Source organism: Mycolicibacterium komossense (assembly GCF_025822605.1).
Taxonomy (GTDB): Bacteria; Actinomycetota; Actinomycetes; order Mycobacteriales; family Mycobacteriaceae; genus Mycobacterium; species Mycobacterium komossense.
This window is the reverse complement of the sequence record NZ_JACKTY010000012.1, coordinates 1-338,195: the sequence shown is the minus strand read 5'-3', so window position 1 is coordinate 338,195 and position 338,195 is coordinate 1. Positions and strand designations below refer to the sequence as shown.

The 338,195-nt window shown below is 66.1% G+C and carries 309 protein-coding genes, 3 tRNA genes, 1 other RNA gene and 6 pseudogenes; 154 read left to right on the top strand and 165 right to left on the bottom strand.

Annotated features, from left to right (window positions below; all coding sequences use genetic code 11):
- Window positions 1-356, bottom strand: a 356-nt coding sequence (locus H7J73_RS03560; RefSeq protein WP_264065854.1) for an MspA family porin, incomplete at its 3' end; no start/stop codon positions are given.
- Between the two features lie 630 nt (window positions 357-986).
- Between H7J73_RS03560 and H7J73_RS33805 the strand changes: the two are divergent.
- Window positions 987-1,442: pseudogene (locus H7J73_RS33805) on the top strand (dienelactone hydrolase family protein); the annotation flags it as partial.
- A 300-nt stretch (window positions 1,443-1,742) separates the two neighbouring features.
- Here the strand turns inward: H7J73_RS33805 and H7J73_RS03550 are convergent.
- From H7J73_RS03550 to ftsZ, 7 genes are all read right to left on the bottom strand, one after another.
- Window positions 1,743-2,120 carry a hypothetical protein gene (locus tag H7J73_RS03550; RefSeq protein WP_264065852.1) on the bottom strand — a complete coding sequence of 126 codons (378 nt, stop codon included), beginning with the start codon at window positions 2,118-2,120 and terminating at the stop codon, window positions 1,743-1,745.
- 50 nt (window positions 2,121-2,170) lie between these two features.
- Window positions 2,171-2,995, bottom strand: coding sequence for a DivIVA-like cell division protein Wag31 (gene wag31, locus H7J73_RS03545; protein ID WP_264065851.1), 825 nt, complete (start codon window positions 2,993-2,995; stop codon window positions 2,171-2,173).
- Window positions 2,996-3,235: 240 nt separating this feature from the next.
- A complete protein-coding gene (locus tag H7J73_RS03540; protein WP_264065850.1) occupies window positions 3,236-3,526 on the bottom strand; it encodes a YggT family protein in 291 nt (96 codons plus the stop codon).
- Between the two features lie 171 nt (window positions 3,527-3,697).
- Window positions 3,698-4,363 carry a cell division protein SepF gene (locus tag H7J73_RS03535; protein ID WP_264065849.1) on the bottom strand — a complete coding sequence of 222 codons (666 nt, stop codon included), beginning with the start codon at window positions 4,361-4,363 and terminating at the stop codon, window positions 3,698-3,700.
- Between the two features lie 25 nt (window positions 4,364-4,388).
- Complete coding sequence (locus H7J73_RS03530; RefSeq protein ID WP_264065848.1) at window positions 4,389-5,192, bottom strand: YggS family pyridoxal phosphate-dependent enzyme; 804 nt, start codon at window positions 5,190-5,192, stop codon at window positions 4,389-4,391.
- On the bottom strand, window positions 5,189-5,896 hold the full coding sequence (pgeF, locus tag H7J73_RS03525) for a peptidoglycan editing factor PgeF (RefSeq protein WP_264065847.1): 708 nt from the start codon (window positions 5,894-5,896) through the stop codon (window positions 5,189-5,191). The genes H7J73_RS03530 and pgeF overlap by 4 nt, the downstream gene beginning before the upstream one ends.
- A 42-nt stretch (window positions 5,897-5,938) precedes the next feature.
- A complete protein-coding gene (gene ftsZ / locus H7J73_RS03520) occupies window positions 5,939-7,075 on the bottom strand; it encodes a cell division protein FtsZ (protein ID WP_264065846.1) in 1,137 nt (378 codons plus the stop codon).
- Between the two features lie 295 nt (window positions 7,076-7,370).
- Here ftsZ and H7J73_RS03515 point away from each other — a divergent pair, with 295 nt between their 5' ends.
- From H7J73_RS03515 to H7J73_RS03485, 7 genes are all read left to right on the top strand, one after another.
- Window positions 7,371-8,390: a LacI family DNA-binding transcriptional regulator gene (locus H7J73_RS03515; protein ID WP_264065845.1), complete on the top strand. Its 1,020-nt coding sequence runs from the start codon at window positions 7,371-7,373 to the stop codon at window positions 8,388-8,390.
- 209 nt (window positions 8,391-8,599) lie between these two features.
- Complete coding sequence (locus H7J73_RS03510) at window positions 8,600-9,664, top strand: NAD(P)-dependent alcohol dehydrogenase (RefSeq protein WP_264065844.1); 1,065 nt, start codon at window positions 8,600-8,602, stop codon at window positions 9,662-9,664.
- Complete coding sequence (locus H7J73_RS03505) at window positions 9,661-11,160, top strand: sugar ABC transporter ATP-binding protein (protein ID WP_264065843.1); 1,500 nt, start codon at window positions 9,661-9,663, stop codon at window positions 11,158-11,160. The genes H7J73_RS03510 and H7J73_RS03505 overlap by 4 nt, the downstream gene beginning before the upstream one ends.
- A 2-nt stretch (window positions 11,161-11,162) precedes the next feature.
- Window positions 11,163-12,215, top strand: coding sequence for an ABC transporter permease (locus H7J73_RS03500; RefSeq protein ID WP_264065842.1), 1,053 nt, complete (start codon window positions 11,163-11,165; stop codon window positions 12,213-12,215).
- Window positions 12,216-12,315: 100 nt separating this feature from the next.
- Complete coding sequence (locus H7J73_RS03495; protein WP_264065841.1) at window positions 12,316-13,290, top strand: sugar ABC transporter substrate-binding protein; 975 nt, start codon at window positions 12,316-12,318, stop codon at window positions 13,288-13,290.
- A complete protein-coding gene (locus H7J73_RS03490) occupies window positions 13,287-13,946 on the top strand; it encodes a nucleoside/nucleotide kinase family protein (RefSeq protein ID WP_264065840.1) in 660 nt (219 codons plus the stop codon). The genes H7J73_RS03495 and H7J73_RS03490 overlap by 4 nt, the downstream gene beginning before the upstream one ends.
- Window positions 13,947-13,996: 50 nt before the next feature.
- Window positions 13,997-14,764, top strand: coding sequence for an SDR family NAD(P)-dependent oxidoreductase (locus H7J73_RS03485; protein WP_264065839.1), 768 nt, complete (start codon window positions 13,997-13,999; stop codon window positions 14,762-14,764).
- A gap of 40 nt (window positions 14,765-14,804) precedes the next feature.
- Here H7J73_RS03485 and H7J73_RS03480 read toward each other — a convergent pair whose 3' ends face one another.
- From H7J73_RS03480 to H7J73_RS03420, 13 genes are all read right to left on the bottom strand, one after another.
- Entirely contained in the window at window positions 14,805-15,743 is a 939-nt protein-coding gene (locus H7J73_RS03480; RefSeq protein WP_435405417.1) for a cell division protein FtsQ/DivIB, read from the bottom strand.
- Complete coding sequence (gene murC, locus H7J73_RS03475) at window positions 15,734-17,179, bottom strand: UDP-N-acetylmuramate--L-alanine ligase (protein ID WP_264065838.1); 1,446 nt, start codon at window positions 17,177-17,179, stop codon at window positions 15,734-15,736. Before murC ends, H7J73_RS03480 begins: the two co-directional genes overlap by 10 nt.
- Window positions 17,176-18,321, bottom strand: coding sequence for an undecaprenyldiphospho-muramoylpentapeptide beta-N-acetylglucosaminyltransferase (gene murG, locus H7J73_RS03470; protein ID WP_264065837.1), 1,146 nt, complete (start codon window positions 18,319-18,321; stop codon window positions 17,176-17,178). The genes murC and murG overlap by 4 nt, the downstream gene beginning before the upstream one ends.
- Window positions 18,318-20,021 carry a putative lipid II flippase FtsW gene (gene ftsW, locus H7J73_RS03465; RefSeq protein WP_264065836.1) on the bottom strand — a complete coding sequence of 568 codons (1,704 nt, stop codon included), beginning with the start codon at window positions 20,019-20,021 and terminating at the stop codon, window positions 18,318-18,320. Before ftsW ends, murG begins: the two co-directional genes overlap by 4 nt.
- A gap of 6 nt (window positions 20,022-20,027) precedes the next feature.
- Complete coding sequence (gene murD / locus H7J73_RS03460; RefSeq protein ID WP_264065835.1) at window positions 20,028-21,527, bottom strand: UDP-N-acetylmuramoyl-L-alanine--D-glutamate ligase; 1,500 nt, start codon at window positions 21,525-21,527, stop codon at window positions 20,028-20,030.
- Window positions 21,527-22,606, bottom strand: a complete 1,080-nt coding sequence (mraY, locus tag H7J73_RS03455) for a phospho-N-acetylmuramoyl-pentapeptide-transferase (protein WP_264065834.1) — start codon at window positions 22,604-22,606, stop codon at window positions 21,527-21,529. The genes murD and mraY overlap by 1 nt, the downstream gene beginning before the upstream one ends.
- A complete protein-coding gene (locus H7J73_RS03450) occupies window positions 22,603-24,111 on the bottom strand; it encodes a UDP-N-acetylmuramoyl-tripeptide--D-alanyl-D-alanine ligase (RefSeq protein ID WP_264065833.1) in 1,509 nt (502 codons plus the stop codon). Before H7J73_RS03450 ends, mraY begins: the two co-directional genes overlap by 4 nt.
- Entirely contained in the window at window positions 24,108-25,667 is a 1,560-nt protein-coding gene (locus H7J73_RS03445) for a UDP-N-acetylmuramoyl-L-alanyl-D-glutamate--2,6-diaminopimelate ligase (protein WP_264065832.1), read from the bottom strand. Before H7J73_RS03445 ends, H7J73_RS03450 begins: the two co-directional genes overlap by 4 nt.
- 102 nt (window positions 25,668-25,769) lie before the next feature.
- Complete coding sequence (locus H7J73_RS03440) at window positions 25,770-27,695, bottom strand: peptidoglycan D,D-transpeptidase FtsI family protein (protein WP_264065831.1); 1,926 nt, start codon at window positions 27,693-27,695, stop codon at window positions 25,770-25,772.
- On the bottom strand, window positions 27,692-28,822 hold the full coding sequence (gene ftsL, locus H7J73_RS03435; RefSeq protein ID WP_264065830.1) for a cell division protein FtsL: 1,131 nt from the start codon (window positions 28,820-28,822) through the stop codon (window positions 27,692-27,694). The genes H7J73_RS03440 and ftsL overlap by 4 nt, the downstream gene beginning before the upstream one ends.
- The gene (rsmH, locus tag H7J73_RS03430; protein ID WP_264065829.1) at window positions 28,819-30,015 is read right to left on the bottom strand and encodes a 16S rRNA (cytosine(1402)-N(4))-methyltransferase RsmH; all 1,197 of its coding nucleotides are present in this window, start codon (window positions 30,013-30,015) and stop codon (window positions 28,819-28,821) included. The genes ftsL and rsmH overlap by 4 nt, the downstream gene beginning before the upstream one ends.
- Entirely contained in the window at window positions 29,990-30,421 is a 432-nt protein-coding gene (gene mraZ, locus H7J73_RS03425; RefSeq protein ID WP_264065828.1) for a division/cell wall cluster transcriptional repressor MraZ, read from the bottom strand. Before mraZ ends, rsmH begins: the two co-directional genes overlap by 26 nt.
- Window positions 30,422-30,805: 384 nt before the next feature.
- Window positions 30,806-31,210, bottom strand: a complete 405-nt coding sequence (locus H7J73_RS03420) for an SCO2097 family morphological protein (RefSeq protein WP_264065826.1) — start codon at window positions 31,208-31,210, stop codon at window positions 30,806-30,808.
- 267 nt (window positions 31,211-31,477) lie between these two features.
- Between H7J73_RS03420 and H7J73_RS03415 the strand changes: the two genes are divergently transcribed.
- From H7J73_RS03415 to H7J73_RS03400, 4 genes are all read left to right on the top strand, one after another.
- Entirely contained in the window at window positions 31,478-32,113 is a 636-nt protein-coding gene (locus H7J73_RS03415) for a GNAT family N-acetyltransferase (protein WP_264065825.1), read from the top strand.
- A gap of 123 nt (window positions 32,114-32,236) precedes the next feature.
- Entirely contained in the window at window positions 32,237-32,884 is a 648-nt protein-coding gene (locus H7J73_RS03410) for a DUF3153 domain-containing protein (RefSeq protein WP_264066008.1), read from the top strand.
- Between the two features lie 115 nt (window positions 32,885-32,999).
- Complete coding sequence (idsA2, locus tag H7J73_RS03405) at window positions 33,000-34,085, top strand: bifunctional (2E,6E)-farnesyl/geranyl diphosphate synthase (protein WP_264066007.1); 1,086 nt, start codon at window positions 33,000-33,002, stop codon at window positions 34,083-34,085.
- A 55-nt stretch (window positions 34,086-34,140) separates the two neighbouring features.
- Complete coding sequence (locus tag H7J73_RS03400; RefSeq protein ID WP_264065824.1) at window positions 34,141-35,694, top strand: alpha-(1->6)-mannopyranosyltransferase A; 1,554 nt, start codon at window positions 34,141-34,143, stop codon at window positions 35,692-35,694.
- Here the strand turns inward: H7J73_RS03400 and H7J73_RS03395 are convergent.
- Entirely contained in the window at window positions 35,663-36,067 is a 405-nt protein-coding gene (locus H7J73_RS03395) for an Rv2175c family DNA-binding protein (RefSeq protein WP_264065823.1), read from the bottom strand. The genes H7J73_RS03400 and H7J73_RS03395 overlap by 32 nt on opposite strands.
- A 64-nt stretch (window positions 36,068-36,131) precedes the next feature.
- Between H7J73_RS03395 and H7J73_RS03390 the strand changes: the two genes are divergently transcribed.
- Both H7J73_RS03390 and H7J73_RS03385 read left to right on the top strand, forming a co-directional pair.
- Entirely contained in the window at window positions 36,132-37,370 is a 1,239-nt protein-coding gene (locus H7J73_RS03390; RefSeq protein WP_435405413.1) for a protein kinase domain-containing protein, read from the top strand.
- 129 nt (window positions 37,371-37,499) lie between these two features.
- The gene (locus H7J73_RS03385; protein ID WP_264065821.1) at window positions 37,500-38,630 is read left to right on the top strand and encodes a sensor domain-containing diguanylate cyclase; all 1,131 of its coding nucleotides are present in this window, start codon (window positions 37,500-37,502) and stop codon (window positions 38,628-38,630) included.
- Window positions 38,631-38,646: 16 nt separating this feature from the next.
- Here the strand turns inward: H7J73_RS03385 and H7J73_RS03380 are convergent, their stop codons facing one another.
- The 3 genes from H7J73_RS03380 to H7J73_RS03370 form a co-directional block, all read right to left on the bottom strand.
- Window positions 38,647-40,047 carry a class II 3-deoxy-7-phosphoheptulonate synthase gene (locus H7J73_RS03380; RefSeq protein ID WP_264065820.1) on the bottom strand — a complete coding sequence of 467 codons (1,401 nt, stop codon included), beginning with the start codon at window positions 40,045-40,047 and terminating at the stop codon, window positions 38,647-38,649.
- Between the two features lie 101 nt (window positions 40,048-40,148).
- The gene (locus tag H7J73_RS03375) at window positions 40,149-40,658 is read right to left on the bottom strand and encodes a polyadenylate-specific 3'-exoribonuclease AS (protein ID WP_264065819.1); all 510 of its coding nucleotides are present in this window, start codon (window positions 40,656-40,658) and stop codon (window positions 40,149-40,151) included.
- A gap of 11 nt (window positions 40,659-40,669) precedes the next feature.
- Window positions 40,670-41,503 carry a hypothetical protein gene (locus H7J73_RS03370; RefSeq protein ID WP_264066006.1) on the bottom strand — a complete coding sequence of 278 codons (834 nt, stop codon included), beginning with the start codon at window positions 41,501-41,503 and terminating at the stop codon, window positions 40,670-40,672.
- A gap of 153 nt (window positions 41,504-41,656) precedes the next feature.
- Between H7J73_RS03370 and H7J73_RS03365 the strand changes: the two genes are divergently transcribed.
- A complete protein-coding gene (locus tag H7J73_RS03365) occupies window positions 41,657-43,012 on the top strand; it encodes a glycosyltransferase 87 family protein (RefSeq protein ID WP_264065818.1) in 1,356 nt (451 codons plus the stop codon).
- Here the strand turns inward: H7J73_RS03365 and H7J73_RS03360 are convergent.
- The 5 genes from H7J73_RS03360 to H7J73_RS03340 all read right to left on the bottom strand — a co-directional run bounded on the left by H7J73_RS03360 (window position 42,930) and on the right by H7J73_RS03340 (window position 46,370).
- Window positions 42,930-43,670, bottom strand: coding sequence for a lysophospholipid acyltransferase family protein (locus H7J73_RS03360; RefSeq protein ID WP_264065817.1), 741 nt, complete (start codon window positions 43,668-43,670; stop codon window positions 42,930-42,932). The two genes, H7J73_RS03365 and H7J73_RS03360, sit on opposite strands and share 83 nt — an antisense overlap.
- A 97-nt stretch (window positions 43,671-43,767) precedes the next feature.
- A complete protein-coding gene (locus tag H7J73_RS03355; protein WP_264065816.1) occupies window positions 43,768-44,187 on the bottom strand; it encodes a hypothetical protein in 420 nt (139 codons plus the stop codon).
- Window positions 44,184-45,446, bottom strand: a complete 1,263-nt coding sequence (locus tag H7J73_RS03350; RefSeq protein ID WP_264066005.1) for an ArsA family ATPase — start codon at window positions 45,444-45,446, stop codon at window positions 44,184-44,186. Before H7J73_RS03350 ends, H7J73_RS03355 begins: the two co-directional genes overlap by 4 nt.
- Window positions 45,443-45,877, bottom strand: a complete 435-nt coding sequence (locus H7J73_RS03345; RefSeq protein WP_264065815.1) for an SRPBCC family protein — start codon at window positions 45,875-45,877, stop codon at window positions 45,443-45,445. Before H7J73_RS03345 ends, H7J73_RS03350 begins: the two co-directional genes overlap by 4 nt.
- 103 nt (window positions 45,878-45,980) lie before the next feature.
- On the bottom strand, window positions 45,981-46,370 hold the full coding sequence (locus H7J73_RS03340; RefSeq protein ID WP_264065814.1) for a polyketide cyclase / dehydrase and lipid transport: 390 nt from the start codon (window positions 46,368-46,370) through the stop codon (window positions 45,981-45,983).
- Between the two features lie 162 nt (window positions 46,371-46,532).
- Between H7J73_RS03340 and H7J73_RS03335 the strand changes: the two genes are divergently transcribed.
- Window positions 46,533-48,338 carry an AMP-dependent synthetase/ligase gene (locus H7J73_RS03335; protein WP_264065813.1) on the top strand — a complete coding sequence of 602 codons (1,806 nt, stop codon included), beginning with the start codon at window positions 46,533-46,535 and terminating at the stop codon, window positions 48,336-48,338.
- A gap of 5 nt (window positions 48,339-48,343) precedes the next feature.
- Here the strand turns inward: H7J73_RS03335 and H7J73_RS03330 are convergent, their stop codons facing one another.
- The 4 genes from H7J73_RS03330 to H7J73_RS03315 all read right to left on the bottom strand — a co-directional run bounded on the left by H7J73_RS03330 (window position 48,344) and on the right by H7J73_RS03315 (window position 51,929).
- The gene (locus H7J73_RS03330; protein WP_264065812.1) at window positions 48,344-49,474 is read right to left on the bottom strand and encodes a glycosyltransferase family 4 protein; all 1,131 of its coding nucleotides are present in this window, start codon (window positions 49,472-49,474) and stop codon (window positions 48,344-48,346) included.
- Between the two features lie 11 nt (window positions 49,475-49,485).
- Window positions 49,486-50,307: a hypothetical protein gene (locus H7J73_RS03325; RefSeq protein WP_264066004.1), complete on the bottom strand. Its 822-nt coding sequence runs from the start codon at window positions 50,305-50,307 to the stop codon at window positions 49,486-49,488.
- Window positions 50,308-50,341: 34 nt separating this feature from the next.
- Window positions 50,342-51,538, bottom strand: coding sequence for a peptidoglycan hydrolase RipC (gene ripC / locus H7J73_RS03320; protein WP_435405412.1), 1,197 nt, complete (start codon window positions 51,536-51,538; stop codon window positions 50,342-50,344).
- Window positions 51,539-51,695: 157 nt separating this feature from the next.
- Entirely contained in the window at window positions 51,696-51,929 is a 234-nt protein-coding gene (locus tag H7J73_RS03315) for a hypothetical protein (protein WP_264065810.1), read from the bottom strand.
- Between the two features lie 220 nt (window positions 51,930-52,149).
- Here H7J73_RS03315 and H7J73_RS03310 point away from each other — a divergent pair, with 220 nt between their 5' ends.
- Complete coding sequence (locus tag H7J73_RS03310) at window positions 52,150-53,985, top strand: DEDD exonuclease domain-containing protein (RefSeq protein ID WP_264065809.1); 1,836 nt, start codon at window positions 52,150-52,152, stop codon at window positions 53,983-53,985.
- Here the strand turns inward: H7J73_RS03310 and trpD are convergent.
- Window positions 53,969-55,066, bottom strand: coding sequence for an anthranilate phosphoribosyltransferase (gene trpD, locus H7J73_RS03305; protein WP_264065808.1), 1,098 nt, complete (start codon window positions 55,064-55,066; stop codon window positions 53,969-53,971). The genes H7J73_RS03310 and trpD overlap by 17 nt on opposite strands.
- 75 nt (window positions 55,067-55,141) lie before the next feature.
- Between trpD and ctaE the strand changes: the two genes are divergently transcribed.
- Genes ctaE through H7J73_RS03280 form a run of 5 tightly spaced genes read left to right on the top strand, consistent with a single transcriptional unit; the run spans window position 55,142 to window position 60,169 of the window.
- A complete protein-coding gene (gene ctaE, locus H7J73_RS03300; RefSeq protein ID WP_264065807.1) occupies window positions 55,142-55,753 on the top strand; it encodes an aa3-type cytochrome oxidase subunit III in 612 nt (203 codons plus the stop codon).
- Window positions 55,754-55,766: 13 nt separating this feature from the next.
- Window positions 55,767-56,648: a cytochrome bc1 complex diheme cytochrome c subunit gene (gene qcrC, locus H7J73_RS03295; protein ID WP_264065806.1), complete on the top strand. Its 882-nt coding sequence runs from the start codon at window positions 55,767-55,769 to the stop codon at window positions 56,646-56,648.
- The gene (gene qcrA, locus H7J73_RS03290; protein ID WP_264065805.1) at window positions 56,645-57,826 is read left to right on the top strand and encodes a cytochrome bc1 complex Rieske iron-sulfur subunit; all 1,182 of its coding nucleotides are present in this window, start codon (window positions 56,645-56,647) and stop codon (window positions 57,824-57,826) included. Before qcrC ends, qcrA begins: the two co-directional genes overlap by 4 nt.
- Window positions 57,823-59,505, top strand: a complete 1,683-nt coding sequence (gene qcrB, locus H7J73_RS03285) for a cytochrome bc1 complex cytochrome b subunit (protein WP_264065804.1) — start codon at window positions 57,823-57,825, stop codon at window positions 59,503-59,505. Before qcrA ends, qcrB begins: the two co-directional genes overlap by 4 nt.
- On the top strand, window positions 59,468-60,169 hold the full coding sequence (locus tag H7J73_RS03280; RefSeq protein WP_264065803.1) for a pyridoxine/pyridoxamine 5'-phosphate oxidase: 702 nt from the start codon (window positions 59,468-59,470) through the stop codon (window positions 60,167-60,169). The genes qcrB and H7J73_RS03280 overlap by 38 nt, the downstream gene beginning before the upstream one ends.
- A 4-nt stretch (window positions 60,170-60,173) precedes the next feature.
- Here H7J73_RS03280 and H7J73_RS03275 read toward each other — a convergent pair whose 3' ends face one another.
- The 4 genes from H7J73_RS03275 to ctaC all read right to left on the bottom strand — a co-directional run bounded on the left by H7J73_RS03275 (window position 60,174) and on the right by ctaC (window position 63,258).
- On the bottom strand, window positions 60,174-60,803 hold the full coding sequence (locus H7J73_RS03275) for a DUF2561 family protein (protein WP_264065802.1): 630 nt from the start codon (window positions 60,801-60,803) through the stop codon (window positions 60,174-60,176).
- Window positions 60,803-61,633: an MmpS family transport accessory protein gene (locus H7J73_RS03270; RefSeq protein WP_264065801.1), complete on the bottom strand. Its 831-nt coding sequence runs from the start codon at window positions 61,631-61,633 to the stop codon at window positions 60,803-60,805. Before H7J73_RS03270 ends, H7J73_RS03275 begins: the two co-directional genes overlap by 1 nt.
- 188 nt (window positions 61,634-61,821) lie before the next feature.
- Entirely contained in the window at window positions 61,822-62,241 is a 420-nt protein-coding gene (locus tag H7J73_RS03265) for a cytochrome c oxidase subunit 4 (protein WP_264065800.1), read from the bottom strand.
- A gap of 12 nt (window positions 62,242-62,253) precedes the next feature.
- Window positions 62,254-63,258 carry an aa3-type cytochrome oxidase subunit II gene (gene ctaC, locus H7J73_RS03260; RefSeq protein ID WP_264066002.1) on the bottom strand — a complete coding sequence of 335 codons (1,005 nt, stop codon included), beginning with the start codon at window positions 63,256-63,258 and terminating at the stop codon, window positions 62,254-62,256.
- A gap of 226 nt (window positions 63,259-63,484) precedes the next feature.
- Here ctaC and asnB point away from each other — a divergent pair, with 226 nt between their 5' ends.
- Complete coding sequence (gene asnB, locus H7J73_RS03255; protein WP_264065799.1) at window positions 63,485-65,416, top strand: asparagine synthase (glutamine-hydrolyzing); 1,932 nt, start codon at window positions 63,485-63,487, stop codon at window positions 65,414-65,416.
- Between the two features lie 72 nt (window positions 65,417-65,488).
- On the opposite strand, the gene H7J73_RS03250 is transcribed toward asnB, so the two are convergent.
- On the bottom strand, window positions 65,489-66,463 hold the full coding sequence (locus H7J73_RS03250; protein WP_264065798.1) for a carbohydrate kinase family protein: 975 nt from the start codon (window positions 66,461-66,463) through the stop codon (window positions 65,489-65,491).
- A 156-nt stretch (window positions 66,464-66,619) separates the two neighbouring features.
- Between H7J73_RS03250 and H7J73_RS03245 the strand changes: the two genes are divergently transcribed.
- Window positions 66,620-67,288: an Rv0361 family membrane protein gene (locus H7J73_RS03245; RefSeq protein WP_264065797.1), complete on the top strand. Its 669-nt coding sequence runs from the start codon at window positions 66,620-66,622 to the stop codon at window positions 67,286-67,288.
- Between the two features lie 46 nt (window positions 67,289-67,334).
- Here the strand turns inward: H7J73_RS03245 and H7J73_RS03240 are convergent, their stop codons facing one another.
- Both H7J73_RS03240 and H7J73_RS03235 read right to left on the bottom strand, forming a co-directional pair.
- Window positions 67,335-67,697, bottom strand: coding sequence for a HesB/IscA family protein (locus H7J73_RS03240; protein WP_264065796.1), 363 nt, complete (start codon window positions 67,695-67,697; stop codon window positions 67,335-67,337).
- Window positions 67,698-67,776: 79 nt separating this feature from the next.
- Entirely contained in the window at window positions 67,777-68,877 is a 1,101-nt protein-coding gene (locus H7J73_RS03235) for a glycerate kinase family protein (RefSeq protein WP_435405411.1), read from the bottom strand.
- 71 nt (window positions 68,878-68,948) lie between these two features.
- Here H7J73_RS03235 and H7J73_RS03230 point away from each other — a divergent pair, with 71 nt between their 5' ends.
- From H7J73_RS03230 to H7J73_RS03215, 4 genes are read left to right on the top strand one after another with little or no spacing between them, the layout of a single operon-like run.
- Complete coding sequence (locus H7J73_RS03230; RefSeq protein WP_264065795.1) at window positions 68,949-69,626, top strand: DUF3043 domain-containing protein; 678 nt, start codon at window positions 68,949-68,951, stop codon at window positions 69,624-69,626.
- A 15-nt stretch (window positions 69,627-69,641) separates the two neighbouring features.
- A complete protein-coding gene (locus H7J73_RS03225; RefSeq protein ID WP_264065794.1) occupies window positions 69,642-70,202 on the top strand; it encodes a bifunctional adenosylcobinamide kinase/adenosylcobinamide-phosphate guanylyltransferase in 561 nt (186 codons plus the stop codon).
- Window positions 70,202-71,260, top strand: a complete 1,059-nt coding sequence (cobT, locus tag H7J73_RS03220; RefSeq protein ID WP_264065793.1) for a nicotinate-nucleotide--dimethylbenzimidazole phosphoribosyltransferase — start codon at window positions 70,202-70,204, stop codon at window positions 71,258-71,260. Before H7J73_RS03225 ends, cobT begins: the two co-directional genes overlap by 1 nt.
- 7 nt (window positions 71,261-71,267) lie before the next feature.
- Window positions 71,268-71,993: an adenosylcobinamide-GDP ribazoletransferase gene (locus tag H7J73_RS03215; protein ID WP_264065792.1), complete on the top strand. Its 726-nt coding sequence runs from the start codon at window positions 71,268-71,270 to the stop codon at window positions 71,991-71,993.
- Between the two features lie 51 nt (window positions 71,994-72,044).
- On the opposite strand, the gene H7J73_RS03210 is transcribed toward H7J73_RS03215, so the two are convergent.
- Together H7J73_RS03210 and gcvT are read right to left on the bottom strand one after the other, a co-directional pair.
- Window positions 72,045-73,151, bottom strand: a complete 1,107-nt coding sequence (locus tag H7J73_RS03210; RefSeq protein WP_264065791.1) for a branched-chain amino acid aminotransferase — start codon at window positions 73,149-73,151, stop codon at window positions 72,045-72,047.
- A gap of 23 nt (window positions 73,152-73,174) precedes the next feature.
- On the bottom strand, window positions 73,175-74,272 hold the full coding sequence (gcvT, locus tag H7J73_RS03205) for a glycine cleavage system aminomethyltransferase GcvT (RefSeq protein ID WP_264065790.1): 1,098 nt from the start codon (window positions 74,270-74,272) through the stop codon (window positions 73,175-73,177).
- A 39-nt stretch (window positions 74,273-74,311) separates the two neighbouring features.
- Here gcvT and H7J73_RS03200 point away from each other — a divergent pair, with 39 nt between their 5' ends.
- Window positions 74,312-75,850 carry a leucyl aminopeptidase gene (locus H7J73_RS03200; protein WP_264065789.1) on the top strand — a complete coding sequence of 513 codons (1,539 nt, stop codon included), beginning with the start codon at window positions 74,312-74,314 and terminating at the stop codon, window positions 75,848-75,850.
- 126 nt (window positions 75,851-75,976) lie between these two features.
- Here the strand turns inward: H7J73_RS03200 and H7J73_RS03195 are convergent, their stop codons facing one another.
- Window positions 75,977-77,731, bottom strand: a complete 1,755-nt coding sequence (locus H7J73_RS03195) for an SDR family oxidoreductase (protein ID WP_264065787.1) — start codon at window positions 77,729-77,731, stop codon at window positions 75,977-75,979.
- Between the two features lie 69 nt (window positions 77,732-77,800).
- A complete protein-coding gene (locus H7J73_RS03190; protein WP_264065785.1) occupies window positions 77,801-78,148 on the bottom strand; it encodes an oxidoreductase in 348 nt (115 codons plus the stop codon).
- Between the two features lie 201 nt (window positions 78,149-78,349).
- Here H7J73_RS03190 and sucB point away from each other — a divergent pair, with 201 nt between their 5' ends.
- From sucB to H7J73_RS03160, 6 genes are read left to right on the top strand one after another with little or no spacing between them, the layout of a single operon-like run.
- The gene (sucB, locus tag H7J73_RS03185; RefSeq protein WP_264065784.1) at window positions 78,350-80,077 is read left to right on the top strand and encodes a 2-oxoglutarate dehydrogenase, E2 component, dihydrolipoamide succinyltransferase; all 1,728 of its coding nucleotides are present in this window, start codon (window positions 78,350-78,352) and stop codon (window positions 80,075-80,077) included.
- 28 nt (window positions 80,078-80,105) lie between these two features.
- Window positions 80,106-81,026 carry a TIGR01777 family oxidoreductase gene (locus tag H7J73_RS03180; protein WP_264065783.1) on the top strand — a complete coding sequence of 307 codons (921 nt, stop codon included), beginning with the start codon at window positions 80,106-80,108 and terminating at the stop codon, window positions 81,024-81,026.
- Between the two features lie 20 nt (window positions 81,027-81,046).
- Window positions 81,047-81,745, top strand: a complete 699-nt coding sequence (lipB, locus tag H7J73_RS03175; RefSeq protein ID WP_264065782.1) for a lipoyl(octanoyl) transferase LipB — start codon at window positions 81,047-81,049, stop codon at window positions 81,743-81,745.
- Window positions 81,742-82,674, top strand: a complete 933-nt coding sequence (gene lipA, locus H7J73_RS03170; protein ID WP_264065781.1) for a lipoyl synthase — start codon at window positions 81,742-81,744, stop codon at window positions 82,672-82,674. The genes lipB and lipA overlap by 4 nt, the downstream gene beginning before the upstream one ends.
- Before the next feature lie 21 nt (window positions 82,675-82,695).
- The gene (locus H7J73_RS03165) at window positions 82,696-83,469 is read left to right on the top strand and encodes a DUF4191 domain-containing protein (RefSeq protein WP_264065780.1); all 774 of its coding nucleotides are present in this window, start codon (window positions 82,696-82,698) and stop codon (window positions 83,467-83,469) included.
- A 31-nt stretch (window positions 83,470-83,500) separates the two neighbouring features.
- Window positions 83,501-85,321: an amidohydrolase gene (locus H7J73_RS03160; protein WP_264065779.1), complete on the top strand. Its 1,821-nt coding sequence runs from the start codon at window positions 83,501-83,503 to the stop codon at window positions 85,319-85,321.
- Window positions 85,322-85,333: 12 nt separating this feature from the next.
- On the opposite strand, the gene H7J73_RS03155 is transcribed toward H7J73_RS03160, so the two are convergent.
- A complete protein-coding gene (locus H7J73_RS03155; RefSeq protein ID WP_264065777.1) occupies window positions 85,334-85,807 on the bottom strand; it encodes an RDD family protein in 474 nt (157 codons plus the stop codon).
- 137 nt (window positions 85,808-85,944) lie between these two features.
- Here H7J73_RS03155 and glnA point away from each other — a divergent pair, with 137 nt between their 5' ends.
- Complete coding sequence (gene glnA, locus H7J73_RS03150) at window positions 85,945-87,381, top strand: type I glutamate--ammonia ligase (RefSeq protein ID WP_264065776.1); 1,437 nt, start codon at window positions 85,945-85,947, stop codon at window positions 87,379-87,381.
- 168 nt (window positions 87,382-87,549) lie between these two features.
- Here glnA and H7J73_RS03145 read toward each other — a convergent pair whose 3' ends face one another.
- Window positions 87,550-88,098 carry a TetR/AcrR family transcriptional regulator gene (locus H7J73_RS03145; protein ID WP_264065774.1) on the bottom strand — a complete coding sequence of 183 codons (549 nt, stop codon included), beginning with the start codon at window positions 88,096-88,098 and terminating at the stop codon, window positions 87,550-87,552.
- A gap of 187 nt (window positions 88,099-88,285) precedes the next feature.
- On the opposite strand from H7J73_RS03145, the gene H7J73_RS03140 reads away from it, so the two are divergent.
- Window positions 88,286-89,506 carry a cytochrome P450 gene (locus tag H7J73_RS03140; protein WP_264065773.1) on the top strand — a complete coding sequence of 407 codons (1,221 nt, stop codon included), beginning with the start codon at window positions 88,286-88,288 and terminating at the stop codon, window positions 89,504-89,506.
- Between the two features lie 298 nt (window positions 89,507-89,804).
- Here H7J73_RS03140 and H7J73_RS03135 read toward each other — a convergent pair whose 3' ends face one another.
- Window positions 89,805-90,164, bottom strand: coding sequence for an Rv2640c family ArsR-like transcriptional regulator (locus tag H7J73_RS03135; protein WP_264065771.1), 360 nt, complete (start codon window positions 90,162-90,164; stop codon window positions 89,805-89,807).
- A gap of 96 nt (window positions 90,165-90,260) precedes the next feature.
- On the opposite strand from H7J73_RS03135, the gene H7J73_RS03130 reads away from it, so the two are divergent.
- From H7J73_RS03130 to H7J73_RS03110, 5 genes and pseudogenes are all read left to right on the top strand, one after another.
- The gene (locus H7J73_RS03130; protein ID WP_264065770.1) at window positions 90,261-90,716 is read left to right on the top strand and encodes an ArsI/CadI family heavy metal resistance metalloenzyme; all 456 of its coding nucleotides are present in this window, start codon (window positions 90,261-90,263) and stop codon (window positions 90,714-90,716) included.
- Between the two features lie 4 nt (window positions 90,717-90,720).
- Window positions 90,721-91,830 (top strand): ACR3 family arsenite efflux transporter, encoded by a 1,110-nt coding sequence (arsB, locus tag H7J73_RS03125; RefSeq protein WP_308207386.1) that lies wholly within the window; start codon window positions 90,721-90,723, stop codon window positions 91,828-91,830.
- 17 nt (window positions 91,831-91,847) lie between these two features.
- Window positions 91,848-92,252: pseudogene (locus H7J73_RS03120) on the top strand (arsenate reductase ArsC); the annotation flags it as partial.
- 538 nt (window positions 92,253-92,790) lie between these two features.
- Window positions 92,791-93,270, top strand: a complete 480-nt coding sequence (locus H7J73_RS03115) for an SRPBCC domain-containing protein (RefSeq protein WP_264065999.1) — start codon at window positions 92,791-92,793, stop codon at window positions 93,268-93,270.
- 113 nt (window positions 93,271-93,383) lie between these two features.
- Window positions 93,384-94,088 (top strand): PAS and ANTAR domain-containing protein, encoded by a 705-nt coding sequence (locus H7J73_RS03110; protein WP_264065769.1) that lies wholly within the window; start codon window positions 93,384-93,386, stop codon window positions 94,086-94,088.
- A gap of 42 nt (window positions 94,089-94,130) precedes the next feature.
- Here H7J73_RS03110 and H7J73_RS03105 read toward each other — a convergent pair whose 3' ends face one another.
- The gene (locus H7J73_RS03105) at window positions 94,131-96,443 is read right to left on the bottom strand and encodes a cellulase family glycosylhydrolase (RefSeq protein ID WP_264065768.1); all 2,313 of its coding nucleotides are present in this window, start codon (window positions 96,441-96,443) and stop codon (window positions 94,131-94,133) included.
- 125 nt (window positions 96,444-96,568) lie between these two features.
- Here H7J73_RS03105 and dtd point away from each other — a divergent pair, with 125 nt between their 5' ends.
- Complete coding sequence (gene dtd, locus H7J73_RS03100; RefSeq protein WP_264065767.1) at window positions 96,569-97,000, top strand: D-aminoacyl-tRNA deacylase; 432 nt, start codon at window positions 96,569-96,571, stop codon at window positions 96,998-97,000.
- 38 nt (window positions 97,001-97,038) lie between these two features.
- Window positions 97,039-97,434, top strand: a complete 396-nt coding sequence (locus H7J73_RS03095; RefSeq protein ID WP_264065766.1) for a DoxX family protein — start codon at window positions 97,039-97,041, stop codon at window positions 97,432-97,434.
- Here the strand turns inward: H7J73_RS03095 and H7J73_RS03090 are convergent.
- The 7 genes from H7J73_RS03090 to H7J73_RS03060 form a co-directional block, all read right to left on the bottom strand.
- Window positions 97,431-98,288 carry a TIGR03619 family F420-dependent LLM class oxidoreductase gene (locus H7J73_RS03090; RefSeq protein ID WP_264065998.1) on the bottom strand — a complete coding sequence of 286 codons (858 nt, stop codon included), beginning with the start codon at window positions 98,286-98,288 and terminating at the stop codon, window positions 97,431-97,433. The genes H7J73_RS03095 and H7J73_RS03090 overlap by 4 nt on opposite strands.
- A 5-nt stretch (window positions 98,289-98,293) precedes the next feature.
- Window positions 98,294-98,920, bottom strand: coding sequence for a PaaI family thioesterase (locus H7J73_RS03085; RefSeq protein ID WP_264065765.1), 627 nt, complete (start codon window positions 98,918-98,920; stop codon window positions 98,294-98,296).
- A 180-nt stretch (window positions 98,921-99,100) separates the two neighbouring features.
- Window positions 99,101-102,076, bottom strand: a complete 2,976-nt coding sequence (locus tag H7J73_RS03080) for a bifunctional [glutamine synthetase] adenylyltransferase/[glutamine synthetase]-adenylyl-L-tyrosine phosphorylase (RefSeq protein ID WP_264065764.1) — start codon at window positions 102,074-102,076, stop codon at window positions 99,101-99,103.
- Window positions 102,077-102,171: 95 nt separating this feature from the next.
- Entirely contained in the window at window positions 102,172-103,512 is a 1,341-nt protein-coding gene (locus H7J73_RS03075; protein ID WP_264065763.1) for a glutamine synthetase family protein, read from the bottom strand.
- A 49-nt stretch (window positions 103,513-103,561) separates the two neighbouring features.
- Window positions 103,562-105,076, bottom strand: a complete 1,515-nt coding sequence (locus H7J73_RS03070) for an alpha/beta hydrolase (RefSeq protein ID WP_264065762.1) — start codon at window positions 105,074-105,076, stop codon at window positions 103,562-103,564.
- A gap of 115 nt (window positions 105,077-105,191) precedes the next feature.
- Window positions 105,192-106,724 carry an alpha/beta hydrolase gene (locus H7J73_RS03065; RefSeq protein WP_264065761.1) on the bottom strand — a complete coding sequence of 511 codons (1,533 nt, stop codon included), beginning with the start codon at window positions 106,722-106,724 and terminating at the stop codon, window positions 105,192-105,194.
- A 179-nt stretch (window positions 106,725-106,903) separates the two neighbouring features.
- Complete coding sequence (locus tag H7J73_RS03060; RefSeq protein WP_264065760.1) at window positions 106,904-108,310, bottom strand: WS/DGAT/MGAT family O-acyltransferase; 1,407 nt, start codon at window positions 108,308-108,310, stop codon at window positions 106,904-106,906.
- A gap of 165 nt (window positions 108,311-108,475) precedes the next feature.
- Here H7J73_RS03060 and panB point away from each other — a divergent pair, with 165 nt between their 5' ends.
- Window positions 108,476-109,330 carry a 3-methyl-2-oxobutanoate hydroxymethyltransferase gene (panB, locus tag H7J73_RS03055; protein ID WP_264065759.1) on the top strand — a complete coding sequence of 285 codons (855 nt, stop codon included), beginning with the start codon at window positions 108,476-108,478 and terminating at the stop codon, window positions 109,328-109,330.
- 5 nt (window positions 109,331-109,335) lie between these two features.
- On the opposite strand, the gene H7J73_RS03050 is transcribed toward panB, so the two are convergent.
- Together H7J73_RS03050 and H7J73_RS03045 are read right to left on the bottom strand one after the other, a co-directional pair.
- Complete coding sequence (locus tag H7J73_RS03050; protein WP_264065758.1) at window positions 109,336-110,127, bottom strand: enoyl-CoA hydratase/isomerase family protein; 792 nt, start codon at window positions 110,125-110,127, stop codon at window positions 109,336-109,338.
- Window positions 110,124-110,795: a TetR/AcrR family transcriptional regulator gene (locus H7J73_RS03045; RefSeq protein ID WP_264065757.1), complete on the bottom strand. Its 672-nt coding sequence runs from the start codon at window positions 110,793-110,795 to the stop codon at window positions 110,124-110,126. Before H7J73_RS03045 ends, H7J73_RS03050 begins: the two co-directional genes overlap by 4 nt.
- Window positions 110,796-110,959: 164 nt before the next feature.
- Between H7J73_RS03045 and H7J73_RS03040 the strand changes: the two genes are divergently transcribed.
- From H7J73_RS03040 to H7J73_RS03025, 4 genes are all read left to right on the top strand, one after another.
- Entirely contained in the window at window positions 110,960-111,724 is a 765-nt protein-coding gene (locus H7J73_RS03040; protein WP_264065756.1) for a DUF1989 domain-containing protein, read from the top strand.
- An 8-nt stretch (window positions 111,725-111,732) separates the two neighbouring features.
- On the top strand, window positions 111,733-112,377 hold the full coding sequence (locus tag H7J73_RS03035; protein ID WP_264065755.1) for an urea amidolyase associated protein UAAP2: 645 nt from the start codon (window positions 111,733-111,735) through the stop codon (window positions 112,375-112,377).
- Between the two features lie 10 nt (window positions 112,378-112,387).
- Complete coding sequence (locus H7J73_RS03030; RefSeq protein WP_264065754.1) at window positions 112,388-114,400, top strand: 5-oxoprolinase/urea amidolyase family protein; 2,013 nt, start codon at window positions 112,388-112,390, stop codon at window positions 114,398-114,400.
- Window positions 114,401-114,503: 103 nt separating this feature from the next.
- The gene (locus H7J73_RS03025) at window positions 114,504-116,027 is read left to right on the top strand and encodes a CYTH and CHAD domain-containing protein (RefSeq protein WP_264065753.1); all 1,524 of its coding nucleotides are present in this window, start codon (window positions 114,504-114,506) and stop codon (window positions 116,025-116,027) included.
- A 33-nt stretch (window positions 116,028-116,060) separates the two neighbouring features.
- Here the strand turns inward: H7J73_RS03025 and rnpB are convergent.
- Window positions 116,061-116,481, bottom strand: an RNA gene (rnpB, locus tag H7J73_RS03020) — RNase P RNA component class A.
- Window positions 116,482-116,550: 69 nt separating this feature from the next.
- On the opposite strand from rnpB, the gene H7J73_RS03015 reads away from it, so the two are divergent.
- Window positions 116,551-117,267: a class I SAM-dependent methyltransferase gene (locus H7J73_RS03015; protein WP_264065752.1), complete on the top strand. Its 717-nt coding sequence runs from the start codon at window positions 116,551-116,553 to the stop codon at window positions 117,265-117,267.
- Between the two features lie 65 nt (window positions 117,268-117,332).
- Here the strand turns inward: H7J73_RS03015 and H7J73_RS03010 are convergent, their stop codons facing one another.
- Window positions 117,333-117,965, bottom strand: a complete 633-nt coding sequence (locus H7J73_RS03010) for a class I SAM-dependent methyltransferase (RefSeq protein ID WP_264065750.1) — start codon at window positions 117,963-117,965, stop codon at window positions 117,333-117,335.
- The gene (locus H7J73_RS03005) at window positions 117,943-118,905 is read right to left on the bottom strand and encodes an NAD(P)/FAD-dependent oxidoreductase (protein ID WP_264065748.1); all 963 of its coding nucleotides are present in this window, start codon (window positions 118,903-118,905) and stop codon (window positions 117,943-117,945) included. The genes H7J73_RS03010 and H7J73_RS03005 overlap by 23 nt, the downstream gene beginning before the upstream one ends.
- 46 nt (window positions 118,906-118,951) lie before the next feature.
- Between H7J73_RS03005 and H7J73_RS03000 the strand changes: the two genes are divergently transcribed.
- A complete protein-coding gene (locus H7J73_RS03000; protein ID WP_264065747.1) occupies window positions 118,952-119,542 on the top strand; it encodes a helix-turn-helix domain-containing protein in 591 nt (196 codons plus the stop codon).
- A gap of 1 nt (window position 119,543) precedes the next feature.
- On the opposite strand, the gene H7J73_RS02995 is transcribed toward H7J73_RS03000, so the two are convergent.
- The 3 genes from H7J73_RS02995 to H7J73_RS02985 are packed head-to-tail and all read right to left on the bottom strand — an operon-like array spanning window position 119,544 to window position 122,519.
- The gene (locus H7J73_RS02995) at window positions 119,544-120,650 is read right to left on the bottom strand and encodes a bifunctional RNase H/acid phosphatase (RefSeq protein ID WP_264065746.1); all 1,107 of its coding nucleotides are present in this window, start codon (window positions 120,648-120,650) and stop codon (window positions 119,544-119,546) included.
- Complete coding sequence (locus H7J73_RS02990; RefSeq protein ID WP_264065745.1) at window positions 120,650-121,384, bottom strand: zinc ribbon domain-containing protein; 735 nt, start codon at window positions 121,382-121,384, stop codon at window positions 120,650-120,652. The genes H7J73_RS02995 and H7J73_RS02990 overlap by 1 nt, the downstream gene beginning before the upstream one ends.
- A 13-nt stretch (window positions 121,385-121,397) precedes the next feature.
- A complete protein-coding gene (locus H7J73_RS02985; protein WP_264065744.1) occupies window positions 121,398-122,519 on the bottom strand; it encodes a Nif3-like dinuclear metal center hexameric protein in 1,122 nt (373 codons plus the stop codon).
- 58 nt (window positions 122,520-122,577) lie between these two features.
- Between H7J73_RS02985 and H7J73_RS02980 the strand changes: the two genes are divergently transcribed.
- The 3 genes from H7J73_RS02980 to H7J73_RS02970 are packed head-to-tail and all read left to right on the top strand — an operon-like array spanning window position 122,578 to window position 124,602.
- Window positions 122,578-123,276 (top strand): HAD-IA family hydrolase, encoded by a 699-nt coding sequence (locus tag H7J73_RS02980; RefSeq protein ID WP_435405410.1) that lies wholly within the window; start codon window positions 122,578-122,580, stop codon window positions 123,274-123,276.
- A complete protein-coding gene (locus H7J73_RS02975; RefSeq protein ID WP_264065742.1) occupies window positions 123,269-123,772 on the top strand; it encodes a low molecular weight protein-tyrosine-phosphatase in 504 nt (167 codons plus the stop codon). The genes H7J73_RS02980 and H7J73_RS02975 overlap by 8 nt, the downstream gene beginning before the upstream one ends.
- Window positions 123,769-124,602 carry an SURF1 family cytochrome oxidase biogenesis protein gene (locus tag H7J73_RS02970; RefSeq protein WP_264065741.1) on the top strand — a complete coding sequence of 278 codons (834 nt, stop codon included), beginning with the start codon at window positions 123,769-123,771 and terminating at the stop codon, window positions 124,600-124,602. Before H7J73_RS02975 ends, H7J73_RS02970 begins: the two co-directional genes overlap by 4 nt.
- On the opposite strand, the gene H7J73_RS02965 is transcribed toward H7J73_RS02970, so the two are convergent.
- Window positions 124,556-125,554: a cobalamin biosynthesis protein gene (locus H7J73_RS02965; protein ID WP_264065740.1), complete on the bottom strand. Its 999-nt coding sequence runs from the start codon at window positions 125,552-125,554 to the stop codon at window positions 124,556-124,558. The genes H7J73_RS02970 and H7J73_RS02965 overlap by 47 nt on opposite strands.
- Window positions 125,555-125,959: 405 nt before the next feature.
- Between H7J73_RS02965 and H7J73_RS02960 the strand changes: the two genes are divergently transcribed.
- From H7J73_RS02960 to H7J73_RS02940, 5 genes are all read left to right on the top strand, one after another.
- Window positions 125,960-127,987, top strand: a complete 2,028-nt coding sequence (locus H7J73_RS02960; RefSeq protein WP_264065739.1) for a M4 family metallopeptidase — start codon at window positions 125,960-125,962, stop codon at window positions 127,985-127,987.
- A 56-nt stretch (window positions 127,988-128,043) separates the two neighbouring features.
- A complete protein-coding gene (locus H7J73_RS02955) occupies window positions 128,044-128,451 on the top strand; it encodes a VOC family protein (RefSeq protein WP_264065738.1) in 408 nt (135 codons plus the stop codon).
- Between the two features lie 54 nt (window positions 128,452-128,505).
- The gene (locus H7J73_RS02950) at window positions 128,506-130,218 is read left to right on the top strand and encodes an amidohydrolase (protein WP_264065737.1); all 1,713 of its coding nucleotides are present in this window, start codon (window positions 128,506-128,508) and stop codon (window positions 130,216-130,218) included.
- Window positions 130,219-130,286: 68 nt separating this feature from the next.
- On the top strand, window positions 130,287-130,919 hold the full coding sequence (locus tag H7J73_RS02945) for an SOUL family heme-binding protein (protein ID WP_264065736.1): 633 nt from the start codon (window positions 130,287-130,289) through the stop codon (window positions 130,917-130,919).
- A gap of 261 nt (window positions 130,920-131,180) precedes the next feature.
- Window positions 131,181-131,570: a DUF6319 family protein gene (locus tag H7J73_RS02940; protein ID WP_264065997.1), complete on the top strand. Its 390-nt coding sequence runs from the start codon at window positions 131,181-131,183 to the stop codon at window positions 131,568-131,570.
- Between the two features lie 205 nt (window positions 131,571-131,775).
- Here H7J73_RS02940 and H7J73_RS02935 read toward each other — a convergent pair whose 3' ends face one another.
- Window positions 131,776-132,543 (bottom strand): SDR family NAD(P)-dependent oxidoreductase, encoded by a 768-nt coding sequence (locus H7J73_RS02935; protein ID WP_264065735.1) that lies wholly within the window; start codon window positions 132,541-132,543, stop codon window positions 131,776-131,778.
- A gap of 150 nt (window positions 132,544-132,693) precedes the next feature.
- Between H7J73_RS02935 and H7J73_RS02930 the strand changes: the two genes are divergently transcribed.
- The 5 genes from H7J73_RS02930 to H7J73_RS02910 all read left to right on the top strand — a co-directional run bounded on the left by H7J73_RS02930 (window position 132,694) and on the right by H7J73_RS02910 (window position 139,390).
- Window positions 132,694-134,124 carry an aldehyde dehydrogenase family protein gene (locus tag H7J73_RS02930; protein WP_264065734.1) on the top strand — a complete coding sequence of 477 codons (1,431 nt, stop codon included), beginning with the start codon at window positions 132,694-132,696 and terminating at the stop codon, window positions 134,122-134,124.
- A 224-nt stretch (window positions 134,125-134,348) separates the two neighbouring features.
- Window positions 134,349-134,981, top strand: a complete 633-nt coding sequence (locus H7J73_RS02925; RefSeq protein ID WP_264065733.1) for a TetR/AcrR family transcriptional regulator — start codon at window positions 134,349-134,351, stop codon at window positions 134,979-134,981.
- 165 nt (window positions 134,982-135,146) lie between these two features.
- Complete coding sequence (locus tag H7J73_RS02920; RefSeq protein WP_264065732.1) at window positions 135,147-136,136, top strand: phosphotransferase enzyme family protein; 990 nt, start codon at window positions 135,147-135,149, stop codon at window positions 136,134-136,136.
- A 60-nt stretch (window positions 136,137-136,196) separates the two neighbouring features.
- Entirely contained in the window at window positions 136,197-137,501 is a 1,305-nt protein-coding gene (locus H7J73_RS02915; RefSeq protein WP_264065731.1) for an aspartate aminotransferase family protein, read from the top strand.
- 380 nt (window positions 137,502-137,881) lie between these two features.
- A complete protein-coding gene (locus tag H7J73_RS02910) occupies window positions 137,882-139,390 on the top strand; it encodes an APC family permease (RefSeq protein ID WP_264065730.1) in 1,509 nt (502 codons plus the stop codon).
- Window positions 139,391-139,508: 118 nt separating this feature from the next.
- Here the strand turns inward: H7J73_RS02910 and H7J73_RS02905 are convergent, their stop codons facing one another.
- Together H7J73_RS02905 and H7J73_RS02900 are read right to left on the bottom strand one after the other, a co-directional pair.
- Window positions 139,509-140,147 carry a TetR/AcrR family transcriptional regulator gene (locus H7J73_RS02905; protein ID WP_264065729.1) on the bottom strand — a complete coding sequence of 213 codons (639 nt, stop codon included), beginning with the start codon at window positions 140,145-140,147 and terminating at the stop codon, window positions 139,509-139,511.
- Window positions 140,148-140,181: 34 nt separating this feature from the next.
- A complete protein-coding gene (locus tag H7J73_RS02900) occupies window positions 140,182-141,132 on the bottom strand; it encodes an AraC-like ligand-binding domain-containing protein (RefSeq protein WP_264065728.1) in 951 nt (316 codons plus the stop codon).
- A gap of 139 nt (window positions 141,133-141,271) precedes the next feature.
- Between H7J73_RS02900 and paaK the strand changes: the two genes are divergently transcribed.
- On the top strand, window positions 141,272-142,579 hold the full coding sequence (gene paaK, locus H7J73_RS02895; RefSeq protein ID WP_264065727.1) for a phenylacetate--CoA ligase PaaK: 1,308 nt from the start codon (window positions 141,272-141,274) through the stop codon (window positions 142,577-142,579).
- 3 nt (window positions 142,580-142,582) lie between these two features.
- Here paaK and H7J73_RS02890 read toward each other — a convergent pair whose 3' ends face one another.
- The 3 genes from H7J73_RS02890 to paaZ form a co-directional block, all read right to left on the bottom strand.
- A complete protein-coding gene (locus H7J73_RS02890) occupies window positions 142,583-143,200 on the bottom strand; it encodes a TetR/AcrR family transcriptional regulator (protein ID WP_264065726.1) in 618 nt (205 codons plus the stop codon).
- 67 nt (window positions 143,201-143,267) lie between these two features.
- Window positions 143,268-143,567, bottom strand: coding sequence for an EthD family reductase (locus H7J73_RS02885; protein ID WP_264065725.1), 300 nt, complete (start codon window positions 143,565-143,567; stop codon window positions 143,268-143,270).
- Window positions 143,567-145,615: a phenylacetic acid degradation bifunctional protein PaaZ gene (paaZ, locus tag H7J73_RS02880; protein ID WP_264065724.1), complete on the bottom strand. Its 2,049-nt coding sequence runs from the start codon at window positions 145,613-145,615 to the stop codon at window positions 143,567-143,569. The genes H7J73_RS02885 and paaZ overlap by 1 nt, the downstream gene beginning before the upstream one ends.
- Window positions 145,616-145,740: 125 nt before the next feature.
- Between paaZ and paaA the strand changes: the two genes are divergently transcribed.
- Genes paaA through H7J73_RS02830 form a run of 10 tightly spaced genes read left to right on the top strand, consistent with a single transcriptional unit; the run spans window position 145,741 to window position 153,530 of the window.
- Complete coding sequence (gene paaA, locus H7J73_RS02875) at window positions 145,741-146,688, top strand: 1,2-phenylacetyl-CoA epoxidase subunit PaaA (protein ID WP_264065723.1); 948 nt, start codon at window positions 145,741-145,743, stop codon at window positions 146,686-146,688.
- Window positions 146,685-146,981, top strand: a complete 297-nt coding sequence (paaB, locus tag H7J73_RS02870; RefSeq protein ID WP_264065722.1) for a 1,2-phenylacetyl-CoA epoxidase subunit PaaB — start codon at window positions 146,685-146,687, stop codon at window positions 146,979-146,981. Before paaA ends, paaB begins: the two co-directional genes overlap by 4 nt.
- Before the next feature lie 14 nt (window positions 146,982-146,995).
- On the top strand, window positions 146,996-147,931 hold the full coding sequence (gene paaC, locus H7J73_RS02865) for a 1,2-phenylacetyl-CoA epoxidase subunit PaaC (RefSeq protein WP_264065721.1): 936 nt from the start codon (window positions 146,996-146,998) through the stop codon (window positions 147,929-147,931).
- 5 nt (window positions 147,932-147,936) lie between these two features.
- Window positions 147,937-148,449 carry a 1,2-phenylacetyl-CoA epoxidase subunit PaaD gene (paaD, locus tag H7J73_RS02860; RefSeq protein ID WP_264065996.1) on the top strand — a complete coding sequence of 171 codons (513 nt, stop codon included), beginning with the start codon at window positions 147,937-147,939 and terminating at the stop codon, window positions 148,447-148,449.
- 1 nt (window position 148,450) lies between these two features.
- Complete coding sequence (paaE, locus tag H7J73_RS02855; protein WP_264065720.1) at window positions 148,451-149,539, top strand: 1,2-phenylacetyl-CoA epoxidase subunit PaaE; 1,089 nt, start codon at window positions 148,451-148,453, stop codon at window positions 149,537-149,539.
- A gap of 23 nt (window positions 149,540-149,562) precedes the next feature.
- Window positions 149,563-150,729 (top strand): thiolase family protein, encoded by a 1,167-nt coding sequence (locus H7J73_RS02850; protein ID WP_264065718.1) that lies wholly within the window; start codon window positions 149,563-149,565, stop codon window positions 150,727-150,729.
- Window positions 150,726-151,472: an enoyl-CoA hydratase/isomerase family protein gene (locus H7J73_RS02845; RefSeq protein ID WP_264065717.1), complete on the top strand. Its 747-nt coding sequence runs from the start codon at window positions 150,726-150,728 to the stop codon at window positions 151,470-151,472. Before H7J73_RS02850 ends, H7J73_RS02845 begins: the two co-directional genes overlap by 4 nt.
- A complete protein-coding gene (locus H7J73_RS02840; RefSeq protein ID WP_264065716.1) occupies window positions 151,469-152,296 on the top strand; it encodes a 3-hydroxyacyl-CoA dehydrogenase family protein in 828 nt (275 codons plus the stop codon). The genes H7J73_RS02845 and H7J73_RS02840 overlap by 4 nt, the downstream gene beginning before the upstream one ends.
- Entirely contained in the window at window positions 152,290-152,727 is a 438-nt protein-coding gene (gene paaI, locus H7J73_RS02835) for a hydroxyphenylacetyl-CoA thioesterase PaaI (RefSeq protein ID WP_264065715.1), read from the top strand. The genes H7J73_RS02840 and paaI overlap by 7 nt, the downstream gene beginning before the upstream one ends.
- Entirely contained in the window at window positions 152,724-153,530 is an 807-nt protein-coding gene (locus tag H7J73_RS02830; RefSeq protein WP_264065714.1) for an enoyl-CoA hydratase/isomerase family protein, read from the top strand. Before paaI ends, H7J73_RS02830 begins: the two co-directional genes overlap by 4 nt.
- 195 nt (window positions 153,531-153,725) lie before the next feature.
- Here H7J73_RS02830 and H7J73_RS02825 read toward each other — a convergent pair.
- The 4 genes from H7J73_RS02825 to H7J73_RS02810 form a co-directional block, all read right to left on the bottom strand.
- Window positions 153,726-153,800 (bottom strand) — tRNA-Val (locus H7J73_RS02825).
- A gap of 79 nt (window positions 153,801-153,879) precedes the next feature.
- Window positions 153,880-154,401, bottom strand: a complete 522-nt coding sequence (locus H7J73_RS02820; RefSeq protein ID WP_264065713.1) for a peroxiredoxin — start codon at window positions 154,399-154,401, stop codon at window positions 153,880-153,882.
- The gene (locus tag H7J73_RS02815) at window positions 154,401-154,823 is read right to left on the bottom strand and encodes a DUF3052 domain-containing protein (RefSeq protein ID WP_264065712.1); all 423 of its coding nucleotides are present in this window, start codon (window positions 154,821-154,823) and stop codon (window positions 154,401-154,403) included. Before H7J73_RS02815 ends, H7J73_RS02820 begins: the two co-directional genes overlap by 1 nt.
- Window positions 154,824-154,917: 94 nt before the next feature.
- Window positions 154,918-155,496, bottom strand: a complete 579-nt coding sequence (locus H7J73_RS02810; RefSeq protein ID WP_264065711.1) for an Rv2240c family protein — start codon at window positions 155,494-155,496, stop codon at window positions 154,918-154,920.
- A 150-nt stretch (window positions 155,497-155,646) separates the two neighbouring features.
- Here H7J73_RS02810 and aceE point away from each other — a divergent pair, with 150 nt between their 5' ends.
- The 7 genes from aceE (at window position 155,647) to H7J73_RS02775 (ending at window position 165,186) form a co-directional block, all read left to right on the top strand.
- Complete coding sequence (gene aceE, locus H7J73_RS02805; RefSeq protein ID WP_264065710.1) at window positions 155,647-158,436, top strand: pyruvate dehydrogenase (acetyl-transferring), homodimeric type; 2,790 nt, start codon at window positions 155,647-155,649, stop codon at window positions 158,434-158,436.
- A gap of 73 nt (window positions 158,437-158,509) precedes the next feature.
- Window positions 158,510-159,796 carry a PucR family transcriptional regulator gene (locus H7J73_RS02800; RefSeq protein ID WP_264065709.1) on the top strand — a complete coding sequence of 429 codons (1,287 nt, stop codon included), beginning with the start codon at window positions 158,510-158,512 and terminating at the stop codon, window positions 159,794-159,796.
- A 128-nt stretch (window positions 159,797-159,924) separates the two neighbouring features.
- Window positions 159,925-160,842 (top strand): ACP S-malonyltransferase, encoded by a 918-nt coding sequence (locus H7J73_RS02795; RefSeq protein WP_264065708.1) that lies wholly within the window; start codon window positions 159,925-159,927, stop codon window positions 160,840-160,842.
- A 78-nt stretch (window positions 160,843-160,920) separates the two neighbouring features.
- Window positions 160,921-161,211 carry a meromycolate extension acyl carrier protein AcpM gene (gene acpM / locus H7J73_RS02790; RefSeq protein WP_264065707.1) on the top strand — a complete coding sequence of 97 codons (291 nt, stop codon included), beginning with the start codon at window positions 160,921-160,923 and terminating at the stop codon, window positions 161,209-161,211.
- Complete coding sequence (gene kasA, locus H7J73_RS02785) at window positions 161,208-162,458, top strand: 3-oxoacyl-ACP synthase KasA (protein ID WP_264065706.1); 1,251 nt, start codon at window positions 161,208-161,210, stop codon at window positions 162,456-162,458. Before acpM ends, kasA begins: the two co-directional genes overlap by 4 nt.
- A 29-nt stretch (window positions 162,459-162,487) precedes the next feature.
- A complete protein-coding gene (kasB, locus tag H7J73_RS02780; protein WP_264065705.1) occupies window positions 162,488-163,741 on the top strand; it encodes a 3-oxoacyl-ACP synthase KasB in 1,254 nt (417 codons plus the stop codon).
- A 23-nt stretch (window positions 163,742-163,764) separates the two neighbouring features.
- Window positions 163,765-165,186: an acyl-CoA carboxylase subunit beta gene (locus H7J73_RS02775; RefSeq protein WP_264065704.1), complete on the top strand. Its 1,422-nt coding sequence runs from the start codon at window positions 163,765-163,767 to the stop codon at window positions 165,184-165,186.
- 54 nt (window positions 165,187-165,240) lie between these two features.
- Here the strand turns inward: H7J73_RS02775 and H7J73_RS02770 are convergent, their stop codons facing one another.
- Together H7J73_RS02770 and H7J73_RS02765 are read right to left on the bottom strand one after the other, a co-directional pair.
- Window positions 165,241-166,815, bottom strand: coding sequence for a glycerol-3-phosphate dehydrogenase/oxidase (locus tag H7J73_RS02770; RefSeq protein WP_264065703.1), 1,575 nt, complete (start codon window positions 166,813-166,815; stop codon window positions 165,241-165,243).
- On the bottom strand, window positions 166,815-167,387 hold the full coding sequence (locus tag H7J73_RS02765) for a TetR/AcrR family transcriptional regulator (RefSeq protein ID WP_264065702.1): 573 nt from the start codon (window positions 167,385-167,387) through the stop codon (window positions 166,815-166,817). The genes H7J73_RS02770 and H7J73_RS02765 overlap by 1 nt, the downstream gene beginning before the upstream one ends.
- 32 nt (window positions 167,388-167,419) lie before the next feature.
- Between H7J73_RS02765 and H7J73_RS02760 the strand changes: the two genes are divergently transcribed.
- Both H7J73_RS02760 and H7J73_RS02755 read left to right on the top strand, forming a co-directional pair.
- A complete protein-coding gene (locus tag H7J73_RS02760; RefSeq protein ID WP_264065995.1) occupies window positions 167,420-169,000 on the top strand; it encodes an FAD-binding oxidoreductase in 1,581 nt (526 codons plus the stop codon).
- The gene (locus tag H7J73_RS02755; RefSeq protein WP_264065701.1) at window positions 168,997-169,932 is read left to right on the top strand and encodes a diacylglycerol kinase; all 936 of its coding nucleotides are present in this window, start codon (window positions 168,997-168,999) and stop codon (window positions 169,930-169,932) included. The genes H7J73_RS02760 and H7J73_RS02755 overlap by 4 nt, the downstream gene beginning before the upstream one ends.
- A gap of 65 nt (window positions 169,933-169,997) precedes the next feature.
- Here the strand turns inward: H7J73_RS02755 and H7J73_RS02750 are convergent, their stop codons facing one another.
- Window positions 169,998-170,510, bottom strand: a complete 513-nt coding sequence (locus tag H7J73_RS02750; RefSeq protein WP_264065700.1) for a DUF3145 domain-containing protein — start codon at window positions 170,508-170,510, stop codon at window positions 169,998-170,000.
- Between the two features lie 116 nt (window positions 170,511-170,626).
- Window positions 170,627-171,451 carry a serine hydrolase domain-containing protein gene (locus H7J73_RS02745; protein ID WP_264065699.1) on the bottom strand — a complete coding sequence of 275 codons (825 nt, stop codon included), beginning with the start codon at window positions 171,449-171,451 and terminating at the stop codon, window positions 170,627-170,629.
- Between the two features lie 101 nt (window positions 171,452-171,552).
- On the opposite strand from H7J73_RS02745, the gene H7J73_RS02740 reads away from it, so the two are divergent.
- Window positions 171,553-172,653 (top strand): S-(hydroxymethyl)mycothiol dehydrogenase, encoded by a 1,101-nt coding sequence (locus tag H7J73_RS02740; RefSeq protein WP_264065698.1) that lies wholly within the window; start codon window positions 171,553-171,555, stop codon window positions 172,651-172,653.
- Window positions 172,650-173,276, top strand: coding sequence for an MBL fold metallo-hydrolase (locus tag H7J73_RS02735; protein ID WP_264065697.1), 627 nt, complete (start codon window positions 172,650-172,652; stop codon window positions 173,274-173,276). The genes H7J73_RS02740 and H7J73_RS02735 overlap by 4 nt, the downstream gene beginning before the upstream one ends.
- Window positions 173,277-173,283: 7 nt before the next feature.
- Here H7J73_RS02735 and H7J73_RS02730 read toward each other — a convergent pair whose 3' ends face one another.
- On the bottom strand, window positions 173,284-174,048 hold the full coding sequence (locus H7J73_RS02730) for an SHOCT domain-containing protein (RefSeq protein WP_264065696.1): 765 nt from the start codon (window positions 174,046-174,048) through the stop codon (window positions 173,284-173,286).
- 62 nt (window positions 174,049-174,110) lie between these two features.
- On the opposite strand from H7J73_RS02730, the gene H7J73_RS02725 reads away from it, so the two are divergent.
- Both H7J73_RS02725 and H7J73_RS02720 read left to right on the top strand, forming a co-directional pair.
- The gene (locus H7J73_RS02725) at window positions 174,111-174,365 is read left to right on the top strand and encodes a DUF1049 domain-containing protein (protein ID WP_264065695.1); all 255 of its coding nucleotides are present in this window, start codon (window positions 174,111-174,113) and stop codon (window positions 174,363-174,365) included.
- Window positions 174,366-174,367: 2 nt separating this feature from the next.
- The gene (locus H7J73_RS02720; RefSeq protein ID WP_264065694.1) at window positions 174,368-175,456 is read left to right on the top strand and encodes a class I SAM-dependent methyltransferase; all 1,089 of its coding nucleotides are present in this window, start codon (window positions 174,368-174,370) and stop codon (window positions 175,454-175,456) included.
- Here H7J73_RS02720 and H7J73_RS02715 read toward each other — a convergent pair.
- The gene (locus tag H7J73_RS02715) at window positions 175,448-176,392 is read right to left on the bottom strand and encodes a GlxA family transcriptional regulator (protein ID WP_264065693.1); all 945 of its coding nucleotides are present in this window, start codon (window positions 176,390-176,392) and stop codon (window positions 175,448-175,450) included. The genes H7J73_RS02720 and H7J73_RS02715 overlap by 9 nt on opposite strands.
- Window positions 176,393-176,486: 94 nt before the next feature.
- On the opposite strand from H7J73_RS02715, the gene H7J73_RS02710 reads away from it, so the two are divergent.
- Together H7J73_RS02710 and H7J73_RS02705 are read left to right on the top strand one after the other, a co-directional pair.
- Window positions 176,487-177,143: a DJ-1/PfpI family protein gene (locus H7J73_RS02710; protein ID WP_264065692.1), complete on the top strand. Its 657-nt coding sequence runs from the start codon at window positions 176,487-176,489 to the stop codon at window positions 177,141-177,143.
- On the top strand, window positions 177,140-177,442 hold the full coding sequence (locus tag H7J73_RS02705; protein WP_264065691.1) for a hypothetical protein: 303 nt from the start codon (window positions 177,140-177,142) through the stop codon (window positions 177,440-177,442). Before H7J73_RS02710 ends, H7J73_RS02705 begins: the two co-directional genes overlap by 4 nt.
- 10 nt (window positions 177,443-177,452) lie before the next feature.
- Here H7J73_RS02705 and H7J73_RS02700 read toward each other — a convergent pair whose 3' ends face one another.
- Both H7J73_RS02700 and H7J73_RS02695 read right to left on the bottom strand, forming a co-directional pair.
- A complete protein-coding gene (locus tag H7J73_RS02700) occupies window positions 177,453-179,147 on the bottom strand; it encodes an Hsp70 family protein (protein ID WP_264065690.1) in 1,695 nt (564 codons plus the stop codon).
- A 62-nt stretch (window positions 179,148-179,209) separates the two neighbouring features.
- Window positions 179,210-180,295, bottom strand: coding sequence for an NAD(P)H-dependent amine dehydrogenase family protein (locus H7J73_RS02695; protein WP_264065689.1), 1,086 nt, complete (start codon window positions 180,293-180,295; stop codon window positions 179,210-179,212).
- A gap of 195 nt (window positions 180,296-180,490) precedes the next feature.
- On the opposite strand from H7J73_RS02695, the gene H7J73_RS02690 reads away from it, so the two are divergent.
- The 7 genes and pseudogenes from H7J73_RS02690 (at window position 180,491) to H7J73_RS02655 (ending at window position 184,676) form a co-directional block, all read left to right on the top strand.
- Window positions 180,491-181,537, top strand: a complete 1,047-nt coding sequence (locus H7J73_RS02690) for an ABC transporter substrate-binding protein (RefSeq protein ID WP_264065688.1) — start codon at window positions 180,491-180,493, stop codon at window positions 181,535-181,537.
- Window positions 181,538-181,567: 30 nt separating this feature from the next.
- A complete protein-coding gene (locus H7J73_RS02685; RefSeq protein WP_264065687.1) occupies window positions 181,568-182,308 on the top strand; it encodes an SDR family NAD(P)-dependent oxidoreductase in 741 nt (246 codons plus the stop codon).
- An 18-nt stretch (window positions 182,309-182,326) separates the two neighbouring features.
- The gene (locus tag H7J73_RS02680; RefSeq protein ID WP_264065686.1) at window positions 182,327-182,587 is read left to right on the top strand and encodes a hypothetical protein; all 261 of its coding nucleotides are present in this window, start codon (window positions 182,327-182,329) and stop codon (window positions 182,585-182,587) included.
- Window positions 182,588-182,639: 52 nt separating this feature from the next.
- Window positions 182,640-183,083, top strand: a complete 444-nt coding sequence (locus H7J73_RS02675) for a type II toxin-antitoxin system Rv0910 family toxin (RefSeq protein ID WP_264065685.1) — start codon at window positions 182,640-182,642, stop codon at window positions 183,081-183,083.
- Between the two features lie 211 nt (window positions 183,084-183,294).
- Window positions 183,295-183,519, top strand: a pseudogene (locus tag H7J73_RS02665) (hypothetical protein); the annotation flags it as partial.
- A 117-nt stretch (window positions 183,520-183,636) separates the two neighbouring features.
- Window positions 183,637-184,206: a hypothetical protein gene (locus tag H7J73_RS02660; protein ID WP_264065684.1), complete on the top strand. Its 570-nt coding sequence runs from the start codon at window positions 183,637-183,639 to the stop codon at window positions 184,204-184,206.
- Window positions 184,203-184,676, top strand: coding sequence for a hypothetical protein (locus tag H7J73_RS02655; protein ID WP_264065683.1), 474 nt, complete (start codon window positions 184,203-184,205; stop codon window positions 184,674-184,676). Before H7J73_RS02660 ends, H7J73_RS02655 begins: the two co-directional genes overlap by 4 nt.
- 78 nt (window positions 184,677-184,754) lie before the next feature.
- On the opposite strand, the gene H7J73_RS02650 is transcribed toward H7J73_RS02655, so the two are convergent.
- Complete coding sequence (locus tag H7J73_RS02650; protein WP_264065682.1) at window positions 184,755-184,961, bottom strand: hypothetical protein; 207 nt, start codon at window positions 184,959-184,961, stop codon at window positions 184,755-184,757.
- Between the two features lie 338 nt (window positions 184,962-185,299).
- Between H7J73_RS02650 and H7J73_RS02645 the strand changes: the two genes are divergently transcribed.
- On the top strand, window positions 185,300-186,193 hold the full coding sequence (locus tag H7J73_RS02645) for a mycobacterial-type methylenetetrahydrofolate reductase (RefSeq protein ID WP_264065681.1): 894 nt from the start codon (window positions 185,300-185,302) through the stop codon (window positions 186,191-186,193).
- 31 nt (window positions 186,194-186,224) lie between these two features.
- Here H7J73_RS02645 and H7J73_RS02640 read toward each other — a convergent pair whose 3' ends face one another.
- Complete coding sequence (locus H7J73_RS02640; protein WP_264065680.1) at window positions 186,225-186,713, bottom strand: hypothetical protein; 489 nt, start codon at window positions 186,711-186,713, stop codon at window positions 186,225-186,227.
- Window positions 186,714-187,249: 536 nt separating this feature from the next.
- On the opposite strand from H7J73_RS02640, the gene H7J73_RS02635 reads away from it, so the two are divergent.
- Together H7J73_RS02635 and H7J73_RS02630 are read left to right on the top strand one after the other, a co-directional pair.
- On the top strand, window positions 187,250-189,196 hold the full coding sequence (locus H7J73_RS02635) for a glycoside hydrolase family 183 protein (protein ID WP_264065679.1): 1,947 nt from the start codon (window positions 187,250-187,252) through the stop codon (window positions 189,194-189,196).
- Window positions 189,197-189,341: 145 nt separating this feature from the next.
- Complete coding sequence (locus tag H7J73_RS02630) at window positions 189,342-191,777, top strand: glycogen/starch/alpha-glucan phosphorylase (RefSeq protein ID WP_264065994.1); 2,436 nt, start codon at window positions 189,342-189,344, stop codon at window positions 191,775-191,777.
- Between the two features lie 176 nt (window positions 191,778-191,953).
- Here H7J73_RS02630 and H7J73_RS02625 read toward each other — a convergent pair whose 3' ends face one another.
- A complete protein-coding gene (locus H7J73_RS02625; protein ID WP_264065678.1) occupies window positions 191,954-194,440 on the bottom strand; it encodes a glycogen/starch/alpha-glucan phosphorylase in 2,487 nt (828 codons plus the stop codon).
- A gap of 178 nt (window positions 194,441-194,618) precedes the next feature.
- Here H7J73_RS02625 and H7J73_RS02620 point away from each other — a divergent pair, with 178 nt between their 5' ends.
- From H7J73_RS02620 to H7J73_RS02605, 4 genes are read left to right on the top strand one after another with little or no spacing between them, the layout of a single operon-like run.
- A complete protein-coding gene (locus H7J73_RS02620; RefSeq protein ID WP_264065677.1) occupies window positions 194,619-195,833 on the top strand; it encodes a sensor histidine kinase in 1,215 nt (404 codons plus the stop codon).
- Window positions 195,834-195,889: 56 nt separating this feature from the next.
- Window positions 195,890-198,193, top strand: coding sequence for an isocitrate lyase ICL2 (gene aceA / locus H7J73_RS02615; protein WP_264065676.1), 2,304 nt, complete (start codon window positions 195,890-195,892; stop codon window positions 198,191-198,193).
- 14 nt (window positions 198,194-198,207) lie between these two features.
- Window positions 198,208-198,921, top strand: coding sequence for a TVP38/TMEM64 family protein (locus tag H7J73_RS02610; RefSeq protein ID WP_435405416.1), 714 nt, complete (start codon window positions 198,208-198,210; stop codon window positions 198,919-198,921).
- 2 nt (window positions 198,922-198,923) lie between these two features.
- Window positions 198,924-201,257, top strand: a complete 2,334-nt coding sequence (locus tag H7J73_RS02605) for an AAA family ATPase (protein ID WP_264065992.1) — start codon at window positions 198,924-198,926, stop codon at window positions 201,255-201,257.
- Between the two features lie 34 nt (window positions 201,258-201,291).
- Here H7J73_RS02605 and H7J73_RS02600 read toward each other — a convergent pair whose 3' ends face one another.
- From H7J73_RS02600 to H7J73_RS02585, 4 genes are all read right to left on the bottom strand, one after another.
- Window positions 201,292-202,542 (bottom strand): mechanosensitive ion channel family protein, encoded by a 1,251-nt coding sequence (locus H7J73_RS02600; RefSeq protein ID WP_264065675.1) that lies wholly within the window; start codon window positions 202,540-202,542, stop codon window positions 201,292-201,294.
- A gap of 145 nt (window positions 202,543-202,687) precedes the next feature.
- A complete protein-coding gene (locus H7J73_RS02595; RefSeq protein ID WP_264065674.1) occupies window positions 202,688-203,704 on the bottom strand; it encodes an NAD(P)/FAD-dependent oxidoreductase in 1,017 nt (338 codons plus the stop codon).
- Entirely contained in the window at window positions 203,701-204,210 is a 510-nt protein-coding gene (locus H7J73_RS02590; protein WP_264065673.1) for an isoprenylcysteine carboxyl methyltransferase family protein, read from the bottom strand. The genes H7J73_RS02595 and H7J73_RS02590 overlap by 4 nt, the downstream gene beginning before the upstream one ends.
- 4 nt (window positions 204,211-204,214) lie before the next feature.
- A complete protein-coding gene (locus H7J73_RS02585; protein ID WP_264065672.1) occupies window positions 204,215-205,318 on the bottom strand; it encodes a type III polyketide synthase in 1,104 nt (367 codons plus the stop codon).
- A gap of 200 nt (window positions 205,319-205,518) precedes the next feature.
- Between H7J73_RS02585 and H7J73_RS02580 the strand changes: the two genes are divergently transcribed.
- Entirely contained in the window at window positions 205,519-206,082 is a 564-nt protein-coding gene (locus H7J73_RS02580) for a TetR/AcrR family transcriptional regulator (RefSeq protein WP_264065671.1), read from the top strand.
- 118 nt (window positions 206,083-206,200) lie between these two features.
- A complete protein-coding gene (locus H7J73_RS02575) occupies window positions 206,201-207,313 on the top strand; it encodes a sensor domain-containing diguanylate cyclase (RefSeq protein ID WP_435405409.1) in 1,113 nt (370 codons plus the stop codon).
- 31 nt (window positions 207,314-207,344) lie between these two features.
- On the opposite strand, the gene H7J73_RS02570 is transcribed toward H7J73_RS02575, so the two are convergent.
- The 5 genes and pseudogenes from H7J73_RS02570 to H7J73_RS02550 form a co-directional block, all read right to left on the bottom strand.
- Complete coding sequence (locus H7J73_RS02570) at window positions 207,345-208,550, bottom strand: MFS transporter (RefSeq protein ID WP_264065670.1); 1,206 nt, start codon at window positions 208,548-208,550, stop codon at window positions 207,345-207,347.
- 29 nt (window positions 208,551-208,579) lie between these two features.
- A complete protein-coding gene (locus H7J73_RS02565) occupies window positions 208,580-209,776 on the bottom strand; it encodes a serine hydrolase domain-containing protein (protein ID WP_264065990.1) in 1,197 nt (398 codons plus the stop codon).
- A 200-nt stretch (window positions 209,777-209,976) separates the two neighbouring features.
- Window positions 209,977-210,114, bottom strand: a pseudogene (locus tag H7J73_RS02560) (alcohol dehydrogenase); the annotation flags it as partial.
- Window positions 210,115-210,117: 3 nt separating this feature from the next.
- On the bottom strand, window positions 210,118-210,786 hold the full coding sequence (locus tag H7J73_RS02555; protein WP_264065669.1) for a hypothetical protein: 669 nt from the start codon (window positions 210,784-210,786) through the stop codon (window positions 210,118-210,120).
- Window positions 210,787-210,992: 206 nt separating this feature from the next.
- On the bottom strand, window positions 210,993-212,276 hold the full coding sequence (locus tag H7J73_RS02550; RefSeq protein ID WP_264065668.1) for a hypothetical protein: 1,284 nt from the start codon (window positions 212,274-212,276) through the stop codon (window positions 210,993-210,995).
- A gap of 1,455 nt (window positions 212,277-213,731) precedes the next feature.
- Here H7J73_RS02550 and H7J73_RS02545 point away from each other — a divergent pair.
- On the top strand, window positions 213,732-215,063 hold the full coding sequence (locus H7J73_RS02545) for a hypothetical protein (protein ID WP_264065667.1): 1,332 nt from the start codon (window positions 213,732-213,734) through the stop codon (window positions 215,061-215,063).
- A 290-nt stretch (window positions 215,064-215,353) separates the two neighbouring features.
- Here H7J73_RS02545 and H7J73_RS02540 read toward each other — a convergent pair.
- Window positions 215,354-215,427: transfer RNA gene (locus H7J73_RS02540), tRNA-Ile, on the bottom strand.
- Window positions 215,428-215,686: 259 nt separating this feature from the next.
- Here H7J73_RS02540 and H7J73_RS02535 point away from each other — a divergent pair.
- The gene (locus H7J73_RS02535) at window positions 215,687-215,917 is read left to right on the top strand and encodes a hypothetical protein (RefSeq protein WP_264065666.1); all 231 of its coding nucleotides are present in this window, start codon (window positions 215,687-215,689) and stop codon (window positions 215,915-215,917) included.
- A gap of 213 nt (window positions 215,918-216,130) precedes the next feature.
- Entirely contained in the window at window positions 216,131-217,432 is a 1,302-nt protein-coding gene (locus H7J73_RS02530) for a hypothetical protein (RefSeq protein ID WP_264065665.1), read from the top strand.
- Window positions 217,433-217,441: 9 nt separating this feature from the next.
- On the opposite strand, the gene H7J73_RS02525 is transcribed toward H7J73_RS02530, so the two are convergent.
- From H7J73_RS02525 to H7J73_RS02515, 3 genes are all read right to left on the bottom strand, one after another.
- Window positions 217,442-218,302, bottom strand: a complete 861-nt coding sequence (locus H7J73_RS02525; RefSeq protein ID WP_264065664.1) for a carboxymuconolactone decarboxylase family protein — start codon at window positions 218,300-218,302, stop codon at window positions 217,442-217,444.
- A gap of 7 nt (window positions 218,303-218,309) precedes the next feature.
- A complete protein-coding gene (locus tag H7J73_RS02520) occupies window positions 218,310-219,683 on the bottom strand; it encodes a TldD/PmbA family protein (RefSeq protein WP_264065663.1) in 1,374 nt (457 codons plus the stop codon).
- A gap of 79 nt (window positions 219,684-219,762) precedes the next feature.
- A complete protein-coding gene (locus tag H7J73_RS02515; protein ID WP_264065662.1) occupies window positions 219,763-221,277 on the bottom strand; it encodes a TldD/PmbA family protein in 1,515 nt (504 codons plus the stop codon).
- Window positions 221,278-221,391: 114 nt separating this feature from the next.
- On the opposite strand from H7J73_RS02515, the gene H7J73_RS02510 reads away from it, so the two are divergent.
- The 3 genes from H7J73_RS02510 to H7J73_RS02500 are packed head-to-tail and all read left to right on the top strand — an operon-like array spanning window position 221,392 to window position 224,349.
- Window positions 221,392-222,267 (top strand): carbohydrate ABC transporter permease, encoded by an 876-nt coding sequence (locus H7J73_RS02510; RefSeq protein ID WP_264065661.1) that lies wholly within the window; start codon window positions 221,392-221,394, stop codon window positions 222,265-222,267.
- Window positions 222,254-223,081: a carbohydrate ABC transporter permease gene (locus H7J73_RS02505; RefSeq protein ID WP_264065660.1), complete on the top strand. Its 828-nt coding sequence runs from the start codon at window positions 222,254-222,256 to the stop codon at window positions 223,079-223,081. Before H7J73_RS02510 ends, H7J73_RS02505 begins: the two co-directional genes overlap by 14 nt.
- Window positions 223,078-224,349 (top strand): ABC transporter substrate-binding protein, encoded by a 1,272-nt coding sequence (locus H7J73_RS02500; protein WP_264065659.1) that lies wholly within the window; start codon window positions 223,078-223,080, stop codon window positions 224,347-224,349. The genes H7J73_RS02505 and H7J73_RS02500 overlap by 4 nt, the downstream gene beginning before the upstream one ends.
- Before the next feature lie 16 nt (window positions 224,350-224,365).
- On the opposite strand, the gene H7J73_RS02495 is transcribed toward H7J73_RS02500, so the two are convergent.
- Both H7J73_RS02495 and H7J73_RS02490 read right to left on the bottom strand, forming a co-directional pair.
- Window positions 224,366-225,217, bottom strand: a complete 852-nt coding sequence (locus tag H7J73_RS02495) for a CbiQ family ECF transporter T component (RefSeq protein WP_264065658.1) — start codon at window positions 225,215-225,217, stop codon at window positions 224,366-224,368.
- Window positions 225,214-227,256: an ATP-binding cassette domain-containing protein gene (locus tag H7J73_RS02490; protein ID WP_264065657.1), complete on the bottom strand. Its 2,043-nt coding sequence runs from the start codon at window positions 227,254-227,256 to the stop codon at window positions 225,214-225,216. The genes H7J73_RS02495 and H7J73_RS02490 overlap by 4 nt, the downstream gene beginning before the upstream one ends.
- A gap of 124 nt (window positions 227,257-227,380) precedes the next feature.
- Between H7J73_RS02490 and H7J73_RS02485 the strand changes: the two genes are divergently transcribed.
- Genes H7J73_RS02485 through H7J73_RS02475 form a run of 3 tightly spaced genes read left to right on the top strand, consistent with a single transcriptional unit; the run spans window position 227,381 to window position 229,750 of the window.
- Complete coding sequence (locus H7J73_RS02485) at window positions 227,381-227,833, top strand: MarR family winged helix-turn-helix transcriptional regulator (RefSeq protein ID WP_264065656.1); 453 nt, start codon at window positions 227,381-227,383, stop codon at window positions 227,831-227,833.
- 28 nt (window positions 227,834-227,861) lie between these two features.
- Window positions 227,862-229,073 (top strand): MFS transporter, encoded by a 1,212-nt coding sequence (locus H7J73_RS02480; protein ID WP_264065655.1) that lies wholly within the window; start codon window positions 227,862-227,864, stop codon window positions 229,071-229,073.
- Window positions 229,074-229,120: 47 nt separating this feature from the next.
- Window positions 229,121-229,750, top strand: coding sequence for a hypothetical protein (locus tag H7J73_RS02475; protein ID WP_264065654.1), 630 nt, complete (start codon window positions 229,121-229,123; stop codon window positions 229,748-229,750).
- A gap of 3 nt (window positions 229,751-229,753) precedes the next feature.
- Here the strand turns inward: H7J73_RS02475 and H7J73_RS02470 are convergent, their stop codons facing one another.
- A complete protein-coding gene (locus H7J73_RS02470) occupies window positions 229,754-230,488 on the bottom strand; it encodes a VIT1/CCC1 transporter family protein (protein ID WP_264065653.1) in 735 nt (244 codons plus the stop codon).
- A 100-nt stretch (window positions 230,489-230,588) separates the two neighbouring features.
- Between H7J73_RS02470 and H7J73_RS02465 the strand changes: the two genes are divergently transcribed.
- A complete protein-coding gene (locus H7J73_RS02465) occupies window positions 230,589-232,520 on the top strand; it encodes an acyl-CoA dehydrogenase family protein (RefSeq protein WP_264065652.1) in 1,932 nt (643 codons plus the stop codon).
- 4 nt (window positions 232,521-232,524) lie between these two features.
- Here the strand turns inward: H7J73_RS02465 and H7J73_RS02460 are convergent.
- Window positions 232,525-232,597: transfer RNA gene (locus H7J73_RS02460), tRNA-Asn, on the bottom strand.
- A 171-nt stretch (window positions 232,598-232,768) separates the two neighbouring features.
- Here H7J73_RS02460 and H7J73_RS02455 point away from each other — a divergent pair.
- Entirely contained in the window at window positions 232,769-233,014 is a 246-nt protein-coding gene (locus H7J73_RS02455; RefSeq protein WP_264065651.1) for a hypothetical protein, read from the top strand.
- 3 nt (window positions 233,015-233,017) lie between these two features.
- Here H7J73_RS02455 and H7J73_RS02450 read toward each other — a convergent pair whose 3' ends face one another.
- From H7J73_RS02450 to H7J73_RS02440, 3 genes are read right to left on the bottom strand one after another with little or no spacing between them, the layout of a single operon-like run.
- A complete protein-coding gene (locus H7J73_RS02450) occupies window positions 233,018-233,329 on the bottom strand; it encodes a DUF7155 family protein (protein WP_264065650.1) in 312 nt (103 codons plus the stop codon).
- Window positions 233,330-233,380: 51 nt separating this feature from the next.
- Entirely contained in the window at window positions 233,381-235,318 is a 1,938-nt protein-coding gene (gene dnaG / locus H7J73_RS02445) for a DNA primase (protein ID WP_264065649.1), read from the bottom strand.
- Window positions 235,319-235,322: 4 nt separating this feature from the next.
- Complete coding sequence (locus H7J73_RS02440; RefSeq protein ID WP_264065648.1) at window positions 235,323-236,597, bottom strand: deoxyguanosinetriphosphate triphosphohydrolase; 1,275 nt, start codon at window positions 236,595-236,597, stop codon at window positions 235,323-235,325.
- A 59-nt stretch (window positions 236,598-236,656) separates the two neighbouring features.
- On the opposite strand from H7J73_RS02440, the gene H7J73_RS02435 reads away from it, so the two are divergent.
- Window positions 236,657-238,699, top strand: coding sequence for a TPM domain-containing protein (locus H7J73_RS02435; protein WP_264065647.1), 2,043 nt, complete (start codon window positions 236,657-236,659; stop codon window positions 238,697-238,699).
- A gap of 34 nt (window positions 238,700-238,733) precedes the next feature.
- Here the strand turns inward: H7J73_RS02435 and nagB are convergent, their stop codons facing one another.
- The gene (nagB, locus tag H7J73_RS02430) at window positions 238,734-239,492 is read right to left on the bottom strand and encodes a glucosamine-6-phosphate deaminase (RefSeq protein WP_264065646.1); all 759 of its coding nucleotides are present in this window, start codon (window positions 239,490-239,492) and stop codon (window positions 238,734-238,736) included.
- 122 nt (window positions 239,493-239,614) lie between these two features.
- On the opposite strand from nagB, the gene H7J73_RS02425 reads away from it, so the two are divergent.
- Window positions 239,615-240,469: a GntR family transcriptional regulator gene (locus H7J73_RS02425; protein WP_264065645.1), complete on the top strand. Its 855-nt coding sequence runs from the start codon at window positions 239,615-239,617 to the stop codon at window positions 240,467-240,469.
- A gap of 32 nt (window positions 240,470-240,501) precedes the next feature.
- Here H7J73_RS02425 and H7J73_RS02420 read toward each other — a convergent pair whose 3' ends face one another.
- From H7J73_RS02420 to H7J73_RS02410, 3 genes are read right to left on the bottom strand one after another with little or no spacing between them, the layout of a single operon-like run.
- Window positions 240,502-242,190: an ATP-binding cassette domain-containing protein gene (locus H7J73_RS02420; RefSeq protein WP_264065644.1), complete on the bottom strand. Its 1,689-nt coding sequence runs from the start codon at window positions 242,188-242,190 to the stop codon at window positions 240,502-240,504.
- A complete protein-coding gene (locus tag H7J73_RS02415; RefSeq protein WP_264065642.1) occupies window positions 242,187-243,137 on the bottom strand; it encodes an ABC transporter permease in 951 nt (316 codons plus the stop codon). The genes H7J73_RS02420 and H7J73_RS02415 overlap by 4 nt, the downstream gene beginning before the upstream one ends.
- The gene (locus H7J73_RS02410; RefSeq protein ID WP_264065640.1) at window positions 243,134-244,096 is read right to left on the bottom strand and encodes an ABC transporter permease; all 963 of its coding nucleotides are present in this window, start codon (window positions 244,094-244,096) and stop codon (window positions 243,134-243,136) included. The genes H7J73_RS02415 and H7J73_RS02410 overlap by 4 nt, the downstream gene beginning before the upstream one ends.
- Before the next feature lie 165 nt (window positions 244,097-244,261).
- On the opposite strand from H7J73_RS02410, the gene H7J73_RS02405 reads away from it, so the two are divergent.
- The 6 genes from H7J73_RS02405 (at window position 244,262) to H7J73_RS02380 (ending at window position 253,277) form a co-directional block, all read left to right on the top strand.
- On the top strand, window positions 244,262-245,911 hold the full coding sequence (locus tag H7J73_RS02405) for an ABC transporter substrate-binding protein (protein ID WP_264065639.1): 1,650 nt from the start codon (window positions 244,262-244,264) through the stop codon (window positions 245,909-245,911).
- Entirely contained in the window at window positions 245,908-247,386 is a 1,479-nt protein-coding gene (locus H7J73_RS02400; protein WP_264065638.1) for a M17 family metallopeptidase, read from the top strand. The genes H7J73_RS02405 and H7J73_RS02400 overlap by 4 nt, the downstream gene beginning before the upstream one ends.
- A 68-nt stretch (window positions 247,387-247,454) precedes the next feature.
- The gene (locus H7J73_RS02395) at window positions 247,455-248,804 is read left to right on the top strand and encodes an aspartate aminotransferase family protein (RefSeq protein WP_264065637.1); all 1,350 of its coding nucleotides are present in this window, start codon (window positions 247,455-247,457) and stop codon (window positions 248,802-248,804) included.
- A 33-nt stretch (window positions 248,805-248,837) separates the two neighbouring features.
- Entirely contained in the window at window positions 248,838-250,313 is a 1,476-nt protein-coding gene (locus H7J73_RS02390; protein ID WP_264065636.1) for a xylulokinase, read from the top strand.
- Window positions 250,310-251,602 carry a diaminopimelate decarboxylase gene (lysA, locus tag H7J73_RS02385; RefSeq protein WP_264065635.1) on the top strand — a complete coding sequence of 431 codons (1,293 nt, stop codon included), beginning with the start codon at window positions 250,310-250,312 and terminating at the stop codon, window positions 251,600-251,602. Before H7J73_RS02390 ends, lysA begins: the two co-directional genes overlap by 4 nt.
- Entirely contained in the window at window positions 251,595-253,277 is a 1,683-nt protein-coding gene (locus tag H7J73_RS02380; protein ID WP_264065634.1) for a serine hydrolase domain-containing protein, read from the top strand. Before lysA ends, H7J73_RS02380 begins: the two co-directional genes overlap by 8 nt.
- 23 nt (window positions 253,278-253,300) lie before the next feature.
- Here the strand turns inward: H7J73_RS02380 and H7J73_RS02375 are convergent, their stop codons facing one another.
- Window positions 253,301-254,665: a glycine--tRNA ligase gene (locus tag H7J73_RS02375; protein ID WP_264065633.1), complete on the bottom strand. Its 1,365-nt coding sequence runs from the start codon at window positions 254,663-254,665 to the stop codon at window positions 253,301-253,303.
- Window positions 254,666-254,803: 138 nt separating this feature from the next.
- On the opposite strand from H7J73_RS02375, the gene H7J73_RS02370 reads away from it, so the two are divergent.
- Both H7J73_RS02370 and H7J73_RS02365 read left to right on the top strand, forming a co-directional pair.
- A complete protein-coding gene (locus H7J73_RS02370; RefSeq protein ID WP_435405408.1) occupies window positions 254,804-255,175 on the top strand; it encodes an ArsR/SmtB family transcription factor in 372 nt (123 codons plus the stop codon).
- Window positions 255,172-255,573 carry a Fur family transcriptional regulator gene (locus tag H7J73_RS02365; protein WP_264065632.1) on the top strand — a complete coding sequence of 134 codons (402 nt, stop codon included), beginning with the start codon at window positions 255,172-255,174 and terminating at the stop codon, window positions 255,571-255,573. Before H7J73_RS02370 ends, H7J73_RS02365 begins: the two co-directional genes overlap by 4 nt.
- Before the next feature lie 61 nt (window positions 255,574-255,634).
- Here H7J73_RS02365 and H7J73_RS02360 read toward each other — a convergent pair whose 3' ends face one another.
- Genes H7J73_RS02360 through recO form a run of 3 tightly spaced genes read right to left on the bottom strand, consistent with a single transcriptional unit; the run spans window position 255,635 to window position 257,761 of the window.
- The gene (locus H7J73_RS02360) at window positions 255,635-256,090 is read right to left on the bottom strand and encodes a hypothetical protein (protein ID WP_264065631.1); all 456 of its coding nucleotides are present in this window, start codon (window positions 256,088-256,090) and stop codon (window positions 255,635-255,637) included.
- A complete protein-coding gene (locus H7J73_RS02355) occupies window positions 256,090-256,971 on the bottom strand; it encodes a decaprenyl diphosphate synthase (RefSeq protein ID WP_264065630.1) in 882 nt (293 codons plus the stop codon). Before H7J73_RS02355 ends, H7J73_RS02360 begins: the two co-directional genes overlap by 1 nt.
- Window positions 256,919-257,761, bottom strand: a complete 843-nt coding sequence (gene recO / locus H7J73_RS02350; RefSeq protein WP_264065628.1) for a DNA repair protein RecO — start codon at window positions 257,759-257,761, stop codon at window positions 256,919-256,921. The genes H7J73_RS02355 and recO overlap by 53 nt, the downstream gene beginning before the upstream one ends.
- A 61-nt stretch (window positions 257,762-257,822) precedes the next feature.
- On the opposite strand from recO, the gene H7J73_RS02345 reads away from it, so the two are divergent.
- On the top strand, window positions 257,823-259,265 hold the full coding sequence (locus tag H7J73_RS02345; protein WP_264065626.1) for an amidase: 1,443 nt from the start codon (window positions 257,823-257,825) through the stop codon (window positions 259,263-259,265).
- A 121-nt stretch (window positions 259,266-259,386) separates the two neighbouring features.
- A complete protein-coding gene (locus H7J73_RS02340; RefSeq protein WP_264065989.1) occupies window positions 259,387-259,914 on the top strand; it encodes a CAP domain-containing protein in 528 nt (175 codons plus the stop codon).
- A 69-nt stretch (window positions 259,915-259,983) separates the two neighbouring features.
- On the opposite strand, the pseudogene H7J73_RS02335 reads toward H7J73_RS02340, so the two are convergent.
- The 9 genes and pseudogenes from H7J73_RS02335 to H7J73_RS02295 all read right to left on the bottom strand — a co-directional run.
- Window positions 259,984-261,395 (bottom strand): annotated as a pseudogene (locus H7J73_RS02335) (HNH endonuclease signature motif containing protein); the annotation flags it as partial.
- A gap of 308 nt (window positions 261,396-261,703) precedes the next feature.
- Complete coding sequence (gene era / locus H7J73_RS02330) at window positions 261,704-262,615, bottom strand: GTPase Era (protein ID WP_264065624.1); 912 nt, start codon at window positions 262,613-262,615, stop codon at window positions 261,704-261,706.
- An 80-nt stretch (window positions 262,616-262,695) separates the two neighbouring features.
- On the bottom strand, window positions 262,696-264,024 hold the full coding sequence (locus H7J73_RS02325) for a hemolysin family protein (protein ID WP_264065623.1): 1,329 nt from the start codon (window positions 264,022-264,024) through the stop codon (window positions 262,696-262,698).
- Window positions 264,021-264,557: an rRNA maturation RNase YbeY gene (gene ybeY / locus H7J73_RS02320; RefSeq protein WP_264065622.1), complete on the bottom strand. Its 537-nt coding sequence runs from the start codon at window positions 264,555-264,557 to the stop codon at window positions 264,021-264,023. Before ybeY ends, H7J73_RS02325 begins: the two co-directional genes overlap by 4 nt.
- A gap of 7 nt (window positions 264,558-264,564) precedes the next feature.
- Window positions 264,565-265,617 carry a PhoH family protein gene (locus tag H7J73_RS02315; protein WP_264065621.1) on the bottom strand — a complete coding sequence of 351 codons (1,053 nt, stop codon included), beginning with the start codon at window positions 265,615-265,617 and terminating at the stop codon, window positions 264,565-264,567.
- Window positions 265,618-265,717: 100 nt separating this feature from the next.
- On the bottom strand, window positions 265,718-266,347 hold the full coding sequence (locus H7J73_RS02310) for a TetR/AcrR family transcriptional regulator (protein ID WP_264065620.1): 630 nt from the start codon (window positions 266,345-266,347) through the stop codon (window positions 265,718-265,720).
- A 335-nt stretch (window positions 266,348-266,682) separates the two neighbouring features.
- Window positions 266,683-268,731 (bottom strand): transketolase, encoded by a 2,049-nt coding sequence (gene tkt / locus H7J73_RS02305; protein WP_264065619.1) that lies wholly within the window; start codon window positions 268,729-268,731, stop codon window positions 266,683-266,685.
- Complete coding sequence (locus tag H7J73_RS02300) at window positions 268,724-269,635, bottom strand: 2-hydroxy-3-oxopropionate reductase (RefSeq protein ID WP_264065617.1); 912 nt, start codon at window positions 269,633-269,635, stop codon at window positions 268,724-268,726. The genes tkt and H7J73_RS02300 overlap by 8 nt, the downstream gene beginning before the upstream one ends.
- Window positions 269,632-270,495, bottom strand: coding sequence for a hydroxypyruvate isomerase family protein (locus tag H7J73_RS02295; RefSeq protein WP_264065616.1), 864 nt, complete (start codon window positions 270,493-270,495; stop codon window positions 269,632-269,634). The genes H7J73_RS02300 and H7J73_RS02295 overlap by 4 nt, the downstream gene beginning before the upstream one ends.
- Window positions 270,496-270,676: 181 nt before the next feature.
- On the opposite strand from H7J73_RS02295, the gene H7J73_RS02290 reads away from it, so the two are divergent.
- From H7J73_RS02290 to H7J73_RS02265, 6 genes are all read left to right on the top strand, one after another.
- Window positions 270,677-271,591 carry a LysR family transcriptional regulator gene (locus H7J73_RS02290; protein ID WP_264065615.1) on the top strand — a complete coding sequence of 305 codons (915 nt, stop codon included), beginning with the start codon at window positions 270,677-270,679 and terminating at the stop codon, window positions 271,589-271,591.
- 314 nt (window positions 271,592-271,905) lie between these two features.
- Window positions 271,906-273,489, top strand: coding sequence for an APC family permease (locus H7J73_RS02285; protein ID WP_264065614.1), 1,584 nt, complete (start codon window positions 271,906-271,908; stop codon window positions 273,487-273,489).
- Entirely contained in the window at window positions 273,486-274,481 is a 996-nt protein-coding gene (locus H7J73_RS02280; protein ID WP_264065613.1) for an aldose epimerase family protein, read from the top strand. The genes H7J73_RS02285 and H7J73_RS02280 overlap by 4 nt, the downstream gene beginning before the upstream one ends.
- The gene (locus tag H7J73_RS02275; protein WP_264065612.1) at window positions 274,478-275,491 is read left to right on the top strand and encodes an aldo/keto reductase; all 1,014 of its coding nucleotides are present in this window, start codon (window positions 274,478-274,480) and stop codon (window positions 275,489-275,491) included. The genes H7J73_RS02280 and H7J73_RS02275 overlap by 4 nt, the downstream gene beginning before the upstream one ends.
- A complete protein-coding gene (locus H7J73_RS02270) occupies window positions 275,488-276,354 on the top strand; it encodes an amidohydrolase family protein (protein ID WP_264065611.1) in 867 nt (288 codons plus the stop codon). Before H7J73_RS02275 ends, H7J73_RS02270 begins: the two co-directional genes overlap by 4 nt.
- Entirely contained in the window at window positions 276,351-277,625 is a 1,275-nt protein-coding gene (locus H7J73_RS02265) for an aspartate aminotransferase family protein (protein WP_264065610.1), read from the top strand. Before H7J73_RS02270 ends, H7J73_RS02265 begins: the two co-directional genes overlap by 4 nt.
- A 37-nt stretch (window positions 277,626-277,662) precedes the next feature.
- Here H7J73_RS02265 and H7J73_RS02260 read toward each other — a convergent pair whose 3' ends face one another.
- The 3 genes from H7J73_RS02260 to hrcA are packed head-to-tail and all read right to left on the bottom strand — an operon-like array spanning window position 277,663 to window position 280,645.
- Window positions 277,663-278,409, bottom strand: a complete 747-nt coding sequence (locus tag H7J73_RS02260; protein ID WP_264065609.1) for a 16S rRNA (uracil(1498)-N(3))-methyltransferase — start codon at window positions 278,407-278,409, stop codon at window positions 277,663-277,665.
- Window positions 278,410-278,418: 9 nt separating this feature from the next.
- Window positions 278,419-279,570: a molecular chaperone DnaJ gene (gene dnaJ / locus H7J73_RS02255; RefSeq protein WP_264065608.1), complete on the bottom strand. Its 1,152-nt coding sequence runs from the start codon at window positions 279,568-279,570 to the stop codon at window positions 278,419-278,421.
- 31 nt (window positions 279,571-279,601) lie between these two features.
- Window positions 279,602-280,645 (bottom strand): heat-inducible transcriptional repressor HrcA, encoded by a 1,044-nt coding sequence (gene hrcA, locus H7J73_RS02250; RefSeq protein ID WP_264065607.1) that lies wholly within the window; start codon window positions 280,643-280,645, stop codon window positions 279,602-279,604.
- A gap of 126 nt (window positions 280,646-280,771) precedes the next feature.
- Between hrcA and H7J73_RS02245 the strand changes: the two genes are divergently transcribed.
- On the top strand, window positions 280,772-281,083 hold the full coding sequence (locus tag H7J73_RS02245; protein WP_264065605.1) for a type II toxin-antitoxin system VapB family antitoxin: 312 nt from the start codon (window positions 280,772-280,774) through the stop codon (window positions 281,081-281,083).
- Between the two features lie 156 nt (window positions 281,084-281,239).
- On the opposite strand, the gene hemW is transcribed toward H7J73_RS02245, so the two are convergent.
- On the bottom strand, window positions 281,240-282,412 hold the full coding sequence (hemW, locus tag H7J73_RS02240; protein WP_264065604.1) for a radical SAM family heme chaperone HemW: 1,173 nt from the start codon (window positions 282,410-282,412) through the stop codon (window positions 281,240-281,242).
- On the opposite strand from hemW, the gene H7J73_RS33800 reads away from it, so the two are divergent.
- From H7J73_RS33800 to H7J73_RS02205, 8 genes are all read left to right on the top strand, one after another.
- Window positions 282,345-282,611 (top strand): Ms4527A family Cys-rich leader peptide, encoded by a 267-nt coding sequence (locus tag H7J73_RS33800; RefSeq protein ID WP_353961987.1) that lies wholly within the window; start codon window positions 282,345-282,347, stop codon window positions 282,609-282,611. The genes hemW and H7J73_RS33800 overlap by 68 nt on opposite strands.
- Before the next feature lie 111 nt (window positions 282,612-282,722).
- A complete protein-coding gene (locus H7J73_RS02235) occupies window positions 282,723-284,405 on the top strand; it encodes a nitrite/sulfite reductase (protein WP_264065603.1) in 1,683 nt (560 codons plus the stop codon).
- Between the two features lie 15 nt (window positions 284,406-284,420).
- Entirely contained in the window at window positions 284,421-285,164 is a 744-nt protein-coding gene (locus H7J73_RS02230; RefSeq protein ID WP_264065602.1) for a phosphoadenylyl-sulfate reductase, read from the top strand.
- Complete coding sequence (locus H7J73_RS02225) at window positions 285,161-285,913, top strand: sirohydrochlorin chelatase (RefSeq protein ID WP_435405407.1); 753 nt, start codon at window positions 285,161-285,163, stop codon at window positions 285,911-285,913. Before H7J73_RS02230 ends, H7J73_RS02225 begins: the two co-directional genes overlap by 4 nt.
- 328 nt (window positions 285,914-286,241) lie before the next feature.
- The gene (locus H7J73_RS02220; RefSeq protein ID WP_264065601.1) at window positions 286,242-286,508 is read left to right on the top strand and encodes a hypothetical protein; all 267 of its coding nucleotides are present in this window, start codon (window positions 286,242-286,244) and stop codon (window positions 286,506-286,508) included.
- A 210-nt stretch (window positions 286,509-286,718) separates the two neighbouring features.
- Complete coding sequence (locus H7J73_RS02215; protein ID WP_435405406.1) at window positions 286,719-288,359, top strand: S53 family peptidase; 1,641 nt, start codon at window positions 286,719-286,721, stop codon at window positions 288,357-288,359.
- Window positions 288,360-288,520: 161 nt separating this feature from the next.
- Window positions 288,521-289,576, top strand: coding sequence for a PrsW family glutamic-type intramembrane protease (locus H7J73_RS02210; RefSeq protein ID WP_264065600.1), 1,056 nt, complete (start codon window positions 288,521-288,523; stop codon window positions 289,574-289,576).
- Window positions 289,573-290,313 (top strand): hypothetical protein, encoded by a 741-nt coding sequence (locus H7J73_RS02205; protein ID WP_264065599.1) that lies wholly within the window; start codon window positions 289,573-289,575, stop codon window positions 290,311-290,313. Before H7J73_RS02210 ends, H7J73_RS02205 begins: the two co-directional genes overlap by 4 nt.
- Window positions 290,314-290,316: 3 nt before the next feature.
- Here the strand turns inward: H7J73_RS02205 and H7J73_RS02200 are convergent, their stop codons facing one another.
- From H7J73_RS02200 to H7J73_RS02180, 6 genes are all read right to left on the bottom strand, one after another.
- Complete coding sequence (locus H7J73_RS02200) at window positions 290,317-291,366, bottom strand: sulfate/molybdate ABC transporter ATP-binding protein (protein ID WP_264065598.1); 1,050 nt, start codon at window positions 291,364-291,366, stop codon at window positions 290,317-290,319.
- 32 nt (window positions 291,367-291,398) lie between these two features.
- Window positions 291,399-292,211 carry a sulfate ABC transporter permease subunit CysW gene (cysW, locus tag H7J73_RS02195; protein ID WP_264065596.1) on the bottom strand — a complete coding sequence of 271 codons (813 nt, stop codon included), beginning with the start codon at window positions 292,209-292,211 and terminating at the stop codon, window positions 291,399-291,401.
- A complete protein-coding gene (gene cysT, locus H7J73_RS02190) occupies window positions 292,208-293,086 on the bottom strand; it encodes a sulfate ABC transporter permease subunit CysT (RefSeq protein ID WP_264065595.1) in 879 nt (292 codons plus the stop codon). The genes cysW and cysT overlap by 4 nt, the downstream gene beginning before the upstream one ends.
- The gene (locus tag H7J73_RS02185) at window positions 293,083-294,114 is read right to left on the bottom strand and encodes a sulfate ABC transporter substrate-binding protein (protein WP_264065594.1); all 1,032 of its coding nucleotides are present in this window, start codon (window positions 294,112-294,114) and stop codon (window positions 293,083-293,085) included. The genes cysT and H7J73_RS02185 overlap by 4 nt, the downstream gene beginning before the upstream one ends.
- Before the next feature lie 127 nt (window positions 294,115-294,241).
- Entirely contained in the window at window positions 294,242-294,337 is a 96-nt protein-coding gene (locus H7J73_RS33795; RefSeq protein WP_353961986.1) for an Ms4533A family Cys-rich leader peptide, read from the bottom strand.
- Between the two features lie 148 nt (window positions 294,338-294,485).
- A complete protein-coding gene (locus H7J73_RS02180; RefSeq protein WP_264065986.1) occupies window positions 294,486-294,689 on the bottom strand; it encodes a hypothetical protein in 204 nt (67 codons plus the stop codon).
- A 70-nt stretch (window positions 294,690-294,759) separates the two neighbouring features.
- On the opposite strand from H7J73_RS02180, the gene H7J73_RS02175 reads away from it, so the two are divergent.
- Complete coding sequence (locus H7J73_RS02175) at window positions 294,760-296,763, top strand: glycoside hydrolase family 15 protein (RefSeq protein ID WP_264065593.1); 2,004 nt, start codon at window positions 294,760-294,762, stop codon at window positions 296,761-296,763.
- Window positions 296,764-296,825: 62 nt separating this feature from the next.
- On the opposite strand, the gene H7J73_RS02170 is transcribed toward H7J73_RS02175, so the two are convergent.
- The 15 genes from H7J73_RS02170 to H7J73_RS02100 all read right to left on the bottom strand — a co-directional run bounded on the left by H7J73_RS02170 (window position 296,826) and on the right by H7J73_RS02100 (window position 312,606).
- On the bottom strand, window positions 296,826-297,950 hold the full coding sequence (locus tag H7J73_RS02170) for a YeiH family protein (RefSeq protein ID WP_264065592.1): 1,125 nt from the start codon (window positions 297,948-297,950) through the stop codon (window positions 296,826-296,828).
- Window positions 297,951-297,954: 4 nt separating this feature from the next.
- A complete protein-coding gene (locus H7J73_RS02165) occupies window positions 297,955-298,098 on the bottom strand; it encodes a hypothetical protein (protein WP_264065591.1) in 144 nt (47 codons plus the stop codon).
- Between the two features lie 155 nt (window positions 298,099-298,253).
- Window positions 298,254-299,480 (bottom strand): acyl-CoA dehydrogenase family protein, encoded by a 1,227-nt coding sequence (locus tag H7J73_RS02160; RefSeq protein WP_264065590.1) that lies wholly within the window; start codon window positions 299,478-299,480, stop codon window positions 298,254-298,256.
- The gene (locus H7J73_RS02155) at window positions 299,477-300,847 is read right to left on the bottom strand and encodes an LLM class flavin-dependent oxidoreductase (protein ID WP_264065589.1); all 1,371 of its coding nucleotides are present in this window, start codon (window positions 300,845-300,847) and stop codon (window positions 299,477-299,479) included. The genes H7J73_RS02160 and H7J73_RS02155 overlap by 4 nt, the downstream gene beginning before the upstream one ends.
- A 2-nt stretch (window positions 300,848-300,849) precedes the next feature.
- Window positions 300,850-302,496 carry a dipeptide ABC transporter ATP-binding protein gene (locus H7J73_RS02150; RefSeq protein WP_264065588.1) on the bottom strand — a complete coding sequence of 549 codons (1,647 nt, stop codon included), beginning with the start codon at window positions 302,494-302,496 and terminating at the stop codon, window positions 300,850-300,852.
- Entirely contained in the window at window positions 302,493-303,371 is an 879-nt protein-coding gene (locus H7J73_RS02145) for an ABC transporter permease (protein ID WP_264065587.1), read from the bottom strand. Before H7J73_RS02145 ends, H7J73_RS02150 begins: the two co-directional genes overlap by 4 nt.
- The gene (locus H7J73_RS02140) at window positions 303,368-304,288 is read right to left on the bottom strand and encodes an ABC transporter permease (RefSeq protein WP_264065586.1); all 921 of its coding nucleotides are present in this window, start codon (window positions 304,286-304,288) and stop codon (window positions 303,368-303,370) included. The genes H7J73_RS02145 and H7J73_RS02140 overlap by 4 nt, the downstream gene beginning before the upstream one ends.
- An 11-nt stretch (window positions 304,289-304,299) precedes the next feature.
- Window positions 304,300-305,970 carry an ABC transporter substrate-binding protein gene (locus H7J73_RS02135; RefSeq protein ID WP_264065585.1) on the bottom strand — a complete coding sequence of 557 codons (1,671 nt, stop codon included), beginning with the start codon at window positions 305,968-305,970 and terminating at the stop codon, window positions 304,300-304,302.
- A 203-nt stretch (window positions 305,971-306,173) separates the two neighbouring features.
- A complete protein-coding gene (locus H7J73_RS02130) occupies window positions 306,174-306,476 on the bottom strand; it encodes a YidH family protein (RefSeq protein WP_264065584.1) in 303 nt (100 codons plus the stop codon).
- A 144-nt stretch (window positions 306,477-306,620) separates the two neighbouring features.
- Window positions 306,621-306,953 (bottom strand): 4Fe-4S dicluster domain-containing protein, encoded by a 333-nt coding sequence (locus H7J73_RS02125; protein ID WP_264065583.1) that lies wholly within the window; start codon window positions 306,951-306,953, stop codon window positions 306,621-306,623.
- Complete coding sequence (locus H7J73_RS02120) at window positions 306,950-308,548, bottom strand: FAD-dependent oxidoreductase (protein WP_264065582.1); 1,599 nt, start codon at window positions 308,546-308,548, stop codon at window positions 306,950-306,952. Before H7J73_RS02120 ends, H7J73_RS02125 begins: the two co-directional genes overlap by 4 nt.
- Window positions 308,549-308,560: 12 nt before the next feature.
- Complete coding sequence (locus H7J73_RS02115; protein ID WP_264065581.1) at window positions 308,561-309,901, bottom strand: LLM class flavin-dependent oxidoreductase; 1,341 nt, start codon at window positions 309,899-309,901, stop codon at window positions 308,561-308,563.
- A 3-nt stretch (window positions 309,902-309,904) separates the two neighbouring features.
- Entirely contained in the window at window positions 309,905-310,945 is a 1,041-nt protein-coding gene (locus H7J73_RS02110) for an aliphatic sulfonate ABC transporter substrate-binding protein (protein WP_264065580.1), read from the bottom strand.
- 39 nt (window positions 310,946-310,984) lie between these two features.
- Window positions 310,985-311,716 (bottom strand): ABC transporter ATP-binding protein, encoded by a 732-nt coding sequence (locus H7J73_RS02105; RefSeq protein WP_264065579.1) that lies wholly within the window; start codon window positions 311,714-311,716, stop codon window positions 310,985-310,987.
- Entirely contained in the window at window positions 311,713-312,606 is an 894-nt protein-coding gene (locus H7J73_RS02100) for an ABC transporter permease (protein ID WP_264065578.1), read from the bottom strand. The genes H7J73_RS02105 and H7J73_RS02100 overlap by 4 nt, the downstream gene beginning before the upstream one ends.
- A 287-nt stretch (window positions 312,607-312,893) precedes the next feature.
- Between H7J73_RS02100 and H7J73_RS02095 the strand changes: the two genes are divergently transcribed.
- Complete coding sequence (locus tag H7J73_RS02095) at window positions 312,894-313,391, top strand: hypothetical protein (protein ID WP_264065577.1); 498 nt, start codon at window positions 312,894-312,896, stop codon at window positions 313,389-313,391.
- Between the two features lie 14 nt (window positions 313,392-313,405).
- Here H7J73_RS02095 and H7J73_RS02090 read toward each other — a convergent pair whose 3' ends face one another.
- Together H7J73_RS02090 and H7J73_RS02085 are read right to left on the bottom strand one after the other, a co-directional pair.
- Entirely contained in the window at window positions 313,406-314,812 is a 1,407-nt protein-coding gene (locus H7J73_RS02090; protein WP_264065576.1) for a styrene monooxygenase/indole monooxygenase family protein, read from the bottom strand.
- Between the two features lie 78 nt (window positions 314,813-314,890).
- Window positions 314,891-316,156, bottom strand: coding sequence for a thioester domain-containing protein (locus tag H7J73_RS02085; RefSeq protein WP_264065575.1), 1,266 nt, complete (start codon window positions 316,154-316,156; stop codon window positions 314,891-314,893).
- A 505-nt stretch (window positions 316,157-316,661) separates the two neighbouring features.
- On the opposite strand from H7J73_RS02085, the gene H7J73_RS02080 reads away from it, so the two are divergent.
- Together H7J73_RS02080 and H7J73_RS02075 are read left to right on the top strand one after the other, a co-directional pair.
- A complete protein-coding gene (locus H7J73_RS02080) occupies window positions 316,662-317,588 on the top strand; it encodes a family 2A encapsulin nanocompartment shell protein (protein WP_264065574.1) in 927 nt (308 codons plus the stop codon).
- Window positions 317,575-319,470, top strand: coding sequence for a family 2A encapsulin nanocompartment cargo protein cysteine desulfurase (locus tag H7J73_RS02075; protein WP_264065572.1), 1,896 nt, complete (start codon window positions 317,575-317,577; stop codon window positions 319,468-319,470). The genes H7J73_RS02080 and H7J73_RS02075 overlap by 14 nt, the downstream gene beginning before the upstream one ends.
- A gap of 86 nt (window positions 319,471-319,556) precedes the next feature.
- On the opposite strand, the gene H7J73_RS02070 is transcribed toward H7J73_RS02075, so the two are convergent.
- The gene (locus H7J73_RS02070; RefSeq protein ID WP_264065571.1) at window positions 319,557-321,011 is read right to left on the bottom strand and encodes an APC family permease; all 1,455 of its coding nucleotides are present in this window, start codon (window positions 321,009-321,011) and stop codon (window positions 319,557-319,559) included.
- A gap of 180 nt (window positions 321,012-321,191) precedes the next feature.
- Window positions 321,192-322,424, bottom strand: coding sequence for an MFS transporter (locus H7J73_RS02065; protein ID WP_264065570.1), 1,233 nt, complete (start codon window positions 322,422-322,424; stop codon window positions 321,192-321,194).
- Window positions 322,425-322,530: 106 nt separating this feature from the next.
- Between H7J73_RS02065 and H7J73_RS02060 the strand changes: the two genes are divergently transcribed.
- Window positions 322,531-322,986, top strand: coding sequence for a winged helix-turn-helix transcriptional regulator (locus H7J73_RS02060; protein ID WP_264065569.1), 456 nt, complete (start codon window positions 322,531-322,533; stop codon window positions 322,984-322,986).
- A gap of 167 nt (window positions 322,987-323,153) precedes the next feature.
- On the opposite strand, the gene H7J73_RS02055 is transcribed toward H7J73_RS02060, so the two are convergent.
- The 3 genes from H7J73_RS02055 to H7J73_RS02045 all read right to left on the bottom strand — a co-directional run bounded on the left by H7J73_RS02055 (window position 323,154) and on the right by H7J73_RS02045 (window position 326,169).
- Window positions 323,154-324,392 (bottom strand): acyl-CoA dehydrogenase family protein, encoded by a 1,239-nt coding sequence (locus tag H7J73_RS02055; protein WP_435405415.1) that lies wholly within the window; start codon window positions 324,390-324,392, stop codon window positions 323,154-323,156.
- Between the two features lie 197 nt (window positions 324,393-324,589).
- Window positions 324,590-324,865: a WhiB family transcriptional regulator gene (locus H7J73_RS02050; RefSeq protein WP_264065568.1), complete on the bottom strand. Its 276-nt coding sequence runs from the start codon at window positions 324,863-324,865 to the stop codon at window positions 324,590-324,592.
- Entirely contained in the window at window positions 324,862-326,169 is a 1,308-nt protein-coding gene (locus tag H7J73_RS02045; RefSeq protein WP_264065567.1) for an NtaA/DmoA family FMN-dependent monooxygenase, read from the bottom strand. Before H7J73_RS02045 ends, H7J73_RS02050 begins: the two co-directional genes overlap by 4 nt.
- A gap of 277 nt (window positions 326,170-326,446) precedes the next feature.
- Between H7J73_RS02045 and H7J73_RS02040 the strand changes: the two genes are divergently transcribed.
- Complete coding sequence (locus tag H7J73_RS02040) at window positions 326,447-326,734, top strand: ANTAR domain-containing protein (protein ID WP_264065566.1); 288 nt, start codon at window positions 326,447-326,449, stop codon at window positions 326,732-326,734.
- Between the two features lie 178 nt (window positions 326,735-326,912).
- On the opposite strand, the gene H7J73_RS02035 is transcribed toward H7J73_RS02040, so the two are convergent.
- Window positions 326,913-327,239: a hypothetical protein gene (locus H7J73_RS02035; RefSeq protein WP_264065565.1), complete on the bottom strand. Its 327-nt coding sequence runs from the start codon at window positions 327,237-327,239 to the stop codon at window positions 326,913-326,915.
- Window positions 327,240-327,663: 424 nt separating this feature from the next.
- Between H7J73_RS02035 and H7J73_RS02030 the strand changes: the two genes are divergently transcribed.
- The 3 genes from H7J73_RS02030 to epsC all read left to right on the top strand — a co-directional run bounded on the left by H7J73_RS02030 (window position 327,664) and on the right by epsC (window position 329,697).
- Entirely contained in the window at window positions 327,664-328,050 is a 387-nt protein-coding gene (locus H7J73_RS02030) for a hypothetical protein (RefSeq protein ID WP_435405405.1), read from the top strand.
- Between the two features lie 115 nt (window positions 328,051-328,165).
- Window positions 328,166-329,101, top strand: a complete 936-nt coding sequence (cysK, locus tag H7J73_RS02025) for a cysteine synthase A (protein WP_264065564.1) — start codon at window positions 328,166-328,168, stop codon at window positions 329,099-329,101.
- A gap of 8 nt (window positions 329,102-329,109) precedes the next feature.
- A complete protein-coding gene (gene epsC / locus H7J73_RS02020) occupies window positions 329,110-329,697 on the top strand; it encodes a serine O-acetyltransferase EpsC (protein ID WP_264065563.1) in 588 nt (195 codons plus the stop codon).
- 117 nt (window positions 329,698-329,814) lie between these two features.
- Here the strand turns inward: epsC and H7J73_RS02015 are convergent, their stop codons facing one another.
- From H7J73_RS02015 to H7J73_RS02000, 4 genes are all read right to left on the bottom strand, one after another.
- Entirely contained in the window at window positions 329,815-330,828 is a 1,014-nt protein-coding gene (locus H7J73_RS02015; protein WP_264065562.1) for a GNAT family N-acetyltransferase, read from the bottom strand.
- On the bottom strand, window positions 330,825-332,354 hold the full coding sequence (locus H7J73_RS02010) for an APC family permease (RefSeq protein WP_264065561.1): 1,530 nt from the start codon (window positions 332,352-332,354) through the stop codon (window positions 330,825-330,827). Before H7J73_RS02010 ends, H7J73_RS02015 begins: the two co-directional genes overlap by 4 nt.
- Before the next feature lie 124 nt (window positions 332,355-332,478).
- The gene (locus H7J73_RS02005; protein WP_264065560.1) at window positions 332,479-333,891 is read right to left on the bottom strand and encodes an LLM class flavin-dependent oxidoreductase; all 1,413 of its coding nucleotides are present in this window, start codon (window positions 333,889-333,891) and stop codon (window positions 332,479-332,481) included.
- Between the two features lie 143 nt (window positions 333,892-334,034).
- Window positions 334,035-335,129 (bottom strand): NADH:flavin oxidoreductase, encoded by a 1,095-nt coding sequence (locus H7J73_RS02000; RefSeq protein WP_264065559.1) that lies wholly within the window; start codon window positions 335,127-335,129, stop codon window positions 334,035-334,037.
- A gap of 50 nt (window positions 335,130-335,179) precedes the next feature.
- Between H7J73_RS02000 and H7J73_RS01995 the strand changes: the two genes are divergently transcribed.
- Complete coding sequence (locus tag H7J73_RS01995; protein WP_264065558.1) at window positions 335,180-335,959, top strand: SDR family NAD(P)-dependent oxidoreductase; 780 nt, start codon at window positions 335,180-335,182, stop codon at window positions 335,957-335,959.
- A gap of 198 nt (window positions 335,960-336,157) precedes the next feature.
- On the opposite strand, the gene H7J73_RS01990 is transcribed toward H7J73_RS01995, so the two are convergent.
- The 4 genes and pseudogenes from H7J73_RS01990 to H7J73_RS01975 all read right to left on the bottom strand — a co-directional run.
- Complete coding sequence (locus tag H7J73_RS01990) at window positions 336,158-336,676, bottom strand: GAF domain-containing protein (protein WP_264065557.1); 519 nt, start codon at window positions 336,674-336,676, stop codon at window positions 336,158-336,160.
- Window positions 336,677-336,861: 185 nt separating this feature from the next.
- Complete coding sequence (locus H7J73_RS01985; protein ID WP_264065556.1) at window positions 336,862-337,227, bottom strand: cupin domain-containing protein; 366 nt, start codon at window positions 337,225-337,227, stop codon at window positions 336,862-336,864.
- A gap of 19 nt (window positions 337,228-337,246) precedes the next feature.
- Complete coding sequence (locus H7J73_RS01980; protein WP_264065555.1) at window positions 337,247-337,765, bottom strand: hypothetical protein; 519 nt, start codon at window positions 337,763-337,765, stop codon at window positions 337,247-337,249.
- 192 nt (window positions 337,766-337,957) lie between these two features.
- Window positions 337,958-338,195, bottom strand: a pseudogene (locus H7J73_RS01975) (HNH endonuclease signature motif containing protein); the annotation flags it as partial.

Below are 338,195 nucleotides of genomic sequence, written 5' to 3'. Positions count from 1 at the left end.
GCGTCGTCGAGCAGGATGTTCGGGGTGGAGTAGGAGAAGTTGATGCCCACACCCAGTGACCAGGGGAAGCCGACCTGGTAGCCGAGCTCCAGGGTGCCCGCGAACTCGTCGGATCCGGCGCCGGTCACCGAGTAGACAGCGCGCCCGGAGTGGAACCACTCACGGGTCAGCCGGTTGCGGTCCAGNGGGAACACACCGTTGAGGAACGTGTCCCACTGCTGAATCGTCAGGGTCCGGCCCTGTCCGTCCACCAGGCTCAGCTCATTGTCCAAGCCAGCATGCGAGGTGCCGGTCCCGACGAATAGTGCTGCGACAGCAGCGATAAGGGCTACCAGCACCCGACTGACGGCTTTCATGTTCTCCCTGATTCGCCGGCGCGGAATGAGGGCGTTCACACTTGCCCTTAACCCTGCGCACATTTCGTTGACATGAGGAAGATAACAGTGCGATCTCAACTTTGCGCGCCGAATACCCCGCCTTCGGAGTTTCGTCCGATAAAGCTGCAAACTTGCCCGGCATGAGCTGTGAATCAGCTGCCGATTCCCTCCTCGCCGAGCCTGGCCCTCCCCGAGGCCGGTCGCTAAACATGCTGCCCCACTGCCGATCTCAGGTGTCACGATTGGACGTCGACACCATCGGTAGCCTGTCGAATGCGCAGAGTTTGCCATTGTCACACTCGGCGTGGACGCTCGCCCACCCGCCATTCTTTCGGCAACCACCGGCACCGCCGCAACGACCATTCCCGGATCTCTTTCACCATTTCTACCGACGGCCGTCGGCACCGTCACGCAAAAACCTCCTGTGCCATCGAATAGTAGTGCCACACAGCGTTACTCGATGGCACCGCAGGTACTTCCACCCAGAGCAGTCCGGCGTCCCGACCGCTCCGAATACCAAAGGTGGAGACTCCGAACATTCCGTCTGGCGCGGTGCTGGTGCTGCCCGGCGGCAAGCCGGTCAGTACGGCTCCGTCGAAAGCCCGGCAGATGGCCAATCTGCGGATGACGTTGCTGAGGATGGCGCTCCGGCGGCGACTCGGTGCGGCGACCGAGGTGAGACAGGTGCGTTACCGGCTGCGCGGCTGGAATGCACCCCGCCTGGACCCGGTCCGCGACGCAGAGCGAGCACTCGACGGCCTGCTCGAACAGTTCGCTCCCGAACAGATTGTCGTCGTAGGTCATTCGATGGGCGGCCGGGTCGCCGCGCATCTGGCGCACCGTCGCGATATCGGCGGAATCGTCGCACTGGCACCGTGGTGGCCTACCGCCGACGCGGGACTCATTCCGGTCGGCACTCGCCTACTGACCGTGCACGGCACTGCAGACACCTGGACCGACCCCGAGTCGTCGCGCCGGCAGTGCCTCCGCGCCACCGAACGCGGCGTGGACGCCCAATGGTTCGGAATAGCCGGCGCGGGGCACTACATGCTGCGACGCCGGCGAACGTGGCACGCGCTGACGGCGGCGTTCGCGCGCGAGCAGCTCGCCGGTTGTCCGGACGACAACGACGGCAATCCCGGTCGACTGGGAAAGCTCACTCCCGCCCGCCGGCAGAACGAAGACATCACCAGCGCCGACAGCGTGGATCGCGCCGTCCGCATGGGTCACACCGAAGCGCCCCCTCAGAATGAACGCAACTTCGGTGAGTGACCGGGTAAACCCTCCTGCGCGACAAGGGATTTCCCGCTTGTCAATGACTCGCCCGTGGCATCTGGGCGCGGCGATCAGCGACCGCTAGTCCAGTTAGCTCGACTCAGGCCGACGCGCCGGCGGAGTCTCCTCGGGAGCCGCCTGTTCGGCGGTGACGGTCTCCAAGCTCTCGGTGTGCCCCTCGGCCTCGGGAGCGGCCGCGTCCTCGTCCGGGTACTCGGCGTCGAAGTTCTTGTACGTCTCGTCGATGGCTTCACCGCCACCGACAGCGTCCCCCGGCTCTGCGTCGTCGGCCACCGCCGTGCCGTTGTCGACGTGCTGGCGTTCGCGGATGGCGTCGATGATCAGCAGTATCACGCCGATCACGCTGGCACCGATACAGACCCAGGCGACCAGCTCGTTGCTGGTCACCACCGCGGTCACCAGGGCAGCGAGACCGACAACGGCAAGTATGAGCGCAACGATCAGCATGGGTCGATCATCCCCTCAGCGGGCTGTTGTGGTCCGGAAATCGATCCGGCTCAGTTGTTTCCCCTGCTGAACTGGTTGAAGCCGCCGCCGTCATTGTTGGCGCTGGAGTCGACCGGGGCCGCCGAACCACGCTGGCCCAGCTCTTCGAGCTGCGATTCCAGGTAGGTCTTGAGGCGGGTGCGGTACTCACGTTCGAACGTACGGAGCTGCTCGAGGCGCCCCTCCAGCACGGTGCGCTGCTGGTTGATGGTGCCCATGATCTCGGAATGCTTGCGCTCGGCGTCGGCCTGCAGTGCGTCGGCCTTCTCCTGTGCCTGGCGCAGCTGGGTCTCGGACCGGGTCTGCGCATCGGCCAACATGGCATCGGCACGGTTGCGGGCTTCGGTGACCGTAGTCTCGGCGGTGCGCTTGGCCTCGCTGATCATCGCGTCTGCGTTCGCCCTGGCGTCGGCGAGCATCTTGTCGGATTCCGACTTGGCGGTGCCGGTCAGGCGGTCCGCGGTGTCCTGGGCCAGCGCCAGCACGCGCGCAGCCTTCATGTGCGACTCTTCGCTCACCGGGGCCGGCGGCGGTGCTTCGTACACGGGCTGCACCGGAACGGGAGCCGGCTCGGGCTCGGGCTCGGGCTCGGGTTCGGGCTGATACTGAGGTATTGACTGGGTCGCTTGGATGCCGCCGCCGGAGCGGGCGCCCGCGAGCTCCTGATCGAGTTCATTGACCCGTTGCCGCAGGTCGGCGTTCTCCTCGATGAGGCGAGTCAGCTCGTTCTCCACCAGGTCGAGGAAGGCGTCAACTTCATCCTCGTTATAGCCGCGCTTGCCAATGGGCGGCTTGCTGAAGGCCACATTGTGGACGTCGGCGGGTGTAAGCGGCATTGTCTGCCCCCTCAAGTCTGGATGGTCGAACCGATCTGGAAAGTGTAGAACGATAGACCGAGTTGGTAGCCGTACTGTAACTGGCGTCCATCCTGTCACACCAGAACCGCCGGTTGCGGGCGAGGTCAATAATTAAGAGCGAATTTCAAAGAGTCGCGAATGCCGCACCGAAGTCGGGCATACCGCGGGCGAACTCGTCATGAACTCGTTGTCCGGGACTTGCCTGGGACCCGCGCGGACTCAGGCCGCGGCGCTGAATGCCAATTGCATGCCGATGAACGCCACCAGCAACAGGACCATGATGGACAGATCGAATCGGATGGCACCGATCGTCAGCTGCGGAATCAGCCGACGCAACAGCTTCACGGGCGGATCGGTCACCGTCATGATGACCTCGAGGATCACCACGACGAAGCCCCGAGGATGCCAATCCCGGCTGAACGAGCGAATGAACTCGACCACGACCCGGGCGATGAGCAGCAGCCAGAAGATAAACAGCGCGAAGCCCAGAATTTCGAAGAAGAGCGCCAACGAAGAGCCCGACCTTACTGAAGAGTGTGTGATGTAGCCGACACCGTCGGTGACAACGGCTGGACCGACCAGTCGGTCATCTCAACCGACCGAGCCAGCCTACCGATTCAACACACCTGTTGTGGCAAGGGCTCTGGGACCATCCTGCGCGACACAGTCACGCAGAGGCTGTCACTGATAAGCGTAGAAACCGGCCTCGGCCATCCGCCTGCGCTCTTCCGGGGTGACCTCGACATCGGCCGGCGACAGCAGGAAAACCTTGGTCGCAACCTTGTCGAAGGAGCCCCGCAGAGCGAACGCCAGACCGGCGGCGAAGTCGACGAGACGCTTGGCGTCCGCGTTGTCCATCGTGACGAGGTCCATGATCACCGGGGTGCCGTCACGGAAACGCTCACCGATGGTGCGCGCCTCGCTGTAGTCCTTGGGACGCAGGGTGGTGATCTTCGACATCGCGCTGCCTTCCTCGAAGAGCATCGCCATCCGCCGGGGGTCCATCGCCAGGGCGCCACGGGTCGATCCACGCAGCGAGCCCAACCGCGGTGCGGGCCGGTCGAATTCGCGGGGCCGGAACCGGGGCTCATCCGCATAGCCGCCGCGGTAGGCCGGCTGGTAATCCGCCTCGACCCGCGGGTCGCGGGGGTCGCGCGGATCATGGGCGTCGTCGTACTCGCGTCCGTCGTAGCGGCCGCCGCGCTCGAAACCTTCGTCGGCGAACCGCTCGCGGCGGGGGTACGCCCCACGAGCTGCGCCACGGTCGTCGTCGTCGTAGTACTCGTCGTCGTAGTCCTCCATCGGCGCCATCCCGAAGTAGGCCTTGACCTTATGCAGTGTGCTCATCGCGTGCCCTTCTCTGCCCCGAAGGCTAGCCCTGAAAGTTTGGTACCTGTGATGAAGATGTGACTGGAGTGACTACTCCCGGTGACGTTAGCGGTCGAGTCCCCATGAGCGCGGTACCGACACGCACACATGTAGAGCCATGTTTGACGGCAAGTTCCATGTCGCCCGACATCCCCGCAGACAGGCCCGTGGCCTGCGGATGATCTCCCATTACCCGCCGATGTTCGTCGGCAAACCGGGCGAACGCGCGCTCAGGATCGACTCCCAACGGCGGAACCCCCATCACGCCAATCAATTCCAGAGCCTGCGCGTCCGCCACCTGCGCGCAGATGGTGTCCACCGCGGCGCGGTCGTTGACGTCGACACCGCCGCGAGCTGTGTCGCCGTCGAGGCTGAGCTGAATATAGATGTGCAGCGGCTCGGTGCGACCACCGTCCGCCAGCGCCTGAGCCGCCCCGCGATCCAGCGCGCTCACCACCTTCGCGGTGCTCACCGAGTGAGCCGTGTGAGCCCAGCCGGCGATCGCCTTGGCCTTGTTGCGCTGGATCTGCCCGACCATGTGCCAGCGCACGTCGGCGGCCGGCCCACTCACCAAGGTCGGGATTTCCGCGACCTTTCCGGCTGCCTCCTGTTCGCGCGCCTCACCGAACTCGCGACAGCCCAATTCGAACAGAATGGCGATATCGGTTGCCGGAAAGAACTTGGTAATCGGCAGCAGTTCAATTTCTTCGACTTTGCGGCCGGCGTTTTCCGCGGCCCGGTTCAATCGCAGACGCAGGGCTGCCAATGCGCCAGCCAATTCGGTCTCGCGATCGGTGGGTGCGTTCATTCCAGCCACACCAGACACGCAAGGCGGCCCGTCGGTGCGTCGCGCCGATGACTGAACAGGGCCGGGTCCGCCACGGTGCACCGAGGGTCGACTGAAATTGCCGTCACTCCCAAATCCTTAAGCTGTCTGGCGATTCCGGCCCGCAGGTCCAGACCCGACGTGCCCTTGGCCGTGAGCGTTCTGCTGCCGGGTAACGCGGCTTCCACTTCGTCGGCCATCGCGGGCGGCACCTCGTAATTGCGGCCGCTCACCGCCGGGCCGAGCAGGACCGAGACATCTTCGGCGTGGGCACCCGCTTTGATCATCACATCGAGCGTGCGGGCCACCACTCCCCTCTGTGCGCCGACGCGGCCTGCGTGCACTGCCGCGACGACGCCGGCGCGCGCATCGGCCATCAGCACCGGCACGCAATCGGCCGTCACCACAGCAAGAGCCAGCCGCCGGGTTGTGGTCACCAGCGCATCGGTTTCGTCGAACGCGCGCGAGGGTGCGGTGTCCACCAATTCGACGTGGTCGCTGTGCACCTGGTTCATCCAGACCACCCGATCCGCACCGAGACCGGTCGCCTTCGCCAATCGCGCGCGATTGGCCGCGACAGCCGCCGGATCGTCACCGACGTGGTCACCGAGGTTGAAGGTGTCGAAGGGCGGCGCGGAGACCCCGCCCGCGCGGGTGGTGGTCACGCGCCGGACTACATAACTCATGTACGCCAGTATTCCCGCACCGGCCGCACGCGACCGGAGCCGCTAGTGGCGCATGAAGGGCGGCACGTCGACGTCATCGTCATCGTCACCGCCGCCGACACTGACCGTCGCCCCATTGGTGTGCAACGGGACACTGACGGCTTCCGACGGCTCGAACAGCCCGGACGCCACCTTGCCCGCCCGGGCAGGTGCGATCGCCTGACCGGTGCCGACCACGGGTTTGCGACCGGCCGAGCCGGCCTCGAAACCTGCCGCGATAACGGTCACCCGCACCTCGTCGCCCAGGGAGTCGTCGATCACGGTGCCGAAGATGATGTTGGCCTCGGGGTGCGCGGAGTCCTGGACCAATGAGGCGGCCTCGTTGATCTCGAACAGCCCGAGATCGCTGCCGCCCGCGACGGACAGCAACACGCCCTGGGCGCCTTCCATCGAGGCTTCCAGCAGCGGCGAGTTGATGGCGATCTCCGCAGCTTTGAGCGCCCGGCCGTCACCGCGGGCGGCGCCGATACCCATCAGGGCGGTACCCGCGCCACTCATGACGCCCTTGACATCGGCGAAGTCGACGTTGATCAGGCCGGGAGTCGTGATCAGGTCGGTGATGCCCTGCACACCGTTGAGCAACACCTCGTCGGCGCTACGGAACGCGTCCATCAGCGATACGGCGGCGTCGCCCATCTGCAGGAGCCGGTCGTTCGGGATGACGATCAGGGTGTCGCAGCTCTCGCGCAGCGAGGTGATCCCCGCTTCGGCCTGATTGGACCGCCGTTTGCCCTCGAAGGAGAACGGCCGGGTGACGACACCAACGGTCAGCGCGCCGAGCTTGCGGGCGATGGTCGCGACGACGGGCGCGCCACCGGTGCCGGTGCCGCCGCCCTCACCCGCGGTGACGAAGACCATGTCGGCGCCCCGGAGAAGCTCCTCGATCTCATCCTTGGCGTCCTCGGCGGCCTTGCGACCCACTTCGGGGTCCGCACCTGCTCCGAGCCCGCGAGTCGAGTCGCGGCCGACGTCGAGTTTCACATCCGCGTCGCTCATCAACAGCGCCTGGGCGTCGGTGTTGATCGCGATGAACTCGACGCCTTTGAGGCCCTGTTCGATCATTCGGTTGACGGCATTGACGCCGCCGCCACCGATGCCGACCACCTTGATGACTGCGAGGTAGTTATGCGGGGGGGTCATCTGTCGCCTTCCTCCCTGGGAGCTTTGTCTGGAGGCGGAGTTCCCCGATTTCAAACCCTCAACCTCAACCATAGGCTTAGAGTTATGTCAAGTAGTTCCGCGTAAACAGAACGGTAGGGCGGGCACCGGAGGTAATCCGGCAGGCGCGCCGAAACGCGCCGGGATTTCTTCGCTGCGTCGCGACCACCCGTCAGCCAGGCGCGGCGCGGCCCACACCGGCAGACGTAAGCGCTTACGGTATCGGTCTCGAACCCCTAGGCTCGTGGCCGACATCGTTCGTTGAGGAGGTGTGGCGATGGTGACCATGGTCGATGTTGCCGTGAGCGCAGGCGTGTCGACGGCGACGGTTTCGCACGTCCTTAACGGCACGCGCTTCGTCAAGGAAAGCACCCGGTTGCGCGTCCTGGAGGCCATCGACCGCACGGGCTATACCCATAACACCGTCGCCCGATCGCTCGCCGCCTCCAGCACCAAGACCATCGGCCTGGCCATGGCGGCCATCTCCAATCCCTACTTCATCGATCTCGTCCACGCGATAGAGACCGAGATTCGCCGGGCCGGATACTCACTCCTGCTCGCCGACACCCTCGATGACGCCGAAGAAGAGTTCCGCGCCATCCGGTCGCTGCATCAGCGGCGCGTCGACGGGTACCTGATCGCCCCGTCATGCGATCCGGACAGCGGTGCGCTGGACTACCTCGCCGACCGAGGATTGGCAGTCGTGCTGGTCGACCGCCTCGCCTCCGACCGGTTCGACCAGGTCGGTAGCGAGAACATCGAGGCGGCCAGCCTGTTGGTCGAACACCTGGCCGCGAACAACCATCGGCGCATCGCCCTGGTGTCCGGGCCGGCCGGACTGACCACCACCCTGGCTCGCGCCGAGGGCTTTCGATTGGGCATGCGGCGCAGCGGATTGGCGGTCGACGAGCAACTGCTTATCACCGAGGCCGGCGATCCCGACCGCGCCGCGGCCACCGTCCACCAGCTGATGTCACTGTCGGACCCGCCCACCGCGATTCTGGCAGCGAACAACCGAATGACCATCGGGGCGATGAAGGGCTTTCGCGGGTTGGGGCTGGAGGTCCCCCGCGATATCGCGCTGGTGTCCTTCGACGATTTCGAATGGGCCGACCTGTTTCGGCCGCGCCTGACCGTGGTAGCCCAACGAATCGACGAAATCGGCAGGCATGCGGTCCGGCTGCTGCTCGAACGCATCGCCGACCCCGCGCGCGCGCCGCAGACCATCGAGCTGCCGCCGCGTTTCATCCACCGGGAGTCCTGCGGTTGCCCTGACGACAGCTCCTTGTCGCGATGAGCGCCAGCCACTCCCCTCGGCACGAATGTGTTGTCCAGCCCACACTTGCCTGCTAGCGTAAGCGCTTACGTAAGCGCTTACTAATGTGTCCACCGACACAGGGTTGCAGTCCACCGGGTCGGCGTATCCGGTCGATCGACTTGGGCGCGAACGCCAGAACTCCGTGACACCCGAGAGTTTGCGAACCACTACGAGCAGGAGTGAACAACATGGGGCAGATCCCCGAGAAGATGCGCGCCAGCGTCCTGACCGAGATCAAGACGATCGTCCTCGAAGAACGCCCGGTCCCCCAGCCGGCCGACGACGAAGTGCTCATCCAGGTGGCCAGCGTCGGGGTCTGTGGTTCGGACGTGCACTACTACCAGCACGGCCGCATCGGCGACTACATCGTCAACGCTCCGATGATCCTCGGCCACGAAGTCAGCGGCCAGATCGTTGCCGTCGGCGCCGATGTCGACCCTGCCCGGATCGGAAAGCGGGTCGCCATCGAACCGCAGCGCCCGTGTCGCGTCTGCGAGTTCTGCAAAGCGGGCGACTACAACCTGTGCCCCAAGATGGAGTTCTACGCCACACCGCCCATCGACGGCGCGTTCTGCGAATACGTGACGATCCAGGACGATTTCGCCTATGACCTTCCCGATTCGATCAGCGACGACGCCGGAGCACTGCTGGAGCCGCTCTCGGTGGGTATCGCCGCCGCGCAGAAGGGTGGCACCAAAGTCGGTGACCGGGTCCTGATCGCCGGCGGCGGCCCGATCGGCATCATCGCCGCACAGAGCGCCCGCGCCTTCGGAGCGACGGAAGTCATTGTCTCCGATATCAATCCGGCCCGGCGTGCACTCGCCAAGACCTACGGAGTCACCCGCGTCGTCGATCCCGCTGTGGAATCTCTGGACGACCTTGCCGCACACGTCTTCATCGATGCTTCCGGTGCGGTCCCGGCAATTCAGGCGGGGATCCGCGCCACTCGCCCGGGCGGCACCGTGGTGCTCGTCGGCAGCGCCGACGAGATCCCGCTGTCGGTTCCCGACGTCGCGATGCGCGAACTCAACGTCACCGGCACCTTCCGCTACACCGGCACCTGGCCGCTTGCCCGCGCACTGGTCGAATCCGGGCAGGTCGAGCTCGACTCGCTGGTCACCCACGTCTACGGTCTGGAGCAGGTGGTCGACGCACTCACCGGCGAAGGCGCCGTCGACAGTCTCAAACGTATCGTGCGGCCCGGTGTCACCCGCATCGACGACCCGGTTGCCGAGGCGCGGGCAGCGTCGTGACCACGCCCCTGCTGGCGGTGCGCGACGTAGTCAAGATGTTCCCAGGAGTCGTTGCGCTGCAGGGTGTCTCGTTCGATATTCGACCGGGTACGGTCCACGCGGTGTGCGGCGAGAACGGGGCCGGGAAGTCGACGTTGATGAAAGTCATCAACGGCATCTACCAGCCCGACGCCGGCGAGATCCGCGTCGGCGGGAAGCCCGTGAAGATCCGCAACCCGATCCATGCCCGCGAGCACGGGATAGCGATGATCTCGCAGGAACTCAACTACGTGCCGAACATGACGATCGCCGAGAGCTTCTTCATGGGCAACCTGCCCACCAAGTTCGGCCGCGTCAACTGGCGGTTCATCCGTCGCGAAGCCAAGCGCATTCTGGCCGAGGAAGGCCTGGACTACGCGATCAACCGGCCACTGAGCAGTCTGACGGTGTCCGAGGTGCAGATGCTCGAAATTCTGCGCTCGGTGTATCACAGCGCCGACGTGCTCATCATGGACGAGCCCACGTCGGCGATCGCGCACCGTGAGGTGGAGTCGCTGTTCACCAAGATCAGAATGCTTCGCGAACAAGGTAAGTCGATCATCTACATCTCGCACAAGATGGACGAGGTCTTCGAACTCGCCGACGACATCACGGTGTTACGCGACGGCACCGTGGTCAGCAGCCAGGCCGCCTCGACGGTCGACTCCGGGCGCGTGATCGCGCAGATGGTCGGCCGCGACCTCGACCATCACGCCTATCCGAAAGAGACCGTCCCCCTGGGCGCCCCGGTCTTGCGCGCCACCGAGCTCCGTAGCAAGAATCTCTTCGAGGACATCTCGATCGAGGTACGGGCGGGCGAAATCGTCGGGCTGGCCGGCTTGATCGGCGCGGGCCGCAGTGAGGTGGTCCAGGCGATCTTCGGACTGGACCGACTCGACAGCGGACGGGTCGAGATCAACGGCAGTGTGGTGGACATCCGCAACCCCCGCACCGCCATCGCCCACGGGGTGGCGATGCTCTCCGAGGACCGGCGGCTCATCGGCATCATTCCCGACCTGAGCATCAAGAAGAACGCCACCCTGGCCAGCCTGAAGAAGGTCATCCATGGCGGGTTCACCCGAACTGGATTCGAAAAGAAGCTGGCCCGTGAATATTTCGACCGCATGCGGGTCAAGTCGGTGAGTATCGAAACGCCCATCAGATCGCTGTCCGGGGGCAACCAGCAGAAGGTGCTGCTGGCACGCTGGCTGATCGCCGACCCGGTGGTACTTCTGCTCGACGAGCCCACCCGCGGGGTCGATGTCGGCGCGAAGTTCGAGATCTACAAGATCATGACCGAACTTGCCGGCCAAGGCCGCGGAATCCTGATGATCTCCTCGGAGATGCCCGAACTCATCGGGATGTGCGACCGCATCTACGTGATGTCGGCCGGGCGGCTGACCGCGGAGCTGACTCCCGATCAGTACTCGCAAGAAACGATCCTCAAACACGCGATGGACGAAATCGAGGTGGGATGAACATGCTTTCTCGGATCAAAGGCCTTGATAACGGTAGATATTCGATATTTCTGATCCTGGCGGCGGTGGTGATCGTAGCCAGTCTCCTCAGCCCGAACTTTCTCACTCCGGGCAACGCCACCAACGTGCTGCGACAGGTCGCCGTCATCACCATCCTGGCCTACGGGGCGATGATGCTGATCATCAGCGGCATGATCGATCTGTCCGCCGGAGCGGTCATGGCACTGGCCGGAGTGGCGTCGGTGATGGCCTTCAAGAGCTCACAGAGTCTTGTGGTGGCGGTGATCGTCGGAGTCCTGGTCGGCATGGCGTGCAATCTGGTCAACGCCTTCCTGGTCGCGACGCTGAAAACCCCGGCGTTCATCGTCACGCTCGGCATGATGATGGTGGCCAGGGGTGCGGTCCTGGAACTCACCGACGGCCAGAACATCCTTCAGCTCGGTGACTTTGTGAAACTCGGCCAGGGCTCGCTCGGGTGGCTTCCGTTGCCGACGCTGTTTCTGGCAGTCATCACGCTGATCGTCTGGTACGTGATGACGCAAACCCGTTACGGGCGTTCGCTGTATGCCGTCGGCGGCAACGGCGAGGCCGCCCGCGCCGCAGGCATCGCCGTCGAGCGCGTGAAGTACCAGGCCTTCCTGTTCAACGGTGCGCTCGTCGGCTTCGCCGGTGTCATCTTCATGGCCCGGGTCAACGCCGGATTGCCCAACGCGGGTGTCGGATACGAATTGCAGGCCATCACCGCGCCCATCATCGGCGGCACCAGCTTCTCGGGCGGCGTCGGCACCACGGCAGGAACCCTCGCCGGGGCACTCATCGTGGGCGTGCTCGGCAACATCATGAATCTCACCGGAGTCGGCTCGTACATCCAACAGATCGTCATGGGCGTGATCATCGCCGCGGCAGTCGCCTACGACGTGTGGAGTAAACAACGACGTGGCCGCGGCCGGACCATCATCCTCCACGAGCGCGGCACCGACGGTCGGGCCGACAAGGAGTCCGATGCCGTCGACGATCCGGTCACCGACAACAGCGGTGCGAGACATCAGACCTGACCCTCTTGACATCCGTTGTAGCTGAACATATCTACCGAACACAGGGCCATCAGGCCCGAACTCAGTGCCGGCCTACCGGCGATCTCATAGAGGAGACGAGATGAAACATCTGTCCACCAGGTTCAAGTGCACCGCCCTCGCGGCCCTGGCCGTGATGAGTCTGGCTTCCTGTTCATCCAGTTCCAAGGACAACGGCGACGGCTTCCGGGTGGCTTACATCGCTCGCGCGCAATCCGATTCGTTCGCCGCCTGGCTGGCCAACGAGATGAAGGCCGAAGCAGGCAAGTACCAGGACATCAAACTCGACATCTTCGACGGGCAGGCCAGCGACGACGTCGAGAACACCCAGATCGAGAACGCAGTGGCCAACAACTACGACGCGATCATCGTGCAGGCCAACAACAATGAAGCCCAACTCCCCTACATCCAGCGATCCGTCGACGCGGGCATAGTCACCATCACGACCAACCCACGCGTCGACGGCGTCAACGGTGCGAGTTCGATCGACGCCAATCCCTACGACCAGGGCGCGATCGTCGCCAAGGTGGCGCTCGACCGTATTCCACAGAACGCCAAGGTAGTGGTGCTGAACGGCCCTCCGGGCAACTTCCACAGCACCAACCGCCGCAACGCCTGGAAGACCGAGTTCTTCGACAAGCGCCCCGATGTCACGATCCTGGACGAAAACACCGCTAACTGGAACAAAGACGAGGCGATGAAACTGATGGAGGACTGGTCACTGGCCCATCCGCACATCGACGCCATCGTCTCGATGAACGACAACATGGCCAGCGGAGCTCTCGAAGCGATTAAGGGCCGCAACGGGTTTGACGGCATTCAGGCCTACGGCGTGGATGGCACCCCCGAAGCCACGATGCTCATCGAGCAGGGCACGATGACCGCCACCGCTCTACAGAATGCGCAGGAACTGGCCAAGCTGAACATGAAGGCGGCCCACGATCTGCTGACCGGCGCCGAGACTACCGTCGACCTCAAGGTCGGTAACCCGCTGATCACCAAGGACAACGCCGGCGAGTACATCGACCTGTACAAGGGCGCCGGACTGATCAAGTGACGGTTGTCGATACGGCGAATGACGGATCAGCAGTGATACCGACGATCGTCGGCATCGAGGCTGCGGTGGCCCGGGCCAAAGAGGTAGCGGCCCGCGGACCGGGCCGCCGCGTGATCGGACTTGCCGGTGCACCGGGCGCCGGCAAGTCCACCCTGGCCGCGGAGCTCATCGCCCGCGTTCCCGGAAGCGCGTTGCTCGCCATGGACGGGTTCCACCTGGCCGACGAGCTGTTGGAGGTGCTGGGCCGGCGGGCCCGCAAGGGAGCGCCGGACACCTTCGACGCAGCCGGGTTCGCCTCCGCGCTGAGACGGATCCGGGCCGGCGAGGACGTCGTGGTACCGCGGTTCGACCGAAGTGCCGAGATCGCCGTCGCCGGTGCGATCCGCATCCCGGCGACAGCGCCACTGGTCATCACCGAGGGCAACTACCTGCTTCTGGACAGCGACGGCTGGGAACCGGTGCGCGCCCTGATCGACGAATGCTGGTACGTCGACGTCGATGACGAGCTGCGCCGTAACGGCCTGGTGGCCAGGCACATCGACCACGGTCGCAGCACCGTGCAAGCACAGGCCTGGGTGGATTCCGTCGACGAACCCAACGCCCGGCGCATCGCGTCGACCAAGGCGGCGGCCGACGCCATCGTCCAACTTCGATGAGCGTTCGTCATCGCTGCACAACATCAACGAAATCCTAGGAAAGGTATCCCGTGTCCGTTATCGACAGATTCATGCTCACCGGACGTACTGCGCTCGTCACCGGAGCCACCCGCGGTCTGGGCCGGGCTTTTGCGACAGCCCTCGCGGAGGCCGGCGCCGACATCGTCATCCACGGCCGTGACGCCGATGCCGCTGACGTGGTGAAGAACGAAATCGAGCAGCTCGGCCGCAAGGCCACCGTCATTCTGGGTGACCTGACCGACGCCGCCGGCGTGCGAGCGGTGGTCGACGAGACGACCGCTGCCGTTGGGGTCATCGATATCCTGGTCAACAACGCCGGCGCGTGTATCCACCGGCCGGCCCTGGAGGTCACCCCCGACGAGTGGTCATACGTGTTCGATACCAATGTGACTGCGCTGTGGAATATGTCGCAGGCAGTCGGTCGACAGATGGTCGACCGGGGCTCCGGTTCGATTGTCAACGTCGGGTCGATATCGGCGATGATCGTCAACCGCCCACAGCTGCAACCGGCGTACAACGCCTCCAAGGCGGCTGTGCATCAACTCACGAAATCCCTTGCGGCCGAATGGGCGCCCTTCGGTGTCCGGGTGAATGCGCTGGCTCCCGGCTATATCAAGACCGATATGTCTCCGGTGGACGACCCGCAGTACCGACGGATGTGGCTCGAGGATTCTGCTCAGGGCCGCTACGCCATGCCCGACGAGCTCGGCCCGGCGATGGTCTTCCTGGCCTCCGACGCCGCCAGCTTCATGTCCGGGACCGTGCTCGTCGTCGACGGCGGGTACACGCTGTTCTAGGACCGGCCGTTCCCGCGCCGTGTGCGGTGCCCGGAACTGCCTACTTGACGGTGGGCAGATCCGGGCTCGACACGTCGTAGGTTTGTCCGGGCTGCGTCAGCAGAGCGGCGAGTTTGTCCGCTTTTTCCTGCGTCCGGTCGGTGGTCCCCCACACCACCACGCGGCCGTCGGCCAGCGTTAGCGTGATCGACGCCACCGATGGGGCCGCGATCCGGCCGATCTGCCCGGCCACCTCTGGGCGCAGTGCCGTCATCACCTGCAGAGCCGCCCTGGTCGGCGGATCGCCAGGTCCGGGGTTATCGACATCGAGATACGGCAGTGCCGGCGGCGGCGGTCCGGTGGCGAAGTCGACTCCGTCACGGTCATAGAGATGCGGGCCGTCGGGAAAGTCCTTGACGACGATCGGGATCCGCTCCACGACAGTGATACGCAACGTGGACGGATACTCCCGCTGCACCCGAGCACTGGCGATCCGGCGGATCGCCGCGATGCGGTCGGCGACCTGATCGGTATCGATCTGCAGCAGCGGTGTACCGGGCGCCACCTTGGCCGAATCGAGGATCTCCTCGCGGGTGACGACGCCGGTACCGATGACCACCAGATTCCGTGCCGACATCAACGGCGTGAAATACAGCAGCAGACCCAGGCCGACCGCGGCCAACGCCAGAACCACCGTCCAGATCATCACTTTCAGACCCCGGATCGCGCCTCGCGCAACGGGCTTGGGCGCCGCGGTGGTCGCCCCCAGTACCTTGCGCTTGGCTTCGCGCCTGGCATCCTCGATCGCGACGGCCCTGGCCTGGGCGATGCGACGTTCCTCGCGTTCGCGACGGGCGCGCCGCCGTGGGCCCTCGAAGTCGTCCTCATCGGCCTGCTCGCCCCCGGCCGGCGCTGCCTGCTCGTCGGGTGCGGTCGAATCCTCTTCGGGCTCGGCCGGTATCGGCTCGGTGGTGGGCTCGCCGGACTCGGTCACAGTGATCGCCCCGGGTTGTCGCGATCGGCTCTGACCCGCACCGCGTTCACGATCTCCGGGGCGAGCATGGTGACGTCGCCAGCGCCCATGGTGACGATGACGTCCCCGGGCCTGGCCACTTCGGCAACCCGGTCGGCGACCTTCGAGAAATCCGGCAGATAAGTCACCGGGACGGTGACGTGTTCGGCGACGGTCGCTCCACTGATCCCGATCAGCGGTTGCTCACGCGCGGCGTAGACGTCCAAGACGAATACCCGGTCGGCGATACTCAATGCCGCACCGAACTCTGCGGCGAAAGCCTTGGTCCTGGAATACAAATGGGGTTGGAAGACGACGATGGCGCGGCCACCCGATTCCGTCGCGAGCGCGCGCACGGCCGTCAGCGCCGCCGTCACCTTCGTCGGATGGTGGGCATAGTCGTCGAAGATCCGGATCCCGTCGGCGGTGCCCACCAACTCGAATCGGCGGCGCACACCCTCGAATCCGGCCAACGCCTCGAGTACCTTGTCCGGGGCGGCGCCGACCTGGATCGCGGCCAACAGTGCCGCCAGCGCGTTGAGCGCCATGTGCCGGCCGGGTACCGCAAGTCGCATGGCACGCGGATTGCTCTCCCCAGCCAGCTGCACTTCTGCCACCGCGCTGGTGCCCCGCTGCTGCCACTCAAGTAACGCGCCAGCCAGGTCGGGGCGATCGCCGCTGCCGTATCGAAGCACCCGAATCCCCCGCGCCGCAGTGCGTTCGGCAAAAGCGGCGCCCCCTGGATCGTCGGTGCACACCAACACGACGCCACCGGGTTGCAGGCGGTCCACGAACGCGTCGAAGACGTCGACATAGGCCTGCTCGCTGCCGAAGAAGTCGAGATGGTCAGCTTCGATGTTCGTCACTACCGCGATGTCGGGCCGGTACTGCACCAGCGATCCGTCACTTTCGTCGGCTTCGGCCACGAAATAGGCGCCGCTGCCGTGATGCGCGTTGGTACCGGGACCACCGAGATCGCCACCGACAGCGAATGATGGATCAAAACCACTGTGCTGCAACGCCACAATGAGCATTGAGGTCGTCGTCGTCTTACCGGCGGTCCCGGTGACCATCAGTGTGGTGTCACCGGCCATCAGCTTGGCGAGCACGACTGGACGCATCATCACAGGGATGCCGCGCCGATCGGCCTCGACCAGCTCGGGGTTGGTCTTGGGGATGGCGGCGTGGGTGGTGATCACCGCGGTCGGGCCCCCGGGCAACAGGTCCAACGACGACGCGTCGTGGCCGATCCGGATCTGCGCACCGCGGGCCTGCAGCGCCAGCACACCACGGGATTCCTTGGCGTCGGATCCGGAGACCAGCGCCCCGCGGTCGAGCAGGATCCGTGCGATGCCCGACATCCCGGCACCGCCGATACCGACCATGTGCACCCGCGCAAGATCCTCGGGTAGCGACGCGCTCATCGGCCACTCGCCTGTCTGGCCCGGTGCGCGACATCCATCGCGACGTGCGCCACCCGTCGGGCGGCGTCGCGGTGCCCGACATGACCCGCCGCCACCGTCATCGCAGCGAGCCGGTCCGGGTCGGCGAGCAGGGCGCCGACCACGTCGGCGACATAGGCCGGGGTCAGATCGACGTCGGCGACCAGCAGACCGCCACCGGCGTTGACCACTGGCAGCGCGTTGAGCCGTTGTTCGCCGTTACCGATCGGCAGCGGCACGTACACCGCGGGTAGCCCGACGGCCGACACCTCGGCGACCGTCATCGCCCCGGACCGGCAGATCGCCAGATCGGCCGCCGCATAGGCCAGGTCCATCCGGTCCAGATAGGGCACCGCGACATACGGCGGGTCCCCGGATGCGGCGGTCCGCAGATCGAGGGTGTTCTTCGGGCCGTGCGCGTGCAGTACCGCGATACCGCGTTCGGCCAGCGGTCCCGCCGCCGCCGAGACCGCCCGGTTGATCGCCGCCGCACCCTGGGAACCACCGAAGACCAGCAGCACGACAGCGTCCTCGGCGAAGCCGAAATGGGCCCTGGCTTCGGCCCGCAGTGCCGACCGGTCGAGATCGGTGATGGCGGCCCTGATCGGGACCCCGACCACCTCGGCGTTCCGGAGTCCGGAGTCCGGCACCGCAGACAGGACCCGGGCCGCCGAACGGGCACCGACTTTGTTGGCGATCCCTGCGCTGGCGTTGGCCTCGTGGATCACGACAGGAATCCGGCGCGCACCTCGTGCCCACGGCGGTCCGCCGCGCGCGGCCAGGTAGGCCGGCAGCGCGACGTAGCCGCCGAAACCGATGACCACGTCGGCGTCGACAGCGTCGAGGACCGCCCTGGTCTGGCGGACGGCTTGGCGCACCCGCAGCGGCAGTCTGGCCAGGTCGACATTGGGTTTACGCGGCAGTGGGACCGGGGTGATCAGCTCCAGCCGGTAACCGCGCCCGGGAACAAGGCGGGTCTCCAGGCCGCGGGCGGTGCCCAATGCAGTGATGCGCACCTGTGGATCCAGGGCAGTCAGTGCGTCAGCGACAGCCATCGCGGGTTCGATATGTCCCGCCGTACCGCCGCCTGCGAGCACCACCGACAGTGGAGCGTGGTCCTTCACCCGTAACGCTGACCTTCCAGTGTTCGCTTACCCCGCTTGTCCCCCGGTAGCGGTTCACCGCCCCGGGCTGGGATCCCGCCCCGGGCGATCTTTCCACCGGAGCGGCCCGGTTGGCCAACCGCCTCGCGTGCCGCGCGCTGACCGCCTCCATGATGCCCCGACCGCCGCGACCCGCCGTCACCCGCATAGATCTGCGCGGGTCTGCGCGCGGCCACGGTTTTGCGCGTCTTCGCCGGCTGCTTGGCCGCCTTCGTCTTGCCTGCGGCAACCGGTCTGTTTTTGGGTTTGGCCCTGGTCTTGCCTGCGGTGGCGGCCTGCCTGGGTTTGGCCTTGAGCCGGTCCCGCAGCGCCTCGACCCGGGTCGGTGAATACGGCTCGGGTAGCGGCAGCCGCAGCAGGCGGTTCATCTTGTCCTCGCCGCCCGCCCGCAGCGCGGCCACCGCCTCTGGTTCGTGCCTGGCCGCGTTCGCAATCACGCCGATCATGAAAAGTGTTGTAGCGGTGGATGTCCCGCCCGCAGATATCAGCGGTAGCTGAATTCCGGTGACCGGCAGCAGACCGATGACGTAACCGACATTGATGAACGACTGACCGATGATCCACATGGTGGCCGCGGAGGTGAGCAGTCGCAGGAACGGGTCAGCCGAGCGCCGCGCGATCCGCATACCCGTGTACGCCAACAGGCCGAACAGTGCCAGCAGGCCGACGGCACCGACCAGCCCGAGTTCCTCGCCGATGATGGCGAAGATGAAATCGTTGTGCGCGTTGGGCAGGTAGTTCCACTTGGCGGTGCCCTGTCCGAGGCCGTCGCCGAACACGCCGCCGTTGGCCAGCGCGAACTTGGCCTGCTTGGCCTGATACCCCGAGCCCTGGGAGTCCGCACTGGGGTCGAGCCAGGACCGCACCCGATCGGAGCGGTAACCCTCGGAGACCGCGAGAATCGCGGCGGCGCCGACAGCCGCCACCAGCGAGCTGAGGAAGACCCGCAGTGGGAGACCGGCGTACCACAACAGAGCCAGCAAGATGATGCTCAACGACACCGTCTGCCCGAGGTCGGGCTGCGCGACGATCAGGGCCAGCGCGACCACCGCACCCGGGACGAGCGGAACCAGCATCTCGCGCAGCGACGCCCGCTCCATGCGGCGCGCCGCAAGCAGGTGCGCACCCCAGATCGCGAACGCGATCTTGGTCAGCTCGGAGGGCTGCATGGACAGGCCGGCCACCACGAACCAACCCCGAGATCCGTTGGACTCGTGGCCGATTCCGGGCACGAGCACCAGCGCGATCAACACGATCGTCACCGCGAAGGCGGGAAATGCCGTCCGGCGCATCAGACTGACCGGGACCCGAATCGCGATGTAGAACGCCACCAACCCGACGATGGTCCAGAGCACCTGTCTGCCGAAGATGGCCCACGGCGAACCGTCGGAGTCGTAGGAGTGCACCCCGGAGGCCGACAGCACCATGATCAGACCAAGAGTGACCAGCAGGGCGGCCACGGCGATGACCAGGTGGAACGACGTCATGGGCCGCGACAGCCAGACGCCGAACGGATTGCGCACGTACCGCTTGCGGGTGAGTGGCGCGGCGTCCGCGGTTACCGCGGGTGTGGTCACCGGGCCGGTTGTGGCGTCGGGGTCAGCCGAGGCTGCGACGGAGTCGGCAGCCCGGTTGCGCCGCCGGGAGAAGATCGTGGCCACCGCGGCCTACTGCCCCGAGGTGAAGGAGAAACGGATGGCGGCGGCGAACTGGTCGCCGCGGTCTGCGTAGCCGGTGAATTGGTCGAACGACGCACCTGCGGGCGCCAACAGCACGGTGTCGCCTGGCGTCGCGAGTCGGCGGGCTGCCGCGACGACCGCCGCCATCACCCGTGGTCCGATCTCCCCCGACCCGTTAGTCACATGAGTCACAGAAGACCCACTAGTCTCATGCACCCCAGCATCCTCCCCTGTCACAACCTCTACGACGGGGACATCGGGCGCGTGTCGTGATAACGCCTTGGCGATATCTGCGCGGTCGCGGCCGATCAGCACGACTCCCACCAGGCGATTCGCCATCCGGGCGACCAGGTCCTCGACCGAGGCGCCCTTGAGCATGCCGCCGGCGACCCAAACCACCCGCGAATAGGCCTGCAGCGACGCCTCGGCGGCGTGCGGGTTGGTCGCCTTCGAATCGTCGACCCAGCTGATCCCGTCCTCGGTGACCGCCACCACCTCGGCACGGTGCCGGCCCACCTGGAACTGCGCCAGCGCGGCGGCGATCGCCGCCGGCGCCACCCCGACCGCCCGGGCCAGCGCCGCGGCAGCCAGCGCGTCGAGTACCCCGACGGGTCCCGCGACGGCGATGCTGTCGACGGGTGCCAATGCCACGCCGTCCTGGTCGCCACCGCCGAACGCACGGTCCACCAGCATCCCGTCACGCACACCCAGCTGACCGGGCCCCGGCTCCCCGAGCACGAAGCCGACCCGCACCGCGGCACCTGCGGTATCGAGCAGACCGGCGGCGAGCGGATCGTCCTGTCCGACCACGGCGACGCGGCCGTCGAGGGCGCGGGCCTTGGCGCCGACGTAATGCTCCAACGAGCCATGCCAGTCCAGGTGGTCCTCGGCGATGTTGAGCACCACCCCTGCTTCCGGCCGCAGCGACGATGACCAGAACAGCTGGAAACTGGACAGTTCCACGGCCAGGAACTCCGAGGGTTCGCCGAGGACGTCGAGCACCGGGCTGCCGATATTGCCGCACAACAGGCTGTGCAGACCTGCCGCGGTCAGCATGGCCTGCAGCATCGAGGTCGTGGTGGTCTTGCCATTGGTCCCGGTCACCACCAGCCAGCGCCGCGGCGGCCCCTGCCGGCCGGATCGGTCCAGCCGCCAAGCCAGTTCGACGTCACCCCAAACGGGCACCCCGGCGGCCGCGGCGGCCACCGGGATCGGCGCCGTCGGCGGCAGGCCGGGACTGATCACCACCAGCGCATACTCCGCGACCCGCTGCGCAGCCGAATCCGCGTCGATCACCCGCACCCCGTTGTAGGCGAACGGTTCCAACGCCATCGGGTTGTCGTCGGTCAGGTCGGCGAGCGCACCCAGCGGCGTCAACGCCGCCAGCACTGCACGGCCGGTGACACCGGCACCGACCACGAGGACCCGGGCACCCGGCGCCAGCGGCGCCAGTTCACGATCCGGGTCGGGCGCCGACGGCTCCCCCATCAGGCACCGATGGCGCTGAGCCACTCACCGTAGAACAGCGCCACCCCGAGACCGCAGGCGATGGCGGTCAGCAGCCAGAACCTGATGATCACCGTGGTTTCGGCCCAACCGACCAGCTCAAAATGATGATGGAACGGCGCCATCCGGAACACCCGTCGCCCCGTGGTGCGGAATGCCAGGATCTGCACGACGACCGAGACGATCTCCGCCACGAACAGCGCACCCAGCACCACCGCGAGGACCTCGGTCCGGCTGGTCACCGAAATGCCGGCGATGATGCCGCCGAGGGCAAGCGACCCGGTATCGCCCATGAAGATTTTGGCCGGCGCGGCATTCCACCACAGGAAACCGATACAGGCGCCGGCGGTAGCGGCGGCGATGATCGCCAGGTCCAGCGGGTCGCGCACGTTGTAGCAGCCGAGGCCGGGCGATGTCGCACACGCGTTGCGGTACTGCCAGAACGTGATCAGCACATAGGCCGCCGACACCATGCCCATGCTGCCCGCCGCCAGGCCGTCGAGCCCGTCGGTGAAGTTGACGGCGTTCGACCAGGCGCTGACCACGATCACGACGAACAGCACGAACAGCGCGGGCGCCAGGGTGACCGTGGCGATCTCCCGGACATAGGACAGCTCGGGGCTGCCCGGGGTCAGACCGTCGGAATTGCGAAAACCCAGGACCAGCACGCCGAACAGCACGGCCGCGGTGAGCTGCCCGATGGTCTTGGCGGTCTTGTTCAGGCCGAGGTTGCGCGACCGGCGGATCTTGATCAGATCGTCGATGAAGCCGACGGCGCCCAGCGCGGTGGCCAACCCGAGAACCAGCAGGCCCGTCGCCGAGGGGGCGTCGGCGTCGAGGGCCGCGCCGACCAGATGGGTGCCCAGGTAGGCGGCCCAGATACCGGCGAGGATGGCCACGCCACCCATCGACGGGGTGCCGCGCTTGGTCTTGTGGCTGGGTGGCCCGTCCTCGCGGATCTCGTGGCCGAAACCCTGCCGGGTGAACAGTCTGATCAGCACCGGCGTCAGCAGAATGGACACCGTCAGAGAAATCCCGACGGCGATCAGAATCAGTCTCATGGGTGGGTATCCCCGCTGTCGGCGGTCAACGCCTGGGCCAACGCCACCAGGCCCGCCGATTTGGACGCCTTCACCAGCACCACATCACCGGGCTGCAGCTCCGCCCGTAGCAACGTCAGGGCGGCATCGACATCGTCGACCTGGGAGGCCTCGGCGCCCCAAGACCCCTCCATGACCGCCCCGTGGTGCATGGCGCTCATAGCCCTCCCGGTTCCGACGACGACGAGTCGAGACACATCTAAGCGCACCGCCAGCCGGCCGATGCGGTCATGCTCGGAAATTGCGTCGTCACCGAGCTCCCCCATCTCACCGAGCACGGCGAAACTGCGGCGGCGTTCCCGCCCCCGGCCGTCGCCGCCGCGGGCCATCCAGGCCAGCGCGGCCAGGCCGGCGCGCACCGAATCGGGGTTGGCGTTGTAAGCGTCGTTGATGACGGTCACGCCGTCGGCGCGATTCGTGACGGCCATCCGGTGCTGGGACACCGGACCCGCCGCGGCCAGCGCCGCAGCTACCTGTTCACCGCTCGCTCCGCATTCCAGGGCGACCGCGGCCGCGCACAGCGCGTTGGACACCTGGTGATCGCCGTGCACTGCGAGCGCGATGTCGACTGTGTTGTTGTCCTGGTAGTGCAGGGTGAACCGCGCCCGCGCCAGCTCGTCGAGGGTGACGTCACCGGCCCAGACGTCCGCGGCAGAGTTCTCTCGGCTGACCTGCACCACCCGCGCTGCGGTCACCTTCGCCATGGCCGCCACCGCCGAATCATCGGCATTCAGTACCACCACGCCGGACTCCGAAACCGCCTGCGGCAGCTCGGCTTTGGTGTCGGCGATGGCCTGGCGCGAACCGAACTCACCCAGGTGTGCGGTGCCGACGTTGAGCACGACCGCGATCTGCGGCGGCGCGATGGCCGCCAGCGCAGCGATGTTGCCCGGGTGCCGCGCCGACATCTCCAGGATCAGATAGTCGGTGTCCGGCGTCGCGCGCAGCACTGTCCACGGATGCCCCAACTCGTTGTTGAACGAGCCCGGCGGGGCCACCACCTCACCCAGCGGGGCGAGCACTGCGGCCAGCAGATCCTTGGTCGAGGTCTTGCCCGAGGAGCCGGTCACCCCAACGATGGTCAGCCCACCCGCCACGAGTCGCTCGGCTACCGCGGCGGCCAGTGCGGCCAGCGCGGCGAGCACCGCGGCACCGGAACCGTCGAGGTCGTGTTCGAGCACGCTCGCACTGACGTCACCAGGAACCGGCGTCACCACGATGGCGGGCACCCCGACCGGCCGCGCGGCCAGCACCGCGACGGCACCCGCGGCCACCGCGGCCTGCGCGTGGTCGTGGCCGTCGACCCGGGCACCGGGCAGCGCCAGGAACAGGCCGCCGGCGCCGACCGCCCGAGAGTCGAATTCGACGGTGCCGGTGACATAGGTGTGCTGGGCCTCGGCTGCGGAGATATCAGTGAGCCGGCCACCGACGATCTCGGCGATCTGCGCCAGCGAAAGGTCGATCATGCGCGGTGCTCCAGCGCGGTCAGGGATGCGGCGAGCTCGGCGCGGTCGTCGAACGGGCGCGTCTGCCCGCCCGCGGTCTGACCCGATTCATGACCCTTCCCCGCGATCAGCACCACATCACCGGGCCGGGCCCAGGCGACGGCGTGGTCGATGGCTGCGCGACGGTCACCGATCTCGACCACCTCCGCTCGTCCACCGGAGGCCGCCGCCGTGATGGCAGCTCTGATCACGGCGGGCTCCTCATCGCGTGGATTGTCGTCGGTGACGACGACGAGGTCGGCCAGCTCGGCCGCGACGGCACCCATCGGCGCCCGCTTGCCGGCATCGCGATTGCCGCCCGCACCGAACACCACGGCGAGCCGTGTGGTGGTGACCTGGTTGCGCAGCGTCTCCAGCACTGCCCGCAGCGCGCCGGGCTTGTGCGCGTAGTCGACCAGCGCCACGAAGTCTTGACCCTTTTCCACCGGCTCCAGCCGGCCCGGCACCCGCGCCTCGGACAGACCGGGAACGGCCTGTTCGGGCGCCACCCCGACGGAATCCAGGATGGCAAGTGCGACAAGGCAGTTCGCGATGTTGTAGCTACCAGGCAGCCGGATACCGATGCGGTGGTGCACACCGGCCGGGTCGATGGCGGTGAAGTCCTGTCCGCCGCTGGGCAGGTGCGCGATATCGCTGACTGTCCAGTCGGCCTTCCCCGGCTGCCGCGCGGCACTGACGGTGATCGCCCCTGGCGTCCGAGCCGCCATTGCGCGGCCGGCGTCGTCGTCGACACAGATCACGGATCGCTGCGCGTGTAGCGGGGACTCCGGATCGAAAAGTCTTGCCTTGGCTTCGAAGTAGTCCGCCATGGTCGGATGAAAGTCCAGATGATCGCGCGACAGGTTGGTGAAGCCGCCGACCGCGAAGCGCACCCCGTCGACCCGTCCCAGCGACAGCGCGTGGCTGGACACCTCCATCACCGCGGTATCGACACCGCGCTCGACCATCAGCGCGAGCAGACCCTGCACGGCAGGGGCCTCCGGCGTGGTCAGCGCGCTCGGCACGTCGGCACCGGCGATCCGGATCCCGACGGTCCCGATCAGCCCCGCGGTCCGGCCGGCGGCGCGCAATCCCGCCTCGACCAGATAGGCGGTGGTGGTCTTACCCGAGGTACCCGTGACGCCGACGACCGTGAGGGCCTCCGACGGGCGGCCGAAAACCTGCGCGGCCACCGGCCCGAGGACGGCGCGCGGCGTCGCGTGCACCAGCACGGGCACCCCGATCGGCTGGGCGAGAGCAGCGAGTCCGGCGTCGTCGGTCAACACGGCCACCGCCCCGCGCGCGACCGCGTCGGCCGCGTACCGCGCACCGTGCGAGGAAGAACCGGGCAGCGCGGCGAACAGATCGCCCGGCAGGACGTCCTGCGCCCGCAGCGTGACCCCGTTCACCGGGACATCGAGGACCGCCCCGGCATCAGCCGACACCGCGCCCACGGCCGCCGCCAGCGCCGCCAACGGCACACCGGCAGTGACGCTGGGCCGTAGACGCTGCTGAGGTACCCGCGGTGCCGACGCCACGTGCCACCTCCATCTCAAGCAGTCTGTGCTGGAACCCGTCCCGCCCCATCGCGATGAGCCACGATCGGCCCTGACACCCTACCGAGCCTGAACCCTCGCCTCTTACGACGCCTGCAGCGTCAGCGGCGGCCCAGGATCGGGCGACAGCGGCACGTTCTCCCGCTGCATCAGCCAGGAGGCGATGTTGTGGAACAGCGGCGCGGCCGACGAACCCGGCTTACCGTCGGCGGCTCGCGCCGGCGCGTTCATCATGATGCCCACGACGTAGCGCGGGTTGTCGACCGTGGCCATACCGGCGAAAGTGATCCAGTAGACGTCGCTGTAGTAGCAACCACAGGCCGGGTTGATCTGCTGGGCGGTACCCGTTTTGCCCGCCAACTGGTACCCCTCGACCGCACCGGACGATCCGGTGCCCTGCTGGATGCCCCTGGGGTCCTTCTGCAGGATGGCGCGGAACATGTTGCGCACCGTCTGCGCGGTCTGCGGCGAGACCACCCGGACGCCCTGGGGTTGCGGCTCCTCGGTGCGGGTGCCGTCGGGCGCGATCGTCGCCTTGATGACGCGGGGCGGGATACGGACCCCGTCGTTCGCGATCGTCTGGTAGAGCCCGGTCATCTGCAGCAGAGTCATCGAAAGCCCCTGTCCGATGGGCAGGTTCGAGAACGTAGAACCCGACCACTGGTCGATCGGGGGCACCAGGCCGGCGCTCTCACCGGGCAGTCCCACTCCCGTGCGCTGGCCGAGCCCGAACTTCTGCAGCATGTCGTAGTAGCGCTCGGGGCCGATGCGCTGCGCCAGCATCAGCGTGCCCACGTTGGAGGACTTCCCGAACACGCCGGTGGTGGTGTACGGCATCACGCCATGGCTCCAGGCGTCGGCGACGGTGACGCCACCCATGTTGATCGACCCGGGCACCTGCAGCACCTCGTCGGGATTGGACAAGCCGTATTCGATCACCGACGACGCGGTGATGATCTTGTTGACCGAGCCGGGCTCGAACGGCGACGACACCGACGGATTGCCCAGCTGCTTGTCCTGCTGGCGACCGACGTCCTGGCTTGGGTCGAAGGTGTTGTCGTTCGCCATCGCCAGCACCTCGCCGGTCTTGGCGTCCATGACCACCGCCGAGACGTCCTTGGCGCCGGAGAGATCCTTGGCCTGCTGCACCTGCTGCTGGACGTAGAACTGGATATCGTCGTCGATCGTCAGCTGGACGGTCGAGCCGTCGACAGCGTCGTGGCGGTTGCGATAACTACCCGGGATCACCACCCCGTCGGAGCCGCGGTCATAGGTCAGAGAGCCGTCGGAACCGGAGAGCACCGAATCGTAGGAGTCCTCGAGTCCGAGTAGTCCGTGACCGTCCCAGTCGATGCCGCCGACCATATTGGCTGCCAGCGAACCGCCGGGATACTGCCGGATATCCTGGCGTTCCTGGCCGACCTCGGGGAACTTGTCGATGATGGCGGTGGCGATCGCCGGGTCCACCGCGCGAGCGAGATAGACGAAGTTCTCGTTGCTCTGCAGCTTCTTGAGCACTGTCGCCAGGTCAGGCTTGTTGTTCAGCCGGGTCGACACCTCTTTGGCGATATCACGCAGCCGCTTCTGCGGGTCGGGTGCCGCAGGGGATGCCGCTTGGGCTTCCTCGAGCTGCTTGCGCACCCTGACCGGCTGGAACGTCAGCGCCTTGGCCTCGATGGTGAAGGCCAGCTTGTCGAAATTGCGGTCGACGATACTGCCGCGGACCGCCCTCTCGACGTCGGTGACCTTGAGCTGGCTGGCGGCCTCGGCGCGCAGGCCGGCGGCCTTGGGTACCTGGATATAGAAAAGCTGGGCACCGGCGACGACGAGTACCAAGGCGATCACGATATTGCCCGCCCGGTGCCGGAAGGAGAACGACGCGGTGCGGGAGCCGGTTTCGGCGGCCTCCCTGGTACGCCGGTCGCGGGTTGACTTGCCCTGCTCGTTGGCTGGTTTCTTGGCTGTCTTGCCGGGCCGGCCGGCACCGCGTGAGCGGTCGCCGCGGCTCATGCCGGCGGACCTGGCGCCGGGGCGACCGCGGCGTCAGCGGGTGCCGGGGCCGGCACGTCGACAGGCGCGGGAGCGGCCGGCGGCGCCACCGGGACACCGGCAGCATCGACCGGCCCTGGCAGCGGCCCGGTTGCCGGCGTCCCCGGTGCGACCGGTACCGCTGCGCCGGGAATCGATCCCGGCACGGCATCGGCGGCATGGTCGAGCGGCGAGACCGCACCCGGAGGCGTCATCCGCACCAGCACCTCGGGGTCAGTGCCCGGGGCGCCGAGAGCCCCGGGAATCCGGACCGGGCGCTCGAGCGGGTTCACCATGGCCGGCGGGGCGGGCTTCGGCGGCGCGGGGATGTCATCAGGCAGCTTGCTGTTCAGCGGCGGCGGCGGGACACCCTCCGCCGGTTTCGGGGTGCCGACCACGATCCAGTTTCCGTTGGCGTCCTGCACCAGGTGCGCGGTGTCGCGCGACGGGATCATCCCCAGATTGCGGGCCGCCTCGGCCAGTGCAGGCGGCGCCTGGGCTATGAGCACATCGCGCTCAAGAGCCTCCTTCTGCTGTGCCAGCGCCTGGTTGACGTCGCGTGCGTGGCCGAGTTGATACGAGCGCTCGGCGGCATCGGTGGACAACCAGAGGGTGACCCCCAGCCCGAGCCCCAGCGCGGCGATCACCAACACGACGAACGGGACCCGGGCGGCCAGGGTGCGCGGGTTCAGTTCGACGTTCTCGATGACGTGGCTCAGCCTGCGGAGCATCCGCTCCCGCAAGGGAACGCGAACCACCTTGGGCGCCTTGGCCTTACGTGCCTTGGCGCGAGCCTTGGCCTGACTGGTGTTCTTCGGCGGAGCGGGACGGCGGAACGGCGTCGTGGCCGGACCGTGCTGCAGACCGCGGGGTTCGCGAGTGGGCCCGGAGACCTTGGCCGCCTTGGGGTTACGCGCGCGGCCGCCGCGGTTCGGCGCCTCGGCCGGCCGGCGGCCCTTGGCACGTCCCTTCGTCTGGATCTCGGCGTCGCCACGACGGCCGGAGTCCTCGTCGCCGCGGGGTTTGCGGGCCGTCCGCTGGGCTGCCGTCGTGCGAGTGGCGCCTTTGCGGGCCATCTCTTTCGGCTTGACCTCACGTTTGGTCTTCATGGCCTGCCCCTCCCTGTCACTCTCTGCACTGCCCGCAACCGCACAGGTGCACTGCGCGGATTGCGTTCGATCTCGTCGGCGTCGGCCCTCTCGGCGCCACGGATCAACAACTCGAATTCCGGTTCGTAGCCGGGAAGTTCAACGGGGAGACCGGCCGGCGTCCGGCTGGCGGTCGCCTCGGCGAAGACGCCCTTGACGATGCGGTCCTCCAACGACTGGTAGGCCATCACGACGGCCCGGCCGCCGACGGTGAGCGCATCCAGCGCGGCGGGCAACGCGTCCGTGAGGGAATCCAGTTCGGCATTGACCGCTATTCGCAGCGCCTGGAAGGTCCGCTTGGCGGGATGTCCACCGGTGCGCCGGGTAGCGGCGGGAATGGCCTCGTAGAGCAGCTCGACCAGTTCGCCGGTGGTCGTGAACGGCTTCTGCTCCCGGCGGCGAAGGACGAAACCCGCGATCCGGGGGGCGAACCTCTCGTCGCCGAAATCCCGAAGGATTCGGGTCAGCGCGGCCTTGTCATAGGTGTTGAGGATTACCGCCGCGGTCAGCGGCAGGTCCGGGTCCATCCGCATATCCAGCGGCGCGTCGGCGGAGTAGGAGAAACCGCGCTCGGTGCGGTCCAGCTGCATCGACGAGACGCCGAGGTCGAACAACACCCCGTCCACCGATCCGGTTGCCGGATAACCCGTTTGGGCCAGCGCATCGGCGATACCGTCGTAGCGGGTGCGGACCAGGGTGAGCCGGTCGGAGAACCGCGCGAGCCGGTCCCCCGCGATCTGAAGTGCATTCGGGTCGCGGTCGAGGCCGATCGCCCGTAGTCCGGGCAGCTGGGTCAGGAGACGTTCGGTGTGACCGCCGGCCCCCAAGGTGGCATCGATGACCAGGGCGCCGGAACCGTCCGCGCTGTGGCGGGTCAGCGCCGGAACCAGGAGTTCGACGCAGCGGTCGAGCAGGACAGGTACGTGGCCGAACTGCCCTGGACCGTCTACCCCGGGCTCGTCCATCGGGTCGTCCATGAAGGCACCACTTACTCGAACGGGGCGAATCCGGCGGGCGTCCCCTGCATCGAGGTCCCCGTCCGATACCGCGAACCTGGCGTTGGGGAAGTACGCCAGGGTCGCGATATCGGGCAGAGGCCACGGTGCACGGGCATGCCGGTGAGGCTGGTCAAATGATGTCGCTGAGTGCTTCATCGCTGGCCGCGGAGAAGTTCTCTTCGTGTGTCTGCTGGTAGTCCTGCCAAGCCTGTGCGTCCCAGATTTCGAGGTAATCGACCGAGCCGATCACCACGCATTCCTTCGACAGGCCGGCGTAGCGGCGGTGGTCGGCCGACAGGGTGATTCGGCCCTGGGCATCGGGATGCTGTTCGTCGGTGGCGGCGGCGATGAGGCGCAGGGCGGCCCTGGCCTCCGGGTTGCTACGCGACGCTGCTGCGCGCTGCCGTGCCCGCTCCTCGAACTCCGCCCGCGGGTACACGGCCAGGCTGTGGTCTTGGCTCTTGGTGACCATCAACCCTCCTGCCAGTGCGTCGCGGAATTTGGCGGGCAATGTGAGTCGCCCTTTGTCGTCGAGCTTGGGCGTGTACGTGCCGAGGAACACTCGTCACCTCCCACGCTCTCCGTCCTCGGCCACCATACCCCACAATCCCCCACTTTTCTCCAATTCATGACACCGGTAGGGCATGTGAGCCCCACGCCGGTCCACAAGCTTCGAAACGGGTCCACCGAACGCCGCGGAATGCCTGGCCGTGAGCAGGCAAAACTGCTGTTCAGCGATCCAGAGACGGTATCGACAGCCGTGGTGGGGGAAGGTGGGGCGGCGGTGGGGCCCAACCCCTACCGAGACGACACGCCAGGTCCCAAAGTCATAACAAAAAGCGGGGCAGCCTGTGGGCCGCCCCGCGGTGGGGAAAGGAGGGTTGGTGGTTGAAGGGTGTGAGGAAGGGTGTGAGGAAAGTGGGTGGGGAAAGGTGGGGTGGGACTGCTACTCGTCGAACCGACGACGGAAGCGGTCTTCCATGCGGCTCGTGAACGAACCACCGCCACCACCCTTGGACTTCTTCGCCCGGGGCGTCCCCGCGCCAGGTGCGGACTTGTCCTTGCCCATCACGCGCGGGCCGGTGATCGCGAACACCACTCCGGCGAACATCACGATGAAGCCGACAACCGACAGAACCGGGAAGCTGCCGATCATCGTGGCCCGGAATGCGACGCCGGACACCAGCATCGCCAGGCCGATCACAAAGAGAGCAGCACCCTGCAGTCGGCGCCGAGCCGATGGAGCGCGCAAATTACCGCCGCGGACGCTGGAAGCGAACTTCGGGTCCTCGGCATACAGAGCGCTCTCGATCTGGTCGAGCATGCGCTGCTCATGATCGGAGAGTGGCATTCGCCCTCCTTGCCGGCGCGGCGGTCAGGACCAAATGGTCCGGTGTGATTACTACTGCCCGATTTTCGGCGGGCGTCTAACAAGATGATACGAGGTGAATCTGCGCCGTACCACCTAGTTCGACTGTCGATTGTATGACGCGGGCAGCGGATGGGATGCACGGACCCGCTACCGAACATAATGGCTAGGGACGGACCTCGGCCCAAGTCGGGCGACAGCCAGACCGCAGTCACATCACACGCGAGCTATCACGGAGGGCACCTGCCGTTGACGATGTACCTCATCGATCTGTCGCCGCAGGACATGGCACGTCGCCTCCGCGATGCGTTGAGTGTGTACGTGGATGCGATGCGCTATCCCCGCGGCACCGAAGAGCAGCGCGCATCCATGTGGTTGGAGCACAGCCGTCGCAACGGCTGGAAAGCGGTGGCCGCCGTCTGCGTGGACGATCCGAGCGAACCGCACGGGGCGGGCCCGGCTGATCTCGACTCCGGCACCGATATCGCCGACGCACCCCTGCTCGGGGTCGCCTACGGCTACTGCGGCGCACCCGATCAGTGGTGGCAGCAACAGGTCATCCACGGCCTGCGCCGCGGCGGGATGCTGCCCGCCGAGATCGACCGACTGATGTCGAGCTACTTCGAGCTCACGGAACTGCACATCCATCCACGCGCGCAGGGTCAGGGACTGGGTGAGGCCCTGGCCCGCCGGCTGCTCAGCGACCGCACCGAGGCCAACGTGCTGCTCTCGACACCGGAAATCAACGGCGAGGCCAACCGGGCTTGGCGGCTCTACCGCAGACTCGGATTCGCCGACGTCATCCGGGATTACCACTTCGCCGGCGACCCGCGTTCGTTCGCAATCCTCGGCCGCGGACTGCCGCTGGAGCACTCCGCCGAGTGATCGCCGTCCGAAACCGACTCAGTGTGCGCAATCCCACTCCTGGTCTGGCACGATGACGACGTGTTCGCCCCCGCCCGGAGCAAAGACCGCCGACGCCGCCGCACCCGCCTGCTGGCGCTCACGATGCTGTTGCTCGTCGTCGCTCCGCTCGCCGTCGGCTGTGTCCGTATCCGGACGTCGCTGACCGTCTCCCCCGACGACCAGGTCTCGGGCCAGATCATCGCCGCCGCGAAACCGCGTGACGGGCAGGACAAAGGCCCGCAGCTCTCCAGCGATGTGCCGTTCGCCCAGAAGGTCGCGGTCTCCGATTACAGCCAGGACGGCTACGTCGGGTCCGAGGCCGTCTTCTCCAACCTGACCTTCGCCGAGCTGCCGCAGCTGGCGAACATGAACCGGGAAGCAGCCGGCGTCGACCTCTCCCTGCGCCGGGCCGGTGACCTGGTGATTCTGGAAGGCCGGGTGGATCTGACCTCCCTCACCGACAGTGACGCCGACGTCTCCCTGACCGTGTCCTTCCCCGGGGAAATCACCTCCACCAATGGCGATCGGATCGACTCCGACGTGGTGCAGTGGACCCTCAAGCCGGGCATCGTGAACACGATGAGCGCGCAGGCGCGCGTCACCGACCCGAGCACCCGGTCATTCACCGGCGGTGCGCTGGTGCTGGGCATCGCAGCACTACTGGTCGCCGGGGTGATCTGCTCCCTCGCCTGGGTCGCCAGGGATCGTTCACCGCGCTTCGCCGGTCCCGGAGACGACAGCCGCGCCTGACTGAGCACCTCGGACACGACACCCGCTGGTGGCCTGGGTCACGCAGAACGCCTCCGACGCTCTAGTCTGGATGCACTTGGGGGGCCAAGGGGATGCTAGAGAAAGGGGCGCCGCGCTGAGCGTCGAAGCAGCGGCACCGTCAGCCACCGAACTGGCCGGCGCCGTCACCGACCAACTGCGGGGTTACCTGCGTGGCCGCCGCAGCGCTGCCTCCTACATCGGCCCGGAATACGACGGTCTGATCGCAGTCCTCGAGGATTTTGTGCTCCGCGGCGGCAAACGGCTCCGGCCGGCATTCGCCTACTGGGGCTATCGGGCGGTGTCCGAGGAGCCCGTCGGCGACGAGACGCTGAAGTTGTTCTCGGCGCTGGAGCTTCTACAGGCCTGCGCGCTGGTGCACGACGATGTCATCGACGATTCCGCGACACGCCGCGGGTGGCCGACCGCCCACGTCCATTTCGCGGAACTGCACCGCAGTCACAACTGGCGCGGCTCATCGGCACAGTTCGGCATGTCGGCCGCCATCCTTCTCGGCGACCTGTCGCTGTGCTGGGCCGACGACATCGTCGCGACGGCCGAACTCGGCGCCGATGCGCACCGCCGTGTCCAGCGGGTCTGGGCCGACATCCGCACCGAAGTCCTCGGCGGTCAGTACCTGGATATCGTCGCCGAGGCCAGCGGCGCGGAGTCGATCGCCATGGCGATGACCGTGAACACGTACAAGACGGCGTCCTACACCGTGACCAGACCACTGCAGCTCGGTGCGGCCGCAGCTGCCGACCGGCCCGACGTGCAGTCGATCTTCTTCGAAATGGGCAAGGATCTGGGGATCGCCTTCCAGCTGCGCGACGACGTCCTGGGCGTCTTCGGCGATCCCGCCGTCACGGGCAAACCGTCTGGCGACGATCTGCGCTCCGGGAAGCGCACTGTGCTGCTGGCCGAAGCCGTTGAACGGGCCGAGAAGTCGGATCCAGTAGCGGCCAAGCTGTTACGGACGTCCATCGGCACCGAGCTGACCGATGCTCACGTGCGTGAACTGTGCCTGGTAATCGAATCGGTCGGCGCGCTGGCCGCCGTCGAGGAGCGCATCGAATTGCTGACCCGTCGCGCCCTGGAGATGCTGCACGCCGCCCCGATCAACGTGCAGGCGAAAGTGGGCCTCGGCGAGCTCGCCAGATTGGCCGCAAACCGGTCCGCCTGAGGCACCGCACCCCAGGCCACCGAAGACGAACCTCGAAGACAACAATGTGACGTCAATGTCCAGTACTCCGACCCCCACGCGCAGCGGCGCACTCCCCCGGCACTTGTCGCGCCTGCGGGAATTCAGCACTGCCGAAGAAGCCCGGCCGGCGCTGCTCGGCTGCCTCGGCGCGATCCTGATCACCGCGGGCGGCCTTGGTGCCGGCAGCACCCGTTTGCACGATCCCGTGCTCGAATCGCTGCATCTGTCCTGGCTGCGGTTCGGCCATGGCCTGGTGGTCTCGTCGGTGCTGCTGTGGGGCGGGGTCGCGCTGATGCTGTTCGCCTGGCTGTGGCTGGGCCGGCGAGTGGTCGACGGCCGTGACGTCTCCGAGTACACGATGCTCGCCACCACCGGGTTTTGGCTGCTGCCCCTGCTGTTGAGCGTCCCAGTATTCAGTCGCGACACCTATTCGTACCTGGCCCAGGGCGCCCTGCTGCGCGACGGCCTCGACCCCTACCTGGTCGGACCGATCGAGAATCCGAACGATCTGCTGGACAACGTGAGCCCGATCTGGACGACGACGACCGCGCCCTACGGGCCGGCGTTCATCCTGGTCGCCAAGTTCGTCACCATATTGGTCGGCGACAACGTGATCGCCGGCACGATGGTGCTGCGGCTGTGCATGCTGCCCGGCCTGGCGTTATTGATCTGGGCGGCGCCGCGCATCGCGCGTCATGTCGGTGGCCGCGCCGCTCCGGCGTTGTGGATCTGCGTGCTCAACCCGCTGGTGATCATCCACCTGATGGGTGGAGTCCACAACGAGATGCTGATGGTCGGCTTGATGATGGCCGGTATCGCGCTGACATTCGCCCGCCGCCCCATCCCGGGGGTGGCGCTGGTCGCCATCGCGGTGGCGGTGAAAGCCACTGCGGGCCTGGCGTTGCCGTTCCTGGTCTGGGTGTGGATGCGTGATCTTCGCGAGGGGCGCAGCCCGAAGAAGTCCGGGTACCGCCCGCTCGCCGCGTTCACGATCGCCACCGCGGCGTCGGTGGCGATCTTCGTCGCGGTGTTCGCCGTGCTGTCCTGGCTGGCCGGGGTCGGGCTGGGCTGGCTGACGGCGCTCGCCGGGTCGGTGAAGATCATCAACTGGCTGACGATCCCCACCGCGGTGGCCAACCTGACCAATGCCATCGGTGGGCTGTTTTTCCCGGTGAACTTCTACGCCGTACTCGAAGTGACCCGCATCGTCGGCATCGGCATCATCGCAGTGTCCCTGCCGGTGCTGTGGTGGCGCTATCGGCACGACGACCGTGAAGCGCTGATGGGCATCGGGTGGGCGATGCTCGTCGTCTGTCTGTTCGTGCCCGCGGCGCTGCCCTGGTACTACACCTGGCCGCTCGCCGTGATCTCCGGCCTGGCGCAGTCCCGAGCGTCGATAGCCGCGATAGCCGGCTTCTCCACCTGGATCATGGTCATCTTCAAACCCGATGGGTCACACGGCATGTACTCGTGGATCCACGTCGGCTTGGCGACCGCCCTGGCGACCGCGGCCTGGTACTCGCTGTACCGAACCAACCCCGCGCGAGCGGGCGAAACTAGTACGCCATCGCCTGCGCTCGACGGATGATCTCCCTGGCCTGATGCGCGTGCAGAGCGTCGACCGGCCGCGCGTTCTCGATCACATCCTTGGAGCCGTCGACGGTGACCGTCAACGTCGGGTCGGGGGTGAAGAGCCAGCGCAGGATCTCGTCGTCCCGGTAACCACCGTCGCGCAGCACAGACAGCAGCCCGCCCAGCGACTTGACCACCGTCCCATTCGCGGTGAAGAAATTCTGGGGCACCAGGATCACGCCGCCGCGGCGCACGGCGATCAGATGTCCGTCGCGCAGCTGCTGATGGACTTTGGTGACCACCAGTCCCAACAGCTCGGCGACTTTGGGCAGGTCGTAGACGGGCTCGTCGGGCGGAAGGACGTCTTCGACTACAGGAATGCCACTCACGTGGCCAAGTCTAAAGCCAAGTTCACAGGCCGGCGTTTGTCCTGGCGTTTCTTGTCACCCCAGAATGGCCCCCTACGATGGCCCGGTGACCGGACCGCTGCCCACCGACCCTCTTGAGGGGACCGTGTTGGACGGCCGATACCTGGTCGAGGCGAGGATCGCCACCGGTGGGATGTCGACCGTCTACCGCGGGACCGACAATCGGCTGGACCGCCCGGTGGCGTTGAAGGTGATGGATTCCCGTTATGCGGGCGACCAGCAGTTCCTCAGCCGATTCCAGCTGGAGGCCAGGGCGGTGGCCCGGCTCAAGGACCCGGGTCTGGTGGCCATCTACGACCAGGGCCCGGGAGATCAACGGGGTGGCCTGCCCTATCTGGTCATGGAACTCGTCGACGGGGGCACCCTGCGGGAGCTGCTTCGCGAGCGCGGACCGATGCCGCCGCACGCCGCCGCCGCGGTCCTGCGACCGGTGCTCGGCGGCCTTGCCGTCGCACACCGAGCCGGGCTGGTACACCGCGACGTCAAACCGGAGAACGTGCTGATCTCCGATGAGGGTGAGGTCAAGCTCGCCGACTTCGGCCTGGTGCGCGCTGTCGCCGAGGCGGGGATCACCTCGACCAGCGTCATCCTCGGCACCGCTGCGTACCTGTCGCCGGAACAGGTCAGCAGCGGCAACGCCGGCCCCCGCAGCGACGTCTACTCCGTCGGCATCCTGGCCTACGAGCTGCTCACCGGCGTGACACCGTTCACCGGTGACAACGCGCTGACCGTGGCGTACCAGCGGATGGACAACGACGTCGCGGCACCTAGCAGCGTGATCGACGGTGTTCCAATGCAATTCGACGAGCTGGTGCTGCGGGCGACGGCGCGCGACCCGGCCGACCGGTACGCCGACGCGCGTGAGATGAAAGCCGACTTGGACGCGATCGCCGCCGAGCTGAACCTGCCCGCCTTCCGGGTGCCCGCGCCGCGTAACTCCGCGCAGCACACCTCGGCGAAGCTGTACCACAGCCGTGATGGGGGCAGCCGCGTAGGCGAGGCCGAGCCGGTCCGTAACCCGACGCGGCAGTTCACCCGAGACGACTGGCCCGAACCTGCGACGGCACCGGTGCTTGGTGGCGACGAAAGCTACTCCCCCGCTGGGCAATTCGCAGGGATCGAGATCAGCGAGTTCGCCTACGCCCGGGCCCGTGGCCGCCGGATGATGCTGTTCTGGCTTGCGATCGTGCTGATCGTGACGGGCGCAGTGGCCGCCGCGGCATGGACCGTGGGTAGCAACCTCAGCGCGCTCCTGTCCAGTTAGACGGTTACCGGAGACGGCCTGGACGTCTATTCTTGGGGCTGCCTTCCAGACGCATGCAAAATCTGCTGCGCGTCGAAGGCTCTTTATTGACTCGGAGCGGCAGTTGTCACCGTGCACAGAGACATGGCCATGCCCACGTCGTTGAGAACGTTCGCTGTGTTCGGCAACCAAGTCCGCTCGTGGTGGGGTGAACCCGTCGACTACCCCGCACAGGTCCAGTACTTCTCCAGGCGGACCATGTCCGTTGCGATCAAGATGTTGATCGGCCTTGGCACTGGATTCAATGCGGTGGTGTCGCTGCTGGTCCTGCTGCCTTCGGCGCACAGCACCGCATCACGCGTCGCCGTGGCGTTGTTCGCCGTGCTCCAGTTCTTCTGGTCGTGGATGTGGTGTTGTCGACCGTGGCCGTCTCGGCGGATATCGCTGACGTTCGTCATCTCCGCCGACATCGGGATAGCTGCCGTGGCAGTGCTGGACGCCAGTTGGCTGCTCGGCCTGTTCGGGTTCAACGCGTTCGCGATGATCTCGGTGTATCTGATGTTCTTCGACGGCCCGAAAGTCCTTGCCAGACATGCGCTGTGGATACTGCTGTCGACGACGGCCTTCGCCGTCCAGTTCGGCGCACACGCGCATATCGGTGTCGTCGACTTCGCTGCGCGGACGCTCGCGTCGGTGGCGCTGGTCGTCGCGATGCCGTTGGGCACCCACTTCGGGATCTGGGTGCTGCGCAACGACGCCAACGACTCGATCACCGATCCACTGACCGGCATCCTCAACCGGCGCGGCCTGTATCTGCATGTCGGAAACCTGTTGCGCGACAAACCTTCAGCCGCGACCGACCTGACGGTGATGGTCGTCGACCTGGACCGCTTCAAAGATGTCAACGACACCCACGGCCACACGATCGGCGACCAGGTGCTGATCCGCAGCGCTGCACAGATCACCTCTGCCGTCGGGCGCAGCGCTTTGGTGGCCCGGATCGGCGGCGAGGAGTTCGTCGTGGTCGACCTCGTCGCACCTGGTGAGGCCGAGCGCAACGCCGACCGCGTCAGGCGTGCGATCGCCGGTCCGGCCGAACCGGCGATCACGGCAAGCATCGGGGTCACCAGCATCCCCCTTGCCCACATCGCGACTGCCGACGTCGACCCCGTTTCGTTACTGGACGACATCGTCGAGCGGGCAGACGGCGCGATGTTCGATGCCAAACGTATCGGCGGCGACGCCACCATCCACACCCCCGGCGTCGACGAGAGTCGCTGACCAGGTTTGGGCCCAACTAGTCGCGCAGCATCTCCGCTACCAGGAAGGCCAGCTCCAGACTCTGCTGGGTGTTCAGGCGCGGATCGCAGGCCGTCTCGTAGCGGCCGGCCAGGTCGCTGTCCGAAATATCCTGTGCCCCACCAAGACACTCGGTGACGTTCTCACCGGTGATCTCCACGTGGATGCCGCCGGGATGGGTGCCCAGCGCGTGGTGCACCTCGAAGAAGCCCTGCACCTCGTCGACGATGCGGTCGAAGTGCCGCGTCTTGTAGCCGGTGGACGACTCATGGGTGTTGCCGTGCATCGGGTCGCACTGCCAGATCACCTGATGGCCGGTCGCCTGGACCTTCTCGACGATCGGGGGCAACAGATCGCGAACCTTGTTGTTACCAAGCCGGGTAACGATGGTCAGGCGGCCGGGCACGTTGTGCGGGTCGAGCCGCTCGACGTATTCGACGGCCAGCTCCGGCGTCATCGTCGGGCCGATCTTCACTCCGATCGGATTCGAGATGACCTCGGCGAAGGCGATATGCGCACCGTCGAGTTGGCGAGTGCGCTCGCCGATCCAGACGTAGTGCGCCGACAGGTCGTAGAGCTTCTGGATCTTTCCGCCATCCGGACCTTCAACTTCGTGCATCCGCAGCATCGCCCGCTCGTAGTCGAGCACCAAAGCCTCATGGCTGGCGTAGATTTCGGCGGTCTGCAGATTGGGATCGGTGACCCCGCAGGCATTCATGAAACGCAGGCCGCGGTCGATCTCACCGGCGAGCGCCTCGTAGCGCGCACCCGCTGGCGAACTTCGGACGAACTCGCGGTTCCATTCGTGCACCTTCTCCAGCGAGGCCAGCCCGCCGGAGGTCAGTGCGCGCACCAGGTTCATCGCGGCGCTGGCATTGGCATAGGCGCGCACCAGCCGCGACGGATCATGTTCCCGCACGGTGGCATCCGGCGCGAAACCGTTGATCATGTCGCCACGGTAGGACCGCAGTCCGAGCGCGTCGATATCCGACGACCGGGGCTTGGCGTACTGCCCGGCGATCCGCGCCAGCTTGATCACCGGCATGCTGGAGCCGTAGGTCAGCACGACCGCCATCTGCAGCAGGGTCCGGATGTTGGCCCTGATGTGTGGCTCGGTGTTGTCCGCAAACGTCTCGGCGCAATCGCCGCCCTGTAGCAAAAACGCCTCACCACGCGCGACCTGCGCGAGCAGCCCCTGCAGGCGCTCGATCTCAGACGGCACGGTGACCGGCGGAACACTTTCCAGGACGGTGCGCATCGCCTTCGCCTGATCGGCATCCCAGGTGGGCTGCTGGGCGGCCGGCTTCGCCAGCGCGGTGTCCAGGCGTTGCCGCAGGTCATCGGCCAGCGGCGGCAGTGACGGCAGCTGTTCGATGGGTACGTCGACGGTCCAGTTCACCCGTCCATGGTAACCGGGCCGCTATCGCGCTTTAACCAGCTCAGGGCCCGCACTCTGGGCCCAGCCTCTCTCCCCGGGCTCGTCCCTCGCCCGCCTCGGAGCTAGGCCCGCTCCCAGCTCTGGTAACCGTGCTCCAGCTCCCGCATGATCTGGTAACGCCGCAGGTTGTGCTGCGCGTCGACCAGCGCGTCGTGGGTGTCGCGCGGCCGTGGCGGCATCCGCGGGCAGCCACGGTCCTCCCAAAACTGCCTGAGCTCGCGGGTGAACCGCGGAATCTGCGGCGGCAGGCTGGTCATCGGCCCCCACAGCTGGCACAGGACGACATGGTCGTAGGCCGCCACCCACGCCCACAGCTCGATCGGCTCGTCCCCGTCGATCCCGAAGAACTCTTCGAGATCCTCCCGAATCCGGCGTCGCGAACGCCACAACTGCGATGACGGCGGGGGCAGCTTGGGCAGCACATTGGTGCGGACCCAGTTCCCGGCCTGCTCGGCGGGAAATTCGGTGGACACCGCGTAGTACTCACGGCCGTCTTCGGCGGCGACGCCGATCGAGATCAGCTCGATCGTGCGCCCATTGTCGATGAACTCGGTGTCATAGAAGTAGCGCACGGCTGATCACCTTATCCAGCCGCCTGTACCGCGGGTTCGGGTTCCGGCGGCGTATTGACCGGCGGTGGCGCGGCATGAATCTCGCGGTCCAGCTCGGCCTCGACCGCCTCGTCGTCCGGGAACCGCGGCATGCCGGCGATCGCACCCTGCAGCCACAGATTGGCCTGCACGAACGGTCGGCGCAGATACCGCTCCCGTTCCAGCGCGCGATGCATCTTCTTCGGCCGGGTGGTGTAGCGCCAGCGGGCCCACGGTGCGTGCGGCCGTGACAACCGAATCGCGCCGATGATCAGCAGCGGGCCGATGAACATGCCGACCAGGCCGGTCCACACCTTGCCCTTGAGCAGCACGATCACCGCCATCCCCAGCGTGAACGCGGCGCTGCCGACAACCAGCGCACGCGACAGGAGCGAATCGTCGTCGCGCCAGATGGTGATATCGAAGAATGACAGCGGATTGAACCCCAGGATCAGCAGACCCGCCACCGCGACGGCGGCGAACACTGCGTCGACCGAGGTCCGACCGTCCTCTGACCAGTACACGTCCTGCAGATGCAGGATCAACGCGAATTCGTCAAGCACCAGCGCGGAACCGATTCCGAAAAAGATTGCGGCCGCCGTGAATTCGGGTACCCCTCCGTCAACGGCGAGGGTCACCATGGTCAATCCCGAAACCATGACCAGGATCACACCGATCACCACGTGGTGGATGTGTGTCGTCCCGTGCCCGATATTGCGCGGTTGCCACCACTTTTTGGGGGCATCGCTATCGGCATGCGCCCGGATGTACCGCACGATCGTCCGCGTCACGAAAAACGTCAGGAGAAAAGCGATCAGGCACCACATCAGCGGCACCCGTCCCGGCGGTATCGCCAGGTCGAAGTTGAAATCGGTATCCCACTCGTCCTCCACGGGCAAAAGATACCTCCACCTGGGCGGAGAATTCCCGCCGGTGGGATTCACCGCCGGTGGCGCCGACACCGATAGTCTGTTCGGGTCATGAGTAATCGGCGGTGGCCCGGCGCGGGCAGTTGGCTCGGGCGCAACTGGCGGCGCGTGGCATGGCGTGCCTTCCAGGCGGCGTCAGTGCTGGTGTTCATCTACGCCGCGTGGCAGGTACTCGGCCACCTCCCGTACCGCATCGACATCGAGGTCTACCGGATGGGCGGGCAGGCCTGGCTCGGCGGCCAGTCGCTGTACGCCGGTGACGCCACCTTCCTCACCACCATCGGTTTGGGATTGCCGTTCACCTATCCCCCCTTGTCGGCGATCGTGTTCAGCCCGTTCGCCTGGATGTCCTTCGACGCAGCCAGTGTCGCGATCACCTGCACGACGCTGGTACTTCTAGTGGTCTCGACCGTATTGGTGCTGAACCGACTCGATGTGTGGGGCCCATCCCAGGCATGGATCGGCGTCACCTCCGAACCGGCCTGGCTGCGACGCTCCTGGCTGGCGCTGGCGATCGTGGGCACCGCCATGATCTATCTCGAGCCGATCCAGGCGAACTTCGACTTCGGCCAGATCAACGTCGTCCTGATGACGCTGGTGATCGCCGACTGTGTGCCACGCCGTACCCCGTGGCCCCGCGGAATCCTGGTCGGCCTGGCCATCGCGCTCAAACTGACCCCCGCGGTGTTCCTGCTGTATTTCCTGCTGCGCCGCGACACCCGCGCCGCGGTCACCGCGTTCGTGTCCTTCATCGTCGCGTCCCTGATCGGCGCGGTACTGGCATGGCGCGATTCCGTGGAGTACTGGTCGACCACCATCCGCCATACCGACCGGATCGGCAGTGCCGCGCTGAACACCAATCAGAACATCGCCGGCGCGCTGGCCCGGATCGAACTCGGTGAAACAACACAGTTCGCGTTGTGGACCGTCGCGTGCTTCGCGGCGCTGGGGCTGACGGTGTGGGCGGCCCGACGGGTGCTCAAATCGGCCGACGAGGCATCGATCGACGACGCCGAACCACTCGCGCTGGTCTGCATCGCCCTCTTCGGACTGGTGGTCTCGCCGGTGTCGTGGTCCCACCACTGGGTCTGGGTGCTACCGACACTCGTCATCGTCGCGGTGCTGGCCTACCGCCGGCGCAACGCGGCACTGGCCGTCGTCGGCGTGATGGGGGTGGCGCTGTTGGTGTGGACGCCGCTCGACCTGATGCCCAAACACCACGAGGCCGACGCCTCGTGGTGGCGCCAGTTGGCCGGCGGTTCCTACGTGTGGTGGGCGCTGGCGCTGATCGCGGTGGCCGGGCTGACGGCCACGTCGCGGCGGGTCAACCCGCCGCCGACTCCGGAATCCGAGCGGCAGGCTGCTGCGCCGCAGCAGGATTCGCCTCAGCCGCTGCATCGTTTTTGAGGCTCGCGGCGTACAAGTCGACGTACTCCTGGCCCGAGAGCTGCATCAGCTCGTAGATCACCTCGTCGATGACGGCCCGTTCGATGAAGCGGTTTCCGGCCAGCCCCTCGAAGCGGGAGAAGTCCATCGGCTTACCGAACCGGACCGTCACCTGGCCGAATCGCCACATCTTGCTGCCCGGCGGGTTGACGACGTCCGTGCCGATCATCGCCACCGGGATCACGGGAACACCGCTCTCCAGCGCGAGGCGCGCCAGGCCGGTCTTGCCCTTGTAGAGCCGGCCATCCGGCGAGCGGGTGCCTTCGGGATACATCCCGAGCAACTTGCCCTGGTCCAGGATGCGCGCAGCGGTGGTCAGCGCACTCTGCGCGGAATCGGCGTCGGTGCGGTCGATCGGCACCTGCCCGGCCACGGTGTAGAACCACCGCTGGAACCAGCCCTTGAGGCCGGTGCCGGTGAAGTACTCGGCCTTGGCCAGGAACGTGATCCGCCGGCGCACAGTCAGAGGGAGATAGAAGCTGTCTGCGACGGCGAGATGGTTGCTGGCCAAGATGGCCGCGCCGTTGGACGGAACGTGCTCTAAGCCTTCAACTTTCGGCCGGCCAAGTAGGGTCAACAGCGGTCCCATGAACACATACTTGAACAGCCAATACCACATGGACCCTCCCGCTCCGGGACGCACCAGACAGTGCTCTGCGACAACTTTACCCACCGGGTGTGGATGCGACCACAGCGCGACTCTCGCCGCTCCCGGACTACTCCTCGACGATGATGGTGATCGGCTGGTAGCGCCCTGTCGTCGGCCGCACCTCGGGGGGCTCCTGGTCCGGCGGCCCGTCCGGGTGGGCGCCGTCGGGCGGCTCGGGTGCGGGCGCAGGGGGCGGCGTGGGCATGGCGGAACCATCGACCATCATGCGGATCACAGTCAGCAACGCGACGCTGTGCTCACCGATCATGGTGAGTAGCGGATGCTCCTCCCCCGTCACCAGCGCCGCCAAGGCGCATACCGGACACCAGAGGACTTGGCACCGGCCGGGGTCGCCCGCGGACCGGGCGGCGGCCATCGCTGCCGCGCCGCGCACCGCGGGGTCGATCCGGTCCAGGATGGCCTGCGCCAGCTGCCGCAACTCCGGGCCCAGGTCGTCATGACCCGTGGGTGAGCCAGAGTCATTCACGCCGGCCACACCTCCGGATTCGGTCGAAAACGTACGGTCAGCTCACTGCCCTTGAGCTGCGCGTCGAGCACCACGCACCGACGCAGAACGGACGCCAGCCGAACGCGACGGCGCATCCCTCCCACACCGATGATCAAGTCGTCGTCGACGCGGCCCAGAGTCAGCGAGCCGGAATCGACCTGGGGCAACTGTAGCTGCATCCGGTACACCGATTCCAAACCCGACCCGGACTCCAGATCGACTACCGGCCGCAGCGGTCCAGGGGGCGCCGACCCGTCTCGGCGGATGACGTTGTCGAGCAGCTGGTGCAGGGCTTTGGCCCCGATCGGCTCGCACGCCAGGTGCGGAGCCAGCACCAACTCGACGTCACCGATGATCGCACCCAGTTCGTCGAGCACCGTGCGCTGCTCGGCGATGCGTTCGGAATACCAGTCGAATGCCGGATGATCAGGCAGGTTCCGGTACTCGTAAGAATCGTCTTGGATCAGCACCTGATTGACGATCAGCTGGCCAACGCTGACCCCCATCAGTGCTAGCGCGCCCAAGGTGCGGACCGCTTCGGCGGCCACCACCCGCTCGGCGGTCAGCACCAGATGCGCGCTGACCGCGGTGCCGTCGGCCAGCAGAGTGGACAGCTGCTCCACCCCCGCACTGATGCGCTCCAACAGATCCACCACGGCCGACGACGTCGGATCCGATCCCGAGCTCAGGCGCCGGTGCCGCGGCCAGGCCCGCTCCAGGTAAAGCCCGAAGGTGGCGGGCAGCGTGAGCATCCGCAGGGCGTCGGCGGTCGACGCGCAATCCACCACGATGTGATCCCACTGTCCTGAGGCGGCCAATTCGCCCACCTCGTGCAGGCCCAGTACCTCCTGAATCCCTGGGACAGCCGAGAGTTCTTCTGGCGCAACGTCTCCCAGTTCGGACTGCGGGAACCGTTCGCCCAGCGGGCGGGCGATCTCGCGCCAGCGGCTCTCCAGCAGCACCAGGGTGTCCAGTGCGAGCGCGTCGAGGAATCCGCCGGGGTCCATCTCGGCGAGCACCCGCACCGGGGTCCGTTCGCCGGTCGGCGGTACCGGCACGCCGAACACGTCGCCGAGCGAATGGGCTTGATCGGTGGAAATGGCCAGCACGCGTTGACCCGCGCGGGCTTCGCGGACGGCGGTGGCCGCGGCCAGCGTCGACTTGCCGACCCCGCCTTTGCCGACGAAAAGGCTGATCCGGGCCCGGCCGGCAGTGTCGGCCTCGCTGGATTCCGTCAGCCCTCGACTCGTTTCTTCAGGTCTTTCAGCGCCGAGTCGGTCAGCCGCCGCTCAGCCTTGCGCTTCAGCAGTCCGATCATCGGGATCATCAGATCGACCGACAACTCGTATGTGACGTCGGTGCCAGATCCCTTGGGCGACAAGCGATATGCACCGTCCACCGCCTTCAGCAACGAACTGGACACCAGCGACCACTGCACCGAGGCGCGATCAGCCGGCCACTCGTAAGCGAGCACCATGGTGTCCTTGAGTACGGCGGCGTCGAGCACCAGCCGGGCGGTTTTGGGGAGGCCGGCACCGTCGGTCTCCAGGACCTCGGTCTCCTGGTACTCCTTGACCCACTCCGGATACGAGCCGATGTCGGCGATGACGTCCATCACCGTGTCGGGATCGGCATCGATGTAGATGGTTTGCGCGGTTTTATGTGCCACCTGGTCGTTGTCCTACCTGTCCGAGCCGAATTCGCGGAGCCCATCAGACTCATAAGTATCCAAGTTGAAACGCTACCCTCCCCCGAAGTTCACCACCGGAGTATCAGGGCTGCGGCGCCACCCCGACGGGACGCGAGCGCTCGAGCTCGAGTTTGACCTCGAAAGCCATCCGTTTACCCGCCACCCTGCGGTTGTGATTCATCTTCACCAGATTCATCCTGGCCAACTCCCAGGCCGCCGCGCCGGACGGCTCGGCGTGCAGGAAATAGTGCAGGATGACGCCGTCGAGCATGGGCTCGAGCCACACCTCCATGGTGCCGGTCAACGCACCTGTGACGGTCCAGCGGATACCCGCCTCGCCGCGCTGTTCTACGACCTGCAGGTGCAGGTCCGGCCACCAGCGGCGCCAGCGGGTCGGCTCGGAGATGACCGCACCCACCGTCACGCCATCCATCGCGACGAAGGTCTCGTCGGCCACCTGGATGCTGTTCATCGGCATAGCTTCACACATCGGTGCCCCGGCCCCGGACCCCACTCCAACAGTGAAGCCGCTCACATTGCGCACATTGTGCCGACTAGGCTGGACACACAGCTACCCAGGCGTATGAGTAGCGAGCGTTTGGGTAGCCTTCGCCGCCCTGGAAAGGTCTGACAATTGCGTGAGTTGAATGTTCCCGCATCGTTTCCAGTGGGCAAGAACGACACCATCGTCGCCGCCGTCTTCGAACACGAGCGCGACGATCCCGATTACGTCATCTATCAGCGCCTGAGCGACGGCGCATGGACCGACGTCACAGCCAAGCAGGCGGCGGCGCAGATCCGTTCCGCAGCCCTTGGACTGATCGCCGAGGGCGTGCAAGCCGGTGACCGGGTGGCCATTCTGAGCGCCACCCGCTACGAGTGGGCCATCCTCGATTTCGCGATTCTCTCGGTCGGCGCCCTGACCGTACCGATCTACGAGACCAGCTCGGCCGAGCAGGTCCGCTGGGTGCTGCAGGACTCCGGCGCGGTACTGCTGTTCGCCGAGACCGACGCGCACGCCACCCTGGTCGCCGAACTCGTCGGCGACCTACCTGATCTGCGCCGCGTCTTCCATATCGACGGCTCAGGCCCGAAGGCACTCGACCAGCTCACCGAATCAGGTGCCTCGGTGGATCCGGCGGAGTACCAGCAGCGCGTCGATGCGCTGCGCGCTGACGACCCCGCCACGCTGATCTACACCTCGGGTACCACCGGACGGCCCAAGGGCTGCCAGCTCACCCACTCGAACTTGATCTACGAGACCCGCGGCGCCAAAGCATCCTGCCCGACTTTGCTGCAGAAAGGTGAGCGGCTGCTGGTCTTCCTGCCGCTGGCACATGTGCTGGCGCGAGCCATCACGATCGCTGCCTTCCAGAACAAGGTGACCGTCGGATTCACCAGCGACATCAAGAATCTGGTACCGATGTTCTCGGTCTTCAAACCGACGCTGGTGGTATCCGTTCCGCGTGTCTTCGAGAAGGTCTACAACACCGCCGAGCAGAATGCGGCCAACGACGGCAAGGGCAAGATCTTCGCCGTGGCCGCGAAGACCGCGGTGGAATGGAGTGAGGCGCAGGACAACAGGTTCGGGCCGTCGCCGCTGCTGCGCGTCAAACACGCGGTCTTCGACAAGCTGGTGTACGGCAAGTTGCGGGCTGCCCTCGGAGGCGACTGCCACGCGTCGATCTCGGGCGGCGCACCACTGGGTGCCCGGTTGTGCCACTTCTACCGTGGCGTCGGGCTCAACATCTACGAGGGCTACGGGCTGACCGAGACCAGCGCGGCCATCACCGTCAACCGGGTCGGCGATATGAAGGTCGGCACTGTCGGAAAGCTGTTGCCCGGCAACAGCATGCGGATCGCCGAAGACGGCGAGCTGCTGGTGCAGGGCGGGGTGGTGTTCGACGGGTACTGGCACAACGAGCAGGCGACCAACGACGCCATCTCCGACGGCTGGTTCCACACCGGCGACCTCGGCGACGTCGACAAGGACGGTTTCCTGAAGATCGTCGGGCGCAAAAAAGAACTCATCGTGACCGCGGGCGGCAAGAACGTCGCCCCCGCGGTGCTCGAAGACCAGCTGCGGTCGCATCCGCTGATCAGCCAGGCGATGGTGGTGGGCGACAACCAGCCGTTCATCGGGGCGCTGATCACCATCGACCCGGAAGCGTTCGTGGGCTGGAAGCAGCGCAACGGTAAAGCCGCGGGCGCCACGGTCGGCGAACTGGCCAATGACCCGGACCTCAAGGCCGAGGTCGATGTCGCCGTCAAACAGGCCAACCTCGTTGTCTCGCATGCCGAGTCGATCCGCAAGTTCCGGATCCTGCCCGTCGACTTCACCGAGGAGACCGGCGAGCTGACCCCGACGCTGAAGGTCAAACGCAAGGTCGTCGCCGAGAAGTTCGCCGACGACATCGACGCCATCTATCAGAAGGACTGAGACCACTAACCCAGCAGGTCGGACAGTCGGCCCGCCATCGTGTCCCAGCGCCACTGCGATGTAACCCAGTCGCGTCCATTGGCGCCGAGCCGCGCGGCTCGATCGGGGTCGGCCAGCAGTTCGCCGACGGCGTCGGTTATCTCGTGGAGCGCCTTGCCATCGACAACGCGACCGGTGCGGTGATCCTGCACAGTTTCGGGAGCGCCACCGGAATCGCCCGCCACGACGGGCACGCCGCTGGCCGAAGCCTCCAGGAAGACGATCCCGAGGCCCTCGACGTCCAGGCCGGCGCCGCGCGTGCGGCACGGCATCGCGAAAACGTCGCCCATCGCATGGTGGGCCGGTAGTTCGGCGGCCGGCACTCCCCCGGTGAACACCACATCGCCGGTCACATCGTGCTGGCCGGCCAGCGTGCGCAACGTGTCCAGATATGGGCCGCCGCCGACGATCACCAGCGCGGCGCCGGGCACCCGCCGGCGGATCTCGGGCAGTGCCCGGATCAGCATGTCCTGGCCCTTCCTCGGTACCAGGCGCGAAAGGCAGACCACGGTCGGCCGCTCGCCCAGACCGTAGCGGCGGCGCAGCTCGGCCCGCGCGGCCGGGTCGGGACGGAACCGGTCGGTGTCGACGCCCGGCGGCAGGTGCTCGAGGGCGGCGTCGGGGCCGAAGGCGGAGGCGAATCGGCCGCGAGTGTAGCGGCTGACGAAGGTGACGACGTCGGTGCCGTCTCCGATGCGGCGCAGCGCCGATCGGGCCACCGGCAGCATCGACCAGCCCACTTCGTGACCATGGGTGCTGGCCAGCACGCGGGTGGCACCGGCCTGCCGGGCCCGCGGGCCGAGCAGCGCCAACGGGGCGGCCGCGCCGAACCAGACCGTCTGGATGGCCCGGCTCTCGATGAGCCTGCGCATGCGGGAGTCGACGGACGGTTCGGGCAGCATCAGGCTGGTCGGGTGCCGCACCACGTCGAAGGACACCTGTTCGTCGTAAGCCTGGCAGTCCTTCCACCGCGGCGCGTACACAGTCAGCTCGTGGCTGCCCATCGCCGCGAGCCGGGTGACGAATTCCTCCAGATACGACTGGATTCCGCCCTTACGGGGGGGAAAGTCGTTGGTGACAAGCAGGACCCGGGGCATCGGGTGTCAGGCTACCGGCTGAACCATGCGCGCCAGCGAGCCAGCACATCGTCAGGGCCCGCGCCCAGGGTTTCCCGCAGCGCCATCGGCACATCGATATGGCCTGGCCCGCACACCCGCTGATACAGCTCTCGCAGCGCGGGCACGCCGTATTCGTCGGCGACGAAGCGGGCGAACAACCAGGCCCGGTCATAGGCCAGCGACAGTGCTGGGCCGTCGGCGGCGAAATCGGCATCCGACGGCAGCGCAGTGGGTACCTCCGCATCCTTGGGCACCCCGGTGGCGGGGCGACCGACGTAGTCGGCGACTCCCTCGGTCAGCCAGCGGGGCGCGTCGAGCGCCGTGTCGGCTCGGCTCGCATAGTGGAAAAGCTCGTGCCCCAAGACGATTCGCAGTGCAGCGTCGCTCATCTGGCTGGCGCCTGGGGCCAATACGATGCGCTGACCGGTGGCCACGCCATGCGACGGGTCCACGTAATCCGCGACGGCGACTGCGGCGATGTCGGCGCCGGCGGCGGTACCCCGACCGGCCTGCGCGGCGAACTCGGCATCGCTCCCGGCGGCGACGACGAGGATTTCATGCGACCAATCGGTGCCCCAGAACGCCTCCACCGAGGTGACCGCCGCACCGATATTCGCTCCCACCCGGGCCAGCAGCGCATCGGTGCGGGGACCGCCGAGACTGATCATGGTGATCGTGCGATCGTCACCGACCACCAGCGGTGCCGGCGAGTGCGCGGCCGACGACGCAGTGGGGGCGGAACCGTCAGGCGGTGTGCTCAGCAGACGAACACCAACGAGCAGACCGATGGCAACCAGGATCACTGCCAGCAGTACCGGCCAGCGACTGCGTCCGCGCTGGGGACCGTCAGTAGCGACGGGCGTTGTAGAACGGGCCGGCGCCGTCAATCGGCACCACCTTGACCGGCTGTCCGAAGGTCGACGCGTGCACCACCATGCCGTCGCCGACGTAGATGCCGGTGTGCGAGGCGTCCGAGTAGAAGTTGATCACGTCACCGGGCTGCAGATCATCCCTCGATACCGGCTGTCCACCTGCTGCCAGCGCCTGGCTGGAGTGCGGTAACGAGATACCGGCCTGTTGGAAGGACCACATCACCAGACCCGAGCAGTCGAAAGCGCTCGGACCACCGGCACCCCAGGAGTACGGGGAGCCGACACGGGTCAGGGCTGCCTGGACGGCGATGGCACCTTCGCCACCACCAGGGGCGGGAACCGCACCCTCGGGCGGTGCGAGATCGCCGGGGGGAACCCCGTCAGGAGCGGGCGGCGCACCTTCGGGAGGCAACGGGGCATCAGGCGGAAGTGCATCCGGCGGCAGGCCGGGCATCGGGCCCGCAGCCAGTACGTCGGGACCGGGGGGCAACGCGTCCGGCGGCGGTGGGGGCGCAGGAGCGGCCAGGGCAACGCGCTGGGCCGGCGTCAGCGCCATGTACTGAGATTTGACGACGGCGATCTGTAACTGAAGCTTGCTCTGCTTGGACTGCAGATCGGCCCGGACGGCGGCGGCCTGCTCGGCGGCGGTCTTGGCGGCGTCGGCGGACGCGGCCGACGCGGCTTCGGCCGTTACTGCTTCGGCACTGAGCTTCTTGTAGTTGGCCATCTGCGCGGACATCTCGGTGGCCATCACCCGTTGGACGGCCAACTTGTCGATCAGTCCCTGTGGCGACTCAGCGGTCAGCATCGCGTTGAGTCCGTCGGTCCGGCCACCCATGTACATGGCGGCGGCAAACTTATCCACACCGGTCTGAAAGGTTGCCAACTGCGCCTTGGTGGCATCGACGGCGGCAAGGTCGTCGTTATGTTTGCGCTCTGCAGCCGCCTGGGCCTCCAGCTTGTTGTTCAGGTCAAGCTGCGCACTGTGCATGGCCTCTGTGGTCTGCTCGGCCTGCCGCGACAATTCATTCAGCTTTGCCAACGCGTCATCGGCAGGATCGGCCTGCACACCCGAGGCCAGCATGCTGGCGAGCAGGATGAGCACGGCTATCAATCCGAAAACGGGTCGTTTAACACCGCGTTTGATCCGGTCTTCGCCGTCCAACCTCAAGATTGCTTGTCCTTAAACTGCCTTCGACGTGCCGCTGATGCGTCGCCGTCGAACCGCCTTAGGTCTCAGATAGGTTACGAAACGGCATCGGCGTTGTCCAACAAGAGACGCAAACTTAACAGCTTTCGCCAGCTGTTGCCCAGGCCGAACCCGACTCTCAGGCAACTCCCGGTTTCCGCTCACGGTGGATCGGCACCAACCGGAGCCTCGGCGCCATTCCCGCGTCAGCAAGTACCTCCAGCGCTGCCCGCTCGTCCGCCAGCAACGTATCAGGAATACCTAGTAATACGCTGACCACGCAATCGCGGCATCCTGGACCGCGCACCGCACAGTCGTCACAGTCGATGATCACCGGCTCACCGTTATCGTCCGGACGGCCCCTCTGTCCCATGTCCTACCTCTTTCTGTGTGTTTCGGTCCGTCTGGATTTCCCCTGTTCGCACGCTAAACCCGGCCACCGACAAATCGGCGTGGCGTCCACCCACTGGGATCGCGGCCGGCCAGTGCCGGGCAAGTTGACCCGAATTGTCGAGATTTCGCCAAAACCGCGGTCCGCGGTACCGGCTGCGCCTGGCGAAATTTGTCTCAGGCAGGGCTTAACGTCGGCAGCCGTGGAGGGCACCGGCAGCGCGCAGCTGAGCTTCGCCGATGTGGATGCGTTGAGTTTTCAATCGACAGCCGATGTGTCCCTGCGCGACGTCACTTTCGTCGTCGTCGATCTGGAGACCACCGGCGGCCGCGCCAGCCCAAAGGAAACGGGCGGCGCGTCTGACGCCATCACGGAGATCGGCGCGGTCAAAGTGCGCGGTGGTGTGGTGCTCGGCGAATTCGCGACCCTGGTCGATCCCGGCCGGGCCATCCCGCCGCAGGTCGTGCAGCTCACCGGCATCACCACCGCCATGGTCCGCGACGCCCCGACGATCGCCTCGGTGCTGCCGATGTTCCTGGAATTCGCTCGCGGCTCGGTCCTGGTGGCGCACAACGCCGGCTTCGACATAGGTTTCCTCAAGTCCGCCGCGGCGCAATGCGACCTGGTGTGGCCGCAGCCGCCGGTGTTGTGCACGGTCCGGCTGGCCCGCCGCGTACTCACCCGCGAGGAAGCGCCCAGCGTGCGGCTGGCGGAGCTGGCGCGGATCTTCCACGCATCCTGCACACCCACCCACCGCGCGCTCGACGATGCCAAGGCGACCGTCGATGTCCTGCACGCGCTGATCGAGCGCGTCGGCAACCAGGGCATCAGCACCTACACCGAGCTGCGGTCGTACCTGCCGAACGTCACACCGGTCCAGCGCCGCAAGCGGGTGTTCGCCACCGGACTGCCCCAGCAGCCCGGGGTCTACCTGTTTCGCGGGCCCGGCGGCGAGGTGCTCTACATCGGGACGGCCGTCGACCTGCGCCGCCGCGTCGGCCAGTACTTCAACGGTGCCGATCCGCGCGGCCGGATGCGCGAGATGGTCGCGCTGAGCACCGGCGTCGACCATGTGGTGTGCGCCCACGCGTTGGAGGCCGGCGTCCGGGAACTGCGACTGCTGGCCGCGCACGCTCCGCCGTACAACCGCCGCTCCCGGTTCCCCCACCGATGGTGGTGGGTGGCGCTGTCCGAGGAGGCGTTCCCCCGATTCGTGGTGGTCCGGGCACCCCGGCACGATCGATGTATCGGCCCGTTCAGCGCCCGAGCCGACGCCGCCGAGACGGCCGCGCTGCTGGCCCGGTTCACCGGCCTGCGCACCTGCACCAACCGCCTCGGCGCCGCGGCGCGGCACGGGCCGTCCTGTCCCGAGCGGGAAGTGTCGCCATGCCCGGGCGCCCGTGGCCTCACCGCGTCCGACTACGCCGGCATCGCGCAGCGCGCCGCCGACGTCATCGCCGGGCGCGACCGCGAAGACGAGACGCTGACAGCGGCGATGGCACAGATCTCCGCACTCGCCGAGCGCGGCCATTTCGAGAGCGCCGCTCGATTGCGTGATCACACCGCCGCTGCGGTCGACGCGTTGTGGCGCGGCCAGCGACTGCAGGCCCTGGTCGAGGTCGGCGAGTTGGTGGCCGCCCAGCCGGACGGCGGCGGCGGCTGGCATTTCGCGGTCATCCGGCGCGGACAGCTGGCCGCCGCAGGCACCGCACGGCGCGGCGTGCCCCCGATGCCGGTCGTCGACGCCATCTGTGCAGGCGCGCAGACGATCTTGACCGAACCGGCACCCCTGGGCGGCGCACTGGTCGAGGAGACCGGCCTGATCGCCCGGTGGCTGGCCGTGCCGGGCACCCGGATCGTCCGCACCTCCGTGGGGTGGGCGTCACCGACACACGCCGCCGGACGATGGGCGGCTTGGTCGGCGACGGCCAGATCAGCGCGGGCGGCCGCCGAGCAGCTCACGCCAGAACGCGGCGCCGGCTACGACGAGTTGGTCGGCCCCAGCCGGCGCAGTGCGGCCATCAGAGCTTCTGGCTGAGCTGAGCCCACCGGGACAGCAGCTGGCGGGCCGCCCCGGAGTCGATGGCCTCGGCTGCGCGGGCCAGACCGGACTCCCAGGAGGGCAACCATTCGGCACTACTGGTCAATCCGGCGTGGGCGACCATCGCGCCGGCGGCGTTGAGGATCACCGCGTCACGCACCGGTCCGGCTGCGCCGCCGAATACCGAACGCGCTTCGGCGGCATTGCTTTCCGCGTCCCCACCAAGCAGCTCAGAGAGCTGAGCGCGGGCGAAACCGAACCCGGCCGGGTCGAAGGTCAACCGGTCGATGGTGCCGGCCTGCACCCGCCAGATCGTCGATGTCGTCGTGGTGGTCAGCTCGTCGAGCCCGTCGTCGCCGTGTACCACCAACACACTGGACCGCCGGGCGGCGAACACTCCGGCCATCACCTCGGCGAGGTCAGCGAACGCGCAGCCGATCAGCCCGGCCCGCGGCGACGCCGGATTGGTCAGTGGTCCGAGCAGGTTGAACACCGTCGGGACCCCGATCTCCCGACGCGCCACCCCCGCATGCCGAAGCGACGGGTGGAACTGTGGCGCGAACGCGAACCCGATACCGACCTCTGCCACACACCGCGCCACTGCGTCAGGGCCCAGATCGATGCGCACTCCGAGCGCCTCGAGCGTGTCCGCGCCACCGGAGAGCGACGACGCCGCCCGGTTTCCGTGTTTGACCACCGGCACGCCGCTGGCGGCGACCACGATGGCGGCCATCGTGGAGAGGTTCACCGTGTTGGCCCCGTCGCCGCCGGTACCGACGATGTCGACCGTATCGGTGCCGATCTTGTCCGTCGGCACCCGGCGGGCATGCTTCAGCATGGCGTCGGCCAGCTCGCTGACCTCGGCCGGAGTCGGACGCTTCATCTTCATTGCGACACCGAACGCGGCGATCTGGGCGGGAGTGGCTGTGCCAGTCATGATCTGGTCCATCGACCACCCCGCCTCGCCCGGTGCCAGCGGCTGACGATCGGTCAGCCGGCCGAGGATCCGTGGCCATGTGGGGGTTGGAGAAGACTCGCTCACCGGCCGATATTCCCACGTCGCGTGCGGGGTCCCCAAAACGGGACGGCGACACTTCTTACCAATTGCCTCCCCGGGTGGAGTTCGACAACTACAAAGCGTCATACTTCATGTGTGACGAGCGCTGTAGGAACCTCGGGAACGGCAATCACGTCGCGGGTGCATTCGCTGAACCGGCCGAACATGGTCAGTGTCGGCACCATCGTGTGGCTTTCCAGTGAGTTGATGTTCTTTGCTGGACTGTTCGCGATGTATTTCACCGCGCGCGCGCAAGCCGGTGGCATCTGGCCGCCGCCACCGACTGAGCTGAATCTGGCTCTCGCGGTTCCGGTGACGATGGTGCTGATCGCTTCTTCGTTCACCTGCCAGATGGGGGTGTTCGCGGCCGAGCGCGGCGACGTCTACGGCCTGCGCCGGTGGTATCTGGTCACCCTCGTGATGGGCGCCTTCTTCGTCGCCGGCCAGGGCTACGAGTACTACCACCTGGTCGAGCACGGCACGACCATCCCGGGCAGCGCCTACGGCACCGTCTTCTACCTGGCCACCGGATTCCACGGCCTGCACGTGATCGGCGGACTGGTCGCCTTCGTTTACCTGCTGGCCCGCACGAAGATGGCCAAGTTCACCCCGGCCCAGGCCACCGCTGCGATTGTCGTGTCGTATTACTGGCACTTCGTCGACATCGTGTGGATCGCACTCTTCGCCACCATTTACTTCGTTCGATGACGATCAGCGTCCGATGACGAGCAGCGCCCGTGCCACACAGAAGAACAGGAGTGCTGGGTTGAAAATCTCGCGGTTGACCCGATCGGCCAATGGTGACCGGTCCCGCCGGCGACTGCGCCGGCGCATCACCGGCGGGTTTCTCCTGCTGATAGCGCTGGCTATGGCTGGTGGACTGGCCGCGGTCTTGACCCCCCGACCGCAGGTCGCCGTAGCGGACGAATCCGCTTCGGCGCTGCTGCGTAACGGCAAGCAGCTCTATGAGACCGCATGCATCACCTGCCATGGCGCGAACTTGCAGGGCGTTCCCGACCGCGGGCCCAGCCTGGTCGGCGTCGGCGAGGCAGCCGTCTACTTCCAGGTCTCCACCGGTCGCATGCCGGCGATGAGCCTCAACGCGCAGGCGCCGTCGAAGACGCCGAACTTCGACGAGGCCCAGATCGACGCCCTCGGCGCCTACATCCAGGCCAACGGCGGCGGCCCATCGGTGGTCCGCGACGAAAACGGCCAGATCGCCCAGGAATCGCTGCTCGGCAACAACGTTGCCCGCGGCGCCGACCTGTTCCGGCTGAACTGCGCCTCCTGCCACAACTTCACAGGTAAGGGCGGCGCCCTGTCCTCCGGTAAGTACGCACCGGACCTGGGCGATGCCAACCCGCAGCAGATCTTCACGGCGATGCTGACCGGCCCGCAGAACATGCCGAAGTTCTCCGACCGGCAGCTGACGCCCGACGAGAAGAAGGACATCGTCGCCTATGTTCGCGGCGCGGCGGAATCCCGCTCCCCCGGCGGCTACGGCCTCGGCGGCTTCGGGCCCACCAGCGAGGGCATGGCGGCCTGGATTATCGGAATGGTGGCAGTGATCGGTATCGCCATGTGGATCGGGGCACGAGCATGAGTGAGAGCAAGACCGGTACCGACGAAGGTGACCTGAACCCTACCGACGAGCAGCTCGCGGCCATGTCCCGCGAGGAGTTGCTGACACTCGGCGGCAAGCTCGATGGCGTCGACATCGTCTTCAAGGACCCCCGCTGGCCCGTCGAGGGCACCAAGGCCGAGAAGCGCGCCGAGCGTTCGGTGTCGTTCTGGCTGCTGCTCGGTGGCCTCAGCGGTCTCGCACTGCTGGTGGTCTTCTTGTTCTGGCCCTGGGAGTACAAGCCCGACGGCAGCGCAGGCAACTTCATCTACAGCCTGGCCACTCCCCTGTACGGCCTGACGTTCGGGTTGTCGATCCTCGCGATCGGTATCGGCGCGGTGCTGATCCAGAAGAAGTTCATCCCCGAAGAGATCACCATCCAGGACCGCCACGACGGCGCCTCCTCGGAGCTGCAGCGCAAGACGGTCGCGGCCAACCTGACCGATGCGTTGGAAGGCTCGACGCTGCGGCGCCGCAAGATGATCGGCCTTTCACTCGGGATCGGACTCGGCGCGTTCGGTGCAGGCACCCTGGTGGCCTTCATCGGCGGCCTGATCAAGAACCCGTGGAAGCCGGTGGTCCCGACCGCCGAAGGTATGAAGGCAGTGCTGTGGACGTCAGGCTGGACTCCCCGGTTCGCCGGCGAGACCATCTACCTGGCCCGCGCCACCGGTGACAGCCACAGTCCCTTCGTCAAGATGCGCCCGGAGGACATCGACGCCGGCGGCATGGAGACCGTGCTGCCGTGGCGCGAATCCGACGGCGACGGCACCACCGTCGAGTCGCACGAAAAGCTCAGCGCGATCCTGATGGGCGTCCGCAACCCCGTCATGCTGATCAGGATCCGTCCGCAGGATATGGGCCGCGTGGTCAAGCGCCAAGGCCAGGAGAGCTTCAACTTCGGTGACCTGTTCGCCTTCACCAAGGTTTGCTCGCATCTGGGTTGCCCGTCATCGCTGTACGAGCAGCAGACCTACCGAATCCTGTGCCCGTGCCATCAGTCACAGTTCGACGCACTGCATTTCGCCAAGCCGATATTCGGCCCCGCTGCGCGCGCGTTGGCGCAGCTACCCATCACGATCGACCAGGATGGGTACATGGTCGCCAACGGCGACTTCATCGAGCCCGTAGGACCGGCTTTCTGGGAGCGCACATCATGAGTCCGAATATCGGTGAGATTCTGGCCAAGCAGGGCGATGCGATCGATTCTCGCTATCACCCGTCGGCGGCGGTGCGGCGCGGGATCCTGAACAAGGTCTTCCCCACGCACTGGTCGTTCCTGCTGGGCGAGATTGCGCTCTACAGCTTCGTCGTGCTGCTGATCACCGGTGTGTGGCTGACGCTGTTCTTCGACCCCTCGATGGCCGAAGTCACCTACAACGGTGTCTACGAACCGCTTCGCGGCATCGAGATGTCCAAGGCCTACGAGTCGGCTCTCAACATCAGCTTCGAGGTCCGCGGCGGTCTGTTCGTCCGCCAGATCCACCACTGGGCGGCGCTGCTGTTCGCCGCCTCGATCATGGTGCACCTGGCCCGCATCTTCTTCACCGGTGCGTTCCGCAGGCCGCGTGAGGCCAACTGGCTGATCGGCTCGCTGCTACTGATCCTGGCGATGTTCGAAGGCTTCTTCGGTTACTCGCTGCCCGACGACCTGCTCTCCGGTACCGGCCTGCGCGCCGCCCTGTCGGGCATCACCATGGGCCTTCCGGTGATCGGAACCTGGATGCACTGGGCTCTGTTCGGCGGCGATTTCCCGGGCACGATCATCATCCCCCGGCTCTATGCCCTGCACATCCTGCTGATCCCCGGCATCATCCTGGCGCTGATCGGCGCTCACCTCGCCCTGGTCTGGTTCCAGAAGCACACCCAGTTCCCCGGCCCCGGCCGCACCGAGAAGAACGTCGTCGGCGTGCGCGTCATGCCGGTGTTCGCGCTGAAATCGGGTGCCTTCTTCGCCATGACGGTCGGCGTGCTCGGCCTGATGGGCGGCCTGTTGCAGATCAACCCGATCTGGGACCTGGGCCCCTATAAGCCCTCGCAGATCTCCGCGGGTTCACAGCCCGACTTCTACATGATGTGGACCGACGGCCTGATCCGTATCTGGCCGGCCTGGGAGTTCTATCCCTTCGGCCACACCATCCCGCAGCCGGTCTGGATCGCGGTGCTGATGGGCGTGATCCTCGGTCTGCTGGTGGTCTATCCGTTCCTGGAGAAGAAGTTCACCGGTGACAACAGCCACCACAACCTGCTGCAGCGCCCGCGTGATGCACCGGTCCGCACGGCCGTCGGCTCCATGGCGATCTCGTTCTACATCCTGCTGACCTTCGCCTGCATGAACGACATCATCGCGCTGAAGTTCCACATCTCCCTCAATGCGACGACGTGGATCGCCCGTATCGCGATGGTGGTCCTGCCACCGTTGGTCTACTTCATCGCCTACCGGTGGGCCGTCGGGCTGCAGCGCAGCGACCGTGCAGTCCTTGAGCACGGTATCGAGACGGGCATCCTCAAGCGCCTGCCGCACGGCGCGTACGTCGAGCTGCACCAGCCGATCGGCCCGGTCGACGACCACGGCCACCCGATCCCGCTGGAATACCAGGGTGCCGCGGTGCCGAAGAAGATGAACAAACTCGGTTCCGGCGGTTCCACCGGTTCTGGCAGCTTCCTGTTCGCCGATCCGGTCTCCGAGGACCAGGCGCTGCGCGAGGCTGCGCACGCCTCCGAGCACCGCGCGCTCACCGCTCTGAAGGAATACCAGGACTCCGAAATAGTGGGTGCGCCCAGCAACGGATCCAATGGCAATGGAGCCAACGGAAGCGGGCACAACGGCCACCACTAGGTCAGTCGACGCCGGCCTGCGGGAGACGCTGCGCCGGCTGTCGGTGCTCGCCGGCTCCGCTCCCCCATTCGATCCTGGGCGAGCACCGGCCGAGCCGCTCGCGCTGTTCACCGAATGGTTGTGTCACGCAATTGAATCCGGTGTCGCTGAACCGCATGCCATGACGCTGTCCACCGTCGATGAGACCGGTCGCCCGTGGGCGCGGGTGCTCATCTGCAAAGACGTCACGACCGACGGTGGCTGGCACTTCGCGGTCAGCTCGATCAGCCGCAGGGGCCGACAGCTGTCCACGAACCCCGTTGCGGCCCTGACGTTCTACTGGCCGCAGCTGGGCAGGCAGATCCGCGTCTCGGGGCCCGTCGTACGGGATCCCGACGATATCGCTGCCGCCGATTTCCTGGCCCGCCCGGCGGGATCACGAGAGATGGCGTTGACCCGCCGTCAGAGCGAGCCCTACTCCGACCAGGCGGAACTCGATGCAGCCCTGGCAACGGCGCGAGCCGAACTAGCCACGGCCCCCGATCTGGTGCCCGCCGAATGGACGTCGTATGCCGTCGTCGCGGACACCGTCGAATTCTGGCAGTCCGACACCACGCGCCGCCATGTCCGTGTCCAGTACCAACGCGCCGATGGCGGCTGGACTCGGACGCTGCTGTGGCCCTGAGCGGCTAGGAGTTGGCCAGCGCTGCGTGCAGCTGGCGCAGGTAGAGCACCGGAATGGCAGTCATGCCCACGGTGATCACGCCCGCCACCCCGTAGGCGCTCCAGGACGCGGTATCCGATTGGACCGCCATCAGGTAGGTGGCCGTCGCCACGGCGATCATCGCCGCCCCCGTCGCGGTCAGCACCCCTACCCCGCACCGGAGCCACATGCGATCCAGCATGCCCACCGAGATGACGTTGGAGGGGGCGCGGGCCGGCGTCGGGCCCGGGTAGTCGGGCGGGTCACGATCGACGGCCAGGCGGGCCTGTGGCCGGGCCGGCGGCACCGGCGGCCGCTCGTCGATCACGATTCGCCGGGCGCGAAGCAGCAGCGGAATCGCCGCCAGGATGACCAGCGCCGACACCCCGATCACCACGTACAGCAGCCACGGGGTGTCGGAATGCTCGGCTTTCGGCGCCGTCGCCGGATGACCACTGCCGAGATCGACCAGCGCGACGGTGGCCGCGACACCGACACCGAGAACCGCGAGCCACATCACTGCGCACGCGATCACCAGGATCCTGTCGACCGTTTCCGGCGAGCGGGCGAACCTGCTCTGCGGACCGGCGTCCGCGTGTCCCCTACCTGGACTCATCAGCAGCTGGTCTGGGCGGCGTTGCCGGTATTGGACGACAGGACGGTGCCGTCGCTGGCGGTGATGGAGCAGTTGAGTTTGCTCACCAGGAACAGGCTGGACGCCTGGACCGAGCCCACATCGGACTGCGAGATCGGGGTCACCGTCAGCGACCACGGGATGTAGACGTTGCGCTGCGTGCGCTGACGGCCCGCTGCGTCGATGAAAGTCACCGAGATGATGTCACCCGGGGCCTTCGTTCCCGTCACCGAATAGGTGACCTGACGCGGACCGGCCGGCGTGGTCGACGTCGGCGGTGGGGGCGGGGGTGGTGTCGTCGTGGTCACAGGTGGGGGGGCCTCCTCGGTCGGCGGCGGAGGTGGCGGCGGCGGCGGTTCGGATGTGACGGTCACCGTCTCCGGCGGTGGCGGCGGCGGCGGTTCTTCGGTGGTCGGCGGCGGGGGTGGTGGCGGCGGTGTGGTCGTGGTGATTTCGTCCTGCACCGGGGGGGCTGTGGTGGTGGTCGTCATCGGCGTCGCAAGCTTGTTGGTATCCGTGCTGGTCACCAAGAGTGCGACCGAGACGACGAGAGAGATCGCGGCGATGATTGCGGTGACACCGACCACCCACGGCCAGCGCGGCGGTCGAACGTCCTCGCCCTGCTCGCTCGACTCGTAGCTGTCGTAGTCGTAGAGGTTCGGGTCGGCGGGCACATAAGGGCCGCTGGTGAACTGCTCGGATTCCGGAGCTGAATACGCCTGCGACGGAAAATCCGAACCACCGGCGTCCCGCGTGGGTTCTTCGCCGGACTCCGATCCCGGGGGCTGTCCATTAGGGGGAGGCCCGCTCATCTCTGCCTGTCCTTCTCGATGACGTCATCACGGCACGCCGATGAGTACCCCGTGGAGTGCCCGCCATGCCTGTCGTGCCTCGGCAACACTACCCAACCGCGGGGGCGCAGCCGATATGACGCGACCATCGCAAAATTAAGTGACGCCACGATTGTGACCTTCTCAGGCCGCCCGTGGCGAGTGCAGTGTCAGTGCTTCTCGGGCGCCAGGTAGTACTCGAAGACCAGACCTGCGACTGTGCTCAGCACGAAGACCACGCCACCGACGATCAACCACGGCAGCCACAGCGCGAGGCCGACCGCGGTCACCGAGGCGGATAGCGCGATCAGGATCGGCCACCAGCTGTGCGGGCTGAAGAAGCCCAACTCCCCCGCGCCATCGCTGATCTCGGCGTCTTCGTAGTCCTCGGGCCTGGTGTCGAGACGCCGAGCGACGAACCGGAAGAAAGTTCCGATGATCAGAGAAAGACCGGAGGTCAGCACGAGTGCGGTCACACCGGCCCACTCGACGCCACCGTATTGGAAGATCGCGGTCAGCGCGCCGTAGCCGACGGCAGCCAGCACGAAGAACGCGGTGAGGATCTCGAACAGCCTGGCTTCGATATGCATATCGCCCCTGTCCTAGTTGCTCGCCTGCGGCGCCATCTGGCCGCGACGCGTATCGAACGGATGCGTGGTGACCGCCAGCGGTGGTTGGTTGATTGCCTGTAGTGCCTCGGCGTTGGTCTTACCGGCGATCCGCTGCTCCAGGTAAGCCTTGAAGTCGTTGGGTTCGACGACCCGGACTTCGAAGTTCATCATCGAGTGGTAGGTGCCGCACATCTCGGTGCAGCGGCCGACGAACGCTCCGGTCTTCAGGATTTCGCTGACCTGGAAGACGTTGTCGGAGTGGTTCGCCTTCGGCTCCGGCATCACGTCGCGCTTGAACAGGAACTCCGGCACCCAGAATCCGTGGACGACGTCGGCCGAGGCGATCTCGAACTGGATGCGCTTACCGGCAGGCAACACCAGGACCGGGATCTCGTTGCTGGACCCGAGCGTCTCGACCTTGTCGAAGTTCAGGTAGGTGCGGTCCTCGGGGTTCTGGCCGTGCAGCGCGCCGACGAGTTCCTCACCGTGCTCGTCCGTGCCTTCGGGCTTGGACGACATCGCCTCTTTGCGGGCCGGGTCGGCGCCGTCGTAGTCGAATGTGCCGTCTTTGAAGTCGATCTTCTGGTAACCGAACTTCCAGTTCCACTGGAATGCGGTGACGTCGATGGTCACCTCAGGGTTCGGGTCCTTGTGCAGCATCTTCTCCTGCACCACCACGGTGAAGTAGAAGAGCACCGAGATGATCAGGAAGGGCACGACCGTGAGCACCAGCTCCAGCGGCATGTTGTAGCCGAACTGACGCGGCAGCTCGGTGTCGGTGGCCTTCTTCCGGTGGAACGCGGCTGTCCAGAACATCAGGCCCCAGACAATGACGCCGATCACCAGCGAGGCGGCCAACGAGGCCACCCACAGCTCGCGGTTGGCGTGCGCTTCCGGGGTAATGCCCTCCGGCCAGCCCAGTCCGATCGCCTCGGACCAGGTGCAGCCGCTCAGCGTGAGCGCGGCAGCTGCCAGCGTCACCGCCAGCGCCACCATCCGGAACCGACGAGAACGGCTTCGAGAAAAGCCAAGCCCGCGGGTCTTCACGTCGGCGCCTCCTGTGTCAAGGTCGTGCTCACCAGCATCTCTACGGCATCTCGCGCACAACGAGTCTCACCGCAGGCGCGTGATGGCGAATCGAATACTACGCAGCGTAGACCACGCCCACCCACCAAGCTCGACACACCTGCCCTATGTGTTTTTTGAGGCATACTTGGCTGCGATGTGCGGACTGCTTGCCCTGGTGTGTGCCCCCGCCCGGTCCGTCACAGACGAGATCGTCGGCGCGGTGGCGGATTCGTCGCATCTGATGCGCCACCGCGGCCCCGACGAGCCGGGGACCTGGTCGAACGACGATGTGGTGCTGGGTTTCAACCGGCTGTCCATCATCGACATCGCGCACTCCCATCAACCGCTGCGGTGGGGTCCACCGGAGTCACCGGAGCGGTACGCGCTGGTGTTCAACGGCGAGATCTACAACTACTTGGAGTTGAGGGCTGCACTGCGGTCCGACTTCGGTGCGGAGTTCGCCACGGAAGGCGACGGTGAGGCCATCGTCGCCGCCTATCACTACTGGGGCACCGAGGCACTGACCCGGCTGCGCGGCATGTTCGCGTTCGCGCTGTGGGATACCGAGGCCGGCGAGTTGTTCTGCGCCCGCGACCCGTTCGGGATCAAACCGCTGTTCATGGCGACGGGCCCGGCGGGCACCGTGGTCGGCAGCGAGAAGAAATGCCTACTCGACCTGGCCGATGCGGTCGGCTTCGACACCGGAATCGACGGGCGCGCCGTGCAGCACTACACCGTGCTGCAGTACGTCCCCGAACCCGAGACGCTGCAGCGCGGTGTGCGCCGGCTGGAATCGGGCAGTTACGCCCGGATCCGGCCGGGGGCCGCACCCGAGGTCACTCGCTATTTCGTGCCGCGGTTCTCCCCCGTGCCGTTCGTGTCGGGTCGTGAGAAGACGCGCTACGACGAGATCACCGCCGTCCTGGAGGATTCGGTCGCCAAGCACATGCGCGCCGATGTGACCGTCGGCGCGTTTCTGTCCGGCGGTATCGATTCGACGGCGATCGCCGCCCTGGCCATCCGGCACAACCCTAAGCTGATCACGTTCACCACCGGTTTCGAACGCGAAGGCTTCTCCGAGGTCGACGTCGCCGTGGCCTCCGCCGAGGCGATCGGCGCGCGACATGTCACGAAGGTGGTCAGTCAGGCCGAGTTCGTCGCGGCGCTGCCCGAAATCGTCTGGTATCTCGACGAGCCCGTCGCCGACCCCGCCTTGGTCCCGTTGTTCTTCATCGCGCGCGAAGCCCGTAAGCACGTAAAGGTGGTGCTGTCGGGCGAAGGCGCCGACGAGCTGTTCGGCGGTTACACGATCTACCGGGAACCGTTGTCACTCAAGGCATTCGACTATCTACCCCGGCCGCTGCGGCGCTCGGTGGGTAAGGCGTCCAAACCCCTGCCTGACGGGATGCGCGGTAAAAGTCTGCTGCACCGCGGCTCGCTGACTCTCGAAGAGCGCTACTACGGCAACGCACGCAGCTTCTCCGACGCTCAACTGCGGGCCGTGCTGCCCGGCTTCCGGCCGGACTGGACGCACACCGATGTGACGGCGCCGCTGTACGCGCAGTCGCAGGGCTGGGACCCGGTCGCTCGGATGCAGCACATCGACCTGTTCACCTGGTTGCGCGGCGACATCCTGGTCAAGGCCGACAAGATGACGATGGCCAATTCGCTGGAGCTCAGGGTGCCGTTCTTGGACCCGGAGGTGTTCGCGGTCGCCTCGCGGCTTCCGTTGGAGCAGAAGATCACCAGGACCACCACCAAGTACGCCCTGCGGCGGGCGCTGGAACCGATCGTGCCCGCCCACGTGCTGCATCGCGCCAAACTCGGCTTCCCGGTGCCGATCCGGCACTGGCTGCGCTCGGGTGAACTGTTGGACTGGGCCTATCAGATGGTCGACTCGTCGCAGGCCGGTGAGTTTGTCGACATCGCCGCCGTCCGGCGGATGTTGGACGAGCACCGAATGGGAGTGAGCGATCACAGTCGTCGGCTGTGGACCGTGTTGATCTTCATGCTGTGGTTCGCCATCTTCATCGACGGTTCGGTGACGCCGTCGATCAGTGAGCCGGTTTACCCGGTCCAGCTCTGAGGGGAGCGAGCAGTCGTAAAGGACCCCCGACACGCCGGGGCTGTCGGGGTCTTTACGTCTGTTCGGCCAGCATTACGCCAGCGCTGCGGCAATCTCCTTGGCAGCCTCGGCGCCGTAAGCCCCTTCGAGCCGGGTGACACCGGTGGCGATGTCCCACGACCAGTTCTGGGTGCCCGTCGATTCCAGCACCAGCACCGCGACCAGGGAACCGAGTTGCGCGCAGCGCTCCAGGCTCAGGCCGGCGCTGCGCCCGGTGAGGAAACCGGCCCGGAACGCATCGCCGACACCGGTCGGATCCGTCTGACTGGTCTCGGGCACGACTCCGACGTGCACGATGGTCCCGTCGGGATCGACGATGTCGACGCCCTTGGCGCCAAGTGTGGTCACTCGCAGCCCGATCTGGGTCATCACGTCGGCCTCGGTCCACCCGGACTTCGACAGCAGCAGATCCCATTCGTAATCATTGGTGAACAGGATTGCGGCCCCGTCGATCAGAGTGCGGATCTCGTCACCGGAAAGGCGGGCCAGCTGCTGACTGGGGTCCGCCGCGAAAGCCAGCCCGAGCGAGCGGCATTCTTGCGTGTGCCGCACCATGGCTGCGGGATCGTTGGCGCCGACGATCACCAATTCCGGTGTCCCGCTGGCCGATACGATCTCGGCGAGATCGATGTCGCGGGCCTCGGACATTGCGCCGGGGTAGAACGAGGCGATCTGAGCCATATCCTCGTCGGTGGTACAGACGAACCGGGCCGTGTGAGCCTTCTCGGAGACGAGCACCCCGCTGCAGTCGACCCCGGCGGCCTCCAACCAGGCCCGGTATTCCCCGAAGTCGACTCCGGCGGCAGCGACCAGGGTCGCGTCGCCGCCGAGCGCACCGATGGCGTACGCGATGTTCCCCGCGACGCCGCCGCGATGTACCACCAGGTCGTCGACCAGGAAGCTCAGCGACACCTTCTGCAGGTGTTCCGCGAGCAGCTGCTCAGAAAACCGGCCCGGGAAACGCATCAGATGATCGGACGCGATCGAGCCGGTCACGGCAATGGTCACGGAATGCTCCACCCTTCATTCATAAGCCTAGCTAGATAAGCCTACCCGGACCGACGATCAGGGTGAGCGTGGTGGCTCTGCGCTAACCTGCCTACAAAGCCAGATGGACCGGCCTCGTGCTCGTGTCCGCGATGACAGTCAACCCCGGGGAGAACCATGGCCGGCCCTTATCCGCCGCACCAGGGTTCCGGCGCAGTCGGACCTTATTCGGATTCCCACCCTAATGCCCACCAGAGTCAGCCATTCGCCGGGCAGCCCACCTACCCCGAAGCGTATGTCAATCCGTACCCGTCAGCGCAGTTCCCCGGCCAGCTGCCCCCGCCGGTGCCGTATCCGAAACGGCGCCGGTGGCCGGTGGTGGTGGGAACGGTAGTGGGGCTGGCGGTGATCGCTGCTCTGGTGACGACGATCGCGTTCGCGGTCCGCGGCGGATCCGGAACCAGTAACACCGTGCTGACGGCATCCTCGGCGAAGCAGGCGATTCAGCACTACCTCGACGCCCTGTCGAAAGACGATGTCGAGGTGATTGCCCGCAACGGCCTCTGCGGCCTCTACGACGGCGTGAAAGACCGACGTTCGGACAATGCACTGGCGACGTTGTCCAGCGACGCGTTCCAGAAGCAGTTTTCATCGGCCGAGGTGACCTCGGTGGACACCATCGTCTTCGCCTCGCCGACGGCGGCGCAGGTGCTCTTCACCATGAATGTCGTACCGGCCAGCGGCGGACGTGGCAATGCCGAGCGCCAGGGCGTGGCTCAACTACTCGCCTACAACAACGAGATCCTGGTCTGCTCGTATGTCTTACGCACAGCGGGGATGTTCTAGCGGGTCAAAATCGACCCGCCAGAACTCCGGCTGGATCAGCTGAGGGTCAGTTGAACGAATCGCCGCAGGCGCATGAGCCGGTGGCGTTCGGGTTGTCGATAGTGAAGCCCTGCTTCTCGATGGTGTCGACGAAGTCGATCTGGGCACCCTGGATGTATGGCGCGCTCATCCGGTCGACGGTCAACGTAACACCGTCGAAGTCGACGGTCAGGTCTCCGTCGAGGGTGCGGTCGTCGAAGAAGAGGTTGTAGCGCAGGCCGGCGCAACCGCCCGGCTGCACGGCGATGCGCAGTGCCAGATCGTCGCGGCCCTCCTGCTCCAGCAGCGACTTCGCCTTGGCCGCGGCGGCCGGGGTCAGGACGGCGCCGTGGGTCTCAGTGCTGGTCACAGACTCTTGCTGAACGGACATTGCGTCTCCCTCGTGGCTTGTTGGCGGGTGAACCTCGGCTTTGCAGCACACGGCTTGACACCCACGGGTACTACCGACATCAACGGTACCTTGTTTCCCCGCTATTCCCGAGTTCCACAGCGGTCTTGCACGCCAGCCCAGCCAGCTGATTCGCCGCGTCGTCGATGGCCAGTTGCACCGAACCGGCAAAGTCGGTGATCGAGAACGCCACCAGGATGCCCGCGGCGCGCAGGGTCTCGTCGTCGAGGGTCACCTGTCCGGCCAGCACCAGCACCGGTGTGTGGTGCTCCCTTGCGCCGTTGGCCAGCGCGCTGACCACCTTGCCGTGCAGCGATTGATCGTCGAAACGCCCCTCACCGGTGATGATCAGATCCGCCGCGGCGACATCGTCGGCGAGGTGGGTGTACTCGGCGATGATCGCGGCGCCGGACTCCCGGCGCCCGCCCAGCGCCAGCAACGCCGCCCCGATCCCGCCGGCGGCGCCCGCGCCCGGCTCGGTACTGATCGCGCGGCCGGCCACCGCGTCCAGTTCCGCGGCCCATTGGGTCATCCGCTGCTCCAGCTTCAACACCGTCGCCGGATCGGCGCCCTTCTGCGGACCGAACACGTGCGCGGCACCCCGAACCCCGAGCAGCGGATGCTCGACGTCGGATGCGGCGATCAGATCGACACCGGCCAGCGCGGCTCTGGCCGCCGCCACACCACCCAGCGCCGCGACCATGCCCCGGCCACCGTCGGTGCTGCCGCTACCCCCGAGACCGACCGCGATGCGCGTCGCGCCCGCAGCCAGCGCCGCCGCGATCAGTTGCCCGACACCTTCGCTGTGCGCAGCCTCCGCGGTCTGCACGGTCGGCGGACCGCCGAGCAGTGCCAGCCCGCAGGCCTGTGCGCATTCGATATAGGCGGTGTTGGAGACGGGATCGAAGACCCAATCCGCGTCGACGTCCGAGCTCAGCGGGCCGGCCACCCGGATGTGCCGCAGTTCGCCCAACCGGCTGGCGAGCACTCCGACAAAGCCGGGGCCTCCGTCGGACTGCGGCGCCAGCGAGAGCTCGTCATCGGGTCGGGCCTGCTGCCAGCCGACGGCGATCGCCTGCGCCGCCTCGACCGCCGTCAGGGTGTCGCCGAAACAGTCGGGGGCGATCAGCACCCGCAGGCTGGCGTTCTGGGCACCCGTCATCTGTGCAGATTAAGGCTGGTCATGCGGAGGTGCATGCCGGGCACCGGGCAATGCGAAGTAACCTTGCTGACGTGAAGCTGCTGGGCCGCAAGAAAGACGGCGACGAGAACGCGGCCGGGTCGGCCGAGCCGACCGGGGCCGAGGCGACCGACGGCACCGATGGTGTCTCGACGAAGACCGCGCCGAAGGGCCGACCCACCCCGAAGCGCAGCGAGAGTGCCCGCAAGCGTGGACCGGTTGCGCCGGCACCGATGACATCGGCTGAGGCCAGGGCGCGACGCAAAGCGGTGGCCGGGCCGAAGCTGAGCCGCGAAGAGAAGAAGATCGAGCGAAACGAGCGGCGCGCGTCGATGAACGAGCGGCGCGAAAGGATGATGGCCGGGGAAGAGGCTTACCTGCTGCCTCGCGACCAGGGCCCGCTGCGCCGCTACGTGCGCGATATCGTCGATGCCCGGCGTAACCTGCTCGGGCTGTTCATGCCGTTCGCCCTGCTGCTGATCTTCGTCATGCTCGGCGTCCCGCAGGTTCAGCTGTTCGTCTCCCCCGCCATGCTCATCCTGATGGGGCTGATGGCTGTCGACGGTATCCTGCTGGCCCGCAAGGTCGGCAACGCGGTGGACGTCAAGTTCCCGAACAACACCGAAAGCCGGTTGAAGCTCGGGCTTTACGCAGCCGGCCGGGCATCGCAGATCCGCCGGATGCGGGCGCCGAAGCCTCAGGTCAACCGCGGCGACACCGTCATCGCCTGATCCGCACGGTCACAGATGCGCACGCTCGTGCTCGGCGGTATCAGGTCGGGAAAGTCGCGCTGGGCCGAGGAGGCCATCGCCGAATCAGTCGGCCCGGGCGCACAGGTCCGCTATCTCGCGACCGGCGCTGCCGCCGACGACGCATCGGCCGGTAGCGACTGGTCCGCACGGGTCTCGGCCCACCGGCAGCGGCGCCCACAGAACTGGACGACCACCGAAACCACGGATGTGGCAACCGAATTGCGGCAGTTCGGCGGTACGCCCACGCTGATCGATGATGTCGGGAACTGGCTCACCGCGGCGATGGACCGGCGCGAAGCCTGGGAGCATCGCGGGCCGGAAAGCCCGGTCACCGATGACATCGTCGACCTGGTCAGCGCCGTCGGCACATTCGGTTCGCCGTTGGTGCTGGTGAGCCCGGAGGTGGGCCTGACCGTGGTGCCCGCCACTGCCAGCGGGCGCCGATTCGCCGATGCGCTCGGCACTCTGAACCAGCAGCTCGCCGCGGCCTGTGATCGCGTGGTGCTGGTGGTCGCCGGTCTGGCGATCCCCATCAAACCCGAACGGACGCCCTGATGCAGCTGTCCCACATACCCGCAGTCGACGCCCCCGATGCGGCCAGCGCCGCCGCGGCCGCGGCGCGGCAAGACACCCTGACCAAGCCGCCAGGAGCGTTAGGGCGGCTGGAGAATTTGTCGGTGTGGGTGTCCTCATGCCAGAGTTCCTGTCCTCCAAGGCAATTCAAACGGGCAAGAGTGGTGGTGTTCGCCGGTGATCACGGCGTCGCCCGCTCGGGCGTCTCGGCGTTCCCACCCGAGGTGACTGCGCAGATGGTCGCCAATATCGATTCCGGCGGCGCCGCGATCAACGTGCTCGCCGGGGCCGCGGGCGCGACCGTGCGGGTGGTCGACGTGTCGGTGGATTCCGACCCGCTGTCCCCGCCGATCGGTGCCCACAAAATTCGGCGGTCCAGCGGCGACATTGCCATCGAGGACGCGCTGACCGAAGAGCAGACGATCGCCGCGATCGAGGCGGGCCGCCGGATCGCCGACGAAGAGGTCGACGCGGGTGCTGATCTGCTGATCGCCGGTGATATGGGCATCGGGAACACCACTGCAGCAACGGTTCTCATCGCATCGCTGACCAACACCGAGCCGGTGGCGGCGGTCGGGCGCGGTACCGGTATCGACGACGCCGGCTGGATCCGCAAAACTGCGGCGGTGCGCGACGCGCTCTACCGCGTGCACCCGGTGCGTTTCGACCCCGTCGCCGTGCTGCGGGTCGGCGGCGGCGCCGACCTGGCCGCGATGGCCGGGTTCCTGGCGCAGGCGGCGGTCCGCCACACTCCGGTGCTGCTCGACGGTGTGGTGGTGACATCGGCAGCACTGGTCGCCGAGCGCCTGGCCCCCGGCGCCCGGGCCTGGTGGCAGGCGGGGCACCGGTCGACCGAACCGGCGCACACCCTGGCACTGGCCCAGCTCGAACTGGAACCGATCGTCGATCTCGGGATGCGGCTGGGCGAAGGCACCGGCGCCGCGATCGCACTACCGGTGTTGCGGGCGGCGATCGCCACCCTGGCCGAGATGGCCACCTTCTCTTCGGCGGCCGTCTCGGGCCGCGACGCCCCCGCGTGAGAGCATCGTGATCCGGTCACTGGCACAGGCTTGTGCGTTCGCAACGGTGGTGCCGGTACCTGCCGGTGGCGCGTTCGGCCGGGGCGCGCTGACCGCACTGCCGGTGGTCGGGATGGCTCTCGGGGCCGTTGCGGCCGCCGTCACTGTCGGCGCCGGCGCCCTGTTCGGCGCAGGCAATCCACTGGCCGGCCTGCTGGCAGTCGCAGTGCTGTTGTTGCTGACCCGGGGCATGCACATCGACGGATTGGCCGACACCACCGACGGCCTGGGCTGTTACGGACCGCCCGAGCGCGCGCTGGCGGTGATGCGCGACGGGACGGCCGGACCGTTCGGCGTCGCCGCGGTGGTGCTCTCGATCGTGTTGCAGGGCCTGGCCTTCGCCCAGGCCGGTGTGCTGGCGATCGTCGTCGCGGTGACGGCCGGCCGGGTGGCCGTGGTGCTGACGTGCCGGCGATCGGTGCCGGCCGCCACCGGCAGCACGTTGGGCGCCCTGGTTGCGGGCACCCAGCCACGTTGGGTGGTGGCGGCATGGGTGCTCGCCGTGGCAGTGGCCGCGGGATTCGCGACTGCTCGCCCCTGGCAGGGTCCCGTCGTGGTGCTGGTCGCCATCGGTGTGTGCGCCGCACTGGTGGCGCACTGTGTGCGCCGATTCGATGGCATCACCGGTGACGTTCTGGGCGCCGCCGTCGAGGTGACAACGGTGTTGGTGGCGCTGGGCCTGGCGGCAGGTTGAGTCGGCGATGCCGCCGAGGCACGGAGCCGAGGAGCAGCGAGCCGCTCAGCTCTAGCTGAGCCGGGCCATCCAGCCGTGCGTGTCGGCGAAGGTGCCGCGCTGGATACCGGTGAGCGTGTCGCGCAGTGCCATTGTGACCTCGCCGGGTTCTCCGTCGGCAATCGTGTACTCGCCGTCGCCGTACTTGACCACCGATACCGGGGTGATGACCGCCGCGGTGCCGCAGGCGAACACCTCGGTGATCTCGCCCGCAGCCACTCCCTTGCGCAGTTCCTCGATATCGATCTTGCGTTCCTCGACCGAGTAGCCCGCGTCGGTTGCCAACTGCAGCAGAGAATCCCGGGTGATGCCCGGCAGCAGCGAACCGTTCAGCTCCGGAGTGACCAGCCGGGCGGTGCCGCCGCTGCCGAACACGAAGAACAGGTTCATGCCGCCCATCTCCTCGATGTAGCGCCGTTCGATCGCATCGAGCCACACCACCTGATCGCAGCCGTGTTCGGCGGCCTGGGCCTGGGCCAGCAGCGATGCGGCGTAGTTGCCACCGGTCTTCGCCGCACCCGTACCACCGGGGCTGGCGCGGACGTACTCGGTGGACAGCCAGACGCTGACCGGTTTGATACCGCCCTTGAAATAGGCCCCGGCCGGTGAACCGATCACCAGGTAGCGATACTCGGTGGCCGGCCGAACACCCAGTCCCGGCTCGGTGGCGATGAGGAAAGGCCGCAGATACAGCGACGCCTCACCACCTGCCGGCGGCACCCACTGCGAATCGACGGCGATCAACTGCCGCAGCGATTCGATGAAGACCTCTTCGGGCAGTTCCGGCATCGCCAGCCGATGCGCCGACGTCCGGAGCCGAGCCGCGTTGGCCTCAGGGCGGAACGACACCACAGATCCGTCGGCCCACCGGTAGGCCTTCAGACCTTCGAAGACCTCCTGCGCGTAATGCAACACCACCGCCGACGGGTCCAGTTCGATCGGGCCGTAAGGCAGCACCTTGGCGTCATGCCAGCCGCGGCCCTCGGTGTAGTCGATAGAGACCATGTGGTCGGTGTGGAACCGGCCGAAACCCGGATCGCCGAGGATCTGCGCACGTACCTCGTCACTTGCCGGTGTCGTGGTGCGGGCAAGCGTGAACTCGAGGTGGCCGTTGGTCATGCGTCGATTGTATAACTGGGGCGCTAGCGGGTTTTCGCCTCCACGAACGGCGGCTTGACCACTTCACATTCCACTGAACGACCGCGCACGTCGACCGTCACCGTTTGGCCGTCCGCGATGTCGGCCCCGGCGTCGATGAGCGCCAGGGCGATGCCGACTTTCAGTGTCGGAGAGAACGTTCCCGACGTGGTCACGCCGACGGTTTTGCCGCCGGCCAGCACGGTCAGATCCGGGCGCAGCACACCGCGGCCGATCACCCGCAGTCCGCGCAGCAGTCGGCGCGGCCCGGCCGCCTTCTCGGCGAGCAGCGCATCGCGGCCCCAGAACGCGTCTTTCTTCCAGCCGATCGCCCAACCGGTGCGCGCCTGCAGCGGCGAGATGTCCAGCGACAGCTCGTGGCCGTGTAGCGGATACCCCATCTCGGTGCGCAGCGTATCGCGCGCGCCCAGCCCGGCGAGCTCGCCGCCGGCCTCTTTGACCGCGGTAACCAGTGCGTCGAAGACCACCGGCGCGGAATCCCACGGCGGCAGCAATTCGTAGCCGTGTTCACCGGTGTAACCGGTGCGGCAGACGCGGACCGGCACACCGGCGTACTCGGCGTCGGCGTACTCCATGTAGTCCATCTCGACGGGCAGGCCGAGCGCGGCCAGTACCGCGGATGACTTCGGGCCCTGCACTGCGAGCACCGCGTACGAGCGGTGCTCGTCGGTGACGGTCAGGCCTTCGGGGGCGACAGCGCGCATGGCGGCCACGACCGCCGCGGTGTTGGCCGCGTTGGGGACCAGGAAGATCTCGTCGTCGGAGACGTAGTAGGCGATCAGGTCGTCCACAACGCCGCCAGTTTCGGTGCAGCACAAGGTGTACTGCGCTTTCCCCGCACCGATGCGGTTGAGGTCGTTTGTCAGTGTGGCATTGACGAACTCCGCGGCGCCCGGGCCGCGGACCAACGCTTTACCGAGGTGACTGACGTCGAACAGACCGACAGCGTTGCGGGTGGCGGTGTGCTCGGCCACGGTGCCGGCATAGGACACCGGCATCAGCCAACCGCCGAATTCGGCGAAGCTGGCGCCCAACGCGCGGTGTTGCTCCTCGAGTGGTCCCTGCAACAGGTTGTCAGTCACGACCAACCACCTTAGTGCGCGCTAGATAGGGTGATCAGCGTGAGCACCGAACCTGGTTACCAGTCCCCCGCCGTCACCGTCGCCACGTCGCTGCCAAAACGCGGCGCCGGATCGGCCGTCCTGATCGTCCCGGTGATCAGCGGCTCCGACGATGACAACGCCAAGGCCACCGTCAGCGTCGTGCCGGGTCCGTTCCTGGACGCGGAGACGATCGGGGAAATCGAGATCGCGCTGACCGCGCTGGGCGCCAAGGGGGGCGCCGAACAACTGACCCGCCTGGTGGTCCCGTCGTTGCGGGTGGGCAGCGTGCTGGCGGTCGGGCTCGGCAAGGCGCGCGACGAGTATCCCGCCGACGTTGTGCGACGCGCGGCCGGTGTCGCCGCGCGGTCGTTGTCGGGTACCGAGACGGTCATCACCACGCTCTCTGAGCTCGATCTCGCTGCGACCATCGAAGGCCTCATCCTCGGCGCCTACCGGTTCAACGACTTCAAGAGCAAGAAGACGGCCCCGACCGACAAGGGCCTGAGCAAGATCACGGTGCTGTCCACCGCAAAGGGAGCGAAGGCTCTCGCCGAGCGCGCCACCGCCACCGCTACCGCCGTGGCCACCGCCCGCGATTTCGTGAACACGCCGCCGAGCCATCTCTTTCCGGCCGAATTCGCCAAGCGTGCCAAGGCTTTCGGCGAGGCCGCCGGCCTGGAGGTCGAGGTGCTCGACGAGAAGGCGTTGGAGAAGAACGGCTACGGCGGTGTCGTCGGGGTAGGCAAGGGCTCGTCGCGACCCCCGCGGCTGGTCCGGTTGACCCACCGCGGGTCGGTGCTGGCCAAGAACCCCAAGAAGGCCAAGCGGGTGGCGCTGGTCGGTAAGGGCATCACGTTCGACACCGGCGGCATCTCCATCAAGCCCTCCGCGTCGATGCACCACATGACCTCCGATATGGGCGGTGCGGCCGCGGTCATCGCGACGGTCGCCCTCGCCGCGCGGCTGGGCCTGCCGATCGACGTCATCGCCACGGTTCCGATGGCCGAGAACATGCCGTCCTCGACGGCTCAGCGGCCGGGTGACGTGCTGACCCAGTACGGCGGCACCACAGTCGAGGTGCTCAACACCGACGCCGAGGGCCGGTTGATCCTGGCCGACGCCATCGTGCGGGCGTGCGAGGACAAGCCGGACTATCTGATGGAGACCTCGACCCTGACCGGCGCCCAGACGGTGGCGCTCGGCGCGCGGATCCCCGGGGTGATGGGCAGCGACGAGTTCCGTGATCGCGTCGCGTCCATCTCGCAGGACGTGGGCGAGAACGGCTGGCCGATGCCACTGCCCGACGACCTCAAGGATGATTTGAAGTCGAACGTCGCCGATCTGGCCAATATCAGCGGACAGCGGTTCGCCGGCATGCTGGTCGCCGGCGTCTATCTGCGCGAGTTCGTCGCCGAGGGCGTGCAATGGGCGCATATCGACGTTGCCGGCCCGGCATACAACACCGGCGGCCCGTGGGGATACACCGGCAAGGGCGGTACCGGGGTACCGGCGCGGACGATGTTCGCGGTGCTGGAAGACATCGTGGAAAAAGGCTAGCCGAAAAGGGTTAGCCGCGAAGGGGTTTAGCCGCGAACCGGTTGCGCAGAACGGACAGAAATCCGCCGGGACGGGCCAGGGTGTCCGGGCGCAAGCCGTCATCACGTGATGACGGCTTGCGAGCGATTACAGCCCGCCGCCCCTGGCGGTACTGCGCAGCACCTGCGGCAGCACCCGGGACACCCCGTAGAGGACGTGCGCTTCGGGCGCGACAGGCCTGATCGCGGTGTTTCGCTTGACCGATGACACGATCGCCTCGGCCACCTTGTCGGGGCCGTAGCGCCGCAGGGCGAACAGCTTCTCGGCCTGGGCCCGTCGGGTGGCGAGTTTTTTCGCCTTCTCCGGCGGGGCGTCGAACCGGGTGGTGTGGACGATATTGGTGTCGATGACCCCTGGGCAGATGGTCGTCAAACCCACACCGGCAGCGTCGAGTTCGGCGCGCAGACAGTCGGAGAACATATAGACCGCCGCTTTGGAGGTGCAGTACGCATTCATCGAGTGCAGCGGGGCGTAGGCCGCCATCGACGACACGTTGACGATGTGGCCGCCGGTGCCACGCTCGACGAGTCGGCGCGCAAAAGCCCTGCAGCCGTTGACAACTCCACCCAGATTGATGTCCAGCACCCGATCCCACTGCTCGGGCGGGGTGTCCAGGAACCGGCCGGCCTGGCCGACGCCGGCATTGTTGACCACGACATCGGGCACGCCGTGTTCCGCGCAGATCTCGTCCGCGAACCGCTCTACTGCCTCGGCGTCGGCGACATCAAGGGTGTAAGCATGGGCGATGCCACCGCGGGCGGCGATCTGCGCCGCAGTCTCCTTGACACCGGCCTCGTCGATATCGCTGACGATCAGCTCAGCACCCTCGCGAGCGAAGGCGAGTGCGGTCTCGCGCCCGATGCCGCTGCCGGCCCCTGTCACCGAAACCAAGGTGTCGCCGAAGGATTCGCGCGGCCGGCCGACCTGGGCACGCAGGAGTGCGCGCGCCGCCGGAGCGCCCTCGAGGTGCTCGACGAGCTCGGTCACAGATTGGGCGAGCACCTGCGGGTGCGACATCGGCATCCAGTGCCCGGAATTGATATCGCGGCGCCACAGCCTCGACACCCAGCGGCTTTCGTCGCCGAAGGCATACCCACGGACCACCGGATCCCGGTCCGCGCAGATCACCTGTACCGGCACCGAGACGTAGTGGTCGCGTCGCACCCGGGTGATCGAGCCAATGGCGTTGGCACGGTAGATCTTCAGCGAGTTCGCCGCGTCGGCGTCGAAGTTCTCACCGCGATACGGTCCGCCGTTGGCTGAGTGCGGTGTGTCGATGGCTTGGATCCGCCGGGCGAATCCGGCGCGCATCGCCGCGGGCATGAGCACCGGCACCGAGAACGGAATCCAGTAACTCATGCGGGCCGCCAGCGCGAGTGCCCTGGCGAAGCGGATCGGCCGGTACGGCTGCGCCAGCCGGGTCCTGATGAACGCGGCGTAGTGATCGGTACTCGGGCCCGAAACCGCGGTGAAGGACGCGACGTGATCGGACGCCTCCGGCCGGCTCAGGTATTCCCAGACGGCGACCGACCCCCAGTCGTGGCCGAGCACGTGCACCGGGACGCCGGGGCTCAACTCGGTGATGACGGCCGCGAAGTCGTCGGCGAAACGCTCCATCGTGTAGCTGCGGACCGGCTTGGGCACCGTGGATGCGCCGACGCCGCGGTTGTCGTAACGGATGATGCGGAATCGGTCGGCGAGCAGAGGCACGACGCCGTCCCACAGCGCGTGCGAATCCGGCCAGCCGTGGGTAAGCACCAGAGTGGGGCCGTCGGGAACGCCCTCTTCGTAGGTGGCGATCCGCACACCCTCGCTGCTGTCGACGTATCGCACCGCCACCATCTGGACCTCCCTGTCCCAGTTACCGTTACGAAAAGTAACTCATACCGCCGGTATCGAACTGGTTCGACCCTAGCCTTCTTCGAGCTCCTCGCGCAGCTCCCTGCGGCGCTCGATCCGACGGCGGGCGTCGAAGTCGCGCATCCGCTGCGGATAACCGACTTTCTGAACGTCATAGACGGGGGTCTGTAGGACACCGGACAGTCGGCGCGCCCCGGCTTCTCCGCCGACGCGACGACGCGTCCACTCGCCATCGCTGGCGACGAGGACGACGGTGAGCTCGGTGACAGTGGTCTTGGGCTCGATAAAAGCCTCGACACCGGTGCGTTGCGCAGTCCACTCGCGCAGGTATTTCAGATCGGCGGCCTGGCCGTCAGCGCGCGAACGACGACCGGGCCGGAGCCTGTCGAACAATCCCAACTCGGTTGCGCTCCTCTTTCACGGGGGCGGGTCTCCCTGTTTCGATAGTGCCAGAGCTCACGGGCAACCCTGAGTGAGTGACTTGGGACCATCAGTGAAAGGATGGCTCAGCCGACATTCGACCTGGGTGCGCTACTCGGTACACGACGCTGTGGTAAGCCAGAGAAGACCCGTGGACTGACCTTCGAGGAGTCAAAAGACATGGCCGTCTCAGTACAGATGCCAGCACTCGGTGAGAGCGTCACCGAAGGAACTGTCACTCGGTGGCTGAAACAAGAAGGTGACACAGTCGAAGTCGATGAGCCTTTGCTCGAGGTGTCGACCGACAAGGTGGACACCGAGATTCCGTCGCCTGCAGCTGGTGTGCTGACCAAGATCGTTGCGCAGGAAGACGACACCGTCGAGGTCGGCGGCGAGCTGGCCGTCATCGGTGACGCCGGCGAGGGCTCCTCCGACAGCGGCTCTCCAGCGCCGGAGGCAGCGGAACCCGAAGCCGCGCCGGAACCAGAACCAGATCCCGAACCCGAGCCGGCGGCTGAGTCATCGGATTCCGACGGCGGCCAGGCGACGTCGGTCGTCATGCCCGAACTCGGCGAATCAGTCACCGAAGGCACCGTGACCCGCTGGCTGAAGAAGGTCGGCGATTCGGTGGAGGTCGACGATCCGCTGGTCGAGGTCTCCACCGACAAGGTCGATACCGAGATCCCGTCGCCCGTGGCGGGCACGCTGATCAGCATCACCTCCGAAGAGGACGACACCGTCGCCGTCGGCGGCGAGCTGGCCAAGATCGGCGCCAAGGGCGCTGCGGCCGAGTCCACACCGGCCCCCAAGCCCGAACCGAAACCGGAACCCAAGCCCGAACCCAAGCCGGAGCCGAAACCGGAACCGGAACCGGAGCCGAAACCAGAACCCAAGCCGGAACCGAAACCAGAACCGAAACCAGAACCCAAAGCCGAGGAATCCGGCGACAGCGATTCGGGGCCCTACGTCACCCCGCTGGTGCGAAAGCTGGCCACGGAGAACGGTGTTGACCTGACCTCGGTGAAGGGCACCGGTGTCGGCGGTCGGATCCGCAAGCAGGACGTGCTCGCCGCGGCCAGCCAGCAGGAAGAGGCCAAGAAGGCTCCCCCGGCCGCGCCCACCGCTGCGCCGAGCGCTCCGGTACCGGCCGCAGGTGCGGCGTCGGCACCGAGCCCGTTGAGCCACCTTCGCGGTACCACGCAGAAGGCCAACCGGATCCGTCAGATCACCGCGAAGAAGACCAGGGAGTCGCTGCAGCAGACCGCGCAGCTGACGCAGACCCACGAGGTCGATCTGACCAAGATCGTGGCGTTGCGCGCCCGCGCCAAGGCCACGTTCAAGGAGCGCGAGGGCGTCAATCTGACGTACCTGCCGTTCTTCGCCGTCGCGGTGATCGACGCACTCAAGGCGCATCCGAACGTGAACGCCAGCTACAACGAGGACACCAAGGAGATCACCTACTACGACGCCGAGCACCTCGGTTTCGCGGTCGACACCGAACAGGGTCTGCTCTCCCCCGTCGTGCACAACGCCGGCGATCTGTCGCTCGGTGGTCTCGCCAGGGCCATCGCCGACATCGCGGCCCGCGCCCGCTCCGGCAACCTCAAGCCCGACGAGCTGTCCGGTGGCACGTTCACCATCACCAACATCGGCAGCCAGGGTGCCCTGTTCGATACTCCGATCCTGGTTCCGCCCCAGGCGGCGATGCTGGGTACCGGGGCCATCGTCAAGCGTCCGCGGGTCGTCGTCGACGGGAACGGAAACGAGTCGATCGGCGTCCGGTCGGTCTGCTACCTGCCGCTGACCTACGACCACCGCCTGGTCGACGGCGCCGACGCCGGCCGTTTCCTGACCACTATCAAGCGGAGGCTCGAAGAGGGAGCGTTCGAGGCCGACTTGGGGCTGTAACCCCCGCCCTTAAGGAGGTCAGGCCCCTGTGGCTGCCACTGCTCCAGCCGCGATTGCCATCGCGGGATCCTCGGGGCTGATCGGTTCGGCTTTGGTGTCGGCGCTGCGTGCCAGCGATCACCGAGTGCTGCGCATCGTGCGCCGCGCTCCGTCGAATGCCGATGAGCTGCATTGGAACCCCGATACCGGCGAGTTCGACCCCGCCGGGTTGGCCGGCATCGACGCCGTCGTCAACCTGTGCGGGGTGAGCGTCGGCGGTAGTCGCTGGTCGGGAGCGTTCAAGCAGAGTCTGCGGGACAGCCGGATCACGCCCACCGAGGTGCTGTCGGCGGCGGTGGCCGAGGCCGGGGTGCCGACGCTGGTCAACGCCAGTGCGGTGGGTTTCTACGGGAACACCGGCGATCGGACTGTTGACGAAACCACCCCTGCGGGAGCAGGTTTCCTGGCCAGGCTCTGCATCGACTGGGAAGCCGCGACCGTCCCTGCCGAAGCGGCGGGAGCCCGGGTCGTGCTGGCCAGGACAGGGCTGGTGCTGTCCCCATCGGGCGGGATACTGAGCCGGCTGCGTCCGCTGTTCTCGTTGGGCCTGGGCGCCCGGCTCGGCAATGGGCGTCAGTACATGCCGTGGATCAGCCTCGAAGACGAAGTACGCGCCCTGCTGTTCGTGATCTTCCACGGCGAGCTGTCCGGCCCGGTGAACCTGACCGGGCCCGCCCCGGTGACCAACGCCGAGTTCACCGCCGCGCTCGGTCGAGCGCTGAACCGGCCCACCCCGCTGCCGATCCCCGCTTTCGTGATCCGCGCGGCGCTGGGCGAATTCGCCGAGGAAGGTGTGCTGACCGGCCAGCGGGCCATCCCCGCCGCGTTGGAGCGGGCCGGGTTCAGATGCCACCACGACACGATCGGCGAGGCGCTGGCCTACGCAACCGCACGCCGGGGCCAGAGCTAGGGCTGGAGCGGTACGGTCGCATGGTGAGCTCTATCCGGTCCAGCGCAGCGCCCGTCGATGTCCGGCAGTTGGGTAGCGTCGACTACCTGAGCGCCTGGCAGCTGCAACGTGACGTCGCCGACGCCCGAGTGGCCGGCGGTCCCGACACCCTGCTGCTACTGGAGCACCCGCCGGTGTACACCGCGGGCCGGCGCACCGAAGCCCATGAGCGACCGATCGACGGAACCCCCGTCATCGACACCGATCGCGGCGGCAAGATCACCTGGCACGGTCCCGGCCAGCTGGTCGGCTACCCGATCGTTGGTCTGGCCGAGCCACTCGACGTGGTGAATTTCGTTCGCCGCCTTGAAGAATCGTTGATCAGCGTCTGCGCCGCCTTAGGTCTCGACGCCGGCCGGGTGGACGGCCGCTCCGGAGTCTGGTTGCCGCCGGACGAGATTCGCCCGGCCCGCAAGATCGGCGCCGTCGGCATCAGAGTGGCGCGGGCCATCACGCTGCACGGGTTCGCGCTGAACTGTGACTGCGATCTGGCTGGTTTCGGTGCGATCGTTCCGTGCGGCATCGCCGATGCCGGCGTCACATCGCTGACAGCGGAATTGGGCCGGCCGGTACATGTCGACGATGTCCGGGCAGCGGTGGCCGATGCGGTGTGTGACGCACTCGACGGCGACCTGGCGGTCCGCCAACACAGCAGCGCACGCGTAGCATCGACACCGTGAGCGTGGTCCCCGAGGGAAGAAAACTGCTGCGTCTAGAGGTCCGCAACGCGCAGACCCCCATCGAACGTAAGCCGTCGTGGATCAAGACCCGCGCCAAGATGGGTCCCGAGTACACCGAGCTGAAAGCACTCGTCAAGCGCGAGGGACTGCACACGGTGTGTGAGGAAGCCGGCTGCCCGAATATCTACGAGTGCTGGGAAGACCGTGAGGCCACCTTCCTGATCGGTGGCGAGCAATGCACCCGTCGGTGCGACTTCTGCCAGATCGACACCGGTAAGCCAGCCGATCTCGATCGCGACGAGCCACGCCGGGTTGCCGAGAGCGTGCAGGCGATGGGCCTGCGCTATTCGACCGTCACCGGCGTCGCCCGCGACGATCTGCCCGACGGCGGCGCCTGGCTGTACGCCGAAACCGTGCGCTACATCAAGCAGCTCAACCCGAACACCGGCGTCGAGTTGCTGATCCCCGATTTCAACGGCATCGCCGAGCAACTCATCGAGGTGTTCGAGTCGCGGCCAGAAGTGTTGGCACACAACGTCGAAACCGTGCCGCGGATCTTCAAGCGGATCCGTCCGGCGTTCCGCTACCAGCGCAGCCTCGACGTGCTGACCGACGCCCGCGAGTTCGGTCTGGTCACCAAGTCCAACCTCATCCTGGGCATGGGCGAAACCCCGGACGAGGTGCGCACCGCGCTGACCGACCTGCACAATGCGGGCTGCGACATCGTCACCATCACCCAGTACCTTCGGCCGTCGCTGCGTCACCACCCGGTGGAGCGCTGGGTCAAACCGGAGGAGTTCGTCGAGCACGAGGACTTCGCCAAAGCGCTCGGATTCGCCGGCGTGCTGGCCGGTCCGCTGGTTCGGTCGTCGTATCGCGCCGGCCGCTTGTACGCGCAGGCGGCGCAGCGGTCAACGACCACTGGCTGAGCCGCCGTATCCTGTCTAGTTATGGCTCAATCCAGGAAATCCCCGGCCAGCACCGCGAAGAAGGCGGCTGACAAAGCCGCCAAGGCCGAGGCGAAGGCGACCCGTAAGGCCGCTTCCAAGCAGCGGCGCAGCCAGCTGTGGCAGGCATTCCAGATGCAGCGCAAGGAAGACAAGCGCCTCCTGCCGTACATGATCGGCGCGTTCGTCGTGATCGTCGCCATCGCCGTCGCGGCAGGTATCGCGATCGGCGGGTTCACGATGGTGATGCTCATCCCGCTGGGCGTCGTGCTCGGCGCCCTGGTTGCGTTCATCATCTTCGGCAGGCGCGCGCAGAAGTCGGTCTACCGCAAGGCCGAGGGCCAGACCGGTGCGGCTGCCTGGGCACTGGACAACCTGCGCGGTAAGTGGCGGGTCACCCCCGGCGTCGCCGCGACGGGCCACTTCGACGCCGTGCACCGCGTCATCGGCCGGCCGGGCGTGATCTTCGTCGCAGAGGGGTCGGCCACCCGGGTCAAGCCACTGCTCGCGCAGGAGAAGAAGCGCACCGCCCGCCTGATCGGCGACGTACCGATCTACGACATCGTCGTCGGCAACGGCGAGGGCGAAGTCCCGCTGGCCAAGCTGGAACGGCATCTGACCAAGCTGCCGGCCAACATCACCGTCAAGCAGATGGATTCCCTCGAGTCGCGACTCGCTGCGCTCGGCACCAAGATCGGTCCGGCCGCGATGCCGAAGGGTCCGATGCCCAGCGGGGCGAAGGTCCGCGGCGTGCAGCGTTCGGTTCGGCGCAAATAACCCCGGCACGCACCGGAAAAAAGGGGGGGCCGTGTGTACTGCGTGTGAGTGGGCGCCACATTTCGCGAAATTCGGGGTTCGCACGACGCGCCGCACCCTTCTGCGGGCCTCGGCCGCGATGATGATCGCCGCGACCACCGCCAGTGCGTGCTCCACAGGTCCGGGCACCACACCCCAGAGCGGCGAACGGTCATCGACTCCGGACGGTCCAGCCGACTTCGTCTTCCACAACGGCCGCGTCTACACGGTCGCAGGTCCCACCCCGTGGGCCGAAGCTGTCGCCGTCACGGGCAAGGCCATCACCTACGTCGGCGACGACGCAGGCGCACTAGCGCTCGCCGGACCCAACACCCGGATCGTCGACCTCGGTGGCAAGCTCCTGATGCCGGGCTTCGTGGAGGGCCATATCCACCCGTTCCTCGGCTCGTTCCTGAGCACCGGCGTCGATCTCCAGGTGCCGACCGGGGCCGACGCGCTGGCCGCCATCGCGAAGTACGCCAGTGACAATCCGCGCGGTCCGGTGCGCGGATTCGGCTGGCGGGTGGATATGTTCGGCCCCGAGGGGCCTTCCCGCGCCGACCTGGACACAGTGTTACCCGATCGGCCCGGCTTCTTCTTCGCCATCGACGGGCACAGCATGTGGGCCAACTCCAAGGCCCTGGAAATGGCCGGAGTCACAAAAGACACCCCAGACCCCATCCCGGGTTTCAGCTACTACGTACGCGATCACAACGGTGAACCCACCGGCTACGTGCTGGAAGTCGATGCCGTCCTCAGTTTGGTCAATGCCATCGAGCCGATTTCGGCGGACACGATGGCGAAGCTGCTGGAAGGCTGGTTGCCGAAGGCGTCGGCGGCCGGTATCACCTCGCTCTTCGACGCCGGGGTGCCACCGATCGGGGGTGACCAGAGCGCGTTGATCGGGCTTTACACCGACGTCGAGAAGCGGGGCGCGCTGCCCTTCCGCATCGTCGCGTCCTACAGCGTGAAATCACCGCCCGTGGACGACGCAGTGCAGCAGCTGACCGAGATCCGCAGCAAGATCAACACCGAACTGGTGCAGGTCAACGTCGTGAAGATCATCGGTGACGGCACCCAGGAGGGCTACACGGCCTGGCTCCTCGAACCGTACGCCGACAAACCCGACTCAACCGGCGCATCGCCGTTCACCGAGGCCCAATGGCACCAGCTCGTCACGGAGGTCGACGCCGCCGGATTCGACGTGCACGTGCACGCCTGCGGTGAACGCACCGCGCGCACGGCGCTCGACTCCATCGAGGCGGCAATCGCGGCCAACCCGCCGCGGGACCGCCGGCACGCCGTCGCACATCTGGTGTACGTCCAGGACCCGGACAGTGCGCGCTTCGGGAAGATCGGTGCCATCGCCCAGTTCTCTGCCAACTGGATCTCCGCTGACCCCGACACCGTGCAGAACCTCGCCGCGCGCTACGGCTCGCCGCGCAAGGACCTCTTCTACCGGACTCAAGACGTGCTGAGATCCGGCGGGCGCATCTCGCTGGGTACCGACTGGCCGGCGGCGGGCTATTTCTCCACGTACAAGCCGCTGGACTCAATCCAGATCGGTGTCACCCGGCAGTTGATCGGGCAGCCCGGCGCGCAGGTCCTCGCCCCGGCCGACCAGGCACTGTCAGTGGCCGAAGCCGTTCATGCCAACACCATGGGCGCGGCATACCAGCTCCGGCTCGACGCCGTGGTGGGGTCGGTGGAGGTCGGCAAGTTGGCCGATCTGATCGTCCTGGACAAGAACATCCTGGAGATCGATCCGCACGATATTCATGCCGCCCAGGTCACGATGACGATGATGAACGGTCAGATCCGCCACGATGTGTGACGCGGCCATCGCCTATCGACGCACGACCGCGGTGAAGGTGAAACGGTCCTGCAGGCCACGACCGTCGGCGTCGGTGAACAGGGCCGGAATCACCAGCGCGAGCAGCACTCCACGCGCCACCGCGCGGCCGAACCCGACGCCCGCTGTGTGGGCTTTCCCTTCGACGGAGATCACCACCAGCCCCAGCACGAGCTGCCCCGGGGTGAAGCCGAACAGCCGTACCGACACCGCGCCGATGAGCAGCCAGACGACGAGCACCGCTGTGGAGAGCATGGCCGGTGAGATCAGGCCGAGTTCCATCACGAGGGCCGACAGGCCGTAGGCGATGAACCAGTCGATCAGCAGGGCGCCGAAGCGACGGCCGGAGCGGGCCAGCGATCGCGGTCCGGATTCGGGCAGCCCCAGTGCCTCGCCGGGGAATGCTGACGGTGGTTGGGAATCCGCAGAGTCGGGGCCGGAGAGCCAGGACGAGATCGGACGAGGCATGTTCTCAGCATAGGGATAACCCGATTGCGTAACGTTGGCGCAACATCGGTTTGACTGGCGCGCAACATGAACTTCATAGCGTCAGTCCGCGGGTGACCCAGACCTGGTCGACACACACGTGCGCAAAGGAGCATTCAGTGGCAGAAAAGACCGCCGACGACATCATCAAGCAGATCAAGGATGAGAAGGTCGAGTACGTCGACATTCGCTTCTGCGATCTGCCGGGTGTCGTCCAGCACTTCTCGATCCCGGCCTCGGCCTTCGACGAGAGTGTGTTCGAAGACGGACTGGCATTCGACGGTTCGTCGGTTCGCGGTTTCCAGTCGATCCACGAATCCGACATGATGCTGTTGCCGGATCCCGAGACAGCCCGGATCGATCCGTTCCGCGCCGCCAAGACGTTGAATCTCAACTTCTTCGTACACGACCCTTTCACTCGCGAGGCCTACTCTCGTGACCCCCGCAACGTCGCCCGCAAGGCCGAGAACTACCTGACGAGCACCGGTATCGCCGACACCTGTTTCTTCGGCGCCGAGGCCGAGTTCTACATTTTCGACTCGGTCACCTTCGACTCGAATATCAACGGCACCTCCTACGAGGTGGATTCCGAGTCCGGCTGGTGGAACACCGGCGAACCGTTCGAGGCGGACGGCGGCCCGAACCTCGGCTACAAGGTCCGCCCCAAGGGCGGCTACTTCCCCGTCGCACCGTATGACCACTACGTCGACCTGCGCGACGAGATGTCCACCAACCTGCAGAACGCCGGGTTCATCTTGGAGCGCGGCCACCACGAGGTCGGTACCGGCGGGCAGACCGAGATCAACTACAAGTTCAACACCCTGCTGCACGCGGCCGACGATGTGTTGCTGTTCAAATACATCATCAAGAACACGGCATGGAAGAACGGCAAGACCGTCACCTTCATGCCCAAGCCGCTGTTCGGTGACAACGGTTCGGGTATGCACGCCCACCAGTCGCTGTGGAAAGACGGCAAGCCGTTGTTCCACGACGAGTCCGGCTACGCCGGCCTCTCGGACCTGGCGCGGCACTACATCGGCGGCATCCTGCACCACGCGCCGTCGCTGCTGGCGTTCACCAACCCGACCACGAACTCCTACAAGCGTCTGGTGCCGGGTTACGAGGCCCCGATCAACCTGGTCTACAGCCAGCGCAACCGGTCGGCCTGTGTCCGTATCCCGATCACGGGCAACAACCCGAAGGCCAAGCGTCTTGAGTTCCGCTGCCCGGACAGCTCGGGTAACCCGTATCTGGCGTTCGCGGCGATGCTGATGGCCGGCATCGACGGCATCAAGAAGAAGATCGAGCCGCTGTCGCCGGTGGACAAGGACCTCTATGAGTTGCCGCCGGACGAGGCCGCCAACATCCCGCAGGCGCCGACCTCGCTGTCCGCGGTGATCGATCGTCTCGAAGAGGATCACGAATACCTCACCGAGGGTGGCGTGTTCACGCCGGACCTCATCGAGACCTACATCGCCTACAAGCGGGAGAACGAGATCCTGCCTGTGCAGATCCGGCCTCACCCGTACGAGTTCGCGCTCTACTACGACGTGTAAGTCAGCTGAGCAGTAGCTCACCAAGAGTCCACCCGTTCGGCGATCGCAGCACCGATTGTCGAGCGGGTGGACTCGTCTTCTCGGGACGCTCGGCGGGCACGCGGCCAGTCCATTGGTGTCCCAAGGCGTTGGGTCAGTCGAAGGCGGAATTGGCGCAGCGGATGCCGGTTAACGGTCAAACGCCGGAGAGACGAACCGTTGCAGAATCTCGGCCTCAATCTGGTCATTGCCGAGAGGCAGGTACGCCATCGACAGCACCACATGGACGATCCACAAGGCCGCTACGGGGTCGTCATCGGTGATCCCGGTGAGTTCGGCGGCCAGGGCGCTCAGGACCGGCGAGGAGTGCAGGTCGCTCAATTCAGGTGCCTTGCGCGATGTCATCATCAGTCGCCGTATCGGGTCGGACCTGATCTGTTGCAGCGCCACGGCGACGGCCCTGACAACCCGCTCAGGGCCACTGAGGCCATCAACTTCGCGCCGAACGGTATCGGTGATGCCTGCCGCGATGCGCAGCAGCACGGCGTCCCGAATGTGCGCCTTGCCACCGGCGTAGCGATAGATGGTCGCCCTAGAACAGTGCACCCGCTCGGCCAGCGAGTCGATGTCGAAGGCGTCCAAGCCGTCTCGGAGCACCATATCGACAGCAGCGGCGTAAATGCGTTCGGCCGCAGCGGTTCGCCGATCCCCACCAACGACCCAATCGGCTCGCACCATTTCGCCGCACTCCTTGCTTCGTCTTCGGACCATCTTCTCAGCACTGAGACGAAACTCTGTAAACATCTCATTGTTCGCACAGGTCAGTGACCAAGGCTGAGACAACCTCGTCTCGCAGTGGCTATCGGCTGTTTCAACTTCGGTGCGACTGGTTGACCCCATCGTCGGAAACCAGCAGCGTGAAGCGATGGCATGTCTGGATGGGGCGCTCGGTATCGCGCTGTTTGACGATCAGTACATCCAAGACCCGTATCCGTTGTATGAGCGCATGCACGCAGAAGGGCCTGTTCACCGGATCGGCAACTCGGACTTCTATGCCGTGACCGGGTGGGACACCGTCAACGAAGCGGTGACCCGATGCGATGACTTCTCCTCGAACCTGACGGCGACGATGATGCGTCATGGAGATGGCACGGTGGGCACGTTCTCGATGGGTGAACTCGGTGGCCCGACACAGGCACTCGCCACTGCCGATGACCCCGCGCACGCCGTGCACCGTAAGGTGCTGATTCCGCAACTGGCAGCCAAACGTATACGTGCCATTGCGCCGTTCATCGCCGAAACATCCACGCACATTTGGGAGACCGGCGCCCAAGGCGGACGCATCGATTGGATGGGTGCGATGGCCAACCGTCTGCCCATGATGATCGTCGGACGGATCATCGGAGTTCCCGATGAAGACATCGACAAGATCGTCCGGTGGGGATACGCGGCAACGCAATTCGTGGAGGGACTGGTTACCCAAGACCAACTCACCGCTGCCGGTGTGGCGGTGATGGAACTCGGCGGCTACATCACCGAACAGTTCCACCACGCCACCGCTAGCCCACAGGGCAACCTGCTCGGCGACCTCGCCAAGGCATGCGCCACAGGCGAGCTTGACGAGTTCACCGCGCAGGTCATGATGATCACCCTGTTTAGCGCCGGAGGTGAGTCCACCGCGTCGTTGATCGGTTCCGCTGCATGGATTCTCACTACCCACCCGGCGATTCAGGAACGGTTGCGAGAGCAGCCGGCGATGCTCGGCCCGTTTATCGAAGAAGTGCTGCGCTATGAGCCGCCGTTTCGAGGGCACTACCGCCACGTCGTCCACGACACCGAACTGGGCGGGGTTGCGTTGCGGGCCGGTTCACGTCTGCTCCTGATGTGGGGTGCGGCCAATCGCGACCCCTCGCACTTCGATGAGCCCGGTCAGTTCCGGCTCGACCGGCCTGCGGGAAAAAATCACCTCGCCTTCGGCAAGGGAGCGCACTTCTGTGTGGGTGCCGCTCTCGCCCGTTTGGAGGCCACCGTCGTGATTCGCCAAATGCTTGAGCGCACAACGTTTGTGGGAACCGCCACGACCGGGCGATGGCTGCCCAGCCTTCTGGTGCGTCGGCTCGTCAATCTTGAACTGACAATCACATGACCGGACTGGCGGAGTTGATCGCGTGTTACGAGCTGACCCACGCCAAGGCCAGGTCACCATTCGAACGCAGCGTGATGTCATGCCTCGAATGATGAGGGTGAGTGGTCACCCCCATTCTTCATCCACGACGCGCCTCGCGCGGCCGGCGTCAGCGCTGTCTCCGGGCGATTGACAATTCCGAGGCGGCGCTCCCAGTCGAGCACCTTCTTTCCTGGGAAATGCAGTTACCCGAAAGGACTCGTCTGCGTGGGGTAACAGCCGCTCCCAGGGTGAAGATTTCGTCCGCCGACGAATGAACCTAGCGGCAACAGTTCGGGTCGAGCACCGTGCACAGTGCCACAAGCGATTCCCGGCGCGGACGGTGATAGACGTTCATTCCGCGACGTTCCGATTCGACCAGGCCCGCCTTGCGCAACTGGGTGAGGTGATGACTCACGGTTGATTCACTCAGTTCGACCGCCGTCGCGAGGTCGCAACTGCACACCTCACCGGCGTCCGAGCTGAACAGCAGCGAGACCAACTTGACCCGCACCGGGTCGGCTAGCGCCTTGAGCCGCAAGGCAATTTCCAACGCCGCTTCGTCGTCGAGCGGGCCGGCGGCCATAGGTGAACAGCACACCGGCGCGGACATATCCACTGCTGGCAACGCCTTCGGCATGCCTGCCATCCTGCCACATGTATTGACATATATCGAAGAGGTGGCATCATCGGCACTATCCATAGTTCGACATAAGTCACATAGGTAGGAGTCGTCATGTCCCGCGCTCAGCTCGCCCTCAACGTCGATGATCTGGACGAAGCAATCAGGTTTTACTCCACGCTGTTCAACACGACGCCCGCCAAGGTGAAGACGGGGTACGCGAATTTCGCCATCGTCGAGCCGCCGTTGAAGTTGGTCCTACTGGAGAACCCAGGCAAGGGCGGCACCATCAACCACCTCGGCGTGGAGGTGGCGTCGAGCGATGCCGTGCACGCCGAGATCGCTCGACTGACCGACGAAGGCATGTTCACCGAAGAAGAGATCGGATCGACCTGCTGTTTCGCCACGCAGGACAAGGTGTGGGTCACCGGACCTGCGGGCGAGAAGTGGGAGGTGTACACCGTGCTGGCCGACTCGGACACCTTCGGCACCAGCCCCGAGCACTCCGAAAGTGGCGTCTGCTTTGGCGGCACCGCCGAGAAGTCAACCGCCGCCACCGCGTGCTGCTGAGCTAGTGAACCCGACCGTCGCAACCGACGCCGCTGCCTCGGTGCTCGGCAAGCTGTCGCTATTGGACCGCTTTCTGCCGCTATGGATCGGCATCACCATGGCGGTCGGGCTTCTGCTGGGTCATCTCGTACCAGGGCTGAATATCGCCTTGGACGAAGCGCAGGTCGATGGCGTCTCGCTGCCCATTGCGTTGGGCCTACTTATCATGATGTATCCGGTCCTGGCCAAGGTCCGCTACGACCGACTCGACACCGTCACCGGCGACCGCAAGCTGCTCAGCAGCTCGCTGGCGTTGAACTGGGTTCTCGGTCCCGCGCTGATGTTCGCGCTGGCCTGGCTATTGCTGCCTGACCTGCCCGAATATCGCACCGGCCTGATCATCATCGGCCTCGCCCGCTGTATCGCGATGGTCATCATCTGGAACGACCTCGCTTGCGGCGACCGCGAAGCCGCCGCCGTCCTCGTCGCACTCAACTCGGTGTTCCAGGTCGTCATGTTCGCGTTTCTCGGCTGGTTCTATCTGTCAGTGCTGCCGAGATGGCTGGGCCTGGCACAGACCACGATCAGCACCTCGCCGTGGCAGATCGCCAAGTCGGTCCTCATCTTTCTCGGCATCCCGTTACTCGCCGGATACCTGTCCCGGCGACTCGGGGAGAAAGCCAGAGGCCGCGACTGGTACGAGACGAGGTTCCTGCCGAAGATCGGACCGTGGGCGCTCTACGGCCTGCTGTTCACTATCGTCATTCTCTTTGCACTGCAAGGGGATCAGATCACCCACCACCCACTGAACGTTGTCCGCATCGCCTTACCCCTGCTGGCCTATTTCGCGATCATGTGGGGCGGTGGCTACGCGCTGGGCGCACTGCTGGGGCTGGGCTATCAGCGCACCACGACTTTGGCATTCACCGCAGCGGGCAACAACTTTGAACTCGCCATCGCCGTCGCCATCGCCACTTACGGCGCAACCTCGGGACAGGCGCTCGCCGGAGTCGTCGGCCCGCTGATCGAAGTGCCCGTCCTCGTCGCCCTGGTCTATGTCTCCCTGGCCGTAAGACCCCGGTTCGCCGACCAGGCACCATCGTCGACCGCCGCGCCCGACAGGAGCACACCATGACCGACGACCCCGCTTCCCTGCCCACCGTGCTGTTCCTCTGCACCCACAACGCCGGCCGCTCCCAGATGGCGCTCGGATACTTCAGCCACCTCGCCGGAGACCAAGGCGTGGCCTGGTCGGGCGGATCGGAACCGGGCAACGAGATCAACCCCGCCGCCGTGGCCGCCATGGCCGAGGTCGGCATCGACATTACCGGCGAGTTCCCCAAGCCGTGGACCGACGAGATCGTCCAGGCCGCTGACGTCGTGGTCACGATGGGGTGCGGGGATTCTTGCCCGTTCGTCCCCGGGAAGCGTTACGAGAACTGGGAATTGCCCGACCCCGCCGGCCAAGGCATTGAAGCCGTCCGACCGATCCGCGATGACGTCGAAGCGCGGGTACGCCGACTCCTTGCCGAACTCGGCATCACCGCCATCCTCTGACGGCCACACCCGAGCACACACCCTCGGCGTTGTTCGTCTGCGTCCGAAACGGCGAAGTGGGCGTCGATATCCGCGCAGATACCACCAAACCCGTTGACTCCCTGGGCGCTGCTCGGCTATGCCGCAGAACTATTGATAGGCAAAGAGTTTCGCGACCTCATCCACCCCGGGGACCGTGCAGCCGCCGACGCCGAGCTGGCCCCACGGCGAGTTCAGCCGGTGTCTGAAGTGGCATCCGAAGCGACTGCACAACGATGTGGATGCAGCGCAACGTCGCCCTTGTTCGCGGCTAATACGGTCAGGACGACGTCATCGTCGCGCAGTTCCGGCGCTATCTCTCTTGGGTACAGAACTGTCACGAACATTCGGGAGCGCGGTCTGTGCAGCTGAGCAGCTCTCGCCGCCGACATAGCGGATTGCAACAGGTGTGGCACGATAATCCGGGGCAATCACCTGATGTGATGCTGCGCCACCACCGAGTCGCGCTGCGCATCGTGGGCTGCGATTACTTTCTGCTGTGCCGCAGGTCAGTATCAGCATGACGTCATCACCAATCATTCACGACACCTTGACTTTCGAACGTAAAATTCCGGCGACGCCAGATGTCGTATGGAGGGCTTACATGGATCCGTCCGCCCGGGCGGTTTGGTCGGCGCCGGCCGGCGAAGCACTGGTGTTCGACCGAACGGATTTTCGCCCAGGAGGGCGGGACGAGTACCGATGCGGGCCGGTCGACTCACTGCCGTTCCATGGAATTCTTGACTACCTACACATCGCATCCTCGACGCTAATCGTCTATACAGACACAGTGACCACGAACGAGCACTTGCTGTCCACCGCGCTGCAGACTTGGGTGTTCACTGACGATCACGATGGCCATACGACGATCAAAGTCACGAACCAGGTCACTTCGTTCGTTGGGGACAGCATGATCGAGGGACACCGCAACGGTCACCTCAAGACACTCGACCAACTCGAGGATTTCGTACTACTCAACCGAACAGGGCCCGGAACTTAGCCGGTGACCACCTGACACCTGACCGAAATAGACCCCCGAGAGTCTCTGACCGAATGGTGACCGTGTCGAAGGATTGTTGGGCAGCTCCCAGCCTCTGGGGATAGTGTCCACCGATGGCCAAGCCCCCGCCAGACGATGAGACCCCTTTGCCCGATGCCGTCGAAGGTCCGCCCCTCGAGGCTGGGTGGTTCCGCTTTTTCTTCGATTCCGAACGCTGGGAGTGGTCCCCGGAGGCCGCGCGAATCCACGGATATGAAACGGGCCCGGCGACGATGACGCCGAGCACAGCACTGGTGATGTCGCACAAACATCCCGATGATCGGGCGCGAATGGATGCCCACCTTCACCATGTGCGCCAAGCGCGCACCCCGATCAACACCAGGCACCGGATCATCGACGCCCAGGGACAGACCCGCGATGTCGTCGTGGTGGCAGAGCTGATCGGCGACGAGCATGGCATCGCCATGGGTACCGCCGGGTTCTACATCGACGTCAGCCCCGCACCATCGCAGCAGGCGACTGACGATGCGGCGCGCCATCGCCAGCGGGATATCACCGAGGCGGTAGAAGCCGTGGTCGAAAGGCGCAGTCGGATCGATCAACTCAAGGGGATGCTGATGCTGATCTACGGCGTCGACGCCGACAGGGCCTTCGGCCTGCTCAAGTGGCGATCCCAGGACACCAACGTCAAGGTGCACATCCTCGCTCAGCAGCTGACCAGCGATTTCCTTGCGCTGATCGACGACGAACACCTACCCCCGAGGTCCAAGTTCGACAGCGCTTTTCTCACGGCGCACCTGCGAGTGCAAGCCGCATAGGGGTGTAGTCGTTGTTTCACCGTGCACATCGCACCGGTCGCGTCACGCCGCATTGGCGGTCACCACGACGTTGACGACGGCCGCGCCGGCGTCCGAGGCGATCACCAACTGCGGTGCGTTCGGCACCGAGACAACATGTGCGCCAACGACACTGACCTGATACCCGGTCGGGAACTCGACAGCCGGCACTGAGATGACGGTTTGCGCACCGGCGGCGAAGCTGCTCGTGCCGTCCGCCCGGGCAGTCGAATAGCTGAATTGGAAAGTGCCGTCGGCAAAAGACCAGCCGCTCGGCGTTCCGGAGATCACCTGCGGGTAGGGCGTGGCCAGTGTCGCCAGGTTGGCGGTGTTGACGTTGTCACCGGACGGCGGCAGCGAAGGGTCGTAGACCAACGACTCGGAATCGGGTGACCCGGTGATGTCACCCTGGCCCGTGTAAGCCCATACCGCCCAGCCCATCTGATACTGATCGGCAGCTCCCTTCTCGGTCGCCAGTATCCCGGTGTCGCTGGTGGCGCCGAACTCCCCCATGAATCCCGGGAGATTGTGCGCGGTCGCATAGTCGCGGGCCTGTTTGGCGAGCTGGTCGGCGATCACCACGCAGAGGCCGCCGCCGATGGGACCACAGTAATCGTGAAATGCGAGAACAACATTGGGGTCGTTGACCGTCCCGAGAATCATCGGCGCACCGACCAGGATGGCGGGGATCTCCGTCGCCGCCGGATTCGCCGGTTCGATGTACAGCGCCGTGTTCGGGTCGACGGCCCGGATGGCGGCGCCTACCTGGTTGTACATCGGGGCCAGCTGTTGCTCGCCGAAGTAGGGCGAACCGAGCAGGGTCGCCACCCACGACAACCCGGGGAACGGCTCGTTCATGAGGTCGTAGCCGATCACGTCCGGGTTGCCACTGAAATAGGCCGCCACGTTCTCCCAGGCCTGCGCGTAATGGTCCTCGTACCCGAGCCCGTCCGGCGCTGCGGCGTTGGCCCAGAACGCATCCCACGCGTGCCCCTCGGCGGGGTTGAGGAAGTAGTTTCCCGGAAAGCCCAGATTGGGGTTGGGCAGGCCACCGGTCTGCGTCGCCCACACCGGAGCGCCTTCACCCTGGAACGTACTGCTGTAGTTGTCCTGGTGCATGTCGATGATGGTGTAGATCCCGTGGTCGGCCAGGGTCTGGACGGTCTGCTCGATGGAGTTGAGGTAGTCGGTGTCGTAGACGCCGGGCTCGGGTTCCACGGCCTCCCACAGCACGCCGAGCCGAACGACGTTGAACCCGTTGGCCGCCAGGAACGCGGCGTCGTCAGCGCTGAACCCACTCGCCGACGGGGTGAAGGGCGCCACCTTGTAGACCTCGTTGACCCCGTGCACGATGACGACCTGGCCGTCGCTGTTGGTCAGCCAGGTGCCGGTGTTCGACAGGCCCGATCCGGCACCGGCCGGTATCGCGGTTCCGGTGCCGTACTTGCCGACGACGCCGTGGGTCCCGAACACGCCGGCCGTGCCGCCCGCTCCGCCGAGGGCCGGCAAACCGGTAGCAGTGCCACCCACGCCGCTGTTGCCGGCGTCACCGCCGTCGCCTCCGCTGCCGAAAGGTCCACCCGCGTTGCCGCCGTTGCCACCTCGGCCGCCGTTGGGCCCGTCCCCACCGGCGCCGCCGCGGCCACCGATGCCGATCAGTCCCCCGCCGAGGCCACCGGCGCCGCCTGCCGCGCCTGCGCCGCCGGCACCTCCCGCTCCCCCGTTTCCGATCAAGCCGGCGGCACCACCGGCGCCGCCGACGACCCCGGCCTCACTGCTGTCCCACCCGGCGCCGCCGTCGCCGAGCAGCCATCCGCCTGCCCCGCCGTCGGGATGCACCGCAGTGCCTGCGACGCCGTTACCGATCACGTAGGACCCGGCGACGGCGTTGATGACGCCGTCGACCTGCTGACCGAGGTCGCTGTTGATCCAGTTTTCGACGCCGGCGTGGATCGGCGCATACATCCCCTGAGGGGAGGTGGCCGGCGCCGTGGTAGACGATGCCCCGGCGGTGGTCGAGACGCGAGGCGTCGTCAAGGCTGCCGATGCTTGACGGCGCGACGCCGCCGGCGCAGCCTGCTGCGGTCGCGCTGCTGCGATGCGCGGATGAACACTCGCGGCCGACGCCGCTTGAACAGGCACCGAGTGGGCAGCAGAGGCGGCCGAGGATCCCGTCGCGGGCCCGGCATGGACCCCGGCAGACCCAGCCGAGGAATGGGTCGACGCCGAGTCGCCGGCATCCGCCCAGGCCGACCCCGCGAACCAGGTCACGGCGGCGCCGATCCCCAACGCCACCGCCAAACCCCCGACCCGACCGATATACGCAGATGCGTTCATACATGTCTCTATACGGGACGAAATCTACGGCGGGGGCAATATGCACAAGAGCAGGTCGCGATTTCATCGACAATGAGGCCGCGACCGATTAACCCCCACCGGTGGCGTGGACTGAGGGAGAACAGATGCGGGTCCTGGTACAGCGGGTGTCGTCGGCGAGTGTCACCGTCGGCGGCGAGGTGGTCGGCGAGATCCGACCCACAGCGCAGGGTCTGCTGGCCTTGGTGGGCGTCACCCACGACGACGACACCGATAAAGCTCTGCGGATGGCGGAAAAGCTCTGGCAATTGCGCATTCTCGACGACGAACGCAGTGCCGCTGACATCGGCGCACCCATTCTGGTGGTCAGCCAGTTCACCCTGTATGCCAACACTGCGAAGGGCCGGCGACCGTCGTGGAATGCCGCTGCGCCGGGGCCGATCGCCCAACCGTTGGTGACGGCGTTCGCGCAGGCGTTGCGCGCGCTCGGCGCGTCGGTGCAGACGGGCGTGTTCGGTGCCGACATGCAGGTCGCGCTGGTCAACGACGGCCCGGTGACCATTTTGCTGGAGACGTAAATTATCCGGACTATGGTCCGGATAGTAGGCTCGCGGCTATGACTCAGCAATTGGACGCCCGACTCAACAGGTACGCCCCCGCTGCCCTGAGCCTCTTCCGGGTGATCACCGCCCTGGTGCTGCTCACCCACGCCACGGCGCATCTGTTCGGCTGGCCGACCGGCGAGGCAGCGCCGATCGGGGCATGGCCGCTTTTCTACGCCGGCGTTCTCGAGCTGATCACCGGTGTTCTGATCGCGGTCGGATTATTCACCCGTATCGCGGCTTTCATCGCCTCCGGGGTGATGGCCTTCGCCTATTTCACCGAGCACCTGCCCACCGATTTCTGGCCGATCATCAACAAGGGCGAACCCGCACTGCTGCTGTGCTTTTCGTTCTTCTTGCTGATCTTCACCGGAGGTGGCGTCTACGCCTTGGACGCCCACAGGCGCTAGTCCAGCGCCAGATCCCTGCGGTAGCGCTTCATCCCGTCGACCTTCTCGGCGAGTGACGCATCGGGACCGGTGTAGAACATCCACGGCATCGTGATGATGCCGGTGATGCCTCCGGCCTCGGCGCGCTCGAAGTGTTCCGGGGTGAAGGCGTCGGTCAGCGGCGTGAGGACGGTGAATCCGTCCATGGTCAAACCCTTTTCGGCGCGCAGTTCCCGTAGCCGTTCCACCCGGATCAGCGCCTGGTCGGTGGAGATGAGATCGCCGATCCAACCGTCGTGCCGAGACGCCCGCTTGAGCGCCACTTCGGATAGGCCGCCCGCGTAGATCGGGATGGGTGGCGGCGTGGGTTGCATCTCCAGGCGCGGCGTGTGATAAAACTCGCCGTCGAACTCCGTCCAGCCCGGCTGCCACAGCTTCTTCATCAGCTCGAGCATCTCGTCGGTGCGCTTACCGCGGCGATCGAAGCGCTGACCCATCAAAGTGAACTCTTCCTCGCACCAGCCGACTCCGATCCCGAGCTCAAGCCGGCCCTGCGCCAGATATGCCGCGGTACCAATGGACTTCGCCGCCGAGTAGGGCTCCCGCATGCCGGGGATGTATACCGTGGTGACGAACTTGAGCCGGCTGGTCACCAGTGCGACGGCCCCGATGAGCACCCATGGGTCCGGCCAGTCGGTGAACGGCTCCCAACGGCGCTTGCCGTCCTTGGTGTACGGGTACGGCGTAGCCAGCGTCTCGAGGTTGATCACGTGGTCGGGCACGGCCATCCCGTCGTAGCCGAGGTCGTCGGCCGCCTTCGCGATGTCGATGGCCTCGCGGGTGTCGAGAAACGCGGTGCTGACGTAGAACTTCAGCGCCATCAGTCCCTCGCCCACACTGGCCTGATGAACACGCCCTCGGCCTCGACGGTGTGCCCGTCGGCGTCCGAGATAAACCCTCGTGCAAAAGTTTTCACACCCTCGACCCGATCGATGTAGGCCTCGGCACGCAACGCACCCAGCGGGGTCCCACGCAGGTAACGACAGCTGATGGTGCCGGTGAAGTTCGGTTTGGTCATCCCCGCGCTGGCCGCCTCACCCAGGATGTGGTCGAGTACCAGCGCGGAAACCCCGCCGTGCACGTGCCCTGGCGGGCCCTCGTAGGCCGCGCCGAGTTCGAACTCCGACCAGCAGCGCAGATCCGGGTCGGTGTGGATCATCAGTGGCGGGGCCATCGCGTTGCGCACACCGATCACCGGATTACCCCAGGCTTGACCTCGGCCGTCGACGGTGTAGCGCACCCCGTAGGCCCCTTCGAGTTGCCTGGCCCGCAGCCGTTGGGTCACCGCCTCGATGGCCAGCTGCGCCTCTCGGATCGTGTCGTCGTCGACCTGGGTGCGGATGGCCGCGTCCAGCAGCTCGCGCACGGACTGGGTGAACGGCGAATAGAGCGCCTTCTGCCGATCGAACTCCGCGCTGTCGATCGCCTCGTGAGTGAATTGCCGCACCCGTGTGAACTCCTGACCGTCGCCCCCTGACAGTCCTTAATAACATCAAGGGGTCTGTGAAAATGCTCCGGGGTGGCGTGGCGTCCCAAACGGGCCCGCCAGGGGCACCCGATATGGATACCCGTCGCGGGGCCAGACGCTTACCACCGCCGTTGCCCCCGCGCCGGATTGTCGACTCGACTAGTCGCCGAAGACCTTGCGCACCACAGCTTTTGCCCGCCTGGTGACGCGCAGATAGTTGTCCAGGAACTCGCTGCCATCGTCGGTCGGCCAGCCCGCCGCGACGGCGACGGCATTGAGCTGTCGCCCCGGTCCGGGTAGTTGATCAGTCGGCTTGCCCCTGACGAGCACCAGCGCGTTGCGGGCCCTGGTCGCCGTGAGCCACGCCTGGCGCAGCAGATCGACGTCACCTTCGGCGATCAGCTCGGCTGCGCCGATCGCGTCGAGGGATTCCAGTGTCGAGGTGTTGTGCAGCGCCGGGATCCGGTGCGCGAACCGCAGTTGCAGCAACTGAACGGTCCATTCGACATCGGCCAGTCCGCCGCGCCCGAGTTTGGTGTGGGTGTTGGGATCGGCGCCGCGGGGCAATCGTTCGGCGTCGACGCGGGCCTTGATGCGCCGGATCTCCTGTACCGCCTCCGTCGATACCCCGCCTGATGGGTAGCGCGTCTTGTCGATCAGGTGCAGGAACTGCTCACCCAGATCAGGGTCGCCGGCCACCCGGTGCGCCCGGAGCAGAGCCTGGATCTCCCACGGCTGTGCCCATTGCTCGTAGTACGCGGCGTAGGACGAGAGGGTGCGGACCAGCGGTCCGCTGCGGCCTTCGGGCCGCAGATTGATGTCGACCTCTAGCGGCGGGTCCGCGCTGGGTGTGCCCAGCAGTGCACGCACCTGCTCGGCGACCGAAACCGACCACTTCACCGCAGCACTGTCGTCGAAGCCATCGGTCGGCTCGCAGACGAACATGACGTCGGCGTCGGAACCGTAGCCCAGTTCCCCGCCACCGAGCCGGCCCATCCCGATCACCGCGATCGTCGCGGGGGCGCGGTCCCCGGCGGGAGTGTTGGCGCGGATCACGGCCTCCAGAGCCGCCTGCAGCACGGCCACCCAGACGGCGGTCAGGGCTTTGCACACATCGCGCACTTCGAGCATGCCGAGCAGATCCGCCGAAGCGATGCGGGCAAGTTCGCGACGGCGCAGCGTGCGGGCGGCCGCGATGGCTTTGATCGGATCGGCCTGCCGCCCGGCCGCGGCGACGAGCGCCCTCGAGATCACCTCGGGGTCGGTGTCGAGCAGCTTGGGACCGCTTGGCCCGTCGGCGTAGGACTGGATGACCTCGGGTGCGCGCATCAGCAGCTCCGGCACGAACGCCGAGGTGCCCAGCACGTGCATCAGGCGTTTGGCGACCGCGCTCTCGTCGCGCAATGTGGCTAGGTACCAACGCTGTTCAGCCAACGCCTCGCTCACCCGGCGGTACGCCAGCAGGCCGCCGTCCGGGTCGGGGGTGTCCGAAAGCCAGTCCAGCAGGGTCGGCAACAACACGGCCTGGACACGGCCGCGCCGCCCGCTCTGATTGGCCATCGCCGACAGGTGAGTCAGCGCACTCGCCGGCGACTGATAGCCCAGGGCGGCGAGCTGACGTTCGGCGGCTTCGGCAGTCAGCCCGGAGGTGATATCGACCGAGCCGCCAAGGGATTCCAGCAGCGGTTGGTAGAACAGCTTCGCGTGCAGCCGCGACACCCGCAGGCTCTGGCGGCGCATCTCCTCGCGCAACACCCCCAGCGCGTCGTGCTGACCGTCGGGCCGGACGTGAGCGGCCCGGGCCAGCCAGCGCAGCGCCTCGTCGTCGTCGGGAGCGGGCAGCATGTGGGTCCGTTTGAGCCGCTGCAACTGGAGGCGGTGCTCGAGCAGCCGCAGAAATTCGTAGGAGGCCGTCATATTGGCGGCATCGTCGCGGCCCACGTACCCACCCGCGCTCAGCGCGGCCAATGCCTCCACCGTCGAGCTCACATGCAGCGAGCTGTCGTTGCGGCCGTGCACCAACTGAAGCAGCTGCACCGCGAATTCGACGTCACGCAGACCGCCGGTGCCAAGCTTGATCTCGCGGGCGCGCACGTCGGCGGGCACCAGCTGCTCGACACGGCGGCGCATCGCCTGCACGTCGGGAACGAAATCCTCACGCTCGCAAGCAGTCCACACCATCGGCATCAGTGCGGCCATGTACTGCTTGCCCAACTCGGCATCGCCGACAGCGGGCCGGGCCTTGAGTAGTGCCTGGAACTCCCAGGTTTTTGCCCAGCGCTCGTAGTAGGCGACGTGCGATTCCAGCGTGCGGACCAACTGACCGTGCTTGCCTTCGGGGCGAAGCGCAGCGTCGACTTCGAAGAACGTCTCGGACGCCAGCCGCATCATCTCCCCGGCCACCCGGGTGGTGATCGCCAGATTGTCCTGGGCAGTGCTCCCCGCCACGAAGATGATGTCGACGTCGCTGACGTAGTTCAGTTCGCGTGCACCGCATTTGCCCATCGCGATGACGGCCAGCCGCGGCGCCGGAGTGCCTTCTTTGCACACTGTCGCGACGGCCACCTGCAGCGCCGCCCCCAGTGCGGCGTCGGCCAGATCGGCGAGATGGCTGCCGACGGTCGCGAACGGCAGCACCGGTTCGTTCTCCACCGTCGGCGCAACGTCGAGCGCGGCCAGCACCAGCAGTCGGTCGCGGTAGAGCGTGCGCAGCGCCGGGAGCACCGCGTCCTTGGGCGCCTCGGTGACGCAGTCGGTGAACAGCCGGTGCAGTTCGTCGGCAGACGGCAGGACGAGATTGCCTTGCAGTAGATGCCAGGACTGCGGGTGGGCCACCAGATGGTCGCCAAGCGCCAGCGACGAGCCGAGGACGGCGAACAGCCGCCCGCGCAGGCTGCGGTCCTTCATGACGGCGGTGTTGAGTTCGTCCCACTCCGCACCGGCGGCGTCGGCCAGCCGGACCATGGCGCGCAGCGCCGCGTCGGCGTCGGGCGCCCGCGAGAGCGACCAGAGCAGTTCGACGTGCGCATCGGTGGTCCAGCCGAGCCGTGTCAGATCGGCACGTGCAGGCGGTTCGACCAGTCCGAGTCGGCCTACGCTGGGCAGCTTCGGACGCTGCGTCGCAGGCTTAGGCATTAAATAACGGTAACGCACCGCGACGGCGGTGTGTGACAGCCGCCACGGCTATCCGTATCTGGAGCCAGACCCCGCACTTTCAGAGCGTGAGGTTTTCAGAGCGAAAGGTAAGTCTTCCGCTCGAACGGGGTGACCTGGCTGCGATAGTTCTCCCACTCCGCCCGCTTGTTGCGCAGGAAGAAGTCGAAGACGTGCTCGCCCAGCGCCTCGGCGACCAGCTCGGAGCTTTCCATCTCCGTCAGCGCGATGCCGAGACTCGACGGCAACTCGCGGTAGCCCATGGCGCGGCGCTCCTCAGGCGTCAGGCTCCAGACGTTGTCCTCGGCCTGCGGCCCCAGCGCATAACCCTTCTCCACGCCCCTGAGGCCGGCCGCGAGCATCACCGCGAACGCCAGGTAGGGATTGCAGGCCGAGTCGGGGCTGCGCACTTCGACGCGCCGCGATGACGATTTGCGCGGGGTGTACATCGGCACCCGAACGAGCGCCGAACGGTTGGCCGCACCCCAGGAGGCGGCGGTCGGCGCCTCGCCGCCCTGCACCAGGCGCTTGTAGGAGTTCACCCACTGGTTGGTGACGGCGCTGATCTCGGTGGCGTGTTCGAGGATGCCGGCGATGAACGACTTGCCGATATCGGAGAGTTGCAGCGGATCGTCCGGGCTGTGGAATGCGTTGGATTCGCCCTCGAAAAGACTCATGTGGGTGTGCATGGCCGAGCCCGGATATTCGGTGAAGGGCTTGGGCATGAACGACGCCCGCACACCCTCTTTCAGCGCAACTTCCTTGACCACGTAGCGGAATGTCATCACGTTGTCGGCCATGGACAGTGCGTCGGCGTAGCGCAGGTCGATCTCCTGCTGGCCGGGAGCGCCCTCGTGGTGGCTGAACTCCACCGAGATGCCCATCGACTCCAGGGCGTCGATCGCGTGGCGGCGGAAGTTCGGCGCCGAATCGTGCACGGCCTGGTCGAAGTAGCCGCCGTTGTCGGCCGGGACGGGCACGGACCCGTCGAATGGACCGGGCTCGAGCAGGAAGAACTCGATCTCGGGGTGCACATAGCAGGAAAAGCCCAGGTCACTGGCCTTGGCCAGCTGCCGGCGCAGCACGTGCCGGGAGTCGGCCCACGACGGCGAACCATCGGGCATGGTGATATCGCAGAACATCCGCGCCGAGTGGTGATCGCCACCACTCGTCGTCCACGGAAGCACCTGGAATGTGGACGGGTCGGGCCGAGCGACGGTATCCGATTCCGAGACCCGGGCGAAGCCCTCGATGGAGGAGCCGTCGAACCCGATCCCCTCCTCGAATGCACCTTCGAGTTCGGCAGGAGCGATGGCAACCGACTTCAGGAATCCGAGCACATCGGTGAACCACAAGCGGACGAAACGGATATCCCGTTCCTCCAGCGTACGGAGCACGAATTCCTTCTGACGATCCATGACCGCGAGCGTATGCATCGGCTGTTAATTCTGTGTTACGACGGTGGTTCTAGTTGCAGTGCAGGTTGTCTGGCGGCGGTGTCAGATCCACGAAATACCGGACCACCGCGGTGTCCAGACACTGATACCCGTTGAAGACCGCGGTGTGCTGAGTGCCCTCGAAGGTGATCAGCGGAGCCCCCAGTTGCTGGGCCAGATTCACGCCGGCTTGGTACGGAGTCGCCGGATCGTGCGTGGTGGAGACGACGACGACCTTGCCGGGGGCCACCGGGGCGGCCGGGCCCGGGGTCGATGTGGCGGACACCGGCCAGAACGAACAGATGTCACGGGGGGCGTATCCGGTGAATTCGCCGTAGGCCAGGAACGGGGCGACCTGGCGAATTTGCTGGTCGGCCGCGGCCCAGATCGCCGGATCGGTCGGCGTCGGGGCGTCGACGCACCGCACGGCGTTGAAGGCGTCCTGCAGATTGCTGTAGCGACCGTCGGGACCACGGCCCTGGTATTCGTCGGCCAGGAGCAACAGGTCTCCGGCGTCGGTACCCCGCTGCAATCCGAGCAATCCGCTGGTCAGGTATTTCCAGTACTGCCGCGAGTACAGCGCGTTGACGGTGCCGGTGATGGCGTCGGCGTAGCTCAGTCCGCGCGGATCGGAAGTCCGCCCCGGCGCGAAGACCAACGGGTCGACCAGGGCGTGATAGCGGTCGACGAAGGCGGCAGGGTCCTGGCCTAGCGGGCAGCCCGGCGAGCGGGCACAGTCCGCCGCATAGTCGTTGAATGCGGTCTGAAAGCCGGCCATCTGACGGATGTTCTTCTCGACCGGCCCGATGCTGGGGTCGATGGCGCCGTCGAGCACCATCGCCCTGACGTGGTCGCCGAATTCCTCGACGTAGGCCCGCCCGACGTCGGTGCCGTAACTGAATCCCAGATAGTTGATCTGCTCGTCGCCGATGACCTGCCGGACCGTGTCCATATCGCGGGCGGTCTCGGCGGTGCCGACACCGGACAGGAATGCCGTGCCCATCCGCTGCGCGCACTGGTCGACGAATTGTTGATAGAGCGCCTCGATGTGGGCGACGCCGGCCGGGCTGTAGTCGGCCATCGGCTCGCGGCGCCAGGCGTCGAATTCCTCGTCGGTGCGACAGCGCAGCTGCGGCGTGGAGTGCCCGACCCCACGCGGATCGACACCGACGAGGTCGAAGTGCTCGGTGATCTCGGTCCCGGCCAGCGCGGTTCCCATCCCCGCGGCGCTGTCGACGGCGGACGCGCCGGGACCGCCGGGGTTGATGAACAGCGATCCGATCCGCGAGCCGGTTGCCGGGATCCGGATCACAGCCAGGTTGGCCAGCGGTTGGGTCGCGGTACCCCCGACGGGCACCATCGTGCACTGCGCACTCGGCGGCACATCAGCGCCGGCACCGAAAAATACTGAGCAGTCGCCCCAATTCTGCTGTCGCGCAATCGGATCAGCGGCCCCCTCGGGGGTGGCCGACGCCGCCGGCGCCGGGGTGGCAAGAATCAGTGCGCAGGCAAGCAGCGCCGAGCCCACTGATCCGGTGCGCCGCATTCGGACATGGTCGCATGCACTCGGAGGCGAAGCGCCGCAGGACGATAACGCTCGCGTCTCAGTACGGCAGCGCCGCGTTATCGGGCGTCGATTGCGGTTGGGACCCGATCCAGGGTCAGCACTTGGCGTCCGGCGGCGGCAGCGTGCCGTTGATCAGATACTGGGTGGCGTAGTCGTCGACACAGCTCTCGCCCTGGAAGACGACGGTGTGCTGGGTGCCGTTGTAGGTGAGTAGGCCACCCTTGAGTTCTTGGGCCAGTTGGACACCCGCCTCGTACGGCGTTGCGGGATCACCGGTCGTCGACACCACCAGAGTCGGCGGCAAGTCGGTCACGTTGAGTTGGTGCGGCTGGCTGGTCGGTGGAACGGGCCAGAACGCACAGGTCGGCATCGGTGCATGCCCGGTGAACTGCCCATAGCTCATGAACGGTGCCGCCTCGCGCAGTCGCCGATCCTCGTCGATCACTTTGGCCGGATCGGTCAGTGGCGGCTGGTCGACACAGTTCACCGCCGCTCGGGTGTCGGTGGCGTTCGTGTAGTGGCCCTGCGAATCACGGCGCATGTACATGTCGGCCAGAGCCAGCATGGTGTCGCCGTGACCGTTCTTCAGTTGACTCAGTCCCGTTGTCAGATGCTGCCACAAGCTCGGCGAGTAGAGCGCCATGATGGTTCCCACTACCGCGTCGCTGTAGGACAGGCCGCGGCCGTCTTTGGTGGGCGCTGATTTCGGCCCCAACGGCTCAACCAGGTCCAGGTAGACCTCGGTGGCCTTCGCCGGATCGGTGCCCAGCGGGCAGGACGGATCCTTGGCGCAGTCCGCCGCGTAATCGTTGAATGCGCCCTGGAAGGCCTTCGCCTGCTTGACGTCTTCCTCCACCGGGTCGGCATTGGGGTCGACGGCGCCGTCGAGGATCATCGCCCGCACGTTCTGCGGGAACTCCTCGGCGTAGGCCGAGCCGATCCTGGTTCCGTAGGAGTAGCCGAGGTAGGTCAGCTTGTCATCTCCGATGGCCGCCCGGATGGCGTCGAGATCCTTCGCGACGCTGGCAGTTCCGATATTGGCCAGGAACTCCAGGCCCATCTTGTCGACGCAGCGCTGGACGAATTCCTTGGTTTCCTTCTCGATCTGCGCGACGCCGGCCGGGGTGTAGTCCTGCTGGGGCTCGGCGCGGAGCCGGTCGTTATCGGCATCGGAGTTGCACCACAGCTCCGGGCTCGACGACCCGATCCCGCGCGGATCGAAGCCCACGAGGTCGAATCGTTGCCGGATATCGGGCGGGAGGGTGTCGACCATCCCCACCGCGGCCTCGATCCCCGACTCCCCCGGCCCACCCGGGTTGATAACGAGTGAGCCGATCTTGTCGCCGGTGGCAGGAAAGCGGATCATCGCGATATCGGCGAGGGCGCCGTCGGGCTTGCTGTAGTCGACGGGCACCGCGATTCGTCCGCACTGCGTGCCGGCGGGCAGCCTGCTCTCGGCGCCACTCTGGAAGTGGCAGGGCTCCCAGGCGACGGGATCTCCGACCCGGGGTGCGGCGATCGTCGCACGACCATCGACCACGGTCGTGCAGCCAGACACCGCAAGCATCGCCACGACCACCCCGATCAACGGGGCACGAAGCGTCCGACGGCGGTAAAGCAAGCTCATGGCAACACATGCTGCCATGAGCTTGCTGAAAATTGCCTAAGCGCTGGCAGCCCGCGTCACGCCGACGCAGAGCGAGGCACGAGCGATGCGGAGAAGTGACGCCGACAAGCCCCGTCACGCCGACGCAGAGCGAGGCACGAGCGATGCGGAGAAGAGACGCCAAAAGGCCCACGTTTGCCTCAGCGCGCCGCCTTGAGTAGTTCCTCCATCCCGACAGCGAAGTCGTCGGCCATGTCCCACAGGTCAGGGAGCAGCTCCGGGCACGAGATCAGCCCGACATCGAGCTTGCCGTTCAGCGACATGACGGTGATGTTGAGCCCCGAACCGTGGAAGATCGGGCCCAGCGGGTACATCGCCTTGACCTCGGAGCCCAGGAAGTACAGCGGCACCTGCGGGCCCGGCACATTCGAGACGACCAGGTTGTGGATCGGGCGCGCCTCGGTGAGGTTGGTCCTGGCGTAGAGCCGCATCGCGACTCCGAACACGGCTGGGGCGGCGAACTGCGACCAGTCCTGCAGTAGGGTTGCCGCGATCCCCGAACTGTGTTCCTTGGCAAGAGAACTCGCCTCGGCGATGGCTTTGATCCGCTCCGCCGGATCCGCGATCTGAGTTTCCAGGCTGGAGAACATCCCCGACACCTTGTTGCGGCCGGGCCGGTCGGAAGTCTCGTGCACCGATACCGGCACCATCGCCACCAGCGAGTGCTCCGGGAGTTCGCCACGATCGAGCAGGAACTGCCGCAGCACTCCCGACACCAGCGCCATCACGACGTCGTTGACCTTGACGCCGAAGTAATTCTTGACGGTCTTGATGTCATCGAGATCGAGCTGCGCGTAGGCGATGTTGCGGTGTCCGGTAACGGATGCGTTGAACGCTGTCTGCGGTGCGGTGAACGGGCTGGCCATCGCGACGCCCCCGATGGCCCGCCGCACGGTGTCGACCACGGTGGTGACGGTGCCGGGAATGACCTTGGTGGCCAGGTGCAGCGGGCGGCTGGCAAATTTGACCAGGCCTCTGGCCGCCATCTCCACCTGATTGGCATCGCCGACGGCACCTTCAACCGGGTCCGGCGGCGGCGCGTCGGGTTCGGTACTGCACAGCTGCGACATCAGATTGGCACCGGTCACGCCGTCGACAGCCGCGTGGTGCACCTTCGTCATGACGGCGATCCGACCGCCGTCATGCGCGTCGGTACCGGCGATCCCTTCGATGACCCACATCTCCCACAGCGGCCGGCTGCGGTCGAGATTCAGCGACGCGATGTGGCCACAGATCTCGGACAACTCGATGCGACCGCCGGGAGCGGGCAACCCGATCCGATGCAGGTGCCGGTCGACATCAAAGTCTTTGTCCTGCACCCATACTGGATGATCAAGGTTGAACGGACTGTCCATCAGCTTCTCGCGGAATTCCGGCATCGCCCTGATCCGGACGGCGAGTTCGTCGCGCAACTGGTCGAAGGTGTAGCCACCGGGCACCGTGGAGGTGTCCAATTCGAGGATCGAACACACGTGGAGCGGCTGTGACGGGGTTTCGAGGTAAAGGAAGCTGGCATCCAGGCCGCTAAGCCTTTGGTAGGCGGGCATGCCCGCGATGGTATGTCCGGCAGCTGTGCGGTGTGAGGAAGTCCACTCAACTGCTGCTTCCCTGTTTGTCGGGGCGGGTGGCACACTGGGCCTCGTCAGACGAACCCGGGGACCCGGTCAGGGCCTCGAGGATCTATCACGACGAAACCACCACGAAGGACAATGATGTCTGAGCAAACTGTTTATGGTGCTGCCACCGAGACGCTCGGCGAAGCTCCCAGGAAGCGCATCAAAGTACGCACCCACCACCTGCAGCAGTGGAAAACCGAAGGCCACAAGTGGTCGATGCTGACGGCCTACGACTATTCGACCGCCCGGGCCTTCGATGATGCAGGTATCCCCGTGCTGTTGGTCGGCGATTCGGCTGCCAACGTCGTCTACGGCTACGACACCACGGTGCAGATCTCGATCGACGAATTGATTCCGTTGGTACGCGGCGTCGTCCGCGGTGCGACCCACGCACTCGTCGTGGCCGATCTGCCGTTCGGCAGTTACGAATCGGGCCCCATGCAGGCCCTGGCCACGGCCACCCGTTTCATGAAGGAAACCGGTGCCCATGCCGTGAAGCTCGAAGGCGGCGAACGGGTCGCCGAGCAGATCGCGATGCTGACCCAGGCCGGCATCCCGGTCATCGCCCACATCGGCTTCACCCCGCAGAGCGTCAACGGTCTGGGCGGTTTCCGCGTGCAGGGCCGTGGTGACGCCGCCGAGCAGACCATCCACGACGCGATCGCGGTCGCCGAGGCCGGCGCGGTCGCCGTCGTGCTGGAAATGGTGCCGGCCGAACTGGCCACGCAGATCACCGGCAAGCTCACCATCCCCACCGTCGGAATCGGCGCCGGACCCAACTGCGATGCGCAGGTGCTGGTCTGGCAGGACATGGCGGGGATGACTTCGGGCAAGACCGCCAGATTCGTGAAGCGCTTCGGCGATGTGGGCGGCGAATTACGCCGTGCCGCAGAGCAGTACAGCACCGAGGTGGCCAGCGGAGCGTTCCCGGCTGAGGAACACAGCTTCTGACGTCGTCAGTCGAACTTGGGGGCTCGCTTGGTGAGGAACGCGTCGATTCCCTCACGCCCGTCCGGGGCGTCGGCATTGGCGCCGATCAGTCGGGCCTCGAGTTCGAGCTGAACCTCAAGACCGTTGTCAAAGCTACTCAGCAGCAGCTTCTTGACGGCGGACTGGGAAGTGCTTGAGCCCGAAGCGATCTGCGTGGCCAGTTCGCCGGCACGGGCCGCCAGGTCGGCCCCGTCGACCACCTCGTTGACCAACCCCCAATCCGCAGCCTCCTGAGCAGACAGCGTGCGGTTGGTCAGCATGAGTTCCTGCGTGCGGCGGATCCCGACCAGCCTGGGCAGGTAGTAGGAAGCACCGCCGTCAGGGCTCAGTCCCGCCCGGGTGTAGGCCATCGTGAACGAGGCCGACGATGCCGCGAGCACCAGGTCGCCGCTGACAGCGAGACTGAATCCGGCGCCGGCGGCGACGCCGTTGACGGCCGTGATCAGTACGGCATCCATCCGCGCGAACGTCGCGACGGCCTTGTGCAGATCGTCGGCGATCCCCTTGATGTAGCGACCGGGCCGTTCCGGCGAGCCGGCGACCGCCTTCAAATCGCCGCCGGCGCTGAAGAATCGGCCTTCACCGGTGAGGACCACCGCTTTGATTCCCGGGACGTCGCACCGTTTGGCGGCGTCGGCCAGCTCACGCAGCAGCGTGTCGTTCATCCCGTTGGCCGCCTCGGGCCGATTCAGCGTGATCCGGGCGATCGGCCCGGTCTGCTCGAACGTGATGCTCTGATATCCCGGCGCAGAAGTCATGCCGAGACGTTAACCGGTTCGATCTGGAGCCGGGTGGAGGTCCCCTGTCGCATCAGCGCGAAGTCGCGGTCCCAGCCCAGGATGCGCAGGGCCCCGTCGGCGATCATCCACGGTTGTTCGGGCGGGCAACCGTTGTCGTCGGAACGGCGGTTGATGGCCGACTCGACGAGCCGGAACGGAAGATCGTCGGCATCCGGCGGGCCGTCGCATTCGGCGATCACCTGGCGGGCCAGGTTACCGTAGTGGTCCCGCAGCACCGCGCGCCGCAGCCGGAACTGTTCGAACCGGTCGACGCGCAGTTCGGGCAACAGGTAGAGGGCGCCGAGATTCCATCGGCTGCCGCACAGCTGGGTGACGTCGCTGACGATCAGCACGTGCAGACGCGGGGCGGCCGGCCCGGTTTCCAGCAGCAGTTCACCAGCGAGTTTCAGCGGCGCGTCGACGGTTCCGGCCAGTAGTGCGTCGAGAATGTCGTCCTTGGTGGCGAAGTGGTGGTAAAGCGACGCTTGCCTGACCCCGACGGCGTCCGCAATCGCCCTGGTCGAGGTGCTGGCGTAACCCTGGTTGGTGAACAGTTCGGCCGCGGCGTCGAGGATTTCCTCGCGCGCCGTCTTGCCCGGACGCCGGGATTGCTCCAGGCGGGGCCGTCCGCGGCCTTCGCTACGCATGGGCACATTCTTGCATTCGGGCTTCGCCAGGCCAGGTTATCTGTCATTTGACAGAAATACTGTCAACCCAGTCGTAACAGGCGGGACACTCGCGCGGAATCCGGGTCCAGAAAACTTTCACTTGACAGTTAATCGGCCGTTTTCGGTCGGACAGGGAGGACACGATGACCACCGCGTCGACAGCCGGAGCCCGATCACACGCCCGCGCCCAGGCAGACCAGGCCGCGATGCGGATTCCGGCCACACCGCCAGACATCGACCCGTCGCGGCTCCTGTGGGCCGAGTCCATCCCCGCGGGTTCCTACGTCAGCCGGGTGCTCGGCCGCGGTTCCCGGCTGCGCCTGGCCGATCCCGACGGCGGCGCCTGTGCGCACCTGCTGCTGTTTCGCGCCGACGCACCCTGGGAGCGACTCAACGTGGCCGACACCATGAAAGTGCCGTGGCAGGCTTATCTGAGCGCAGGCCATCCCCTGCTGTCCGATCAGGGCCGGGTGCTCGCCACCGTCGTCGCCGATACCTCCGGTAACCACGACCTGCTGTGCGGGATGCCGCCCTCAGCGCGGAGGGCGATGCTGCTGGCCGCCGTGAAACACGGCATGGATGCCCGCGACGTCGCGCCGTCCGCCTCCTTCTTCAAGGGTGTTCGCGCGGCCACCGACGGATCGCTGACCTTCACCGGCTCCGCAGGAGCGGGGACCACCGTCGACCTGCTGATTCACCTGCCCGTGGTGGTCGCCCTGGTCAACGCCGCGCATCCGCTGGACTTCGAGGCCCAGGTCACCGCACTCGACGTGGTGGCCTGGCGCGCCGACGAGGAGCTCGGCACGCCGGTCGGCACGGATCCAGAATATCTTCGCGCTCTGTTCAACACCGAAAGCAGCTGGGCCGCAAGTCAAAACCACACCGCTGCGACAGCCAGCCAGAATTGAGATCAGCCATGACCACCATCACCGAGCCCCAGATCGTGTCCGACGAGATCGTTGCGGCCTGCACCCCGTGGTCGGCGGTACTCACCGCAGGTCAGCAGCTGCAGATCATCGACCTGCACGGCAACCAGGCCGTCGACACCTTGTTCTACGGACTCACCCACGGCGCATGTGACCCGAACAAGCGATACAGCTTCCAGGCAACCGTTGCGGCACAACGCAATATCTTCCTGACCACCGGCTCGGTACTGCGCGCCGCCGACGGGACCGCGTTGGTCAGCATCGTGGCCGACCAGGTCGGCAACCATGACACCATCGCGGGCGCCTGCTCGAAGGAGTCGAACACGTTGCGTTACGGCCATCACACCGTGCACCAGCACGCCTGCGCGGAGAACTTCCTGGCCGAAGGCGCGAAATGGGGCCTGGGCAAACGCGATATCGTGCCGAACATCAACTTCTTCATGAACGTGCCAATCGAATCCGACGGCACGTTGGGCATCGTCGACGGCCGGTCCGGCCCGGGAAAGTCGCTGACCGTACGCGCCGAGACGGACACCGTGGTGCTGGTCTCCAACTGCCCCCAGATCAACAATCCGTGCAACGGGTTCAACCCGACACCCGTGCGCATGGTCATCCGCATGGTCATTCCGCAGTGACGACACCTTCATGAGTGCACTCATCGAGGTGGTCAGCTCGGGAATGCTGACCACGGTGCAAGACTGGCCGGGCCGCATCGGCTACTGGCACATCGGGGTTCCGCCGTCGGGTCCGATGGACGATCTGTCGTTCAGGCTCGGCAACCGGGTGCTCGGCAACGCCGAAGGTGCGCCCGGGCTGGAATGCACCCGCGGCGGCCCTACCCTGCGGTTTCCGCACGGCGGCCGGGTCTGCGTCACCGGCGCACCGGTCTCGATCGCCCTCGACGGCGTGACAGTGCCACAGTGGCAGTCGATCACGATTCCCGCGGACGCTACCCTCGAGGTCGGCAGGCTGACCGGTCCGGGGATGCGGTGCTACGTCCTGATCGCCGGCGGCCTGAGCGAACTCGAATACCTGGGCAGTACAGCGACATTCACCATGGGGTCCTTCGGCGGTCACGACGGCCGGGCCCTGCGCGCCGGAGACACTCTCTGCGTCGGCGCGGATCCGGGCCGCCACGAGAAGCGGCCGGACCGCGACGCCAGGGCGGCGATCGAGGATCAGCCCAGCATCGGGCACCGATGGGAGGTCGCTGTCACCGAAGGCCCGCACGGTGCCCCCGAGTTCTTCACCCGGGCCGATATGGACACGCTCATCCGGACCGACTACACCGTGCATTTCAACTCCGACCGCACCGGGGTGCGGCTGGAGGGGCCCAAGCCGCAGTGGGCGCGCACCGACGGCGGTGAAGCCGGGCTGCACCCGTCGAACATCCACGACAACGCGTATTGTGTTGGTGCACTGGACTTCACCGGCGACACACCGATTCTGCTCGGACCGGACGGCCCCAGCCTCGGCGGGTTCGTCTGCCCCGTCACCGTGGTGGGCGGCGACCGATGGAAGCTGGGTCAGATGGCCCCGGGCGACGCCGTCCGGTTCGTTGCCGTCCGCGCGGATCGGGCGCCGTCGCTGCGCACCCTCGACGTCGGCCGGCGGGCGTCGTTCCCCCTGGTCATCTCCACCTCCAGCGACTCCGATGACGGTGTGCTGGGCCGGTACTCGGCCAAAGATGGGACCGATGTGACATTGCGGCGGTCCGGCGACGGCGGCGTCCTGGTCGAGTACGGGCCGATGGCACTGGATCTCGCGATGCGGGCCCGTGTCCACGTCCTGGATCAGCGGCTGCGGGCCCGCGCCGTGCCCGGCCTGACCGAGCTGACGCCGGGTGTGCGGTCACTTCAGGTGCAATTCGATCCCACCATCGTGACAATGAGCGAAGTTCGCGATGTGCTGGCCGAGTTGGATGAAGGCCTCCCCGCCAACGACGAGCTTGTGGTGCCCAGTCGTGCGGTCTCGTTGCCACTGTCGTGGGATGACCCCGCCACCCGTGAGGCGATCCAGCGCTATATGCACGGAGTGCGTTCCGATGCGCCCTGGTGCCCGTGGAATATCGAATTCATCAGGCGCATCAACGGTCTCGATGATGTTTCGCAGGTGCATGACATCGTCTACGACGCGGAATACCTGGTGCTCGGGCTCGGTGACGTGTACCTCGGCGCGCCCGTCGCCACTCCGCTGGATCCCCGGCATCGACTGGTGACCACGAAGTACAACCCCGCACGCACCTGGACACCGGAAAACGCCGTCGGGATCGGCGGCGCCTACCTGTGCGTCTACGGCATGGAAGGGCCGGGCGGTTATCAGTTCGTCGGACGCACCACCCAGGTGTGGAATCACCGCCATCCCCTCGACTCGCGGGCCTTCGAGCCGGGCACGCCGTGGCTGCTGCGCTACTTCGACCGGATCAGCTTCTATCCGGTCGGCGCCGACGAGCTGATGGACCTGCGCGCCGACATGGCTGCAGGCCGCGGTGACGTCGCCATTGCCGAGGGCACCTTCTCGATGAAGGACTACCTGACGTTTCTCGCCAAGGAGGCCGATCCGATCGCGACGTTCCGCCGACAACAGGCCGTCGCCTTCGCCGAGGAGCGCCAGGCGTGGGGTCGCGCGGGCGAGTTCACCAGCCAGCTGGCGAGTTAGCAGCAGGCCCGGACCCGGGCAGGTCAGCCGTGCTGGCTGTTAACTTCGATGTGGCACTCTGTTCACCAATTGGCCCTGTAACCGCGCCCCAACGAAGGTGAAAATGCCTGCTCAAAAGCCGAAAACGACTCGGCATACGGAAGTCGAGCGCAAGTTCGACGTTGTCGATTCGGCGGTCTCTCCGTCGTTTGACGGCCTCTGGGCGGTCGCGCGGGTCGAGCGCCCGCAGCCAGAATCCCTCGACGCGGTGTACTTCGACACCGCCACTCACGACCTGGCCCGGAACAAGGTGACCCTGCGTCGCCGTACCGGCGGCGCCGACGAGGGCTGGCATCTCAAACTGCCCGCGGGTGCGGACTCGCGCACCGAGGTGCGCATGCCGCTGGGCGAGTCCGACGGGACGTCGGTGCCCGCTGACCTGCTCGACGTGGTGCTGGCGATCGTGCGGGATCGGCCGATCTCGCCCGTCGCGCGGATCAGCACGACCCGCCACATCTGCATGCTCTACGGCTCCGACGGTTCAGCACTTGCCGAGTTCTGCGATGACCACGTCACCGCCTCAGCTGTCGGCGGGGACGAGCAGCAGTGGCGCGAATGGGAACTCGAGCTCGCCGAGCGCCCCGAAGGGGCTGAACCCGATACTGATCTGCTGGGTCGGTTGGGCAACCGCCTGCTCGATGCCGGTGCGGTACCTGCCGGACATGGTTCCAAACTGGCCCGGGTGCTCGCCAGCGCCAAACCGGAATCCGCTGAAACAGCCGACGAACCGCAGAGCACCGAAACGCAGGACCCGGTACGCCGCGCCGTCGCCGAGCAGGTCGCCGAGATGCTCACATGGGACCGCGCGGTGCGCGCCGACGTCTACGACTCCGTCCATCAGATGCGGGTCACCACGCGCAAGATCCGCAGCCTGCTCAGGGAATCCGAGGAGTCTTTCGGACTCACCGACGACGCCTGGGTCCTCGACGAATTGCGCCAGTTGGCCGGCATTCTCGGCGTCGCCCGCGACGCAGAGGTACTGGCGCAGCGTTACGAGAAGGCGCTCGACCAGTTGCCTGGGGAGTTGGTGCGCGGGCGGGTGCGGGAGCGGCTGATCGACGGGGCCAAACACCGTTACGAGACGGGGTGGCGACGATCGTTGACCGCGATGCGCTCCGAGCGCTACTTCCGGCTGCTCGACGCACTCGAGGCGCTGGTCGCCGCGGATCCGCAACCGACCGAGTCGGGTGAGGAGCCCAAACCGGTGACCATCGATTCGGCATACAAGCGGGTCCGCAAGGCCGCCAAGGCGGCGAAGGCGGCCGCCGACGCCCCAGAGGCCGAAGCAGACGAGGCGTTGCATCGAATCCGCAAGGGCGCCAAGCGGTTGCGGTACACGGCGGCGGCGACCGGGGCCGCGAAAGTGTCCGAGGCTGCCAAGGAGATCCAGACGCTGCTCGGCGATCACCAGGACAGTGCCGTCAGCCGGGCTCATCTGAGTCAACAGGCGGAGGTCGCCCACCATGTCGGTGAGGACACGTTCACCTACGGCCTGCTCTATCAGCAGGAGGACGACGTGGCGCAGTGGTCGCGCCAACAAATCGAGGCCGCACTGGCGAAACTCGACAGGGCGGTCAGTAAGACCTGATCGCTCAGGCTCGAGACAGAGGCCGCTGGTGGGCGAACGAGTTGGCCTCTAAGCCGGATTCTGTGCTGCGTTTCCCTCGGAGACCGAGGGGCCCGCAGTGGCGACCATCCATCTGGACACACCGTTGCCGGGTGCCTCAAGCGGTCTACCCGCAGGCTCGGGCGAGCAGCCCTCGAGCGCCTGCGCAGTCACTCCCCCTTGCGACCTTCTTGACCTTGCTTCGGGTGGGGTTTGCCAAGCCACCCCGGTCACCCGGGATGCTGGTGCGCTCTTACCGCACCGTTTCACCCTTACCATCGCTGGCGGTCTGTTTTCTGTGGCACTTTCCCGCGAGTCACCTCGGATTGCCGTTAGCAATCACCCTGCTCTGCGAAGTCCGGACTTTCCTCGACTGACCTCCGGTTCTCTTCCCCCATCGAGACCGGCGGCCATCCGCGGCCGCCCAGCCAACTCGTTCGCGCAGATAAAGGTACTCGTAGAAGCGGCCCGCAGGCCAACGCATGCCGACATTTACGGTGTGGGAATGCCTGACGCTGTAGGACCGCACCCCCAATACGACGTCTTCGCCGACGAGTTTCTCGACCACGCCCGTAACAACCTCCACAACGCCCACTACGACCGACCCACCTGCCTGGCCCTGCTGGGAGACGTAGCCGGACTGACCGTTCTGGATGCGGCGTGCGGCCCGGGGCTCTACGCGGCGGAACTCGCCGACCGCGGCGCCACGATCATCGGTTTCGACCAGAGCCCCCGCATGGTCGAGTTGTGTCGCGAGCGCGTGCCGGCCGGACGGTTCCGGGTCCACGATCTCGCCGATCCGATCACGTGGCTGCCCGACCAGTCCGTCGATCGAGTACTGCTCGCCCTGGCTTTGGAGTACATCGATGACAGGACGTCCGCATTGCGCGAACTTCGACGGGTGCTGCGCCCCGGCGGTGCACTGGTGCTTTCCCGAATGCACCCCACGGGCGATTGGCTGCGTCACGGCGGGAACTACTTCGACGCGAGGATCATCGAAGAGGTCTGGAGTCGTGGCTGGCACGTTCGATACTGGTTGGCGCCGCTGGAAGACACGTGCACGGAACTCCATGAAGCGGGATTTCTGATCGAACGACTCCTTGAGCCCAGGCCCGACGCCGGCGCTGCGGATATCGACCGTGACGGCTATCGACGCCTGACCCAACAACCGACGGGATTCCTGGCCATCAAGGCGATTCCCGACCCCCGCGGGTCGCGGTGAAGATCGTCGGGAAGGCGCGCCTGGTGCCGCTCTGGCACCGACCCGAATCGGCGAGCTGACGTCAGTCAGGCCTTCCGCCGCGCGATGATGACATTGTCCACCAGCGAGCCGGTCTGCCCGTCGGACCCGATGGCCTCCCGCCCGGCCCGTTCGGCCCGCACGATGTCCCATCGGGGAGGGTCAAGCTGGAGCCCGTCCACCACTTCCTGCGCACTCGGGAAATGGTGAACGTGCTTGTCCAGCTTCGACGCCCACGGCGGCGCTTCCCCGTGGTCCACGATGAACAAGGTCCCGCCCGTCGCCACCGCCTCCGCTGCGCGCCGCAGCAACCGGTCGCGCTCCCACGGCACCGGCGAGTGCAGAAACTGCGCCGAGACCAGATCGTAAGAGCCGTCAGGAAAAGTCTGCATCAGGTCGTGGCGTTGAAAGTCGATGCGGGCAGCCAGCTCTCCAGCGTCGGCGGCTGCGCGCTGCAGCGCGGTGTCGGAGACGTCGACGGCGACGACGTGCCAGCCCTGTTGCGCCAACCACCGGGCGTCGCCACCTTCACCGCAGCCGAGGTCGAGAGCGCGACCGGGAGCCAACTCCGATACCACCTCAGCCAGCCGGGCATTGGGATTGCCACTCCAGATGCGCTCCTTCTCGCCGTAGCGCTCATTCCACATCGCCTGAATGTCAACGGGTTCCGACACGGGCATCCCCTCCGGTGGGTAGTGGCAGACCGTAGTCGTCAGCCATCAACGTCTGCATGATCGCGGCCGCCGCCAGCGCGCCCGCGGCCACCGCCGCAGCCACCTGCGGCATCTGAGCACTCACATCTCCCGCGGCGAACACCCCAGGGGCCGTGGTGCGGGCGAAGGGATCGACCCGGACCGCGTCCGCGGCGACCGGTCCGGGTTCGGCCGGCTCGGCGCCCAACTGCTCGGCCAGCGTTGAGCGCTGATACAGCATCGTGCCGACCAGCATCCCGCGGCGCGGCAGTTCCGTGCCGTCGGCGAATACCACCGACGTCAATTGCCCTGCTGCGCCGCGAACTTCGGTCACCGGCCGCTCGTCCACCCGAACATCGGCCGCGGCAAGCCGTGCCACGTCGTCCTCCCCCAGTCCCGAGGGGCCGTCGGTCAGCAGCACGATATCGTCGCTCCAGCCGCGCAGCAGCAGCGCCGAATGAACCCCACGCTGCCCCGCCGCCAGGACGGCCAGCGGTTGCTCGCGCACCTCCCAGCCGTGGCAGAACGGGCAGTGGAAGACCGATCCGCCCCACAACTCGGCCAGGCCGGGCAGTACCGGTGGGCGGTATTGCATTCCCGTGGCCAGCAGCACCCGTCGCGACCGCACCTGCTCGCCGGTGTCGAGGGTGAGCACGAACTCGTCTCCGGCCCGGGCGCCCGATACCACCTCGCCGTCTCGGACCTCCACGCTCGGATATGCCGAGAGCTCAACACGACCCGCGGCGTATAGTTCAGCCGGCGGACGACCGTCGGAGCCGAGTAGTCCACCGATGCCGTGCGCACTCAGATTGCTCTGTTGTCCCGCATCGACGATCAGCGTCCGGCGCCGCGCCCGGCCGAGTACCAGTCCGGCACTCAATCCGGCGGCACCACCGCCGACGATCACGCAATCCCACACAATGTCCATGCCCCAAGCTTGCCCAGACAAGTCGATTCTGCCAAGCTGATTTGCCATGCAGGCAAAGGACGCCGAGTCCACCCCGGACGAGGACGTCGACCTCCGCGTTCGCCGACGGCTGCGCGAACTGCGGGTCAGCAAGGGGATGACGCTCGACGACGTCGCGACGCGGGCCCGAATCGACGTGTCTACCCTGAGTCGACTCGAATCCGGCAAGCGCCGATTGGCACTGGACCACCTGCCCCGGCTGGCAGAAGCACTGGCGGTCACCACCGACGAACTCCTACGAGAGCCCGAGCAAGCCGATCCACGGGTGCGGGGCAGCGCGCACACCCGCGACGGCGCAACGTATTGGCCACTGACCCGACAGGGGCCGGCCGGGGGGCAACACGCCTTCAAGATCCGGGTCAGCGCCAAGCGCAACACCCCGCCTGCGGAATTGCCGGTGCACGAGGGCCAGGACTGGATTTACGTGCTCTCCGGTCGGCTCCGGTTGGTGCTCGGTGAGCGGGATTTCACCATCAAGCCGGGTGAGGCAGCCGAATTCAGCACGTGGACTCCGCATTGGTTCGGTGCGGTCGACGGTCCCGTGGAGTTGATCGCGATCTTCGGCCCGCGCGGGGAACGGCTGCACCTGCACAACTGAGCTACAGATACGAGGTCTGGTTCACCAATCGCACCGATGCCGCACCGTCAGGATAGAACTCGGCGATCGAGAGGGACGCCAGGTCGAGGTGCAGCCGGTAGAGAATCGACGGGCCCGCGTCGAGGGCCATCCGCAGCATCGTCTTGATCGGTGTCACATGCGACACCACCAGTACGGTGGCGCCACCGTACTCCGAGATGATGCGCGTCCTGGCGCGACGGACCCGGTCGTGCACCTGGTCGAAGCTCTCACCACCGGGTGGCGGCACGCTGGTGTCGCTGAGCCAACGGTCATGCAGCGCAGGGCTTGCCGCGCTCGCCTCGCCGAAAGTCAGGCCCTCCCAGTCGCCGAAGTCGGTTTCGATCAGATCGTCGTCGACGGTGACGTCGAGCCCTAGCGCCTTGGCAGCGGCCGCTGCGGTGTCGTACGCGCGCTGCAGCGGTGAGGTCACCACGGCGTCGATTCCGCCCTGCGCACCCAGGTAGGCCGCGGCGGCATCGGCCTGGCGCCGGCCCAGTTCGGTCAGCGCCGGATTACCGCGCCCCGAATAGCGCCGGTCCACCGACAATTCGGTCTGCCCATGCCGCAACAGGAACAGCCGCGTCGGTGCGCCCCGGGCACCGGTCCAGCCGGCCGGATTCGTCCGAACCTCGGTGCTCGCCTCGCCGACCGCAATGGGCGTCGGCGAAGGCTGCGCATCGAATACGCCTGCGGCGTCCATCGCTTCGTTGGCCAGCCGGTCGGCGTGGGAGTTCTGAGCCCGCGGGATCCAGCGGTAGCTGATCCGGTCGAACCGCGAAGCCAGCGCCTTGGCCTGCCGGTTCAGTTCGATCAGGTCCGGATGCTTGACCTTCCAGCGGCCCGACATCTGCTCGACGACCAGTTTGGAGTCCATCGCCACCGCGACCTCGGTGGCGCCGACGCTCGCCGCCTCTTCCAATCCTGCGATCAGGCCCCGGTATTCGGCGACGTTGTTGGTTGCCCAGCCGATCGCCTGCTTGGCCTCGGCGAGCACCGCGGTCCGATCCGCGGTGAACACCACCGACCCGAAGCCGGCCGGGCCGGGATTGCCCCGCGAGCCGCCGTCTGCCTCGACCTGCACCTTCACTAGGCGAACCCCTTGACCCGCAACAGGATCGATCCACACTCCGGGCACCGCAGTACCTCGTCTTCGTCGGCGGCGGCGATCCGGGACAGCTCACCGGAGTCGATCTCGATGCGGCACGCTCCGCAGCGCCGGCCCTGCAGCGCACCCGCCCCGATCCCGGAGGTGGCGCGCAGCCGCTCATAGAGCGCCAGCAGGTCGGCGTCGAGGGAGGCGGTGACACCTTCACGCCGCTGCACCTTCAGCCGACGGGTCGACTCGATGTCCTCCATCGCGGTGTCGCGTGCCTGCCCCACGCCACCCAGCTCGTTCTGCAGCCGGTCGATGACCGCGAGCTCATCGGATTGCTGCTTCTGCAATTCCTCGCGGCGCTCCATGACTTCAAGTAGCGAGTCCTCCAACGACGCCTGCCGCCGTTCCAGGGTCTCCAGTTCGTGTTGCAGCTCGGAAAGTTGTTTGGCCGCTGCGCTTCCCGAGTTCAGCAGGGACCTGTCCCGGTCTTCGCGTTGCCGAACCCCGTCGATCTCCGCTTCGAACCGGGCGGTCTGGCCGTCGAGATCGTCCAGCGCAATCTGGAGCACCGCCAGCCGGTCGTTGGCGGCCTGATGCTCGCTCTGCAGCTGTTCGTACTGCTGCTGTTCGGCGAGGTGGGTGGACCGATGCGCGAGCCGGCTCAGCTCGGCATCCAACTCCGTCAATTCCAGCAGCGACCGCTGCTGTGTCACTTCAGCTTTCATGCCCGTGTCTCTCTCATGGACGTGCGTCCAGGTTCCAGGGGTCGGTGCGAAGGTCCGAAACTCGCACCGCCAGTGCAGTGGTGAAATGGGCGCGCAGCAAGTCAGCCGCCTGCGCGCACCACGGATACTCGCTGGCCCAGTGCGCCACGTCCACCAGGGCCACCGACGATCTCCGCAGGTGTTCATCGGCCGGGTGATGTCGCAGGTCGGCCGTCACGTAGGCCTGCACGTCAGCGGCCGCCGCCGCGTCCAGTAAGGAATCACCCGCTCCGCCACAAACGGCCACCCGCGAGACCGGCAGATCGGGATCGCCCGCCGCCCGCACTCCCCAGCTGGTCGCCGGTAGCCCGGCCGCAACCCGGGTGACGAAGTCGCGCAACGGTTCCGGCTTCGGTAGCGTCGCGATGCGACCGATCCCGGTGCCGGTCGGCAGTGGGGCCAGCGCGAGCACGTCGAAGGCCGGTTCTTCGTACGGGTGCGCCGTGCGGATCGCCGTGAGCACCGCCGCCCGCAGCCGAGCGGGTGCGACGAACTCGACGCGGTCCTCGGGCAGCAGTTCCAGCGCGCCGACGGTGCCGATCGCGGGTGACGCCCCCCAGGTCGGCAGGAACTGCCCGGTGCCGGTGACGCTCCAGCTGCAGTGCGAGTAGTCGCCGATCTGCCCAGCACCGGCGGCGAACACCGCGGCTCGGACCGCGTCGGCGTGCGCCGGCGGGACGAAGACGGCCCACTTGTCCAGGTCGGTGGCCATCTGCGGTTCGAGGACGTCCTGCACGGTCAAGCCGAGGGCGTGGGCCAACGCGTCGGACACTCCTGGTGCGGCCGAGTCGGCATTGGTGTGCGCGGTGAACAACGACCGGCCCGTGCGGATCAGCCGATGTACCAGCGCACCCTTGGGTGTGTCGGCGGCCACGGAGTCCACCCCGCGGAGCAACAACGGATGGTGCGCCAGGAGCAACCCGCCCTCGGGCACTTCGTCGACAACGGCGGCCGTCGCATCCACCGCGATTGTCACCGATCCGATTGTTTCGTCGGGATCGCCGCAGACCAGGCCGACGGAATCCCACGACTGGGCCAGCCGCGGCGGGTAGGCCGCGTCCAGCACGTCGATCACGTCCGCGAGCCGCACTGTCACACATCGCACAGTAGTGGGCGACAGATCAGCGCTGTGTGGCCATCGGGCCCGCGAAGCGATGAGAGAGAATGGCAACGTGAGCGAACCGCCCCTGGCCGACAAGCCACAGCTGGTGCTCTTCGACCTGGACGGCACCCTGACGGATTCTGCGGAAGGAATCGTCTCCAGCTTCCGGCACGCGTTGGCCCAGATCGGCGCCGTCGCGCCCGACGGCGACCTGGCCAGCCGAGTTGTCGGGCCACCCATGCACCAGACGCTGCGGGGCATGGGTCTGGGTGAGCAAGCCGATATCGCGGTCGCGGCGTACCGCGCGGACTACACCGCCCGCGGGTGGTCGATGAACAGCCTGTTCGACGGTATCCCGCAGCTGCTGGCGGACCTGAAGTCCGCTGGTGTGCGGCTTGCGGTGGCGACCTCGAAAGCGGAACCGACGGCCCGCCGGATACTCGCTCATTTCGGTCTGGACGAGTATTTCGAGGTCATCGCCGGCGCCAGTGTGGACGGCACCCGCGCGGCCAAGGCCGAGGTGGTGGCCCACGCGTTGGCGCAACTCTCGCCGCTACCGGAGCGGGTACTGATGGTCGGTGACCGCAGCCACGACGTCGAGGGGGCGGCGGAGCACGGCATCGAGACAGTGGTCGTCGGTTGGGGCTACGGGCAGTCCGATTTCGGCGATGCAGCGGGCGGACACGCCGTGCATACCCCGTTTGCCCACGTCGCGACCGTGGGCGCGCTGCGCGAGGTGCTCGGTGTCTGATTCTCCTTTACACGTGACATTCGTCTGCTCGGGCAACATCTGCCGCTCCCCGATGGCCGAGAAGATGTTCGCCGAGCAGATCCAGCGCCGCGGACTGGGCGACCAGGTCCGGGTCACCAGCGCCGGCACCGGCGGTTGGCATGCGGGCGACGGCGCCGACGAACGCGCCAACCGGGTGCTGCGGGCGCACGGCTACCCAACCGAGCATTGCGCCGCACAGCTCGCCGACGACCATCTGTCGGCGGACCTGGTGGTAGCGCTGGGGCGCAACCACGTCCGGCTGCTCACCGAGCTCGGCGTCGAACCCGACCGGATCCGGATGCTGCGGTCCTTCGATCCCAAGTCGGGTGCGCATGCCCTCGACGTCGAGGATCCGTACTACGGCGACCACGACGACTTCGAAGAGACCTACTCCGTCATCGAGGCATCGCTGCCCGGGTTGCACGATTGGGTCGACGACCAACTCGGGGCAACCACCGCTGGAACAAGACGATGAAACGACTGGCATTTCTGTTCAAACCCGGCTGGCTGGCGCTGGCCGTCGTGGTCGGGGCGTTCGCCTACCTGTGCTTCACCGTGCTGGCGCCATGGCAGCTGGGCAAGAATACCAGGACCTCGCACGAGAACGACCAGATCGCATCGTCACTCACCGCCGATCCGGTTGCCGTGACATCGATTCTGCCGCAGCAGAATTCGTCGGCACCCGAGGCGCAGTGGCGCCGGGTGACAGCGACCGGGCACTACCTGCCGGACCATCAGGTACTGGCCCGACTCCGCGTCGTGGACAGCGACCCGGCGTTCGAGGTGCTGGTGCCGTTCGTGGTCGATGGTGGCCCGACCGTGCTGGTCGACCGGGGCTATGTCCGGCCCGAAGGCGGGTCGAAAGTGCCTGCTTTCGCCGCGGCTCCGACGGGTACCGTGACGATCACCGCGCGGCTGCGGGACTCCGAAACCGCACCGGCGGGCAAGGATCCGTTCCGGGCCGACGGCGTCGAGCAGGTGTACGCCATCGACACCGCACAGATCTCGACCCTGGTCGGTGTGCCGCTGACCGGGGCATATCTGCAGTTGGTCGACAATCAGCCCGGCGGCCTCGGCGTCATCGCGCTGCCACACCTGGATGCCGGGCCGTTCCTGTCCTACGGCATCCAATGGATCGTCTTCGGCATCGTCGCGCCGATCGGTCTCGGCTACTTCGCGTACTCGGAGATCAAAGTGCGCAGACGCGAACGTGAACAGGCCGAACCACAGCTCGACGGCGAGGGTCAGCCCGCGCCGATCACCGTCGAGCAGAAGCTCGCCGACCGCTACGGCCGGCGGCACTGAGCCCGACGGCCGCCACCACGACAGCCACCGTGGCCGCCGAAAGCTGAACTGCCTGCGACAGCGCCACCGCGCGCCGCAGATCCGCGACGCCGGGGGCCGGTCCGGTGCCGAGCGTCGGCCGGATCTGCAGTTCATGCCGGTACTGGGTCGGTCCGCCCAACTGGACGCCGAGTGCCCCGGCGAACGCGGCCTCGACCACACCGGCATTCGGGCTGGGATGTTTGGCAGCGTCATGCACCCACGCCCGCAGCGCGCCCATCGCGGACCCACCGACCACCGGTGCGCACACCACCACCAGTGCCCCCGCCACCCGCGCGCCGACATAGTTCGCCAGATCGTCGATTCGCGCCGCCGCCCAACCGAACTGGGCGTAGCGCGGGGACCGGTGCCCGATCATCGCGTCGAGGGTGTTGATCCCGCGGTAAACCACCACACCCGGCACCCCGCCGACGGCCGCCCACAACACCGGTGCCACCTGCGCGTCTGAGGTGTTCTCGGCGATCGATTCCAGGGCGGCCCGAGTCAGGCCGTCGCTGTCGAGCATGGCCGGGTCGCGGCCACACAGCGAGGGCAGCAGCGCCCGCGCGGCGGAGATGTCGTCACTGTCGAGCAGATCGGCCATCTGCACGCCGGTCCGGGCCAGTGAGGTGCCACCGAGCGCCGCCCAGGTCGCGGCGGCCACCGCGGTCGCCGACCACACCCGCCCCCGATGCGCGGCGGCCCGTTCTGCCGTCTTCGCGCCGACCGCCAACGCGGCCAGCAGGGTGGCGGTGTGCATTGCGCCTGCCAGTCGGGAGTCGCGATAGGTGATCCGTTCCAGCTGGGCTGCCACGGTGCCGAAGCCGGCGACGGGATGGCCCCGGCGCGGGTCGGCGAACGCCACATCGGCCAGGAAACCGATGAGCACTCCCGCGGCACGACCGCCTCGTTTGGGACGTGTCGGCGCAATCACCCCGGCAGCGTCTCACAGGTGGGCAACCGGTTCACACGGGCCCTTCGCGTCGGGCCGGCCGCGCTGATTTGCGTCCCGAATCGCGTCCGGCGGTTGCCGGCCGGGCCCCGATGTTCGCCATGACAGCGCGACCGCCCACTGGCTTCCGGGCCCTGACGAACGCGTCTCGGAGTCTGACGCACCGGCGGCGGCTCGAACGGCGGTCGGCGACGGTATGGCAGATCCACATAATAATCGCACCTCAGAGCCAAATCTGGCGTTACCAGCGGTACCCGCGGGATGAGCGGGGCACGGTGTGCGACGGCCGTGGGATCGTCCTGCCATCGTCGGCGCGCGACTTGGCCGCGGAAACGCCGTCGCTCGGTAGCTGTATTGGTAGCTTATGTGCACTGTCGAGGGGGAAATATGACTGCACAACATCGTCGACCCGCGGATCCGCACGTCATGTGGTTCCGCGCTGCCGCTGTCGCGGTCGGCCTGGGTGCCGCCGTCGCGGTGGGCCAGGGTGTCGCTTCAGCCAGCACCGGCGACTCATCCGATGCGGGACATACCGCGAGCGCCGGCGCCAAGCCCGCGGGCGCGGCCAAGAGTTCGGCCCGTTCCTCGCATCTGAGCTCCGACTCGGGTGTGGGGTCCACGAAGAAGTCCCCTGCCCCGGCCGCTCCCACTCAAGCCGTCGTCGAATCGCTGTTGTCGGGCGTCCGCTCCTCGCACGCCAGCGGCAGCCGGGTTCCCGCCGCGCAGACCACCGTGTCCGGCCAGGGCTCGAGCCGGGCCGGCGCTGTCGACACCGACCAGGTCGCCGCGCTCAGTGCCCAACCCGACGTCTCGGTGAGCCAGAACAAAGACGGGTCCGTGCGCGTCATCACTGGCACGTTCACCAGCACCAAAGTCACCTCGGCGAGCGAAGCCGCAGCGCTGCTCAACAGCTTGGCCCCCATTCTGGGCGCAGCTTCTGGTTTCGCCACCCCTGACAGCATCACCGTCCAGCACGCCGGCACCACCGACGCCGGCGATGTCGCCGAGACCTTCTACCGATTCCACGACAGCATCAGTGGAGTGCCGGTGCTGGGCAGCGAGGTAATCGTGGTCGCCGACCAAAACGGCACCGTGACAGCAGTTTTCAATAATCTCGACGCCCGTACCGATGACGTCGACCTGACCACCAACGCCACCAGCGCCCAAGCGGCAGCCGCCGCGATCTCAGCGTATGCGGGCACCTCGACCAGCGATCCGATCGGCCGGGCCATTTCGACGGCGCTGGCCGTCCCATCGGTCAAACCCCAGCTGGTGGTCTACGCCCTCGACGCCAACAGCGCCCCGCAGCTGGCGTGGAAGGTGGTCGTCGACCCATCACAGACCGCGAGCGCGCTCGGGGTGACCGCCACCGATACCGGTTCGACCTACTACGTCGCCGCCAACGGCGCCGCTGCCGGCACGGTCGTCGTGGCCAAGTCCAATGCACAGGCGTTTGCGACCGTTCCCGGAAGCACCACTGCCACAGATGAACTCGGCAACAGCCGGACGGTCAACATCTCCAGCCTGAACCTGCTGATCTTCACGTTGAACAGCCTGCAGGATGTGCCGCGGACCATCTCGACGTTCGAGACCGCGTACTGGTTCTTCATCGGCATGCCGGCGCTGCCGGGCAACCAGTCCTTCCAGGGCATCTTCGGCTGGGACCCGTCGGCCATTTCCGCCCAGGCCAATGTGGCGGAAACCTACGACTATTACGACAACGTCCTCGGACTCACGTCGTTCAACGGCAATGGCGCGCCGGTCGAGGTCAGCGTCCGCTACAACCCGTACGGCCCGTTGTTCGGTGCGCTGCAGCCGTACAACAACGCCTACTGGGATCCGGATGCGCAGCAGTTCGTCTTCGGCGACGGCTCCGAGCTGGGGTCGGCACTGGACATCGTCGCGCACGAATACACCCACGGCGTGGTGAGTTACGCTGTGGGCAACGGTGATTCGCCCCTGTCCGGCGGGGAGCCCGGCGCCCTCAACGAGGCGTACGCCGACATCATGGGCAGCTTGATCGAGGGCAAGACCGGGCCGGACCGTTGGCTGATGGGTGAGGATTCCGACTTTCCGGGCGGCCCGCTGCGCAACCTGGCGGATCCGACGTCGATCGCGGGGTACAAAGCCAACTACGCCGACCGCTACACCGGTACCAGTGACAACGGCGGCGAACACTACAACAGCACCATCTTCAGCCACGCCGCCTATCTGATGATGACCGACCCGGCCACCGCCGATATCTCCGAGGCGACCTGGGCCAAGGTGTACTACCACTCGCTGTACCGACTGAGCCCCGGCGCCGACTTCAGCGACGGCCGGGCCGCGGTCCTGGATACCGCAGCCCAATACGGCTTCACCCCGGCCCAACTGCAGGCGGTCACCAACGCGTACAACACCGTGGGGATTGTCTGAACGTATGGTTGGCTGGTTCGTGGAGTGATCGACCACACACGAACGAGGATGTCCGTATGCCTGCTTCACCCACTTTCCCGTCTCTGAACCACGTCGCCGTCACCGTGCGTGACCTCGCGGTGAGCGCACCCTGGTACCGCGACCTCATCGGTGCCGACCCGGTACTCGACGAGGACACCGAAGCGGGCTATCACCACGTGGTGTACGCGTTCGGCGACGGCACCCTGTTCGGTCTGCACCAGCACACCGGCGGCGGGGCCGATCAACCGTTCAGCGAATATCGCGCCGGGCTGGACCACGTCGGTTTCGGCTGTGCGTCACGGGCCGAGCTGGAGGCCTGGGTAGAGCGACTCGACGCATTGGGCATCGATCACGGCGGCATCGTCGATGCGCACTACGGCTCGGGACTGGGTTTCCGTGACCCCGACGGCATCGCGCTGGAGTTCTTCGCACCCCCGGCGTGACACCTCATCGGCCAATGCCCACATAGTCGGTCGGCTGTACCGGATACTGGCCCAATGACCGATCAGATACTCACAGCCACAACGGTAATCACCATGGACCCCGACATCCCGCGGGCACAGGCAGTGGCGGTATCGGATGGCCGGATCGTCGCGGTCGGCTCGGTGGCCGACTGCACGGCAAGGCTGCCCGGCGCCGAAGTGGTCGATACCGGTGCGGCCGCGTTGTTGCCCGGATTCGTTGAGCCGCATGGCCACCCACTGGTCAGCGGAATCGCGACGCAGCCCCCGGCTCGCTCGATCGCCCCGTGGGATGCCCCGACGTGGGCCGACGTGGAAAAGATCTTCGCCGACGCGATCGCCGATACCGACCCCGCGGAACCGTTGTGGTTCGCCGGGTTCGACGCGCTCCTGCACCAGCACCCCTCCCCCAAGGCCGTCGATCTCGATGCGATCTTCGGGGACCGGGTCACGATGGTCAGCGACAACTCCGGGCACGGCGTGTACTTCAACAGCGCACTCATCCAGAGCAACGGCTGGGATGCGGCGCCACCCGCCGACCCGGTCGCCTCGCATTTCGGGCGCAATCCCGACGGCAGCCTGAACGGGCAGGGTTTCGAGCTGCCCGTCGTGCTGGCCGTCGCCGGACCATTGATGGCCCAGCTGGCCAACCCGCTGGTCAGCGGGGCGCACTACTTCGCGGCGATGTCGCGCGGCGGGTACACCTCGACCTCGGACATGGCCTACGACCCGCAGTTCAAAGCCGGTTACGAAGCGCTCGCGGCGGCGCCGTCGTGCCCGTTGCGCGTCAGCATGTGGGAAATGTCGACGACAGACAGCTACACCGAGCCGGTGACCTTCGCCGCCGACGAGGCGATGCTCACTAAGGCCGGGGTGAAGCTGTGGACCGACGGGTCGGTGTGGGTGGGCAATGTAGCGATCTCGTTCCCGTACCTCGACAGTGAAGCGACCAGGCTGGCCGGTATCGACCCGGCGACGGCCGGTGGGCCGAAGTCGATGAACTACACCCGAGCACAGCTCGACGCGATCCTCGACCTGGCCGCGCCGGCCGGCTGGCAGATGGCGTTCCACGCCAACGGCGATCTCGCGCTCGAACTGGCGCTCGACGCGTATGAGGATGCGCTGCAACGCCATAACCTGCTGGGTACCGACCATCGGTGGCGCCTGGAACATGCCGGTGCGGGCACTCGAGCGCACTTCGACCGGGCCGCCCGGCTCGGCGTGTACGTCTCCATGTCGCCGTTTCAGTACTACTTTTGGGGCGACCTACTCGACGGCCAGATCTTCGATCACGAACACGGCGGCCCCTGGCAATCGTTCGCCGCCGCCGTCGACTCGGGTGCCTGCGTCTCCTTCCACAACGACGGCTCGGTATCTCCGCCGACGCCGGTGACCAACATCCAGACCGCGGTCTCCCGGCGCACCAGAGCAGGCAATGTGCACGGCCCAGAACAAGCCATCTCGCTCGACGAGGCGCTGAAAGCCCAGACGATCAATGCCGCCAGGACACTGAACCGCGAGAACCTGGTCGGTTCGATCAGCGTGGGCAAGTACGCCGACTTCGTCGAGCTGACCGCCGATCCCTACGCCGTCGACCCGGCGCGACTGGCCGAGTTGGCTCAGGTGAGCGGGACGTGGGTGAGCGGGCAACGGATCGACCTCGATGCGTTCCTCCGCGCGATCGGCGGCATCGACGGAGCCGAACATGCGCAGTTGGCGCAGCGCCCCCAGGCGCCGCGGTGCTGCTGAAGTACGGTCATTGTTCCGACAGATTTGCCTGCAGCGTGACCGGCGCATGAGCGGGTATAGATGCGGGCATGGGGAATTCTATTGTCGCGTTTGCGCGTCAAGTGGCCGACGGAATCGGGTCGGTGATCGGAGTGCGAGCCGGCACTGAGGAGCCGCCGTATACGCACACCCGGCTGACCCACAATGTCGAGATCCGACGCTACGAGGAGCGGATCGCCGCGCAGACTACCGTGTTCGGCGATGACGAATCTGCTGCCCGCAGCACCGGGTTCCGACGGTTGGCGGGCTATATCTTCGGCGGCAATCACCGCAATACCAAGATCGCGATGACGGCCCCGGTGTCGCAGCAGGCAGGACAGAAAATCGCCATGACGGCGCCGGTGTCGCAGGAGGCCGACCCAGAAGGCGGATCGGTGATCAGGTTCTTCATGCCGGCCGAGCTGACCATGGAGGAACTGCCGACTCCGAACGACAGTTCAATCGTGTTGGTGACAGTGCCCGCCGAAACGCTGGCCGTCTTGCGTTTCACCGGAGACCGCAGCCCGAAAGCTGTCGCCTCACGCACCGTGCACCTGCTGGATACGTTGCAGGACAACGGTTTCAAGCCAAACGGTGAACCTAACGCCTGGTTCTATGATCCGCCGTGGACCTTGCCGTTCCGCCGGCGCAATGAGGTTGCGGTGGCCGTCACGCCGCTATGAGTTGGACCATCTCCGGCGTGGGTGTCATCACCATCAATGGTGGGTTTCGTCGCGGCGATGACATTGGGTGCGACAGCTGACGCGCGGCGACTTGGCTCCGACGTCGAACGTATGTTCTACTGAAGCTTCCGTCCCAGCCCGCGCAATGCGGGCGACATTCCGGAGGAGATCGCCGCACCGATGACTGTAGACACCTTGCCAGCAGAAGCGCCGTCCACCGACTTCGACACTCTCATTCCATCTTTCGAGAACAACTCACCGTTGAGTACGCCGGCGCCCGAGGCGCCAGTCGCCGAGGCGCCAGTCGCCGAGGCGCCCGTCGAGGAGACGCCCGTCGAGGAGACGCCCAAGAAGGCCCCGGCCAGAAGGTCGACCGGCAAGAAGACCAAAACCCTGGAGCTGACCCTGACCGTCACCGGTACCGCCGACGGCGAATGGCGCGCGGAACTCAAGCAGGGCACCACCTTCCTCGCCCGCGATCTCGCGGTAGCCGCCGCCGCCGTCTCCCGCGCGGCCAAGGAACTGCATGAGGACCTGTCCACCCCCATCGACGCGGTCATCGAAGAGGCGCGCGCCCAGCAGGCCGCCAAGGTCGCCGCGCTCGAAGCCGAGCTGGAAGCTGCCCGCAGGACCCTCGCCGACCTGGATTAGGTTCCGGCGCCAGCAGTCGACGGATTCGTCGAGTCCGCGAAGGTGACGCCTATAGCGCGCACCACCGCCGCTGTCGGGGTCGCCGCGGCCTGCTTTGATCGCGTAACTGGTGATCTGGCTTGGGTGGCGGCGGCACGGCCCACGGACCGCTACGGCTTTGCCTGCTAGGAACTTACTACCCGGCGCACTTCGACGGCCGACGAGCTCAGGCCGGGAACGACGAGCGTCCGGAGTATCCAAAATCGGACAGCAAATTGACCCCGTTGATGGCGCGGGAGCGGGCAGAGGCGAGATAGCTTACGGTCCAAGCGATGTCGTCTGCCGAGTTGACGGGGAACTCGTCGATATCATCGAATGAATCGATTCCCATTCCGCGACGAGCCATGGGGGTGTCGGCGATCGACGGGCACACACTGTTCACCCGGATGCCGCAATCGTCGAATAGCTCGACAGCGAGTGCACGTGTGAGCTGGGCCAGCGCACCCTTGGAGGCGTTGTAGGCCAGCATTCCTTTGGCGGCCACGAATCCAGAATCCGAGCCGATCAGGGTGATGGACGGGTCAGCGGCCCTGATGAGGTGCGGCACTGCATGTTTCACGAGATGGAAGACGCCGAGTACGTTCACGTCGAGCACGCGCCGGAAGTTCTCCGAGGTGACTTCCCCGAGCGCAGCGCCCATTTCGCCTTCGATGCCCGCGCTCGCGACCACGGCATCGAGTCCACCCAAACGCGTTGCCAGCGTATCGACAGCAACCGCGACGGCACCCTCGTCGGCCACATCGGCGACATGGAACTCGAGTGAGTCCTGCCGATCGCGCAGCTCAGCCCTGAGTGCTCGGTGGATCGACTCTTCACTGCGAACGATTATTCCGACGTGAGCCCCGCTGTCAGCCCACAGCCGAGCCACCGCCGCCCCGATGCCCGAGGCACCTCCGGTGATGATGAGCCGAGGCGGCACTTCGACACTGTCCATGACTATCTCCCTCCCTGGTGGTCTTGTCGACGAACGCCGTCACGGCACACGCGCCACCTAAACGGATCGTCATATTTCTGTACGCATCGACTAGAAACCGACGCATTCGTATGATTGCATGATCGGCATCACTCTACGAAGGGAAATGCCGTGACGGTTACTGCGACTACCCCAGCACTCAATTACGAGCAGTTGCTCGCTGCAATCGTGGCGCCGACCGGGGGCATCGAGATCCGCGATCCTGCCACCGGAGCCGTGGTGGGGAGTGCCCCGTTTCACTCGGTCGCCGACCTGCAGGCTGCGGTGACCGCCGCGCGTACCGCGCAGCCCGCCTGGGGTGCGCTCTCGCACGCTCAGCGCGGCGAAGCACTGGTTCACGCTGCCGATGCGGTCGATGCGAATGCTGAAGCGCTGGCCGAGTTGCTGTCGCGGGAGCAGGGCAAGCCCCTCAACGGTCCGAACGCCCGCTTCGAGGTCGGCGCCTGCGCGACGTGGTTACGCACGACCGCAGCCTTCCCGATCGAGCCGGAGGTGCTGGTAGAGGACGACGGCGGCCGCGCCGAGTTGCACTACCGACCCCTTGGTGTGGTGGGCGCGATCGGGCCGTGGAACTGGCCCATGATGATCAGCGTCTGGCAGCTGGCGCCTGCACTGCGGATGGGCAACACGGTGGTGCTCAAACCGTCGGAATACACGCCCCTGTCGGTTCTTGCACTGGCGCAGGTGATCAACAGCGCGATGCCGGCGGATGTGCTGCACGTCGTTTCCGGCGGACGCGATGTCGGCGAAGCCTTGTCGAGCCACCCTGATATCGACAAGGTCATGTTCACCGGCTCAACGGCGACCGGTAAAGCCATCATTCGCTCCTCCGCAGACACGGTGAAGCGTCTGACACTCGAACTCGGCGGCAACGACGCTGGGATAGTGCTGCCTGATGTCGATCCCCAGGCGATCGCCGAGGACCTGTTCTGGGGCGCCTTCATCAACACCGGCCAAACCTGCGCTGCCCTCAAGCGGCTTTACGTCCACGACGACGTCTACGGCGAGGTGTGCGCCGCCCTGGTCCAGGTAGCCGAGAACATGCCGATGGGAGTGGGCCTTGACGAGCAGAACGTGCTGGGCCCGCTGCAGAACAAGGCCCAGTACGACATCGTGTCGAACCTGGTACGCGCCGCCAAAGACAGCGGTGCGACTGTGCTGATCGGCGGTGAACCCGACGCGCACCAACAGGGGTTCTTCTACCCCACCACGTTGATCGCCGATATCGACAACTCCAATCCTCTTGTCGCCGAAGAGCAGTTCGGGCCGGCGTTGCCGATCGTGCGGTACACAGAGATCGAGGAGGCCATCGAGATGGCCAATGCCCTCGACGTCGGCCTGGGGGCCTCGGTGTGGTCGTCCGATCCCGATGCTGCCCGGCAGGTGGCGGCCCGCCTGGAAGCCGGCACGGTGTGGATCAACAAACACGGCGCCGTCGATCCCCGGGTGCCGTTCGGCGGCGCCAAACAATCCGGATACGGCCTGGAGTTCGGCGTCGAAGGCCTCAAACAGTTGGGTGCGCCACAGATCATCAGCTTCTAACACAGGCCCGCTGCCGGGCACCTGACCCAGCATGTCCGCTCGCCGGGCGCAGAGTGCACGAGCGCGCCGACGCGACGCGGCAGCCGACCCTGCCACGGATGGATGTATAGGCTCGCAGGAGCGACAGCGACGACGCTGCCTGCCACGCGTGTCAGGTGGTAGATCGACTGGCCGGCGAGATGCCGGGTGAGGCAGGCGTCATCACCGCACGAGGAGGATGACTGGTGACAGTGCAAACGCAACACGGCGAACCCAAACTGTCGTTGCGCGAACGCAATCGCCTACGGACCCGGCGCGAGTTGCTCGATGCCGCCCTGGAGGTCTTCTCCGAGGACGGTTTCGGCTCGGCGACCGTGGAGAAGATCGCCGAGCGCGCCGGCGCCGCCAAGGGAACGCTCTACACCTACTTCCCCCAGGGACGCGAACAGCTGTTCTGCGAACTCTACGAAGAGATCAACAACGAGCTCATCGACAAGGCGACCGAGATCTATTCCGGTGCCGAGGGTGGAGACTTCTCCAGCCGACTGGTGGCCATGAGCGAGGCCGTCGTCGATGTCGCCGAACGCCCGATGCTGGGCCGGTTCTACGCCATCGACGACCCGTCACTCGACCAGGCTCTCCCCCCGGTGCGCGGGCACGCCTCCAGCGTCATCGCCCAACACATCGCCAAGGACTACGCCGCGACCGTATCCCGACAGCCACGATCCCGATCTGCCGTCGCGCCGGAAAGCATCGCCATGCTGCTCACCGGCGCCCTGACCGCAGCTCTCAGCACCGTCGCCCGGGGCACTCAGTCCCGCGACGACGTATGCCGCGCCATCGCCGCCGTTGCGGCCGGACTGATGTCGTCAACGTAACGCCCTTCCGCCAGGACATAAAATCTGACGCATTCGTTCAATAACTGTTCGTACCGTCTTGACTATGTACGGTTCGATCAGTGATGCTGGCCATGCGGCGCCGAACGTGAGCGCCATCACCCGCTCCCCGACACCGGGTCGACTTCTCGTGGAAAGACAGTCACCATGTCCGCTGACGCAGCCAGTTCCGCAACCACCGCCGTATGCGAGGCACTACCCGCCTTCGGACTTCACGAGGGCGATCTCACGCTGGTGAAGTACCGGGAGAACCACGTCTTCCGCCTTGTGCACCGGCGAGGCGAATTCGCTGTTCGCCTCCATCGTGCGCAGTACAACAGCACAGCGGCGATCAACGCCGAACTTGAACTGCTCAACCAACTCGCCGACCACGGCTTCACGGTGCCCGGAGTAGTCAAGGCCGCCGATGGCGGCCTCCACACCTCGACCAGTCACAACGGCACCACGAGGACGGTCAGCGTCTTGACCTGGATTCCCGACGCCGCGCCCCTCGGCGACATCGAAAGCGCCTTCGACGGCACAGCGACAACCACGCCGGATCACTTCCGCCGCGGCGGCGAACTGGCCGGCCGGCTCCACAACCATCTGAGCGCACACGCCAACGACCTGAGCCGGCTCCGGCCCCGTTGGGACTTCGACGGCCTGGTGGGTCCGCATGCGGTCTGGGGCGACCCGTTCGCGCTACCCGAAATCGCTTCCGCGCGGCCGCTTTTGACTGATGCAGTTGCCAAGATGCAGCACCACCTCGCCCGCGTAGGCACCAGCCCAGAGAACTTCTCGCTCATCCACGCTGACTTCACTCCTGAGAACGTCCTCCTCGCCGGCGAGGACTTGGTGCTGATCGACTTCGACGACTGCGGAGCCGGCTGGCACGCGTTTGAACTCGCGACCATGCTGTTCTGGTTCCAGCCCCACCCCCGCTACCGCGAGTTCAAGAGCGCACTCCTCGATGGGTACGCCCATACCCGCGGACACATCGAGGACGAGTCGCTCACTGCGATGTTGCTGGCGCGAGGGTTGACCTACCTCGGATGGGCTGCGGCCCGGCGCGGTGACCCCACCGCCGAGTTCATCGCCGAGCACCTCGTCGCCCAGGTCACCCAGAACGCTGCCCACTACCTCGCCGTCGCCCGCTAGGGACGCCACCGCCGCCACCGCCCAACCTGCGGGCGCCACGACTACCAACAAAGGTTCGTAATGACAGCACTACACCCCACTCTCGAGACACGACCCCCATCGGAAGCCTCGGATCTTCTGCTGCGCCGCCAAGCGGTTCTGGGACGCCATACCCCGATGTTCTACCGTGATCCTCTTCAGATCGTTGCAGCGCGCGGGGTCCAGGTCACCGGTTCCGACGGGCGAACCTACCTCGACGCGTACAACAACGTTCCGCACGTCGGCCACTGCCACCCCGCGATCATCGAGGCGGTAAGCCAGCAGATGTCTACGGTCAACGTGCACAGTCGCTATCTGACCGATACTCCCATCGAATACGCAGAGCGGTTGCTGTCCCTTTTCCCCGCCCCGCTGGACATGATGTTCTTCACCAACAGCGGCTCCGAGGCCAATGACCTCGCGCTTCGGCTGACACGGTTCCACACCCGCAGCACCGGAGTGTTGGTCAGCGATCACAGCTACCACGGCAACACCCAAGCGCTGGTCTCCATCACCACCGGCCTCCCAACCTCGGAGCCGCTCGGCGCCCACGTACGCACCTTCACCGCCCCCGACGTCCTTGACCCGTCCTTCTCCGTCGAGGACGCTCTGCTCCAGATCGACCACGCCATCGCTGACCTGCAGCGGACCGGCCACGGCGTGGCCGCGGCGCTGTTCGATCCACTGTTCTCCACCGAGGGATTACCACGACTGCCCCTCGGATACCTCGACGGCCTGTGCGCGCGTGTCCGCCAAGCCGGCGGCCTGGTGATCTCCGACGAAGTGCAAAGCGGGCTCGGCCGCACAGCCGGCCACATGTGGGGTTTCGAAGCCACCGGTTTTGTCCCCGATCTCGTCGTGCTCGGCAAACCGATGGGCAACGGATTCCCTCTCGGCGCCGTCATTTCTCCCGCCGATCTCATCGAGTCCTTCTCCGAGGCCAACCTGTACTTCAACACTTTCGCCACCTCCCCCGCCGCTGGCGCCGCCGGGCTGGCAGTGCTCCATGTCATGGAAACCGAAGAACTGATGCTCCGCGCACAACAGGCATCAGCGACGTTCGTCGCCGGCATGCAAGATCTGGTCGACGGTGACGACAGACTCGTCGGTGTCCGCGGAACCGGGATGTTCCTCGGCATGAAGTTCGTCGATCCCCACTCCGGTGAATCCGACGGCTCCACCGCGCGCGCCGTCGTCGAGGCGATGCGTGCCAACGGCGTCCTGATCGGCCGGGTCGGGCGCCTAGACGAAGTCCTCAAGATCCGACCACCGCTGGCCTTCGACACCGACCACGCCGACTTCGCGATCAATGCGTTCGCCAAGTCCCTCGACCAAGTCCGCCGGTGACCACCCCATGATCGACGCAGTCACTTTCAAATTCCAATGTTCTTGTGGAACAAGACGATCCGTTGACTCTCGGCGATCACCCGTAGTACGTCGCCGGCGGGACACACTGCTGGACCGAAGCCCACCCTAGACCGCGCAACAACGCCGAGATCCTGTCCGCCACTTCCTCTCGTATGACTCGAACGGCGCACACTCCTCCGTGCGCTCGCCACAAGCCGGCCGACGACCCCGCACCATCAGCCTTCGCCGCTTCCTCTGTCCGGCCGGACAGAGCCTCGCTCACCGGATCGCCTGCGCGTCTGGACGGTCCGCATACATCGCACCGGGAAATTCTTCCCGTGCCAGTCCTTTTCATGCACCTTCACCCAGAAAGAGCTGTGATGAAACGACCCTCCAATGCCGCGCCGGCGGCGACGTCCGACCTAGCGACCAACACCCTCGGAGTGGGTGGTGTGGTCTTCCTGGTCCTTGCCGCTGTCGCGCCCCTGACCGGCATCGTCGTCATCGCCACGCTGGGCATCGCCCTCGGCAACGGCGGCGGAATGCCCGCAGCATTCATCGTCACCACAGGCATCCTGTTGCTGTTCGCTGTCGGCTACGCCCAGATGTCGAAGAAGTTGGTCAGCGCCGGCGGGTTCTATGCCGTCGTCGTGAAAGGACTGGGACGCCCCATGGGAGTGGGGGCTGGCTTCACCGCGATGCTCGGCTACAACTGCTTCGTCGCAGGGGCTTTGGGCGTCGGCGGGTTCTTCGCATCGACCATCATCGAGACGCTCACCGGCCTGTCACTGCCCTGGTTCGTCTGGAGCGTGATCGTGGTCGTTCTCATCTTCGTCTTCACGCGGCGAGGGATCGGGTTCAGTGCACGCCTGCTCGGTGTGTGCCTGGTCCTTGAGGTATCGATCTTGGTCCTGCTCGATATCCGAATCCTTGCCGCCACCGGATACTCCCTGGACGCATTCGCTCCGCAGACCGTCACCACGGGCTCAGTCGGAATCGCTTTGCTGTTCGCCGCCAACGCTTTCGTCGGCTTCGAGGCAACCGGTCTGTTCGCCGAGGAAGCCAAGGACCCGCGTCGGACCATTCCGCGTGCCACCTACATCGCCATCACCTTCATCGGTGTCTTCGCCGCCGTCACCACCTGGGCGATCGTGAGCGCATTGGGTGTCTCGCAGGCGCAGAGCGCGGCGATCGAGCACCTGCCCACCGGAGATCTCGTCTTCATGCTCTCTGCGCAGTACCTCGGCACCTTCCTGACCAACACCATGATGGTGCTGTTGTTGGTCTCGCTGTTCGCAGCAATTCTGGCCCTGCACAATTCGGCCACCCGCTACATCTACGCCCACGCCCGCGTCGGCATCCTGCCCAGTGTGCTGGCGCGCACCCGAAACTCGAACGGATGCCCGCAGAACGCAAGCCTTGCCCAGCTCGGCTTCGGTCTTGCGGTCGCGGCGATCTATTTTGCGCTGGGCCTGGATCCGATGACGGCTTTGACGCCCTCGATGACCGGTTTCGGCACCCTGGCGATTCTCACGCTGCAGGCTCTTGCTGCGGCGGCAATCACGGTGTACTTCACCCGTACCCGGGACCCGCGGGTGGTGCGCGCCATCCTCGCCCCCGCCGCCGGCTCGCTCGGGCTGGCGACCATTGTCACTTTGGCGATCGTGAACTTCTCGGTGTTGGCGGGTTCAGACGACCCCGTGATCGGACGACTGCCATGGCTCTTGGCGCTCGCTCTGGTCAGTGGCGTGGCGACGGCGTTCTGGTTGAAGGCGCGCCGACCCACTGTGTACGCCAACCTGCTTGACGACATGGAGCGTTACGACCTTAGGCACGGCGACGTGGCCGCGGTCCCGACCACAGTCCCCACCACGACTCCGCTGCAGTAGCGATTCGTCGCCCGGTCGCGGCCCGCTGCGACCGGGCGACGTCGACCGACGCGCCCGGACGAACTCGACTAATCGCGTGAAACCGCTTACCGCCAATCGGATGTCGTGCTCACCGCCGTCATCGGCCGTGGTCGCTGGCCAATCCTTCGAACAACACCCCGGTGACCGAGGCTGCTAGCGTGCCCTCGTCCACTGCGCCACCGGGCTGGTACCACTCGGTGAGGGAGTTGACCATGCCGAAGATCAGTCTGCTGATGACGTCGGGAGCGATATCCCCCCGGATCCCTCCCTCCTGCACCGCGTTCTGCACGAGCACCGCGATCCGGTCGTCGAGGTCACGGCGCCTCTTCAACGCCTGCTGCTCCAGCGGGCTGTTCCCTCGGACCCGCAGCAGCAGCGTCACGGCCGGGAGGTGCTGCACCAGGATGGTCACCGCCGCCTGCACAGTGGAGCGCAACCGGTCGTATGCCCCGCTCCCGCCGACCGCCTGCTCACCGTCTGCCACCGCATCGGACAGCGCATCAAGGGCTTCGTCGAGGGCGGCCGCCAACATCGACTCTTTGCTATCGAAATGATAGAAGACGGCCGATTTGGTGACTCCGAGCTCCCTCGCCAAGTCGCTGATCGAAGCGGCGTCGTACCCTCGGCGGTTGAACAACCCGATGGCGTGTCGCAGCACGTCGTCCCTGGTATGGCCCGGCCGGCCACGGGGGCGCCGTGGATGCGGCGCGGGGGCGCGGTCCGATTCACCAGTCATACCGTTCATCGTTGCAGTGACGCGAGCCGAACGCTCACCCCGCCGCGTGGACCTTGCGGAACTCACGCGGGCTCAGGCCGTATGCGTTACGGAACACCCGCGAGAAGTAGGCCGGGTCTGGGAAACCCCACCGGTGGCCGACATAGGCGATCGGCAGGTGCAGGCACCCCGGATCCACCAGGTCGCGCCGGCACCGTTCCAGCCGTCGAGACCGGATCAGACTCGACACCGAGGTTCCATCAGCCTCAAAAGCCTTCTGTACCAGTCGCACCGAGACGAAGTGCGCCTCGGCGATGGTCTTGCTGCTCAAGTCGGGATCGTGCAGGTGATCGTCGATATAGGTGGTTGCTTGTACCAGGAGTTTGCGCTGCGCGGTGGAGGTGGCCGGATCCAGCGGGGCCTGCAACTGCTGGGCGAAGGCCGCCGTCACCAGATCCACCACGGCGTCACCGAGGTGGTGAGCGATGACCGGCCGGCCGTCGCTGACGCCAGCGCTCAGGCCCCGGATCAAAGGTGCGATCAGCGAACCCAGTCCGGTGTCACCGGCGAGGCGCAACGCGGTCAGATCAGCCATTTTGGCTGCAGGCAGACGTACCAGAGATCGCGGAAACATGGCGATCGTCATGCGGAAGTTGTCGCCGAAGGCGATTCGGTACGGCCGCGAGGTGTCATATATCGCGAAGTCTCCGGCCCGAAGATGGGCTTGGCGACCGCGCTGTTCGACGACGCACTCCCCGCTCACCAGCAGCCCGAACTTGTACAGCTCGGGATCGTCCTGCCGGATCAGCCGCGCCGTACGTTCGACCACCGCACCCGACGCGGTCACCTCCGCGAGGATCACCGCACCCAGATTTGTCGACTCGACGTCGCCGGAGAAGCCACGTCCGTTGTCGGCGCAGTGGGCACGCAGGGGCACGAATGTGCGGCAGATGTGTTCCCGCCAGTCGTCGAAATCCCGAGGTGCGACAACCGTATTCGCTTCCATTCGACCGCCCCTCCAGGTGACCATTGTCACCGTACTCACCGAATGTTCGGTCGGTCAAGTTTGGTGCGGCACAGTCCAAGTTCCGTCGCCGCCGATCGGCGACTGTAGACACCTGCACCACTGACGAAGCGAGAATTCCATGCTCGACATGAGCCCGCGCCCGGGTGATCTGGACCAAATTGAAACGGTATCCGCCGATGAATTGCGGGAACTGCAGCTGGATCGGCTGCGGTGGTCGATCCGGCACGCCTACGACAACGTTGCGCATTACCGCACCTCGTTCGATGCCGCGGGTGTGCACCCCGACGACGTCAAGTCGCTCGCGGACCTCGCCAAGCTGCCTTTCACCTCGAAAAGCGATCTGCGGGAGAACTATCCGTTCGGCATGTTCGCCGTGCCCCGCGAGGAGGTGGTGCGGGTGCACGCCTCGTCGGGGACTACCGGGCGTCCGACTGTGGTCGGTTACACCGCCGAAGATCTGGACACCTGGTCGAAGGTCGTGGCCCGCAGCATCCGCGCCGCCGGCGGCCGGCGCGGGCACATTCTCCACAACGCCTACGGTTACGGCCTGTTCACCGGCGGACTCGGCGCGCACGCCGGCGCCGAAAAGCTTGGCTGCACAGTGGTTCCGGTGTCCGGAGGAATGACTGAGCGTCAGGTTCAGCTGATCCGCGATTTCCAGCCCGACATCATCATGGTCACCCCGTCCTACATGCTCTCGCTCATCGACGAGATGGAACGGCAGGGAATCGACCCCCGCTCAACGTCGTTGAAAGTCGGTATCTTCGGGGCCGAACCGTGGACCAACGACATGCGCGCAGAGATGGAACAGCGCCTCGACATACACGCCGTCGACATCTACGGCCTATCGGAGATCATCGGCCCCGGCGTAGCCAGCGAGTGCGTCGAGACCAAAGACGGTCTCACCGTGTGGGAGGACCACTTCTACCCCGAGATCGTCGATCCCGAGACGCTTCAGCCGGTGCCCGACGGCCAGGAAGGCGAGCTGGTCTTCACCTCGCTGACCAAGCAGGCGATGCCGATCATCCGCTACCGCACCCGGGATTTGACCCGGCTGCTTCCCCCGACCGCCCGGTCGATGCGCCGAATCGAGAAGATCACCGGCCGGACCGACGACATGATCATTCTCCGCGGCGTCAACCTGTTCCCCACCCAGATCGAGGAAATCATCCTGCAGGTGCCTGCTCTGTCCCCGCACTTTCAGTGCGTACTGTCCCGCCGCGACAAACTCGATGAGCTCACCGTGCGGGTGGAACATCGATCAGGGTGCACCTCGGCAGACGCCAACGATGCCTCCGCTGCGTTGAAGCGGTTGGTCAAGAACAAGATTGGTGTCTCCGTCAACATCGAGGTCGTAGTGCCGGACGCGGTGGAGCGGTCCGCAGGCAAGATGCGCCGCATAGTGGACCAGCGTCCGATTCGCTGACCCTCAGCGCGCGCGGATGCCGTCCATCAGCATCGAACTGACTTGCGCGGCAAGTTGATCGGGAGTGGTGTCGCGGTCTGGCCGGTACCACTCCCGCACCGAGTTGGTCATGCCGAAGATCAACCGAGCCGTGGTGCGCGCGTCGAGGTCAGAACGTACGTCGCCTTCGTCGATCGCTTCCTGCACAACCGCGGCCACGAATTTGTCATAGGTGCGCCGCTGTTCCAGCGCCCACCTCTCGGTCTCGGTATTTCCGTGCACGTTGAGCAGCAACGTGACGTAGGGCAACCGATCGGCCATGATCTGAAGGTTGCTGCGGATCAGATACGTCAACCGGTCCACCGCCGAACCGGTGGTCGCAGCGGGCTCCCCAATGCTTGCCATGAGGGGTTCCAGCGCCTTCTGCAGGCCTAGACGCAGCAGTTGTTCCTTGCCTTCGATGTGATGGTAGATCGAGGACTTCGACAGCCCCGATGCCAGAGACAGATGCTGAAAACTGGTGCCGTCGTAGCCGCGTTCGGTAAACACCCGCACCGCGACGTCCAGCAGCAGATCGCGGTTGTAGATCGGACGCAGCTCACCCGACGGCAGGCGCGTGCCCTGGTTGGAGCTGTCGGTCATAGCCACCATGCTCCCACGCTGCGCGCTGCGGGCCCTCAGCGACGAGGAACCGCAGCGCGCCGGAGGGTCACCCGCCGACGATTTCGGCGGTGAACATCACCCGCTCGGCGGGGAGCGCCTCGGCGTCCTTGGCCACCACGGCCATCTCCGGTGACCGCAGCGCCGATTTGAGAGCGACGGCATCGTCAAAATCGAACTCGGCCACCAGGTAGGGCGCTGTCCCGTCACCGAGTATCCGCGGTTTCGAGAACGACGCGGCCCGCAACCCGGGCAGCGGCCGGCACAGCGGCACATGCTGCTCGAAATAGCGTGTGTCGAACGCCTCCGGATCAGCAGGCGTCCGATACTGAATCGTCAAGCGGTACATCAGTTCTGCCCTTCCTGCGGCCAGGTCTTTGCAACCAGTGTCAGTACGTCATAGGTGGCCACCGCAGCGCCCTCTTGGTTGATGACCACCGCGTCCCAGCGCACCTCGCCGTAGTCGGCACTCGAACGAGGAATGATCTGCTTGACAGTCAACGTCACCCGAATGGTGTCCTCGGCCTTCACCGGCGTCAGGAAACGTAGGTTATCGACTCCGAAGTTCGCCAACACCGGACCCGGGTTGGGCTCAACGAAAAGTCCGGCAGCCAACGACACCACGAGGTAGCCGTGAGCGACGATGCCGCCAAACAGCGCATTGGCCGCTGCCGCCTCCGGATCGGTATGGGCATAGAACGTGTCACCGGTGAATTCGGCGAAGTGATCGATATCGTCCAGCGTCACCTGCCGGGAGTCCGATTCGATGCTGTCGCCGATCTTGAGCTCAGCGAGACTCTTGCGGAACGGGTGCACTTCGCCGCCGCGGCGCCGCGATCCCGTGAACCACTGGCCCGTGACGGCCGTCAGCATGTCCGGTGATCCTTGAATCGCGGTGCGCTGCATATGGTGCAGGACTGCGCGGATTCCGCCGAGTTCCTCGCCACCGCCCGCGCGCCCGGGCCCGCCGTGCACCAGCACCGGCAGCGGGCTGCCGTGGCCGGTGGATTCGCCTGCGTCGTCGCGATCGAGAACCAGCAGCCGGCCGTGCCACGGCGCCACCCCGAGCGCCACGTCTCGGGCCACCTGGGGGTCGTGGCTCACGAGGGACACGACCAGGCTGCCCCGACCCCGCGCGGCAAGCTCGACCGCCTCGGCGATGCTGCCGTAGCTCAGCACGGTGGCCACCGGACCGAACGGCTCGATATCGTGCGGTTCAACCGCACCCGGACGGGCCCGCAGCAACACCGGGGACAGAAACGCGCCCTTCTCGGCGTCGGCGCCGACGACATCGACCTGATTCGGGTCACCGAACACGATGTCGGCCGCATTCCCCAGTGCCTCAACTGCTTTTCGCACCTCGTCGCGCTGGGCGAGACTGGCCAGCGCTCCCATTCGTACACTGTCGTCGGAGGGGTTGCCGACAGTAACCTTGGCGAGTTTCGCACTGATCGCGTCGACGACCTCGTCGGCGATGTCCACTGGGACGAGAACCCGGCGGATAGCCGTGCACTTCTGGCCGGCCTTCACCGTCATCTCGGTCACCACGCTCTTGACGAACAGGTCGAATTCAGGATCGGTGGTCATGACGTCGGGACCCAGGATCGCGCTGTTGAGAGAGTCGGCCTCCACCCCCAACCGGACACCGCCGTGCAGCACCGACGAGTGGTTGCGCAGGATCGCCGCGGTGTGGGCTGAACCGGTGAACGCAACGCAGTCCTGTTCGGTCAGCTCGTCGAGCAGCGTGCCGGCACTGCCGCACACCAGTTGGATGCTGCCCTCGGGGAGGATGCCGGACTCGAGGATCCTGCGCACGACGGCCTCGGTCAGGTAGGCGGTCTGACTGGCCGGCTTGACGATGCTGGGCAGACCGGCAAGGAAGGCAGGCGCGAGCTTCTCCAGCATGCCCCAGACCGGAAAGTTGAAGGCGTTGATCTGCACCGCGACCCCGGGCCGGGAGATGTAGATGTGCTGGCCCAGGAAGGTGCCCTGTTTGCCCAGCGGCTCGAACCGGCCGTCGAGCACGATGGTGTCATTGGGCAGCTCGCGCGTGCCTTTGCTCGCATAGGAGAACACCGTGCCGATACCGCCGTCGATGTCGACCATCGAATCGCGCCGGGTGGCACCGGTGCGCGCGGACAGGGCGTAGAACTCGTCTTTGACACCGCCGAGATGTTTGGCCAGGGACTTGAGCAGGCCCGCTCGCTCGTGGAAGGTCAGGGCCTGGATCGCCGGCGCACCGACCGAGCGAGCATGGTTCACCAATGCCGCGTAATCCAGGCCGCGGCTCGAGACCCGGGCGACCTCCTCTCCGGTCACCGCGTCTACGACCGGCTCTCCCTCGTCTTGGGCGCGAAACCACTGTCCCGCGATATAGCTCTCCAGCAGTGCGCTCACGATGAGCTTCCTTCCGATCGATGCGCGCGGGCCATTGCGCGGTCCGCTCTGCGTGTGCCAACATAGTACAGACCGTTCGGTCAGTAAATAGCCCGCGAGAAGTCGTCCAAGCACCGGAGGTGCCCATGTCCTCGGCCGTCGCAGATCCCACACTCGCCGCACGGTTTGAGGCGACCGTCGCCGCCAAGGAACGCATCGAACCCCGCGACTGGATGCCCGATGCCTACCGCAAAACGCTCATCAGACAGGTTGCGCAGCACGCGCATTCAGAGATCATCGGAATGCAACCCGAGGGCAACTGGATCGGTCGTGCTCCCTCACTGCGACGCAAAGCGATCCTGTTGGCCAAGGTGCAGGACGAAGCCGGTCACGGGCTGTACCTGTACTCAGCAGCGGAGACGTTGGGTGCGTCCCGGCAGGAACTGACCGACCTGCTGATCAGCGGCGCACAGAAATATTCGTCGATCTTCAACTACCCCACCCTGACCTACGCCGACGTCGGCACCATCGGCTGGTTGGTGGACGGCGCTGCGATCTGCAACCAGGTTCCGTTGTGCCGTACGTCTTTCGGGCCCTACGGCCGCGCGATGATCCGAATCTGCAAGGAGGAGTCATTTCACCAGCGGCAGGGGTACGAGCTGCTGATGACGATGATGCGCGGTACCGACGCCCAGCGCGCCATGGTGCAGGAGTCGGTCAACCGGTTCTGGTGGCCGGCGCTGATGATGTTCGGCCCACCCGATGACGCCTCTCCCAACACTGAGCAATCCATGGCATGGGGTATCAAGACACACACCAATGACGAATTGCGCCAACGGTTTGTCGATATGTCGATCCCCCAGGCCAAAGCACTCGGCGTCACGTTGCCCGACCCGGACCTGAAGTGGAACGAGCATCGGCAGTCACACGACTTCGGCGAGATCGATTGGGACGAGTTCCGGGCCGTGGTCAAAGGTGACGGTCCCTGCAACGCTCAGCGCATCGCCCACCGCAGAAAGGCCCGTGACGAGGGAGCGTGGGTGCGTGAGGCAGCCACCGCGTTCGCGTCCAAACAGAAGGAACTCACCCGATGACCCACCAGATCAGCGGTGAATGGCCGCTGTATGAGATCTTCGTCCGCGGTAAACGAGGTCTCAACCACGTGCATGTCGGCTCCCTGCATGCCCCTGACGACGAGATGGCGCTGTGCCATGCCCGCGATGTCTATACCCGGCGCAACGAAGGTGTCAGCATCTGGGCGGTTCGCTCCGACCGGATCGTGGCCTCCAGCCCGGATGAGAAGGATCCGTTGTTCGCCCCCAGCGGCGACAAGGTGTACCGGCATCCCACTTTCTACGACATCCCCGACCACGTACCCCACATGTGAGCGCGGAGACACCTATGCCTGACGTACATACCCCCGCAACCGACGAGCACGAGAATGCCTACGCCGGCCTGCTGGTCAACGACGCCCACTGGGCTTTCGGCACCGACTTCGAAGACCCGCTCGCTGGAGTGGACACCACCATCCCCGCCGGCGTGAACCCGACCGTCCTGGCGCAATACTGTCTGATGCTCGGCGATGACGCACTGGTTCTGTCACAACGGCTTTCGCAGTGGTGCAGCAACGCTCCGGACCTCGAAGAGGACATCGCGCTGGCCAACATCGCGCTCGACCTGTTGGGGCAGGCACGGCTGCTGCTCGCCCGGGCCGCCGCTGCCGACGCGTCGGTCGTTCCCACCCTGCCCTCAGGATCACCGGTACCCGATGAGGACCGGCTGGCGTTCTTCCGCGACCAGGACCAGTTCCGCAATATCCACTTAGCCGAAGTTCCCAACGGTGACTTCGCCGAGGCCATCACCCGGATCCTGATGTTCGCCACTTGGCGGCTCGCGCTGTTCGAACGCCTCGCGCACAGCACCGACGCGGTGCTGGCCGCCGTCGCGGCCAAGGGCGTCAAAGAGCTTGCCTATCATCGAGATTTCGCGGGCCGCTGGTTCGTGACGCTGGCGCAGGGCACCGATGAGTCTCGCCGACGGCTCGTTGCCGCCATGACCGGCCTCTGGCCGCTGTGGGGAGAGCTGCGGGACACCCATCCGGTGGAGCGCGAAGCCGCCGCCACGGGAGTCGGGGTCGACCCGGCCACCGTCGCCGACGAGATCGACGTGGTGATCGAGCAGGTACTGGTGGCCGCCGGTCTCGAGCGGCCGACGGCCCGGCCCCTGGCCGGGGTGCAACGCCGCACAGGCCGCCATGGTCTGCACACCGAAGCGCTGAGCAGGCTGCTGGCCGAGATGCAGGTCGTCGCCCGCGCACATCCCGAGGGAACCTGGTGAGCACCATGATCGAGCCTCGCCTGGTCGACCTCGATCGTGCTCGCACGGTGGCGGCGACCGTCGTCGATCCTGAACTGCCGATGCTGACTCTGGCCGACCTGGGTGTACTGCGCGAGGTCGAGCTCGACGGGACCACAGTCGTCGTGTCTATCACCCCCACCTACTCCGGGTGCCCGGCCATGGCCACCATGCGGGACGATCTCGTACATAGATTGCAGGACAACGGTTTCGACGATGTTCGAGTCCGAGTTTCGCTGCACCCCGCATGGACGACCGATTGGATCACCCCGGCGGGTCGGGCGGCAATCACCGAGGCAGGGATCTCAGCACCAGGGCCCGCACCACGACACCGCGGCCCGGTCGCCCTGCAACTGTCACCCACGCGCCGCGCCGTGCGGTGTCCGCAATGCGCGTCCACCGAGGTCGAGGTGACCTCGGAGTTCGGTTCGACGGCGTGCAAAGCGCTCTACCGCTGTCAGACGTGTCTGGAGCCGTTCGACCACGTGAAGGAGATTTGAGGTGACCGGCCTACTGACCCCAGAGGACCGCGCCACACTTTCGGCGTTTCACCCGTTGACGGTGACCCGCATCGTGCGCGTGACCGACGATGCCGTGGCCGTGACGTTCGCGGTACCCGACAGCCTTCGCGAAAACTTCGAATTCCATGCCGGCCAAGCACTCACACTGCGACGCACCGTCGACGGAGTAGAGCACCGCCGCAGCTATTCGATCTGCTCACCAGCGGGCAGCGCGCCCCGCATCGGTGTACGGGAGATCCCGGACGGGCTGTTCTCGTCATGGTTGGTGCGCGATGTCAAGGTCGGCGACCGCATCGAGGTGCAGGGACCCACTGGGAGCTTTCGCGCCGATGCCCAGCAAGGGGGGCGCCACCTCTGCATCGCCGCAGGATCCGGCATCACCCCCATGCTGTCGATCGCGGCGACGGTACTGACCAACCCGTCGGCGCATGTGACGCTGCTCTACGGTAACCGCACCACCACCTCGGTGATGTTCGCCGACGAACTCGCCGACCTCAAAGACGCCCATCATCACCGATTCGATCTGATCCACGTGCTCTCCCGCGAGGCTCGTGACGTCGAGCTGTTCTCCGGCCGCTTGGACGCAGAACGACTGCGCGAGTTGCTCACCGCGTTGGTGCCCGTCCACGAGGTCGATCACGTCTGGCTGTGCGGCCCGTTCGGCCTGCTTGCCGACGCGCGGCTGGTGCTCAGCGAGCTGCGGGTCCCCGCCGAGCGGGTGCACTTCGAGCTGTTCTACGTCGACGCCCCTCCCCCGCAGCTGCGCCACCGCGACCGCGTAATCGGCGGCGACACCAGCGAAGTCACCGTCGTGCTCGACGGGCGGGCCGCCACCACCACCATGGCGCGGGACAGGACCATCCTGGACTCCGCACAGGAGACCCGCGGCGACCTGCCCTTCGCCTGCAAAGGCGGAGTGTGCGGCACGTGCCGCGCCAAGGTCTGTGACGGTGAGGTCGACATGGTGCGTAACTACGCGCTCGAACCCGCAGAGGTGGCCGACAACTTCATCCTGGCCTGCCAGACCTTCCCCATCAGTACAGAAGTGACCGTCGACTTCGACGCCTGAGACCCCACAACCAAAGGACTCCGATGCCTGAGGCATTCATCCTCGACGGTCTTCGTACGCCCATCGGCCGCTACGGCGGCGCCCTCGCCGCGATCCGACCGGACGATCTGGCCGCCACCGCAGTGCGCGCGGTCGTCGACCGCTGCGGGGTTGATCCCTCCGACATCGACGAAGTGATCTTTGGAGCGGCGAACCAAGCTGGCGAGGACAACCGCAACGTCGCGCGGATGGCCGCCCTGCTGGCCGGATTACCGGACTCCGTACCGGGTGTCACAGTCAACCGACTGTGCGCCTCCGGGCTCAGCGCCATTGCGATGGCACGGCAGGCGATCGCCGCCGGCGACGCCGATGTGGTGGTCGCCGGTGGTGTCGAATCCATGACCCGAGCGCCATGGGTCACTGAAAAGCCCAGCCGCGCTTGGTCGAAACCCGGCGGGAGTTTCGACACCTCGATCGGTTGGCGATTCACCAATCCAACCTTCGATGCCGACACCACGCTCACGATGCCGCAGACCGCTGAGCGCGTCGCCGAGCGGTGGAACTTCAGCCGCGAACAGTGTGATGTTTTCGCGCTGCGCTCCCACCAGCGTGCTGTAAATGCCTGGAAGAACGGGCACTTCGACAACGAGGTGATCGCCGTAGGTGACACCGCCGTCGACGAAGGTCCACGGCCGGACACCACATTGGAGAGGTTGGCGGGTCTCAAACCGATCCACGGGCCGGGTGGAAAGATCACCGCCGGTAACTCGAGTGCGCTCAACGACGGTGCCGCAGCGGTGATCCTGGTCAGCGAGAGCTATGCGGCACGGCACGGGTTGACGCCACGCGCCCGGGTTGTCGGGGCAGCCAACGCAGGTGTCGCCCCCGACGTCATGGGCATCGGTCCGGTTCCGGCCACGCACAAGGTGCTCGCCCGAACCGGCTGGACCGTCGATGATCTCGATGCCGTGGAGTTGAATGAAGCATTCGCTGCGCAGGCGTTGGCGTGCATCGGCGACCTCGGCCTCGACAGCGAACTCGTCAACAGCGACGGTGGCGCGATCGCCATGGGTCATCCGCTGGGATGCTCAGGCACTCGCATCACAGTGACGTTGCTGAACCGACTCGAGCGCGCTGGTGGTCGTCGCGGACTGGCCACCATGTGTGTCGGCGTCGGGCAAGGATCTGCGCTGCTACTGGAGCGGCCATGAGCGAAATGCCCCTTCTGGTGGAAGAATTCGATGACCGGGTGGTGTTGCGACTCAACCGTCCTGAAGTGCGCAACGCCATCGACCAAGCCCTGGTGTCTGCGCTCCACGACGCATGTGCACAACTCGAACGGTCTCCACGAGTAGCGCTGCTCATCGGTTCCGGCGGTACCTTCGCCGCCGGCGCCGATATCGGCCAACTGCGTGAACGACGCCGCGACGATGCTCTGGCCGGCATCAACTCCGCCATCTTCGACCGGATCCACCGCCTGCCGATGCCGGTCGTCGCACTGCTCGACGGGTACGCCCTCGGCGGCGGCGCAGAACTGGCCTACGCCTGTGATTTCCGTATCGGCACACCAATGGTCAAGATCGGCAACCCCGAGCCCGGGCTCGGCATTCTGGCCGCCGCCGGCGCCGCGTGGCGGCTCAGCGAGCTTGTCGGCGAACCACTGGCCAAAGAGATTCTCCTTGCCGGCAGGACCCTGACCGCAACCGAGGCGCACGCGGCGCGACTGCTGAACGAGGTGGTACCCGCCGCCGACCTCGAAGCCGCCGGACACCGACTTGCTGACCGGATCACAGGTCAGGCGCCACTGGCGGTACGGCTCACGAAGTCAGTTTTCCACGCACCCCGCGCAGCCCATCCCCTCATCGACAACGTCGCCCAGGCCGTCCTCTTCGAAACCTCGGACAAACACGACCGAATGACCTCGTTCCTCGAACGACGCAAGGAGAGAAAGTGACCGAAATACCCTCTAAGGTCGGCGTTTACGGCGGGGGCCGCATGGGCGCCGGTATCGCGCACGCATTCGCTGTCGTCGGAGCACAGGTCACCGTCATCGAGGGCGACGACCGCACCGCGGAGGCGGCCCGCGAACGCGTCGAAAAGAGCCTGGCCAAAGCCGCCGAAAAGGGTGTCAACGCCACTGGCGATATCATCGTCGACACCGATCCGGCGGCACTGGCCGACACAGAACTGGTCATCGAAGCAGTGCCAGAGCTGGTCGATCTCAAACGCCGAATCCTCACCGTGATCGCCGATGTCGCCCCACACGCGGCGATAGGCTCCAACACCAGTTCCCTGTCCATCGACCGGATCGCCGAACACCTTCCGCATCCCGGCCGGGTCATCGGACTGCACTTCTTCAACCCGGTCCCCGTCAGCGATCTGGTCGAAGTCGTGGTCGGCAGCCGGACGACACCCGAACTCGTCGAGCAAGCCCAGCGCTGGGTGGCCGGATTGGGCAAGACGGCCATCACGGTGACCGATTCCCCTGGCTTCGCCAGTAGCCGGCTTGGTGTGGCCATCGCTCTGGAAGCCATGCGGATGCTCGACGAAGGGGTCGCCTCGGCAGAAGACATCGATACCGCAATGACGCTGGGCTACCGCCACCCCGTCGGACCTCTCAAGACGACCGACATCGTCGGCCTCGACGTACGTCTCGCGATCGCCGAACATCTGACCGACGAACTCGGTCCCCGCTTCACACCCCCGAAGGTGTTGCGCGACAAAGTTTCCGCCGGCCATCTCGGGCGCAAGACCGGACAAGGTTTCTACGCATGGTGACTCCTAATGCCCAGGAGCTCGCTTCGCGCAGCGCCGAGATCATGTGGTCCAAAGACCACGCCAGCAAGGCACTGGGCATGGTCATCGACAAAGTGGCCCCCGGCTCCGCCCAGGTGTCGATGAGGATTCGCGACGATATGGTCAACGGTTGGGACCTCTGCCACGGTGGCCTGATCGCCAGTCTGGCAGACAGCGCGTTCGCCTTGGCCTGCAATAGCCACGGAATCGTTACCGTAGCAGCAGGATTCGACATCACCTTCCTCGAGTCGGGCCGGCTCGGCGACACTCTTGTCGCCGAAGCCCGACAGATCGCGCTGCGAGGCCGCTCCGGCGTGTACGACGTGACCGTGCGAAACACCGACACCGTGATCGCCGAGTTCCGGGGGCGCAGCCGATCACTTCACCGCCCCATCATCCAGGAGCAGAGATGACATACCTGAACAACGACGACGCACCAGTGGTGACCACCCAGCAAGACTCGGTGGCCACCGTCACGATCAATCGGCCCCAACGACGGAACGCCCTCAACGACAACGTCAAGACCGCGCTTCGCGACGAACTCGGCCGCCTCGCCGGTGACTGCACAGTGCGAGCAGTCGTCCTCACAGGCGCAGGCGGGCAGTTCTGCGCAGGCCAAGATCTCGCCGAACATGCGACACTGCTGGCCGACCGACCTGGCCACGCCTTCGACACCGTAGAAGAGCACTACTCACCGATCGTGCTCGCACTGGCACAGATGCCAAAGCCGGTCATCGCAGCCATCGAAGGCGTCTGCGTAGGAGCCGGCCTGGGATTCGCCCTGGCCTGCGACCTACGAGTCGTCGCGCGCAACGCCAACCTGTCCACCGCCTTCAGCTCTATCGGCCTCACCTGCGACTCGGGCCTGGCGCACTCGCTCCCCCGCGCACTGGGCGAGGCGCGAGCCAAAGAGCTGATCCTGCTCGCCGAACCCTTCACCGGTGAGCAGGCGGACCGCATGGGTTTGGTCAGCCGTCTCGTCGAACCAGGCAACGCCGTCGAAGAAGCAAGCGCGCTGGCCAGCCGACTCGCTGCCGGGCCGACTCGGGCCTACGCCGAAACCAAGCGACTTCTCGCAACCTCATACCCGCGCACCCTCGAAGAAACACTCACCGAGGAGGCCGCAGCACAGACGCGTGCCGGCGCATCCAAGGATCACACTGCAGCCGTCGCGGCATTTCTCTCGAAGCAGAGGCCGGTTTTCACCGGCGGTTGAACACGGGCTGCCGCTCCGCCCCACCGCGGCGGCATCTCACCCGGGGTCGAGGTAAAAGAGCAATGAATGCCGACTCGTGCAGTGTCGGATCAGTGCTGGCACCCCGTGGATCGCGAGTTCGAATCTCTTGGCACAACGGGGGTCTCGACAACCGCCCGGAAATTTTGACCGCAGGCCTCTGACCTGCGGTTTTGATGGTGGGCGCGGAGGGTTTCGAACCCCCGACCGCTGGTGTGTAAAACCAGAGCTCTACCACTGAGCTACACGCCCGTGCCGGAGCAGGTTACCGGCGAGGTGGGGCCAACCCAAAATCGTCGGGATTGACACCAGAGCTGCTGCACGGCCGAAATCACGACCCTGGGCGCAATCTCGACCCCGACCCAAGCCCAGGCCCCGGTACGGACCCCACAGCCGCCAGCGCGGCCGTCCACAGACTCTGATCGCGGGCCTCGCCCGGCTCTTTGCATTCGGCGAACCGGATCACTCCGGACCGGTCCACCAGGAAAGTCCCACGGTTGGGGAAACCGGTAGCGGAGTTGAACACCCCGTACGCCGACGCGACGGCGCCGTGGGGCCAGAAATCGGAGAGCACCGGAAAAGAGAATCCGCTCTGCGTGGCCCACACCTTGTGCGTCGGCGGCGGCCCGACCGAGATCGCCAAGGTCACGGTCTCGTCGTTCTGAAATGAGGCCAGGTGCTCCTGGACATGGTCAAGCTCGCCCTGGCAAATCCCGGTGAATGCCAGCGGAAAGAACACCAGCAGAACGCTTTTCGCGCCTTCCGAAGGCAGCGAGTAGCCGCTCAACGACACCGGGCGCCCGTTCTGGTCCTTCAGCGTGAAGTCGGGCGCCGGTGCGCCGACTTCCAGCATCAGCGAGTTTTGCCCTGCGATTTGGGCTGCACCAGCCGACTGGCACTCCAGTCGCCCAAGTTGGCCGACGAGGTCTGCATCAAACCCGCTGTCGGCGCCGACTCGGCGATCTCAGCGGGCATCACGTGCCCCGGTTTGCCCGTCTTCGGTGTCAGTACCCAGATGATGCCATCGTCCGCAAGCGGCGCGATTGCATCCATCAGGGCGTCTACCAGGTCCCCGTCCCCTTCACGCCACCACAACAGGACGACGTCAATGACCTCGTCCGCATCTTCATCGAGCAACTCTGCACCGGAGGCATCTTCCACCTCTGCACGAATGTCGTCGTCCGTGTCCTCGTCCCAGCCGAGTTCCTGAACAACCTGCTCTTTTTGGATGCCCAATTTGCGGGCGTAGTGCGGGGCGTCGTCCGCCGCGACCAACGTGGGACCTCCTTCAACATCTGCGCTGTGTGTAATGGACCTAATCGTCGCACAGAGCGCATCGGCAGGTCACCGGCAACACGACACTGACCGTTCAGTAGGCCGCATCGCAGAGATTCAACGCGTTGGCCCTGGTGTCGTTCAACCGGGTCACGGCGGCGTTGAAATCAGCCGGCGGGAGGTGTCCCAGGACCGCCGTCGCCGTGGCGTGGGCGGCATCGCTCCAGGCGTTGAACGCATCCTGCATGGGCTGCGGCAAGGTGCTGTTGACGCTGGTCGCGACCAGATCCGCGCTGTTGTTCAGTGCCGCACCGGCGGGGCCTTCGGTCGGCGTCGGGTCACCGCTGGAGTTCATCGCGGCCACGAACGAGTTGAGCGCATCGACGGCATCGGCGCTGCTGGTACTCAGCGTCTCGCAGGCGGTATGTACGGCAGCGGTGGTCGACGACAGTTGTCGCTCGGTCTCCTTCGCGCTGGAGCTGGCCGCCGATTGCGCTATCGACGTCGTCACCGAGGCCTTGTAGGCGGGCGCGGCGTTGGTGTCGACGTCGGCGGACCCGCCGACGACCGTCGTGCAGCCCAGCAGCCCCATCAACGCCGCCACCGCGCCGCCGGCGATCAGAGCGCCGATCCGGGACCCGCGCCAGACCTCTCGCGGCCATCTGATCAGCACAGTCGCAGACGTTACCGCCACCAACCGTGACCGCGGGTACCGCTTGCGGCACTTCGGGTCAATCCGGATCCGGTCACCGCCGGAGAACGAAGTGCGGCACGATAGACACCGACAGGGGAATCCCCTGGAACCTCAAGCTAGGAGCGGAAGTTGACCACCGAGTTCGTGCGCCAAGACCTGGCCCAAAACTCCGGCACCGCAGCTGAACCCGACCGGGTTCGGGTGATTCGTGAAGGCGTTGCCTCGTACCTGCCCGATATCGATCCCGACGAGACCGGCGAATGGCTGGAATCGTTCGACGATTTGTTGTCCCGCTCAGGGCCGGCCCGGGCCCGGTACCTGATGCTCCGGTTGTTGGAGCGTGCCGGCGAGCAACGCGTCGCCATCCCGGCGTTGACCTCAACCGACTACGTGAACACCATCCCGACCGAGCTGGAACCGTGGTTCCCGGGCGACGAGGACGTCGAGCGACGATTCCGCGCCTGGATCCGCTGGAACGCCGCGATCATGGTGCACCGCGCCCAGCGCCCTGGCGTCGGCGTGGGCGGCCACATCTCGACCTACGCGTCATCGGCGGCGCTCTACGAAGTCGGCTTCAACCACTTCTTCCGCGGCAAGGCCCACCCCGGCGGCGGCGACCAGGTCTTCATTCAGGGGCACGCCTCCCCCGGTATCTACGCCAGGGCCTTCCTCGAAGGACGACTCAGCGCTGATCAGCTTGACGGCTTCCGTCAGGAGCACAGCCATCCCGGCGGCGGGCTCCCCTCGTATCCGCACCCGCGGCTGATGCCCAACTTCTGGGAATTCCCGACGGTGTCGATGGGCCTAGGCCCGATGAACGCCATCTATCAGGCCCGCTTCAACCACTACCTGCATGACCGGGGCATCAAAGACACCTCCGATCAGCACGTGTGGGCGTTCCTGGGCGACGGTGAGATGGACGAGGCCGAGAGCCGCGGACTGACCCACATGGCCGCGCTGGAGGGCCTGGACAATCTGACGTTCGTCATCAACTGCAACCTGCAGCGCCTCGACGGCCCGGTCCGCGGCAACGGCAAGATCATCCAGGAGCTGGAGTCGTTCTTCCGCGGTGCGGGCTGGAATGTCATCAAGGTGGTGTGGGGCCGCGAGTGGGATGCACTGTTGCACGCCGACAAGGACGGCGCCCTGGTGAACCTGATGAACACCACCCCCGACGGCGACTTCCAGACCTACAAGGCCAACGACGGCGCCTACGTGCGTGATCACTTCTTCGGCCGAGACCCACGCACCAAAGCGCTCGTCGAGCCGATGACCGACGCCGAGATCTGGAACCTCAAGCGCGGCGGCCATGACTACCGCAAGGTCTACGCGGCCTACCGCGCGGCCAACGAGCACAAGGGCCAGCCGACGGTGATCCTGGCCCACACCATCAAGGGCTACACACTGGGCAAGCACTTCGAAGGCCGCAATGCCACGCACCAGATGAAAAAGCTTGCGCTGCAAGACCTCAAGGACTTCCGCGATACGCAGCGGATCCCGGTCAGCGACGCGGAGCTGGAAGATAATCCGTACCTGCCGCCGTACTACCACCCCGGCCCGGAGTCCCCGGAGATCCGGTACCTGCTCGACCGGCGCCGGGCCCTGGGCGGATTCGTCCCGGAACGTCGCACCAAGACGAAGGTCCTGCCGTTGCCTCCGCGCGATGTCTACAAGGCGCTGAAGAAGGGCTCGGGCAATCAGGAGGTCGCCACCACCATGGCGACGGTGCGGACCTTCAAAGAACTGTTGCGCGACAAGGAGATTGGCCCGCGTATTGTGCCGATCATCCCCGACGAGGCCCGCACGTTCGGCATGGACTCGTGGTTCCCGAGCCTGAAGATCTACAACCGCAACGGCCAGCTCTACACCGCCGTCGACGCCGAACTGATGCTCGCCTACAAGGAGAGCGAAATCGGCCAGATCCTGCACGAGGGCATCAACGAAGCGGGCTCGACGGCATCGTTCACCGCCGTGGCCACGTCGTACGCCACGCACAACGAGCCGATGATCCCGATCTACATCTTCTATTCGATGTTCGGGTTCCAGCGCACCGGTGACGGCTTCTGGGCGGCGGCCGATCAGATGGCCCGCGGATTCGTATTGGGCGCCACCGCCGGCCGGACCACGCTGACCGGCGAAGGCCTGCAGCACGCCGACGGGCACTCGCTGCTGCTGGCGTCCACCAACCCTGCGGTGGTCTCCTATGACCCGGCCTTCGCCTACGAGATCGCCTACATCATCGAAAGCGGCCTGGAGCGGATGTACGGGGAGGATCCCGAGAACATCTTCTTCTATATGACGATCTACAACGAGCCCTACGCCCAGCCCAAGGAGCCGGAGAATTTCGACCCGGAGGGACTGCTCAAGGGCATCTACCGATACCGGAAAGCGCCCGAATCCCGTTCCAATATCGCGCAGATCCTGGCCTCGGGCGTGGCGATGCCGGAGGCCCTGCGGGCGGCTGACCTGCTGGCCGCCGAATGGGACGTTGCCGCCGATGTCTGGTCGGTGACCAGCTGGGGTGAGCTCAACCGCGACGGTGTCGAGGTCGAGAAGCAGCTGCTGCGCCATCCCGACAAGCCGGCGGGAACGCCGTATGTGACCAAGGCGCTGGAGAAAGCCTCAGGCCCTGTCGTCGCGGTGTCGGACTGGATGCGCGGCGTGCCGGAACTGATCCGGCCCTGGGTGCCCGGCACCTACGTCACCCTCGGCACCGACGGGTTCGGCTTCTCCGACACCCGCCCGGCCGCACGGCGGTACTTCAACACCGACGCCGAATCGGTGGTGGTGGCAGTACTGGAGGCGTTGGCCCGCGACGGTGAGATCGATCCATCGGTCGCCGTGGCGGCAGCCAAGCAGTACAAGATCGACGATGTGCTGGCCGCCAGCGTGTCGTTCCGGGACACCGGGAGCGCATAGCAAATCGGGTCCAGCAGCGCCGACGGGTCAGCGTTTGGAGAGAACGACCAGAAAACGGGCGTAGCTTTTAGGAGTGAGTGACAACAAGCCCACTCCGACGCGGACGCCGTTGGCGCTGCTGGAGAACCTCCCCGAGTCGCTGACCCGTCGGCTCAAGCAATACTCGGGGCGGTTGTCGACCGAAGCGGTACATGTCATGCAGGAACGGCTGCCGTTCTTCGCCGAACTCGAGGCATCGCAGCGAGCCAGCGTGCAACTGGTCGTGCAGACGGCGTTGGTCAACTTCGCCGAATGGATGCGTGACCCGCGCAGCAATGTCGGCTACACCGCGGAGGCGTTCGCGCTCGTCCCGCAGGAGCTGACCCGTCGCATCGCGCTGGCCCAGACCGTTGACATGGTGCGCGTGGCGATGGAGTTCTTCGAGGAAGTCGTGCCCATGCTGGCCCGCTCCGACGAGCAGCAGATCGCGCTGACGGTCGGCATCCTGCGCTACAGCCGAAACCTGGCTTTCGCGGCGGCCTCGGGCTACGCCGACGCCGCCGAAGCGCGTGGGGCCTGGGACAGCCGTATGGAGGCCAGCGTCGTCGATGCCGTCGTGCGCGGCGATGCCGGTGCCGAACTCCTGTCCCGGGCCGCTGCGTTGAACTGGGACACCACTTCACCGGCCACTGTCATCGTCGGCACCCCGCCGGTCAATCGCACCGCGGTGGCGAGCGAGGATATCCGCCAGGTCGCCACGAATCACGGCCGCGCCGCCCTCACCGATGTCCACGGCACCTGGCTGATCGCGATCGTCTCCGGCCCGTTGTCGCACACCGACCGATTCCTGGGCGATCTACTGGGGGCGTACTCCGAGGGGCCGGTGGTGATCGGGCCGACGGTGCCGATGCTCACGGCGGCCTATCACAGCGCCGCCGAGGCCATCGCGGCGATGAACGCCGTCGGGGGCTGGACGGGCGCCCCGCGACCGGTTCTGGCCAGGGAACTACTTCCCGAGCGCGCCTTGATGGGCGATACCGCCGCGATCGCCGCGCTGCACACCGATGTGATGCGGCCGCTGGCCGATGCCGGCCCGGCACTGACCGAAACCCTGGACGCATACCTCGACTCGGGTGGCGCGATCGAGGCCTGCGCGCGCAAGTTGTTCGTTCATCCAAATACCGTCCGATATCGCCTCAAGCGGATCACAGATTTCACTGGTCGCGATCCCACGCTGCCCCGGGACGCCTACGTTCTTAGAGTTGCTTCGACGGTCGGGCGTCTGGCCCATCAGGAGCAGCATTCCAGCACGTCAAATGCCTCCACTGCGTCGGTCGCAGACCACCTCGGGATTCCTAAGAGTGTGACGCATCCCATGTAACAGGTCGCGGCACGGTATCGAGAAAGTCCCATCACGTGCTGTTTTGTGGGATCTCCACAAAAACCTAAGACAAGGTTCATAATCTCTTACACCGTGCAAAACCCACTTCACAGTGTTCTCTTAATTACGTGATCGCATTGCTTGCGCCCGGACAGGGTTCGCAGACTCCTGGCATGCTCGCCCCCTGGCTCGAACTGCCGGGTGCGGCGGACCAGGTTGCCTCCTGGTCGGCCTCAAGCGGACTGGACCTGGCGCGGCTCGGCACCACCGCCACGGCGGAGGAAATCACCGACACCGCCATCACCCAGCCGCTCGTTGTCGCGGCGACCCTGCTGGCCCATCAAGAACTGACCAAGCGCGGGCTGCTCGCCGGCCGGGACACCATCGTGGCCGGCCATTCCGTCGGTGAGATCGCCGCATACGCGATCGCCGGCCTGATCTCGGCCGATGACGCCGTCGCACTGGCTGCCACCCGTGGCGCCGAGATGGCCAAGGCCTGCGCCCACGAAGCCACCGGCATGTCGGCGGTGCTCGGCGGCGACGAAGCCGAGGTGCTCGCCGCGCTGGCGGATCTCGAGCTGGTGCCCGCCAACCGCAACGCCGCCGGACAGATCGTCGCCGCCGGCCGGTTGGACTCGCTGCAGAAGCTCTCCGAGAACCCGCCCGCCAAGGCCCGCGTTCGCGCGCTGGCCACTGCCGGCGCCTTCCATACCGAGTTCATGGCCTCGGCACTCGACGGTTACTCCGCCGCTGCCGCCAGCGTGGCGACCGCCGATTCTGTGGCTCCCACCGTTACCCTGCTGTCCAACGCCGACGGCCAGCCGGTCGCCTCGGCCGAAGACGCCATGACCAAGCTGGTCTCGCAGCTGACCCGCCCCGTGCGGTGGGATCTGTGCAACGAGAGCCTGCGCTCTCACAACGTGAGTGCGATCGTCGAGTTCCCGCCCGCGGGCACCCTCGTCGGCATCGCCAAGCGTGAACTTCGGGGGGTGCCGACGCACGCCGTCAAATCCCCTGCAGACCTGGACGGACTCGCCGCGCTCTAAAGGCCGGCGTCCACTGGGACAACCAAAAAGCAAGACCCGTTTTCAGTTTCATCACAAAAATATGAAGGGAGCCACACTGTGGCTAACGAGCAGGAAATCATCGCCGGACTGGCCGAGATCATCGAAGAGGTCACCGGCATCGAGCCCTCTGAGGTGACCCCCGAGAAGTCCTTCGTCGACGACCTGGACATCGACTCCCTGTCGATGGTGGAGATCGCCGTGCAGACCGAGGACAAGTACGGCGTGAAAATCCCGGATGAGGACCTTGCCGGCCTTCGCACCGTTGGTGACGTCGTCTCCTACATCCAGAAGCTCGAGGAAGAGAACCCCGAAGCTGCTGCAGCGCTCCGCGAGAAGTTCACGCAGTGAACCGTCCTTCCACTGCTAACGGCGATTTTCCCAGCGTCGTAGTCACGGCCGTCACGGCGACGACTTCCATCGCGCCGGATATCGAGAGCACGTGGAAGGGTCTGCTTGCGGGCGAAAGCGGTATCCGTGTGCTCGACGATGATTTCGTCGGGAAGTGGGATCTGGCAGTCAAGATCGGCGGCCACCTCAAGGAGCCGCTCGACCCCCACATGACTCGCCTGGAGATGCGACGGATGTCGTATGTCCAGCGGATGGCCAAGTACGTCGGAAACCAGTTGTGGGAGAACGCTGGTAGTCCCGAGGTCGATCCCGACCGGTTCTCGGTTGTGATCGGCACCGGTCTCGGCGGCGGCGAGAAGATCGTCGAAATGTATGACGCCATGAACGAGGGCGGACCCCGCAAGGTGTCCCCGCTCGCCGTTCAGATGGTCATGCCCAACGGCGCGGCCGCGGTCGTCGGCCTCGAACTGGGCGCGCGCGCCGGGGTCATCACCCCGGTGTCCGCCTGTTCATCCGGGTCGGAGGCCATCGCCCACGCCTGGCGTCAGATCGTCATGGGTGACGCCGATTTTGCCGTCTGCGGCGGTGTCGAAGGCCTTATCGAGGCGCTGCCCATTGCGGGCTTCTCGATGATGCGGGCGATGTCGACGCGCAACGACGACCCGGAAGGGGCGTCGCGGCCGTTCGACAAGAACCGGGACGGTTTCGTGTTCGGTGAGGCCGGTGCGCTGATGATCATCGAGACCGAGGAGCATGCGAAGGCACGCGGCGCCAAGCCGTTGGCCCGACTGCTCGGTGCGGGTATCTCGTCGGACGCCTACCACATGGTGGCCCCGGCGCCCGATGGTCTGCGGGCCGGGCACGCGATGAAGCGTGCGATGGAGACTGCGGGCCTGGACCCCAAGGACATCGACCACGTCAACGCCCACGCCACTGCTACTCCGATCGGTGACACCGCCGAGGCCAATGCGCTTCGGGTCGCCGGTGTGGGGCATGCCGCGGTCTACGCACCCAAGGGTGCGCTCGGCCACTCCATCGGAGCGGTCGGCGCCCTGGAATCAATCCTGACGGTGCTCTCACTGCGGGACGGGGTCATCCCGCCCACGCTGAACTACGAGACACCCGACCCCGAGATCGATCTGGATGTCGTTGCGGGCGAACCCCGTTACGGCGAGTACCAGTACGCGATCAACAACTCGTTCGGATTCGGCGGGCACAACGTCGCGCTCGCTTTCGGACGTTACTGATCAGGACGAGGAAGGCACTCGCGGCACCAATGGCACTGCTGACTACGGGCAATGGACTCCCAGATGTAGTCGTCACCGGAGTCGCGATGACGACTGCGTTGGCGACCGACGCTGAGTCGACATGGAAAGCACTGCTGGATGGCCAAAGTGGCATCCGCAAGCTGGAGGATCCGTTCGTCGAGGAGTTCGACCTGCCGGTTCGCATCGGCGGTCACCTCCTCGAGGATTTCGACAGTGAGATGACGAAGGTCGAACTTCGTCGGCTGTCCTACCTGCAGAAGATGTCAACGGTGTTGAGCCGGCGGGCCTGGAAGGACGCCGGCTCACCCGAGGTCGACCCCCGGCGCCTGATGGTGTCGATCGGCACCGGCATGGGCTCCAGCGAAGAGCTGCTTTTCGCCTACGAGGCGCTGAAAGCCAAAGGTCTACGCGCAGTTTCGCCGCTGGCCGTGCAGATGTACATGCCCAACTCCGCGGCCGCCGCGGTTGGGCTGGAGCGCAAGGCGCGGGCCGGGGTCAGCACCGTGATCTCTGCCTGCGCCTCCGGCTCCGAGGCCATCGCGAATGCCTGGCGCAATATCGCGTTCGGCGAAGCCGACATGGCGATCTGCGGTGGGGTCGAGACCAAGATCGAGGCGGTTCCGATCGCCGGGTTCGCGCAGATGCGCATCGTGTTGTCCACGACCAACGACAACCCCGCGGGTGCCTGCCGCCCATTCGACAAGGACCGCAACGGATTCGTGTTCGGTGAGGGCGGAGCGCTGCTCGTCGTCGAGACCGAGGAACACGCCAAAGCGCGCGGCGCCAACATCCTGGCCCGACTGATGGGTGCCAGCGTCACCTCGGACGGGTTCCACATCGTGGCTCCCGACCCGAACGGGGAACAGGCCGGGTACGCGATCTCCCGCGCCATTCAACTGGCGGGACTGTCCCCCAGCGATATCGACCACGTCAACGCACACGCCACCGGCACCCAGGTCGGCGACGTCGCGGAAGGCAAAGCAATCAACAACGCGCTCGGCACCCATCGGCCCGCGATCTATGCACCGAAATCTGCGCTCGGCCATTCGGTCGGCGCGGTCGGGGCGGTGGAATCGATCCTCACGATCATGGCGCTGCGGGACGGCGTTGTGCCGCCCACACTGAATTTGGAGAATCTCGATCCCGAGATCGATCTCGATGTGGTGGCAGGACAACCGCGAACTGGTAACTACCGGTACGCCGTCAACAATTCATTCGGATTCGGCGGGCACAATGTCGCTCTCGCCTTTGGCCGGTACTGATAAAGCCCACATAGGAGACGTAGATGACGACCATGGCGCCCGAAGCGGTTAACGAATCACTCGATCCCCGTGACCCGCTGCTGCGACTGAGCAGCTTCTTCGACGACGGCACCGTGGAGTTGCTGCACGAGCGCGACCGCTCCGGCGTGCTCGCCGGTGCAGGCACCGTCAACGGTGTCCGCACCATCGCCTTCTGCACCGACGGCACGGTGATGGGTGGTGCGATGGGTGTCGACGGCTGCCGCCATATCGTCAATGCCTACGACCTGGCCATCGAAGAGCAGAGCCCGATCGTGGGCATCTGGCACTCCGGCGGTGCCCGCCTCGCCGAAGGCGTCAAGGCTCTGCACGCCGTCGGACTGGTCTTCGAGGCGATGATCCGGGCGTCGGGCTACATCCCGCAGATTTCGATCGTCGTCGGATTCGCCGCCGGCGGTGCCGCGTACGGACCGGCGCTGACCGACGTGGTGATCATGGCGCCCGAGGGCCGCGTGTTCGTCACCGGACCCGACGTGGTCCGCAGCGTCACCGGCGAAGACGTCGACATGGCTTCGCTGGGCGGGCCCGACACCCACCACAAGAAGTCCGGTGTCTGCCATATCGTCGCCGACGACGAGTCAGATGCCTATGCCCGCGGTCGCCGGCTGGTCGGATATTTCTGCCAGCAGGGCCATTTTGATCGCGCCAAGGCCGAAGCCGGCGATTCTGATCTGCGTGCGCTGCTGCCGGATTCGGCCCGCCGCGCTTATGACGTGCACCCGCTGGTCAACGCGCTGCTCGACGATGACGCCCCCTTCGAGGAATTCCAGGCCAAGTGGGCACCGTCGATGGTGGTCGGCCTCGGCCGGCTGTCGGGCCGGACGGTCGGCGTGCTGGCAAACAACCCGCTGCGCCTAGGCGGCTGCCTGAACTCCGAAAGCGCCGAGAAGGCAGCACGTTTCGTGCGTCTGTGCGATGGCTTCGGCATTCCGCTGGTGGTCATCGTCGACGTGCCCGGCTACTTGCCCGGTGTCGACCAGGAGTGGGGTGGCGTGGTTCGCCGTGGCGCGAAACTGCTGCACGCCTTCGGTGAGTCGTCGGTCCCCCGCGTCACGCTGGTCACCCGCAAGATCTACGGCGGCGCCTACATCGCGATGAACTCCCGGTCGCTCAATGCGACGAAGGTGTTCGCCTGGCCGGATGCCGAGGTCGCTGTGATGGGCGCCAAGGCAGCCGTAGGCATCCTGCACAAGAAGAAGCTGGCCGCCGCGGCGCCGGAAGAGCGCGACGCCCTGCACGAGGAACTGGCCGCCGAGCACGAGCGGATCGCCGGCGGGGTGGACAGCGCCATCGAGATCGGTGTCGTCGACGCCAAGATCGACCCGGCCCAGACCCGCAGCGTGGTGACGCAGGCACTGGCCGAAGCGCCCGCCCGTCGCGGTCGCCATAAGAATATCCCGCTGTAACCCTTGCGATTTCGGCGTGTTCGTGACCGCTGAGCGATTACGAACACGCCGAAATCACACGAATTCCTTGGCTGCGGCCTCGGCCCGCTCGCGGTCTGCGGCCACCAGGCCAATGCGGGTGCGACGGTCGAGGATGTCGTCGACCGTCAACGCGCCTTCGTGACTGACGGCGTATTCGAATTCCGCACGCAGTACGTCGATTCCGTCGGCAACGGACTCCGTCGGCCGCTCGCACGTGGCCGACGCGATGACGTTGGCCGCCTCCGCACCGAACCGGGCCACCAACGACGATGGCAGCGGGCTTGCCGACGCCGCCGACCCCGGGTTGCCCGGCGCGCCGACGAGAGGCAGATCGCGGGTCTGGCACGGTCCGGCAGTCAGCCCGCGCAGCGTGACCGCACGGTCGAGCACATCCTCGGCCATATGCCGGTATTCGGTCAGCTTGCCCCCGACGACGCTGATCACTCCGCTCGACGACTCGATCACCGCATGGTCGCGCGAGATGTCGGCCGTGCGCTGTGCCTTCTTCCCGGGTCGCTGCGCTCCTGCCCTCCGATCCCCCAGTGGCTCCAACAGCGGCCGCAATCCGGCATATGACCCGATGATGTCGGACGCACTGAGCTGAACATCCAAAGCCGTGTTCACCGTAGCGAGCAGAAAATCCACTTCATCCGAAGTCGGTTGTGGCACATCGGGAATCGGCCCGGGCGCATCCTCGTCGGTCAGCCCCAGATACACCCGGCCCAATTGTTCTGGCATTGCAAAGACGAATCGGTTGAGCTCGCCGGGAATCGGGACCGTCAGGGCCGCAGTCGGATTACCGAACGCCGCTGCATCGAACACCAGATGCGTCCCCCGGCTGGGCCGCAGCTTCAGGCCCTGGTCGATCTCCCCCGCCCACACCCCGGTCGCATTGATGACGGCGTGAGCAGTGACGCCGAAGGATTCGCCGGTACGTTGGTCGGTCAACCATGCTGTGGTGCCGGTGACCTGCGATGCCGCCAGGTAGGTCAGAATGCGGGCGCCCCGCTGGGCAGCGGTGCGGCAGACTGCGACGACCAGCCGGGCGTCATCGATGAGCTGGCCGTCGTAGGCAAGCAGTGCGCCGCCCAGCCCGTCGCGCCGCACGGTGGGCGCGAGCTCGGCCGCACGGTCGGGTCCGACCCGTCGCGAGCGGGGTAGCGCCGACGCGGGCGTGCCGGCCAGTCGCCGTAAGCCGTCGCCCGCAACGAAACCGGCACGTACCATCGCCCGCTCCGCGCGGCCCATCGACGGCAGCAGCGGAACCAATTGCGGCATCGCGTGTACAAGGTGAGGTGCGTTGCGCGTCATCAGGATTCCGCGTTCGATGGCGCTGCGACGGGCGATCCCGATATTGCCGGTCGCCAGATACCGCAGACCGCCGTGGACCAGCTTCGAGCTCCACCGGCTGGTGCCGAACGCCAGATCGTGTTTCTCCACCAGCGCCACCGACAGTCCGCGCGAAGCCGCATCCAGGGCGATACCGGCGCCGGTGACACCGCCGCCGATGACCAGGACGTCCAGCGCGGCCCCGTCGGCGAGCGCGGTCAGGTCGGTGACGCGGCGGGTGGCATTCAGGGCAGGCGATCCACTTGTGTTGTGCACCATCAGATCAGGTATCCGTTCACAGCGTGACGTAGTTCGGCGGCGAGCACCTCGACGGGCAGGATCTTCTCGATGATCCGCGCCGACTGGACGGACGATTGGACAATCAGTAGGACCATCGCGGCGAGCTGACCGGGGTCACCGGCCCGCACACTGCCGCCGGCCTGGGCCACGGCGAGATCGGCGGCCAGGGCGTCGATCAGGATCTGCTGGCTGGACCCGAGACGTTCGGCGATATAGGTCATCGCCAGTTCGGGTGCGGAATGCAGTACGGCCATGATGATCTCGTCATCGCGCAGACGTGCCGCGACTCCGATCACGCGGTCCACGATGGCGGCGCGGTCCGCACCGGTCTGCGGTACCTCGTCCAGGACGGCGACGACCCGGCTGGTGAGCAGCGCCGTGAGAATCGACTGCGTATCGGGAAAGCGCCGGTAGATGGTCGGGCGGCTGACCCGCGCCCGGCGGGCGATCTCGGCCAGTGTCACCCGGTCGACGCCGAAGTCGACCACGCAGCTCGCGGCGGCCGCCAAAATGCGGTCACCGATCTCCGGTGCATTACTGATTGACAGCATCTGTAATACTGTAACGCATGCAGCATCCGACGATGAAGTGGAATGCCTGGGGCGATCCGGCAGCGGCGAAACCCCTCTCCGCGGGGATCCGTTCGCTCCTCGAGCAAGCCCTGGGGGTGACGCCGTCTGAGCAGTCCGAACTCGAGGCCGACACCGTTCAGCTGACGCCGTCGGCATTGGCCACGGCCGACCGCGAGGCGTTGTCCACCATCGTCGGAGCCGAGAACTGCGGCGTCGACGACCACGCCAGGCTCTTGCGGGCCGGCGGAAAATCCACCCCCGATCTGCTGCGGCGCGCCGACCCCGGGCCGCAGGACGCCCCCGACGCGGTCCTGACCCCAGGCTCGGACGACGAGATCGCCGAGGTCCTCAAGTACTGCTCCCAGCACCGCATCGCCGTGGTCCCCTTCGGCGGCGGCACCAGCGTCGTCGGCGGCGTCGACCCGATCCGGGGCGAATTCACGGCCGCCATCTCTCTGGATCTGCGGCGGTTCGACCAGTTGCACTACCTCGACGACGTATCCGGCGAGGCCGAGTTGGGCGCCGGTGTGACCGGCCCCGAGGCAGAGCGACTGCTGGGTGAGCACGGCTTCTCCCTCGGGCACTTCCCGCAGAGCTTCCAGTTCGCCACCATCGGCGGGTTCGCCGCGACGCGCTCGTCGGGCCAGGATTCCGCCGGTTACGGCCGCATCAACGACATGATCCGCGGCCTGCGAGCAGTCACCCCGGTCGGCATCCTCGACCTCGGCCGTGCTCCCGCCTCAGCCGCCGGTCCCGATCTGCGCGAACTGATCGTCGGCTCCGAAGGGGTATTCGGCGTCATCACCCGGGTGCGGCTGCGGATACATCCGGTGCCGGAGACCACTCGCTACGAGGCCTGGTCCTTCCCGGACTTCGACGCGGGCGCGAATGCCCTGCGTGCCGTCGTGCAAACGGGGACCGGCGCGACGGTCCTTCGACTTTCCGATGAGGCAGAGACCGGCGTCAACCTAGCCACCACCGAGCACATCGGCGAACAGCAGATCACCGGCGGCTGCCTGGCGGTGACACTCTTCGAAGGCGCGCTCGCCCACGCCGAGAGCCGGCACGCGGAAACCCGGGCACTGCTGATCGAGCATGGCGCCACCTCGCTGGGCGAGGCACCGGCCCGGGCCTGGGAGGCCGGCCGGTTCGGCGCGCCCTATCTGCGGGACTCGCTGCTGGCCGGCGGCGCACTGTGCGAAACGCTGGAGACGGCCACCACCTGGTCGAATCTGTCCGCTCTGAAAGCCGCGGTCACCGAGGCGCTGACCACCGCACTGGCCGAAACCGGCACGCCCGCGCTGGTGATGTGCCACATTTCGCACGTGTACCCCACCGGCGCGTCGCTGTACTTCACCGTCGTCGCGGGTCAGCGGGGCAATCCGCTCGACCAGTGGCACAAAGCCAAGGTGGCCGCGTCGGAGGCGATCGTGCGCTCCGGCGGCACCATCACTCATCACCACGCGGTCGGAGCGGATCACCGGCCGTGGATGAAAGCCGAGGTCGGCGAGCTGGGCGTGCAGGTATTGCGCGCCGTCAAGGCGTCACTCGACCCCGCGGGAATTCTGAACCCCGGCAAGCTCATCCCATGACCGGGCTCGGGGCTCGGCTGCCCATCGGCCGCGTCACGATGCTGACCAACCCGGCCTCCGGGCACGGCAACGCCCCGCATGCCGCCGAGCGCGCGATTGCCCGGCTGCAACAGCGCGGCGTCGACGTCATCGAGATCGTCGGCGCCGACGCCGATCACGCCGGGCGCCTGGTCCGCGACAGCCTCGACCAGGGCACCGACGCGCTGGTGGTGGCCGGCGGCGACGGCGTGATCTCGATCGCCCTGCAAGCGTTGGGCGGCGGGGCCACCCCGATGGGCATCATCCCCGCCGGCACCGGCAACGACCACGCCCGCGAGTACGGCCTGCCCACCGGCGACCCGGAAGCGGCGGCCGATATCGTCGCCGACGGCTGGGCCGAGACCGTCGATCTGGGCCGGATCGAGAGCGGCGAGCGCGGCAACAGGCAGGTGAAATGGTTCGGCACCGTGGTCGCCACCGGCTTCGATTCGCTGGTCAGCGACCGGACCAATCGGATGAGCTGGCCGCACGGCCGGATGCGCTACAACGTGGCGATGGTCGCGGAGCTGTCCAAGCTGCGGCTGCTGCCGTTTCGGCTGGTGCTCGACGGAGACCGGGAGATCATCACCGACCTGACGCTGGTCGCGTTCGGCAATACCCGCAGCTACGGCGGCGGAATGCGGATCACCCCGAACGCCGATCACGCCGACGGGCTGCTGGATATCACGATGGTGCATTCGGCGTCGCGCACGCGGTTGATCCGCCTGTTCCCGACGGTGTTCAAGGGCACCCATGTCGACCTCGACGAGGTCACCACCGCCCGGGCGGCGAACATCACTGTCGAATCGCCCGGGATCAACGCCTACGCCGACGGCGAGTACGCCTGCCCGTTGCCCGCCGAGATCAGCGCGGTGCCCGGGGCGCTGCAGATTTTGCGGCGCGAGCAGACGTAAAAGTCCCCCATTTCACGTGAGATAGGGGACTTCTGCGTCTGCTCGCGGGAAGAACTGCGCGGTGGCTAACCGACCCCGCGGAGCCAGCTGACGTCACCGGCGATATCGCCGTTGGCGCGGTACGGCTCCAGCGCCTCATCCCAGGCGGTGCCCAGGACGGTGTCCAGATCTGAGGCCAGCGCGTCAGCACCGGAATTCATCAGCGTCCGCAGCCGCATCTCGCCGACCATGGTGTCGCCGTTGGCGCTCATCGCACCGTGCCACAGCCCCAGTTGCGGGGTGTGCACGAAGCGTTGACCGTCGACCCCGGGACTGGGATCCTCGGTGACCTCGAATCGCAGCACCGACCAGGACCGCAGGGCATTGGCCAGCTGGGCACCGGTGCCCACCGGCCCGACCCAGTTGGTGACCGCCCGTAGTTGATTGGGCATGGCCGCCTGGGGCGTCCACTTCAAATTCGCCCTGGCGTTCAGGGTCGACGAAAGTGCCCACTCCACGTGCGGGCACACCGCCGCGGGTGAGGCGTGGATGAATACCACGCCTGTCGTCGCGTCGGCGAACTGATTCGACTCACGCATGGCTGCTCCTTCGGCTCCACAAGGGACGTCTTCCCCAACGACCTTGACGAATCCAAACGAGCATCACAATCTGTGTGTCGCGCGTGTCTATTGTGCCTTGTGTGACAGCTGTTGCGCTAGTCTGCGCCGAATTCTCTCAGGACTCCATCAGAGATGGCCGGCCACAGCGGCAGCGCCCACTCCCCGAAATCGCGGTCGGTCAGTACTACCAGGGCCAGCCCGGCGACCGGATCGGCCCAGATGAAGGTGCCCGACTGCCCGAAATGACCGAACGTCGCGGGCGAGTTCGCCAACCCCGTCCAGTGCGGTGATTTAGTGGCCCGGATCTCGAACCCGAGTCCCCAGTCGTTGGGCCGTTGCACGCCATAACCGGGCAGGACTCCGGCCAGTCCGGGGAATTGCACAGAGACCGCCTCGGCGTGCATCTCGGCGGAGACGATCGCGGGCGCCAGCAGATCACCGGCGAACCGCACCAAGTCATCCACGGTCGACGCTCCCCCATGGCCGGCGGTGCGCGCGCCGCCGTCGAGCGTCGAGTCCGTCATACCCAGCGGTTGGAACACCGCCTCGTGCAAGTAGCGGTCGAACCCGAAGCCGGCCGCGCGCTCGATCTCTTCGGCGAGAACCCGGAAACCGTAATTGGAGTAGATGCGGCGGGCGCCCGGGCGTGCCATCACAGCGTCGTCGACCATCGCCAACCCTGACGCATGGGCCAGGAGATGACGGATGGTCGACCCCGGCGGGCCGGCGGCCGTATCGAGTTCGAGTGCACCTTCCTCGACGGCGATCTGCGCCGCCCTGGCCACCAACGGCTTGGTCACCGACGCCAGCCGGAACACGCGGCCAGTATCGCCGTGCGTGGCGAGCACGCCGCCCGACCCGACGACAGCCGCCGCAGCGGTGGGAACGGGCCAGGTGTTGAGAAGGTCGAGTGCGCCCATGGGCCCAGGCTTTCACGCGGGGGAAGTGGTGACGACCCGTGGGATGGATAAGAGTCCGGGCATCATGGGTTTAGTTCTTCCGCACCGCTAAGGTCTGACGCATGAGTCAGACAGTGCGCGGTGTGATTTCCAGGGCGAAGGGCGAGCCGGTCGAGATCGTCGATGTGGTGATACCCGATCCAGGCCCCGGCGAGGTGGTCGTCGACATCATCGCTTGCGGCGTCTGCCATACCGATCTGACCTACCGCGAAGGTGGGATCAACGACGAATATCCGTTCCTACTCGGACACGAAGCGTCAGGCACGGTCGAGGCGATCGGCGAGGGCGTCGTCAACGTCGAGGTCGGCGATTTCGTCATTCTGAACTGGCGCGCGGTGTGCGGTCAGTGCCGCGCCTGCAAGCGCGGCCGCCCGCAGCTGTGCTTCAACACCCACAACGCCAAGCAGAAGATGACGCTGACCGACGGGACCGAGCTGACCCCCGCACTCGGTGTCGGGGCGTTCGCCGACAAGACACTCGTCGCCGAAGGTCAGTGCACCAAGGTCGATCCCGAAGCCGACCCCGCGGTGGCCGGACTGCTGGGCTGCGGCGTGATGGCCGGTATCGGTGCCGCGATCAACACCGGTGCGGTAACGCGTGACGACACTGTTGCCGTGATCGGTTGCGGTGGTGTCGGCGACGCGGCGATCGCCGGAGCCGCGTTGGTGGGCGCGAAGCGGATCATCGCCGTGGATATGGACAACCAGAAGCTGAACTGGGCGCGCGAATTCGGCGCCACCCACACCATCAACGCCAAAGAGTTCGATGTCGCCGGAATAGACGTTGTGACCGCGATCCAGGACCTGACCGACGGTAACGGCGCCGATGTGGTGATCGACGCCGTCGGCCGGCCCGAAACCTGGAAGCAGGCGTTCTACGCCCGCGACCTGGCGGGAACCGTTGTCCTGGTGGGGGTTCCGACACCGGACATGAAGCTCGAGATGCCGCTGGTGGACTTCTTCTCTCGCGGCGGATCCCTGAAGTCATCGTGGTACGGCGACTGTCTGCCCGAGCGCGACTTCCCCACCCTGATCAGTCTGTATCTGCAGGGCCGCCTGCCGTTGGAGAAGTTCGTCTCCGAACGGATCGGTCTGGACGGTATCGAGGACGCCTTCCACAAGATGCACGCCGGCGAGGTCCTGCGGTCCGTGGTGATCCTGTGACCGCCTCGATCGAGCGCCTGGTCACCAGCGGCACCTTCGAACTCGACGGCGGCAGCTGGGATGTCGACAACAACATCTGGCTCGTCGGCGACGACACCGATGTCGTCGTGTTCGACGCGGCCCATTCTGCGGCACCGATCATCGAGGCAGTCAACGGCCGCAACGTCGTCGCCGTGGTGTGCACGCACGGCCACAACGACCACGTCACCGTCGCCCCCGAGCTGGGCAAGGCGCTCGACGCCCCGGTTCTGCTGCACCCGGGCGATGACGTCCTGTGGCGGATGACGCACCCGGACAACGACTTCCGCCCCGTCGAAGACGGGCTGACACTAACAGTGGGCGGCGTCGAGCTGCGCGCCCTGCACACCCCGGGGCATTCGCCGGGCTCGGTGTGCTGGTACTCCCCCGATCTCACCGCGGTGTTTTCCGGCGACACGCTGTTCAACGGCGGACCGGGCGCCACCGGGCGCTCCTATTCCGATTTCGACACCATTCTGGGGTCGCTCTCGGACAAGTTGGGCAAGCTGCCCTACGAGACGGTTGTCTACACCGGCCACGGGGACACCACCACGATCGGCGACGAGATGCCGCATTACTACGAGTGGATGACGCGCGGGCACTAGAAGCTGGCTAACGCCCGTCGAGCAACCGACGTTTCTCCTTCTGGAACTCGTCGTCGGTCAGCGCGCCGGATTCCCGCAGGGCAGCCAGCGTTTTGAGCTGTTCGATACGGACCCCGTCGTCGGTCGGCGAGTACGGGGCGGCGGAGCCAGGTGAGTGCGTCGGCGGGGACGGGTTGACGAAGACCCTCGAGACGTTCGAGGTGTCGAAACTGACGGTGTCCGGCACCGGACGGCGTTTCACCCGCGAGAGCCAGATCAACGCGACGAACAGACCCAGCATCGCCGCCGCGAAGATGCCGGCGAAGATCCACGGCAGGGTGCCCTGTGAGCTGGAATGGCCGAATGCCAGCCGCGGACTGATGTAGCCACCGACGTCACCGGCGGTGCGAATCGTGTAGTCGCCCTCCTGTGGGATCTGCGCTGTCCACACCCGCACCCTGGCGTCGCTGTTGACAGTTGTTGTGGTCCCCCAGTTTTCGACGACCACAGGCTCGGCCACCCCTGCCGGCGGCTCGATGTTCATCCGGAGATTGGGGACGGGTAACCCGCCACCACTGGTGGTGCCGATGACCTGGGTATGGAAGCTGATGGTGGCTTCACCCGCAGGAAGGTGCAGGCTTGCCGTCCCGGGGATCGGCACTTCGCCATAGGCGTTGTATTTATCCAACACGAACGCGTTGAGAGCCATCGTCGCGATGAAGCCGATCAACGACAGCACCATGGTCGCGATCGCCACCGTGAGCAGGATGCGCGGGGCAGTTCTCCGCTTCATCGGCGAAGTGTGTCATGGCCGGGTCCGTGACCGTGCGCCAAACACGGACTACCTTGTTCGCTATGGCGACAGACGAGGTTGAGGCCCCCTCGGCGGGAGCACCGTCGAAGCGGGGGCACAGGCGTGTCGCGTTTCGCTACTGGGTGGCACTGATTCTCGTCGCGCTGGCTGCCCTCTTCATCGCGCAGAATCGAGACCGGCCGCGGGTGCACATCCTGTGGATCACGGTGGAGTCGCCGATGTGGTTCATCCTGACGGTCATGCTCGCGATGGGAATCCTGGTGGGCCTCCTGCTGCGCCGGCGTCGCCGGGGGTAACCGTGCCTGAGTCCAGCATCGTCGTCCGCCCCGAAAGGCCCGGCAGCGCCTCCTACACCGAGTCGTCGCGCCTGCAGGCCGCCGGATTACCAGCGGCGATAGGCCTTTTCGAGCAGGCGTCCAACGACGTCCCCTTGCCCGAAGCGCCGCAACCGATCGTCATCGCCGATTACGGAGCCGGGACGGGACACAACTCACTGCTGCCGATCGCCGCCGCGATCACCCGGTTGCGCACCCGCACCCGCCGCGACCAATCGATCCTCGTCGCCCACACCGACGCCGCCGAAAATGACTTCACGGTGTTGTTCAGGACGCTGGCCGACGACCCGGCCAGTTATCTCAAACACGATTCCGCGACCTACGCCTCGGCGGTCGGACGGTCTTTTTACCAGCAGATCCTGCCGTCCAACAGCGTCACGCTCGGCTGGAGTTCGTGGGCGGTGCAGTGGCTCAGTCGGGCGCCCACTCCGATTACCGACCATGTGCAGGCCGACTGCAGCGCCGACCCGGGTGTGCGCGCCGCATACGCCCGGCAGGCTGCCGAGGACTGGCATGAATTCGTGGCCTTCCGGGGCCGTGAACTGAGTCCGCACGGCCGGCTTGTGGTGTTGACGATGGCCATCGCCGAGTCCGGCGAACCGGGCCTGCGTCCGGTGTTCGATCATGTGCTGGCAGTACTGCGCGAGCTGATCGGCGAGGGCCTGCTGACCGAAGACGAACTGGGTGCGATGGCCCTGCCGATCGTCGGCCGCTCGGCGATGGACTTTGTCGCCCCGTTCTCTCCCAAGGGCACATTCGAGCATCTGACGGTCGAGCACCTCGAGGTATTCAACGCCGAGGACCGATACTGGTCGCAGTACCAGATCGACAAGGACGCAAAGGCATTCGGCGCCCGGTGGGCGGCGTTCGCGCGGGCCGCGGCGTTCCCCACCCTGGCGGGGGCGCTCGTCGGCGGCGTCGGCGATCCTCGGCGCGCCGAGTTCCTCGATCGACTGGAGGAAGGCCTCGTTCAGCGGCTGGCCGCGGCGCCGGAACAGATGCGGATACCGCTGGCTAAAGTGGTGCTCGTCAAGGCGGGTCGGTCACACTGACCGCTCGCGAAACGTGTTGCGGTAGCCCTGCGGTGGCACACCGGCGACCCGCCGGAACTGCTCCCGGAAATTCGCTGCCGAGCTGAATCCGACCTCGCGCCCGATCCGTTCGACGCCGTGTGATGTCGACTCCAGCAACGCCTGGGCGTGCCGCACCCGCACCCCGTTGACCCACTGCATCGGCGTCTGGCCGGTCTCCGCATGGAACCGCCGGTTGAGCGTACGAGTACTCGTCGCCGCCTGTGCCGCAACATCTTCCAGTGTGAGATCGCGATGCGCGTGTTGTTCGATCCAGGCCAGCAGATCGGGCAGTTCGGTTCCGGTGGCGCGCCGGTTGCGCACGATGAACTGCGCCTGCCCGCCGGTGCGATGCAGCGGCGCCACCGCCAACCGCGCCGCGTCGGCCGCCACCGAGGCGCCGTAGTCGCACTGCACCATGTGCAGACACAGGTCGATACCCGCCGTGGCCCCTGCGGACGTCAACAGTTGTCCCTCGTCGATGTACAGGACATCGGGGTCGAGGTGCACCGCGGGAAACGCGCTGCGGAACGCCTGCGCGCCCAGCCAATGGGTGGTAGCACGCTTGCCGTCGAGCAGGCCGGCCGCCGCCAAAGTGAAGGCGCCGGCGCAGATCGACGCGATTCGGGTACCGCGGGCCAGTGCGGCGTGCAGAGCTGCATCGACACCGTCGGGGGTCGGCGCCAGCGGGTCGTATCGCGCGGGTACGACGACGGTGTCCACCCGGGTGAGCATGTCGAGGCCGTGCTCGGTGCTGATGCGCATCGGCCCGGCCGCCACCTCGGGCTCGGATCCGCAGACCATCACGCGGTAGCCAGGGCCGCCGCCGGCGAGAGTGACCCGGCCGAACACCTCGATCGGTGTGCTCAGGTCGAAGGCGATGGTGTCCGGCAACGCGAGGACCGCGACGGTGTGCATTCGTCGACGCTAGCAACGTGGTTGGCAATATCCCATCGCAACCTGGCTATCCGGCCACTCGTGCGATGGCAGCACCGTGCGACAGGGTGAGCCGGTGATCGCGCAGATTGTGTTGTACGACGGGTGTGACCCGTTGGATGTCATCGCTCCGTTCGAAGTGCTGGTCGCCGGCAGCGACGCCGTCGGCGGTGAGCTGGCTGTCGAACTGGTCTCCGCCGAGGGTCCGCGGCCGGTGCGCACCGGCAGTCGCGGCCTGGTGTTGCAGGCCACCGCCGCCCTGGATCCGGACCGGCCGGGGTTCGTCATCGTGCCAGGCGCCTCGGGCCCGATCAAGGGCGACCCCGACGACGGAGTGGAGACCATCCCGGTGCTGTTGGCCCGGGTTGGCGAAACCATGCTGATTCCGTTGATGGCGCAGGCTTTCGCCAATCCGGCGATCACGGTCGCCACGGTCTGCGGCGGCTCGTTGGCTTTGGCGATGGTCGGTTTGCTCCAGGGGCGCAACGCGGTCACCCATGTCCTCGGCAACGACGTCCTCGACGCCGCCGGGGCGACTGTGATCGCAGCCCGAGTGGTGGACGACGGCGATCCGGTGACCGCGGGCGGTGTCACTTCGGGCCTGGATCTGGCGTTGTATCTGATTGAGCGACAATATGGTTCGCGTATCGCGCTGGCCGTCGAGACGCTTTTCGAATACGAACGGCGTGGCACGGTATGGAGGCGTGAGGGACGCCTTTCGGTCGCGCTGTGACGGCGATTCTCGGTATCTGGGACGTGACGATCAAGACACCGATCGGCTCGCTCGTGGTCGAGTACATGTTCACCGCAGGCGACGACGGTCTCCGCGGTGTCGCAACGTTGCGCGGTGACACCACGGCGCTGGACGATATCGCCGTCGAGGGGTCCCGGGTGACGTGGCGGCAGTCGATCACCAAGCCGATGCGACTACACCTCGAGTTCGACGTGACCGTCGATGGTGATCAGCTCACCGGTCATTCCCGTGCGGGACGACTGCCGCGCTCAGCCGTGTCGGGCGCTCGCCGGGGCTAGTCTTCCAGCACTACGGAATCGGCGGCTGGAACATCTGCGGCAACCCCGGAATCGGCGGTATCGCAGGCAGGTGCGGGATCTTCGGAATCCATTGCAGCGGAGCACTTATCGGGGCCGGGGTAGTCGGCTCCACCGGCGGCTGGGTGACCGGAGGTGGCACCTGCGTGATCGGGTCGGGTGTCTCTGCGACGGGGGCGGGAGCTTCCGCAGTCGGGGGCGCGGCGGGGGCCGCCTGCTGGACGACCTGCGTCTGGGGCGCCGGCGCGGGGATGGCAGTGATCGTCCTGACGACCTGAGCGGGAGTGGAAGCCTGTTGTTGTATTGCGGGTGGCGCCGGGGCTTGGCCGATACTCGGGGTCGCCGTGCTGGCCGGGGTGGTCATGGAGTCGCTGGCCAGGACGACGCCGATGGCACTGACAGCGCCGGCGATCACGACAACCGCTGTGGCCATCAGGGCCAACGGACTGCGATACCACTGGGTCTTACGCTCCGCAGCCTGCGCAATCACGGGTTCTTCTTCGAAGGCGATCTGCGGCCGGGCGTTGGTCAGGCTGCCGGGCCCGTGGTGATCGGCCAGTTCGAGACCGGGAAGCTCGAGCTCGGGCAGGTCCTCGGCTTGTGACCAGGCCCGCGCCGCGGACACGGGTGCGATATCTGCGGGCCGGCTCATCGCCGCCGGTGCGGCCGCCGCCATCGCCGTCGCGCTGTCGTCGACCGGACCGCGCAAAGCCCGCAACGCGGCGCCGATCGCGGCTGACAGCGCCGGTCGAGAGGTGGTGATCACCGGCACCCGCAGGTGCTCGGACAACGCTGTGGTCACGGCGGTCATGGCGGCTCCACCGCCGACCGTTGCGACGCCGACCAGATCACCGGGACGAATCCCGTTGCGCCGCATGGTGTCATGAATCAGTTCGACGAAATCGCGCAACGGCGCGCGGACCGCGTCGTCGAGCTCGTTCCTGGTGAGACGGACGTCGCCACGGTAGCCGGGCAGTTCGACGGGCAGTGCCGTCACGGCGCCGACCGCCAGATGTTCCTTGGCGGCGCGGCACTGCACCCGCAGCCGTCCCAGTGATCCGATGGCCGAAGTGGAGGCCAGGTCGACGGAGCCTGCGCCGGCCAGGACACCGATGATGTGGGTCAGGATCGCCTGGTCGACGAGATCGCCGGAGAAGTCGACATGCCGCACCACCGGTGCGATCGGCCGGTGGCCGGCGGCGGCGTCGACCAGACTCAGGCTGGTTCCACTACCTCCGAGGTCGCACACCGCCATGATGCCGCGGGTCGGTAGCCCGGGATCGGCTGCGAGCGCCGTCGTCGCAGCAGTCAGGTCGGACAACAGGGCGACCGGCTCACGAGACCATTCCGGCACCCGCCGCAACGCCCGACGCAGCGCTTCGACGGCGGCGGGCCGCCAGTGCGCCGGATAGCTGAGCGCGGTGACGTCCGGTAACGGGCGTCCTCCCGTGGCGGCGTAGGCCAATGTCCGCAGTGCGTTGGCCAGCAACGCCTCGCTGCGATGGCGGGACCCGTCAGCGGCCAGGATGGCGATCGGGTCGCCGACGCGGTCGACGAAATCACCGATGACCAGGCCCCGGTCCAGCGTCACGACCGGCGGCCAGGACACGGTGTTATCGGCGGTCATCGCAGTCAGTCGGGTGGCCCCGACCGACAGACCCAGCGCTGATCTCGTTCCGTCCGTCATCTCACCAGAGATGTCGGCATTCCGGCCCGCCGCGTTACGTCTGGCGACACCCGCACGCGATTTCAGCGAATGGTGCCGACTCCCGCGATGAGCGGCAGATCCAGCGGTGTCACCCAGCCGGGGGGCAGGTCGTTGACGGCGGGAACCGCGTTGAGGGCCCGCATTCCGGTGGCCAGGCAGCCCGCGGTGGCCGGATCGCGCCCCGAACCGTCGGTGAACCGGAAGGCGGTCTCCTGGAAGATGCTGGGCGTGCCCTCGATATCCACCCGGTAGACATCGTCCTCGTTGCCCGAGGGCCAATCCGGCGCCGCGTCGTGCCCGATACGGTTGACATGTTCGAGCTGGATCCGCGTTTCACCCTGGTAGATGCCGTTGATCGTGAAGCGCACCGCGGCCACCTGACCCGGCTGGATGACACCCTTGACGGTCTTGCGCTCGGTTGTGGTCACCCACTTCTCCCAGGTGGTGGTCATCTCGTCGAGCTCGATTCCGGCGGCGTAGGCCATCATCGGCACCGTCGCACCCCAGGCGAAGATCAACACGTCGGGGTTTTCCAGGAGCGGGTGGAACTCGGGCTCGCGTCCGATCCCCATCTCGAACTCGTAATCGCCCTCGTAATTTGTGTAATCCAGCAGTTCGGACGCCCGGACCGTGCGAACTTCCGAGCAAAGCCCCATCAATGTCATCGGGAACAGGTCATTGGCGAAGCCGGGATCGATGCCGGTGGTGAAACAGGAGGCGCCGCCCTCTTCGCAGGCTGCCGTGATGGGCTCGATCCAGGTCGGCGGGTTGACCTTCATCTGCGGCCACACCCACGGCGTCATCGATGTCGAGCACACATCGATGCCGGCGCGCAGGAAACGGCTGATGAGCCGGATGTTGTCGTCGGCGTGCGCCGCTGTCGGTCCGTAATGCACCAGTGCGTCCGGCCTCAGCGCGATCAAAGCCTCGACATCGTCGGTGGCGGTGATACCGAGCGGCTCTGCCAGCCCACAGATTTCGCCGACGTCACGACCGACCTTGTCGGGATTGCTGACACCGACGCCGATCAGTTCGAAGTCCGGGTGCTTGGCGACCTCGGTGATCACCATCCGGCCGACGAAGCCGGTACCCCAGATCACCACTTTCTTCGGTGTGCGCACTGCCATGGACGCCCTTTCTGTCGATCCCCCGATTTCGCGTCTCCACAGTGGCACGGCACCGGCATCTGCCGGTGCCGAATGTAGGCATTCGTGCGCGGCGACGACGGCCGCTCCCGAGGATCCTGGCACCGACAAGGATTGACGCCCACGCCCAGCGGGTACAGCCCCCGGAACGCCAAGTGACGAACCCGGGAGATGGTGATGCGAACAGCAGCGGTCAACGCTGCTGTCTCGGCCGTTGCGGCGATGGTCGCCCTATTCGTCGTCGCGGGGTGTTCCACCGGTCAGCGCGTCGACCTGGGTGAGCGCGGTTCCGGCAATCTGGTCGCCGCTATCGCCGGCGAGCCCGACCAACTCGATCCGCACAAGACCAGCGCGTACTTCTCGTTCGAGGTCCTCGAGAACGTTTTCGACACCCTGGTCGCACCGGACGCCGACCTCGAGATGCGACCCGCGCTGGCCCAATCCTGGGACGTCTCCCCCGATCAACTGTTCTGGACCTTTCACCTGCGCCGGGGCGTGACCTTCCACGACGGCACCCCGTTCACCGCCGACGACGTCGTGTATTCCTATCGCCGGATCATCGACGAGAAGCTCGCCAACGCCGATAAATTCAGCGCCGTAACGGACGTGAGCGCTTCGGACAACAGCACCGTCGTCATCCGCGGCAAGGCTGCCAAGGCGCTGCGGCGCCGCATCAGCCTGGTGTTGCAGGACCCGTTCTCGTCGCTGAACCCGCGCACCCGCGTCGGTACGGCGATCGGCGAGCCCCTGGCCGTGCACCGCATCGTCGACGACAAGGGGGCTCGGGCCGCCCGAGTGGGTGACCTTCTCGACCTGGTCGGTCTCTGCGCGTCCTTCGCCGAGCGCTATCCGCACGCGCCCTCTGGCGGCCAGCGCCAACGGGTCAGCATCGCGCGGGCACTGGCCGCCGAGCCCGACCTGCTCATCCTCGGCGAATCGACTGCAGCCCTTGATGTTTCGGTTCAGGCCCGCGTCCTCGAGCTGCTCGCCGACCTGCAACGCGAGCTCGGGCTGACCTACCTCTTCATCGCCCATGACCTCGCGGTTGTCGAGCGGGTCAGCCATGACGTGCTGGTTATGCGCCGCGGCCGGCCCGTGGAGTACCGGCCCGCCGCCGAACTGTTCGAAGCACCGGCGCAGGAGTACACCCGCGCGCTGCTGGCGGCAGTGCCTCCCGAACGGCCGAGAGCCTCGGCAGTCGCCTCAAGGCAGGTGCCCGACTAGCCCCAGACCTGCCCGTGAGAAGGTCAGACGATGACCTCACTGAGCGGGAAAGTCGCATTGATCACCGGCGCCTCGTCGGGGATGGGCGCCTCGGTGGCGCAGCTGTTCGCCGAGCGCGGCGCCACGGTGTTCGGGATCGCCAGGGACGCCGAGCGGATGGCAGGCGTTTTCGAGAAGGTGCCCGGTGGTGCGTACTCGTCGGTGGATATCAGTGACCCGGCCGCCTGCCGTCAAGCGGTGGCCGATTGTGTCGCACAGTTCGGCCGGCTCGACGTGCTGGCCAACGTCGCCGGTTACCACCAGATGCGCCACACGCTGACGATGACAGACGAGGAGTGGGAGCGCGATCTGTCGGTCAATCTGCACGGCCCGTTCCAGCTATGCCGGGCCGCGCTGCCGCATCTGCTGGAGGCCGGCGGCAACATCGTCAACGTGTCATCGATCGCCGGGATAGAGGGTGAGGTGTACTCCGCGGGCTACTGCGCCGCCAAACACGGGCTGGTCGGGTTGACCCGCGCGCTGGCCGTCGAGTTCACCAAGGATCGGCTGCGGGTGAACGCGGTCTGCCCGGGCGGAATGGTGACGCCCCAGGCAACGGAATTCGCCGCGCCCGAGGACGCCGACTGGAATCTCATCATGCGGATCGCGTCGCCCCGGGGGCTGATGGACCCGATGGACGTCGCGAAGATGGTCGCCTTCCTGGCCAGTGACGACGCAGTGGCTATCCACGGTGCGGTCTACACCGTCGATAACGGGAGAAGCGCCGGCTGAGCTGGCAGGATCACCGGCGTGGACGACGTGGGCGATACCGAGAACCACGGCCTCGACTCCGATGGCACTGCGGCCGGCTCCGCCGTCGCCGGGTCCACCGCCACCGCACTATCTTTGGTGATCCGCGGCAGCGTCGCCTGTGTGGCGTGCGCGTTCTGCAAACAGTGTCTCGCCTGTCTTGGCTGCGTCGGGTGCACCAACTGCATCGGCTGCGTGGGCTGCTTCAACTGCTCGGGTCTACACAACGCTGTCGGCCTGCGTAACGTGCACGCCGCCTGAGGCCCCGGGCGCAACGGGTTACCGATGCCGCCGGACGGGTAGAGAAAGAGGCATGGCTACCGTCAACGTGTCCGTGTCTTCCACACTGTCGCCCGCTCAGGCGTGGGAACTGGCCTCGAACCTCAACCGCTTCGAAGAGTGGCTGACCATCTTCGGTGGCTGGAAGAGCGCAGTTCCCGACGATGTCGCCCTGGGCACCACGGTGTCGTCGATGATCAAGGTCAAGGGTTTCCGCAACGTCATCCACTGGAAAGTCACCGGTTTCGATCTGCTCCGGCGCATCGAGATGCACGGTAGCGGGCGCGGAGGTGTGCACATCGCCCTCACCATGACCATCACCGACAACCAACCCGGTTCGATGTTCCACCTGCAGGCCGAACTCAGCGGCGGACTGCTCAACGGCCGCGTCGGGGGCCTGGTCGCGAGGATACTGGAATCCGACGTCCGACGGTCGGTACAGAATCTGGCGGCGCTTCCGGTCCCGGCTCGCGCATAACTCGTTGCGGCCGAACATGTTCCGCACCCTTGCTTGACGCCGCCGTGGGCGGGTATCAGTTCGTCACGACCCAGCCCCGGTCGAGACGGCGTCATCTCGCCCGCTCCCGGCGGCGAGAGAAGGGTAGAAAACCATGAAAGCAGTTACCTGGCAAGGCAAACGCGATGTCCGCATAGAGACGGTGCCCGACCCGCAGATCCACGAGCCCACCGACGCCGTTGGCATGGAGGCCCACGGGTCACCGGTCGCGAAGGCCGCTCAGCAGATCACCGGGCTCCTGCCCGACGCGATCGGCAAGCCGTTGCTGACCGATGATGATCCGCTGGGCGTCGATTCCTTCGCCACCCACACTTTGCCGCTGGATCAGGCACCGCACGCCTACGAGATCTTTCAGACGAAGCAGGACGGTGCGGTCAAGATTGTCCTGCAGCCCTGACCAGTCGGGTGACGGTGGACATGGCTCCTGAACCAGCGAAAACCACGGGCTCACCGGAATTGACGTTTCCGCAAGCAGCACCTGGGTATGCCCCTATCGAACGAGGAGGTTCAGACAATGCCTAACTGGGGTTGGATTCTCATCGCGGTGCTGGCGGCCATCGCGGTCATTTCAATTGTCTTCGCGGCCAAAGCAAGCAGTGGTCGGAAGCAGACAACGGGACTCAAACAACGATTCGGTCCCGAGTACGAACGGGTAGTCGACGACGCCGATGACCAACGGGCCGCAGAGAGTGAACTTGTTGCCCGCGAACGAAATCGGAAGAAACTTGCCATCGTAGCGTTGCCACCCGACAGGGCTGCGAAATTCGCCGACGAGTGGCGCGCGGTCCAGACGTCGTTCATCGACAGCCCGGCGAACGCAGTCGGAGACGCCGACCGTCTGGTCAATGCCGTCATGCGCGAACGTGGTTATCCCGTCGATGATTTCGATCGGCGAGCGGACGACATCTCGGTCGACCATCCGCAGGTCGTCGACAGCTACCGTTCCGCGCACACCATCTACCTGTCGCAGGAGCAGGGCGATATCGGGACGGAAGACCAGCGCGAGGCGTTCGTCCATTACCGCGCACTGTTCGAGAAATTGCTGGAAACCACGCACGACGAGCCAAAGGAGGCACGCGCATGACCACTCATGACCAGGACCAGGAAGTCACCGAATTTACCACCGCACCAGCTGATTTCACAGACGGACAAAGCAGAACGCGGCCGCAGGCGACAGATCCGGGGATCGATGGCGAACCGGCGCCGCCGGCCGGCAATGTGCAGCCCACCGACAACCCGCACTCGGTCGACAACGGGCAACCGCCGGCCCACGCGCTGCCGACCGACGACGCGCTCTTCGCCGAGCGCGATCTATCGGATCTGCGCTCACGATGGAATGACGTCCAGGCGACATTCGTCGACGATCCGCGCGAGTGCGTGCAGAAAGCCGACAGCCTGGTCTCCGACGCCGTCGAACAACTCACCAGCAGCTTCGCCAGCGCACGCTCACGACTGGAGGAGCAGTGGTCGCGCGGCGAGGAGGCATCCACCGAAGAGTTGCGGCTGGCGCTGAAGCGGTACCGCGACTTCTTCGACCGCTTGCTGGCAGTTTGACAGCCCCGACCGTAGGCAGCCCAGAGCCCGGATGCCGAAGCATCCGGGCTCTGACCCCACTTCCGCGACAGTGGTGGCTTATTTGTGGTTCTGGTGGTGGTGGTGGATCGCGGTACCGGGCTGCGGCATATTGCTCTGGTGCGGGAAGGCCGGGTGGCTGATCGAGGGGCCGGCAGCGCCGACGGAGGCATCCGCGTGGCTCATGGTGGCGGTGCCAAGGGCGATCAGGACGGGGGCGGCGAGCAGGGCGGTGGCGGCAGCGAGTCGGCGAGTGCTGGCGTTCATATGAATCTCCTTGAGCGAGTGGTCTTTTAAGTTTCCGATCCGGTGTGTTCCGGCGTTGAGATAACTATCGCGCACCCCGCCGGCCCGACCTGTCAGCCAAGCGGCCCCTGCCGAGGATGAACCGGGTATCCACCGATCGGTGGACGCTGCGATGGGATAGGGATGCACACGCGCCGTACCAAACCGGACTAGTTGGCCGAGCTCAAGGATCCGGCCTGAATCGTCTCTGACGGTCTCCGCCCGGCGCTGAGTGCGCGGCGGCGCGTCAGCGAACCAATTCACACCCCGGTACGGTGGGCGCTGATTCGTCCGCGAGATCCCATCAGGAGACCAGGTTCGTGCCCCTCAACACCATCGCGCTGGAGCTCGTACCACCGAATGCCGAACTCGGCCACGAGCATGCGCTCGACGAGGCGCGCAAAGTGCTGGAATTCTCCAAGAGCTCTGGCCTCGAGGGCCGGATCGGGCACGTCATGATTCCCGGGATGATCGAGGAGGATGGCGACCGGCCGATCGAGATGAAGCCGAAGATGGACGTGCTGGACTTCTGGACCCTGATCAAACCGCAGTTGCCTGGTGTGAGGGGGCTGTGCACGCAGGTCACGGCGTTCATGGACGAGCCGACGCTGCAACAGCGGCTCGCCGCCCTGGTCTCCGCGGACGTCGAGGGCATCGCATTCGTCGGCGTTCCCCGCACCATGTCCGACGGCGAGGGCGGCGGGGTGGCGCCGACCGATGCCCTGACGATCTACAACCAGCTGGTCGCCAATCGCGGGGCGATCCTGATCCCCACCCGCGACGGTGAGCAGGGCCGCTTCACGTTCAAATGCAACCAGGGTGCGACCTACGGCATGACCCAGCTGCTGTATTCGGACGCCATCGTGGGTTTCCTGCAGGAACTGGCGAAGAACACCGACCATCGGCCCGAGATCCTGTTGTCTTTCGGTTTCGTGCCGAAGGTGGAGACCCGGGTCGGGTTGATCAGGTGGCTGATCCAGGACCAGGGCAACGCGGCCGTCGCCGCCGAGCAGGAGTTCGTCGCGAAGATGGCGAGCGTGGAACCCAGCGAGAAGCGCCGGCTGATGGTCGATCTGTACAAGCGCGTCATCGACGGCGTCGCCGACCTCGGGTTTCCGCTCAGCGTCCACTTCGAAGCGGCCTACGGCTTATCCGCACCGGCCTTCGACACCTTCGCGGAGTTGCTCGCCTACTGGTCGCCCACGCCGGCCTGACCGCCGGGTGCGCTCGGTATCTGGCTTCCGTTCAGTGAACCGCTTCCCACAAGCAATTGCCGGTCAGCGTGATGGAGAAGACGGCGGGCAGCACCTCGAAGTCGAGGGGTTGTCCCGGTTGGCCGGTCGTGGTCTGCGGCGGACCGACCTGCCCCGCGCTGACGACAGTTGACTGTTCGGCAGTGCAGGTGGTGCCGGCGTCCTGCGGATATGCCACCCAGCGACCGGAGCGGATTTCGGGATTGCGCATCCCTTGTCCGTGCAGGGTGACCGCAGGTCCGTAACTCAGCCACCGGTCGCTGGTGGGGTACGGGCCGGTGAAGGGCGTCCACCGATAGTTGCCGGGAGCACTGCTGCATTCGAGATACGACGGCCCCTCGGCCAACTGGGTCAGCGCACCGGCCAGGTTTTCCGAACAGGGTCCGTCCGGTTGCGGCGCGGGGTCGGCCAGCGCCGGTGCGGCCCCCGCCACTGCAGCCGCAGTCAGCACGGTCACGGCCACTGCCGTTATCTGCTTCATGGCTGGACTATCGCAGGCGCACGCCAAGGCGCTACACCCTCCTTGGCCGCACCGCTGGACGCCGCCTTCGGCGCACCGGGCGCAGCCTTCATTGCCGGGGCTTTGCGGGATACCCCTGCGGCAGGGGGAGGCTGCCATTCAGTGCCGGCACGTTCTGAATCTGCGATCGAGTGGACGTCGATGCTAGCCGGGAGTTCCGTGCGGACGGGTCACGCCCGGATGACCGAGCTCCAGGCGATCCCGGCGGGGAACCCAGCGACGTCGATGAACCGCCTAAGACCAGCAAAGACGTTGATCCGCGGCACCGTCATGGTGATCCAGGGGCGGACCCCGCCGGCTCGAGCAGAAGATGGGCCACCCGCTCAGGCCGCGCCTCGTTCCCAGCTGCGACTGAAGTGGTTAGAGTGAACGCAGTGATTAGCGGCTTGACTGCGATACATGTTTGCAGCGGGTTTGCGCTGCAAACCGGTGGAAACGCTTGCGCCCGTATTTGCGATGGCAATAATTGACGCGATCAACGACAGAGGATGACACATATGAGACCAGCTCTGAATGCCGCCGCACAGGTAGGCCGGATCGGCGCACTGGCAGTGGCGCTCGGGGTCGGCGCGGCCGTCGCCACCGGACAGGGGGTGGCCTCGGCAGACAGCGCCGGGTCGGGTTCGGCCTCCGGGGCGAAGAGCTCGTCGTCCTCCTCGTCTTCGGACAGCGACTCGAAGGGCACCGCGGCGGCAGGGAAACGCAAATCCGGTAAGCCGGCCGCAGCGTCCCCCTCCGCTGCCGCCGGTTCGGCCACCGGCGCCACCGCCAACAGTGCCACCACCAAGGCCACCACAACCACCGAGGTCACTCCCAAACGCGTGACGACCAAGGCCACCGACGCCGCCGCATCGACTTCCGCCTCGGTCCCGTCGACGGCCACCTCCACGACAACGTCGACAGCATCCGCGACAGCGCCGGCCGCTGTCGAAAAGGCCACCGCCACACCTACTCTCAGCGCGGCGCCCGCAGTCGTGCCGCAACTGGTGTCGGGCGTTCTCGCTGCGGTCGGGTTGGCTAGCCCGACCGCCAACGCCCCGGTGGCGCCGGCCGAACCGCCCGCGCTGTGGACTCTGCTGGCGGCCGTGCGCCGGGAATTCGATCGCAGCTTCTCTCCGCTGGGTAAATCCACCACCAGCGCATCGTCGACCGCCGCAGCGCAGGCGGCGGCGATCTCGACGGCGGCTGCCGTCTCGACCACCGCCGCCAATCCGTCCTATCCGAGTAGCTTGCCGTCGACGCCCGTCGGCTGGGTGACCGGCGTCAACAACCCTTCACCCGGGATCTTGACGCCCTACATCCCGCAGACCAACAACACGTCGGGCTTCAACATCTACGGCACCGACCTCGGCATCATGTGGGACAACATGCAGTCGGGCGACACGCATTACATCCTGACGGCCTTCGGCGACACCTTCAGCGGGGCCAACATGAGCGGCAACTGGCGGTCGAACGTGTTGCTGCTCAGCACCGACAACAAGCTCTACAACGGCATGGCGCTGCTGCAGACCGGCCCTGCCTACCAGTTCATCCCGGGTGTGCCCAGCGCACTGGGCTTCGGCGGCTCCGAGGTCACGATCATCCCCACCTCGGGCGTCGCCGTGCTGGGCAACCAGTACGTCAACTACATGTCGGTGAAGTCATGGGACACCCCGGGCTCGTGGACCACCAACTACTCCGCTGTGTCGGTGTACGACCCGACCACCGACAAGTGGGTCCTGGCGCCGTCCACCATCCGTTCCGCCGGCTGGTTCCGATCGTCGACGCCGTACGTCCCCGGTAGCCAGAACTTCCAGCAGGCCGCCTACGTACTGGAGCCCGAGGATCAGGTCGGCGCGGACGGCGTGCGCTACCTGTACGCGTTCGGCACCCCGTCGGGCCGCCAGGGCTCGGCCTACCTCTCGCGGGTTGCCGAAGGCTCGGTGACTGACCTGTCGCAGTATGAGTACTGGAACGGCAACACCGGCACCTGGGTCAAGGGCAACCCGGCGGTAGCCACCGCCGTCGTCGGCAGCGCCAACGACACCCGGCCGATCATCGGCGGTTTCGTCGACATCGCCAACGACCCGAACTTCTTCGGCGGAATCTTCGGCGGCCTGCTCGGCGCCAAGCAGGGCGGCAACGTCAGCGAGATGTCGGTGCAGTACAACGACTACCTCGGCAAGTACGTGATGATGTACGGCGACGGCAACAACAACGTGCAGATGCGGGTGGCCGACACCCCGGAAGGCACGTGGTCGGATCCGATCATGGTCGCGTCCTCGCTGCAGTACCCAGGCCTGTACGCCCCGATGATCCACCCATGGTCGGGAACGGGTGAGCTCACCGACAGCGCCGGCAACCCTGACGTCAGCCACCTGTACTGGAACATGTCGATCTGGGGCGACTACAACGTCGTGATGATGCAGACCGATCTGAGCCCGCTCAAGACCACGTCAGTCTGAAACCGCCCGGCTCCCGCCGAGATGCCAAAGTAGCTCGCCTCTACCAGGATGGCAGCATGCAGCGGCAGGGAGAAGACCAGTGACCGATACGGCGATCAACGGCGCGGAGACGGTGCCCGGCCCCACCGGGCAGACGCGCAGCGGGATGACCGCCGAGGCACTGCGACAGGCGGTGGCCGATCATCTGCTGTACTCGATCGCGCGGCCGGCGGCGGTGCTCACCCCCGAGCACTACTACCGGGCCCTCGCCCTGGCGGTGCGCGACCGGATGCAGCGCCGCTGGATGGCCACCACCCAGGACTGGCTCGACCTCAGCAACAAAGTGACCTGTTACCTGTCGGCCGAATTCCTGATGGGACCCCAGCTCGGTAACAACCTGCTGAACCTACAGATCGAGGATCAGGCGCGGGAGGCGCTGGCGATGCTCGGCCAGGACCTCGACGAAATCATCGCCGTCGAGCCGGAACCAGGTCTGGGCAACGGCGGCCTCGGCCGACTGGCCGCGTGCTACCTGGACTCGATGGCCACTTTGGAGCGGCCGTCCATCGGCTACGGCATCCGGTATGAGTTCGGAATCTTCAAACAGGAGATCCAGGAAGGCTGGCAGGTCGAGAAGACCGACAACTGGCTGGTCCGCGGAAACCCCTGGGAGATCGACAAACCCGACGCCAGCTACCTGGTCAACTGGGGTGGCCACACCGAGACCTACGAAGACGTGACCGGTAAGTTCCGGGTGCGCTGGATTCCCCAGCGGGTGCTGCAAGGCGTCTCCTATGACACCCCGGTCCAGGGCTACGGCGTCAACACCTGCAACACGTTGACGCTGTGGAGTGCGCGCGCCGTCGAATCTTTCGCATTGGAGGCCTTCAACACCGGCGACTTCTACAAAGCCGTCGACGAGGAGGTCATCTCGGAGACGGTGTCCAAGGTGCTCTACCCCAACGATGAGCCCGAGGCGGGCAAGCGGCTGCGCCTGTTGCAGCAGTACTTCTTCGTGACCTGCTCACTGCAGGACATCCTGCGCATCCACACCGACCGGGCCAACCTGCCGTTGAGCGCGCTACCGCAGAAGTGGGCCATCCAGCTCAACGACACCCACCCCTCGATCGCCGTCGCGGAACTGATGCGGCTGCTGATCGACGACCACCAGATGAGCTGGGACGAGGCGTGGTCGATCACGGTCGCCACCTTCGGCTACACCAACCACACACTGTTACCGGAGGCGCTGGAGACCTGGCCACTGTCCATCTTCGGCGAGGCGCTGCCGCGGCATCTGGAGCTGATCTACGAGATCAACAACCGCTTCCTCGATGAGGTCCGCGCGAGGTTCCCCGGCGACGAGGAGCGGATTTCCCGGATGTCGCTGATCGGTGAGGACGGCGGCAAGAGCGTGCGGATGGCACACCTGGCCACCGTCGGCAGCCACGCCGTCAACGGGGTGGCCGCCCTGCATTCGGAATTGCTCAAAGCCAGTGTGCTCAAGGACTTCTATGAGCTGTGGCCGGAGAAGTTCGGCAACGTGACCAACGGCGTCACCCCGCGGCGTTTCCTGGCTTTGTCCAATCCGGGCCTGCGTCAGCTCCTCGATGAGACGGTCGGCGACGGGTGGTTGACGGACCTGACCCGGCTGCGCGGCCTCGAGTCGTACGCCGATGACGCGTCGTTTCGCGAACGCTGGCGGGAAGTCAAGCGCGCCAACAAGTCTCGACTGGCCGAGTTCGTGCACTCCTCGACCGGTATCGAACTGGACCCGACCTGGATGTTCGACGTCCAGGTCAAGCGCATTCACGAGTACAAGCGCCAGCACCTGATGGTGTTGCACATCATCAGCCTGTACAACAAGCTCAAGAACAGCCCAGGACTGTCGATCCCGCCCCGGGCCTTCATCTTCGGCGGTAAAGCCGCGCCGGGGTACTTCATGGCCAAGCGGATCATCAAGATGATCAACGCCGTCGGCGAGACGGTCAACTCCGATCCGGATGTCAATCGATGCATGAAAGTTGTGTTCCTGCCGAACTTCAACGTCAAGAGCGCCCACCTGGTCTACCCGGCGGCCAACCTGTCCGAGCAGATCTCCACCGCAGGCAAGGAGGCCTCCGGTACGGGCAACATGAAGTTCATGATCAACGGCGCGTTGACCATCGGCACTCTCGACGGCGCCAACGTCGAGATCCGGGAGGAAGCCGGACCGGAGAACTTCTTCCTGTTCGGGCTGACCGAAGATCAGGTCGAACGGGTGAAGTCCGACGGTTACCGGCCCGCGGCTTTCGTCGAGAACGATCCCGAACTGGCCGAGGTTCTGCAGCTGATCGCGGAGGGGCGATTCACCCACGGCGACACCGAGATCCTGCGACCGGTGCTGGACTCCCTGCTCCATCACGACCCGTTCCTGGCCCTGGCCGACTACCGCGCCTACGTGGACTGCCAGGCCAAGGTCAGTGCCGCCTGGGAGGACGGCGACCGCTGGTCGCACATGTCGATCCTCAACACGGCCCGCAGCGGGAAGTTCTCGTCGGACCGCGCCATCGCCGAATACTGCGATGACATCTGGAAGGTATGGCCGATGGAGGTGGACCTCTAACCGAGGTCGGAAGCACTCGCCGAAGTGCCCGCCTACCGAGCGAATTCAGCAATTCGCTCAGTAGGCGGGCAACTCAAGGGTCGTACTTTGCGCGCTTCGCCCAGCTGGTTGAGTTCGTCCGCCGGCTTGTTGGCCTGGGAGTTGACCCCGTCGCGCCGACGGCACCCGCAGGGTTTTCAGCCGCGAACAGAGACCGGTCCGACCCCCCAGATGCCTTCGCAGTACTCGGCGATCGCGCGGTCCGAGGAGAACTTCCCACTGCGGGCCGTGTTCAGGATCGACATCCGCGTCCAGGCCTCCTGGTCGAGCCACCTGTCGCTCACCTGGCCCTGGCACTCGACATAGGACCGGTAGTCGGCCAGCACCAGGAAGGGGTCGTCGTAGCGCAGGTTGTCCACCAAAGGCCGGAACACCTCGGGGTCACCGTGGGAGAACGTGCCGCCGGCGATCAGCTCGAGCACAGCACCCAATTCGGCGTCGCGCTCGATGTACTCGGCGGGCCGGTACCCGTCGCGCTTGACCTGCTCGACTTCCGATTCGGTCAACCCGAACAGGAAGAAGTTCTCCGCACCGGCTTCCTCGCGCATCTCGACATTGGCGCCGTCGAGGGTGCCGATGGTCAGCGCGCCGTTGAGCATGAACTTCATGTTCCCGGTACCGGAGGCCTCCTTGCCCGCCGTCGATATCTGCTCGGACAGATTGGCCGCCGGATAGATCAGCGCCGCGTTCTGGACACTGAAGTTCGGGACGAACGCGACCTTGAGGAACTGGTTGACCTCAGAGTCGGCGTTAACGGTCTCACCAACGGCGTTGATCAGCTTGATGATTCGCTTGGCCATGAAGTAGCCCGGAGCGGCCTTACCGCCGAAGATGAACGACCGCGGCGGAATTACCAACCCGGGGTTGCTCTTGAGTCGGTGGTAGAGCGCGATGATGTGCAGCACGGACAGGTGCTGACGCTTGTACTCATGAATGCGCTTGACCTGGATATCGAACAGCGAGTTCGGATTCAGCTCGATACCGGTGGATGACAGCACGAACTCGGCCAGCCGCGCCTTGTTGGCCACCTTGACATCACGCCATTGCCGCCGGAACTCCGCGTCGTCGACGAAGGCTTCCAGCCCGCGCAGCCGATCGAGGTCGGTCAGCCACCCTTCACCGATCGTGCGGTCCAGCAGGCCACGCAGACCCGGATTGGACAGCGCCAGAAAACGGCGCGGCGTGACGCCATTGGTCTTGTTCGAGAAGCGTTCCGGCCACATCTCGTAGAAATCCTTGAGCGTGCTGGACTTCAGCAGGTCCGAATGCAGTGCGGCCACCCCGTTGATCGCGTGGCTGCCGACGGTGGCCAGGTGCGCCATCCGCACGGTTTTGCCGCCGTCCTCACCGATCAGCGACATCCGTCGCAGACGGTCCGTATCGCCGGGGAACGTGTCCATGACCTCGTCCAGGAACCGGCGGTTGATCTCGTAGATGATCTCCAGGTGCCGTGGCAGCGACTCTCCGAACATCTCCAGCGGCCACTTCTCGAGCGCTTCCGGCAGCAGGGTGTGGTTGGTGTATCCGAAGGTGGCGACGGTGATCGTCCACGCTTCGTCCCAGTCGAGGTGACGCTCGTCGACCAGCAGGCGCATCAGCTCCGCCACCCCGATCGACGGGTGAGTGTCGTTGAGCTGCAACGCAAACTGCTCCGGAAGGTGGTGTACGGACTTGTCCGCCAAGTCGTCCATGATATGCAGCACATGCTGCAGCGAGCACGACACGAAGAAGTACTGCTGCAACAGGCGCAGCCGCTTGCCGGCTTCGGGCTCGTCGTTCGGATACAGCACCTTGGTGACGGTTTCGGAGGTGACTTCATCCTCGACGGCCTTGTAGTAGTCACCGGTGTTGAACGCGTCCAACGCAAATGACTCGACGGCGCGCGCGCTCCACAACGTCAGCACGTTGCAGGTGTGCACGCCGTAGCCCTGGATCGGGGTGTCGTAGGCGACGCCTTTGAGCACCCGGCCCGGCACCCACCGGACGCGATCGACGCCGCCCTCGTCGAGGTAGTGCTGGGCGAAGCCACCCCAGTAGACGAGGTAGTTCACGTCGGGTTTCGGTATCTCCCAGGGATTTCCGTTGACCAGCCAGTTGTCGGTCTTCTCGACCTGCCAGCCGTCGTGCAACTCCTGCTTGAAGATGCCGAACTCGTACCGGATGCCGTACCCGATCGCCGGGCGCTCCAGCGTGGCCAGTGAGTCGAGGTAGCAGGCGGCCAGCCGACCGAGCCCGCCGTTGCCGAGCCCCGGCTCGACCTCGCAGGCCAGCACGACGTCGAGGTCCTGGCCCAGTTCGGCCAAGGCGGTGCGGGCCTCGGTCTCGATCTCGAGGTTCAGCAGGTTGTTACCCAGCTGCGGGCCCATCAGGAACTCGGCAGACAGGTAGCAGGTCACCTTGGCACCGGCATCGAGCGACGTCTGCGTCGATGCCGAGCGGTTGTCCTGCATGCGATCCCGGACCGCCAACGACAGCGCCTGATAGTAGTGCTCGGGCCGCAGTGCCGCGGCCGGGCGACCGATCGAGTAGCGCAGGTGATCGGACACCGCCTGGCGCAGGTCGTCGACGGTGCGGGTGTGCGACGCCGTGGGATTGTGTACCAGGTTCTCTGCGATGTCGGTCATCGAGACCTCTTCCGTGAATGAAGGATGCCTATCGGCCCGGAAGTTACGGCGCCGAGGTGAACGCAAACCCACGACGAAGCGACGCCAAGCGGGCAGCTCACCCGACGGTTTGGGGGTGGCACGCCGCTATACTTCCCCCACGTCTGATCGTCAACCAACGCGCATCACGGGGGCCGCCATGCTCGGATTGCACGTGCGCAACCACGACAGCCGTATCGCCCGACTCCGGCAGGATCTTCTGCAGGCCGGCCTGCGGGTATTGCTGATCGCATTCATCACGACCACGCTGGTCCTCACCCCACCCGCCGTCGAGGTCGGGATCTGCTTTGTGATTCTGGCCGCCTACGTGGCGATTGTCGGATTGTGGACGATCTGGTCATTCCGGCGGACCCACACCAGGGCGTCCACGCGGGAGTCCATCACCCTGCTGGCCATCGGTTGCGATGTCGCGGTCATCTCGGTGCTGACCGTCTTGACCGGGTGGTCGTCACCGGAAAGCTGGACCTCCAATGTGCTGCGGACCGGGCTCTTCCTGATCCCGTTGATCGCCGCGGCCCAGTTGGATCCCTTCATCAGCGCGATGGTGGCCATCCCCACCCTCGGGGCCTACCTGGCGGTAGCCCTGATCACGCAATCCGAAAACCTCGAGCCGTGGGAATCGATACTGCTCAACGCCGTGGTCCTGGCCGCGCTGGCCGGGGGCGCCGTCGCGCTATCGATCATCCAGCGGGCCAAGGAAGAGGTGATCGGAAACCTGGCGCTGCAGCGGACCCAACTGCTCGAAGAGCTGGTCAGCCTGGAAAAACGCGAGCGCCAGGCCTTGTCCGAGCGCCTGCACGACGGCGCACTGCAGTACGTTCTCGTCGCTCGCGGCGACCTCGAGGAGGTCGAGACTTCTTCCGTCGTCGAAGTGGGCAGGGTGAACTCCGCACTGACCGAATGTTCGAAACTGCTGCGCGACGTGGTGCGGGAGCTGCATCCGGAGGTGCTGTCTCGATCCGGGCTCAAGGCGGCTGTCGTCGCACTGGCCGACAGCATCGCCGACCGAGGCGAACTGGCCGTCGACCTCGACGCGCACACCTGGCCGGACAATGAGCGCAGCGCTGCCGATTACGTGCTTTACGGTGCGGCGCGCGAGATTTCGACCAACGTCATCAAGCACGCGCACGCCAGTACGCTGAGCTTCGATCTGCAGCGCGCAGACGGAACGGCGCTGCTGCGGATCGCCGATGACGGTGTCGGGATCCCCGACGACGCGCTGGAACGCAGTGTGCAGAGCGGTCATATCGGGATGGCGTCCACCCGGGCCAGGATCCTGGCCTGTGGCGGCAGCTTCGAGATCCGCAGGAAATCTCCCGGTACCGAAATCGAGATTTCGTTGCCACTGTCCTGAGCCGCCATACACTCGAAAGGCACCAGCCGAACCGGGCTCAAAGAGGAGCGTTACACATGTCGATCACCGAGGCGGACGCCCAGGCCACCACGAACCCGTTCGAGGAGGAGGTCACCGCCACCCAGCGCTACATCGACAGTCCGCGTTTCGAGGGCATCGTCCGCCTCTATACGGCGCGTCAGGTCGTCGAGCAGCGCGGCACCATCCCGACCGAGTACACGGTGGCCCGCGATGCGGCGGCCGCGTTCTACGAACGCCTGCGCCAGCTGTTCGCCGAGCACAAGAGCATCACCACCTTCGGCCCCTACTCCCCCGGGCAGGCCGTCACGATCAAGCGGATGGGGATCGAAGGCATCTATCTCGGCGGCTGGGCCACCTCGGCCAAGGGCTCGATCAACGAGGATCCGGGGCCGGACCTGGCCAGCTATCCCCTGTCCCAGGTGCCCGACGAGGCTGCCGGCCTGGTTCGCGCGCTGTTGACCGCCGACCGCAACCAGCAGTATCTGCGCCTGAAGATGACCCCGGCGCAACGGGCGGCCAGCCCCGCGACGGACTACCGGCCGTTCATCATCGCCGATGCCGACACCGGCCATGGCGGAGATCCACACGTGCGCAACCTGATTCGCCGGTTCGTCGAAGCCGGTGTGCCCGGCTACCACATCGAAGACCAGCGCCCCGGCACCAAGAAGTGCGGCCATCAGGGCGGCAAGGTGCTGGTGCCGTCGGATGAGCAGATCAAGCGCCTGAACACCGCCCGCTTCCAACTCGACATCATGGGCGTACCCGGCATCATCGTCGCCAGGACGGACGCCGAGGCGGCGAACCTGATCGACAGCCGCGCCGACGAGCGCGATCAGCCGTTCGTGCTGGGCGTCACCAACCTGAAGGTGCCGCCGTACAAGGCCTGCTTCCTGGCACTGATGCGCAGCTTCTACAACCTGGGCGTCACCGAACTCAAGGGACACCTGCTCTACGCACTGCCCGACGGCGAATACGACGCCGCGGACGCCTGGCTGGAGCGCCAGGGTATCGCCGCCCTGGTCGCCGAGGCGGCGGCCGCGTGGGTCGACGGTAAGGCGACCTCGGTCGACGACCTGTTCGACGGAGTGGAGTCGAAGTTCGTCGACGCCTGGCAGGCCGATGCCGGCCTGGAGACCTACGGCGATGCTGTCGCGGAACTGCTCGCGTTCCGTGAGCGCGAGGGCGAACCGCTCGACCTGACGTCGGAGGAGTGGCGCCAGTTCGCCGAGCGCGCCTCGCTGTACGTGGCGAGGGAGAAGGCCAGGGAACTGGGGGCCGACGTCCCCTGGGACTGCGAGCGGGCCAAGACGCCGGAGGGTTACTACCAGGTCCGCGGCGGTATCCCCTACGCGATAGCGAAATCGCTTGCCGCAGCACCGTTCGCCGACATCCTGTGGATGGAGACCAAGACCGCGGACCTCGCCGACGCCAAGCAGTTCGCCGATGCCATCCATGCGGTGTATCCGGAGAAGATGCTGGCCTACAACCTCTCGCCGTCGTTCAACTGGGACACCACCGGCATGAGCGATGACGAGATGCGGGCCTTCCCCGAGGAGATCGGGAAGATGGGTTTCGTCTTCAACTTCATGACCTACGGCGGACACCAGATCGACGGTGTGGCGGCCGAGGAGTTCGCCACGGCACTGCGCCAGGACGGGATGCTGGCACTGGCCCGGTTGCAGCGCAAAATGCGCCTCGTCGAGTCCCCTTACCGCACACCGCAAACGCTTGTCGGCGGGCCGCGAAGCGATGCCGCACTGGCGGCGTCGTCCGGCCGCACCGCCACGACCAAATCCATGGGCAAGGGCTCCACCCAGCATCAGCACCTGGTACAGACCGAGGTGCCCAAGAAGCTGCTCGAAGAGTGGCTGGCGATGTGGAGCGAGCACTACCAACTCGACGAGAAGCTGCGAGTACAGCTGCGGCCTCGGCGCGCCGGCGGCGAAGTACTGGAATTGGGCATCTACGGCACCCAGGGCGACGGCGAGGAGGAGTTGGTCGCCAACGTTCTGGTCGATCCGATCAGGGATCGGCACGGCCGCAGCATTCTCACGGTGCGTGACCAGAACACATTCGCCGAGAAGCTCCGCAAGAAACGCCTGATGACGCTGGTGCATCTGTGGCTGGTGCACCGCTTCAAGGCCGAGGCGGTCTACTACGTCACGCCCACCGAGGACAACATCTATCAGACCGAGAAGATGAAGTCACACGGCATCTTCAGCAACGTCCACGAGGACGTGGGCGAGATCGTCGTCGCCGATGTCAACCAGCCGCGCATCGAGGAGCTGCTGGCCCCGGATCATGCTGCGCTACAGCGGTTGATCCGTAAGGAAGACTAGAAAGGGCAGACCCGATCGCCGCTGACATCAGCGACGGCTCCCCCGCCATCAGCCGACGGCGCCACATTGTGCGGCTGGCGTTGTTCGTCGCGTTCCTGCTCGGGTTGTTCTATCTCGTTGCGGTGACGCGCGTCATCGATGTCGATGACGTGCGGAACACCGTCGCGGCGACGGGCCCGCTGGCACCAGTGACCTATGTGGCGTTCTCGGCGGTACTGGGTGCGCTGTTCGTCCCCGGCCCGATCCTGGCCGCGGGCAGCGGCGTGCTGTTCGGTCCCGTGCTCGGCACCTTCGTGACGCTGGGCTCGGCGATCGGCACGGCGACCATCGCCAGCCTGGTGGGCAGGCGCGCCGGCCGGGACAGTGCACGGGCCTTGTTGGGTGCGGACCGGGCCGACCGGATCGACGCGCAGATCGAGCGGCGTGGCCTGTGGGCCGTGGTCGGCCAGCGCTTCATTCCCGGCATCTCCGACGCGCTGGCGTCCTACACATTCGGTGCTTTCGGGGTTCCGTTGTGGCAGATGGCAATCGGTTCATTCATCGGTTCGGCGCCACGGGCGTTCGTCTACACGGCGCTCGGTGCGTCGATCGGGGACCTGTCGGCGCCGTTGGCCTATACGGCGATCGGGGTGTGGTCTGTGACAGCCATCATCGGGGCCTTCGCCGCCCATCGTGGTTACCGGCACTGGCGTGGCCGCCGGGATGCGGAACCGGAGGACCCGGCGTGACGGTGCACGATCTAGTCCGCACCGAGGAATTCAGCCACGCCCTGACTCTGCTCGAGGGCGGCCGGCACATGTTCCTCACCGGCAAAGCCGGCACCGGCAAGTCGACCCTGATCCGGCATTTCATGAGCGGTACTTCGCGGTCAGTGGTGGTGGTCGCGCCGACGGGCATCGCCGCGCTGAACGTCGACGGCTACACCATCCACCGACTCTTCGGGTTCCGCGCAACGACGACGCTGCAGGACATCACCGACGGAAACTACCGGCCCGGCCGGTTCACCAAGACGCTGGCGTCGCTGCAGACGCTGATTGTCGATGAAGCGTCGATGGTGCGCGCCGACATCTTCGACATGATGGCGGGGGCGCTGCGCCGGTTCGGGCCGTCACCGGGTGAGCCGTTCGGCGGTGTGCAGATCGTCTTGGTCGGCGACCTGTATCAGCTGCCGCCGGTGACGACTGGGCATGAGGAGCACTACTTTTCGTCGGTCTATGAGACGCCGTACTTCTTCTCCGCCCGCACCTTCGACCGGGACGACTTCCCCATCGTCTCGCTGACGACGGTGTTCCGCCAGCTCGGCGATGACCGGATGACAGCCGTTCTCAACGAGATTCGCGAAGGCGTGCTGCTCGGCCATGCTCTGGAACAGCTGAACACCCGGGCCGACGCGTCCTTTGTTCCCCCGGACGACGAGTTCTGGTTGACGCTGGCGCCGACCAACCGCCTGGTGACGGCGCGTAACCGGCAACAGCTGGAACGGCTGCCCGGCGACGAGATGGAGCATCACGCCAAGGAACACGGTGACCTGTCGCTGTTCGACAAGCCCGCCGACGACGTGCTGCGCTTCAAGGTGGGCGCGCAGATCATGATGCTCAACAACGACCAGAACGGTCGTTGGGTCAACGGTTCGATCGGCCGGGTGGTCGGCGTCGGCTACGACCGCTACGGCGCGGTGGTCGAGGTCGAATTCCCCGACGGGTCCTCCGCGGAGGTGACACCGTTCGAGTGGGAGGCGACGCAACCGGTCCTCGACAGCGGATCGCTGCGCCGTGAGGTGGTCGGGTCATATCTCCAGTTACCGTTCAAACTGGCGTGGGCCATCACGATTCACAAGAGCCAGGGCCAGACGCTGGATCGCGCGATCGTCGACCTGACCGGCGGCATGTTCTCCACCGGGCAGTTATATGTGGCGCTGAGTCGCTGTCGTTCGCTGGCCGGTCTGGTGCTCAAACGGCCGGTGCTGCCGAAGGATATGAAGACCGACCGGCGGATAGCTCGATTCCTGCGGGGGTCCACCGGCGGCGAGCAGGTGCGGCGGTTCTGCGCGATCGGCATGCTGACGGTCGGCGACGAGGGCCGGATGTCGCGACCCCGACCGGTAGAACTCGCGGTGGCGTTCGACGATGGCACCGCGGTGTCGACGTTGATCAATCCGCAGCGCGACCTTGCCGATGCTCGAACTGCCTACGGTATCAACGTTTCTGATGTGCTGCTGGCCCCGACCTTAAGGGAGGCGTGGTCGGTTCTGGCTCCGATGCTGGCCGGGTGCGCGCCGGTCGGGACGGGCGTGGACGAGACGTTGGGGCTGATCGACTTCGAGCTCAAACGGCTGGGGCAGGTGGCGAAGATGCCGCTGGGCGTCGAACTGCACGAAGCGCGGGTGTCTGGGCGGACAGCTTTGGAGCGAGCGCGGTCGGCGTTGGCCGCCTTCACCTCAGCCGACCAGGGCGCCTCGGCGTTCGAGGAACCCGAAGAGGTTGAACTCGTTTCGGGTCTGCTGGTGAGTCGCGACCCGTCTGTCCAGACGCCGTCGGCGGATCACCTTCCGGGTCTGTCGGCGCTGCTGCGGGTGAGCCGCGATATCGGTGGGGTGCTGCTCGGGGTTGCGCCGGCCTCGGGGTCGGCTGACGCGTCCGCGTGGGAGCTGGCGGCACGGCAGTCGGTGGCCGACCAGCTGCGCACGGCAGCGTCACGGGCTCGGTTGCCCGCCGAGGTGGTTTCCCGGCTGACCGAAGCGTCGGTGCTTCTCGGCGTGAATATGGCGCCCGAGCCACCGGAGTCCGGTGGTGAGGATATCGGCGCTGTGCTGGAACCAGGCGCCCGAATCTGTTTCACCGGAACAGCTGTGGATGCCAACGGCGCCGTTCTCGAGCGTGCCGAGATGGAGGCGCTGGCCTCCTCGGCAGGGTTGACCCCGGTTCGGACGGTGACCAAGACCCGGTGCGAGGTACTGGTGATCGCCGAAGCCGGGACGCAATCCGGCAAGGCCCGCAAGGCAGCCGAATACGGCAAGCCGGTGTTCACCGCCGAGGAGTTCTTCGCCTGGCTGGACCGACAGTAGTCGTCCGTGAGGCGTCATCATGTGGTGCCGGCGGCTAGCGCGTGTGTCCGTTCGTCGCCGCATAGCCATCGTGGCCGTTGACCGACAGTTCGTCAGGGTCGTCGTCGGGTGTCGATTCGAAGGCCTTGCCGCGCTCCTCGGCCTTCGCGCTACCGGTGAAGAGCCCGGACTCGACCTTGGGACGCCGTGTCGGGTGGCTCGGGCGCACGATATGGCTGCGCGACGTCGACTGCTCGGTCCGGAAATGCGGCATCGCACCTGGTGCCTCACGCTGCAGCCAGTCGATGATGCCTTCGCGGACCTCACACCGCAGATCGAACAGTGCAGCGGCATTCGGTGCACTGACCAGCATGCGTACCCGCACGAAGCCACCGACCGCGTCGGTCACCTGGAGGATGCCCACCCGCCGGTCCCACAAGTCGCTGCGATCGAGAATGCGGGCAAGCTGAGCGCGCATGTCGTCGAACGGCACCGTGAAGTCGACGTCGAGCTCGGTGGTGCCCAGCAGCTCGGTCGCGTTGCGGGTCCAGTTCTGGAACGGCTTGGCGGTGAAGTAGGTGGTCGGGAGCACCAGCCGGCGCTGGTCCCAGAGCTTCACCACGACGTAGGTCAGGGTGATCTCCTCGATGCGGCCCCATTCCTCCTCCAGGACGACGACGTCGCCCACCCGGATGGCGTCGGAGAAGGCGATCTGCATACCGGCGAACACCGACCCCAGCGACGTCTGTGCGGCCAGGCCCGCCACCACCGACAACACACCGGCCGACGCGAACAACGTCGTCCCGATGCTGGCGAAAGACGGGAATGTCATCAGCGCCGCGGCGGCCCCGAGGACGACGACGACGGCGATCACCAGCCTGCGCAGCGTGGTGATCTGCGTCCGGGCCCGGCGCTGGTGGCGGTCAGCGTCGGTCATCTCGGCGTCACCGCCGCCGAAGCGCGAGATCATCCGGCGCTCGACGACCTTCACGAAGCTGGCAACCAGCCAGGTGATCGCGCCGATCAGTGCGATGACCAGCATGTGGTCGAACCAGCCACGCCAGCTCGCCGTTCCATGCGAGGTGCGACGCACCGCTGCGGTCGCGACGAGCACTACCAGCGTGGCTCGCAGCGGCATCCGCGTAAATACCGCGACGTCGGTGATGATGTGGCTGCGCCGTCCGACGCGTAACAGCAACCAGGAGAATGCCATTCCGACCAGGTAGGCGCACACGACGGCGCCGACCACCCAGGCGGCCGTGACCGCGAAGTTTGTTGCGCTTTCCAATTGAAGGTCTTCGGGCATCAGAGGATCAGCTCCGGAGATCGGGGTCTATGGACTCCTATCGACGGTAGCCCCGATACCGTGTCCTGTCATCGCGGGAGCAGTGGCGAGGTGAGTCACATGAGCCGGCAATATGACTTATTTCACAAGGCTTTTGGGTTTGATTCTACTGAGCCAGCAGGTTGGCGAGTCTGGTGAACACCGCGGGTAGCGCATGTGCGGCCGGGACGATACCGGCCCGCACCGGTGCGCAGGCACTGGCGTGCAGCAGACCCGCGGTCAACCCGCGATAGCGTCGGGTCATCTTTCGCCACTGCCGGTCGTAGTCCTCGGGCCGGTCCGCGACCACGCAGTTGACGAGGAGATCTGCGGCGCCGAACGCCAGCCCGAGTCCCTCGCCGGTCAGCGCATCGACATATCCCGCCGCGTCACCGACCAGCAGGACCCGGCCCGCAGATCGGTGCGAAACCTTTTGCCGCAGCGGTCCTGCAGCCCGATCGGGTCCGTGCGCATGACCCGCGATGCGCTCCCGCAACGCGGGGAACTCCGCCAGATGGCTGTCGAAGCCGCCCCGCGTCGACGACAGTAATGCGATCCCGACACAGTCGTCGCCGACCGGGGTCACATATGCCTCGGCTCCGCGCGCCCAGTGCACTTCGACGTAGTCCGACCACGGCTTCATCTGCACGTGCCGCCGTATTCCCCACCGGCGTGGCCCCCGGCTGGGCTGCTCCAGGCCCAACGACCGGCGGATCGGCGAATGCAGCCCGTCGGCAGCAGCCAGGTATCTCGCCCGAAGATGGCGCACCCGAACCGATGTCGGGTCTTGGCTGATCTCGCCTGCCTGCTCGTGGAACATCTGCACACCGGCATTCTTGGCCGCATCGAGAAGGGCACCGTGCAACTCGGTCCTCGGTACCCCGCGCCCGACGCCGGCGGTGAAGGGCGCGTCGACCTGCCTGACACCGTCGGTGTAGCTGATTCCGCGGAACTCCTTGCCTTTGGGATGCACATCGAGGTGTTCGAGCTGGCGAAGCGTGTGCGGCATCAGCCCCTCCCCGCAGGCCTTGTCGATCAGCCCGGTGCGCCGCTCGATGACCGCCACCTCCAGACCCGCCCTGGCGCCGCGCAGTGCGGTGGCCAGACCCGCCGGTCCTCCGCCGACGACCAACAGGTCCATCACCGCAGGCTCGCCAGCGCCGCGTTCTCGACGTTGATCCGCCTGGTCAGCAGCGCCGCGTTGAGCACCGTGAACACCAGCGCGGTCAGCCATCCGGTGTGCACCAACGGAAGTGCGAACCCTTCGGCGATCACGGCGACGTAGTTCGGGTGCGGCAGGAAGCGATACGGTCCGCCGCCGACGCGAGATGCCCCGGGAATGATGATCACCCGGGTGTTCCACTGCCGATCCAGCGTAGTGATACACCACCACCGCAGTGCCTGCGCCGCCACCACAATCGCGAGCATCGGCCAGCCCAGAGCAGGAATGAAGTTCCGGTGCAACATAATTGGCTCGATCAGACAGCCGGCCAACAGACCGATGTGCAGCACCACCATCACCGGGTAGTGTCCAGCCCCGAACTCGACACCGCCCTGGGCTCGGCTCCACGCGCTATTACGTTCGGCCACAACCATTTCCACGACTCGCTCAACGGCTATCAGCGCGATCAACAGCACATACCAGGTCATGCGATCAACGCCAGCGCAGCAGTACGAGCTCCGAGCAGAAGCCGGGGCCCATCGCCATCATCAGGCCGGGGCTCGCCGCCGGCGGACGTTTGGCGATGGTGTCGCGCAGGACGTGCAGGACCGACGCCGACGAGAGGTTGCCGACCTCGGCCAGTGACCGCCAGGTGAGCTCCAGCGCGTCGCCGGCCAGCCCCAGGGTGGCGGTGATCGCCTCGATGACCTTCGGCCCGCCGGGATGGCTGACCCAGGCGCCCATATCGTCGACGGTGAGGCCGTAGCCGCCGAGGAAACTCGTCACGTCATCGCCCAGGTACCGTTCGACGACCTTGGGAACATCGGGTGAGAGCACCAACCGGAAACCGGTGGAGTCGACGTCCCAGCCCATGGTGCGTTGCGAGTCCGGGTAGAGGTGGCTGCGCGAGTCGAGGACCTCGGGTCCGGACACTCCCAGTGCGTCGGCGCGGCGGGCGCCGACGGCGACGACCGCCGCAGCCCCGTCACCGAACAGGCTGCTGCCGACAACCGTGGCCATCGACGGATCACGTTTGGGTACCAGTGAACACAGCTCCACCGCGACGAGCACCGCGACATCGTTTGGGGCACCGCGCAGATAGTCGTTGAGCCGGGCGACTCCGGCGGCCCCTGCGACGCAGCCCAGCCCGAACAACGGGACCCTGCGCACATCCGGGCGCAGCCCGATCTGCGCGGCGATCCGCGCGTCCAGCGTCGGCACCGCCAGACCGGTGACGGTGGTGGACATGATCAGGTCGACATCGGCGGGTTCGAGGCCGGCTTCGTCAAGGGCAGCGAGGACGGCCTCGCACCCCAGCGCGACGGCGTGTTCGAGGAAAATGTCGTTGGCCGTGCCGAAGTCGTTGAGTTCGGCGTAGTCCGCCAGCGGCAGGACCATATGGCGGCTGTCCACCTTGGCACTGCGGTGCAGCTTGCGGATCGGGTCCGCGTACTCGGCGTAGCCGGGAATAGCCAGCAGAGCGTCGGTCACTTCGTCCTGGATGTAGCGGTTCGGCGGCAACGCGCCTTGCACACCGGCTATCACGCTGCCGGCCGTGCGGTCACGAAAAGCGTTGGTATTCATGGCTCCGGTCATCTTCCTCAGTCCCTCAACTTTCCTGGAGTGCGTGCAATACCGGCGTCGTTGCCGTCCCCGAGATTTCGTGCTTCCCCTAGCCGATCCGCCCTTCAGAAGAATTCATTTCAACGCGTGACGACTTTTGTCATCAGTTGATGACTTAGAAAAATACCCGCAGGTTGAGGCCAAGTCAACAGTCGCCGACATAGAGTTTGGGAATGCGTACACCGAGGCCACGCCATGCCGCACAGACGCGCGCCGACATCCTGACCGCGGCACGCCGGCGCTTCGCCGCCGACGGGTACGAACGCACCACGCTGCGCGCCATCGCCGCCGACGTCGGCATCGACGCAGCACTGGTGAGCCGCTATTTCGGCAACAAGCAAGACCTGTTCGCGACCGCCACCGAATTCAGGATCAACCTGCCCGATATGGCCCACGTCGAGCGTGAGGACATCGCCGGCATGCTGTTGCCGCAGTACTTCGCAGTCTGGGAAGACGACCAGTCCTTCCTGGCACTGCTTCGGGCGTCGGGAACCAGCCAGGTCGCGGCCGACACCTTGAATCGCACACTGGCCAACCATGTGGCGCCGTCGTTGCGTGCGGCGACTCCGGACAATCATCTCAAGCGGGTCGCGCTGACCGATGCCTTCGTCATCGGACTGGCGATGACCAGAACGGTGCTCGCGAACACCCCGGTGGCCGATCTGAGCCGCGAGGAGCTCAGTCGCTGGGCCGGCCCCGTCTTGACACAACTGCTGACCGGGCCGGCCCCGTCGTAGTACGACACCCCAAGCCGGCGGGATGCGTCGGCGTCATTACGTGCACCTACCGATGACGTCGGGGTTAATATCCTGGCGCGGCCTCTACGGCGACATGGACTGTGAGCGGGGGGTGCGGATGACCGATCCACTTTCGGCCATGCTGTCTGTCTCGGCATCCCCCGAGGGGCCCGGCGGCGAGCGGTTCGCCGACCACGACTACGTCGACAGGATGCAACGGCTGTTACGCGCCGTCCAGGAGCTGTCCCTGGCGCGCAGCCTGACCGATGTCCAGCGCGTCGTCCGCACCGCGGCACGCGAGCTGACCGGTTGCGACGGTGCCACTTTCGTGTTGCGGGACAACGGTATGTGTTACTACGCCGACGAGGATGCGATCGCCCCGCTGTGGAAGGGCAGCCGGTTCCCGATGGAGATCTGCATCAGCGGCTGGGTGATGCTCAACCGGGAGGCGGCCGTGGTCTCCGATATCTATGCCGACGACCGCATTCCCCATGCCGCCTACCGCCCGACCTTCGTCAAGAGCCTGGTGATGGTTCCGATCCGCAAGCTGGATCCGGTCGGAGCCATCGGCAACTACTGGGCCGATCACCGGCAGCCGACCGAACAAGAGATTTCACTGCTGCAGGCGCTGGCCGACTCCACGTCGATCGCGATGGAGAACATCCAGCTCTACGCCGAACTGGAACAGCGAGTGCGCGACCGAACCGCGGACCTGCAGAAGGCCAACGAGGAGATCCGCCAACTGTCGGTGACCGACGAGCTGACCGGTTTGAACAATCGGCGCGGCTTTTACCATCTGGCCGAACCGGCGCTCTACGCCGCGCAGCGCGACGGCCGTAGTTGCCTGCTCGCCTTTATCGACGTCGACGGGCTCAAGGGAGTCAACGACGAAAAGGGGCACGTGGTCGGCGACGCGCTGATCGCCGATGTGGCCGAGGTGTTGCGCGCGACGCTACGCCAGTCCGACATTCTCGCCCGGCTCGGCGGTGACGAGTTCTGTGTCCTGATCACCGAGCACGCGGCCGATCCGGATCAGCTCCGAGCGCGACTTGTCCAAGCGTTCAACACTTTCAACGACAGCAGCGGCCGGTCCTACCGGCTGTCGGCGAGTATCGGCCTGATGCAAGCGCCCGCAACGGAATCCGCGACGGTGGACGAGCTGCTGGCACACGCCGATGGGTTGATGTATGCCGAGAAGAAGGCCAGGGCGGCGGCGCGGATCGTCGCATGAACAGCAGCCCCACCCGCGATCACACGATCCCCTAACTCGCCGTCGAGAGGAATGCGTCCCCGCGCGCGAGGACACCGAGCAGTGTGACGGCGAACAGCACGGCCGTCGTGCTGACCACGGCGACGACGCCGATGTGTTCGTAGAGAAGTCCGCCGGCCACGGATCCGGCCAGGATGCCGATCTGGAATGCCGTGACGTACAAGGCCGATGCCTGCTCGGGTTCGGCCGGAGCGGTCCGGATGGCGGCCGACTGCAGCATCGGCGGGAGAACCGCCGCGGACGCCCCCCAGAGCACGATCGCGCCTACGCCGAGCGGCACTCCAGCGGGTCGGGTATGGATGACGGACAGCACGCTCAGCAGCCACAAGGCCAAGCACAGCACCACGAGGCTGCCCAGGGCGGCGGCGCGCAGGCGCTGATCGAGGGCGCGCCCCAGAATGCCCAAGGTGGCGAGACCAGCGATACCGTATCCGGCCAGGAGCCAGGCCTGCTCGGCGCCGCGGGCGCCGACGATATCCCTGATGATCGGCACAATGAACGTGTACGACACGAAGTGGGCCGTCACCCCGATCAGTGTCAGGCCGCACAGAATCAGCAGGCGGGCGTTGCGGTAGGGCGGCGGTTTGCGCACGATGGGCGCCATCTCGGCCGCAGTGGCGGGCAGCGCCGGCAATACGTTCCACGCGAGCAGAGTGATGACACCTGCCGCCACCGCCATCAGTGCAACGGTCGGCCGCCATCCCCAGGCCTGGCTCATCGCATTGGTCAGCGGGTTACCGATCACCAGCGCGGCCGCCGAACCGAGGTAGACCGCCGTCGTCGCCCGGCCGGTGTGCGTTGCCGGTACCAGGCGAGCCCCGATCGGCACGATGATCGACCACATCAGCCCATGGGTGACAGCACACAGCACCCGACTGGCCGCCAGCCAGCCCAGTCCGGGTGCGAGCGCCGAGAGTGCTTGAGCCAGCGTCAAACACATCAGAGTGAGGAGGAAGACCCGGCGCTTGGGCCAGCCTGCGGTCCATCGGACCAGCGGCACGGTAACCAAGATACTTACGAAAGCGTATGCGGCGGTCAGCAATCCGACATGGGCCTCGTCGACGTGCAGGTCGGCGGCGATCGCGGGCATGGCTCCGATGGGTGCCATCTCGGCGACGACGTAGACGTATGCGGCAACCGCCAGCACGGAGAGCTGCCCGACGACGCGAGGCGTCCACCGGTACCGCTGTGCGGGCACGGCGTGCGGATCATCGACAAGTGTCAGGCTCAGGCCGCCTTGACCTTGACGTCGAGCGCCGCATAGATCTGATCGGAGAGTGCGACGCTACGCGGATCGGCGCTGGCCTTGCTGGCGTCGAAGTTGTTCATCACGTAGGCGTAACCGATGCGGTGCTCCAGATCGACGAAGGCGTAGGAGCCACCTGACCCGCCATGCCCGAAGATCCGCGGGTTCGGTCCCGCGACGCAACGCTGGTTGAGCATGTAGCCCAGTCCCCAGCCGTGATCGGCTACCCGTGGCCCCAGCACGACGTCGGTCGCCAGGCCGCCTTGCGACTGCCGGCATAGATCCATCAGCTCCCGGCTGAGAAGTTTTTCCTGCGCCAGCGCGTTATAAAAGGTCGCCATCCCGAGCGCGGAGACATGGGCGTTGGTCGAAGGGAACTCCGCCGCCCGCCACCGGGCAATCTCCGTCGAGCCCAGTTCGTCGTCGGGGATGAACCCCATCGCGACGGCCAGGCCGGCCATTCCGTGTTCGGCCAGCGAGGTCGGATGTTCGGGAGCGCCGCCGGCGGCAAGCACATCGCGGATGTGCGGTTTGTTGATCATGTCTGCGCAGCGGCTGTGTTGGTCTGCGGGCAAGCCGATGAACACGTCAGCAGACAGCGGCGCGGCGATGTTGTCACGCAGGAACTGTCCGACCGTGCTGCCGGTGACGCGACGCAGCAGCTCACCGAGGATGAAGCCGAAGGTGACCATGTGGTAGCCCTGTGCCGTTCCCGGCGGCCACCACGGTTCGGCGGCGGCGATATCGGCGCAGACCCTGTCCCAGTCCAGCACCTCCTCGGCCGCCAGTCGCCGCCGTGGGCCGATGACGCCGGAACGGTGGGCCAGCACCATCGCGACGGTAACGGCCTCCTTGCCGGCCTGGCCGAATTCGGGCCAGTAGGTGGCGACCGGCTTGTGCAGGTCGATCAGTCCACGCTCGGCCAGCAGATGGATGCACGTAGTGGTCAGACCCTTGGATCCCGAGAAGACGCTGGCCAGGGTGTCCTGCTGCCACGGCCACTCGCCGGCGGTGTCCCGTCCGCCGCCCCAGAGGTCGACCACGAGTTCGCCGCCGACCCAGGCGGCCACCGCCGCGCCACGCTCGTCGCGGTCGGCAAAATTGCGCTCGAATTGATCGCGGACGGCCTCGAATCCTGGAGCACAGAACCCGGCGATCGGCACGTCAGAGCAGCGCAGCCCCGAATCGCGTGTTTGCCGGTACACCCGTCCATTGGACCGGGCTTTGCGGTGAATCGGTTCCGAGATCCCATATTGATCCCGGCACGGAATCGAGCCGTTATCTCCGCGATATTTGCACGCCGAACACGCAGCTGGCCGTGTCGAAGTGAGGTGAGGTGAGGTGAGGCCACGTTCCGTGAGTCCATCACGGTCACGCTCTACATCCAGTCCTGTTCGGTACAGCCAATGATCCCTCGAATGAGGTTGCCCTCCACCATGTCCCGGAAGCCATCATTGATTTGATCCAACCGGCATTCACGGGTCACCGGGTCGTCGAGATTGAGCTTGCCTGCCCGGTCCTACAGCTGCCCGAAGGTCACCTGTCCGAGTTCAGGACCGACGTCGAGCACCATAATCTCCGACACAATTCGCTCCACCGTCTCTTCCCCAGTTTCCGGGTCGCGGACAACGCCCGTGCCCTGAATCGCGAAGGCAATAGCGCCAGGCGTCGGAGTCGAGAACAAGACGCTGAACGGAGCGGTCTGGCCGTCAGAAAGAGAGAGTGTGCGCTCGGAAAGAGTAACCGACCAACCAGCCAGTGGTTCGTCCGGCAAAGCCCATCGAACGTCGTCATACAGTGAAGTCACAACGTCATCCTCATAGCCAAGATCCGGGTTCCACGCAATCAGATCGTCCGCGATCTCGCTGATCACATCCTGGACCGTCTCGGGGTTATCTGCCGTAGCCCAAGGAAGCAGGACAGTTAAATCGAGTTCGGGGTCCACAACCGTTGTGATATCGGCGCTGACCACGGATCCCTCAACGCCGTAGACACCGATTTTTGGCTTGATGGTAATTCCGCCAAGTCGCGAAGCGAAGATCGGATCCGGATGTGTTCCATTTCCAAGTGAGTCGCGTGCCCACAGCGGCGCCCTGAATCGAACCCCGGGCGTCGGAACGAGAAATGACTCAGAAACAGCGCCGGTATCGGCAGATAAAGCCGGATCCGCTAGGAGGTCCGGCACCACCACCCTCACTGTGGGCAGCCCCCTGCGTTCTAGATAGCGCCGCGACAGAGCTCCGAACCCGCGAATAACCTCGAATGACTGCGGGAGTTGTCCGGCCTCATAGTGCCGACCTCGAACCCGGATGCTACTGCCCGAGTGGATGCTCGTATAGAACGGAACAACGACAGACCCGGCGCCCTTTATCCATGAAAGATTTGCCATGTCGACTAGTTTGGTATCGGGGTTAAATTGGCGAAAATTCGACTTTCGCTTGAGTAGACCTCAAAACCGTCCTGCGACCCGTAGTTGTCCTGAGATTGGTCCAACGTGCCACTATCGGACAACGATGCGTTGACGCCTTCTTCAAGGGAGAACGTGGCAGGATCGAAATCGGGCGTGGCCGCCAGTAGTACCTGTCTATCGTTCTGGACAATGGTGGCGCTGACCGGGCCGCCGATATCACTCGGGTCGTCCGGATCATCTTGCGCCAACGTCGCATAGACGCTGCTCGACCCAGCCAGGGTTTCGGTATAGACGTCGCCCACCTTGGTAATCGTGAGTACGGGAACACCGTTTTGTCCCCAGGTTCCGACGAATGTGTTCGGCGCAGGGGGCCCGGGAGCGATGGTGACGTAGACCTGTTCGGAGGCTGACACACCGAGGTACTGGTCAGTCGCTGTGACGGTGAAGGTGTCGGAGTTGTTACCGGGATAGAGGGATGTATAAGCGCGCTGGCTAGCCGTGGGAGTGTAGGTGAAGTCGAAGGTATCGGGCTCGGTTGCGTCGGGTGTAAAAGTCACGGTGCCGCCACCGCTGCTGCTGGCAGGAAAGGTGTAGGTCAACGACCTACCGGAATCGTCAGTGAATACCACGGTGCCGGTGACCACCCCGGTGACCGAATTGGGCTGGCCTACGCTTGGGGCGCCGGCTACGGGCGGGTCGAATTGCGTGTTAGTCACGCCTTTGTACAACGTATATCCGATGTAGCCCACGGTGCCGACCGTCAATGCAGTAGCACCAATGCCAACGGCCGAGATCCCTGCCACACCAGCCAGGGCTGCGTCCTCGACTGCAGCACCGGCCCAGGTCAGTGCTTCACCAACTGCCGCGTTCGGGCCGGCCAGATAGGCGATCACCTGCGGAATCGCGTTCTCTGCGTTGACAGCGGCAGTCACGGCATCACCGATGAGCAACTTGCTGTAATTGTCAAGCTCATCGGAGATGAACGCCGACTGTGCCAGGTTGGCAACAATTGCGACTGGATCGAACGTAATGAGGGACGCTGCCAGCTCCAGCGAACTCTTAAGCTCTTCGGCGATTTTATCGGAATTTGTCGGGGGTTCAGTCGCATCCGCAAGGGGAGGCCCAGCTGCGGCGCTGCTCGCGGCTAGGGCGCTGACGGGCCTAGCAAACAACGCGGGCTCGATTTCGCGCGCTGCGTAGGCTATCGCGTCGCCGAGACCGCGCAATGGGGCCGGCGTGGTCGGCTGCGTGCCCGCAAGGCCGGTCACGTCTACACCACCGGACGCAGCAGCTTCTGTGCCCGGCAGTGTCGTCAGCTTGGCCGTAACCAGGTTCGTCGCGGACGACGAGGTCCCCGTCCGGGTAGATCCATCACGCAGAGTCGTGGACGAGCGACATGGGGTGCATTTGTTCGCCACTGCCGCAGTGTTTTTGGTGGATCCTGACGAATCGGAATGCACTGATCCGGTGGTGTCGGCGTGGGCAACTCCGGATCCGGTGGCGAAGGCCGCACCGACACCTAGGGTGATCGCGCCGCCGCCTAGCCATGCGTATGGCACCAGGTGCCGGTGGGTGCGGTGACGACCACTGCGGACCCCGGACTTGCCCGTACCTGCCATCGCCTGCGTGCCAGCCGTCATGTCAGTCCCCCTGTAGACCACGCTTGCTTTTGATATGACCACTCGGCGTTCTCGGAAAGATAGGCGCAGTCGTCAATTAGCAGGAGATTGACAGGGGGTCGCCTCTCGCAGCATGCACAAGTAATTGACGACTCAAACATATTTGCCATAGGTGAACTACTTCGGTGCGGATCCGTACGATTACCCGCCGACGTCAGGCGCCGCGACAGCAATGTCTAAATTGTTGGAGGAGTGCATGATTCGACAAGTGGGCCGCGGATCTTGAATCCCGCCGAGATGCCGCGCGGGAGTACGAAGGCGGCACCGGACCCTCGCGCACATGTCGATACGCGATCGACACCGGCGAGTCACCGATGAAAGGGGTTTCGCCGGTGAGTATTTCACCGAGGACGCAACCGAACGAGTGAACATCAGTGCGGGCGTCGACGCGCGCCGATCGGTGACGAAGCGGACGAACCGCCACCGGGACAATGCCAGCACCGTGCAGAGCGGGAACAGCCCCGGTGCGGCCTGGCGGGTTCTCGAGGGGGGTCTGTCGCTGTCCCGATCTGCCGCCCATTGCCTGGATCAGCCAATCGAGCGGACGGCAATGAGGCATGCCGATAAGAAGACGCGGCGGCCCACGCCGGTCTTTACGTTTGCTAACTCAGCCCCGCACTGCGGCATAAGCGATGTGCCGCAGCCCACTGTGCACTAGTCGAGCCGGGCCGCCTTTTCCTAGTTCCGAAAACCGAGTACAGGTGCTCCACGGTCACACTGGGCAGCCCGGAGGCCTCCGAGACACACCGCAAGCCAGATTTACGAGGTGTCATCATATGACCTGCCAGCTATTTTTACTTCAAAAGCCGGTCGACCGAAAGCAGTCGTTGCAGTTCAGTGCGATATCGAAGATGCCTAAATTTGATTTCGCAAATATCAGTCATAATAACTATCCCCCAAACTGGAACACGTTATCGCCGGGGCGGTACGGTGCTTCACGTTGACTGTGAGAAGCCTGAGAAGTTCCGGAGTCTTGTGCCCCGACCTAGTCGGAGCAGTTCGGTCAACAGCCAGAATCCGCCGAGGACAAGGACACGGACTGTCATGCAGTTAGCTGTACGCTCATCTCTCACCGCCGGGATCGCCGCGGTCGCTGCCAGCGCCCTCTTGGTTACACCGGTCTCACCGTCAGCACGACCCGATATTCAGGTCCCGGCCATCAGCGCAGCCAAGATGGAGCTCGCCGCGGCGGTGAACCCCATTCAACAGTGGGCGGATGCAGTCAGCGGCGCGGTCACCAACGTGGTGGGGATCGGCTCGGCGGTCGCGGCCGATCCCGCCCCAATCCTGCGGGCACTGCTCACCAACCAGCTCGGCTACGCCCAGACCGTGGCCAGCAGCCTCGGGGCCCTGGGCCAGAGCTTGTCCCTCTGGGCCACTGACAACGTGGTGCCGGAAATGCAAAATTTGATCGCCTCCCTGTCCCAGGGCGATACGGTCGAGGCGGCCAACGCGGTCAACAACATCATCGCGGGACTCCTGGTCTCTGCATTCCCGATCTTCGACGTCGTGAAGCTCCCCATCAAGATGGCGGAATCCCTGGTCAGGGTGCTCACGGCGGCCACAGATCTGTTCACAGTGATGCTTCCCCTGGCCATTGGCGCGCTGGGCCCGGTCATGGGCACCGTCGAGGTGCTCGGCGACCAGAGCCAGGCCCTGGTGAACGCGATCAGCACAGGTGATCCGCTGGCAGCGCTGGGCGCCATCATCAACACCCCCGGCGTGCTCGCGGGTGCAATCCTGAATGGGTACACAGCCGCTTACGAGACTGACGGCTACAAAACCTTCTTCCCGGGCCTACTCACCTGGGACCCGGCTGCGCCGCAGAACAACGGCATCCTCGCGTCCCTTTTGGTGACCATTCCGAAGGTGATCGCGAACGCGCTCGCCGGACCCGCGTCGATGACCCTCAAGACCACCGCGCCGGCGGAGACCGCCGCTGATGGCGTCGCGTCGATTCCGGACCTGACCGCAGCGACGGTCTCCCTGGAGACACCTACCGACACGCTGGTAGAGCCGCCGAAGACCGACGTCGATCCGGTGTCCACCACGGTTGCGGCGGAGGCCGTCACCCCTGCGCCCGTCACAGTGGAGCCCGCTGTCGAGAAGGTCGTCGAGGTCGAGAAGGTCGTCGAGGTCGGGAAGGTCGTCGCCACCGAGGAGGCCACCTCGACTGGAGCCGCCGAGGAAACGCCCAAGGGCACCAGCACCGCCCTCAGCGACGGTAACAATATTGAGCGGGTGAAGACCCCGCTGGGCGCCGCCGGCAGGGGCAACAAGGTCAAGCCGGATGCGAGCGATACCAGCTCCGTCAAGAAGGCCGCACCGTCAGGCAAGAAAGGCTCGAGCGCCAGATCAGCGAAAGACGCTGCCTGAGTTAGCCAAAGCAATCGACGCCCTCACCGGGCGGGTTCACACGGTCGTCGCAACACTCTCGATCTTGAGAGGTTGCGGCGACCGTGTCCTTTTCGGAGGGCTGCGTTGGGGCAGCAGCTCGCTGATCACCGTTAACACAGCCCGATACCGCTGCTCAGCCACCGCTAACTCCCTCATTCAGGGAGTGCCGGGGATCAACCGAAGTAGGTATAAAGCATCAGCCGAAACACTGTCGCCTATCACCCGAAGCCGAAATATGAGCCATCAACCGACTCAATACGCCTTTTCGGTGGGGCGGGTGGGGCTCGAACCCACGACCAACGGATTATGAGTCCGCGGCTCTAACCGACTGAGCTACCGCCCCAGCGCGCACCGGCAGGGCACTGTGCGCGGCACCAATGTTCGCATGCCACCCCGCCGCCCTTGACATCGAGTAATCACACTCGCCGGCGTGGAGCATCCCGGCGTGCGTGGCTGTCCCCCGATCAGTGGACGACACGTTCATCCCAGCTGGGGACCACTTGGCTGACAGGCCAAGTGTCGGGAGTGCGACATAGTTATCTCATCGCCGGGACGCACCGGCCAAGAAACCTAAAAAGTCCACTCCCACAAGGAGATTCACCATGATCGTCACTTTCCGCCGCATCGCCGCCGGCGCCACCCTGGCCATCGCTCCCGCCCTGCTGGCCGTCGGGGTCGCCGCCGCCAGCCAGGCCAGCCCGGTCCTCTCCGGCGGAGTCCCCAACGCGGGCCCCACCGTCTTCGCCGAGCAGGACCACTCCACCGGAGTGAACGGCACCAACATCAAGCCCGGCACACCTGAGCACCACCACCACCACAAGAACCACAAATAAGCCACCACTGTCGCGGAAGTGGGCCAGGGTCCGGGTGCTTAATCGCACCCGGACTCTCGGCATTCAAGATCGATTCGTTGTGGAATACGTCCTGGAAGCAATCTGTAACAACAGGGACCGCCATCGCGAAAAGAATTCAGACTCGAATCGATGCGGCTCCCCACTGAAATTGTGGGACCATTTGACCATTGGGCCGTTCACCAGGTCCATCACATGGGGGTTGACACCGTGGTTAGGTCAAACGTGCACTACGCGGCGGGTATCTGCCTAGTGTGCGCAGGCCTCCTGATAGGCAGCGGGACGGCGATCGCGTCGGCCGATCCCGACGGCGGCGGGTCACCGGAACACAGCCAGAGCGGCAGCACCGGGCCCGGATCAGCGCACCGCCCCAAGGTCGCGCCAGGCGAGACCCCGGCGTTGCGAGCCGCGGTGATCCTGCGCAAAACGATTGCCGACGTCGCCAGCGTCTTCGGTTCCGGCCGGGTTCCTGGCCAGCAGCCACCGTCGACACCTGCCAACAGCACCCCGACACCCGCCGGTCCAGCGCGCGCCACCAGCACCAACAACCAATCCGGGACGACCGCCACCACCACCACCACCGACGGCGCCTCGGATGCAGTGTCGCCGAGTGCGGGTGCCAACAACCCGGTCACCAACCCTGTGGTCACCAACAGCGCCCCATCCGGCGCGGACGCCGTGACACCGGTCGTCGACCCCACGACGGCGGCTACCGACGACATCGCGCCGGCAGCGACGACGGTCGAGGAGCCGGTAGCGTCGGTGCCGGAACCAGTGGCGGCGGCGACGACGCCCGTACCCGGGCCGGTCTTCTGGCCGCTGACGCCCGTGTCTGACGTCATCTCCTCCGTCGAGTACATGCTGACGTCGGTGGTCTACACACTCGGACCCATCGCGACCGATCTCGGTTCGCTATTGGGCGTCTCCCCGTGGAGTGCCACCGCCGACCTGATCCGGTCGGACCGACCAACGCCGGCGTCCGGAACGGCGGAGCCGCTATTCGCCGGATCGTCGGTGCTCTCATCTCGGCCCGACTTCAAATCCGAAGGCGTAGCCGGACTTCCGCTGACCACCGATACCGGGACCGCATCCATCGGAACGATCGCGACCACCAGCGGCAGCGCGAAGCTGTCGGCGCCCGTCGAGGTGCCGCTGCCCCATATCACTGCCATCCCGACGAGCGTCACGCAGTTCTTCGCCCACGCGGTCCGAGCGGTGTTGCGCTCGCCGTCACTGTCTGCGCTAGCGGCTCTCGCGCTGCCGGGCATCATCGGACTGTTCGTCATCACCGGAGCCGGCATTCGTCTCGGCTATCGCCAGGCCAAGGCCGTGTTGGCGCTGCCGGCCTCCGGCCTCGCCCGATACGCTCCGCCGCAGCCGCTACGACTCGTGCGCACCCGGCCGGCGGCCACCATCAGCGAGCCGGCACTGCGCTTCGTGCCCAGGCAGATTCGCGGCTTGCCATCGCTGGGCCCGCCCCTGGAACAAGCGGCCTAGGACAGTTGCCTACGCGTCTTGAACCTGGCCGTCGGCGTCCAGCAGATAGTGCTCGACGCCGTCGCTGACCCGCGGTTCGTCTCCGCCCAGTGCCACCGCGATCTTGTTGGTGGCGTTGCGCATCACATCCAGCGTCAACTCGATCGCCTCGTCGTCGGAGAAGTGTGCGTGCACACCGGCGGCGATATCGGCACCGATGCGCGCCGGTGACCAGATCAGCGCGTCGACATAGCGCAGCGCCGCCTTGTGCCGCTCGCTGAGCAGCTCCGAGGTCTCGAACCGCTCGATGTCGGCATACAGCGATTCGCCACCACCGGCGTCGAGGGCCGCCACCTCGCGGCGCGACCGGCACAACCGGCAGTTGTGCTGCCCCGCTCCCCGCAACCGGATGATCTCCGTGGTGACCGGGTCGAGACCCCGTAGCCGGCCGACAGCAGGGGCGAAGACATTCAACAGAGCATCGCCGGGATCTTCTGCGTGGTCCCAGCCACTATCGGCGGCGGGCCAGTCCACCCCCAGCGCGTCGAAGCCGGAGCGGACACGGGGGACGAAATCGGCGATGAAGGCTAACGCGCACACCGTGAACGCCTTGCGACCCACGGCGGCGAAGAATCGTCCCCGCAGCTCTGTGGTCACCGTCGAGACGTCGGTGCTGAATTGTTCGGCGAATTCGACGACGACCTTCTCGGAGTCGGTCACCGCCTCCACATCGTCCTCGACGAGCAGCGGCGGAAGCGACAGTGCCGCCGCACAGGTGCGGCGCACCAGCGCCGTCAGGCGGGCATCCCCCGCGGGCGAGTACGTGACGAGCCTGGCCAGTTCACCGGTCAACACCGCACGAGGGGCCGTGGACGATACCGACGAAGTCATCGCCCGATTATTGCGCCTGACTGACCGATGACATGTGGAAGTCGGGAATCCGCAACGAAGGCATCGAAGCACGAGTGGCCCAGTCGCCCCATTCCCTGGGCAGAGTCACTTCGCTGACGCCCACTTCGGTGGCGCGCCGGAGCAGATCGAGCGGGCTCTCGTTGAACCGGAAGTTGTTGACTGCGGCGGTCACCTCGCCGTCCTCCACCAGGTAGACACCGTCGCGGGTCAGACCGGTGAGCAGCAAAGTGGTGGGGTCGACTTCGCGGATGTACCACAGCGTCGTCAGGAGCAGTCCGCGTTCGGTGCCGGCGACCAGGTCGGCGAGTTCTGCGGTCCCACCGGTCATCAGCAGGTTGCTGGCCGGTACCGCGACGGGCGCGCCGAACTCGGCGGCACTGGCCCGCGGGTAGGCCAGCGCGTTGATGGCGCCGTCACGAATCCAGTCCACCCGCCCGATGTCCATGCCGTTGTCGAAAACCGACTGCGTCTCCGAGGAACTGCCCGCCGCGACGAAGGGCGTGGACTCCAGCCCGGCCGCATCCGGATCCGAATACAGAGTCAGCGGCAGGTCGGTGAGCTTCTCCCCCACTCGGGTTCCCCCACCGGGCGCCGATAACGCCGTTCTGCCCTCCTGCGCGCCGCGGCCGTCCATCGTCCAGCCCAGGTAGATCATCATGTCGGCGACCGTCGACGGCGGCATGATCGTCTCGTAGCGGCCGGCCGGAAGCTCGACGGTGCGTTCAGCCCAGGCCAGCCGCATCGATAGATCCTCGAGCAGTCGGTCGGTCGGCACGTCGATGAACCACGGCGTGCTGGTGCCGGCCCACGCGCTGGCACCGTTGCGTTTGGCGTTGATCTCGACCGAACCGGTGGGCTGTGTGTATCGCCTGCGCACACCCGTCGACGTCGCCAAGAAGGTCGTCGCCACCACATGATGCGCGAACCCATAGAGCGTGTCCGGCCCACGGAAGCCGCGGCTCAGCGACTCCGCGACGTGCGCAAACACCTCCGCACCGGTGCCGGGCACCGCGGCGTCCCAGTTCTCCGGCACCTGGGCACCACTCAGTAGGGGGTAGCCGTCGCGCGCCTCGGGAGCCGAGCGGGCCGCCTCCTGCGACGCCGCGACCAGTGCCGACAGCGCAGCCGGGTCGACCTCACTGGATCGGCGTGAGCCGACACGAGCGGTATCACCTTGGCGGACAATCGAAATCACCGTGGTGTCACGGCTGATGGAGACGCCGTTGGTGGTCATCGAATTGCCCGCCCAGCGCAGCGACGCGTCGGCCGCATCGGTGACGAGCACGATCGTCTCGTCGGCACCGCCGGCGTTGGCGGCCGCGGCGAGGGCAAGATCGATGGCCTGCTGCGCGGTGATCACGCGTTGCCCTGCCTTTCGGCCTCTTCGCTCCCCGCGCTACGCGGTTCGATCCTCCGGACACCCACTCCGTGCACCTCACTCATCGGCCGGCCTCCTGGCGGGTGTTCAGCACGTTAACGCCCCGGAACAGCGCCGACGGGCAGCCGTGGCTGACCGCGGCGACCTGACCCGGCTGCGCTTTACCGCAGTTGAAAGCACCGCCGAGGCGCCACGTCGACGCTCCGCCGACCGCCTCCATCGAATTCCAGAAGTCCGTCGTGGTCGCCTGATAGGCGACGTCACGCAGTTGCCCGTCCAGCCGGCCGTCGGTGATCCGGAAGAAACGCTGGCCGGTGAACTGGAAGTTGTAGCGCTGCATATCAATTGACCAAGACTTGTCGCCCACGATGTAGATCCCGTTCTCCACCCTGCCGATCAAATCGGCCGTCGTGGTCTGGTCGCCGCCGGGTTGCAGCGACACGTTGGCCATCCGCTGGATCGGTACATGGTGTGGCGAATCGGCGTAGGAGCAGCCATTGGACCGGAGTTGTCCGAGCTTGGGCGCGAACACCCGGTCGAGCTGGTAACCGACGAACGTGCCGTCGCGGACCAGATCCCAGCTCTGCGCGGCCACCCCTTCGTCGTCGTAACCGATTGTCGCCAGCCCGAATTCAACGGTACGGTCGGCGGTCACATTCATCACCGGCGACCCATAGCGCATGGTCCCGAGCTTGTCGGGGGTGGCGAACGAGGTCCCCGCGTAGGCCGCCTCGTAGCCGATCGCGCGGTCGTATTCCGTTGCGTGCCCGATGGATTCGTGGATGGTCAGCCACAGGTTAGACGGATCGATCACCAGATCGGTGGGGCCGGCGGTGACGCTGGGCGCCTTGACCTTCTCCGCCAGCAGCGTCGGGATCTGCGCCAGCTCCTCTGACCAGTTCCACACCTCGTCGCCGGCGAGCACTTCCCACCCGCGCGCCATCGGCGGAGCCAGCGTGCGCATCGTCTCGAAGCTGCCCAGCGCGGAATCGACGGTGACCGCCTCCAGCATCGGCAGGATGCGAACCCGCTGCTGGGTGGTGCTCGAACCGAAGGTGTCAGCGTAGAACGTCTGCTCCTTGACGGCGTTGAGGCCGGCCGATACATGGTCGACGCCGTCAGCCGCCAGCAATCGTCCGGAAAACTCACCCAAGACGGCGATCTTGTCGGCGGCCGGCACCTCGAAGGGATCGATGAGATAGCTCGACACCCAGGTCGCGTCGCGGTAGACAGGCTCGGCGGCCAGCTCGATCCGGTCGGCGTTCAACGGAGCCAGGGTGGTGGCCACCCCGACGGCGCGCCGGGCGGTTTCGGCGGCCACCTCGGGCGACAGCTCGGCGTGCGCGGCAAAACCCCAGGTGCCGTCGACAATAACGCGCACCGCCAGACCGATCTCACGGCTGACCACCGCGGTCTCCAGCTCGCCGTCGCGCAATTGCACGATCTCGTTGGTGATGCGGTGGATGCGCAGGTCGGCGTAGCTGGCGCCGGCGGCAAGAGCCGCCGAAAGCGCGGCATCCGCCAGCTCCCGGCGCGGGATGGCAACGAAGTCTGCGTCGACGGTCCGGACTGTCACGGCTCCACCGTAACGGTGGCTGCTGCCACAGATCGTGGCGGCATCGCAGCGTGAGATCGCCCCGAGCGGCCCGGCGGACGGCAGCCGGCCGGGTCCGACCGCTTTAATACCTGCATGGGACGGCACACAGAGCGGCGATCGACCGCGCTGGGTTACGCGCTACTGGCGCCGAGCCTGTTCGGCGTGGTCGCGTTCCTGCTGCTGCCCATGCTGGTGGTGGTGTGGCTCAGCCTGCACCGCTGGGATCTACTCGGCCCCATCGAGTATGTGGGACTGGACAATTGGCGCGCCGTACTGACCGACTCGACATTCGGCAACTCGTTGGTGGTCACGTTGGTGTTCGTCGCGATCGTGGTACCCGCACAGACCGTCCTCGGTCTGACCGCGGCCGCGATGCTCGCCCGCGAACTGCCCGGTAGCGCCATCTTCCGCACCATCTACGTCCTGCCGTGGATCTGCGCGCCGCTGGCCATCGCCGTGCTGTGGCGCTGGATCCTCGCCCCGACCGACGGCGCGGTCAGTACGGTCCTAGGCCACAACATCGACTGGCTGACCGACCCTGGCCTGGCGTTACCGGTGGTGTCCGCAGTGACGGTGTGGACCAACGTCGGTTACGTGACACTGTTTTTTGTCGCCGGGATTCTGGCGATACCCGCCGACGTCCACGCCGCCGCCAGCATCGATGGGGCCACTGCGTGGCAGCGATTCCGGCGGATCACCTTGCCGATGCTGCGCCCGACTCTGTTCTTCGTCCTTGTCACCGGCTTCGTCAGTGCGGCGCAGGTCTTCGACACCGTCTACGCACTGACCGACGGCGGCCCGAAAGGGCGCACCGATCTCGTCGCGCACCGGATCTACGCCGAAGCCTTCGGCGCGGCGGCGATCGGCCGGGCCGCGGTGATGGCGATCGTGCTGTTCGTCATCCTGGTCGGTATCACGTCGGTGCAGCAGCTGTATTTCCGCCGACGGATCACTTATGAAGTCACCTAGCCCCCCGGCCTCGGCCGGCCTCGTCTATGTCGGCCTGGCAGCCGGGGCGGTGATCACCCTGGTGCCGTTTCTGCTGGGTCTGCTCACGTCGGTCACCTCGGCACATCAGTTCGCCACCGATCTGCCCCTATCGCCGCCCAAGCCGCCAACGCTGGCTAACTACGTCGACCTGGCCGGCGCCGGATTCGGCCGCGCCGTCATGGTGACAGCGCTGATGACCGCCGTGATCGTCCTTGGCCAGCTGACCTTTTCGGTGCTGGCGGCATATGCGTTCGCGTGCGTACAGTTTCCCGGCCGCGACGCGCTGTTCTGGGTGTACGTGGCGACACTGATGGTGCCTACCACCGTGACGGTGGTTCCGCTGTACCTGATGATGGCGCAGGTCGGTCTGCGAAACACGTTCTGGGCGTTGGTGTTGCCGTTCGTATTCGGTTCTCCCTACGCCATCTTCCTGCTGCGTGAGCACTTCCGCGCAATTCCCGACGACCTCATCAACGCGGCCCGCCTCGACGGGGCCAACACTCTGGATGTGATCGTGCACGTCGTGCTGCCGGCGAGCCGGCCGATTCTGGTGACGCTGACGCTGATCACCGTCGTCACCCAGTGGAACAGCTTCATGTGGCCGTTGGTGATCACCAGCGGCCGGACATGGCAGGCGCTCACGGTCGCGACGGCCGGGTTGCAGTCGCAGTACAACGCGCAGTGGACGTTGGTGATGGCAGCGACGACGGTGGCGATCGTGCCACTGTTGGTGCTGTTCCTGGTGTTTCAGCGCCATATCGTGCGGTCGATCGTGGTGACGGGACTCAAGTGACCCGCCCCCGGTTCTCCACGTTGTTCGCCGGTGCGGTGGCCCTGCTCGCGGCGGTGCTGCTGGCGCTCGCTGCCGCCCTGGGGTATTCGAGTGAGCCCAGCGGCAAGACGGTGATCACGGTCCGGCTCTGGGATGCGCAGGTGGCCACGGCCTACCGGCAGTCACTCGACGAGTTCACCCGCCGCCACCCTGGTATCGAGGTGCGGCTCGACGTCGTGGCCTATGCGTCGTACTTCGACACGCTGCGCACCGATGTGGCCGGTGGCGGCGCCGATGACATTTTCTGGATCTCCAATGCCTTCCTGCCGGGCTATGCCGACAACGGCAGACTGATGCCGATCCAGCGCTCGGCCGGCTGGGAGCCGTCGGTCGTCGAGCAGTTCAGCCGCGACGGGACGCTGTGGGCAGTGCCGCAACTCACCGATGCCGGTATCGCGGTGTACTACAACACCGAGCTGCTGGCCCGCGCCGGCGTCGACCCCGCCACTCTGGACACCCTGCGCTGGGACCCCGACCCGGCCGTCGACACCCTGCGCCCGCTGTTGGCCCGCCTGACCGGTCCACGACAGTGGGCCTATAACGCCGCCAACGATTTACAGGGCATCTACCTCAACTACATCGGGTCGGCCGGCGGCGTGTTCCAGCAGGGCGACCGGTTCGCGTTCGACAATCCCCAAGCCGCAACGGCATTTCGCTACCTCGTCGCGCTGATCAACCAGGATCGCGTCGCCCCGCCCGCGGCGGACACCAACAACAACCGCGACTTCTCCCGCAACCAGTTCCTGGCCGGGCGGATGGCGCTGTTCCAGTCCGGCACCTACAACCTGGCGGCCATCGCCGAGCAGGCCGAGTTCCGCTGGGGTGTGGCGATGCTGCCCACCGGCCCCGCCGGTCGGGTCAGCGTCACCAATGGCATTGCCGCCGCCGGCAACTCCGCGACCAAGCATCCCGAGGCGGTGCGCCAGGTATTGGCGTGGCTCGGCAGCACGGAAGGCAACGCGTTCGTCGGGGCCGGGGGTGCCGCAATTCCGGCGGTATTGGCGGCGCAGCGCACGTACTTCGACTACTGGTCCCGGCGGGGCGTCGACGTCGGGCCATTCTTCCGGGTGCTCGACGGTCCGCGGATCCCGGCGCCCGGCGGGTCAGGTTTCGCGGCCGGTTACCAGGCGATCACCCCGTATTTCGACGAGATGTTCCTCGGCCGGTCGCCGGTGGATACCACGCTGGCCCAGGCGCAGACGGCGGCGAACGCTGCAGCCTCCAGCTGACCGACTCGGCCGAGCGCTAGCTCGCGGCGCTGGTGCCCAGGATCGTCAGCTCCAAGACCAAAGCGATGGCGCTCACGACGACGACGATCGCCAAGGTCACCCAATCGCGGGTCTTCGGTGTCGAGGGCGCGGCGGAAATCTGCCCGGTGCCGCCGCGAGCGGCGATGGCATCACCCATCTCGTCGCCGCGGCGCAGCGCCACGGTGATGGCCGCCGCCAACAGGTCCACCATTTCCGCCGACCAGCGCTTGCGCTTGGCCCGCCGCGACGTCAGGACCGGCCGTGGCCGCAGTTTGCGGGCGGCATAGAGCACCCGGAACTCGTCGATCAACATCGGGAACGCCCGCAGCGCGAGCGCCAGCGCGACCGCCCAGTCCTCGATCGGCACTCGCAGCCGTCGCAGCGGCCGGCCCAATGTCGCCACCGCAGGGGCGAATTCGGAGACATTCGTCGTCCAGGACACCATCGCCCCGAGTGCCAGCAGCACGATCGACAGCACAGTGATCCGCAGGAAGTTCAGCAGTCCGCCGAGCCCGAACTGCATAGAGCCGAGCGCGATATCCGGACTGCCGCCGGCGAAGGCCGCCGTGACCCCACCCAAAATCAGCAACAGCCACAACCATTTCGGGACCGTGGGTAACGTGCCACGCGGAATACGCGCCAGCCAGATCGCCACGGCAACCATCAGCCCTACCGCACCGATCGGCACCCAGCCCGGATAGAAAGTCAGGAATACCCCGAGGCCGAACACCACGATGAGTTTGGTGCCCGCCCACATTTCGTGGATGACGGTCCGACCAGGGACGGGTCGCAGCAGCACAACAGGTTTCGGTTGCCGGTTCGTCGGTGGAGTCGAGGCGGTCGTCATGACATGCCCCCGGTGGGAGCCGGCGTCGGCTCCATCACGCCGTTGCTCAGGTGCAGCGTCCGTGGGCACAGCCCCTCCAGCCCGACGAAGTCGTGGGAGATCACGACCACAGTCAGCCCGGTCTCGCGGCGCAGATCCTCCAGCAGCCGCAGCAGACCACGCTGGCTGGCGGCGTCGAGCCCGGCCAACGGTTCGTCGAGAATCAACGCGCGAGGTTTGCGCGCCAGCAGCCCGGCCAGCGCGACGCGGCGCATCTGGCCGCCGGAGAGTTGGTCGATACGGCGCTTGGCCAACGCGGCGTCGAGCCCGACCGCTGCCAAGGCGGACAACACCCGACCATGATCATGCGGCGAAAACCCCGCGGCAGAGGCAACTTCGAGATCGACCCTGGCCCGCATCAATTGCAGCCGCGCCGCCTGGAAGGCGATCGCTACCTCCCCCACCTGTTCGTGGGCCGGTTTGCCGCCAACCAGGCAGGTACCCGTGCTCGGCGTGGTCAGGCCGGCCATGATCCACGCCAGCGTCGACTTACCGGAACCGTTGCCGCCGTGGATCAAAAGACCGTCGCCCTCGTTGACGACGAAGCTGATATCGCGTAGCGCGGTCTTGGCCCAAGGTGTCTTGTAGCCGTATTCGTGGCCGACCCGGTCGAGTTCCAACACGGGCGCACCGGACTGCTCACGTTCGATGGTGACGGTGGCCGCGGGCGCCTCAGCCTGCTCGACCATAGTGACGTTGTCCAGCGATTCGCTGAGGCTGATCGCCCGCCCGGCGGAAGCGGCTTCGTTGTTGTAGTGGGTGATGTGCACCAGCGACATCTGATGCCGCTGGGTCAACCCGGACAGCACATCGAGGAGCTGCTCGCGCCCGACCTGGTCGACCATGCTGGTGACCTCGTCGGCGATCAACAGGGCGGGGTCCCTGGCCAGCGCAGCGGCCACGGCCAAGCGCTGCAACTCACCGCCGGAGAGTCCGCCGGTGTCGCGTTCTTCCATCCCGGCCAGGCCCACTTCGCCCAGCAGCGCGGCGATATCGGTCTCGGTTCCCGGCGGCAGGCCCCAGACGACGTCATCGGCCACTCGGGTGCCGAGCACTTGGCTTTCAGGATGTTGCATGACGACCGCCGTGCCGCCGGCCCGGCCGAGGCCGACGACGCCGGGGCGCTCCACGAAACCTGACGTTGGCGGCCGACCGGCCAGGATCAGCATCAGCGTCGTCTTGCCGGAGCCGTTGGCACCGGTGATGGCGACGTGTTCACCGGTGCCGATGGTGAGGTTCGTCGGACGCAGCGCGTCATGCTGGGCGCCCGGATAGCGGAAGCTGACGTCATGCAGCCGCACCGGAACCGGACCCGCCGGTTCGTCGCCCGGAGACAGTTCCAGTTTGTGCACGTCCGGGATACCGCGTAACCGTTCCAGCACCCGGGACAGCGCCCACCAGCCGAGCAGCGAGACGCACATGATCGCGAAGATCGCGTAGGCCAGAATCAGCAGCTGCCAGTGGTTCAGTGCAGCCGCGAAGAGGCTCTTGAGATCATCAGCCGCGGGCGCCAGTGGCGGGATCCGCGTGAGCACCGCGGCCATCCCGTTCACGTTGGCACCCATCGACTCGAAGATGAGATGCCGCAACCGGGCAAGCACGTTCAACGCGGCGATCAGCGCGACCCCGAAGATGGCGCCGGCCACCAGCGAGGCGACGATCACCGTCGGCGTTCCACGGCCGCGGCGGCGAACGATGCCGGTCAAGCCGCCGATATAAGCACAGTTGATCACCGTCATGAAGCCGCCGAGGCCGGCAATCAGGAACGCGATCAGGCTGGCAGCCACGGTTGCCGCGATCAACACCCTGATCCGGTAGCGGTAGGCCAGCAGACCCATCGGAACGGTCCCGAGCAGCGACAATCCGGCGGCAAACGGCACGACGACGGCGATGATCGCAGTGGCCGCGCACAGTGCAGCCATCACCGATGCCTGCGCCATCTCGCCGGGCTGCAACGACCGTGCCCGCTGTGGCCGGGTCGCCTGGCTGGTCGCGGTCATGCCACGATTCTGCCAGGCAGCCGCCGCGAAGCGGTGGCCCGCCATCGGGAGCTGCGGTGAAACTGTGAGTCACCGCATGCGCGTCGAGGTTGTTCTACATAGCAATTCTATGTAAATTGGGCCCATGTCCCCTGCGCGCCCCCCGTCCGACGACACCGAACTCGGGTCGAGTCTGCTCGGTGTCGTCGCCCGGCTCAACCGCCTCGCCAATCAGCGCGCACAACCACCGTTGCCGTGGGCACAGGCCCGGCTGTTGTCGACCATCGAGGTCCAGGGCGAAGCCCGGATCTCGGATCTCGCCGCCCTGGATCACTGCTCACAACCGACGATGACCACCCAGGTCAGACGACTCGAAGACGCGGGCCTGGTAACCCGCACCGTCGACCCCGGTGATGCCCGGGCAGTGCTGATCCGCATCACCGCCGAAGGCTGCCGCACGCTGACCCGGGTCCGGGCCGACCGCGCGGCCGTCATCGATCCGCTGCTGGCGCAGTTGGACGACGCGGACCGTGCAGCACTCGGCGCGGCTGTCGATGTCATCCGACGCCTGCTCGACAACGCGCAGACCCCTAAATAATCAATCCAGTGAGGAGTGCCAGCGCCCGATGCTGCGCCAACCCAAGGCCGTCTGGGCCGTCGCTTTCGCTTCCGTAGTGGCTTTCATGGGAATCGGGCTCGTCGACCCCATCCTCAAACCGATCGCCGACAACCTCGACGCGTCTCCATCACAGGTGTCACTGCTGTTCACCAGCTATATGGCGGTGATGGGAGTGGCGATGCTCGTCACCGGTGTCGTGTCGAGCCGGATCGGGCCGAAACGCACCCTGCTGCTCGGCTTGGTGATCATCATCGCCGGCGCCGGATTGGCCGGCATGTCGGACACCGTGATGGGGATCGTCGGCTGGCGCGCGCTGTGGGGTCTGGGCAACGCGCTGTTCATCGCGACGGCGCTGGCCACCATCGTGAACTCCGCGCGCGGGTCGGTGGCGCAGGCGATCATCTTGTACGAGGCGGCGCTGGGCCTGGGTATCGCCGTCGGGCCACTCGTCGGTGGGGTGCTTGGCTCGATCTCCTGGCGCGGGCCGTTCTTCGGCGTCTCGGCGTTGATGGCCGTCGCACTGGTGGTCACCGTGTTCCTGCTGCCCGCGACACCTCCCGCTGCGCGGGCCACCAGCATCGCCGATCCGCTGCGTGCGCTGAAGCACCGCGGCCTGCTCGGCGTCGGGATCACCGCGCTGCTCTACAACTTCGGGTTCTTCACCCTGCTGGCCTTCACGCCCTTCCCCCTCGACATGAGCGCCCACCAGATCGGACTGATCTTCTTCGGCTGGGGCCTGGCGCTGGCGTTCACCTCGGTGGTGGTCGCACCGCGACTGCAACACCGATTCGGCACCGTGCGGGTGCTGGTGCTGAATCTGCTCGCCTTCTCAATTCTGTTGGCGGTCATGGCAATCGGAACCGACTACAAAGCCTGCCTGGCCGCGTGCGTCGTCGTCGCCGGTCTGTTCATCGGCATCAACAACACCCTGATCACCGAGACCGTGATGAAAGCCGCCCCGGTCGAGCGCGGCGTCGCCTCCGCGGCGTACAGCTTCCTGCGGTTCGGCGGCGCGGCCGTCGCTCCGTGGCTGGCCGGCACCCTCGGCGAGAATGTCAGCGTTCACCTGCCGTTCTGGGTCGGTGCGGGGGCGGTCCTGTTGGGAGCGGCCGTCCTGCTGTCCGCTCGCGGTCACCTCAGGCACATCGACGACGACGAGACCCCAGACGAGGAAGCTCTCGATGCAGCGGAGGCGCTGACCGTCGGCAGCGACAGCTGACCCGAACCCGCATGCACACCAGGCCCGGTCCGGCAGACTGAGCCACCATGAGTGTGCTGACCCTGCTCTCGACCACGCTGGTCCCGGTGGTGTCGGTGGTATCGACTGCCACCGTGGCGATCTGGACCAAGCGCCTCGACTCCAAGGCGAGGGCGGCCGATCGGTCGCAGGCGCTGCTGCTGGATTTCGAGAAACGGGCCGGCGAGGAGAAGAAGGCCGCGCTGAAAACCCTCCTCGCAGCCACCATGCGTGTCCGGCGCGGCGCCGAACCACTCGCCGGCGCCGACCAGACCGAAGGTCAACGTCGCGCCGAGGCCATCGAGGAGCTCTACGAATTCCGCGCCCGACTGGGTCTCGACGACGGCGTGGCGGAAGTGCTGATCTACGCCGCGGAGCCGGTGCGCCAGCTCACCGAACAGCTGCTCGACGAATGGGACCGGCAGTTCCGTGAGCACGGGTACTCGCTGGTCCAGTTGGACGCCTGCAAGCAGCAGCTCCTCGAAACCGTCGACGGCGAGCGCAGGTGGGTCGACCTCAAAGACGAAGAAGCCTTGTGGCTCAAACGACTTGGTGAAGCATCCACGCTCGACGTCGACGCATTGCTAGACCTGTGCAACCGCACAGTGGCGGCGGCTCGCAAAGATCTGCGCGGCGGCTACGGCGTCGAACTGGACTGACCCTCAGAGCGCCGCGCCGATGAGGTGCCCGACGACGAACGTCGCGGCGATCGCGAGACCGCCGAACACCAGCTGACGAAGTGACCCCGCCCAGATCGGCCTGCTGGTGAAGTGCGCGGCCAACCCGCCCGCGATGAGCAGCCCGATACCGCCGCACACCAGGCCGGCCGGCAGCGATTCGAGCCCCAGCAGATATGGCAGCAGCGGGATGATCGCGCCGATCGAGAACATCAGGAACGACGAGACCGCAGCCACTTTCGCCGACGGCTTCTCCTGCGGGTCGACGCCGAGCTCCTGTACGAGATGGAAGTTGACGGCCCGGGTCTCGTCTTTGTGGATGTCGGCCGTCGCCTGCTCGGCAGTCTCCCGGGACAGCCCCATATCGACGAACATCTTCGTCAGCTCGGCCCGTTCAGCCTGGGGATGCGCCGCGAACGCGCGGCGTTCCACCTTGACCTCGGACTCGATCTGCTCATTGGCCGTCGTGACCGACGTGTACTCGCCGAGTGCCATCGAGAACGCTCCGGCGAGCAGACCCGCCACCCCGCTGAGGACCACGGTGTGTGCGCTGGCGCTGGCAGCTACCCCGGCAATCAACGCGGTGTTGCTGACCAGGCCGTCCATCGCCCCGAACGTCGCGGCCCGCAACCAGCCACCGCTGACGTCGGCGTGCGTGTGGTCGAAGTCATGCGGCAACTCGCCATCAGGCCGTGGAACACCTGGTTGAACCTCAGACATGGCGCTATTGAACGGCATCCCGAACCAGCGCGGCTACTCAGGTTGACCTGCGTTAGCGGAGTCACGTTTGCGAGTCGCCGCTACCGGCTACCGTCGGGTAATGACCACCACGGCGGAACATCTGCAGAACACCCTCGACGGGCGCTGGCGCGACGTGAAGAACCGGGTACGTAAGGAACTCAGCGGCGAGGTATTCCGTCCGCACTACACTCCGAACACCGTCATCGCGCGCACGAAGGTCGGCGAACAGCTACGCATCATGGCCGCACAGGGTGCCGCCGAAGACGGCTTCTCCAAGGAGCACGGCGGAAACGGCGATGTCGGCGCCGCGGTCACCCAGATCGAGATGCTGGCGATGTCGGATCTGTCGCTGATGGTCAAGGCCGGCGTCCAGTGGGGGCTGTTCGGCGGGGCGATCGAGAACCTCGGCACCGAGCGCCATCACCAGGCCTACGTCCGGCGCATCATCGACCTTGATCTGCTGGGTTGCTTCGCGATGACCGAGACCGGCCACGGCAGCGATGTGCAGTCACTGGAGACCACCGCCACCTACGACCCGGCCACCGACGAATTCATCATCGACTCCCCCACGCCGTCGTCGCGCAAGGACTACATCGGCGGCGCCGCCCAGACTGCAACCGTGGCAGCGGTGTTCGCGCAGTTGATCACCGGCGGCGAGAGCCACGGTGTGCACTGTCTGTTCGTGCCGATCCGCGACGAGGGCGGAAACGACCTGCCCGGGGTGACCACTTCGGACTGCCACTACAAAGGCGGCCTGCCCGGCGTGGACAACGGGCGGATCATGTTCGACCACGTGCGGGTGCCGCGGGAGAACCTGCTCAACAAATACGGTGACGTGGCCGCCGACGGCACCTACACCTCGCCGATCGAGAACTCCAACCGTCGCTTCTTCACCATGCTGGGCACGCTGATCCGCGGCCGGGTAACCGTCGGCGGCAGCGCCGGCGCGGCCGCCCGGGTGGCGCTGGACATCGCCACCCGATATGCACTGGAGCGCAAGCAGTTCAGCGCACCCGACGGCGGTGGCGAGATCGTGATCATGGACTACCTGGTGCATCAGCGCCGGCTGTTCCCGTTGATCGCGCGCTCCTACGCCCTGCAGTTCGCACAGAACGAGCTGGTGGCCAAGTGCCACGAACTGCAGACCGCCGATGATCCCGACCCTGAGGAGCAGCGCGAGTTGGAGTCTCGGGCAGCAGGCCTGAAGGCGGCCAACACCTGGCACGCCACCAAGGCCATTCAGGAAGCGCGCGAGGCCTGCGGTGGTGCCGGCTATCTGGCCGAGAACCGGCTGATCGCCCTGAAGGCCGACACCGATGTGTTCACCACATTCGAGGGCGACAACCATGTGCTCACCCAGCTGGTGGCCAAGGAGCTGCTCACGGCCTACGCCGACGACATCAAGGGCATGAGCCCGGTGGAATGGGTGCGCTTCGCCGCCAACTTCGCCGGTGAACGCGTCGCGAAGCGGACCGCGGCGCAGGCGATCATGCAGACCATCGTCGACTCGCGGCAGGACAACGAGGAAGAAGGCAGCCTGTTCAACCGCGGCACCCAGGTCAAGATGTTCGAGGACCGCGAGGAGTACATGATCGCGTCGGTGGCCCGCCGACTGCAGGGCAAGTCCAAGGAGATGTCTGCCTTCGACGCGTTCAACGCCGTCCAGGACCACGTCCTGCATGCCGCCACCGCGCATATCGACCGGATCGTGTTGGAGGCCTTCGTGGCCGGTATCGACGCCTGTGCAGGCGACGCGGTAGAAGTTCAAGAGGCCCGCAAGGTCCTCGGCCTGGTGTGCGACCTCTACGCGCTGTCGGTGATCGAGGACGACAAGGCCTGGTACATCGAGCACCGGTTCCTGTCGACCGAACGCGCCAAGGCGGTCACCCGCGGCATCAACGACCGCTGCCGGTTACTGCGGCCCTACGCCGAGACCCTGGTCGAAGGATTCGGCATCCCCGAGCAGCTGCGCTACGCGGAGATGCTGCATCCGGAGAACCTGCAAGTCTGACTTGCTCCCCCGCCTGGACTCGAACCAGGAACCTGCCGATTAACAGTCGGCTGCTCTGCCAATTGAGCTACAGGGGATTGGCACTCCCGCGGGTAGCTGCTCCGCGGGCCGAGGAGTGACTCTAGCGTACTGGCCCCGTACTACTCAAAGCGCTTCCGCCGGCAGCGCGCACGGCCGTCGGTGAGGCAGGATGGAGGCAACGCAATCGCGCATAGTCGCGTCGAGACGAAGGACCTGGAGGCATCTGAGTGATCCGCTTTGTCGCCGTGCTGGGAGTCGGCTATGTACTGGGGTCGAAGGCCGGCCGGCGTCGCTATGAGCAGATCGTCGGCACGTACCGGGCAGTCACCGGCAGTCCGGTCGCCAAGTCCGTGATCGACGCAGGACGCCGCAGAATCGCCAACCGGGTGTCCCCGGATGCGGGCATGGTCGAACTCACCGAAGTCGATGGTCAGACGGTAATAATCCCGCCGCAGCAGCCGCCGCGGCAGTGACGGTCAGCCCAGCGGGACGTTGATCGTCTGCCCGGGCAGCAGCGGGCCGGTGCTGATACCGGGGCTACCGCTGTTGGGACCGCCGACGGAAATCCCGGGGCTACCGAAACCGGTCTGGCCGGCACCGCTGGAATTCGAGTACGAAATGCAGGTGCCAGTACCGCGAGCGCCCAGCCAGGCCAGGCATTCCGCCTGCGGGGTGCTGCTCGGAGTGGGGGCACTGAGGGCTGCATACGTGGGTGCGGCGACGGCAGCTGCCGCGAAGGCGCCGATGACGACAATCCGTCGGGCGCGACTCGCTGTGATGATTCCCATTGACGTGCCTTTCGTTCGATCAGCCTCTACAGCGTAAACCCGGTCGCCCGCTCACGCACTGAGGTCATCGCCGCTGGCCTGCTGCAGCAGGCTGCGCCGATATGCCTCCATGGCGACCAGGTCGCCGAACAAGGCGTGGTATTCGTCACCCTGCTCGACCGGCGACATGCGTTGCAACTTCGATTTGACCTCGGCGATCTGCCTGCCCACCCACACCTCCTGTAGCCGGGCGAGCACACTGGAAATGTAGCGCGGCAGTTTTTCCTCGTCCTCGACGCGAATGCCTTCGACACCCAACTCGTTGACGAGTGCACCTGCCGCGGGCGACAACGCCTGTTGACGCACCGCGTCGATCCATTGCGCACCGCCGATCCCCGCCGAGGTGCCCCCCGCCGCCTCGATGGCGACGCGGACGGCGGCGTAGCCGGGATGGGTGAAGCTCTCGACGGTCAGCGAGTCGAAGACCGGGCCGGACAACGCCGGGTATTGCAGGGCCGATTTGAGCGCCTCGCGCTGCGGCCACAGGGTGGGGTCCTTCGGGTTCGGCCGCTGCGCCGGCGTCGATTTCTCGGGGGCGTCCTGCGCGCCCGGACGCCGACTGTCGGTGCGGGCTCCCCTGCCATGCTGGACCACGCCACCTTTGGCCCCCGACGCGCCCTTGGCCCCGTCGCGGACCCGGCCGATCACCTGTGCGACATCGTCCCAACCGACCCAGCCGGCCAGCTGCCTGGCGTACTCGTCGCGCAGCGTCGGATCCTTGATCAACGACACCATCGGCACGCAGCGCCGCAGCGCGGCCACCCGGCCCTCGGCACTGTCGAGGTCCATCTCCGCCAGCGCCGTGCGAATTGCGAACTCGAACAACGGTGTTCGCCGTGCCACCAGATCCCGCAGCGGACCGTCCCCGGATTTCAGCCGCAGATCGCAGGGGTCCATCCCGTCGGAGGCGACCGCGACGAACGACTGCCCGGCCAGGTTCTGTTCACCTTCGAGGGCCTTGACTGCGGCAGCGCGACCGGCGGCATCACCGTCGAACACGTAGATGAGCTCACCGCGAAAGAACTTGTCGTCCATCATCAATCGGCGCAGCATCGCCAAGTGCTCGTCACCGAACGCGGTGCCGCACGAGGCGACGGCGGTGGTGACGCCGGCCAGGTGCATGGCCATGACGTCGGTGTAGCCCTCGACCACCACCGCCTGATGCCCCTTGGCGATATCACGCTTGGCCAAGTCGAGGCCGTAAAGCACCGACGACTTCTTGTACAGCACCGTTTCGGGGGTGTTGACGAACTTGGCTTCCATCCGGTCGTCGTCGAACATCCGGCGGGCCCCGAAGCCGATCACCTCGCCGCTGGCGGCCCGGATCGGCCACAGCAGCCTGCGGTGGAACCTGTCCATCGGGCCGCGGTTGCCTTCCCGCGACAGCCCGGCCGCTTCAAGTTCTTTGAACTCGAAGCCTTTCCGGATCAGATGCTTGGTCAGCGTGTCCCAGCCCGACGGCGCCCAGCCACACCCGAAGTGTTTGGCGGCCGCGGCGTCGAAGTTGCGGTCGGTCAGGTAGCGGCGGCCCGGTTCGGCCTCCGAACTCTCCAGCGCCTCGGCGTAGAACTCGGCGGCAGCGGCGTTGGCGGCGATCAGCCTGCTGCGGCTGCCACGGTCGCGCTGCACGTTGGTGTTCGACGCACCGGTGTAGGTGACGGTGTAGCCGATCCGGTCGGCCAGCATCTCGACGGCCTCGACGAACGTGATGTGTTCGATCTTCTGCAGGAAGGCGTACGCGTCGCCGCCCTCACCGCAGCCGAAGCAGTGGAAATGCCCGTGGTTGGGCCGGACATGGAACGAGGGCGACTTCTCGTCGTGGAACGGGCAGATACCTTTCAGCGAGTCGGCGCCCGCTCGGCGTAGCTGCACGTAGTCGCCGACGACGTCTTCGATGCGGGTGCGTTCCCGGATGGCCGCGATATCGCGATCGGGGATGCGGCCGGCCATCGGATCAGTCTAAAGGTCTGGGCGAGCGCGCTTCGTGCACTCGTTCCAATCGGGTCTCGGTATAGGACGCGATCTGGTCGACCACGACGCGCAGCCGGGCTCCGTCATCGCCTGCCGCGGCGAATTCGGGCGCGAACTGCGGATCCAGACTGCCCGGTGCCTGCGCCCACAAGATCAGCGCGACCTCGTGGATGCGGGTCCGCTGGTCGGTCTGAATCTGCAGGTGATGGTGATCGGACATGATGAACTGGAGCGCCAGCATCTTCAGGATCGCCACTTCGGCGCGGACCAGGCCAGGGACGGCCAGGTCGGTGTCGAATCGAGCCAGTGGGCCGGTACCGGCGACAGCCCTGGTTTCGGAGATCGCGGCGTTGGCGAAGCGGCCGACGAGCTCGCTGGTCAGCCGTTTGAGCGCCACCGACGCGGCCAGCGTGCCGTCGTACTTGCCGACCGCTGCCACCACCGGCATCTGGGACAGTCGCTCGGCGGCGGCCAGCAGATCCTCGGACGCCGCGGCCGGGAACGACTCGACGCCGAGGCGGGCCAGCGTCGCCGCCGCGTCGGGATCGGCCAGCACCCGCAGGTCGATCCGGCCCGAGATCACGCCGTCTTCGACGTCATGCACCGAATAGGCGACGTCGTCGGCCCAGTCCATCACCTGAGCTTCCAGGCAGGGCCGCTCGGCAGGGGCACCGGCGCGCATCCAGTCCGCGGCGGTCGCGTCATCGTCGTAGAAGCCGAATTTCCGCCGACCCGGCGAGCGTCGCCACGGGTACTTCGCCACCGCGTCCAACGACGCCCGGGTCAGGTTCAGCCCCGCGGAACGGCCCTCGGCGTCAAGCACTTTCGGTTCCAGCCGGGTGAGGATCCGGAAGTTCTGCGCGTTGCCCTCGAATCCGCCGTAGGCGTCGGCGATCTCAGCGAGCGCCCGCTCCCCGTTGTGCCCGTAGGGCGGGTGGCCGATGTCGTGGGCCAGGCCCGCCAGATCCACCAGGTCGGAATCGCAGCCGAGCCCGATCGCCATCCCGCGACCGATCTGCGCCACCTCGAGCGAATGGGTCAGCCTGGTGCGCGGGGTGTCGCTCTCGCGTGGTCCGACGACCTGCGTCTTGTCCGCGAGCCGGCGCAGGGCAGCACAATGCAACACGCGGGCCCGGTCGCGGGCGAAATCGCTGCGATGCTCGGTGTCGGTTCCCGGCAGCGCGGCAGCTTTCTCGGCCTCCCGCACCGGACGCTCACGATCGAAATCGTCGTAGCGGTCCTTCTGAATGGTGCTCACTGAGGCACAGTCTGCCAGGGAGGTCCGTCGGCACCGCGCGGCCCATTACATTGGCGGTCATGCGCGCAACCACTCGAGTACTCGGCATGCTGCTCGCAATTCTGACGGCCTCAGTTTTGCTCGCGCCTTCTGTCCTGGCCGATCCGCCATTCCGGCTGCGCGACTACGTCACCGATAGCGCCAATGTGTTGTCCACCGCGGAGCGGGCGCAGGTGCAGAGCGCGGTCGACGAGCTCTATACGGCGAACAGGACGCGGCTGTGGGTGGTCTACGTCGACACCTTCTCCGGGCGCACACCGGTGAACTGGGCCCAGGACACCATGAACGCCAGCAGCTTCGGCGACCAGGACGCGTTGCTAGCCGTCGCGGTCGGGGACCGTTCCTACTACTTCCAGCCGTCCACCTCGATGTCCGCCTCCGACGCGGCATCGCTGCGCCGCAACAACATCGAGCCCGCTTTGCACTCCGAGAACTGGACCGGAGCAGCCGTCGCGGCCGCCACGGGGTTGACGATGTCCAACTCGGCCGGCTCGGGGATGTCATCCGGGATGTCATCCGGGATGTCGTGGATGACCTTGGTGATCGCCCTGGCCGTCGTGGCGGCGTTGGTCCTGGTCGCGTGGCTCTGGCTGCGCCACCGCAAGCACAACCGCCGAGAGGCCGAGCTCGCCGCGGCCAAACAGGTGGACCCCACCGATCCCGACGCGCTGGCGACGGTATCCCTCGATGCGCTCGATGATCTGTCCAAGATCATTGTCGTCGACGTCGACAATGCGGTTCGCACCAGCGATGGCGAACTGGCGCTGGCCGTGGAGGAATTCGGCCCCACCCAGACCGAGCCGTTCAGCGCCGCCGTCGCGGCCGCGAAAACCGCACTCGCACAAGCCTTCAATGTCCGACAGATCCTTGACGACGCCGTCCCGGAGACACCGTTGCAACGACGGGATCTGCTCACCCGGGCGATCGTCGCGGCCGCCAAAGCCGACCGCGCACTCGATGCACAGAGCGATGCGTTCGCGAAGTTGCGCGACCTGTTGATCAACGCGCCAACCCGCCTGGACGCGCTGACCCAGCAGATGGTGGCGCTCAGTGCGCGGATCGCCCCGGCCGAGCAGACACTGGCCGGGCTGCACAAGCAGTTCTCCGAGGTGGCCCTGGCATCGGTTGCCGGCAATGTGGACGAAGCGCGCGATCGCCTGGCGTTTGCAGACCAGAATCTGAGCACCGCGCGGAATCTGGTGAGCAGACCCGCCGGCGACCAGACCGGCTTGATCGACGCGATCCGGGCGATCGAAGGCTCGCTGGGTCAGGCACAAACCCTGCTCGACGCGGTCGAGAGCGCCTCCGCCGACATCAACCGGGCCATCGCCGGGCTCCCTGCCGAGATCATCGATATCCAGAACGGCATCGACCAAGCCGCCGAGCAACTGGCACAGCCGAATACACCGTCATCACCCGAACTGGGAGCCGCGCGCGATGCCGCCGTCCAGGCGGTCGCCGACGCGAACAAGGACGGCAGCACCGATCCGCTCGGTGTCTTCACCCGATTGACCAAGGCCGATGCCGACCTCGACCGGGTCCTGGCGAGTATCGCCGAGTTCCGCCAGGAGGCTCAGAAACAGGCCAGGATACTGGAGCAGGCACTGTTCACCGCGCAGTCGCGGGTCAAGGGGGTATCGGATTTCATCGACACCCGCCGCGGAAGCATCGGCTCTGAGGCGCGCACCCGGCTGGCCGAGGCGAACCGCCAGCTGGAGGCGGCCGAGGCCAAGCGCAGCACCAACCCGGCCGAGGCCATCGCGCACGCCAACGGTGCGTCCACGCTGGCCGCACAGGCGCAGACGCTGGCCAATGACGATGTCCGCAACGCGCAGCGGGCGTACGCGCCGCAGTACGGCGGCAACAACTCCGACCTGGGCTCGGTGATCGGCGGCATCATCATCGGCAGCGTGCTGCGGGGCGGCTTCAACGGCAGCGGGATGGGCGGCAGCTGGGGCGGGAGTTATGGCGGGGGTCGCAGCATGGGGCGCCCGACGTCCTACGGCGGTTCGTCGAACTCCTCGGGCCGTGACTACAGCGGTGGCGGCGGCGGCCGGTTCTGAGCGACACGCTCATAGGTCTTCCGGCTGGCCGGGGCTACGCGCTGTCCGCGTGGCGGTAGTCGTCGGTCGACCTCAGCCCCGCCGCAGCCGCCTCGTCGACGATGATCACCGCGTGCTGGTGGCGCTGCAAGATCGAGGCCGGGCACTGCGTGGAGACCGGCCCCCGAACTGCGCGGGTGATGGCTTCGGCCTTGGACGTACCCGTGGCGATGAGCACTGTGGTCCGAGCCTCCATGATCGTGCCCAAACCTTGCGTCACGCACTGCACGGGTACGTCCTCGGGCCGCTCGAAGAAGCGCGCATTGTCTCGTCGCGTCGACTCGGCGAGCAACGCGATCCTGGTGCGGGAGTCGAACGATGAAGCGGGCTCGTTGAATCCCAGGTGGCCGTTGCGTCCTATCCCCAGAATCTGCAGGTCGATTCCGCCGGCGCGGGTGATGTCGTCCTCGTACTGACGACACGCGGCCACGAGGTCGTCACCGACGCCGGCCGGCACGTGCACGTTGCCAGGGTCGAGCCTCAGTGGTCCGGTCACATTCGTATCGATGACGTGGGCATAGCTGCGGGGGTCGTCAGGAGTGAGCCCGACGTACTCGTCGAGGGCGAATCCCCGCACGGCGGTCATGTCGAGACCGTCGGCCACCCGGGCCGCCAACTCGGCATAGAGGCCGAGAGGACTCGACCCGGTGGCGAGACCCAGCACCGCGTTCGGCGTGTCGCGAATCATGTCGGTGACCACATCTGCCGCAGCAATAGCGACACCGTCGGCGTTCGCTGCAATGATGATTTCCACGTCAATCCTCATTCCTTGTATAACGATGTAGCCAGTTGTCGAGTAATCGGTCGGGCTGCGGACGTTGGACAGCAGATCCGAGGTACGGCATGACCGGTAGACCCGCCCACCCTGGAGGATTTGTGACCGAAGGCGCTCCGCACGCCGGCGCACGATCGCGCGACAAGGGATCCCCACGCGCCCTTCGGTATCAGCACGTCTACGACCTCGTCGTGGCGTTGATCGAGGACCAGGGAATGCGCGAGGGCGATCAGCTGCCGAGCACGGCCGAACTCGCCGACATGGCCGGCGTCAGCGTCATCTCGGTGCGCCGAGCGCTGGATGAACTCGCCCGTAGCGGGAAGATCGTCAGGCACCAGGGCGTCGGAACGTTCGTGGCGCCGCAGCGGCTGGTGAGTGAACCATCGCGCCCGGGTGCGCTGTTGGAAACCCTCCGAAGGCGGGGCGGGGAGGTCGAACTCGACACCGAGCTGGTGAGCATGCTCGTCGGCCTGCCCAGCGCCAAACATGCTGCGGCACTGGGCATCGACCCCGGTCAACCGGTGTGGGAGATCTGCCGGCTCCGTAGTCTGGGTAGTTCGCCGAAGGTGCTCGAGAAAGCCGTGCTGCCGCTGAGCATCGTTCCCTCTCTCGAGGAGAATCGCATTGCCGACGGTGGCTCTCTCTACGGCTTTCTCGCCGAACGCTATGGGTTCACCGACGACTTCGTCGAGCAGGTCTTCGAAGTCGACCAGCCAAACTCCTGGGAGCGCAACCACCTTCGGCTGAACGCCAAGGACAATGTGGTCCGAATACGGGGCATCAGCGTGAACGCGGCCGGTGTCGCCTTCGACAGCTTCCAGCAGACCTACCCCGCGCGCGAATTCCTGTTCTACGTCTCCGGTAGCTCCGGGCCCCGACTGATGGAACCCGACGACAACGGGCCGTGGTCGGTGCGCCCCCTGGGGGCTACCCCACCGCCCGCGCCCGCCGATTGAGAGCTCCGATATCGAACGATCTGGTGTAACGCTCACGATGCGTGATGGTGCCGCGGATCCGGACTCGGCACACTGGCCAGCAGCTTCCGGGTGTAATCCGCGGCGGGCTCGTTCACGATCTGCCACGGTTCACCGGCCTCTACGATGCGGCCATCGCGCATCACGATGATCCGGTCCGCATAGGCCGCTGCCGTCGAGAGATCGTGGGTGATCATCAAGATGCCCATTCGATACTCGCGCCGAAGGCGGTCGAGCAGCTCCAGGACGCCGGTCCGCACCGAGACGTCGAGCATCGATACGGGTTCGTCGGCCAACAGCAGACGCGGCCGCAACACCAGACTGGCCGCGATGGCGACTCGCTGGCGTTGTCCCCCGGACAGTTCGTGCGGATAACGGCTCGCAAGCACGTCGGGATCGAGACCTACATCTCGTAGCGACTCGGCCGCGAGGTCCCGCCGCTCGCGCCGGCTGCCCCCGATGCGGTGCACCAGAAGGGGTTCGATGACGGTGTCTTCGACGCGCAGTCGACCGTCGAGCGCCTCGTACGGGTCCTGGTAGATCATCTGGATGTTTCGGCGCAGTGGTCGCCACTCGCGAGCGCCGAGCCCAGTGGTCTCGACTCCGTCGATGCGGATGGAGCCCGATCGCACCGGTTGCATGCCGAGGATTGCCTGCAAAGTGGTGGTCTTGCCGCAGCCGGACTGACCTACGAGTGCGACCAACTCCCCTTCGGCGACGCTGATGTCGACATCGGCGACAGCGTCGGTGGGCTTGGTCGGCTCACTGTTCGTCGGCGCCGACGACGTCGCACGGGAGAACCGACGGCGGCGTGTCGAACGAGCCAGGTCGCCGTAGGTGACGCGGAGGTTCGAGACCTCAAGCAGCGGTTCGGGCGTCGAATCGGGCGCGGTCGCCCGGCGGATATCGTCGAGGTTGGGCGTCGATTCGAAGAGCGCACGCGTGTAGGGGTGCGCCGGTCGACGGTAGAGGTCGTCCACCGGACCTTCCTCGACGATCTCACCGCCACGCATCACCGCTGCCCTGGTGCAGGTCTGTGCGACCACGCCGAGATCGTGAGTCACGAGTACCAGAGCCAGCCCGAGCTCCGTCGAGAGCCTGACCAGCAGCCTCAGTACCTGGTCCTGAACCATGACGTCGAGCGCCGTGGTCGGTTCGTCTGCAAGAAGCACCTTCGGCTCACAGGCCAACGCCATCGCAATCACGGCGCGCTGCTTCATACCGCCGGACAACTGGTGCGGATAACTCGCATCGCTGCCGGCGGACAGTCCGACAAGGTCCAGCAGTTCCCGGGTGCGCTCCACCGCGATCCGCCCGCGGGCGATCCCATGAACCTCGAGGGCCTCGCGGATCTGCCACCCCACCGTCTTCACCGGGTTGAAGGCGCTCATCGCGCCCTGGAAGACCATGGCGATATCGGTCCACCGATGCGCGCGAATACTGTTCTCGCCGTGGGCGATGACGTTGCGGTCATCGATGAGCACTTCACCGCCGACGGTGGCCGAGGCGGGGAGCAATCCCATGGCGGCCAGGATGGTCGTGGTCTTGCCGCACCCGGATTCGCCTACCAGGCCGACCCGCTCGCCGGGCGCCACTGTCAGCGAGACGTCCTTGACGGTGTGGGTGGGCTCGCCACTGTGACGATCCCGGGGGTCGAACCAGACGTTGAGGTTCCGGAGTTCGAGTGCGTTCCGCTCGGTCACAGCGCATCCCTCCCGCGCCCGACGAGGGGTCGCAGCCGCCACGACTTCGTCGACAGATACGACGCTCGCAGTCGTGGATTCAGTCCGTCCTCGATCGAGTTGCCGACGAGGTAACAACCGACGATCAATGCGGCGACACACAATCCGGCGGGCACGATCGCCCACCATGCCCCGATGCTGACGGCCCCACGTTCGAAGGCGTGTTCCATAATGGTTCCCCACGTCACGGCCGTGGGATCGGACAGCCCGAGGAATGCCAGTGCCGTCTCGTTGAAGATGGCGAGCGTGATCGCGAGCACGGTGTTGGCGATCAACAGCGGCCCGAGCTGAGGCAGGATGTGCGTCAGGATGATTCGGGTGTGGCCGGCACCGATCGACGCCGCCCGGCGGACATAGACACGTTCACGCAACGACTTCACCTGGGCCCGCACCACCCGCGCCGTACTGGTCCACATCAGGAAGCCGATCACCATGATCACGTGACTCAGGCTCGGACCCCACACCGCGGCGACCACGATCATCAGCACGATCTGCGGAATGACCATGAAATAGTCGGTGATTCGCATCAGGACGGTGTCCACCCAGCCACCGAAGTAGCCCGAGAGCACACCGAAGATCGCACCGATGAAGATCGCGATGACGGCGGCCGTGAAGCCGACGAACATCGATACCTGACCACCCTGCAACACCAGGCTGAGCATGTCGACGCCGCCATCGTCGCATCCCAGCCAATGCTGAGCCGACGGAGCCTCGAACACACCGCAGCTGGGCGTAGACGTGCTGTAGGGCTTGAGGAACCGCGAAAACAGCGCAGCCCCGAGGAACACCCCGATCACGATGAGTCCGATGATTGCCGGAGGCGTCGCCATCGCGGTGCGCAACGCTCCCCACACCCCGGAACGGCGCGCCGGCGCCAGTTGCGCCGCCGCCACGATCTCCTCGCTCACTGTGCCACCCGCGGGTCGAGACGGAAGTACAGCAGGTCGGCCACGTAGTTGAGGACGACGACGGTGATGGTGATCGCGAGGAAGCCGCCCTGCAGCATCGGGTAATCGCGTTGCAGGACTGCGTCGTACAGCGCGCGACCGATTCCCGGCCAGGAGAAGATGACCTCGACGAGAATGGATCCGCTGACTACCGCACCCAGCGACAGCGCCACCTGGGTGATGGTCGGCAGTGCCGCATTGCGTAAGGCATAGGACCAGATGATCCTGCGGCGGGACAAGCCCTTTGCGCGCGCGGTCAAGATGTAGTCCTCCCCAAGGGTTTCCAGCATGGCCGACCTGACGATCAGAGCGTTCTCGGCGTAGAGCGTGAGTACCAGGGTCGCCACCGGCAGGGTCATGTGCCGAACCAGGTCGACGAAATGCTCGCCCGATGATTGGTCGATGGCGAAGGGATCGGTCATTCCCACCGACGGCAGGACGCCGGCGAACAGGATCAGCAGCATCATCCCAAGGAACTGGGTGGGAAATGCGTAGAACGCGACGGCAACACCGGTCGCGACGTGATCACCGATCGTGTTGCGCCGCACCGCCGCATAGACCCCGACCGCCACGCCGACGACGATCGCGATGACCGTGCCGACGGTGACCATCGGAAGCGTGTTGCCGAAGGCCTCGATCAGGTTGTCCAGCACCGGCTGCCGATTGGTGAACGACACCCCCAGATTGCCCTGGAAGAGCTGCTGAAGGTACAGAATGTACTGCTGCCACACTGACTTGTCGAGCCCGAACTCCACTTCGAGCGCATGCCGAAGCGCCGGTGAAGCGTTCGGTATTCGCGACACCCGCGTCACGGCATCGCCAGGAAGCACGCGAAAAAGCACGAAATTGACGGTCAGGGCGACAAGGATGGTCACTACTGCGAAGAGCGAGCGCTTCCAGAGATAACCGCGCACCCACATTCCTTCCTGTTGACGCCTATCGGACGAGTCATCATACTAAGCACGTTAAGTGAAAATGACGTTAAAACGGCCCCGTCGATCAAGGCGGTCACCGAGTATTTGCACCCTTTTACACTCCCGCGCTCCCCCGTTCCGGGTAGCCGGCCCCAGGAGGTAAGGACTTAGATGAGGTTCAGACGAGTTCTCGCGGTGATCGCCAGCGTCACAGTCGCGGCGGCGATATCGGGGTGCGGGGGTTCCACGAACTCTGGTTCGGCGTCCTCGGTGCTGCGGATCGGGGTCAGCGCGACTATCGACTCGCTCAACCCATTCGTGTCGAGTTCTGACTACAGCAGCGTCGCATTCCAATACGTGTACCCCCATCTCACCGAGTACGACACGACGGATATGTCGATCAAGCCCTCGTTCGCGCAGAAGTGGGAGACCTCACCGGACGGCTTGACGTGGACCTTCGACTTGGTCAAGGACGCCAAGTGGTCGGATGGACAACCCATCACCGCCAAGGATGTGGCGTTCACGCTCAACACGATTCGCCAGTTCCAGGACGGTTCCGCGGGCAAGCTCGCGGGCTTCATGCAAGGGATGACCACGTCGGTGGCCGATGCCGACGACCGGTTAACCCTGACCTACTCCGAGCCCGTTTCCAACGTGCTCGCCCAGATGACACAGCTGCCCATCCTGCCCGAGCACATCTGGTCGCAGTATGCCGCCGGTGACGGCAAGGCGCTCACCACCTTTCAGAACGAGGCGCCGATGGTGTCGGGCGGGCCGTTCTTACTCAAGGACTACAAGAAGGATCAGCTCGCACTGTTCGAGCGCAACCCGAACTGGTGGGGGGCGACCAAGCCGCAGATCAGCGGATTCGGGCTGCAGATCTTCGCCAACTCCGATGCGATGGTGACGGCGTTGAAGACTGGTCAGGTCGACATGATCGGCGAGTCCACCCCGGCCACCACGGTCCCGTCCCTCAAGGACGCGGGGCTCAACGTCGAAACAACCGCCGGAACGGGCTTTTACAACCTCATCATCAACACCAACCCCAAGAAGAAGAATCATCACGAGCTGCTCAACCCCCAGGTGCGCAAAGCCTTCGAGTATGCGATGAACCGCGACGAAATGGTGCGCACGGCGTGGCTCGGCATGGCCACACCCGGGTCCACGATCGTGGCGCCGGCCACCGGTTATCACGACACCTCGATAGCGGCCCTACCCTTCGACCCGGTTCAAGCCAACGCCATCCTCGACGGTCTTGGATACGCGAAGGGCCCGGATGGCATTCGATTGGCGGACGGCGTCCCCATGAGCTATGAGGTGATCTTCCCGACCGAGATCAACGGCGCGGGCGACCGGATGTTCCAAATCGCCCAGAACGACCTGCACGGCGTGGGGGTCAACCTGATCATGCGCAAGATGGACACCGATGCCGCTACTGCGGCCATCGAGGGGCCCGACGGCACCTATGACGACTTCGACCTCGCTATGTGGGACTGGGTCCCGCCGGTCGACCCCGACTTCCAGCTCAGCGTTCTGACGTGTGCGCAGTGGGGCAACAACAACGACAGTGGCTACTGCAATCCCGAGTACGACAAGCTCTACGCAGCCCAGGCGGTGGCGCGTGACCGCACCGAACGGCAGAAGATCATCAACCAGATGCAGCAGATCGCGTTCGACGACCGCCCCTACATCGCGCTGCTCTATCAGAACGTCATCGAGGCGCATTCACCCAAGTGGACGGGATTCCTGATGTCACCGCTGGTGGGATCGGTCAACAACCTTTCGACGCAGACCCTGCTCCAGGTGCACCCGACTCAGTGATCACCTCATCGATTCGCCTCGCGCCCAGCGACTTCGGTCGAACACTGGACAACCATCGAGACGCCGACGTGGTCGTTGGCCTCTACGCCGGTGAGCACGGAGTCCTCGGCGGGCGGGGGGCAACCCTCGTTCGCGACACTCTCGGCGCTGACCTCGTCGAACTGGCCGGCGCCGACCCAGACTTCGACGGCAGTCCCTCGGCGCGTTCGGTAGCAACCGTGCGGGGGCCGTCCGGCCCCGTGCGGGTGGTGATGGTCGGTCTCGGGCCCCGGATCGAGTCGCCGCACACGCTCTTCGATGCCGCCCTGGCCACGAAGGCAAGTCGTGCGATCGTCTCCACCCTGCCCATGGAGACCGACGGCACTCTCGGCGCAGTCGCGCAGGGTCATGCGATCGGCGCGTGGCGGTATCACCGACACCCCGGCGAGCCGGGTGCACCGATACCGGTGCACCTGGTCGACGACTCCACCTCCGACGCCGATTCCGTACTGCGCCGCGCCGCGATCGTGGCGCGGGTGACCGGATGGGTCCGCCAGTTGGTGGAGACACCACCAAATGCACTATCCCCCAATGACTTCGCCGATTCCATCGCTGCTCTCGCCGCCGAGATGGCCGAGGGCAAGGTGACCGTCGAGACGTGGGACGAGACGACGCTTCGGGCGCGGGGCTTCGGCGGCACTCTCGGGGTTGGCGCCGGAAGCGCCCATCCTCCGCTGGTTGTCGAGTTACGCATCGACGGCGACGGGCCCGTAACCGCCTTGGCCGGCAAAGGAATCACGTTCGACTCGGGTGGCATCAACCTGAAACGCGATGCCGGCGAATTGAGCTGGATGAAGTCGGATATGGCCGCGGCCGCTTCCGTGGCGGCTGCAGTGATCGCCTCGGCGGCGTTGGGCCGCACCGCTCCGATCGTCGCCGCGTTACCCGTGGCAGAGAATATGCCGGGCGGGACGGCACTTCGGCCAGGAGATGTCGTATCCCATCCGAATGGCCGGACGACCGAGGTTCTCGACACCGACTGCGAGGGCCGGCTCGTTCTCGCCGATGCACTGGGTTGGCTGTCCGGGCTGGGTCCGTCACAACTCATCGACGTCGGGACATTGACGGACTCCGGGGCAATCGGTCCCGCGTTCTGGGGCTGCTGGGCAACCTCTGCCGAATTGGCAACGGCTCTCGTCGGTGCGGGGTCGGTCGCCTTCGACCGCGGGTGGGTCTTGCCCCTGCATTCCTCGTATGTGTCTTTGCTCCCGTCGCGCGTCGCCGATATCGCCAATGCGGCTCCCGATGCTCAGGACTCGGGACAGCTTGCCGCTACCTACCTGCGCACCTTCGTCGGTGACGTGCCGTGGGTGCACATCGACAACGGTTCGTCGGCGTGGCTCGAACGCGACGCCCACCCGTGGCCGGCGGGGGCCACCGGGACGCCCCTGCGAGCCCTGATCGAGTTCTTGCAACCTTCCGAAAAGGAGTTGTGATTCGACGGTATGCATACTTAGTATAATAAGTACGCTCAGTCGAGCCACAGAAAGAGGAAGTGCACGCCATGACGACGTTTGACACCGCATACGCCGAGCGAACGGCCACCACCAAGGCTCTCTACGAGCGCGCGCGCCGCACCGTTCCCGGTGGCGCCGGAAGCACCGCGCGGTTGCCGCGCAACGGTTGGAAACCGTACCCACTGTTCATGAGCGAGGGCCGCGGCTCGCGACTGCGCGATGTCGACGGTAACGAGTACATCGACTACCTGCTTGGTCTCGGACCGATGATCCTGGGTCACCGCCACCCCGAGGTCACCGCGGCCGTCACCGATGCGATCGCCCAGTACGGCACGTGCTTCGGGCTGCCCTACGAGCTCGAGATCGAGGCCGCCGAGAAGGTGGTCGCCGCCGTACCCGGGATCGAGCAGATTCGCTTCACGAACTCCGGGTCGGAGGCCGTCGGAACGGCCGTGCGCCTGGCTCGTGCGACCACCGGACGCCGGTTGATCGTTCGCTTCGAAGGCCACTACCACGGCTGGCAGGACACCGTGTACTGGTCCAACCACGTTGATCCGGCTCTCGCGGGTCCGGCTGATCACCCGCGGCCCGTGGCGATGGGTGGCGGCGTCCCGGCGGAGTTGGCCGACACGCTCATCGTGCTCACCTGGAACGACCCGGAGAGTTTCGTCCGACTCATGGAGGAACGCGGCGATGAGGTGGCCGCGGTGCTCACCGAACCTGCCGTCTTCAACACCGGCTGCATCCTGCCCGAACCCGGCTATCTGGAACTCTTGCGCGAGCAGACCACGAAGTACGGTGCGATGCTCATCTTCGACGAGGTCATCACCGGATTTCGGTTCGCCCGCGGCGGAGCCCAGGAATGGTTCGGCGTCCATGCCGATCTGACCACGTATGCCAAGGGAATCGGTGGCGGATTCCCGGTGGCAGCGGTCGCGGGGACAAGGGAGGCTATGCGACTCATCGCCGACGGCACCTACTCGCACTCGGGAACCTACAACGCAAACGTCGTGCAGTGCGCCGCAGTGTCGGCCACCATGGACGTACTTGCGACACCTGGACTCTACGAGCGGCAGCGCGCGCTCGGCGACCGGCTTGGCCGCGGCCTCAAAGCCATCGCCGACGAAAAGGGTATCGACGCCTATGTGGAGGGTATCGGTACGGTCTTCCAATTGTGGTTCACCGACCGACCGATCAAGAACTGGCGCGACGCCGCGGCACATGCCCACGAAGACGTGTTCACGCGGTGGTATCAGGAGATGGTGGTGCGTGGCGTCCTGTTCCACCCGTTGCAGTTCGAGAATCTCTTCGTCTCATTGGTGCACACCGACGCCGATATCGACGAGACGCTCACCGCAGCCGAGGACGCACTTACCGTGGTGGCGCGTGAGTTGTAGCGTGCCGCCGGCCGGCGGGTGGGGATCGCGCCGATGATGTCGCGGCACCAGCTGGCAATCGGTATCGACCTGGGCACCAGCAGCATCAAAGCGGTCGCCGTCGACCAAGGTGGACGGTGCGTGGCGAGAGCGCGGGCCGAGTACCCGACAGCGCAACCGGAAGCTGGTGCAGCCGAACAGGACCCGGCGGACTGGCTTACCGCGTGCGACGCCGCGATCGGTCGCATCGCCGCCGAGACCGACACCGCGTCGTGGCAGACCATTGGGCTCTCGGGCATGCTGCCGACGCTGGTGAGTCTCGACGACGCTGGTGCCGCGATCGGTCCCGCCATCACCTGGGTGGACAGCCGTGCGGAGGCCGCCGGTCAACGCATTGCCGAGGCCATCGGCGCAGACCTGCTCTACGAGCGAACCGGGCAACGCTTCGATGGCCGCTACCTGTTGGCCATGCACGCTCGGCGGGTGAGTCTCGGTTTGGCACCGGGCACGATCGTCGCCGGAGCCAAGGACTATCTCTTCCAGGTGTTCACCGGCGATCTACTGACCGACCCGAGCACCGCATCCGGCTATGGCGCCTACGACCTACATACCGGAACATGGGATGCGGCAGTGCTTTCGGCGGCATCGGCAGCAACCGTGCCCGATGTCGTCGGATCGGGTGAGAGCCGGCCGCTGGCGGCCCCGATCGCCCGGCGCTGGGGTTGCCGGGACGGGATTCCGGTCGTCATCGGTGCGGCCGATTCGGTGCTCGGGGCGTACGGTCTGGGCGTCCGGGGGCATGGGGACGTGGCCTATATCGCCGGGACGAGCAACGTGATTCTCGGCTGGTCGTCGTCGCCACGCATCGACGCCGACGGACGCTATCTGGTGACTCCGATGGCCGACGAGGGCTACGGGCTGGAGATGGACCTCTTGGCGACGGGTTCGGCAATGGAGTGGTTGGCGGCACTACTCGGAGTCGGCGACGGGGCCGCCGCCCTGGCCGATCTCGCCGCGACGGCTCCGCTGGAGAGCGCACCGTTGGTACTCCCCTATCTTTCACCAGGCGAGCAGGGCGCGCTGTGGGATCCGGAGCTCGTGGGCGCCATCGAGGGGCTGACGCTGCGCACCACGAGCGCAGAACTGGCCCGTGGCTTGATGGCAGGGATAGTCCTCGAGTCGCGGCGCTGCCTCGACGTGTTGGCGGAGTCCTCCGGCGGACGTGGCCCGATCCTGATGAGCGGCTCGGGCGCCGCATCTGAGACGTTTCGGCGGGATCTCGCCGACGCGACGGGACGAGACGTGTCCTTTGATCGGGACGAGCGAGACCACTCCGCGGTGGGCGCGGCGTTGTTCGCCGGACGTGCGGCACTGGGCTGGCGGGAATCGGCTTCCGAACCGGACCATGCGCTCGAGGTCGTCACGCCCGACCATTCCCGCGCCGATCAGTGGTCCGAGCGCTTTGCCCGGCATGACGACGCATGTCAATCACTACGCGCACGGCGTATCCGCGAGAAGGGTTTGGCATGACCACATTTCGTACACCTGCCGAGATCGATCTGTCCCTCTACCCGGCCGGGACGACACTGGACGCGCAGGAGCGACTGCTGATCGGTGGCTGCGCGGTGTCCGATCTGGCCGAGCAGTACGGCACGCCGGCCTATCTGATCGACGAGGGTGCGCTACGGCGCACTGCGCGAACCTACGTCGAGGCGTTCGCCCGCCGCCACCCCCGCTCGCTGGTTCTGTTCGCGGCGAAGAGCTTTCCGTCCGCCTCGGTGATCGGGGCCGTGGCATCAGAAGGCTGCGGCACCGATACCGCCGCCGCCGGAGAACTCGGACTCGCGCTCGCCGGCGGGGCCGATCCCGGGCGGGTCGTCTTCCATGGAAACGCCAAATCCGACGACGACATCCGTGCCGCCATCGACGCCCGCGTCCGCTACGTCGTGATCGACAACCTCGACGACATCGAGCGCATCGGCCGGCTGGCCGACGAACCAGTTCCGGTATTGCTGCGGGTGAGTCCATCGCTGGAGGCCAAGACCCACGCCGCCATGATGACCGGACACGACTCGTCCAAATTCGGCATCCCATCGGACCAGGTGCAGGACGTGATCCGGCACATCCGGCGCGAGCCGTTGCTCAAGCTACGCGGGTTGCACGCCCACGTCGGATCCCAATTGCTCGACCTCGATCAGTTCGACGCTGCTGTGCAGGCGCTCGCGGAGTTCGAGCGCTTCGACGTCTACGACCTCGGCGGCGGGCTCGGTGTGCGCTACACGAGCGAGGACGTGGCGCCCTCCATCGACGAGTACGCGCAGCGCATCACCTCCGCGGTTCACCGCCACCTCGGTGAGGACGTCGAGCTGCTGGTTGAGCCGGGCCGATCGATGGTGGCGCGCAACGGAATCACCGCCTATCGCGTCGTCACGGTCAAGCGTGGCGTTCGCACCCATGCGGCAGTCGACGGCGGTATGGGCGACAACCTCGAGGTGTCGCTCTACGGGCAGGCCTTCTCGCCGGCCGTGATCGATCGAAGCGGTCCTACCGAGACCGTCGACCTCGTCGGCCGCCACTGCGAGTCAGGAGACGAGATCGCCCACGGCGCGGAGGTCGTGAGCCCTCGGGTGGGTGACCTCGTCACGGTTCCGGTGACCGGGGCCTACTGCTACACCATGTCCAACAACTACAACACCGCGCTGAAGCCGCCCGTCGTGTTCTGCAGGGACGGGACGTCGCGACTGGCTGTCCGCCGCGAGACGTTCGACGATCTGCTGCGACGGGAACAGTTGCTGACGAACCGGACAACGGGTGAGTGACTCGGCACGGGCAGTCGTCGCAGCCATCGCCGAGCACTGGGCGGTGCCCGGAGGTGCCGTGGTGGCCGTCGACCGCAACGGTGAGACGTTCTGCCACCGGTTCGGCCACGCCGACGTCGGTGCGAGCATTCCCGTTGCGCCGCAGCATCGTTTCGAGATCGGCTCGATCAGCAAGATCTTCACGTCGATCGCCGTTCTGCAGCTCGTCGGCGCCGGCCTGCTGCGGCTCGACGAACCCGTCGGCGCCGTACTCGACTGGCTCCCGACGCCGCTGCGCGCGGACGGAATCACCGTCGGCAGACTGCTGAATCATACGGCCGGACTGGTCGCGAGTGTCGATGCGGTGCCCGACGAAATCGGCCAGGCGACCACGTTCACGGGCGATGTCTCGCCAGCCGCGCCAGGGACGTTCTTCCACTACTCCAACCTCGGCTTCGTCCTGCTGGGCCTGGTCGCCCGGCACGTGGCCCGGCGGCCACTGGTCGACCTGGTCCAGACGAATATCCTTGCGCCGCTGGAGATGACATCCACCAGCGCCTGCGTAACCCACGACGATTACTGGTCGCTGGCAAGGGGATACCAGCCGCTGCGAGATGATCAGCCCTGGACCCCAGGGGATCCGGTGGTACAGGCGCCGTGGCTGGAAGTCGCCGGCGCCGACGGCAACGTCGCGGCCACGGTATCGGACTTGGGTCGCTTCGCCCGCATGCTGCTCGGCCGGGGCGCCCTCGATGGCACGACGATCCTGCCCGCTGCCGACTTCGACACCATGGTGAAGACGATCGCCCCCGACGGAGAGGACGTACTCGCCCTTTCCGGCGTGCCGGCCACCGAGAGCAGCCGTTACGGTCTGGGTATCAACGTCGAACGCACGGGCGGACGAACCGTGCTCTCACACGGCGGCGGCATGGTCGGCTACGCCTCGTTCCTCCTGGCGGATCTCGACGACGGGACCGCGGTCTGCGTCGTCACCAATGCCAACGGCGACACACCCGTCGCCGAGGCGATAGCGCGTAGCGTTGCCGCGGAGTTGAGCGCCCCCGGCACCGTGAACGTCGATGGCCTCGATCCCCGCTGGTGGGACGCTGAGCGCATCGAGAGCCTGAACTGCACGGGCGAGTTCATCGATGCCACAACGGAATCGGCATTGTCGGATGAGCCGTCGGAGATCGAGGTGCGCGCCGAACGGCGGGTTGGCGATCTGATCGCCTTGTCGGTTCGGTGCGATGGTGAGCGCGCACCACTGCTGCGGACCTGGTACCGCGGTGCGGTGACTCCGACCCGGCCACTACGTAGGTTTGCCTTGACGTTCGACGACGGCGCCTGGCACTGGGGGCCGCGGACCTTCACCCGTGCCGATGCGAGCCCGACAGCACCTACTCCCACGCCCCCGGTGAGCGGACTGGAGCCCTTCTGCGGGCACTACCGCGCCTACACACCATGGTTCACCAACTTCCGGGTGGTGCTGCGCGGGGGCAGACTCATCCTCATCGCCCCCGGCGGCGTGGAGGCTCCTGCTGACGAGGCCGAGTTGGTGCCGCTGGGAGGGGCCACCTTTCGAATCGGTGCCGACCCGCGGCTACCCGAACGCATCACCTTCGGCACGCCCATCGGCACAGTGGCACCGTGGGCGGACCGCGACGGCTGTCGCTACTCCCGCGCGTTCACCGACTGAACGCGCTTTCCGCGCGGGAGTACTCAGCAGCCCTTCAGTCGCACCGCCAGGTAGTCCGACACCGCGTCGATCGCCACCCGCTCCTGCGCCATCGTGTCCCGCTCGCGGATGGTGACGGCATGATCCTCAAGGGAATCGAAGTCCAACGTCACGCAGAACGGCGTGCCGATCTCGTCCTGACGGCGGTAGCGCCGCCCGATCGCACCGGCGTCGTCGAACTCGATGTTCCACGACGTGCGCAGTTCTGCGGCCAGGTCGCGAGCCTTCGGCGAGAGGTCGGCATGCCGGGACAGCGGAAGCACCGCGGCCTTGACCGGCGAGAGCCGCGGATCGAGCTTCAGCACGGTCCGCTTGTCCACTCCGCCTTTGGCATTGGGCGCCTCGTCCTCGTGGTACGCGTCGACCAGGAATGCCATCAGCGAACGAGTCAGGCCCGCCGCCGGTTCGATCACGTAGGGCACGTAGCGGGTTTCGGTGGCCTGATCGAAGAACGACAGGTCGACACCGGAATGCTTTGAGTGAGTGGACAAGTCGAAGTTAGTCCGGTTGGCGATGCCTTCCAGCTCACCCCACGGGTTGCCGGCGAAACCGAACTTGTACTCGATATCGACGGTGCCGTCGGAATAGTGCGACAGCTTCTCTTTCGGGTGGTCGTAGAGCCGAAGGTTGCCGGGATCGATGCCGAGGTCGGTGTACCAGGCCAGCCGGGTGTCGATCCAGTACTGGGGCTCGACGAAGAACTCCATCTCCATCTGCTCGAACTCGCGGGTGCGGAAGATGAAGTTGCCGGGGGTGATCTCGTTGCGGAAGCTCTTGCCGATCTGGCCGATACCGAACGGTGGCTTCTTGCGCGATGTCGTCACCACGTTCGCGAAGTTCACGAAGATGCCCTGCGCGGTCTCCGGGCGCAGATAGTGCAGGCCCTCCTCGGACTCGATCGGGCCGAGGTAGGTCTTGAGCATCATGTTGAAGTCACGCGGCTCGGTCCACTGGCCCTTGGTGCCGCAGTCCGGGCAGACGATCTCGGTCATCGGAACGGCGTCCGGATCGTCGAGACCCTTCTTGAGCGCGTACGCCTCTTGCATATGGTCCTGCCGATGCCGCTTGTGACAGTTCAGGCACTCGACCAGCGGGTCGTTGAAGACCTCGACGTGACCGGAGGCCACCCACACCTGACGCGGCAGGATGATCGCGCTGTCCAGGCCGACGACGTCGTCGCGGCCGGTGACCATCGAGCGCCACCACTGCCGCTTGATGTTCTCCTTGAGCTCGACGCCCAGCGGACCGTAGTCCCAGGCCGACTTCGTACCGCCGTAGATCTCGCCGGACTGATAGACCAAACCGCGCCGCTTGGCCAGGTTGGCGATGGTGTCGATGACGGACGCCACGGTGTATGAACTCCTGTGATGGGTGGGGATGCAACCAGATAAGCCTAGCGGGCGGCCAAACAGGCTTTGACATGCGTCATCGCGCATGTAAAAGTGGAGTCCGCAACTGAAAACGATTTCCAATAGATTGTGCCTGGAGTGGAACACGTGCCCATCGCGACCGAAGACGAGCATCGACACGGCCACCTCGCCGCCTCACCGCCACGCGAGATCCTGGAAAGCGCCGGCGACATCCTGCGCGCGCTGGCCGCACCGGTCCGAATCGCGATCGTCCTCCAGCTGCAGGAGTCGCAGCGCTGCGTGCATGAGCTGGTCGACGCCCTGGAGGTACCGCAGCCACTGGTCAGCCAGCACCTGCGCATCCTCAAGTCGGCGGGCGTGGTCGACGGCGAACGCTCCGGCCGCGAGGTGCTCTACCGCCTGGTCGACCACCACCTCGCCAGCATCGTGCTCGACGCGGTCGCCCACGCCGGGGAATCGCACGGCGGAGCCGACGGGGAAGAGCAGTGACCGACACCAACACGCGGACCACCCGCGCCACCCGCCAACGCTCGGCGATCACCAGCCTGATGGACAGCATCGGGGAGTTCCGCTCCGCGCAGGAACTACATGACGAACTGCGCCGTCGCGGCGACAACATCGGCCTGACAACGGTTTACCGCACGCTGCAGTCGATGTCGGCGGCCAACCTGCTCGATACGTTGCGCACCGACACCGGCGAATCGGTGTACCGGCGCTGCTCGTCGCATCACCACCATCACCTGGTCTGCCGCGGCTGCGGCGCCACCGTCGAGGTGGCCGGGCCCGAGGTCGAAGCCTGGGCAGCGGACGTAGCTGCCGCGCAAGGCTTTTCAGATGTCAGCCATACCATCGAGATCTTCGGCACCTGCGCCGACTGCCGGAGCTAGTCGAGCCGACCGATGCCGCCGGGGGACGAGGCGGTTGAGGAGCGAGACAATCGGCTCCGGTTCAGGACAGCAGATCGCGGCGCACATCGGCGCCCGAGGCCAGCACCATCAGGATCAACGTGCGTAGCGCGTCGTCGGTCAGCCCGGCGCCGGGAAAGTTGTAACGCAGCATCACATCGGCCACCCTGCGGCTCGACGAACTGCGGGCGGCAGCTTTGCCCGAGGAGCCGTTGGCCGGCGTCTCGGGCCCACTGGGCGCCTTCTCCACCAACGCCACCGTGCCGAGCAGGGTGCTGCTGGCATGCTGGGTGACGCGTTCGCGGGTCTTGGCCGTCAACGGCAGATCCCACGCCAACGGCTGACTAAGCGACACCATTTCCAGGCCTTCGGCGATGGTGACCACCCGCAGCGACGCAACAATCCCGTCCTGGCTGACGGTCAACCCGCCGTCGGGCTCCTCGACGACCGTCAGGGCCTCCCCCAGCGCCGAGGTCAACCGCTCCAAGAGAGTAGGCATCAGGCTCTGCCGAACCTTCGGTTCCGGGAGACGTACTCCTCGCACGCTGCCCACAGATCGCGACGGTCGTAGTCCGGCCACAGCTTGTCCTGGAACACGAACTCCGCATACGCCGCCTGCCACAGCAGGAAGTTACTGGCCCGCTGCTCCCCCGAGGTCCTGATGAACAGGTCGACGTCCGGAATGTCCTCGCGATGCAGATGCTTGGCGAAGGCCGCCTCGGAGATCCGGCTGGGGTTGACCTTCCCCTGAGCAGCGAGTGCTGCCAGCTCCTGCGCGGCCTCGACGATCTCGGTGCGACCGCCGTAGTTCACGCAGTAGTTGATGGTGATGACGTCGTTGTCGACAGTCATCTGCTCGGCGATGTCGAATTCCTTGATGACACTTCGCCACATCCGCGGCCGCGAGCCGACCCACCGCATCCGGACGCCCATCGCGTTGAGGTTCTCCCGCCGGCGGCGCACCACCTCGCGGTTGAATCCCATCAAGAACCGCACTTCCTCGGCGCTGCGCTTCCAGTTCTCGGTGGAGAACGCGTACACGGTGAGGTGTTTGATCCCGATTTCGATGGCGCCGCAGGTGATGTCGATCAGTACCGCCTCGCCCATCTTGTGCCCCTCGGTGCGGCCGAGGTCCCGCTGCGTGGCCCACCGGCCGTTGCCATCCATCACGACGGCGACGTGGTTGGGTACCTGGTCGGCGGGAATCAGCGGAGCCGACTCCTTCGACGTGTGCTGTGGCGGCCTGGAGAACTTGCCGTTGGTCTTCGGCGGCAGATCAGGGAAAATCACCGGCCACGTCGACTTGTCCGGGAATGTCGGATAGTCGTCAGCCGCCGGCGGCAGCTGGGGGCAGGTGTCCTTCTCCTTCTTCAAGGCCATGCGGTACATCCTGCCGCAATAGCAGCGCCCGGTGATCGGCGACCGTGCGATCAACCCGATGCATGCGCTCCACCAGAGGCAGAGTCCGGAGCTGACGTTCCAGATGCCACTGCAGATGCGCGGCCACCAGACCGCTGGCCTGGCTGCGGTGCGCCGATGTCGACGCCTGCGCGGTCTCCCAGTCACCGTCGTGCAGGGCCGCCATCAGATCCAGCACGCCCTGCGGCGGCGTCGTCGAACCGGCCGGGCGGCAGTGGATGCATACGCTGCCTCCGGCGGCCACGTGGAAAGCCCGGTGAGGACCGGGGGCCGCGCACCTGGCGCATTCGATCAGCGCGGGCGCCCACCCGGCGATGCCCATGGCACGCAGCTGGTAGGCGTCCAGCAGCAACTCACGGGGACGGGTGTCATCGGCCACCGCCCGCAACGCACTGACGGTCAGCCGGTGCAGGTCGGGGGCCGGTGCGCGTTCCTCGCCGGCGAGGCGTTCGGCGATCTCCAGCACCGCGCACGCGCTGGTGTACCGGCCGTAATCGCTGACGATGTCGGTGGTGAACGCATCCAGGCTGACGACCTGGGTGACGATGTCGAGATTGCGCCCGGGGTGCAGCTGCACGTCGACGTGGGAGAACGGTTCCAGCTTGGCGCCGAACTTGCTGCGGGTGCGGCGCACCCCTTTGGCCACCGCGCGGACCAGACCGTGGTCGCGGGTCAGCAGGGTGACGATCCGGTCGGCCTCGCCGAGCTTGTGCTGGCGCAGCACAACCGCTCGGTCCCGATACAGCCGCATCGAACAAGTTTCCCATTGCAATGCGACAAATTGGGTATCGCGCGCCGATAGTCTCCACGAGATGCGGGTTTCATCGCAGCGTTTCCCGACCTTGGGCGACCAGCTGTATCAGCTGGCCAGCGGGATGACGACGTCTGCTGAGCTGGTCCGCAACTGCCTGCATGCGATCACCGCGAGCCAGTCCACGCTCAACGCCTTCCGGGTGGTGCTGACCGGATCGGCCCTGGCCGAGGCGGCCGAAGCCGACCGGCGCCGGGCCGACGGCGATACCGCCCCACTGCTGGGCATCCCGATCGCTGTCAAGGACGATGTCGATATCGTCGGGCTGCCAACGTATTTCGGCACCGTCGGGCGCGTCCTGCCGGCGACGGCGGACGCCGAGGTGGTGCGCAGGCTGCGCGCCGCTGGCGCGGTCATCGTCGGTAAGACCAACACCTGCGAGTTCGGTCAGTGGCCCTTCACCAGCGGGCCGGGCTTCGGGCACACCCGCAACCCGTGGGAACGCAAGCACACCCCCGGCGGCTCATCGGGTGGCAGCGCCGCGGCCGTCGCCGCCGGATTGGTGGCCGCGGCGATCGGGTCCGACGGCGCGGGCAGCGTGCGGATCCCGGCGGCCTGGACCAACCTCGTCGGGATCAAACCGCAGCGCGGCCGGATCTCCACCTGGCCGCTGCCGGAGGCCTTCAACGGAATCACGGTGTACGGCGTACTGGCCCGCACGGTCGCCGACGCGGCCCTGGTGCTCGACGCCACATCGGGCAACGTGGCAGGTGATCTGCATCAACCGCCGCAGGTCTCGTTGTCCGAGCAGGTCGGGATCGGACCGGGAGCGCTACGGATCGCGATGTCCACCCGGTTTCCGTTCACGGGTTTCCGCGCCAAGCTGCACCCGGAGATCCGGGCCGCGCTGTCCGTAGTCGGCACCCAACTCGAGGATCTCGGGCACACGATCATGGCCGGCAACCCCGACTACGGGCTGCGCCTGTCGTGGAATTTCCTGGCCCGGTCGACATCGGGGCTGCTGGACTGGGCCGATCGGGTGGGTGACGGGGTCACGCTGGACCGTCGCACGTTGGCGAACATGCGGATGGGCCGGCTGCTCTCGGAGCAGGTGCTGCGCAGAGCCCGCGCGCACGAGGCGCAGTCGCATCGTCGGGTCGGGGCGATCTTCGACGCCGTCGACGTCATCCTGGCCCCGACCACCGCCCAGCCACCACCGCTGGCGCGGGCGTTCGACAGCCTGGGCAGTACCGGCACCGACCGGGCAATGATCGCCGCCTGCCCGGTGACCTGGCCCTGGAACATCCTGGGCTGGCCGTCGATCAACATGCCGGCCGGATTCACTTCCGACGGTCTTCCCATCGGTGTGCAGCTGATGGGGCCGGCCAACAGCGAGCCACTGCTGGTGTCGCTGGCGGCCGAGTTGGAAGCGGTCAGCGGGTGGAGCACCAAGCAGCCCGAGATCTGGTGGAACACCCCGCTCACCACGGAGCACCATGATTAGGTCCTTTCGCGTCCCGGCAGCACCGCCGCTCGCGTAATGTCATCCAGCGATCGGACACCACCCACACAGGGACGAAATGCCAATGACTGAGGGACCGACTGCCCGCCGCCGTGGATTGGTGATGTCCACGCTCGCCGTGCTGAGCACGGTGGGTGTCGTGGTGGGGATGCCCACTGCGCACGCCGATAACCGGCGCCTCAACAACAGCGTCGTGGAGAACGTCTACACCATCCAGGGCCAGGCCGGCTGCAGCACCAACATCAAGGTCAACCCCAAGTTGCGACTGGCAGCGGAGTGGCAGGCCAATGACGTGGTGAACAACCATGCACTGGACGGTGATATCGGCTCCGACGGAACCACCGTCGCCGACCGGGCCCGCAACGCGGGTTACGCGGGCGCGGTCGCTGAGACGACGGCGATCAACCCGGCGCTGGCGATCAGCGGTGTGGAGATCATGAACAACTGGTACTACCGGCCGGACTACTTCGCGACCATGTCGGACTGCTCGAATGTCGACATCGGCGTGTGGTCGGTGAACAGCTTCGACCGCAGCGTCGTCGTCGCGGTCTACGGTAAGGGCGATTCGGCCCAGCCTGTGACGTCGCCGCCGGTCCGGCAGTTCGGTCAGGTTCCGGGCTGGACGCCGTAGCGCCACTTCGCCGCAACGAAACCGTCCGTCCCGCAGGTTATTTCGGTTCGTCGCCCGCGCCGGGGGTGTGAGGAGTTCTTCGGGGTGATGGGTCAGGTTGACCCGCCCCTGCCCGGTGTCGAGCTGTGGTGGTGGGATCCATTCGGTGCGGCCGCCTTTGCGTTTACGGGTCCGCCACCCACCGGGTCCGACCAGCCGATTGTGGGGGCCGCACGCGAAGGTGAGGTCGTTGATGTTGGTGTGGCCGTGCTGGGCCCAGTCGCATTCGGGTCCGCCACCCACCGGGTCCGACCAGCCGATTGTGGGGGCCGCACGCGAAGGTGAGGTCGTTGATGTTGGTGTGGCCGTGCTGGGCCCAGTCGCATTCGGCGTGATGCACCTCAGTCAAAAACCCCAGGACGGTGCAGCCAGGGAACGTGCAGCCCCGATCCTTGGCGTGCAGGACGATCCGCTGATCGGCCGAGGCGATCCGCTTGCTGCGACCCAGATCCAACACCCGCCCCATCTGGTCGAAGATCACCAAGTAATGAAACGCGTGCGAGACGATCCGCTGATCGGCCGAGGCGATCCGCTTGCTGCGACCCAGATCCAACACCCGCCCCATCTGGTCGAAGATCACCAAGTAATGAAACGCGTGCGAGACCAACCGGACCACGTCGATCATCGGCATCCGCGTCCCACCCGAGGTGACCGCCAGCCCAGCCCCGGACTCGAGTTCTGTGAGGGTGGTAGACACCACGATGGTGACCGGCAGCCCGTGATGGCTACCCAACTCACCTGAGGACAACGTCTCGCGGCCCATCGCCGTCAGTGCATCATGCTGGCGCTGCGCCGGGGTGCGGCGATCAGTCTGAACCTGCTCCTGGCTGGGTCGGCCTTTGACACAGGGCGTTGTCGGCGGGATTACACATCCCCGGTGCCGCCCACTTCGAGAACACCGCCTCCACCGTGGCCCGCAACTCCGGAGTGATCTGCCCAGAGATAGTGGACATCCCATCGGGATTGACCCGGGCAGCAATCAGGGCTGCTGCCTTGCGGAGCTCCTCGGGCCCGAACTCACCCGCCACCTCAGCCAACTCGGCTTCGGCCTTCTCCCGGATCGGCGCATCCACCCACACCGGCAGATCCGTGAAGAATCCCCGAATGATCGCACTATGCTCGCCACCGATAACCCCGGCAGCTTGGCCGGCCGCGACGTGCGGCATCGGCAGATCCGTGAAGAATCCCCGAATGATCGCACTATGCTCGCCACCGATAACCCCGGCAGCTTGGCCGGCCGCGACGTGCGGCATCCGCGGCGCCAACGGCTCACCAGTCAACGATGTGCGTTCGCCGAGTTCTTCGGCGTCCCTGAGCCGCCGCTTGGCGTCTTTGGGGCTGATGCGTAGTGCGGTGGTCAACACATCGCTGAAATTCTTCGCACCCAGCTCTTTCGCCGACCCGTCGCGCACCATTGTCCCGATCAAGCGGTGCACGACCATGGGCTGGCGCCGCGCGACGGTCTCCAGCCGCGCCAACACCCGCACGCCTTCGGGGTTGGTCAACCCGTCAAACGACACCCCCACGAGTGCGTCGACCGCAGCCTCCAGACCCAACACCGCAACAAGCACGGTGCCACGATCGGAAGCCAGAGCCGAACTCATACCCGCACACGGGTGCGACCCGCCGACCAAAATGCACCTGAAACTGAAGTGATACAAGAGATTTCAGGCCCAGCGCCATCGACGCTACGCCGGAAACCACTCGCACTTTCCCGCCCGAACTCACGTTTGGGCGGACGCGTTCGGGATCAGAACCCCAGCTTGCCCAACTGCTTCGGGTCGCGCTGCCAGTTCTTCGCCACCTTGACGCGCAAATCCAGGTAAACCTTTGTGCCGAGCCGCTTTTCGATCTGGGTGCGCGCGGCGGTGCCGACCTCACGCAAGCGGGCACCGCCCTTACCGATGACAATGCCCTTCTGGCTGTCGCGCTCGACGTAGAGGATGGCGTGCACGTCGATCATGTCGTCCCGGCCTTCATGAGGCTCGACTTCGTCGATGACAACCGCCAGCGAGTGCGGCAGCTCGTCGTGCACCCCCTCCAGCGCGGCCTCGCGGATCAACTCGGCCATCAACGTCTCTTCCGGCTCGTCGGTCAACTCACCGTCTGGATAGAACGCCGGGCCCGGCGGCAGCTTCGCGGCCAGCAGCAGCGTCAGCTCTTCGAGTTGCTCGCCCGCGGTGGCCGAGACGGGGATGATCTCGGCGGCGCGCTCGCCGAACTCCTCGTTGACCTTCATCAACTGCATGGCCACCCGATCGCGCGACACCTTGTCGATCTTCGTGACGATGACGATCAGGGTCGTCCTCGGCGCGACGGTGCAGACCTGCTCGTAGATCCAGCGGTCACCGGGTCCGATGGTCTCGTCGGCGGGGATGCACAGGCAGATGATGTCGACGTCGGAGTAGGTGTCTTTAACCAGGTCATTGAGCCTTTTACCCAACAGCGTGCGGGGACGGTGTAGGCCAGGGGTGTCAACGAGGATGATCTGGAAGTCCTCGCGGTGCACGATGCCGCGGATGGTATGCCGAGTGGTCTGCGGACGGTTCGAGGTGATGGCGACCTTTTCGCCGACAAGGGCGTTGGTCAGCGTCGACTTACCGGTATTCGGTCGGCCGACGAAACACACGAAGCCGGAATGGAATTCGTCCTTCTCAGGCACTTTGTCGCCGTCCTGCCGCCGGTTGTGAAACGTGGGTGAAGAATCGGCCGGATTTTCGCCCAGGTCTCACATTCGCGGTTTCATTCATCGCGGTCGGACTCTCTGTTGTTATCGGCTTCGCCCGCTTCATCTTCCACGGTCGGTTCGGTCGGGCTGATCAGGACCGTACCGACGCGCACGCGTCCACGGTGGTCATGGCCCCCCTCGGCGCGCAGCCGTAGTCCGTGGGACTCGACCTCCGCACCCGGCAACGGCACCCGGCCCAACTCCAGGGCGAGCAGCCCGCCCACGGTGTCGACGTCGAGGTCGTCATCGAATTCGACGTCGTACAGCTCTCCGACGTCCTCGATCGGCAACCTGGCGGAGACCCGGTACGTCGAATCCCCCAGATCTTCGATGGGCGCGACCTCGTCCTGGTCGTACTCGTCGGCGATCTCCCCGACGATCTCCTCCAGCACATCCTCGATGGTGATCAGGCCCGCGATGGCGCCGTACTCGTCGACCAAGAGCGCCATATGGTTGCGGTCGCGCTGCATCTCACGCAGCAGGTCGTCCAGCGGCTTGGAGTCCGGCACGAACACCGCGGGCCGCATCAGCTCGGACACCAGCGTGTCCTGACCGCCGTTGGTGGAGTAGTACGTCTGCTGGACAAGATCTTTCAGGTAGACGACACCGACCACGTCGTCGACGTTCTCACCGATCACCGGTATCCGGGAGTGCCCGCTGCGCACGGCCAACGAGGTGGCCTGGCCGGCAGTCTTGTCCGATTCGATCCAGACCATCTCGGTCCGTGGCGCCATCACCTCACGAGCCGGGGTGTCACCGAGTTCGAACACCGACTGGATCATCCGCCGCTCGTCGTCGGCCACCACGCCACGCTGTTGGGCCAGGTCGACGACTTCACGCAGTTCGATCTCGGACGCGAACGGTCCGTTGCGGAAACCACGACCGGGGGTGAGCGCATTGCCGACCAAGATCAGTAGCCGGCTGATCGGTGTCAGCAGCACCGAAATTGCCTGCAACGGAAGCGCGGTCGCCAAGGCGATCGAGTAGGCGTTCTGCCGGCCCACGGTCCGCGGGCCCACCCCGATCGCCACGAAGCTGACCACCGTCATGATCGCGGCGGACACGACCAGTCCCCATTCCAGCCCGATGTCCTCGTAGAGGAACGCGACCAGTAAGACCGTCGCGGTTACCTCGCACGCGATCCGAAGCAGCACCACCAGGTTGATGTAGCGGGGCCGTTCGGCCATCACCTTGCTCAGACCGACGGCACCCGGCCGCTCGTCGCGAACGAGTTCTTCGATGCGCGCCAAGGACACGGTGCTGATGGCGGCATCGATCGCCGCGAAAAGACCTCCGAGTACCACCAATGCAATCGCGCCGAGCAGCGGCGCCAATCCACTCACGATTCGTCGAAGTACCTTGACTTGTCGAGCAGTCGCCGATCCTTCTCGGTCTGCCGCTCCTTGTGGAAAAGTTTCGCCTGATCGGCATACCAGTCCTCGAGCAGCTGACCTTGCAGCGCAAACATCTCTTTTTCTTCGTCCGGCTCGGCATGGTCATAGCCGAGCAGGTGCAGCACACCGTGGACGGTCAGCAGGGCCAGTTCGTGCTCGAGCGGATGCCCGGCTGCGGCGGCCTGATCCGCGGCGAACTGCGGGCACAGGACGATGTCACCCAGCATCGACGGGCCCGGTTCGGCCGCATCCGGGCGGCCGCCCGGTTCCAGCTCGTCCATCGGGAAACTCATGACATCGGTCGGACCGGGCAGATCCATCCAGCGCATGTGCAGATCGGCCATGGCCGCGGTGTCGAGTAGCACCATGGACAGTTCGGCGCCGGGATTGACCTTCATCGCCGCGATGACGAACCGGGCGACACTGATCAACTCCGCTTCGGAGACGTCCAGGCCTGACTCGTTGGAGACCTCGATACTCATACCGGCGTCACCGTCGCTGGCGGGTGGACCCGCCGTTATGCGATGAGGCCCGTCGTTGCGCGCGGTTCATCGAGCTCGGGTCCTCGGCACGTGCGTAGGCGTCGACGATCTCCGAGACCAGTCGATGGCGCACGACGTCGGCGCTGGTCAGTTCCGCGACGGCAATATCGTCGATCTCGTCGAGAATGTCGACGGCAGCCCGCAGGCCAGACTTGGCGCCACCGGGCAGGTCCATCTGGGTGATGTCGCCGGTGACCACCATCTTCGAGCCGAACCCGAGCCGGGTCAGGAACATCTTCATCTGCTCGGGGGTGGTGTTCTGCGCCTCGTCGAGAATGATGAATGCGTCGTTGAGAGACCTACCCCGCATATAGGCCAGCGGTGCCACCTCGATGACGCCGGCGGACATCAGTTTCGGGATCAACTCGGGATCCATCATGTCGTGCAGGGCGTCATAGAGCGGCCGCAGGTAGGGGTCGATCTTCTCGCTGAGCGTGCCGGGCAGGAAGCCGAGGCGCTCACCGGCTTCCACGGCGGGACGGGTCAAGATGATGCGGGTGACCTGCTTGCGCTGCAGCGCGTTGACGGCCTTGGCCATCGCCAGATAGGTCTTTCCGGTACCAGCCGGACCGATGCCGAACACGATGGTATTGGCGTCGATGGCGTCGACATAGTGCTTCTGGTTCAGCGTCTTGGGCCGGATGGTCTTGCCGCGCCGCGACAGGATGTCGAGCGTGAGCACCTCGGCGGGAGACTCGTTGCCGGCACCGACCAGCATCGCGACGCTGTGGCGCACACCTTCCGGTGTCAACGGTTGCCCGCCGGCCACGATGGCGAGCAGTTCGGTGATCACCCGCTCGGCGAGCGCCACATCGGCCGGTTCCCCGGACAATGTGACGGCATTACCGCGAACATGCAGGTCGGCGGCCAGAGTGCGTTCGAGGGCGCGCAGATTCTCGTCGGCGGAACCCAGCAGGCCCATGACGAGATCAGGCGGAACATCAATGCTGCTGCGGACGGAGTTACCGACGGGAGCAGCGGTAGTTTCGCGGGGTGTCACGTGGGTTTGCTTGCCTGCTTTCTCGGGGCCGCGCGGGGATGTCCCACGCCGTTTGCTCGGATATCGCAGTCTACCGCCGGGGCGACCGCTGGCCCAGTGGTTATGTACCGAGCCGCGGTGACACCCCCGCCAGCAGCATGTCCAGCGCGCGGGTGAAATCGCCTTTGGGCGTCGATCGCTGACTGATCACTGCCAAGGCCGCCAGCTGACGGAACTCCTCGGCGGCCAGCGCGCCGATCTGCGCTGCGGCGGCCGCCGTCTCGCCCTCAGGCGCCGACGGACCGGCCAGTTCCACCTGCACACTGCCCATGACCAGGGCGAGGACAGCACGAAAGGCCGCTAGCAGGGTTTCGTCCGTCAGCCCTGCGGTACCCAGCGCCTGGACCAGGCGTGCGGCCGCGGTGTAACTCGAGGCCGACACCGTTCGGCGGGTCAGGACCAGCGGCACGGCGTTGGGATGGCGCCGCACTCCGTCCCACATTGCACCGGCGACGGCTCGCACTTCATCGGCCCAATCGTCACAGCGGCCGGGCAACTGCATATCGGCGACGACCGCCTCGGCCACCAGCTCCTCGAGCTCGTCGCGATTCTTGACGTAGTTGTAGAGCGTCATCGGCCCGGTGCCGAGTGCCGCGCCCAGGGTGCGCATGCTCAGCGCGCTCAAGCCGTCACGGTCGACGATCTCCAGGGCCGCGGCCTGGACTTCGTCGAGGGTGAACCTCGCCCGCATCTCTTCCCACTCCCCGTTCGGTCACCAACCAAGCACTTGACACGTACATCGTACGCGTACTGGACGCGTACACCGAACGTATCGAGAGCTTTCGATGATCCGGCCCGGCACTACGACGGCGACCAGACCGCGTTCCCACAGGAGCACCTTCGTGTCGCGTGAATTGCTGTACCACAATGATATTCGCTTCATCAGGTAGGCCAGCAGGCTCTCGCCTGTCGATGGGGCGCGCAACAGTCCGGGTGTCGGATGGACCGATCACGACGTGCTGCTGATGGCCGCCTCTTCGCGGTCACGTCGCCTGTATCGGCCGCAAAGGTTTTCGCGACCTGACGTCAGATCAACTCGCGCGCCACCTCGGCGACATTGTCTGCAGTGAAGCCGAAGTGGTCGCGAAGATCTGGAGCCGGGCCGGAAGCGCCGAAACCGCCCATCGCGATGATGCGCCCCTGCGGTCCGACGTGACGTTCCCAGCCGAACCCGGCGGCGGCCTCCACCGCGACCCTGGCCGTGAGCTCTGGCGGGAGGACAGAATCGCGGTACGCCTGGTCCTGGTCGTCGAACAGCGCCCACGACGGCATGCTGACGACGCGGACGGCGATATCCTTGTCGGCCAATATGTTCCGAGCCTCCAGCGCCAACGCCACTTCGCTTCCGGTGGCGATGATCAGCACTTGCGGGCACACACCGTCGGCCGGATCCACCAGGACGTAGCCGCCCCGGGCCAGGCCCGCCGCACTCGCGACCTCACCGCGATCCAACACCGGCAGGTCCTGCTTGGACAGCACCAAAGCGACCGGCCGGTCGGCGACGACCATGATCACCCGCCAGGCCTCTCGGATCTCGTTGGCATCAGCAGGCCGAAGGTCGATCAGGTGCGGGATCGCCCGCAGCGAGGCGAGTTGTTCGATCGGCTGGTGGGTGGGGCCGTCCTCCCCCATCCCGATGGAGTCGTGGGTGTAGATGTGGATCACCGGCTGGCCCATCAGGGCGCTGAGGCGAAGCGGTCCGCGCTGGAAGTCGGAGAACACCAGGAACCCCGCCTGAAATGGGCGTAACCCGCACAGCGCCAATCCGTTGCACGCCGCCGCCGCAGCCGCCTCTCGCACCCCGAAGTGCAGGTTCCGCCCCGCATAGTCGGCTGGGCCAAAGTGTCCGGCTGCGCCGTCCAGCGCGGTCTTGGTCGACGGAGCCAGGTCCGAGGCGCCCCCGATCAGCCACGGAACGGCTGCAGCGACGGCGTTGAGAACGTCATGGTTGGCCACCCGTCCGGCCAGTGGGCCATCGGCAGGGGTGAACTCAGGCAGATCGCTGTCCCAACCGGAGGGTGGTACCCCGTCCAGCATGGCGTCCAGCGCAGAAGCCAGCTCTTGGTGGGTGATTCGATAATGTGCCAGGGCAGCATCCCACTTGGCTCGGCGGCTCTGCCCGCGCGCGGCGACACCGAGCGCGAACTGCTCGTAGGCCACGTCGGGCACCAGGAAGTCCGCGTCCGGCCAGCGATAGAACTGCTTTGCAGCTCGCGCCTCATCCTCGCCGAGGGGTTCACTGTGCGCAGCGGCGGTGCCCTGTTTGGTGGGCGCGCCGAAGCCGATGATACTGCTGACGATGATGAGCATCGGCGAACCGGTGTGACCGACGAACTGCGTGAAAGCCCTACGGAGAGCGCTGATATCGTTGGCATCCGCCACGTAGGTGACCGTCCATCCGTAGGCACGGAATCGGGTCGCCACGTCCTCGGTGAACGCCAGGGAGGTGTCACCTTCGATGGTGACCGCGTTGCTGTCGTAGACCCAACAGAGGTTATCGAGCTTGAGATGCCCCGCAAGCGACGCGGCCTCCTGACCAATGCCTTCCATCAGGTCACCGTCACCAGCCAGCGCGTACACCCGGTAATCGAAGATCTCGAAGCCGGGCCGGTTGAACTGCGCGCCCTGCCATTTGGCGGCCATGGCCATTCCCACGCTGGTCGCCACTCCGGTGCCCAACGGACCGGTGGTGCATTCCACACCGTCGGCCGCACCGTATTCGGGGTGCCCGGCGCATGGGCTGCCGAGTTGGCGGAAACGGCGGATGTCGTCCAGCTCTATCGCGAACCGGTCGGAGTCCGCAGACCGGACGCCGGCCAGATGTAGCAAGGCGTACAACAACATCGACGCGTGCCCCGCGGAAAGCACGAACCGGTCGCGATTGATCCACCGCGGGTCGTGCACGTCGTAGGACAAGGTGTGGTTCCACAACGTGTAGCCAACCGGCGCCAATGCCATGGCGGCGCCGGGGTGACCCGACTTGGCCTGAGCGATCGCGTCGATGACCAGTGTCCTGATGGTGTTGATGGCGACGGTGTCGACATCCACCTCACTACTGATCTGCAGATCAGTCATGTGCGCTCCCGGTCTCGGGGGTGGTGCTGCCGGAGAGCCGCTCCACCAGTCGCAGCAGCGCGGAATGGTCGAGGTCACCGTCGCCTTGGGCGTGTGCGGCAGACATCAGTTGCGCCACCACCGCACCGAGTGGGGTGGCGGTGCGGACCGCACGGGCCGCACTGGTGAAGATACCAAGATCCTTGTCGTGCAGCGCGATCCGGAATCCAGGAGAGAACTCGTGGGCCACCATCGTGCGGGCCTTTCGGTCCATCACTGTGCTGCCGGCCAGGCCGGCCTGAAGTACCGAGATCGCGGCGTCGGTGTCAACGTGGTGAGCCGCCAAGAACACCAGCGCCTCAGCGAGCAGTTCGATATTGCCCGCTACGATCAGTTGGTTGGCGGCTTTGACGGTTTGACCCGATCCCAGCGGGCCGACGTGCACGATCGTCCGGCCCAGATGCTTGAGCACCGGCTCGGCTGCGGCGAGTGCTGTGGCCGCACCGCCGACCATGATCGACAGGGTGCCGTCTATCGCCGCCTGCTCGCCCCCACTGACCGGGGCATCGAGGAATCGCAGACCGCGACTCTGCGCCTGCGCACCGATCACGCGGGCGGTGTCAGGTCGGATACTGCTCATGTCGATGAACAGCGCGCCGGGGCGGGCATGCGCGATCACTCCCCCGTCCCCGAAGGACACCTGTTCGACGTCCGGAGAGTCGGGCAGCATCGTGATGATGACGTCGGCATCGCGGACCGCACCGGCGATATCGTCGGCCACGCGCAGACCGCGCGACGTCAGGGCTTCAGACCTGGCGCGGGTTCGGCTGTAGCCGTTGACGTTCAAACCCGCCGCGCACAGGTTGGCCGCCATGGGGGCGCCCATGATGCCCAACCCGATGAAGCCCACCGTCGGGGCGCTCATCGCGTCACCTGCCCCGGCACCGACGCGGCGCTGCGACCGAAGGTCGGATCCAGCTGGGTCAGCCAGCTCAGCCCGGCGCCGGTGTCCGCCGCCGGCACGTACTCCAGCCCGATACGACCGGTGTAGCCGGCACGTTCCAGCGATTCGACCAGATCGATGATGGGCGCCACTCCGGTACCGGGTTCGTGTCGGCCGGGCGCATCGGCCACCTGCACGTGCCCGATATCGTCGGCGTGCTCGGCGACCAGCAGTTCGAGGTCGTCGCCGTTGACGGTCAAGTGGTACAGGTCGGCGAGTAAGGCGATGCGTCCCTTGGTGATTCGCCCACGGACACCACCAAGGACCCTCAGCCCATCGGCAGCCAGCTTCAGCGGATAGGCGGCGACCCCGCTGATCGGCTCCACCAGCACCGCGGCCCCGATGGAGTCCGCGTGCTCGGTGGCAGCGGCCAGCGCGGCCACCGCGGCCTCGGCTTGCTCGGTGTCGCTCACCGCGTCGAGCCGATTGCCGTAGAGCGCATTGAAACCGGTGACACCGAGTCGTGCGCCGATCTCGACGGCGATGGCGACACTGTCATCGAATTCTTGCCGCCGCGCGGGGTGTGATGCGACACCTCGTTCTCCGGCCGCCATGTCGCCGGCGAAGAAATTCAGGCCGCGTAGTTGCACACCGGCGTCGGTGACCGAGGCGACGAAGGCGTCGACGTCGGCCGTCGCCGGATGGGCGCTGACGAACGGCCACCAGCACTCGATGGCGGTGAAACCGGCCGCGGCGGCGGCAGCGGGCCGCCGTTCGAACGGAACCTCACCGAACAACAGGGAGATGTTGGCCTGCGACTGACGCCACAATGCGGAAACCACGATGTCCTCAATTCCTAACTTGCCACTGCGGCAGAAGAACTGCGCCCGGCTGGGAGTTGCCGAGTCCGGCACACTCTCCTGACAGTAGGGTCGGAGTGCCTCGCGAACAATGACGGGTCAACCCGGGCATTGTTCGCAGTCACCGAACAGTGGCGGCATACAACGAGTACCGTCTCGCGTCATGACGCAGCCCAACATCACCCTGCGCCAACTGCGGGCATTCCTGACCGTGGCCGAGCACCGGAGCTTCTCCCGCGCCGCCGAGCAGCTGTTGGTGTCCAACCCCTGGCTCAGTGAAACCATCAAAGACCTCGAGCGCCAACTCAAATTCCAGTTGTTCGTCCGCACCACCCGCTCGGTCGAGCTGACCGATGCAGGCGTGGTGCTCTCCAGCCTGGCGGCCCGGGTGCTCGACGATCTCGATTCCGCGATCAAAGCCGCGCAGCGGACCGCCGACCGCGACGGATCGGTACTGACTCTCGGATACACGATCGGCGCTGGACTGGAAGTGATTCCATGGCTGCTGCGGGCGTTCGCAGCCGAGTATCCGCAGCGCCCGTTGCGGTCGGTGGAATATGACTTCACCGACCCGACGGCGGGGCTCCGGGACTCGTCGGTGCACGCCGCGATCATTCGGCCACCAACCGGTCTGGCCGGTTTGACGACGCTGGAGCTGCTCACCGAGGACCGGGTGGCCTGCCTCCCCGAAGGCCACCCGCTGGCCGCCCAGGACAGCGTGAGCGTCGCCGATCTTCTCAAAGAGCCCATCATTGCCGCGCCGAAAGCACCGGGCCCCTGGCGTGATTACTGGCTGTTGTCCGATTACCGCACCACACCGGCACCCGTCGTCGACGAAGCCAGCACCCGCGACGGCGAACTGCATCTGGTAGCCCGCGGGGTCGGGATCAGCGTCACCTCCGCTGGGGCGCAGCGGTTCTACTCGCGGCCCGGGGTGGCTTTCCGCCGCATCCGCGACATCCCCCCGTGCGTGGTGGCGCTGGCCTGGTGGCCCGAACACACCGCCAAGGTCGCCGACCTGGTGACCATCGCCACCGGGTTCAAAGCCGTCGCCGACCAGCTCGCCGACCCCGACTGAGATGCCCGCTTCACGGTCAGGGTGTCCGGAGAGCACCGAATCGCCTTGATTGCCAACATTTCCCGGGCGCCAACTCACGGCGACACATTGCCGCCGGCGGCACGCACACGAAATAGTTCGCTCTCACCGAACAATCCAGCGGCAGCTTCGTCATTGTGTCGCCCCGCGGACGGTCATACGGTCAACGCACTCCGAACGGTGGGTTCCTCGCAACGTTGCGTTGGCGTGTCAGTCACCGGGCAGGTGCTCAAGCGGCACGATGCCGCACATGACCGGCGATCCACGGCCACGCCGTCGCACGAGAAATGGGAACCATGACCTCCACAGCACAATCTTCGACGGGAACACAGCCCAAACTACGACGGACACTGGCGACCTGGGCGGCGATCTCGCTGTCGGTCGCCGCCATGGGTGCCAGCCTGGCGATCAACATCAACCCCCAAGGTGCGGGCGCGACGGTCGGCCGTGCGGTCCCGCTGACATTCGTGCTCGCGACGGTCGGCGTGCTGCTGGTCGCCTACGGATTCGCTCGGGTCTGCAGCCGGCTCAGCCATGCCGGGTCGGTGTTCGGCCTGACGGGTATCACGATTGGGCCAAGGGCCGGGGTGGTGGCCGGTTGGTCGCTGTTCGGTGCCTACCTCAGCTTCATGTTGACCACATCGATGACCGCAGGCATCTTCGGGGCGGAATTCCTGCGCGGCCTCGGCGTGTATGACACGACACCGGCGATCGTGCCCTGGATCATCGCGCTGGTGGCGGTCGGCATCGCCACGCTACTGGCCATCTCGCCGGTGAAGAAATCGATGGCCACCCTGCTGTGGGTGGAAATCTGTACCACCGCGGTGATCGCCATCATCGCAGTGGTGGTCGTGGTGCGCGTCGTCGGCGGCACCGCTCCCGGCGGCCAGCACTTCACCCTGGACATGTTCACCGTCCCACCCGGGATATCGACCAGCACACTGTTTCTGGGCATCGTGTTCGGGTTCCTGTCGTTCGCCGGTTTCGAAGCAGCCGCCTCACTGGGTGAAGAGACCACCAACCCCAAGCGTGCGATCCCCATCGCCATCTTCGGCGTGGCACTGTTCGGTGGACTGTTCTACATCGTCGGAACCACCGTGGAGATGCTGGGTTTCGGCACGGACACCGCCGGAGTCGACGCGTTCTCCAAGTCGGCCTCACTGTTCGGGACACTCGGCGAGCAATACGTCGCTCCCGTCGTCGGTGACCTGGTGACACTCGGCACCGCCATCTCCGCCATGGGCTGCGCGCTGGCCACCGCCGTCGCCGCATCCCGGCTGCTGTTCGCACTGAACCGCGGCGCGCTCGAACACCGCGGATTCACCAAGGTCTCCGCCAAGACCGGAACACCAGTCACTGCAACACTTTTCGTATGCGGCCTGGCCGCAGCCATCATCGTGCTCATCAGGCTGGCCGTCACCGACGCCGCGTTCGACCTGTTCGCCTGGTCCGGCACGGTCGGCACGCTGGTGCTGCTGGTCGCCTATGCGCTGTTCTCGGTGGGGGCGTGGTACTACCTCTGCGTCCGTGCGCCACGCCAGGGCCACAAGGCCGCCATCCTGGACTACGTAGTGCCCGTCCTGGCGGTCGGCGTGATCGGATACACCATGGTCCGTAACGTCTCCCCCTGGCCCACGACCGCACCCGGCCGGGCCAACATCATCATCGCCGCGATCTGGGTGATCGCCATCATCGTGGTCATCGTGGCCGCCCCGAAGACCACCCGCAGGATCGCCGAGTCCTTGAGTCACGACGAAGGACTGGCCACCGAAGCCGGCTACCTGGCCGTCGCGGTCGAGGAAGTCGACGAGCACCTGAACCGCCACGACCACCACACGCCCGCGTCCACCCCGGTCGCCGCAGACGGCGCAACCCCGTGACGGCCCGCGGGCAATCCCACCTCGACATCGACGAGCACTGGACCTATCACGGCCTGCAGGTGGTGCGGTTGCAGAACGAGCACCTGGCCCTCGACGTGCTACCGCAGCGCGGTGCCAACATCTTTCGGGTCCTCGACAAACACCGCGATGTCGACGTGTTGTGGAAGTCGCCGCGCGTCGCCCCGCACGTCGCGGCGGTGCACGCCGATTTCGACGACCACTGGGCCGGCGGCTGGGACGACGCCTTTCCCGGCGGCCGCGCCAGCCGCAACCGGTACGGGGACCTGCTGCCCTACATGGGCGAGATCTGGACCGCCCCAGCTACTTACCAGATCCATCGCGACACCGACTCGGTCGCGCTGACCACCACGGTGCGCACACCGATCACCCCGGCCGAACTGACCCGCACCATCACGTTGCGCTCCGACGAGCAGCGCTTCACGTTGAGCTACACCCTGCGCAACATCGGCACCATGCCCTTCGACTACAACTGGGGCATCCACCCGAGCCTGGCAATCCGGCCCGGCATGCGCTTCGACATCCCCGCCACCCGTGGGCTCGTCGACGAAGCCGGCGGTGAGCTGCTCGGGTGCCCCGGCGACGACTATGACTGGCCCACCCTGCGCGGCCGCGACCTGCGTCGCGCCGACGATATTGACACCGGGGCGTTCGCCTTGCACTACCTGACCGGACTGACCGCAGGATGGGTCGCCGCCACCGACACCGCCGATCGCCGCGGCTTCGGCCTGTGCTTCGACCACGAGCTGTTCCCGGTCGTATGGTTCTGCCTGGTCTACGGCGGATGGCGCGGCTATCACCAGGCTCTGATCGAACCCTGGACCGGCTACCCCAGCCCACTGGACGAAGCTGTCGCCGCCGGCCGGGCCCGGTTGCTGGATCCCGGTGCCACGCAGACCACCGAGGTCGTCGCCGCGTTCTACGACGGAGTCGACACCGTCACCGAACTGCGCCCCGACGGGTCTGTCCGATGACGGCGCACGACACCCCGGTCCGACTGGGCCGGACGCCGGTGACCGTGACGGCACTGGGCTTCGGGGCCACCGCGATCGCCGGGATGTACACCGAAGTCAGCGACGAGACCGCGCAGGACACGGTCGAGGCGGCCTGGGCACTGGGATTGCGCTACTTCGACGCTGCCCCGCAATACGGGCGCGGTAATGGCGAGGTCCGCCTGGGCCGCGGCCTGGCGGGCTACCCCCGCGACGACTACGTGCTGTCCAGCAAGGTCGGCCGACTGTTACGCGCCGACGCACCACAGCACCCCGACGACTACGACTCCACCGGCCGCCCGTACGACGCCGGCGCCCCCGACGTGGCCACCGTCTACGACTACTCCCGCGACGGGGTGCTGCGGTCCATCGAGGAAAGCCTGACCAGGCTGGGTACCGACCGCCTGGACATCGCGCTGGTCCACGATCCTGACGACTATGTCGACGAGGCCTTGGCCACCGCATTCCCCGCCTTGATCGAACTGCGTGAGCAGAAGGTCGTCAGTGCGATCGGCGCCGGGATGAATCAGACCGCGGCGCTGGAGCGGTTCGCCCGGGAATCCGATCCGGACCTGTTCCTGCTCGCCGGCCGGTACACCCTGATGGAACAGGCTGCGCTGCAGTCTTTCCTACCGCTGTGCGCTCAGCGCGGCATCGCCGTCGTCGCCGGGGGCGTGTTCAACAGCGGCCTGTTGGCCGATGCCGGCCCCGGCGCCCGTTACAACTATGACCCCGCACCGCCTGACCTGATCGCCCGCGCCCGGCAGTTGGCCGCCCTCTGTCAACGCCACGATGTCCCGCTCAAAGCCGCCGCCTTGCAGTTCCCCATGGGCCACCCCGCCATCGCGGCGGTGCTCACCGGGGCCCGCAGCCGCGCTGAGATCACCGAGAACGCGACGTTGTTCGACCAGCCGATTCCCCCCGAACTGTGGGATGACCTCAAGGCCGAGCAGCTGATCGCCGCCGACGCACCGACACCCGCCGACCCGTGACCATCGTCGACGCCCACCACCACCTGTGGGACCCCGCCGTCGGCGAATACCCCTGGATGACTGGGGATTTCGCCGTGCTACGCCGACGTTACGACCTGGCCGATCTACTCCCGCAGCTGCGCGCCGCCGGTGTCAGCGCAACCATCGTCGTACAGGTCAGGGCCGATCTCGCCGAGACCGTCGAGCTGCTCGAATTATGCACCCGCACAACGACAATCGTCGGAGTGGTTGGGTGGGCCGATCTGACCGCCCCCGATGCCGCCGCCCAGATCGACATGCTGCGGACCGGCCCCGGTGGGCAACACCTAGTCGGTCTGCGCCACGGTGTCGCAGACGAACCCGACCCACACTGGCTGCTCCGCGATGACGTCGACACCGCCCTGCGAGCACTCACCGATCGAGGATTGACCTTCGATCTGGAGATCACCACCCGTGAACTCGGCGCCGCAAACGCTCTGGCGCGTCGCCACCCACAGCTGCGCTTCGTCGTCGACCACGGCGCCAAACCTCCGATCGCCCAAGGCTGGCACCAGGACTGGGCCGACGGCATCAGCGACCTGGCGCTGAACCCGAACGTCTGGTGCAAGCTCTCAGGGCTGGTCACCGAAGCGTCCTGGACCAGCTGGACGCCCACGGACCTGCAGCCGTACGTCGAACACCTGATCCGCTCATTCAGCGCTCAGCGGCTGATGTTCGGCTCCGACTGGCCGGTCTGCGAACTAGCCGCGAGCTACACCCAGGTGCTGGCCGCAGCGAACCGCAGTCTACTCGCCCTCAGCGACGGCGAGCGCCGAAACATTCTCAACGACAACGCCTTGCGTTTCTATCAGCCCCCCGACGCCAGCCCAGGAGACCAGCAATGAGTGCCGCCACCACAACCCAACACGACCTACAGCAGAGAGCCAAGCGCGTGCTGGCAGGCGGCGTCAGCAGCAACACCCGCCTGCTCAACCCGCACCTGATCGTCGAACGGGCCAGGGGCTGCCGGCTCTGGGATGCCGACGGCACCGAATACCTCGACTATCTGCTCGGTCAAGGACCCAACTTCCTCGGTTACGCCCCGCCTCGCGTGGTGGAGAAAATCGTTGCCGCCCAACACGATGGCATCATCTACGCGGCCACCCATCGCCGCGAGATCGAAGCCGCCGAACGCATCCTGGCCGTCCTGCCATGGGCCGACCAGCTACGCTTCGGCAGTTCCAGCAGTGAGATGATCCAAGCGGCAATGCGCATCGCCCGCAACGCGACGGGCCGCCGCTCCATCCTGCGTTTCCACGGGCACTATCACGGCTGGTTCGACAACATCCAGATCCGTTCCGACGGCGCCCAGGCCCTGCCGGGCAGCCTCGGACAAATCGCCGACGCCCTCGACCCCACGGTGACCATCGAATGGAACGACGCCGAAGCGTTCGCCGCGACCCTCGCCGAACATGGTGACACCATCGCCGCCGTCGTGATGGAGCCGATGATGCTCAACGCCGGCGCCATCGTCCCGGCTGAGGGCTATCTGCAGCATGTACGCGATCTGTGCAGCAGAGCAGGCATCGTGCTGATCTTCGATGAGACCATCTCCGGATTTCGGGTGTCACTCGGGGGTGCCGCCGAACTCTTCGGTGTCACACCGGATCTGGCTGTCTACGGCAAGGCGATGGCCGCAGGGTGGCCCTGTGCCGCGCTGGTCGGACGACACGAGTTGTTCGCCGACGTCGCCACCGGCGCGCTGACCCACGCAGGCACTTTCAACGGCAACACCATAGCCTCGGCAGCGGTGTTGGCCTCGCTCGACGAGCTCGAAGACCGCAGTGTCTACCGGCACGTCGAAACGGTCGGTAGCGCCCTCATCGAGGCCCTGACGGCGCTGGTGGATCACCACGACGTACCCATCAGATTCCAGGGCCTCCCGATGGCTTTCCACGCCCGATTCGACTCCGGCGCCGAACCCATCACCCGTTACCCACAGCTGCAGGCCATCGACGATCGGCGCTATGGGCGATTCGCGAACCAACTCATCACGTCCGGGATCTGGGTTGCCTACCGCGGCATCTGGTATGTGTCGGCTGCGCACACCATCGACGATGTCGACGAAACGGTGAAGCGTTTCGACGCCGCCCTGTCCGAGTTCACCCAGGGCTGAGCACATATCAGGGTGATGTGCGTTGATCGCCGCGCAGCTAGCGCCAGCGCGACGTCAGCACACCCAGCGCGCCGAGAGCCACCGCCGCGGCGGTCGAGGTACGCAGCACGGTCGGACCGAGGCGGACGGCATGCGCGCCCGCCGCGGTGAACGCGGCGATCTCCTCATCGGTGATACCCCCCTCGGGGCCGACCACCAGGACCAGCGAATCAGCCTCTGCCACTGGATGTTCCGTGAGCGGAACAGCGGCCGATTCGTGCAGCGCCAGCACCAGCGCTCCCCTGGCCACGTCATCGCGGATCCGTTGCGCCAGCGCTGCGGTCGACAGCACGCCGTCGACGCCCGGGATGAAGCCGCGCCGCGACTGCCGGGCCGCCGAGCGCGCCACCGCCCGCCAGCGGCGCAGGCCCTTGTCGGCTTTGGGGCCGTCCCAGCGGGCCACGCAGCGCGACGCCTGCCACGCCAGGAAGGCGTCCGCGCCCGCTTCGGTCGCCAATTCGATTGCCAGCTCGGCACGTTCAGCTTTGGGGATCGCCTGCACGACGGTCACCGGAGGCTGCGGCGCCACCGCGGCCCAGCGGGAAACGACGCGCGCGGACAGACTCTGCTTGGTCGTCTCCTCGACCACGCACTCGGCCAACTCGCCCGCTCCGTCACCGAGCACAAGACGCTCGCCGACCCGGATCCGGCGGACCGACGCGGCGTGGAAACCTTCGTCACCGTCGAGGACGGCGAGTGCACCCTCGTCGGGCACCCAGTCGATGAAGAACAGCGGCCCGGACATCAGGCGCGCTCAGCGCCCGCTGAAGGTCTCACGTAGTCGGCTGAAGATGCCGCCGTTGGCAGCGCCGGCGGTCGCATGCGTGGACTTGACCTCGGCCACGTCGCGGCTGCGATGGGCCTTGAGCTGGCGCAGTAGTTCGGTGTCCTGGCTGTCGAGCCGCGCCGGTACGACGACGTCGATGTGGGCGTGCAGATCACCGCGCACCCCCGAGCGCAGATGGGGCATTCCGTGCCCACGCAGGGTGGTGACTGAGCCCGGCTGGGTGCCCGGCGGGATGGTGATCTCGGTGAGGCCGTCGAGAATGGCATCAACAGTGACCGTGGTCCCCAGGGCGGCGTCGACCATCGGTACCTCGACGGTGAAGTGCAGGTCGTCGGTGTCCCGGATGAAGATGTCGTGGGCCTGCTCGTGGACCTCGACGTACAGGTCACCAGCCGGGCCGCCGCCCGCGCCGACCTCACCCTGGGAGGCCAGCCGAACGCGCATCCCGTCGCCGACACCCGCTGGGATCTTCACGCTGATATCGCGCCGGGCCCGAACCCGACCGTCGCCGCCGCAGCGGTGACACGGATCGGGAATAACCTCACCGACACCGCGGCAGGTCGGGCACGGCCGCGACGTCATCACCTGGCCGAGCAGTGACCGCTGCACGCTCTGCACCTCACCGCGGCCGTCGCAGGTGTCGCAGGACACCGGGGTGGAATCGCCGTTGGTGCCCTTGCCCTGGCATTTATCGCAGAGGATCGCGGTATCGACAGTGACCTGTTTGGTGACACCGGTAGCGCATTCGGTCAGGTCAAGCCGCATCCGCAGCAGCGAGTCGGAACCGGGGCGCACCCGGCCGGTCGGGCCCCGCGACGCCGCGCCGCCGCCGAAGAATGCCTCGAAGACGTCACCCAGACCGCCGAAGCCACCCGAAAAGCCACCGCCGTTGGCCGCGGCGTTCTCCAGCGGGTCTCCACCGAGGTCGACGATGCGCCGCTTCTCCGGGTCACTGAGCACCTCGTAGGCGGCGGAGATCTCCTTGAACCTGGCCTGGGCTCCTTCGTCGGGGTTGACGTCAGGATGCAGCTCGCGAGCCAGCTTGCGGTAGGCGCGTTTGAGCTCCGAATCGCTCGCGCCCTTGCTCACGCCGAGCAGACCGTAGTAATCGCGTGCCACTCTTGCCCCACACTTCTGTTGGTCGGCAGCCCTAACGGGCGCCCAGAACTTCGCCGATGTACATAGCAACCGCAGCGACACTGGCAATGGTTCCCGGGTAGTCCATCCGAGTGGGCCCGAGCACGCCCATGCCGCCGTAGACGGTGTCTATTGTGCCGTACGTCGTCGAAACCACCGAAGTGCCGGCCATCTCCTCGGCTCCCGACGCAGCCTGGGCCTCCTGACCGATTCGCACCGTCACCTTGCCGGCCTCCTGCTGGGCGGCAAGGAGCTTGAGCACGACGACCTGCTCCTCAAGTGCCTCCAGCACCGACCGCAGCGAGCCACCGAAGTCCGCGGTATTGCGGGTCAGGTTGGCGGTACCACCCATGAGCAGGCGTTCTTCGGTGTGCTCGACGAGTGATTCCAACAGCACCGTCGCCGAACGGCCGATCGCGTCGCCCAGTCCGCCGCCGCCGTCGAGTTGGCTGGCCAGGTCGGCGACCGCGATCGAGGCTGCGGAAAGCTTCTTGCCCTCCAGGGCCTGACCGAGCAGCTCGCGCAGCTGGGAAAGCTGGTGATCCTCGATGACGTTGCCGAGTTCGACGATGCGCTGGTCCACCCGGCCTGAGTCGGTGATGACGACCATCAGCAACCGGGCCGGGGAGAGCGCCACCACCTCCAGGTGGCGCACCGTCGATGCCGACAGCGTCGGATATTGGACGACGGCGACCTGCCGGGTCAGCTGCGCCAGCAGCCGGACCGCACGCCGCAGCACGTCGTCGAGATCGACGCCGGTGTCCAGGAAAGTCAGGATGGCGCGCCGCTCGGGAGTCGAGAGCGGTTTGACGTCGGCCAGGCGGTCGACGAACTCGCGGTAACCCTTTTCGGTGGGCACTCGTCCAGAGCTGGTGTGAGGCTGGGTGATGTACCCCTCGGCCTCCAGGACGGCCATGTCGTTGCGGATCGTGGCGCTGGAAACACCGAGATTGTGGCGGTCCACCAGAGACTTGGAGCCGATCGGTTCCTTGGTGGAAACGAAGTCGGCGACGATGGCCCGCAATACCTCAAACCGACGATCGTCCGCACTGCCCATCAATTCACCTCGCTGTTCACCTCCCGGTCGTCCCAGTTTACTGTCCAGTGGCATTTCCGCCGGTAACGGCTAGCCTTTCGGCATGACCACGTCCAGTCGGGGGACCGGAAAAAGGGCAATGCGCGGATGATTTTCAAGGGTGTCCGTGATGGCAAGCCGTATCCCGAGCATGGGTTGTCCTACCGCGACTGGTCACAGATACCACCCCGGCAGATCCGCCTCGATGAACTGGTCACGACGACGACGGTGCTCGCACTGGACCGGTTGCTATCCGAGGATTCGACGTTCTACGGCGACCTCTTCCCGCATGCGGTTCGGTGGAAAGGCATTGTCTATCTCGAAGACGGGCTACACCGCGCGGTGCGGGCGGCGTTGCGAAACCGCACGGTGCTGCATGCCCGGGTTTTCGATATGGACGGCGGACTCCCGCCAAGCTGAGTTCTCGGGCCTTACTGTCTCGCTCCTCAACCGCCTCGTCCCTCGGCGGCATCGGTCGACTCGACTAGCTCTACTGTCTCGCTCCTCAACCGCCTCGTCCCTCGGCCTGTCTCGCTCCTCAACCGCCTCGTCCCTCGGCGGCATCGGTCGACTCGACTAGCCCAACAGCCGGCGCACCACTCCGTCGGCCAGCAGTCGGCCCCGGTCGGTCAATACCAGCCGGTCACCTTCGTGCACCAGAAGTCCTTCAGCGACAGCGCTTTCGGCACGAAGCAATTCATCTGGCCGCAGCACCGCGTGCGGCAGGCCGCTGCGCAATCGGATCCGCAACAGCACGTCCTCGGTATGTCTATCGGTGCTGTCGAGCTCCTCGAATCCCGCCACCGGCAGCGCGCCCTGCCCGAGAGTTGCGGCATAGGTGTTGGGGTGCTTCACATTCCACCACCGGTGATGACCGATATAGCCATGTGCGCCCGGCCCGGCTCCCCACCACTGGCCACCGTTCCAGTAACCCACGTTGTGCCGGCACTGCCCGCCGGCCCGACTCCAGTTCGATACCTCGTACCAGTCGAGGCCGGCCGTCGACAGGCGCTCGTCCAGCAGCTCGTAGCGCCGGGCCAGGACGTCGTCGTCGGGCAGTGGCATCTCGCCGCGCCGTACCCGCCGGGCCAGCGCGGTCCCGTCCTCGACCACCAGCGCATATGCCGAGAGATGGTCGATGCCTGCGCCGATGGCCGCATCGACCGACTGCAGCAGGTCGTCGTCGGATTCACCCGGGGTGCCGTAGATGAGGTCGATGCTGACGTGCTCGAAACCCGCGATCGCGGCGTCGCGGGCCACTTGCAGCGCCCGCCCGGGCGAGTGCACCCTGTCGAGAACTGCCAGCACGTTCGGTGCCATCGACTGCAGGCCCAACGACAGCCGGGTGTAGCCGGCATCACGAATCCGGTTCAGCAGTGCCGGTGTCGTCGACTCCGGGTTGGCTTCGGTGGTGACTTCGGCGTCGGGAGCCAGCATGAAGCTCGAGCGGATGGCATCGAGCACCGCAGCCAGGCCGTCCCCACCGAGCAGTGACGGAGTGCCGCCGCCGACGAAGACGGTGTCCACCGGCGGCGCGGGCAACGCAGCCGCCGCCAGGTCCAGTTCGACCCGAAGCGCTTCGAGCCAGCCGTCGGGGTTGGCGCCGCCCAGTTCACTGGGTGTGTAGGTGTTGAAATCGCAGTAGCCGCAGCGCGTGGCGCAGAACGGCACATGGACATAGATGCCGAACGGCCCGCCCGGCCGCAGTGTCAGCTCGAGCGGGCTCGCCATGTCCGAGCTGACCGCCATCGAACAAGTCTCCCAGACCAGCGAAGGGGAGCATTTCGCTCACGCTGAACGAAAGTATTGGCCGGTTAGGAGGGGTACCGCGATTCATGGCAGAATGGGCCCGGTGTCCACAGCCCGCAGTGTGAAGCACGGCGTCTCGCTGGTGGTGCGTCGGCACGTCGATTTCAAGCGTGTGTGTAGCTGCACCTGTCGGCCTTAACGCCGTAGACCTGACCATCTGTACTTCAGCTGGCCGTCGGATCTGCGCCGCCGGAACAGCCACCGGTTCGTGTGCGCGATTCACGCCAGCCCTTTCGAAGGGCCGAACTCCATGACAACTGCAGACCCCAAGCCGAAACCCGTCAAGCGCCCCAAGGGCGAAGGCCAGTGGGCCCTCGGCTACCGCGAGCCACTCAACGCCAATGAGCAGGCCAAGAAGGACGACAACCCGCTCAACGTGCGGGCTCGGATCGAGGACATCTACGCCAAGGGTGGCTTCGAGAGCATCGACAAGGGCGACCTGCGCGGCCGGTTCCGCTGGTGGGGTCTCTACACCCAGCGCAAGCCCGGTTACGACGGCACCTGGACCGGTGACGACAACACCGACATGCTCGAAGACGAGTTCTTCATGCTGCGGGTCCGCTGCGACGGAGGGGCCCTGACGGCCGCGGCGCTGCGCACCCTCGGCGGTATCTCCACCGAATTCGCCCGCGACACCGCCGACATCTCCGACCGCGAGAACGTCCAGTACCACTGGATCGACGTCAGGGATATGCCGGAAATCTGGCGCCGACTCGACGAGGTCGGCCTCTACACCACCGAGGCCTGCGGCGACTGCCCGCGTGTCGTGCTGGGGTCACCGCTGGCCGGTGAGTCGCTCGACGAGGTGATCGACGGCACCCCCGCCATCGACGAGATCGTGAAGCGATATATCGGCAAGAAGGAATATTCGAACCTGCCGCGCAAGTTCAAGACCGCCATCTCGGGCCTGCAGGACGTCGTGCACGAGGTCAACGACGTCGCATTCATCGGCGTCAACCATCCCGAGCACGGCCCCGGATTCGATCTGTGGGTAGGCGGTGGCCTGTCCACCAACCCGATGCTCGGCCAGCGGGTCGGTGCCTGGGTGCCGCTCGACGAAGTGCCCGATGTTTGGGAGGGCGTGGTCAGCGTCTTCCGCGACTACGGCTACCGCCGGCTGCGCGCGAAAGCACGGCTGAAGTTCCTGATCAAGGACTGGGGTATCGAGAAGTTCAGAAAAGTTCTCGAAGAGGAGTATCTGAAGCGGCCCCTGATCGACGGCCCAGCGCCCGAGCCCGTCACCCGCCCCATCGACCACGTCGGCGTCCAGCGGCTCAAGAACGGACTCAACGCGGTCGGCGTCGCACCGATCGCGGGCCGGGTCTCCGGCACGATCCTGTCTGCGGTGGCGGATCTCGCCGAAACGGCCGGTTCGGACCGGATCCGGTTCACGCCGTATCAGAAGCTCGTGATCCTCGACGTCGCCGACGACAAGCTCGAAGAGCTGCGTGCCGGCCTTGATGCCCTCGGCCTGCCCTCGCAGCCGTCGCACTGGCGGCGAAACCTGATGGCCTGCACCGGTATCGAATTCTGCAAGCTGTCCTTCGCCGAGACCCGTAAGCGGTCCCAGACGCTGGTGCCCGAGTTGGAGAAGCGGCTCGAGGACATCAACAGCCAGCTCGACGTCCCGGTCACCGTGAACATCAACGGCTGCCCGAATTCGTGCGCGCGGATCCAGATCGCCGATATCGGCTTCAAGGGCCTGATCGTGGAGGACGCCGACGGCAACCACGTCGAAGGTTTTCAGGTGCATCTGGGTGGCAGCCTGGGCCTGGACAGCGGTTTCGGGCGCAAATTGCGCCAGCACAAGGTCACCAGCGACGAGCTCGGCGACTACATCGACCGGGTTGTTCGCAACTTTGTGAAACAACGAGAGTCCGGTGAGCGTTTCGCCCAGTGGGCGGTACGAGCCGACGATTCCGATTTGCGCTGAACCTGAGGACGAGCGATGACTGTTGAGGTGAGCGGTTTGACGGAGACGGACCTGCGAGAGCTGGCGGCACGCGGCGCGGCCGAACTCGAGGGGGCCAGCGCCGAGGAACTTTTGCGCTGGACTGACCAGATGTTCGGGGCGGGCACCGGAGCTGCGAAGGCGGCGGCTTCTGGTTACGTCGTCGCATCCAACATGCAGGACGCGGTCCTGGTGGACCTGGCCGCGAAGGTGCGCCCTGGTGTCGACGTGTTGTTCCTCGACACCGGCTATCACTTCGCCGAGACCATCGGCACCCGGGATGCCGTCGAGTCTGTTTACGACGTGCACATCGTCAACGTCACGCCGGAGAACACGGTGGCGCAGCAGGACACGTTGTTCGGCAAGAACCTGTTCGCCCGCGAGCCCAACGAGTGCTGTCGGATGCGTAAAGTCGAGCCGCTGAGCAAGGCGTTGAGCGGTTACTCCGCGTGGGTCACCGGTGTTCGCCGGGTCGAGGCCCCGACCCGGGCCAACGCGCCGCTGATCAGTTTCGACGAGGCGTTCAAGCTGGTGAAGATCAATCCGCTGGCTGCATGGTCCGACGACGATATGCAGGAGTACATGAACGCCAACGGGGTGTTGGTGAACCCCTTGGTCGACGAGGGCTACCCGTCGATCGGGTGTGCGCCGTGTACGGCCAAGCCGGCCCCCGGCGCCGACCCGCGCAGCGGCCGCTGGCAGGGGCTGTCGAAGACAGAGTGCGGGTTGCACGTCTCGTGACACCGGGTCGCCCTCCCGAGTCGTTCCGAGTCAGCCCCCCGTTGATCCTGACTGCCCACGGCAGCGCGGACCCGAGGTCGGCCGCAGTGGCGCGCGCAGTCGCCGGCCGGATCCGACGGCTGCGGCCTTGGCTCGACGTCGAGGTGGCGTTCCTGGAGCAGACCGATCCGAATCTGCGCGACGTGCTGGCCGCAACCACCGGCGGTGTGGTGGTGCCGTTCCTGCTGGCAAACGCCTACCACGCGCGTGTCGATATTCCCTCGGTGATCGAGGCTTCGGGTGGCGCGGTGCGGCAGGCAGCCGTGCTCGGCGAGGATCCGGCGCTGCTGGCGGTGCTGCGGCATCGACTGGCCGAAGCCGGAGCGTCACCCACCGATCCGGGGCTCGGTGTCGTCGTGGTCGCCGTGGGCTCGTCGAACGCGGTGGCCAACGCACAGACCGCGACCATCTCCTCGGCGTTGGCGGCCGGCACCCGCTGGGCAGGCACTCACGTCGCTTTCGCGACCGGTCCACGCCCCGACCTCGATGAGGCCGTTCGCGATCTCCAGCAGCGGGGTGCGCAGCATGTGGTGATCGCGCCCTGGTTCCTCGCGCCCGGCCGGATCACCGATCGGGTGTCGGAATTCGCTGCTCGACAAGGACTTCGGATGTCAGCACCGTTGGGTTCGCACAATCTGGTGGCCGCCACGGTACTGGACCGCTTCGACGACGTGATCGCCGCCGGCACCCGGTGCGAGTCCGCCGCCTGAGCGTCGGGTCGCGCGGCCGCGTCGGATCATCTCGACGCCCGCTGCCGGCACCGCCTCCGTCCTCCCAGGCTGTTCCCAGAAACGGCAAACGGGTGGTAACTGTAGCGCGCCTCCCGCGTACATGACGACCCCACCACCAACGGTCGCACCGTCGGGCGGAGTCGAAGATGAAGGCGGATTTCCGCTGGATCGAGCGGGTCCGAATTCCGCTGTCGGAGATTTGCCCGACGAGTTTGCTCGGAATGTGACATTATATTGACGTTATCGTTCCACCCACAAGGATCCGCATACTTTCCCTTCGTTAGTCGCGGATTAGATAGGAAGAAATATGAAGTCGGGTCTGATGACTCGTCGCCTTCCGGCTATCGCCGGTGGCGCCGCAATCATTGCCATGGGTGCGTTGGCTGTTGGCTGCAGTAGCAGCGAAAAGCCCAGCGAAACCACCACCACAACAACCACCACGACATCGGCACCGGCGCCGTCGCCGACCGAGAAGAACCTGAACCCCACCGGCGGTAACCAGTTCTCACCGACCGTGCTCGCTCCCACGCCGAAGACTGCTGTCCCCGGCAACGAGCGCAACACCGGCCCGTAAGACGGTTCGACCGCCAGGGCGCCTCAAGTTCAGTGCCCTGGCTTGGAGTTCAGTGCAGTACCGGGGGCGGCGCCGCGAAGCCGCCCTCTCATAACGTGGACAGAACGCCCGTAGTGGTACTTCATCGGAAGTCAGGTTGATACACCCCGGAAGTCGATAGATGTCCGCTACGAACAGCGTTGGCCGACCCCTGCCCCGTACGGCAAAGCCGTGAAGGGCGGGGGTCGGCCACGTCAGTGGTGGGCACGCCTGCTCGGGTGCTGGTTGGTCGCCTGCCTGGCCGCCGCAATCGTCGTGGTGGTGTCCGATCGCCCGTCCTCATCGCAGCCACCCACTGATCGGGACGCCATCGGCGGTCCGTATGCGCACTTACTCGCCAGCTCGACGGATCTCGGCCCATCCCACCTCGACCACGCGCAGCTCACCGTGGCGTTGAGCAACGCGACCCGCCCTGAACCGCTGATACGTTGGGCTGCCGATAACGCGCTGGCCGTCCGCTGGCAGCACGGCGAAGACTGGGCAGTCGTGCACGGCGCGCCCCACGACGTCGCCGACGCATTCGGTGTCCCGGTGCACGACTACCTCGGTATGCAGGGGCAGACCTTCTACGCGTCGCCGCAGCAGCCCGCAATTCCGAAGGCGTTGCTCGGCACCGTCGCCGAGCTCGGACGCATTCTGGGCTACACGCCGCATCATGAGTCCCGCCCCGACCTGATCCCCCTCGATGTACCCGAGAAAGGGCTGACGCCAAGCGCTTTGCTGACGGCGTACAACGCCGCCCCGCTGGCTGCGGCCGGGTACACCGGCAAGGGACAGACCATCGTCTTCTATTCGTTCGACGGTTACGACCAGGCTGATCTCGACTACTTTGCCGATGCGTTCGGCCTGCCGCCACTGAAGCCCGTCCTGGTCGGGGGTCAACCAGGGAAACCCCATGGCGAGATCGTCCAGGACCTCGAAGTTGCGCACGCCATCGCTCCCGATGCGCGATTGGTGGTCGTCAACGCGCGCAACACCCTGGTCCCCAATGGCGGGACCTATGTCGAGATCGGGAAGCTCTTCGATTCCGTCGACACGCAGTTCCCCGGGGCGATCTGGAGCCTGTCCATCGGCTGGGGCTGTGACGCCATCGTCACCGCCGCTGATCTCAAACCCGTGCAGGCGGCGCTGCAACGCGCCATGGCGCACGGCACCACGGCATTCGACGCTTCGGGTGACACCGCGGGCCTGGAATGCAAAGGTGGCAAGGACTATTCGTCCCCGCCGGGGCCGGACGATATCGGACTCGATGCCATCGCCTCCCTGCCCGGCATGGTCTCGGTCGGCGGCACCACCCTCTCGACCGACGAGAAGGGGCAGTGGCTCGCCGAGCAGGCGTGGATCGACTCACCCCAGTCGCTGGGCAGCAGCGGTGGGGTGTCGCGGCTGTTTCCCCGGCCCGCCTGGCAGCGTAACGTCGCCGCCGTGCGTGATCCGGATGCGCAGAGCAGGTTGACGCCGGACGTCTCCGCGGTCGCCGACCCCTTCACCGGAGTGCGGATCCGATTCGATGGCCAGGATCTGGTCGGAGCAGGGACCTCTCAGTCCGCACCGATCTGGGCCGCGTTCGCCGCCGTCATGAATCAGTACCTGATCGCCAACGGCGGGCATACCTTGGGCGAACTCAACCCGCTGCTGTACCGGGTGGCCGCCGGCGCCAACTCCCCCGGCTTCCGCGATATCGGTGAGGGTGCCAACGCCGTCGACGTCGCCGCCCCCGGATACGACCCGATCACCGGGCTCGGCAGCCCCAATATCGAGGCGCTGGTCCGCGACCTCCTCGACATCCAACGCGGGCGAGCGCCGCGATGAGCTCCGACGATTCCGTAGCCGACTGGGAGTCGTTACCCGACACGTCATGTCACACCTGCGGTCGGGACGTCCCATCGGCCGAATTCTGTGGTGACTGTGGTGCGAGTTTGGTGCGGCACCACGGTGACGGACCAGCGAGTCTGCGGCTCGGATCATATTCCGTGGCACCAGATCAACACGTCGTCCGCCCCTGGGTAGTCACCTCGGTATTTCCCCGCCTGCCCTGCCGATCTCGGTGGGCATTCCGAACCGGTGTGCTGGCGCTGGGCGTTCTGCTAGCGGTTTTCGCGTTCCTGCACTGGCAGCCGCCGCTGATCGGCATCAGTGCCCTCGGACTACCGCTGCTATTCGGTGTCTATCTCAAAGAAACGGATGCGTTCGAGGACATGTCCGTCAGTTCTCTCGCTGCGGTCGCTTTCCTCGCTGCGGCGATCGGGACCGGCTGGTCATTCACCCTCAATGCCATCTGGTCCGTCACCTATGACGACGTGCTCGGCACCCCGATGACCCCACCGGAGCAGTTGATCAACCTCGTCCTGATTCCCATCGGTGGCGTGGTGCTGATGCTGATCCCGGCCGTCGCGGTGCGGATCTGGCGCCCCGACGTCAGGGAAGCCTTGGACGGATACGCGATCGGCGCGGTCAGCGCACTGTTCTTCACCGCGGCCGGGACCATCACCCAACAGGCATCGCAGTTCTCGAACGGGTTGGTAGCCAAGGACTTTCCCTCGGATGCGCTATTCGCTACCGCGGTGGTCCGCGGCGTCGCCGCCCCTCTGACCGCAGTCGCGATCGGCGGCCTGATCGGTGCGACGCTCTGGTTCAAGCGGCGAACGGACCCCACCCCCGCCCGCCGCAGGTACATCGTCACCTCGCCGGTCTTCGCCATCACCGTCGCAGCACTCACGTACATCGGGCAGAACGGCATCGACTACATGTGGATCCCGTACGCCGAGATCGTCGGGCTGTACGCCGCGATCACCGTGGTGGCGCTGCTGGTGTTGCGGATCGTGTTGCACAGCACGGTTCTCGGGGAAGCAGCACCGGACACCACCCCCGACCAGCCGGTGCTCTGCCCCCAGTGCACTCACGTGGTCCCCGACCGCGCGTACTGCGTCAACTGCGGCGTCGCAGCGGGTGCGGCATCGCGATCATCGCGGAAGGCGCGACGCGCCAACCGCCCCGTTCCGGCCGGCTCGGCCCCCGAAGGTCCATGAACCCTGCCCCCAAGACCCCGTCTCCACTGAGGCCGGGCCGGTCTGTTCCCGACGCGACCTATCGCGCGGATCCGGTCCGCCACACCTCGCCGGCTCGGCTGCTCGCGATGTTGGGCACCGCCCTGGTGCTCGTCGTGGCGGCCACGATCGGACTGTCGCTCTGGCTGACGCCGCCGCCCGCGAACTACACGTGTCCCCCTCACTGCGGACGTCCCCCGATCGGTCAACCGGTCACCACGAATCCCCGGTTCACCTCCGCCGACGGTGAATTCGCGGTGTCCTACCCCCCGGCGGGGACGGCCTACGAGAGCACTCTGCAACCCGACGGGGTGGTGTTGGAACTGCACGCCGGTGACGGTGGCACACTTCGTCTGTTCGGCCGGCCTGCCGCCGGCCGGACATCGCGTCAGGTCGTTGACGATGTCATCAGTGACAGCTTTCCCGACGCTACGACCGACTACGAGATCCCCAACGCGCAGGTGGGATATCAACTCGGATACGGCGTCATCGCCGATGTCTACAAGGCGGGTACCACCGGTGATCCGATCCGGCTGCGGGTGCTGGTCATGGCCGCAGTGAAGAACGATTATGCGCTGATCGCCGCAGCGGCAGGACCGTTCCACGAGTTCAGCCCCGACTACGGCAGCGGGCACCCCTCCGGTGCCAACTTCATGTTGGCGATGGATATGGCCAAGTACGTCAACAGTTTCAGCTGGCGCGGCGACCCACCGCGGTGACAGTCAGGCTTTGGTGAGCTGGTCGGCCTCGTTCGCGGCAGGCACCTGCAGGCTGCCCGAGATGGACGGCACCCGGGTGGCGCGGACGTAGACCGTGTCCCCCTCTTTCAAGCCGAGCGCCTCGACGTCACCGCGAGTGATCTGAGCGGTGAACGGGGTGCCGGTGGTGGCACTGGTCATCTCGACTCGCACTTCGAAGCCGAGGATGGCGACGCGGTCGATGGTCGCCTTCGTCACACCGGTGGATTCCGCGGTCCCGTCCCCGGCGGCAATCGCCATCTCAGGATTGCGGCCCACGCGAATATCATGGGGCCGCACCAGGATTCCGTTCAGCGACGAGACCGTACCGAGGAACGACATGACGAACGCATTCGCGGGCGCGTCATAGACCTCGTTGGGGCTGCCGACCTGCTCGACGCGGCCCTTGTTGAGCACCGCGATCCGGTCGGCGACGTCGAGTGCTTCGGCCTGATCGTGGGTGACCAGCACGGTGGTGACATGGACCTCGTCGTGCAGCCGGCGCAGCCAGGCCCGCAGATCCTCACGGACCTTGGCATCGAGTGCGCCGAACGGCTCGTCGAGCAACAACACCTCCGGATCGACCGCCAGTGCCCGGGCCAGCGCCATCCGCTGGCGCTGACCGCCGGAGAGCTGATTCGGGTAACGGGTCTGAAAACCGGCCAGCCCCACCACTTCCAGCAGGTTGTCGACCTTGTCCTTGACTTCGGCCTTGGGCCTCTTGCGGATCCGTAGCCCGAAGGCCACGTTGTCGCGCACCGTGAGGTGTTTGAACGCGGCGTAGTGCTGGAACACGAACCCGATACCGCGCCGCTGCGGTGGGACGGCCGTGACGTCCTTGCCGTTGATGGTGATCGTCCCGGTGTCCGGCTGGTCCAGCCCGGCGATGGCCCGCAGCAGAGTGGATTTGCCGGAGCCGCTGGGCCCAAGTAGTGCGGTCAACGAGCCGGTCGGCACGACGAAGTCAACGTTGTCCAAGGCGGCGAAATCGCCGTAGCGCTTGTTGGCGCCCCTGACCGTGATCGCGTTGGTCATAGCTCGCATTTCCTTCGTTCCATTTGAGGCCACTATTTTGCCGCGCGGGCGCGCCGCGCGTCGAGAATCACCTGAACGATGAGCACCAGCACGGCTACGCCCATCAGGAGCGTCGAGACGGCGTACGCACCGTATTCGTTACCCCGAAGGTAGCGGTCTGACACCAACAAGGTCATGGTCTGCGACTGGCCGGGCAGGTTGGAGGACACCATGATCACCGCGCCGTATTCGCCGAGGGTGCGGGCGATGGTCAACACGATGCCGTAGGTCAGGCCCCACCGGATCGACGGCAGGGTGATCCGCCAGAAGGTCTGCCACCACTGGGCGCCTAGCGTCGCGGACGCTTCCTCCTGGTCGGTGCCCAACTCGTGCAGCACCGGTTCGACTTCGCGGATGACGAACGGAACCGTGACGAAGATGCTGGCCAGGACGATGCCGGGGAAACTGAAAATGATCTTGAAGCCGAGGTCGGTCTCCACGAAACCCAGCAGCCCCGCGGATCCCCAGAGCAGGATCAAAGCGACGCCGACGACCACCGGCGACACCGCGAACGGTAGGTCGATGATCGCCTGGAGCACGCTCTTCCCACGAAACTTGTTGCGCGCCAACACAAGTGCGGTCGGAACGCCAAAGAGCACGTTGAGGGGCACGACGATGGCCACCACCAACAGCGACAGCTCCAGCGCCGATATCGCGGCCGGGGTCGTGATCGACGCGAAGAACTCGCCAAGTCCCGGCGCGAAGGTGCGCCACAGGATCAGTGCCACCGGCACGACGACGAGGATCCCTACGTACGCCAGTGCGAGATAGCGCAGCAGGTACTTGACCACCGGCGAGAGGGTCACCGCGCCAGCTCCTCACGCCGGGCCGCCCGCGAGCCGACCGCCCGCAGCACAAACAACACGATGAACGAAAGCACCAGGAGCACAATCGAAATGGCTGCGGCACCGGTGCGGTCGTCATTCTCGATCAGGGTGCGGATCCACTGTGAAGACACTTCGGTCTCCCCCGGCACGGCGCCACCGATGAGCACCACGGAGCCGAATTCGCCGATGGCACGCGAGAACGCCAGACCAGCGCCGGAGAGCAGCGATGGAAGCAGCGCGGGCAGGATCACCTTGGTGAAGATGGTGACGTTGTTGGCGCCCAACGATGCCGCCGCTTCCTCCACTTCGCGGTCCAGTTCCAGCAGCACCGGCTGTACCGAACGCACCACGAACGGCAGGGTGACGAACAGCAGCGCCACTCCGATACCCCATTTGGTGTGCTGCAGCTGTAGATCGATCGGGCTGTTCGGCCCGTACAGCGCCAGCATCACCAGGCTGGCAACGATGGTCGGCAGAGCGAACGGGAGATCGATGACAGCATCCACCAGCCGCTTACCAGGGAAGTCGTCGCGGGTGAGCACCCAGGCGACCAGCAGGCCGAAGAAGAGGTTGACCACCGTCACCGCGATCGACACGGTTAGCGTCACCCGGAAGGATTCCAGGGCGGCGTTCGACGTGACTGTCGACCAGAAGGAGTTCCAGCCGCCGCCGGCGGCCTGCCACAGGATGGCGGCCAGGGGCAGCAACACGATGACGCTGAGCCACAGCGTCGCGGCCCCGACCCGCAGGGATGTGCTGCCGTAGCGGCGCTGGAACGGGCCGGAGCTCCGGCCCAAGCCACCGTCTTCGGTCAACTCGGGCCGGCTCGCTTCGGGGTTGACTACAGCTGTCATCCAGTGGCCTGCTTGTAGATCTTCGTGATGGTGCCGTTGTCCTTGTCGAACAGCTGCGGATCAACGGCGCTCCAGCCGCCGAGGTCCTCGATGGTCCACAGCTTCTGCGGGGTCGGGAAGTCGCTGGCGAAGTCGGCAGCCACCGTGGGATCGACCGGCCGGAAGCCTGCCTCGGCCCACAGCTTCTGGCCCTCGGGGGTGTAGAGGAAGTTTTTCAGCGCGTTGGCCTGCTCGAGGTGAGCGCTCGTCGAGACGACCGCCACCGGGTTGTCGATCTTGAAGGTCTGCGGCGGCGTGATGTGCTCCACCGGCTTACCGGCCCGCTCGGTGTTGATCGCCTCGTTCTCGTAGCTGATCAGCACGTCACCAGTGCCCTGCAGAAACACGTCGGTGGCCTCACGTCCGGAACCGGGCCGAGTCTTGATGTGCTCGCCGACCAGCTTGCTGACGAAGTCGAGGCCGGCCTGCGGATCCTGGCCACCGTTACTCTTGGCGGCGTACGGCGCCAGCAGATTCCACTTGGCGGAGCCGGAGCTCAGTGGGCTGGGGCTGACCACCTCGATGCCGGGCTGCAGCAGGTCGTCCCAATCCTTGATGTTCTTGGGGTTGCCCTTGCGGACCACGAGAGTGACCACGGAACCGAACGGGATGCCCTTGGTGGCATCGGTGTTCCAGTCCTTGTCCACCTTGTTGGCCTTCACCAGCCGGGTGACGTCAGGCTCGACCGAGAAGTTGACGATGTCGGCGGGCTTACCGTCGACGACTCCACGGGACTGGTCGCCGGAGGCGCCGTAGGAGGTGGTGACCGCGACACCCTTACCCTCAGGCGTGGCCGCGAATGCCGGAATGATCTTGCTCCACCCGGGTTCGGGCACCGCGTAAGCGACGAGCGTCAGCGTTGTCGCGGCGGCAGGACCCGCACTTTGTCCCGCGACATCACTGGAGCCGCCGCCACCGCACGCCGCGACGACTGACGCGGTCAGGGCGAGTGCCGCGGCGGTGCGCCATCTCAGTGTGGGTGTCTTCATGGGTAACCTTTCCTGGTTATCGAGGGGTTTTCGAATTCGAAATCCGGACCTCGCGGAAAGGCGACATATTTTCAGCTCAGGCGTACGCGACAGCCGAAACCGACACCAGACCGCAGGCGGGAAGGGGTCAGCGACAACAACAAGCGACGTCTGCAACAGCGCAAGTACCCACGGCAATGAGGGCCAAGATGTGGCCCTCTGTGATGCCGGACGCTGCGTGCATGGCGCGAAGCCTAACAGAATTGCCGTGAATCGCCTGAAACGGTCAGATTAACGGTTCGGTGCAGCTCAGCGGCTGAACAACCACATCACAAGGACGAGTACCAGCAGTGCGATGAGCACCAGCGTCACCCGCGACTTCGGTAGGCCCGTCATCGGATCGACCGGTCCTTGCCGCGCAGCCAGCGCACCAACACGATGACCTTTCCGAGGGATCCATCCAGCAGCACTGCAGCACCGTAGGCGATCAGCAGGACGACGGGCATCACCACCACGGTTTGCAACACGAACCCGAGGCCCGAAAGCCACAGTTCGACCCCATCCCACCAACTCAGGAACCCGTCCATTGCCACCACCCTACGATCTTCGGCAAACACACCCGGCCACGAGTAGACGCCGATGGTCCCGGCGGTCGATGATGTGCCCATGACGACAGAGACGGAAACCGGCAACGATCAGGCGGCCCGCGTGGTGGAAGCCCCGTTCACCGTCACCGCCCCGGTGCCCTACGTCGGCGGGGGCGCACTGCGCAATCCCTTTCCACCGATCGCGGACTACGGCTTCCTGTCCGACTGCGAGAACACCTGCCTGGTGTCCTCGGCCGGCTCGGTGGAGTGGTTATGCGTACCGCGGCCCGACTCCCCCAGCGTCTTCGGCGCGATCCTCGACCGCGGCGCCGGCCATTTCCGGCTCGGCCCCTACGGGGTGTCCGTTCCCGCCGCGCGCCGGTACCTACCGGGCAGCCTGATCCTGGAGACCACCTGGCAGACCCACACCGGATGGGTCATCGTGCGCGAAGCGCTGGTGATGGGCCCGTGGCATGACATCGAGTCACGCTCGCGCACCCACCGCCGCACCCCGATGGACTGGGACGCCGAGCACATCCTTCTTCGGACCGTGCGATGCGTCAGCGGCACCGTCGAGATGGTGATGAACTGCGAGCCGTCGTTCGACTACCACCGCAACCCGGCGAAGTGGGAGTACTCGGCGCAGGCCTACGGCGAGGCGATCGCCCGAGCCAGCCGCGACCCAGACGCCCACCCGACGCTGCGGCTGACCACCAACCTGCGGCTCGGCCTTGAGGGCCACGAAGCCAGGGCGCGGACCCGGCTGACCGAGGGCGACAACGTATTCGTCGCGTTGAGCTGGTCGAAGCATCCGTCGCCCCAGACCTACGAAGAGGCCGCCGACAAGATGTGGAAGACCAGCGAATGCTGGCGCCAATGGATCAACATCGGTGATTTCCCGGACCACCCGTGGCGGTCGTACCTACAGCGCAGTGCGCTGACTCTGAAGGGGCTGACCTACTCCCCGACTGGCGCACTACTGGCGGCGAGCACCACGTCGCTGCCGGAAACGCCTCAGGGCGAACGCAACTGGGACTACCGCTACGCGTGGGTACGCGACTCGACGTTTGCGTTGTGGGGGCTGTACACCCTGGGCCTCGATCGCGAGGCCGACGATTTCTTCGCGTTCATCGCCGACGTGTCGGGCGCCAACAACGGTGAGCGGCATCCCCTGCAGGTGATGTACGGCGTCGGCGGGGAACGCACCCTGGTCGAGGAGGAGCTCAATCACCTCTCCGGTTACGACAACTCCCGGCCGGTCCGCATCGGTAACGGCGCGTTCGACCAGATGCAGCACGATATCTGGGGCACGATGCTCGACTCGGTATACCTGCACACCAAGTCCCGCGAGCAGATTCCCGAGACGTTGTGGCCGGTTCTCAAAGAGCAGGTCGAAGAAGCGATCAAGCATTGGAAGGAACCCGACCGGGGCATCTGGGAGGTGCGCGGCGAGCCGCAGCACTTCACCTCCAGCAAGATCATGTGCTGGGTAGCGCTCGACCGCGGGTCCAAATTGGCCGAGATCGAAGGCGAGAAGAGTTACGCCCAGCAGTGGCGGGCGATCGCCGAGGAGATCAAGGCCGACATCCTGACCAAGGGCGTGGATTCCCGCGGCGTGCTCACCCAGCGCTACGGCGATGACGCGCTGGACGCGTCACTCCTGTTGGCCGTGCTGACCCGGTTCCTGCCGCCGGAGGATCCGCGCATCCGGGCCACCGTGATGGCGATCGCCGACGAGCTCACCGAGGACGGCCTGGTCCTGCGTTATCGCGTCGAGGAGACCGACGACGGCCTGTCCGGCGAGGAGGGCACCTTCACGATCTGCTCATTCTGGCTGGTGTCGGCGCTGGTGGAGATCGGCGAGATCCACCGCGCCCGTCATCTGTGTGAGCGCCTGCTGTCCTTCGCCAGCCCGCTGCACCTCTATGCCGAGGAAATCGAGGCCCGCACGGGCCGCCACCTGGGTAATTTCCCGCAGGCATTCACGCACCTGGCGTTGATCAACGCCGTGGTGCACGTCATCCGCGCCGAGGAGGAGTCCGACAGCTCCGGGGTGTTCCAGCCGGCCAACGCACCAATGTAGCCCCGATGTAGCCGGGATTTCGGCGTGTTCCCAACCGCTCAGCGGTTACGCGCACGCCGAAATCACTGGTTCCAGCCGAAGACTCGTGAGGTGAGCAGTACCAGACCGAGGGATACGGTCGCGACGACGACGAGGCCGATCACCGCGACGACGAGCGGTCGCCAGCCGGTGCGCGCGAGTTCGCGGAAGTTGGTGTTGAGCCCGACACCGGCGAAGGTCAACAGGAACGCCCACTTGGAGACGTTGGCGAGGTTCGCCGTCTGGCCCTTGCTGAGCCAGCCCGCCGTCACGATCGCAGACACCGCCAGGAAGCCGAGGACGAACTTCGGGAACTTGGCCCAGATGAACGCCGCCTTGGCCTTGACGCCGGGGGCGATCTCGTCGGCCTCGCCGCGGGCCGACCAGTACAGCGCGAAGCCGAGCACCACGAACCCGATCAGGGCGTTGCGCACCGACTTGACCAGTACCGCGATCTTGCCCGCCTCGTCGGAGAACAGATAACCGGTCGCGGTGGTCTCGGCGGTGTTGTCCACGGCCAGGCCCGCCCACAGCCCGAACTCGTGATCGGTCAGCCCGATCAGGTGGCCCAATGGCGGCAGGGTGAACAGCGCGACGGCACCGAGAGCCAGGATCGCGGCGATCGCGTAGCCGACGTCGGAGTTGCGCGCCCTGATCGCACCCTTGGAGGCGACGATCGCCGAGACGCCGCAGATCGAGGTGCCAATGGCCAACAGCGAACCGAGCTTGCCCGAGAGACCGAAGAACTTGGCCGCCGCGATGATGATGATGCCGGCCACCGTCATATCGACCAGAATCTGCACCAGGCTGATGACTCCGAGCTTGGCAATATCACCCAGCACGAACCGAGACCCGAGCGCGACGATTCCGATCTTGAGCCAGAAGTCGTAGGTCGCCACGCCGGGCTTGAAAATGCGGTGCACGCCAACGGTATTGGTTATGACCAGGCCGATGAGGATGGCCCACAACACGAATTCGATATCGGGCACCGACCAGTGCTCACGCTTGCCCAGGGCCAGCCACCAGATCTCGGCGTACTTGCCGAGCAGCCCGACGGCGACCAGCAGCAGCACTCCCGGCACGTAGGCCAGCACGTTGGTGGTGGGGAACGTCTGCTCTGAACGTTCCTCGTCGATGGGGTGGCCGGGTTCGACGGATACGGTGCTCATCGTGTCACCACGGAATCTTCGGCAGGAGGTTGGCGACGGCGAGTGCGGTGATCACACCAGCCACGATGGTCGCCCACCAGTCGGTGCCGACGCGGCCGACGGCGTCTGCCCACGCAGGTGATGCCTTTTCGGTGTTGGGTTCGCTCATGTAACCCTCTCCTTGTGCCCGGCTGATAGACAGCAATGGTTGCGTCGCGGCAGCACGGCGACAAGAGATCGGATCGCGATGATCGTGAACGCCTCTTCTGCGATTTCGGCGTGCTCACGACCGCTGACCGGTGATGAGCACACCGAAATCACTCGTCAGAAGTAGCCGCTACCGGGCAGTTTGGTGCCGCGGGCGTAGTACGCCCCGATGGCCTGCGCTTTGTAGCTCGTCGGGTTGTGCGACGCGAGGGTGCGGATGTTGCGCCAGTGCCGGTCCAGAAGATGGGCCTGGCGCACCACCGAGGCACCGCCGATGTCGAAGATCTGGGAAGCCGACTTCTGTGCGAGCGCGTCGACGACGACCTTGGCCGCGGCCGCCTGCAGTGACGCGTCGTGGGCAAGTTCCAGGTCGGGGTCGGTCTTGGTGACATCGGCATCGTAGGCCCGCCCCAGCGCCTCCGCGGCGGCGAGCACGGTCGCCTCCCCCGCATACGCGGCGGCGGCGATCTCACCGATCTCGCGCTGCAGCAGCGGATCGTCGGGTGCCGACGGGTTGGGCGCCCAGGCGAAGCTGCGAGAGCGCTGATGCACGTGGGCCACCGCGTCGGCACGCAGGGCATAGAGCACACCGACTTCCAGTGCGGTCACATACAACTGGAAGAACGCACCGGACAGGTACAGGGCAGGAGGTTCGGCGTCGGCATCCGGCGGCGCGAACTGCAGCAGCTCATCGGCCTTAACCACGACGTTGTCGAAGACGGCGGTGCCGGTGCCGGTGGCGCGCTGCCCGAACCCGTCCCAGTCGTCGAGGACCGCGACACCGTCCCGGTCGGTGGGCACCAGGGCGATCACGGTGGCGCCGTCCGGGTTGCTGGCCAGCACCTCGGCATAATCGGCGTACAGCGTGCCGGTGGTGAAGAACTTCTTGCCGTTGAGCCGGTAGTCGTCACCGTCGGGGGTGAGCTTGGTCTGCCAGGTGAAGGCACCGGCGGGGGTAGAACCCAGTTCGGTGGAAGCGTTGCCGACAATCTTGCCGGTCAGCGCCAGTTCGATGACCTTTGCCCGCTCGTTCTCGTCCAGCCGCAGCCGCTCCTCGACGTGGGAGAAGTGCCCGCGCAGGATGTGCGCCACGTTGACGTCAACGGTGGCCAACGCGATGACGGTGGCGAACAATTCGCGCAGGGTGGCGCCGCCACCGCCGTATTCGCGCGGCACCCGCAACGCACCCAAACCCGATGTACGGATGAGATCGATTGCAGCGAAAGGCCGTTCATTGTTACGTTCGCGTTCCAGCGCGCCCTCACCGATGGTGGCGATGAGCTGGGCCAGTTGATCGGAGCCGTAGGTAAGCGGCTCCACGGCAGCTCCGGTAACGGTCGTCATATCGTTGCCTCCTTGGTGACACGGCGATAGCCCGCCGCGCGATGTGTCTTCGGCAGGCGTGCTCCCCTGCCGAACAGTTTGTGACGCAAAGCGCCTTCGGTGTACTCGGTCTTGTAGACGCCGCGTCGTTGTAGCTCCGGCACCACGTGGTCGATGAAGTCGACGAACGAGCCCGGAGTGATGGCGTTGGTGAGGTTGAAACCGTCGACGTCGGTCTCCTCGACCCACTCCTGCAATTGGTCGGCGACCTGCGTTGGCGAGCCGACAGTGAATCCGCCTTCGGCGTCGATGGCATGCGCGTCGATGAAATCACGCAGCGTCCACTGACCCTGACCGAACATCTGCACCGACGATTTGAGGAACTCGTTGTCGGTGACCGCGACCGGGTCGTCGAGGTTGAATTGCGACAGGTCGGTGCCCAGCCAGCCGGACCAGAGCGCCAGCGCGCCCTGGGGGTCGATGTAGCGCCGCAGATCCTCGTATCGCTCCTGCGCCGCGGCTTCGGTCGCTCCGGTCACGGCCACATGGCCGTTGACGATCTTGACGTCATACGGGTCGCGCCCGGCATTGGAGGCGCGGGTCCGAATATCGGCCACCGCTTCCTTCAGTACCTCTTTGGTCGGCGCTCCGATGAAGATGACCTCGGCGTTCTCCGCGCCGAACTGGCGGCCCCGATTGGACGCACCGGCCTGGTACAACACCGGGGTGCGCTGCAGCGATGGCTCGGACAGGTGGATGCCGGGAACACGGAAGTGCTTGCCCTCGTGGGCGATCGGGTGCACCTTGCCGGCATCGGCGTACTCGGCGCGCCCCGGGTCGGTGCCCACGGCGTCGTCGTCCCAGGAGCCCTCCCACAATTTGTAGAGCACCTCGGTGTATTCATCGGCGATGTCGTAGCGGTCTGCGTGCGGGGTGATGGTGTCCAGCCCGTGGTTGCGTGCGGCGCTCTCCAGGTAGCCGGTGACGATGTTCCAACCGACCCGGCCTTTCGTCAGGTGATCCAGCGTCGACATCCGGCGGGCGAACGAGTACGGGTGTTCGAACGAGGTGGCCGCGGTGACCCCGAAGCCCAGGTGCTTGGTGACGGTCGCCATCGCGGGCACCACGAGCAGCGGATCATTCACCGGTACTTGGGCTCCCGACCGCAACGCCGCCTCCGGGCCGCCGCCGTACACGTCGTAGATGCCGAGGACGTCGGCGATGAAGAGCCCGTCGAACAGTCCCCGCTCGAGCAGTTTGGCCAGGTCGAGCCAGTACTCGATGTCCTTGTAGCGGGCGGCCTGCGATTCGGGATGTCGCCACGTGCCGGCGACAATGTGGGTCACGCAGTTCATGTCGAACGCGTTGAGAACAATCTGGCGGGTCATGGTCAGCCTCCGGGGGTGGTTTGGGGCTCAGCGATGGGCAGGCTTGCCAGCAGCGCACGGGTGTAGGGGTCCTGTGGTGCGGCGAATATATCTGCGGCCGCGCCGGCTTCGACGACCCGGCCATCGCGCATCACCAGTACCCGGTCGGCGACATGGTGGATCACGCCAAGGTCGTGGGAGATGAACAGGTATGACAGACCGAGCCGCTGCTGTAGATCAGCGAGCAGATCGAGCACCTGGGCCTGGATGGTGACGTCGAGGGCGGACACGGGTTCGTCGCAGACGATCAGTGCCGGCTCGGGGGCCAGTGCCCTGGCGATAGCGACACGCTGACGCTGCCCGCCAGAGAGCAGCAGCGGTCGCCGATCGGCGTGCTCGGCGGCCAGCCCGACGTCGGCGAGCAGTTCCTCGGTACGCCGCCGTCTGGCGGCACCGTCCGGATACAACTCGACGGGCAGCGCGTCCTCGACGATCCGGCGAACCGTCCAGCGAGGATCGAAGGAGCTCAAGGGATCCTGGTAGACGACCGAGATCTGCCGTCGACGCAGCCGGCGCTTCGCCTCGGTCAGCTCGCTCCACGGCTGCCCCGCCAATGTGACAGTGCCCTCGTCGGGGGCCAGCAGCGCCAGCGCCAGCCGAGCGGTGGTCGTCTTGCCCGAACCGGACTCACCGACGATACCGAGTGTCTCCCCGACGCCGATCGTGAACGAGACATCGGCGACGGCCGTGCGTTCGACACCGTCGGGTCCCCGGAAACGCTTGACCAGTCCCTCGGCCGCCAGCAGAACGCCGTCCGTAGGCGGGTCGGCGCGGCGGCGGTCCACCGCCGGATCAGCGCCTCGTGGCGAAACACCGGACAGCCGAGTGCCTTTGCGGTGGGCAGCGGGCACTGCGTTCAGCAGCGTCTGCGTATAGGGATGGCTCGGCGAGTTGAGCACCTCGGCGACGGAACCCTGTTCGACGAATACACCGTCGCGCATCACCGCGACCCGGTCCGCCAGCCTGCTCACCACCGACAGGTCGTGGCTGATCAGGACCAGGCCTGTACCCCGGTCTTTCATCGCCCGCAATAGGTCGAGGATCTGGGCCTGCACCGTCACATCGAGCGCGGTGGTCGGCTCGTCAGCGATCAGCAGCGGCGGATCCAGCGCGATCGCCGACGCGATCAGTGCGCGCTGCCGCTGCCCTCCGGAGAGTTCGTGCGGAAGCTGCCGCGCCCGCAACTCGGGTTCGGGAACACCAACGGCAGCAAGCAATTCCAACACCTTTGCTTTGCGCCGTCGACGGCTGCCGTATCGGTGCAGCCGCAGTGTCTCGCCGATCTCGTGGCCGACGGTCCGTAGCGGGTCCAGGGATACCAGGGCATCCTGCAGGACGAAACCGACCTGTCTGCCCCGAATTCGCCGCCAATCGCGGTCTCGGTTGCGCAGCAGTGTGTTCTCTTGCAGTTCCAGTGCTTTCGCGTCGACCTGCGCACCGGCGCCGGCCAGGCCGAGCAACGTTCGGGCGGTCACACTCTTCCCGGAGCCGGATTCACCGACGATGGCCAGGCATTCGCCGGGCGCCAGGTCGAAGGAGACTCCGCGCACCACCGGTTCGCCGGGGCCGAACGCGACCGTCAGGTCCTCGACGCGCAGCAATGCGGTCATCTCAGCCGTCCTTCGAGTCGCTGTTGGAGGTGACGGCCGAGGACGGTGACCGACAGAGTGCAGCCGACGATCGCCAGCCCGGGAAACAGCTCAAGCCACCAGGCCGTCGAGACGAAGTCACGCCCGGCGTCGAGCATGGCACCCCACTCCGGAGCGGGCGGGGCCACACCCAGACCGAGAAAGCTCAGCGACGATGACCATACGATCGACTGCCCGACGCCCATGGTGGCCAGCACCACCAGCGGCCGCATCGCGTTCGGGAATACGTGCCTGGCGATGATGCGCGACCGCTTGTGCCCCAATGCCGTTGCGGCAGTGACATAACCGGAGTCCTTGACGGCGATCACCTGACCGCGGATCATCCACGCGTAACCCGCCGCCGAACCAAGGGCGACCGCCACGATCTCGGTGGACACCCCTGGCCCCAGCATGGCGATGAACACCAACGCCAACAACAGGCCCGGCAACGCCAGCAGTACTTCCAGGAAGCGACTGATCGCACCGTCGGTGAACCGCCCGCCGAGCCCGGCCGCGAAGCCGAACACGACGGCGGCGACCAATGCCAGCGCCGTGGCCCCGATCCCGATCAACAGTGAGCTGCGGGCCCCGAACACGACGCGGGTGTAGATATCGCGTCCAGAGGCGTCCGTGCCGAACCAGTGCTGCAGCGAGGGCGCCTGCACCGCCGCGTCGATATCGGTATCGAAGGGGGTACCGCTGGTGAACACCGTGGGCACCACGGCCCAGGCCAGCACCAATAACAGGAACAGTGCCGAGAGCCAGACGGCCGGTCGGATCGCGCGACCGCCCCGGCCCCGGACCACCGCGGGTGCGGCGTGGGCGGCGGTGAGTCCGTCCGCGACGTTGACGGTCATCGCGTCGCACTCCGCAGTCGGGGATCAATCCGCCCAAAAGCGAGATTCACCAACAGGTTCGCCACCACGTACACCGCGGCCACGAACAGCGTCACCCCGACCACCACGGGCATGTCCTGCGATGTGACGGCATCGACCAGCACCCGGCCCAGGCCGGCTCGCACGAAGACCGCCTCGACGATCACCGCGGTCGAGAACAATGAGCCCAGCGCCCAGCCCGATAACGTCAGGCCCGGCAGCACTGCGTGGCGCAGTGCATGACGCCAGCGCACCGCCAGGTCACTCATTCCTCTCGCCCGCGCCGAGACCGCAAACGGCTGTTCCATCGCCGAGGAGAACTCGTCGCGGGTCACCTGTCCGAGGAATCCGGCCAGCGGAAGGGCGAGGGTCAGCGTGGGCAGCACCAGCCCTTCGGGCCCACCGTCGCCGACCACCGGCAGCCAGTGCAGCGTGAACGCGAACACCACCAGCAGCACGATGCCCAGCCAGTACTGCGGCAGTGCAGCCAGCAGCGTCTCCAGGCCCGAACCGACTGCGGCCAGCGCGCGGCTGCGGTGCGCCGTCAGGAGCGTGACGACAACCGCGATCAGCCAGGACACCGCCAATGCCGCGATGGTCAGCGTCAGCGTCGAACCGAGCTGCTGGCCGATGATGTCGGACACCGGCTGCTTGCGCACGTACGACGTGCCGAGATCACCGCGCAGCAACCCGCCGAGATAGTCGAGATACTGCACGATGACCGGCTTGTCGAAACCGTATTGCGCTCGCACAGCGGCGATTTGCTCGGGAGTGGGTTTGGCACCCGCGCCGCCGAGGATGGTCAGCGCCGGATCGGTCGGCATCAACTGTTCGATGACGAACGTCAGCGTCGCGGCGCCCCAGAGGACGCCGACCACACCTGCGAGGCGGGCTATCACCCGCCTCGCCGTCACTTGGCGAGCCACGCGTCGTGCAAGACCGGCTCACCCTCAGACGGCTCGATCCAGACGTCCTGCAGGTGCTTCTTCGAGACCAGCCGGGTGGTCTGCGGGTAAAGGCCGAGGTGGTAGGCGTTTTGCGCGACGAGCTGCTGCACCTGGTCGTAAAGATGCCTCTGGGTTTCGACGTCCGAGGCGGCGGCGATCTCCTTCAGCGGCGCGTCGATGGCGGGATTGGACACCCAGGACATGTTGTTGCCCGGGGCGAGGTTCATCGAGTCGGTGGAGTACAGCAAGGTGAGCACCAGCGGGGTCGGACTGTTCCAGTACGCGCCGGCCAGCGCGTCGTACGAGTTCTTGTCGGTGAAGGCGGCGTAGTACTGGTCCTGCGGAATCGGCTTGAGGATGACGTTGAAGCCGATTTCCTTCTCGGCCGCCTGGATGTCCTGGTAGAGCGTCACATCGGTGGGCGGGGTGTCACCGGGATCGGATGAGTAGATCACCGTGGCGGCCAGCTGCTTACCGTCCTTGGTCCGGTAACCGTCGGCGTCCCGCTGCGTCCAGCCTGCGGCGTCGAGCAGTTGGTTCGCCTTGGCAGCATCGTGGGTGTAGTAGTCGCGCAGATCCTTGTCCAGGAACGGCGTCGTCGATGTCAAAGGCCCTGGCTCCCAGTTGAACACGCCGAGATAGGCGCTCTTCACCGATGCCTCGGCGTTGGCGCCGTGGATGAACGCCTGCCGCACCGCGGTATCGGTGAATGGGAAGCGCGTGGTGTTCAGCGCCCAACCGTTCGGCAACCCGGTGTGGGTGAATTCCTGTAGCGCCAGGTTCGGGTCGGCCTTGAGCGCGGCGTTCTGCTGCGGCGGCGGGTTGAAGATGAGGTCGGCACCGTCGCCCTGGACAGCACCGAAGCGGACAGAACCGTCCTCAAGGAACTTCCAACTGACATGGTCGAGATAGGCCGGGCCCTGATGCTTGGCGTTGGCGGGGGCCGAGTTGTAGTCGGGGTTGCGGTCGAATTCGACGCTCTGACCGTGCACCCAACCCTTGACGATGAACGGTCCGGTGCCGACCGGGGATTGGCAGTTGGCGTCGAGCCCGCGGGCCATCGCCTTCGGTGACTCGATACCGAAGAACGCCTGCGACAGCACGGGCAGCAACGCCGAGTACGGAGATTTCAGCGTCAGTTCGAAGGTCGACGGGTCAACCGCGCGGGACGACGCGTAGTACGGCCGCAGGTACCCGGTGTCGGTCAACGACTGCGTCGCCGGATCCAGCATCTGATCGAAGTTCGCTTTGACCGCGGCCGCGTCCAGCGGCGTGCCGTCGTGGAACTTCACCCCCTGCTTGATCTTGAAGGTGTAGATCAATCCGTCCGGTGACGTGGTCCAGGAATCGGCCAGCCACGGCACCACCGTGCCATCCGGCTGTTCGGAGACCAGCGAGTCGAGGAACTGCCGCGCCACGTAGGTCTGCGGCATATCGCCGTTGTTGTGCGGGTCGAGGCAGGTCGGCTCGCGGTCGGCACCGTAGACGATCGAACCTCCGCTGACCGGCGGCCCCGCCGCGGCCGACGGCGTGTTGCCGGTCGAGCCGCTGCCCCCGCAGCCCGAGATCAGGAGAACGGACGCCCCGGTCAGGCCCAGGAGGGCACGGCGCAGGGCAATTCGGGAAGTAGACATCGCTGGCAGGTCTTTCGGTCGATCAGTGAGCATCGCGTCGCTCCGGTGACCCGTGGCCGGAACTCGCCGATGATGGCTCCGCCACCATCCGGCATTGCGGCCCGCTCGGGTAGCAATCAAATCGGCGTGATTGCCTGGCCGTCACATAAGGACACAGTCACACAGACACGTTCGAGGCCGTCCGGGATACGGCTGCGTAACAGTCAGCCGCACCGACATCCTTGGTCTGCCTTCGGGTCGACGTTGCCCGCTGCGCCGACGAGTCCGCGCTCGATACGTCTCCAGCGCACCAACCCGGCGACGGCGGTCGCACTGGACAGCACGGCCAGAACGATCCCCAAGGCACTCCAAACTCGCGAAATCGCTGGTGCGGAGAAACTTTGAACAGCCACGGACGCAGCAAGCAAGCTCAGTGACATGCCCTGCCACGCCAGGAAGGTCCGCTCATTGGCCAGCCGCATCCGGTAGTGGGGACCGGATCGCCCGGTCGGGTCATCGCCCTCCACCCGAAGCCACCTTCCTGAGCGGACGCGCATCTGCTCCCGGGTTTCAGTGTTACCGCAGCCCGCCAGGTGTTCACTGGTTCTGTTCACACAGAACGCAATCGATGGGGCGCCCAGCAGTATCCGCCGCGACGGAAGGAGCCTGGCTCAGTCGGGATACTCAGGCCCCACGGCGGTCCTGGCGCCCAGCTTGCGCCCCTTGCCCCAGCCGAGTTCACGTCGATACCCGCCCAGAAGACCGGCATCGGCCAGCGCGGTGACATCGCGGAATGGCGAATCCGCTTGCGCCGCAATCAGGAGCGGCGCAACAAACAGGGCATCGGTCGGGCAGTACGCCTCGCACTGAAAGCACGTCTGGCAGCTGTCATGTCGGGCGATGACCGGGATTCCGTCCGCACCCCTGTCGAAGACCCGCGTCGGGCATACCTCGATACAGCGGTCGCACCCGATACACCGGTCGGCGTCGACGACTTCGATCACGCGGCCCGTCCGACTCTGACTCGCTCGGGGCGCGTCCAGATCTCGTCCAGTCCCCCGCTCAGCTGCCGGTACTGCTGACCGGGATCAAGAGCCGGACGGTCGAGGCGCTTGTGCATCGCTCGGGTCTCGGTGCGTTGCAGCGCAGCGTGATACATCCAGCGGCTGTGCGCGACCATCGCTGCCGCCTCGCGGGCCCGGAACACATCTTCGCCCGCGCCGCTGAGCCCGGCCCGGGCCACCGACCACGTGTCGTGCAGCGACTGCAGGGCCGGTTCCAGGTAGTCCGCGTGCCGCAGGAAGTTGTGCCGGTGCGGCAGGACATGTCGCTGAACCTCGGTGACGACGTCGCGGTAGTCCACTCCGCTGCGACCGGTCGGACGGAGTCCCGCCCCGCCCAGTGCCCGCAATGTCCCCGTCGGCCGCGACCGTCGGGCGGCGAACTCTGCCGCGCCCCGGCCCGACCAGCTTCCCGATGACGCCGCCCATGCCGCGTTATGGCTGCCGCCGCCAGTGAAACCACCACAGATCAACTCCCGGGTGGCGGTGTCGCCCGCCGCATACAGACCGGGAACGTCTGTGGCGCAATCGTAGTCGACGACCCGAACCCCACCGGTCCCGCGCACCGTGCCTTCGGCCACCAGGGTGATCTCGAACAGATCGGTGAACGGATCGATGCCCAGGCGGTCGAAGACCAGGAAGAAGTTGGGTTGTCCCTTGCGCATGGCGACGCGCTCGGACTCGGTGGCCCGGTCGATCCGCGCGAACACCGGTTCGTCGTCCAGAGTGGTGGCGATCAGGGTGCGGCCACGCGCGCTGCCCGCTCCCTCGATGACCGAGCCGTCGCCGCGATAGAAGGTGGCCCACGAGTAGTAGGCGGTCTTGGTCAGCGAGGCGCCTTTGGGTGAGAGGGCGAACGAGTTCGAGAATTCCATCCCCGAGAGCACCGCCCCGGCCTCGACGGCCAGCAGCGCGCCGTCACCGGTATTCACGTCGCAGCCAAGCGATTTGGATTGGAATGCGCATCCGCCCGCCGCCAGCACGACAGCCTTGGCCTCGATGCGGACGGTATGACCGCGTGTGCGGTCGAGTGCCACCGCGCCGGACACCACACCGTCGCCATCGACGAGAAGTTCCAGTGCGGGATTGTGGTCCAGAATGCGGACACCCAGGCGTTGCACCCGCGTGCGCTGCCTGCGCATGTATTCCGGCCCCTGCAGGTCATCACGGATCTGGCGGCCGTCGGGGCCGACGGGAAACGGGTAACGCTGCACCGTCGCGAGTTCGTCCATCCGGGCGTGGGTCTCGTCGAGCACCCTTGTCATCCAGCCCCGGTCGGCCAGGTGGCCGCCCAGACCCTCGCGGCTGGCCATGGCCGCTTCCCGAAGTTCTGGTACGTCGTCGACGTACCAGACGCCGGTGCCGACCGACGCGGTGGAACCGCTGGAACCGGTGTAGCCTTTGTCCGCCAGGACGACGTCGACGCCGGCCTGCGCTGCCTTGATGGCCGCCCAAGTGCCGGCCGGCCCGCCACCGATCACCAGTACATCGGTCGACAGCGTGAGTGCCGCAGCATCGTTCGTGAAGTCGCCTGTCATGACGTTCCCTTTTCAATCCGCAATGGCATGGAATTGGTTGGCCGGGGTCGGCAGGCCGTAGTGCTCGCGCAGCGTTACGCCCTGATAGTCCTCCCGGAACAGTCCTTTGCTGCGCAGAATCGGCAGGACGTGCTCGATGAAGGTCTCCAACCCCGATGGCAACGCGGGCGCCATGATGTTGAAGCCGTCCGCGGCGCCGCCCTCGAACCAGGAGACAATGGTGTCGACCGCCTGGTCCGGGGTTCCGACGAACGTGAAGTGCCCTCGTCCGCCGCCGAGGCGGGACAGAATTTCGCGAACCGTGAGGTTCTCCCGAACCGCGAGTTCGATGATCAGATCTGAACGACTCTGGGAGCCTTCGAGTTCCGGTCTGGCCAGGATGAAGTCGGGCAGCGGCTCATCAAGAGAGAAGACCGACGGATCGGTCTCGAAGTTCCACGCCAGCTGCGCCAGACCGTATTCGGGCACCCGCAGGTCGTCGAACTGCCGGGCCAAATCTGCCGCCTCTTTCTCCGTCGATCCGATGAACGGCACGATCCCCGGCAGTATCACCACACTGTCCGGGTTGCGCCCGGCCGCCCGCGCCCTGACCTTGACATCACGATAGAACTCAGCCGCCCGCCCGTAGGTCTGGTGCGCTGTGAAGATGGCTTCCGCGTGGCGGGCGGCGAAATTCCGGCCGTCCTCCGACGATCCGGCCTGCACCAGGAGCGGATGTCCCTGAGGCGGACGTTCGACATTGAGCGCGCCCGCCACCCGGAAGTGACCACCCACATGATCGACGGCGTGCAGGCGCGTCGGATCGGCGTACCGTCCGGTGCTCTTGTCCGCGAGTACCGCTTCGGTTTCCCAACTGTCCCAGAGCGCCTTAGCGACGGTGAGGAATTCGTGAGCCCGCTCGTAGCGCAGAGCGTGATTGGGCCGATCCACGAGACCGAAGTTCGCGGCCTCGTCCGCCCCGGCCGAGGTGACGATATTCCAGCCCGCCCGTCCCCCACTGACATGGTCGACCGAAGCGAGGCGACGTGCCAGGTTGTACGGCTCGTTATAGGTCGACGACACAGTGGCGATCAGACCGATCCGGCTGGTGTGCTGCGACAGCGCGGTCAACAGCGTCAGTGGTTCGAGCTGACCGGGAGGCCGGAACTCACCGGTTCCGGTCAGCGATGGACCGTCGGCCAGGAACAACGAGTCGAATTTGGCCGCCTCGGCGAGTTTGGCCAGCTCGATCCAGTGGGCCAGGTCGAAATCGGCCCGCGGGTTGCTCTGCGGCAGCCGCCACGCCGCCTCGTGGTGACCTGCCTCCATCAGGAAGGCATTGAGGTGGAGCTGACGCTGCACAACACCGGCCATCGGTTACGACAACTTCGAACTGTCGAAACCGTCCGGCAGGATGTTGTCGGTCACGGTGGTGAAGTCGACTTTGATCGGGATCTCGCCGGCTTCGGAGAATGCGTCGCTGAGAGCCTGCTCGGACTTGACGTCCTCCGGTAGTACCTGCGTGATCTTGAACGGGAAGGACTCCACTGTCGCCTTGGCATCCTCGAGGGAAACCCCGGTCTCCTTGGCGACGGCTTTGGCGTAATCGTCGGGATGTTGTTGGGCCCAGGTGAAGATCCGGGCGACGCGGGTGAGCACGTCGGTCAGCGCCGCACGTCGGGTCGGGTCGGTCAGCGATTTGTCGCCGGCAACGTAGTAATTGTTCACCTGGTCGATGGGTGGCAGGCCCTTCGCGATGATCCGAGCACCGTCCGCGACCGCTACCGCGGATTGCGGGTTCCAGATCGACCATGCGTCGACCTTGCCGGTGTTGAACGCCGTCGCGCCTGCCGCCGGGCTGAGATAGACCAACTCGGCATCCTTCGGACTCAGACCCACGCTTTTGAGGGCCAACAGAGCTAGGCCGTGCGCCGAACTGCCCTGGGGCACCGCGATTTTCTTGCCCTTCAGGTCAGCAAGGCTCTGAACAGGCGAATCTTTCGGCACGATGATGTTCTCTGCCGCCTTCGTGTCGTCGGCCCCGCGCTGCACCCCGACGACCTTGAAGCCGAACTGCTTTGCCGCTCCCGTGATCGGCGGCACGTCACCGACGGAACCGAGGTCGATATCGCCGGAGGCGGCGGCCTGCACCAGCGGTGGGCCGTAGTCGAACCGCGCGAACTTGACCTTGTACGGCGCATTGTCGAACGCCCCCGTTACCTTGGCGAGCTCCTCGCTGCCGTCGCCCCCGTTGTCACCGATGGTGAAGGTCAGCTGGTTCCACTCCGGATGGTCGCCCCCGCCCGCGGTGCTCAACGGCGCCTCGGGACCTTTGACATCGGAGCTGCACGAGGCGACCAGACTGGCCGCGGCCAGGATGGTAACGACTCCGATGTAGCGGAATGACCTGGTGGACATGGGTTCTCCTCGGGAGTTGGAACACGTGAGCGGATGTGGTCAGTGCGCGGCGGCCAGGCCGAGATCGATCAGCAGGGCTGATCGAAGTTCCTCGCGGGCAACGCCGGCTGCGCGGTCGGCGGCGCTGAGCTGGACACGATGATCAGTCTCGATCCGCCCGTTGGCCATCACGACTATGCGGTCAGCCAGGGCGATCGCCTCATCGACGTCATGAGTGACCAACAACATCGACGCATGGTGTTTGCGGCGGAGTTCACGCACCAACTCGTGCATGCGAAGCCGGGTGATCGCGTCCAGTGCCGCGAACGGCTCGTCGAGCAGGATCAGTTCGGGCTCGGAAACCAGCGCACGGGCCAACGCAACGCGTTGCGCCTCCCCACCGGAAAGTTCTTTGGGCCAGGCTTTTTCGCGACCGTCGAGATGGACCTCGGCGAGTGCCTTGCGGGCGCGTGAGTTGGCGTCGGCTCCGCTGAGGCCCAGTGTCACGTTATGTAGTACCCGCTGCCAGGGCAGGAGCCGGTCAGCTTGAAAGACGACTGCCCGGCTGACCGGCACTTCGATTCGGCCGCCGTCGGGTTTGTCCAGGCCGGCGAGTAACCGCAACAGGGTGCTCTTTCCGCAGCCGGAGGGGCCGAGCAGGATCACCAATTCCTCATCGGCGATGGTGAGATCGAGATGGTCGAGGATGACGCGGTCACCGAACCGCCGCACCACTTGTTCGACCAGCACACCGGTCTGCTGGCGCGGCGCGGTCGCTGCAGGAGCCGTCACGTTGCCTCATAACTGGGCCGCCAGCGCAGCAGTACCCGCTCGAGGATCCGGACCACCTGGTCGGCGATCAACCCGAGGACGGAGTAGATCACCAATCCGACGAAGACCGTGTTGGTCTGCAGATAGGTCTGCGCCTGGGTGATCAGGAATCCCAGTCCCTCATTCGCATTCACCGTTTCGGCGGCCACCAGGCCAAGCACGCTGTAGGCCAGAGAAAACCGCAGACCGACCAAGAATCCTGGCAGCGCGCCGGGAACCATCACCCGGGTGACGACCCGCCACGCGCCCGCGCCTGTTGTGCGGGCCATCTCGATCAAGCGTTGGTCCACACCGCGGATCGCGGCAAAGAGGTTGAGGTACATCGGTACACCAGCACCGAACGCGATGAGCAGCACCTTCGTGAGTTCGTCGATACCGAACCACACGATCATGAGCGGCAGCACCGCGAGCAGCGGGACCGTGTTGAGGATCTGCGCCAGCCCGTTGAACAGGTATTCGCCACTGCGCAGGACTCCGCCGAGCACGCCGGTCACGATGCCGATACTCAACCCGAGCGCCAGACCAATGCCCGCTCGCTGCAGGGAGATCGCCAAGTCAGGCGCGAGGGTACCGTCCTGCCACAGCTGCGCTGCGGCGTGGATGATGTCAGTCGGGGCAGGTGCGTAGGCCGGAGGCAAAACTCCTATTCGCGCAAGAAGCTCCCACCCGATGATGATCACCACGGGTGTCGTATAGATCCCCAATGGCCAGCGCAGTCGGTGGTACCAAGTTCTCAACGAACTCTGACGGCGGTTGTCGGCGGGCACAAAGACTTCCCGACGCGGCCGCGACACAGCAACGCCCTCGGCGTCGGGGGGCGCCGTCGTCGGGAGCAAGCTGGTGTCAGTCATACAGATTCTCTCTCGGTCGCTCTCGCTTCCGGGGTGGCGTGATGCGGTCGCGTCGGAACGGCGTCATAGCAGAGGCAGACCGCCGGAACACACATTCGGTTGCGCACACGGGCCATTCGCGTGCAACCTCTTGGTCTCCACCATGTCGCAGGAGTGGACGTGACGGGAGCTATCAAATCGGCACGATTATTTCCCGCCGATTTCGCGCATCCGGCGAACGTATGATCGTGGTGCTGGCATCGACGACGCGCAGCAGCCGCAACGGCGCGGCGAGAGAGGTAGAGACGATGACGGGTCCTTTTGGTCCGACGAACAATCACCACGGTGTCGGGCACGTCGAGTGGACGTCGCCCGCCGCCGGAGGCTATTCATCCCAGGCTCCGCTGCTGGCCAGACTCACGGCGCGCCTGCTCGTGACACGCTATGACCGGCTGCTGGCCAACGGCGCAACAGCATCGCCCCACAGCGCAATCGGTATCCATGCGCGCCGGCTCGTCACGGTCGCCGAGCGGGAAGCGGTCGCCCGGTCGTTGCGGCAGGCGGTCGAGGACGCCCGCACTCTTCCCGCGCCATGGACGGGACGTTCCTGGGCTCACCGCCCAGATGTCCTGTCCGCCGTAGATCTGGTCGACACCGTGACATTGCGATTGCATTCGCCCCGACCAGTCACCGCCCGCGGGATGGCCAAACTGCGACTGCTGCTGTCAGATGGCATGGGACCGCTGTATGTCTCCGGCCGCGGCGACCTCGGCGGTCGGCTGCGGTCAGCCCTGGCGGCGATGTGACGGTCCCCTGGCAATTACGCCTGGGCCACCGAATGCTGTTCTGCGCCTTGGGGGGTGTAGGTCGAGTAGCGAAATCCGGACGCGGCCGACCTGGCGAGTAGATCGTCGACCGGCTCGCCGGCGATCCCGGCGACCCAGTCGCGCGCGGCCTCCTCGGTATCTATTCCGAGCAGCGGCGTCGGGTCGGAGATGAGGCCGAACAATGCCGATGCGAAACGTGGGCTGCTCGCGGCCGCCGCGAAGAACAGCTGCGAATAGTGCGCGAGCTCGGCGTCGCCAAGGAAAAGGCGGGTGACGAGCGTGGCGGCGCGGCCCCTGCTCTCCCAGAAGTGTTCGAAGGTCCCGCGCAACCACTGCTCGTCGAATGGACCGTCGTAGTCACGGGCGGCGGCTACGAGCTGTGCCGACTGGATCAGACCCCCCTGGGCGCCCTGGGCGGCGATGGGATCGAAGGAGATCGCCGTATCACCAAGGGCCAGAACAGGATGGCCGCTCTTTGTGACTCCTACAGCGTGGCGGACGGTGGGGGTGACCGCACCTAACAACCAGGCGTGCGGATCTTCCTCGATCACCCGGGTGGCCGAAACCTCGGGAAGATCCCAGTCGACGTAATCGCGGTGGACGTCGAGAACGATCCGGTGCGCTGAGGCGGCATCCTGCGCCGCGGAAAACCGCTTCTCCCAGTCGCTGCCCCGCTTGGCGAAGCCGAGGAACGACCATGACGGGCCGGCATCCTTGTGCAGGTACGGCCCCCACCACAGCTCGCCCTGCTCTTCGCTGACCGCAAACGTGTTGTGCTCGCCGCCGACCGGACTGCGATGGGCGAAGACATCGGAACCGTGCTCGAGGCCGGTGAGGGTCACCATCAGTAGCGTGCGCTGCGGCGAGTCGTACACCGTGCGGGATTCGTCGACGGGGAACGATCCCGAAAGACCACCGCGGCCGGTGGCGACGAGGGTCAGGTCATGGCTGGCCGCAATCTCGTCGAGGCTATCCGCAGTGACCTGCGAGATGACGAAATGACCTCCCCTGGAGGTAAATTCGCGCAGTCGTTCGTCCACCTTGAGCCGGGTGTCCACCCCGATCGCCCGCGCCCCGTCGAGATAGGTGGTGTCGAAGTCGAGGAGATCCTGCCGGTTCCCCCCAACTCCGGTGAAGATCTGGGTGCTCTGCCCCGTCACCAGTGGGACGCGACCGGCATAGTCGTCGAGTCCGAGCTCACGCTCGGCGGCCTGCGATGCGGCGAAGGTGACCGCCGTTCCGGTTGCCGGGATGTCAGTGCGCAAGCTGATCTGATCGCGGTCACTTAAGACCGTGACATCGAATCCTGCGTTCAGAAAGCCCAATGCGGCAGCGATTCCCGTCTGCCCGGCACCGATGATGGCCACGGTTCGTTGTTGCGATGGGCCTAATGAACTCATGGCCACGATCGTCCGTCGGTGCGGCCGCCATCGGCAGTATTTCGCCATTGGTGATTCTAAAGACCCGAGGGCGGGAGGCTAACGGCCCCAGCTGATCTCGAAATCCACCACCAGATTGGCGGGTACGGCAAGGGCCAACGGGGTGAACCGATTGGCTGCCTCGTCGAGTGCGACGCCGGTGAGCACCCGGCCACCGAAACCGTCCACCCCGCCAGGGACGGTCATGGTGACCGTCGACGATGCCGTTCCCGGGTGCGGTCGCAGGTAGAAAACGGTGCCGGGCTGGATCGGTCCGCTGATCTCGGCACCGTCGGAGCCAACCAGTTCACCCGTAGGCACGCTCAGCGCCGCGGAGTTCGTGAAGCTCAGGCGGAACGGCCCGATCAGACCGGCGTCGGCACTGGCGCCCGCCGCGCTCAACCGTGGGGCGGTGCTGGTTGCGCGTGCCCGGCGGGCACCAGCAAGGAGATAGTTGTAGAGATGGACGGTCCGCTCCGAATTGCGATAGGAGCCTGATCCGTTGAGCGAGAAACCGATTTCGCCGATCGTCGCGCTGCCGATCGCCCGCAGGCGGTAGAAGCGGTGCCCGCGCCGACCCCGGCCGTGTCGGCTCGCCGCGATGGTGGCACCCACTCCGAGTGACTTCCGATGATTACCAACGCCTTCGGCCACGGTCAGCGCTGACGATGCGACGTCGCGCCACGACTTTCCGTCTGTCGACTTCTGTAACACCACAGTCGAAGGAGCGTCAGCGGTGATATCGACGGTGTACCCACCCAATTCGGGCTCATCGTCGAATTCGGCGATGACGCCGTCCGTGGTGCGGACAGTCCGACTCGGGACATTCCGCGGCCGGGTGTCGAGCTCGAGGCCGTTGGTCAGGTGCCAGATCGCGGCCTGCGTAGCCGCGATCGCCTCATGCTCGGAGATGTTGCCCCGGCCAAGGGGATAGCCGGCAGCCCGCAGCCGTTTGCTCAGGTCGCCAGTTCGCAAGTGTGGGAACGAGTTCCGCAGAATCCAGTCCACCTCTGCCTCGAACACGTGGGCCCGCAGGTTGGGCAGCGCCGACCAGCTGTCGACCGCATAGCGCGACGGAGTCATCGGCGCGATGCCCGTGAAGTCCAACGAGTAGGCCTCGATGTTCGGGTTCAGGCGGATCAGGTCAGTGCGCGCCGTGGTGCCGTCGGTGAACGCGATGGTGTCGACGGTGTGGGAATAGGTCCCGCCCCGGTAGCGGGTCATCCTGCTGATCTCGGCGGCAGGACGCGGGCGTACCCGGCGACGAACGGTCACCGCCGGACGGGTCCGAACCGGCTGAAGGATTTCTGCGGACAGCATGGTCATGCGAGTTGACTTTCCGGGGGCTCTGAGCAGCGCGAACAGCTCTCCGCCGCGGTAGGCGGGCTAGAACGCAGGAATTACGGCGTCAGAAAATCAACAACAACAACAGCGCACGACAAGGCTGCGCGTGAAGACAAAGCGCGGCGGTGCGACCTGTTGCATAGCCATACCATACGTCACGCCGGGATCTGGCACTACAACTGGCACTCAGCTGGCACTGAGTCGGACCGCTGTCGCGTGATGCGAGTTAACGTCACGGTGACCTCTAAGTCTGTACAGCGGCGGTATGTAACCACATCATTGATCCACCATGAGTCGGCAGGCAATCGTTGTGACAGGCACACCCGGCGCATGGCTGTCCGCGGACTTAGATTGAGGTGCGTTTAGCTATCTCAGCCTGTCAGGTGGTCGGCACCGCAGGCCGCGAAACCGCAGTGTCGGAGGCACCGCTCCGGATGACCGCAATTATCGTCGTTCAGTTCCCTCTTCAGATCCAGGAGGCATTCCCGTGACATCTGCACAAAATGAATCCCAGGCGCTTGGCGCCGGCGCCGCGCGGCAGCTGGCCAATGCGACCAAGACCGTCCCCCAGCTGTCGACCATCACGCCACGTTGGTTGCTTCACCTGCTCAGCTGGGTACCGGTCGAAGCGGGCATCTACCGGGTCAACCGGGTGGTCAACCCGGATCGGGTGGCCATTCATGCCGACGAGGGCGACACCGGGATCGAAGATCCGCTGCCCCAGACTTATGTCGACTACGAGACCAACCCGCGCGAGTACACATTGCGGTCCATCTCCACCTTGCTCGATGTGAACACCCGGGTGTCCGATCTCTACTCCAGCCCGCACGACCAGATCACCCAGCAGCTGCGGCTCACCGTGGAGTCCATCAAGGAGCGCCAGGAGTCTGAGCTGGTCAACAACCCCGAATACGGCTTGTTGGCGCAGGTCACTCCTGAGCAGACCATCCAGACCCTCGGCGGCGCGCCCACCCCTGACGATCTCGATTCTCTGATCACCAAGGTGTGGAAGACCCCGGGCTTTTTCCTGACCCACCCGCTCGGCGTGGCCGCCTTCGGCCGCGAGGCCACTCGCCGTGGCGTCCCGCCAGTAGTGGTCAACCTGTTCGGCGCGCAGTTCATCACCTGGCGCGGAATCCCCATCATCCCGTCGGACAAGGTGCCCGTCGAGGACGGTAAGACCAAGTTCATCCTGGTGCGCACCGGTGAGGAGCGTCAGGGTGTGGTCGGACTGTTCCAGCCGGGTCTGGTCGGCGAGCAGGCTCCCGGGCTATCGGTGCGGTTCACCGGTATCAACCGCTCGGCGATCGCGTCCTACCTGGTCACGCTCTACTCATCGCTGGCCGTGCTGACCGACGATGCGCTCGCCGTGCTCGACGACGTGGCGGTGGACAAGTTCCATGAGTACGAGTGAGTACAAATCGGTAGCCGCCGAAGGTGACCTGCCCGTCAGCGCGACTGAACTCGCCGCGCTGGCGACCCAGCTGTTCGCGGCGAGCTTCCGGCCCGGACCCGACAGCCCACCGCAGTCCGCCCCGGTCGCACCGAGGGGCAATGTCCCCGACGTGACAGCGGGAACGTCGGCGGGGAACGCTGCCGCAGGTTCGGTGAACCAGTACACCCCGCCTGCACAGTTCGTCGCCGTGCCCGACGTCGGCACCGCGGTTCCGACGTCACCCGGTCCGGAAGGCATCCCGCCGCAGACTGTCCCGGTGGCACCACGGGGCACCGCGCCGGATACCACGGCCGGTCCATCGGCGGGACATGCTGCGTCGGGCGTACTGGACCCGCTTACGCCGTCCGGTGTCGCCGACCTGACCGCGTTCGCGGTTCCGTCGGGCATCGTGCCGACCATCCCCGGTGTGCTCGCCGGCACCGCTCCGTCGGTGCCGGTGGCGCCGCGCGGTACGGCGCCCGGGTGGTTGGCATCCGCCCCGACCGTGCCCGATCTGGGCCGGTCAACCGGACCGTCACCGGCGCGTACGCCGGCGGGCGACGAGGGCGGTTACTACTTCCTCACCAAGGAACTCACCCCACCATCGACGGCATTCACTCCGTCATTACCGGACAACCACGATGTGTTCGACGTCAACGCCCTTCGCGCGGATTTCCCGATCCTGCGTGAGACGGTCAACGGCAAACCTCTGATCTGGTTCGACAACGCCGCGACCACGCAGAAGCCGCAAGCCGTCATCGACCGGCTGGCGTACTTCTATGCGCACGAGAACTCCAATATCCATCGCGCTGCGCACGAACTCGCCGCCAGGTCCACCGACGCCTACGAGGAAGCCCGGGAAACGGTGCGGCGTTTCATCGGTGCACCCAAGAGCGAGCAGATCATCTTTGTTCGCGGCACCACCGAGGCGATCAACCTGGTTGCCTACGCCTGGGGCACCAAACACCTGGGACCCGGCGACGAGATCGTCATCACCCACCTAGAGCATCACGCCAATATCGTTCCGTGGCAACTGCTTTCGCAGCGAACTGGCGCGATACTCAAGGTAGCCCCCGTTGACGATGCCGGCAATCTGCTGCTCAACGAATTCGAGAACCTACTGGGACCGAAGACCAAACTGGTATCGGCCACGCAGGTGTCCAATGCACTGGGCACGGTGACACCGGCCAAGAAAATCGTCGAACTCGGCCACCGGTATGGCGCCCGGGTTCTCATCGACGCCGCCCAGTCGGTGCCGCACATCCCGATCGACGTGACCGACCTCGGCGCGGACTTCCTGGTGTTCTCCGGCCACAAGATCTTCGGACCCACCGGGATCGGCGTGGTCTACGGCACCGAGGAAGTCTGGGAAGAGACACCACCATGGCAGGGCGGCGGCAACATGATCGCCGACGTCACGCTGGAACGGTCGCTGTATCAAGGGCTGCCGAACAAGTTCGAAGCCGGCACCGGCAACATCGCGGATGCAGTCGGTCTCGGCGAGGCGTTGCGCTATGTCGAAAAGGTCGGTATCGAGCGCATCGCGGCCTACGAACACTCGCTGCTGGAGTACGCCACTCCCCTGCTCGGCGAGATCCCTGGCGTCCGGTTGGTCGGTACTGCACAGGAGAAGGCCAGCGTGCTGTCCTTCGTCCTGGCCGGCCACGAACCGCTCGAGGTCGGCAAGGCACTCAACTCCGAAGGCATCGCGGTGCGGGCCGGCCACCATTGCGCCCAGCCGATTCTGCGGCGGCTCGGACTGGAGGCCACTGTGCGGCCGTCGTTTGCGTTCTACAACACCTTCGACGAGATCGACGTCTTCATCACAGCGGTTCGGCGGATCGCCGAGGGCAGCGCCTAGCGCGTCACCGTTCCAGACAGCACGACCGAACGCCGGCATCCGCAGAGGGTGCCGGCGTTCGGGCATTGACTAACTGGAGCGTCAGCTCATTCGAGAGTGACCTCGGATCGCTTCGCCGCAATCCCGGCGCCCACTGCGAACACGACGACGAGCAGCACCACGGCACCGATCGCGATGGGTGTCGAGCCGCCGACCAGATCCGGCAGGTTCTGGAGCACCAGATAGAAGACACCTGCAAGCCCTACCAAGCCGATTCCCGGGGCGATGAACGCGCGCCATACCGGCACATCCAATTCACCCGCTCGCTTGCGTGCGGCGAAGAACGCCAGCACCGCAACGCTGGTCGCAATAAGGAGAATGATGATTCCGACGGTCGAGATGCCGGCCAGCCAGGTGTAGAACTGCGTCACCGGATCCAGCCCGATCACGATTCCGGCGATGATGAACACCGCGACGATGATGTTGTCGAGCCCGGACGCGAGATGCGGGGACGCATGACTCTTGTGCGCCTCTCCCAGCGACGCCGGGAACACCTTGCGGTTGGACAGAGTGAAGAGGTAGCGGGCGACGACGTTGTGGAACGACAGGATGCACGCGAACAGGCTGGTGACGAACAGCACCTGGACGATGTGCAGCCCCGCCGAACCTAGATATTCTTCGGTGGCACCGGGCAGCAGTCCTGACGGGTCGTCGGTGGCCTGCTGGACCACGCGGCTGTCCCCCCACGCGGTGATCAGTGCCCAGGTGGAAACGGTGTAGAACACCCCGATCAGGATCAGAGCGAGGAAAGTGGCACGGGGAATTGTGCGCAGCGGATCGCGCGCCTCGTCCCGGAAGACGGCCGTGGCCTCGAACCCGATGAAGCTCAAGAACGCGAACAGCAGAGCGATACCCGGTGCGCCGGAAACGATCTGAGAGGGCGTGACGAAACCCGTTGACAAGCCCTCGTGACCTCCGGTCACGGCTACGACGGCATCGAGTGCGAGCACGATTGCCACCTCGGCGATCAGCAGCACACCGAGAACATTGCGGGACAGGTCGATGTTGCGATGACCGAGCACGGTCACGATCACCACAGCCGCCAATGCCCATACGCCCCAATGGATACTCGGCAGCCCGTAGGACGCGAACAACGCCTGCGCGCCCTGGCCCAACAGACCGTAGACCCCGATTTCCAGCGCAAGGTAGGAGATCAGTGCCACGAACGCGAAGCCGAAACCGGTGACCCTGCCCAGACCTTTGCCGATGTAGGAGTAGAACGCGCCCGCGTTGGGCACGTAGGGAGTCAGCGCGGTGAAGCCGACCGCGAAAAGCAAGATGATAATTGTGCTGACGATGAAAATGGCCGGAAAGCCCGTGCCGTTGCCGCTGGCGATACCCAAGGGCACCGGGCCGCCGATGACCCCCAACGGGGATGCGGCGGCCACCACGACGAACACAATGCCCCACACCCCGAGCGATCCTCGGAGTCTGCGGTGCTGGCCCTCATCGGCGTTGCCGGCTACGGGGTTACTGCCGGATTCCTCTATTTGATTCGACATGGTCGTCGTCCTTGATACTCGTTCGATGGGTACGCGGCAGGGCCGAGACGTCCAGGAACGGGGATCGAGCCTCGTCGTCGCGGCGCCCAGACGCTAACCCGCGCAGACCGCCGCCCCGATAGTTGTAATCAGGACGATCGCATGGAGCCTTCTCCGTGATCTGTTGATACGCAGGCGTGGTCAACGTTGCACCACGCTCCGGCCGCCACAGGACAATCGAGTACACATGCGTTCACCTGCCCATACCGCCAGAGCGGCCACCACAAACACGGCGCCCACCAGGCTGGCCATGGTCCAGCCGCCCTCGGCGTAGGCGACGGTGGCTGCAATGGCGCCGGCGCCGGTGCCGATCGAGTAGTAGACCATGTAGCCGCCGATGAGGCCGGTGGCCTTCGCTGGATCGGATTCGACGATCAGATGCTGGTTGATGACGTGAATTGCCTCACCAGCGAAGTCGAGGACAACGAGGCCGATCGCAAGCAACACCAGGGAGTTCGGAGCCTGGGCGATGGCCAGCCATGATCCAAGGAAGAGAATGAGCGTCACACCGGTGACACTTTCAGCCCGGCCGCCGTCGGCCCATCGACCGGCTCCCGATGCGCCGAGCGCGCCGGCCGCCCCGACGATTCCGAACAAGCCGATGTGCATGGCCGACAAATGCCATGGCGCGCCGGCCAGTGGTAACGCCATCGCACCCCACGCCGCACCGAAGCTCGCGAACATCAGTCCGCCGATCAGACTGCGCACTCGAAATACTCTGTTACGCAATGTTAGTTCCACAACCGAGCCCACTGCGCGGTGATACGGGAGGTTCACCTTGTCCGTGATGTCACGAGGAAGCGTTCGCGCCAACCACACCGCGACTCCGAGCATCAGGACCCCGGCGACACCGAAGACCGAGGGCCACCCCCACAGATCGGCAATGAACCCGGAGACAGTGCGGGCCAACAAGATGCCGATGACCACGCCACTGGTCACCACCCCGACGGTGCGGCCACGTCGGCCCGGCCCACTCACTGCTGCAGCGAACGCGGTAATCACCTGGACCACCGTCGACGCCGCTCCGACCAACGCAGAACAGGCCAGGAAGAACCATGCCGATGACGCGACAGCTGTCCCGAACAGTGCCAGAGCAGCGATAACCAACTGGACAATGACAATGCGGCGCCGGTCGAACCGGTCACCCAGCGGCACCACCATTACCAGGCCGAGAAGATATCCACCTTGCGTTGCCGTCGTCACCCAACCCAGGTCAGCAGTCGACATGTGCAGCTGTGCACCGAGGTCGTTCAAGAGTGGTTGAGAGTAGTAGACGTTGGCTACCGCAACCCCGCTGGCGAAAGCCAGCAGCAGGGCCATCCTCGAGCTGACGGCGGTGGATTCCCGCTCGCCGCGCCTGGTCGCGCTGGTCATCGCATCGGCTACTTTCCCGAGACTCAAAGTGGTACTAGATTGAAACCAGACCATATCGATCATGGTTTCAATTTGCAACCACTTTGAGTACGGAGGCCCTCTCGCGATGAGCACTCGCCTGGCGCGATCCACGTGCCCCGTGTCGCGCGCCGTCGATGTCGTCGGCGACAAATGGACGCTGATGATCCTGCGTGATGCTTTCGAAGGCGTGACCCGCTTCACGCAGTTTCAGCGAAGCCTCGGCGTCGCGAGGAACATCCTGGCGGGTCGCTTACACCAACTCGTCGACGCCGGCGTCCTTGCGCTGCAGCCACATTCGGACGGATCCGCATACAACGAATACGTGCTCACCCCGAAGGGGGCGGAGCTGTTCCACCTCGTCGTCGCGCTGCGCGAATGGGGCGCGGACCACGCGTTCGGCGACGAGGAGCCCCGAACGACCTTCGTCGACACACACACCGGCGGATCGCTGCCACGCCTGCGCTACGAGACTCCCGACGGAGATGAGGTCCGACCGGAGCACACCCGGCCGGTCAGACCGGAAGGTTGGATCTCGCCGTGAGGCCTCCCCCGCCTACTGACCGGTGACGGCGATATCGGTGATGTCGGCGACGCGGCGTTGAGCTGCGGGTTGCTGTAGGTGACGCCGTTCCAGGTGCCACCCGGCGCGATGTGACACGGCATTCATCGAAAAGCCATTTAAGATAATCGGTTTGGTGGACACCGCGGTCAATTGCCCTGCCCGCCACGGCCCAGTGCCGCGATGTTCGACAGCGGCTCCTCGCCGTTGATGAACCAGTCCCCCAGGATTCGGGCCTTATAGACCCGGGGGTTGTGCGAAGCCAGCGTCCTGGCATTGCGCCAGTGCCGGTCCAGGCCGGTCTCCTCGGAGACCCCGGATGCGCCGAGTGCGTCGAACACGATTGTCGTCGCGCGCAGCGCCGCTGCGATGATTGCCAGTTGAGCCTGGGTGATGGCCACCTCGGCATCGATCAACCGGCGGTGCTCGTTGTCGGTGTCGGCGGCAACCCGGCCGGCGGCGACCCAATCGAGGATTCTCGCGGCTTGCGTCAGCGCGGCCCCCGCGGTGAAGGCCTCGGCCGAGACCTCGCCGATGACAGCGAGTAGCTGAGCATCGGCCGCAGGTACCTCGGTGAGACCCTGCGGGTAATTGCGCTGGCGGGCAAGCAGCGCGGATGAGCCGTCTCGCTGTGCGGCCCGGGTGATTCCGGTCAGGACCGCCAACATGGCGATTTGGTAAAAGTGGGCCTGGTAACTGAACCTCTCGGTAGCCGGGAAGACATCACCCACCTCCGCGGGCACCTGCTGGTAGCGGGCCGAGCCGCTGGCGGTGGTGCGCTGCCCGAAGCCGGGCCAGTCGTCGACCAAGGTGACACCCGGATCGTCGGCGCGCACCAGTGCGGTCAAGAGGTCCCCGTCATCACCGCGGCCGATGACGTCCAACCAATCGGCGTAGAGGCTGCCGGTGGCATAGAACTTGGCGCCGCTGACTTCGTAATGACCGTTGCGCCGAGACACCGTGGTCTTGATGTTGTCGAGCGTCACGTTGTTCGCCTCGGTCCAGCCGCCGCCGATGAAGGCACCGGCGAGAAACCGGTCGAGCCATACGTCGTTGGTGTCCGTCACCGGAGCATTGAGCCGGTCTTCCACGAAGGCAAGGTGATTGCGCCAAATGTGCGAGACGTTGGCGTCGGCCTCGCCCAGATCGGCAAGCAGTAGGAAAGTCTGCTCCAACGAGGCGCCGAAACCACCACGGTCAACGGGAATGCGAAGCGTGCCGAACCGCGCCTCACGCAACCAGCGCACCTGCTCGTGAGGAAAGGTGCGGTCCCTCTCTCGCGCCAGGCTGCCGTCGGCGATCTTGGTGAACGTCGGAGCGAATATTGCGCGGAGCTCGTCGGTATCGGCGGTCGGGCTGGTGAGATAGGTCTGCGACGACGCGGTGATGGTCTCGGCCTTTCTGATGGATGTACGCAGACACGACTCACCGCTGATAGTCACCAAATAAGCAGGTGCACAGCAGTTAACGCGACTGTGATGTCGCTGTCACGATGCCGTAAAACAACTTATGGTGTCACCGATCAGAATCGAGCAGATTCTTTTGGTATCGAAACCGGTAACGGCCGGCGGCCCGAACCGAGCTACTAGCGTTGGCCCGCGCGCACCTGCGCTCGCTCGCGCGCAGTAGTGGCACCCCAAACGCCATGCACCTCAGGAGTGCCCAGTGCGTGATCGCGGCATTGCATCAGGACCGGGCAGTCCCGGCAGATCTGTTTCGCCCGCTGTTCCCGGGCGCGAAGTCCCGGGCGGCCGAGGTCTTCTGGAAAGAAGATCTCGGTAGGCCAGCGCAGGCATTTGCCGCGGGCTTGCCAGCTCCAGTCATCTACGACCGGCCGGAGCCGTCGAATCGCCGAGGTCATGACGCCTGGAAACGGTTCGGCGGCAACGCGAGACCGAGATGATCTCGCAGGGTGGTCCCCGAGTACTCGTGCCGGAACACTCCCCGCTTTCGCAGTACTGGAAGCACCTGTTCTACGAATTCGTCGAACTGGCCGGGCAATCCGGAATCCATCACCACGAACCCGTCACTAGCGTGGCTCAGAAACCATGTCTCGATCGTCTCGGCGACCTGTTCCGGCGTCCCCGCGACGCTGGCTCCCCATCCATTGACCGTGCGGTACAGGAATTCCCGCACAGTCGGGTCACCATCGCTGGCCAGCGCCCGGTAACCCGCGAGCGCAGTCTGATGGGTCTCGGTGCTCTCCGGAAATGCCGACGCCGGCACTGGCCCATCGAGGTCGGCGCCCGTGACGTCGACATCCACCTCCAGCAACCAACCGGCCTGATACTCCGGACTGAAATTCTCATAGGCGCTTCGCTGCAACCGCCGCACCTCGTCATCGGTCGAGCCGACCAGAACCCGCAGTGGCGGTGTGATCAGCGGCGCTGTCCTGTTGCGACTTTCAGCCTCGGCGTGGATCTGACGATAGAACTCCTGTGCCCGGGCGAGAGTCCCCTGGCCCCTGAAAATGACTTCTGCGTGTTGACCGGCGAAGCCGCGCCCGGTGGTCGAGGAGCCAGCTTGGAACAACACCGGGCGGCCCTGAGGCGACCGCGCTGCACCAAGGGGTCCGCGAACATCGAAGTACCGACCATGATGATCGGCGACGTGAATTTTACTGACGTCGTTGAAGATTCCGGACCCGCGGTCGGCGATGATCGTGTCGTCATCCCAGCCGTCCCACAGCTTGGTCACTACCTCCAAGAACTCCTCGGCGATCGCGTAGCGCTCGTCGTGGTCGATGACGCCGTTGGCGCTGAAGTTGTCGGCGGCGGCCGCCGCGAAGCTGGTCACCAGATTCCAGCCCGCGCGACCGCCGCTGAGGTGATCCACCGAAAGGAGTTGGCGCGCCAGATGATAGGGGTGAGCCAACGTCGCCGACCCGGTCACCACCAGCCCGATGTACTCGGTCACCGAGGACAAAGCCGCGACCGTGGTCAGCGGCTCGAAATCCTCTGTGGTCTTGTATGCCCACGTCGCCGGGGGCCCATAGTTGAGCCCGTCGGCGAAGAAGACGGCGTCCAACGCACCGGCCTCAGCCTTGCGGGCCCGCTCGAGCAGTCGGGCTCGCACTGCTGTCGTGCTGTTGTCGACTCCTGGATGTCGCCACGGTCCCGCCGAGCGCGTGTTGCCGTAGGCCAGTAGGTGTAGTTCGCGTGACACGACCGAGACATTACGACGACCCGCCAGACGTCACCCCGGTTAAACGCGCCAGGAACACAACTCCCCTTGGCGGGTCTTACGGGCTCGCCGATGTGGGGGCAACGGATGCCAGGCAGACCAGTCACCGGATCCCCCTGGGCTTTTCGTCTCTGCGTGATTGAAATTCGCTGCCGCCGGCCTTTCTTTGGCATTAGACGACGCACCTGCACAGGTGATGCCATCTTGGCAAGGGGACGCACGTTGCTCTGGCGCATCCCGTCCTTGGAGGAGAATAGCGATGCTCGAATCACCGGCAACTACGGACCGATCACCGGCCGGAACGCGCGTTCTCGACGCCGCGAAAGGCGTGTTGGTCGTGCTCCGGCGATGCACCATGGCGGAGGCGTTCGCCGAGATACTCGCAGTCGCCGCCCGGTACCAGATCGGTGCGTTGGCGGTGTCGAAAGCCTTGCTCGAGTTGACCGAGGGGCGCCAGACCAATCACGCCGGACCGCCGCAGGAGGCGGCATACCGCGCGTGGGCGAACCTCTTTGAGCTCCTGCGGATCGCCGACCCAGCGTCGTGAGCCGCATGCCCCCTTCGACCTGAGTGTCAGACTCGACCCGTCGCCACGGGCCCACTTTAGACCAACATGTCTCGACCAACGTGCCCTCAACGCCACGGTATCGTTCGGCGAGATCGACAGATGTGTTGCGCGATCGGGGAAGTGCTGTGCGCCGGCGAACACGGTGGGACGCCGGAGCCTAAGGCGAATCGTCGAGCAGCTGAGCCGCTTCGACGATGTCCAGAGGTGAGATCGTGGTTCGACCTCGCAAGCCCTGGATTGCCCGCTCTGCCAGCTCGGGATTGAGCCACGGATAGTGGTCGAACAACCGCGCGCACGCTGCCAGTGACGGCCGGTCGGCGATGGAAAAGAAATCGGCCCAATACTCGCGAGCGAGATACGATGCCGCCGCCGCGGTGGCACGTGCCCCGGGACTCCCGCCGCTACAGAGTTCGGCATAGACCTCTTCGGCTTCTTCATCGCCCATAACATGGCGCATCCACTCGAAAGGTCCCAGATCAGTCACGTGCGACTCCCTGCGTTGTCCGATGTCAGACGCGCTGATCCCGGGCGGCGAGATCGGCGAAGCTGGTTCGCGGCGGGTGAGACATTGTGTGAGCGCAATGCGTGACTCGACGCTAGCGACGGCGACGCAGGCTGCCGACATTACTAATCGCGGTGAATCCAACACGATGTCCGCACGCGTTCACGAAGGCGCATCAGTAGATGCCGTTCTGATACCCACACATCGAACTACAGTGGCCCCGCCGGCTGGCGCGGCCCCGGTGACCGCCTCACTGCTCAACCGTCCCGCGCGGACTGTGTGTTCCCGTCGAGAACGAATTCCACAACGCCAGACCTCATCGGCCTTGGCGGGGGTTAAACGCGCCGTGATCGAAACGATGTCGCCCGCGACCGGCTCGGTTCCTGAACCCCGCTCCAGATTGTGAATGTCCGGACTCCCGCAGAGTTCGCGACCACCTGCATTCCCTGGGCCACATAACGTCCGCCTTGACCTTTTCCGCGAGCAGCGGGCCAATATCGTCGACTGGGACAACAGCAGCCAGGAGGTCGGCCGTGGCGCCGAGCGCTGGGACCTGGAACGGCAGGCACGGCTGGTGGCCGGTTCGATAGTGCCGTCCTCGGTGCCGGGCAGCATTGCCGTCCGGAAGCTCAAGTGGTTGGGTAGCCCGGTCGGCGGAGGCCTGACGTTCGCGGCCGTTAGCAACACCTGCGCCGTGGGGGCAGCGTTGTCCAAGCTCCCCTACAACCGCTCCGGAGCCGTCGATGGCCCGGCCGCCGTGTCCCAGCTCGGACAGCCTCATACGTGGGCCTGACAGGCCGTGACACCGGCCCTACTCTGGTGGGCACCCCGTGAAACCAGCTACGGTGTGACAGCCGCGCGGCCACAGCCCGCGCCGGGCGATAAAGGTGGCGCAGAAGGGGACGGCGATGGCCAAGATCTACGAAAACGTCAGCGAGTTGGTCGGGCGCACTCCGCTCGTCAGGCTGAACCGCCTGACCGCGGGGCTCGACGCGCAGGTGGTGGCCAAGCTGGAGTTCTACAACCCCGCCAATAGCGTCAAGGACCGCATCGGGGTGGCGATCATCGACGCCGCCGAGCGGTCGGGCGAGCTGAAGCCGGGCGGGACGATCGTCGAAGCCACCAGTGGTAACACGGGTATCGCGCTGGCAATGATCGGTGCGGCGCGCGGATACAAGGTCATCCTGACCATGCCGGAGACGATGTCCACCGAGCGCCGGGTGATGCTGCGCGCCTTCGGCGCCGAGATCGTCCTTACCCCTGGTTCAGAGGGCATGGCGGGCGCGGTAGCCAAGGCGAAGCAACTCATCTCCGACACCGAGAACGCGGTCTCGGCAAATCAGTTCGCCAACCCGGCCAACCCGGCCATCCACGAGGCCACCACGGGCAACGAAGTGTGGGACGACACGGACGGCGACGTCGACATCTTCGTCGCGGGCATCGGCACCGGCGGCACCATCACCGGAGTCGGTCGAAACCTCAAGTCCCGCAAGCCCGGAGTGCAGATCGTCGGCGTCGAGCCCAAGGATTCCCCGATCCTCAATGGCGGCGATCCCGGACCGCACAAGATCCAGGGCATCGGCGCAAACTTCATCCCCGAGATCCTCGACCGGGAGATCTACGACGAGATCATCGACGTCACCTTCGACGACGCCATCAAGGTCGCGCGGGAACTGGGGACCGAGGAGGGCATCCTCGGCGGGATCTCCTCGGGCGCGAACGTCTGGGCGGCATTGGAACTCGCAAAGCGTCCGGAGAACGCCGGCAAGCTCATCGTCACAGTCGTCTGCGACTTCGGCGAGCGGTACATCTCAACTCTGCTCTTCGAGCACATCAGGGACTAGCACCCGCCATGACGACATTGTTTTCTGCGTTGCGCGAGGACCTGCAAAACGCCAGGACGCACGATCCGGCTGCCCGCGGCGACGTCGAGAACGCCCTGGTTTATTCGGGTCTGCACGCCATCTGGTCTTACCGCTTGGCCCACCGACTGTGGGCGAAGCCAGCACTGCGTGGACCCGCCCGCATTCTGACGCAGTTCACCCGGTTCCTCACCGGGATAGAAATTCACCCAGGTGCGACCATCGGCCGCCGGTTCTTCATCGACCACGGAATGGGCGTGGTGATCGGGGAAACCACCGAGATCGGCGACGACGTGATGCTCTACCACGGGGTGACCCTGGGCGGGCGATCACTGCAGCAGGGCAAGCGCCACCCCACGCTCGGCAGCCGGGTCACCGTCGGCGCAGGTGCGAAAATCCTTGGGCCGCTGAACATCGGCGATGACAGTGCGATCGGGGCCAACTCCGTGGTAACTCACGACGTGCCCGCACAGTCGATCGCGACCGGCATCCCCGCGGTGGTGCGTAAGCGCACCGAGAGGCAGCGGGAGCCCGGAGTTGACCCGACCAGCTACATCGATCCTGCGATGTATATCTGAGGACCGGCCAAAGGTCTAGCTGATCGGCGTGATGACGCCGGCGGACAATCTGTCGTCGTGAAGCGCAGACACCTTGACCTTCCTAGGCAGAAATCCGACCGCGGTCAAGGTGTCCGCCTAGTTAGCCGGTCCGCCGTGGCCTTTCGCCGAGCCTGCGTCGATGAGGTAAGCAAACTGGTCCTCGACCGCAACGTATCCCAACCGCCGATAAAGCAGGTGAGCGTTACTGCGGTTGTGGATGTCGGTGCCTAAAGATGCCGCCGAAAGACCCCGTTGCAGCGCGGCGAGCCAGATCTTCTTCAACAACAGCTCGCCCAGACCGTGGCGGCGTTGATCGCCGCGGACGCCGATGTAGTCGGTGTGGGCGCTACGCTCGCGCCCATGCGACGCTCCCGCTGTGTAGGTCGATCCCAGCACATAGCCGATGACGACACCCTTGTCGTCGATGGCGGCGAGACTGAAATCGGGTGTGAAAGAACGGCTCTCGATATGGTGGCGCCACAGCTCCGGCGTCTTGGACATGTTGCCGAAGTGCTCGAGGAAAGTGTCGTACTGGACTTGGCGAACCTGCTCCCCCAGACCACGGGTCAGTACCTCCGGCCAACTCAGCACCGTCACCCCGGCCGCACTCGCTGATCGCAATGCATCAACATCTTCCTCGGAGAGCGGCTTTCGGGTTCGGATGAACTGGCCCTCCTGGCTGGCGCCGTGCTTTCGCAACGCCTCGATGGCGGCTGACTGGTCCGCGCCGATGAACACCCGCAGGAACGTCCCCGGGTGCTGCACCGCCTCCCGCCGAAACCTGGCGACACCCGCCGCTACGATGCTCTCGACCGACCGCGTCGGAGTCTGGGGATCGAAGACGAAGTCCCCTAAGATCTCCGGCTGCAGCCCATGCGGCGGATGTATCGCGGCATAGCCTCTGACCTGTCCCCTGCCGTCACGCAGCACGGTCGCGGCGCCCGGGTAGGCCGACTCCAGTTGCTCGGCAACATCGCGGGAGTCTGCGGCGAACTTGCGTCCACCGAGGCCGGTCGCGGTTGCCAGGAAATCCGCGATGGCCGGATAGTCGTGGCTGGTTGCCTGCCGACTTTTCCAGGTTTCGGTGGCAACGTCTGCAGTGGCGGTCATCGCGCGCCAGGCCCCTCCGAGGATGGTGACGGCGCCTGATCGCCTAGGGCGTGCGAGATGCCCTCGTCGGCCAGTCGCTGTTGTTCTTCGTCGGACAGAGTCTGGATGGTGCCGATCCGACGGGCGACCTCTGGACGGGTCCGAAGCAGGTACCAGTACCAGATCAGTCCGGCCAACAGGATCGCAGCGAACACGAACGGCAAGATGTTGAAGGGGAATTCGGGCACCGGGAAGAAGTTGCTGAAGATGATATACGCAAGCCCAAGAGTGGCCAGCCCGGAGACCACGAGACGAATTGGGGTCAGCGCGTTGATCTTTCGCAACCAAATAGGTGTCGCGATCACCACCAGCAGATAGCTGACCAGGAATCCCCAGTTGGCCACGTAGCCGCCGTAGACATCGAATACCAGCCGGCCCGCCGAGCTGAAGGTCGCCACGACGGCGAAGACAAGTGCCAATGCACCGACGAAAACCACCCCCACCCAGGGTGTTTTGTGAGTGGGATGCACTCTCGCGAAGGCTCGAGGCAACGCACCCTCGTGGGCGAAGGTGAACAGGGATCGGGCCGCGGCAGTGGTGACAGCGGTGACGAAGACGATGAATGACACCGCGACGGCGGCGCTGACCACGTAATTCACCCAGGAGATTCCCGCGGAGTCGGCGAGCTGCGGCAGCACCGCCTTGTCACCGTCGATCAGGTCGAACTTGAGCACCTGCGGGTAGGTGGCGATCAGATACAGCACACCGATGATCAGCACCACCCGCAGCAGTGAGCGGGAGATACTGCGGTGCGCGTCCTTGGCCTCCGCACCCAGCGATGCGACGCTTTCGAACCCTGCGTAGGAACCCACGGCGGTCACCGCGGCAATAAACGTCGCGCTGGAAGTGAGGTGACCGGGGTCCAATTGCGCCCAGTCGATGCGGAACCCGTTGCCGATGTACAACGCGACGATGATGACGAAGATCGATACCAGCGCAACGACCTCGAACGCCAGCTCATACTTCGCGGTCAGGGACACGCCCCGGTAGGGCAGGTAGACCGCGATCGCCACCACGACGATCACGAGCAGTAGCCGGAACCACGACGCCTGCGAACCGAGGCCGACCGATTCGAGGAAGGAATCGAGGTAGAGCACGCCGCCCAAGGTTCCGGTGGTGGCGAATCCGATATAACCGAACAGCAGGCTGAACCCGGCCGCGAAGGCGAAGCCGGGTCCGAGGCCGTTACCGGTGTAGGTGCCCAGTGAGCCCGATGTCACTGTGCGTTTAGCCTGGAAGCTGATGGTGGTCGCGATCAGGGCGACGATTGCCAGACCGATCACCGCGGCCCAGGCCGCACCCTTACCCGCGGCGACGAACAGTGAAAACGGCACGACCGCGATCGCCACGCTGGGCGCGGCAGCGGCCAGGCCTTGGGCGAAGACACCCCACGGGCCGAGGGCGTCCCGTTCCAGGCCGGTACTCTCGGCGGGGGATTGCTTGGCGCCCAGCTCGTTTGGCGGCGTGGGCCGCTGCGATGTGGTCACGATGTCTGCCTTTCCGGACCCATTTGGGCCGTGACGCATGGACCTGCGGCGTATACCGTTGGCGCGCAGGTGATTAACGTATCGATTCAGTAATGGCAACAATGCCGCAATAGTGACGCGCGCGTCAGCGATGAAATCGGCCAGATTCTTTGTGGCCACGCCGATATGCCGTGCCGGGGTGATCCTCGGGCAGCAGTGCCGAACCACCGGGAAAGAGTCGCTCGCGCAGGGTGACCGGCGCCTCCTGCGGCTGCGCCCGGCCGCGCCTGCGCAACTCAGGAATGAGGTGGTCGGCGACGTCGGCGAAGCTGCCCGGTGTGACCTGATAGCTGATGTTGAAGCCATCGACGCCCGATCGCTCCGCATAGGCCTCCAGGTCATCGGCGACGGTCACCGCCGAGCCGACGAACAGTTCGCCTCCGAAACCGCCGAGACCGCCGACGTAGTCGCGCAGCGTGATCCGGTGCCGAGTATCGGTGTCGTTGACCGAAGCCAGGATGGACCGGCTGGCGTCGGTGTGGAACTGTTCGATCGGCCGGTCCACTCCGTAACCCGACCAGTCCACCCCACTGACCGCGGACAACAGCACCAGTCCGCTGTCCAGATCGTGGTAGGCCGCCAACTCGTCTGCTTTGGCGCGGGCCGCCGAATCCGTGCTGTCGACCACGATCCCGACGGACGTGATGAACTTGATCGAGTCCGGATGGCGGCCGTGCGCGACGGCACGACGTTTGATGTCGTCGATATTCGCTCGCAGCACGTCGGGTCGAGGATCGTTCACGAACACGAGTTCGGCGTTCCTGGAGGCGAATTCACGCCCTGCCGGTGAGGTGCCTGCCTGGAACAGCACGGGGCTGCGTTGTGGCGATGGTTCCACCAGATGTGCACCTGGCACGCTGAAATAGCGGCCGTCGTGTTCGATGGCGTGCACCTTGTCGGCGTCGGTGTACACACCGCCGACGCGGTCACGAATGACCGCGTCCGATTCCCAGGAGCCTTCCCAGAGTTTGTAGGTCACCTCAAGAAATTCGGTGGCCATTGCGTACCGCTCGTCGTGCGGGATCTGCCGCTCCCTGCCGATGATGTTGCGCGCCGCGCTGTCGAGTAAGGACGTCACGATGTTCCAGCCGATGCGACCCCCGGTCAGGTGATCCAGTGTGCTGAATTTGCGCGCCAACAGATACGGGCTCTCGTACGTGGTCGACACCGTGATTCCGAATCCCAGCCGCTCCGTCGCCGCGGCCATCGCCGAGACTGCCAGCAGGGGGTCGGTGACCGGCGTCTGCACCGCCCCGCGCAGCGCCGCCTCGGCGGAGCCGCCGTAAACGTCGAGCTGGCCGACCGCGTCGGCGATGAAGAGGACGTCGAATCCACCCGTGTCGAGCAGCGCAGCAAGCTCGATCCAGTACCGCAGGTCGGTATAGCGCGCCGTCTGGTCCTGCGGATGGCGCCACAGTCCGAAGTTGCCATGCGAGACCGTGGACATGGTGAACGCCGACAGCACGAACGGGCGGAGGGCATCAGATTGTCGCAACACAATAGGTCAAGATAATCCGCACGGCGGCGGTCAGAACGAGTTTAACTTGGCCAGATCCCAATATGCTTGCGACGGAGACTTTTACGCTGACTGCCGGTCGCGGCGACGGTAGAGGCGAACGTCACGTGCGGGGCCACACCAGCTCAGGCCAGCGAAGCAAGCGCCGTCTCGGGGTGGTAGCCGGCAAAGCCGCCGAGCTCGCCGTCGCGCAGCCGGTTCACCCACGCTGGATCGGCGAGCAGCGCGCGTCCGATCGCCACCACGTCGAATTCACCGGCCTCGAACTGCGCCACCACACGGTCGACGGGCGCGGGCTGGATTACCTGGCCTTGTTTTTCGCTTCGGAACTGCGTCTCCAGCCCGACGGAGCCGACGGCGATTACGGGCAGGCCGGTAACCTTCTTCGTCCATCCCGCAAGGCTGAGGTCCTGGTCGACGTCCGGGAACGCCGGCGTGTAATGCCGACGCGTCGACGGGTGCAGGATGTCGACGCCGGCCTCGACCAGCGGAGCGAGCAGATCCTGCAGCTGGGTCGGGTCATCGGCGATCGACGCCGTGTAGTCGGTGCCCTTCCACTGCGAGAAGCGGAAGACGATCGGATAGTCCGGGCCGACGGCATCGCGTACCGCGGTCACCACTTCCGCCGGGAAGCGGGTTCGACCGGCGAGTGACCCGCCATAGCTGTCGGCGCGCATATTCGTTCTCTCCCAGAGAAACTCATCCAGCAAGTAGCCGTGGGCGCCGTGCAGTTCGACGGCGTCGAAGCCGACCTCGCGCGCGGTGGCGGCACTGCGCGCGAACAGCGCCGCGATCTGGTGTAATTCCTCGATTCTCAATGCCCGGCCCCTGGGCTTGCCCAGTCCGTCGACGCCCGACGGGCCGACCGGCACCACGCCGTCAGCGTCATCACGTTGCACACCTTGGTGCCACAGCTGCGCCGCGATGGTGCCGCCTTCGGCGTGCACGGCGTCCACGACGCGGTTCCACCCCGCGAGGACGTCATCTCCAGCCAGCGTCGGGATGGCGTACGGGTAGCCCGCGGCCGGGTCCGGCAGCCGGACTCCTTCGGTGATGATCAGCCCGACCCCGCCTGCGGCCCGGCGTCGGTAGTACTCGGCCACGTCCGCGCCGGGGACGCCACCGGGTGACGCCTGGCGGGTCATGGGCGCCATCGCGAACCGATTCGGAATGGTCAGGGAGCGGACGGTCAGCGGTGTGAAGAGGTCATCGATTGCCACGATTTCATCCAACACTTGGTCCGGCGGGTCGATTCCACCAGGATGGGTAGATGAACCTAGAGAATGACACCGCTCTGATCACCGGCTCCAGTGGCGGGATCGGAGAAGAGTTCGCTGTGCAGCTGGCCCGACGGGGGGCCAACCTGGTCCTCGTCGCGCGACGGGAGGACAAGTTGACGGCACTGCGCAGCAGACTGCTCGAACAGCGCCCGGGATTGTCCATCGATGTCATCGCCGCTGACCTGGCGGTTCCCGGGTCCGCGGCCGAGTTGACCGGCAAAGTCGCGAGCCTCGGGCGTCGCATCGACATTCTGGTCAACAATGCGGGTGTCGGTCTGCACGGCGACTTCGCCAAGCAGGAGGTGGACGACAACGCGGCGCAGATCCAGCTGAATTGCGTGACGCTGGTCGAACTCACCGGTTCGTTCCTGCCGGCGATGACCCGGGCGGGGCACGGACTGGTCATCAACGTCGCATCCACCGCGGCGTTTCAGCCCACCCCAGGGATGGCGGTGTACGGCGCCACCAAGGCATTCGTGCTGTCGTTCACCGAGGCCCTCTGGCAGGAGACAAAATCCACCGGAGTCCGAGTCCTTACCCTGTGCCCGGGTGCCACCGAGACCGAGTTCTTCGCGCGCACCGGCGAAGAGTTCCTGACCAGCGGACGCCAGACGTCCACACAGGTGGTGGACACTGCTTTGGCGGCGCTGGACAAGTCGACGCCGACCGTGGTGTCGGGGCTACGGAACGTGTTGCTGGCCAACGGTTATCGGGTTACTCCGCGGCGTCTGATGCTCCAGGTGTCGGAACACCTCCTCAAGGCGAACTAGTTGTCGGCAGCTACGCTGCAATCCTTTCCAATCGCCGCACCCGGCCAATGCTGCACTGGCAGTGCACGCTTCGAGCTGATCGTAATGGTCACCGCCCGGGTTGACCTCATGTTGCGCCACCTCAGTCGCGTCGAAACCCAATTGGTCGGCCACGATGATCTGCGCCCGATTGCGCGCCCAGGAGGCATCCACGGCGGGTCATGAAACCTCCCCCAGGTCCAAGCCCAGTGCAGTCGCATCCTGGCTGACCACGGCTTCGATTTCGGAACGCAGTCGCCGCAGTTCGTGACGTTGGTCGTCGGTGTAGTCCCGGGGCCGGTCATCCAATACACAGACGGTACCGACCACGTTTCCCGTCGAATCATGCACTGCAAGACCAAAATAATTGTGCAGCCCGAAGTCCGTCTCGTCCTCGTTGCCCGCGAACGTCGCATCTGCACGGGAATCCCGGACAAAGAGTTCGGAGTCGGTGTCCACCACCCGTTCGCAATACAGCGGGATACGGGTGTCGTCAGCACCGGCCTTCTTTCCCGCGGCACCCACCGTGTAATGCTTGGTCGCTTCGCCCGCCGTGGCAGCCACCACCATCGAATCGGGTTCGGAGCGCATCACCAAGACGGACTTGACGTTGAGCCGCGCAGCGATGTCCTCCAGCGTGGACGCGATTCCCGCAAGTCCCGAGGTGGTGTCGGTGGCGTGCGGCTCGGGCGCAGTCATACCCATATGTTCATCAGGTGCACGCAGAGCGGCAACGGCTGCACTCAGCGTGAGCGCAAAGCCGACTCTAAGGGAAGCCTGATTCGGCGGCGGTGTCCCGTTGAGCGCGGGGCACGACTCAGAGCCATTCATGCTCCAGGCGGCGATAGCGCTGGCCACCCTGCTCGGCGCCCGCGCGTGAAACGTCAGTCGCTGCCGTAGTAGTCGCCGCCACGGGAGAATTCGACGAAAGTACACGCCTGATCCCCGACCGTCCACGCGTCGTGGCCGGGCGGGAGGAGCATGACGTCACCTGTGGAGAATTCGTCGTTGGTTCCGTCAGCCATCTCGACCGCCAGCGTCCCGCCGGTTACCAATGCCACATGGGGTAGCTGACACAAGTCAGTGCCCGCGTACTCCTTGAGATCGTTCGACCATCGAGCGCCGACACCAAAGGTGACTTCGGTGACCGCGACACCGTCGAGTTCGGCTGTGCGCTTGGAGATCAATCCGTGCACATCCCGCGGGACGTCGGCGAGGGTTGCCTTCTGCATCGTCGGGTTGTAGCTCATCGCCGCCTCCTTGAGGTCCTTACCCGGTGGTGGTCGGGTCCAGGATCGTGGTGTAACCGATACCGGTGTCGGTGTCGGCCTTGAGTCCACCGATCTTATACGCGGCGTTCACCATGTCCTGCCGGACCTTGAGGAACTGCGGTTCTCCGACCTTGCAGAACGTCCGATGTGAACTGTTCTCCCAGTTGACTTTTGCCCCGTCCTGGGTCAGCGCGGCATTCTCGCCTACTCGGCCCCATGGTCGGGGATCCACTCCTCGCAGACCTTGCGCAACCGCCCGAAGAAGTCGTTGATCGCCGCGAATCTGGCCGGATCGTTCAAGGAATCGGTCCTGGTGACCTTCTTGCTGCCAGATCACGATCGACAGGATGGGCACCCCGGTGCACAGTGCCCAGCCGCTCCAGAAGCGGGCGCGGCGGCGGATCTTCTCGCGGCCGCGATTCTTGAAGCGCGGGTCGATCGGCGACTTGTCGATGGCGCCCGGATTGCCGACTCTCGCCGGCGCTGCTTGTTCAGCAGCGAGTCCGGTAGTAGTCATCGACGGGTCCTTACAGGCTTGCACCCTTCGGCGAACTTCCGTCCAGGTCTGGACGGCTGACTTCTCGCGCGGCACATGAGCCCAGCATGAAGCCACCCGGGCTTCCTCCAAGGTTGCGTCGAGTGCCCCGCGGCAACAAGAAAGCTCTGCTACGGGAACGGGCTATTTTGGCTTAACTGTTGCGGCAGTTTGTCAGTCCGACACGTCCGGACCGTCATCCCCGCCCCCGGGTAGTAGTAATTCCTCGGGGTGGTGGTGTTTGTTGATGCGGCCTTGGCCGGTGTCCAGCTGTGGTGGTGGGATCCATTCGGTTCGGCCGTCTTTGCGTTTCCGGGTCCGCCACCCACCGGGTCCGACCAGCCGATTGTGGGGGCCGCACGCGAAGGTGAGGTCGTTGATGTTGGTGTGGCCGTGCTGGGCCCAGTCGCAT

Excerpts from the sequence above, each read along its gene's own strand:
- H7J73_RS03550 (WP_264065852.1), bottom strand. The coding sequence starts at position 2,120 with ATGCTGATCGTTGCGCTCATACTTGCCGTTGTCGGTCTCGCTGCCCTG.
- wag31 (WP_264065851.1), bottom strand. The coding sequence starts at position 2,995 with ATGCCGCTTACACCCGCCGACGTCCACAATGTGGCCTTCAGCAAGCCG.
- H7J73_RS03535 (WP_264065849.1), bottom strand. The coding sequence starts at position 4,363 with ATGAGCACACTGCATAAGGTCAAGGCCTACTTCGGGATGGCGCCGATG.
- H7J73_RS03530 (WP_264065848.1), bottom strand. The coding sequence starts at position 5,192 with ATGAACGCACCCACCGATCGCGAGACCGAATTGGCTGGCGCATTGGCA.
- pgeF (WP_264065847.1), bottom strand. The coding sequence starts at position 5,896 with ATGAGTTATGTAGTCCGGCGCGTGACCACCACCCGCGCGGGCGGGGTC.
- ftsZ (WP_264065846.1), bottom strand. The coding sequence starts at position 7,075 with ATGACCCCCCCGCATAACTACCTCGCAGTCATCAAGGTGGTCGGCATC.
- H7J73_RS03515 (WP_264065845.1), top strand. The coding sequence starts at position 7,371 with ATGGTGACCATGGTCGATGTTGCCGTGAGCGCAGGCGTGTCGACGGCG.
- H7J73_RS03510 (WP_264065844.1), top strand. The coding sequence starts at position 8,600 with ATGGGGCAGATCCCCGAGAAGATGCGCGCCAGCGTCCTGACCGAGATC.
- H7J73_RS03500 (WP_264065842.1), top strand. The coding sequence starts at position 11,163 with ATGCTTTCTCGGATCAAAGGCCTTGATAACGGTAGATATTCGATATTT.
- H7J73_RS03495 (WP_264065841.1), top strand. The coding sequence starts at position 12,316 with ATGAAACATCTGTCCACCAGGTTCAAGTGCACCGCCCTCGCGGCCCTG.
- murC (WP_264065838.1), bottom strand. The coding sequence starts at position 17,179 with ATGAGCGCGTCGCTACCCGAGGATCTTGCGCGGGTGCACATGGTCGGT.
- murD (WP_264065835.1), bottom strand. The coding sequence starts at position 21,527 with ATGGGGGAGCCGTCGGCGCCCGACCCGGATCGTGAACTGGCGCCGCTG.
- mraY (WP_264065834.1), bottom strand. The coding sequence starts at position 22,606 with ATGAGACTGATTCTGATCGCCGTCGGGATTTCTCTGACGGTGTCCATT.
- H7J73_RS03450 (WP_264065833.1), bottom strand. The coding sequence starts at position 24,111 with ATGATCGACCTTTCGCTGGCGCAGATCGCCGAGATCGTCGGTGGCCGG.
- H7J73_RS03440 (WP_264065831.1), bottom strand. The coding sequence starts at position 27,695 with ATGAGCCGCGGCGACCGCTCACGCGGTGCCGGCCGGCCCGGCAAGACA.
- ftsL (WP_264065830.1), bottom strand. The coding sequence starts at position 28,822 with ATGAAGACCAAACGTGAGGTCAAGCCGAAAGAGATGGCCCGCAAAGGC.
- rsmH (WP_264065829.1), bottom strand. The coding sequence starts at position 30,015 with ATGAAGCACTCAGCGACATCATTTGACCAGCCTCACCGGCATGCCCGT.
- H7J73_RS03420 (WP_264065826.1), bottom strand. The coding sequence starts at position 31,210 with ATGCCACTCTCCGATCATGAGCAGCGCATGCTCGACCAGATCGAGAGC.
- H7J73_RS03410 (WP_264066008.1), top strand. The coding sequence starts at position 32,237 with ATGCTGTTGCTCGTCGTCGCTCCGCTCGCCGTCGGCTGTGTCCGTATC.
- H7J73_RS03400 (WP_264065824.1), top strand. The coding sequence starts at position 34,141 with ATGTCCAGTACTCCGACCCCCACGCGCAGCGGCGCACTCCCCCGGCAC.
- H7J73_RS03390 (WP_435405413.1), top strand. The coding sequence starts at position 36,132 with ATGGCCCCCTACGATGGCCCGGTGACCGGACCGCTGCCCACCGACCCT.
- H7J73_RS03385 (WP_264065821.1), top strand. The coding sequence starts at position 37,500 with ATGCCCACGTCGTTGAGAACGTTCGCTGTGTTCGGCAACCAAGTCCGC.
- H7J73_RS03370 (WP_264066006.1), bottom strand. The coding sequence starts at position 41,503 with ATGTGGTGCCTGATCGCTTTTCTCCTGACGTTTTTCGTGACGCGGACG.
- H7J73_RS03365 (WP_264065818.1), top strand. The coding sequence starts at position 41,657 with ATGAGTAATCGGCGGTGGCCCGGCGCGGGCAGTTGGCTCGGGCGCAAC.
- H7J73_RS03360 (WP_264065817.1), bottom strand. The coding sequence starts at position 43,670 with ATGTGGTATTGGCTGTTCAAGTATGTGTTCATGGGACCGCTGTTGACC.
- H7J73_RS03340 (WP_264065814.1), bottom strand. The coding sequence starts at position 46,370 with ATGAACAGCATCCAGGTGGCCGACGAGACCTTCGTCGCGATGGATGGC.
- H7J73_RS03330 (WP_264065812.1), bottom strand. The coding sequence starts at position 49,474 with ATGCCCCGGGTCCTGCTTGTCACCAACGACTTTCCCCCCCGTAAGGGC.
- H7J73_RS03315 (WP_264065810.1), bottom strand. The coding sequence starts at position 51,929 with ATGGGACAGAGGGGCCGTCCGGACGATAACGGTGAGCCGGTGATCATC.
- qcrC (WP_264065806.1), top strand. The coding sequence starts at position 55,767 with ATGACGAGCAGCGCCCGTGCCACACAGAAGAACAGGAGTGCTGGGTTG.
- qcrA (WP_264065805.1), top strand. The coding sequence starts at position 56,645 with ATGAGTGAGAGCAAGACCGGTACCGACGAAGGTGACCTGAACCCTACC.
- qcrB (WP_264065804.1), top strand. The coding sequence starts at position 57,823 with ATGAGTCCGAATATCGGTGAGATTCTGGCCAAGCAGGGCGATGCGATC.
- H7J73_RS03280 (WP_264065803.1), top strand. The coding sequence starts at position 59,468 with ATGGAGCCAACGGAAGCGGGCACAACGGCCACCACTAGGTCAGTCGAC.
- H7J73_RS03275 (WP_264065802.1), bottom strand. The coding sequence starts at position 60,803 with ATGAGTCCAGGTAGGGGACACGCGGACGCCGGTCCGCAGAGCAGGTTC.
- H7J73_RS03270 (WP_264065801.1), bottom strand. The coding sequence starts at position 61,633 with ATGAGCGGGCCTCCCCCTAATGGACAGCCCCCGGGATCGGAGTCCGGC.
- H7J73_RS03265 (WP_264065800.1), bottom strand. The coding sequence starts at position 62,241 with ATGCATATCGAAGCCAGGCTGTTCGAGATCCTCACCGCGTTCTTCGTG.
- ctaC (WP_264066002.1), bottom strand. The coding sequence starts at position 63,258 with ATGGTGGCGCTGGCGGTGACGCTGGCAGCTGCCGCGCTCACGCTGAGC.
- asnB (WP_264065799.1), top strand. The coding sequence starts at position 63,485 with ATGTGCGGACTGCTTGCCCTGGTGTGTGCCCCCGCCCGGTCCGTCACA.
- H7J73_RS03245 (WP_264065797.1), top strand. The coding sequence starts at position 66,620 with ATGGCCGGCCCTTATCCGCCGCACCAGGGTTCCGGCGCAGTCGGACCT.
- H7J73_RS03240 (WP_264065796.1), bottom strand. The coding sequence starts at position 67,697 with ATGTCCGTTCAGCAAGAGTCTGTGACCAGCACTGAGACCCACGGCGCC.
- H7J73_RS03235 (WP_435405411.1), bottom strand. The coding sequence starts at position 68,877 with ATGACGGGTGCCCAGAACGCCAGCCTGCGGGTGCTGATCGCCCCCGAC.
- H7J73_RS03225 (WP_264065794.1), top strand. The coding sequence starts at position 69,642 with ATGCGCACGCTCGTGCTCGGCGGTATCAGGTCGGGAAAGTCGCGCTGG.
- cobT (WP_264065793.1), top strand. The coding sequence starts at position 70,202 with ATGCAGCTGTCCCACATACCCGCAGTCGACGCCCCCGATGCGGCCAGC.
- H7J73_RS03210 (WP_264065791.1), bottom strand. The coding sequence starts at position 73,151 with ATGACCAACGGCCACCTCGAGTTCACGCTTGCCCGCACCACGACACCG.
- H7J73_RS03195 (WP_264065787.1), bottom strand. The coding sequence starts at position 77,731 with ATGGTGGCGGTGCGATACGTCGACAGCAGCGAGGGTGTGCGGATCGCC.
- sucB (WP_264065784.1), top strand. The coding sequence starts at position 78,350 with ATGGCCGTCTCAGTACAGATGCCAGCACTCGGTGAGAGCGTCACCGAA.
- lipB (WP_264065782.1), top strand. The coding sequence starts at position 81,047 with ATGGTGAGCTCTATCCGGTCCAGCGCAGCGCCCGTCGATGTCCGGCAG.
- H7J73_RS03165 (WP_264065780.1), top strand. The coding sequence starts at position 82,696 with ATGGCTCAATCCAGGAAATCCCCGGCCAGCACCGCGAAGAAGGCGGCT.
- H7J73_RS03155 (WP_264065777.1), bottom strand. The coding sequence starts at position 85,807 with ATGCCTCGTCCGATCTCGTCCTGGCTCTCCGGCCCCGACTCTGCGGAT.
- H7J73_RS03145 (WP_264065774.1), bottom strand. The coding sequence starts at position 88,098 with ATGGTGCGAGCCGATTGGGTCGTTGGTGGGGATCGGCGAACCGCTGCG.
- H7J73_RS03140 (WP_264065773.1), top strand. The coding sequence starts at position 88,286 with ATGGCATGTCTGGATGGGGCGCTCGGTATCGCGCTGTTTGACGATCAG.
- H7J73_RS03135 (WP_264065771.1), bottom strand. The coding sequence starts at position 90,164 with ATGCCGAAGGCGTTGCCAGCAGTGGATATGTCCGCGCCGGTGTGCTGT.
- H7J73_RS03130 (WP_264065770.1), top strand. The coding sequence starts at position 90,261 with ATGTCCCGCGCTCAGCTCGCCCTCAACGTCGATGATCTGGACGAAGCA.
- H7J73_RS03115 (WP_264065999.1), top strand. The coding sequence starts at position 92,791 with ATGACGTCATCACCAATCATTCACGACACCTTGACTTTCGAACGTAAA.
- H7J73_RS03110 (WP_264065769.1), top strand. The coding sequence starts at position 93,384 with ATGGCCAAGCCCCCGCCAGACGATGAGACCCCTTTGCCCGATGCCGTC.
- H7J73_RS03105 (WP_264065768.1), bottom strand. The coding sequence starts at position 96,443 with ATGAACGCATCTGCGTATATCGGTCGGGTCGGGGGTTTGGCGGTGGCG.
- dtd (WP_264065767.1), top strand. The coding sequence starts at position 96,569 with ATGCGGGTCCTGGTACAGCGGGTGTCGTCGGCGAGTGTCACCGTCGGC.
- H7J73_RS03095 (WP_264065766.1), top strand. The coding sequence starts at position 97,039 with ATGACTCAGCAATTGGACGCCCGACTCAACAGGTACGCCCCCGCTGCC.
- H7J73_RS03080 (WP_264065764.1), bottom strand. The coding sequence starts at position 102,076 with ATGCCTAAGCCTGCGACGCAGCGTCCGAAGCTGCCCAGCGTAGGCCGA.
- H7J73_RS03075 (WP_264065763.1), bottom strand. The coding sequence starts at position 103,512 with ATGGATCGTCAGAAGGAATTCGTGCTCCGTACGCTGGAGGAACGGGAT.
- H7J73_RS03070 (WP_264065762.1), bottom strand. The coding sequence starts at position 105,076 with ATGCGGCGCACCGGATCAGTGGGCTCGGCGCTGCTTGCCTGCGCACTG.
- H7J73_RS03065 (WP_264065761.1), bottom strand. The coding sequence starts at position 106,724 with ATGAGCTTGCTTTACCGCCGTCGGACGCTTCGTGCCCCGTTGATCGGG.
- H7J73_RS03060 (WP_264065760.1), bottom strand. The coding sequence starts at position 108,310 with ATGCCCGCCTACCAAAGGCTTAGCGGCCTGGATGCCAGCTTCCTTTAC.
- panB (WP_264065759.1), top strand. The coding sequence starts at position 108,476 with ATGTCTGAGCAAACTGTTTATGGTGCTGCCACCGAGACGCTCGGCGAA.
- H7J73_RS03050 (WP_264065758.1), bottom strand. The coding sequence starts at position 110,127 with ATGACTTCTGCGCCGGGATATCAGAGCATCACGTTCGAGCAGACCGGG.
- H7J73_RS03045 (WP_264065757.1), bottom strand. The coding sequence starts at position 110,795 with ATGCGTAGCGAAGGCCGCGGACGGCCCCGCCTGGAGCAATCCCGGCGT.
- H7J73_RS03040 (WP_264065756.1), top strand. The coding sequence starts at position 110,960 with ATGACCACCGCGTCGACAGCCGGAGCCCGATCACACGCCCGCGCCCAG.
- H7J73_RS03035 (WP_264065755.1), top strand. The coding sequence starts at position 111,733 with ATGACCACCATCACCGAGCCCCAGATCGTGTCCGACGAGATCGTTGCG.
- H7J73_RS03030 (WP_264065754.1), top strand. The coding sequence starts at position 112,388 with ATGAGTGCACTCATCGAGGTGGTCAGCTCGGGAATGCTGACCACGGTG.
- H7J73_RS03025 (WP_264065753.1), top strand. The coding sequence starts at position 114,504 with ATGCCTGCTCAAAAGCCGAAAACGACTCGGCATACGGAAGTCGAGCGC.
- H7J73_RS03015 (WP_264065752.1), top strand. The coding sequence starts at position 116,551 with ATGCCTGACGCTGTAGGACCGCACCCCCAATACGACGTCTTCGCCGAC.
- H7J73_RS03010 (WP_264065750.1), bottom strand. The coding sequence starts at position 117,965 with ATGCCCGTGTCGGAACCCGTTGACATTCAGGCGATGTGGAATGAGCGC.
- H7J73_RS03005 (WP_264065748.1), bottom strand. The coding sequence starts at position 118,905 with ATGGACATTGTGTGGGATTGCGTGATCGTCGGCGGTGGTGCCGCCGGA.
- H7J73_RS03000 (WP_264065747.1), top strand. The coding sequence starts at position 118,952 with ATGCAGGCAAAGGACGCCGAGTCCACCCCGGACGAGGACGTCGACCTC.
- H7J73_RS02990 (WP_264065745.1), bottom strand. The coding sequence starts at position 121,384 with ATGAAAGCTGAAGTGACACAGCAGCGGTCGCTGCTGGAATTGACGGAG.
- H7J73_RS02980 (WP_435405410.1), top strand. The coding sequence starts at position 122,578 with ATGAGAGAGAATGGCAACGTGAGCGAACCGCCCCTGGCCGACAAGCCA.
- H7J73_RS02970 (WP_264065741.1), top strand. The coding sequence starts at position 123,769 with ATGAAACGACTGGCATTTCTGTTCAAACCCGGCTGGCTGGCGCTGGCC.
- H7J73_RS02960 (WP_264065739.1), top strand. The coding sequence starts at position 125,960 with ATGACTGCACAACATCGTCGACCCGCGGATCCGCACGTCATGTGGTTC.
- H7J73_RS02955 (WP_264065738.1), top strand. The coding sequence starts at position 128,044 with ATGCCTGCTTCACCCACTTTCCCGTCTCTGAACCACGTCGCCGTCACC.
- H7J73_RS02950 (WP_264065737.1), top strand. The coding sequence starts at position 128,506 with ATGACCGATCAGATACTCACAGCCACAACGGTAATCACCATGGACCCC.
- H7J73_RS02945 (WP_264065736.1), top strand. The coding sequence starts at position 130,287 with ATGGGGAATTCTATTGTCGCGTTTGCGCGTCAAGTGGCCGACGGAATC.
- H7J73_RS02935 (WP_264065735.1), bottom strand. The coding sequence starts at position 132,543 with ATGGACAGTGTCGAAGTGCCGCCTCGGCTCATCATCACCGGAGGTGCC.
- H7J73_RS02920 (WP_264065732.1), top strand. The coding sequence starts at position 135,147 with ATGTCCGCTGACGCAGCCAGTTCCGCAACCACCGCCGTATGCGAGGCA.
- H7J73_RS02915 (WP_264065731.1), top strand. The coding sequence starts at position 136,197 with ATGACAGCACTACACCCCACTCTCGAGACACGACCCCCATCGGAAGCC.
- H7J73_RS02910 (WP_264065730.1), top strand. The coding sequence starts at position 137,882 with ATGAAACGACCCTCCAATGCCGCGCCGGCGGCGACGTCCGACCTAGCG.
- H7J73_RS02905 (WP_264065729.1), bottom strand. The coding sequence starts at position 140,147 with ATGACTGGTGAATCGGACCGCGCCCCCGCGCCGCATCCACGGCGCCCC.
- H7J73_RS02900 (WP_264065728.1), bottom strand. The coding sequence starts at position 141,132 with ATGGAAGCGAATACGGTTGTCGCACCTCGGGATTTCGACGACTGGCGG.
- paaK (WP_264065727.1), top strand. The coding sequence starts at position 141,272 with ATGCTCGACATGAGCCCGCGCCCGGGTGATCTGGACCAAATTGAAACG.
- H7J73_RS02890 (WP_264065726.1), bottom strand. The coding sequence starts at position 143,200 with ATGACCGACAGCTCCAACCAGGGCACGCGCCTGCCGTCGGGTGAGCTG.
- H7J73_RS02885 (WP_264065725.1), bottom strand. The coding sequence starts at position 143,567 with ATGTACCGCTTGACGATTCAGTATCGGACGCCTGCTGATCCGGAGGCG.
- paaA (WP_264065723.1), top strand. The coding sequence starts at position 145,741 with ATGTCCTCGGCCGTCGCAGATCCCACACTCGCCGCACGGTTTGAGGCG.
- paaB (WP_264065722.1), top strand. The coding sequence starts at position 146,685 with ATGACCCACCAGATCAGCGGTGAATGGCCGCTGTATGAGATCTTCGTC.
- paaC (WP_264065721.1), top strand. The coding sequence starts at position 146,996 with ATGCCTGACGTACATACCCCCGCAACCGACGAGCACGAGAATGCCTAC.
- paaD (WP_264065996.1), top strand. The coding sequence starts at position 147,937 with ATGATCGAGCCTCGCCTGGTCGACCTCGATCGTGCTCGCACGGTGGCG.
- H7J73_RS02850 (WP_264065718.1), top strand. The coding sequence starts at position 149,563 with ATGCCTGAGGCATTCATCCTCGACGGTCTTCGTACGCCCATCGGCCGC.
- H7J73_RS02845 (WP_264065717.1), top strand. The coding sequence starts at position 150,726 with ATGAGCGAAATGCCCCTTCTGGTGGAAGAATTCGATGACCGGGTGGTG.
- paaI (WP_264065715.1), top strand. The coding sequence starts at position 152,290 with ATGGTGACTCCTAATGCCCAGGAGCTCGCTTCGCGCAGCGCCGAGATC.
- H7J73_RS02830 (WP_264065714.1), top strand. The coding sequence starts at position 152,724 with ATGACATACCTGAACAACGACGACGCACCAGTGGTGACCACCCAGCAA.
- H7J73_RS02820 (WP_264065713.1), bottom strand. The coding sequence starts at position 154,401 with ATGCTGGAAGTCGGCGCACCGGCGCCCGACTTCACGCTGAAGGACCAG.
- kasB (WP_264065705.1), top strand. The coding sequence starts at position 162,488 with ATGGCACTGCTGACTACGGGCAATGGACTCCCAGATGTAGTCGTCACC.
- H7J73_RS02775 (WP_264065704.1), top strand. The coding sequence starts at position 163,765 with ATGACGACCATGGCGCCCGAAGCGGTTAACGAATCACTCGATCCCCGT.
- H7J73_RS02770 (WP_264065703.1), bottom strand. The coding sequence starts at position 166,815 with ATGGTGCACAACACAAGTGGATCGCCTGCCCTGAATGCCACCCGCCGC.
- H7J73_RS02765 (WP_264065702.1), bottom strand. The coding sequence starts at position 167,387 with ATGCTGTCAATCAGTAATGCACCGGAGATCGGTGACCGCATTTTGGCG.
- H7J73_RS02760 (WP_264065995.1), top strand. The coding sequence starts at position 167,420 with ATGAAGTGGAATGCCTGGGGCGATCCGGCAGCGGCGAAACCCCTCTCC.
- H7J73_RS02755 (WP_264065701.1), top strand. The coding sequence starts at position 168,997 with ATGACCGGGCTCGGGGCTCGGCTGCCCATCGGCCGCGTCACGATGCTG.
- H7J73_RS02750 (WP_264065700.1), bottom strand. The coding sequence starts at position 170,510 with ATGCGTGAGTCGAATCAGTTCGCCGACGCGACGACAGGCGTGGTATTC.
- H7J73_RS02745 (WP_264065699.1), bottom strand. The coding sequence starts at position 171,451 with ATGGGCGCACTCGACCTTCTCAACACCTGGCCCGTTCCCACCGCTGCG.
- H7J73_RS02740 (WP_264065698.1), top strand. The coding sequence starts at position 171,553 with ATGAGTCAGACAGTGCGCGGTGTGATTTCCAGGGCGAAGGGCGAGCCG.
- H7J73_RS02730 (WP_264065696.1), bottom strand. The coding sequence starts at position 174,048 with ATGAAGCGGAGAACTGCCCCGCGCATCCTGCTCACGGTGGCGATCGCG.
- H7J73_RS02725 (WP_264065695.1), top strand. The coding sequence starts at position 174,111 with ATGGCGACAGACGAGGTTGAGGCCCCCTCGGCGGGAGCACCGTCGAAG.
- H7J73_RS02715 (WP_264065693.1), bottom strand. The coding sequence starts at position 176,392 with ATGCACACCGTCGCGGTCCTCGCGTTGCCGGACACCATCGCCTTCGAC.
- H7J73_RS02700 (WP_264065690.1), bottom strand. The coding sequence starts at position 179,147 with ATGACGGACGGAACGAGATCAGCGCTGGGTCTGTCGGTCGGGGCCACC.
- H7J73_RS02695 (WP_264065689.1), bottom strand. The coding sequence starts at position 180,295 with ATGGCAGTGCGCACACCGAAGAAAGTGGTGATCTGGGGTACCGGCTTC.
- H7J73_RS02690 (WP_264065688.1), top strand. The coding sequence starts at position 180,491 with ATGCGAACAGCAGCGGTCAACGCTGCTGTCTCGGCCGTTGCGGCGATG.
- H7J73_RS02685 (WP_264065687.1), top strand. The coding sequence starts at position 181,568 with ATGACCTCACTGAGCGGGAAAGTCGCATTGATCACCGGCGCCTCGTCG.
- H7J73_RS02675 (WP_264065685.1), top strand. The coding sequence starts at position 182,640 with ATGGCTACCGTCAACGTGTCCGTGTCTTCCACACTGTCGCCCGCTCAG.
- H7J73_RS02660 (WP_264065684.1), top strand. The coding sequence starts at position 183,637 with ATGCCTAACTGGGGTTGGATTCTCATCGCGGTGCTGGCGGCCATCGCG.
- H7J73_RS02655 (WP_264065683.1), top strand. The coding sequence starts at position 184,203 with ATGACCACTCATGACCAGGACCAGGAAGTCACCGAATTTACCACCGCA.
- H7J73_RS02650 (WP_264065682.1), bottom strand. The coding sequence starts at position 184,961 with ATGAACGCCAGCACTCGCCGACTCGCTGCCGCCACCGCCCTGCTCGCC.
- H7J73_RS02640 (WP_264065680.1), bottom strand. The coding sequence starts at position 186,713 with ATGAAGCAGATAACGGCAGTGGCCGTGACCGTGCTGACTGCGGCTGCA.
- H7J73_RS02635 (WP_264065679.1), top strand. The coding sequence starts at position 187,250 with ATGAGACCAGCTCTGAATGCCGCCGCACAGGTAGGCCGGATCGGCGCA.
- H7J73_RS02630 (WP_264065994.1), top strand. The coding sequence starts at position 189,342 with ATGACCGCCGAGGCACTGCGACAGGCGGTGGCCGATCATCTGCTGTAC.
- H7J73_RS02625 (WP_264065678.1), bottom strand. The coding sequence starts at position 194,440 with ATGACCGACATCGCAGAGAACCTGGTACACAATCCCACGGCGTCGCAC.
- H7J73_RS02620 (WP_264065677.1), top strand. The coding sequence starts at position 194,619 with ATGCTCGGATTGCACGTGCGCAACCACGACAGCCGTATCGCCCGACTC.
- aceA (WP_264065676.1), top strand. The coding sequence starts at position 195,890 with ATGTCGATCACCGAGGCGGACGCCCAGGCCACCACGAACCCGTTCGAG.
- H7J73_RS02600 (WP_264065675.1), bottom strand. The coding sequence starts at position 202,542 with ATGCCCGAAGACCTTCAATTGGAAAGCGCAACAAACTTCGCGGTCACG.
- H7J73_RS02590 (WP_264065673.1), bottom strand. The coding sequence starts at position 204,210 with ATGACCTGGTATGTGCTGTTGATCGCGCTGATAGCCGTTGAGCGAGTC.
- H7J73_RS02585 (WP_264065672.1), bottom strand. The coding sequence starts at position 205,318 with ATGACCGGAGCCATGAATACCAACGCTTTTCGTGACCGCACGGCCGGC.
- H7J73_RS02580 (WP_264065671.1), top strand. The coding sequence starts at position 205,519 with ATGCGTACACCGAGGCCACGCCATGCCGCACAGACGCGCGCCGACATC.
- H7J73_RS02575 (WP_435405409.1), top strand. The coding sequence starts at position 206,201 with ATGACCGATCCACTTTCGGCCATGCTGTCTGTCTCGGCATCCCCCGAG.
- H7J73_RS02545 (WP_264065667.1), top strand. The coding sequence starts at position 213,732 with ATGCAGTTAGCTGTACGCTCATCTCTCACCGCCGGGATCGCCGCGGTC.
- H7J73_RS02535 (WP_264065666.1), top strand. The coding sequence starts at position 215,687 with ATGATCGTCACTTTCCGCCGCATCGCCGCCGGCGCCACCCTGGCCATC.
- H7J73_RS02530 (WP_264065665.1), top strand. The coding sequence starts at position 216,131 with ATGGGGGTTGACACCGTGGTTAGGTCAAACGTGCACTACGCGGCGGGT.
- H7J73_RS02525 (WP_264065664.1), bottom strand. The coding sequence starts at position 218,302 with ATGACTTCGTCGGTATCGTCCACGGCCCCTCGTGCGGTGTTGACCGGT.
- H7J73_RS02510 (WP_264065661.1), top strand. The coding sequence starts at position 221,392 with ATGGGACGGCACACAGAGCGGCGATCGACCGCGCTGGGTTACGCGCTA.
- H7J73_RS02505 (WP_264065660.1), top strand. The coding sequence starts at position 222,254 with ATGAAGTCACCTAGCCCCCCGGCCTCGGCCGGCCTCGTCTATGTCGGC.
- H7J73_RS02495 (WP_264065658.1), bottom strand. The coding sequence starts at position 225,217 with ATGACGACCGCCTCGACTCCACCGACGAACCGGCAACCGAAACCTGTT.
- H7J73_RS02490 (WP_264065657.1), bottom strand. The coding sequence starts at position 227,256 with ATGACCGCGACCAGCCAGGCGACCCGGCCACAGCGGGCACGGTCGTTG.
- H7J73_RS02485 (WP_264065656.1), top strand. The coding sequence starts at position 227,381 with ATGTCCCCTGCGCGCCCCCCGTCCGACGACACCGAACTCGGGTCGAGT.
- H7J73_RS02480 (WP_264065655.1), top strand. The coding sequence starts at position 227,862 with ATGCTGCGCCAACCCAAGGCCGTCTGGGCCGTCGCTTTCGCTTCCGTA.
- H7J73_RS02475 (WP_264065654.1), top strand. The coding sequence starts at position 229,121 with ATGAGTGTGCTGACCCTGCTCTCGACCACGCTGGTCCCGGTGGTGTCG.
- H7J73_RS02470 (WP_264065653.1), bottom strand. The coding sequence starts at position 230,488 with ATGTCTGAGGTTCAACCAGGTGTTCCACGGCCTGATGGCGAGTTGCCG.
- H7J73_RS02465 (WP_264065652.1), top strand. The coding sequence starts at position 230,589 with ATGACCACCACGGCGGAACATCTGCAGAACACCCTCGACGGGCGCTGG.
- H7J73_RS02450 (WP_264065650.1), bottom strand. The coding sequence starts at position 233,329 with ATGGGAATCATCACAGCGAGTCGCGCCCGACGGATTGTCGTCATCGGC.
- dnaG (WP_264065649.1), bottom strand. The coding sequence starts at position 235,318 with ATGGCCGGCCGCATCCCCGATCGCGATATCGCGGCCATCCGGGAACGC.
- H7J73_RS02435 (WP_264065647.1), top strand. The coding sequence starts at position 236,657 with ATGCGCGCAACCACTCGAGTACTCGGCATGCTGCTCGCAATTCTGACG.
- H7J73_RS02410 (WP_264065640.1), bottom strand. The coding sequence starts at position 244,096 with ATGTGGGTGCGCGGTTATCTCTGGAAGCGCTCGCTCTTCGCAGTAGTG.
- H7J73_RS02405 (WP_264065639.1), top strand. The coding sequence starts at position 244,262 with ATGAGGTTCAGACGAGTTCTCGCGGTGATCGCCAGCGTCACAGTCGCG.
- H7J73_RS02395 (WP_264065637.1), top strand. The coding sequence starts at position 247,455 with ATGACGACGTTTGACACCGCATACGCCGAGCGAACGGCCACCACCAAG.
- H7J73_RS02390 (WP_264065636.1), top strand. The coding sequence starts at position 248,838 with ATGATGTCGCGGCACCAGCTGGCAATCGGTATCGACCTGGGCACCAGC.
- lysA (WP_264065635.1), top strand. The coding sequence starts at position 250,310 with ATGACCACATTTCGTACACCTGCCGAGATCGATCTGTCCCTCTACCCG.
- H7J73_RS02360 (WP_264065631.1), bottom strand. The coding sequence starts at position 256,090 with ATGCCTACTCTCTTGGAGCGGTTGACCTCGGCGCTGGGGGAGGCCCTG.
- H7J73_RS02355 (WP_264065630.1), bottom strand. The coding sequence starts at position 256,971 with ATGGCCTTGAAGAAGGAGAAGGACACCTGCCCCCAGCTGCCGCCGGCG.
- recO (WP_264065628.1), bottom strand. The coding sequence starts at position 257,761 with ATGCGGCTGTATCGGGACCGAGCGGTTGTGCTGCGCCAGCACAAGCTC.
- H7J73_RS02345 (WP_264065626.1), top strand. The coding sequence starts at position 257,823 with ATGCGGGTTTCATCGCAGCGTTTCCCGACCTTGGGCGACCAGCTGTAT.
- H7J73_RS02340 (WP_264065989.1), top strand. The coding sequence starts at position 259,387 with ATGTCCACGCTCGCCGTGCTGAGCACGGTGGGTGTCGTGGTGGGGATG.
- ybeY (WP_264065622.1), bottom strand. The coding sequence starts at position 264,557 with ATGAGTATCGAGGTCTCCAACGAGTCAGGCCTGGACGTCTCCGAAGCG.
- H7J73_RS02310 (WP_264065620.1), bottom strand. The coding sequence starts at position 266,347 with ATGCGGGCGAGGTTCACCCTCGACGAAGTCCAGGCCGCGGCCCTGGAG.
- tkt (WP_264065619.1), bottom strand. The coding sequence starts at position 268,731 with ATGACTGATCTGCAGATCAGTAGTGAGGTGGATGTCGACACCGTCGCC.
- H7J73_RS02300 (WP_264065617.1), bottom strand. The coding sequence starts at position 269,635 with ATGAGCGCCCCGACGGTGGGCTTCATCGGGTTGGGCATCATGGGCGCC.
- H7J73_RS02290 (WP_264065615.1), top strand. The coding sequence starts at position 270,677 with ATGACGCAGCCCAACATCACCCTGCGCCAACTGCGGGCATTCCTGACC.
- H7J73_RS02285 (WP_264065614.1), top strand. The coding sequence starts at position 271,906 with ATGACCTCCACAGCACAATCTTCGACGGGAACACAGCCCAAACTACGA.
- H7J73_RS02275 (WP_264065612.1), top strand. The coding sequence starts at position 274,478 with ATGACGGCGCACGACACCCCGGTCCGACTGGGCCGGACGCCGGTGACC.
- H7J73_RS02265 (WP_264065610.1), top strand. The coding sequence starts at position 276,351 with ATGAGTGCCGCCACCACAACCCAACACGACCTACAGCAGAGAGCCAAG.
- H7J73_RS02260 (WP_264065609.1), bottom strand. The coding sequence starts at position 278,409 with ATGTCCGGGCCGCTGTTCTTCATCGACTGGGTGCCCGACGAGGGTGCA.
- hrcA (WP_264065607.1), bottom strand. The coding sequence starts at position 280,645 with ATGGGCAGTGCGGACGATCGTCGGTTTGAGGTATTGCGGGCCATCGTC.
- H7J73_RS02245 (WP_264065605.1), top strand. The coding sequence starts at position 280,772 with ATGATTTTCAAGGGTGTCCGTGATGGCAAGCCGTATCCCGAGCATGGG.
- H7J73_RS33800 (WP_353961987.1), top strand. The coding sequence starts at position 282,345 with ATGCCGAACGGCCCGCCCGGCCGCAGTGTCAGCTCGAGCGGGCTCGCC.
- hemW (WP_264065604.1), bottom strand. The coding sequence starts at position 282,412 with ATGGCGGTCAGCTCGGACATGGCGAGCCCGCTCGAGCTGACACTGCGG.
- H7J73_RS02235 (WP_264065603.1), top strand. The coding sequence starts at position 282,723 with ATGACAACTGCAGACCCCAAGCCGAAACCCGTCAAGCGCCCCAAGGGC.
- H7J73_RS02230 (WP_264065602.1), top strand. The coding sequence starts at position 284,421 with ATGACTGTTGAGGTGAGCGGTTTGACGGAGACGGACCTGCGAGAGCTG.
- H7J73_RS02220 (WP_264065601.1), top strand. The coding sequence starts at position 286,242 with ATGAAGTCGGGTCTGATGACTCGTCGCCTTCCGGCTATCGCCGGTGGC.
- H7J73_RS02205 (WP_264065599.1), top strand. The coding sequence starts at position 289,573 with ATGAACCCTGCCCCCAAGACCCCGTCTCCACTGAGGCCGGGCCGGTCT.
- H7J73_RS02200 (WP_264065598.1), bottom strand. The coding sequence starts at position 291,366 with ATGACCAACGCGATCACGGTCAGGGGCGCCAACAAGCGCTACGGCGAT.
- cysT (WP_264065595.1), bottom strand. The coding sequence starts at position 293,086 with ATGACAGCTGTAGTCAACCCCGAAGCGAGCCGGCCCGAGTTGACCGAA.
- H7J73_RS02185 (WP_264065594.1), bottom strand. The coding sequence starts at position 294,114 with ATGAAGACACCCACACTGAGATGGCGCACCGCCGCGGCACTCGCCCTG.
- H7J73_RS33795 (WP_353961986.1), bottom strand. The coding sequence starts at position 294,337 with ATGCACGCAGCGTCCGGCATCACAGAGGGCCACATCTTGGCCCTCATT.
- H7J73_RS02175 (WP_264065593.1), top strand. The coding sequence starts at position 294,760 with ATGACGACAGAGACGGAAACCGGCAACGATCAGGCGGCCCGCGTGGTG.
- H7J73_RS02170 (WP_264065592.1), bottom strand. The coding sequence starts at position 297,950 with ATGAGCACCGTATCCGTCGAACCCGGCCACCCCATCGACGAGGAACGT.
- H7J73_RS02165 (WP_264065591.1), bottom strand. The coding sequence starts at position 298,098 with ATGAGCGAACCCAACACCGAAAAGGCATCACCTGCGTGGGCAGACGCC.
- H7J73_RS02160 (WP_264065590.1), bottom strand. The coding sequence starts at position 299,480 with ATGACGACCGTTACCGGAGCTGCCGTGGAGCCGCTTACCTACGGCTCC.
- H7J73_RS02155 (WP_264065589.1), bottom strand. The coding sequence starts at position 300,847 with ATGACCCGCCAGATTGTTCTCAACGCGTTCGACATGAACTGCGTGACC.
- H7J73_RS02150 (WP_264065588.1), bottom strand. The coding sequence starts at position 302,496 with ATGACCGCATTGCTGCGCGTCGAGGACCTGACGGTCGCGTTCGGCCCC.
- H7J73_RS02145 (WP_264065587.1), bottom strand. The coding sequence starts at position 303,371 with ATGACCGTCAACGTCGCGGACGGACTCACCGCCGCCCACGCCGCACCC.
- H7J73_RS02135 (WP_264065585.1), bottom strand. The coding sequence starts at position 305,970 with ATGTCTACTTCCCGAATTGCCCTGCGCCGTGCCCTCCTGGGCCTGACC.
- H7J73_RS02120 (WP_264065582.1), bottom strand. The coding sequence starts at position 308,548 with ATGACAGGCGACTTCACGAACGATGCTGCGGCACTCACGCTGTCGACC.
- H7J73_RS02115 (WP_264065581.1), bottom strand. The coding sequence starts at position 309,901 with ATGGCCGGTGTTGTGCAGCGTCAGCTCCACCTCAATGCCTTCCTGATG.
- H7J73_RS02110 (WP_264065580.1), bottom strand. The coding sequence starts at position 310,945 with ATGTCCACCAGGTCATTCCGCTACATCGGAGTCGTTACCATCCTGGCC.
- H7J73_RS02100 (WP_264065578.1), bottom strand. The coding sequence starts at position 312,606 with ATGACTGACACCAGCTTGCTCCCGACGACGGCGCCCCCCGACGCCGAG.
- H7J73_RS02095 (WP_264065577.1), top strand. The coding sequence starts at position 312,894 with ATGACGGGTCCTTTTGGTCCGACGAACAATCACCACGGTGTCGGGCAC.
- H7J73_RS02090 (WP_264065576.1), bottom strand. The coding sequence starts at position 314,812 with ATGAGTTCATTAGGCCCATCGCAACAACGAACCGTGGCCATCATCGGT.
- H7J73_RS02085 (WP_264065575.1), bottom strand. The coding sequence starts at position 316,156 with ATGACCATGCTGTCCGCAGAAATCCTTCAGCCGGTTCGGACCCGTCCG.
- H7J73_RS02075 (WP_264065572.1), top strand. The coding sequence starts at position 317,575 with ATGAGTACGAGTGAGTACAAATCGGTAGCCGCCGAAGGTGACCTGCCC.
- H7J73_RS02070 (WP_264065571.1), bottom strand. The coding sequence starts at position 321,011 with ATGTCGAATCAAATAGAGGAATCCGGCAGTAACCCCGTAGCCGGCAAC.
- H7J73_RS02065 (WP_264065570.1), bottom strand. The coding sequence starts at position 322,424 with ATGACCAGCGCGACCAGGCGCGGCGAGCGGGAATCCACCGCCGTCAGC.
- H7J73_RS02060 (WP_264065569.1), top strand. The coding sequence starts at position 322,531 with ATGAGCACTCGCCTGGCGCGATCCACGTGCCCCGTGTCGCGCGCCGTC.
- H7J73_RS02050 (WP_264065568.1), bottom strand. The coding sequence starts at position 324,865 with ATGACCTCGGCGATTCGACGGCTCCGGCCGGTCGTAGATGACTGGAGC.
- H7J73_RS02040 (WP_264065566.1), top strand. The coding sequence starts at position 326,447 with ATGCTCGAATCACCGGCAACTACGGACCGATCACCGGCCGGAACGCGC.
- H7J73_RS02030 (WP_435405405.1), top strand. The coding sequence starts at position 327,664 with ATGTCCGGACTCCCGCAGAGTTCGCGACCACCTGCATTCCCTGGGCCA.
- cysK (WP_264065564.1), top strand. The coding sequence starts at position 328,166 with ATGGCCAAGATCTACGAAAACGTCAGCGAGTTGGTCGGGCGCACTCCG.
- epsC (WP_264065563.1), top strand. The coding sequence starts at position 329,110 with ATGACGACATTGTTTTCTGCGTTGCGCGAGGACCTGCAAAACGCCAGG.
- H7J73_RS02015 (WP_264065562.1), bottom strand. The coding sequence starts at position 330,828 with ATGACCGCCACTGCAGACGTTGCCACCGAAACCTGGAAAAGTCGGCAG.
- H7J73_RS01995 (WP_264065558.1), top strand. The coding sequence starts at position 335,180 with ATGAACCTAGAGAATGACACCGCTCTGATCACCGGCTCCAGTGGCGGG.
- H7J73_RS01990 (WP_264065557.1), bottom strand. The coding sequence starts at position 336,676 with ATGACTGCGCCCGAGCCGCACGCCACCGACACCACCTCGGGACTTGCG.
- H7J73_RS01985 (WP_264065556.1), bottom strand. The coding sequence starts at position 337,227 with ATGAGCTACAACCCGACGATGCAGAAGGCAACCCTCGCCGACGTCCCG.
- H7J73_RS01980 (WP_264065555.1), bottom strand. The coding sequence starts at position 337,765 with ATGACTACTACCGGACTCGCTGCTGAACAAGCAGCGCCGGCGAGAGTC.